Source organism: Bacillus sp. FSL R5-0397 (assembly GCF_038593395.1).
Classification (GTDB): domain Bacteria; phylum Bacillota; class Bacilli; order Bacillales; family Bacillaceae; genus Bacillus; species Bacillus altitudinis.
On record NZ_CP151992.1, the window covers coordinates 969,388 to 1,430,760 of the forward strand.

The following is a 461,373-nucleotide window of genomic DNA, read 5'->3' on the forward strand; positions in this document are numbered from 1 at the left end:
GGGTGTCTACCTTGGGAACAACAAGTTTATCCACGCTGCTTCTGATGGTGTGACGATCAGCGATATGACTTCAAGCTATTGGAAGCCAATTTACCTTGGCGCAAAGACATTTGTAAATTAATAATGGATCTTAAGAGACTGCTTACTAGGCAGTCTCTTTTTTTGTATATCGTTTGCGCAGCTAAAACAGTCCTTTATCATAGCTCTCTATGAGTCTAAAGGCTTTTAAATAAGCAAAAGTGAAGACAAGTTATCAAAAGAATAATTTTATTTTCACTTTATAAAAATTATATCAAAAAAGTATAATTTTGTATGTTGTATAATAAATAGAAGAGGCCAAGCTATGATTTGAATAAAGATTGAAGAAAATCTACCATGAATATTGACAAGTATTTTGTTGATAAATAAGAATTTTCACTCTATTTTGAAAAAAAGTGTTTTCATTTTTTAATTTTCATATATAATAATTTTACGCCACCAATTTATTGCGCTAAATTAAATCTAAATATTCAGAAAATAAAGTGAATTACGAAGTGGTGGCGTCTTTAGACGGATACTAAGTTTTGGGAGTGATGGTATGAGCAATTCGTTGTTTAGGAAGAAGAGCATTTCAGAGCTTATTGCGGCAACACAAGGGGAAAAAGCGTTAAGAAAGGAATTAGGTTCATTTGACTTAACGATGCTTGGTATTGGAGCGATTATCGGTACAGGGATATTTGTTCTGACAGGTACAGGCGCCGTTACAGCAGGACCAGGACTTATTTTATCATTTGTGATTGCAGGTCTTGCATGTTTATTTGCGGCATTGTCATATGCGGAATTCGCTTCCACAGTGCCAGTATCAGGATCTGTTTATACATTTACGTACGCATCTATGGGAGAATTTTTAGCGTTTATCATTGGCTGGGATTTGATATTAGAATATATGCTAGCCGCTAGTGCCGTTTCAGCAGGCTGGTCAGGCTACTTTGTGTCGTTTTTAAATGGGATAGGGATTCATATACCGGTTGAATTAACAGCAGCACCAGGTGGTTTAAAGGGTCAAGTGACATATTTTAATCTTCCTGCATTTATTATTTTAATGATCATCACCTTCTTGCTGTACTTCGGTATTAAAGAATCAAAACGAGTCAACAACATCATGGTCATTATGAAAATTGCGGTGATTCTGCTCTTTATTTTAGTCGCTGTGAAATATGTAAAACCTGAAAACTGGACACCATTCGTTCCTTTTGGAACTTCAGGCGTGTTAAGTGCAGCAGCTCTCGTATTCTTTGCATTTATCGGATTTGATGCAGTTGCTTCTGCGGCAGAGGAAACAAAAAATCCATCCCGCAACTTGCCAAGAGGAATCATCACTTCCTTATTGATTTGTACCATGTTGTATGTGGTAGTCAGTGCCATCATGACAGGCATTGTTCCATTTATGAACTTTGAGGGAGTATCCCATCCAGTGTCTCTTGTTTTACAAGTAGCCGGTCAAAATTGGGTGGCGGGTATTGTAGATGTTGGGGCGATTTTAGGGATGACCACGGTCATGCTTGTCATGCTGTACGGCCAAACACGTGTCATGTTTGCCATGTCTCGTGATGGCTTGGTACCAAAGGTTCTTTCAAAGGTTCATCCAAAACATAAAACACCTTATATCAATACTCTTTTCTTTGGGACATTGTCAGCATTAATGGGTGGATTCATTCCGCTTGATGAGTTGGCAAGTCTAGTGAACATCGGAACACTTTCAGCTTTCATTTTGATTTCAGTTGCTGTCATTGTCATGAGAAAAACACAGCCTGATTTACCGAGAGCATTCAGATGCCCCGCAGTGCCGCTCATTCCAATCTTGGCTATTCTATCTTGCGGACTGCTCATTTATAAGCTTGGCACCATCACATTTGTTCGTTTCTTAATCTGGCTTGCCATTGGACTTGTTGTCTATTTCTTATATTCAAGAAAGCACTCCGAATTAAACAAAAAATAAGAGTGTACAGAAAAAGCCAGTCAAGTATGACTGGCTTTTTAGTATTAAAAACCTAATTGAAGATCGACATCAATGGATACGATCGCATAGACACAAACGATGACAAAAATATTCAGAACGACGCCTAGGAAACCTGGTCCAGTGCGGCCTTTTTTAATGAACAGTTCAATCACACCGAATGGAACTGCGGCCATTGCAAAAGGAAGCATTTGAAACGAATAAAATGTCACATTGCTAATAATGGCGAGGTTCAGCATGAGCAGCGATAAAATAGCGGTGCCGACTGAAATCCAGCCAAACACATTATGCTCTTTAAAGATTCTTACCAATTCCATAATTCCACCTCGCTCACTTTGGCCGTTTTAATGCGTTTTGTCTTCACAAATTTCTCTATTTCTTTAGAAGGACCTGTGACAACAGAACCGTAAACCGTGACACCATTTTGATTGATGTAGCGTATTCGGTTAGAGAGGTCAAGTTCAGGTCTGCCAGAGATCGTTTTTGCCCAGGATGGATGTTGGTTGACATAGGCGAGGGCATCTTTGAACTGATCAACCTCTGTTTTTGATGTGTGCTGAAGCTCTTTTAAAAATTCAGAGTCTTTCCCAGGAAAACCGATTGGACGCTGATTTCCACTTAATGAATCTTCTGTTTTTATCGCATTCCAAAGCACTTTCATATCATATTTTTTAGCAAATGAATACACGTCTTTCGGTGTGTATGCTTTGTCATAGGATACATACACTTCACTCACTGTTCCTTCAGGTAGCTTGTCTAGAGTAGTGAGTGTTTGTTTTTTTGATGTATCTGCCTGAGACGAAGGGTGCGTAAAGAAATCCTCCGTATTACGTGCGCTGTCTCCATAATATGAGATCGTAGGCTGCTTTAATTTATCGAAAAACATTTCGATTTGTTCACTGCCGATGGCTTCTGTTTTATTGCCAATTTGTTTTTGTAGCTTAAGTTCTGTGTTCATACCAAACAGTTTGACTTGCCCTTTTAAATCCTTCATATCAATGGCGACATTCGGTTTTGTTAGGGCGACTGTTACAGCGGCCGTTTCCATAAAATGATTGCCTTTACTGTCTGCTCCGCCAACGCCGTAGTATAGATAACTACCTAGTGTACAAAGCGGTAAAATAATCAGTGTAGATATGACAGCAAGCACAGAAATACGTAAATAGGACTTTCTTTTTCCGTATTGTAAAATGGCTTTTTGTTTTTCAGGACTGATGGAGAAGTCTGTCCAATCTGAGTCATTCAGTTCTTGGCTTAAGCGTTTTTCATTTTCTTCGAGCTCTTCTTCAAACGCCATCATTTCTTCTTCATTCATCTCGCCATTATTATATTGTTCCCATCGCTTATTAAACTCTTCATTCATCATTAACACCTCTGTTATATAGTGCTTTTAGGCGCTGCCTTGCACGAAATAAAACACTTTTAAAATTTGCTTCAGTAATATTCATGACCTTGGATGCTTCTTTGTAATTCAGTTCTTTTAAATAATACAATGTCAACGCTTCCTTGTAGTTATCTGGAAGCTGCTCCAAATACATGTTGAGAACTTCTTTTATTTCAATCTGTTCAGCAGGACTTTGTACAGACGTTTGTAAAAGGCCGCCAATGAGATCATCCGATATGGTCACTTCTTTTTTATGTTTCCTGACATAATCAATAAAAGCATTTCGTGCCACCTGAAATAACCAAGGTTTCACTTTGCTATGGTCGTAGGAATGAATATGTATATAAGCACGCATAAAGGTTTCCTGCAATAAGTCCTCTGCCAAATGTTTGTCTTTTGTCATGGAGAGCAGAAACCTGTAAACATCGTTCATATACATTTGATAAATTTCATCGATCGTCACTGATTTTTCTCCCCTCTATGTTATACACGCATAAGAAAGGCATAAAGTTGCACGAAACTTCTCATAGGCCGTACATTACTCATCTCTTTCACCCGAATCAAAATCATTTCTCCTTATCATAGCGAAATTTGCATCATTTATAAAGTGTTTTCAATAGAACAAATCAGGAAAAAGACTCAAAAAACGACAATTTTGGACACATTTCTTCCTCTATTCTCTCCTAAAAACACATGCTTGAATACAGAAGGAGCGGTCATCTTAAGTGAAAAGATGATTTTAGTGAACCGTCTCTATTTTATCAGCAGGAGAAAATTTTTAGTACCAGGTAATAAAAAATTTGTTATAATAGAAACAAATCCTTCATTCTTCAAACAAAGGAAGTGCACTATGTATAAATTTTCAGGCTATACCGTCAAAGCTTTTTTTGCTCTCCGAGGCGGAATCAAAGTATATCAAAAAGAGAATCTGCCAACAGACCGGGGGTTTGTCATTGCTTGTACGCATGAGGGTTTTGTGGATGTTCTTGCATTAGGCGCAGGAATTCTTCCGTTTGAGATCCACTACATGGCGAAAAAAGAATTGTTTGCAAATAAATGGATCGGCGGATTTTTAAAGAAGATTCATGCTTTTCCAGTTGATCGAGAGAATCCTGGGCCAAGCAGTATTAAAACGCCCATTAAATTATTAAAAGAGGGGAAAATCGTTGGGATTTTTCCAAGCGGAACACGTACAACAGAAGATGTTCCTTTAAAAAGAGGGGCCGTTACGATTGCGCAGCTCGGCAAATCACCAATCGTTCCAGCAGCGTACAAAGGACCTTCTAATGCAAAAAGCCTTTTTAAGAAGGGGAAAATGCGCTTAATCATTGGTGAACCGATTGAGCTGTCTGAATTTGATCATCTGCCGCCAAAAGAAAGATTAGGTGCGATGACAGAAGTATTAAACACAAGAATCAAAGAACTTGAAGCTAAGTTAATCGAAAAGGGATAAAGAAAACGACCACTTGCTAAGGCAAGGGTCGTTTTTTTTCTTAAGAAGCGCCTTCTTCAGCTGCTTCTAATAGTTGTTCGTTTAGTTTTTTGACTTCGATGTATGCCACATGGTGTCCATCGACTTCATTAATGATAAATTCATAGCCTTGTTCACGAATCGCGTCATTTTTCTCGACTTCATATTTTTGTGTAAGGAACCAGCCGCCGATTGTGTCGACTTCTTCGTTATCAAGCTGAATACCTAGTAGCAGGTTAACTTGATCTACAAGGACCTTTCCATCAAAGATATAGTGGTCTTCTCCCAGTTTACGCACTTCGTTGATTTCATCAATATCGAATTCATCACGAATTTCACCGACGATTTCTTCAAGGATGTCTTCAACTGTTACAAGTCCTGCTGTACCGCCATATTCATCTGATAAAATGGCCATGTGTACACGCTCACGCTGCATTTTAAGCAGTAGATCATGAACAGGAACTGTTTCAATTACATGAATAATCGGGTTTACAAAATGTTCGATCGTATCACTTGTGGAACATTCACCACTAATACATGCAGTGAGTACTTCTTTAATATTCACAACACCGATGATGTTGTCTTTATCGCCATCTTCAATTGGATAACGTGTATATTTCTCGACCTTGGTCACTTTCAGCATTTCCTCAATGGTAATATCATGAGGGAAGCTGACAACTTCGGTACGAGGAATCATAATTTCTTTCGCCAGACGGTCATCAAATTCAAAAATTTTATTCACATATTTGAATTCAGACTGGTTAATCTCGCCGCTCTTATAGCTCTCTGATAAAATAATCCGCAATTCTTCTTCAGAGTGCGCCATGTCATGCTCAGAAACTTGCTGAAGACCGAACGCTTTTGTTAATAAACGAGCAGATCCATTTAATACCCAGATAAACGGGAACATCACTTTGTAAAAAACCATAAGCGGTCTAGCAAATAGAAGGGACACTTGCTCAGCCTTTTGAATGGCGAGTGTTTTTGGTGCAAGCTCTCCAACCACGACGTGTAAAAACGTCATAATACTAAACGCAATAATAAAAGTGACAATAGAACTAGCTGATTGAGGAATCGACAGCCCTACAAATAGTGGAGCAAGCATGTGCGCAATTGTTTCTTCCCCTAACCAACCAATCCCAAGGGCGGTAATGGTAATACCGAGCTGACAGGCCGACAGATACTCATCAAGGTGAGTCGTGACATGCTTGACAGCAACTGCTGTTTTATTACCTTCTGCGATTAACTGATCAATTCTTGAGCTTCTTAAGCGAATGATCGCAAACTCTGATGCAACGAAAAATGCGGTTAAAGCTATAAGCAAAGCAACTATAAGTAAATTAACTATGTCCAATTAAGGCCTTCGTTCTGACTTTGAGAACGAAGGTAACACCTCCTGTTTAGTAAAAATTTTAACTTAACAGCAGTAAAAATGATTGGACAGCCGTCATTTTTTCAGGAGTAAGCTGCTCTTTTAGTTTTTCACGTTGTTCTGGCTGAAGCTGCTTACAACGTGCCAAAATGCGGTCCATATGCTCATTCATCCGATCGATATCAGAGGTTAAATGGACAAGTTCGTCATGTTCTTCCTTTTGAGAAGGGAATTGTTCATCTAATCTGGATTTGATGTCAGAAAGAGCCAATCTCTGCTGTTTGCAAAGAACGATTAATTGTAATCGTTTTAAAGCATGTTCATCGTAATAACGATAATTAGAGCAAGATCTAACAGGCGCAAGCAACCCTAGATTCGTATAATAATCTACAGTTCGTTTCGTCACCTGTGCAATCTGTGCTAGTTCACCAATACGATACTTTTTCTCAGCCCCATCTGAACATCTCCTCCTAACCGTCACGTTATAGTTTATGAAAATAGTTTAATATAATTCGAGTCTGAAATACAAGATAATTGTTCAGATTTCCTGCCAATATGAAGAAACAAAGGGCATTTCCATCAATTTAGGTTGTCATCTCTAAAATACTGTAGCGATACAGGAATTTTCAGATTATTTATGGTAAGATAAAATGAATACCGTTTCATATATATGTAGAGAGACGGATTTTACGTGAACCGGAGGTGGTTAAGTGGGGCCCTCAAAGTAGTCTTATTTAATCAGTTAACCGTTTTGCAAAAGACAACATCATCAATCAGGAGGTGACTCCTTGTTCTTCTAAGAAAGAGCAAGGTTAAATGGACGATATTGTTAATCTGAGTATAGTCGGAGTTTTGATTGCTTTAACAGCTTTCTTTGTTGCATCTGAATTTGCCATTGTAAAGGTGAGAAGTTCAAGAATTAATCAGCTTGTTGCCGAAGGGTCCAAAAAGGCTATCATGGCGAAAAAGGTGACATCAAGGCTAGATGAATATTTGTCAGCCTGCCAGCTCGGTATTACAGTGACATCCCTTGGTTTAGGGTGGATCGGTAAACCGGCAGTAAAAGAACTTTTAGTTCGAGGTTTTGGTTTGACAAACATTCCTGATTCAGCAATCAGCCTGATCTCAGCAACACTTGCGTTCTCTATTATTACCTTTTTGCATGTAGTTGTTGGCGAGCTTGCACCAAAAACACTTGCCATACAAAAGGCAGAAAAAATGACACTTTGGCTGTCAGGACCGCTGCATGCATTTTATATCCTTATGTACCCTTTCATTTATGTGTTGAACGGGTCAGCCCGTGTACTAACGAAAATGATGGGTATCGATATGGGGTCTGAAAAAGAACATTCCCATTCCGAAGAGGAATTAAAGATTTTATTATCTGAAAGCTTAAAAAATGGGGAAATCAACTCATCAGAGTATAATTATATGAACAAGATATTCGATTTTGATAATCGAATCGCAAGAGAAATTATGATACCGCGAAGAGAAATTTGTGCGATTCCAGAAGATATGCCGTTAGACGAAATACTGGCGATCATGACAAAGGAAAAGTACACACGCTTCCCCGTGTTTTCAGGGGATAAAGACCATGTCATTGGCATGCTCAACAAAAAGCAGCTCTTTGCAGATATTGTGTATCAAGGAGAAAAAGATCAACTGAAGCTTCAAGATTATATTTATCCAGTGATTGAAGTGATTGACACGATTCCAATTCAAGAGCTTCTCGTCAAGATGCAGCGCGATCGAATGCATATGGCGATTTTAACGGATGAATATGGCGGGACATCTGGACTTGTCACAACGGAGGATATTTTAGAAGAGATTGTTGGAGACATTCGAGATGAATTCGATGAAGATGAGCAGCCGGTCATTCAAAAGAGAGCGGAGCATCATTATATATTAGATGGAAAAGTGAGATTAGAGGAAGTTCAAGATTTGATCGAAATGTCATATCATGATGAAGAAATTGATACGATAGGCGGGCTAATCTTAAATGAGAACATTGATATCCGAGAAGGACAATCCATTTATCTTGATGATATTCGGATGAAGGTCTTGGAGATGGATGGACGCTATGTGAAAAAGATCGACCTGAAAAAAGGCGTCACATCATCAGAAAAAGAAAATACACGCACAGGGCTTGATATAAAAGAGCCACTGTTAGTAAATGAAATGACCTTGAGCGAAAAATAAGCTCAAGGTTTTTTTAGGTATTTAGCCTCTTTTTTGAGAATATATGTTCGTATATAATAAGAACAAACGTTCGTAAAAGGGGGATGGAAATGCTCTGGTATGAAACAGCAAGTATCACGGAGAAAAAAACCTCAATGAAACGTATTGAGTTTCATTTAAAAAATTTCAAGAACTATCAAGCAGCCATTTTAAATATTGAAAGACAGCTTGAAAAGCGAAGTTCTCTCCAACATCATCATATGGCACGTCAAAAATTAGAAGAGCAGAAAAGTCAGTATGAACTGATTGTTGCTTGTATTGAAACGGCTTTAAAAGAATTGGATGAAATAGAGCAGCAGCTCATTGATTATAAGTATTTTCGAGATTGGCGCATGGCAAAATGTGCAATCGAAATCGGCTATAGTGAGAAGACACTATTTTTAATGAAGCGCCAGCTGATGGATCAACTGCTCATCAGCCTAGCTGCCATCACAGATATTTAAAACAGAAGTTGTCCTATTTGATAAAACGCCGCAAAAAGGCATAAAGAGCCGATAATTGTCACAAGTAAATAGGCAGCAAGCTTTCCTATTTGACGCTGCATCAGCATCGTCGCAGATTCTACACTAAACGTAGAGAATGTGGTAAAGCCGCCAAAAAAACCGGTTCCTATGATCACTAGCAGTGGATGATTGGACGTTACAGCGCCTGTGAGAAAACCCAAACCGGCTGCACCTAATAAATTAATGAAAATAATACTGTACGGGAAAAGGGCATGGGATGGAGTTTTCTGGATTGTTTGGCTGATGAAGAAACGACATGCACTACCGATCCCTCCAGCTACAGCTGTACAAAAAACAATCATTTATCTGCTTCCTTTCTGCTGCTTATTTTGATGAAAGAGCCGTTCAGCAAGGATCAGGCCAGCTAAAGCAGCGGCTACTCCAGCAATGACTGAGAGCAGGATGTACATCATACTTAAATTGAACTGCCCTGCCTGTAACAGAAGAACTGTCTCTTTAGAAAAGGTGGACATGGTCGTAAACCCGCCGCAAAACCCTGTTCCAATCAAAGCTGCAAGATATTTTTTTCCTTTCTGAAATAGAAAGTATCCTGTCGCAAAACCAAGAAGCAGGCTGCCGGAAATGTTTTCAATCATCGTTGCATAAGGGAAGGTCTGGCTGATGACAGTTTGGCTTAGTTCATATCTGCAAAGTGTACCAATCAATCCACCGATAAAAACGGCGAAATAAGTTTTCATCTGCATCATTTCTCCTTTTGAAAAAATAGCGGGTTATCCGTTACCACACCATCAATTGGATATTTTTTGATTCGATCCGCTGTTTTTTGATCTTTTACAGTCCATATAAACACATCCATCCCGAATGTGTGGATGCGGTCTATCCACCATCTATTGATCATCGTTTTCTTCATATTAAGACAATTTGCAAACGAGCTGTATGTCGTTAACTTTCGTTTCGTTAGTTTAAATGCATCAGGCTTTATAATCAAAGCTGTGCGAAGAGAAGGGGCGAATGCTTTAATTCTTTGTAGTGCATGAACATCAAAAGATTGAATGATGATATGACGAGAATAGGCAAACCGATTGATGATGCGGGCAACGGCCTTTTCGATTCCTATCTGCCGTTTTGGGTGTTTGATCTCGATCAATATCCCAATCCGCTGACTGTATCTTTCAAGAATTTCTTGTAATGTTGGAATTCGTTCATTCGTATACTGTTGGTCAAACCAGCTTCCTGCGTCCAGTTTTTTCAACTGATCAAGTGTATAGCTTTTGACTAAGCCGTTTCCGTTCGTCGTTCGCTCAACGGTATCATCATGGATGACGACGACGTGCTGATCCATTGTCATTTGTACGTCTAATTCAATATAATCTGCTCCTTGCTCGACAGCTACATCAAACGCAGCGATTGTATTTTCTGGGGCGGCGCTTGATGACCCTCTATGTGCGATAATATACACTTGCTCCAGCTCCCTGACATAAGTTCTGGTCTTATCATATCAAATGCTTTGGTGGTTTTCCTTCTTTACTATATGGAGAAGAAGAGCGCCGTATTATCATGGAACCTCATGTACCGAAAAAGCTTGATGTATCATTTTGAAAAATTTACAGGAATAGAGCAAGCTTTGATTGAGTAAACCTGAATTACATCAATTTTTCTTCGATCAATTTTGTCCAAATCGTCAGCGTTCGTCAAAATATTAGTGCTTTCGTCATGTTGACTGAAAATTCTGATGTTTTATAATGATGAAAAGGAGGCGAGATGATTGGGTAAAGGGAGAATTAGAGTGGAAGAACGTATTAAGGCTGAAACGGATGCTGAAATGTTTAAAGCGACTCTCCTTGATCAGGCTCAGAAGAAAAAGTAGTTTGCTGCCCGTCGATATGTCTCAAGCCAAAATTTCATAATTGAACATCATGCCTCGGGATAGGTCCCGAGGCTTTTTATATAGAGGTCAGACATTTAAGAGAGGACATAAACGAAGGTTATATTATAAACTAGAGAGGATTGTTTTAAAGGAGAGAGACAGAGATGTTTACACAAAAATGGATGGATACATATTTTACAGTCGATATTGCGATCCAAATAGGCATTAGCCTTTGTATTTTATTGCTTTTTTTATTACTTCGAAAAGTATTTACGAAATACTTGTTTCACCTGCTCTTTAAGCTGACAAACCGGTCTAAAACCGAAGTCATTAATCAAATTGTCGTGGCGTTTGAAAAACCTGCGAGACTGTTTTTTGTGGCACTAGGTTTATATTTTGCGTTAAGACAAGCCCCATACTTTGAGCACCATATGGATGTCATTGTCAAATTGTATAGATCCTCTATTATTTTGATGCTGACGTGGGGACTTTGTAATCTAACCGCAGCTTCTTCCTTCTTATTTCAAAAAGTGAATTCAAAATTTGAATTAGAGATGGATGATATTTTAGCGCCATTTTTATCAAAGGTTCTTCGGTTTATGATTATTGCACTGAGTATTAGCGTCATTGCACAAGAATTTAATTATGATGTGAACGGACTTGTGGCAGGGCTTGGTCTAGGTGGTCTTGCTTTTGCGCTCGCTGCGCAGGATACAGTGGCAAACTTTTTTGGAGGAATTGTGATTATTACAGAGAAGCCTTTTACAATGGGTGATTTTGTAGAGACTCCAAGTGTACTTGGGACTGTAGAGGACATTACCTTCCGAAGCACAAAATTTAGAACACCTGCTGAAGCAGTGGTGACCGTGCCAAATTCGACCCTTTCAAAGGAGCCGATCACAAATTGGACGAGAATGAATAAACGTCAAATTACGTTCTCCGTTCGCGTATCTTACAATACACCGAAAGAAAACATTGATAAGTGCATCAAACGTCTGAAGCAAATGCTTTATGAGCATGATGGGGTTCATAAGGAAACGATTATGGTGAATTTCGATGTGCTGGCAGACAGCTATTTAAACTTATTCTTTAACTTTTATACAAACACAACGGCTTGGTCTGAAAACCTGGATATTAAGCAGGATATTAACTATCGCATTATTGATATTTTCCATGAAGAAGGGGTAGAATTTGCTTTCCCTGGACAGACCATTTATATGAAACAAAAAGGTGAGAAACAGCTCGGTGAATAAAGGAGGAATGGTGGTTGGATCAAACAAAAGTGGCAGCGCTAAGAGAGAGATTATCAAAGGCCTCACATATTACAGTCCTTTCAGGTGCTGGGATGAGCACAGAATCGGGAATTCCCGATTTTAGATCAACGGGTGGACTATGGACAGAAGATACTTCTCGCATGGAGGCAATGAGCCGGTCCTACTTTTTATCACATCCTCATCAATTTTGGCCGAAATTCAAAGAATTGTTTCAAATGAAGATGAGTGGAGAGTACGAGCCAAACGCTGGACATGCTTTTTTAGCCAATTTAGAAAAGCAAGGAAAACGCGTGGATATTTTCACGCAAAATATCGATGGTCTGCATAAAAAAGCGGGAAGCCAGCATGTGTATGAACTGCATGGTTCCATTCAAACAGCTACATGTCCATCATGCGGGTCAACATACGAACTGCCTTATTTATTACAAGAAGAGGTACCGGTTTGTGAGCGGATCTCATCAGACGGCCGTACATGTGGACGAGTACTTAAAACAGATGTTGTCCTTTTTGGGGACATGGTGAAGCACTTTGATCAAGTGGAGAAATCGCTCCAGCAAACGGACATGCTACTCGTCATGGGAACTTCCTTAGAAGTGGCACCAGCCCGATATATTCCAGAAGATGCTGCTCATCATCCTTCCATCTTTAAGGTCATGATGAATTTAAGTGAAACGGAATTCGATCCGCTGTTTGATCTTGTCTTTCACGAACGAATTGGCGAGCTTGTGAATGCTTTATAAATCATAAAAAACCCGCATCCAATAGGTGCGGGTTTGCTTTATTGTTGTAGTGGCTTCATTGTTTCATCAAGGACTTCAAATGTGTAGCCCTTCGCCTTTAATTGTGTGATCAGACTGTTTAAGTATTTTGCGGTAGCTGGCTGATCATGCATTAAGATGATTTTTGGCTCTTTCGGGTACTTGGTTTCAAGCACTTGCAGCTGATTTAATACTTCTGGTACATATTTTGAGCTTTTATATTTCCAGTCAAGACTGTCAATGGTCCAGTCCCAGTATACAAAGCCTTTTTGTTTTAAACGTGTTTTTTGCTGGTCTGTTAAGTTTGGTGAACTGCCATAAGGTGTTCTCACAAGATGTGTATATTCACCAGTAACAGAAGCCAATATGCGCTGATCTTCTTTCATCTCATTTACAGGAGAATCACTTTTTTGATAAAAGCGTTTCACATCATGTGTGATGCCATGAAGCCCTAATTGATGACCTTCTTGATGAAGTCTTTTCACAGCTGCTGGGTGTTCTTTGATTTGCGGCCCGAGCATAAAAAATGTGGCCTTCACTTGCTGTGACTTTAGCACATCTAACAGCTGATTTGATGTAGCAGAAGGGCCATCATCAAAGGTCAAAAAGATCGTTTGATCCGTTACATGTTTGTTTGGATTGATCTTAAAATGTGCATCTAATGTTTTTGGCGAATCATCTTTTGCTTTCAGACTTGTACTTGTGTCTCGAAATGGACTGCTCGCAGACACTTCATTCAGTTGATCTGCTGCCTGCATATTGGTTTTAGACATATCCCAAATGAAAAAAAGGATCAATGTCAGGATGACTAGACCAATCGCCTTTGAGAGCAGCATCGTGTTTGAAGGTGTCTGTTTTTTCGTAACCCGTTGCATTACAATCGCTCCAATAAATCAGTAGTTTGTGTCGAATCATGTAGTGGATTCTGTCTTTTTTCGCTGTTTTTTGTCGTGCTCATATGGAGTAAGTATACAGGAAAAAAGAGCCTATGAATATAGAAGATGCTAAAAAATTGGAATCTTTTTGGTTATGAATCTATATTTGTTACAATAGAAGGTTATCCAGTCAAATGGATATGAAATAATTCTGAATAATCATTGAAACGTTTACATTTATCCGCTAAGATAGCATCAGATTCAACCATTAAGCAAAGCGAAGGGGAGATTCCATATGAAAGTATTGTACAATGGGGATTTTATTGAAAAAAAAGATGCACATGTTGATATTGAAGACAGAGGCTATCAATTTGGCGACGGAGTCTATGAGGTCATCCGCGTATATAATGGGACTTTGTTTACATTAAAAGAGCATACTGAGCGTCTATTCAAGAGTGCAAAGGAAATCGGCATTCATCTACAAGGTACAGTATCCGATATGGAAGAGAATTTGAAGAAGCTAGTCGCAGATAATCAAGTGATTGATGGCGGCGTGTATATTCAAGTCACGCGAGGCGTCGCACCTCGTAAACATCAATATGGTGTACTTACCCCTCAGATTACGGCCTATACATTTCAAGTGAAAAAGCCTATTCAAGAGCAGACAGCTGGTGTGAAAGCTCTATTGGCTGAAGATCTTCGCTGGTTAAGGTGTGATATTAAAAGCTTAAACCTTTTATATAACGTCATGGAAAAGCAGAAAGCGTCTGAAGCTGGTGCGTTTGAAGCGATTTTAATAAGAGACGGCTTTGTGACAGAGGGGACGTCCTCGAATGTATATGCCGTCATTGACGGTGTCATTCGTACACACCCAGCAAATAACCTGATTTTAAACGGCATTACACGTAGAAAGCTGCTAGAGGTTTGTCAGGAAGAAGGATATCGTGTGGAAGAAACCCGCATGAGTAAAGACGAACTTTTGCATGCACAGGAAATTTTCATCAGTTCAACGACAGCTGAAGTGATTCCAATTGTAGAGATAGATGGTCAGCCAGTTGGGAAAGGTGTTCCAGGAGAGATCACGAAGCGTGTACAGGAAGGGTTTCAGAAAAAAATTAAGCATGAAAGCGAAGCATCTATTTCTTCGTAAGAAGAAAAAGGCTGTAAACCAATGTTTACAGCCTTTCAGCGTGTAGACAAACCCTCGCATTCTTTGTCAGTCCTGCGTGCTGGTGCTCACGAATGACAAATTCGCTCCGCGCCAGTACTCGTCCATCCTAGACTGCAAAGGTTTTCTATCACGCTGAAAAGAAGACAAAGGGCTAAAATAAAGTTCATTTTAGCCTTTTGTGATTCATATTTATTTCACGATCAGTACAGGTATATCTGATTTGGACGATAACTTTTCACTCACACTGCCAAAGAGCATTTTTTTCAATCTGCTTTGGTCACGTGCTCCCATGACGATGAGGTCTGCTGAAATCTTTTCAGCGTATTCGATAATCGCTTCTGCAGGCTCCCCTTCAACAATTTCAATCGCAGCTTCAAACTGCTCTTCATTTAACAGCATTCTTGCTTCTGCAACGACCTCTTCTGTATGATCTTCAAAAATCAAGGGACTTTGCTGTTCATCATGAGGTACATACACAGGGGGTGTTTGAAGGTCTGCCATGCCGCCTCCGATATAAGCGCCGCCAGTCATTGGGCGAGGTGCATCAAACACCTGTCTGCTGGATTTCCCATCATGAGCGTAGGCAACGGTCAGCTTGGCATTCAACGTTTTGGCTAAAGCGATTGCCTTCTTTAATGCTTTCTTACTGTCTTCATGTCCATCAAACGCAACGACCATCCGATCAGCTTGAAACAATGTCCTCATTCCTTTCAAAAGGAGTCTATACGTTCATGGTATACCCGTTATGAGAAAAAGATACACATGAAAACGATTGTGTTTTTGTTAGAAAATTTCATTTATTGAAAAATATTTATTGACAAAATGGTGACAGCCACTATAAGATAAAAAAAGATTCAAGAGCCAAAAGGAGGAAATGTCATGTGCAACATCATTGGAAGAATGAAATCAAACTGCATGAATGGGTTGATTCACGTGACAATTACACCTTCATTGGTCATTGAAAAGGGACTCGTATGTTCCAATTGATCGGATGAATCAAGGCGTATGTTGCGTATTTGTCAACATGCGCCTTTTTATCATGTATAAAAGAGGCGTACCAGTCAGCTGGTTGCCTCTTTTTTTGTTGTATACATTTCGTATCTCGAAATAACGGAATGCATCAACAACTAAATGAAGAGGAGTGAAAGCATGTGAACATGCCAAAGGCAAGACAAATGACAAAAGTTCAAAAAACGAAACAAGGTGACAATCAGGAAAATATAGAAAGCGGCTAGCTTTAAAAGGAGAGACAAACATGTTTTCAGTATTTGTGAAATTAGGCTGGTTCTTTAAACAAGAGTGGAGGCGCTATACAATCGCCATTACGCTGCTGCTCATTGTGAATGTGCTTGAAATGCTGCCACCGAGGTATCTAGGTCAAGCAGTTGATGACATTCGGTCTGGTCAATTTACAACATCCAGTATCTTATTTTACGTAACCATTTTTTGCTTACTTGGTGTCAGTGTCTATGCGCTCACCTACTTTTGGATGTATCAGTTATTTGGCGGCGCGAATGTCATGGAGCGTGTGATGCGCGGAAAATTAATGCGCCACTTACTTAAGATGACACCCACCTTTTATGAAAAGAAAAAAACCGGAAATCTAATGGCGCTAGGTACAAATGATTTGAATGCTGTGGCTTTAACAACAGGCTTTGGCGTTTTAACATTAGTCGATTCCACTGCTTACATGCTGATGATCTTTTTTACAATGGGGCTGACGATCAGCTGGAAATTAACTTTAATGGCCATTATTCCGATGCCGCTGATGGCGATTTTGATAGCGTTTTATGGCAGTAAAATTCATGAACGCTTTACAGTTGCTCAAGATGCATTTGGTGATATGAATGATCGTGTATTAGAATCAGTTGCCGGCGTTCGGGTGATTCGGTCTTTTGTGCAGGAAAAACAAGATGTGAATCGCTTTCGAGAAATGACAGATGATGTTTTTCAAAAAAATATGAGAGTAGCGATCATTGATTCATTGTTTGAGCCGACGGTGAAATTGCTTGTGGGGATCAGTTATTTAATCGGTATCGGTTACGGCGCATATCTTGTGTTCCAAAGTGATTTAACCATTGGTGAGCTTGTCGCATTTAACGTCTATCTGGGGATGATGATCTGGCCAATGTTTGCCATTGGTGAATTGATTAATATCATGCAAAGAGGAAATGCCTCATTAGACCGGTTGAATCATACTCTCAGTTATCAACCGGATGTAACTGACGCAGCTAAGCCAAAAAGATTACAAGAGCCTGGCGATATTCAATTTGAACATGTGACATTTAGGTATCCAACTTCCTCTAAAGATAATCTAACGGATGTCTCCTTTACTGTACGAAAAGGGCAAACGATTGGTATTACAGGAAAAACGGGAAGTGGAAAAACAACGATTGTCAAACAGCTTCTTCGTCAGTATCCGACAGGTGATGGGAAGATCTTGCTTTCAGGTGTTCCAATTGAGGACATTGAATTGGATCAACTGTTCCAATGGATTGGCTATGTTCCGCAAGATCATGTCCTTTTCTCAAAAAGTGTAGAAGAGAATATGCGTTTCGGTCATAGAGACGCGAGAGAAGCTGAATTAGCACAAGCGATTAAAGATGCTTACTTTGAAAAGGATTTACGCCTTTTACCAGAAGGCTTGGAAACCATGGTTGGAGAAAAGGGAGTGGCGCTGTCAGGAGGACAGAAGCAGCGGATTTCCATTGCACGTGCTTTATTAATTGACCCAGACATTTTGATTTTGGATGACTCGTTATCTGCAGTTGATGCAAAAACAGAAACGGCTATTTTAGAGAATTTAAGACAAAATCGTCATGGAAAAACGACATTTATTACAACCCACCGTCTATCAGCTGTAGAGCATGCGGATCTCATTCTTGTCATGGAAGAAGGACGTATTGTTCAAAAGGGAACCCATCAAGCGCTTATTCAGCAAGATGGATGGTATAAAGAGCAATTTCTGCGTCAGCAGCTGACAAATCAGCTGGAAGGAGGGGCTGAGGCATGACAACAGGGAGAAGACTTCTTGCCTATGCACTCCTGTATAAAAAAGTATTGTCTGTTGCTTTGATCTTTCTGATCATTGCAGTTGGTGCTGAGTTGACAGGACCTTTCATTGGGAAAAAAATGATTGATGATCATATTTTAGGTGTAGAAAAACCTTATGTTGAGGTAAATGAAAAAACAGATAAAACGGTTTATTACCAGGGAAATAACTATATAAGAAGTGACCGGCTACAGAATCAAAATGAAGCTGGAAAGCAAATCAATGTCGTGCAAGTCGGATTTGGGTACTATTTTGTGAATGAAAAGATTCGATTTGACGGGAGCCGGACAATAGAAGGGGATCAGCTCACCATTGAAAATGGGAGCGAGCGTGAGACGTATCAGGTACAGCGTTTATCCAAAGAGGAAATCTTTGCTTTTTATCAGCCGGAAATCAGTGGTTTGGTACAGCTTGTTCTATTTTATTTTGGGATGCTCGTCATTGCGATTTTCTTTCAATATGGGCAACACTATTTACTCCAGCGTATTGCAAATCGCATTATTCAAAAAATGCGAGTGGACGTATTTGAACATATTCAAACGCTTCCGATTCGGTATTTTGATAATTTACCGGCTGGAAAGGTTGTCGCGCGGATTACGAATGACACAGAAACCATTCGTGATTTATATGTTACAGTACTAGCGAATTTCGTCACAAGTGCCATTTACATGATTGGTATTTATACCGCCATGTTTTTATTAAATGTGAAGCTGGCGCTCATTTGTTTAGTGGCTGTTCCGATTATTTTCCTATGGTCGATGACTTACCGAAAGTTTGCGTCGGTTTACAATCACCGCATTCGTTCCATCATTAGTGAAATTAATGCCAAGCTAAATGAAGCCATTCAAGGAATGACGATTATTCAAGCATTTCGACATGAACAAGCAACGAAAGAAGAATTTGATGAGCTGAATAACAATCACTTTCGATATCAGCGAAAGATGCTTCATCTAAATTCACTGCTTTCACATAACTTGGTGAATCTGCTTCGGAACTTAGCGTATGTCGCACTCATTTGGTATTTTGGCGGCGCGTCCTTAAGTGCGACGGGCATTGTGTCGATTGGGGTGCTCTATGCATTTGTCGATTATTTAAATCGTTTGTTCCAGCCGATTACAGGCATTGTGAATCAATTCTCTAGATTAGAATTAGCCAGGGTTTCATCTGAACGGGTCTTTCGATTATTAGATGAGCCAGGTACTGAAGTGGAGGAACCAATTCAGAAGAAACTAGAGGGACACGTCCAATTTCAGGATGTTACCTTTGCGTATAATGAAGGGAAAAATGTATTAAAAAACATCACCTTTGAGGCGAAAAAAGGTCAGACGGTGGCACTCGTTGGACATACCGGTTCTGGGAAAAGTTCGATCATGAATTTGCTGCTACGTTTTTATGATATTCAGCATGGGGACATCCTCATTGATGGAGAAAGCATCTATGATCAGTCGCGCCAAACGCTGCGTAAGCAAATGGGCATTGTACTACAAGATCCTTATTTGTTCTCTGGAACGATTGCGTCCAATGTCAGTTTAGGAAATGAAGACATTAAAAGAGAAACGATTGAAACATCGTTAAAGCAAGTGGGCGCAGCAGAACTATTAAAGCATTTGCCTGAAGGTTTTGATGAACCAGTTGTTGAAAAGGGGAGTACTCTTTCCTCTGGGGAGCGTCAATTGATTTCATTTGCCCGTGCACTGGCATACGATCCAGCGATCTTAATTCTAGATGAAGCGACGGCTAACATTGATACAGAAACAGAAGCCATCATTCAACGGGCACTAGATGTCGTCAAAGAAGGACGAACCACTTTTGTCATTGCACACCGATTATCTACTATTAAGAAAGCTGACATGATTTTGGTGTTAGAAAAGGGTGAGATTGTCGAGCGCGGCAGCCACGAAGAGCTCATGGAGCAAGGCGGACTGTATGCGCAAATGTACGAATTACAAAAGGGAGCTGTGACGAGCAGCTGATAGGATAAGCAGCAAAAGCCTCTTTCAATTTGAAAGAGGCTTTTTCATGGCAATGAAAAAAGTCGAGGCTTTATGATATGATCTCGACTTTTACTGGTTGTATATCATTTACACGAACTAAATGGTCAATAAGCGATACCAACACGTTGATGCACAAATTCTTTTGAGTTTAACTGCTGATACAAAAAGTGTGCGGTATCTTCAACTGAGATTTTCTGTCCATCTATAGGGAGAAAATTCTTTTCATAGCGATATGACCGTGTCACTTCTCCATCTGGTAAATAGGTTGGGCAAATGATTGTCCAATCTAGTTCAGTTGATTGAAGAATTTCAAATGCTTTGGCATGTTCTTTAGCAGCTCGGGAAGTGGTTCGCTTTGATTCATTTGTTTCAAAGCGGTAAAGCTCAGGCTGCTGCCTTGCTTTCAAAATCCCTGCAGTACCAATCGTTATAATTCTTGATGTTCCTGTTTGCTTCATGGCTTGTACGATATGCTCCATTGAAACAGATAAAGTATCATCACCATCTGTTGATAGACAGCTCACGACAATATCTGATCCTTTAATTGTTTCAAGCACATCCTCTTGATTTCTGGAATTGCCGGTGACTTGAAACATACCCGCAAGCATTTCTTCCCGGTTTGTCCGAATTAACGAGCGAACCATGTAACGATCATCTTCTTTTACGAAACGAAGAAATGCTTGTCCTACACGTCCATGAGCACCGAAAAGAGCTATTTTCATCTGATCGATCCCTCCACTACATACTATAAGTGAAAAGAACTTAAAATGGTACAGTTTTATGTCATGCTTTTTTTATAAAGATGAAAGGACCGAATACTATGAGCATATTCACATAATAGAGAGAGACCGACAAATTGTAGAAGTTCAAAATTCACACCTGAAATAATGTCCATGAAGATCCGCTCCTTTCTAATACATCATATGAATTCAAAAGGAATCGGTGAGGGATAAAACCAAAAAAAGAAGACACCATAAGAGGTGCCTTCTATGATCCAGATATGAAATTAAGCTTTTGTTCCGCCAAGGTTTTGCTGAGCGTAAGATACAAGACGTTTCGTGATTTCTCCACCAACTGAACCGTTAGCACGAGCTGTTGTTTCTGCTCCAAGGTTTACACCAAACTCAGAAGCGATTTCGTATTTCATTTGATCGATTGCTTGCGCTGCTCCAGGAACTAGTAATTGATTTGAACTATTAGAATTTGCCATGATGTGAATCTCCTTTTTATATAAGATTTTTTTGGTTGGGTTTGCTGGAGTTGCACCAGCGAAATGACCAAGTCATTTGCCACTTGGCGAAACCCAATGCGGTAACTGCTTTGTACTAAATATTATGGTTCGCAACGAAAAAAACATACGGAAAAAGAACATGGTAAATGTTGTTTTCATATACAAAAAACCACCACCCAATGGTGATGGTTTGTGGAACGTCTTCTTATTCAGCTGAGCGGATGCGCAGCTCAGTCTCTGTATCAAAGAAGTGCGCTTTATTCATATCAATGGCAAGAGGGATCGTCTGACCTGCCTGAATATCTGTGCGAGAATCAACACGTGCAATAAACGTTTGACCAGCGAGAGAAGAATAAAGCATCGTTTCGGCTCCCATTAATTCAGCCACTTCAACGTTTGCTTCAATTTTTGTTCCTTCAGAAGCCTCTATAAACACAGGCTCATCATGGAAATCTTCTGGTCTGATGCCTAGAATCACATCTTTTCCAATATAGCCCTGACTGCGTAATACTTTCATTTTTCCTTCTGGTACACGAATGTGCGTATTCCCAATGGCAATGGCTCCGTCAGACAGTTTTCCTGTAAAAAAGTTCATCGCTGGAGAGCCAATAAATCCTCCTACAAAGACATTCTCTGGGTTTTCATACACATCCTTTGGTGCGCCAACCTGCTGAATAAAGCCATCTTTCATGACAACAAGCCGAGTAGCCATTGTCATGGCTTCTGTTTGATCGTGTGTGACATAGATGAATGTCGTCTGCAGCCGCTGATGAAGTTTAGAAATTTCGGCACGCATCTGAACACGAAGTTTAGCATCTAAATTAGAGAGAGGTTCATCCAAAAGAAAGACTTTTGCATCGCGTACAATGGCCCTTCCAAGTGCAACACGCTGTCTTTGACCTCCAGACAATGCCTTAGGTTTTCGATCTAAGTATTGTTCAAGCCCTAATATTTTTGCAGCGTTTCGTACCCGCTCATCAATTTCTGCTTTAGGAAATTTTCGAAGCTTTAATCCAAAAGCCATATTATCGTACACATTCATATGAGGATATAAGGCATAGTTTTGGAAAACCATCGCAATATCCCGATCTTTTGGTGCCACATCATTCATTCGCTTGCCGTCTAATAGAAAATCTCCTTGTGAAATTTCTTCAAGGCCTGCAATCATGCGGAGGGTTGTTGATTTTCCGCACCCAGATGGACCAACAAACACAATAAATTCTTTATCCTCAATATGTAGATTAAAGTTATCTACTGCTGTTACTTTGTTATCGTACACTTTATAAATTTGATTCAGCATCATTTCAGCCATAGGTGGTAGCCTCCCAGTCCTTTTTTTGAAAGCGCTTTACTTATAAAAGAAGTGTATAAAAAGGAAGGGGGTCTGTAAATGGACAACGTGCACAACATCTTATTTTCATTTTTAGGCAAGGTGCTCATGAAAGGATCATTTAAGAAAGATCAAGAAGATTCATCATGAAATAAGCCGCAGACGCTTCTTGAAAATGCCGTATATCTAGTCCTGTCCGTTCAATAAATTTATCAATCCGATACTGAAGGCTGTTTCGATGAACATATAACGCTTTTGCTGCCTGCGATGCATTTAAATTACACTGCATATAGGTCGTGAGAGTCCGGTAAACGTCCCGATCAAAGATTGTTTCTATAAATGCATCTGAAATAGCGGCAGAAACCATGTCTGTATCATGGCGAATGAAAGCAGGTAGACATTGATAAAATGTTGCAACCCCTGACCTAAGTTTTCCTTGCTTCAGATGCCATAAAAAGAGCTGATGTTCATTTAATAATCTCATTTTTAAATTTCCATTCGGCAAATGCAGCTGTCCTTGCATGAAGACAACGTCTGTTAAAAAATCACTTGTGATGGCTTGAGACAAATCATGTAGCTGTTCAAGTTGACCATTTTCTGATGTAGCGTTTGTTTGAATGAGCATAGCTGTTTCAGTGCCTGTCCATATGAAATGAATATGTTCGAGGCTGCTGTTCACAGCCTCTTTTATTTGCTGCCTTTGTTCTGCTTGGTGATCCATTTTGAAAAAATGAACACGGACGGATTGATCGATGGTGATTGATTTGTTTTCAAAGAGATAGCTGTACCATTTCTGTTCTTCTTCCGTTTCCTGCGTATGAGGTACATCAATTGGTGTGAGGAATGAATTGAGAAGAAGCGTTTCCCTTTCTGTTAGCTCCGTTTTGTTTACTCCGAAAATTTCGCCTTCGTCTGTTTGATACCAGAGAATTTGTTTATCATTTGTTGGTGAACTGATGATATGGTGTCCGTAAACAAGTTTTAGTTTTTCTAACATGGCGAGGCTCCTTAAACAGTTTAATCATACACATGGAATAGCATTAATTCGTGGATTTCTTCTTTTAAGGTTGGTTCAACTTCATGAGGCGGAAGCTGAGAGCCCCATTCAATATCACCCGTTTTGTGATAAATGCCTTCATAGTGTGAACCATTATGAAAAAAGGATATTTTCCAGCCAGGTAATTGCGCTTTTTTAAAGAGAGGTTTCCATTGAAAATGAGAAATCATATCATCATTGCCTCCTTGCTTTTATTGATGAAACAATAAATACACACGACAATACGGAAACAACCTTGAACTTGGTTTTATTGTATCTCATCTGATGAAAAGAGCATAGGGAAAGCACAGATTTCAGAGACATGAAAAGAAAACATCAGTAGGCGTTTGCATGGTCTATAGGAGTAAGAGCCATTTGTGTTAGGTAAGATGCGTATTCAACGATTCTTTTCCCAATCAGCCATTCTGAGTTTTTCAATGGTGCATGCAGAAAAATCTCGCGGCCTGGACGAGAATTGGCTTCAAACATCCAGATAGCACCTAAGTGATCAATACCTAAGTCAAAACCAATTTCCCCAATCAGACCGGGCATTTTTTCATCTATCACACGACTAAGTGCGAGGGCAGTATCAGAGAGCTCTTGCAAAACCTTCAAACGTTTCTCTGCATCAGGAAAGATATCATATAGTGTTTTTACTGAACCACCATGCAGTTGATGGGTTGTGACTGTGTGATCTCCTGAAATTTTTCCAGCAGCGGCTGTAACAGTCCAATGACCATACTTATTTTTATTCGTATGAATTCTAAAATCCAGTGGTTGATTGTCTATTTGAAGAAGCTCAATGCCTTGTTGTGCAATCAAGTCGTGAATTGCACAATCTTCCCGCAGTTTTTTCACGAAATGGTCTACGGAATGATATGAAGTGGATTTCCCTTTATTTGAGCAGACAGTGACCCCGTTTTCCGTCTTCTTTAACTGATAAATCCCGTCTCCGTGACTGCCGTTTGTTGGTTTTAAATAAATGACATGATGCATATGAAGGAGTGTTTCTATTTTAATTAAAGCATCAACAGGATCTAATCGTATAGAATGTGGTAAGAAAGAGCTTGTTTTTTCATCTGTTAATAGCTGTTCATGAATGTCCCATTTATTAAAAAAATCAGGGTTGAACCAAGGGATATCGTAGTCTTGAGTGAGTTTTCGTTTTGTTTCTTGAATGAATGCCGACTGAGCAGCCTTTCTATTAGGCAGCCGGTCATAAACAACGGATGGGAGGGGCATCTGCTTTTTTACCCAGCGCTCCTCTTGGTAAAGCAAACCTTCTACTATTCCTTTATCCCAATCGATAGAATGAGTACCAAAAAGATATGCAAAACCAGCATGCTGCCTGCAAGATTGCAGCAATTTCATAAAATAGGAAGATCTTGCGCCTAAAGGTGCTGTATTTTGTTCGAATCCTGCAGTGAAAATGCCGATGAGAGGTCCTATATAGAGTGTATGTTGAACTAATATGACATCAGCTTTCGTTTTGTATGGAATGAATAAAGCGCGATAAAGGTCTTCTGATAATAAAATCATTTGAGATTGATGATGATAGGAAATGGCGAAATCATCTACTAAACAAGAACCTAAAGCAATAGATAAAATTGCCTCCTGCTCTTTAAACTGAGCAGGGAGATATACTGTTTTTTCACTTGCTGAATGAGGAGCGATGATGTAGCGTTTTCTCTTCATAAGGAACCTCCTTTTCTTCAGCCATCATCGATTTGGCATGTTCAAGTATGGTCTGAATCAATTGATTCTCCCTCTCAGGGTAAGCTTTTAAAAAAGAGGATCGTCCTGGCTTTGATCTTACATTTGAGATGAAAAGTCTGCCTTCATTTGTATGAAGCAAGTCTATAGCGAATTCAATACACGGTGAGAAAGTTTTGTCTATAAACGCTGGAAGAGATGATTGAATGGAGGCAATATCATCTAACAACAGCTCCTTGATGTGTGGCTTTAATGAGTTTAAATAGTGATCAAAGGCTACCACATGAATGGAATTTTGTGTATTGCTTAAAAGGCTGTTTTCTACTGATGGTTTTGTATGAATCCCCATGCTATTCCATTGATTTTGTGAATTTTTTATAAGAAAAATCCTAATTTCATTGAATATAACGTCTTTTTGATCATTCGTGTTAAAAAATTGAAGGAAAGATCGGCCGATATACTTTTTGCACCAGCGTTCAACCTCTGCTGAATGTGAAAAGGTGATGATTTGCTTAGCGTTTAGCTGCACAGTAATGAGTGATTTGTCTTTTAAAGAAATGAAGCAAGAGGGTGCTGCGTGCTGTTGAGAAAGCGGCTGTATTTTACAATATCCGCCCTTTCTGACCAAGTTGAGCAGGTCTGAAGGCTCTGTCAATAGAGAGCAGACAGGTAAGTATGGTTGTAAAGAAGGGAGGAGACGGAGCTGCTCGAATAGCCGCATTTTATTTGAAATTCCAGTATTCAAAAAAACGGTTTTTGGATACTTTTTTAACCAATTCATGATAGGTTTTGCTTTTTTAGATTGTGCGTCATGCTGATAAAGACAACGATCATAAATCAAGTCAGGAATCTGAAATTCTGACGCTTCAAATCCTTTGCCAGTCTTAAATTTTTGACCGTGAATGACATTTGAAGCAGGCTTTAAATCTAGAGGTGAAAAACGAACAACTTCTAAATCAAAAGAAGAGGCTGCTTTGGCAAGCTGATGTGTGAATGCTTCTTCATGCTTCGGAGAAAGAGTGACAATGCCGAGCGTTGACGTCATGAAACAACACCTACTTTTCAAATTCTTTTTTTAACATCTGAAAAACACTTTTTGTTGATTTTACATAAACTTGGCGTTCCTATATCATTACGACAGATCGTTGTCTCATATGTCATATTGAATGCTTCATTTGCTTGGACTCTTGACAACAACTATAATACGTATAGATTAAAACAATAAACTTCAGGTGTTGTTTGAAAGGTAGATGACGACTTTGGATATATTCACAACGTTTATCTTTATGATTGTGATAGGTGCAGTGATAGGGGCAGCAACAAACCATCTCGCGATTAAAATGCTTTTTCGTCCGTATAAGCCATATTATTTATTTGGGAAGCAGCTCCCATTTACACCGGGTCTCATTCCTAAAAGAAGAGATGAAGTAGCCAAGCAGGTTGGCGTCATGGTGATGGAGCATTTACTAACGCCAGAGGGCATTAAAAAACGATTTGAATCATCAGAGGCAAAGCAAGAGATATTGAGGACAGTGCACCGATATATTGATAAAGGTGCTGATATGGAAATGACGGTTTTCTCCATGTTAGAAAAATACGGTTTTTCACAGGCTGACGTTAAAGCTGACGCAAGGCTTCATCAGTGGACTGATCATAAGCTCCACTCACTGCTTGAAAAGTATGATCAGCAAACATTGTCTGAGCTGTTGCCACAGGATGTAGAAAATAAGCTTGCATCAAAAATTCCAGATGCCGCAGATTATATTTTAAAGAGAGGCATTCATTATTTTGAAAGTGATGAGGGAAAAGCAAGACTCGGTCATATGATAGATGATTTCTTAAAAGAACGAGGAATGCTTGGCAGTATGGTCCAAATGTTTTTAGGGAATTCAAGCTTAATTGATCGCGTGCATCCTGAAATGATGAAGTTCTTAAAGAATGCAGAGACAAAAAGGTTTTTATCAGATTTACTTGTTCAAGAATGGGACAAGGTAAAGCAATTTTCTTTACATGAGCTTGATGAAAAATGGAATGTGAAGGAGCTTCTATTTAGTGTGAAAAAGCAATTGCTTTCACATTTTTCTACAAAGGTGCTGTTAGATAGACCAGTAGGAGTTTACATCAGTGCAGTAGCGGATGATCTTAAGACCAAATTTGCTCCATCTCTCATCGATAAAGGGATTGAAGCCGCATCTAATGCGCTTGAGGGAGTGCTCGCAAAGCTCCAATTTGAAGAAATTATTCGTGAACAAATTGAACTTTTCCCGCTTGAAAAAATGGAAGAGCTTGTGATCAGCATATCTAATAAGGAGCTGAAGATGATCACATTTTTAGGCGGTCTTTTAGGTGGATTGATCGGTGCTGTCCAAGCGATTTTTGTCACCTTATTCTAAGGCGAGATCAAGAAATTTCGATGAATTTATTGTATATATGTGAAACGAAAGCCATAGTTTGTTATAGTGGAGTGGTGTCCGCCGATCCATATCGGTGATAACGGATAGAAAGGAGACATAACATGTCTGTAAATCTTTATGATGTTGCATATGACCTTGAAAAAGCACTGCGTCATAGCGAAGAATATTCAGCGTTAAGAAATCTTTATGATGAGGTAAACGGGGATGAATCCTCTAAAAGAATGTTTGAGAACTTCCGTGACATTCAAGTAAACCTTCAACAAAAACAAATGACTGGTCAAGAGATTACACAAGAAGAAGTAGAGCAAGCGCAAAAAACGGTTGCACTTGTGCAGCAGCACGATAAAATCTCTCAGTTGATGGAAGCAGAACAACGCGTAAGTGTTCTCATCGGTGAATTAAATAAAATTATCATGAAGCCTCTTGAAGAGCTTTATGGAAATACTGAAGAAAATTAATTGAAAGGGCGATCATATTCGCCCTTTTTTTCATTCATATCGCCGCTTGTATATCTTTAAAAAAAGGGTTGTCGAAGCTCGTAAATTCTGCGATAATACTTATTGAAAGTGCTTTCAAAAAGCGCTATCGTGATGAATTGGGTGCGTTCCACTTTGGATTTACGGCGATGAGCCAAATGAGAGAGAAGCGCTTCTGGGAGAAAAGCAAAGCATAAGGGGATATGATATAAGCAATGCTTTGGTGTGTGAAAGATGAGGGGATCATGGGGAGCTTCATCACGCCATTGTTACGCATCCAAACCATACATAAAAAAAAGCCTAGGGGTAGGCTTTTTTTATTTGCGATTGTGTCATAAAACAAGGGCTGCTTCAACTGCATGTTCTAAAGCGCTAAGCTAGGGCATATCCTCATCGTAAGTACAGTCATCAAGAAGGGGGATGCCTCAGTGTCAAAAAAGCTACTTGCACTCAATATAGATGGAACGTTGCTTCGTTCCAATGGGAAAATCCATTCCGCTACAAAAGAAGCTGTGGAATATGTTAAGAAAAAAGGGGTTTACGTGACGATTGTCACCAACCGTCATTTTCGATCTGCACAAAAAATTGCCAAGGCGTTGAAAATACCAACTTCAACTCTTGTGACGCATAGTGGTGCATTTATCGCTGATAAGCTTGATGAGCCGCTCCATGTGAAGAAATTAACGGAAGAGAAAACATTTAATCTTGTGCAGATCCTTGAAAGCTTTGATTGTAATGTTCGCTTGTTACATGAAAAATTCTCAATCGGCAATCGGAAAAAAACACAGTCTCAACTGATGGGAAAAACGTTGATTCATCCGTCTGATCCCATTTTCTATCCCGTTCAATTTGTTGAATCATTAAGTGATATGCTCATGGATGAACCGGTTAGCACACCTGTCATTGAAGTGTATTCGACGGCAGCACTTCAGCCTGAAATCCACACAACCATTCAACAAGCATTCCCATCTGTTGATCTGATTAAGATCAGTGATGAGAAAATGAACATTGTATGCAAAGGGGTATCGAAAGAAGCAGGACTTTCTCTTTTAACCTCAGCACTAGGTTTTACATTAGAAGATACGGTCGTGATCGGTCACGGGACAGACGACATCCCGATGCTTGAGTTAGCTGGCTTAGGCGTTGCGATGGGGAATGCACCTCATTCGGTCAAACGTAAAGCCGATTGGGTGACACGTTCTCATGATGAACAGGGTGTTGCTTATATGATCAAAGAATACTTTAGAATGCAGCAAAGGGAAGGTTTTTTACATCAATTTGATATTAAACGATAATATAGTGAAGGCCCTGTCTATTAAGAAATGGCAGGGCCTTCGTCTGTTCTCTTCATTGCTTTTCCTAGATGAATTTTGTAAAATGAAACAAGTTTGAAGATAAAGGTGATACGATGCGAATTTTAGTTAAAGGGCTGTCTAATGAACGATTTCATCGACCGCTTGTCAATATAGCCAATTTATTCGAAGAAGATAGTGAAGTGCTGTTTGATTCAGGTGAAGCAAACGATGGTCTGGTTATGGTGTTTGATTGGAAAGAAACCCATGGTAGGGTGGAGGCTTCTGGCCATATTGCTGGATCAGATATGACGAGTTGTTTTACAAGAGAGATGCCGGAGGGCTTGAATGAAAAAGAGCGATGGAAGCAAATCAAAAACACTGTGCTGTCTGTTTATTTACATCTGCTTCAGGAATATACAGGAATGACGCAAAAATGGGGGATTCTAACGGGGATACGCCCTACGAAATTACTTCATAAGATGCTAAGAGAAGGCATGACAAAGGAAGAAGCACATGCAGCGTTAAAGCGCGATTACTTGATTCATGATGAAAAGATCAATTTGATGCAGGAAATTGTTGATCGTCAAATCAAAGCCATTCCAGATCTGTACGATCTGCAGGAGGAAGTGAGTATTTATATCGGTATTCCTTTCTGTCCAACAAAATGTGCTTATTGCACGTTCCCTGCTTATGCCATTCAAGGACAAGCTGGAAGAGTAGGAACGTTTCTTTTTGGGCTGCATTATGAGATGCAAAAAATGGGCGAATGGTTAAAGGAACATGGGATTAAAGTGACGACTGTTTATTTTGGCGGAGGTACTCCAACGAGTATTACAGCAGAAGAAATGGATTTGCTGTATGAGGAGATGTATCGCTCTTTTCCAGATGTGAAACATATTCGGGAAGTCACTGTAGAAGCGGGACGACCTGATACGATTTCACCTGATAAGCTGGAGGTGCTCAACCGTTATCATATTGACCGGATTAGTATCAATCCGCAATCATATGAGAATGAAACATTGAAAGCGATTGGCCGGCACCATAGTGTGGAAGAAACGATTGAAAAGTATCATTTATCAAGGCAGTTTGGCATGAATAATATTAACATGGACTTAATCATTGGGCTGCCAGGAGAAGGGCTAAAGGAATTCCAACATTCCTTGCAGCAAACAGAAGAACTGAAGCCTGAATCTTTAACGGTGCATACCCTTTCCTTTAAGAGAGCGTCTGAAATGACCCGCAATAAGGAAAAGTATCAAGTGGCAGACCGTGAAGAGATCACACGTATGATGGATGAAGCGGTTGCTTGGACAAAGGCACATGACTATCATCCGTACTATTTATACAGACAAAAAAACATTTTGGGGAATCTCGAAAATGTCGGGTATTCGTTAGATGGACAGGAAAGTTTGTATAATATTATCATTATGGAAGAGGTGCAGACGATCATTGGCATTGGATGCGGCGCTGCGAGTAAATTCATTGATCCGCGAACCGGAAAAATTACGCAGTATGCCAATCCAAAAGATCCAAAGTCTTATAATGATCGTTATGAGCACTATACGGAAGAGAAGATTCAGTTTCTTGAGTCATTATTTGTTTCTCACATGTAAACACTGCGGTGACGCAGTGTTTTTTTCATTTGTAAAAGGGTATATAGGGGGTAAAAAGATAAAGCAGGTGTACATATGATGGATGTGATCGGAATTGGGATTGGGCCAGCAAATTTAGGATTGGCCGCTTTATTAGAGGAGTATGAAGATGTGACATGCTGTTTTTTTGAACAGGAAACCGAATTTGCTTGGCATCCTGGTATGCTCATCAAAGGAACGGACTTACAAGTTTCCTTTCTAGCGGACCTTGTGACAATGGCTAATCCAAGGAGCAAGTATACATTTTTAAATTATTTACATGAATCAAACAGGCTTCACCGATTTTATACATTTGAACAATTTGATATCCCCCGGAGAGAATTCAATGAGTATTTATCATGGGTTGCAGGTGAATTAGATAGCTGTCAGTTCGGGATGAAGGTGGAAGAAGTGACCGACTGTGAAGACGGGTATCTTGTAAAAGTTCGGCGGTTGAAAGATGGGGCGCTTTCTGAATATCGTGCAAAGCATGTCGTCCTTGGAACGGGAAGCAAGCCGATGGTCCCTGTCGATGTGCCAGAAGCTGCGTTGCCGCATGTGACCCATAGCAGCCGTTATGTAGATCAACAAAAAGAACTTCATGAAGCTGAAACGGTGGCGGTGATTGGTTCAGGTCAGAGTGCAGCTGAAATTTTCTTAGACCTGCTTCAGCATCAGAAGAAAGGACAGCAGCTTTCGTGGTTTACACGTTCAAGTGAATTTAAAGAACTAGAGACAGCGGAGCTTGGTCAGGAGCTATTTACACCTAAGTATGTTGAATATTTTCATTCCCTTCCTTATGAAGAACGAATGAACACATTGCCTAGACTGGCAGGATTAAGGAATGGCATAGATGCATCGACGCTTTCTCGTATTTATCAGGAATTGTACCATCGCTCCGTTTCAGGTGAAGAGCCTTCTGTACTCATTCAGCCAATGACTGAGCTTGAAGCGATACATATGGAGGATGAGCAGCAGTTAGAGCTGCATTTGAAACAATGGCAGCTCAAGAAAGAAAAGAAAATCACAGCCAATCATGTGGTATTGGCTACAGGATATACGCCTAATATTCCGGAATGGTTTAGCGCATATGAACCATTGATTGAATGGGAGAGCGATAAGCATTTTAAAGTGACAGACGACTTCAGGCTTGTGTTTAAAGACAAACGGTCTCATCATTTCTTTACATTCACGAACCTCGATCACTCTCATGGAACAGCGGCGACCAATTTAAAACTATCGATCTACCGCAATCAGAAAGTCATCCGAACCATTCGCGGGGATACGAAAGAACAAGTGAAGCAAGAAACAGCATTTCAGCAATTTGAATAGATATAAAAAAAGGGCCCCAGCACTGGGCCCTTTTCAATTAAATGGTTGTTTCTCTTTTTACTTTCGGTTTTTCAGTTTTCCATTTGAAGATTTTGTTTAGGATTTGATAGATACGCTTTGATTCTTTCGTCACTAGCGGTCCTAAAATCGCAAGGATTAATACATATAATGCAGCAAATGGCTTCAATGTAGCGGCAAGCCCGCCTGCAATCCCAAGTTCGGCTACAATGATGGAAAACTCTCCTCTTGATACGATGGTTAATCCAATATTAGAAGAAGCTTTATGAGAGAAACCGGCTCTTCTTCCAGCAAACATCCCGGCGGTGAAGTTCCCAATTAAGGTGAGAATGACAGCGCCGATCGCAAGCCAGAAGGCATCTCCTAATGTAAATGGATCAATACTCAATCCGAAGCTGAAGAAGAACATGGCGCCAAAGAAATCTCTAAAAGGAACAACGAGATGTTCAATGCGGTCTGAGTGCTCTGTTTCTGAAAACACAAGACCGAGTAAGAGAGCGCCAATGGCCTCTGCGACATGAATCGTCTCTGAAAAACCAGCCACGAAGAACAAAGCGGCAAAAATGACAATGATAAATACTTCATTTGAACGGATATCGAATAGTTTGTTTAATAGTTTTGGCAGCTTACGTGCGATGATAAAGAAAATCATCATGTAACCAAAAGCGATTAAAATAGATAATAAGGCACCGCCAACGGACGTGGCATCTCCAAGGACAAGACCGGATACGACAGATAAATAGACGGCGAGAAAAATATCCTCAAACATAATAATCCCAAGAATTAACTCTGTTTCAGGGTTCGCTGTCCGTTTTAAATCGACAAGGACTTTGGCGACAATGGCGCTGGATGAAATGGTGATAACGCCTGCCATAATGAGGACTTCAAGGAATCCAAAGCCTGTGATAAACCCATAAAGCAATCCTAAGCTAAAGTTGATCAAAATATAAATAGATCCGCCGACTGCAATGGATTTACCTGATTTTATGAGTTTGCCGACAGAGAACTCAAGCCCGAGGTAGAATAGAAGGAACAGGACACCCATTCTACCAAAAAACGAAATAATCTCGGTGCTCTCGATAAACTTCAAATCAATGATCCCGATGGTTGGTGCATGCGGACCAACAATCATCCCGAGGACAATGAGAAAAGGAATGATAGAAAATTTAATTTTATTGGCGATTAAGCTGGCAATGGCGATGAGAATAAGCGCCGTTCCAACTTCAAAGACTAAATGATCCATTCATCACTCTCCCCCTCTAGAAAGAAAATCACGTATCAATCGCTTCAAGTGTTTTCTTTCGCCTGAAATGACCATCGTATCATTTGCTTGAATTATCGAATCGGCACCGGGGTTGAGTAATTTTTCATTTGTATGTTTAATGATCGCAATGACGGTGACTTCATAATTTTGTCTCACATCTAAATCGCCGAGTGTATGTCCAACCGCTTTTGCGTCTTTTTCTACCTTAAACCATTCAATGATCAAATCATTGAACGCCATTTCAATCGTTTCAAGTGCTTGCGGCTTATACACCATACCGCCAATAATGGCAGCAATTTGCCGGGCTTCAGCATCATCGAGAGAAATGGTGGACAGTACTTCATCTGGATCTTCATCGTCGAAACGATAAATCTCCCGTCTGCCATCATCATGAATCACAATCGTCATCTTTTCTCTATTTCTCGTTTCAATTTCAAATTTCTTTCCAATCCCAGGAAGATCATTTTCTTTAATGTTCATTTTATCCCTCCGAATATGATAGGTTTTGTTTTTCATATAGTGAGTACGGATGAAATAAAATGAATCAGTCGAGGTAATTTGATTGGTACATAATGGGGATTGCACACTTCATTTCTAAAAAACATAAATCAATAGATAACGCTGTGGCTGGTGCAAGCTTTACAAGAAAAGCTTTTGAAGCGCCCATTGATAACCTCTGTTTTAACAGAAGAGATGATGCATGTTTTTTTGAAAATGGAGGTGTCTTCACAGCGTTGATTTCTTCATCATAAATCGATGGAGAAATCAGGCTTGGTGTGCTCGCTTCTGCTTGTGAAGCAAAAACGACATTTGAAAAGGGAGAAAACATGACGATGCAGTTAATCAATATACATATGGAACTTCTTATCAATCATTCTCCCCCTTTCATATGATGTTTTATTTCTTATTTTACTATATAAAAATATATTTCTCGTTTCAACAATTATGCTTATTTTAGTATCAGTTGATCTTGAAATTTTTTTGTGTAGAGGAAAAGGAATTACTTGATGGAAATTGAAGTAAGTCATGAGTTTGAAAAGAAAGAGGGGGAATGGATGATGACATATATCAATTGTCAGGTAGACGGGGATATTTTTGAAATCGTTTTCAATAGACCTGAAGCGTATAATTCGTTTCATGTTGACATGTTTGCTGAATTGAAGGAAGCGTGTGATACAGCGAGTGAGAGCAGTGCGAAAATTGTTGTTCTTAAGGGAATGGGCAAAGGGTTTTCAGCAGGCGGAGATATTGGCATGATGCTAAAGCAAGATCGTGAAGAAGATTTTCATCGCGTGATGGATTTGATCGAGGGAATTACACTTTCTTTAGCCAGTATGAAAAAAGTGACGATTGCACTTGTCCACGGGGCAGCGGCTGGTCTTGCTTTTAGCTTTGCCCTTAGCTGTGACTATTTGTTTATGCATCAAGATGCTAAACTTGCCATGAACTTTAATGGAATCGGGTTAATCCCAGATGGCGGAGGGCATTTTTTCCTCACCAAAAGAGTTAGTGAACAAACCGCTAAACAATTGATTTGGAGCGGACAAAAGCTACCGGCTGAAGAAGCGCTCAAGCTTCGCCTTGCGGACGGCGTGTTTCAAGATGAGGTGGATACGTATCAAAAAGCGTGCGTCAAGCCATTTTTAAATATGCCACTTCAAGCCTTTGTTGAAACAAAGATGATTTATTTTCAGCAGTCAGAATCACAGCTGTTAGCCGTTCTTCAAAAAGAGCGTGCTGCACAAGCTAGACTGAGACAAAGCCGTGATCATCAGGAGGGTGTTCAAGCGTTTTTGGAAAAAAGACGTCCTGTGTTTCATTAAATAGAAGAATGAATGGCCGGCGGATGCCGGCTTTTTTAACGTTCAAATAAAAGAAGTTTACCTGCATCATTTACGAGCCGGTGAGAATGCTTTGTGTATTGTTGTTCGATTAAACGATGACGTCCTAATTCTTTTGCTTTTTCATCACTATCTGTGGTGATTTTTTCGTTTAATAAGGTTTCACCTGACGAATCAAATACAGTCAAATAGTAGGTTTTCTCCATCTCTGATCTTCCCTTTCTTCTTGTTTTTTAATGAATTATACAAGGAGGAAGTTAAAACCTCTTTTTTCACCCCTGAAAATGTGTTTTTTAGAATGAGAGCGATAGAACGTGCATTCGTAAAAACGGCGTGATAAAATATGGACAACTACAGTAACGTACAAGGAGATAGACGTTTGACGAAGCTCACTTTTATTCATGCCGCAGATCTTCATTTAGATAGTCCGTTTGCGGGAATGTCCAATATACCGAACCGAATTTTTAAGAGGTTGAAAGAAAGTACATTTCAAAGTGCCAAGAACATGTTTGAACTTGCGATTGATCGAGAAGTAGACTTTATGCTGCTGAGCGGAGATATATTTGACGAATCGAATCGCAGCCTAAAAGCACAGCTTTTTTTAAGAAATCAGTTTCTTAAGCTACAATCACACGGGATTGAAGTGTTTATTATTTATGGTAATCATGATCATTTAGGTGGTGAATGGACACCAATTGAGTGGCCAGAGAATGTTCACGTTTTTTTGAGCAGTACGCCAAGTGAGCAAGCCTTTTATAGAGAAGGTCAGCTTGTGGCAAGTATTTACGGGTTCAGCTACAAAGATCGAGCTGTCCATGAAAATATGACACCTTATTATGAAAAAACAACAAATGCCCCCTATCATATTGCAATGCTTCACGGCACTTTAGCAGGTCAAGAAGGGCATGATGCGTATGCACCATTTCAGCTACAGCAGCTTCTAGCGCGGGATTTTGATTATTGGGCGCTTGGACATATTCATAAGCGGGCTCTTCTGCATGAAGACCCAATGGTGATCTATCCTGGAAACGTGCAAGGAAGACATATAAAAGAAACAGGAGAGAAAGGCTGTTATGTCGTTTACCTATCTGAAGATGCTCAAAGAGCGGAGTTTATGAGCTGTTCAGATGTCATCTTTGAGACATTGACAATAGATATCACACATACCGCTCATATGACCGATCTTGTAATACTTGTGGACAAAAAGATGAGTGAACTGAAAGAGAGAGGTGTTCCTCATTTTGTGAAAATCGAACTAACTGGCGATGCTCCTGCTTATATGGAGCTCACGCAGCTTGAAGTGCTTGAGGAGCTGATGGCTGTTCTTCATGAACAGGAGGAAGATGAAGACTTGTTCGTTTGGGTGATGTCGATTGTCTGCCGGACACATGAAGATGCCGTCTATCCAGAAGATTCTTTTTTGACAGAACTAACAGCAGAAATTGCCGAGTTTGATGCGTATGATGAGCTGCTTTCACCGATCAAGCGTCATCCAACCTATAGAAAGGCAGGAAGAGCTTTTACAAAAGAGGACGAGATCGATATTAAAGAAGAGGCACAAAGGCTGCTGGCAGAACAGCTGAAGCATTTATGAGAAAAGGAGAGGCATGATGAAAATACGTTCACTCCATATTGCGAATTTCGGGAAATTTTCCAATCAAACCTTCCACTTTTCTGATGACGGTTTTCAGTTAGTTTATGGCCTGAATGAATCGGGGAAAACGACATTGAAGGCGTTTATTGAATCGATGTTATTTGGTTTTTCTAAAAGCCATATGCATAAGCCAAAGCATGGCTCATTTTATGGCGGGTCTCTTACATGTTTTGATGAGGAATTAGGTGTGATTCATATTGAAAGAACATCTGATCATGGCGGCCAAGCTCAGGTGTTGCTGCCAAATGGTGAAGTGAAAGATGAAGCGTTTCTACATGCGATGTTAAAGGGAACAGATCGCAGATTATACCAATCAATCTATTCTTTTGACGTGTTTGGTCTGCAAAATGTACAAGCATTAAATCAAGATCAAATAGGGGAATTTCTACTCTTTTCAAGTTTGTTTGGCTCAGATGCGGCATCCAAAATGGACAGCAGGCTGCTAAAACAGCAGGAGCAGCTTTTTAAACCCAATGGACGTAAGCCTGAATTAAATCAGCAGCTTGATCATGTAAAAGAGCTGTCAGGTAAGTTGAAACAGGCCAAATTGGTAGAAAGTCGTTATACCGCAAAGAAAAAAGAACAAGCTGAATTAACCGAGAAGGTAGAAATGCTTCAGCATGAAATGAGACAGACTGAAGAAGAGATTCAGCTTTTGACTGAACATATTCGACTTTATCCTATGATAGAAAACAAGATAGAGTTAAAAAAAGATTTGGCTAGTTATCCAGAACGAGTCAAACGGTTTAGACCGGAAACTGCGCATGAACTTGATAAATTAGAATCACACCTTCACCCAAAAAAGGCGCAAGTGACGGCACTGAAACAAAAATTAGATCATTTGCAAACGTCGCTCACGCAAGTTCAGCCACTCTATGACAAGGATACGGTATTGGAGATGAAGCGAGTCATAGCTGAATCATCGGATGCTGAACTTTTGAAGAAACGCTTAGCAGAAGGGAAAACAGAGCAGAATTCTTTGAAACAAAAAATAGAAGAAGCATCAGCGAAGCTGAAGTGGCAGCGTCCAATCAAGCTTGACCAGCTGGATGATTCACTTGACTTTGAGTGGGAATTAAAAGAGGCTGTGAGCCAATACGTTCGTTTAATGGATAGGAAAACGCAGCTCGATGACCGGTTTGATCATGCAAGACATGAGCTGGAAGAAGCGGAAACCGCTCTAAAAGGTTTAAAGGAACAGCCCGTTAAACAGCAAGATGCAGAAGATGTCAGGGGCACAAGGGCTACAGTGAAACAGAATCATTCCAGAGTGTGGTTATTCCCGCTGATGTTCGTGCTATGTGCTGTCATTCTCACGGTCTTATTCGTTTTAGCAGAGAGCTGGGTGACGTTACTGTTTGCAGGATTTTCCGTTTTTGTCTTGATCGCTATTTATCCAGTGTTTAAACAGACTCAGATGAAGGAAGCAAACGACAGTAACGCCTATCATTCCTTTCAAGTTCAAACAGCTTCAGCTGAAACGCTAGTGAAGCAAAAGGAGCTTTTATACGAAAGAATGATACAGCAATATGAAGACTGGGAGCGGGAACTGGAACCTGTACAGCAACAAGTAGAAGATATGAGAAGGCAGCTGGGTTTGTCCTCAGAGCTCTCATTCCTTGTGGAAGCTTTCCATATCTTGAAACAATTAAAAGCGAATACAGCGGCATATGAGGCGCTTAAGAAGGAAATAGAGATGCTCACACAGCAGCAATCGACCTACGAGCAAAGAGTTTCAGCGCTCATGAGTCTCCTTCAAAGAAAAGAAGGGACCATTCAAGAGAATATCTCAGCCTTTCAAGAGATATTGAAAGATGAGGAAAAAAGAGAAAAAGAACGTCAGACATTGCACGTATCCATTCAACATGTAGAGCAGCAGCTGACAACATTAGAAGGAGAAGTTCAATATTATGAAAAACAAACGGACGAGCTTTTTCGAAAAGTAGAAGCAGCGTCAAAAGAAGATTATCATGTCCTATCTCATCTATCCAAAGAATACCGGGAGCGGCTGTACAATTTGCAGCAGCTGAACCAAGAGCTACACAAAAGCGGTTATATAGATGAGGAAGAGGTCATTGTCCGTAAAGGTTTACGCACCCTTGAGGAGCAGTGTGCACAAGCAAAAAGACATCTGAATGACATGCAAGAGAATGTGACGAATATGAAAAAACGCTTGGCAGAATTAGCAGTTGAAATACGCCAAATAGAAGCATCAGGTACAGTGTCTGATTTGACTCATCAGCTTGCTGTAGAGCAGGAGCAGGCAAAGCATCTAGCGAAAAAATGGGCGGCTATTCAGCTCGTTCGTTCCGTCATTCGAGAGAAACTCAATGAGCATAAAGAAACGAGGCTACCAGCACTCCTCCAAACAGCTTCCCGATTTATTCAGCCGTTAACGAATGATCGATATGAAGTGATTTTATTTTCTGCCGAAGATGACCGGCTGATTGTGAAACGGAGGGATGGACGCCTATTCCGCCCGGAGGAGCTTTCACAAGCAACATGTGAGCAAATTTATCTCTCGATTCGTTTTGCACTTGCTTTGTCCCACCAGCAAGATTGTCAGCTCCCATTTATGATGGATGACAGTTTCGTTCACTTTGATCATGTCCGTCTAGACAGGGTGCTGGAGCTGATGAGTGAACTCACTCGTTTTGAAACACAGCTGTTTTATTTCACTTGTCATCATTATATGAAACAAGCAGCGGAAGACGGGCAGATTACGAGCTTAGCAGTGGAATGATTGACAAATTATGACTTATGTTATACTTATATGAGCAGAAACATGGAAGGAGCATTTATTGAATGGCTAAAGGGATCATGACCTATGACGTCGGCGAACAAGTTGACCTGCATTTATTAATTAAATCATCTACTAAAGGGATTGCGAGTAATGGCAAACCATTTTTAACGTTAATTCTTCAAGATCAAAGTGGAGATATTGAGGCGAAGCTATGGGATGCAAAGCAGAATGATGAACTCACATATGCTGCGCAAACCATTGTGAAGGTAGTAGGTGATATTCATCATTATCGCGGAAGGAATCAGCTGAAGCTTAGGAATATACGTCCTGTTGCTGAAAACGAACAAATCCGCATTGATGATTTTCTAGAAACTGCTCCTATTCCAAAGCACGATATGATGGATACCATCATGCAATATATTTTTGATATGAAAAACCCTAATATTCAGCGTGTCACAAGACATTTGCTGAAGAAATATGGACAGGAATTCGCTGATTACCCAGCAGCTACGAAAAACCATCACGAGTTTGTTTCGGGTCTTGCCTATCATGTGGTATCGATGCTTCATTTAGCGAAATCCATTGTTGATCTATACCCATCACTAGATCGAGATCTTTTATATTCAGGGATCATTCTACATGATTTAGGGAAAGTCAAAGAGCTTTCGGGTCCTGTCTCCACCACATATACAGTAGAAGGGAACTTAATTGGCCACATTTCTATTATGGTGACAGAAATTGCGAAAGCCGCAGAGGAGCTTGGCATTGATTCTGAGGAAATTCTGATTCTGCAGCATTTAGTGCTGAGTCATCATGGAAAAGGGGAGTGGGGCAGTCCTAAACCACCAATGGTGAAGGAAGCCGAAATTCTCCACTATATAGATAATTTAGATGCAAAAATGAACATGATGGATCGTGCGCTTGAGCATGTGAAGCCAGGAGAATATACAGAGCGTATTTTTGCACTAGAGAATCGTTCGTTTTATAAACCAACCTTTCACAATGAATCCTCATGATAAAACGCCCGTTTGATGCGGGCGTTTTTTTTCATAACTTGTCTTCTTTTCGCATAAGCATGTAACACAAAGGAAGAGAGATTAGTCCTGAAAAAGGAGGCGAAGACAATGTTATTTTTTCCATGGTGGGTATATGCATGTATCATTGGTATTATCTTTTGTGCCTATAAATTAATGACGACAGCCAAAGAGGAGCAAGAGATTGATCAATCCTTTATTGAAAAAGAGGGAGAAATCTTTATCGAACGAATGGAGCAGGAGAGAGAGCGTAGACGTCAAGGACAGCAAATGAAACGATCCCAGGAAACGGCGAAGCATGAGGACCATTCGATTGCATAATCAATAAGAATAAAAAAACCCCTCTACAAGTTCATGTAGAGGGGTTTTTCGTTCATTATTGGTTTGGTGTTTGTTGTGTGGTTTGCTCAGATTTTTCTTTGAATGTATTTTCAAGTTCTTTATCTTTTACTTTCACATCAGCATCTTTCACCAATTTGTTTAAGATCGTTTGAATTTCATTGTTGTCTGCTTGTTTTTGATCAAGCAGTTCTTTTTTCAAGTCTGCTTTCATGTCATCGTATTTACCGCGTTCTTCGGTCTTTTTAATGATATGGTAACCAAATTGAGATTTTACTGGTTTGCTGATTTCATTTACTTTTAGTTTGAAGGCAGCTTTACTGAAGTTCTCATCCATTTGGCCTTCTTTTGCGAACCAGCCTACATCGCCGCCTTGTGCTGCTGAAGCAGTGTCAGTTGAATATTCAGATACAAGGTCATCCCACTTTTCGCCTTTATCTAATTTCTTTTCTACTTCATCTGCTGTTTTCTTGTCAGCAACTAAAATGTGGCTTGCGCGGATTTTTCCTTTTAGGTCATCGTAATACGCTTTTACTTCTTTGTCAGTGATTTTGATGTTAGCTTTGGCAGCCTTTTGAGTCAGCAGCTCATATTTTACTTGATCTTTGATGTAATCTTTTCCGAATTCATCTTGAAGTTGTTTTAAACGATCTTCACCAAGTGTCTTTTTATATTCTTCCAATTTCTTATCAATTTCTTTATCTGATACTTTGTATTTGTCAGCAAGAACCTTTTGTTGAACAAGTAGGTTTAAAGCATCTCCACCTGCTTGTTTCTTAAGTGTTGTGTAAAGCTCTTCTTTTGTGACATCTCCTGATTTTGTTGTTGCGATCACTTCTTTGTCACCGCTACTGCATGCGCCAAGAGTTAAAACACTTACTGCTGTTACAGCTGCTAAAGCCATTTTTTTCATTCAAAAAACACTCCTAATCTTTCCAATTTATTTATCATTGCTTGTATCATAACATATTGTGACATGCTGTAAAAAGAAATGCAAATGGGAGGGCATTCGTCTAGTCAAATTTTTGCGACCAACATACACATATATTGATCACAAAAAGGAGGCTGAATTATATGGGAGCAGGATATTCTAATGGGTTTGCTTTATTGGTCGTGCTATTCATTTTGCTGATCATCGTTGGTGCAGCATATCTTTATTAATTAAATCGCTGTGACAGAAAGGAGCCGTCCTGCCATGCGTGCGGGCGGTTCTTTTTTAAAACGATGACAAGTGCCTAAACGTTTTAAAATTTTCTGCATACACTGAGCTTAGAACAGAGGAAGAACTGGCAGGAGGTGTTTTCACATGGGAGGAGAAGTCTTTGCTGGCGGTTTTGCACTAGTCGTCGTGTTATTCATCTTATTGATCATTATCGGTGCATCTTGGATTTACTAATAGATCATCATACACAAAAAGCTGCCATCAAACAGGCAGCTTTTGCTTTGATCTTAAATAGATATGGTAATTTCAACAAATGATGAGATCAGTAAGATCAGTATCGATACATTGATAAAGCGAAACACCTTATCTTGCCGTTCTTCAGGAATCTCTCTGACAAGGCATAATGTATTAGTAAGCCTGTTTATTGAATACACAATAAACGCGGCAAAGACGATGAAGTAAAATAAAACTATCGGAGATCCCCCCTCTCTATGCTATTCCCATACTACATTACCAAATTTTTTATGAAAAAGATAGAAGTTGGCTTTAAAAACCTCATGATGAGGAAGTTGGGTCAACTAAAATATCAAACTCGTCTTGGGCTTGATCAATGATGCATGATTTTGGCGCTTTTAGCAGTTTCCAAGCAAATAAAAAGTCAGGCAAACAATAGCCTGCATGAATACTTGCGATCATGATAAAATAGTGTGCGTACATTGGAAATGCCATTCCTAAAACAAAGTAAACAGGTGAGATGACACAAAACGGGCTGAGCAGTGAGAAAAGCATCACTCTCTTAGGCACGCGCTGCCAGCAATTTCGTTTAAATAACGTCATTTTTTTCTTATGTTTCATGACTGGGATCAAGTGAACCAAGCGGTGGACAAGCAATGTCGCAAGTAAAAGCACGATAAAAAGCGGTGCATTGTGACTGCTGAGTCTCGTTTCAGGATGAGTCAGTTGAAAACATAAAAATGCCATAATGAAAAAAAATACAGTCAGACATATGGCTGAAATCATCATTCTCGTATAACCATAATCCTTTTCAAGATTAATGGTCTTCCAACAATTCATTTTTCATCCTTCCAATCTCAAAAAAAACTAATTGAATATCTCAAGATAATTTACTCTTCCTGAGGATAAAAATCAATGGTTTTCAAGAAAAAAAATAAATTGTTACATTCATATGGAATAAAGAGAGGAAACTTTGGGTTTTTCAAGAAAAAAAGACATAAGAGGGAGGTTCGTCTCTTTCGTCAATGAGTAATTTCGGCTAAAATAGAGTGACTAAGAGAAAGAGGGAACGTACATGAGTATTGAGGAACGAATGAGCCAGCTCGAATATTATATGGAACTGTTACTGACGGCGACAGATATGAGCCGTTATCCATATTATGCGCTATTGATCCGGCAGCGTGTATCGAAAGAAGAGGCAAAGGACATTGAGCGTATTTGTGCTGAGCTCTCAGATGAAATGGACAAGCAAAAAGCACAAGGCTACGTCATGTTTGACGATCTCCTTGCGCTGTTTGCGGGACAGTTAATTGAAAAGCTGGATGTTCATGAGACGATTTTTGCTTTGCATGATCAAGGGCTGTTTCAGCCGTTAATGAATGAATTTATAAAGATCATTAAACAATTTGATTTGCTTTAGCCGCTTTTTCCTCCGCTGAGTCTTCAAGTTCTTCAGGCTTTTTCGTGACTTTCCCACGCTCATTCAAAAAGTCCTTCTCAATGTTTGAAAACGATTTCTCAAAAATCTCCATGAAATCCTCACCATAAATGTTTCGGATAATACACATCATTTCTAAAATTTCAGGGAACTTTCCGTAAATGTCATGAAGCGGCTGTGCGCCTTTGACAATACCAGTTCGGGCTGGGTCGTAATCTTCGAGTAGTTTATGGAATGTCTCTTCGCCTTTTGGCGTTAGTTCAATATACGTATTGCGTTTATCGTTTAACTTTTTAGAAAATTTTAAAAATCCTCTTTCCTCTAATTTTTTAGAGAAGTTAAACGCCGTTGATACATGCATGACGCCAAACTTTGCAATTTCAGATATTGAAGCTCCTTTTAATTGATACGCAATCCACAAAATATGATGTTCATTGATATTTAGGTTATACGGTTTGATCCACTGCTGCCAGTCCTTTTCAATGGATTTCCAAAGAGCTTTGCTCAATTGGGCCATTCTTTGACTGAATAAAAGTGCTTCTTTTACATCGAAAGGCTGTTCCGAATGATTCATCCATTTCACCTACTTCTCTTTTTCTTGTAATTCTATTATGCCAATAAAATAAAGATTAATAAAGCTGAAAATTCAAGAATTTTTAAAAGTCATGAAAAACATTGACAAAATAACCTTTTTTCAACAAAAAAAGTGCGGGATACGCACCCCGCACACTTTTGTAAACGAATATTTTTTTGTGAGTATATTAGTTTTGTAAGGTTTTCTCCAGTTGTTTGAGCTTTTCCTCAATTTCCTGAATTTCCTTTTGTAAGTCTTGCTGATGAGGTTTGATTTCCTCGCGCCATTGCTGAATGGATGTTTGCAATTCAGTTCCGACCTCTTTAATGACCTCAGCACTTTCTTTTGCGGTTTCAACAATCTGCTCTTTTAAAGCTTGTCCATCTCTTTTTAATCTTGTCAGCGTATCTTCGAATTTGTCATAGCCGTCTTTCATCTTTCCGCGTACATCTCTGCCAGAAGAGGGAGTCGTCAGGAGCACTGCCGCACCTCCGAGGAGACCGCCTACAAATAATCCTGTTAATAAAGAACGTCCACTAGCCATTCCAATCACCTCTAGTCAAATTTTACACATTCGCATGTTCTCTCTGAGCTGACGATCAGCTTCATTGAACTTCCATACATAGCTTGCTTTATTTTAGCATACTTTTGAAGAAAAGGGAGGGGAGAAGGTTGTCTGTCTTTCTGTTCGTTTTTACGTGTATGTGTGTGATTTTCGCAGGTGGTTCTATTCATTATGTAAGGCAGCTTGGGTATGCAGGGTCTTATCCGCCAAAACATGTATTAAGACAAAAAGCAATTGTGTGTGCGGCAGGTGCAGGGATTTCGCTCTCCATTTTGCTGCTTACCCTTTTTCTTTTATAGAAGCATGAAAGCATGAAAAAAACCTCTTCATCTAATGAAGAGGTTCAGTTATTCGTTAAGCGACTTCAATCATTCTTGCGCGCTTTAATATGGACTGAGCAATCGGGAAGACAAATACCATAGCTATTGTATTGATCACAGTTGCTGGCAGGACAACACCTACAAGAAGTGCTGGTAACGCAGCCGGCAGTCCAGTAATCAGTAAAGCGGCAGATAGGAAAATCACGCCCGATACGACGGTCCCAACAGCGGTGAGTACAGCGGTCAGAACGACTTTGTTCTTGATCTTCTGGCAAGATAAGAAAAGGGCTAAGAAGATAAAGGCTGTCACCGGTTTATCAATCATATTTGGAATTTGTCCGCCTGGAAAACCTGTTGTCAAAGCGGAAATGACCCCAGTAACTAGGGCGATCACAACGACATGCTGTACCTTCGGAAAAAGGATGATGCTTAAAAACATCATGACCAGCATCATATCAGGTTTCATTCCGAAAAAGATGGGCGGGAAAATCGTATGCAAAACAGCTCCCATTGCTGCAAGCAATGACATAATCACTAATTCTTTTGTTTTCATTTCTATGCTCTCCTCTGCTAAGCTCTTAGAACTCTCCAATAATATGGCTGATCATTTATTGCAAGAGTCATGACTTTATATTTCTCGTTATTATAACAAATTTATTTCACGATAGAAAAGCCTTTTTACTCATTTTCTTGCTGGAACTTTTTCATAAAGTCCGCAAGCTTTTGGCAGTCTTCTATAGAGACGGCGTTGTAAATCGAGGCTCTGCATCCGCCAACAGAACGGTGGCCGGCGAGTCCAACCATTTGTTCTTGTTTTGCTTTCTCCACAAAGGATGCAGTGAGTGCATCATCACGCAGGGTAAACGTGACATTCATATGTGAACGGCTGTCAGCACGTGCATGTCCTTTGTAAAAACCGCCGCTTTGATCAATCGTATCATACAGAAGCGCTGCTTTTTGTTCATTGCGTTTTTCTGCTGCTTCTACGCCGCCCGCCTGTTTCACATGCTCCAGGACAAGGGATAGCATATAAATCGCAAAAGTCGGTGGTGTGTGATAAAGAGAATTGGCTTTGGCATGTGTTGAATATTTTAAAATTTTAGGTGTGAAGCTTTTTTCTTTCTCTAATAAACGTTTGCGCGCGATCACAATCGTGATACCAGAAGGCCCTAGATTTTTTTGTGCCCCGGCATAAATGAAATCAAATGAAGACACGTCTATTTTTTTGCTGAGAATATCACTGGACATGTCGGCAATAAGCGGGAGTGACGTGTTCGGGAACGTTTTCCACTGAGTACCGAAAATGGTATTGTTCGATGTGATGTGCAAGTAAGCACCGTCAGTTAAAACGGAAGCATCTACATCTGGAATATACGAATAGTTGTCGTCTTCACTTGAGGCAAACACTGATGTTTCACCAAACCCTTTTGCTTCTGACAAGGCTTTCTCTGACCAAGCACCTGTTTGGATGAAATGAGCCGTTTCGCCTTCATGTAAGAAGTTCATCGGAATCATTGCAAATTGAAGACTTGCCCCGCCTTGTAAAAAGAGGACCTCATAATCTTCTGGAATGTCCATCAATTCTACCAAGAGTGCTTTCGCTTTATTGTGGACTTCTTCATACTCACCGCTGCGATGAGAAAGTTCCATTACAGACATCCCGGTTTGTTTAAAATCAACAAGTTCTTTCTGTGCTTTTTGAAGCACTTCTAGCGGCAGCGCCGCCGGACCAGCATTAAAATTCGTCGTTCGCTTCATCACAATCTCTCCCTATTTCTCGCGTTAATGGATCAAAAGATAAAACCATCCTATCACAAATTTGAAGCATTTGGACAAAAAATTTGAATCGTCCTAAATATCTTACGATTCAGAGGATAAGCACAGAAAAGAAGTGAAAAAAAGAAAAACCTCATCAATTAAGATGAGGTAAGGCGCGTATGGATGGCAGAAGAAATGTCTTTTAAATCCTCTGATGTATATTGATCTTGGTGAGATTTCCATACGGCACCAAAGCCGTCGCCTTTGCCATAACGTGGAATGATGTGCATATGGTAATGGAACACAGATTGCCCGGCTTTTTCACCGTTGTTGTTCAGAAGGTTTAAACCAATTGGTTCAAATTCTTGCTTAATCGCTCTAGCAATTTTCGGAATCGCTTGGAAGTAATGATTAGACACTTCTGGTGTCATGTCATAAATGTTTTCTTTATGTATTTTCGGGATTACAAGGGTATGTCCTTTTGTTACTTGGCTAATATCAAGAAAAGCCAATACATGCTCGTCTTCATATACTTTTGCACATGGAATGTCTCCATCAATGATCTTGCAAAAAATGCAGTCGCTCACGCCATGTCACTCCTCATTATTTTTCCTTTATCGTATCACAAAAAGAAGCAAAAAAGAAAACAGGACAAGCGAACTCCTTTGGTCGCTCATCCTGCTCCTGCAGAAGAAATGCTGATGCTTTCATTTGATATGCCTTTTGAATTCTCTATTTACTGAAATAAAGAATTCATATGCCTGCTATTTCTGCCGTAAACACCTCATTTGACGTTTTGGTTCGTCGTATACATATTTGTATAGGACACAAAAATCAAGAATCAGTGAAGCAAAACAGAAGCTAAGGTTTTTAGATGAAAAACCAATTTGTCATGCGGTTATTGCCTTTAACAAACACCTCATTTACGTATTGGTCATCAAGTTCATTTCTTCTACATACATTATGATGACCAGTATGCCGATGTTTTATTCATGAGTTGGCTATAGGTAAACATTTCAAATTGTCTTTCGTTTTTGGTACTATAAAGGAAAAAAGAAAGAAAGGAACGAACTGATGTCCCTTCTAACTGTAAAAGATGTAACGGGTGGATATACAAAGAATCCCGTTCTGAAAAATATTTCATTTGAATTAGAAAGAAACCAAATCGTTGGTCTCATTGGCTTAAACGGGGCGGGAAAAAGTACAACCATTCGTCATATTATTGGATTAATGAAACCTCATAAAGGGGTCATTGAGCTAAACGGACGAACCCTTCAAGAAGATCAAGAGGCGTATCGTTCACAATTTACGTTTATTCCAGAGACACCTGTCTTATATGAAGAATTAACGTTAAAAGAGCATTTAGAGCTGACAGCGATGGCTTACGGCCTTTCAAAAGAACAATTAGAAGAACGTCTGCCGTCTTTGCTGAAGGAATTCCGAATGGAGAAGCGATTGAAATGGTTCCCTGCTCATTTTTCTAAAGGGATGAAGCAGAAGGTGATGATTATGTGTGCGTTTCTTGTGGAGCCAGAGTTGTATATTATTGATGAGCCGTTTTTAGGGCTTGATCCGCTTGCGATCAACGCACTATTAGAACGTATGAATGCGGCGAAACAAAATGGCGCAAGTGTTCTGATGTCAACGCATATTTTAGCCACAGCGGAACGTTATTGTGATTCCTTTATTATTTTGCATGAAGGGGAAATTAGAGCGAAAGGAACACTGACAGAACTAAGAGAACAGTTCAACATGAGAGATGCGACACTCGATGATCTTTATTTGGAATTAACAAAGGAAGAAAGCTATGAGTAAAACAACGCAAACCATTTGGAAATCTCGATTAGAAGAACACGTACAAGAAACAAGAAAATATTTAAAATATATGTTCAACGATCATCTTGTGATTGTGCTCATTTTTTTCCTTGCAGGCGGGGCGAGCTGGTACAGTAATTGGCTGAAGCATATTCCAGCTCACTTCCCATCCTATTGGGTCATGGCAGTTGTTTTCTCATTGGTACTGACTAGTTCTTACGTGCGAACGTTGATCAAAGAGGCAGATCTTGTGTTTATGCTTCCTTTGGAAGCTAAGATGGACCCTTATTTAAAACAAGCGTTTAACTTTAGCTTCATTTCTCAGTTATTTCCTTTGATTGCCGTGTCCATTATTGCACTTCCGCTATATTCGGCTGTCTCCACAGGCGATCTGATGCTATATGTGCTCATTTTGGCGCAAATGATCTTAATAAAAGGTCTGAATACAGCGATTCAGTGGAGAATCACTTATTTTCAAGGGAAACATGTCAGATGGATTGATGCAGTGATTCGTTTTCTGCTCAATACAATGTTAATGTATACCGTTTTACAAGCAGCTTATGCCATTGCCATTGTTTTTTATCTTTTATATGCTGTCTATCTCATTTATCTAACAAATGCAGTAAAAAAACAGCCCTTTCAATGGGAATTGCATATTTCTGATGAGTTAAAACGAAAACAGCGTTTTTACCGCTTGGCAAACTTATTTACGGATGTCCCTCATTTAAAGAAACAAGTGAAAAGAAGGGCGTATATGGACTGGGTCTTGCAGTTTGTCCCTTATGAACAGCGTAAAGCTTTTTCTTATATGTATGTGAGGGCGTTTTTACGTTCAAATGACTATTTTGGTCTTGTGTTTAGGTTAACGGTCGTGTTTGTGCTCATCCTCTTGTATACAGGTGCAGCAGGCTGGGTGGGGGCATTACTTGTCTTGTTTACAGTCTTTATCACAGGTGTACAGCTTGTCCCGTTAACAAAGCACTTTGCTCATCTGTCGTTACAGGCACTTTATCCTGTGTCTCAGCAAGAAAAAGATCGAAGCTTTTTTGTTCTCGTACGAAATGTACTCATCATCCAGTCAATTGTACTGAGCTCCGCCGTTTTTCCAGCAGGTGGATGGAAGGGAAGCGGACTTGCTCTTCTCATTTCATTGGTATTTGTGCTTGTCCTATTCAAGCCTTACGTACAAAGCAGATTAAAAAAGACGAGATAAGCGGAGATTTGTTTTTTACAGCGAGCGTATGATGTCACCAAGGAGGGAACTGGGATGAATGCAGCTGAACGGGAACTGTATGAAGAGGCCATTTTTTTTCAAATGCGTTTTTTAAGAAAACCATCCAAGATCGAGCGGTTTTCAAAAGGCGTTCAGCAGCAAGTGAATCGCCGAATCCCTGCTCGATTTCATCAAGTCATCACAAGTGCGGTGAAAACAATGGTTGAATCCACCGTATCAGGAAGCCATTTTACTTCATTTACAGTCATTGATGAACAATTGTCTATTGTAGAGCGAAATGAGCTGGCAAAGGAAAAGGTGACATATTATCAAAAGGCCGCTGCGATTGAAGGAATTGGCACAGGTGCGGGTGGATTGTTTCTCGGAATGGCGGATTTCCCTCTCCTTTTGAGTATTAAAATGAAATGTCTATATGAGCTTGCTTGTATATATGGATTTGATTTGTCTCAAAAAGAGGAAAGGCTCTTTTTGCTTTGTATTTTTCAACTCGCCTTTTCAAGCAGTGCACACCGCCAAAAAATGATGAAACTCATTGAAGAATGGGAAACAACCCGGGAAGAAATGGATTGGTATAGCTTTCAGCAGGAATATCGAGATTATATTGACCTTGTGAAGCTGTTTCAATTAATGCCTGTGGTCGGTGCCGCTGTTGGTGGGGTGGCAAATCATCAGCTGACAGGACAGCTTGGTGAAGTCGCACGCCATGTGTTTCACTTGAGAGTGTTGAAAGAATCGAAGAAATAGAAAAGCCGCTGGTGGCAGCGGCTTTTTTTTTATTCATCGTAGGAAAGGACGGCATGAGCGAGTACCTTTGCTGCGACAGGCATTGCGTTTTCGTTAATATCAAATTTCGGATGGTGATGTGGATACACATCTTGGCTGTTTTCTGGCATAGCGCCTGTGTAGAAGAAAGTACCAGGAACATGCTGAAGGTAGTAAGCAAAGTCTTCTCCGCCCATTTGAGTTTCGGCTTCTTTTACTTCTGTGACTCCTTCTGTCTGTTTGGCTATTTCTGCTATATATTCAGTTGGTGCAGGGTGATTTTTGACTGCAGGATAGCCTCTTACATATTCATAAGTGTAAGAGGCATCGTGCATGTGGCAGACACCTTTCACCACCTGTTCAATTTCACGTTCAATGATATGGCGTGCACTCTCTTCAAAGGAACGTGCAGTACCTGTTAGCACGGCCGAATCTGCAATGACGTTAAAGGCATTTTCAGCGACAAATCCCCCTACAGATACCACCGCAGAATCAATCGGGTTGACTTTACGGGCCACGACCTGCTGAAGATTGGCTACAATTTGTGAACCGATGAGTACGGCATCTTTCGTCAGGTGCGGCTGTGCGCCATGTCCGCCTTTACCTTGCACTTGAATAGAGAAACGATCGGCGGCTGCCATAAAGTTCCCGCTTTTATAAAGAACAGTGCCGCATGGCTCTGAGGACCAAAGGTGGGTGCCGAAAATGACGTCAACACCATCTAAACAGCCATCTTCAATCATTGGTTTCGCACCGCCGGGGGCATATTCTTCAGCGTGTTGATGTATGAGGACGATTTTTCCTTTTAATTGATCTCGGTGCTCATGTAAGATCTTCGCTAAGACGAGAAGTGTTGCTGTGTGGCCATCGTGACCGCATGCGTGCATGACACCAGGTTTTGTTGAACGGTAAGGTACATCCTTTTCATCATGAATGGGAAGTGCATCAAAATCAGCTCTCAGTGCAATGGTCGGTCCAGGGGAAGCTCCTTCAATAAAAGCGAGTACACCATGTCCGCCTACATGTGTGCGTGTTGGGATATGTAATCTGTCATAATATTGAGCGATGTAAGCAGCGGTTTCCTCTTCCTGAAAAGAAAGTTCTGGATTCATATGGAGATGGCGTCTAATTTCAACCATTTCCTCATAATGTTCATCAAGACGTTCATTGATCCTTTTGTGTAAAGTGGATACTGTCATTGATCCGAAAACCTCCTTTAGGCTCTTTTACTGATTGTATGGTAATTGTTAGAATCTTTCAACAGAAGAGGATGTCGAGAATGACAGAAAAGGTCATTTTACATAAAAGTCGAAGGTTAAGTATGAAGCTTGAAAAAGGGGGAGTGGCATTGGGAAGCTGTCCAAATTGTTCAAAAGCATTTTCTTTCGTCGAAAAATTTCATTTATCGCATACGAGAATGATGCTTTGTCCAAGCTGTCGGCATCAAATCAAAGAAACGTTCGTTTCGAAGATGAGCTTTTTGATGATTTGTTTGATTCCACTGTTGGTACTACTTATTCAGATGAAAGGTGCTTCACCTATGCTCAAATGGCCAATCTTATTAGGGTGGATCTTGCTGAATTTTTATGTGCTTCAGCCAATCATTCATCGGTACGAGCTTAGAGATAAGCGTTGAAAGCCCAGCAGAAGGGCTTTTTTTTATGAAAAAAAGAAGTGCGAAAAGCAGCACTTCCTTAATGGTCTACGACGGCATGATAGGATGTCAGATAGGCAGGACGAGAGAAGATGGAGCCAGTATCCTCGTGTGGCTGAAAGAATGCTTCTGACTCTTGAAAGTCTTGAAATAAGTCTTCAGATTCCCAAAGGGTCAATATCAAGTACACTTCTTCATCTTTTTTTGGTCTTAACACACGAAGCGCCTGAAAGCCGCGCTGGTGCTCTGACATGTTTGTTTTTTTCTGAAAGGTGGATTCAAAAAGCGCTCTGCTTTCGAGCTTTACAGGGATATGATTCAGCGTGACAAAGCCAGATTGGACGAGCTCACCTTTTGTATAAATCACATCATAGGCATGGGGTGCTTTAAAGACTGTCTCACCCTCCGTTTCATGAAAAAGAGCCGCTTGTTCCTTACCGACCGTATAAAGCAGATTTTCAAGATGATGTTTTTTTGCGATTTTTTGCAAAAAGTCTGCTGTTCCATATGTAATATAGAAATTCATCTAAACCGCCTCCTGCTTGATAGTATAACAAAAGAATGATATATAATTCTTTGGTAGTCAATCCATAAAACATATTATGAAGCAATACATCCCATACTATCCGTATAAAGGAATGAGGTGACCTAATTTGAAGAAAAAGAAGATAATCATTCCATTAGTCATTGCAGGAAGTACAATCGTGCTTTCATTTATTGGCTATCTGACCATTTTATTTTTAGGACATTATGTCATAGATGAGAAGAAGCTCGTTTTTCACGCTTCCTCGAAAATCATTGATCAGAATGGAAAAGAACTCACAAGCATGTATTCAGAAAATCGGGACCCTGTGTCATTAAAAGAGGTCCCAGATAAAGTGGCGAAAGCTTTTGTTGCTGTAGAGGACAAGCGCTTTTATGAGCACCACGGAATTGATGCACAATCGATTTCAAGGGCGGTTTATCGAGATATATTAGCAGGTGGAAAGGTAGAAGGCGGCAGTACCATCACCCAGCAGCTCGCCAAAAATATCTTTCTCACAAATGATAAAACGTTTCTTCGAAAAACAAAAGAAGTCATTATTGCGATCAATTTAGAAAGAGATTATTCAAAGGACAAGCTGCTTGAAATGTATTTGAATCAGCTTTACTTTGGTCATGGCGTCTATGGGATCCAAGCAGCGGCCAATTACTATTTTAGTAAAGATGTAAAAGATCTCACTGTCAGTGAAGGAGCTACACTTGCTGCCATGCCAAAGGCACCTTCAACGTATTCCCCTGTTCTACACCCAGATAAAAATAAACAAAGACGGGATACCATCCTGAATTTAATGAATGAACAAGGATATTTGTCTTCTACAGAAACAGTTGAAGCAAAAGGAAGAACACTTGGTATTCATTTAAAAAAGAAATCAGAAACCCCTTGGGTGGACAGTTATGTAGATCTCATGATTAAAGAAGCAGAATCACAGTATTCGATTTCGCATGAACAATTGCTTCAAGGCGGCTATACCATTACGGTACCAATCGATATGAATTTGCAAAAAGTTGCCTATGATGCAATGAAAAACAATCGTTATTTCCCGGGAAAAAGCGGGTCACCTGAAGGAAGCGCTGTGTTTATTGACAACGCATCTGGTGGTGTAAAAGCAGCAATAGGCGGACGAGAATATCAGGCAAGAGGTTATAACAGAGTCACAGCTGTTAGACAGCCTGGTTCTGTCTTTAAGCCGATCGCAGTATATGGTCCAGCGATGCAGGAGAAAAAATTCAGACCGTATTCACTGCTTGAGGACAAGGAAAAAAGCTATGACGGCTATTCTCCAAAGAACTACGATGGACAGTATGAGGGCAGGGTCACGATGGTAGAGGCTCTCATGAAAAGCAAAAATACATCTGCCGTATGGACGTTAAGCCAGCTTGGCATCGATACGTCTAAATCTTATCTTGAGAAAATGGGGATGGATATTTCGGATAAAGGACTTGCCATAGCGCTTGGCGGTCTAGAAAAAGGGGTTTCTCCATTGCAGATAGCTGGAGCATTTCATACATTTGCAAATGAAGGCGTTTATAAAAAGCCGTTCTTCATTCAGAAAATCACGAATGATGATGGAGAAACCGTTGAAAAATATCGAAACAAAGAAGAACGAGTGTTTAGCGTTCAGAATGCTTGGAATATGACAAGAATGCTTCAACAGGTCGTCAAAGGCGGAACCGCTCAGAGCGGATCATACGCTGGAGATTTGGCTGGTAAAACAGGCACAACTACGTATTCCGGTGTCAAAGGGGCAACGAAAGATGCTTGGTTTGCTGGCTACACGCCTAGTACAACAGGGGCAATCTGGATGGGGTATGACAAAACGGATAACAGTCATTATTTAACTGGCGGCAGTCAGTATCCAGTGCAGTTGATGAAAGATATTTTAACGACAGCCCAAATAACCAATGAAACCTTCCAAAAACCAGAGGGAATTAAAGAACTTCAATCGCCAATCCATTTAGAAGGACTGTCAGGCTTTGAAGCACGTTATGCATTTAAAATCAAAGGGCTCTTTACATTGGAGCTGTCATGGGATGAACAGGAAGACAAACGCGTTGAATATCGTATTTATGAAATGAGAAATGGAAGCGAGACCCTGATCGATTCTGTAACAGGAACAAACAGCTACACAATGCCGTATGCAAATGTGTTTTCAGATGCGCAGTATAAGGTTGTTCCATACAATACTCAAACACAAGAAGAAGGCGAAGGCAGTGCTTATATCAAGCCAGAGGCTTTTGGACGTTAATATTCGGCGATTTTTTGAACATTGAGCCGCTTTAGTATACCGAGCCTTGAAAAAGCGGTATAGTAAAAGCAGTGTTTGAGCCTTATACAAAGAGAGTGTGAGGCGAAAGGTGGAATGAAAGGTAATGGGAAAAACGAAGGCTTTTAATGACACGTTCTTAAAGGCGTGCAAAGGGGAAAAAACAGACCATGTACCGGTTTGGTATATGAGACAGGCAGGACGCTCGCAGCCTGAATATCGTGCCCTTAAAGAAAAATACGGGCTATTTGAAATTACGCATCAGCCAGAGCTATGTGCTTACGTAACAAGACTTCCTGTAGAACAATATGGTGTAGATGCCGCTATTTTATATAAAGATATTATGACTCCGCTTCCAGCTATTGGAGTGGATGTTGAAATTAAAAATGGAATTGGACCAGTGATTGACTCGCCTATTCGGACAAAGGCAGATATCCAGCGTCTTGGAGAGCTTCATCCTGAAGAAGACCTGCCGTATGTGCTTGATACGATCAAGCTGTTAACAGAGGAGCAGTTGAATGTTCCGCTGATTGGTTTCGCAGGTGCACCTTTTACGATGGCAAGCTATATGATTGAAGGCGGTCCATCTAAAAATTATCATAAAACAAAGGCGCTCATGTACAGTGAGCCAGAGACATGGATGCTTTTGATGAATAAATTAGCCGATATGACGATCACATACATACGCGCTCAGGTAAAAGCAGGCGTCCGAGCATTTCAAATCTTCGACTCTTGGGTTGGCGCTTTAAATGCAGCAGATTACCGGACGTTCATTAAGCCTGTCATGCAGCGTATTTTCACAGAGCTGAAGTCTGAAAACGTACCAATGATTATGTATGGTGTCGGTGCGAGCCATCTGGCGAAAGATTGGCATGACTTGCCGCTTGATGTCGTTGGACTGGATTGGCGTATGAGTATAGACGAAGCGCGAAAAGAAGGCTTAACAAAAACGTTACAAGGAAACCTTGATCCAACGATTTTACTTTCTCCTTGGGAAGTGATTGAAGAAAGAGCAGCAGCGATTTTAGATCAAGGGATGAAATCAGATCAATTCATCTTTAACTTAGGTCACGGGGTATTTCCTGATGTCTCACCAGACACGTTAAAGAAGCTGACAGATTTTATTCACGATTATTCAGCTAAACATAAAAAAACATCCATCTAAATGATTTCAAATGATCTGAAGGAGTGTTGGTTGTGGAGAAAAAGAAAATGGGGCTACTTGTCATGGCATATGGCACCCCATATAAAGAAGAAGACATTGAACGTTACTATACACATATCCGTAGAGGCAGAAAGCCAGAGCCGGAGATGCTGCAAGATTTAAAGGACCGCTACAAGGCAATTGGCGGCATTTCTCCTTTATCAAAAATTACAGAACAGCAGGCAAATGGTTTGTGTGAACATTTGAATGAGATCCAAGACGAGATTGAATTTCATGTATACATTGGGTTAAAACACATCGAGCCTTTCATTGAAGATGCAGTCGCTGACATGCACCGAGATGGCATCACAGAAGCGGTGAGTATTGTCCTTGCACCGCACTTCTCCACATTTAGTGTGAAATCGTATAACAAACGTGCACAAGATGAAGCAGAAAAGCTTGGCCATCTGAACATTACTTCTGTTGAAAGCTGGTACGATGAACCGAAGTTTGTGGACTATTGGGTGAAACAAGTAAAAGAGACGTATGCATCCATGAGTAAGGAAGAAAGAGATTCAGCAGTGCTGATTGTGTCTGCACACAGTCTTCCTGAAAAAATTATTGCAGCAGGAGACCCATACCCTGATCAGCTTGCACAATCTGCAAAAATGATTGCTGAAGGTGCAGGAATTGAGCATTATGAAATTGGCTGGCAAAGTGAAGGCAATACGCCTGATCCATGGCTTGGACCAGACGTACAGGATCTCACGCGTGACCTATTTGAGCAAAAAGGCTATAAAACATTTGTATACGTGCCTGTTGGATTTGTCGCTGATCACCTTGAAGTGTTATACGACAATGATTATGAATGTAAAGTCGTCACGGATGAAATTGGTGCAGCCTACTATCGTCCAGAAATGCCAAATGCGAAACCAGCATTTATTGATGCACTGGCAACAGTCGTATTAAAGAAGCTTAATGAAAGCAAGTAATCATATAAAAGAAGGCGATCCTATGCATGACAATCAAAAACACCTTGTCATCATTGGCGGTGGCATCACGGGTTTGGCCGCCGCCTTCTATTTGGAAAAGGAAATTGAAGAAAAAGGCCTTCCTATCCAAATATCTCTTATTGAAGCGAGTCCTAGGCTAGGTGGAAAAATTCAAACATTATATAAAGACGGTTATATCATTGAACGTGGACCCGATTCATTTTTAGAAAGAAAGGTCAGTGGACCCCAGCTGGCAAAAGATGTTGGTCTATCTGATCAGCTCGTCAATAATGAAACAGGGCAAGCGTATGTATTAGTCAATGAAACCCTTCATCCGATGCCAAAGGGGGCTGTCATGGGCATTCCAACTCAAATCAGTCCTTTCATTACAACTGGGCTTTTTTCAGTTGCCGGAAAAGCACGTGCAGCGATGGATTTCGTATTGCCAAAAAGCAAACAGACAGAAGATCAGTCTCTGGGGGAATTTTTTAGAAGACGTGTGGGTGATGAAGTGGTGGAGAATTTAATTGAACCGCTACTATCAGGCATTTACGCTGGTGACATTGATCGCCTGAGCTTAATGTCTACCTTCCCGCAGTTCTATCAAACAGAACAGAAGCATCGCAGTTTGATTCTTGGGATGAAAAAATCACAGCAGCATGCAAAAGCGCAACAAGTGACAGCGAAAAAGCAAGGACAGTTCCAGACAATCAATCAAGGGCTGCAAGCACTTGTTGAAGCGGTCGAAAGCAAACTCAAGCTGACGAAGATTTACAAAGGGACAAAAGTGACCCAGATTGAAAAAGCAGAGGGAGGCTATGGCGTTCAATTAGACAGCGGTCAAACGCTTTTTGCAGATTCTGCCATTGTGACAACTCCTCACCAATCGATCTATTCCATGTTTCCAAAAGAAGCAGGGCTTGAGTACTTGCATGACATGACATCGACTTCTGTTGCAACAGTTGCACTCGGATTTAAAGAAGAGGATGTTCACAATGAATATGATGGTACTGGTTTTGTCATCTCAAGAAATAGTGATTTCTCCATTACAGCATGTACGTGGACAAATAAGAAATGGCCTCACACTGCACCTAAAGGAAAAACATTGCTCCGTGCATACGTTGGGAAAGCTGGCGATGAATCAATTGTCGAACAGTCTGATCATCAAATCGTGAGCATCGTGCTGGAGGATTTGAAGAAAATCATGGATATTAAAGCAGATCCAGAGCTGACGACAGTGACTCGCTGGAAAACAAGCATGCCGCAATATCATGTGGGTCATCAAAAACAGATTTCGACGATGCGAGAAACGTTTATGCAATCATATCCTGGTATTTATATCACGGGTGCTGCATTTGAAGGTGTTGGGATTCCTGATTGTATTGATCAAGGAAAAGCTGCCATCTCAGAAGCTGTATCTTATCTATTTTCATAAAAAACAAACTCCCTTTTCTGTCATGGAAAGGGAGTTTTTCATGTTCGTATGTTTAGAAAAGAGTGGTGAATAATAAAATTGAACAAAGTTGTTGCATCTGAGGAAAAGGATGTGGTATATTACTTTCTGTACTTAATGACCGAAACGTTCAAATAGTCATTTTGGGAGTGAGATCATGAGTGTTGATAGGAGACAAATGATTTTAGATGGAGCAACAAAGGCATTTACCCAGTTCGGGTATAAAGCCACGACAATGGACCTTGTAGCAAAGCTTGCCAACGTTGGAAAAGGAACGATTTATACTTTTTTCAAAAACAAAGAAGAGCTGTTCGATGAAATTTTCACATCACTGTTAATGGAGATGAGGAAAATTGCAGATGAAGCAATAGATGAGAAGAATAGTTTCTCAGAAAACCTTCATTTAGCACTCTTTGCAATATTAGAATTTCGAAAAAACCACCAGCTTACAATTAAAATCTTTCAGGAAAATGCGGAGCTTGGCACATCAGCAGTGAAAGAAATGATTGAAAAAATGGAGCAGATGATCATTCGCTATATTAAAACAAAAGTAAAAGAAGCGATTGAAAAAGGCGACATTAAGCCCTGTGATCCTGAATTGACGGCATTTGTGATGGTGAAACTATATATTGCACTTATTTTTGACTGGGAAAAGCGATATGAGCCTTTAACAAAAGAAGAGGTCGCTGAATCGCTCGAGCTTTATGTACTAAAAGGACTGTCTGCAACAACATAATTTTTTTTGAGTTCAAATGACCGAATTCTTAATTTAGTCATTCATCAATGGGAGGAAAACAGCAATGAATTTAATTCGGAATCAATGGAAAGACATTGTGACGAGCAAAAAACTACTGATCCCGATTTTAGCTGTCTTATTTATTCCACTGATTTATAGTGGTGTATTTTTAAAAGCTTACTGGGATCCATATGGTACAGTTGATCAATTACCTGTAGCGGTTGTCAACTTGGATGAAGGCAGTCATTATGACGGCAAAACCCTTCAAGTGGGCGATGATTTAGTGAAGGAATTGAAGAAAAACGATAGTTTTAAATGGCATTTTGTTGATAGTGAAGAAAAGGCCATCAAAGGGTTAAATAACGAAGACTATTATCTCGTCGTCGAGATTCCGAAAGATTTCTCGAAAAATGCGAGTACAGTACTAGACAAACATCCGAAAAAATCGAATCTGAAATATTATACGAATCCAGGCGCAAACTATGCTGCGTCTCAAATTGCGAATAACGCCATTATCAAATTAAAAGATTCGGTTTCAAAGGAAGTCACAGAAAATTATGCAGAGGTCATCTTTGATAACTTCAAAACGATTGCAAAAGGATTAGATCAAGCAAGCGATGGAGCGAAGAAAATTGATGACGGAACAAAAAGCGCAAAAGACGGTAGCCAAAAGTTAAAAGACAATCTGGCGAAATTGGCAGAAGGAACGTTAACGTATAGCGAAGGTGTTCATCAGTTTGCAGGAAAAATGGGTGAACTGAACACTGGAATTCAATCTCTTGATAGCGGTCTTGGTCAGCTCTTAACAGGCTATCAAACGATTGATCAGAAATTTGGTGAACTTGGCACAGGAATTGATACATTGACCGAAGGGTTAAACACAAGCCGTGAAGGACATGAGCAGCTTTCTTCTAAAATGCCGCAATTCACAGCAGGCATTGAGCAGCTGAACAATAAAGCACAATCATTTTCAGAAAAAATCGCTGCTGTGGAGAAAGTATTGTCTTCACCTGAATTAGCGAACCTTGAAAAGATGGCGCCTAAGATTGATCAGGTGAAAGAAGATGCAAAAACGTTCAGTACCAAACTTGCTTCTTTAAAAGAAGCATTATCTAATCGAGATGCAAAAGTAAAAAGTATTATTCAAAACAGCTCGATGACAGATGAAGAGAAAAAGGCGGCAATGGATCAGCTAGACAGTCTTCCTACAATCGAACTGCCTGATTTGTCTGGGCTTGAGCAAAGCTTAGCGGCGCTGCAGGAACTGCCTGACGCAAGTGAAGTTCAGTCTGCGGTTGCATCTGCAAAAGCACAGCTACAGCAAGTCAAGCAGCTGCCAGAGAAAACAGAACAGCTGTATACATCGACAGTCGCCATACAAAATGCGATTGATCAAATGACATCCGGTACGAATAAATTGTATCAAGGTGCACTGAAGCTTCAAACGGGCCAAGGGAAATTACAAGATGGCCTGCAAACAGCAAATGGAAAGCTTGATACAGCGAAAAGTGGTGCGGATAAACTGGCAAATGGTTCAAGCCAGCTTAGTGCAGCATTGAATAAACTAGAAAGTGGATCAGCGAGTATCCAAAGCAACTCATCTAAACTGGCTGAAGGGTCAAAATCCCTTGATAAAGGATTAGGTGACTTAAAAAGTGGAACTGGAAAGCTTTCTGATAAGCTAAAAAGCGCTGCAGATGAAACAGGAGACATTGATGCGGGGCAGGACAACTACAATATGATTGCAAGTCCAGTCAAAACAGAGAATGATACAGCGAAAAAAATTGATAACTATGGAACAGGGCTCACACCATATATTTTATCAATGGGACTCTTTGTTGGAGCTCTTATGCTGACTGTTGTATTCCCAATGAAAGATCCTGCAGGACGCCCTAGAAATGCGTTTGAATGGTTTGTCAGCAAATATAGTGTGCTTCTCTTAGTCGGTATCTTGCAGGCAGTGATTGCAAGCTCCATGCTGATCTTTGGACTTGGACTTGAAGTGGAAAGCCTCTGGCGCTTCTATCTCTTTGCGATCATCGTCAGTCTGACATTCCTAGCGATCATTCAGCTTCTTGCGACGACGATGGGGAACCCAGGACGCTTTATTGCCGTCATTATCTTGGTTCTTCAGCTTGCAGCAAGTGCGGGTACATTCCCGCTTGAGCTTGTACCAAAATTCTTCCAAGTTATTCACAGTCTGCTTCCAATGACGTATACCATCAACGGATTTAGAACGATCATTGCAAGCGGTGATAACAGTTATTTATGGCACCAAGCAGCGATTCTTGGAACAGTAGCCATCATCATGATGGCTGCAACAACAGCATACTTTGCTTGGAACATAAGAAAAATGAAACAAGAAGAAGCTTAATCAAAAAAACCTTTCTCTTTCATGAGAAAGGTTTTTCTATTAGAAATTAGACATCAGGAACCCGAAGCGATATATTTTAAGAAGGATGCTGAAAAAAGGCATGCTTGGAAAGAATTTCTTTTAGATGAAGGAGGATATGCCGAATGACAACGGAAGTAAATGAAACGATTCAGCTTATTCAAAAGCTTGTGTCGATCCCAAGTCCATCAGGAAATACTGAGAAAGTGATTGGCTTTGTCGAACGTTTTTTACAAGATTTAAATATTGAAACGAAACGAAATCGAAAAGGCGGATTAATTGCCACCCTAAAAGGAACAGATGACAAAGAACACCGCATGCTGACAGCACATGTCGATACGCTCGGTGCGATGGTCAAAGAAATTAAATCAAATGGCCGGCTGCGTCTTGCACTCATTGGAGGCTTTCAATATAACTCGATAGAAGGCGAGTATTGTGAAATTGAAACAGTAACAGGCCGTACATACACAGGTACCATTCTGATGCATCAAACGTCCGTTCACGTATATGAGGATGCTGGAAAAGCGAAGCGAAATCAAGAAAATATGGAGATTCGCTTAGATGAGAAAGTGAAAAATGCAGACGATGTGCAAGCACTCGGCATTCAAGTAGGAGACTTTATCTCATTTGATCCTAGAGTGGAAGTGACATCTTCAGGTTTTATTAAATCAAGACACCTTGATGATAAGGCAAGTGTGGCGTTGTTGCTGAGATTGATTCACCGCATTCAAACAGAGAACATCACATTGCCGCATACGACACATTTCTTAATTTCAAATAATGAAGAAATCGGATACGGTGGGAACTCGAATATCCCGGAAGAAACGGTGGAATATTTGGCTGTTGATATGGGAGCCATCGGTGACGGTCAATCAACCGATGAATACAGTGTGTCAATATGTGTGAAGGATTCTAGCGGTCCTTATCACTATGGTCTGCGCAAACATTTAGCAGCATTAGCTGAGGCAAATAAGATCGATTACCGCCTTGATATATACCCTTATTATGGTTCAGATGCGTCAGCAGCGATTCGAGCAGGGCATGATATCATTCATGGACTGATTGGACCTGGCATTGACTCTTCGCATGCCTTTGAAAGAACCCATGAAGACTCATTGATTCATACAGCCAATCTACTGTACCACTATGTTCAAAGCAAATTAATCACAGTATAAAAAAAGAACCCCGATCGCGGGGTTCTTTTTGATTAGCTTGAAAGTTGTGTTGGCTCAGGTACATCTTGTCCAGTCATCACGCGGTGTCCTTTTTCAGGGTCATATTGCCCTTCCCATTTAGACATCACGACAGCTGCAAGTGCATTACCAGTTAAGTTGACAACGGTTCTTGCCATATCCATGATACGATCAACACCTGCAATAAAGGCTAGACCTTCAGCAGGAACACCGATCGTTCCAAGTGTTGCAAGTAATACGACAAAGGATGTACCAGGAACGGCAGCCATTCCTTTTGATGTCACCATCAATACAAGGATCAGTGTGAGCTGCTGTACGATCGTGAGGTCAATGCCATATACCTGCGCTAAGAAAAGCGCCGCAATGGCTTGATACAAGACGGAGCCGTCCAGATTAAACGTATAACCAATTGGGATAACAAAAGAAACAATTCCTTTTGGACACCCGATGCGCTCCATTTTATCCATGACTCTCGGTAAAACTGTTTCAGAGCTGGATGTACTAAAGGCGAGAAGCATTTCGTCTTTCATGTAAGCAAGAAATCTGAAAATATTGACGCCAATCATCTTTCCAATAATTCCGAATACAACGATAAGGAAGAGAGCGAGCGCAAAATAAACAAGACCTACGAGCTTACCTAATGAAACGAGAGATTCAAGACCAAATTTTGATACTGTCACACCAATGAGCGCGAACACACCAAATGGTGCAGCTTTCATCACAACATTGACGACATGGAACATCGCATGTGACACACCTTCAAAGAAGGCGAGCACTGGTTTGCCGCGTTCACCAATCGCTGAAACGCCAAGTGCGAATAATACAGTGAAGAAAATAATCGCAAGCAAATCACCTTCCGCCAATGATTGGAAGAAGTTCGTCGGAACGATATGAAGGAACGTATCAGCAACTGATTTACTGCTTTGTTCTTTTTCCGTTTCAACATACTGGCTAATATCCTGTTTTTCTGTATGTCCAAAGTCAACGCCTGCACCTGGTTGAACAAAGTTCGCAAGCACAAGACCAAGGATGATCGCAAACGTTGTGATAATTTCAAAATAAAGAATGGTTCTAAAACCAAGCTTCCCTACTTTTTTACCATCACCCGCACCTGCAACACCTAAAATTAAGCTAGATACGACAATCGGAATGACAATCATCTTAATGAGTCGTAAGAAGAAGTCTCCAATTGGTTTTAAATATGTCTCAACACCAGGGTTACCGAAAAAGATCGCACCAACCACGACACCGAGAATAAGACCGATTAGGATTTGAGTTGCTAATCCAAATTTTAATTTTTTCATAGATTTCCTCCCTAACATATTCATTAAAGGAATATTCCCATTATATTAAGTTTTAATATATGAATTAAAGTATAACTAAAATTAAAGAGGTTCGTCCACGATTAAATTATATTAAGAAAATACAAAATTATTTGAAAAAATGGACACTTCGAACCCCCTTCGTTGTTTTAAGTCAATAAAAAGTGCCTTCCGAACTAAAAGTCATCATATGAAAATACTAAAAAACCCTTCTGTACCAGGGGTTTTACCTTTTTACCTATTTTTCAGAAAAAATAAAAAGCACTTTTGACTCCAACTGACGAAGGAGGAAAAAAGTGCCTTTTTGTTCTATTTATTTCCTTATTTAAGATAACTTACTTGTGAGCATTCCTCACATTCATTACCGTAACACTCGTGCTGTTCCATTAAATCATTTCCACATTTTGTGCATTTTTTTGAAGGCAAATTTCTAAAAAACTCAGTGATTTTTCCTAGCATTTGTCATCCTCCAATACGTTTTATTGTTATCATTGTATTATAACAGATTGATAATTGTCAATCTGTTTTGTAACAATAGGCAAGAAGAATGCTTTTTTTATGAAAAATGGGTATATTGTAAGAAGGGGATTTTTTGAAAAGGAGGAAATATGACGATGAAATTAACCGTGATTGGCTGCTACGGAGGATTTCCAGCAGCTGGTGAAGCCACATCAGGTTATCTTTTTGAATCAGATGGTTTTCGTCTGCTTGTCGACTGCGGGAGCGGAGTTCTGTCAAAGCTTCAGCAATACATTGATATAGAAGAACTAGATGCTGTACTCCTTTCTCATTATCATCACGATCATATTGCAGATATCGGACCTCTCCAATATGCGAAGCTAGTGGGTTATCATTTAGGAAAAAGCAGTGGTCCGCTGACGATCTACGGACATACAGGGGATCAAGCAGCATTTCAGCGGCTCTCTGATGATGTACATACAAAGACAAAACCTTATCACCCGGAAGAGGGCATTCAAATTGGACCATTTCAAATTGATTTTTTGAAAACGGTTCATCCGGCAGAATGCTATGCGATGAGAATTCAAGCAAATGAGGCTGTGGTGGTGTATACAGCTGATTCCAGCTATCAAGATGCATTTATCCCTTTTAGCAAGGATGCAGACTTACTTATTGCCGAAAGCAACTTTTACGCTGGACAAGACGGATCGGGTGCAGGACATATGAACAGCACTGAAGTAGGGAAGCTGGCAAGTGAAGCAAATGTTGGAGAGCTCATCATCACCCATCTGCCTCATTTCGGTCGGCATAAAGACCTAGTCAATGAAGCACAGGCGTTATATACTGGCAATATACAGCTTGCCCAATCAGGGCTTAGATGGAACAAGGAAGGAAGATAGAGATGCTGTTTATCGATAACGAGCAACATTATGACCCAATGATTAATTTAGCAATTGAAGAGTATTGCTTAAAATATTTAGATCCAGAAGAAACGTATTTGCTGTTTTACATCAACCAGCCATCCATTATTATTGGAAAGAACCAAAATACAATAGAAGAAATCAATACAAAATATGTAGAAGACAATGGCATCAAAGTCGTTCGCAGGTTATCTGGCGGTGGTGCAGTTTACCATGACAAAGGAAACTTGAACTTCAGTTTTATTACAAAAGACGATGGGGACAGCTTTCATAACTTTAAAAAATTCACCGAGCCAGTCATCAAAGCGCTTGAAAAGCTTGGCGTCAAAGCGGAATTAAGCGGCAGAAATGACATCATGGCAGATGGGCGTAAAATTTCTGGGAATGCTCAATTTGCTACACGAGGACGTATCTTCAGTCATGGCACCCTATTATTTGATTCAGAAATCGAACATGTTGTCTCGGCATTAAATGTGAAGAAAGAAAAGATCGAATCAAAAGGTATCAAATCCATTAGAAGCAGGGTTGCGAATATTAGTGAACTGATGGATCAAAAGATGACAACAGAAGAATTTAGAAAAATTCTTTTAAGCTATATTTTTGACACGAACGGAGACGTGCCTGAGTATCAGCTGACAGAAAAGGATTGGGAGAAGATTCATGAGATTTCTCGTGATCGATACCAAAAATGGGAATGGAACTACGGCCGTTCGCCTAAGTTTAACTTGCAGCACTCTAAGCGTTTTCCAGCTGGATCGATTGATCTTCGATTAGAAGTGAAAAAAGGCATCATTCAAGACTGCAAAATTTTTGGTGACTTCTTCGGTGTAGGGGATATTGCTGATATTGAGAAACGACTCATTGGGCAGCAATATGATCGCAAAACCATTAGTGATGTATTAGAAGACATGGATATGCGCCATTATTTTGGTAACGTATCAAAAGAAGATTTTCTGGATTTGATTTATTAAGCAAGGACAAGCACGGCTAGAGATAGCGGTGCTTTTTCTAATGAAAGAGATGAAAGCGGTTTACATTTGATCTTGTGAATTTTTTCGATTGTCTATTATAATAGAAAGGAGGAATGTTTGGTCATAAAATGAATGGCTATTCATTCATTGATGAAGTATAAGGGGTGGGAGAATGGATTTGATCAAAAATCTTGAGCAGACTGCGATGACCAAGGGAGAGAACGTCGCACTGATCTTTGAAGGGAACAAGTGGACCTATCAAGAACTGATGACAAGTATCGAACGTTTTGCAGATGGTTTAGTGAGCGAAGGGTTTCGAGCGGGAGATCATATCGCGCTGATTTTAGGAAATTCACCGCATTTTGTGATTTCATTTTTTGGTGCATTAAAGGCAGGACTTGTTGTTGTACCTGTCAATCCAACATACACGCCAAGTGAAATCGGCTATATGCTGGTCACTGGTGATGTAAAAGGGATTGTTGCACCGGATCAGCTTCTGCCGATATACGAGCAGGTGTATGAACAGCTTCCAGCTATTGAACGAGTCATTATTTGTGCACAAAATGAATCTGCGTGCAGGTCAAGTTTAAAAGAAGTATCTGATCGTCTTGTTTTCTTCGGAAAGCTTGTGTCTGGAGATGCGCCGGAAACTGAGCATCCTTCCATACAACCTGACGATACGGCCGTTATTTTATTTACATCTGGCACAACAGGAAAACCAAAAGGGGCAATGCTCACTCATGTTAACCTATATTCAAATGCAAGAGACATTGCGGAGTACCTGTCAATTGATGAAAAGGACAAGGTGATTGCTGCATTGCCGATGTTCCATGTGTTTTGTTTGACCGTCTGTATGAATGCCCCCTTGATTCATGGAGCGACCATCTATGTCCTGCCGCATTTCAGCCCATCAGAGCTTTTACGAATGATGGAGAAAGAAAAACCAACGCTATTTGTTGGTGTTCCAACTATGTATAATTATTTATACCGTCAGGACGGTCATGAGGAAGCGATGAAGTCGGTGAGGATTTGTATATCAGGCGGTGCGTCCATGCCTGTTGCTTTACTTCACGGTTTTGAAGAAAAATTCGGTGTCACGGTGTTAGAGGGCTATGGATTGTCAGAGGCTTCCCCAGTGACGGCATTCAATCCCCTTGATGGAAAAAGAAAACCAGGTTCAGTTGGAACTGATATTATGAATGTGAAAAATAAGATCGTGAATGAACTTGGAGAGGAAGTTGGACCAAACGAAGTCGGAGAATTGATTGCAAAAGGGCCAAACATTATGAAAGGCTATTATCAAATGCCAGAAGACACAGAAGCAGCACTGAAAGATGGCTGGCTGTACACAGGAGATTTGGCGAGAAGAGATGAAGACGGATATATTTATATCGTCGATCGAAAAAAGGACATGATTCTCGTTGGCGGGTATAATGTCTATCCAAGAGAAGTAGAAGAAGTGCTTTATCAACATGAAGCTGTAGCAGAAGCCGTTGTCATCGGTGTGCCCGATCCAAACACAGGAGAGGCTGTTGTCTGTTACATTTCCCCTAAGAAACATGCTCACATCAATCAAGAAGACATCATCACACATTGTTCACGCTATTTGGCGAAATATAAGCAGCCCCAAACGATCCATTTCATTGATGATATTCCAAAAAACACGACTGGTAAAATTTTAAGAAAAGCGCTAAAGGATAAGTACCAAGCAGAAACAAGTAAATAAAAAAAAGAGTCTCTTCTTATGAGGCGGCTCCTCAGCGTGTAGACAAACCCTCGCATTCTTTGTCAGTCTTGCGTGCTTGGTTCACATTCGCTCCGCGCCTCCTAGACTGCAAAGGTTTTCTATCACGCTGCAAAGAAGACAAGGGGGTAAAATCAAGTTCATTTTATCCCTTTGTCAACAATCTAGGGAGTCTCTTATGAAGAGGCTCCTTTTTGAATCGCTTCTTGTACCTGTTTTCGAAAGGAATTTGACTGTTTTTGATTTAATTCATAATAGGTGCCGTCTACTAAAAAAACAACTTGAGAGCGGTTGGTCCATAGCTGAAAAGAAGTGCCATTTGTCCGTCCGAACATGACCTTGGCGATATAATCTGGCTTCTTTACATTCTTTTTGAGATGGCTGCTTGTTTGTTTCCCTTTGTTTAATTGTTCAATTAGATCCTCAGTTGTATCTTTATCATCTATTTCATAAGAAATGGACTGGTTCGTCGGTGAAAGCAATAATTTCTCTGCTCGATTTTCATCGAAGATGTCACTTGTCCGGCTGAACACATAAAAGAAGGTAATCAGTAAAAGCCCAAAGATCACAATTCCTGCAAGGATTTTCTTCATGATGAACCTCCAACTCACTTTTTTATAGCTAGTTTCTCCGATTTTTGAACAGCATAATCATTTTTTTCACTCAAGCTTTTTCAGATAGGGCATGCTATGATGGAGCCACATGAGACAGGTTCTAAACAAAAACGTGCGTGATTACAATAGAGAGAGAAATGGAAAGGAGGCTGACCAGTGCGAGTACGCAAATGGGTAGCTCTTGCAACGGTAGCATACATATTGTACGGTCTTTTTATTTATTCTTACTTATTTCTAATGGGGGATTCATCTGTCCCTGACAGTGTGAAAGGGACAAGTGCAGACCCGCATACATTTATGACAAGCCATGAGCTTTTGATCAGTGGAAATTACTCGAACATTCGTAACCTGTTGTACTTTATGACAATTCCTTTAGATTGGTATGTCTTTTTCCTTTTGCTCATTTCAGGATTTTCAAGGAAATTAGCAGATTGGAGCCTGGCAGCAGCTCGTTTTCACCTTTTGAGCAAACTTGTGTATGTGTTTGTGCTGTCACTTTTGACGATGCTGATCACATTGCCAGTCAAGTGGGTGAGCTACCAGTTGTCCTTGTACTACGGTGTTTCAGCACAAAGCACGGCAAGTTGGCTAAAAGACCAAACGCTTGATTTTTGGATTCAATATCCTCTGCTTGTTCTATGCGCCATTGTGTTCTTTTGGCTCATTCAAAAGAAAAGGAAATATTGGTGGCTGTATGCTTGGTGTTTAACCGTTCCAGTTACACTATTTCTCTTCTTTATACAGCCGGTCGTTATTGATCCACTCTACAATGATTTTTACCCATTGAAGGATCAAGCGCTTGAGAAAAAGATATTAACTCTTGCAGAGAAAGCACACATTCCAGCAGATCATGTATATGAAGTCAACATGTCAGAGAAAACAAACACGATGAATGCTTACGTCACAGGAATTGGTGAAAATAAGCGTATTGTTTTGTGGGATACGACACTTCAAAAGCTGAAAGACCGTGAAATCTTATTTATCATGGCGCATGAGATGGGACATTACGTGATGAAGCATGTGTATATCGGTTTAGCAGGATATTTAGTGCTGTCTCTGGTTGGATTTTTTGCCATTGACCGTTTTTATTTTTCCCTTTACCAAAAAGGCGCTTCTTCATTTCGTCTGAAGGCACCACATGACGTTGCTGCTCTTCCGCTTCTGTTGATCATTGTATCTATGCTGTCATTTGTTGCTTCTCCTTTTACAAATGCTGTGTCAAGGCATCAAGAACGTGCAGCTGATGAATACGCCGTGAACTTGACGAAAGATGGAGAGGCGGGGGTGACGTCATTTCAAAAGCTTGCAAAATCAGGGCTTTCCCAAGTCAATCCGCCACTTTTAGTGAAAATATTCCGCTATGGACACCCGACGATGATGGAGAGAATCATCGATATGGAAAAAGCCGCAAAAAAAGAGGAAACATCGAAAAAGCAATAAATAAAAAATCCGGCTCAGTTCGCCGGATTTTTTTGTCACACTTATTTTAGTTAGAAGCCGCTTGAACGTTAATTAATCCTTTTCCATAATAGAACGAATTACCAAGCGGTGTTGCCGTATTTTCTAAGCGCTGACGAACCTGAGACGTTGATAGATTCGGATACTTAGAAAGGATAAGCGCTGCTGCTCCTGCTACATGAGGAGATGCCATTGATGTTCCCGTATAAGACGTATATCCACTGCTTGGTACTGTACTTAAAATCGATGTACCAGGTGCAGAAACATCTAATTCAGGACCTGCGCTAGAAGACGAGTTTCTGACATTGTTGCTGTTCACGTTGGCAACAGCAATTGTAGAGTCGTATTTTGCAGGATAGCCTACGGTGCTAGTAGAGCCAATTGAACCTGAATTCCCTGCTGCGGCAACGACAACTACTCCGCGGTTATTCGCTGTGTCTACAGCATTTTTAAGCGCTGTGGAGCCGTTTGGTCCGCCTAAGCTCATATTGATGACATCCATGTTATTGGCAACAGCCCATTCAATACCGCTGATAATCCAGCTGTATTGTCCATCTCCGTTTCGATCTAACACTTTAACGGCATACAAGGAGGCGCTTGGCGCAACCCCAAGAACACCAATCGTGTTATCAAGGGCAGCAATGGTTCCGGCTACGTGAGTTCCGTGTGATTGAAAGTCTTGTGTGGCATTTGGCTCTGAAGGGACGAAGCTAGCACCGCCTGCAACATTTAAGTCAGGGTGTGCGGCGTGGATTCCAGTATCAAGGACAGCTACTTTGACGTTAGCACCTTTATAACCTTGAGCGTGTACGGCTGGAGCTTTGATTTGAGGGATACCATAAGGGACGGTTTGGGCATATGCTTCTGCTTTGTGGTCTTCTTCTACATAAGCAATGCTAGGGTCGTGTTCAAGTTTTTTTGCGGCTTGTTCAGACATCTTCACTTGTGCAGCATTAATGAGGCGGTATTGTTTTTCTAATTTCCCACCATTTTGTGTCACTGCTTGTTTCTTAGAGCTGTTTGTGGTGGCAGAAGCTTTAAAGCCAACGATATAGCTTTTTTCGCTTTCTGACTTTGAGGCAGTCTCGGCATTTGCCATCGAGCCTCCAAACCCTGCTGAAAACAGAAGAGGGACAGCCAATAAAACACTTGTCATCACATTTTTCTTTTTCACGCACATTCCACATCCCTTTTTCTTATTTCAGAATAATCATCCGTAGTCTATTAGAATGATCCGTTTGATTATTCTGTATTTTCAGTTTAATAGAGATAGGCAAATAAGAGTAGGCCCGAATTTTTGTGGAAGTCCTAGCGAAAAATAGGGAATTAAGTCGCTTGGAAATGATGGTAAAATATGTTTATTCTATATTTCCAACGGTTTCCTATTAAAAAGGAATCGTGCTTTTTTTCTCATGATCCATTTGAGGATAAACATTCGATACCCGAAATGCCATAAAATAGGTAGAAAAGGCTATCATCTATTTCGAATTTCGATATAAAAAAATATTATTTTATCATTGTTTTTGACATGAAAAAGAACCTGCTATGAAAACAGGTTCTTTAAGAAGGGGCAGATTGTGTTAAATGGCTGACCACGTTGTAATCGTTCACCTTCCATTCACCATCTGTCCATTCCACATAATTTAAGCAGGCATTCTCAAGCCTTGTATCCTTAATACCCATATGTTCGTCAGCTAGTGAGGTGAGTAAGGCATGGATGGCAGCACCGTGTGCTACGATTAGTACCCGTTGATCTGGGTAGGTTGCTCTCACTTTTTCGATACCTTCTAGCATTCGATCTTGAAGTGCCGATAGTGGTTCCATATTTGGATACTGTTTATTCGGAAACAGTTTCTGACGTTCCTCAAATGACATGCCTTCAGCGTCGCCATAGTCACGTTCAATAAAATCGTCCATGATCACGAGCGGTGCATGTACATGCTGTAAAATCAAATGAGCTGTTTCTTTTGCCCTTGATAGCGGACTGGAAATGACAACATCCCAGTGGGCATCTTTTAAGTAAAGACCGGTTTGTTCCGCTTGCCATTTACCAGTGTCATTTAAAGGGATATCTGTTCGTCCTTGAATTCGTTTCGCTGCATTCCAATCGGTTTCACCGTGTCTGACTAGGCAAATTGCTGTCAATCAAATCCCGCCTTTTCTATCTTTTCCTCTATTATACTAAAACAGAAGAAGAATGACTGGATCAGTGATTTGTCAGACTCGTTAAGGACTCGACCGAACTTGCCACTTGGGACACTGTTTGTTTGACTTCTTTCAATTCGTTTAGGAATGTTTGCAAATCTATTTCAATTTTTCCGTTTTGGTTTTTGCTTAAGTTCATGCTGCTGACGATATCATCGAATAGCGAGTTGATTTGGGTCATTTTTTCTTTACTGTCTGTCACAAGTAAATTCACATCAGCAATATGCTGTGACACAATGGCAATTTGTGAATTTGTGTTGTTGACGAGCTCAGATACAGTTGAAACCGTTTTCTTTGTATCCTCTGATAATTTGCGAACCTCATTTGCAACGACAGCAAAGCCTTTGCCATGTTCACCTGCTCGAGCTGATTCGATTGAAGCGTTTAAAGAGAGTAAATTCGTTTGCTCCGCAATACCTGTGACGATCCCAAAAATTTGTTCAATTTGTTTCGCGATTTCTTCTAAGCGTTTAATTTCTGTTTCAATCTTTGTCATACTGCCGTCAATTTGGTTCATTTGCGTCTGCTGAATTTCTAACTCTTTTTTACCGCCAATTGATTTCTCTTCAACTTGTGCTGAGATCTTTGTGCCAGCCTGTGACATATCCGCCATCTCATCAGATTTTGATACAAGTTTGTCCACTGCATTTGTTGTGTTTGAGAAGAGAGAAGCAAGTGAATTAGATGTTTCTGTAATTTTTGTATGAAGCTCTTTTTGCTGTAGTTCTGCTTCATCACGAACTTTAGAGTATTCATTTTGGAACGTATCTAGGACAAGCTGCTGCTCTAGATTTAAAATTTTCGTCGTCGCTTTCACTGCCGTCTGATATTCTTTGAAATCTTGGATATGCTGGGCAAATAAATCCATTATGGATAGCAATAGGTCTTGGAAGGCTGCCATATACCATTTAGGTTGAAGTCCAATTCTTAAATGAACTTGTGCAATTTTAATTCTTTTGGCCACATAAGATTCGTCAATCACACCGGCAAACATTTCACTAATATGAATGCGTAGTGTTTTCTTTAGACGCTCGACTGAGCTGTTATCTTGAATGATGTGCATCAAGGAAGACTCGACTTCTAGGTTTTTATAAAATTTATCGACGATATGTTCAATTTCATCTTGAACGATTGGATTCAGCTGTTTCAAGATAAAAAGGTCTTGCTGCGTCAAATCAATCATTTTAATTTGTTTGGCAATGTCCGTATTCTCCGGAAAATTGATTCGTTTTATCCCATCATCCTGCTGTGTGAAAAAAGCAGTGTTTTTCTTTTTACTCTCTTTTTTAAATAACAATGTGTTTGTCCCCCCATAATCATCACAAATATCAGACTTTATGTTTTTTATCGGATAATTTTGGTTTTTTTAAAGGGAAAACAGTGAAATTTTACTGTTCTTTATATGACCTTTTTAGTGGTTTTTTCGCCGGACCTTCTACTACTTCTCCCGTAATGGAGAAACGAGACCCGTGACAAGGACAGTCCCACGTGCGGTCACTATTATTCCACGCGACTTCACAGCCTAAGTGAGTACAGGTTGTATCGACAAGAAAGATATCGCCGTCCTCTGACTTAAAAGCGCCACATTTTTTATGCTCATAAGACACAATCCCGCCTTCACCCGGTTTTAAATCATCAATTGTTTGATCAGCTCGCTTTAATTTACCGCTGATTAGCTTCGCTGCAACATTGGTGTTTTCTTTGATAAAGTCTTTTACGAATGCGTCTGACACGAGTCTTGATGGAGTAAAGATGGATTCGTAAGGATTCGATTTTCCTTCGATCAAATCTCCGATCAGTGTCGCTGCTACGTGGCTTGTGGTCATGCCCCATTTTCTAAAGCCTGTTGCAATGAAAATATTCGAATGATGTGATGTCAGGCGGCCAATGTAAGGGATTTGATCCATTGTGACCATATCATGCGTGGACCAGCGGTAAAGGACTTCCGTTATACCAAGGGTGGCTTCACCAAACTTTTCTAGTGCTTCATAGTGTGCGGATTCATCTCCGCCTTGTCCGGTTTTATGGCCTTGTCCACCGATGAGCACGACGTCTTCTCCATGGAATTTTGCTGTTCTTAATGAATGGGCAGGCTGATCAATTCCTAAGTACATGCCGTCTGGAAGCGGTTTTTTTGTTTTGGCTGCGACGACATAAGATTGCTCAGGATGGATTCGCGTGAAATACAGTCCTTTGCCATCGTAAAAAGGAAAGTGTGAGCATGAAATGATAGAGCGCCCCATCAGATGATGACCACTTTTTGTGATGACAGCAGGGTGTTTTCCTTCTTTTACATCGACTGCCGCTGTCTGTTCAAATATGCGCACGCCTCGGTCAATGAGCTGATCGATCAGTGCATGAAGATAATGAAGAGGATGAAATTGTGCCTGCTGCGTCATGGCGAGGGCTGCCTTGATGCCAGCATCAAACGGGAGCGCTGTTTTCCATTCGCGATCGATACCGAGCTGTTTGTACGCATCTAATTCCTTCTTTAACTTTTTGACGCCGTTTTCTTCTGTTGTATAAAGGTAAGCATCTTTTACCTCAAGCTGACAATCAATGTCATACTCTTTCACACGTGCTTGGATGAGCTCCTTTGCTTTTTCATTTGCTTCTACATATAAACGGGCTTTCGGCATACCAATATGCTGAATCAGCTCATGATAGTAAACATCATGCTGGGAGGTAATTTTCGCTGTCGTATGTCCAGTGGTTCCTTGCAATACTTGATCAGCCTCTATGATGATGACATCCAGTCCACGTTCTGTCATTTCAAATGCAGTAGCGATACCGGTAATACCGGCACCGACAATGATGACATCTGCTGTAAGGTCTTCACTGACAGTAGGAAAAGAGGGCTTCTCACTATCAGCTAGCCATAACGACTTTGCTTGTTCCGATCCTTTATGTTCTTGTTCCATGTTGTCGCCTCCAGTCACTTGTTGTGTATAATTTTTCCACGATGCTGAAAATCATACATTTTAGTGAAAACAAGAGCGAAATACATAAAAAAATGAGCAACACATAAAAATAAACGAGATAAAAAGGAAGGAGTGGACTGACGTGTCAACAAAACAGCCAAAGAAAACGTTACCGCCTCAGCATCAGAACGAACGTCCAGGACTTGAATATAAAATGAACCCTAGACCTATCTTTGATCGAGAGGTGCAAGGCAAAAAGCTGACAGGGAAAACGGCGATTGTCACAGGTGGAGACAGCGGGATTGGAAGAGCAGTATCTGTCTTATTTGCGAAAGAAGGAGCCAATGTAGCGATTGTTTATTTGAATGAACATCGTGATGCGGAAGAAACGAAGGACTATATTGAAAAGATGGGAGGCCGCGTCATTTTAATATCAGGTGACCTAGGGGATGAAGCTTTTTCAAACGAGGTCGTCAAACAAACAAAAGATGCTTTCGGTTCGATTGATATTTTGGTCAACAACGCAGGTGAACAGCATCCGCAAAAAAGCATTGAACAGATTACCTCTCACCAGCTTCTTCGGACATTTCAAACGAATATATTTGCCATGTTCTATTTAACAAAAGCGGTGCTCCCTCATTTAAAGAAAGGAAGCAGTATTATTAATACAGCATCGGTCACTGCTTATAAAGGTCATGAAACCTTAATTGATTATTCATCGACAAAAGGGGCGGTTGTAACGTTTACAAGGTCATTATCTCTATCTCTTATCAAACAAGGGATTCGGGTAAATGGGGTAGCGCCTGGACCGATTTGGACACCACTGATTCCATCCACATTTACGGAAAAGGAAGTGTCTGAATTTGGTGGAGATGTCCCAATGGAGCGGCCTGGTGAGCCAGTAGAGTTAGCGCCAAGTTATTTATTTTTAGCGAGCGAAGACTCTTCTTATATGAATGGACAAATGATTCATGTGAATGGCGGAACCATATTAAATGGATAAAAACAAAAAACTTGCGGTGAAGAGACAAGTTTCTGTCTCTCTGCCGCAAGTAAAATCATCATGATTGATGTAAGCAATGTTCTGCATATTGAGCTGACAGGTCATTAAAACGCTTTTCATCACGCTGATCTAGCGCCTTGTCAATCTCTTCTCTAAGGAAGGTTAAGCGCTGTTTATAAAGCGCCTCATCTAAAACCATTTGAATATAAATGTCTAAAATAGTAACGCCATTCTCTTCGGTTTTTTGGGTGTTGCGGGACTTCATGAGCTCAGCATACGTTTTTTTCTCTTTCATAAAGAATCCCCCCGATGCCTTTTTTATAGTATATGGATTGGCGGAGAAAAAATCAACAAGAATTTATAATTTTTAGACAATTTATTTTTGAGCCATATCGACACCCCTTGTCCAGTCGACAAGATGCGATATATCTTTAAAAATGGCTTTTAGATAGATCGAATGTACTAAATAACATGATAAAAAGATAATTTTAAATAAATATTGAAAAAATCCTGTCGTTTCTTATACGTTGGTGATAGATTAATAGTATCTAAAATAACCAAAAATTAACACAGGAGGAAATGAAGTGTCAGGAATTAGTGAAACACCATTAGATTCATACGTCATTAATCAAACAACAATGGCGGTCCTTCCGGTTGAAGAAGGAAAACGAGTATATTCAAAAGTGATCGAAAGAGAGACAAGCTTTTACGTTGAATTAAAGCCGCTGCAAATTATAGAACGCAGTTGCAGGTTCTTTGGCTCAAGCTATGCAGGCAGAAAAGCGGGAACATATGAAGTAACAGGTATATCACACAAGCCTCCCATCGTGATTGACTCATCCAATCATCTGTATTTCTTCCCAACCTATTCATCCAACCGCCCTCAATGCGGATGGATCTCCCACAAATACATTCATATCTTTCAGGAATCATCCCTCGGAGACACGGTTGTTACTTTTACAAATGAGCAATCGGTCAAATTAGATGTCTCATATAAGTCATTTGAGAGTCAGGTACACCGAACAGCGTATCTCCGAACGAAATTTCAAGATCGACTTGATGGAGGTCTTCCTAAGAAACAAGAATTTATGCTGTATCCAAAGGAACAGCAGCTCAACCTTGTGTATGATTTTATCTTAAGAGAACTTCGTAATCGTTATTAGTGAGAGACCAGCGGCAGACAGCCGCTGGACTGCTTACTCATCGTCATCACTTTTTTGCAGAAAAAAACCATTGATTATCGTATAAAAAAATATATAATTTATCTATATCATATAATTTTTTATATAACGAAAGGGGTCATGGGGATGATGTATGAAGAACTGGATACGCCGGCACTACTCATTGATAAACGGGTGATGATGGAGAATGTAGTGGCGATGCAGCAATACGCAGACCGTCAGCATGTCAAATTGCGCCCTCATACGAAAACTCATAAAACGCCTGCACTTGCCAAGCTGCAGGAAGAGAAAGGTGCATCTGGCATTACGGTGGCGAAAGTAGGAGAGGCTGAAGTAATGGCAGCCCATGGGCTCAAGGATATTTTTATCGCCAATCAAATTGTAGGTGAGATTAAACTCAAGCGGATTCGTAAACTGGCAGAGTTGATACAGATTTCATTCGGTATAGATTGTGTTGAGCATGTGAAGCAGATTGAGCAAGTCTTTTGTGAATCAGAGAAAAAAGCGGAGGTTTTAATTGAGATAGAGGTTGGAGAGGGAAGGTCTGGTGTCATTGAAGAACATGATTTCTGCCACATATTAGAGGCGATTCAAACAAGTGATGCCGTTCATTTAAAGGGGATTTTTTCTCATGATGGTCATACGTATCAAGCGGAAAGTAAAGCACATTGCCGGACATTATACAAGGAGGCTGTAAATCGAACGCTCCGTTTTGCGCAGATTGCAGAAGAAGCTGGTATGCCGCTAGAGGTCGTCAGTATTGGATCAACACCGCCATTTTTATTTCAATTTGATATTCCAAAAGGAGTCACAGAAATACGGCCAGGCACATACATCTTGATGGATGCTTCCCAGTCCAATGTAATCGGCACATATTCACATTGTGCAGCATCTGTGCTGACAACGGTCATTAGTAAACCGACAGAGCGCCGGGTGATTACAGATGTAGGGGCCAAAGGGCTGACGGCACAAACGCGTACAAAAGGGCTGACCAAAACAGAGGGCTTAGGCAAAGTGAAAGAATATGATGATGTATTTGTTTCTAGCGTATTTGACGAGCATGCCATTATCTATCATGAAGGCTTTCGTCAAAGTGTACAGATCGGTGAGAAGGTGCAAATGATTCCGAATCACATCTGTCCTGCTGTGAATCTTCATGAAAAAGCATACCTCATTCAAGATGGCGAAGTGGTAGAAGAGCTGGAGATTGCTTGTAAAGGAAAGCTGCAATAAATGGGTAGGATCATAGAGGGAGTTCCCGCTATGTAGAGCAGAATATAAGGCAGCTTCCATGCTAAGAAAGATCATCATTTAAAATCCATACATCTAAGAAAAAGGCGCCGAAAGGGGTCTTTTTTATTTGAGAAAAAATGACGAAGATGAAATAGATTGAAACCAAATGTGCCTTTCTCGTCGTCTATTGACTGTATCATCATGAAATGGCAGGGAAATGTGAACCATTAGAAGGATTTTCATTCATTTCCGCATAAATCACAGAAGTGATACATGCGGTCTGTTACAATAAAAATAAGTCATTTCTTGCAAGGTGTTCGTATGAGGTAAAAGTTGATCATATTTGACCGATATGAACAAATGGGAAAGAGAAATGGGGGCCGTGTATGAAAAAACGATGGCATTTGATGCTGCTATTTACCGTGACAGTGACACTACTCACAGCCTGCAATCAAGCAGGTCAGCCGCCTTCAAAACAAAACACAAAAGAAGCTGCGTATGAACAATGGGTTCAGCGTTATATGGATGAGTTAAATGAAGCATATGAAAACATGACCGATCAATTTATTTCAGATGGACACGGAAAAATTCAAGTGAATGAAAAATTGACAAAAGCGACGAAAGCATTCGACCGTGTCATTCAAAAAGGGCTTACTCATCAAGAAGTGCCAGCTGTGTATCAAAAGGCAGACAAACAATTAAAGACAGGTCTTGCTTCATTTGAAAAAGGAATTAGCAAGGTAGAGCAGCTGTTAAAGCGTCCTGATCAAGAAAAGCTGTTTATGTCAGCCACTCAACATTTTCAAGATGGATTGCAAGAGACAGCCTCTTTCATTGAAGAAGTGGGAAACGTTCAGCAATCACAATGAAAAGCCTGGAAGAGAGACTTCCAGGCTTTTTTAGATGTGCAGTGTTTGCTTTAATCGGCGAACACCTTCTTGAATCATGGCTTCATCCGTACAGGCAAAACCAAGCAGCAACCCTTTCCTTTTGCTTTCATAACAATAGGGGCTTAATGGATAAATGCCGACACCTGCCGCTTTTGCGGCCTCAATCGTACCTTGTTCATCAAAGTCTGGTGTTCCTTCCAAAAAGACGTGAAGGCCTGTATCAGTTCCATATAAACGGAAGTGTTTGTCAAAGTGATGTGTCAAAAGAGCATCCATCATCGCTGCCTGCCGTTTTTTATACACCTGTCTCATCCGCCTGACATATCGCGTAAACTCTCCTTCTCTGAAAAAAGAGGCAAGAGTGATTTGCTCCATGATCGGCAGCTGTCTTTGAATAAGTGATTGCAGTGCAGCGATTTCTTTGATGACTGCTTTGGAGCCGATGATGGCAGCAAGGCGGATGCCTGGAGCAAGTACCTTGGAAAAACTGACAATATAGATCACATGATCGGGTGCTTCTGAAAATAAAGAAGGAAGCGGTCCGCCATGATAACGATAATCCCCATCAAAATCATCTTCTAATATGTAAGATTGAGCCTTCGCAGCAAACTGCAGCAGCTCCCGTCTTCTATTGACGCTCATACAGACTCCGGTTGGCCGCTGATGAGAGGGCGTTACAGCGATCAGTTTTGTACGTTCTGGCAATGTATTCACCATCATTCCTTCTTCATCGACTGGTGCGGGGTAAATAGTCATTTCGCGATGTAAAAAGGACAACCTAGCTCCAGGAAAACCAGGATCTTCAACTGCGACTGTATCTCCTTTTTTGAGCATGACTTGTGAAATTAAGTCAATGGCTTGTTGTGTGCCCCCTGTTAACACGATTTGGTCTTCTTCTATATCAATGCCGCGTTCAACCGATAAGTATTGGCGAATCTCTGAACGCACTTCCCATAATCCATGCGGAGAAGAATAGCCCCAATCTTTCATATTTAAGCGCTGTAATGCTTTTAGAAGCGAGCGTTTCCATATGTTTTGAAAATGGTCGTCGATGGCTGGTTCTTGATGGCGGAAATCAATCTCAAGTTTGTCATGAAATTGATTGGCCGAGAGCCAGTGATCCATTTGTTTTTCAGCCTCGTCAAAGTGAGGTCTTATCGGAAGTGCAAAAGGCGGTTCGTTTTGATGTGGGGGAGAAGCAGCATTGTGATCACTTGAAATGACCTTTGTCCCGCCTCTTCTAGAGGTGCTGACATAGCCTCTTGCTAGCAGTTCATCATAGGCAAGCTGTACGGTGGATCGAGATACGTTGAGCTCTTGTGCTAATACTCTTGTCGGAGTCAACTGATCATCAGGATTCAGTGTGTTTGTATGAATTTTTTGAATGATGCCATTGACGATTTGCTGCCAGAGCGGGGTAGAGCTGGAACGGTCTAAATGAATGTACACAGTGCACCTTCTTTCCTTTGTCATGTCATCATTGATGATGACATGGAATTATGGACTGGTCAATAGCTTCATTTTTGGATGTGGGAAGAAATCCAAATGATGTGTACACTGGTTCATATCATTTACACAGAGGAGAGAGTCCCATGATTCCTGCATCAAAAGAAGAAACAGCACAGCTATCCATGATTCCGTTTGTGTTCGTTTTATTTAGCCTTTTTATGATTACAACAGCAGTGAACCTGCAAGTCCCTCTTTATACGGAATATGCAGAGCAGGCAGGATACGGAAAGGCGTCAACAGCCCTTGTGTTTGCTGCGTATGTTTTCGGACTGATTCCAGTATTACTGTTACTTGGCGGCATGTCTGACCGGGCAGGACGAAAACCGATTTTATTGATCGCACTTTGCTTTTCATTATGTGCCACCCTGCTCATGATCGTGCATCCGACCATACAAATGCTCTTTGTCGCCCGGCTGCTGCAAGGAGTGGGACTTGGGCTAAGTGTTGGCACATGTACTGCCTACTTGATTGCTTTATATCCAGAGAAATCGGGCTGGATCCCAACGTTTATCGCATTATGCAGTTCGATTGGATTTGGGGGAGGTGCTCTTTTTACAGCGATTCTTTCTTTTGAGCAAGTGTCACTGACGCCTCTTAGCTATTGGATTGTGTTGGTCTTGATTATGTTGACGATTGTTGCTGTATTCTTTTTGGTGCCGCCTGTACAAGGGGAGGCAAGTAAACCGCTAATGAACATGCCGAGGTTTCCAAAAGGGACAATGCCTGCGAACATAGCCATTGCTATCGCATGGTCTGTGTGTGGTCTTGTCATTTCGATTTTGCCAGCACAGCTTAAATTAAATGGCTATGAATTGTGGGTAGGTCCAGCGCTGTTTTTTATTAATATGGCAGGTGTTCTGATGCAGCCTTTTGTCCGAAAGATGAATAGCAGTGCAGCGCTTCGTATCGGTTTTATTTGTCTTCCATGTGGATATGGCCTGCTGTTATTCGGTGCTAATAGCGGGTCCATATTCCTTGTCCTTGCTGGAACTCTTTTAGCGGGCACAGCTTGCTATGGATTTACTTACTTAGGAGGTCTCCAGCTGATTGTTGAGAAAGGGAAGAAGGAAGCGGCTAGAGCCGTTGCTGGATATTACTTGTTTGCGTATCTAGGTCTTGGCATACCAAGTGTGTTCGTTGGTCTCTTTGCTGATATGTACGGTACTCAGACAGTGTTAACGCTCTTTTTCATGCTCGTGTTGGCTGCCTGTCTGATCTTGTTTAGTTTAAGTTTCAGAGAGAGGCAAAAGTGAAATGGATTCTTTCTCTTTACTCTCCAATTCGTTTAAAATAAAGACAGAAGAGGGGGAGGGAAATGAGAAAAGTACAGCTAAATGGTGCGATGTGCAGATCACAAGAGGAGCTTCATGATCAACTAAAAACAGTGTTACAACTTCCTGATCATTACGGGAAAAATCTTGATGCCCTTTGGGACTGTTTAACAGGAGAAGTGAGTATGCCTGTAGAGCTCACGTGGATTCATTATCAAGCAAGCAAAGACGAGCTTGGTGATTATGCAGAGAATTTGCGGCAGTTATTTCAAGAGGCTGAAGAGGAACTGCAAGGGCAGTTTCAATTGAATATTGAAGCGTAAAAAAGCAGCTGATCCCAAAAGCTGTTTTTTTATGCGGTTTTCACCCTTTCTCATTCTACTATTGAATATTTCACTAAATATGATAATATATGAACTGCCGCTTAATTGATAATGATAATCATTTGTGGCAGAGAGCTTGATAGAAAGTGTGAACCCTGTATGAAGTTGTACCAATTAAGTTTGTTGTTTGTGTGTTTGGCATGTGCGTCGCTGTTTGTCGGAGTACAGGACCTGTCTCTTTTACAGTTGTTTCATCTATCAGATGAACAAATGAACACCTTATTTTCAAGTCGCATCCCGCGGCTGATGAGTATTGTGCTTGCTGGCATGAGCCTGAGCTTATGCGGTTTTATCATGCAAAGCATGACGAGAAATAAATTTGTCTCTCCAACGACTGCAGGAACAATGGATTGGGCCAAGCTGGGTATTTTAACCGCTATGCTTGTTTTTACACAGGCAAGCCCGCTGATGAAAATGGCGATTGCGTTTTTATTTACGTTAGCTGGCAATCTATTATTCTTAAAAATTCTACGCCATATTAAGGTGAACGATACGATCTACGTACCGTTAGTCGGCTTAATGTTTGGCGGAATTGTTAGTTCAATTTCCACGTTTATAGCCTATAAATATGATTTGATCCAAAACGTATCCGCATGGCTGCAAGGGGATTTTTCTCTTATTGTTCAGGGGCGTTATGAACTGCTCTATGTGAGTGTTCCTCTATTGATCATCGCGTATTTATATGCTGACCGCTTTACAGTGGCTGGTATGGGTGAGAGCTTTGCCGTCAATTTAGGTTTAACGTATAAACGTGTCATGGCAGTTGGTTTGGTGATTGTTTCGATGATTACGTCTGTAACGATTTTGACTGTTGGCATGCTGCCATTCCTCGGCTTAATCATTCCGAATATTGTATCGATCTACCGAGGGGATCACTTGAAAAAGAGCCTGCCGCATACGGCTTTATTAGGGGCCATTTTTGTGCTCATATGTGACGTGCTCGGAAGGGTGATCATTTATCCATATGAAATATCTGTTGGGCTTATGGTCGGCATCATTGGAAGTGCGATCTTCCTGTACATGTTATTAAGGAGGAAGCGCTATGCATAAGAAACGAACATTATTTCTCATTGCAGCCATTGCAGCCGTATTCGTTGTCATCTTCGTCACCTTTCAAATGGGGTACTGGGAGTACACAGTGCCGAGCCGTTTAAAAAAGGTGCTTGCCATGACTTTGACAGGAGGCGCAATTGCCTTTTCCTCTGTTGTGTTTCAAACATTGACCAATAACCGAATCTTAACCCCAAGCATTTTAGGGTTAGACGCGCTTTACTTGTTTTTGCAAACGGCGATTATTTATCTTTTTGGTTCGACCAATATGATGATCGCGAATAAGAACCTGAATTTCTTTCTCTGCGTTGGATTAATGATACTTTTTTCTGTGCTTCTCTATACGGTCATGTTCAAACGCAAAAACAAGCATATTTTCTTACTCCTGCTTGTCGGGATTGTGTTTGGAACATTGTTCAAAAGTCTTTCTTCCTTTATGGAAATGCTCATTGACCCGAATGAATACCAAGTCGTACAGGACAAGTCCTTTGCCAGCTTTAATCACATGAACACAGATATTTTACTCTTCGCTTCTCTTTTATTTGCGGCACTTTGTCTTTATATATGGACCTTCCGCGCGAAATTAGATGTCATGTCGTTAGGAAAGGAACAGGCTGTGAATCTCGGGATTGACTATGACGGGATCACAAAAAAGATGCTGATCGTCATTGCCGTCCTTGTTTCGATTGCGACGGCCCTCGTCGGCCCGATTACGTTTCTTGGCTTACTCGTCGTCAATGTGGCAAGAGAGCTGTTTCGTACATATCGGCACACGTACTTGCTATTAGGCTCGTTTTTCATTAGTGTCATTGCGCTTGTAGGCGGGGAATTTCTTGTGGAAAAGGTATTTACGTTTCAAACACCGCTTAGTGTGCTGATTGATTTAGTCGGCGGACTGTATTTTATTTATCTACTTTTAAAGGAGAGTCGTTCATGGTCGTGATGAAGGGAGTCAGTAAGACATATAACGGAAAAACAGTGCTTCACGAAACAACTGTCAGTGTAAAAAAAGGACAGCTGACCTCTCTCATTGGTCCAAATGGCGCAGGCAAAAGTACGCTTTTGTCCATCATGAGCCGCCTGATTCAACCTGATACTGGGGAAGCTTATTTAGAGGACAAACCTTATCGTGCGTACTCTCCTCAGGAGCTTGCGAAAAAAATGAGCATCTTGAAGCAGTCTAACCACATGAGTGTGCGTCTGACCGTTCGTGAGCTTGTCAGCTTTGGCCGCTTTCCTTACTCTCAAGGCCGCTTGACAAAAGAAGATGAGAACATGATTGATGTGTCGCTTCAATACATGAGACTCGTCGAAATCCAGCATCAATATTTAGATGAACTAAGCGGCGGACAAAGGCAGAGAGCCTTTATTGCCATGGTGCTAGCTCAGGATACAGATTATATTTTCTTAGATGAGCCTTTAAATAATTTAGATATGAACCATTCAGTTGAAATGATGAAGCTGTTTCAGCAGCTCGTGAAAGATCTTGGAAAAACGATTGTTGTTGTTCTCCATGATATTAACTTTGCATCTGTCTATTCAGATCACATCGTCGCCTTAAAAGAGGGTCAGGTGATCAAAGAAGGAAGCGTTGATGAAGTGATTCAAACAGAAGCACTTGAACACATTTATGACATGCGCATACCAATCGAAGTCATTCGTGGTGAGCGTATTTGCTTATATTTTTCTTAAAAAAATGAAGAGGTGATCAATCATGAAAAAATGGATTTGGATGATAACAGTACTAACAGCGATTGCTGTCCTTGCTGCCTGTGGTAACCAAGGAAAAACAGCGGGAACGAATGAGGAAACCGTAACAGTAAAGGATATGTTGAATAAAGACGGTGTGAAGGTCAAGAAAAACCCGAAAAAAGTCGTCGTCTTTGATATGGGAAGTCTCGATACACTCGACAAGCTTGGCGTCAACGTGACAGCTTTACCAAAACAAGTGATTCCTCACTATTTATCTAAATATGAAAGTGACAAATATGAGAATGTCGGCGGGTTAAAAGAACCAAACTTTGAAAAAATTGCAGAGATTCACCCTGACTTGATCATTATTCAGCACCGCCAAGCAGATGCATTTGATGAATTTTCTGAAATTGCTCCGACGATTTATATGGATGTAGATAACGCAAACTATATGGAATCATTTAAAAAGAATGCTGAAACATTAGGAAAGATTTTCGATAAAGAAGCCCAAGTGAAAAAAGAACTTTCTGCCATTGACCAAAAAGTGGCTTCATTAAAGAAACAAGCCAAAGAGTTAAAGAAAAATGGACTCGTCATCATGGCGAACGACAGCAAAATGACGGCATTTGGTCCTAAGTCAAGATATGGTCTGATCCATGATGTATTTGGGATCACACCAGCAGATCAAAAGCTAGAGCCATCTGATAAACATGGACAAAGCATTTCGTATGAGTATATGGTCAAAACGAATCCAGATTACTTATTTGTCGTGGATCGCGGCGCGGCGATTGGAGAAGAAACGTCTGCGAAACAGCTTGTTGAAAATGATTATGTGAAATCAGTCAAAGCGGTTAAAAACAATCATGTGGTGTATTTAAACTCTGACATGTGGTATTTAGCAGGCGGCGGCCTTGAATCATTGAATGCGATGATTGATGAAGTGAAAAAAGGCATTGAACAAAAGTAATGGATGAAAAGCTGCTCATTTTGAGCAGCTTCAGCGTGTAGACAAACCCTCGCATTCGGTGTCAGTCCTGCGTGCAGGTGCTCACGAATGTGAAATTCGCTCCGCGCCAGTACTCGTCCTTCCTAGACTGCAAAGGTTTTCTATCACGCTGAAAAGAAGACAAAGGGCTAAAATTAAGTTCATTTTAGCCCTTTGTCAGCAATCTGAAGCTGCTCATTTTGAGCAGCTTTTTTATTGTGGATACATAAAAATATGTTGCATGCAGGAAACTTTCATCAAAATATGTTATAGTGGAACCTACATTGTGAGACTAAGATAGAGTGAGGGTTCGGAAAGGATGAAGGAGAAAACAAGATCAAAAAGAAGGCTAAGACCTTGGGTGAAAGTCGTGCTGTTTATCATGGCATTTGTCATGATCATGGCAGTATCTGTCACAGGATACGCATACTATAAAATTTCAAAAGCGTCGAATAAAGCGCAAGTATCTTTAGAAAGAGGAGAGACCTCGCAAAAGCGTGTGAAAGCTTTTGATCCAGGAAAGGATAGCTTTTCGGTACTGCTCTTAGGGATTGACAGCCGTCCAGGTGAAACGGTAGACGAAGCAAGAAGTGATGCGGTCTTACTGGCGACGGTGAATCGAACAGACAAAACGATCAAGCTCCTAAGTATTCCTCGTGATTCTTATGTTGATATACCGGGGAGAGGATATGATAAAATTGCTCACGCCCATGCGTTTGGGAGTGCAGATTTATCAGTCAAAACGGTAGAGAATTTGTTAAACATCCCGGTAGACTATGTAATTGCAGGAAACTTTAAGGCGTTTCAAGACATTGTCGATGAGCTAAATGGAATTGACGTAACGATTGAAGATGAAGGCATTGCAAAACAAATGGAAAAGGATTCAAAAGGAAAAGTTCATGTGGAAACAGGCACACATACGCTGAGCGGTGAAGAAGCATTAGCGTTTGTGAGAACGAGAAAGGCAGATAGTGATCTCATGCGCGGAAAGCGCCAAATGGAAGCACTTCAAGCCATCTTTGAAAAATCCAAATCCATTTCTTCCATACCGTCTTATGACAACATCATTGATACACTTGGGGATAACGTCTCCACCAATTTATCCATGAAGCAGTTGATCGGTCTATTCCCTTTACTGAGTTCATTAAAATCAGTGGATACCATTCAGTTAAAAGGGCACGATTACCAGCCTGGGAATGTGTATTACTTTGAGTTAGATGGACCAGGATTAGAAGAAGTGAGACAAGAGCTGAGAAAACAGCTCGAATTGTCATAATTGAGAAAGAGCCTGCCACTGTGGCAGGCTTTTTTTAATAATAGAGGGTTGCAGGCATCGTTGGGTACCATACACCATTTAAAGCAAGCGCCCAGCCATACACCTTTTGACCTGATTCAATCTTGTCCTTTACCGAAGTGAGTGCTTCGTATGAAAAGACTTGATAAGCCTGTCCGGTTTTTTTAGCGACAATGACCGATAGAATATTGTCATTGAATACACTTGGCTCTTCGTCCGTACTCGTCCAAGCAATTCGATTATAGTAATTCATGTTAAAAGGATTTTCGAGTGCTTTCACTTCAAACTTCACTCGTTTTCCAACGATAGAAACCGTTGTATAGGCTACACTTGTTATTTGTGCAGATGCTGCTGGGGCTTGTTTTCCTGTTTGCAGTGGTTCTAATGCTGACACTGTGCTTGGCACAAGTAATCCTGCTGCTAAGGTGAGTGCTGTTATTTTTTTGAACATGAGTTGAAACCTCCTATTTTTTGGTATAACAATCAATTCGCCAAAAACTGAAGAGTCCCTTCTATAAATGTAAAATATAACCATATTATTTTCCTGAATGGAGGAAATAATGGGTGAGCATTTCCTCTACACGATGACGTATACGGGGATTAAAATATTTATGCTTTTCTTCATAGCCATTTATCAGAAATAAATATGTCGTAAATCCTTCATCGTGTTCAATTTGCTGTACGTTCATTTTTTCTTTACGTAACTGTTGTTTCAGTTGATAAAGGGCTTTTTGTGCTTCTTTTAATGAAGAGGTGACTAGCTGAATATATGGTTCATTTAGTTTGAATGTTTGATGTTTTTTAAGGTACGTCAAATCACGATTGAGGATGGAGATGACCATTGGAAGAAAGATGGCCTGTTCCATCATCTGAAGCTGTACGCTTGATAATCTCGTCATGTCCATGCCTGCTTTCTTTATTTATAGAACATTTGTTCTTATTTATTATATCGGATGAGTTAAAAAATCTCAAGGGGGGCTGAGAGGGATTCATTTGTATATTTTTATGTTTTCCATGTAAAATGAAAGATAGACAAACCTTGAAGGAGTCAAATAAGTTGCCATTATTTCTTTCTATATTTACTCATGAAAATATCACATCATTTTTTGAAAGCTACAAGGCTTTTGGACCCATTGTGGCTATATTACTCCCTTTAATAGAAGCATTTCTACCGTTTTTACCTCTCGTGGCATTTGCGGTGGCCAATGCAAATGCTTTTGGGCTATGGGAAGGCTTTTTATTGACCTGGATTGGTGCAAGTGCAGGGTCTATCCTTGTCTTTTTACTGATCAGAAAATTTGGACAGATGAGGATGCTGAACTTTATTAGCAGACACCCTTCTATTCAAAAGCTAATGCTTTGGGTTGAAAAGCGGGGATTTGGTCCATTATTTATTTTACTCTGCTTTCCTTTTACACCTTCTGCTGCCGTTAATGTCGTAGCAGGTCTATCAAGAATCAGCGTCTGGCAGTTCTCATTAGCTGCTTTATCAGGGAAGTGTGTCATGCTCTTTATTATTAGTTTTATCGGCTATGACATTTCAGCTTTAGTAAAGAATCCGTTAAGAAGTGTTTTTGCGGTTCTAGTCATTGCTTTATTATGGTATGTTGGAAAGAGAGTAGAAAATAGGTTGAATATTCGGATGAGTCAGCGTGAGGACAAAGGAGGCTCTTAATGAAAAAGAAGCCATTGCTATGGTTCATGATTATTACATGCATCGTCTTGTTGTTCCAAGTAAAGAATTTCATGTTTGTCACGTACAAAGTAGAAGGGGTTAGTATGGACCCGACATTTACAGATGGAACAGAATTATTAATTAACAAGTTCTCGCCAAAACTCACGAAAATTAGCCGGTTTGACTATGTGTTATTTCATGGCCCTAAAAATCAAATCTTGATCAAACGGGTCATTGGACTTCCAGGAGAAACAATCAAATATGAAGATGATCAACTGTTTGTTGATGGTGTAAAATGGAAAGAGCCGTATTTAAAAGAGCAGAAAAAACATAAAATGGGCAACGTCCTAACAGGTGATTTTCAGCTGAAAGCCATCACCGGTCGTCAGAACATACAAAACAATCATTACTTCGTGATCGGAGATAATCGAATACATAGCTTTGACAGCCGGCATTTTGGAACGATCTCAAAGGATCAAGTAGTCGGTGTAAAAAGGAATCATGATGAATAAAAAAGAGCCGCTCTGCTTATGCAAAGCGGCTCAGCGTGTAGACAAACCCTCGCATTCGTTGTCATGTCTGCGCTCCAGTGCTCACGAATGTCAAATTCGCTCCGCTCTGGTGCTCGACCTTCCTAGACTGCAAAGGTTTTCTATCACGCTGAAAAGAAGACAACGGGCTAAAATCAACATCATTTTAGCCCGTTGTCAGACCATCTGAAAGCCGCTCTGCTTATGCAAAGCGGCTCTTTTTATTTAGCGGCTTTATAATCAGTCTGTCTTTTTGCCCAGACATGATGTAAGAAACGAAAAAATGGTGGCAGCATGGCGATGACCAAAATAATTCTAACGACTTGTACAGCCACAACAAATGTGGAATCCTCATGAAGTGTAACAGCTGTTGTGGCCATTTCCGCAATACCGCCAGGCGAAAAAGCAAGAATGGCCGTAATGACAGAAATACCTGTTATTTCTGCGATGGCAATTGAACTGAGAACGGTCGCAGCAATCAATCCGGCTGAGCTGACGACGGCCACAATCAAGGTATTTTTTAGCCCGACAAACATTTGTTTATTCATTTTTGACCCGATGGTTGCCCCTAGAAATACCTGTGACGCAATGTTCGCTTGGGCTGGCCAGTAAGGAATCAAATCATGACCTGTCAAGGCGCCTGCCCCTACTTGGAGAGCCGCCACACCTAACATACTGCCGATGAGCCAAGGGGCGGGAAAGTGAAGACGCACGGCTAGGCGTGACATCATCCATGCCCCTAAAATGAGTGCAGCAGTCCAAGAAATGTTTGATATTGTGAAAACGCCTGATGAGAAGGCGCTGCCTTGGGCGACTACCACATCTGATTGGCTTTTTGTATTTAAATAAAATACCGTAAATGGAATGGTCAGTACGACCATTAACACGCGTATCGTTTGTACAAGACTCACTACAGCTGTATTTGCTCCAACCTCTTGGGCGATGCCCGGCATAGCGGAAAGACCGCCGGGGGCAGTGCCTACAAAGCTGGTCAGCATATCTGTTTTACTCAGCTTCCATAAGACAAACCCGGAGAGCATGGCTAATAAAATAGAAAAAACGAGCATGAAACTCACGGGAAGCCAATTTTCAGCGAAAATGTGAAGGACTTTCATGTTCATTTTTTGTCCTAGTTCGATTCCGAGAATGAATTGACCAAGGAGTAGCCATCTGCTGTGAATACGTAAGGTATTCTTTCCTTTACGCTGAAACAGGGCGGGACGGCGCAGGGCAATAAATGCAGCTGTCATTAATGTGCCAATCATCCAGCCGATAGACATCCCTGTTAGAGACAAAAGGAATCCACCTAAACCGCTTACCGCAATCAAAATGAGATCGGTTCGAAGGCTGTTTCCTTGCTTCATCACGTATAAACCTTCTTCCTGTATATTTGTTCAGTAAGTGAAATGTTGTTATCTTCACTATAATACAAAAGTCTCTATAAATAAAATACGAATTTTTTTAGTATTTTCATAAGATTATCTTATGGTTAACTCTGTTAGAAAAGAGATTTTTTTGATATAAATGACATATAATTTTCGCCAAAAACAAATACAATATACAACGATTTTCCCCTATTTTTGTTATCTGTTGACTATCATTTTCAATTACACTACAATGCTTAGTGTGAGGTGATGACATGAAAATTCCTTCTTTTAAATATAACGAAAAGGGATTGAACCGCTTTTTCGGTCCTTTAGAAGGAAGGATTATGGAGATCCTTTATCAAGGTGAGGATATGCCGATTAAAGAGGTACAGCAGAAGCTGTCAGATGAGAAGCCAATTAATTTCAACACGGTCATGACGGTACTCAATCGATTAACCGAAAAAGGAATTGTGGAAAAGAAAACAAAAGGGCGTTCATCTATCTATAACCCTGTTTTAACAAAAGAAGAATTTCTAAATGAGCAAACGAAATGGATTACTCAAGGACTGATGGATGATTTCGGCCCCCTTGCAGTCAATCATATGGTGGACGCAATTGAAAGTGCTGATCCTGAATTACTGAAGGTACTCGAAGCAAGGCTTGCATCCAAAAAAGAGGAGAAACGACATGATTAAAATGAAGTCGAGTCTGCTGTTTTTAGGCGGTATATTGATTGGCTTAGTGATCTTTTACCAGATGGGCTATTATGTACTCTCAAGCTTTTTTGGCTGGAATCAAGCATATAACCTGATCCATGTATGTCAATCTGTTCTCGAATTTTATGGATTCACTCCTTTAAAGTATTTTCTGGATGCGTTCGTCTTGTATACGCTTGGTTTTGCCGTTTTCTATATGACAAAGCAGGTCAGAAAGTATCTTCATTTCAAAAGAAATATGATGATGGCAGTCGATCAACATGCAACGCAAAGTCTATCAGACAATTATAGAAATGAGATCATTGTGTTTCATTGCCATGAACCGCTTGCTTTCGCAATGGGGATGCTTCGGCCAAAAGTGTATCTCTCAACAGCGCTTATAGACATGCTGGATGAAGGGGAAATCGATGCTGTTGTCTATCACGAATTACATCACAAATACAGCTACGATCCTTTAAAGACTTTCGCTTTCTCTATGCTCACAAAAGTGATTTGGTACATTCCTGTGTTAAAGCATATGAGACAAAGTTACTCCGTTTTTCGTGAAGTCATTGCAGATGACTATGCCATTCAGCAGACAGGGACTGAGCTTGGAGTAGGGCAAGCCCTTTTGAAACTCATTAAAAATAGAACCCAGTTTCAAAAACAAACAAAATTTGCCGTGTCCTTTGGAGATCGAGCATTGAATTTAAGAATCCAAAAAATCTTAAACCCAACATACAACATACCGTTCAATGTACCACTTATCCCAATTGTGACATCAACCATCCTCATGTTGGTCTTAATGATTATGCTCAACTTAAATTACTAATTTTTTTTACGAATGAACATTACATGATGTAGTGTAAAAATGGGAGGAAATCACTATATGAAAACAAATCAAGAAATAGGAACACTTTTTGTACGCGTCATCTTAGGCATTATTTTCTTTTTACATGGGCTTCAAGCATATCAAGGTGGACTAGGAGGCACTGCTGCATTTTTTGGTCAAATTGGTGTCCCTGAATTTATGGCCTATATTGTCAAAACAATTGAACTGGTTGGTGGAATTGCCCTGATTCTAGGTTTAGGCACACGTCTTTTCGCAGCTTTATTTGTGCCAATTATGGCTGTAGCCATTATCACAGTTGGTTTTGCAAGAGGATTTGTGGGCGGTTATGAATTTGAACTTTCTTTAATGGTCATGGCGCTTTACTTGACACTTAGTGGCAGCAAGCTGCTATCGATTGATGGATTGTTAAAACAACAGCAGCAAAGCAATGAAGCAAAATTTCATTAAATAACAAAAAACTCCTTCTGCGATTTGTAGCAGAGGAGTTTTTTTATGGTTAAAAGGTCGTTTTATCATTAAAAAAGGAAAAGCGAAGAGGCGTTTTGATGATGACAGCCCTTTATTTCACATATTGAATGAGCAAAAAAGCAATTTCATTTTTTGACGGAACATACGATCTCCTATTAAAATAGGGGTAACTAAGAAACATGGTGCGTTAAAAGATATAGAAACCAGACGGCATGCTGCTGTTCATCTTGAGCAATACGCTTCATTAATTCCTTTGTTCCTTGATCACGGACATAGTCTGATACCGTTAAGTAAAAATCGACTGTTTTTTGTTCGTCTTTAAAGGCAAATAAGAGACCTTCCCTAAATTGGTCTGGACAAGGCTCTGTTATGCTTGGTTTGTGGTTTTTACCAGTCAAAGAATAGTATAGCTTTGTAAATAGCTGATAATGTCTGACTTCATCCTGACGTATTTCTTGAATGATTTTTTTCGCTTCAGGATTTTTTGCTTTTTGTGCAAGTTTTTCATAGCATTGGATCGCAGAATATTCGCCATTGATGGCCTTTTCAAGGTCTGCAATGATCCTTGTGTTTTGGCGCATGTCATATGGCGAGTAGTCATAATAACCGTAATACATGATATTGCCAGCCTCCTTTTAGATCATGATGGTTTATGATATGAAAAGAGTCGGGAAAGGTGCCTATTTTCTTTTCAATCGGAGGAGAAAGGGAAGGTGATAGGAAAATAGCTATTTACCTTTATTTTCGCTAGAATATGAGTACATAAGAAAGGTGTTGTGGAACGTGGAGATTCAGTTTTTAGCAGGCAGATCGGGGAGTGGAAAAACGACTGCAATTCTAGAAGAAATCAAAGAACAACTGCGGCTTGATCCGCTGGGTCCGCCAATCATTTTTTTAGTCCCGGATCAAATGACATTTTTAATGGAATATGAGCTTGCAAAAACGTCTGAAGCTGGTGGAATGATCAGGGCCAAAGTCTTTAGTTTTACTCGGCTTGCCTGGTCTATATTACAGCAGACTGGCGGTGCGAACCGTCAATTTGTCACAAGCACAGGGATTCAAATGCTCTTAAGAAAAGTAATAGAAGAACAGAAAGACAAGTTTAAGGTATTCAAAAAGGCGAGTGATAAACCGGGATTTGTTGAGCAAATAGAAAAGACGATGGCTGAATTCAAAAGGTACTGTATGATGCCGGAGGATATTGAAAAAATCTCGGCATCCAGCATGCATTCAGAGTATACAGAAGAAAGACGTGCGGCGGAAAAATTGCATGATCTTCATGTTCTTTATAAGCAGATGGAGCAGCATCTGCAAGATGAGTATGTGCACTCAGAGGATTACTTGACACTTCTGGCTCAGCAAATTCCTTTATCAGAAGAATTGAGAGGGGCACACATTTATATAGATGGTTTTTATCAGTTTACCCCCCAGCAGCTTCTTGTCATTGAACAGCTTTTGCTACATGCCGAAAAAATAACAGCTGCATTCACAGTGGATCGTTCCTATCATGACACGCAGCCAAATGAACTTGATTTATTTCGCATGACAGGTAAGACATATTCCCAGCTTTATCAGCTGGCCAAAGAGTGCGGAGCGGCTATTTCTGAGAACATTTTGGAGAGAAATAAGCGGCATCTTCATACCCCAGATCTAGCTTATTTAGAAAATCAATATGAACAGAGACCTTTGCAGCCGTATCAAGAAGAAACGCCTCACCTTACCGTATCGAAAAGTGCAAATAAACGAGCTGAAATTGAGGGAGTAGCGAGAGATATTCTTGATTTAGTAAGAGGGGAAGGTCTTAGGTTACGAGACATCTCAATTGTTGCAAGACATGTAGACGACTATAAAGATACGTTAAAAGAGGTGTTTCGAGATTACGATATTCCTTTCTTTATTGATGGAAATGAATCGATGCAGTATCATCCGCTCATTGAGTTCATTCGTTCGAGCCTCGATGTCATAAAAGGGAACTGGCGGTATGAGGCGGTGTTTCGCTGTGTGAAAACGGAGTTCTTATTTCCGCTTGAACTCGCTAAAAACAAAGCAAGAGAACAGGCGGATCAGCTTGAAAACTATTGTATTGCTTACGGTGTAAAAGGTGAACGCTGGACGAATGGTTCACGATTTCATTATCGCCGTTTCCAATCACTAGATGAAGATTTTGGACAAACCGATCAAGAAATAGAAATGGAGCAAATGCTGAATGATGTAAAAGAATGGATTGTTCCGCCTCTCTTTCAATTGCAAAAAAGATTGAAAAAAGCGCAAAAGCTAAGAGACATGGTAGAGGCAGTGTATGTCTTTCTAGAAGAAGCCCAAGTGCCAGAAAAGCTTGAAAAGGCAAGGCTTGAGGCAGAAGAAGCAGGCAGGTTAGCTGAAGCGATGCAGCATGGGCAAGTGTGGGATGCTGTCATTCAATTGATGGATGAATTTGTTGAAATGCTGGGCGAGGAGGAGCTCTCATTTCCATTATTTCAACAGATGATGGATACAGGACTGTCCTCTCTCAAGTTCGCTTTGATTCCCCCTTCACTTGATCAAGTGTTTATCGGAAGTATGGATTTATCCAGAATGTATCAAGTAAAGTGTACGTTTGTCATTGGAGTAAATGATGGAGTTATACCTGCACGGCCCTCTGATGAAAGTGTATTGTCTGAAGACGACCGGGAATGGTTAAAACGGGCAGGAGCAGAGCTGGCAGAGACAGGGAAGGAACGGCTGCTGGATGAACAATTTTTGATATATCAAGCGCTGTCCAGTCCATCGCACTACCTGTATTTATCCTATTCAGCTTCAGATACGGAAGGGCGGTCTCTTTTGCCTTCGACCCTCATCAAGTATTGTGAGGAACTGATGCCAAACCATCAGCAAGCCCTCTATGTGTTAGATCCAGAGCAGTTGGATGATCAGGAGCAATTAAAATTTGTAACAAACGAGCATGTCTCGTTATCCTATACCGTTTCGCAGCTGCAACAATGGCTCAATCAATATCCGATCAGCGGCGTATGGTGGAGTGTATATAATCATTTGATGACCTCGTCCAACCGCGACGTATCAAAAAAAATCATGTCCAGCTTGTTCTTTACAAATAGAGCGAAACGTTTAAAGCCGAATGTCACAAAAGAACTTTACGGTGACCATATTCAGGGCAGTGTTTCAAGAATGGAGAAATTCAATGCATGTGCATTTTCTCATTTTGCTTCCCACGGGCTAAAACTAAAAGATCGGCAATTTTACAAATTAGAAGCACCTGATATCGGCCAGCTCTTTCACTCGGCTTTAAAACTGATTTCAGATACGCTTATTGAACAAAAAAAGGATTGGAAAAACTTAACGAAGGAAGATTGTGTGACCTACTCAAGGCATGCAATTGAACAGCTGGCTCCACGTCTGCAAAAAGAAATTTTATTAAGCTCTAATCGGCATGCATATATAAAAGAAAAGCTTCAAAAAATCCTCATCAGGGTGTCTTCTATATTAAGCGAACATGCAAAAGTGAGCGGATTCTCTCCGGTTGGACTTGAGTTAGGTTTTGGAGGTCAAGGACCTCTGCCGCCGTTTACTTTTCAATTAAAAAACGGCTGCACGATGGAGCTTGTTGGAAGGATTGACCGAGTGGATAAAGCAGAAGGGTCAAAAGGACTTCTATTAAGAATTGTCGACTATAAGTCCAGTGAGAAGGGGCTTGATCTAGCAGAAGTTTACTACGGTTTAGCCTTGCAAATGCTCACTTATTTAGACCTGACCATTACGTATTCTAAAGAATGGCTTGGCATGGAAGCGACACCGGCAGGAATTTTATACTTCCATATTCATGACCCGCTGATTCAAGCGCCTATTCCGCTCGCAGAGGATGCAATTGAGCAGGAAATATTGAAGAAATTTAAAATGAAGGGTCTATTGCTCGAAGATGTGGAAGCAGTGAAGTTGATGGATCAAACACTCGAATCAGGAAGATCACAAGTCATCCAAGCTGGTTTGAAAAAGGATGGTTCTTTCCGATCTGACTCTGCGGTATTAAGTGAAGATCATTTTCACATTCTCACAAAACACGTTCGGCGAACCTTTGAAGAGGCAGGAGAAAGAATTACAAGCGGTGAGGTAGAGATAAACCCATATAAATTAAAGGATCAAACCCCTTGCCGCTTTTGCTCCTTTAAGTCTATTTGCCAATTTGATGAATCAATAGAAGATAATGAATTTAGGGTGCTCACCTCTGAGAAGGATGATGTCATGTTAGACCGGATCAAAAAAGAAGGGGATCAGTATGCAAATACCAAAACCGAATAACAGTACTTGGACAGATGACCAATGGAACGCCATCGTTTCAGAAGGACAAGATATTCTTGTTGCTGCGGCGGCAGGGTCAGGGAAAACAGCGGTCTTGGTTGAACGGCTCATTCGAAAAATGACTCGGCCGGAGCAGCCAGTTGATGTGGACAGGCTGCTCGTAGTGACTTTTACCAATGCTTCAGCAGCAGAAATGAAGCACCGGATCACTGAAGCACTTGAAAAAGAACTATCTAAAAACCCTGGATCACTTCATATGCGGAGACAGCTGTCACTTATGAATCGTGCCAATATTTCTACCTTGCACTCCTTTTGTTTGCAAGTTCTTCGCACTTTTTATTATGAGATTGACCTTGATCCAGGTTTTCGTTTGGCTGATCAAACAGAAGGAGAATTATTAGGAGATGAAGTGTTAGATGAACTGTTTGAGGATGAGTATAAGGCTGGAAAGCCGTCATTTTTTGAACTCGTTGATCGTTACACATCTGATCGGCATGATTTAGATCTTCAATGGCTTGTCAAAAGAATTTATGAGTTTTCTAGGTCACATCCAGCGCCCGAACAATGGATGCGGGCATTCCTTTCTCTTTATGATGTGGATACACAGACAAAGGTAGAAGAATTACCCTTTTATCCATATATCAAAGAGGACCTTTCTCTCGTTTTAAGAAGCTGTCAGGAACTGCTGGAACAAGCGCTCACTTTGTCAAAAGAGCCGGGTGGTCCAGCACCGAGGGCGGAGAATTTTATAGATGATTTAGAGCAAGTAAATGAATTAATAAGGCATCAAGATGATTTTGGAACACTTTATGAGCTTTTGCCAAATATCAATTTTAAAAGATTAAAGACTTGCAAAGGGGATGACTATGACCCAGCTCTGTTAGAAAAAGCAACAGATGCACGCAATCAAGCCAAAAAACAATTAGAAAAGCTAAAAGATGAATACTTTATGCGCAGTCCCGATCAGCATTTAAAAAGCTTGGCTGAAATGAAGCCAGTTGTAGAAACACTTGTAGAGCTTGTGATTCAATATGGAGAGCGTTTCGAAAGAGCCAAACAAGAAAAATCAATCGTAGACTTTTCGGATCTAGAACATTATTGTTTGCGCATTTTAGCGAAGCAGGACGCAGAAGGAAATCTCATTGAAACAGAAGCGGCTAAATACTATCAAAAGCAATTTGAAGAAGTACTCGTGGATGAATACCAGGATACAAATCTTGTCCAAGAAACGATTTTAAAGCTCGTGTCTAAAGGGAAACATCCTGCAGAAGGCAACCGCTTTATGGTTGGTGATGTGAAGCAGTCCATTTATCGCTTTAGACTTGCAGAGCCGATGCTCTTTTTAAATAAATATAAACAATTTAAAGCAGACAGCAAAGAAACAGGTAAAAGAATTGATCTAAATAAAAATTTCCGCAGCCGGGCTGATGTATTAGACAGTACCAACTTTCTGTTCAAACAGCTGATGGGAGAAACAGTTGGAGAAATTGAATATGACGAACAAGCTGAATTAAAGCTTGGAGCGAGTTATCCGCAAAGCGAAGACACGACGACAGAAATGCTTCTTGTTCATTTAGATCAGCACGACACAGAAAGCGATGAAGAACGAGAAGAGCTAGAGACGGTACAATTTGAGGCGAGAGTGATTGCAAAGAAAATAAAAGAATTGGTAGAACAGCCTTTTCAAGTGTACGATGCAAAACAGCAGCTGACCCGCAACTTGCAGTATCGAGACATTGTGATCTTGCTTCGCTCAATGCCGTGGGCTCCGCAAATGATGGAAGAGTTGAAGAAGCAGGGAATCCCTGTTTATGCGAATCTTTCCTCAGGCTATTTCGAAGCGACAGAGGTATCTGTCATTCTTTCTTTGTTAAAAGTGATTGATAATCCATATCAAGATATTCCGCTCGCTGCTGTTTTAAGGTCACCTCTTGTTCATTTAGACGAAAATGAGATGGCACTGATTAGAACCAGTGATAAAAAAGGCACTTATTATGACGCTGTGAAGGCATTTATGAGTGTGACACACTCTGATCATCCGACATGCAGAAAGCTGGAGCGATTCTTCCTTCAATTACGCAAATGGCGTGATTTTTCGATTCAGCATTCGGTAGCAGAACTGATTTGGGAAGTGTACCGAGATACACAATATCTAGATTATGTCGGCGGGATGCCAGGAGGTAAGCAAAGACAGGCAAACCTTCGGGCTTTATATGATCGAGCGAAACAGTATGAAAAGGCTGCATTTAGAGGACTGTTTCGATTTCTTCGATTTATTGAAAGAATGCAAGAGCGTGGAGATGATCTTGGAGCGGCAAAAACGTTCAGTGAAACAGAGGATGTTGTCCGCATGATGACCATTCATAGCAGTAAAGGACTCGAATTCCCTGTTGTATTTACTGCAGGACTTGGCAGGAACTTTAACATGATGGATTTAAACCAGTCCTACTTGCTTGATAAAGAATTAGGTTTTGGCAGCAAATATATTCATCCTGAGCTGAGAATTAGTTATGCAACATTACCGCTGATCGCGATGAAAAAAAAGATGAGAAAAGAGTTATTATCTGAAGAACTGAGGGTTCTATATGTGGCGCTCACAAGGGCGAAGGAAAAATTATTTTTAGTCGGCTCTGTCAAAAATCAAGTGAAAGCTTTAAGCAAGTGGCAAAATGCCGCAAACGGAGACGACTGGCTCCTCCCTGATTTTGAACGTTATCAAGCGAGAACATACTTAGATTTTATTGGCCCTGCTCTTATCCGTCATCAAGCGATGTCTTCTCTTTTAGAAGAATCGAGAGAAGTCGTTCTCTTGCATCCATCATCATTTTCTATCACCTTTCATCAAGCGTCCGATCTTCTACAAGAAGACATGTCACTTGAAAAACAAAAACAAGACGAAGTGGTACAAGCATTAATGGAAGGTGTGCCTGTTCAAGGATATGGCGATTACGAGGAGGAAGTAAAAGAAAGACTTTCATGGCGTTATCCATATTTAGCGGCCTCCCAAGTAGGGACAAAGCAGTCAGTTTCCGAGATCAAAAGAATGAAAGAAATACAGGATGAATACAGTGTGCCTTCTTCCATTCGAAAAGCTCATGCGACACTGTACGAACGACCGGCTTTTATGAAGAAAAAAACACTCACAGCCGCAGAACAAGGGACGGCCATGCATACAGTCATGCAGCATATCCCTCTTCCTTCAAATGAACCATATGATGAATCTCGTGTAGAAGAGCTGCTCCATTCTTTAAAAGAGAAAGACTTACTAACAGATGAACAAATCCAGTCCATCAATCGAGAAGGAATTGTGGCCTTCTTTTCTACTGCTATTGGTCAAAAACTGCAGAAAGCGGACTGGGTGAAACGAGAAGTATCGTTTAGTATGGTTTTACCGGTTAAAGAGGTATACAGCCATATTGATGCAGAAGGTGAACCTGTGCTCATTCAAGGAATGATTGATTGTTTATTTGAAGCAGATGGCAAGCTCTATTTACTTGATTATAAAACAGATCGAGTGACTGGCAGATTCTCAGGTGGATTAGAGGAAGCTGAAGCGATGTTAAAAAAACGCTATGAAACACAAATATCGTTGTATTCAGCAGCGGTAGAACGTTTAACAAACAGAACATTAGAGGAGAAAATCCTTTATTTCTTTGATGGAAATCTAGAAATTTCTTTATAGGTGGAATGAATGAGAGGTGAATCACATGAGGATTCTGCATACAGCGGATTGGCATCTAGGGAAAACCCTTGAAGGCCGAAGCCGGCTTGAGGAACAAGCGGAGTTTTTAGATGAATTAAATCAAATCGTCAAGGATGAACACATTGATGTCATTGTGATGGCAGGCGATGCCTTTGATACAGTGAACCCTCCTGCTCGCGCAGAACAGCTTTTTTATGAAAGTTTGTCTGCATTATCTGATAAAGGAAAGCGTCAGGTGGTTGTGATCTCTGGCAACCATGATAACCCAGACCGTTTATCAGCCGCATCTCCTTTAACGAATGAGCAGGGGATTCATTTAATTGGATATCCGACAAATGATTTAATTCATGTCGATGTTTCTTCTGCAAGTGAACGTCTATCTATTGCCGCACTCGCTTACCCGTCTGAAGCAAGGCTAAACGAGGTGCTGGCTGAAACATTTGAAGAGAAACTGCTTCGTGATCAGTACAATTTAAAAATACAACAAATGTTTCAACATTTAAGCAGCCAATTTCAGGCGGATACGGTCAATATCGCAACAAGTCATATTTATGTGGCAGGTGGCAGTCAAACGGATTCGGAAAGGCCGATTGAAGTGGGAGGCGCATATACCGTTGCGGCCGAAAGTCTGCCTGAGGCGGCTTGTTATGTCGCATTGGGGCATTTGCATCGCCCCCAAACCATTAAACGTGCCAAGACGATTGCCCGCTATTCTGGATCTCCACTTGCATACAGCTTTTCTGAAGCAGGCTACGCCAAATCAGTCACCATTGTGGATGCAAAACCGAATGAAACAGCAAGCTGGAAAGAAGTGTTTTTATCAAGCGGTAAACCACTTATGAAGTGGAAGGCGACTGAAGGGCTGAGCCAAGTACACAGTTGGCTGGATGAAAAGCGGGATCTTCAAGCCTGGATTGATTTAGAGATTCACTTAACAGATCAGCTGTCGATCGAACAAATTCATCAGCTGAGAAAACAGCATAGTGGATTTGTCCATATTAGACCAAAGTTTAAAGAGTTACAGCAAAAAGAAGAACAAAAACAAGCGGAAAAGCTCTCGATTGAAGAGCGGTTCGTGAAATTTTATGAGCGTCAGACAGGTGGAGGTCTACCTGATGAAAAAACTGTCAAGCTATTTTTAGAGCTTGCCAATGACATGCAAGAGGAGGAAGCGAATTGAAGCCGATCACGTTAACCATTAAAGGACTTCATAGCTTCAGAGAAGAACAAACCATTGACTTTAGCTCCTTATGTGATGCAGGTGTGTTTGGTATTTTTGGACCGACTGGAAGCGGAAAATCGTCCATATTAGATGCCATGACACTCGCACTCTATGGCAAGGTCGAACGTGCACTCAATAATACGCATGGTATTTTGAATCAAGCTGAAGAAAAGCTGTCTGTCTCCTTTACGTTCGCTTTGCAAAAGGAACACCATATTTCTTATAAAGTGGAACGTGCCTTTAAACGGGCAGATGAAATGAAGGTTAGAACGACGTTATGCCGATTGATTGAAATTGGTGATACGCAGACAGTTCTTGCAGATAAAGCAAGTGAGGTCAATCGTAAAATAGAAGAATTACTTGGTTTAACCATTGACGATTTTACGAGAGCGGTTGTTTTACCCCAAGGAAAGTTTGCGGAATTCCTTTCATTGAAAGGAGCCGACAGACGCCAAATGCTGCAGCGTTTGTTTAATTTGGAGAAATATGGTGATCAGCTCGTCAAACGTTTACGCGCAAAAGCTCAAAATCACTATGGACAGAAAAACGAGCTGTTGGCTGAACTGACTGGATTAGGAGAAGCTGGTCCAGAGGCATTAGCGAAAGCTAAAGAAGCAGCTGCGCAGGCGCAAGCCATTTTTCATGAGAAAAAACAAACGCGGGACGAAGCGTTCACTGCTTTTACAAAAGCACAAGCCATCTGGCAGTATCAAAAGGAACAAGAAGCGTACGAGAAGGAACAACACAACCTCAATCTGCTGGCATCCACGATGGAAGAGAAAAAGAATCAACTTCACATTGCAGAGCAGGCAGAGACATTAAAGCCTTATGCGGATGCATTAACAAAGGCTGAAAAGCAGCTCTCTCAAGCATCAAAAGAGAAGCAGGAAGCAGAAAAACATTTACTTCATCAACGAACGATCTATGATCAAATGACGCAGGAGTATGAGCAGGCACGGCAAAAGAAAATGGAAAATGAGCCAGAGCTTCTTCAAAAGAAAGAGCAGCTTATTCAATTAAAAGAGATTGAACGAAAAAAAGAAACAGCTCTTCAGGAAAAGACCGTACTAGAGCAGCAAAACCATGAAAAAGCGCAGCAATTGACTCAAAAAAAAGCGGAAGCCGAAAACGTGCAATCTTTATTAGAGCGTGCGCTTGCGAAACAAACACAGTTGAAGCATGAGCTGGAACAATTACAAGTCTCTGTCAAAGAGCGGAAACTTGTACAAGACGCACTTCGTTTCAGTGAAAATGTTCAAAGAATGAATGTGAGCATTCAAAAGGAAGAACAAAAGATTGAGGAGCTAAGACAGCGTTCAGAAAAGGCGACACAATCGTATGAAAAGCTTCAAAAACAGCAAAAAGATCATCATGAAAAAATAAATCAATCGTTTCAAGCGATAGAGCAATTGTATTTTTATGTATGTGAATTTGAACGAGGTCTTACAGAATGGAGGCATAAAGAGCAGGACAAAAAACAAGAAAAATTAAAACAGCGTGATGTTGTCAGATCGGCAGAATTAAGAAAAGAATTAGCGGCAGAGCTAGTAGACGGTGAACCATGTCCTGTTTGTGGATCGATTCATCATGATCCAAAGGCTGTGATAGACAATGACTATGAAGAAACGGTTGCCCAAATTGATGAATGGATTGTAAAAATGGATAAAGAGCTCAAGCTGGCAGAGGAATATGCTAGAGACATGTTTGCTGCAAAGCAGCTGCTTGAAACGCATGCCAATCAATTAGTCAAACAGTTCTCCTTTTTATCTCAAAAAGCCTCCGATTCGGAAGTAGCTGCAGCAGTAGAAGCAGTACAGAATCCGCAGTCTTTGCACCAGCTGATTCAAGAATGGAAAGGGTTAAAACAAGATATTCAAGCAATCGAAAGCAAACGAGCTCGTTTAATGGACGTCACTTATGATCAAGCGGCAGAAATGAGCAAAGTAAAAGACCAACTGACATTTGAGCAGCAGCGCATACAAGAACTAGACATGCTGATCAAGGAGCTTCGATCTGAGCTTTCCGAACAACTGACGCAATTTGAACAGACCTTTCCTCACCTGACAATCAACCAAGTGCAGGAAATGCAGCAACAAATTGATGAAAAGGATCAACAAGCGGAAGGTTATCAAGAGCGTATTGAGAAGAGTATTTCTTTTCTAGAGGAAAAACAGCAGGCAAAAGAGCATCTGCAAACAGCTATATACGATCTAGAGAAGGAACTCGATAAGCTGGCGCATCAGCTGGGAAGCCAGCAACACCTGATCGATCAATATGAAACAGATTTACAGCGATATCCTTTAAAAGCCGCTTCTCTTTCTGATGAACTGGACGAAGTTCAACAATCTCTTGTTCATCTAAATGAAAAAGAACAGCAATCGTACGAGCAATTTAAGCATGCACAGCAATTATTTAGTGAGGCGCAAAGCCATTTCTCAAGCAGTGAACGTCAGCTCCAAGAGGCGAAGCGGCGAAAACAAGAAGCTGAGAAAGCGTGGCAAAAAGAAACAGCATCTACTCCTTTTGCTCATCCTCAGGAGATAGCACCTGCTTTAATGGATCGATCTGTACGTCTTACAGTCAAACAGGAAATTGAGGAATTTGAGGATAAAAGAAAGCAATGTGCAGCAAACTTAAAGCGAATTTCTGAACTGTTAAAAGGTGAGTCGCTGGATGAAGACGAGTGGACAGACATTCAACTAAAAAAAGAAGCGGCGGAAAAAGCGCTTGAAGAAGCGACATCGCTGAGTGGATCTGCACAGGAGCATCTGCGAGTGATTGAAGCAAACCATCAGCGCTTTGCAAGCATTCATGAACGCCTTGAAGAACTGCAACAAGAAATTGACCGGCTGGATAAGCTTCAAACGGTGTTTAAAGGGAATACATTTGTTGAGTTCCTTGCAGAAGAACAGCTAGAAAGTGTCAGTCGTGATGCTTCTCATCGTCTTGGGATTTTGACAAGACAAAGGTATGCCATTGAAGTCGATTCAGAGGGCGGTTTTGTGATGCGGGATGATGCCAATGGAGGTGTCAGACGTCCGGTATCCAGCTTGTCTGGGGGAGAAACTTTCCTGACGTCTTTAGCACTTGCCCTTGCTCTGTCTGCACAAATTCAGCTGAGAGGTGAGTTCCCGCTGCAATTCTTCTTCTTAGATGAAGGATTTGGTACACTCGATCAAGACTTGTTAGATACGGTGATTACAGCATTAGAGAAGCTACAATCTCAAAATTTAGCTGTTGGTGTGATCAGCCATGTGGAAGAATTAAAGATGAGACTGCCAAAGAAACTGATTGTCCACCCAGCAGATCCAAGCGGGAAAGGAACAACAGTCTCGATGGAATTAATGTAAAGTGAGGTGATCTCAGGATGGCAAAGCAAACGATTGGATTATGTGAGCTATGCGGAAGACAAGAGGTCGTCCTTACAGAACATCACTTAACGCCAAGAGAAGAAGGAGGGGCCTTTCTACCGACTGCCTTCCTGTGTATCCCTTGCCATAAACAAGTACATGCTCTTTATACAAACCAGGAGCTTGCCGCACGTTTGAATACGCTGGATGCACTAAGACAAGATGAAAAGCTTGTTCCGTACATCAAATGGATTCGAAAGCAGCCGGCAAGCAAGCTGGTCAAAACAAAGAAATCAAGACAACGCAGAAAGAAATAAGCATAAAAAAGCGCTCCTCTAAATGAAATGAGTGTAGAGGAGCCGCTTTATGCATTGCCTACCATATTCTGATCATTTAAGTCAGGATCCACATAGTTGGTGGCGCTAATGCCATTATTTAAAATCAAGAAATCTCCGGTATTCCCCGCTCCAGAGCCTAAAGCAGATTTTGAAGAACTTTTAGGCGAAAGATAAAATGAGTCACCGACGTTTACGACGCCCCCAGAAATCGAGTTAATGTAAATGGGTCCGACAATTGCTGGCATAATCGACATCCTTTATTCGAAGTCATATCACCATCATATGCGCAGGTAGGTCCAATTGTGAGTTTGGCGGATGTTCGTCGTTGTTGCTAAATAACTCTCGAATATGCTTCACTCGCGCAACGGCATTTATTCCGCACGTAGAGCCAATTTGATAGATAGAGGAGGAAGAGACCCCTTCTACATGAATGGACGAAACTTTAATGAGAGGCTTTTCATGATAAAAGGCCGTTCTAACCGCTCGTTCTGGCAGCATCAATGGGATTGGCTCATAATACACTTCAAATTCTTTTGCATCTAGGTTTTCAGCTTCATTTCCATAAAACAAACTAATCGTTCGCTGAACAGCTAACACCTTCACGTTCGGGCATAACTCTTGTGTATCACCAATTTGAACCACACTCGAAATCCCCACAGAATTCACCTTCGAGAACTTCACTTGAGATGTGCGCTTAATCATTATCGAGGGGCTAGAGGAACAAACGGGCCAATAATTAATGATTCTGGCGGTGTATCGAAAATCGATGACAGTTGTACATGGTCCGTGTCCCCGATAATAAATAGGGAAGAGGACGATACCCCAACTACTTTAATGCTTCCAGTTTCGATGTTGCGGTTGACGACTGTGAAATTCATCCGTTTTCCTCTCCTTTCGTTTCATTTGGAATATGGGCTAAAAAGTGCTCGATTGCCCGTTTGACATCATGTTTCACGTATTCAGCAATTTGCTCGGAACGTTGAAGCGGGGTCATATCTTCCCTTTGTGGCAGCTGCCCGGCATAATATTTGATTCTGCTGTCTATTTGTTTTCGAATGTCCTCAATGATATGGTGCTTGTTGCTTTCATCAAGCGAGCCTTCGTATCGCTGCTCTAGTTCTTCAAGAAGCTGCGGTGCTTCTTCATTTAAGAATGCATCGACAAGCTGGCGTGTTTGATTGAAAAATTGATCAGCCATTTCTTGCTGCATCATTCCAATTCCCGGGGTTGTTGTTTGGCCCACTTCAAAATTTTGAACACTATTTGGATCAGATGGATTGAGGCCGATATTTAATGTGCCTTCCAGCCGCTCGATTTTCAGTTGATCAAATTGATAATCAATCCGTTCAATCGTTGTTGTCGGTTTATCTTTGATCATTTGCATTTCCTGCTGAAGCTCGTTAAGCCTTTTTTCAAGCATCATGATTTGCTGTGTTTGCTTTTGAATGATGCCATACATTTGTGAAGCGCTGTTTTGATAGTCATACATATGCATACACCTCCGGGGATTGCAGATGAACTTATGTTGTTGGTGACTGAAGCGGTACAAAAGGTGCCGTGCTTGCGCCTTGAGACTCTTCAATTCCTTGTGTGCCTGCTGCGGCAGGTGCTGCTTCTACGTAGCTACCAGTGTTATACAGATTGGAGAGTGCTTTGATTGATCCAGCACTGCCGATTTGCAGAACGGATGAGTTACTCACAGACTCCACACGTAAGTAATTAATTTGTATCGCTTGATTAATATAGAAGTTCAACGGATTCTCACTCCTTACAAGTTACCAACAAGCGGTTGATCAATGACATCACTATCATACGTATTTGTCACACTTTTATAGTTGCTAATGCGTAATTGATCACCAGTGTTAAAACTGCCTGCGCCAGCAAACGTTTTAACCTGACTATTTGGAGAAATGGTGATGCAGTCTCCAACATGAACGACTCCGCTCGTTCCGACGGCATTTACTTTAAAGGCTCCAACAATAGCCGGCATAGCGGTGCACATCCTTTAGAAAAATAGGGCACTTCGTTTTTGGGCGTTTCACCATAGCTTATGATGGGTCTTTTAATATGTGATTGTCTTTTTGAAGAACTTTGATGAGAGGAATGAAGTGTATGGTTTACCCTTTATTCGAGCATTCTTTAGAGGTGGTTTTAATGCCTTTATTTAAGAGTGTGTCAAGCTCTTGACTGCACCTGATAGTTTCTTCGGCATTCATTCCGAATTTTTTTGCGGTCTCAATCAAATGTAATCTTTTTTGTTCAATTTCATAATTGATCATAACGGACGCCAACTCTCACATTTTTTATCAAATAGAAGGATATGGTTAGTATACCCTATTTTTCTATAAAAAAAGCTCTTTCGTCAATATGAGAACTAAAGTGACAAAATTCGAAAGTGTGTTTACAGGCGCGATGTCTCTTTTTTAATCTCAGTTTGTAAATAACGTCGTCTTTTGTTGATATACTGTCGGATTAATTCTCGCTCTGAACGCAGCATGTCTTGTCGGTTTTTCGTATATGGATCCTCTCCAATTCGCTGCTCAATCGAAGCATGCCATGTCTCAATGATGGGGAGAAGCCGTTTTTCTAAAAAATGTGTATCTAGTACGTGCTGGAAAAGGGCATAATAGTCTCTTTTAAATGCAGGGATGTCTAGCAATCTAGCGGTTAATGTATTGAAACCGCTGACTGGAATATAATCAAACGCCATTTCTTCTCCATGAATATCACGACCCCAAGTCGCATCATAATCCCAAGGCATTACTTGAAACCTTCCTTGATCATTCACATAAAGCGCATAGTTATGAACAAAGCCATCAAAATTTTGGGTACACACGACACCAATGAGCCAGCGGAAATATTGTGTTACATCAAGGTACTGCTCAATCTTATTTGCAAACGTGTCGTCCCTTGCGGTGTTCAAAAAGTAAATAAATTCACTCAGCTGCTTGTCGTGTTCAGAAGTTCCCGTTTTTTTCTCATAACCGAGAAGAAGATGTTTTTTTGGCTTTTTATCAAATGAACTTAAAAGAGAGAAATTGGCGTCATCATCTACAGCATAATAAATGCCGCCTCCATGCAGCTGTCGTTTTTGGAGGAACAGCTCATCTACAGATTCTATTTTTAAATAAATGCCTTCTTTTCTTCCATTAATGGTCAGAAACACATGAGAAGCGGATGGGCTGAATACACCCATCTGTTCAAAGAAATAAAAAGACAGCCTGTTGCGAATGAAAGAAGGATCATTGTACTCTGCATTTAAGTGAAAAAGGGATTCACCCTGTCTTTGCTTTGGTTTTCGATATTCAATTTGATAGGATTTTTTCTTGAGCTTTCGGATGTGTGATCCTCGGTATGAGGCATAAATATGTGACTTCGTTTGGCCGGTTTTCAGAATGGCCTCGACGGGTTCATCGTTCCATACGTCCTTTTTTAATTCCATGAGATCTTTTGGATGAATCCAGATATCCAGTTGTTTTAAAGGTTCTGTGTCCATGCGTTCATCACCCTCCTATATCTCCTCCACTATATGAAAATGAAGGAATGTCCTGTACCTGCTGGTAGGTATTCATGGAGTTTTCTAAGAAAGAGGCATTCGCCAAGAACACTTGTCTACCGAGTCTCGTAACATAAAGCAGAGAAGATAAACAGCTTTGTCTGTTTGTTTTGTCAGAGCACAGTTTGGGAGGGGAATTGTTCGTGAGCACATTTGATCATTCGCATATTGAACATGCAGTTGATTCACTTCGAAGTGAGGGGCGTGATCAACACTTAGATCGTGAACCAGAATCGGGATATTCGCACAAATCATCTCGTTCTCGTCATTCAAATCGCCGTCACTGGTTCTTTGGTGGAGGAGGCTGCCGTAAGTCACATCGCAGCAAAAAAAGCCATAAAAGCTATCGCTCTAAAAAAAGCTATCGCTCTAAAAAAAGTCGCTGCTCAAAGAAAAGTGTAAAGAGCGAGAAACCATGCAAAAGCAAAAAGTCGTATAAAAGCAAAAAGTCATACCGCAGTAAAAAGAGTAAACCAAAAAAATCATGCCGCAGCAAACACAGATCACATCATAAGAAAAGCTGCCGCAAATCACACCGCAGCCATCGATCTAAACGTTCTCATCACCATAAACGGAGTCACTCTTGCCGAAGATGCGGAAAGAAAAAACATCATTCCCGCCATCAAGGAAATGTTGATCGTAAATGGGATCAAGGGAATATGTGGGAGTATCGACGCTACCGCTAAATATCAGGTCTTCATTTTTGAAACCCTTTTTAAAAGAGAGTATGATAAAAAAGGGTTTTTTTTATTTCGTAGAGAAATAAAAATGAGACATCATAATGTAGTGAAATGAAGATTGTGAGGGGAAAACATGAAGTTTTTTACAGGTGAGATACATAACAGATTGTTTATCGGGGTCGTCATTGATGATGAATGGGTGATGGACGTCAAAAAGGCAGAAGCAAAACTATTTGAGCTGGAGACATTGCCAAACTCTTTATCTGAATGCATCAACATGGGGGACAAGTTTGTCGAACACGTCAAACAGCTTCTTGATTGGGCGGAGAAAAAAGAAGAAGACCGCGGCTCTTATGTCTATCCGCTTTCGGACGTGACACTCCATGCACCGATTCCAAAACCAACGAAAAACATCATGTGTGTTGGGAAAAACTATCAAGATCACGTCATGGAAATGGGAAGTGCGGCAGATATTCCTAAAGACGTGATGATCTTTACAAAGGCGCCTACCTCTGTTGTAGGGCATGAAGCGGACATTCTTCTCCATGAAGATGTGACAAGTGAATTGGATTACGAAGGGGAGCTTGCCATTGTCATTGGCAAAACAGGAAAGAATATTGCTCCTGAAGAGGTCCACGACTACATTTTCGGTTACACCATTTTAAATGATATAACGGCAAGAGATTTGCAGAAAAAACACAAACAATTTTTCATCGGAAAAAGCTTAGATACAACTTGTCCAATGGGACCTTATATCGTTCACAAGTCAGTGATCAAGGATCATGGAGCACTCCATGTGGAAACAAAGGTAAACGGAGAGGTTCGTCAGTCTGCCAGTACGGAATTAATGATCTTCCCAATTGAAGACATTGTGTCAACTCTTTCAAAAGGGATGACGCTGGAAGCGGGAGACATCATTGCAACAGGTACACCTTCTGGAGTCGGCAAAGGTTTTGAACCGCCAAAATTTTTAGCCTCAGGCGATCAGGTTGAAGTAACAATTGAACCAATTGGGACGTTATCAAATCGCGTCAAATAAAGGCGTGTTGACACAGGATTGTCGCTTTGTGTTCGACTTATTTCGTGGTACGATGAGAAGGTAATTGTTCTGATAAAGGGGGAAATCACAAATGGGAACACATTTACATATTACAGCGTGGGTGCTAGGTATTATTTTATTTTTCGTTGCCTTTGCATTAGCAGGTAAAAACGATAAAGGCGCTAAAATTGTGCATATGATCGTACGCCTATTTTACTTGATTATTATTGCAACAGGTGTAGAGCTGTATGTTCGCACAGGAATGAAAATCCCGGGTTACGGGGGCGAGTATGTTGGAAAAATGATACTTGGTATTCTTGTGATTGGTTTCATGGAAATGGTCCTTGTACGCAAGAAAAAAGGAAAATCGGTGACGGGTGTATTCATTGGTTTTATCGTGGTTGCTATTGTGACCATTCTTCTCGGCTTACGTCTGCCGATCGGTTTCCATATCTTTTAAGATAAAAAGGGCATTGCTTATCAAAAGCAGTGCCCTTTTTATGTGAGATCAAACTGAGACATCAGCCGATGACCGTCAGACGTCGTCCATTCCAATTGAACTTGATTTGTACCCGAATGATGGTGGCATTGAAGGGCAAGTGATTGCATGTCTCCTGAAAACTGAAAAAAAGACACGCGATGAGAAGGATGGAAGGAAGAGAAGATACAATCATAGACGGAAAAGCCAAGCTGTTCTACATAGTCAATGATCTGATAAAAGACGCTTTCCGGTACGAACATGAGCAAATCAAGCCACCCTTTAGAAAGAGACGCTGTATATTGAATGCGTTCACCGCCTTTTACCTCCATCAACTTCCCATTCTCACAAAGAACGACAGACCCGAGCAATTCTCCTTTTGTCCATCGATCCTTTTCTTTCAAACAGATCATAGAACTTTGAAGGCTTTCAGGTAGCATGATGTCTCCTTCTTCGTCTTCAATCAGACAATGACCGTTTTCCATCAGTAAGTACCCGTTACACCATTTTGGGTGGTTTTGCTGAAGATATGTCATTCGGTTCTCCATGAGCAAAAGCTCCTTTCCTCTTTCTTTTCTTACCAAATGAAGCTTGTCCTATACACAGGGGGAAAAAAGGACAAATCAACTATCAAGGAGCCGATGCATAAACTAAGAAAGGCTAAATGAGAACACTTGATGAAAAACGGATGGGAGCTGATGATGATGTGTGGAATAACAGGCTGGGCAGACTTTAAAAAGCAGCTCATCCAACAGGATCATGTAATCAATCAAATGACAGATACATTATCTAAACGAGGGCCGGATGATACAAATACGTGGAAAAGTGAGCACGTTCTTTTCGGCCATAAACGGTTAGCCGTTGTCGATGTTGAAGGCGGAAAGCAGCCGATGACATATACCCATCAACACCATGATTATACGGTGGTATACAATGGAGAACTCTATAACACGGAGGATATACGAAAAGAATTATTCAAAAGGGGGCACCGCTTTCTTGGGCATTCTGATACAGAGGTTCTTCTTCACGCCTATACAGAATGGAAGGAAGAGTGTGTGACCCATTTTAATGGAATTTTTGCATTTGTCATTTGGGATAGTGAGCGTGAATTATTATTTGCAGCGAGAGACCGGCTCGGTGTCAAGCCATTTTTCTATACAGAACGTCATCATTCCTTTTTGTTTGGCTCAGAAATCAAAGCACTTCTAGCTCATCCTGAAATGAAAGCCAAAGTGGATCATGAAGGGTTATCAGAAATCTTTGGTTTAGGGCCGTCTAGAACACCAGGGCAAGGCGTATTTAAAGGGGTGAAAGAGCTGAGACCTGCTCATGCCTTAACCTTCTCAAAAGATGGTTTGCGTGTGTGGAGGTACTGGAATGTCAAAAGCAAGCAGCATACAGATTCGCTTGATGACACCGCTCAGCACGTGAAGGAACTCTTTACGGATGCTGTTACAAGACAACTTGTCTCTGATGTGCCTGTATGTACGTTTTTATCGGGCGGTGTGGATTCTAGTGCCATTACGGCCATTGCCGCCAAGCACTTTGAGAAAATAGGGAAAGCCCCGCTGCATACGTATTCCGTTGATTACGACGGAAATGATCAATTCTTTGAAGCAAGTCAATTTCAGCCGAATGCTGACGGTCCGTGGATTGATCGAATGACCAAAGCGTTTCAAACGAATCATCACAGCTGTATCATCGGGCAAAAAGAGCTGGCTTCTTATTTGAAAGAAGCGGTTGAAGTGCGAGATTTGCCGGGGATGGCAGATATTGATTCTTCCTTACTATGGTTCTGCCGAGAAATTAAAAAGGATTTTGTTGTTGGTTTATCAGGTGAATGTGCAGATGAAATTTTTGGAGGTTACCCATGGTTTCACATGGCAAGCGAAACCAATGGATTTCCGTGGATGAGATCAACGGAAGCACGCATTCAGCTTCTTCAAGACTCATGGCAAAAGAAATTATCACTGAAGGAATATGCGCAAAGCAAATATGAAGAAACCGTGGCAGAAACCCCTCTTTTAGATGGGGAAACTGGAGTAGATAAAGCCCGAAGAGAACTTTTTTACTTAAATATGATTTGGTTTATGACAACACTGCTGGATCGAAAAGATCGTATGAGCATGGGGGCGAGCCTTGAGGTACGTGTTCCATTCGCAGATCATCGTCTTGTTGAGTATGTATGGAATATTCCTTGGGAAATGAAAATGTATGGAAATCGGGAAAAAGGGGTTTTGAGAAAAGCATTAGAGGGAATTTTACCGAATGAAGTGCTTTATCGCAAGAAGAGCCCTTATCCGAAAACACATCATCCTGCTTATACTCAGGCGGTAAAAGAGATGTTAACAGATTGTCTCGCGCAAAAGGATTCTGTGCTTCATGAATTTTTAGATCCACATCAATTAAAACAGCTGATTGAAACGGAAGGGGCTTCTTTCCAGGTTCCTTGGTATGGTCAGTTAATGAAAGGCCCACAGCTCATTGCCCATTTGGCACAAATTCATCATTGGTTTGAAACATATCGAATTGATATAGAAGCATAACAAAGGGTCGACTTTCTTGCACTTGTTGAAAGGAAGTCGGCTTTTTTGATACATAACATGAGACTTTTAGAGCACATCAAAAGTTGATCTAACCGCTTCAATTTGTATAATTAACTTAAAGTGAATTAATTTGGAGGAAAAAGGATAATGAAAATCATTGTGATCGGAGCAGGACCAGGGGGACTTGCAGCAGCTATGATGTTGCAAAGCAAAGGACATGATGTTCATATATATGAAAAACAGTCCTTTGTTGGCGGACGTAACTCTAAGTTTCAACTTGGTGATTTCACGTTTGATACAGGTCCTACTTTTCTCAGTATGATTCATATTGCAGAGGAACTGTTCACCTTTGCCGGTAAAAATCTCTATGATTATATAGATGTGATTGAATTAAAAGAAATGTATAGATTAATCTTTCAAGATGAGAAGCTTGATATGATTCGAGATCGAGACGAAATGTACAAACGGCTAGAAGCCTTTGCACCTGGTGAGGGCGAGGGGTATGTACGTTTTATGAATGATACAAAACGAAAAATGGACCGCCTAACGCCGATTCTACAAAGTAAAATGGATCGTTTCCATCATTATTTGCGTCCAAAAGTCATCAAAGCACTTCCTCAGCTCTCATTAAATAAAAGCTTATATGATGTGCTGTCGGATTATTTCTCAAATGAATCAGTGAAATATGCCTTTACATTCCAATCAAAATATTTAGGGATGTCACCTTGGGAATGCCCAGGAGCGTTCTCAATTCTTTCCTTTATGGAGCATGACACAGGCGTTTATCATCCGAAAGGCGGAGTGAATCAGCTGTCAGAAGCGATGGCAAAGGCAGCTGTTGAATCTGGGGCTACCCTTCATCTATCAACTGGAGTTGGCAAGTTGCTGACGGAAGGCAGGAAAGTGAAGGGCATTCGCTTAGAAACTGGTGAAGAAATACAGGCAGATGAGGTGGTCGTAAATGGTGATTTTGCACACGTGATGACAAAGCTTGTAGAGCCGGGTCTTTTAAAGAAATATAGCGAGAAGAAACTGAAAAAGAAAAAATTCTCATGCTCCACCTTTATGCTGTACCTAGGTTTAGATACGATATATGATGAGCCGCATCATACCATCGTTTTTTCCGATGACTATGCGAAGTTCGTCAAAGAAATTACGAAAACCTTTGAGCTGCCGGATGATCCGTCCATTTATATTCAAAATGCAAGTGTGACAGATGATTCGCTTGCGCCAAAAGGCAAGTCCGCTCTTTATGTGTTAGCACCCGTTGCCAATAATCAAAGCGGTATTGACTGGGAAGCGCATCAAGAAGAATTTAGAGAGCTTGTGCTGGATACGCTGGAGCGGAAAACAGGCTTTAAGAATATCAGGCAGCATATTGAAGTCGAGCGGATGATCACGCCTAAGCACTGGGAAGAAGAGATGTACGTGTATGAAGGAGCTACATTTAATCTTGGTCACCAGTTGACGCAGATGATGGTACTCAGGCCGCATAATGAATTTGATGAGTTGAAACACTGCTGGCTCGTTGGTGGAGGAACCCACCCGGGCAGCGGATTGCCAACCATTTTAGAATCAGCGCGTATTACGACAAATGCGATTCTGTCAAAAGAGAAACATACGCACAAAAGAGTGCCACATCAAGAAAAGGGGAGCGCCTCATGAAAAAACATATATTGATTGCTGGCGGCGGTATTGGCGGAATGATCTCAGCCCTCTATTTAAAAAAAGCTGGACATGATGTCACCCTTGTTGAAAAAAATGAACGGCTCGGCGGGAGACTTGCTTTTGTACGTGAGAAAGGATATAAAGTAGATGAAGGTCCGACCATTGTCCTACTTCCTGATATGTTAAAAGGCATTTTACATGACGTAGGCATTGATGAAACATCTCTTGATCTCTTGCAGCTCGATCCGCTGTATACGATCCACTATCAAGATGGAACCTCCTATACGAAATACTCTGATACACTGCGACAACTAGAAGAAATCAAACGTGTATTTCCAAAGGAAGAACAGGGATATTTAACATTTATGCAAGAAATGACGGATCGGTTTCAAGAAGGGCAGGAAGCTTTTCTAGAAAAATCATTTCATGAAAAACGAACCTTTTTTACAAAAGCGAACATGAAGATTTTAATGAAATTAAAAGCATATCGAACCGTTCAAAGTTCTCTCAAAAAATATTTTTCAGATGAGCGCCTCCGAGATGCATATGCACTTCAAACCCTTTATGTCGGAGGAAATCCGTATGAAGCATCTGCGATTTATTCGCTTGTTTCATATAGTGAGCACGCACACGGAATTTACTATTTAAAAGGCGGATATGCGAGTTTAGTAGATATATTGGAGAGACAGCTCTTAAAGACGGGTGTACACATAAGAAAAAGTGAAGAAGTCGCACAATTTGAGTTTGAGGGGAAACGTGTGGTCAAGGCAAAAATAAATGATGAGCACATAGCAGCTGATGCATTTGTGATGAACGGAGATTATCCAGCGGCGTTAAAACAGCTTGGTTTAGGTGAACAAGACCGGCGTAAATACGTTCCATCCTCCGGCTGCGTGATGGTGTATCTAGGGTTAAACAAAGTATACGATGAAGCACCTGTTCATCAATTTTTCATGGGAGAACACTTTGATCAGCATATGAGAGAGGTGTTCCAAACGAAAACGATACCTCAAGATCCATCATTTTATACTTTTAATCCATCGACCATCGATCCATCCCTTGCCCCAGAAGGCAGCAGTGTCCTATATATGCTCATTCCTGTTCCATCAGGAGATCACATCAATTGGGAACAAGAGACAGACTTTGTGGATAAAATGGTGGAGCGTCTTGAGAAAAGAGGCTTTCCACAGCTGCGAGAGGCGGTTGTCTGGCAAAAGGTGAGAACACCGAATGATTCAATGCGAGAAGGATTGTTTGAAGGCGGCAGCTTTGGCCTCGCTCCTAATTTGTTTCAATCAGGTGTGTTTCGCCCACAAGTAAAGGTTGCAGATGTAGACAATCTATATGCGGTAGGTGCTTCCATCCATCCCGGCGGCGGGGTACCGATCGTGATGCAAAGTGCAAAGCTCATGGCTTCTGTACTGCTTAAAGAGCTGAACAACAGAAAGGAAGTGAAGCTAAGTGGTTGATGTGCAAACAGCATTGAAAATATGTGAAGAGACCATTCAAACCCATTCAAAAACGTTTTATCGTGCCTTTTCCATGCTGCCTAAAAAGAAAAGACAGGCTGTTTGGGCCGTATATTCTTTTTGTAGGAGAGCGGATGACATTGTAGATGAGTCTCCTTCACCAAAGGAAGAACTGGCGTCTTTTCAGGAGGCATTTGAACGTTTCTTGCAAGGAGAAGTAGATCGTGATGATCCAATGTGGGTGGCGCTGGAGTATACATTTCAACAGTTTCGTATGGATGAATCCCCATTCCGTGACCTGCTGCGAGGACAGGAGATGGATTTAGAGCAACATCGATATGAAACGTTAGATGAACTGCTCATCTATTCCTATCATGTCGCAAGTACAGTTGGATTAATGCTGCTTCCGATCATTGCACCGCGTAAAAAAGAACAGCTAAAAGAAGCTGCGATTTCCCTTGGGATTGGCATGCAGTTGACCAATATTCTTCGAGACATTGGTGAGGATAAGGCGGAAAGGAACCGCATTTATTTGCCAAAACAAGTCATGGATCAATTTGGGTATACAGAGCAAGAATTACAAGAAGGGATCGTCAATCAAGCCTTCCAGCATGTATGGGAATATATTGCTTTTGAGGCAGAGGCGTACTATGAGGAATTTTTTGACCATCTCCATGAATTCCCACTTTATTCAAGGATACCAGTGAAAGCAGCTGCTCACTTTTATAAGGCTATTTTAGATAAAACTAGAGAAAACGAATACCGCGTCTTTACGAAGCGGTCATATATTTCAACACAAGAAAAAGCACTTATTTTAGAAGATATTACGTAATGAAAAGAAGACAAAGGGTAAAATAGAGTTCGTTCGTTTTAGCCCTTTGTCAACAATCTGAAAGGACTGCACCCGCAGTCCTTTTTATGTGGAAGTAAACCGGTACTCCGTCCACACCCTTGAACGCCACCGCCTATACATGAAGATACCTCTTACCCATTCATCCACGATAAAAGAAATCCAAACCCCGATAAGGCCCATTTCAAGTTGAATGCCTAATAAATAAGCGATCGGAAGGCCGATGCCCCACATTGAAATCATCGCCATATAGACTGGAAACTTCGCGTCACCAGCTGCCCGCAAGGAGTTGATGATGACCATATTAAAAGAACGTCCAGGCTCTAAAATAATCGTCAATATGAGGAGGAGACTCGCTATTTGAATGATCTCACTGTTGCTAGTGAAAAAAGTAAGTAAATGCGTCGATGATAAAGATAAAGCAGTAGAAGAAAGAAGCGAGATGGCAATGGCCCAGTATAAGCTTTTCATGCATCTTCGATAGGCCGCATCAAATTCTTTCGCCCCGATCAGGCGCCCAATTAAGATTTGTGTTCCTTGGCTAATGGCGGCACCAAATAACATAATGAACATCATCAAATTCTGGGTATAGACTTTTGCTGCCAGTGCTTGCGTGCCCATAAATGTGATAAACAGCGTAATAATCATTTGAGAGCCATTATAAGAAAGTTGTTCTCCAGCAGAAGGAATGCCGATTTTTAGCAGTTTTTTTAAATGCGTTCGCTGGATGTAAAACATTCGCTTGAATGAAAACTGCAATCCAATGCGGTGTCGAACAATGAGAATCATGGCTGTAAGACCGATCAACCGTGCAAATGATGTGGAAAGAGCGACACCCATGACACCTAATACAGGGAAGCCAAATGGTCCGAAGATGACCAAATAATTACCAGCAACATTTAACAGATTCATACCGATGGTGACATACATCGTATCTCTCGTGAATCCATAGCTTTTTAAAATAGCACTATAGGTCATAATGAGCGCCTGAATAAAAGAAAGCAGGCCGACAATCTGTAAAAAGACGGTTGCATCTGGCATGAGCTCGCTTGATAATCCCATCATATGCAGGATGGGCACAGCTAACACAAACATAAGAAGACTGATCACAAAGCTAATGAGGAAGTTGGTGCCTAGTGATACATAGGCAACTTGGGTCGCTTCCTGCTTGCGGCTCGCTCCTAAAAGCTGCGCAATGACAATCGTCGTCCCAGTCGTAATGAAGCTGAACATCACAATCAATAGATTTAATAGCTGATTGCTTACCCCTACTGCGGCAACACTATTGTCAGAATACTGGCTGAGCATCAGAGTATCTGCGCTCCCCATCAGCATATATAAAGAGATTTCGATAAAAATAGGCCAAGTTAATGCAAATAATGAAGGGTGGGATTTTTCACTTTTGGCTTGAACCTTTTGTATTGTCAGTGCTTGTGGTTTCATCACATCACCTTCTTTCGTATAAATCCGATTTATAGTGTACCTTGCATCGACTATAATAAGAAGAGATGAAACCGAAACTTATTGGAGAAATCCGACTTCATAAGGGGATGAATATGGGTCCGTTTATTACATTTACTGTACCGCCATTTCCAGTCTATATTGCTTCAGGCAAAGGTGTATTCCATCGAGGAGAACGACATATCTCCAGAATTTTCACCGTATTTGATCTTCTTTATGTCACAAAAGGTGAACTGTGGATCACAGAAGACGAGGTGCCTCATCACGTAAAAGAGGGAGAATATATCATCTTATCACCGGGACTTGCCCATGGTGGACATCTGCCATGCAAAGAAGAAACACTTTATGAGTGGCTGCATTTTTCAATCGATTCATTTGAGTTTACAGATCGGCCGAGAGAACACTGGTTTGATATGAAGCAAAATCAAGCCACTTTTGAAAAAGCAGCAAGCTATGAATTTCGTCTGCCCCGAAAAGGAAAAGTGAAAGGGGGAAGCGTGCTACAGAAGCATCTTTCAGCGATGCGCGCTTTAAATGATGATGCGTCTGAACTTCAGCTCAAAAAGCAGCTTCAATTTGAGGAAATGCTCATTCATTTACAAAAAGAAGCATTTCATATTCCAAGTGCAAAGGAGACTGTCGCTTCAGAAGTGGTTCACTATCTTGAACGTCATTTTACGCAAAAATTACAGATGGAGAAGCTGGCAGAGATTCTTCATTATCATCCTGATTACATGACAAGGTGCATGCAGACCGTGTACGGACTGACGCCGAGCCAGTACATCAATCGACTCAAAATTGAAAAAGCCAAAAGCTTGCTTGCTTCAACAAATGAAAAAATAGCTCTCATTGCAGAACATGTAGGCATTGATGACCCTACTTATTTTTCAAAGCTGTTTCGGCAAAATGAAGGCATGACGCCTATCGAGTATCGTCATCTTGCTAAAAGAACGACAAAGTAAAGGAACGTGAACAGATGAAAGGAAAAAAAGAAGAGATTGTGAGCATACGTCCATTAGACGAAACCGATTTAGAAGTGGTATGGCATTTAAGGTTTAAAGCACCAGACCAGGCCTATCGAAAGTGGAATGCACCGTATTTTATTGAACATGACATATCGCTTGCTGCATTTAAAAAACGCTATTTACAGGATGATTCTGTCCTGCCAAAACTATTTGGCATTGATGTCGGAGGTGAATTAAAGGGCACAGTTTCTTATTATTGGGAGAATGAACGCACACGTTGGCTGGAGTGTGGGATTCTTATTTATGACTCACGTTTTTGGAATGGGGGCGTTGGAACAAAGGCATTGCGTCTATGGATCGATGAACTCTTTTCACACATTGATATTCCACGCATCGGTCTGACCACCTGGTCTGGAAATGAACGCATGATGCGTTGCGCAGAGAAATGCGGGTTTATCCTTGAGGGAAGACTGCGTAAGGTTCGTTACTATCAAGGGGAATATTATGATTCGATGCGGTATGGGATGCTGAGAGAAGAATGGCAAAGCCTTCCGAATCATTCATTTGAATAGTTGTTTTTAAGATTAGGAAAAAAGTATAGTAAGATTAAATAAATTGAAAAAGAAGGGTGGCGGATGAATGTGAAATGGATTACAGGTTGGTTTGTATCCATCTTAGTCGCAATCTACCTATTCGTTGATGCACCAAAACACGGGAAAAATAAATGGTTATGGGCTATCTTAGGTCTTTTACTCGGGCTCTTCACACTTGGAATATATCTCATTCAAACAGGAAGAAAAGGGTTGGGCTGGACAGTACTGATTGTGTCCATTTTCATCTATGCGATTGCCATCCTCGTCTTTGTCTCGTACTTTCTCATGCTGGTCTTCGGGTACTCCAACGCAAATTAGAGAGTACGGCTGTGGTGATTTGTTTCACTTCAAGTTGCTACCGATTGATGGTTTGATTGCGCCAAAGCATCATAGGATAAATGGTGATGGGGCTCGGGCAGGATGATCCTCATGTTTATCCATCTTATTTTATCTCATGTGGCTCACTGCTTTGGTCAAGTAAGTCCTTCATAAAGAAGGGCTTTTTTCTTTTATTTTTTGAGCAGGGACACCTGCAATGACAATCCGCTCTTCATGAAAGGAGCGATTCACTACTGCATTTGCTCCGATGGAAATATGATTCGCAATATAAATATTTCCAAACAGTTTAGCGCCAGGGCCGATCCATACATGATCTCCGATGACGGGCACATCTTTTTCATGATGGTTTTGACCGATATTCACACCTTGATGAATATCACAAAACGCGCCGATTTTGGCATGCTTGTTCACAATCAACAGCCCAGTATGGTTGATTCTGAGCCCAGGTCCAAATACACCAATTGGGATATCAAAGCCAAGCTGCATGCCTTTCTTTTTATGTAAGTAACGATAAAACCATTTGCGTAACGTAGCACCGCTATTCGTATAGTACTCATATTTTCGTAAATATCTTTGATATTTCCAAATATCATCCCCAAGCCACTTTGGTCTTTTTCGATTGATGGCAAGTGCTTTCTGATCTTGTGCCAAGTAGTAGTGAAGGTCATGCTTCGTTAAAATCATCAGATCTCCCTCGATTCCCTTTTGTTTCAGAGAAATTATACCATCATAACCATTTATATCAAGATAAAATAACGTTCATTTTTTGTTTTACTACATTCATTTCATTCGGCCGTCCTGTATCAAACAGGGGAGCTACAACGAATAGAGCAAAAGAACCAGGAGAATTGTTTTGTAATTTTTTTCAATAATTTTCATACTCAAACGTTACATCGCCCTTATGGCTGTAGATGTTTGTAAAAAATACACGAAATTACTCGTTAAAAAGAGAATATAGCATTCATATGCTTTTAGAATCATCTTTTTGAATACAATTGACTTTCGTATCTTACATCCTCTAGGCTAGTAAATGAAAATGATAATCTTTATCAATTGGAGGAGTGTTTTATTATGTCCATCAAAACCGTTTCTAAAAATCAGCAATTTTTAGAGCAACAAAGTCAAAGAGAATCTAATGCAAGGTCTTACCCGAGACGGTTCCCATTAGCCATGCAAAAAGCCGAAGGTATGATCGTGACAGATGCAGATGGTAGAGAATTTTATGACTGCCTAGCAGGTGCAGGAACACTTGCCCTTGGTCACAATCACCCGGTTGTTATAGATGCTATTGAACGTATGCTTCATGAAAAAAGACCGTTGCATACGCTGGACATCACTTCAGAGATTAAAGAAGAATTTGTGAATGAGATTTTTTCTCACTTGCCAGAGGAGTTTGCAAAAAGAGCGAAAATTCAATTTTGTGGACCAACTGGTGGTGATGCTATAGAAGCAGCAATTAAACTAGTCAAGACAGCAACGGGAAATCGTTCCATTCTATCATTCCACGGAGCATATCATGGTGCTACACATGGCACGATGTCATTAAGCGGCAACTTATCGCCAAAGGAAAAAGTACAAGGATTAATGCCAGATGTTCACTTCCTGCCTTATCCATATGAATACCGCTGCCCATTTGGAATTGGCGGTAAAGACTCACATCGCATTTCAAGCTCTTATATTGAGCGTGTATTAAATGACCCTGAGAGTGGAATTCTTTCGCCAGCAGGCATGATCTTTGAAGCGGTGCAAGGGGAGGGCGGCTCCATCCCGGCATCAATTGAATGGATACAAGAAATGAGACGAATCACAAAAGAAAAAGGAATTCCACTTATTATTGATGAGGTTCAATCAGGCATCGGTCGAACTGGTAAGATGTTTGCCTTTGAACATGCTGGTATTGTGCCAGATGTCATTGTGTTATCAAAAGCAATTGGGGGAAGCCTTCCGCTATCCGTTGTGATTTATGACAAAGACTTAGATCAATGGAATCCAGGTGCACACATTGGCACGTTCAGAGGAAATCAAATGGCGATGGCAGCTGGAACTGCTACGCTTAAATTTATAAAAGAAACCAATCTGCTTGATCATGTAGAAGCACTTGGTCAGCGTATGCAGGCCAATCTAAAAGACATTCAAAAACAAGTGCCTGCTCTCGGTGATGTGCGAGGAAGAGGATTAATGATTGGTGTTGAAGTTGTGAATCCAGATGAGAAACAGGATGTGGACGGCAGTTATCCAGCAAATCCAGAGCTAGCCAGTCTCATTCAAAAGAATTGTTTTGATAAAGGCTTAATTGTGGAGACAGGAGGCCGTTTTGGAAGTGTGATTCGATTCTTACCGCCTTTGATCATGACAGAAGAACAGCTTGAAAAAGTCATCACGATTTTTAAAGAGGCAGTTTACGATGCAGTCAACTAAACCATCTGTCGATTCATTATTTATTCAACAAAGCCAGCTTGGGAGGGAGTCCTTCCAAGCGGCTCTCTACACATCCATCGACAGCTTACTGGCAGAGTGGCAAACAAGCAGAGGACCGTATAGTGGAATATTGCCTGGGAAATTAGCGGCTCATGTCGAATCGTTATTCCAGATTCAACCGGCTGGTGAATCCATTGAGTCTGTTTTTCAAGATATAAAAAATCACCTTTTACCGCATTTAGTTGATGTGTCACATCCTAAATGCCTGGCACATTTGCATTGCCCACCTCTTATCCCTGCTCTGGCAGCAGAGGTGATCGTAAGTTCCTTTAACCAATCAATGGATTCCTTTGATCAAAGCGGCATTGCATCTTTGGTTGAGGAGGAAATCCTCAAGTGGTTATGTGAAAAATTTTCTTATGGAGAACGAGCAGATGGGACCTTTACGAGCGGTGGAACCCAATCTAACTACATGGGACTGCTTTTAGCAAGAGATGCATTTTGCGAAAACACTTGGCAATGGAATGTACAGCAGAAAGGGTTGCCGAGCGAGGCAAACCGTATGCGGATTCTTTGCTCCAAGAATGCCCACTTCACTGTGAAAAAATCAGCATCTCAGCTAGGTTTAGGTGAACAGGCTGTTGTGTTAGTTGAGACAGACGAACATCACCGAATGGACCTGCATGATTTGCAGAAGAAGCTTATGGAGCTTAAAGAGCAGGATTTGCTTCCATTTGCAGTCGTGGCGACTTGCGGGACAACTGATTTTGGCAGTATTGATCCTGTACGTGACATATATGACATGGTGAAGCCTTTCGGTTTGTGGATTCATGCAGATGCTGCCTATGGAGGAGCGCTTGTATTAAGCAAAACCTTCCAAGGAAAATTAGATGGCATCGAGCTGGCTGATTCGATCACGATTGACTTTCATAAGCAATTTTATCAGCCGATCTCCTGCGGGGCATTTTTACTAAAGGATAAAAGACATTTTGGTTTGATTGATTACCACGCAGATTATCTCAATCCAAAGGAAGATGAACTGGAAGGCATTCTGCATCTCGTGAATAAATCTGTTCAGACGACGCGCCGGTTTGATGCGCTAAAACTCCTTCTCTCTCTGCGTATGATTGGAGAAGAAGGATTTGCAAGTATCATTGACCATACCATCCATTTTGCGAAAGATGTGGCTACGTTGATTGAGAAAAATGAGCATCTTGAGGTGATCAATCCTGATCCAGAAATCAATGCAGTCGTGTTTCGTTTTATAGATGATCATCAAGCAGAGGACATCAATAAAATCATTCATCGCACACTTTTCCAAACAGGAACGGCTGTCGTAGCAAAAACAGTAGCCGATGGTCAAACTTGCTTAAAATTCACTTTGTTAAATCCGAGAACGACTATTACACATATTGAGGAAATCCTTTCTGACATTGTTGATATCGGGATCGCTCATATTCAATCCGGGAGGGTACTACGTTGAGTCAATATAAACAAATGGCTGAAAATACAACTATGCAAAGCTTTTTAAACTGTTTTTTACGTGAAACAGGAATTGATCGATCTGCAAAGAAAGAGACAAAAGCAGACGGCTCACTTGTATTTGTAGCAGCATTAGCAAAACAAGATCTTGAGCTTGTCATTCCGATTCGATATTTTTCGCCTGTAGGCCGCCATCTCTTTGATTTTCCCGTTCGCTTTCGCCCGCAAGGCAGTGAGCAACAGGGAACGATCATCGATTACACCACACTTGTTGCTTTATGTTCAAAGGAACTTCTCATTGAATACGGCCGCACAGATGCAGAGGATGAGTTCATGCTTCGCATCATTTTAAGCTGCCGGAATATTGAACGATTCATCAGAGAGAGAGAAAGTGATCGAGCGGCTCTTTCTTCAGCTGATTTTGAATATATTGAAGCGGAGCAGTCACTTCTTCTTGGGCATTTAACGCATCCTACACCAAAAAGCAGACAAGGAATGACAGAAGAGGAGGAAGCTATTTATTCTCCTGAGCTGAAAGGCTCTTTCCAGCTTCATTACTTTAAAGCACATCCGTCGATTGTGCTTCAGGATTCTTCTATTTCAAAGTCTGCGGCAAATCTCATGTTTGAGGAGCTCTTGCGCCAGATGCCAGAAGAAAAAGAGAGACTGACGACGTTAACAGAAGGCGGTGAATATGTCCTGATTCCGATTCATCCGCTACAAGTCCAAGTGGTCATGGAGAAAGCGTTCGTCAAGCGTTATATAGAGGACGGGATGCTGACGTATTTAGGGCCGCTAGGATCTGAATACACAGCGACATCTTCCTTTAGAACGGTCTATCAAAAAGACTCTGCGTACATGCTTAAATTCTCTGTCCCTGTAAAGATCACAAACTCTTTACGCGTTAACAAACAAAAGGAACTTGATCGTGGAGTTGAGATGTCTCGTATCTTAAAAACAGAATTAGGCGTTTCTTTATATGACAAATTCTCTGGATTCCGTGTAATTGAAGATCCTGCGTATCTATCTATTCAAGGGGATGAGGCGGAATCTGGCTTTGAAGTCGTCATTCGTCAAAATCCATTTTTGCATCATGAAAAAGGGGCAAGCTTAATAGCAGGGCTATGTCAGGATCATGCATACGGAGGAAAATCAAGGCTTTCAGGCATTATCCATGAATTAGCAGACGCTGAAGGCAGATCAACAGAAGATGTCAGTCGTGATTGGTTCACACAATATTTATCGATTGCGTTAGAGCCGATGCTTTGGCTGTTTGAAACGTATGGACTTGCCCTTGAAGCCCATCAGCAAAATGCTGTCGTACAGCTAAAGAATGGATATCCGCACACATTCTATTATCGTGACAACCAAGGCTACTATTATAGCGAATCGAAAAAGGATCAGCTTGCGAAGCTTGTTCAAAACTTAAGCGTCAGAAGTGAAACCATTTGTGCAGACGATGTAGCGGTTGAGAGACTGCGTTACTATTTCTTCTTTAATCATTTGTTTGGTCTTGTGAATGGTTTTGGTACAGAGGGGCTTGCAAAAGAAGAAGATTTATTAGCCCTGATTAGAGACACACTGCTTGCGCATGAAGAGACATATGGTGCATCTGAGCTGACGAACAGTCTTCTTCGGTCACAGGAGCTGCCTTCAAAAGCGAACTTACTCACGCGGTTTGAAGATATGGATGAGCTGACGGGTTCTTTAGAAACTCAATCCAGGTACACGTCTGTATTGAATCCGCTCTTTTTACATAAGGAGGCGCTGATTGGATGAGGCATCGAATTGGGTTCATTCGCGCTGAATATGAACGGGACGTCCAGCTTGTCCACAAGTGGATGCAAGAAGAGTATGTCCACCCATTTTGGCATTTGAATATTCCATTTCCTGCTTTTGAAAAGCACTTTTATCAGGCCATTCATGATCCGCATCAAACCCTTTATTTAGGAACCATTGATGGCACGCCGATGAGCTATTTTGAAGCATACAATGTGAAAGGGGATATCATTGAATCGTACTATGAGCCTTCTCCGCATGATCAAGGCATTCACCTGTTAATTGGAGAGCCAGATTATGTAGGGAAAGGATTTGCGGCTCCGCTGCTTCAAGCCATGACAGCATTTCAGTTTGAGCAGAACAAACGAACAGAAAAAATCGTGGCTGAGCCAGATATTCGGAACGAAAAAATGATTCATGTCTTTGAAAAGTGTGGATTCGAACGTGTGAAACCAGTCACTTTACCAGATAAAACAGGTCTTTTGATGTTTTGTCATCGAGATCGATTTGAAAGGAAGTATAACCATGACGCGGTTCAACAAGCAAAATAATGTAGTGGATGTCATTGGGATTGGCATTGGACCATTTAACCTAGGGCTTGCTGCATTATCTGAAGAAGTAGATGAAATTGACGCTTTGTTTTTTGAAAGAAGTGAAGCGTTCCACTGGCATCCAGGTATGCTCATTGAAGGGACAACACTTCAAGTCCCCTTTTTAGCGGATCTTGTCAGTATGGCGGATGTGAAAAGCAAATATAGCTTTCTCAACTATTTGCAGGAACAAAACCGTTTGTATTCATTTTACTTTCTAGAAGACTTCCATATCCCGCGCAAGGAATATAGCCATTATTGCCGCTGGGTCGCGGATCAATTAGATTCTTGCCGATTTGGCATGAATGTCGAATCTGTCTCCATCGTTGAAAAAGCTGGAGAAAAACGATATGAAGTGCATGTCCGACATGTGAAAGATCAAACGGTAGAGGTGTTTGAGAGTAAGCATCTTGTTTTAGGTATCGGTACACAGCCTGCGGTACCAGCATCTCTTCAGCCAGCTTTAGGGGATCGGGTGTTTCATTCTGCTGATTACTTGAAACGAAAGAAAGAAGGCTGTTTTAAAGGAAAATCCGTGACGGTCATCGGTTCTGGTCAAAGTGCGGCAGAAGTATTCTATGACATTTTATCAGACGATGAGGCGAAGGATATTCATTGGTTTACACGCTCTAAAGGGTTTTTCCCAATGGAATATTCAAATTTAGGTCTTGAGTATTTCTCTCCAGACTATATTGATTTCTTTTATGAGCTTCCGCAGCCTAAAAAAGATGCGCTATTAAAGCAGCAAGATTTGCTGTATAAAGGCATCAGCTCAGCGATGATCCGAGATATTTATCACTTGCTTTATGAACGTTCTGCTTGCGGAGAGCAGCTGAACACCGTGCTACAGGCGATGACGGAAGTCAATTTGATTGAGGAAACGAGGGACGGCTTATCGCTTTCATGCAATCAATGGGTCAAAGAGGACTCCTTTACGCATGAGACAGACATTGTCGTCTTGGCAACGGGCTATCAATCTGTATTACCGCCATTTATTGATCCGATTTCCCATCATATTCAGTGGGATCATCAAGGACGCTTCCAGGTTGAACGTGAATATCGATTGAAAACAAACACATTAGGTGAGAATGATATTTTTGTACAAAATGCAGAGCTTCATACACATGGAGTAGGCGCACCAGATTTAGGGCTAGGGGCGTACCGAAACAGTGTCATTATCAATGAACTGGCTCGTCGACCTGTGTATCCACTTTATCAAAAGCATGTTTTCCAGACATTCGGTACACATAAACACGCAAATACATTTGAAGAAATCAAAGGGTAAGGAGGATGAACCGATGAGTGTACAAGATGAATTGAAAAAAGCGGTCAATCCTGCTGCTTGGAAAAAAGCAAACCAGCGAATGGTGGCAAAAATGCTGTCCGAATATATGTATGAGGATATGCTTCATCCCGTTCAGCTAAACCATCAGGATGGCATCGCCCAATATGAATTAATCATTCACGAACAGAAGAAATATCGTTATCTCGCAAAACCTCGTTTGTTTGATAGTTTTGATACGATTGCTGAATCGATCGAGTGCTGTCAAGACGGAACATGGACAAAGGATGTTAGTGCCATTGTGTTTTTACTAGACATTCAGCCAATCATCCCAATGTCTTCTGAAACAACTGGTCATCTGATCAAAGAGCTTCACCATACCTTGTTAGCGGATGTTCATTTGCTGTCGAAAAAAGCACTTCGTGCAGATGAGCTAACAGATACAGATTACGCATGGATTGAGGGCGAGATGACTGGTCATCCGTGGATCGTCTATAACAAAGGGCGTATTGGATTCAGCTACGATGATTACTTAGCCTATGCACCTGAAAGGCAGGAATGTGTGCAGCTGTCTTGGATTGCTGTTCACCGAGAACTTGCGACTTTCCATGCGGTCGAACATGAGAACTATGAGCACATCATTGCCAAAGAATTAGACGAAGTCACGATTCGTCAATTCCAACGTGTGTTAAAGGATGAAGGGCTGAATGCGGTTGATTATTATATGATGCCTGTTCATAAATGGCAGTGGACGCATATGATCATCCAGCATTTCCCTGAAGATTTAGCCATGCGCCGTATTGTGTATTTAGGAGAAGGGCTGGATCAATATATTCCACAGCAATCGATCAGAACCTTTACAAACATCTCAAATAAAGGCAAGCATCATATTAAACTGCCAATGAGTATTTTAAATACGCTAGTGTACCGGGGGCTCCCATCAGAACGTACGGTGATTGCTCCTCGTATTACAGCGCATATTAAAGGAATCGCCGATCAAGACGCCTTTTTATCCGATGTATGCCGCGTGATTTTACCAGGTGAGAATGCGAGTATCAATGTTGATCATCCTTATTACAGCAAGCTACCTGGTGCGCCATATCAATACCTTGAAATGCTTGGGGTCATTTTTAGAGAAAGCATTTATACGTATTTAGATGAAGGGGAGAGCCCTGTTACGTTGGCGGCACTGACGTATGAAGATCATGAAGGTGAGCCTTATCTGAAGCAGCTCATTGAAAAATCGGGTCTGTCAGCAAAAGAATGGATGGCGTCATTCTTCCACGTTGTCATGCCGCCGCTTCTGCACTTTATGTATCAATATGGCACGGTGTTTTCACCGCACGGACAAAATACAATTCTTGTATTAAAAGATCATAAGCCGCATCGTTTGGCGATCAAAGATTTTGTTGATGATGTGAACATTAGTGATCAACCGCTGCCTGAATTGGCTTCATTAGAAGAAGATCTAAAGGAAGTGCTGCGTAGTGAGCCGCCAGAGGGTCTTGTACAATTTATTTTTACGGGCCTGTTTATTTGCAATCTTCGTTACGTGTCAAACGTGTTAGACAATCACAATCTGTTAGATGAAACGACGCTTTGGCGCTTGCTTGCAGAAGAAATTCAGCAGTATCAAAAGCAATTTCCACAGCTAAAAGATCGTTTTGCTTTATTTGATCTATTCCAGCCTCAGCTGACAAAGCTTTGCTTAAACCGTAATCGCATGATTGATTACGGCTATGGAGATGGAGATGACCGGCCGCATGCATCAGAGCATGGCAAGGTCACAAATGCACTCGCTCAAGTTCTCTCATCCGTAGGCGAAAAATAAAAAAGAAAAGCTGTAGACAACATCTGTCTACAGCTTTTTGATTTTTTAAGAAAATGCTTGTGAGGCCAGGAAATAGAGAAGCGCCGGATCGTTCTGCTTTTCGTTCCCGCGAATCATCATAAAATGTGCGACGTTTGTTTTCGTAAATCCTGCTTCTACAAGTGATGCATGCAGGCGTTCAGCTGTTTCTTCCTGCATATCTAAACGAAAGGCGCCAGAATAAGACGTGAGAAGTGATTGAATGAGTGATAGCGCCGTTTGTTCATCGTTTGCTGCAAGCGGGCCAATCATCAGATTAGCTGGTGTTTCCACACCAAACGCGAAGCCGGTGATTTCGTGGTGTTCATCCTTTGCGATCAGTTTAAATGCTGCTCGCTCCATTCGCTTTATTAAGAAGTTTGATCGATTGGTCCCTGCGCCTTTTTCATCCAGCCTTTCAATAGACGAGAGGTGCGTTTGATCAGCGGGAAAAAGATGAATCTGATGTGACGGATGAAGGGCACTAGGATTTGTTTTTTGTGCTTTGTATGTATGAATATAACCGGCTGTCTGAAAGCCGATTTTTTCATAAACTGGGCGTCCTTGTACAGTAGCTGTTAAAACGACAGGGACACTTGAATCACTATGAAGAAGCAGTGTGTCAATCATTTGACGGGCAAGACCGAGGCCTCGATGTGTCTCAGATACAATGACCGCCCCAATTGATGCCACTCTGTCATACTGAAAAAGTCCAGCGCATGAAATGACTTGTCCGTCAGTTGTTGTAAAACCGGTAAAATGTCCATTTGTTAAAAGAGATGTGAGCTCTTCCGCATTGTAATCAGGCCAGTCGACCTCTTTTGACAATGCGACAAGGTCTGGTATGTCATCAAGGGTTAAAGTTCGTTGTATAACGTTTGCCAATACACGCAACTCCTTCTTAGCTGATTTCTCTATATGTATCGTACCATAAGAACGCATAAGAAAAAGGAAAAGGGGATACCTTTTCCTTCAGCGTATAGACAAACCCTCGCATTTGGTGTCAGTCCTGCGCTTCGGTGCTCCCTTTTCCTTTTGTATAGTTTAATAATTGAGGTCACGGTTGTATTCATATTCAAAGGTGAGCTGTAAGTTTTTAATTGAGACAACGCCTACTTTGATTAACCGTCCACCGATCAATTGAGGAACCTCGGTTGCATTAAAAGAAACAAAAAAGCGGTCTTTTGCTGGCACTTGACTTGTTTTATAAGAAGAGATGTCAACTTTTTGACCGTTCCAAGGTACGTTCACTGTTCCGCCTTTTAAGGAAGAGACGGTGAATACATAATTATATGCATTTGTACTGCCTTTTTCAGCTTCTAATGACAGGCCAGTGACAACGGCATCCTGCGGCAAGCTGCTTAAATCAAAAGAAGAATTGGGAGATCCGGCTTCATTGAAACTATTCAATGTGGCAGGTGATCCATATCGTTTGGTTGTGCCTTTTTCAATACTTTTATCAAAGACAATACGATACATGTTGTCCTCTTCATTTAATAATTGCTTTGGTTTGACGGCTAAATAGTAGTCAGTGCTTGCGGCAATTTTCGGCATATGGATGATTTCATTTTGGTTGTTTGTCCGCACAGAGGAAGACACGAGTGACCCGCTCTGATTGTAAAGATAAAGATCAAAATCATTTCCAGCTTTCACATTGACGAGTTTGATAGAAAAGCGGCCATCTGCTCCATCAAATTTAGAGCTGGTGAACCGGTAAAAATCAATGTCATTCATAGAAGAGATACTACCTTCGTGATATAAATAGGTCTTGTTTAGATGAAGAGAGTGCTGTAAGAATTGAGCTTTTTCCATCGTATCATTGTTTGCATAATCACTGTCTGGATACAGATGCTCCAATTCTTCTGTATAATATGTTGTTTGTTTCGTAGAAGTTTCACTTGCTTGAGCAGGTGATTGGAAAAGAGGGCTAGCGATAAAGAGGCCTGTAAGCAATAAAACCCCGATCTTCTTTTTGAACATGACAAACATCTCCTTTTAAGTAAATGACTTTCATTTATAATATCGGTAAATAAATGTAATATTTCATATTTATTCCATTTTTATTTATAAAAAGAACCTCCAATTCAGGAGGTTTTTTTAGTGAACGTTAAAATATCGAGCTTCAGGATGAGAAACGACAATGGCTGAAACGGATGCTTCGGGCTCCATCATAAACCCTTCTGTGAGATGAATCCCGATTTTTTCTGGCTGCAGCAGATGGAATAGTTTTTCTTGGTCTTCTAGATTAGGGCACGCTGGATAGCCAAAGGAATAGCGCTGACCTTGATATTTGGCTTGGAACCGTTTCTCCATCGTGAAATCGACTGGGTCTGGGAATCCCCATTTATCACGAATTACTTGATGCGTTCTTTCAGCCAATCCTTCTGCAAGCTCAAGTGCTAAAGCTTGGACCGCATGCATTTTCAAATAGTCACCCTCTTGTTTAAATTGCTGCGCAACCTCTCGTATGCGGGCGCCAGCCGTCACTGCAAATAAGGCGATATAATCTTTCACGTTCTCTCCGCTTTTCCGCACATAATCAGAAATAGACCGGTACGGAAGTTTTTCCTGTCTTGGAAATTGGAATGTCTCAATGACGCGGTTAGGCGCTTCTGGATCATAGATATGCAGGTCATTCCCATTTGAACTGGCAGGGAAGAATTGATAGACGAATGCAGGTGCAAACCAGTTTTTCTCTCTGCCTTCTTGAAGAAGATCTGTGATCAGCTGTTTTAATTCCAATGCTTTTGGATGCTGTTCAGCCAAGAGCTTTTTGACCTTTCCTTTTAAGCCGAGATGATGGCCGATCAGCATTTGCTCATTGACATAGGGCATTATGTGGTGCAAATCAATATCCCGTACATAATGGCGTTTCGTATTTTCTGGCGTGAAAATCGCTGCCTCCGGAAGTGTCGCGCGTTTTTCTAGTAATTCAATCACGGCTTTTGGCTGCGTTGTTTCTTTTTCCTTATGGAGCGTTTCTTGATCTTCTAAGGGTTTTGTTTGAAATTGAAGAGGGTTCGCTCTTAATTCATTCGCTAAAGACAGGCCGTCCATTGCATCTTTGGCGTAAAGGACGGGGCCATCATATTGAGGCGAAATTTTCATCTTCGTAAACTTCCGTGAAAGCGCCGCGCCGCCCACCAAAATGGGAACAGAAATGTTTGCTTTTTGTAAATCTTGAGCGGTCAAGACCATTTGCTGTGCTGATTTGACAAGTAAACCTGATAATCCAATCATATCTGGCTTTTCTTTTTGCACCGCTTCAATCAATGTTTGTGGGGTTACTTTGATTCCGAGATCGACGACGTGAAAGCCATTATTGCTCAAAATGATGTCGACCAGGTTTTTCCCTATATCATGGACATCGCCTTTGACGGTGGCGAGGAGAATCTTCCCTTTGCCGCTTGCGTCCTTTTTCTCCATAAATTGCTCAAGGTATGAAACAGATGCTTTCATGACCTCAGCGGATTGGAGGACTTCAGCTACAATCAATTCGTTTTGATTAAAAAGGCGCCCAACCTCTGACATTCCCTGCATTAATGGTCCATTGATGACATGAAGAGGTGATTCAAATTTCTCCAAAGCAAGGGCCAAATCATCAATCAGGCCTTCTTTCGTCCCTTCGACGACATAGAGTGCCAGCCTTTCATCAAGTGATAAGGAGATCTTTGGTTTCTTCTCTGTTTTCTTTTTCCCGCGATAAAATTGGGTGAACTCAGCAAGGGTTTGATCATTTGTTTCATAAAGTAAAGTTTCAGCCAGCTTGATTTCTTCCTTTGGAATTGAAGCGAAGCGTTCAAGCTTTTCAGTATTCACGATCGCATAATCAAGCCCTGCTTTTACGCAGTGATACAAATAAACGGCATTCAATATTTCTCTGCCAACTGGCGGGAGTCCGAAAGACACGTTACTAATGCCTAAAATGGTGAGACATTCAGGCAGTGCTGCTTTGATTCGCTCAATGCCTTTAATCGTCTCTTCAGCAGCACCAATATACTGTTCGTCTCCAGTACCTACTGGAAAGACAAGCGGGTCAAAAATGATATCACTCGCAGGGATTCCATATTTTTTCGTGAGCAGGTCATGCGATCTTACGGCAATCTCAAGTTTTCGATCTGCTGTGACGGCCATCCCTGTTTCATCGATTGTTCCCACAACAAGTGCGCCGCCATATAGCTTGACAAGCGGAAGAATCTCTTCAAAGCGCTCTTCTCCATCCTCTAAATTAATAGAATTGATAATGGCTTTTCCTTGAGAATACATGAGTGCTTTTTCGATGACATGTTTATCGGTTGAATCAATGACAAAAGGAGCTTTCACTTTTTTCATGGCTTCTTTTAAAAAGCCTTCCATGTCTGCTATCTCATCACGATCAGGGTCTGCTAGACACACATCAATGACGTGAGCGCCATTTTTCACTTGAGCGCGGGCAATTTCTGCCGCCTCTTCAAACTTTTGTTCTGCGATGAGCCGTTTGAATTTGCGTGAACCAATGACATTTGTGCGCTCACCAACAAAGAGGGGGCGCATCGCTTCTTCATAAATGAGGGGCTCGATGCCTGATACGGTATGCGGTGATGACTCATGCGTCATGCTGCGGGGCTGAAGCGAACGTACTTCATCTGACAATGCCTGAATATGTGCAGGCGTTGTACCGCAGCAGCCGCCGACGATATTTAACCAGCCTTCTTTTGCAAAAGCGGCAATTTTTTTAGCAAGCGAAGTAGGGGATTCGTGATATTGCCCTTCTTCATCAGGGAGACCAGCGTTTGGATAGCAGCTGACAGCCGACTTTGAGATGGAGGAGAGTGTACGGATATGGTCTGTCATAAATTCTGGACCAGTTGCACAGTTTAGTCCGACGCTGATTGGTTTCATATGCTCAAGTGAGATATAAAAGGCTTCAATATCTTGACCGGCAAGGGTGGTGCCCATTGGTTCAATCGTCCCTGACACCATCAGTGGTAGCTCAATACCGGTCGCGTGAAAGGCTTCTTGAATGCCTTTAAATCCAGCTTTGACATTCAGCATGTCTTGACTTGTTTCTAAAAGAAGAGCATCACATTTTCCATCAATCAGGGCGCGGGCTTGTTCTTCATAATTTGCAACGAGCTCTTCAAACGTTGTGCCGCCTGTCACGGATAATGTTTTTGTAGTGGGCCCCATTGCGCCTACAACAAAGCGGGGCCAGTCTGGTGTTGACAAACGGTCTGCTTCACGCTTTGCCAGCTGAGCTGCTTTTACGTTCAATTCATAGGCGAGATGGCCAAGTCCATATTCATCGAGAACGAGCTTCGTCGCGCCGAATGTATTTGTTTCGATTAAATCTGCACTTGCTTCAAGATATTGCCGGTGAATCGTGGAGATAATATGAGGGGCTGTGACGTTCAAATATTCGTTACAGCCCTCATACTCTTCTCCGCCGAAATCCTCTGCTGTGAGATCGGCGTTTTGAATCATTGTGCCCATTGCACCGTCAAGGACGAGGATGCGTTTTTTGAGCTGTTCAGTGATAGTTGGCATGGATGTTTGGCTCCTTTTCTTTCTGATGGATGTAAGTTGTCAGTTCTGCTGTTAAATCTGATCGAAGGAAAGGGGTAATTAAATAGATACCATTAAACAATTCGCAGGCTGTATCTAATAAAGAACGGGCAATCGCTAACCCTTCTGTCCGCTGCTTTTCTTTATCTTCGCCTGCCTTGGCCATAATCTCACGAATCGAGTCAGACAATTTAATGCCGGGAATTTCATGATGAATAAACTCAGCATTTCGGCTGCTTGTTAGCGGCATAATACCGATGTAAATCGGTTTATCCAAATGTCGGCTTTCTTCATGAATCTTCACAAGCTGTTCTTCAGAATAAACAGGCTGTGAGATAAAGTAATCGGCACCGTATTCGATTTTCTTCTCGAGGCGTTTGACCGCTTTATCAATATGACGGACATTTGGATTAAACGCGCCAGCCACTGAAAAATTGGTCTTTTTCCCGAGCGGCTTCCCAGAGAAAGATAGTCCCTCGTTAAATTGTTTGATCAGACGGATCAAATCAAAGGAGGTTAAATCATACACAGATGTCGCACCTGGGAAGTCTCCAATTTTAGACGGATCGCCTGTGATGGCTAAAATATCGGTTAGTCCAAGCGTGTCCAGTCCCATTAAGTGGGATTGGAGTCCAATCAAATTGCGATCACGACATGTGATATGGACAAGTGAACGCATATCAAGCTGCTGTTTTAATAAAGCGCCGCATGCTACATTGCTAATACGCGGGGTAGCTAGAGAGTTATCGGCCAGTGTGAGGGCATCAATGCCTGCACTTTTTAATTCGTTCGCTGCGATAAGGAATTTTTCAAAGTTCAGCTTCTTCGGCGGGTCCAGCTCGACGATAATCGAACGTTTTTTCACAGCAAGCTCGTCAAGACCTGGTTCTGTCCGTTGATCTTGGATGGAAATGATTTCTTCTTTTAATACTTTCACTTCTTTTTCGGTGATAGGTGCTAAATCTTTGACCGCCTCAGCCATGGCGCTTATATGCTGAGGGGTTGTTCCGCAGCAGCCTCCAATGATTCGTGCGCCCTGATTTCTAAACTCAAGTGCACTTTTTCGGAAATAATCATTATCTGTATCATAGACGAGTCTGCCTTCTTCAAGGGAGGGGAGACTGCTGTTTGGATAGACAGATAAATGCGAATTTTGCAAAAGTGGAACGCCTTCAAGTGCCTGAATCATATGATAAGGGCCTAATCGGCAGTTAATGCCGACGACATCAGCGCCAAGTGAGGATAATTCAGATAAACCGTCTTTTAGCGGTGTACCGTCCTGTAATACACCTTGCTCATGCATGGAGACGTTCATGACAATCGGAAGCGCTGTTTCTTTGCGAGCAATCTCAAGAACGGCTTTTGCTTCTTCAATATCATAATACGTTTCAAGCAGTAACCCATCAGGCTCTTCATTTAAAAGGATATAGAGCTGTTCTCTAAAGCTCCGTTTAATCTCGTCTAAAGAGTAGGCATTTTTGTTAAATGTTCGAATGCCGCCGATCGTTCCGAGGACATAAGCTGAGCCAGCGGCTGCTTTGGCAATTTGTACAGCTTTTGTGTTAATGCGTTTTGTTTCTTCCTCTAAACCGTAGCGGGATAGTTTAATATAATTCGCACCGTATGTGTTCGTTTGAATAATGTCCGCTCCAGCTTGCACATATGCTTCGTGCACTCTTTTGACTTCATCTTCTTTCGATAAATTTAATTCTTCAAAGCAGCGGTCAATGCCATAAGAGTATAAAAGTGTTCCCATTGCTCCATCAGCAATCAGTACGCGATTTTGTAAGTCTTGTAATAGGCCCATTGGTTTCCTCCTTATTTCTATGTAACAAAAAAAGCCTTCTGATAAGAAGAAGACTTTTTGGCTGTATTGAAATTCTTCTCCTTATCTTCCAAGCAGTTGCTTGCTGGATTTAGCACCTTGGTCATAGAAAATAGATTTCTACTACACCGGTTGCTGAGGCTTCACAGGGCCAGTCCCTCTGCCTCTCTTGATAAGAAAGCGATATGAACATGTCAATGAATTGAACTTCCATCAACTGTATCGAAAAAATCGGAAATAATCAATGGAAAATTTGAAATTTATCGAAAATTTATAAATTGGACGTCAATCGGTAAATCTGCCTTGCGCATGAGCGCCATCACTTCTTGTAAATCATCTTTATTTTTTCCTGTCACACGCACTTGGTCATCCTGAAATTGCGACTTTACTTTTAAACCAGATTGTTTGATCAAGGCATTGATCTTTTTGGCATTGTCCTTATCAATCCCGCTAATCAGCTTTGCACGCTGGCGAACGGTTCCACCTAGGGCATGTTCTGTTTTTCCATAGTCAATGTTTTTAGTCGGTACGTTTCGTTTAATCAGTTTTGTCACAAGGACATCCTTTAGCTGCTCCAGCTTGAAGTCATCATCAGAAATGAGAACGAGTTCTTCTTTTTCTAGTGAAATATCACTTTTACTTCCTTTAAAATCATAACGGTTTTTAATTTCTTTCAGTGCTGCTTGAATGGCGTTTTGCACTTCTGGCAGCTCCACCTTCGATACAATATCAAATGAACTTTCTTTTGCCATCACATATGACCTCCAACTATAGATATTGCGTCTATTTTATCATGCCCATAGGGGAAGAAGAAACTTTATCGAAGCGAGTTCAGATGCATGCGGTATAATTCAAGTACAGTTTGTCCACTTTAGCTAACAGAACTAGAGATGTTCATGATGACAGAAGTATAGTAGAATAAAGTGAATCAAAAGATGAACGAACGCTCTTTTAAGGGCAGATAGGAAGGAAGAGAACATGAGACCAGGTGAGCAACTGACCTTGCAAATAGATAATGAGATGGAATACGGCTACTTTTTAACAGATGGCGAAGATTCTGTTCTCCTACATCGCAGTGAGATGACAGAGGATATTGGAGATCGTGATGAAGTAGAGGTCTACTTATATGTAGATCATGAGGAAAGACTGGCAGCGACGATGAAAATTCCTAAAATCAATGCACATACATACGACTGGGTAGAAGTCGTAGACGTTGTAGAAGATATGGGTGCTTTTGTCGATATAGGTTTGTCAAAGGATGCACTTGTTGCAACTGAACACCTCCCGCCTTTTGAGGAAGCGTGGCCGAAAAAAGGCGACAAACTATACTGTATGCTCAAAGTGACAAGTTACGGGAGAATGTTCGCAAAACCAGCCACTGAAGATGTGATCAGTGAATTATTTACTGAGGCGCCAGAAACGTTAATGAACAAAGAAATTACGGGAACAATCTATCGCTTAATTGCGACAGGTTCTTTTATGCTGACAGATACAGGCGTGCGTGGGTTTATCCACCGCACGGAACGAAAGGAAGAGCCTAGATTAGGATCGACCGTGACAGGACGCGTCATTGCAGTGAAAGAGGACGGAACCGTGAACGTTTCTCTGCTTCCTAGAAAACAGGATGCATTATCTGTCGATGCAGAAGAAATTTTAACTTATATGAGAACGAGAAACGGTGCAATGCCTTACGGGGATAAAAGTGATCCAGAAGATATCCGGGAAAGATTTCAAATGAGCAAAGCAGCCTTCAAACGAGCATTAGGTCATCTAATGAAAAATGATCTTGTTTACCAAAAAGAAGGATGGACATACGAGAAAAAGTGAGCATTTGCTCACTTTTTTTATTTTTGTCATAAATAATGGTTTTTTTCAGTGAAAAAAGTCATGAAAAAAGCTGAAAATCCTTCACTTTATCATTGAAACAATGACTCTCAAATCCGATAAATAAGGGGTAGGATGATAAAAGGAGTGTGTTTTTGGATGAAAGTGAAGATTTCATTACTTCTGATGGCAGCGATGATCATGGTACTCGCCTCATGCAGCAATCAGCAGGGAGGACCACCGATATCAAATGCGAAGCATATTGGTGTCATGCTGACGGATGATGGTCTTGGTGATCAATCATTTAACGATTCATCATTTAAAGGATTAGAAAAAGCACGTGATGAGCTTGGCATTGAATTCGATTATAGAGAAATTGCAGAAACCGATACATATGAAAAAGGGCTGACCGAGCTTGTGAAAGATGGAAATGACCTGATCATCGGTGTAGGTTTCAGTATGCAAGAAGACTTAGAAAAGGTAGCGAAAAAATATCCGAAAAAGCAATTTTTACTCATTGATGCTGTGTCTGAACTGAAAAATGTCACATCAGTGACTTTTAAAGAAGAGCAGGGCAGCTATTTAGCGGGAGCACTTGCTGCCATGACAACAAAAAGTGATGTTATTGGTTTTGTTGGCGGAGTCGATGCAGAGGTGATCCACCGATTTGAACAAGGCTATCAAAAAGGCGCAAAATCTGTGAATCCGAAAATCAAGGTCGTATCCACGTATGCTGGCACATTTAGTGATGCAGGCAAAGGCAGTAAAATAGCGAAAGACATGATCAAAAAGAAAGCAGATGTTTTATATGCCGCAGCCGGTTATACGGGTGTTGGTGTATTAAAAGAAGCGCAAACGCAAGGCAAATATGCAATCGGCGTGGACAGCGATCAGTATTATACAGCTGAAAAAGCCGTTATTTCGTCTATGGTCAAAAAAGTAGATGAAGTCGTCTATCAATTCAGCGAACAGCTCGTCAAAAGCAGCAAAATCAAAAGCGGGCATATCGTTTATGACTTAAGTAATGACGGAATCGATATGGCAAGAATCCGGGTGCTCAAAGATGCTGAGAAATTGACCAAAAAATTAAATGGACTGAAGCAGACACTTCTGAAAGAAGAGGGGGCAGCATCATGAGCTTACGCATCAAAATTTTGCTCAACTCACTCATTTCACTTCTTTTAGCGGTTGGCGTAATTGCCTTTATTATTGTGAGCATGACAAAGATTCAGTCATCAAGCGAAACAGAAGTTCAAACCTTACTGAACGTACAAAAAACGAAGGCCAGCTTTGAAAGTGTCGAACAAGCCATGACCAATTATTCCATGACCCTTTCAGATGAACAGCTAGAGGTCGTTCAAAGCGATATATCGACAGCGAAAAAACAGCTGCAAACGTTAAACAAAAACGCAGGAAATATGAACAAAGAAGCCCTAACACGGTTAAATTCAAAGTTTGACACATGGACGCAAGAAGCAAACAATGCCATTGGTGAAAAAAATGCCTCTGATGCCAGACGAGTAGCTGCCAGAATTGACGGTGTTTTAAACGACGTGCATACGATGAATAAAAGAGCACAAGAAGCGTATGAATACCATTTAGAGGAGGCGGCAGACAATGTGCAAAGGATCATCACAAGCGCATCTGTCGCAGCCCTCACGCTGATTGTCATCGCCGTCTTTTTAAATATTGGTTTAACGAGATCCATTGTGACGCCAATCAAATCCCTTTCTTACCGGGCAAAACAGATTGCCGAAGGAAACCTCGCTGTGGAGCGGATGAACATCAAGCGTAAAGATGAAATCGGCGGATTAAATGAGTCGTTCAATCAAATGACGGATCAGCTGATTAGCTTGATTCAAGAAATCAGTCATGTCTCAAGTCAAGTGGAATCATTCTCGATTCAGCTAGATGATGAAAACAAAAAGCTTATGGAATCAGCCAATCAAGTGTCTGTATCGACAGACGAAATGGCGAATGGTTCACAAGCGATTTCAGAAGACCTTCAGCATGGCGTTAGTTTGATTGAGAAAATGGATTCACATGGCCGTAAGAATTCCGAAAGATCACATACAGTCATCCGTAGTACAGAGGATGCCATTGAAGCGGTGGATAGCGGAAAGCACACGTTAACAGAAACAAAAGCAGCCATTGAAAAAAATACACGTGCGACGAGACAAATTGAAGAGTCAGCAGGAGAATTCACTCAGTACGCAAGCGGAATCTCCGCAATGGCCAAAACGGTTTCTGATATTGCGGACCAGACAAACCTCCTCTCACTCAATGCGGCGATTGAAGCGGCAAGAGCAGGAGAAGCTGGCAAAGGGTTTGCCGTCGTAGCGGACGAAATTCGTAAGCTGGCAGATGAATCGTCTCGTGCAACAAGACAAATTTTTGACATGGTAAGTCATATTGAAAAAGGCATTCAATCCATTAGCCAAACTGTACAAGAAGGGGTCAAGCTATCACTTCAGCAGCAAGATGCAATGGACAAAACCTCACACTCCTTTGAAGATATAGAAACAAAAGCACAACATATTAAGCAAGAAATGGCGGTCTTAAATGACCAAATTATTCAATCAACAGAGCTTGGCGGACAAGTGCTGCACTCGATTGAAAATATTAGTGCCGTTGTAGAAGAAACGGCAGCGGGCAGCGAAGAAATTTCTGCCTCGGCAAACGAACAGCTGCAATCTTTCCATCAAATGAACAAACAAGTAGAAGAACTGATGAGTATGACAGCAAGGTTAAACGAAACTGTTCACCGATTTAAACTATCATAAGAAAAGCACCCTTCCCGTGATGTTTCAGGGAAGGGTGCTTTTTATGATGGGCTGCCTGTAAAGAAGATGGCAAGTGTGCTAGGGCCTGAGTGGGACCCAACAGCCGCTCCGATGACCTGGATGTCGATTTCTTTTGGGTGAAATTCCGCTTCGATTAATTGTCTCATTTCTTCTGCAAGTGCAGGGTCATCTCCATGACTAATGCCAACAGTTTGACTAGACCAGTCAGATCCGCGTTCTTTCATCAGCTCGATAATGCGTTTCAATAATTTTTTGCGGCCACGAATTTTTTCAAGGGGTATCAGTTTTCCATCCTCAACGTGTAAAATGGGTTTAATACTTAACAATCCGCCAACAAATGCGGACGCTTTACTGATTCTTCCGCCTCTTGCTAAATACGATAAATCGTCTACAGTAAAAATATGTTGTAAAGATTCACAAAAATGCTTTACAGACGTTTCAATTTCTTGTATTGTATTTCCGTCAATGGCAAGTGATTGAGCGTGTTTGACAGCTAGTCCATAACCAAGTGAAGCACATTTAGAATCAATGATTCGTAAATCGAAATCAGGGTATTCTTCCTTCACTTCGTTTGCCATCATCACAGCGGTTTGGTATGTCCCTGAAAGCTCTGATGAAAAGGCAACATAAATAGCCGATGTATGGGTTTGGGCCGCAGAAACAAAGGCTTCTTTGATCCGGTTCGGTGAAGCTTGTGATGTTTTTGGACTTGCACCTTGTCTCATCGCATCAAATACTTGTTTTGGTTCAATGGTGATCAAATCCTCAAATTCCTGCTCGCCGAGTAACACACGCAGCGGAATGAGTGTCATGTTTTGTTCATCATAATAAGAAAGAGGCAGATCAGCAGCACTGTCTGCTATGATATGAACAGTCATCAAAATCCCTTCTTTCTAAAAAAATCAACCATATTTTACATCTTTTTAGCCTAACTATATCATAGAAAATCATTTTTTCGTGTTCAAATTCTAAATTTTAGGGAAAACCATAGAGAGAATGGTAAGTGGAGGAATGACAACATGTTCATTGGAGAAGCAAAAAAATTCATCGTCGTCGTCATTGGTGCCTTACTTAATGCGATTGGGCTGAATTTATTTTTAATCCCTGCTGACGTATATGCAAGTGGTTTTACAGGGGTTGCCCAGCTGTTATCTAGTTTAATCGATCAATATGCACCGTTTTATTTATCAACAGGGATCCTATTATTTATTTTAAACATTCCGGTCGGCATTTTAGGCTGGATGAAGGTTGGTCGTTCCTTTACTTTGTATAGCATTATTAGTGTGGCACTGACAACGATTTTCCTCGGCATTTTACCAGAGACAAGTGTTTCTGAAGATATTTTATTAAATGCTGTATTTGGCGGAGTCATTTCTGCACTTGGCATTGGGATTACACTGAAATATGGGGCATCTACAGGCGGCCTTGACATTATTGCGATGATTTTAGCGAAATGGAAAGACAAACCAGTGGGCACGTATTTCTTCATTTTAAACGGAATTATCATTTTTACAGCAGGATTGTTACAAGGTTGGGAGAAAGCTTTATATACCCTTGTCACATTATATGTGACGACTAGAGTAATTGATGCCATCCATACGAGACATGAAAAGCTGACCGCCATGATTGTGACAAAGAAAGCAGATGAAATCAAAGAAGCCATTTATGGAAAAATGGTCAGAGGGATTACGACTGTTCCGGCAAAAGGGGCATTTACCAATGAACAAAAAGAAATGATGGTCATTGTCATTACAAGGTATGAGCTGTATGAACTTGAACAAATTATAAAGGAAGTTGATCCAAAAGCCTTTACAAATATTGTTCAAACAACCAATATTCTTGGATTTTTCAGACGAGATTAAAAGGTGGGTAGAAGATGAAAAAAGGGTTAGTGCTTTTTCTCGTTCTATTGGTTTTAACAGCTTGTGGACAACAAAAAAAGGATGAACCAGACAAGGAGGTATCCGGTCAAATGGGAGAAAAAACCGTTGTACTCACAGTAGACCCCGTCCAAAAAGGTTCTTCGGTTCAATTTCATATGTCACTAAAAAATGAATCAGATCGAGATATTGAATTCACGTTTAACACAAGCCAAAAATTCGAATTGAGTGTGTACGATGAAGACGGAGATGAAAAATACCGTTACTCGAAAGACCGTATGTTCACACAAGCCATCCAATCCTTTGTGCTGAAAGCAGATGAAACATATGACTTCCAAGATACGTGGTCAAACGGTGTGGAGCCGGGAACGTATGAAGCGGTCGTCACATTTAAAGGAAAAGCAGAAGGGCTAAAGCAAATCACTGAGAAGAAAACGTTCCAAGTGAAATAAGCATAAGAAAAGCTGTCCACAAAGCGGACAGCTTTTTTCGTTAAAGATCATCAAGCAGGTCTTGGAACGTATGCAGCTGGTTTCTTTCTGCATCTGTCGAATTAGCAAATGCAGATGATACGGCGTTTTTAGCTCGCTGGACTGCTTGTTGACGCTCTAAACCAGATGGAAATGAAGAAGTAAGGGCTTCTTCAGTAAATGATTTGGCTTGATCAAAAAGTTCGTTTCTCACAATGAACCTCCAGAAGCATCAGTCTTCATATTTCCCCTGTCCTCCGCAGCTTCTTCAAGTGTGGAACGATACGGAAAACGTGCGTCATGTAGACTGACTGAATCTTTACCTTGTTGTATAAAGCGTTTCGATTTGCTTCTTTTACCCATTCGGAATCCGCCCCTTTACACAAGCTGACAGGACAACCTGTCTAACGGTAGTATGCCCGCTTCGACCTGCTATGTATGAATGGAAAAATTAAAGCGAGAAGTAATTCGTTAGGAATTTTGCAATCCCATCTTGTTCATTCGTATCTGTCACTTCATTAGAGACGCGTTTCACTGCATCAATCCCGTTGCCCATTGCAACCCCGCATCCAGCAAATTCAAGCATCTCTAAATCATTGTCTTCATCTCCGAATGCCACAATCCGCTCCTGAGGCACACCGTAATAATCACTAATTTTTTGCAGCCCAACGGCTTTATTCATACCTGTTTTAATGATTTCAATGACGTGCCACGGAGCAGCCCAGCGTCTGTGGTCAATCACTTCTGCATGAACATCTGTCAAATAGCTCCGGATCGCTCCGACGTCTTCTTCTTTTGCGTGAATTAAGACGCTTGTGACATTCTCTCCAAGATTGTCCCGAAGGTCTCCAACGGTCACTTTGTTTGCATTCATATTAAATATATCAATGAGCTTTTCATCATGATAATGGAAATACAAATCGTCTAGCACTTCAGCTAACACATTGTGCACTTTATATTCCTCACTAATATCCACAAGCTGTTTCACGACTTGAAGATCAAGTGATGTGTGAAATCTGCCCCATTTTTCATCAAGAGGATGATGGACAAACGCTCCATTAAAGTTCACAATCGGTGAATCGAGCTGCAATTGCTGATAATAAGGAGAGCTGGAACGAAATGGCCGGCCAGTTGAAATACAGACATGATGCCCGCTGTCTTTCACTTTTTGAATGACATCAAGTGTGTGTGCAGAAATCGTTTTATCGTCTTTTAATAACGTGCCATCCAGGTCAAGTGCGATTAGATAAGGTTTAGTCTCCATAAAATCTCCTTTGATCTGTAAGTAATAGGAGGCAGCTGGTGCGGGTGCCTCCACCTATAGTGTATCTTTATCACATCTTCGTTGTCTACATGTTAAAATAAACAAAGACGGGAATGATAAAGGAGGATTCATAGGCTGTGATCACCATTGATGAGCAAATGACGCACGATATTCCATTTTTACATATCGTAAAAGCTGAAAATAAAGATAAACCGATGCCGCTTGTATTTTTTATTCATGGATTTACAAGTGCACGCGAGCACAACTTACACTTCGCCTTTCATTTGGCGGAAAAAGGCATGAGAGTCATTTTGCCTGACTGTGCTTATCATGGTGTAAGATCAGAAAACCTCAGCTTAGAGGAACTGGCATCAAAGTTTTGGGAAATCGTCCTGAACGAAATACGTGAAATCGATATCTTAAAAACATATTTTCAAGAAAAACAATTGATTGAAGCCGATCTAATAGGTGTTGCAGGTACTTCCATGGGAGGCATCACGACCTTTGGTGCACTCGCAAAACATGATTGGATTAAAGCGGCAGTCAGCTTGATGGGCAGTCCGAAATATACGACATTCCTACAAGCACAAATTATGGACATGCGGCACAAAGGGTTGATGAAAGAGATTACAGATGAAGAGGTTCATCAGCAATTAGACGCGCTGCGCCCTTATGATTTAACGCTGCAAACAGATCGATTAAACAAAAGACCGCTGTTATTCTGGCATGCAGAAAACGATCCAGTTGTCCCTTACAGACATGCAAAAGCTCTTTATGACGAGTTAGCAGAAACCCAATATAAAGAAGATCCGCACCTGATTCGTTTTATCACAGATGGACAGGCTGGCCATAAGGTCTCAAGACAAGCAATGTTTGAAACCATTGACTGGTTTGTGACACACCTGAAAAGCACAAACGTTTAGCCAAAAGGAAAAGTACGTTATACTAGTTGAAAAAGGAGTGGATATCATGGATGAAGCATTGAAAGAAAATATTTTAGGCGCCCTAGAACAGGTGATTGACCCTGAGTTAAACGTAGACATCGTCAACCTTGGACTTGTCTATGATGTCGATCTTGATGAGAATGGAAAAGCGGATATCACGATGACTTTAACATCAATGGGGTGTCCCCTTGCACCAGTTATCGTCGATGAAGTGAAAAAAGCATTAAGTGACTTGCCTGAAGTGAAGGAAACTGAAGTTCACATCGTCTGGAATCCACCTTGGACACGTGACAAAATGTCAAGATACGCTAAAATTGCGCTTGGTATTCAATAAGTAAATACGAAAAATGCCTGGTATGAGTTGAACTCGTACCAGGTTTTTTTATGAAAAATTAAGGTAGAGGAGGAGTATGGCTTGATATAATGGATGTAATTTTATAGAACGGAGTACCTATAATGAAACGAAAGTGGATATGGATCGTTCTTTTGATGGGATATGGCGCTGCCTTTTTTGCATCAGTCTCTATACGTGAAGGTCAAGCACACAAAAGACAAGGACTTGAGGCGTTTACAGATGTGAGTCACCTTATGCCGGTCAAAATAAAAAAAGTCGTGCAAGGAAAAGAAATAGAATCTTTAAAAGAAGTATTAGAAGAAGCAAAAGAGAAGAATCTGCCCATTTCAATCGCCGGAAAGCAGCATAGTATGGGCGGCCACACGTATTATGAAAATGGCATTGTACTAGACATGACGAAATTTCGCCGAATCGTATCATTTAATGAAAAAAAGAAGACCATTCGGGTCCAGAGCGGCGCCACATGGGATGATATTCAAAAATATGTGAACCCATATGGTCTTGCAGTAAAGGTGATGCAATCTCAAAACATCTTTACGATTGGTGGCTCGTTAAGTGCAAATGCACATGGACGTGACATTCGCTACGGCTCACTCATTGACACTGTGCGCTCTTTCACACTGTTAAAAGCAGATGGAGAGATCATCACAGTAAAGCCTAGCGATGATTTATTTACTGCCGTGATTGGAGGATACGGCTTATTCGGTGTCATTTTAGATGTTGAGCTGTCCTTAACAAAGGATGAATTATATAAAATGGAGACAACCTCTCTACACTTCGATGAATACACTGATTATTTTCAAAAGCATGTAAAGAACAATAAAGAAGTGCGCATGCATCTCGCAAGAATCTCTACAGCGAAAACAAATTTTTTGAAAGAGATGTATGTGACGAATTATTCGCTTACTTCTGATCAACAGATCGATCCATACCGCGAGCTCAAAGAAGATCAGCTCGTCATCCCTTTAAAATTTATGCTCGGCCTTTCGAGAAGATTTGATATGGGGAAAGATTTGCTATGGAACTTGCAAAAGAAGTATTTTCAAAGTCAAAATGACCAGCTGATCACAAGAAATAACGTGATGCGGTCTGATTCTGCTTTTTTAGAATATGAAAATGAGTCAGATACCGATGTGCTTCAAGAATACTTTGTTCCAGTTGATCGTTTTCGTGCGTATATCGATGACATGAGAAGCTTTTTACAACAGGAAGAATTGAATTTAATGAACATCACGATCCGCTACGTACAAAAAAATGAAAAAGCGGATCTCTCATATGCGAAAGAAGATATGTTTGCACTTGTTTTGTTAGTGAATTATGGTTTTGAGAAAGAAGAGAAGGCAGAAGCGGAGCGGGTCATCCGGCAAATGACAGATATCACCTTGCGGCACCATGGAAGCTATTACTTACCATACATGCCGTATCAAACGAAAGCACAAATGAAACAAGCGTATCCAAAAACCGATCTATTCTTTCAAAAGAAAAAGCAAGCAGATCCAGATGGTAGATTTATCAACTACTTTTATGAAAGGTACAATACACAATGAATGCTAAAGCAATGAAATGGTTCGTCTATTCACAAAGTCTACTGTTTTTCGCCAGTAGTCTCATTTTCCCTTTTTATATTCTTTTTATTAAAAATGTTGGGTCGAGCTATTCTCAATTTGGTCTTGCTTATGGTCTGTTTGGTTTGAGCGGTGCGTTCATTCATTTATTATTAGGAAAACTTCCTGAAACGACCGACAAGCGTCTCTTTTTAATCATTCATGCGTTTGGTATGGCGTTTCTTCTTCTACTTTTTCCACATATCACAGAAGTAGAGCAAGTTTATATGATTCAGCTTGCCTTAGGTGTGCTAGGTGGTGTTCAGAAGCACGGAGAGAAATTACTCGTCACCGAACTCACAAATGAGAAAAAGCGTATGAAAGAAGTTGGGCACTATCATTTTTGGACAGCGCTTTTTTCATCGATCGCCATTATGCTTGGCGGCCTGTTTGCTGATTTCTTCACCATTCATTTGATTTTTTATGCAAGTTCCCTATTATATTTATGCAGTGCGCTTCTGGTCCTCAATATGAAGAACAATAGATAAAATCCGCATGTCTCACGAAGATATGTGGATTTTTTTATGAAAAAAAATGAAAACAAATATTAAATATACAATTGAATTAATTTTTATACATGTTATAATGTTAAATAATTTCACAAAGATCAAGAGGGTGTATTGACGTTGAAAATAGGTATTATAGGTGCTACAGGGTACGGCGGTGCGGAATTAGTTCGTATCTTTAAGCAGCATCCACATGTGGAGGAATGTATATTGTATTCATCAAGTGGTGATGGGCAATTATACAGTCAATCTTATCCGCATCTGACAACGATTACTGACCAAACATTAAAAGCCATTGATCCGGCGGCCATTGTGCAAGAAACAGATGCTGTGTTTTTAGCGACACCAGCAGGCGTTTCAAGTGAACTCACACCGAAGCTCATGAATCAAGGGGTGCCAATTATTGATTTATCAGGTGACTTGCGCATTCAAGATGGAACTGTTTATGAAGCGTGGTATAAACGAAGGGCAGCGGATGAAGTATCGGTTCAACAAGCTGTATACGGATTATCTGAATTGAATCGTGAAACCATTAAGCAAGCGGAAGTCATTGCAAACCCCGGCTGCTTTCCTACTGCAGTTCTTCTAGGTTTAGCACCGCTGATGAAACAGAATTTAATCGATGAATCTATGATCATAATAGATGCAAAAACCGGGGTGTCCGGTGCAGGACGATCAGCCTCACTTGGCACACATTTTTCAGAGCTGAACGATAACTTTAAAATTTATAAGGTGAATGAACATCAGCACACACCTGAAATAGAACAAGTACTTAGAGAATGGAACCCGCAAACGGCGAACATCACATTTTCAACACACCTTGTCCCGATGACAAGAGGGATTATGGCGACGATGTATACACAATTGAAATCAGATGTCACAAAAGAAGAATTAATGAAACGGATGAAGGACTTTTATGAAGATTCCTATTTTGTAAGAGTGAGAGATCATGGGATATATCCGCAAACAAAAGAAGTATACGGCAGTAACTTCTGTGACATTGGTTTTCATTTAGATGAGCGAACAGGCAGACTGACGATTGTATCTGTCATAGATAATCTCATGAAAGGCGCAGCCGGCCAAGCGGTTCAAAACTTCAACATCATCAAAGGCTTACATGAAGAGGCGGGCCTCACAATGACACCTCTCTATCCATAAGAACAGGGGAGACAACAAACATGATCGAATTGAATGAAAAAAGTATTGTCAAAATAGACGGGGACGTATCATCACCAAAAGGTTTTGAAGCAAAGGGGATTCATATAGGATTACGCTATTCAAAAAAAGACCTTGGCTTGATCATCAGTGAAGTACCAGCAGCGAGTGCAGCGGTATACACTCAAAGTCACTTTCAAGCTGCGCCTCTTCAAGTCACACAAAAAAGCTTGAAAAAGACGGGCAAACTAAAAGGTGTCATTGTCAATAGTGCCATCGCCAACGCATGCACAGGTGAGCAGGGATTAAAAGATGCATACGACATGCAGGCAGCCTGTGCAGACATGTTAGGCACAGAGCCTGATTACATTGCCGTTTCTTCTACTGGTGTCATTGGAGAGTGTCTGGATATGGATAAAATCAAAACAGGCATCGCTCAGCTAAAAGAAGCAAAAGCAGGAAATGGCCACTTTGAAGAAGCGATTTTAACAACAGATACAGTCATTAAAAATACGACATACTCCTTGACGATAGACGGGAAAGAGATTCTCATTTCAGGTGCAGCAAAGGGCTCTGGTATGATTCATCCGAACATGGCAACAATGCTCGGGTTTGTCACAACCGATGCAAATGTCGAACAAGAAGCTTTGCAAAATGCTCTTCGTGACATTACAGATGTGACGTTTAATCAAATTACCGTCGATGGAGAAACATCAACTAACGATATGGTGCTTGTGATGGCAAATGGAATGGCAGAAAACCAGGCACTGAATGAAGAACATCCAGAATGGCCATTGTTTAAAGAAGGATTAAAACTAGCCTGTGAAGATCTAGCAAAAGAGATTGCAAGAGACGGAGAAGGCGCAACCAAATTAATCGAAGCGAAAGTTGTTGGTGCAAAAAACAACTTAGAAGCGGGTATTATTGCAAAAAAAATCGTAGGTTCAAGTCTTGTGAAAACAGCCGTATACGGTACGGACGCCAACTGGGGACGGATTATCGGAGCAATCGGTCATAGCGCAGCTTCTGTCACGCCAGAAGAGGTTGAAGTTTACTTAGGCGGGCAATGTCTGTTTAAACATAATGAACCTCAGTCTTTCTCAGAAGAGGAAGCAAAAGCGTATCTAGAGCAGGATGAGATTACGATTTTCATTCAAATGAATGAAGGAAATGGTGAAGCGGCAGCATGGGGCTGTGACCTTACCTATGATTATGTGAAAATTAACGCGAGCTATCGCACATAATGAAGGAGATAGACATGGATAAAACGATCGTGTTCAAGTGTGGAGGCAGTGTCATTCGAGAACTTTCCGATACCTTTTATGAAAATGTCCGCTCACTTCAAGCTGCTGGATTTAAACTGGCTATCGTACATGGCGGGGGTCCTGAAATCACGAGCATGCTGCAAAAATTAGAAGTGAAAACGGAATTTGTAGATGGACAGCGCAAAACAACAAAGCCGGTGTTAGAGGTAGCCGAAATGGTCCTTTCAGGAACGGTGAATAAATACTTTGTTTCAGAGTTGGCAAAGCATGATATATCATCTGTCGGTGTATCTGGTAAAGATGGACAGATGCTTGTCGCCGATTTTCTCGATCAAGATGTATATGGGTACGTTGGCGAAATCAAAGAAGTCAATCCAGAGATGGCAGAAGCACTAATGGAGAAACAATTCATTCCCGTCATTGCGCCGCTATCTATGACCGAAGAATGCCAAACGTTAAATGTGAATGCTGATCTTGCAGCATCAGCATTCGCAGGAGCTATGAAAGCTGATAAGCTCATGTTTGTCACAGATGTGGAAGGAATTTTAAAAAATGGTGAGCTGTTAGACGTTGTCACCGAACAAGAAGCTCTCAAGCTCATCGATGAAGGTATTATTTCCGGGGGAATGATTCCAAAAGTGCAATCTGCGCTAAGTGCTTTATCAGGAGATGTGGATGAAGTCATGATTGTGAATGGAAAAGGCAGTATTTTTACAGGAGATACCTTTAAAGGAACTCGAATTGTAAAACAAAAGGAGGCGGTCCTGTGAGTCATCTCTTTCAAACGTACGGACGGTGGAATGTTGAAATTAAAGAGGCAGAAGGTTCTTGGGCAGTTGATACAACTGGGAAAAAATATTTAGACTTTATACAAGGCATTGCGGTCACGAATTTAGGTCACAATCATCCAAAGGTCAATCAAGCCATCAAGAAGCAGCTTGACGAGGTCTGGCACGTATCAAATCTATTTGAAAATGGACTGCAAGAAAAAGCAGCGGAAAAGCTGGCAGCCAACAGTTCAGGAGATCTCGTATTTTTCTGCAACAGCGGGGCTGAAGCGAATGAAGGGGCTATCAAATTGGCCCGAAAAGCAACAGGTAAAACAAATATTGTGACGTTTTTGCACTCTTTCCATGGGCGCACGTATGCTGGTATGGCTGCCACAGGTCAAGATAAAATCAAAACTGGTTTTGGACCGATGCTGGAAGGCTTTCATTATGTACCGTTTAATGACCCTGAAGCGATCACAGCGTGTGAAATCGATGATGTCGCAGCGGTCATGCTGGAAGTGGTGCAAGGTGAAGGTGGAGTGAATCCAGCTACAGCTGAATTTCTAGAAGCCGTTCAAACATTTTGCAAAAAACATCAAGCACTGCTAATTGTAGATGAAATCCAAACGGGTATTGGTCGAACAGGGACAGCATTTGCCTATGAGCAATCGGGACTTGATCCTGATATTATTTCAGCCGCAAAAGGTTTAGGAAATGGGTTTCCAGTAGGTGCAGTGATAGGGAAAAAAGCTTTAGGGGATGCATTTTCTCCAGGCTCTCATGGCACAACATTTGGTGGCAATATGCTCGCTATGTCAGCTGTGAACGCAACTCTTGATGTAATATTTAAAGAAGACTTTCTTTCAGAAGTGAAAGAAAAGGGTGCGTACCTCTTAAAGAGACTGCAAGAAGTCAAGCAGCTGAACATCGTGAAAGAAGTACGTGGCAAAGGATTAATGGCAGGAATTGAGTGTCATCAGCCAGTAGGTGATTACATCACAGCCCTTCGAGAGCAAGGTTTGCTTGTGCTTCCAGCTGGTCCGAATGTTATTCGATTATTACCTCCGCTGAATGTCAAAAAAGTTGAATTGGATCAAGCCATTGAAGCCATCATTCAAGTGTTAGCAAATGAAGCAGTAACGGTCTAAATTTTTTTACACCAGAACGCATAAACATGCATTTATATTATTAATTATTCAATATGGGGTGACACAAGCATGAAAGGTTATTTAAATTTAGAAGATGGAGCCTCTTTTGAAGGAGATCTGACAGGAGAAGCTGGCATTACAGGTGAAGTGGTCTTTTTTACAGGGATGACAGGTTATCAGGAGGTGCTCACAGATCCTTCTTATAAAGGACAAATCATTGTCTTCACATATCCGCTCATCGGAAATTACGGCATCAATCATGAAGACTTTGAGAGCAAAAAACCACAAGTGAAGGCGGTCGTTGTCTATGAGGCAGCTGACCATTTTTCTCATCACCTTGCAGCCGTAAGCTTAAAAGATTATTTACAGAAGTGGAACATTCCGCTTCTTACACATACAGATACTCGCGCAGTCGTGCAGAACATTCGAGCAAATGGAACGATGAATGCAGTGCTTAGTTTAGACGAAAATGAAACGCCTCCTGCAATGAAGCAAGACAATGTGATTGAGCAGGTCACAGAAGATGAAGTATACACACAAGGAAGCGGCGAGGAACATGTAGCGCTCATTGATTTTGGCTTTAAAAAATCTATTGCGGACTCACTCGAAGCGCGCGGCTGTAAAGTCACAGTGATTCCGTACAAACAAATGGAAAAGGTATTTGATATCAAGCCAGATGCGATCCTTTTGTCAAATGGACCTGGAGATCCAAAAACAATGAAGCCATATTTAAAAACCATTCATGACATCATGATGACCTTCCCGACACTAGGCATTTGCTTAGGTCATCAATTAATTGCTCTTGCGCTTGGCGGGGATACGTATAAGCTTCCTTTTGGCCACCGCGGGGCGAATCATCCTGTACAAGATACAGAATCAAAACGTGTCTTTATGACAAGCCAAAATCATAGCTATGTGGTCAATGAAAAAAGCATGAATGACAAAGAAGTGGACGTCAAATTCCTCCACGTGAATGACGGATCTGTTGAAGGATTCATTCATAAAGAGAAGCTGATTATGTCCGTTCAATTTCATCCAGAAGCACATCCAGGCCCTGCAGAAAGTGAATGGGTATTCGATGATTTTATTGAGAAAGTGAAACAAGCAAGGAGAGAAGTCGCACATGCCTAAAGATCAAAGCATACAAACCATTCTAGTCATCGGGTCTGGTCCAATCATCATTGGTCAGGCAGCAGAATTTGATTACTCAGGAACACAAGGTTGTATGGCCTTAAAAGAAGAAGGCTACAACGTCATCTTAGTGAATAACAACCCAGCAACCATTATGACAGACGAGTCATTTGCTGATGAAATTTATTTTGAACCGCTTTCAGTTGATTCAGTGACAAGAATCATTGAAAAAGAGAAACCAGATGGTCTTTTAGCCAATCTTGGCGGACAGACGGCTTTAAACCTTGCTGTCGAGCTGGAAAAAGCCGGTGTGCTGAAAAAGCATGGGGTAAAACTGCTCGGAACGTCAGTTGAAACAATTGAAAACGGTGAAGATCGTGAGAAATTCCGTGCTCTCATGAAGCATTTGAATGAACCTGTACCAGAAAGTGAAATTGTGGATAATGCGAAAGACGCCCTTCAATTTGCAAAAGAAGTGGGCTTTCCTGTCATTCTTCGACCAGCCTACACACTTGGTGGTAAAGGGGGAGGCATCGCTTTAACTGAAGAGGCTTTTAAACCGCTGATTGAAGGTGCTCTTCTAGCGAGTCCGATTCATCAGTGCTTAGTTGAAAAAAGCATTGCTGGCTTTAAAGAAGTCGAGTATGAGGTCATGAGAGATCGTCAAAATACGTGTATCACTGTATGTAACATGGAAAATATCGATCCAGTTGGTGTGCATACAGGCGACTCGATTGTCGTTGCACCGTCACAGACATTAACGGATCAGGATTATCAAATGCTCCGTTCAGCGAGCTTAAAAATCATTTCAGCGCTTGATGTCGTTGGCGGCTGTAATATCCAGTTCGCTCTTGATCCACTTAGCAAAGAATATTTTGTCATTGAGGTCAACCCTCGGGTCAGCCGGTCTTCTGCTCTCGCATCGAAAGCAACAGGCTATCCGATTGCCAAAATGGCGGCAAAACTTGCGGTCGGTTATACACTAGATGAATTGAAAAATCCGCTTACAGGAACAACGTATGCTAGCTTTGAGCCGGCACTCGATTATGTCGTGGTGAAATTCCCGCGTTGGCCGTTCGATAAATTTAAACAGGCAGACCGGAAATTAGGCACAAAAATGAAGGCGACTGGTGAAGTCATGGCGATTGACCGTAATTTAGAATCTGCCATTCAAAAAGCAGTCGCATCACTTGAAATCAAAACAAAGGGCTTCCACTTGCCTGAACTGAAAGAACATTCGACTGAACAGTTATTTGAATTAATCAAAACACCGGACGATCGCCGTTTCTTCGCTGTCATGGAGCTTCTTTCCAGACAAGAAACCGTTGAAACGATTCATGAAACGACGAAGATTGATCTGTTTTTCTTACATGTCTTCAAGAATATGATCACACTCGAACAAGAATTGAAGAATCATCAGGGGACGCTATCCAAAGACACCTTAAAAAAGGTGAAAGAAAAAGGTTTCCTTGATGAAACAATCGCTTCTCTGACGGATCGCAGTGAACAAGATATCAGACAGCTTCGCCAAGAGTATGGCATTGCCGCTTCATTTAAAATTGTCGATACATGTGCGGCTGAATTCGATGCAAAAACGAATTACTTCTATTCTACGTACTTTGGCAAAAGTGATGGAGAGCATCAAGAGAAAACAAAGGAGCGTGCACTCATCATTGGCTCTGGTCCGATTCGAATTGGGCAAGGGGTCGAGTTTGATTATAGTGCCGTTCACGGCGTTCTTACTTTACAAAAGCTTGGATTTGAAACCATCATGATGAACAATAATCCAGAAACGGTTAGTACCGATTATGAGATTGCAGATCGTTTATACTTTGAGCCGATCACGTTAGAACATATTTTAAACGTAGTTGAAGCGGAGCAAATTGATTTTGTCATCGTTCAATTTGGCGGGCAGACAGCAATCAATGTGGCGGAAGGTTTAGAAAAAGCCGGCGTTACCTTGTTAGGCACGTCCTTTGACACACTAGATGCATTAGAAGATCGCGATTTATTCTATCAGCTTCTTGATGAACTGAATCTTCCTCATGCAAAAGGAGATACAGCTCATTCAAAAGAAGAAGCACTGGGGCATGCTGCAAGCATCGGGTACCCTGTTCTTATTCGTCCATCATATGTCATTGGTGGAATGGGCATGATCGTTGTTCATACAGAAGCTCAATTGGCAGAACTACTTGATCAGCCAGATCATTTACCTTATCCGATCTTAATTGATGAGTATGTCACTGGAAAAGAAGTGGAAGTGGATCTTATTTCAGACGGACAAACGACATTCATTCCAACCATTGTTGAGCATATTGAAAAAGCGGGCGTACACTCAGGTGACAGCTTTGCCATCTTACCAAGTGTCTCTATTAGTGAAGACATCAAACAACAGGTGTATAACGCTTCTGAACAAATCGCAAAGAAATTAGCTTTTAAAGGCATTATGAATATTCAATTTGTGATAAAAGGGAATCAGGCGCTCGTATTAGAGGTGAATCCTCGGGCAAGCCGGACTGTTCCAGTTGTAAGTAAAGTCATGGGTGTTGACATGATCCCAATGGCGACTCAGCTGTTAGCTGGTGCAACGCTTGAAGAATTGAAACCGGCAACGAAGAATAAGGGGGGCACAGCTGTTAAATTCCCAGTCTTCTCCTCACATGCCATTCAAGATATCGATTTAAAGCTCACACCTGAAATGAAGGCGACGGGTGAAGGAATGTGTGTAGGAAAGAACGTCGAAAGCGCCTTGAAAAAAGTGTTTGCACCGATCTGGAAACAGAAAGGAAGCCTCTTTATACAAGGCAGTGAATTATTCGTAGATGAAGCAAAACGAGCAGGCTTTGACGTCTGGACTGGCAGCTTTGAATCGTGGCTGCAACAAGACGATAAATCGCTTCACATTCATTTAGGTGATGATGAAGAGGCAAAAGAACAGCGTGTAAAAGCACTCACACATGGTGTTCAAGTTCTAACCGAATATGAAACGGCGCAAGCGTTCCTGCAAGGAAAAGATGGAGATGTATCACCAGTATCTCTCCACGAATTATATAAAAAGGAAGTGACGGCATGAGCCAAGTAGACGTGCAACCGGCATTATACGGAAAAGACTTTTTATCGTTAAAAGACTTTTCGATCAATGACATTGCGTACTTAATTGAAAAAGCAGAAGAAATGAAACAACATCCATATCAAGATTTATTCAAAGGAAAAACATTAGCGATGATCTTTGAAAAATCTTCAACTAGAACCCGTGTCTCGTTTGAAGCGGGCATGACGCAGCTAGGCGGACATGCGCTCTTCCTCAGCTCAAATGATCTGCAAATTGGCAGAGGAGAAACGATTGGTGATACAGCGCAGGTGCTGTCTGGGTATGTAGATGGCATTATGATTCGAACCTTTGAACATGAGAAGGTAGAAGAACTTGCAAAATACGCCTCTATTCCAGTGATCAACGGACTAACGGACTACTCTCATCCATGTCAGGCACTGGCTGATTTACTGACGATTAAAGAAGCAAAAGGCACACTAAAAGGTGTGAAAGTGGCGTACATCGGTGATGGGAATAATGTGGCTCATTCCTTAATGGTCGGCTGCGCGCAGTTAGGCTGTGACATTGCCGTTGCATCACCAAAAGGCTATGAACCTCTTCAAGAGGTGACAGACACTGCCCGGGCGTTTGCAAAACAATCAGGCGCAGAAGTCATCGTCACAACAGATCCAGTAGCTGCTGTTCAGGATGCAGATGTCATTTATTCAGACGTATTTACAAGCATGGGACAGGAAGCTGAAACAGAGAAACGTCTAGCAGAATTTAAAGAATATCAAGTCAATGAGGAACTCATGCAACATGCAGCAGCAGATTATATCTTCCTTCATTGTCTGCCGGCACACCGCGGAGAAGAAGTGACGGCTGATATCATTGATGGACCACACTCTAAAGTATTCCAGCAAGCAGAAAATCGTCTGCATGTGCAAAAAGCGTTAATCAAAGAGCTCATGTATCAACAACCTAAATAAATCACAAGTGTCCCTGTCTCGACTGAGCAGGGACTTTTTACATATTGGATTGGAGAGGCAATGGACGGGACATAATAACATCAATCGAGAAAGGAGGATGGAAATGGGTCAACAGCATCAGTTTAAATCTGGTAATAAGGCACCTAATAATGGTGTTTATATCGAAATCGGTGAGACCGGTAGTATGGTGAAAGATCCTTTAAAGATAAAGCTTAAAGCAGGAGACGTCTTTCCGGATAACTCGAACCATAACCGCGTTTGGACGTACCAAAGAAAGCCGTAAGCAATTGACTAAGAGTCCATATGAATAAGTCTTTAGAGGCATGTGTCATGCCTCTTTTTTCTTTATAATAAAAAACAATTAAGTTCCAATTTTCAAATAAATAGTATGAAAAAAAGAAAGATTAAGGTAAAATATGTAAGAATAGTATAAGGTTGAAAGGATTTGTGTGATGGAAAAGATGAATCTCAGTGAAAGTGTTTGGAATAAACGCTTCACCTCATTGTTCATATCAAGACTCATAAAAAATACAGGAGAAAGTTTTGCTTTTACATCCGTTCTTTGGTTATTGATTTTAAGAGGTGATGGAGCGCTCGGTACCGGACTTCTTCTAGCAGTGACAGTTCTTCCTTCATCATTGTTGGCCCCAATACTAGGACCTCTTATGAAAAGACATCATTTATCTAAATGGATGTTTGCTTCAGATGTCATTCGAGCAACCATTGTACTCATTATTCCACTACTGCATTTTTCGCACATATTGCCTCTATGGTTATTGATCTCATTAATGGTTATTCAATCGGCAACAGGTGCAGCATATAACCCGGCTTCTGTGGCCATCCTGCCGCAGATTGTTCCAAAGCATCTCATTCAAAAAGCAAATGCGATCCTGCAATCATCTTTTGAAATTGTCGCACTTGCTGCGGTGATGGTCGCTGGTCTTTTGGTCAAATTAATTGGCCCTGCAGATACGCTCCTAATCACCACTGCTTTATTTATCATATCGGGCTTGTTCATTATTGGCGTTAAACTCCAAAAGTCAGATGCAGAAAAAGCAGCAGACATTAAACAAGCAAAGAATACATATCTGTATAACTTAAAAAGAGGCTTTCTAGTTGTTAAAAATCATCATATTTTATTTGCACTGACCCTTTATTGTATTTTAATGAATGTCGCCGCAGCTCCGTGGCAGGCATTATCCGCTGTATATGTAGCAGAAGCGCTGCAAAGTGATTCAATGGTGTATTCCATTTTAAGAGGTGTCGCTGCAGTCGGTGCGTTTATGATGGGCTTTGCACTGGCGAAGGTGAAAATCAAAAGATTCGGCTTGTTCTTTATTGTCGCAGGCATGATTGAAGGAGCTGCATTCTTTATCACTGGAATGAGTACATGGCTTCCAGTCGTTCTTCTAGCTTCCTTTATTTTTGGTGCAGCCGTCAGTGCGATCAATGTCCCAGAGATGGTCATTATTCAAACGTCTGTTGACCAAGAAGATCAGCCGCAAGTATATGCCGTGATCAATGCGTCATCAAATGTCTTTCTCCCGCTTGCAGCCGTCATATCGGGCGTCCTGGCAGAACGCTTTGGAGCAGGACCTGTCATTGCGGGGGGTGGTGTGCTTGAAATTTTATCGGGCATCGCGATCTTCCTGTTCACAGGGCTAGCGAAAAGCCATTTGTCAGCAGACAAACAGAAGTCCGAAACGGTTGAGGTGTAACTCAAAAACCCCCTGTAATTGACGGCAGGGGGTTTTAGCGTGCGCTCTCAACTTCTAGTCATCATTCTGAAAAAAAGAAAAAGAGCTAATCTCAAATCATTAGCTCTTTTCCAGCAATATTAAGAATGTTCTGTTGAACTTTCTGTTTCTTTCATTGGACTTACTTCAGCAAAGATGAATAAAATAACCGTAAACACTATGGCAAGAATGGAAGTTAACGTAAAATCATAAGCAGCTCCATTCATAGATGAAACGATGTAACCAGCCATATGTGTCAGCAGAAAAGTCCAAATGAGGGTGATAATGTAATGCATTATTCCACCGTCCTTTATGTAACAATCTATTGACTATCATACCATAGATACGAGTTCAGAGAAAAGACTGTTTTCCGCCTTTATGTGATCATTTTGAGACCTTCTACTATAAAAATAAAAAGAATTCTTCTGTCTTTAGGGGATTTCCTTATTCCTACAAGAGTTGTTGTTCATATCATAGAAAGCAGAATCACTGAAAGGAGGCTGGCCATATGGGTGTAAGCGAACGTTTTTTCCAGCTTGGTTCCCAGTGGAACGTCATTCACCTTCCTCAAAAACCAAATGGCTTTGGCATTCTAATCCTCGGTGACCGAAATCACTTTGTGCAGGAAAATACATCATTCTGGCTTCAGCATTACGGAAGAAACCAGCTATTAACTGCTTTAAAGGATGAAGGATATACATTGTTTAATAGTCATCTTCATGGGAATCACTGGGGATGTGAAGATGCTGTTTTTAGTGCGAAACAGCTTGTTCATCACACATTAAAACAAGAAATATTAAACCGGGAAATTCATGTGCTGGCAGAGGGAATGGGCGCACTTGTCGCCATGAGTCTTGCCGAAGAAATGCCAGAAGTGCTAAGGTCTATAGCCATGATGAATCCATGTTTACACCTGCAAGCACAAAGAGAAAGAGAAAAGGAACACAAATTCTTCTACAAACAGTTCATGAAAGAACTCGCACAGAGCTATGGGTGCTCTGCAAAGGAAGCAGAAACGTATCCACTTCCTTCTTGCCCCGTTCATTCAGCTCATGTACCGATTCATATATGGCAGAGACTAAACGGCGCACCGTATGCCTATGAACTACATGCAAAGCCTTTTATTGATCAACATATGATGAATCCAGACCATTGTCAGATGGACCTTACCTTGCATATGTTTGATCATCCAAGAAGAATCTTTCAGTCCATTCACAAGTTTTATAAATCGCATGAAAGAGAATTGTAATGAATAGGATGATAACAGCCCTTCATGGAAAGGGCTCTTCTTTTTATTCGATATGCTAAAAAAGGGGACATGAACATGGAAACAGGACTGATCATAGGTGCAGATGAATTTTTTGGACTGACACTTTGTGAATATATGATGAAAGAGGGCATACAAGTGGATATCACATATCCTAAGGAGCAGTCAGAGGAGCAAAAAATGTTATTAGAAGAGCGAATGATGTGGCTCGGCCGCAATGATCTTGTCCGCGTTATTGATGGTCAAGATAGGAAAGAGGCATATGACCTGATCTTTTTTCAATCAGATGATTCAATGAACAGAGAGACAGACCTCGAAGCGAAGCATGGCATATTCCGCTTGTTTTACGAAGAACCCGAAAGCCATTCGCATGAACAAAGCGTTTCGACTGTTATCCTTCCACGCATGTTTGGTCCGTGGACACTCCATGAAGAGAGACGAATAAAGGACGATCACGCATTTTTTGTAGAAGATGTCGCAAAGGAGCTTTTAAAGTGGGCACGGACTGATCAAAGGCAGGAAATGATCCATCAATTGAAGGTAGAAAGACAAACAGATGACAAACAAGCAGAAGAAATCATAGCAGAATGGAAAAGACAAAACTCAACATTTTTCGACAAAAAGCAAGAATGATCTTCCATCTTATCTTTTTTCAGTATAAAATAAACCTATATTTAACATACAGGTTCATGCCTGCGTGTTGCAAAGGGAGTTGAACATGGCATGAAGTACCAGCGGCTTGTCATGATCTTTTCGTTCCTTCTTCTTATGCTATCTGCCTGCTCGCAGGCGCCGTTAAAAGGACATATTGAGAAGGTGGGTTTACTCGTCCCCGATACGATTAATGATCAAGTTTGGGGAACGAAAGGTTATAAAGGCTTATTAAATATCCAATCAACATTTGGTGTAGATGTTTATTATAAGGAAGGGATGGTCGACAAGGAGAAAATCGTTGATGCCATTGAAGAATTTCATAAAAAAGGAGTCAATTTGATTATTGGCCATGGCAATGAATACAGCGAAATTTTCAACTTGATCAGTGAAGATTATCCGAAAACACAATTTATCACGGTCAATGGAGGCAAGCCTCAAGCTGATAATGTCACAAACGTCACGTTTAAAGGAGAAGCAATGGGCTTTTTCGGAGGCATGACAGCAGCACATATGTCCAAAACAAAAAAGATTGGTATTCTGGCTACATATGATTGGCAAAGTGAAGTAGACGGTTTTATCAAAGGTGCAAAATATCAGGACGAACATGTGCAAGTCCTAGCGGAATTTGTCGAAAACTGGGATGATGCTGACAAAGCGGTGAACCTCTATCAAAAATTGAAAAAACAAGGTGTAGATGTTGTGTATCCAGCAGGTGATGGTTATAATATCCCTGTCATTGAACAAATCAAAACCGACAATTTATCTGCGATCGGATATGTCACTGATCAATCCAACCTTGGAAGCCATACGGTGTTAACTAGCACTGTACAGCATGTCGATAAAGCGTACAGTATCATTGCGAAGAAGTTTAATGAAGGCAAGCTAAACGAACAAGGTGAGTACTCCTTTGACTTTAAAGAAGGAGTGATCGAAATGGGGAAATTTAGCTCAACCATAGACCGCGCTTTTGTGAAAGACATTGAGAAGGATATTGCGAATTACAAAAAAACAGGCAAATTGCCAAATGAAAAGTGAGGACGTTGAACATGCAACACGAAAAATCGATGGAGTTTTTACAAATTGCGATGAAGTATTTTCCACAAGCAAAAGAAGAATTAGATAAAGCAGGGATTCAGCTTGATCCAGAAGCACTTCAGCCGCTTCTCTCTTTGTTTACATCTGTCATGCAAGAGGCATATGAGCTTGGAAAAGCAGATGCAGCATCAGAAAAAGCCACAGAATAGTGGCTTTTTTTTTATGATAATTTTTTCTTGAAGGCACTAATCATAGGACCGACATCTTTAAACACAGGCTTCAGCTCATCGATGGAGTTCATAATGTTTCCAATTTGATTCATGACATGCATGTAGTCAATGGAGTCATCACTTGAAGAAGTCTCTGCACGCTCCTCCTTTTTTTCTGTCTTGTTTTTCTCCTTTTCAAGCGGCTGACCAAACATCATTGCTGAGAAAATATCCTTTTGCGCCATATCACATGTTCCTTTCTACTATTGGTATATCATTAATCTATGAAAAAAGTGAGAGGAAAGGTTAGACGTTTGTATTGCCAAGGAGAAAAAAATAAGGTAAAATTAGTACCAGATACTAATATAAGATCACAATATCACATGCTCGTATGAGTAAAAGGAGTCTTATTCAATGAATGCTGGAATTATTGGCCTTGGCCGCTATATACCTGAAAAAGTATTAACAAATCGTGATTTAGAAAAAATGGTTGAAACTTCTGACGAGTGGATTCGTACTAGAACAGGTATAGAAGAAAGAAGAATTGCATCTGATGATGTCAATACATCTCATATGGCGCTTGCTGCTGCAAAAAAAGCATTAGCTGACGCAGATGTGGCTGCAGAAGATATTGATATGATTCTTGTAGCGACAGTTACGCCAGATCAAGCATTTCCGACAGTCGCTTGTATGATTCAAGAGCAGCTCGGTGCACATAAAGCATGTGCAATGGATATTAGCGCTGCCTGCGCTGGCTTTATGTATGGGCTTGTTACTGGAAAACAATTTATCGAATCTGGCACTTACAAACATGTGCTTGTCGTTGGTGTAGAAAAGCTTTCTCGCATTACCGACTGGGATGACCGCAACACAGCTGTTTTGTTTGGAGATGGAGCAGGTGCTGCTGTACTAGGAACAGTCAGCGAAGGCAAGGGAATTCTATCATTTGAGCTTGGAGCCGATGGAAGAGGCGGGAAGCACTTGTACTTAGATGAAAAAGATCATACAATCATGAATGGAAGAGAAGTATTTAAATTTGCTGTTAGACAAATGGGCGAGTCAAGTGTAAACGTGATTGAAAAAGCTGGACTATCAAAAGAAGACGTAGACTTCTTGATTCCGCATCAAGCAAACATTCGCATTATGGAAGCAGCACGCGAACGCTTAGAGCTGCCAGTTGAAAAAATGTCGAAAACAGTCCATAAATATGGAAACACATCAGCAGCATCCATTCCAATTTCACTATGTGAAGAAATCGAAGCCGGAAAAATTCATGACGGCGATGTGATTGTAATGGTTGGTTTTGGTGGAGGATTAACGTGGGGCGCAATCGCTATGCGATGGGGCCGATAAAAGAGTGGGGTGCACAAATTAATGGATAAGAAACGAGTAGTTGTTACAGGATTAGGTGCTTTGACACCTCTTGGCAACGATGTAGAGACAACATGGAAAAATGCTGTAGCAGGTGTATCAGGTGTTGGTCCGATCACACGTGTTGATTCAAGTGAATATACAGCAAAAGTAGCTGCAGAACTAAAAGATTTTAACATCGAAGATTACATGGAGAAAAAAGAAGCGAGAAAGATGGCACGCTTCACACAATATGCAGTCGTTGCTGCTCAAAAGGCTTTAGAAGATTCACGCCTCGAAATTACAGATGAAAACGCACCTCGTGTTGGGGTATGGGTTGGATCTGGTATTGGCGGACTTGAAACATTCGAAGAGCAATTCGAAGTGTATTCAAATAAAGGAGCAAGACGCGTAAGCCCGTTCTTCGTTCCAATGATGATTCCAGATATGGCGACAGGTCAAATTTCGATTGCACTTGGCGCAAAAGGGGTTAACTCTTGTACAGTGACAGCATGTGCGACAGGAACAAACTCCATTGGTGATGCCTTTAAAGTGATTCAGCGCGGAGATGCAGACGCGATGATTACAGGTGGAACAGAAGCACCATTAACGAAAATGTCGTTTGCTGGTTTCTGTGCAAACAAAGCCCTTTCGACAAATCCTGATCCAGATACAGCAAGTCGTCCATTTGATAAAAACCGTGACGGATTTGTGATGGGTGAGGGAGCGGGAATTGTTGTTCTTGAAGAATTAGAGCATGCGTTAAAACGTGGTGCGACCATTTATGCAGAAATCGTTGGCTACGGTTCAACTGGAGATGCATACCATATCACAGCACCTGCTCCAAACGGAGAAGGCGGCGTACGTGCAATGAAAGAAGCAATTCGTGATGCAGGTTTAACAGTGGAAGAAATTGATTATATCAATGCCCACGGAACAAGCACACCGTATAATGATAAGTTTGAAACAATGGCGATTAAAGAAGTGTTCGGAGAGCATGCGAATCAGCTTGCGATCAGTTCGACAAAATCAATGACAGGTCATTTACTTGGTGCAGCAGGCGGAGTAGAAGCGATTTTCTCTGTGCTGGCGATTAAAGACAGTGTCATTCCGCCAACGATTAACCTTGAAACACCAGATGAAGAATGTGATCTTGATTATGTAGCAAATGAAGCACGTTCAAAAGAAGTACAAGTTGCGTTGAGCAACTCACTTGGTTTTGGCGGGCACAATGCGACAATTATCTTCAAAAAATACGAAGCGTAATATGTCTTAAGAAGGCGGCGATCTATAAACAGATCGCCGCCTTTTTGCATATGATGAAAATGGAGGTGTTCAGCGGTATGGGTCTGATCAATACACAATATCTCATCCAACAATCATCATCATTTCAGGAGCTGGCGGCACGTTTTGTCCCTTATTTTAAAGGAGCGGAGAAAAAAGAAGGATCATCTATTCTCGCCCATTTACAACATCACGGAATGGTGCGATCATGGAACGCCTGCCAGGAAATGATCGACAAGCTCAAAGAAAAAGGGTATTTCAAGCTTGTGATGAAAGAATACAAAGCGCTGCAAAAAAAGTGGGGAGGTCCTGATGTCCCCGTCTTTATTTTGCCTGTTAATGAGAGCAGCAAAGAGATCAGAGAACAATTTTACTTTCAATCCGGCATGGCATTTGATGACAAAATCTTTCTTTTTTTATCCCCGCATACACCGAAGGAACGAATCGGTACGTTGTTGACGCATGAATATCATCATGTATGCAGGTTGCATTTTCTCACGAAAGAAGAAAAAGATTTTACATTCCTTGATACAATCATGATGGAGGGGCTCGCTGAATATGCTGTTTATCATAGATATGGAGAAAGCTATACAGCAAAGTGGACGACTTTATATGACGAATCGCAGCTGCAGCGCATGTACAAGAAATGGGTATCCAGTCACCTTTATCAGAAAGTGCAGGACGACGAAAGGCTGATACAGAATCTCCTTTATGGAAAGGGGAACTACCCCAAAATGCTTGGCTATGCCACTGGATTTTATATCGTGAAAAAGTATTTCGATGAGCACCCAATCAGCGAGGAGTCTATGATTGCGGAGCCAGCGGAAACGTTTTTAAAGGCGATAGAATCATAAAGACAAACATTCACAAAAAAAGTGACATATTACAATTTTACTAAATACTTCTTGATTTCGTCATGATGATGTAATAATATACAAATATAAATTTTGATAATTCTTTTTATTCTAAAAAGACGGAATTTTTTGATTCGGTTCATTTAATCTATGGAGAAAGGGGCGAATGCATGAGCACACTGCTTGAAGTGCAAAACTTAAAAACCTATTTTTTTCGAAAAAAGGAACCAATACCTGCTGTTGATGGCGTTGATTTTAGTATCAAAAAAGGGGAAACAGTCGCATTAGTCGGTGAGTCTGGGTCTGGTAAAAGTATTACGTCTTTATCCATCATGGGTCTGATTAATGGGACTGGTGGGAAGATTATGGATGGTTCCATTAAGCTTGATGGAAAAGACCTTGTTACATATAGTGAAAAGGAATTGTGCAATATTCGCGGTAATGATGTATCCATGATCTTTCAGGAACCCATGACCTCGCTTAATCCCGTCTTAACCATCGGGGAACAAATAACAGAAATCCTCATTTACCACAAAAAACTTTCAAAAAAAGAAGCGACCAAAAAAGCGATTGATTTGCTAAAGCTTGTAGGCTTTTCCAGGCCGGAACAAATCATCAAAGATTACCCGCACCGTTTATCCGGCGGTATGCGTCAACGAGTCATGATCGCCATTGCGCTAAGCTGTGATCCGAAGCTCCTCATTGCGGATGAGCCGACTACTGCTCTCGATGTGACCATACAAGCCCAGGTGCTGACCTTAATGAAAGATTTATGTTCGACCTTTGGTACATCTATACTTCTCATTACGCATGATTTAGGTGTTGTGTCGGAAGTAGCAGACCGCGTCATTGTCATGTACTGCGGACAGGTTGTTGAAAATGGAACCGTTGAAGAGTTGTTTGATGAGCCGCTTCACCCATACACAGAAGGACTGCTTGAATCCATTCCAGTCATTGACGGAGACATTCAGCCATTAACGGCGATAAAAGGAAATGTCCCTGCGCCAGATCAGCTTCCGGCAGGATGCCGTTTTGCGCCTAGATGCCCGAAAGTAATGGAACGCTGCATAGGTGAATTGCCCAAACTGACAACCTTTGAAAATGGTAGAAGCGTCAGGTGTTTCTTATATGAGGAGGCAAGCCAAACATGACACTTGCTGAAAATCAACCATACATGACAGATCGATCTGAGAAAGAAACCATCCTGGAATTAAAAAATATACGAAAACACTTTCCGATTAAAGCTGGGGTGCTGCAAAAGAAAGTAGGAGCAGTCAAAGCGGTTGACGGCATCGACTTAAACATTTATAAAGGCGAAACGTTAGGCATCGTTGGAGAGTCTGGATGCGGTAAATCCACATTAGGACGGACGATGATTCGTTTATATGAACCAACAGAAGGACAAATTCTATTTAAAGGGCAAGATATCTCTCATGTATCTGAATCAAAACTAAGACAATCAACAAGGAAAAACATCCAAATGGTTTTTCAAGATCCCTTTGCATCACTCAACCCTAGAAAAACACTTCGAAGTATCATCAAAGAACCCTACAAAACACATCACTTATATTCCTTAAAAGAAAGAAATGAAAAAGTAGAACAGCTTTTATCCAAAGTCGGCCTTCACCCAAGTTTTGCGAATCGATACCCGCACGAATTCTCCGGCGGACAAAGGCAGCGGATCGGTATCGCTCGTGCACTTGCCATGAATCCTGAAATGATCATAGCAGATGAGCCTGTTTCAGCGCTTGACGTCTCCATTCAGGCACAGGTCATCAATTTGATGGAAGAGCTTCAAGAAGAGTTTGACCTCACCTATCTCTTTATCTCTCACGATCTCAGTGTGGTCCGCCACATTAGTGATCGAGTGGGCGTCATGTATCTTGGGAAAATGATGGAACTGGCAGATAAGCATAGCCTGTACGATGATCCGCTTCATCCGTATACACAGGCGCTTTTATCTTCCGTTCCAGTCACCCGTAAAAAAGGTCAGGTGAAAAGGGAACGGATTATGCTGCAAGGGGATTTACCAAGCCCTGCAAATCCACCAAAAGGCTGTGTGTTTCATACAAGATGCCCGCAAGCGAAAGAAGTCTGTAAAGAAAAAGTACCACAATTTCAAGAATTAAAAACGAACCACTTTGTGGCCTGCCACCTCTACGACACTTGATCACGCTTGTATGATCTCATCTTTGAGAGGGGGGATAAAACGGGCTTCTGTCATCATTTTTTAAAAAAGATAGGGGGAATTGTCTATGAAAGATAAAAAGAGAAAGTCCATTTTGGTCAGTTTGCTGCTGATCTTTACATTGATCCTTGCTGCTTGTTCTGGTGGAAATAAAACGTCTGGAGACAGTGAAAAGAAATCCACAGGTAAACCTGTACAAGGCGGCGATCTTGTCATTGGTTCGATTGCAGAGCCTACATTATTTAACTCACTTTACTCAACAGACGTGGCAAGTTCTGATATTGAAGAAAGAATCTATAGCTTTTTACTGCAAACAGATGGAAAGCTAAACCCACAGCTGGCGTTGGCAGAAGATATTAAAGAATCCGATGACGGCAAACAGTTTGATGTGACCATTAGAAAAGGCGTGAAGTTTCATGATGGAGAAGAACTGACTGCTGATGATGTTGTGTTTACATACAGCATTCCGATCAATAAGGATTATAATGGTGAGCGTGGATCAGGCTTTGAAGTATTAGAGTCTGTCAAAAAAACAGGGGACTATTCGGTCGAATTTAAGCTGAATAAAAAAGATCCATATTTTTATAATGTCACGCTAGGAAGCTATGGGATTTTACCAAAGCATATTTTAGGTGATGTCCCTATAAAGGATCTTGGCGAAAATGAATTTAACCGGAAAAATCCAATCGGCTCCGGTCCATTTAAATTTGCCGAGTGGAAAGAAGGAGACTATGTCAAACTTGAAGCATTTGATGACTATTGGGATGGACGGCCATACCTTGATACAGTCACCATTAAAACGATTCCTGATCAAAATGCAGCCATGGCTCAGTTATCCGCAGGTGATATTGATTTCTTTGCAGTGCCTGGAGCAGAACTGCAAACAGCTGAAAAAGTTAGTAACATCAAAATTGAATCTGATCTAGGGCTAAATTATTCATATATTGGCTGGAATCAGAAAAACGAACTGTTCAAAAGTAAAAAAGTCCGTCAAGCTCTTACCCATGCCATTGATCGTCAAACGATTGTCGATCAAGTGTTAGATGGAGACGGGAAAGTAGCCAACATCCCAGAAAGCCCGCTGTCATGGAACTACCCAAAAGATGAAAAAGTCCCAGTATTTGAATTTGATCAAGAAAAAGCGAAAAAGATGCTGAAAGAAGAAGGCTGGGAGGATACAGATGGAGATGGTTATCTTGATAAGGACGGTAAGAAGTTCTCCTTCGTCTTGAAGACGAACCAAGGAAACAAAGTCCGTGAAGATATTGCTGTCGTTGTCCAGCAGCAGCTCAAAGAAATTGGCATTGAAGCAAAACCGCAAATTGTAGAATTTAGTGCATTAATCGAACAAACAACCCCGCCAAAATGGGATTATGATGCGTTATTACTCGGCTGGAGCTTAGCGACATTCCCTGACCAATACAGCATTTTCCATTCGAGTCAGTCTGAAAAAGGCTTAAATAACATTTGGTATAAAAATGAAGAAGTCGATAAACTGCTAGTTGATGCCAAAAACTTGAGTGATCGTAAAGAGTATTCAAAGGCGTATGAAAAAATTTATGAGCTGATTGCAGAAGACCAGCCGTATACGTTCCTTTATTATGCCAACTCACATCGCGCGATGCCATCTAATCTACAAGGCTACTCTTACCACCCGAAAGATGAATATTACAAAATCGAAAAATGGTGGATTGAACAGTAGTCTGCTAGTGAAGAAGGGGAGGGGTCTCCCCTTTTTTCATCATAGTATGGCCATCCGATGAAAAAGGAGTTGTGCATATGGTTACATATATCATTAGAAGGACACTTCTTTCCATCCCAATTTTGTTTGGTATTACGATTTTGTCCTTTGCGATTATGAAAGCAGCACCAGGCGATCCGATGTCACTCATGATGGACCCGACCATTAGTGCCGCAGACCGGGAAGCCTTTATTGATAAGTACGGCTTGAACGATCCTGAATATGTGCAATATATGAAATGGCTCGGCAATATGCTTCAAGGTGACTTTGGCACATCCATTGTAAAAAAAGGAACGCCCGTGTCGGATTTGATTTTTGCCCGGCTGCCAAATACCCTCATCCTCATGATCTTTTCTACATTAGTTGCCCTGATCATTGCCATCCCATTTGGTGTTCTTTCAGCAAAACGTCCGTATACAAAACTTGACTATGGTATTACGGTTACATCATTTATCGGACTGGCTATTCCGAATTTCTGGTTTGGTTTGATCCTGATTATGGTGTTATCAGTGAATTTAGGATGGTTTCCGACCGGGGGTGTCTCTACCTTAAATGCAGATTTTAATCTATTTGACCGGCTTCATCATATTATTTTACCGGCCTTTGTTTTAGCAACAGCTGATATGGCCGGCCTTACACGATATACAAGGTCAAGTATGCTCGATGTGATGCGGCAGGATTACATTCGCACGGCGCGAGCGAAAGGTTTTAGAGAGAACAAAGTCATCTTCAAACATGGATTGAGAAACGGTCTGATGCCTGTTATTACGATCTTTGGACTCATGATTCCATCCTTTATTGGCGGCGCAGTCGTGGTGGAACAAATCTTCACATGGCCAGGGCTTGGGAAACTGTTTATCGATTCTGCTTTTTCAAGAGATTATCCCGTCATTATGGCGATGACTGTTATCTCTGCTGTGCTCGTGGTCGTTGGAAACTTAATAGCGGATATTCTCTATGCGATCGTTGATCCGCGTATTGAATATTAGAAGGGAGCTGAAGCACAATTGGCACAACCTAATATGGGAACACCTCCAGTTGATCTCAAATTAAAAGAAGGCCTTCCGCCAAAACCAGAGACGATGCTTCGTTTATTTTGCGAGAAATTTTTCAAAAATAAATTGGCGGTTGCCGGCTCCGCTATTTTATTGGTCATTATCTTTTCCGCTATTTTCGCCCCGGTGATCGCACCTTACGCACCGGAACAGCAAGACTTGTTGAAACGGCTACAGCCTCCAAGTGCAGAGCATTTTATGGGAACCGACAAGTTTGGTCGAGATATTTTTTCAAGGGTGCTATACGGAGCGAGGGTGTCTCTATTAGTTGGCTTTGTCTCAGTAATCGGAGCCATCACCATTGGTACCGTCATTGGGGCGGTAGCGGGATACTTTAAAGGCTTTGTTGATTCTGTGCTCATGAGAATGGTGGATGTCGTATTGTCTATTCCAGATATTTTTCTCTTGATCACGCTAGTGACAATTTTTAAACCGGGTATTGATAAATTGATTTTAATCTTTGCACTGACTGGCTGGACAACAACCGCCAGGCTGATCCGCAGTGAATTCTTGTCACTTCGCACAAGAGAATTCGTACTCGCAGCAAGAACGATCGGAACGAAAAACCATGTCATCATCTTTTCGCATATTTTACCGAACTGTATCGGCCCTATCATTGTGTCTGCTACATTGAAAGTCGGTTCTGTTATTTTAGCTGAGTCGACACTTAGCTATCTAGGGTTCGGCATCCAGCCTCCAACGGCGAGCTGGGGAAACATGCTTCAAGATGCACAAAATTTCTCCATAATGGTGCAAGCATGGTGGTATCCACTGTTCCCAGGTTTACTGATTCTACTTACCGTTTTATGCTTTAACTTCTTAGGTGATGGACTGAGAGATGCTCTTGATCCTAAAAAGCTAAAATAAGGTTCTGCTTATAGAAGATCGTGAAAGGACTCTGCGAGACGTTCTCCTTTTCCCAGGAAATAAAGCCGTCCTTCCGTCAGGGCGAAGTTTTAATAAAGTTGGAATAATTTCTCTATCCCTTGCCCATACTGTGGACAACAGTTTTTAAAAAGTGAGGGATTGGTTATGTTATTTCTTCATGACGTATGGGTGAATTGGTTTGAAGGGGAAGAGAATGGCTATAATGTGTGTCATTTTCATGAGTGGCGCAAGGAGGACAGCGTGGAGCTGTTAGATCAAGTACCTTTACTCAAGGTGCAGAGTCCTTTGTTTGATTACATAGAGAATGATCTATCAGAGCTGCCAAAGACGCTGCTAGAGACTGTATTTGAGAAATCATATATTCGAAAAAATCATGAACGCCGTAAATTAGAGTATTGCTTTGTGGTTACGGACGGGATAAGAATCATCGCTGTGGATACGATTGGTTATTCCATCCCTGTGAGAAAGAGCCGATTGATTCCAAGACAGGAGCAATTGGTCTATGAAATGGTGAAAGATGTGAAGGCAGAGGAGTATGAATTCACGCCGGACAGCCTTGAATCGACGAAAGAATATCACATCCTATCATTACCACCGCAGCATATCAGCGGATTAACGAGAAAAGAAAGACAGCTGAAGCAGCTGATGTTTATGGCGCTAGATCAACTAAAGGGGCTTCAAAACCGAGCAGAAATTGCCTATTGGTATACAGAATGGAATCCGCGCATGTACAACCAGATCAAACGAATGTCTTTCGAGGAAATTTGGAACATGCTTTATAACGAAACCATTGATGGATGGTCAGAAAACCATTTAGCCTTTTGTGAAAAAATGATTAAAGGACAGCCATTTTTTGAAAAACTTTGGGAAATGGAAAACGAATCAAAAGTGAATTAGAAAAAGCTTGCAGCTGAATATGCTGCAAGCTTGTTTTATTTGCGTTTCCGGCCAAGACCCATTGCATTCTCCATTTTTTTCAGCATTTTGTTTGCCGCACGGTTTGCCTTTTCAGCACCCTCATCTAAAATGCGATCAAGCTCATCTGACTCAATGAGTTCATAATAGCGATCTTGAATCGGTTTTAACGCATCCACGACCACGTTCGCAAGATCTCCCTTAAATTCACCATAACCTTTGCCTTCGTATTTTTGTTCAAGCTCTGCAATCGATACGTTCCCTAATACAGAATAAATCGTCAGCAAGTTGGCAATTCCAGGTTTGTTTTCTTTGTCATATTTGACGATGCCTTCTGAATCAGTCACAGCACTTTTGATTTTCTTTTCAAGCTGTTTTGGCTCATCTAATAAGGTAATGAAAGATTTTTGGTTCGGATCAGATTTGCTCATCTTTTTCGTTGGGTCTGTTAAAGACATAATCCGAGCGCCTTCTTTTGGAATTTTGACTTCAGGTACAGTAAAGATGTCGTTATACTTTCGGTTAAAGCGTTCAGCAAGCGTTCTCGTTAATTCAAGATGCTGCTTTTGATCTTCTCCTACAGGAACTAAGTCCGTACCGTATAACAAAATATCGCCAGCCATTAATGGCGGATACGTTAATAGTCCTGAAACGACTGCTTCCTTACCAGCAGATTTGTCCTTAAATTGAGTCATTCTTTCTAATTCCCCAATATAAGCGACACATTGCAGCATCCATCCTGCCTGGGCGTGGGCAGGTACCTCTGATTGGATAAACAACGTTGCCTTCTCAGGATCAAGTCCCACTGCCAAATAAAGAGCGGCTAAGCTTCTAATATTTTGTCGAAGGGCTAAACGATCCTGACTGACCGTGATGGCATGCTGATCGACCACACAAAAGTAGCCGTTGTAATCATGCTGAAGATCGACAAATTGTTTCATCGCTCCAATGTAGTTCCCCAATGTCACAGAACCGCTAGGCTGTATGCCTGAGAAAATCGTCTTTTTTGTCATACTAAAACCTCTTTTCTTCAATATAAAAAGGCCCACCCATCACTTTTCAACAGAAAAGGGACGAATGAACCGTGGTACCACCCTTGTTATTTCAATACGAAATCACTCAAGACGTTGATATCGGAGACTGCTCCGTCTAAGCCTACTGACTCTGTCAAGTGTTCGGTTAGCTGCTCCAAAGCCCATTCCATACATGCCATTATCTGCTTGCACCGACCGCAGACTCTCTGTAAATGGTGAATATATGTACTCTTCTTTTTCATCGCAACAGTATGTCTATCTATTATAAAGGATGACCATGAAAAAGTCACGAAGCCTATTTGTGACCTTCTCATCATGTCGTTTGACACTTAAAATTTTAGATAAAATAGTAACTATCTGTCAGAATTTTTTAAAAAAGGATGATTAATTATATGTATAAAACATTATTCCTGCTGAATTTGTCAAATTATTTTAATCAATTTACGCTTTAATTTGTTGAAGTGATTGAGACTTTAGTTTATAAAAATCAATCTTTATCCCCATTTACGTTTTTTAAAAATATGTGAAATTGATATTGCAATAAATTATTCTATTCATTATAATGAATTTGTTCACACGTTTGTGCTAGGCTCTTTACATAGTGAAAATTCAGAAAAAACAAAAGAAATAGAAAGTAAGCTATTCAGGGACTTTTTTACGCTATTTCTTAAATCTGAATCTCATCTTCTATCGAGACCTTTGAACTAAAAACATATTATAAGGGGGAATACAGTTGAAAAAGCGTTGGTCTGTTGTTACTTTAATGCTTATTTTCACACTTGTATTAAGCGCTTGTGGTTTCAGCGGAAACAAATCAGGCGACAGCACGAGCAGTTCTGGAGAGGCTAAAACAACATTAAATGTGAATATCTCCACTGAGCCTTTTTCTCTACATCCGGGATTGGCAAATGATTCAACTTCAGGAAGTGTCATCCGTCAGACTTTTGAGGGATTAACAAGAATTAACGCTGAAGGTAAGCCAGAAAACGCAATGGCTTCTGATATCAAAACAAGTGATGATGGTAAAACTTACACATTCACACTTCGTGATGCAAAATGGTCTAATGGTGACCCTGTCACAGCACAAGACTTCGAATATGCTTGGAAATGGGCATTAGATCCTAAAAATGAATCTCAATATGCTTACCAGCTTTATTATATTAAAGGTGCTGAAGCTGCTAACAAAGGGGAAGCAAAAGTTTCTGATGTTGGCATTAAAGCAAAAGACGACAAAACGCTTGTAGTTGAGCTAGAGAACCCAACACCGTTCTTTACTGAACTAACTGCATTCTATACGTATATGCCAGTCAACAAAAAAGTGGCTGAAAAGAATAAAAACTGGTACACAAATGCTGGTGAAAACTACGTATCTAATGGACCATTCGTTCTTTCTAAATGGAAACACGGCGGTTCTATCACACTTGAAAAGAACAATGAATACTGGGATAAAGACACTGTGAAATTGAAAAAGATTAACATGTCTATGATCAAAGATACAAACACTGAACTTAGTATGTTCAAAAAAGGCGAACTTGACTGGGCTGGTTCTCCAACTGGAAGCCTTCCAACTGAGTCTTTAAAAACGTTGAAAAAAGAAGGCGGTCTTGAAATTCAAACGATCGCTGGTATCTATAACTACAAATTCAATACAAAAGTAAAACCTTTAAACAATGCGAACATCCGTAAAGCCCTTGCTTACTCAATCAACCGTCAAGCAATCGTTGACAAAATTACGCAAGGTGAACAAGTTCCAGCGATGGCAATCGTTCCTCCAACAATGGAAGGATTCACGGATAACAAAACTGGTTACTTCAAAGATCATGATGTAGCGACTGCTAAAGAACTTCTTGAAAAAGGTGCGAAAGAATTAGGTTATAAGTCAGTTTCTGATCTTCCAACATTGAAATTGTCTTACAACACAGATGAAGGCCACCAAAAGATTGCACAAGCAATTCAAGAAATGTGGAAAAAAGATTTAGGTGTGAACGTTGAACTTGATAACTCTGAGTGGAACGTATACATCGATAAAATCCACAGTGGAGACTACCAAATCGGACGTATGGGCTGGTTAGGTGACTTCAACGATCCAGTGAACTTCCTTGAGCTTTACAAAGATAAAGACGGTGGAAACAATGACACTGGATGGGAAAGCAAAGAGTACAAACAATTATTGAATGATTCTGCAAAAGAAACAGACAAAACAAAGCGTGAAGAAATGCTGAAAAAAGCAGAAAAAATCATCATCGACGATATGCCTGTAGCGCCTATTTACTTCTACACTCAACTTTGGGTACAAGATCCAAAACTTAAAGGTGTGGTTGTATCTGGACTTGGTGATGTTCAATACAAATGGGCACATTTCGAAAAGTAAGAGTTATAGTGTAAGAGATCTACGGCAAGGATCTTAAGGTATATGGAGGATGTCTCTCCATATACCTTTCTTGCTGATTAGAGAAATTGTTGTAAAATCATGGAGGTGCAATTCCGTTGCTTAAATATATCGGTAAGCGATTAATATATATTTTAATCACACTGTTTGTTATTGTAACTGCAACTTTCTTTCTCATGCAGGCAGCACCTGGTGGTCCATTCTCTGGAGAGAAGAAACTTCCTGCTGAAATTGAAGCAAACCTAAACGAGCACTACGGGTTGGACAAACCCTTATTTGTTCAATACGTGAGCTACCTAGGGTCAGTTGCAAAATTAGATTTTGGTCCCTCATTTAAATATAAAGGACAAACTGTTAATGATTTAATCAGTTCTGGATTCCCCGTTTCCTTTACCCTCGGAATTGAGGCAATTCTCCTCGCATTAGCATTTGGTGTATTGTTTGGGGTCCTTGCAGCGCTCTATCATAACAAGTGGCAAGACTATACGATTGCCATTTTAACGATCTTTGGAATCTCAGTTCCAAGTTTCATCTTAGCGGCGCTATTACAATATGTATTTGCATCTGAGGCAAGCTTTTTAGCGATCTTCCCAGTTGCAGGATGGGAGTCTTGGGCAAGCACCGTACTACCTTCTATTGCACTTTCCTTCATGCCAATGGCATTTATCGCTAGACTTGCACGGTCAAGTATGCTTGAAGTATTAAATAGTGACTACATTAGAACGGCTAGAGCAAAAGGATTAACAAAATCAGCTGTGACGATCAAACACGCCATTCGAAACGCATTGTTACCTGTTATCACATACATGGGACCAATGGCTGCTTCAGTGTTAACAGGTAGTTTTGTCGTGGAGAAGATTTTTGGTATTCCTGGTCTTGGCTCTCACTTTGTTACAAGCATTACAAACCGTGATTACACCGTCATCATGGGTGTCACAGTCTTCTACAGTATTATTCTATTAGTCAGTATTCTAGTTGTTGACGTCCTCTACGGTATTATTGATCCTAGAATTAAACTGACGAAGGCGAAGAAAGGGGTCTAACACATGGAAGAGATGAGAAAAGATTTATTTGTGCCTGCGACAGCTGACGCAGCAGAATCTGAAAAAATTTCTAAACCTAGTCTATCTTTATGGAAGGATGCCATGCTTCGCTTCCGTGCAAATAAACTTGCAATGGTTGGACTTGCAATCATTTTCATTATTGTGATTCTGGCCATTTTCGTTCCAGTGTTCTCGAAATATGATTATTCAACGACAGATTTGCTTAATGCAGATCAGCCGCCATCAAAAGAGCATTGGTTTGGTACAGATGATCTAGGCCGAGACATGTTTGTTCGTACATGGGTAGGGGCAAGAATTTCGATCTTCATCGGTCTTGCTGCAGCAGTTCTTGACGTGATCATCGGAATCATCTGGGGAAGTATTGCTGCATTCAAAGGCGGCCGTACAGATGAAGTCATGATGCGTATCGCAGACGTTTTATGGGCAATTCCAACACTATTAATGGTTATTTTAATGATGGTGGTTCTGCCAAAAGGATTATTAACGATTATCCTTGCTATGACAGTCGTAGGCTGGATTAACATGGCACGTATCGTTAGGGGACAAGTTTTACAATTAAAGAGCCAAGAATACGTTCTTGCAGCACAAACATTAGGTGCAAAAACATCTAGACTTTTATTTAAACACTTGATTCCAAACTCAATGGGACCCATTCTTGTCACAATGACATTAACGATTCCTTCTGCTATTTTCACAGAAGCATTCTTAAGCTATCTAGGGCTTGGTGTACCGGCTCCATTAGCTAGCTGGGGAACAATGGCTTCTGATGGAATTCCGGCCATGACGTATTATCCATGGAGATTATGGTTCCCAGCCGCATTTATCTGTATTACAATGTTTGGTTTTAACGTGGTTGGAGACGGACTAAGAGACGCTTTAGATCCGAAGTTGCGTAAATAAGGAGTGATTAGGATGGAACGTGAACGTATTCTAGAGGTGAAAGACCTTGCAATCTCATTTAAAACATATGGTGGAGAGGTTCAAGCCATTCGCGGTGTGAACTTCCACTTAAATAAAGGCGAGACACTTGCTATTGTAGGTGAATCTGGTTCTGGAAAAAGTGTAACATCACAGGCCATCATGAGATTAATCCCGATGCCGCCAGGTTATTTCAAGCGCGGAGAGATTTTATTTGATGGGCAGGATATTGTCAAGAAAACGGAAAAGCAAATGCAAACCATTCGAGGAAAAGACATTTCGATGATCTTCCAAGATCCGATGACTTCTTTGAACCCAACCATGAAGGTCGGGAAACAAATTACAGAAGTACTTTTCAAGCATGAACAAATCTCAAAAGAAGCGGCTGAAAAAAGAGCCATTGAACTTTTAGAGCTTGTTGGGATTCCAATGCCTGAAAAAAGAATCAAACAATATCCGCATGAATTTAGTGGCGGGATGAGACAAAGGGTTGTCATCGCGATGGCACTTGCAGCCGATCCAAAGCTATTGATTGCTGATGAGCCAACGACTGCACTTGATGTAACCATTCAGGCACAAATCTTAGAATTAATGAAAGAAATTCAGCAAAAAGTCGAAACATCTATTATCTTTATTACCCATGATCTAGGTGTTGTGGCCAATGTTGCTGATCGTGTAGCCGTTATGTATGCTGGACAGATTGTGGAGACAGGGACTGTTGATGAAATTTTCTACAATCCGAAACATCCATATACATGGGGACTTTTAGCATCTATGCCAAGCCTAGACACTGATGGAGGAGCTGAAGGGAAACTAACGGCGATTCCAGGAACACCACCAGATTTAACAAACCCGCCGAAAGGAGATGCATTTGCACTCCGGAGCGATTATGCAATGAAAATTGACTTTGAACAAGAACCACCAATGTTCAAAGTATCAGATACGCATTATGTGAAATCATGGCTACTTCATCCGAATGCCCCTAAAGTTGAACCGCCTGCTTCCGTAAAGGCGAGAATGCGTGAACTAGAAGGTAGCTACGAAAAACCTGTATTAGTAAAAGAGGGTGAATAGCATGGCAGAAAAACTGTTAGAAATTAAAAATTTAAAGCAGCATTTCCATACAGCAAGAGGGACTGTAAAAGCAGTTGATGGTGTCTCATTTGATATTTATAAAGGTGAAACACTTGGACTTGTAGGTGAATCTGGATGTGGAAAGTCGACAACTGGCCGTTCAATCATAAGACTTTATGATGCGACAGATGGCGAAGTTCTCTATAAGGGGGAAAGCGTTCACGGAAAGAAATCAAGACAAAAAATGCTTGAATTTAACCGTCAAATGCAGATGATTTTCCAAGACCCATATGCTTCACTTAACCCTAGAATGACAGTTCTTGATATCATTGCAGAAGGGATTGACATTCATGGCCTTGCGAAAACAAAGCAAGCACGTAAAGACCGTGTATATCAATTGCTTGAAACGGTTGGTTTGAATAAAGAGCACGCGAATAGATACCCACATGAATTTTCAGGTGGTCAAAGGCAGCGTATTGGGATTGCTCGTGCGTTAGCTGTTGAGCCGGATTTCATCATTGCCGATGAGCCAATCTCTGCACTAGATGTGTCGATCCAAGCGCAGGTCGTCAACTTAATGAAAGAACTGCAAGAAGAAAAGGGCTTAACGTATTTATTCATTGCCCATGACCTTTCCATGGTGAAATATATCAGCGATCGTATCGGTGTGATGTATTTTGGGAAATTGGTTGAGCTGGCACCAGCGAATGAATTATATGAAAACCCGCTTCATCCATACACAAAATCATTACTATCTGCGATTCCGCTTCCAGATCCTGATTATGAGCGTAACCGCAAACGGATTAAATACGATCCATCTGTTCATAAAGGAACAAATACGGAATTTCGTGAAGTGAAGCCAGGTCACTTTGTCAGCTGTACTGAGGAAGAATTCAAAGAGATCAAAGCAAAACAATAAGAATAGAGAAGAAGCACTGCGATATCAGTGCTTCTTTTTTTATTTTACAAAAAAACAAGTTGATGGTAATTTTTATGTAAAGTGAGTAAACCAGGAGGAAATCAAATGTTGTTATGGAAGACGTTTCGCTATTCATGTCTTCACTTTTTTATCGTCACGATGCTTTTTTCAATATCTTTTTTATCGGAACCAAACGGAGGAAAGTGGATGATCGCATTTTTAGTGCTCATTTGCATCATTTCGTTTTCGGTTGAATTTGCTGTGTATCGGCGCACGAATAAACAGAAGGAAGAAGTCCGGCGTATGAAGTACCTTTATTTCATCATGTTTCAGATCGCCATGACACTTCTTTTGTTTACTTGCTTTCAAATGCTCATGAATCGTTCGATATAAAACTTTTTTGCTTTCTCTTGAAAAAAAGTGAAACCACCAATGGCATTGCTGCGTCTTACTAGTACAGGCGTTTAAATAGCAGGAAATCGGGAATAGATAAGGAAGTGGTTCTTAACTACATCATAAGGAGCGGATCCATGAATTGGTATGAAAAGCTCAGTGAATACTTCCCGATAGAAGAAATGAAGTCAAAAGAGCATATGGAAGCTTTATTAAAGGAAAGAAGTGATATTTATCATAAAGAAGAAGGGCCTCATCATGTGATGATGTACGCTGAATTTGATTCTTTCATCTTTATTGATTATTTATTTGTTTCCAAGGATGCAAGAGGTGAAGGCCTCGGCTCAAAGCTCATTCATAAGCTGAAGGAAAAAAGAAAACCGATCTTGCTTGAGGTCGAGCCTGTAGATGAAGATGATGCAGATACTGCAAAACGCCTAAAGTTTTATCAGAGAGAGCACTTCAAGCATGCTGAATCAATTGGTTATAAACGCAGGTCACTTGCAACGAATGAAGTGAACCGCATGGAAATTCTTTATTGGTCGCCTCGTACAGATAATGAGGAAGAAATGATGGAGGCCATGAGAAAGACGTACGAAAGAATCCATACGTATAAAGACGAAGAATGGTATGGACAATCGTATGAGGATGTTGATGATGTGCTGAAGCTCGTTGAAAATAGAAAACAAAAAAATATTTTCGATCATCTCGACTAAATGAGAATGTTCAGACTTCAAACATCTGCACAAAAAGAATGAAATTGTCTAGTTTTTGTCACAAAAATTGCAAGAAAATCTGTTCACACTTACTTTTTTATAGTATAATCACTATAAAGATTACTTATTTAGAACAATTTTAATTTAAGAATACAGATCAATATTCATTCTACAAATTGAGGAGTGAAGATTTATGGTAACATTATACACATCACCAAGCTGTACATCATGTAGAAAAGCAAGAGCGTGGTTAGAAGAGCACAATATTCCATACCAAGAGAGAAATATCTTTTCTGAGCCTCTTTCAATCGATGAAATCAAAGAGATTCTTCGTATGACGGAAGATGGTACAGATGAAATTATCTCAACACGTTCTAAAGTATTCCAAAAACTAAATGTAAATGTTGAGACAATGCCGCTTCAACAATTGTATAAACTAATCAATGAGCACCCTGGTCTTCTAAGACGTCCAATTATTTTGGATGAAAAAAGACTGCAAGTTGGGTACAACGAAGATGAAATTAGACGTTTCCTTCCTAGAACGGTTCGTACATTCCAACTTCGAGAAGCTCAGCGACTTGCTAACTAATAGACAACACGAAAAGCTGCCGATCATTTGGCAGCTTTTTTTATTTATTTTCAGCCGTTTGTTCGTAAAAGAGACTGGCTAAAATAACGGTTGCGACGGTTAAAAAAGGAAGCAACAATTCAAGTGTTGTATGCTGCGCCATAAATTCATTCAGTTTTACATCACGGACAATCATTTCTCCGCCAGTAAAAGCTAAAAGGGCACTCCCTCCGTATAAAAGAATCGGAAACTTGGTTAGTGCTGCATGAATCAGCTTACTCCCCCAAATAATAATCGGAACTGAAATCATTAAGCCAAAGGCAGTGAGCACCATGTTCCCCTTAGCTGCCCCTGCAACAGCGATCACATTATCAAGTGACATAAAAAGATCTGCAATCACGATGGTCTGAACAGCACGCCAAAGGGAGCCGCTGCTTTTAATCCGAATGGATTCTTTCTTTTGTTCAATTAACAAATTGTATCCTATATAAAGGAGAAAGAGACCGCCGATAAATTGCAAATAGGGGATGGTCAATAAATAAACGGCAGCACCAGTCATGGTGATTCTCATCAGCACTGCCAAAAGTGTGCCGATCCATATGGCTTTGTTTCGTTTTTCATTTGATAAGCTTCGACTGGCCATCGCAATGATTAATGCATTATCTCCGCCTAATATGAGGTCTATGCCAATAATCATCAGTAAGGATACGATCCACTCTGTTTCCATCCAGTTCACCTCATTTCACTAAAATAGCTCGTACAACCAATATATGAGGACAATTCAAATATATGTTTCTGCAAGTTTTCTCTGCAAAAAATGCGTTTTTATTTCTTTTATTCATGTTTTATCATAAAATAGACAGTACACAGCAATACCTCATTTCTTTAAATGGTTAACATGTAGACGGAACGGGTAAAGTGTAGTAAAGTACTATTAATTGGGAGCTTGTATGTCCCTTCAACATCTTATATAGAAGGGAAGGTTGGCAAAATGGAAATCGAAAGAATAAATGAACATACAGTCAAATTTTATATTTCCTACGGTGATATTGAAGATCGCGGTTTTGACCGTGAAGAGATTTGGTATAATCGTGAGCGCAGTGAAGAGCTGTTCTGGGAAGTGATGGACGAAGTGCACGAAGAAGAAGAATTTGCAGTAGAGGGACCACTTTGGATTCAAGTACAGGCACTTGATAAAGGTCTTGAAATTGTCGTGACAAAAGCCCAACTTTCTAAAGATGGACAAAAGCTCGAATTGCCGATTCCAGAAGATAAAAAAGATCAAACAGATGAAGAAAGTTTAGATGCTCTGCTTGATGATTTTCATAAAGAAGAGCAAGATCAAGAAGATCATAATGAGAAGGACAAAAAACTTCAACTTCAGTTCGTATTGAAAATGGATGACTTTGAAGATTTGATTGCACTTTCTCAATTAAATATGCAGGATTTTACGACAAGTTTATATTCGTTTGAAAACCGTTATTATCTATATGTTGACTTCCACGAGGATTTGTCAGATGAGCAGGTGGAGAATAAGCTTAGTATTCTGCTTGAATATGCTCATGAATCAGTGGTCAGCATCTACAGACTGCAAGAATACGGTCAGCTGATTGTCAAAGAGAATGCGCTTGAAACGATTCAACAGCACTTCTCGTAACAACCAAAAGTCGATTTCTATAGAGGAATCGACTTTTTTATCTGAATGAAAAAGTAAATAAAGTGATCGGCAAGGAGAAAATGAAATGAGAAATGTAGTCAAAGTTCTATTTTTTCTTATCATTACGATAGGTGCTTATTTGATTATCCAAATTTTTGCCGGTGATCTAGCGGTAAGTGTATTAAGTTCCGTCAGTGTTCTATTCACTTTATCGATTATCTTCATCGGGTTTGTCATTTTCTTAGAAAACAGAAATCCCTCTCAAACGATTACGTGGCTTGTGCTGCTTGGGAGCTTTCCGCTTTTCGGGTTTTTGTTTTATATTTTCTTTGGACGCAATATTAAAAAGCGCAGACTTTTTGAAAAGAAAGCGGTACTGGATGAACAGCTTGTCCAGGAAGATGAACGTATCCACAGAGAAGCAATTGAAAAAATGACTCATATGGGTGACCATCAGCAGCTCTTATTTAAGCTGGCCCACAGACTTGGACATACCCCTATTACGTATCGCACATCCTCTAAAGTTCTGACCAATGGAGAAGAAACGTTCTCTCATATTTTTGAAGAGATCAAAAAAGCAACACATCACATTCACCTAGAATATTATATTCTCCGTCATGATGATCTGGGACAAGAATTAAAGGACATTTTAATCGAGAAAGCAAAAAATGGTGTGATTGTCCGCTTTTTATATGATGATGTAGGCAGCCTAAAACTCTCCCGTCAATATATTGCTGACTTAGAAAAGGCTGGCGTGCAGATCGTTCCGTTTTTACCAGTGAGACTGCCCTTATTAAATAATAAAATCAATTTCCGAAATCACCGGAAAATCGTGGTGATTGATGGAGAAGTAGGATTTGTCGGAGGACTTAACATTGGGGACGAATATATGGGTAGAAGCAGACAATATGGATTTTGGCGTGATACACACCTGATGATTAAAGGTGAGGCCGTTCGTGATTTGCAGCAGATTTTTATGCAGGATTGGTATTACATGACCAATGAAAGATGCTCGGGTGTGGATTATTTTAAAGATTTCAGCCATATGGAGAGTCGAGCAGAAGGCGTACAAATGATTGCGGGTGGTCCTGATAAACAGTGGGAAGTCATTAAAAATCTTTTTTTCTCCATGATTATCTCCGCCAAAAAATCAATTTGGATTGCTTCACCATATTTTGTACCTGATGATGATATTTTGTCCGCACTGAAAATTGCTGCATTGAGCGGAGTCGATGTGCGAATCATTGCGCCGAAAAATCCAGATAAACGCATCGTATTTCATGCGTCCCGTTCATACTTCCCCGAACTTTTAGAAGCAGGTGCGAAGGTATACGAATATGATCAAGGCTTTATGCATAGCAAGTTTATCATTGTGGATAGTGAGCTAGCATCAATTGGTACAGCAAATATGGATATGAGAAGTTTTCATCTGAACTTTGAAGTGAATGCTTTCCTCTATAAAACAAAAAGCACAGAGAAGCTGGTCAACGATTTCTTAGGTGATTTAGAGCAGTCGCATGAAATTGTTCCAGAAGAATTTGCGAAGAGACCTTTGAGGGTGAGGCTGTTTGAATCAACGGCAAGATTATTATCACCACTTTTATAAAAATTGTATTTTCCCCCTTTTCTAAAAGGGGGATTTTTGATTTTACTAAGGGTAAGCAGGTTGAAATCGTGTTTTGACACGGTAAAAGTTCATTTTCGATATTCGCTTTCTTGTGAGAGAAAAAGCTATAATACGGTCATCAAAGAGCAAGGGGCGAAATATATGAATGCAGCGATCATGGAGAATGGCAAGCTGGTTCGCATCACACAACATCTGACTAAAAGGCGGCTAGAGCATGTAAGAGCTACGTGCAAATTTTACTGTCCTGAATGTAGGCAGGAGGTTCTATTAAAGCTAGGTGAGCATCGTGTCCATCATTTTGCACATAAACAGCTCTCGGCATGTCCATTAGGGTCCACCGGTGAAACAGCTTATCATCAGGCAGGGAAAATGGCTCTTAAGGATTGGCTCACGCAGCTTGGATATGAGCCGTTACTAGAGAAATATGTTTCAAACATTCAGCAGCGCCCTGATGTGACCGTTGCTATAGAAAATAAAAGCTATGCCATCGAATTTCAATGTGCAAATATTTCCTGGAAAGAGCTGCATAAACGAACGGAAGGTCTCCGTGCTGCTGGGCTCTATCCTATATGGATCATAGGGGCGAATCGTTTAAAACGAATGGCTGGCCAGCTCTTTTCATTCTCCTCCATTCATTGGGGAATTTTAAGGCAGTCAAAGAATAGGAGACTCATTTTTTATTGTCCGATCCAAAATAGATTCATCCACCTGGATCAACTTCTCGTGTTTCAGCCAACGAAAATATGTGCCTCAATGACCGTTAGACCGCCTTCAGCTTATCGCCAACTACCAGCACTCTTATCTGTTTCCTCGAGCAATCATCAATTGTATAAAGAGTGGCTCAAGTGTATTCGGCAATTTAGGGAGCGGCCACCCCGCATTTTAGCAAATGAAAGCAAGCGTTTAAGAACCATTTTTTATGAGCATCATCAAACAGCATGGCCATTTCTACCGACAGAATTATTTATCCCCCTGACAGAAGCATATATCTTTTCAAGCCCTGTTTATGTGTGGCAAGGATGTCTTTATGATTGGATGGTTAGAAAGGGAAAAGAACAAGTGACCATTCATCTTCTTTTAAAAGAAATTGAGCGATGTGTCCAGAATAAAGAAGTGAAGCTCCGATATACCAATGTCACAATAGAAGAAATCAAAGGGGTGATCATTTCATATGTACGGGCGCTTGTGAATCTAGGGTTTTTATACATGACGAAAGAGGGTAATTATCAAGTAACGTCGAATCAAAAGCCTATACAAACAGCAGATGAAGCGATAAAACGAGATGCTTTCTTATTTCATTAGCATGTTTCATGCCCACTTTGATCATGATAAGAAAAAGGTGGTGCTGCTATTGAATAGAAAGAAACGCTTTTTTCTCATTTTTTTAGTTTGTTTGGTATTTATTTCTGCATATGATTTGACAAATATAGTTCAAAACAAAGAAGATAAATACAACACCAATTTCTTTCACTTTCCGAAAGGTTGGTTCAACACAACTCATGCAAGGGGGATTCATATGACTTCACAAAATAACAACAATCATTTACCAGACAGAAGCGAAGTAAAAGAAGAAAACAAATGGCGCCTTGAAGATATTTTTGAAAGTGTCGATTCTTGGAATAAGGAATTCGAAGCTGTAAAAAAAGAAATTCCGAAGCTCGCCCAATTTAAAGGCAAGCTGGCCCATTCTGCTGATGTCTTGTATGAAGCCCTAACATTTCAGGATCAACTTTCTGAAAAACTTGGCAAGCTTTATACATATGCGCATATGAAATACGATGAAGATACAACAAATTCATCATTTCAGGCTTTAAATGATAAAGCATCCAATTTATTTACACAGCTGTCTAGTACATCTGCCTATATTGTTCCGGAAATTTTATCTATTCAAGAAGATAAGCTGCAGCAATTTATTTTGGAAAAAGAAGAATTAAAACTTTATTCTCACGCTCTCGAAGAAATTAACAAAGAGCGTCCGCATATTTTAAGTGAGGAGCAAGAAGCTTTATTAGCTGAAGCCTCTGAACCTTTATCAACATCATCCACTACGTTTAGTATGTTTAATAATGCAGATATTTCATTCCCTTCTGTTAAGGATGAAAATGGAGAAGAAAAGAAAATTACTCATGGCAACTTCATTACCTTTTTAAACAGTGATGATCGTGAAGTGAGAAAGAATGCTTTTAAAGCCGTTTATAAAACGTATGATCAATATAAGAATACTTTGGCGTCTACACTCAGCGGCTCGATTAAAAAGGATAATTTTTATGCGAAAGTACGTCATTACAAATCTGCAAGAGAAGCAGCGTTATCACGCAACAGTATTCCTGAAGAAGTGTATGACAATCTAATTGATACAGTTCATCAATATTTACCGTTATTACACCGCTACATTGAATTGCGTAAAAAGGTATTAAAGCTTGATGAAGTGCACAATTATGACTTGTATACACCATTAGTAAAAGATGCTGGCATGAAGCTGACCTATGATGAAGCAAAGGATTATATGCTGAAAGGGTTAGCGCCATTAGGAGAAGAATATGTTTCGGTATTAAAAGAGGGACTCGAAAATCGCTGGGTAGACGTTTATGAGAATAAAGGGAAACGAAGCGGCGCGTATTCTTCTGGAAGCTATGGTACGAATCCTTATATCTTAATGAACTGGCAAAATAATATTGATAATTTATTTACACTGGCTCATGAATTTGGTCACTCTGTTCATAGCTACTATACAAGAAAGCATCAGCCATATCCCTACGGAAACTACAGCATTTTTGTAGCGGAAGTAGCTTCTACAACAAACGAAGCATTACTAGGTGAATACTTACTCAATCATTTAGAGGACAAAAAGCAGCGCTTGTATGTGCTCAATCACTTGTTAGAAGGATTTAGAGGGACGGTATTCAGACAAACGATGTTTGCAGAGTTCGAGCACCTGATTCATGTGAAAGCGCAAGAAGGGGAGGCATTAACGCCAGAGTTTATGACGAACCTGTATTACGACCTGAATAAGAAGTATTTTGGCGACGGTATGGTTGTGGATAAGGAAATCGGATTAGAATGGACGCGAATTCCGCATTTCTATTACAACTATTATGTGTATCAATATGCGACAGGCTATAGTGCGGCTCAGGCATTAAGTAAACAAATTTTAGAAGAAGGGAAACCTGCGGTGGAGCGCTATACAGACTTCCTTAAAGCAGGAAGCTCTGACTATCCAATCAACGTGCTGAAAAAAGCTGGTGTAGATATGGCATCGAAAGAGCCAATTGAGGCAGCATGTCAATTGTTTGAAGAAAAATTAAAGGAAATGGAAGAGCTCATCTCAAAGACTGGTGAGTAACGAGAAGACTTCTGTCAGATGTGTGAGTGCAAACTCACCTTTTGGCAGGAGTTTTTTCTTGAAATAAAAAGACCAGATTGTTGACAAAGGGCTAAAATGAACTTGATTTTAGCCCTTTGACTTCTTTTTAGCGTGATAGAAAACCTTTGCAGGCTAGAAAGGCCGAGTACTGGAGCGGAGCGAATTTGACATTCGTGAGCACCAGCACGCAGGACTGACACCGAATGCGAGGGTTTGCCTACACGCTAGACCTCGTCTATATGAACGAGGTTTGTATTACGCTTTAAATCCTTTGAAGGTTTTTCGGTGATTCATTCGATAGAGTGTAAAGAGAATGGAAGCGAATAGGAGTGGAGATGTCAGGTAAAGAGGCAGCATCTTCATTAAGCCTAATATATTTAAACAGAAACATAAGCCAATGGCAACAAGTCCAATGGTTGTGCTGCGCATGCAGATCCCCCCATTTTTTTGTTACTTTCACTATATGAAAGTGACAGTCCTCTTATGTTTTGTGACAAAAATATGAACATATAGTATATCGGTTGTCATAAGTCGACAAAATTTGATATACTACAGATGTGAAATTAATCACATACAAACATTACCCCTTTGTTTGACCGTGAAAAATTTCTCCCATCCCCTTTGTTGTCGTTAAGACATAGTGAAACCGCGCTTATCCCGGCGCGGTTTCTTCGTACTTATAAATAGAACAAGTGTTCCTTTGGGAGTGAAGAAAAAAACATGGGTCAGCACCCATGTTCATTCTCACAGCGGTAGACATCAAGATCTGAATGATTGTCTCCTTCTATATAACGCCAAAACATTTCCTGATGTACTTGTACACGTTCTACCTTTTTAGCAAATGCGAGCTTTTTCATCTCGCGTTCAACTTCTTCAAGGGTCAGGTCATATACAACGGCAATTTCTTTTGCTGATGCAAATTGAAAGTAAGCGATAAACCATTCAATTGGCGGTCGTTCTGAAGGTGTTGGTTTTTCGCCAATCATTTCAAAGAGAATTTCCTCGTAGATATCATAAGAATATGCACCTGAAATCTTTAATCCTTCTTCACCATTTATCGTATTAAAAAAGGCGAAAGTGGGAAGCTCAGACACATCCATTTCAGCTGCGATTTTCATATCACATTGGAGCGCTTTGACAGCACTTTGAGAATGGATATCTCGCTGGAACTCTTCAATGTCCAGTCCAGCCGTTTTTGCATTTTCTAGCAAGATTTGTTCACTGGTGACGTCCTGCTGATGGCAAAAAAGCGATTCTTGAATGAGTCGTAAAAATTTCATTCCGCATTTTCTGCCCTGAAGTTCAGCTGCTTTTAATGCAAGAGAGGCGAGATAAGGTGATGTCACAATTTGTTCAGACAGCATTTGTTCTTTTTTGGTCTGAGTTTTCGTGGCAAATTTCCCCCACGCTTCTGTTAGTAAATGTTTTTTTCGTTTCCGGTTCAAAGCATTAATACTAGAACTTGTAACCGTTCGTAAAGTGAAGAAACGGCCATATTTCATTTTCAACTTTTTAATTGATGGCTCTAATAACCAGCAGTCCGGGCTGAGAGGATCAATGAATACATAGATTTCAATCGGCTTTTGAGGATGTCCGTGACAATGTGAGAAATATTGCTCATGCGGATTGCAGCTCAAGATCGTCCGTCCTTTTCAGGTATTTGGTTGACCATGTGACGAGCCGTCAAAGACAGTCGCTCAAATAAAAAGTCACGAATATCGCCGGTTAGTCCTACTTGATCCATTGCATCCTCCATGCATTCAAGCCATGCGTCCGCTCGCTCCTCAGTAATCGGAAAAGGGAGATGTCTCGCCCGTAGCATTGGGTGACCATGCTCCTCAGTATAAAGCGGCGGTCCGCCTAAATATTGAGTTAAGAACTGTTTTTGTTTTCTTGCTGTTTCTTTTAAGTCATCCGGGAAAATAGGATGAAGCAAAGGATGACACTTTACATTTTCATAAAAAGTATCAACAAGTTGCGATAGAAGTTCCTCTCCAACCGCTTCGTAAGGTGCGTTAAACGATTGTACCATGTTGACTACTCCTTTAACTCGTAGCTAATAGGATGGCTCACCCTATTGCGAATTTCATGTATTTCAAAAGTGATATTCAGTTTGTTCTATTTTGTTGTTTCTATTCTTGTATACTTATTTTAACAACCTCTACTCAATTCCACAAACAAACCGCTTTGGTCCTTTGGGAATAGTGAGGGAGACAGGTTCCGTGTTCAATTGACCATATCATAACACATTCAGTCAAAAAAGGGTGAAAAGCGACATACAAAAAACCGAAGAGGTTATTCTCTTCGGTTTAGGCGAAATATTGAGCTGTGATTTTCTTTACATAATTTTGTGTTTCTTTAAATGGAGGAATGCCTCCGTACTTATCTACATTCCCTGAGCCTGCGTTATAAGCGGCTAAGGCAAGTGAGACATTTCCATTATATTTTTGCAGCATTTGTTTTAAATACTTCGTTCCGCCTTCAATGTTTTGGGCTGCATCAAAGGCATTGTTCACGCCAAGTGATTTAGCAGTTGACGGCATAAGCTGCATCAGTCCAAGTGCACCTGCATGGCTGACAGCATTCGTGCGATAACCGGATTCTTGCTTGATCACTGCGTGGATCAGCTTTTCTGGAACTCCGTGCTTTTGAGCCATTTGTGAGACGATCTGATTAATCTCTTTTGATGAAGAGCCTGAAACAGCTTTTTGAAGCGGTGGTGTGTAGCTGTTATTTAAGACGTTTCCAATACCATTTGCGGTATTCAATTGGCTGTCATTTGCATAAAGAGACTGAGATTGAAGCTGTTCACTGCCCGCTATCGCAGATAAATATGGATTCATGCGTGCATATTGCGTGTTCGGAGACGTTGATGGGTCCGATCCCATGAAAGCAGAAATGGAAAGCGGGAGACGAGATAATTCTGATCCGCCTAAAAAATCTTGCAACAGCGACTGGAATGAAGTCTCAGCGCTTGATTCTTGTCCAGCTGTGAGTTGTGTTTGTCCATTATCAGATTGTAACGTTTTGAGTGCTTGAAGCTGCATAAAGGATTGAAGTTGATTGACGTTCATCATGTTCCTCCTTCAAGGAATTCATCTATTCTTTTGTTTTCATTTTTTCTTCATAAAAACGTACGACTTTGTTTTTCGTGTGTCTTGGTGGGATCTGAAATTGCTGAAGCAATGCTGTAAAAGCGGCTTGTCCAATGTCTAAATCGCTCACTTCAAATTCAAGTTCATAGTCCTCTACTGTTAAATATCGGCTGTGATCCAAAACAATTAAGCCTTCTTTGATCATTTTTTCTGCTCTTGACGTTTCCAGTGAACCAAAATACACGATTTGATCCTTTTGAATGTGAAGGTGTACTAATCTGTCTGCCACTTCACCTTCTGGGAGGTGGAAATGTTCAAGACTTGCGGGAGGATCGATCGTTTGGTGAGTTTCCAAAAGGCCGATCTCATGCGGTTCCTTTAATGTGAGGACCCACTGCCCGCCTTTTTCTCTCATTCGTAATGCAGCGAATTTGGATTTTATATCAAATTGAGGTGTATCAAAATAATAGTTGGTTTGAGTGTGGAAGTCCTCGTCCTTTAATTGAAAGTATTCTTTTAGCTGTTCAAATTCTTCTTTCATTAATAATTGTTTTAGTTCTATCTCAATTTCCTGTGCCATTTTGACATCAACCTTTCATTTAGAGGAAATATGATTATTGTACATGAAAAGCTTCTTTTTTTCTTATTTATTCCTTAAAAAGAGACGTATATAGATGCTAAATGAGGCAAAATGAACAACGAAATGGAGAAATCAAATTTTCTCAAAAAGTTCGGTTTATCAATATTGAACTTGATATGATAAAATAAAGCTGTACTTTGTTGTAAAGGAGATCATGATGCAAAACAGAATTGAAATCACAGAAGCAACTTTAAAAGAAGACAGGCTGATCTTGACGGTCCAGTCAGATGAGCAAATTCAAAAAGCAAAAGCATCAGGACAAATGCTTGTTGATTCTGATCACTTTGCGTTCGTTTACATACTTGAGACTGAGGAGTCTTTTACGTATCTTATTTTAGGAGAACATACATGGGCTCCATTAAAAGAAGCAATGAATCGTGAAATCCCTGTCTATTTGGCGGCGGAAGAGCAAACGCTAGAACTCATTCAACTTCATCAGGAATTAAACTATTTAATCGACAATATTAAAGACAATGCCAATTACGGAGATATGGAAGAGAAAGTGAAGAGCACATTCCTCTGAAATAATTAGGTATTTGGAATTGGGGGAAGTTTCATGGACAAAAAACAATGGGATCAATTCCTCGCACCATATAAGCAAGCAGTCGAAGAATTAAAAGTGAAACTAAAAGGCATTCGAAAACTGTATGAATTTGAGGATGACCATTCACCAGTAGAATTTGTCACTGGCCGAGTGAAACCCGTTGCCAGCATATTGGAAAAGGCAAAGCGTAAAAACATCCCGATGCATGAGATTGAAACGATGCAGGATATTGCAGGGCTTCGCATTATGTGCCAATTTGTAGAAGATATACAAGTCGTCAAGAAAATGCTCCAGTCACGAAAAGATTTCGTGGTTGTAGATAAACGCGACTATATTGCAGAACATAAAGAAAGCGGATACCGCTCGTACCACCTTGTTGTGTTATATCCGCTACAAACGATCAATGGAGAGAAGCAGCTCCTCGTCGAAATCCAAATCCGTACATTAGCCATGAACTTTTGGGCGACCATCGAGCATTCTCTGAATTATAAATATAGTGGGAATATCCCGGAGAAGGTCAAGCAGCGCCTTCAAAGAGCATCTGAGGCAGCATCTCTTCTTGATGATGAGATGTCTGAAATCAGAGGGGAAATTCAAGAAGCGCAAGTGGCATTTTCCCGGAAAAAGAAAAACGATAGCTGAGCCTAAGCTTGATCAAATATGATGCTGCTTTCTCGTCGCAGCAAGGTGGAAAAGGAGAAGAATTCATGAAATTTGCAGTTTCTTCGAAAGGGAATTCTGTATCTGACACACTTAAAAATAAAATACAGACCTACTTATTGGATTTTGGAATGGAATTAAATGAAGAGGAACCCGATCTCGTCATTACAGTTGGCGGAGACGGAACCCTTTTATACGCTTTTCACCGGTATAGCAACCGTCTGAACGAAACCGCTTTTGTCGGCGTACATACAGGCCATCTTGGTTTTTATGCGGACTGGGTCCCGAGTGAAATTGAAAAGCTTGTGTTAGCCATTGCCAAAACGCCTTATCATATTGTGGAATATCCGATTCTTGAAGTCATCGTCAGGTACAACGATGGGGGCCGGGAAGAAAAATATTTAGCAATGAATGAATGTACGATTAAAAGTATGGAAGGTACACTTGTGGCAGATGTTGAGATTAGGGGTCAGCTTTTTGAAACATTCAGAGGAGATGGTCTTTGTTTGTCTACACCATCTGGCAGTACAGCCTATAATAAGGCACTTGGCGGGGCTATTATTCACCCATCCATTAGGGCGATCCAGCTGGCAGAAATGGCTTCAATCAACAACAGAGTGTTTAGAACGGTCGGTTCGCCGCTCATTTTGCCCGACCACCATACGTGTGTGATCAAACCGATTAATGATGTGGATTTTCAGGTGACGATAGATCATTTGTCGCTGCTGCATAAAGATGTGAAATCCATTCAATGCCGAGTGGCAGACGAGAATGTCCGGTTTGCCCGATTTAGACCATTTCCGTTTTGGAAAAGGGTGCAAGATTCCTTTATCGGCAAAGGAGAATAAGAAAGAGGTTGTTCTCGCTGGAATACTTTAAGATAAACAAAACCATATCAGCCAAAGAAGAAGGCAGGCTGCTGAAGGACTACTTAATCGATCTTGGCATTTCAAAACGAATGCTGACAGATATTAAATTTGATGGCGGTGATCTTCTGATTAATGGAGAGCATGTGACCGTGAGATATGAGCTGCGCGAGGGAGACAGGCTCACCATTTTATTCCCCGAGGAAAAAGTGAGTGAAGGGCTAAAACCTGCGGCCATTCCGCTTGATATTTTATTTGAGGACGAGCACGTGCTTGTGCTGAATAAAAAGCCGTATATCCCATCGATTCCTTCTCGAGAGCACCCTGAGCATAGTATTGCAAATGGGGTGCTTCACCATTATGCTGAGCAGTCCGTTCGGCTGACTGTCCACTTGGTGAACCGTCTTGATCGTGATACTTCTGGTGTCATGTTAGTCGCTAAACATCGCTTTGCACACAGCCTTTTATCAAAGGCGCAGAAAAAAGGGGAAGTCAAGCGAACGTATAGAGCCATTACACATGGCATGATCACGCAAAAGGAAGGAACAATTAGAGCAAAAATTGCTCGAAAAGGGGACAGCATTATTGAACGAATGGTGGATGAATCTGGTCAGGAAGCCGTAACACATTATACGGTGCGGGCAGTACATACTCATTTAGATATGTCTGATGTGTCCCTTACCCTTGAAACGGGAAGAACTCATCAAATTCGTGTTCACATGCAATTCCTTGGTCATCCGCTTGTTGGAGATACGCTATATGGTGGAACAAGCGAGAGAATAGGCAGGCAGGCACTTCATAGTGAAACCCTTGTTTTTCCGCATCCGATAACAGGGGAGTCCATGACCTTTTCGGCTCCTTTGCCGGATGATATGACATTATTGCTTCAGTAAACAAGTAAACCCGGTCACCTGTCATGGTGGACCGGGTTTTTTATTGCGTGAAATGCTGAAATCTTGAATCGTCATATGGCATAGATGAAGGAACAGATACTGTCTCAAGCTCTGGATATCTAAGGGCAGAGAGCTTGTGGCCAAAGACGCAGCCTGTATCAATGTTAACCGTTCTACCGATAAATCTTGGTTCTTTTACGGGTGTATGCCCGTAGACAATCCATGGTTTTCCGTGATATTCCTTTGCCCAGTCCTTCCTGACAGGTCGACCGTCTGGCCATGTTTCTCCGGTGACTGCTCCAAATAATAGATAAGACCTCATTTGTTTGTTCGGTTTTTTGCCAATATCCTTTTCCTTCATCGCTGCGTGTGCAATGATCAGTTCATTCGGAATCAATACATCATAAAGCGGTGCCTTTTCAAATAAATGTTTAAATTCACGTGATAAAATGGTTTGTTCATCATGCGGCAGTTTTTTGATTTCGTTCACCGTTGTTTCAATGCCATGCAGTAATTTTACGGGATTTCCTTTCAAATAGCGATACAGCTTAAAACAATGGTTGCCAGGCACATAGCGGATTGCGCCCTTAGAATAGGCGTGTATGACAAATTGCATGACGGCAACTGATCGAGGGCCGCGGTCTGTTAAATCACCAACAAGGGCCAGTGTTCTCTTATCAGGGTGGACAGGTAGTCCATGTTTGAGTTCGTATCCTAGTTTGTGTATGAGGGTAAGCAGCTCTTCGTAGCAGCCGTGGATATCGCCGATGATATCGAATTTCATAAAGGTTCCTCCTGATTTTTTCATCCATTGATCGGATATAAAGAAGTTTGAATTTTAGAAAATATAACGAATGGCTTTCATTTCATTTGGGCAATTGTTAGAATCAATGCTTTAACGTAAAACTTAAAAATTAAACATGAATGTTAGGAGGCTTTAGCCAATGGAGCATACATCTGTTTCATCACTCGTTGTCGTTATTATTGTAGCCTTTTTCACCCCCATTTTATTGCACCGATTTAAGCTGACCATCCCGGTCGTTGTCGCTGAAATCATCATGGGGCTCATCATTGGAAAAAGCGGTCTTCAACTAGTTGTTGAACACGACGCATGGCTAGATACGTTATCCATGCTAGGTTTTATTTTTCTTATGTTTTTAAGTGGACTTGAAATAGATTTTTCTTCTTTTGAATCAAAGAAGAAAGCGCGAGAACTGCCAAATGGTTTAAAAGAACCGAATACATTTAAAACAGCGACCATTATTTTTGTTGGCGTATTTTGTATGTCCTTTATCCTGTCTTATGCGTTTGTCCTTGCAGGATTTATTCAAAATGCCTTTTTAATGACGCTTATTATTTCCACCATCTCATTGGGTGTGGTAGTTCCTACCTTAAAAGAGGAAAAGTTGATGCAGACGAATATTGGTCAAATCATTTTGCTTGTAGCCGTCATTGCTGATTTGGTGACAATGATTTTACTTGCTGTGTTTTCCTCCATTTATGGCGATGGAACAGGGAACATGTGGTTGCTCTTATTATTATTTGCGGCAGGTATTCTTCTTTATTTATTTGGCCGGGTATTTAAGACAAAGTCCATTTTTCAGTCCATGTCAAAAGGAACGGTGCAAATTGGGACAAGAGCCATCTTTACTCTCATTATAGTCTTAGTTGCCTTATCTGAATCACTCGGTGCTGAAAATATTCTTGGGGCTTTTTTAGCAGGTGTGCTTGTGTCTCTTCTTTCACCTAATAAAGAGCTCGTACAGCAGCTGGACTCGTTTGGCTATGGATTTTTAATTCCGATCTTTTTTGTGATGGTCGGTGTGGACCTGAATATATGGTCACTCTTTAAAGATCCAACCATCATGATCATGATTCCGCTGCTGTTTATCGCATTATTGCTTAGTAAACTCGTTCCGATTCTTTATTTAAAAAAATGGTATGACATGAAAAAAGTCATCGGTTCTGGTTTTTTATTAACCTCGACGTTATCCCTTGTCATTGCTGCTGCAACGATTGGTGAGCGGCTTGGTGTCATTGATCATAAAATGTCAGGAGCCCTTATTCTAGTCGCTGTGCTCACGAGTGTTTTAACACCTGTTTGGTTTAAGGCGTTATTTAAACAAGAACGTGAAACCAATCATAAAAAGCGTGTGACGTTTATTGGAGCGAATCAGCTGACGTTACCTGTGACGCTTGATTTGCATCAGGATGAATATGACATCCGTATTTTACACGTCTTTCAGGAAAATAAAGAATCCTTACTTGCTGACTCCATCTTTGAAGTTGAAGCGATTGAACAATATGACGATGATACGCTCAGGCAGGCTGGCATCGGGCAAGAGGATGTGCTCGTTGTGGCTACAGGCAGTGAAACGAAAAATAAGGAAATTGCTTTATTTGCAAAAGAAGAAGGGTCTAAACAAGTCATTGCAAGTGTTAACAAAGCGGAAGCCGAGCTGACTTTAAAGGAAGCAGGGATCGATACCTTTTCTAACTTCTTATCATCTAAAACGGTGCTGAGGGCATTGATTGAAGCACCTGATGCGATTCGCTTGTTAACAAATGAGGATTCTTCTTTGTATCAAATTCAAATGAACAATCATCGGTATCATAATGTCATGCTGAGGGAATTTCCTTTTACCGGCGATTTGGTGTTTGTCCGTATTTTTAGAGGAATTGACAGCTTAGTACCGCATGGGGATACGACGCTTAGAAGCGGTGACCGCGTGCTTGTGTCTGGCTCCCGGGAGTATGTGGCAGGACTTAGAGCCCAATTAGAGTTGCAATGAACCCTTGACCGATGAACAAATCCTGATTAAGATAGAGGTACAACAATATATGTTTGATCCACTAGGGGAGTCCTTTAAAAGGGCTGAGATAAAAGTGTAGACTTTTAGACCCTCATTACCTGAACAGGTTCATACCTGCGTAGGGAAGTGGTGCGGTGTTTGACTATGCTTTTTACAAATTCCAAACCACTTTCCACGCGGAAAGTGGTTTTTTTATATGGAAAAACAGGAGGAGAGGAACATGACATTTTCGAACGAATGTAAAGAAGCAGCAGCTAGATGGTGGAATGGGAGCTTTACACACCCTTTTGTGAAAGGGATTGGTGATGGCACACTTTCACTCGATCGTTTCACTTATTATGTGATGCAGGATTCGTACTATTTAACTCATTTTGCAAAAGTACAATCGTATGGAGCCGCCATTAGTGAGGACTTACATACGACAGGCAGAATGGCATATCATGCGCAGGGTACGTATGAAGCAGAGCTATCACTGCATAGAAATTTCACAGAACTGCTCCAGATCTCTGATGAAGCGCTGGCAAACTTTAAACCTTCTCCAACTGCTTATGCATATACCTCGCATATGTACCGATCTGTGAAAAGCGGTCGTTTTGAAGAAATTTTAGCCGCATTATTGCCGTGCTACTGGCTTTATTATGAGGTAGGAGAAAAACTGAAACAAACAACGCCTGACCATCCGATTTATCAAGAATGGATTTTGACATATGGCGGGGATTGGTTTAAAGAGCTTGTTTTTGAACAGGTGAACCGTTTTGATGAACTTGCAGAAAAAGCGCCAGAACATGTGCGGGCTAATATGAAAGAAAATTTCGTGATTTCGAGCTATTACGAATACCATTTCTGGGAGATGGCGTATGAAAAAGAAATGTGGCAAACAGCATGCTTAGATGGGGTTGGTGCAAATGGAACTCCATGCAGTGACAAATGATACGCTTCCTGTCAGGGAGCTCATCAAGCAAATAAAAGACATTGCGTCTGAAGTAGACTTTATTCATATTCGTGAACGATCGAAGGCAGCAGGTGAGCTGGTTCACCTCGTGAAACAACTACTAGCAGAAGGTGTTCCGAAAGAAAAGCTGATTATAAATGACCGAGTTGACGTTGCGCTGCTGACCAATATTCACCGGGTTCATCTTCCAGGACACAGCTTTTCACCAAAGGAATTAAGACAAAAATTTCCTCATCTCCATGCGGGGGTATCGGTTCATTCGATAGAAGAAGCCAAAGTAGCAGAGAAGAACGGGGCAGAGTATGTCATGTTTGGGCATGTGTATGATACCGCATGCAAACCCGGACTTCAGGCGAGAGGCATAAAGGTTGTGGAAGACATGACTTCTTCGCTGTCCATTCCAGTCGTTGTCATTGGTGGAATCACACCAGAACGACTGCCAGAATTGATGCATGTTGATTTAAAGGGAATAGCCGTCATGTCGGGGATTTTTGCTCATCCTCAGCCGCGCAAAATGGCGCAAACATTTTCTAAAAAGCGAAAGGAGAATCCTTATGAACAAGCATTATGATGTTGCAATCATTGGTGGTGGAATCATAGGGATGTCGATCGCTTATCACCTTGCAAAAGCAGGAAAGCAGATTGTCTTATTTGAGGCAAATGAGATCGGGAAGCAAACGACGAGTGCGGCTGCTGGCATGCTGGGTGCACATGCTGAAGGAGAAGGTGATGAGGATATTTTCTTTCAAGTAGGCAGACAAAGTCAGGCTTTATATGAAAAATTAACGGTCGACCTTCAGCATGAATCGGGCATTGATATTCGGACATCAGTGGGCGGGATTATGAAGGTGGCTTTTACAGAACAAGAAAAGCGAGCGCTTTGCCGGATGCAGCATTTGCCCACATTTGAATGGCTTGAAGCAAGCAGCGTAAAAGAACGTATGCCTCAAATAGCAGATGACATCGTAGGAGCAGGATTGATAGCAGATGATGTACATGTCGAGCCATATGCGGTATGCAGGGCTTTTTGGCAGGCGGCTGTTCGGCACGGAGCGGATGTGAAGGAGTTTACCCCCGTTATCGATGTGAAGAGGGGAAAAGAAACTTTGACAGTCAGTACAGCTAAAGGCATCTTCACATGTGATCATCTGACTGTAGCAAGTGGTGTATGGTCAGGCCGTTTTTTAGAAGAACTGGGGTTATCACATTCTCTCTATCCAGTAAAAGGAGAATGCGTGTCTGTTTGGAATAACGGTCCAGCGCTTGCACACACCATCTATCATGATCATTGTTATATCGTTCAAAGGGATAGCGGTAAGCTAGTGATTGGTGCAACGATGAAACCGAATGACTGGCAGGCCGTTCCGACACTTGGCGGTATTGAAGCAGTTATTCACAAAGCATCTCAGCTCATGCCTTCTATTCGAGAGATGCCGATTGATCAATGCTGGGCAGGTCTACGGCCAGCGACAAGCGACCGGCACCCCTATATCGGAAAACATCCGGAAGACGAGCGTATTCTTTTTGCAACGGGACATTACCGAAATGGCATTTTACTTGCGCCAATTACGGGGGAAATCATTCGCGGCTTAATAGCGGGCGAGTCGGTTCACAAGGAATGGCTTCATGCGTTTCGTATTGGGCGAAAGGAGGCATTGTTCGTATGAAAATTCAATTGAATGGAAGAATGGTTGATTTCGATAAGGAAAATGGCACGATTTTTGATCTGCTATCAGCCTATCAACTTGAAAACCGAGTGGTGATCGTTGAAAAGAACCAAGAAATTATAGATAAAGAAGCCTTTCAACAGGTAAAAATTCAACCAAATGACACGATTGAAATCGTTCACTTTGTAGGAGGAGGATGACAACATGCTGCATATTGGCGGAAAAACATTTACATCAAGACTATTACTAGGGACAGGAAAGTATCCATCATTTGAAGTTCAAAAAGAGGCGGTCAACGTATCAGAAGCTGAAATTTTGACCTTTGCTGTGCGAAGAATGAACATATTTGAACCATCACAGCCCAATTTTTTAGAGCAGCTCGATTTATCAGCCTATACATTGCTGCCAAATACTGCCGGGGCAAGTACAGCGGAAGAAGCGGTGCGGATTGCCCGTTTAGCGAAAGCTTCTGGACTGTGTGACATGATCAAAGTAGAAGTCATTGGCTGCTCAAGGTCTCTTCTGCCAGATCCAGTCGAAACGTTAAAAGCATCTGAAATGTTATTAGAAGAAGGTTTTATCGTGCTGCCATATACGTCAGATGATGTGGTGTTGGCAAGGAAATTAGAAGAACTTGGTGTCCATGCCATTATGCCAGGTGCTTCTCCAATCGGTTCAGGTCAAGGGCTTTTAAACCCTCTGAATCTATCGTTTATTATCGAACAGGCAAAGGTGCCAGTTATTATTGATGCGGGTGTAGGTTCTCCGAAGGATGCTGCTTATGCGATGGAATTGGGCGCTGATGCTGTATTACTGAATACAGCCGTGTCTGGCGCAAAGGACCCTGTGAAAATGGCTAAAGCGATGAAGCTGGCGATTGAATCTGGAAGACTCGGGTTCGAGGCAGGCCGTATTCCACTCAAAAACTATGGAACAGCCAGCAGTCCGCAGGAAGGAATGCCAGCATTTTGAGCACACGTTATTCACGCCAAGAGCTTTTTAGGCCTATTGGAGAGGAAGGACAAAAACGGCTACATGCCTCAAAGGCCGTCATTATTGGGGCTGGGGCACTTGGAACAGCGAGTGCTGAAATGCTCGTTCGTGCCGGCGTAGGATCTGTCACCATTTTGGATAGAGATTATATTGAATGGAGCAATCTGCAGCGTCAGCAGCTATACACAGAACAAGATGTTCTTGATCGGCTGCCAAAGGCTGTGGCTGCTGAGAAAAGACTCAAGCAGGTGAACAGTGATGTTCATGTGAGAGGAATCGTCATTGACGTGACCGCTCAAAATATTGATGAGTACGTCAGCGGGGCATCCATCATCGTGGATGCAGCGGATAATTTTGAGGTGAGAATGATTGCGAACGATGCAGCCGTCAAACATCAAATTCCGTTCCTTTACGGAGCCTGTGTAGCAAGCTACGGTATTCAATTCACAGTGATTCCTGGTGAAACACCATGTTTACACTGCCTGCTTGAGCATTTACCTGCACAAGGCATGACATGTGATACAGCAGGAATTATTAGTCCAGTTGTACAGCAGGTTGCGGCCTATCAAGTGGCGGATGCACTGAAGCTTTTAACAGGACACCACATCACGCCGGTATTAAGATCGTTTGATTTATGGACAAACGAGCGATCTGATATTCGATCCGTTACGTCTTTAAAAAAGAAACAATGTCCAAGCTGCGGTCTTAAGACATACCCATTTCTCTCATATGATCAAAGAGCAAAAGCAGATGTATTATGTGGACGAAATACCGTCCAAATTCGCAGTGCACTAGGGGCACCCCCGGCGCTGCATGAAGTAGCCCGTCAGCTAAAGAAAGCAGGAATGGATGTGCTGGAAAATCCTTATTTGCTTTCGTGTCAGAAGGATGAGTACAAGCTCGTTTTATTCAAAGATGGCAGAGCGCTTGTACATGGGACAAATGATATTGCGAAAGCGAGAACGATTTATCATCAATGGATCGGCTAATGAGAGGGTGAGATGACATGACGATTAAAAAAGCATTAACCATCGCAGGTACTGATTCTGGTGGTGGAGCAGGTATTCAAGCAGACTTGAAAACCTTTCAGGAGCTTGGTGTGTACGGAATGTCCGCCATTACGGCCATTACAGCTCAAAACACACTTGGTGTTCACGGTATTTATCCACTGTCTATCGAGGCGCTCGAAAGTCAAATTGATGCAGTAGCAGAAGACTTGTTGCCAGATGCCGCTAAAACAGGGATGCTGTGGAGTGCCGACATGATCAGTGTCGTTGCTGAAAAGACGAAGCAATATGACTTGAAACTAATTGTCGATCCAGTCATGATTGCTAAAGGAGGCGCTTCTTTATTAAATGAAGATGCGGTCTCTGCTATGAAAACACAGTTACTACCTGTCAGTTATGCAGTCACACCGAATCTCCCTGAGGCAGAAGTGCTGACAGGCATGCGCATTCAGACAAAAGACGATCGCCATAAAGCAGCAGAACGACTTTATGAGCTTGGCACGTCCTATGTTGTGATCAAAGGAGGTCATAGCCCTTCAGACGGCCTCATTACAGACCTTTTGTACGATGGAAAAAGCTTTTTTGAACTCAGTAATGAACATATTGATACACCACATACACACGGAACAGGCTGTACATTTGCAGCGGCATTAACGGCAGAAATAGCAAAAGGTCATTCCATGAAGGAAGCCTTTGAAACGGCAGAAACCTTTGTCCATGAGGCGATCAAATTTCCTCTGAATATTGGCGCTGGGCACGGACCGACTAACCACTTTGCTTATCAGCAAAACAGAGTCAAAGCATAAAAAGAAGACTGTCTTCACTTGTGAGGGCGGTCTTTTTTCTGAAATAAAAACTTTCTTTCAGCAAAATTGTCAATATCTCATGATTTGTGATAAGATTATGATCAGGTACTAATACTATGTCTTGAAAAAATAGGAGGCTTTAATACATATGAACTTTTCTTTAGAAGGCCGTAATATTGTGGTGATGGGTGTTGCCAATAAACGAAGCATCGCTTGGGGAATTGCTCGTTCACTTCACGAAGCAGGAGCTCGTTTGATTTTTACTTATGTTGGAGATCGTCTGGCAGAATCAGTGAAAGAGCTAGCAAGCACGCTAGAGCGTGATGATTCCATTATTCTTCCTTGTGATGTGACAAGTGATGAAGAAATCGAAAAATGTTTTGCAACGATTAAAGAAAAAGTACAAGTCATCCATGGTGTTGCACATGCGATTGCATTTGCGAACAAAGAAGAGCTTGTCGGTGAATATTTGAACACGAACCGTGAAGGTTTCCTTTTAGCGCACAACATTAGTGCCTATTCACTAACAGCTGTAGCAAAAGCAGCACGTCCGCTCATGACAGAAGGCGGAAGCATTGTCACACTTACTTACCTAGGCGGAGAGCGCGTTGTCTCTAACTACAATGTCATGGGTGTAGCAAAAGCAGCCCTTGAAGCAAGTGTGAAATACTTAGCAGCTGATCTTGGAGCGGAAGGCATCCGTGTGAACAGCATTTCTGCTGGTCCAATTCGTACGTTATCTGCAAAAGGAATCAGCGGCTTTAATACGATCCTGAAGGATATTGAAGAGCGTGCACCGCTTCGCCGTACAACGACTCCTGAAGAAGTTGGCGATACAGCACTATTCTTATTCAGTGATTTATCGCGCGGCATGACAGGTGAGAATCTTCATGTTGATTCTGGCTTCCATATCATTGCCCGCTAAACGAATAAATGATTTGCAGCATACCAATCACTGGTATGCTGTTTTTTATTTTTCTTCTGATTTGGGGTGTCCTCTCATATATATAAGGAATGAATCATTCGGGAGGGATTAGTATGTCAAATAAAGGTGATGAGAATCAAAAGCCGCTTATGTATATTGTTCAGCCGAGCTATGATGAATCAGCGCCGGCCATGCAAAATATTGTGAGAAAGCGCAAGAAGTCAGAAAAACCTTCAGAAACCAAAAAAAGCGACAAAGAGCATGCAATCGAAGAGAGCGTGCAAGAACCTGTATCACAGGAAGTAAAGCAGAAAAAAGAAGAGCCGCCTACGCTACAGCAAGAGCGGGAGATCAATCAAGAAAAAGATAATTCACAAAATCGAGAGCCAGTACAAGAACAAGAAAAACAGCCAGAAGGCGTATTTCATGAAACAAAAGAAGAACCAAGAAGAAAACGAGTGAAGAAGCCGTTAAGCCAAATGAATATCGAGGAGAAAGTCGATTTTCTTACAAGTCTGCCGCATAATATGCCGAGAGCGCTTTGCCTCATCGAAGCCGATGGAAAAACATACAGAGGAATCATCATGGAGAGAAAAGACAATATGGTCGTCATCCGCACAGCAGGCGGCGGTAATCCAGTGGAATTAGCGATTGGTGATATTTCTTCTATTCATCCACTTGGTTTTTAATGAACATAAAAAAAGTCCCATAACGGGACTTTTTTTGTTAGCAGCTACGGTTGATGAGTCTTGGATTTAAGCACTCGATTGCGCAGAAGCAGTCAAGGTCTACTTCAATGCAATATTTTGATTTTTCTAAACGGAACACATCACATACGGAATCTTTATCTGTAAAATCTAAAATATGACGATCTTTGTCAAATGCAATAAGCAAGCTGAGTGTTGCGCAGTGATCAGAGATGTGTTCGACTCTGAAAAATGCAGTGCTGAAGCAAGGGCCAGCATCTACTTCTCCGACGTTTCCGAATGCGACGAATGGTTTTGATTTTGAGGTAAATAGAACAAACGGGACAGTGTCACCTAATGAATGTGATGGAGAAAGGAGATTGCTGTAACAGCTGGTTGGGCAATCCTCTTCGACGGCATTTTGTAAGTCGTTTATGTTTTCAACAGCCTCTGCTACACAGTTCCATGAATGTTTGCGGCTCATATTCAACCCTCCTATACAAGGAAATTTGTTTGAGTGTTTGAGCACTGTCATCATCATCTATAAGCTTTATTATGTGTCTCGCCGGTTGATGCATCTAATGTCAATCAATGCGGAAGCGGCCGCCTTTTGCTGACTGCTCCGCATGATTGGTTGTCATTCGTGAGGAAGGGGATGCTTTGACTTATGACAAGTTAGATGAGCGGGCGATTGGTTTAGCCGTGGTGATGATGCTTTTTATCTTTTGTTGGCATGACTCTGTCGACAAGTTCTGGATTTAAACATTGGATCGCGCAGAAACAGTTCAAATCAACTTCGATACAAAAGTCCGCTTTTTCTAAACCAAAGAAGTCAGGATCGCAAGGGTGACAAACGCTTAGCGTATGTCCGTGTACATCAACAGGTCTTAATACAGATAATGTGGCACAGCAGTCATGCAATTTTTCAACCCGGAAGAAAATGGATTCGAAGCATTGGCAATCGTCAACAAATCCTCCAATGTTTCCGAAAGTAGAGAACAATCCGCCCTTTTTATCAAAAAGTAAAAACGGAATCGTATCTTTTCCAGAAACTGTCGGGCTTAATAAATTACTGTAGCAGCTCGTAGGACATTTATCTTCTACAGCTTCCTGCTCTGCTAAAATCTTATCAACCGCATCGCATACACAGTTTTCATCATGTCGGCCATGGTGTTTTCCGCAGCTCATGGATTTCAGCTCCTTTAACAAGGTATTTGACTTTAGTCCTTAACAACATATGTATGCGCCCTCTAGTTGGTGTGGGTAAATGACTATTTATCTTTGTTGTATTTTTAGAAAAGGAAAAGCAGAGCTTTTCGCTCTGCTTTTGTACATTAGAGGATACCAATTGCAACGATCGTCGCAACAAGTGTCTGTGTAAGCGTTTGGATGGCAATGGAGATGTCTGCATCGATTGTAGAGACAGTAACGTTTCTAGAGTTTTCGATGACAAGTTTCTGGCGATTTGTTTGTTTGTGGCTAGCTGCTTGCAATAGATCTTGCGTGACGCGGTCAGCTAGGTCACCATCAGCGATTGAGATGTTTGTAATGGTGATGATCGCTGTTTGAACAGCTGCTTGGATAGATGCTGCAACCTGTGCATCAACAGAAGAGACGTTAATGTCACAAGAATCTCTAACGATAATGACTTCCTCAGATGTCTGCTTTGTCACACTCACTTGATCAAAGTCTTGTAAAACATCTTCATCATCATAATAGTGGCCGTCACAAACTGCTTTTCTTTCGTAGTTATGATGGTAATCGCCGTGGTGTGTACAGTTGCGATCTAGAGCGACCCAAGAGTATGGTTTAGAATCCATTTCTTTTCCTCCTTCCGTTTACTTTATTAAATGCTGGAATGATTGGTTTTGTCTCGGGCATTTATCCTAGCAGGCAACCCATTTTTATTTAATCGTTATTTTGCTGCGCTTGACGACGCTGCTGGATACGTTCTCGAAGTGAATTTCGTTTAGGGCGCACTTGTGGTTCAGGCTCGACCTCTTCTGCATGTTTTGCTGCCTCTGCCTGACGCTTTTTCTCCTGCTGCTGCTGTACGAAATCATCTGCTTTCTTTTGTAAATCCTGAACCAGCTTCAAAATCATCCTTCTTTGATCTTCTGAAAGGTTTGCTTTCTGATCATCTGTGACATTATTTTTGTTTAAAATATCACTCACAAGAAGGCTTGTTAATGGATCAACATCAGTGTTGATTTGAAACTCCTTTTTTTCGTTCTCTTCAGCCACGATTATTTCACCTCTTTCATACGTGATGTTAGAAAAAGAAAGGGTCAAAGAATGCCGGCTTCAACTAAAAGTACATTCAGTGTTTGAGTGAGAATTTGTACGGAGTTCATAATGGATGCATCAGATAATGTAATCGTGACGTTATAACAATTGATGATTTGAATCACGGTTTTCTTTTGAACTGTCACTTGTTGTGCAGCTAAAAGCTGTTCTGTGATGTTTGCAGCCACTTCATCATCTGGTACAAGAATTTGAATTAAAAGAGTAATGATTGTCGTTACGGTCGCTTGAAGGGAGAGTGCGGCTGTTACATCTGTTTTATGAATCGTGACATTTTCGGAATCCTTGATCTCGATGAAATCATCATAATTGCTGATTAATTCGTTCAACAGTTGTGTGTATAATAAATCAGCACTTTCTTCAATAGACAATACTTTCACTCCTTTCTTATCTATACATTATTTAATGCAGCAGAGGCTCAAGGTGGAATCGGAAAGCATGAAAAAGTACAACCCAATTTTATTTGCACCCGATTCATCATGGTGGTCTTTCTTTTTGCATATATAAAGAAAGGACGGAAAAAGAAGAATGAAGGAGGTGGAGGTTCCATGAGCGGCGCTTTGTCATTTGCTATATTTGCCCTCGCATCCTTTAGGCTGACGAGATTGATCGTGTTTGATACGATTACAGCCCCCTTTCGCCGTCTATTTCATGAAGAGCAAGAAGAGATAAACGAACAAGGTGAAGTCGAGACCTATATCGTCATTAAGGGGAAGGGACTGCGATCTTGGATAGGAGAGCTGTTAAGCTGTTATTGGTGTACGGGTATGTGGTGCACTGCTGCTTTACTACTGATATACATATTTTTTCCTGTCATCAGCATGTGGCTTAATTTACTATTAGCGATTGCCGCCGCAGCAGGCTTGATTGAAGCAGTCGTGTCGAAGCTTGTGAAATAAACAGGCATTCTGATCAGACACGCTTAAAGAAAATGCATATACTAACATGGAATAGGAAAGGAAGGGTTGCGATGAAACCAACTGAAACACCGTCACATATGCTTCAAGGGTATCCAGCGCAGTCAAATCAACAATCTGTATATACGAAGAAAATCAAGAAGACTGGCTGCGGCTGCGGGAAGAAAAAGAAACCTCAATAGGGAAAAACAAAAGCCGGATTTATCCGGTTTTTTTGTTGCCCTTTTTTTGGGTGATGCATATGTAAGAGAGAAGGGGTGACCAGAATGGATGCATTCGAACAATTAATCGGTTCCTTGTTCACTAAACCCCATGATGGGAAAGAGCAAGCGCACGAAAAAGCTGAAATGGATTTAGCGAATAAAGCGAAGGATCTTGAAGAGCACTTAAAAGCATTTGGCGAGAAAATGGATACTTTTGCGAAAGAAACAGAAGCATTCATGATCCGTCATGGAGAGGCAGATTACGTCTTTAAACAGCAGAAATAAAAATTCCGCACTTTTTTATGTGATCGTCCAAACCATTTCATGTATTTTTCATATTTTGTAAGGGAGAAGAGGAGGTGCTTAAATATGAGTTGTTACGGTTACGGTGGCGGTTATTGCGGAGGTTATGGTGGCGGCTACGGCGGCGGTTATGGTTCAACTTTTGTTCTTGTCGTCGTGCTTTTCATCCTTCTAATCATCGTTGGTGCTTCTTTCTTTAACTAAACAGTAAGAAGGTGAGGGAAGCAATAGGGAAGCCTTTTGCTTTCCTTTCTCTTTGCTAACAAGGCAGCAGGATAGGCACATATCTCGCCTATTTTCATATAGTAAGGTGATTACTCCACAAAGAGGAGGCAAAGGAATGGATAATAAGTTCTTTAAAAGTGTGGAAAATAAAACAGGTGTAAATATGAATGATGTCTTTAAGCTTGCAGGTTCTTTGCAAAACGCGAACTTTAAAGATGAGAATACCGTTCGAGGTGTCATTAAAAAAGTAGCGCAGCTTGCAAACAAACGTGTACCTAAAGAAATGGAAGACAAAATCGTTCAATCGATTACAAGTGGAAAAGAAAAGCTTGATTTTAATACAATCGCTAAAATGATGAACAACAAAAAATAAACAACAGGCTCTCCATTTAAAGGGGGGCCTGTTGTTTTTGTGTGAATAATTCACGATTTTTCTTTAAAAGGGGGTACAAAAAGCGGGAGCGGTGAGCAGTTTTTCCTCTTCTATATGAAGGAACTGATAGATAAAGGGATTGTTCAGCTCTCGTCATGGCAACGTATAATAAGCGTCGCTCCTCTTCAATGGCTTCTTCATCACCGTTTCTCAGCTCATCAAGTGCAAAGTCATGAGGGAGCGCCCCATCAACCACACTCGTGATGTACACTGTTTGGAATTCTAGTCCCTTCGCACGGTGGATCGTCATGAGCTGAACGCCTGGTTCATCTGATTTTTCCTTTTCAGCAGATTTCATATGTTCGGCATGAGCGAGGAAGGCTTCAATTGTTTCAAAACGTTTCGCCGCTGTTTTCACATCTCGTACATCATCTGTTCCTTTTTCAAGCACATTCGTATCATTCACGCGTTTTTTTAAAAAATCACCAAGTCCCATCCTTTGTTCAATAAACGCTACAGCTTCAGATGGCTTTAACGATTTTAACGTTCGAAACAGGGGAACGATCGATTGCAGTTTTTTGCGCTGAAACGGCTGAATGTCTGTTAGCTTTCCAAGTGCCTCTACCATAGAACAATCTTCTGTAATGGTCAGCGCCTTCAGGGTATTCAGTGTTTGCTGCTTTAAAAAGAAAACGGGCAGCAGCAGCTTCATTGCGGCGACATCATCTGCATCCTGACTTAGCGAAAGAAAAGCGAGCAGCACCCGAACAATTCTTCTGCTATAAAAGGCTTTTACACCAGCATCGGTTTGATACGGAATCGCCGATTGATGAAGACGTTCATAAATCGCGCGGCCTCCTGTATTCGTTCTAAACAGCACGCAAAAGTCATTCGGTTTTGCACCGTTTTTAATTTTCTCCTGAATATCTGCTACGATCATGGTCGCTTCCTCTTCCTCGTCATATGGATAAAAAAGAGTCGGCGGAATTTTCTCCACGCGTACGGCTTTTAACGTTTTCTCGTAACGATGCTGATTCTTCTTAATAATGGCGTCTGCACTTGCGACAATCGTATGATGAGAGCGGTAATTTGCATGTAAATGGACGATCTCGGCCGAAGGATAGTCCTGTTTGAAGTCAAGAATAAAAGCAGGATTGCTTCCTCTAAATGCATAGATGGCTTGATCATCATCGCCTACACAAAATAGCTGCTCGGATTCTCCAGCTAAAAGCTGGATTAATTGATATTGTACGGGATTAATATCTTGAAATTCATCTACTAAAATATACTTGAATCGTTCTTGATATTGTTTGAGCAATTCAGGCTGCTTATTCAGCATGTGTAAACAGGCAATCGCCATGTCATCAAAGTCAAATTGTTGATTTTCACGCTTTTGCTGTTCGTATGATTGATAGATTGTCCACATTTGCTTTTCCTTTTCATCTTTCAGCTCAGGAAGTTCGTTTGGTAAAAAAGCATTTTTCCAATAGCCGATTGATTGCAGCACTTGATCGGTTGGATAGTCTTTTTCATCAAGTCCTTCATTCATGATCGCTTTGCGAATATACTGCTCTTTTTGCCAGTCGAATTTAATCAAATGCTGTCCGTTCCATTTGCCCCGATCATCGTGAAGCAGCATTTTATAAAATAAACTGTGGAATGTGCCTGTCACAACTTGGCTCGCCTGTGAAGGATGAAGCTGATACTGCATACGCAGTCTTTCTTTCATTTCACTGCTTGCTTTTGTGGTGAAGGTCACGAGCAGGATATGGTGAGCGGGGATTTGATGGTGCGACATCAGATAAGCAGCTCTTGCTGTCAGTACCCTTGTTTTCCCGCTTCCGGCGCCAGCTAGCACAAGCATCGGACCGTCTTTGTGTGTGACTGCTTGAAGCTGCGGTGCGCTAAAGGTGATGTGTGGAAAGAGGTCAATGGTATGCACTTCTTCATTCTTGTCTAAATGAAAGGTTTCGCCAAATTGAATGGATCGTGGTTCCTGCCAGTCATCCGATTCTTCTGTTTGTGAGCTGATCTGTTTGCCGGTTGGAAAGCGAAAGCCGCCAAGTTCTTTGTAGGATGCATCTTCCTCTCGTTCAGCCGGTTTCTTTTCCTCTTGTTGTTCTCTTTTTTCGCAAATCTCTTGCTGAGATATTTGCTTATGGATAAAGGCAGGTTCTTCATGTATATTTAATCTAAAAAAGACGGGTTGTCCGCAATATGGGCAAGATAAATGCCCTTTTTTCCCCTCATCATGGAGGAATTGATAGTGCTCTCTCGAATATGTATGTAATGAGATCGTTCGATCATGTCGTCGTGCGCATTTCAAAGCTAGTCCTCCAATAGTCAATCAATCTTAAAAAGAAACACATCTAATCATATCAAATGAGGCGTGTTTCAAACAGTCATAATTAGGGAATAGTAGAGTAGAAGAGAAGCAAAGGAGGCGTTCTTGATGGGATATATAGCCCCGATTCAGCCGGATCTGTATTTTCAATATATCAATCGTCCTGCTCCTCAGGATAAAGAAGACTATGCGAAAGTGACGAAGGTCACCCGCACCTTTCATGACAAGGTATACAGAGAGCTGGAGAAAAAAGAGGACTTAGTGACAGAAGCGGAAACGAAAGTACAGCAAAAAAAGCGGGAACGCTTTGTACGAGATATGTTTATGGAAGAAGGTAAGGGCGTTCATATCAATACTTACGTCTAAATGACTGCGCTTTCTTCCTGAGCGAACGAGATGGAATCAATAAAAAGCCAGAGCATCCATGATGCCCTGGCTTTTTATTTTCGTTAAACGGATAGTGTTTTTGTCATTTTGACATGTGTAATCCCTGCTTCTTCAAACGGTTCTGAAACGGCTTTGTAGCCTTTCTTTTCGTAGAAAGGAAGAGCTTGGACTTGTGCATGCATGACAGCTTCTTTCGCTCCGTTTGCCATCGCTTCAGACTCAAGTGCTTCTAAAAGCTGGTGGCCAAGACCGAAAGAGCGCGCCTCTTTTAATACACAAATTCGTTCAAGCTTTGCCTTATGACCTTCAATTATGCGCAGTCTAGCAGCAGCTTGTGGTTTGTTGTCATCATTATAAATGACAAAGTGAATGGCTTCGTCCTCAAGTTCATCAATTTCGATCTCTAACGGGACTTCTTGTTCTTTTACGAAAACTTCTTTTCGAACATAATAAGCATCTTCTCGTTGTGTTTGTTCTTTTACGATGACTGTATTCAAATGTCTTTAACCCTCTTCTCCTAAGATAAATGTTTCATAAACGGTCCAAGAACCGTTCTCTAATTGATATAAAAGGTGGAAGCGGTCAACCGTTTCCTCGTGGTCAATTTTTCTCAGCTTCAATGTGCCTAGAACGTCTGAATGCTCATCGTCTGATAACTTTTGAGCCACTGTCACATGCGGGACAAATGCATATTCAGGTGTACCAGCAAGCGGATCAGTGTACAACTTCTCATTAAGAGTCATTAATTCTTCGTTCGGTTCTACTTTCATATAAATCACGTTGTTTACAGGAGCGAATGAACTGAATTTTTTAATACGTAACGTAATAGGAGAAGCATTTTTTGCGTACTCTCGCAAGGTGGAGACGACCTCAGCTGCTTCTAGATCCGTTAATTCAAAAGGTGTTCTTAATGTTAAATGAGGTGGTATGAGTGCATAGTTCGGATCATAACGTTTCCGATAAGAGTTCGCAATGTCTTGCAATTTTTTTGATGGAAATAAAACAACTCCGTATTTCATCATGTTCCCTCCTGATTAAGAAAGTATTTATTATTTTTTATTATAACAAAATTCAGTTGATTAACGAATATGGGAGCATTCTTTTTAACGAAGGTGAAATGAGCGGCTGCCAAAACGTCCATTTATGATCGCCTTCGAATGTCTCAAATAAATAATCCGCACCGGACTTCTCCAAAAGGACCTTTAATTCTTCGTTCGGCTGAATAAAGTCTAGCACTTGCCCATCTGTCGTTTTCACAGCTGTTTCTTCTAACCCGATTTGATGGATAATGGCATAATGAGCAAGGGATGATGACTGTTTGACTGCTTGCAGAACCGACTCATCCACGTAAGGAGACTGCAAAATCAGTCCGCCAAATAACGAAGGATAATCAATGGCTGTCATAAGTGAGATCGTAGCACCTAATGAATCACCAATAAATGTACGACCTGATCCAACTTGATACGTTGGATAGTGTTCATCAATATACGGAACTAGTTCATTTGCCAAAAAGCGTTTATACGCCTCGAACTTTGGTCCGTCTGGATGATACGTATTTCGTCTTTCAGTAACATTTTCATATGGGACACCAATGATAATCGAGCGTTCCATTTCTTTGTTTTGCATTAATTCTTCCGCTTGTCTGCCTATTTTACCTAGACGGAAATAATCATGACCATCCTGTGCAATGATGACATGATATGTATAAAGGGGGGAGTAATTGACTGGCAAATAAATCAAAATGGTCATTTCTGCCCCAAGTTCTTTTGACTGTAAGGTTTCTTCTTGAATGATGCCTGTTTTCTTCACCATAATCCATTCCTCCAGCTAACCAAATTCATCATAAGTGAAACGTTTCCATTCATTGTAACACGAAAAACAGCGTTGTTCCTATATGCTAACATGCAATCAAATTGGCTGACATCCAATCTGCTACAAAATACAGAAAATTTTAATTAATCGTTACATTTCCCCTTGAAAAATGAGGTTTAATGCGTTACAGTATTAAGAATTAGAACAGACAGACAACACATTCTTATCGTGAGAGGTGGAGGGACTGGCCCTTTGAAACCTCAGCAACCGGTATGCATCACTTCATGTGATGTACCAAGGTGCTAAATCCAGCAAGCAGCTTTTTTGCTTGGAAGATAAGAGGAAGCGATTAAACCCCTTCTTCTTATGAAGAAGGGGTTTTTCTGTTTTGAAATTAGATTTTTACTTAGGATGGTGTCAAATGACAGAACATGTGGAAACGAAGTTAGCGCAAATTGGAAACCGCAGCGAAGAGGCGACTGGTACTGTCAGTCCTCCCGTTTATCTTTCAACAGCTTACAGACATAGAGGCATTGGGGAATCAACAGGATTTGATTATATTCGGACGAAAAACCCAACAAGGCAGCTTGTAGAAGATGCAATTGCTTCACTCGAAGAAGGAACGGCCGGTTTTGCCTTCAGTTCGGGAATGGCTGCCATCCAAACGATCATGGCGCTGTTTGAGAGCGGGGATGAACTCATTGTTTCATCAGATTTATATGGCGGTACATACCGTCTATTTGAAAACGAATGGAAAAAGTACGGACTGCGCTTTGTTTATGATGATTTTTCAGATGAAGACTGTTTACGCTCTAAAATGACGCCAAATACAAAAGCCGTCTTTATTGAAACGCCAACAAACCCACTCATGCAGGAAGCGGATATTCAAAAGGTTGCGAAGATCGCAAAAGAACATGGTGCATTGGTCATTGTGGATAACACCTTTTATACGCCCGTCTTGCAAAAGCCGATTACACTCGGAGCGGACATTGTCATTCATAGTGCCACTAAATATTTAGGCGGACATAACGATGTTCTTGCCGGACTTGTCGTCACAAAAGGAGAGAAGCTATCGGAAGACATGTTCCAGCATCAAAACGCCATTGGGGCGGTTTTATCTCCATTTGACTCATGGCTTTTAATGAGAGGAATGAAAACATTGGCGCTGAGAATGCGTCAGCACGAAGCAAATGCGAAGGAATTAGCTGATTTTCTAAAGCAGCAGCCGGAAATTCAAGATGTCCTTTACCCAGGAAAGGGAGGCATGCTGTCATTCCGAGTAGCCAAAGAGGACTGGGTCAATCCATTTTTGAAGCAGCTGAAAACGATTTGTTTTGCTGAAAGCCTTGGCGGAGTCGAAAGCTTCATTACGTATCCTGCAACGCAAACTCATATGGACATCCCAGAAGAGATTCGTATTTCAAACGGTGTGTGTAACAAATTGCTCCGTTTCTCAGTCGGGATTGAGCATGTGGAGGACCTAAAAGCAGACCTGAAACAGGCACTATCAAATGTGAAAGAGGAGGTACACACGAAATGACCACACACGATTGGACACTAGAAACACAACTCGTTCATAATGCGTTTAAAACAGACCGTTCAACAGGTGCAGTCAGTGTGCCGATTCAACATGCATCGACGTTTCACCAAAGCAGCTTCGATGACTTTGGTCAATATGACTACTCCAGATCAGGCACCCCTACACGTCAGGCATTGGAGGATACCATTGCAGCGCTAGAAGGAGGAACGAGAGGGCTTGCCTTTGCGTCAGGTATGGCAGCCATTTCAACCGCTTTTCTTCTATTATCAAAAGGAGATCATGTCCTTGTCACAAGAGATGTGTACGGCGGGACTTTCCGAATGATCACCCAAGTTCTTTCAAGATTTGGGATTGAGCATACCTTTGTGGACATGACCAATTTGAATGAAGTGAAACAAGGCATTCAATCAAATACAAAAGTCATTTACATGGAAACACCGTCAAACCCTACACTCGGTATTACGGATATTGAAGGTGTCGTACAGATTGCGAAAGAACATGACTGTCTGACTTTCTTAGATAATACGTTTTTAACGCCTGCGCTTCAGCGTCCGCTGGACCTTGGTGTTGACGTTGTGCTGCACAGCGCAACGAAATTTTTAAGCGGCCACAGTGATGTACTGTCAGGCTTAGCCGTGGTGAAAGATGAGAAGCTAGGAGACGAACTTTATTCGCTGCAAAACTCCTTCGGGGCGGTGCTTGGCGTACAGGATTGCTGGCTTGTGCTTAGAGGATTAAAGACCCTTCAAGTCAGATTAGAAAAAGCCAGTCAAACCGCATTAGAACTGGCTTCATTCCTCAAAGAACATCCTGCGGTCAAAAAAGTATATTACCCAGGATTAGATGATCACCCAGGGGCAGACATTCAGCGGAAGCAGGCGAGCGGTGCAGGTGCTGTTCTTTCATTTGAACTAGAAAACCAAGCGGCTGTCAAAGAATTGGTCGATGGCGTCACATTACCTGTATTCGCCGTCAGCCTCGGAGCAGTCGAATCCATTCTTTCCTATCCGGCCAAAATGTCCCATGCCGCTATGCCAAAAAAAGAAAGAGAAAAAAGAGGCATCACGGATGGTTTACTTCGATTAAGTGTGGGCGTAGAAAACGGAGAAGACCTCAAAAGGGACTTCAAACAAGCACTAGATCAACTAAAGCCAGCTCTTGTGAACCAGTCATAAAAGTTAGTGAAAAGCCGGTGCGGATACCGGCTTTTCGCCTTTTTTGAACAAAACCATTGACGACTGATCATGATGGTTATATAATAGAGATTGTCAGTAACAGAAAGCCCAGAACTGATACATAACCCGATTCCGTAGCTCAGCTGGGAGAGCGCTACCTTGACAGGGTAGAGGTCGCTGGTTCGAGCCCAGTCGGAATCATCGTTTAAACCCTTGCCTAGCAAGGGTTTTTTGTTTTTCTGATAACGAATATTCGTTCTGTTTCTTTTGGTTGGGGACGAATTGGGGACGAACTTTATCCGCCAGATTGTTTCTCAGTATTTTTAGAATCAAAAAATCCCTTTTCCATACCGATCACACACTTTTAATAGTATCAGCATATCAAGTTTAAGAGGTTACTTACAAAATATTTAGAACTTTTTCGTAAGAATCCTCAGAAATGTAATAGATTTTCATTTATAATTCTCTATTTGTCTATACTTGTCATACCGCTGTTTTATAAGCTCTTCCGAGGATAATCGTATCAATTTTTTAAGAGATGATTCGATTGCAGATTCAATCAATTTTGCTTGTGATTTTATATCATTTTGTGCTCCACCCTTAATTTCAGGAATGATTTCATCAATAATTCCTAAATGCTTTAAATCTTTTGCTGAAATTTTCATATGTTCAGCAGCTTCTGGAGCATACTTAGCGTCCTTCCATAGGATAGATGCTGCTCCTTCTGGCGAAATGACCGAGTACCATGAATACTCTAACATATGGATATGATTACCGACACTAATACCAAGAGCTCCACCACTTGATGCCTCTCCAATTACAATACAAACAATTGGCACTTTAAGTGTAGCCATTTCCAATAGATTTCGAGCTATCGCTTCAGAAATTCCACGTTCTTCAGACCCTTTGCCTGGATAGGCGCCAATTGTATCAATAAATGTAATAATAGGGCGATTAAATTTATCAGCTTGTTTCATCAGTCTTAGCGCTTTTCTATATCCTTCTGGATGTGACATTCCAAAATTTCTTTCTATATTTTCCTTTGTACTTCTTCCTCTTTGATGACCAATAACCGTAACGGGCATCCCTTTAAATTTTGCAATACCACCTATCATTGCTTGATCATCACCATATAATCGATCACCATGAAGTTCTAGAAAGTTTGTAAACAATAAAGGTATATAGTCCAATGTCGTGGGCCGGTTACGTAGCCTTGCAATTTGAACTCGCTGAAAAGGTGTAATATTAGAATAAATTTCATCTTGTATTTTATTTAAACGTTTTTCTAATACATGGATTTCTGATGATAAATCTACATTATGTTCTTCCATCATTTTCTTTAATTCATCAAATTTCTCTTTTAGTTCAATAATAGGACGTTCAAAATCCAAACTCATTTTATCCTCCAAAGGGTATGATTTACCTCACTCTAATCAAAAGACTTAGAAATAGAATCAATAAATAATTCAAAACCATCCACAACTATTTTTTGTTCTGATTCTGATAAATTATTGAGGATACGTTGATAAAATGTAAGGGATTGTTCTCTTAAGCGATTAACAGTAATGTGACCTTTTTCTGTGAGGTGCAGAAAAAGTTCTCTTCTGTTTTTTTCATTTACTTCACGATAAACAAGTCCCTTTTTTACTAACTTATCTACCAGTCTACTTACAGTTGAAGTCTCTAATCTAAGTTTATTGGATAGTTGCCAAACAGTTAATTTTTCCACCTCTAGTTCCTCTAACGCCATCATTTGAGAAGTTGGTAGAGGTTTTTCAAATGGTCCATTGGGCAAATTTTGAGATTCAAAAACCCCAGTTATTATAATCATTTTCTTAATATCTGATCTTAGTTTTAAGGCATCTTCTCTTTTCAAAAAGGTCACCCTCCTAAAATTCATGTATTATACATCAATTGTATTATACATGAATATGTTTTTTTCACAAGTTTAACGTAAGCCAATATTAAAATAAGGATGAGATATTTCTACTTGTTAAAATGGTATAAACCGATTTATTTTATTAATATAAATGAGAAGCAGTTGCCCGAGGTCTTTCAGTATTTAGAGCAGAAACAGTGTTTCGCTTATGCTGAAGCATGCTATATAGTATATGCAGATGAGTATGAGAAACAAGGTCGATTTGAAGAAGCTACGGCTGCTGATCAAAAGGTATTAGAAACACATCTCAAAACGTATAGGCAAAATGAAAACAGACCATGCAGGGTCTGTTTTTTTATGGGGACGGATTGGGGACGAACCCTTTCAGTTTTCTTCAGAAATGCACATTTTTTATCAGAAAGGCTTATCATAGAATCTTATTAAATCAGTCTTTTTAAGAGAACATCTGGTAGCTGCGGATAAGGTCATTCACCTTGACGTGGAGAGATCGCTAGTTCGAACCCAGTCGGAATCATATGAAAAGATGTTGATACAGAGCCATTCTTGAGATAGTCGAGAGGCTTTTGTATTTCTAAAGCAAAAGAAAACATTAGTAAAATTAAAAACCACACTGCATTTTTCAGTGTGGTCAATTTAAGATACGATAGGTGAGTCACTTAACAATAGATTAGTTTCATAGTTTGTTTAAGATTATGAAACTATATTTTGGTAATATGCGCCTGCGGACAAGTCATCAATCTTTCTTTTTTTTGTAGTCTTTTACTAAGCTTGAAACAGTTAAACCCATTACACCGAAAGCTACTACATAAAATAAAATATTTGTTACAGGTGTATCAATTTTCCCTAAAATCAAGACAACAGCTATAATAGCGATGGGTAAAGTAATTAACAAACTTTTGGATGCTTTATTTTCCTGTGTCATTAACCAAGAACCTCCTTTTTGTTTCAGCATCTAGGTGTGTTTTAGTACATTTTAAAAAACGAACAACATTATGGTTTTAGCAACCCACCATGCTGCATTTTCACTTCCAGTAACTTTAAGAGCACCTAAATAAATACCATGTTCAAGAGTGCCTGTATAATGCTCAATAGTTATTAGAATTGTTTCTAACCCTGTAACACCGCCTATCATTACTTTCAGTTTTGTAGGTAATTGATCATAAGCTTCTTTTATTGCTTTTATAGCCCATGTGAATTTACCGTGTGTAATAGCTTCTCCATTTGATTTTGATTGAGCTCCTTTAATTGCTTTTTTGAACTTTTCTGTTTCTACTTCATTTAAATTCCAATACTGTGTTATCTCATCTATTGTAGGCTCTTTTGCTTGATCAAAAGAAGATTTTACAAATGAATAAGAATAGAACTGTTCTTTCTCAAAAGCTTTAGATGCATTTGCTTCTGCAAAAGGTGAGAGTATAAAAACAGAAATTCCTGCAACCATTGATAATATTAAACCTTTGGAAGTACTTGATTTTCCCATAATAAGCTCCTACTTTGGAATATTTTTTAGATTAAGCTTTCAACGTAATTAATAATTCAATAATTGTTTTAGTTGTTAGAAATATTCTTCCTTCTTTAAATAATGTTATCATTTGTAAATAAATGAAGTAAATAGGTTATTTGTTATAGGATAGAATGGTACAATATACATATTAATTACGAAAAGACATGACTAGCAAAGAATTTAAATCATTCGTAGAATATAAAAAAAGGAATATCTTTTTTGCTCTTAAAAACGAAGTAATACCAGAGGGGGATATTAAAGAAGAAGAGGAGGATAAATAGCTTCTACAGAAAAGATAGAAGTGAATACAGTATATCGTTAATAATTACAGGATTTTTATATCTTCTTTGTAAGCTGAGAAAGATATAGAGCACTAGAAAAGTTCACGTTAGTCAAGATCACTTAAGAAGAATTGCTGAAGGCTTTATCGTAGGCTAAGGCTTATGGTAGCCATTGAATGAAAACGTTATAACTTAGAGTAGTGGTAGACAGAAACATAACCTACCGGTTGAAAGGATGATTGTGGTGGTAAAAACAGATAAAGTCTCCTCCTGAATACAAGAAATTACATTCAGGAGGAGATAAAAAATGTTTAAACAAATAGATGAAAATTACCCGAGAAAAGAGCACTTTCATCATTATATGACGGTAACCCGATGCACATATAGTCTGGTGATCGATCTAGACATCACAAAATTGTATGCAATATTAAAAGAAAAAAGGCTAAAAGTATATCCTGTGCAAATTTATTTGTTAGCAAGAGCTGTGCAAAAAATACCGGAGTTTCGGATGGATCTAGTGAACGATGAACTTGGTCACTGGGATCTTCTCCATCCTAGTTATACGATTTTAAATAAAGAAACAAAGACGTTTTCAAGTATTTGGACGCCTTATGACGAAAACTTTGCTCGGTTTTATAAAAACTGTGTAGCGGACATGGACACTTACAGCAAAAGTAACAACCTATTTCCGAAACCTCATATGCCAGAAAACATGTTCAATATTTCAAGTCTGCCGTGGATTGATTTTACTTCTTTTAACCTTAATGTATCTACAGATATAACTTATTTACTACCAATATTTACGTTAGGTCAATTTAAGATGAAAGAAGGAAAAATCACCTTGCCAGTCGCGATTCAAGTCCATCATGCTGTTTGTGATGGCTATCATGTCGGTCAATATGTGGAATATTTGAGGTGGCTTATTGAACATTGTGAAGAGTGGTTAGACGATTCATTGGATATGACCTGAATGTCAGGAGTGATTTGCAAGAGGTTTCCAATGGTTTATAGAAGTTAGCATAAAGCAGACTTTAACGAGTCTGCTTATTTGTTGTGTGATGAAGAAGTTATTAGTTTGCAAATAAGGCAAACATGTTTTGTTTCTCAATTATTTTTGCGGTTTCTTTTCGGTGTTTTATGAATTCCATTATGTGATAATAAATGTAATATAAAGGAATTTGGTGGAGTGTGGATAGGGATATAGAAATTTTCAGCTTGAAACTGTCTTCAAGAGTAGTAGGCCTGAAAAATGATTCTGAGTGTTTGTCATGTAAGCTTCTAAATTAATTAATTAATGATAGGTGATGAACTACCGAGTAATGGAATATTTTGAAACTGTAAAAAGGGCGGGCAGATTCTTATAGAAGAAAGCAGTGATTTTGTCGGATGTGAAAAAATGTATGCTCACTCTATCTTAAAATCATTATATTGAATTAAATGTATATGTATTTACTCTAAAAATTGATAAAGGTGGTTTACATGATGAAAAAAAGCAATACATTATTACTGTCTTCAATATTTTTAGCTAGCACGATATTCCCTGCAACTGTTTCAGCAACTACTGTTGAGAAAAATGAAACTGAATGGATAACAATTGCAGAGGATACTTCAACGGATTCTGTATCGCATTCAACTAACAAAAAATCGGCAAAAGCTGACTATGTTACGAATTGGAAACTAAGAAAAACTGGTGGATTGATTGGCGAGATATTTCAATGTAACTACAGCATGTTAACGACAGCGAAGTCAAAGGGTAAAATTGATTATATAGAAGCAAAATCACGACTATATGGAGGAGATGGAGGACTTTCTAAAAGCAAGACCGATTCTGCGAAGAAATCAAATTATGCTGGAGCGAATGCTGCCTGTGGTGTTGATGGTGGTTGGGGATGTAAAGGTAAAGCGATTGGAAACTCTTTATATAAAGATAGTGGTTATAAAACTGTTAGTCGCCAAAAGACTTTTAAAATTTAATAGTCGTGATGAGACATAGAACAATTTTATTCATAACCATTTTCATCGTATTACTAATGACTTTTATTTTATTTGTCAGACAAGGAAAAGTCTCTGGCGATATAGACTATAATGATGAAATGTTGGATGTTACTGGACCAGGAACGGAGACCGTATCATATGGTATGTATGAACCTGAGGGGAAGCTTCTTGATACTCTAGATATCGGTTTGATTAAGAATAACCAAATGAACAAAGTTCTTTCCTTCTCACACTACATAGACGCAGATAGAAAGTACACGTTATTCTTACTAGCAAATTTTAATCAAATAGCATTTTCTGCAGATAATCATAGACCAGCTAAATCATACACATTTGAGATGGCTAAAGACCAGGTGATGACATTACCAATCAAAGCGACATTACCAAAAGATGTTGGAGAAATAGCGTTTATTATTGTTCCCGAAGCAAAGTATCATTTGAAAGATAGTCATATAGATATAGCGACAGGTTTACAAGAAAATTATATTATGCGATTCATTACAAAAAAAGCTTCATCTCATCATATTAGAAGTGAATTTTCTCCAATATATAAAACGGATGAATTAACTGGAGAAGAAATTTTCATGGCTTCAGGAAAGGTTTCAAATAAAGTGCTGTATACTTCAAAAAGTCAAATGCCGGTCTATCTCCAAGTGGATAATACAAGTAAAGAAAAAATGAATTATGCTTTAGTCGCATTCTCGGAATTCGATCAACAAAAATTCAATGGAAAACCTGTGATGTATGTATCTGTAGAAAGTGAAAAAACAAATGTTTATCAAATAAAATTGCCAAAAGTGAAAAAGGAAAAGAATTTTCAAGTCATTGCTTTTCCTGCACCTTTTGATAATAGTACTAAATTTGAGGAAGTTAATTTTAGAGGCTATTCTTCTATTAGAACGTTAATTCAACCATAGGAGGCAATTTAATGTGGATGATCATTATTTTATTCATTATATTGATAGGATTTACAGGAAACATGGTATCGATTTTGAGAAATATTCAACAATCTAATGAAAAGATTATAAAATTATTAGAAGAAAATCAGACACACAAGTAGTCCATTGAGTTATGGTTTATGACAGCGTATTTAGCACACTGCTCCTGAGAGGGAGCTCTTTATTTACGATTTCTTTTTGGAAAGAGTAGCAGAATAGAAAGGCTCTTAAAGCTCAAAATGATATTCAAAAAGGAGAGTGTCTGTATGGTGATTAAAAGACTCCTAATCATTGTATCCATTGTATTGTTAAGTGTTTCAACAGCAGAAACTTTAAAAATCATTGAAACGAAATCAATTCGGAATACAACAATGGAGGAACAAAAATCATATCTAAACACGACTATGATTGATCGAAATACAACTTCTGAAAACGTATAGACAAGATTAAAACAGACTTTAAGAGTCTGTTTTTTTATAAAGTAGAATGAGTAAATGAACAGTTGGTCAATGTTATACTTATCTCAGATAGATACGAGGAGGCATCCACTTTGAAATCATTCTGGGAGAAAGAAGAAGAGAGTCCTTTTACGTTAGAAAAGATAGATGAGGAACAAATTCGTGAAGCAGAGGGAACGCTTGGTGTCACTTTACCTGATACATACAAAAAACTCATTTTAGAATGGAATGGTGGTTTTACAGTTCGTAATGCTTTTCCAACCGATCGGCCGAATTCATGGGCAGAGGATCATGTTCAATTCGACCATCTAAGAGGAATCGCCAAAGATGATGGAATTATGAATAGCGCTCAGTTAAGTGATGAATTGGAGCTGCCCGAGGGACTTATTTTCATCAGCGGGGAAGAAGATACATGGATCGCCATGGATTATCGAGAAACGAAGGAATATCCTCCTATTCACTATTTCGATTTAGAGCTGGAAGTAGATTTTAAGCTGGCAGATAGTTTCGATGAATTTGTTGAGCGGTTATATACAGCTGACGACGCCATGGTTGAAGTAATAGAGATTGAGGAGGAAGCTTCGGATTTATATATCAGTAAAGAAGAGCTTGAACACATTTTTGAGAGAGGAGACCTTCGTCAGCAGAATCTCTTCAAAATGGCACATTATCCGATGGAAGACATTGAAGAGATCGCATGGTTTTTCATGCGCATGAAACAGTGCATTCAACAGATAAAAGATCAACATGTCTTGTATGAAACAGCTACTGCTATTCACTCCAACCTTCTGTTAAACCCAGATATGCCAAGGAATGACTGTATTAATCAAGAGCTGCAAGAAATGGCTGAATTTCTAGAAAATAGTGGAGATCCGAATACTGCCTTTTTGGGAGAGGGCATTCATCCAGTGAAAGAACGATAGTGAAAGATGAAAAGCCCTTTCTAGGGCTTTTCGAATGTAGTTTATGATCTCTTTTTATTTAAAATTTTCATAATGAATAATGCTATATATGAAGCAATGAATGAGCCCAAAGTGTAAACAACAGCCCAGTCAAAGAAAGAGACATTAAAAAGTGTAAATGTCAGAATGAGCAAAATGATAAAGCTCACAACTGGCATGAAATAAACCTTTTGTACAAATAATGTGACGATTAATGAAGCGATCAAAATACTTACTGGAAGCAAGCCGAATGCGAATTCTAAATGAGTCATATCCATTCTCCTTTTAAAAATGACTTAGCTACATTTGATTTGTTCTCATTGTCTCTCATACACTCAAAATTCATAGTACATCGGGTTTTTGAGTTTAATAAATTATATTAGACAGAAGAATCAATAGCCATATCATAACACAGAAAAATGAAATTATTTCATTTTATGTAATTTAAAGGATGTTTGATGATTTTAAATCCTTCTTTTTGTCATCTTATTGAAAGTCATATTTAAATAAAGTATAGTAAATTTATATGATAAAGAGGAGGATGGTTAAAGATGATGCATTCAGGAAGATTACGTCAGAAAACTTTGAACAATCAGTAATTTCATATGTTCAAAGGCTCTGTTTTCATCAAACGGAGTAAACGGGGTAGTCTGCACATTTTTAATGATCTTCAGCGGGAAAGTATGCAATTTCACTAGAAAAGAGGCAGCTAATCGATCTGTCTTTTTTTTGTATGTTTTTTATGATGCAAAGAAAGGCATATGTCTAGCTTTGTTTACTCTGACCACATAAAGTAGCCTGTTTGTGGGTTTTGTGATGATATTCTTGATGCCTATTGATCATGACTAAATGAGCAATTGGAGGAATGGATATGAACAGATTGGAATTAAAGCAGTTAGTCAAACATCACGGATTAGAGATTTTAGAGAATACCATCAAAATAAATGAATCAGGTGTGGATTTCCGTGTCGCTCACGTCGAAGATTTACATGGTGATCAATGGATATTAAGAATGCCTCGCAGACCTGAATCAATGAAACATACCTTACAAGAAAAAAAGACATTAGATTACATTAGTAATCAGGTTCACTTTCAGGTTCCTAAGTGGTCTATCTTTACAGAAAATCTGATTGCTTATAAACAATTAGAGGGGGTACCGGCAGCTAGCATTGATGTGGAACAGCAATCTTATATGTGGAGTTTTGACCAAACGAATGTACCGCAAGCTTATTATGAATCATTAGGAAGAGTTTTAGCGAATGTACATTCCTTAGATCAACAGCCTTTTAAAACGATCGGTGTGGAGATGATCAGTGCACATGAATTAAGAGGATCAATGAAACAGCGAATGGAACGTGTCAAATCGCAATACACCATTAACAGCGGTTTATGGGAGCGTTGGCAAGAATGGCTAGCTAAAGATTCTTTATGGCCGCCTTTTGTGGGAGTGAAGCATGGAGATTTGCATCCTGGCCACATTCTGATTGATGAAAATCAATGTGTTACCGGTGTGATTGATTGGTCTGAAGTGGGGATTGGTGATGTATCTGCCGACTTTTTGTCGCATCAACTTCTCTTTGGGAAAGAAGGATTAACGAAACTTATCCATGCGTATGAAAAAGCAGGCGGGAGAACTTGGTCAGGAATGGATGAACATATAATAGAACTTCTGGCTACAAGTGCGATCACTGTGGCCGAGTACGCACAGAGATCAGGATTGAAAGATATGTATGAAACTGCAGCATACATGTTGACAAACGGAAGCTAATCTATCAGAACAAATCCAAAAAAAGCCCCCAAAAGGGGCTTTTTTTAATCAAATTCATGAAAAAACTGTTTGAGTTGATCAATGAAAACGGATTTGGATTTTCCCTTTTTATAGATAAACTCAATATTGATGTTGAAATTGATAGATGGATCGATAGAAATTTGTTTTAATGTTCCTTGTTTTACTTCATTTCTAACACAATGATGAGGAAGAAACGATAGTCCCATTCCTTGCAGCACCAAATTTTTTGCAGTTTCCATATGATCAACCTCAATGGAAATGTTCGGTGTAATATTGTTTTTTTGAAATAATCGGTGGAGCATCAACCAATCAAATGACCCATAGTCAAAGAAAATAAAAGGTTGTTCTTCTAGTTCATTCATATTGATGTTGTCATGGCTGGCAAGAGGGTGATGAGTTGGGACGAACAGCCCGATTGGATCGCTGAAAATCGGGATTGATTCAATTTGAGGATGTGTTTCAGTCCTGACAATGCCAAAGTCTACTTGGTTGTTAATCACTTTTTGGACAACATCCTTTGAATGTCCTGTTACAATTTTCACTTTCAGGTTTTCGTATTTTTCTTTTAGGGCGGGCAATATGTTAGGCAATAGATTATTGGAAATAGAGGATGCGCATCCAATCGTCAATTCATAAGGGATCATCGTTTGTTTGAGACTATGCTTTGCTTCTTGATAAGAATGGAGAATCTTTTTGGCATGCGGGTAAAACTGTTCACCTTTTTCCGTCAGAGATAATTTATTTCTCTGTCTATCAAATAATTTCAGATCTAATTCTTTTTCTAACGATTGAATACGTGCCGATACAGAAGGCTGGGTTAAATACAGTGCTTCTGCAGCTTTATTGATACTGCCTAGCTGGCATACATAAATAAACGCTTCTATATTCTCAATATTCATGTTATCCCCTTATATGACGTTCTTTAAATGTTGAGCTTTTCAAGCTCATACACTAATTTTACAGCTTCTTTCGCCAAAATGACAGTAGGGTCAATCACTTTCACAGCTTTGGTTGACCTTAGAACTAAAGGAATTTCTGTACAGCCGGCAATGATGGCTTCTGCTCCTTGATTGATTAAAATTTCTGCAGCTAACGCCAGTTCACTTTCGCCTTTACTCAATTTCCCTGCTTTCACGGCATAAATCCCATTCATCACGTTTTTCTGAAGAGTTTCACTAGGAGTCATGACATCAATCTTGTGATGGGCACAAGCCTTTTGATAGAGCTGGGTTTTTAATGTGCCATCAGTACATAGTAAGCCCACAGACGTATAGTGATGTTTGTTCAGGTGCTTTGCGGTTTCTAATGGCATATTCATGATAGGGATATGAGTGGATTGTTGTACGTTTTCTAAAAAGAAGTGAGCGGTATTGCATGCAATCAGAATAAAGTCCGCTCCTGCGCGTTCTAATCTTTTAGCTGATGCAATCATATATTCTGTAGGATCTTCGCCTTTCCCAAATATGGCATTGGTTCTATCAGGGATTTGCGGATAATTATCAGCAATTACATGGAGATGATCTTGATCTTTAATAGCTGGTGTATGAGAGATGATTTTTTTCATCAGATCAATCGTCGCTAAAGGGCCCATACCACCCATAATCCCAATCGTTGTAGACATCACTATCACCACATTTCATTTTTTTCTATTATAAAAAAAGTAAGGAGGGTGAGTGTTATAGAAAAGTTCTATTTGTATATAGAAGGTTGATCAAAAGCACCTTTTATTTTCTTCTTTATCTGTTTTGCAGTATGAGTTGCAATCTAATCAAAAAACATTAGAATAAAGAAAAATTGATAAAGGAGCTACCATATGAATTTCAATTTGGATGAAGCTTTAGATATGTTGAGTCGAACTCCTCGTACATTAGAAAGTCTTTTGTCAGGTTTATCGAAGGATTGGCTTCACAGTCGTGAAGGGGAGGGAACGTGGAATCCCGTTGAAGTCATTGAACATTTGATTGAAGCAGAGAAATTCAACTGGATTCCACGATTAAATGTCATTCTTGCTGATGGAGAGAATACCCCATTTCCTGCATTTGACCGCTACGCCCATTTGAATCAAACTGAAAGACAGATAGAACAAGCACTAGCAGAGTTTCATCATGTGCGGATGGAGAATGTGGCATAAATTCAGCGTATGACACATTCAAGTCTTGATCTAGAGAAAAAGGGCGTCCATCCAGAATTCGGCGTCGTGCAAGTGAGCGAATTACTTTCTACGTGGGTTGTCCATGATTTCACCCATATCTCCCAAATTGTTCGGGTCATGGCGGAACGATATCGAACCGATGTAGGACCGTGGAGCGCCTATTTAGGGATTTTAAATAGGAAATAAATGATTAATGACGCTTCGCGGCCCACTCGGATTGAAGAATAGCATATTGATACTCATCGACCCAATGTCCTTTTGACATATAATTTTGTAGCAAATGTCCTTCGCGTCTCATGTCTAAACGTTCCAGCACTCGAATGGATTTTTCGTTTCGTACATCTGTAAAGGCAATGATTTTATGCTTGTTCAGTGTAGTGAAAATATATTCGACCATTGAATTCAAGGCTTCATAAATATAGCCCTTTCCTTGAAATTCAGGCGCGAGTGTAAATCCTATTTCAACGATTCTAGGCTCGCTGCCGAGTGTATGAATGGCGCAATCTCCTATCAGCTGATTGGATTCAGATAAGGCAATCGCGTATTGAAACCACGTCCCTGGTTGATTAGGTTGTTGCGTCATTTGGTGTTGTACAAATGATTCAGCGTCTTCGTGCGTGTAGTTTTCCCAGGATTGAAATTTTGCAATAGAGGGATTTGCTCGGTACTGATAAAATGCTTCAATATCCTGTTTATCAAATTGGCGAATCACAACCCGGTTTGTTTTTGTAAATATGCTGTTTGCATTCTTCATGTGTTACCCTCACTTTTTAGTTTGTTCTTGATTTGAAAAAGTCTATTAGCCATTCAGATAGCTGTTTTTGCGCTTTGGTCACAAATCGATCGGCATAATACGTTAATTCAAGATGCCGAACAGGAGCAGGGGCAGAAATAGGGATAGAGACAATATTAGGCCATGCTGAATGTTGCTTTAACAGCCCTCTTGGCTGGATGGTGGCGCCGATCCCGGCTTCAACCAACTGCAATAATGAAGTGGCAGACCCAACATCCATGACCGTGTCCAATTCAAAACCGTGTTCTTTACATACGTCATCGACCAAATCTCTTCCTAGATAGCCTTTTGGATACATGACCAGTGCATGCTTTGTCAGCTCTTTTAGCGTCACTTCACGCCTTTTTGCCAGTTCACTGTCTGAATGAACAAACAATTCGTAGGGCTCATCGCCAAGTGGAATTTGAATCAGGCGTTTATCCGCAGGCCTGCGCAGCCCAATTCCGATATCGACTTTATGTGAGAGCACCTCGTCACGAACAAAGATGGTCGAAAAAGCCTTTAGGTTGATCTCTGGATACAGCGTTTTAAATTCTACAAAAAGCGGAACAAGCTGAAAGTCAAGATCAGAGGGAAGGACGGCAAGCCGAACGGTACCCCGCTGTTCAGATAACAGTTCTTTCATAGCATTTTTGGCATCTCGTTCAGCCTGAAGCATTTTCATGCCATATTGATAAAGGAGCGTACCAGCTTCAGTTGCAACTACTTTTTTACCGATTCGGTCAAAAAGCGGCATCCCAACTTCAGCTTCAAGCAGCTGAATCTGTTGGCTTAATGTAGGCTGTGATATACCTAGTTGCTCTGCAGCTTTTGTAAAATGTAAATGATCGAATACAGCCATAAAATAGGTAATGTGACGAGTATCCATATGCCATCCTTTCATTAATGATAGTATTTTCCTATCATCATAATACGAATTATTGTATTGATCAATGAATGAAGCGGATTTATACTCATAGTAACCTCAACAAGATGAGAGAGGAAGAAGAGTATTGATAAAAAAAATATTTTATTTAGCTGCTTTATTTTTAGCTGCCTTAAACTTGCGCCCAATCATTACATCCGTAGCTTCTATGATGAGCATGATTCAATCAGACCTTGGCGTTAGTGCACTCACGGCAAGTCTTTTAACCACTTTGCCGGTCTTGTGCATGGGAGTGTTTGCCCCTGTAGCAACGAAACTAAGCCGCCGGTTTGGATTAGAGAGAACCCTTTTTTTCTCGATTTTTCTTATCACAATTGCGACTGGACTGCGTGGTACAAGTCAAACAGTTACCATCCTTCTTACGACTGCTTTTGCAGGAGGAGTTGGAATTAGTTTTGCCGGACCATTGTTGTCTAGTTTTATTAAAAAGTATTTCCCGAAAAGTCCTGGGATTGTCAGTGTGTACTCTATATCGATGACAGTTGGAGCTGCACTTGCTTCGGGCTTGACCATTCCGATTTACCTTCGCAGTGAGCATAACCTTCCACTTGCGTTATCCTGCTGGGCGATTTTAGGCGTTATTGCCATGATTTTATGGCTCGGTCTAGCTCGTCAAAACCAACAAGCGGATCTTGCAGACGTGCCGCTGAAATTACCGCTGCGAAACAAAAAAGCCATTCAATTCACCTTGTTCTTTGGCTTTATGTCTAGCATGTTCTATTCGTTAACAGCGTGGATTTCACCCATTGCGCTTGATTTTGGGAATAGTCCGCAGTATGCCGCCATGCTGCTTACGATATTTACACTCATTCAGATTCCGGTGGCATTACTCGTTCCAAACATCGTCAATCGTCTAGGAAAGCCGAAATTATTTCTGATCTTATGCAGTTTGTCAGAGTTGATTGGCCTCATATTCCTTCTACTGCCAATGCCGATCCTGCCAGCTGTTATTTTTCTAGGGATTGGAGCAGGTGGATTATTTCCTTTGGCGCTTATGCTGCCTATTATTGAAACGCGTACACCAGAAGAAGCCGGTACATGGTCAGCGATGTCACAGATGGGCGGGTACATCATGGGAGGGTTTGGTCCATTTTTAATCGGTTTGATTTTCGATATCAGCGGACATTTTCAAGCTGCTATTGTCGCAATGCTCGCCATCGTGATGCTGATGATTGGCGTGCAGTTATCTATGAAGTTAGGGGAAAAACGTGATGAGGTATCCAATTAAAGATCAGTATACCACTGCTTTTATATCATCACTCAATTGAAATCGCTAGCCTATTTCTAAGTAGACTATGACGATTATTTTGCTCAATCTTTAAAAGATGCACCTGAATGAATTATCGTGAAAGAAATTTTTCAACTTTACGAGTGGCCATTTCTGCAGCCTCCATGATCATTTCACATAATGAAGGGGGGGGAAAGAGGATGCCTTATCCGAAAGGTCATTAGTCAAAAGTGAGAGAGCAGATCATCGCTAGTGCTGCACGAGCATTTCGAACAAATGGCGTCCGTAATATCAGTTTGCCATACATTATGAAAGGAGCAGGTCTAACTCATGTAGGGTTTTACGCTCACTTTAAGAACAAGGATCAGTTGGTGATAGAGACTTTTCATTTTGCTATTACTGATACTAAGATGCTACAAAGTGTTGCAGACAAAAAGGCAGATCAGCCTCGAATTCAGACGATCATTGAATTTTATTTAAGTTCCGTTCACCGTGATCAGACGGAAGTCGGCTGTATACTGCCTGCACTGGCAGGGGAGATTGCTCAATTATCGCAAGAGGTACGGAAAGCTTATACCGATGAATTGAAACGGTTTATGGCGTTTATAGCCGATACGGGAAACATAGATCACTCTAAGAGTTACGCACTAGTAAGCAGCATGATTGGTACAATTGCTCTTGCGCGTGCTGTCAATGACTCGCAGTTCAGTGATCAATTGTTATTGGCAGGCAGAACACAGGCAAAACACATTTTAGAAGCGAATTAACATTCAAATGAAAAACATAGGAGATGTTGCGATGTTTATTAGAGAAGCAAGCATAGAAGATTATCCACAATTAAGACAAATCTATTTAGAATCCCGACGTCAGAGCTTTCACTGGCTCAATACAGAAGAAATCAAACTGCAAGATTTTGATCAAGATACGCAGGAAGAGCAAATTTTCTTAGCTGAGGAGAACAATAAAATCCTTGGATTCATCTCATTATATGTACCAGATCGTTTTATTCATCTCTTGTTTGTACATCCAGAAGCTGCTGGTCAAGGGGCTGGCGATCTACTGCTTAAGCAAGCTATAAAAGTTTTGGGAACACCAGTCACCCTCAAATGTGTATCCGAAAATCACAAAGCTTTGTCTTTTTATCAAAAAAGAGGATGGAAGGCTGTTGTAGAGGAAGGGGAGCCTGGGGCGAAGTACTGGGTGCTTATTTATGAATAGAAGTCATGTTATCTATCATTCACACGGCCCTTTATAGGGCCTTTTTGATTGTCAGTTTCTAAAAGCCATTTCTTCAAAGGAAAATCAATAACAAAGGAGCGGCTAAAATCCGTTCTTTTTTATGCTTAAAAATTGGACATCTTATGAATGAGAATATGAGATTCCGTTATTTTTAATATCCTAATGCATTATATTTTAAAGGGTGTTACCGTTGGATGTAAGAAATGATTGGCCAATCTTCCAATAAGAGTTGGAGGGGAATCATGAGTTGCAAAATTGAAATGTTAACGAATATGAAAATGGTGTATATGAGAAATATAGGACCGTATGGCAGTAAAGAGAATGTAGAGATGATGAAGAAATTTAAAAAATGGATCAACGAACATCAATTCAATGATGAATTAAAGAAACATGGCATATACGGTGTCCCTCAAGATGATCCTGCAAGAACTTTACCTGAAAATTGCAGATATGACCTCATGTTCATGACAAATAGAGATTTCTCCAAAGATCAACTTGTTCAGACTGGTCATGTTGAAGGAGGAAAGTATGCTGTGTTTACGGTGACACATACAGCCGAAAAAGTGAATTTGTTTTGGAGACAATTACCTCAAATGATCCAACACAATGAATTGAACATACGCCATGCACCTATTATGGAGAGATATAGAGAAGATGAAGGCGAAGATAAGGTGTGTGAATTCTTACTGCCTATCTTTTAAACATTTTATCTAACTTTCATGAAAACAGACCTCTTGTGGTCTGTTTTCATGAATATAAAATCTACACGTTTAAATAGTTTAGGACTCGTTCCTTTAAATAACGATATTGATCCTTATTCGTATCTTGAAATGCTTCTTCCCGATTTGAAGGTACATCCATATAAAAAATTTCTTCAGAGAATTGCGAAGAAGTAAAGTCAATTCTTGTTCCATTCACTACGTTGTAAAAGTGCCATCCGCTGGGTAATGAGGTCTTGTTTATTTTTCCGCCTAAAAGATCATGGACAACTAAAGAAGTGACGCCACATTGTCCGTTTGCTGGGTTGTCTTTACTCCATTTTGAACTAGATTGAGAGGACCAGGCTTTATATAAAGCATCAATGATTTCGTCTGTCGAGTAGAGGTTCATCCTAAATATCCTTTCTATTTAAAGAGTGATAAATGTAGCATCTATTTAGTCTATAGTAGATTTTTTTCATTTAAAAACCAATAAAATCTTTTCGTTGAAGTACTTGATCCAAATGATATACTATGGGCTAAAACAATGAAAGGTTATGTCAGGGGGAGCATGGTGTGATATTCATCATAGGAATTGTAATCGCTTTTATTGTTGCTATTTTAGGCTTTACTGTTTTCGTAGATGTAGGTAATGGGTTGGGAACGGCTTTTAGCATCATTGGGGGAATGGTCATTTTATTCATAGCGGGAAGGCTGCAAAGAAAAAAAGAAAAGAATGATCCAAACATCTTATTAGATAAGATGATGATGCTCTTTCACGAAGACGGATTTCAGTCCTCAACATACATCTTTTCACAAAATGTTGATAAAGGATTTGCGATTGATGACGAGCGAAAGAAAATGCGCTTTATTACACGTCAACCTGGCGGCTCATCTCAGAAATTCAGGTTTGAAGTCACAGAGCTTTCCTTGAAAGAGTTGAAACAAGTTGACGTGTTAGAAGATGGTAAACCGATTGAACATTCTACTGAGAGTGATAATAATGAAGAGATTTCTACACTTCAATTAAGATTAACGATGAATGATCAAGAAGCATCAACGATCACGATCACCTTCCTGCAATTTGATGTGCCAGTTCGTAAGAGCACCGCTGAATATTTGATTGAACGAGAAAATTTGGAGGAGATTTATCATCAAATTAATTCGATGATGAAATCTGTATATTAACTAAATTCCTGTTCATAAAGAAGAAATCACATTTTGATGTGGTTTCTTTTTTTATCTCAATCAAGTTAAAGCCAGTCCAGTCATTGTAGTTGAATGTTTTTCTCAAAAATGAATAAAGATAGACTAGACACGAAAACGAACATTCATATTGAAATGACTCATGTCATGAGGAGGAAGCATACATGCAAAAGCTTTGCAGGGAAGTCTGGATCGAAGTCAATCTTGATGCGATTAAAAGAAATATCGAAGCGATTCAAGCGCATATACCAAGAAAAAGTAAGATCATGGCTGTCGTGAAGGCGAATGCTTATGGACACGGTTCAGTGGAGGTAGCGCGGCAGGCACTGGAAAGCGGTGCGACGGAGCTCGCAGTTGCTAGCTTAGAGGAAGGCATTGTGCTGCGAAGAGCAAAAATTGAAGCGCCGATTTTGGTTCTTGGATTTACCCCGCTCGACTGTGTGAAAAGGGCCGCAGCCTGGAGAATTGATCTATCTGGCCTTCGTGAAGATTGGATTGCTCAAGCAAATGAGATCTTAGCGGAAGAAGAAAGCCAGCGCCGGCTTGGGATTCATGTCAATGTTGACACAGGGATGGGGCGATTAGGTGTACGGACAAAGGAAGAGCTGTTAGCGGTGGTGAAGGCGCTTGAAAAGAGTGAAAACCTGAGGTGGGATGGAATATTTACGCATTTCTCCACTGCGGATGAGCCTGATCCTGATTTTACGTTGCTTCAGCACAGCATCTTCATTGATTTCCTTCGGTTTTTGAAAGAAGAAGGGATCAAACTGCCGACCGTACATATGAACAATACAGCAGCTTCGATTGCGTTTCCTGAATTTAGCGCCGATATGATCCGGCTTGGTATCGGACTTTATGGATTGTATCCCTCGCAATACATTGAAAGCTTAGACGCTGTTCAGCTAGAGCCCGCTCTCAGTTTAAAAGCAAGAATTGCGTTCGTGAAGAAAATGGTGACAAAGCCAAGAACGGTCAGCTATGGGGCAACCTATGTGGCAAAGCCTGACGAAGTCATTGCGACCATACCGATTGGTTATGCAGATGGGTACTCACGTGCTTTATCTAATCGAGGGTTTATGCTTTTCCGCGGAGAAAGAATGCCGATTGCTGGCCGAGTCACAATGGATATGACGATGATCAGCTTAGGAGAGATGAAAGCAAAGCAAGGCGAGGAAGTCGTCATTTATGGCCGTCAAAAGGGCGGAGAAATTTCTGTTGATGAAATTGCTGAAATGCTCAATACGATTAACTATGAAGTCATTGCAACATTAAGCCGCCGTGTTCCAAGGTTTTATCGTCGAGGCGGGAAGATTATTAAAATATCGACGCCGGTGATGTATGTGTGAAAGTAAGGACAGCATGAAAGTCCAAAAATCCCCCTTTATAAAGGGGGATTTTGAGTTTCACGTCTTATTTCGGCTTAAGCTCGATACTCTTTATCTAAAATAAGAATTGGTTTAATCGTAGATCCGTTTTTAGAATCTTCAAAGGCTTGTTCAATCTCTTCTAATTCGTAGAATTTTGCTAGTTTCTCAACTGGGAATTGTCCATTTTTAAAGAACTTGACTAGTTTAGGAATGAATAGTTGAGGAACGGCATCGCCTTCTATCACTCCTTTTAACGTGAGCGCATTGAGCATGAGATCATTGGTCACATTAAACGTTAAATCGTGCTTTCCTACTGCTACTGTTGCACAAGTTCCTTTGACACGCAGGCAGTGAAGGGCAGCTAGCGTGACTTCTGGTACTCCAGTTGTTTCAAATGAGTAATGTGCCCCTTTTCCTTCTGTGATTTCCTTCACTTTTTCAGCTGGGTTCTCATGTTTACTGTTGATGACATGTGTTGCACCTAATTCTTTTGCTAGCTCAAGGCGGCTATCATGGATATCAACGGCAATTATCGGATCACAGCCTGCAATTTTTGCTGCCATTAACCCACTTAAACCAACAGCACCTGTACCGAACACAACAAAGCTTGTACCTGGAGCTGGAGCAAGTGAATTTAAGACAGTACCGCTCCCAGTCATTAAGCCGCAACCGAATGGTCCTAAATAACGTAAATCAGTTTCTTTGTCTACTTTCACCACATTTTTCTCATCAACCGTTGCATATGTACCAAATGACGATTGACCAAAAAATTGTGATACATCTTGATGATCATGTGTATGGATAGGCGTTTCATTATGTTTATTACGACCAGAAAAATTCAGTGGAATCATGTTTTCACATCCACCAGCGTTCCCGTCAAGACAATTATGGCAATGACCGCAATAAGCGAAACCAAGTACAACGTGGTCTCCTTCTTGAACGGTTGTGACATTAGAACCTGCTTTTACGACAATGCCAGAGCCTTCATGTCCTAATAAAGCAGGACGTGGGACAGGGAGCGTACCATCTAATACTGTGGCATCTGTATGACAAACGCCAGATGCAACGATTTTGACAAGCACTTCATCTGCTTTTGGATCATCTAGTAATAGTGTTTGTTTCTCGAAATCTTTTTCATTTGTTGTGACCATCGCTTGAATTTCCATATCATGTGCCCTCACTTTTTGTATAGTATGATATTCTGAAGAAAGGTTAGATCAAATGTCACAAAAAATTCATTTCTTTATGACTAAGTTGATTGTAGGACGAAAGATTTTCCGTTTCAATCAGCAAAAAATCTTTTTTGTATAGGTTTTCAACACAAATAAATTTATGTATATCTAATCAACATTTATTAAAAAGTGTCTAAAGGAGGGGCCCATGATCAAAAAAGAGGATCGCCGTGTTGAGCGAACAAAAGAAACACTTCGTCAAACATTCAAAATACTAGTAAAAGAAAAAGGATATTCGCACGTAAAAGTGAAGGATATTGTGGAAAAGGCAAACTATAATCGGACGACGTTTTATGTGCATTATGAAAGTAAAGATGAATTAGCAGCAGATGTTATTCACCGGGAAATGGTAGATTTCGAATATGAATTTTGTAAGCCGACTCGTGAAAATCCACTGTTGGATTTAACTCGCATGAAACCAGAGGGCACCGATGTATTTCAATATATCGTTGAAAATCGCGACTATTATGATTTATTAGTGATGGAAGACCGAATTCCCCACATACAAGAACAATTGCTTAAGAAAATACAATATATTTTTCAAAATAGAATGTCATTTGTGAGTGATCATTATGCAGAAATCAACGACAGTTATTTTGTCCAGTATCGTTCATACGGCATCTTTGGTTTTATCATTGAATGGATCAGAAATGACTACAATGCATCTCCCTCAGAAATGGCACGACGTATTATCAATTTATTATATATTCAATCCTCACTCATGATTCAGTTGAAAAATGAAGAAGCGATTATGAAAAGGTAATGCTTAGGCCGCATCTCTAGCGCACAACATTTTGAATGTATATAAAGTTATATTTAAAACTTCTTTAAATTGTAAACTTTGTAAAAAATAGAACGATAAAAGGAGGGAACATAACGAGTTGGAGGAATAGAAAATGAAAAAAAGGTTTTTATTATTTATCACGGTACTCCTATTAATGAGTACTCTTAGTCCATTTAAAGCAAATGCAGAAAATTCAATTGGATGGACGAAACGAGCTGATTTACCAGAAGAACGTATTAATGCTGGTGTGGGCGTTGTTGATGGGAAAATTTATGTATTTGGTGGAGCTAGTGAAAAAAATAAGTTAAATAACCAAACATTTATGTATGATCCAAAAAAAGATGTTTGGGAAGAGAAAGCCAGTATGCCAAGAAATAGAACAGGCGGTACTTACGCTACTGTAGGTAAAAAAATCTATCTAATAGGTGGAATTAATGAAGAGACAGAAGTAGCTTATAACACTATAGATATTTATGATGCAGAACTTGATCAGTGGGCTGAAGAGCCGATTCGAATTCCAAGAGAGCCGGTTTTTTCAGCTTATAGTAAAGGAACTTTACAAGCAGTTGCAGTGAAAGAGAAGATATATATTGTATCTTCAAAAAACTCATATAAGAATAATGTCTATGAATACAATACAGTCTCTGGTGAATGGAAGAGCTTGAACTCATCGGGTTTACCATCTCGGAATGGGAGAGCCATTTCTGCAATTGACGGAAATATATATGTTGCAGGTGGCGAAAATTCGATAGGGCATAGTAGAGAAAAGTATTTGTTTCAGTATGATATTTCAACAGATACTTGGAAGAGATTAATTGATGTTCAGTTAACATCTTATACATATGAACCCTCCTATGAAACTTACAACGGCAAGTTCTTTATTATTGGTGGGCAATTATATGGTGATAGTTCAAAAAATATGGTAAACAAAGTTCAGATTTTCAATCCAAAAGATGGCCAATTTAAAAATTCAGCATATGATTTACCAGAAGGTAGAGTATCAGCTGTCGCAGCAATTGTTGATGACCAATTGTATGTCATTGGCGGACGTAACTATTCGGAATCTATGAGACATCTTTCTGTGAAAAGTGATTACAGATCCGTGATTTCTATTTCATTAAAAGACTTACAAGTGACTGAGGACGAAACAAAGCCGGATGATGGGATAGCAGAAGACCCAAAGGATCAAGACGGGACACAGCCAGGTGATGATACAACAGAAGAACCGAAAGATCAGGACGGGACACAGCCAGGTGATGATACAACAGAAGAACCGAAAGATCAGGACGGGACACAGCCAGGTGACGGCACAACAGAAGAGCCGAAAGACCAAGATGGAACAAAACCAGGAGAAGAAACTGTAAAAGGTATACTTTCCATTACCATGATCAATGGGTTACAAAAGGATTATCTGCTCTCAATGAAAGAAATCAACGATTTTCTTAATTGGTATAAAGAAAGAAGCTTTGGAATCGGAATAAACTTTTATGAGATCAATGATGAACACAATAAAGAACCTTTCACAAGTAAGAAAGATTACGTGGTGTACCAAAATATCTTAATGTTTGATATCAAGCAATATTAATAAAATGAAAGCTGCTGATAATAGATTAGCAGCTTTTTATATTTTACATTATTGTTAAAATTAGGATGAACATCATAAAAAAATAAGATATTTTTTTAAAAATCTGCTAAACATCCCATAACCACGTCCGATAATAGAATTGTCAGGGTTGATAAGCCCTAGAATAAAGGACTTTTTTCAGACAAGGACGTCTGTCAGGTCCCACATACATGGAGGTAATAGGAAATGAGAATTAACCACAATATCGCAGCACTTAACACTTTAAACCGTTTGTCTGCAAACAACAGTGCGAGCCAAAAGAACATGGAGAAACTTTCTTCTGGTCTTAAAATCAACCGTGCTGGAGATGACGCAGCAGGTCTTGCAATCTCTGAAAAAATGCGTGGACAAATCCGCGGATTAGAAATGGCTTCTAAAAACGCACAAGACGGTATCTCTCTTATCCAAATCGCTGAAGGTGCATTGACTGAAACTCACTCAATTCTTCAACGTGTTCGTGAACTTGTTGTTCAAGCTGGAAACACAGGTACACAAGATGATACAGATCTAAGTTCAATTCAAGAAGAAATCAAAGCTTTAATTGAAGAAGTCGGTGGAGAAACTGGAAGTAAAGGTATTGCTGATCGTACTCAATTCAACGGTAAAGACCTTTTAGATGGTTCTTTTGCTAGTGGTACAGCTGATTTAGTATTCCAAATTGGAGCTAATGGTGGCCAACAACTGACTGTAAACATTGACAGCATGAAAGCAGCTGATTTAGGAAGTGCGACAGTAAAAATCAGTGATATTGATGTAACTGCTTTCGCAACTACATCTTTTGATAACCAACTTGCTGGAATTGATGAAGCTATCAACCAAGTATCAACTCAACGTGCTAAACTAGGTGCGGTTCAAAACCGTCTAGAGCACACAATCAACAACCTTGGTGCTTCTTCTGAAAACTTAACAGCTGCTGAGTCTCGTATCCGTGACGTTGACATGGCGAAAGAAATGAGTGAGTTCACTAAGAACAACATTCTTTCTCAAGCTTCTCAAGCAATGCTTGCACAAGCGAACCAACAGCCACAAAACGTACTTCAATTACTACGTTAATGAAAGGCCCCTTAATGGGGCTTTTTTTTATGCTCTTTTTTCTCCTTCTCTTCACTTGTGATTCTTTAATCCCTCTATTAAATCATGAAAAACGACCTTTAAATTTGGCATACTCTAGCGAAACGATCATATTGAATGAGACTTTCCCCTTATTTATTCCTTTTTTGTTAAACATATTCCATTAAAGTTCGATAAATGGATTGTAAGGCTTACAGAAAAATTCTAATTTAGAACTTTTAGACATGGATGTCTAATTGGTTCAAACACATGGAGGTCATTTAATATGAGAATTAACCACAATATCGCAGCACTTAACACATTGAATCGTCTTTCTACTAACAACGGTTCAAGCCAAAAGAACATGGAGAAACTTTCTTCTGGTCTTCGCATTAATCGCGCAGGGGATGACGCAGCAGGTCTTGCGATCTCTGAAAAAATGAGAAGTCAAATCCGTGGTCTAGAAATGGCTACTAAAAACTCTCAAGATGGTATCTCTCTTATTCAAACGGCTGAAGGCGCATTGACTGAATCTCATGCGATACTTCAACGTATTCGTGAGCTAGTTGTTCAAGCTGGGAACACAGGTACACAGCAGGAAGAAGATTTAGCATCCATTCAAGATGAAATCTCAAACTTGCAAGATGAGATTACAAGTATTTCTACTCGTACAGAGTTTAACGGGAAGAAATTATTAGATGGAACTTATTCGTCTAAGGGTGCTGATGACGGTGGTGAGGCACAAAGCCTTGTATTCCAAATCGGTGCAAACGCAACACAACAAATTACACTTAACATCGAAAACATGGGTGCTTCAGTTTTAGGTACAGATGGGACGGCTGAAGGTGAAGATGGAGCCGGTTCTGTTGCTGGAATCGATGTGACAAAATTTATTAGTGCAAGTGGTGAAGATGGCGAGGAAGCTGCTGGATTTGATGCACAACTTGGTATTATTGAAACAGCTATTAAGCAAGTGTCTGCTCAGCGATCTAAGCTTGGTGCAGTCCAAAACCGTCTAGAGCACACAATCAACAACCTTAGCGCTTCTGCTGAAAACTTAACAGCTGCTGAGTCTCGTATTCGTGACGTTGATATGGCGAAAGAAATGAGTGAGTTCACAAAGAACAACATTCTTTCTCAAGCTTCTCAAGCAATGCTTGCACAAGCGAACCAACAGCCACAAAACGTACTTCAATTATTACGTTAATTAAAAGCCCCCTTTGAGGGGCTTTTTTTATGTTGATTTTAGCAACAGATGTAATTGAAAATCTGGAACAGCTTCATAGAAGAAAGCTCGATTTAATTCATCATTCTTTTGATCCCACCTATGCCACCAGTGGCCGACCTCACCAGTGAAGTCAGCTTGAATCATGTCTTGCAGCTGCTCTAGGTTGATGATTTTTCTCGGTTCTATTAAGAATGAATGCATACGATGATACGCCTCAAGGTATTTAGGTTGTTTTGTTTGAACGGCATATTGTACATAATAATTGAAAAATTCTTGTACAAATGTCAGATGGGAAATGGGGGTTCCTTTTAACTCGACGCCTTCCCATGCCATATCCGCAATTGCACAAAGCCACCAGCCAAGCTCATTGGCATGCTGCATTTGTTGTAAGGTATGCCGTTCAAAAGAAATAAGCCCATCTTCTTGTGCTTGTTTGAGCATACGCTCAAGTGTCTGTGCCTCAAGAGCTGCCTTTGTCATTCCCTGACCATGTATTGGATCTAATGTGCATAAGGCATCACCCATGACCAATAAGCCGCTTGGCCAATCTTCCATTTGTTCATAGTGGTTTCTGACACAAGCCGGAACTCTAAATCCTTTTGGTTTCGTATAGGGAATTAAATGAGTGATGGCTTCTGCTATCGAGGGATTGGTCAGCCTAGCGGTCTCTACATCAAACTGATCAGCGTCCGTTGTTGGATAATGAGAGCCGCCAGCTGCTGAGAGAAGAACCGCTGCTAAATCATGATCTACACGTTCAAACAGTCCTGTTGGAATTTTTTTATTTGGCTGTCCAACGATGACCATTGGTTCTAGGTTCGGTGCCTCAGATGGTATTTGGTAGTATCTTGTGCTATAGCCAAGAGACACGATTAGCTCATCTGTCTGCGGCAAGGTTCGTCCTGCGCTTTTCAGCCATTTTGGCAATTTAGACATTCTTCCAGACGTATCAATGACTAAGTCCGCACTCATTTTGTTGATGATTCCAGGCTTTATCCTCCGATCTTTGACCTGTAATCCACTCACTTTAGTCGTTTCTTCTTCAAAAAGAAGAGCGATCGCTTCATGTTTTTCTAAAAATTGTACACGTTCCTCACGTAACATTCTTTGCATCAGCACCCACTCTAGCATGGCACGTCGTGTGACAGCTGTTTCTTCAGTATCGGTGAGTACTAACTCGCCATCTTTTGTCATAAATCGAGATGTCTGATGCCATGTGTTGTACCCGCCCATTTCGAGTAATTCTTTTGTATAACCAGGAAATAGACGTTCCACGATTTGTTTGCCTAGTGGCAACATTCTATGTGGATGAAAAGCTTGAGGCGTGCCAAAACGATTTTCAGGAGCGTCTGGCAATTCGTCCTTTTCAATAATCAATACTTCCAGGTAAAAACTTGATAAAACCTTTGCAGCGAGCATTCCCGTTATTCCGCCTCCGATGACGATCGCCCGCTCATACTTCATGGGTTGTGTCACAACATGCGCCTCCAGTGAATATATAAAATGGTTACATGACCATTTCATCATATGTTGATTTTTTAAGTATAGCAAATTCTCGTTTTTTTGAATATAGAAAGGAATTGGCATACTTTTTACTCGTAAATATGAAAAAACTTCAATCATGATCATTATTTTTAAAAAATAATGATCAAATTTAAGAGGAATGACCGATAAATACATTAAGGGGGTAGAGAAGATGGATATACTACAGAGTATTGTAACAGCAGCACCTTATATGATGAAGATTTTAAAAGATGAAGTGACGATGGGGGTCATTGATCGGGAAAAATTCTTGCTGTATTTGCCATCAAAAGATGTGGATTTTCAAATACGGACAGGAGATCCCATTAAACCAGATGATCAGAATATGAAAAATGCGCTTAGAGGCGAAACATCAAGTACATTTGTACCTGAATCGGTGTATGGGACGCCTTTAAATGCAATGGGATTGCCGATTTTCGATGAAAATCAACAAGTCATTGGTGCAATCGCTTTAGGTTTTCCACTTAAAAATCAAATAGAACTTGAGGCGTATATGGAGTCATTGAACGACATCATTCAAAGTATTCAAGAAAAAGTACATGTGGTGGCGGCTCATTCAGAAGAGCTCTCTGCGACAAGTGAGGAAATGACATTCCAAACACAGCAAACACTTGAAAGCTCGAAAAAAACTTCAGATATTACAAAAATGATCAAAGGTATCTCTAAACAAACGAGTTTGCTAGGATTGAATGCTTCAATTGAAGCAGCCAGGGCAGGGAAAGAGGGGGCGGGTTTTAGTGTGGTAGCGAGCGAGGTTCAAAAGCTCTCAAGCGAAACCTCACGTGCAACAGAAAACATAGAAAGCTCATTGCAAGGGATATCCTCTAATATACATACATTACTTGAGAGTATGGGCCATATGAAAGGGTCATCTTCAGAACAGGCTTTATTAGTGACGGAGTTTAGTGAAATTGTAGATAGGTTGACGCCGGTTAGCAAAGAAATGAAAGAATTTATGCAAAAGGTGATGTCAACGTAAAAAACGAATCCAAAAAGGGTTCGTTTTTTTGTTGGCTCGTTATTTTCTGTTTTTCTGATCAAAGCGATAATCGTATGTTTCACCTTTGACCACATTTAAAAACTCATGTCCAATTTGAACGAGCTGTGCATTTTCCCATTTGATCAGAGGATCTTTATCAGGGTACTTCCAGTAGATTGTTTTTTTGTGATGGGTGAGTTTGTTTTCAATTTCTGCTCTGACCGCATTCTCTTTTAGTTTTCCTCCGCTATGTCGATATGTGTTAATGGTATAGGTTCCATCAGGTGATGATATCGAGCGGATGAATGTTCCGTGAGACACGCCTTGAAGAGAGAAGCATTTCCAGTAAATAATTCCGGCGAAGCTAAGACATAAGATGGCAAGGATGATGGTGGTTTTCTTTTTAAACATGAATTCCTCCAGGTGTAGATCGCAATATTCTAATATATGAGAGAGATTACAAAAAGATTCATATAGTCCAAAAGTTCTATTCATTTCAATTATCGGTCATTTTTTCTCAACATTCAACAGTTAGCCCGTAAAGATAAGGAAATTTTAAGGATGCTTTTCAGATCACACTGGTTATTCGAAAACACTTTACAAAAGAATTTGCGATCAGTAGACTTATGCTCATATAGAGAAATGGGGCAGATGGAATGAATCAAATCATAGATATGTATCAAAATTATGAAGAGCTTTCCGCTCATGAAAGAAAAGGGATCGACTATCAGATTCTTCATCAGCGGAAAGGGGATCAGCTTCTCGTCCTGTCACCTCATGCGGGAGGAATTGAATCTGGCGTGAGCGAGCTGGTCCATGAAGTAGCAACCGATTATTCTATGTATTTATTCGAGGGCCTTAAAGTGAAAGGCAATCATGTTCTTCATATTACGAGCACACGTTTTGATGAGCCGATTTGTCTTTCTCAAGTGCATACACATCATTATACGTTTGCACTCCACGGCTATGGAGAAACAGACGTCCTACAAACTTTAGTTGGCGGTACCGACAGGGAAAAAGCTGCTGAAACAGTGAAGTGTCTCACACAAAATGGCTTCCATGCCTTACTTTTATCTGAATCGGATCAATTTGCTGGAACACATCCTCAAAATATTAATAATCAATGCCTCACAGGAAAAAGTGTTCAAATTGAAATTAGCCAAGCTCAGAGAAGAGCTTTCTTTCAAGACTTTAGGCGGAGCCGTAGGCGTGATACACAAACCGAACAATTTTATCAATACACAAATGTACTGAAACAAGTGTTAAGCCTTTATGAATAAACTTCTGACGTCACGTGTGCAGACGCTTTTGTTTGATACGCAACTTCATTTTCTGCGACCTTGCCTGCTCTCATTAAATAAGAAGTGAATTCTTTTTGAAATTGAATGCCGGCTCTTCGCTGTTCAAATAGAGCAAGCCGTTTTTCAGCAAAATCCCGAGTGACATGAAATGTTTGAGCAATATGCAAAATGGCTTGCTGCCTAAGGTTTGGGAGCGTCATTTGCAGCAGCATAAAAGTCGGAACACAAAAGTGATACATGAATTGTTTTGCTTGAAACTCTTGCAGTTCTCGAAAGAGCTTGTGCATGTTAAAATGGTTGCCTGTATGCTTCAGCACATGACAAAGCTCGTGGGCGAAATCCTGCCACTGTTCTTCTGACGATAAGGCTCTGTTTAAAATAATACTGTAAAGACCTTGATGTTTGATCATCATGCTGCCAGTATCCTCGTAGTGTACCCATACATGAAATTCAGCGGCGATCCTATGCATGTCTACATAGGCAGGACCGCTTATTTGCAGTTGAGTGTATAACCGTTTAATATCTTCTTCTAAATGGGTTAAAAAATAAGTCATGTCAAAACCTCCATACAAACGTATGTTCTATTTTTGCCGTAAAAGAAAAGTCCATATAGGACTAAATGGCTAATAAAGCTATCGCTTACTTTTTATATCGGCTTGTTTTTAACAATTTTAACATAAAATCAAAGAAAATTGGAAGTTTTTCCTGTTTTTTATTCTATTTTTTTATATTTTACAAAGATAAAACGGCGATTGAATTCAAATTTTACCATAGTCTTATGACGAAAACAAACAAATTTGTCTTACGTTTGCCACCGATTGATGAGCAAGATCAAACATCAATTTAACAAAAAGGAGTGCAAAACATGGTACAAATTTATCAAGATTTTATTCCAGTTGGAAACGGAAATCGGCCAGGATATGCTATGACGCCGCTTTATGTAACTGTGCATAACACAGCCAATACATCTAAGGGAGCTGACGCAAAAAATCACGCGGCATATGTCAAACGCTCAACAACAGAGGTAAGCTGGCACTTTACAGTGGATGACAAGGAAATTTTTCAGCATCTCCCTTTAAATGAAAATGGATGGCATGCTGGGGATGGACATGGAGATGGCAACCGAAAATCGATTGGCATTGAAATTTGTGAAAATGAGGATGGAAACTTTCAACAAGCTGTCAAACATGCCCAGTGGCTTATTCAAAAGCTTTTAAAAGAACATGGCATTCCATTAGCAAATGTGGTGACGCATCAGCATTGGTCAGGAAAAACATGTCCACGTCTGCTGCTAGCTACATGGGATGAATTTAAAAGAGGAATTGAGACTGCAGGTGATCCGGAAACGGTTATCACATATGTGGTGAAAAGCGGGGATACGCTAACGAGTATTGCCAAAGCCCATAGTGTCACAGTGAGTGATTTACAGACATGGAATCAGATTAGTGACCCGAACATGATTCGAGTTGGACAAGTTCTCAAGATTTATCATGCAGAAGAAAAGCTCAGTTATGAACTGCCGGATGGGGTGTTAAAGGTGACATCACCTCTGACAAAGGGGGAGCATGTACGTCTCGTCCAAAAAGCGCTTGCTGCTGTGTATTTTTATCCTGACAAAACAGCTGTAGATAAGGGCATTGATGGCGTTTATGGGGAAAAAACAGCCAATGCCGTCGCGCGATTTCAACTGATGAATGGTCTAACAAGTGATGGAGTATACGGTCCTAAAACAAAAGTGAAGTTGCTTCAACTATTAAATCAGTGAGTCTTTCTTTTTGACCGCTTGAATGACGGCTTCACTTTTTTCATGCAATCGGCAGACATAAGGGGATGGCTTAAATTCAGCAAACTGAACATACCTTAATTGTTTAAGTTTCTTTTTCATATTGGCACCTCAATCGTTGCAGCAGTTGGTTTTATTGTATGCAAGTAGATGTGAAAACGGAAGTAGGACGCGGATGAAGTTCCGCGTCCTTTAGTGTAATCAAGCTTTTTTATTTTTATACTCATCTAGGAGCTGTTCATTCTTTTTGAAAATACGCTCCGTATGGGGACTTACTTTGTAATCAGCCATACTAATATGGCGCTTTTTCTTTAAAATCTTAAATGGGTTTTTCTTGCGATTGTTATTATCCCCTTGAAGTGCGTGTTCCATCTTCATCACCTTCCTCTTCGTCAGGCAAGATTAGGTCATAAATCGTTGTAAGTGAAGTCATTAATAAATAGTCGAATTCAGTGACAATTTCCTCAGAGGTCAGCTTAATCACAAAGTGTGCATCCGCTACTGAAAACGGGATGAGAACCAATTTGCCGAAATCATCGTAATACACTTCCTGCCTGTCAAGCTTTGCTTGAATGAGCGCTCTCTGATCAAGTGTCCGCAGCAGGTCATCTTTTTGCTCCTGCGTATCATAAGGACAAAGAACTGCTTGAATATTCATTTTTTCTGCAAAAGAATAGATCAGTCGTTCAATTCCCTCTATATAAGCTTCTATACTTCCATAATATACATGGATCGGTTCGTTTTTCAATAGGTATTGGTACGTTTTTAGTTTATTGAGGTAAGAATGAAGCAGGTCGTTATTTTGTTCTAGGAGTTGATGGGTGTCGGTTTCAAGTTCATGATTTCCGAGTTTTTTAATATAGGAGCTGAGGAAAATAAAGGCATCAGTTAATGCGAAAAAAACAGCAATAATCAGGTAGTGCATCCAATCGGTGAAGATTGAAGAAGGGTCATTTGTCCAGTACACAACAGCACCCGCTACATAAATCCAATACCACGTTTTACGAATCGCAAACATCTTTTCTTTTACTTTTTGTTCAAAGCGCCATACCGCAAATACATATACAGCAAGAGCACCTAGCAATAACCAAACAGTCAATTGAAAAAATAATAGCATGTTCTTCTCTCCCATAGACAGATGGATACTTATTTATTTCTATGGATATGTTTGGAAACCCTGCTTCATGAAAAAATGGCTTGCAGAAAAAGACCATTTGAGGATGCAAACAAATAAAAAAAGACCTGTTAGACAGGTCTTTTAAATTAAAGAATCGCATTTAACACAAAGTATATAAGTGCCCCTAGAGTTCCCGAAATCGGTAATGTGATCACCCAAGTGACAAGCATACGTTTTGCCGTACCCCAGTTAACTCCTTTTACTCTATGTGCAGAACCTACACCTAGAATAGAAGATGAGATCACGTGAGTGGTACTAACCGGTAAGTGAATAAATGTTGCACCGAAGATAATAGCTGCACCCGTTAAGTCTGCAGATACTCCGTTTACTGGACGAATCTTCATGATTTTACCGCCGACTGTTTTAATAATCTTCCAGCCGCCAATAGACGTACCTAGTCCCATTGCAAGCGCACAAGAGAATTGTACCCAGAAAGGAATGTCGTCTGTTGTATGCAAATTACCTGCAATTAAAGCCATCGTAATAATTCCCATCGCTTTTTGCGCATCGTTTGTTCCGTGGGTATACGATTGCAGTGCAGCCGTTAAAATTTGAACACGTCGGAATTGTTTATTTGTTTTTGCGAGATTGTTGTTTCGGAATATAATTTTGATAATGGTATACACGATATATCCCAAAACAAAAGCCAGGATAGGTGAAAGCAATAGTGCTTGAATGATTTTAATGAATCCCGAATAGTTTAAAGCGCCAAAACCAGCAGAGGCAATAACAGCTCCTGCAATTGACCCGATCAGTGCGTGTGAAGAACTACTCGGAATCCCGTAATACCAAGTAAGCAAGTTCCAAGTAATGGCTGCAATTAAAGCAGCCAAAATGACGACAGATCCGTTTTGAAGTGTAAAAGGATCTGCGATGTCTTTTGTAATGGACTTTGCCACACCTGTAAATGTCATTGCTCCTAAGAAGTTCATAAACGCTGCCATAATAATAGCATGTCTAGGCTTTAACGCCTTTGTTGAAACAGAAGTAGCAATGGCATTTGCTGTATCGTGGAATCCGTTAATGAAATCAAAAGCAAGTGCACAAATGACAATAAGTATGGTAAGGATGAGTAATGTATCCATGTTTAACTAACCCCGTTACGCATTCTTCATAATGATTGTTTCTAGATTGTTGGCAACACTTTGACAGGAATCTGCGATTTCTTCAAGTGTTTCGTAAATTTCTTTGTATTGAATGACCTTAATTGGATCTGTTTCTTTTCCAAACAAGTTCTTTAGTGATTTGCGGTGAAGATTGTCACAATTATGCTCAATCTCTTTAATTTTGATTGCGTGCGGATGAATATCTTTCAAGCGATTATCAGCCAGTAATTCAATAGTCGTTAAAATTTCTTTCGCACATTCTCTGATGTAGTGGCTGAATTTGTCGATATGTTCGTCAGAGCTTGTAATTGAATAAATTTCTAAAGTTGCTGAAAAATGCTCAATGCCGTCTAAAACATCGTCGAGGCTATTCGTCAATTGAAGAATGTCTTCACGTTCAATCGGTGTAATAAAGGCTTTGTTCAGCTCTTTAATCATGGTATGAACATGATTATCACCTTTTGTCTCATATTCCTTCAATGTGTCAGAAAATTCTTTCAGAGTGGTTTGATTTGTTACTTTATAGCTAACAAAATACTCAGCAGTTTCATCTAAATTTTTAGCAATTTCCGTTAACAAGACGGAAAACTTGTCTTTTTTCCTTTTTAACATGTAAAAACCCTCCATTGTATAAATGAGACAATGCACACATCAAATAATTATATATTCTTTTGTCGAAAAAAAACAGGTGTAGTCGAAAATTTCTTCACTTTTTCTATTTGATCTTATTCTGACCTAAAGATGTGATCTCAACTCACCTTTTTCAGAAAGGGGAAAAGAAAGCAAAAAAGCGGACCATTTTTGGCACCGCTTAAAAGTTAAGAAGCTGAATAAACAAGCTTAAATCGCTCACAAACAAGAAGCATATCTTCCTTAAATGTTAATCCGTACGGCTTAAGGGCTTCTGTGAAAAATTCTTCATGTTCTTTGTACCAATAGTCATATGAAAGATCGCCTTCACCTTCTGCTTTTGCAAATGATTCAGGAACCTCATTCATTGGCATGATATCTACTTGCGTGATCTCTATGATGGCTTTTGGTTCCTCCTGGCTGTCCAAAATGACCGCATATTGACCGGGTTTTGGAAGAGGCTCTTGTTCTTTTTCGTAAAAAAGGTATCCAGAACAAGTGGCTGTTTTTTTTCCTTGTTGTACAAGGTCAAGCAAGTGATCTGGATTTGCGCCAAATGCCCAAGCAGAAACAGAGGCGTGATCAGGAGTTTTTTCTGATTTTTCTTCCCAATAAGATTCCCAAAATAAAGTGCTTTTGTGGTTCATTCTTTTTCCCCCTTTGTTATGAGTTTATTATATCGTGAAGTTTCAAACTTGGAAAACGTATGTCTTTATTACTACGAGATGTGCATGTCATATGTTTTGAAAACATGTGTTTTGTTTGGCAGATATAGGATGATAGAATGAAAAATTTTGAAATTTTAGAATAATCTATTGTATTCTGGTCAAGAAGTCGGTAAGGTCAAAGTAAGAATATGGAAGGGGTGTTGTTCATGAAACGCATTTCTCTAACTGTTTTGTCCATATGTCTGTTTGTTTTCTCGTTTTTCCTGCCGGTCAGCCAAGTCACTGCAAACGAAACTCATGGGAATAAAGTAGCTGTTGGCAAAGATGGTATGGTGGCTACTGCACATCCGCTTGCATCGGAGATTGGTGCTGACGTATTGAAAAAAGGTGGGAACGCAGTGGATGCTGCTGTTGCCATTCAGTACGCACTTAACGTAACAGAGCCAATGATGTCTGGAATTGGCGGCGGCGGATTTATGATGGTTTATGATGGGAAGACAAAGGAAACATCCATCATCAACAGCAGAGAGCGAGCACCACAGGGCGCAACACCTGACATGTTTTTAACAGATGATGGAAAAGTGATTCCGTTTGCTGAGCGATCTACACATGGAAATGCGGTAGGTGTTCCAGGGACTGTAAAAGGTCTTGAAGCTGCATTAGATAAGTGGGGTACTCGTTCTATGAAGGAATTGATTGAGCCCTCCATTCAACTTGCAGAAGATGGTTTTGAAATTGATTCTGTCTTGGCAAAAGCGATTGATGATCACCAAGGAAAATTGAAAAAAACGGCCGCAGCGCCAATTTTTCTTCCAAATGATCAGCCGCTCGAAGAAGGAGATCTGCTTGTCCAGCCAGGTCTTGCAAAAACATTTAAACTCATTGCGAAAAAAGGAAGCAAAGCATTTTATGAAGGAAAAGTAGCAAAGGCACTTGCAAATACAGTTCAAGATTTTGGCGGGACGATGACTTCAAAAGATATCAAACGTTATGAAGTCAAGACTGACAAGCCAATCTGGGGAGACTATAAAGGATATCAGCTTGCAAGCATGCCTCCACCAAGCTCAGGCGGGGTGTTTATGCTACAAATTCTCAAAATACTTGACCATTTTAACCTGTCTCAGTATGACCCCAAATCATTCGAAAAATATCAGCTGCTTGCTGAAACAATGCACCTCTCCTATGCTGACCGAGCCGCATATGCCGGCGACCCCGAATTCGTAGATGTTCCACTAAAAGGACTACTAGACGATGATTACATTTCAGAAAGAGCCTCTCTCATTCAATTAGATCAAATGAATCGCAGCCCGAAAGAAGGAGATCCTTGGGCATATGAGGATGAGAAAAATCCATCCCCAATTGTTCCTCAGCCAGAAGATAAAACCATTGGTGAGACGACCCATTTTACTGTTGCAGATCAGTGGGGAAATGTTGTGTCATTTACAACAACCATTGAACAATTATTTGGTACAGGGATACTTGTTCCAGAGTATGGATTTTTCTTAAATAATGAACTGACTGATTTTGATGCAAGACCTGGTGGGGCAAATGAAGTCCAGCCTAATAAACGTCCATTATCAAGTATGACTCCGACGATCATTTTTAAAGATGGAGAGCCAGTCATGACTGTTGGGTCTCCTGGTGGAACGACGATTATTGCTTCTGTTTCACAGACGATTCTCAATTTACTTGAATATGACATGGAGCTTCAGGATGCGGTAGAAGAGCCGAGAATCTACACAAACAGCTTAACTTCGTATCGTTATGAAGTAGGTGTCCCTCTAGATGTAAGAACAAAGTTAAATGATATGGGTCACCAGTTTGGCAGTTCCCCTATTGATATAGGGAATGTGCAAGCTTTACTGATTGATCGAAAAGCAGGGACATTCACTGGAGTAGCTGATTCAACGAGAAATGGAACTGCTGTTGGTGTCAATCTAAAGGTAGCTGCAGATCAATAGCATTTCCCGGGAAAAGAAGCGCCTCATCAAGAAGGCGTTTCTTTTTTCATTAAAATAAAAACACAGTTGACACCTGTGAATAGTTTGAATAATATATAGACTAACATCAATCATACATAGCTGATCGGACAACCGAAGGCTCTTGGCATTGACGTACAGGACTTTTTTGTACTTCAATCGCTGAGAGCCTTTTTTGCGTATAGAACTGAAAACGGCAAGGTTGGTGTCACTATTCAATGTGAAAGGGAGCGGATAACATGAAAAAATGGATATGGATTTCTATTGCGATGACACTTTTCATCATCACAAGTGCTGCATGCTCAAATGCGAATGAAGCCTCAAATCAAAAGGGAAAGATTGAGCTGTTGAATGTGTCATACGATCCTACCCGTGAATTGTATCAGGAATACAATCAAGCCTTTCAGACTTATTGGAAAGACAAAACCGGTGAAGATGTGACGATACAGCAGTCTCATGGAGGATCAGGTAAGCAGGGGAGATCAATTATCGATGGACTCGAAGCAGACGTGGCTACACTTGCTCTTGGGTACGACATTGATGCCATTGCAGATCGAGGGCTACTTTCAAAGGATTGGCAAAAAGAATTTCCGAATCAGTCCACACCTTATACGTCTACTATTGTGTTTCTTGTGAAGAAAGGAAACCCCAAAAATATTAAAGACTGGGATGACTTGATTCAGCCAGGTGTATCTATCATCACACCTAATCCAAAAACGTCAGGTGGTGCAAGATGGAATTATTTAGCCGCATGGGCATATGCCGATAAAACCTTTCATGGGGATGAAGAAAAAACGAAGGATTTTGTGAAAAAGTTATATGAGCATGTCGAGGTGCTCGATTCAGGTGCTCGTGGCGCCACAACAACTTTTGTCGAGCGCGGTCTTGGTGACGTGTTAATTGCTTGGGAAAATGAAGCCTATTTAACACTGCATGAATTAGGCAAAGACAAATTTGAGATTGTCAGTCCCTCCATTAGTATTTTAGCAGAGCCGCCCGTTGCTGTTGTCGACCAAAATGTGAAACGAAAAGGAACAGAGAAAGTGGCAAAGGCTTATTTAGATTATTTGTATTCTAAAAAAGGACAGGAAATTGCGGCGAAAAACTATTATCGCCCAAGAAATCAAGAAGTGCTAAACAAATATAAAGATCAATTTAAAGAGATTGATATGGTGACCATTGATCAGGCATTTGGCGGATGGCGAAAGGCGCAGAAAAGATTTTTTGATGATGGCGGATTATTTGATCAAATATATAGCGGACAAAAATAGGGGGCGACGTGATGAAGAAAGGCTATGCTGCCGCCAATAAAAGAAAACGTGTATTGCCTGGATTCGGGCTGAGTCTCGGAGTGACACTTGTTTATGTCAGTGCGATTGTCGTGATTCCTTTATCTATGGTATTTATTTGGACGGCTTCATTAGGAGCAGAAGGAATTTGGAATGTCTTTAGTGATGCGCGGGTGCTAAAGTCGTTGCAGCTTACGGTTACGACTTCTTTTGCAGCTGCACTCATCAATGCAGGTTTCGGTGTACTGATCGCATGGGTTCTCACGCGGTACTCGTTTCCAGGAAAGAACATCCTGGATGCCCTCATTGATTTGCCGTTTGCTCTTCCAACGGCAGTGGCTGGCATCGCTTTGACGACTCTTTATTCTCCGAATGGGTGGATTGGGCAATTTTTGCATGTGAAGGTGGCATACACCCCGCTCGGTATTATTTTGGCACTGATTTTTATTGGCGTTCCATTTGTCATAAGAACGGTTCAACCGGTCATTGAGGGGCTTGAGCAGGAAGTGGAAGAGGCCGCAGCTATACTTGGTGCTACAAGAAAACAGACCTTTTTTCATGTACTGCTGCCTGCCTTGTTTCCAGCGGTGCTGACTGGATTTTCTCTTGCATTTGCAAGAGCACTCGGTGAATATGGCTCCGTTGTGTTTATAGCGGGAAATATTCCGTTTAAAACAGAGATTACACCACTGATGATCATGTCTAAGCTTGAGCAGTATGATTATCAAGGTGCCGCAGCCATTGCCTGTTTCATGCTGCTCTTATCATTTGTCATTTTGTTATTGATTCACGGATTGCAGTGGTTTGTCGAGCGGAAAAAACAAGTGGAAGTGAGGTGAGATGATTGGAAAGGGAGCTTATTAAAGAGCACCGCATCAAGTACAGGAGTCCTGTGACGGAATCAAAAGCGGTGAAGAGTATGTTGATTGGTGTGGTGTATGCTTTTTTGATTTTGTTTTTACTCATGCCGTTGATTGCTGTGTTTTCAAAGGCTTTTGAGAAAGGATGGAGTTCTTATCTTCTTGCCATCTCACATCCAGACACGCTTGCGGCAATTAAATTGACTGTTTTCATTGTGATGATCACATTGCCGCTTCAAATGATTTTTGGGGTCAGTGCTGCTTGGCTCATCACAAAATTTCATTTCCCGGGAAAACGTTTGTTAACGACTGTCATTGATCTTCCGTTTGCGGTGTCACCTGTCATTGCAGGACTTGTATTTGTACTTTTATTTGGTTCAAATGGACTTTTAGGACCGTGGCTTTTAGCAAATGGATGGAAAGTGATTTACTCTGTACCGGGGATGATTCTTGCGACCATCTTTGTGACATTTCCTTTTGTTGCGAGAGAGTTAATTCCATTTATGCAAAATGAAGGCATTCATGAGGAAGAAGCATCGCTTACGCTTGGTGCCAGTGGATGGCAGACCTTTTTCCTTGTGACACTTCCAAATATAAAATGGGCCCTTTTTTACGGCGCCATTTTAGCAGGGGCTAGGGCAATTGGTGAATTTGGTGCAGTGTCGGTTGTATCCGGTCATATCCGCGGAATGACGAATACGATGCCGCTTCATATAGAAATTCTATACAACGAGTATCAATTCCAAGCGGCTTTTGCCGTGGCCTCTCTCATGGCGTTTGTTGCGGTCATCACATTAATCATCAAGCAGATCATTCAGCAGAGAGATCATAGGCTTGGCAAGCGTTCAAAATAAATGGAGGGATCAGCCTTGGGGATTACAGTGAAACAAATATCAAAGCAATTTGGGCAGACGAAGGTTTTGCAAAACGTGGATTTGACGATCGGAAATGGGGAATTGATTTCCTTACTTGGACCGTCTGGGTCAGGTAAGACGACTTTATTAAGAATTATTGCAGGGCTTGATGATGCGAATACTGGACAGATCTTATTTGGAGAACAGGATTATACTTACATTCCAGTGCGAAAACGGCAAATTGGTTTTGTCTTTCAGCAATATGCGCTTTTTCGAAATATGACGGTATTTGATAATGTGGCTTATGGATTGAAGATGAAACCTAGAGGAGAAAGGCTGCCTAAAAAAGACATCAAAGAGCGCGTGCATGAGTTGCTGAAAGTCGTTCAATTAACGCAGTATGAACATCGTTATCCAGAGCAGCTGTCAGGTGGACAAAAGCAGCGTGTAGCACTTGCACGTGCTCTTGCCGTCAAACCGAAAGCTCTTCTCTTAGATGAACCTTTTGGTGCACTAGATTCAAAGGTGAGAAAAGACTTAAGACATTGGCTGAAAAAAGTTCATCAAGAATTTCAAATGACGACCATCTTTGTGACGCATGATCAAGAAGAAGCGTTTGATATCGCTGATCGTGTTGTGGTGATGAATGAGGGAAGAATCGAAAAAATCGGCACAAAAAAAGAAATGACAGAGCAGACAGACAACCTTTTTGTATCTGAGTTTTTAGATATAGGAAGCCATATTTAACAAGAAATTGATGTGATGTAATGAAAGAGATGCGGCAAAAAGCTGCATCTTTTTTTATAAAAATTTTCCTAGGAACATTGACTTATAATTTCGAATATTATAATATCTTTACAAAGGTAACAGTATTGAACATTTTACAAAACATCTATATGTAAGCGCTTTATAAAAGGTTCTATTTTAAAATGTTCATTCTATTTGTTACATGTGTTCATATTTATACCAAATGAAAGGGGTGGTTGTTTGAACAGCTTGTTTGAGTTAGATCAACAGCTGATTGAGCTGCAGTACGAAGCATCTTCAAGTGAGGAGGTGACTGCCTATTTAGCAGAAAGGTTAGAAACTGGAGGGTATATTAAATCGAGCTTTTTACCAGCAGTGCTTGAAAGAGAAAAAACATATCCGACCGGTCTTCCTCTTGCGACCTTTGGGGTAGCCATTCCCCATACAGATCCTGAACATGTAAACAAACCGGCGATCAGTGTAGCGACATTAAAGGAACCTGTTATTTTTCATAAGATGGGAAGCCCTCATGAGACAGTTCAAGCCAAAATTGTGTTCGTTCTGGCAATCTCTGAACCTAGTAAACAGCTCGTGATGTTAGAGAAACTGATGACGCTTTTTAGAAAAGAAGAAGTAATGACAAGTTTATCTCACATGACATCGTATGAAGAAGCCGTTGATGTACTTCAAAAAGAATTAAACCAATAGCTATTCACGACATAATGTAAGCGCTTTATTTAAAATCAGGAGGTGGATGTATGATCAAGCAAGCCGTCGATTTCATCTTAGACTTAGGGCCAACAATTATGCTCCCAATTATTATGACGTTATTCGGTATGATTTTAAGGCAAGGATTTAAAAAATCCTTCCGTGCAGGTATTACCATCGGAATTGGATTTGTCGGGGTCAATCTTGTCATTAATTTACTTGTAAGCGGTCTTGGACCAGCAGCCAAAGCCATGGTCAATTCCCTTGGATTAAAGCTTGATATTTTAGATGTCGGCTGGCCGATTGGAGCCGCCATTTCATTTGGTACACCTGTAGCCCCTTTGATGATTCCTCTTGTGCTCTTGTTAAATGTCATTTTGCTGTCTGTTAACTTTACGAAAACATTGAATGTGGATATTTGGAATTTCTGGCATTTGATTTTCGCTGCTTCTGTTACTTACTACGCTTATCATAATATGTTCTTAGCTCTTGCCGTTGGTTTAATCGTTTCTGCGATTACACTAAAACTCGCCGATTGGACGGCACCGACGATTGAACACCATTTCGGATTAAAAGGCGTATCGATGGCTCATGCTGAAACGGTCAACTTCGCTCCGCTCATGTATGCGTCAAACCGCGTGATTGATAAAATCCCTGGTCTAAACAAAATTCATGCGGATCCAGAAACTTTGAAAAAACGTTTTGGCATCTTTGGTGAACCGCTTGTGATGGGTCTTATACTTGGTATCATTATTGGTCTTCTTGGGGGCTATGATGCAAAAGGTGTCATGACCCTTGGAATTCAAATGGCTGCAGTGCTTGTGTTAATGCCAAGAATGGTTGCTTTATTAATGGAAGGACTTATTCCAATCTCTGAGGGTGCTCGTTCTTATATTCAAAAGCGTTTCCCTGGAAAAAATGTCTATATTGGTTTGGATACAGCGATTGTCATTGGTCATCCAGCGAATATGGCTGTAGCCCTTTTGATGGTGCCAATCACCATTTTGCTCGCTGTCGTTCTTCCTTACAATGGTATGCTGCCGTTTGCAGACTTATCGGTTCTGCCATTTACAGTAGTATGGGCAGTAGCAGCCGCTCGTGGGAATATTATTCGCGGCCTCATTAACAGTATTTTTACCTTAATGATTGTCTTCTTCATTGCAACGAACCTTGCACCACTCGCCACAACAATGGGGAAAGCAGTTGGTTTCGACTTCCCAGAAGGGGCAAATATGATCTCTGGTATCGATCTTGGTTCACACGTCATTCCTTGGATCATGGTGAGACTTCTTGATCCGAGCAATCCTTACTTCATTGCAGCGATTGTCTGTGCACTGGCATATGCGCTTCTTTGGTACTGGGTGCGAAATGATATTAAAAAGCAGTATGCAAAAGAAATGGGCTTAGATCAGAAAGATCAATAAACGACCTGGAGGGATTCTCATGGCAAAAAAAATATTAGTATCTTGCGGAACGGCAGTTGCAACGTCAACGGTTGTGGCAAAAAAGGTAGAAGAGACATTAAAGGAAAAAGGATACGATGTCATCGTTGAACAGTGTAAGGCATCTGAGGTTCCGCAGAAAGCGGAGGGTGCTGATTTAATTGTGACGACAACGCCTGTTAGTGATACAAAAGGAACGCCTGTGATTCAAACGTTATCTTTTTTAACGGGATTTGGCATTGAAGATGATATTGAAAAAATTATCGATCATATTAAGTGAACGATGATTGCGTGGAGGAGCTGCGAAAGCTCCTTCCATGTCATTTGAAAGGGGGAGCTCTCATGCAGCAGCATGCTTATAGCCGAACGTCTGCCATGTTTTCTATTTTCCTTCCGGCCTTGTTAATATGTGTGTTTTTTCTCTGGTCTCTTTATACGTTGATGTCGGCAGGACCTGAGCCATTAGCTGTGTTAGGTGTCTATACGCTGCCTATCCTTATGCTTTCTAGCATCACTGGCCTGAATCAGCCAACGAATATCATGATTAGTGAAGATGAGCTGAAAATAGGTGCTTTTGGCAGGTGGCACACATATGCCGTGTCCGATATTAAAGGAAAATTGTTTTTAAAACCATATCCTCATATCGGGAAAGTATATGTCAGAGTGGGACCTGCGCGAATATTTGGCGGACGCTACTGGATTTCAAGTGAGATGAGTGAGTACAAGCAGCTCGTTCAATCCTTGCAGAGTCTTGCGACATGTGATGAAAAGGAGGATGCGGCTAAATGAAATCAGCTGTCTTTTATTCTTCAGAGGACATTCGTTACGAGGAGCGGAAGCGGCCAGCCATTGGTGATGATGAAGTGTTATTAAAAATGCGTGCCTGCGGGTTATGCGGGACGGATATTTATAAAGCGACACATGAGACGGTATCTCCTGGCACAGTGCTAGGGCATGAAATCGCTGGTGACATTATCGAAACAGGCCGTCACGTCACACATGTTCAAACGGGAGACAGGGTGTATGTAGCGCATCATGTCCCTTGTTTTACTTGTGACTTTTGTCAAAGAGGATTTTATACAATGTGCCCGCAATTTGCAGCCACAAATGTAGAGCCGGGCGGTTTTTCAGAATATATTCGTGTTCCTGCTTTACATGTTAAGCATACAATGGGCAAGCTCCCACATGACGTCTCATATGAACAAGGAGCGATGGTCGAGCCGGTTGCTTGCTGTCTTCACGGCTTTGAAAGGGCGCCCGTTCATCCTGGAGATTCGGTCTTGATTCTTGGAGCGGGGCAAATTGGCTGCATTCAATTACAGCTTGCCAAATATTATTTGGCTGGAAAAGTGATGATCACAGACGTAAATGAGAACAGGCTCCTTCAAGCAAGAAATCTTGGGGCGGACGTCGCTTTTCATCCAGCATCTGAGCCAGTAGAAAACCGCGTCATGAAAGAAACAGATGGAAAGGGAGCCGACCTTGTCATTATTTCTGTGGGTAGTAGTGCGCTTTTAAAAGAAGCATTTCAAGCTGTCGCAAGAGGCGGAACGATTTTGGTCTTTGCTCACTTTCCGAAAGGGGATGTCTCCATTCCAGCAGAACGTTTTTTCCATGATGAAGTGAAAGTAGTCGGAGCTTATTCCTCGCATCCATACCATTATCGTGAAGCGCTGGAGCTCTTAAAAGCGAAAGTCGTTCATACAGAAAAAATGGTGACGCATCGATATCCATTAAGTCAGCTTCGTCAGGCGATAGAATGCGCTAGGCATCCAGAAGGTGAAAGCGTCAAAATCATGATGTATCCAGATGAATGAGAATGTACGAGATGGAGAGAAAGAGAAGGTCTTTGGAAAAGGGCTTTGCCTTTCTCTTTTTTTCTGAAAAAAGATGAAAACGCTTAAAAAATAAACGGAAATGCTTGACTTCAATGAGAGTTAAACGTATGATAATTACAAATGTAACACATAAGAACAAATGTAAAGGGGAGAGAAGAAATGCAAAAACAAATCACTTTGCCTGAACAGATTAGTCATGAGAAATTAGCAGATTTATATAAACAAATGTGGTTAGTAAGATATTTTGATGAAAAGGTCGATCAATTCTTTGCTAAAGGATTAATCCATGGAACGACCCATTTATGTGTTGGACAGGAAGCATCGGCTGTTGGATCTATTGCTGTGTTAAAGGATGAAGATAAGATTGTCAGTACACACCGCGGACATGGTCACTGTATTGCAAAAGGTGCAGAGGTCAATAAAATGATGGCTGAACTGTTCGGACGTGAAACAGGTTACTGCAAAGGAAAAGGCGGTTCCATGCATATTGCCGACTTAGAAAAAGGAAACCTTGGGGCAAATGGAATTGTTGGCGGCGGTATTCCGCTTGCAACAGGTGCGGCGCTCACGTCCAAGATGAAAAAGGAAGGCTTTGTGGTCCTTTGTTTCTTCGGAGACGGCGCCACAAATGAAGGCAGCTTCCATGAAGCGCTGAATCTTGCTTCCATTTGGGATTTACCTGTTGTGTTTATTTGTGAAAACAACCAATACGGCATGTCTGGTCCTGTGAAAGAAATGATCAACATTGAAGACATCTCAACAAGAGCAGAAAGCTACGGAATGCCAGGGAAAACAGTTGATGGAAATGACATGGTTGAGATTATGAATACAGTTGATGAAGCGGTCAGCCGTGCAAGAGCTGGAGAAGGGCCATCACTCATTGAAATGAAAACGTATCGCTGGAAGGGTCACTCAAAGAGTGATGCGAAAAAATACCGTACACGTGAAGAAGAGACAGAATGGAGACAAAAAGACGGAATTAAACGCTTTAAGTCACTCTTAATGGAGCTAGATGTTCTGACAGAAGAGCAGGCTGCTCGTTTACAAGAAGAAGCGAAGCAAGAGATCGAGGCATCTGTTGAATTTGCGAAAAATAGTAAAGAACCATCAATTGACACACTATTAGAGGATGTATACGCCTAATTAGGAGGGGAATCACGTGACAAACACGACAGTGAGAGAGATTTCATATTTAGAAGCCGTTCGAGAAGCAATGAGTCAGGAAATGAGAAAAAATCAAGATGTCTTCATTTTAGGTGAAGATATCGGCGTATACGGTGGCGCATTTGGTGTCACGCGCGGGATGATCGAGGAATTCGGTCCAGAACGCGTCCGCAATACGCCGATTTCAGAGGCTGCCATCGCAGGAGGCGCAGTCGGAGCGGCTTTGACAGGGATGCGTCCGATTTTAGAACTACAATTCTCTGACTTTATTACAATTGCAATGGATCAGCTTGTAAACCAAGCAGCGAAAACACGTTACATGTTTGGCGGAAAAGGGAAAGTGCCGCTTGTTGTCAGAACACCAGCAGGTTCCGGGACAGGTGCCGCAGCGCAGCACTCCCAAAGCTTAGAAGCGTGGATGGCTCATATTCCTGGACTAAAGGTGGTTCAGCCTTCAACAGCTTATGATGCAAAAGGACTTTTAAAAGCAGCAATGGATGATGACAACCCTGTCATTTTCTATGAACACAAGCTTTTATATAAAACAATTGGTGAAGTACCAGAAGAGCAGTACTCGATTCCTTTAGGGAAAGCGGATGTGAAGAGAAGCGGAAAGGACGTCACAATTGTCGCAACAGCCATTATGGTGCACAAAGCGCTCGAAGCAGCGAAGGAACTAGAAGCGGAAGGAATCGATGTCGAGATCATTGATCCGAGAACGCTCGTCCCATTAGATGAAGAAACCATTATTGAATCTGTGAAAAAAACAGGCAAATGTATCGTTGTGCATGAGGCAGTGAAACGAGGCGGCTACGGCGGAGAGATTGCCAGTATGATAGCGGAAAGTGAAGCCTTCGACTATTTAGATGCGCCTATTAAACGACTTGGTGGTCTTGCCGTCCCAATACCGTACAACCCAACGCTGGAAAAAGCAGTCATTCCACAAGTGCCAGATATTATTGAAGCAGCAAAAGAGCTCGTGCGCTCTTAAGTAAAGGGGAGAAGATCATGCCAAAAGAGATATTTATGCCGAAGCTAAGCAGTACGATGGAGATCGGTACCTTGCTTCAATGGTTTAAAGAAGAAGGAGATTCGGTTGAAATCGGTGAGCCTCTATTTGAGATTATGACAGACAAAATCAATATCGAGGTTGAAGCCTATGATGATGGCGTTTTTCTAAAGAAATATTACGAAGCAGATGATCAGATTCCAGTTAATGCTGTCATTGGATATATCGGAGAGGCTAATGAGCAGGTGCCGAGCGAGCCGCCAGCGCAGTCAGATGAAGCATCTTCTGAAGACAGCGGAACGTCATCACCATCTGAACCATCTGTTTCGACTGAAGCTGAACCAGCGGTGGGTGAGAAAGTACGCGCAACTCCTGCAGCGAGAAAAACGGCAAAAGATCACCAAGTAGCCATTCACGAAGTATCTGGTACAGGACCAAAAGGCAGAATTCAAAAACGGGATGTCGAAGCGGCCCTTCACACGAACGAGGAAGGCCAGCGCGTATCACCACTTGCAGGAAAAGTGGCTGCTCGTGAAGGGATCGACTTAGCGAATGTTGCTGGTTCTGGCGCTCACGGCAAAATCATGAAGAGTGATGTGACAGCAGCAGGCGCACAAAAGGCAGAGGCTGCTCCAGTGAGAACACAAAAACTAGCCGGGATGAGAAAAGTGATCGCAGATCGCATGTCACAAAGTGCCTTTACAGCGCCGCACGTCACATTAACAAGTGAAATTGATATGACAAAAGCAAAAGAAGTGCGCAAACAGCTGCTCCCAGCGATTGAAAAAGAGACAGGCTACAGATTGTCGTTTACAGAAATCATCATCCATGCGGTCAGCAGTGTCCTCACGCGCCATCCGCAAATCAATATGACGTTTGAACAAAATGAGCTCCATTTCCATGAGGATGTGCACATTGGTCTTGCGGTTGCTGTGAAAGACGGCTTAATGGTTCCGGTCATCTCTCATGCAAATCAAAAAGGGCTGAAACAGCTCACAAAAGAAGCAAAAGAAATTGGTCGAAATGCACGCGATCAAAAGCTACTGCCAGACCAGTTGAAGGGGTCTACATTTACCATTAGTAACTTAGGGATGTATGCCATTGACACGTTTACCCCAATTATTAATCAGCCGGAAGTGGCGATTTTAGGCGTTGGACGCATTCAAGAAAAACCTGTAGTGATCGATGGAGAAATTCAGGTGCGGCCAATGATGGGCGTCAGTTTATCATTTGATCATCGAGTGGTAGATGGTGCACCAGCAGCAGCCTTTTTAACAGACCTTAAAAAAGTGCTTGAACAACCATTTGAATTGCTAATGTAGGAGATGAATCGGATGACAAAAACGTATGATCTGACAGTCATTGGCGGAGGGCCTGGCGGATACACTGCCGCCCTTCAAGCCGCTGAACGTGGACACAAAGTTGCATTGATTGAAGAGGATTTTCTAGGGGGGACTTGTTTAAATCGAGGCTGTATCCCTTCAAAGACACTGCTCAAACATGCAGAAGTCATTGAATCCATTGAGAAAGCAAAAAGCTGGGGAATCGAAACAGGTGAGATGGTTCTTTCCTTCGATAAAATGAGAAAACGTAAAGATGATGTCATCGAAAAACTCAGGGGCGGAATCGCCTTTTTATTAAAGCAAGGAAAGATTGATGTATATAACGGCAGAGGCACAGCTGTGACAAAAAATCGCATTGACATTGAAAAACAAGATGGATCAGAAACGATTGAAACAAAAGAGCTGATCATTGCCACTGGCTCATCACCTGCTATTCCGCCTATTCCAGGGCTCAAAGAGATTCAATTTGACACAAGTGATACGATCTTTGACATCCCAGATATTCCTGCATCTGTCGTCATTATTGGCGGGGGTGTAATTGGTCTTGAGCTGGCATGCATCTTCCAGAGTCTCCAATCAAAAGTCACCATTATAGAAGCCGCTCCGTCGATTATTCCGCAGGAAGATGAAGAAGCGTCGAAATTACTAGAAAAAGAATTGAAGAAAAAAGGCATCCATATCGCAAAGAAAACGACGGTGACAGAGGTAACAGAAAGTGAAGGAGTCAAAGCGATTCATGCGACAGACGATAAAGGAGAGACGCACATCTTTACGGCTGAAAGACTGCTAGTTTGCGTCGGAAGAAGACCAAATGTCTCTGCTGTCAGTCAGCTTGATCTTCAGCTGGATGGTCCTTTTATTAAAGTAAACGACGAGATGAAGACAAGTGTTGAAGGTGTATATGCAATTGGAGATGTAGCCGGCGGCTATCAGCTCGCTCATGCGGCGATGGCAGAGGCAGCCGTTGCGGTCAGCAATATATGCGGCGAGCCTGAAAAAATGAATCACGACATCGTTCCTAGATGTATTTATACATTGCCAGAAGTAGCGAGTGTGGGACTGACAGAGAAAGAGGCAAAAGCCAAAGGGCTAAACGTGCGGGCAGAGCGATTTGATTTAGCTGCAAGCGGGAAAGCGTTGGCAGCAGGTGTTCAAACCGGTTTTATTAAACTCGTGTACGATACCGTATATGGTGAAGTCATTGGCGCTACAATGGTTGGTCCGCATGTAACGGAGATGATATCAGAGGCTTCCTCATTTATGTATTTAGAAGGAACAGCGGAAGAGATGGCCAAAATGATTCACCCGCATCCAACCATCTCAGAAGGCTTTTATGAAGCAGCTCTTGATATTGTGAGTAAGCTGAGAAAATAAATGCCAAACAAGGGATAGGGAGGAGATCCGTGTGCACGTCCAGCTTCATCAGAAAGTGGCACTTGTGACAGATAGCACAGATGGATTTGGAGAAGCCATCTGCCTAGCTTTGGCCCAGGCAGGTGCACATGTTTTCATACACGCTTTTCGTGATGAATCAAAAGCAAAGTCGATAAGCGAAGACATTGAAAAATTAGGCGGCCAATCGACTGTTGTCATCAATCCGCTTGAGACACCGCGTGATGCTACGCTTATGCTAAGACAAGTCATCGATACATGCGGCAAGCTTGATATTTTAGTCAATCAAGCCGAGCAAAAAGCAGATGAGGAGATTGATGACGTAAGTCCTGAGATATGGGTCGATGAAGTGGAAAGATCCGTAAATACAGTCTTTCTTTCCAGTCAAGCCGCTGTGTGGCATATGGTGGATCAGAAGCAGGGCTGCATCATTAATATTTCCTCATCAGGCAGCATAACAGGTGATGGCGGGATCTCACATGCTACATCAAATAGTATGTTGAATGCCATGACAAAAGGATTAGCGCGCGAATTTAAAGACAAAGGCATCCGGGTATTGGCACTACTTCCGCCGCCTCTCCATTTGCTTCCTGACAAAGAGCAAATCAAGGAGACGGTGGCTCATATGACGGTTTTCTTAAGTACGTCGTACGGTGCATTTACAGATGGAGCAGCGATTATGCTCGATGGGGGTGAGAGCGCTGGCTAATCAACAAAAACCAGTTCTCATCGTAGGTGGCGCCCAAGGCATCGGCAAAGAAATTGCTCAGCGTTTTTTAAAAGAAGGGCATCGTGTAGCTGTGTCAGATATAGATGAACAGGGACTTTCGCTTTTAAAACAACAGCATCCTCAGCTGCTGACGTTCCAAGCTGACGTTTCATCGTGGGAAAGTGTTCAGCAAATGGCGTCAGCAGCTGAAAAAGAGCTGGGTGGCATTGGGCATCTTGTCTATTCAGCAGGAATGACGAAATCCCTTCCTTTTTTAGAGGTTGATTTTTCACTTTGGAAAAAGACACTGGCTGTGAATCTATATGGTCTTTTCTACTGCATCAAAGCATTAGCACCCTATCTATGTGAGCGGAAAGAAGGCAGCGTTGTCATTATTGGATCAGGATCTGCGATAACAGGCTCTGGCGGCGGCATCCAGTATTACGCGTCAAAAGCCGGGGCATTTGGTCTCATGCGTTCGCTTGTAAAGGAATTGGGTTCCCATCACGTCCGCATCAATGTCATTGCACCGCGCGTCATTGAATCTCAGATGCTTGATACGCTCTATCCGACTGAGCTTGAGAAAAGTCAGCTTCGATCACTTATTCCTATCGGGAGATTAGGAAAACCAGAAGATATTGCTGGAGTCACTTTATTTCTCGCAAGTGACGAGGGAAGCTATTTGCACGGACAGATACTCTTATTAGATGGCGGGAGAACGTATCAGCCTAAATATAGCGAGGGAAAAAGAGCGGAGAGTTAATCGCTCTTTTTTTATTTTCATAACAATTGTTCCAATTAGAAACGAATGTTTGGTATACTGGTAATCATAGTATATTAAAAGGATGATGTCACATGCTGAATTGGGAAGAAAGACGACAGCTCGTCAAGGTTGCTCATCTTTATTATACAGACGGGTGGACGCAGCAGGAGATTGCAAAAAAGCTCAATGTCTCAAGACCAGTCATTTCAAAGCTCTTACAAAAAGCAAAAGATGTGGGAATCGTTGAAGTGTACATTAAAGACGAAAGTATTCATACAGTGGAACTTGAAAAGCAGCTGGAAACGACCTTTCAATTAACGGATGCTGTCGTTGTCCCAAGTGTCGGGACAATGTCTGAGATGGTCAAACGGGCAGTCGGTCAAGCGGGCGCCTATTATCTGTCTAAAAACATGAAAGGCGCTGAGAAAATCGGTATTTCATGGGGAACCACACTTGCCGAGCTAGTGAAGGAATATCCATTTGAGCGAAGAAACGATGTCAAAGTCATTCCTTTAGAGGGCGGAATGGGCAGGCAGGCGGTCGACATTCACGCGAATCAGCTGGCATATGAGCTGGCAAAGAAGTTGAATGGTACGTGCTCCTATTTATATGCACCTGCGATTTTAGAAACAGAAGAATTAAAAGAGCGGCTGATGGCGATGCAGGACATAGAAGCTGTGCTTGAAGAAGGCAGAAATGTTGATATTGCCCTGATCGGTATTGGGAATCCGCATAAAGGCTCTACATTGAAAACAGTCGGTTATTTAAAAGAAGAGGATTTGTCTGGTTTAAGGCAATCAGGAGCTGTTGGTGATATTGGTTTTCGTTTCTTTGACGGGGAAGGGAAACCAGTCCAAGATGAGCTGAACCAAAAGGTGATTGGATTATCGTTAGAACAATTAAAGAGCGTGAAAAAAGTCATCGCAGTTGTGGAAGGAACCCATAAGGCTGAAAGTATTTTAGGAGCCTTAAACGGTGGCTTTATTCAGGTGCTCGTCACCGATGAATTGACTGCGGCAGCTATTTTAAAGGAAGCATCTGTCCAATAAACAGCTGACAGCCATCGTATTGTATAAAAAGAGCAACATCAAACGAGAAAGGAGCTGTGTATCTTGAAGAAAACCGAAATGGAAGCAAACCTACACTGTACTCGGTGCCAAGAAGAGACCCTCCACAGCATCGTTTATGTGAATGATCAGATGAAAAGCGTTGAGTGTACAGAGTGTCATCAGAAGATCAGTGTGCAAGTCGACATCATGAAGGAATTTTACAAAGAAGTATATGAAAAAATTGCCACAAAGCCGAAGCGGATGACGCAGGAGTATAAGGCGAATCTGAATGGATTCATTTCAAGACTCCCCATCCGGGTTTTAAGTAAGCCATACCGGCTGATGAGATATTTAAACGAATCTTATAAGGTCATTAAGCAATATAAAAAATAAAGCAGAGGCTGTCTTAGCGCTCTGCTTTATTTTGTGTTTTTTTCATGTAGTAATAAATCGGCAGTCCAGCAATGCCGATCAGCATGGAGATCAGGCAGCTTTGCCAATCGGTGATCATGGTGCTGATTAAGACAAAGAAAGAGCCGATAATCGCAATGATCGGTGTGAGCGGGTAAAGTGGTACGCTATAAGCGCGCTTCATTCCCCTGTTTTGTTTTCTTAGCTTAAAGACAGCGAAAAAGGCCATCACATAAAAGATGTAAATCATGAAAATCGAAACTTCTGACAGCTTCTCGGGATTACTGACGATCATAAACACAATGGCAATCAAAATCTGTACAAATACAGCGATCCAAGGTGTTTGAAAAGTAGGATGAATGCGTGAAATGGCTTTGGCAAACGGAATTTGTTTTCGTTCTGCCATCGCAAAAATGACACGCGGGAACGAAAGAACCTTTCCATTCAAACAGCCAAAGATACTAATGATGATTCCGATACTAATAATTTTACCGCCAATTGGACCAAAGAGCATTGTAGCAGCTGTGCTTGTTGCATTTTCACCTAGTTGAACGATTTGATCAGCTGGTAACACATGCAAAAGGGCGATGTTAATAAAGAGATAACATGCTGTGACAATTAAAATACCGCCTGCCATCGCACGAGGAAGCAGTTTCTCTGGATTTTTCATTTCACCGCCAAGCGCTGCAAGCAAAATCCAGCCATCATAGGCGAATAACGTCGCCAAAATTGCTGCACCGAAGTTCATTTGTGCGATACTCTCATTGACGGCTGTGAAAATATGTTCATTTCCTTTCCATAAGCCAAACACAATAATTGCTGCAATTGGAACAAGCTTTCCGATCGTGGTCAGTCCTTGGACAAAACCACCGTATTTCGTTCCCATGATGTTGATCACACATAAAAAAAGAACGGTGATAATGCCAATCGTTGTAGCCCATAAAGAAGAAAGAGAAAATAAATTAGCTAATAATGAACCAAAATAAAGACCAAGAGCACCAATAATCGCTGGCCCGTAAATAATAATTTGCACCCAGCCACATAAGTAGCCCCAAAATTCACCGTATATTTCTTCAAGATAGGCATATAAACCGCCAGTACGTGGGATTTGTGTACCAATTTCAGCGACTGTGAGTCCGCCTGCAAGGGTTAAGATCCCGCCTAACAGCCATGCGAATAAGGCGATGCCTGAGCTTCCTGAATAAGAAAGGACGTTGCCAGGCTTCATAAAAACGCCAGATCCAATAATTGTTCCGATGACAAGAGATAGGGCAAAAAATAAGCCGATGTCTTGTTTTAACGCTGGTTGTTCTTTGTTCATTACACACGACCTCCTGCATCACTTTCGTACGTTACTGTGACATGTATTTTGTTCATTGTAATACGATTTTAGGAAAACAAGAATTAAAAAAATTTTCTGATTTTCGTATTTGTATTTAAAAGTGTTCATTTATTGGAGATATTAGGATGAATGTTATCTTAAAAGCGAACAATAGAAGATTATTTTTGATTTAATGTTAATTTAATAGGCGAAAGCCGAACGTCCAATAAAGATGCAGCCGAATGGTTGACTTTTCTTCTAAAATGACCTATTTTATTCATAAGGATATTATCTTGAATTCGAGATATTTTATAATAGGAGTGAACACAATGAAAATAAATGGGATTCACCACGTATCAGCACTAACAGCAAATGCTCAGAAAAACGTTGATTTCTACCGCCAAATCCTTGGCTTAAAACTGGTGAAAAAAACAGTCAATCAAGATGATCCATCGATGTATCATCTATTTTATGGAGATGAGGTCGCCTCACCTGGTACAGAGCTGACGTTTTTTGAAATACCGATGCTCGCCCGCCGGTTGGACGGAACAAATGCGATCTCACGCACAGGTTTGATTGTCACTTCAGAAGAGGCACTCACCTTTTGGGAAAAGCGCTTTGAAGAAAAAGGTGTAAAGAAAGAAACAGCTTCTTTAAGAGGCGGCAGACCTGCTTTGAAATTTACAGATCCAGAAGGACAGCAGCTGTTTTTGACTGTAGAACCAAGCGTGCAAGATGGAGCGAAGCCGCCAGTGCATGATGAGATTCCTGCTGATTTTGCGATCAGAGGTTTGGGACCAGTAGAATTAACAGTCGCAGAAGCAGATAAAACGATCAGTGTGTTAACGAGCATCCTTGGTTTCACAGAAAAAGCACGTGAACAATCAAATGATGGGGAAATCGTGACGATTTTTGAATCAGGACAGGGCGGAGCTGGAACAGAGATTCATGTCATTGAAAAAGCAGAAGGACCTGCTGAGCGATCTGGCAGAGGGAGTGTTCATCACGTAGCCTTTCGTGTAGCGGACGCAGAAGAGCTTGAAAAATGGCATGATAAAATAGCCAAAGCCGGTTTCACCAACTCTGGTGTTGTAGAACGTTTTTATTTTAAAGCCCTATATTTTAGAGAGCCAAACGGCATTTTGTTTGAAATCTCAACAGACGGTCCGGGATTTACAGTGGATGAAAGCGTGGATGAACTTGGTGATCAATTAGCACTTCCGCCATTTTTAGAGCACAAACGAGCAGAAATTGAACAAAGATTGGTCCCAATCAAGTGAACATGAAAAAAGCAGCTCAATTTTTATGAGCTGCTTTTTTCGTTAAGAACTGACTTGCTTTGATTCAGATTGTGTTAATGTCACTTGTTTTGTTTCTTCTTTTCCATTACGAACGAGTGTGATGCTGATGGTATCTCCTACTTTTGCATTCGTGTAAAGCTCGTGGCGTAATTCACTGCCGGTTGTCACTTTTTTGCCATTGATGGCGGTGATGACATCCTCTGCCTTTAATCCAGCTTTTGCAGCAGGTGAGCCAGCAGCGATTTCTTTTACGTACACGCCTTTATCCAGCTGACTGCTTGTCAGTCCAAGCGTTTCCTTCTGATAAGCATCTGGTACTTGTTCGAGATCCAGCATGCTGATACCGATATAAGGTCGTTCGATTTTTCCTTTTGTGAGAAGCTGCTCTGCAATTGGTTTGACATCATTGATTGGGAGCGCAAACCCGATACCTTCCACACCTGTTTCAGAAATTTTCATACTGGTGATCCCCACAACCTTTCCGTCTGTTGTTAAAAGCGGTCCGCCGCTGTTACCGGGGTTAATGGCGGCATCTGTTTGAATGACATTAATACTGCTTTCGCCAGCTGATGTATCCATAGAAACTGTTCGATCGACACCGCTGACAATTCCTTGTGTCACTGTTCTTGATAAATCTTCACCAAGCGGGTTTCCGATTGCGATGACGGTTTCTCCCGCACGAAGGGATGAGGAGTCTCCGAGTTCAGCGACTTTTGTAACGCCGCTGCTGCTAATTTCCACGACAGCAAGATCGGTCAGCGGGTCAGAACCGACCACTTTTCCTGCTACCGTCTTGCCATTATGCAAGGAGACTGTTAATTTATTTGCTCCTTCAATCACATGGTTGTTTGTTAATACATAGGCTTTACTGCCGGATTTTTTGAAAATAACCCCTGATCCGGTACCGCTTTCTTGTTCTTGACTGCTGCTGTTTTGATTTTGCTGTGATCCATCAAAAGGTGTGTTCATATCGCCAAAATCTGTGGTTGTTTGACTTTGTGTTTGATAGTTTGTAATGCCGACGATGGCTGGTGATACGTTTTCGACCATACTGGAAATACTGCTGGTCGAATTCGATGTTTGTGACGCTGTTGTTTTTGACGAATTTGTACTTGTATCATTTGTCGATACAGCGGCTGTTTTCGTTGACGAATCAGTTGAACTATTTTCTGAATGCTGAGCATATGGAGTTAGAACGTAAACACCTAACGCTAACGTACCTCCTACAATCCCGCTGACAAATGGCTTCAGCCAGCCACTTGGCTTCTTCTGCTTTTGTTTCGGCTGTTCAATGGTTTGTAATTCATAAGAAGTGTGTTTTTCATCTTTGTGATGTGTCATCAAGATCACTCTCTTTCATCGATTTTTACATGTATGTGTGTAAGGTGATTGACCGTATGTGGTGGATACTGACTTTATCGTAAGAAAAAAGTGTGGGATAAAAATGAAAACATTGTGGGAAATTGTTAAAATAAGTAGTGAATCTAAGCAAAATAGAGGAGATTAAACTGTGGAGACTATTGGAATCATTGGATATGGAAGCATGGCAGATATGATGGTACAAAAATGGCTGGACAAAGGAGTACTTCATGCCAGTCAATTTATGATCCATACAAGAAGTGAAACGGAGCGGCTGCAACAGCTGAAAGAGAAGAACCAGCATGTCAACATTTGCTCTTTAGATGACATCTCTGCATCATGTGATGTCGTGTTTGTTTGTGTACCACCGCTTGCTGTACTTGACGTATTAGATCAGCTGAGCCCCGCAAAGACATCTCTTCATATCGTATCAGTGGCAGCGGCTGTCACGTTAGACAAATTAATGCAACATACGAATCAGCCGGTGTCTAGATACATTCCCACTTTGACATCAGCTGTAGGGACAGGTGTATCCCTTGTGGCGCATGGTGAAACCGCTGGGCAGGAGGCACAAGAACGACTCCACCGCCTGCTTTCAGCTTTTAGTATCGTCAGGGAAGTGGAAGAGGACCGGTTTGATGCGGCGAGTAATTTGACAAGCTCTTCTCCGGGCTTTATTGCAGCAATCTTTGAAGAAATGGCGAGATCCGCTGTTCGGAATAGTGAGCTTTCTTTAGACGAAGCCTATGAATTTTTAACATATGCGCTGCTCGGTACAGGACAAATTCTTGTTGAACAGGAACTGACATTTGCTGAAACGGTGAACAGGGTCGCAACAAAAGGCGGGATTACAGGAGAAGGCGCTGCAGTCATCCAGCAGCAGGCACCGCAAATGTTCGATGACTTGTTTACACAAACGATGAAAAAATATGCGCAGCTAAAATCGCAAATCGATGAAGCAGACAAACACCACTAAAGACATAGCTAGTGGTGTTTTTTCTGTAAAATAAATCCTTTCGCATCAATTCTTTTGACCTGTATTACCTGAGTCTAATTTCCTTATTTTCAGACATTGTATTGAAAAATCAATCAAGTTCTCATATAATTTTTTAGAAAATTTAGAAAAATATACACAAATTTTAAGTTTAATTAAAGGGGGATGGGGATGAAGCTCTATGTATCAGTCGATATGGAGGGAATTACTGGTCTAGCTGATCATACATTTGTTGATAGCCGCCAGCACAATTATGAGCGCGGGAGAAAAATCATGACAGGTGAAGTGAACGCCTGTGTAGAAGCTCTTCTTACACATGGGGCGACCGAGATTTTAGTGAATGATAGCCATTCTAAAATGAATAATCTGTTGATTGAAGATTTGCATGAGGAAGCATCTCTCATATCAGGGGATGTAAAGCCTTATTCAATGGTTCAAGGATTAGATCAAACGTATGATGCCGCTGTTTTTTTAGGCTACCATGCGAGGGCATCAATGAAAGGTGTGATGTCTCACAGTATGATCTTTGGTGTCAGACATTTTTACATAAATGATCATCCAGTTGGTGAAATGGGCTTTAATGCGTATGTCGCAGGCTATTATGGTGTTCCAGTCATTCTTGTATGCGGAGACGATCAAGCGGCACTTGAAGCCGAAAAGTTAATGCCTGGCGTGAAAACAGTGGCGGTAAAAGAAACCATTTCAAGATCTGCTGTGAAATGCTTAACACCAGCGAAAGTGAGCACCCTCATCTCTCAGCAAGTGGAAGCTGCCATGAAACAAATTCATCAAATGAAGCCGCTCACGCCTCCTGAGCAGCCAGTGCTGAAAATCGAGTTTGCCAATTATGGACAAGCCGAATGGGCGAATTTAATGCCAGGTACGGCCATCATCGAAGGGACAACAACGGTGACGTACCAAGCAGAGAATATATTAGAAGCCTACCAAGCGATGCTTGTCATGACAGAGCTTGCCGCACGTACAACATTTTGTTAAGTGAGGGGGAGACAGCAGATGGCCAGCTTTTTGCTCAAGCGTTTGATTGCGATGATTGCTACGATTTTAACGATTACGACGTTAACGTTTATTTTAATGAAGGTCATCCCAGGATCGCCCTTCAATGAAGAACGAAATACAAACGAAACTGTCCAGCGAAACCTCGAAAGCTACTATCACTTAGACGAACCACTCTATGTTCAATATATGATCTATTTAAAATCCATCGTTACTTTTGATTTTGGTCCTTCCATTAAAAAGCCTTCTGAAAGTGTCAATGATTTATTGGCGAGAGGTTTTCCAGTCTCATTAGAACTTGGTCTTATCTCTATTTTGATTGCTGTCATCTCCGGCATCTTGCTCGGAATCATGGCTGCCCTCCGGCATAATGGCTTGATTGATTATATCGCCATGACGATTGCTGTTTTCGGTATATCCATACCAAACTTTATCTTTGCTACCTTATTAATTCAGCAGCTTGCTGTGAATGTAAAGCTCTTTCCTACAGCAATGTGGACAAGTCCAATGCATATGGTGCTTCCTACCATTGCACTGGCGGTAGGTCCAATGGCTATCATTGCCCGGTTAACGAGATCGAGCATGATAGAAGTGCTGTCGCAGGACTATATTCGAACTGCAAAAGCGAAAGGACTTTCCCCTTATAAAATTGTGTTTAAACATGCCCTGCGGAATGCGCTTTTACCTGTTGTCACGATCCTTGGCACGCTTGTCGCAAGTATTTTAACAGGCAGTTTTGTGATTGAAAAAATATTTGCGATCCCAGGAATGGGAAAATATTTTGTCGAGAGTATTAACAACCGTGACTATCCTGTCATCATGGGAACCACTGTTTTTTACAGCATCATCTTAATTACCCTTCTTTTCATTGTAGATGTGACATATCGTCTGCTTGATCCAAGGATCCAGCTGCATCAGAAAGGAGGAAAGGCATGAGTATACACCTTCAGCATGATCAAACGAATCAAGCGCATGAAGTGCCAGATGAATGGTTTGCTCCTAAAGAACAAAAGACATCTGAAGTCCATGCCATTAAAAGACCCTCACTTTCGTATTGGGCAGATACTTGGCGACGGTTAAAACAAAATAAACTCGCTATGTTTAGTTTATCGGTGCTGATTTTTCTTTTCGTCATGGCTGTATTAGGTCCACTCCTTGCACCGAATAGTGTGACAGAACAGCGGCTTTCCATGCAAAACTTGCCACCGTCAGCTGCTCACTGGTTTGGAACAGATGAACTTGGACGTGATGTGTTTACACGTACTTGGTACGGCGCACGCATTTCATTATTTGTGGGCGTGATGGCCGCTCTCATTGATTTTGCAATCGGTGTCATCTATGGCGGTATTGCAGGCTATAAAGGCGGGAAGTATGACCATGTCATGATGCGGATTGTCGAGGTGCTTTACGGTCTGCCGTATTTACTCGTCGTCATTTTATTGATGGTTCTGATGGGGCCTGGGCTTGTCACTATTATTGTGGCGCTCACTGTCACAGGATGGATCGGGATGGCAAGAATCGTGAGAGGTCAAGTCCTTCAGCTGAAAAGCCAAGAATATGTCCTTGCCTCGAAAACCTTTGGCGCAAAAAGTTTGCGCATCATCCGCAGAAATTTACTGCCGAATACGATGGGACCGATTATTGTCCAGATGACGCTGACTGTACCGACAGCGATATTTGCTGAAGCGTTCTTAAGTTTTCTTGGTTTAGGGATTCAAGCGCCGTTTGCAAGCTGGGGTGTGATGGCCAATGATGCCTTGCCGACAGTGCTGTCAGATAATGGTCACTGGTGGCGTTTATTCTTTCCGGCATTTTTTATTTCGCTGACGATGTTTTGCTTTAATAATTTAGGTGATGGCTTGCAAGATGCGCTTGATCCGAAGATGAAGAGGTGATGGCGTGATGAAAAAAATGCTTCGGATTATCGATCTGCATGTTAGCTTTCGGACATATGGCGGTTCTGTTCAAGCGGTACGCGGGGTGAATGTGGATGTGTATGAAAAAGAAACCCTCGCCATTGTCGGAGAATCAGGCTGCGGAAAAAGTGTGACGTCTCAAAGTATCATGCGGCTTCTCCCTGCATACAGCGCACAAGTCGATCAAGGGGAAATTTGGTTTCGTGATCGCAACTTGCTGTCATTATCTGAAAAAGACATGCGCAGCATACGTGGTGTCGATATCTCCATGATTTTTCAAGATCCTATGACGGCACTCAACCCGACGCTGACAATTGGAGATCAGCTGATGGAGGCTGCAAAAGTGCATCAGAAGCTGACAAAAAAAGAAGTGAAAGAAGAGGCGCTTCGTATGCTTGATTTGGTGGGGATTCCGCAGCCGAAAGAGAGGCTGAAGCAATATCCGCATCAATTCAGCGGTGGCATGAGGCAGCGGCTCATGATTGCAATGGCTCTTATTTGTGAGCCGAAGGTGCTGATTGCAGATGAACCGACAACTGCACTAGATGTCACCATACAGGCGCAGATTTTAGAACTATTTAAAGAGATTCAGAAAAAAACAGGTGTGACGATTATTTTAATCACACATGACCTAGGGGTCGTAGCACAAGTCGCTGATCGAGTGGCTGTCATGTACGGGGGGAAAATCGTTGAAGTTGGGACAAGGCGAGATATCTTTTACAGTCCACAGCATCCCTATACAAAAGGGCTACTGCAATCCGTTCCAAGGCTGGATATGAAAGATGAACTCATTCCTATTGAAGGAAGCCCGCCAGATTTATTTGCTCCGCCAAAAGGTTGTCCATACACCGATCGATGTCCGTCTGCGATGAAAGTGTGTGATCATATTATGCCGCATGAAACGCAGCGTTCACCTACACATGCAGTACATTGCTGGCTTCAAGATGAACGAGCGAAGCAAACGGTTTTATCTTCAACACAAAGGGGGAGTTTTTCATGAGAAAAACAGGTTGGATTCTCAGTATGTGCTTTATCACAGTGATGCTGCTTGCAGGATGTACAGCCAATGAGCAAGCAGGCAAAGGATCTTCAAGCAAGGGTGAAGAGAAAGTTTTAACATTAAATAACGAAAACGAACCGACATCATTTGATCCGCCCATTGGTTTTAATAATGTGTCCTGGCAAGGGCTCAATAACTTAATGGAAGGATTAACGAGACTGAATGAGAAGCACGAACCATCTGCAGCCATGGCGGAAAAATGGGACATCTCAAAGGACGGAAAAACGTACACGTTCCATTTAAGGGATGGGATTAAGTGGTCAAATGGTGATCCAGTCAAAGCAAGTGACTTTGAATATGCGTGGAAGCGGCTGCTAGATCCAAAGACGGGGTCTTCTGCGGCATTCTTAGCTTATATGATTGAAGGGGGCGAAGCGTTTAACAGCGGAAAAGGGAAGAAAGAAGATGTAAAAGTCAAGGCTGTTAATGATCAAACGCTAGAGGTCAAGCTAGCATACCCGCAGAAATCTTTCTTAAATATGACGGCAAACCCTGCCTTTTTTCCAGTGAATGAGAAGGTAGTGGAAAAGGACCCGAACTGGGCCAAGGATGCGAAAACCTTTGTCGGCAATGGACCGTTTAAGCTGACAGAGTGGAAGCATGATGAAAGCTTTACAATGGAAAAAAGTGACACGTATTGGGACAAACAAACGGTCAAGCTAGATCAAGTGAAATGGCTCATGATCAGTGATCGAAACACAGATTATCAAATGTATCAATCGGGAGATTTAGATACGGCCTTCGTTCCGGCAGAACAAAGTGAAGACTTGTTAAAAAGCAAAGATGTGCAAATTGAGGATCAAGCAGGGCTGTTTTTTTATCGTCTAAATGTCAACATGGAGCCTTTTCAAAATAAGAACATTCGCAAAGCCTTTCAAATGGCGATCAATCCACAGGATATTGTAGAGTATGTGACGAAAAATGAAGAGAAGCCAGCACGTGCCTTCGTTTCACCAGGAATTTTAGATTCAAAGGGTGAAGATTTCAGAGAAGCTGGTGGCGACCTTGTCAAACATGATACGAGTGAAGCTGTAAAACTATTAGAAAAAGGGTTGAAGGAAGAGAACTATTCAAAGCTGCCGCCCGTCACATTAACATATAGTACAAAGCCTGAAAATAAGAAAAAAGCAGAAGCCATTCAGCAGCAATTAAAAGAAGCGCTAGGGGTAGATGTGAAGCTTGCCAACATGGAAGCAAATGTGTTTGCAGAAGATCAAAAGGCACTCAAATTCCAATTCTCGCAAAGTTCATTTCTAGCTGACTATGCAGACCCAATCAATTTCTTAGAGAGCTTCCAAACAGGAAATGCGATGAACCGGACAGGTTGGTCAAATGATACGTATGATCAGCTGATCAAAAAGGCGAGTCAAGAAGCAGATGAACAAAAGAGAAATCGTATGTTGCATGATGCCGAGGCACTTCTGATGGAAGAAGCACCGATCATTCCCATTCATTTTTATAACCAAGTCTATTTACAAAAAGAAGGCGTAAAGGGCATTGTCCGTCATCCTGTTGGTTACATTGATTTGAAATGGGCACAGGTAGATGGAGAGTAAATGAAAAAATGAGAGAATGGGGCGCTTTGAAAAAAGCGTCTGTTCCTTTATTTGTTCATGTTATGAAGAAGATGCCCATAGATTGAAAGAAACGAAGAGAAAGAGGGGATTGGCATGAACCATCTGCCAGTGGCACTTCAAACAGGAGATACAGTGGGAATCATTGCACCAGCAAGCCCGCCAGATGAGCTGAAATTAGCAAGAGGTATTTCTTTTTTAGAAAGCTTAGGGCTAAAGGTGAAAAAGGGGAAGTATATCAACTCCCGGTATGGTTATTTAGCAGCTCATGATCATGAACGAGTGGAAGATATTCATCACATGTTTCAAGATCCAGACGTGAAGGCAGTGATTTGTGCTTGCGGAGGATACGGAACAGGAAGAATTGCAGAAGCCATTGATTATGACTTGATTCGCCGGAACCCAAAAATCTTTTGGGGATACAGTGATATTACGTTTTTACATACAGCCATTCAGCAGCAGACGGGTCTTGTCACCTTTCATGGTCCAATGCTCTCCTCTGATGTGGGACTTGAAGAGGTTCATCCGTATACAAAGGATACCTTTTTACAGCTATTCACTCCGAAAGCCTTTTCGTATACGAACCACCTGTCACCTCTTCACACTTTTTATCATGGCACGGCTTCAGGCGAAATCACCGGAGGAAATCTTGCCCTTATTGTCACGACACTTGGTACACCTTTTGAAATTGATACAAAGGGGAAGCTTTTATTGATAGAAGATATTGACGAAGAACCATATAAAATCGATCGAATGATGCAGCACTTAGCATCTGCAGGAAAATTACATGATGCGGCGGGATTTATCATTGGTGATTTTCATCAATGTGAGCCGAAAAAGAAAGAGCAGTCGTTAACGCTGGATCAGTTATGGGAGACGTATATTGTCCCGCAACAGAAACCTGCACTTGGCGGATTTCGGATCGGTCATTCCTCTCCAAACTTCGCCATTCCAATCGGCGTGCAGGCTACATTAGATGCTACAGGGAAAAAACTGCATATTTCCCCAGGTGTTGCAGCGAAAGAGGCGATTAAATGAAAATCGTAGATGTTCGCACATGCAGAACGAGTGTACCGCTAAAGAAGCCTTTCAAAACAGCATTAAGAACGGTGTATGACGCCGCATCTCTTATTGTGATCATCACCTATGATCAAGGTGATGTCAGCTATGGAGAGGCAGTGCCGACATCGGTCATTACAGGTGAAACACTGGAAAGCATCGACTATGCTATTTGCGCTGTGATGAGGCCGCTCTTGATTGGGGCCTCATTGTCACAATATGAACAAATCTTTTCAGCGATCGACCGTGTACTTGTAGGAAATACGAGTGCAAAGGCTGCAACAGATATGGCGATTTATGATGGTTTAGCGAAGCAGGCTGGCCTGCCGCTTTATCAATATCTTGGTGGTTATCGTGATCAGCTGGAAACGGATTACACGGTTAGTGTCAACCGTCCGCTAGAAATGGCAGAGGATGCGAAGCAATATGCAGCTGAAGGCTTTCGTACCTTAAAGATCAAAGTGGGAAAAGATGATATAGATACGGATATTCAGCGGATCAAACGGATTCGAGAAAAAGTCGGGCCGGATATTCAAATCAGGCTTGACGCCAACCAAGGCTGGACATGGAAGGAAGCGATTGTCGCCATTCGAAAAATGGAGGCACTTGATATTGAACTAGTCGAGCAGCCAGTGCCTAAAGAAGACATCGAGGGTCTGCGCCGGGTGACGGAAGCAACAGACACATTAATTATGGCAGATGAAAGTATTTTTAGCCTCCATGATGCCATCAAGGTGTTAGAAACGAGAAGTTGTGATCTCATCAACTTAAAATTAATGAAAACAGGCGGTATCAAAAAAGCGCTGAAAATCAATAGTTTAGCAGAAGCATACGGCGTCAAGTGCATGGTTGGCAGTATGATCGAATCAAAACTAGGGATTACCGCAGCCGCTCATCTTGCTGCAAGCCAACCGAATATTACCCGTTACGATTTTGATGCGCCGCTTATGCTAAAAGAGGACTTAATAGACGGAGGAATTATCTATCAAGGAAAAGATATTCTCTTTCCGCCGCATCATGGGTTAGGCATTCAAAGAGTGAAAGGGGTCTTATGATGTTATATGAATCAAAGGTTCCAGTCGCAAATATATGGACAGCACCGCAGTCGCCGAGAGAAATAGATCGACACGTTCTTCAAAGTTCCGTCCAGATCAAAGAATGGATTGATGAGCAAACATATGAACAGAAATTGGCCTTATGTGAAGAAAACCTTATTCAAACCCAAGTACTACTTGGCGAACGAGTCATTGGGCTGGAGGAAACAGATGGCTGGATGAAAGTTGTCATCCCGCAGCAGACAAGCCGGAAACACCCGCAAGGCTATCCAGGTTATATCCCTGTAGAGCAATTAAATGAAGTATCAGAGAGTGAACCACCTGCTAGTCCCTTGATTGTTTGTCAAAAAAAAGCGGTTTTATATCAAAACGGAACACCGGATATGGAGGTTAGTTTTTTAACAGAACTAGCACCTGTTGAAGAAATGAGCGATTCCTTTGATGTTCTGACTCCAGTAGGAAGAAGAGAAATCAAAAAAGAAGATGTGCGCCGTGCTTCATCACCTTCTTCTATGAGCGGTAAGGATGTCTTAGCTATAGGAAAACAATTTATTGGACTGTCATATTTGTGGGGCGGCATGAGCAGCTATGGCTACGACTGTTCGGGTTTTGTTTACAGCATGTACAAAGCGTGTGGATGTTTATTACCGAGAGACGCAAGTGACCAAGCAGTTCAAGGAACTCCAGTCGCATCAAACCATTTGGCGCCAGGTGATCTCATGTTTTTTGCCAATGACAATGGGAAGGGAGCAGTTCGCCATGTAGGGATGTATGCTGGAGATGGCATGATGCTTCACTCGCCTAAAACGGGCAGACAGATTGAACTTCTTTCTCTTTCTGGTACTTCATATGAACAGGAATGGGCAGGAACAAGGCGGTATTTGAAAGCTGAAAGGGGGAGATGTGATGGGAAGTGAACCACTTCTGCAAGTCAACAACTTAAAAAAGCATTTTCATCTATCGAAAGGAAGAACGTTAAAAGCATTAGATGGTGTCACCTTTCAGCTGAAACAAGGCGAAACCTTTGGTCTTGTTGGTGAGTCAGGCTGCGGTAAATCTACACTTGGAAAAGTACTCATGCGGCTTTATGACCCGACAGAAGGTGAAGCTTTGTATGAAGGGAAAAGTCTCCATCACTTATCGAACCGAGAATCATTTGATTTCAATAGGCAAATTCAAATGGTGTTTCAAGATCCGTATTCTTCTTTAAATCCTAGGCTCTCTGTAAAAGATATTATGCTAGAACCGATGGAGATCCACCAATTGTATGGCAGTCAAAAGAAAAGACTCGAGCGTGTGAAGGAACTGCTTGAAGCGGTGGGGCTAAGTCATGATTTTGCTACACGCTATCCTCACGAATTCAGCGGAGGTCAGAGGCAAAGAATAGGGATTGCTAGAGCACTCGCCTTATCGCCAAAGTTTATCGTGGCAGATGAGCCGATTTCTGCACTTGATGTATCCGTTCAAGCTCAAGTCGTGAATTTGCTGAAAAAACTGCAAAAAGAAGAAGGATTGACGTTTTTATTTATTGCCCATGATTTATCGATGGTTAAATATATTAGCGATCGAATCGGTGTCATGTACTTAGGACATCTCGTGGAGATGACCAGCAGTGATGCTTTATATAAAACACCGCTTCATCCATATACACAAGCATTGCTGTCTGCTATCCCGATTCCAGATCCTGATGTGGAAGATAAACGCAAGCGGTTTATTTTAAAGGGAGAAATTCCAAGTCCAGTGAATCCGCCAAGCGGCTGCGTATTTCGGACAAGATGTCCTGCTGCAATGGATGTATGTGCGGACAAAAAGCCAGTATTACAAGCAGTCGAAGAAGGACATGAAGTGGCTTGTCATTTATATGATAGGAAATAGATAGAGGGAAGAAGGTAAGCATTTAAAAAGCCAGCGAGTAGACAAGCTGGCTTTTTGGCTTTTATGAACGCCTAATAGGTAATGTACAGCATCTAAAAGAGCCGCCGGATTTAATGATTTCTGAAAAATCCACTTCAATGACGGTGTAGCCGCGGGCTGTTAATGCAGCATTTGTTTTTTGGTTGATTGGTAAGCTGATGACTTTTTTCTGACCAATGGACAACACATTTGGTCCAAGTGTGAACTGCTCTTGCTCACTTATTTCAATGAGATCATAATGCTTTTTGAGCATATGAAGATCCTTTTCCGTAAAAGCTTCAGGGTAAATCAAGATCTCATGATGAGAAAGAATATTCATCACACAATCAAGATGCAAAATGTGAGAAGGAAGATGAATAGGAATGATGTCGTGATTCGGCAGTTCTTTTTTGAGCTGCTGGATGGCGGCTAGATTTGTTCTTTTGCTAATCCCCACAAATACCCGGGTTTGGTCTACAAGCACATCGCCGCCTTCAATCGTTCCATCATCCAGCGTGATGGTTGTCCATCCTTTTGTCTGTGCCCATTCTTTTAAAGAATGTTCTTCTCCTTGTCTGACAGGGGCTGCCATGTTTGAAACAAATAAAGTTTGTCCAATTGTAAACCCAATATCCCGAGTGAAGACTTGTTCAGGGAAACGTTCATTTGCAGGAAGAAGGACAGGCCGGACATGATGGTTTTTCAGCGTTTGGATGAATTGCTTATGCTGCGTGAGGGCTTTGATTTGAGAAATATTTTCTCTTGCAAAATGCTTTTGGGTTTCATTGATGATCTGTTTAATTTCCATATAAATTGGACTGCATAAGAGGACTTCTTGTAAATCATCATATTCACTCATACATTGCGGCGTTTTATACACTTTCTCTGATTTCATAGAATCCATCAAAGGGCCTCCTTGTTTATCGATAGTTATATTATTCCTCCTTCTAGTAAATGTTGAAACATTTCCGAAAGAAAATCTCTCATGAGAGACTAAAGCAAAAAGTTTAGACAAACCTAATAGAATAGTGTTTAATAAAAGTCGTTCCGCATCAACGAAAACAGCAAGAAGGAGCTATGACGATGAGTGAAGAAAATTTCAAATACTGCAAGGAATCGAAAGTTGTGAAAACCAGCAGGGTATTCCCCCTCGATACGAATAACCACCAAACGTTATTTGGCGGGAAATTAATGAGTTATATAGATGACATTGCTTCCATCTCGGCAGCAAGACACAGCCGTAGTGAAACAGTCACCGCATCAATGGATTCAGTTGATTTTTTAGAGCCGATTGGACAGAAAGAGTCCGTCTGCTTAGAATCTTATGTGACATGGGTCGGCACATCTTCTATGGAAGTATTCGTCAAAGTCATTAAGGAAAACTTGATGTCTGGAGAGCGCAGACTCGCAGCAACTTCATTTCTTACCTTTGTCTCGCTTGATGAAAGCGGGAAGCCAAAACGAGTTCCACAAGTCATGCCGGAAACAGAGGAAGAAATCATGCTTCATCAAACAGCGAAGCAGCGGGCAGAGGAAAGAAAAAGCCGCCGGAAGCATAGTAAAGCTTTGGCTGACGCACTTGGGACGGATAAGCCTTGGGCCTAAAAATCACCCTTTAAGCGGTGATTTTTTTCTGAGTCGGTATCTTGCATGGCAAGATAGTGTGTGGTAAGATCAAACTATCTTGTCATGCAAGGTACTGAAAGCGGAGGATCGATGATGACACAATCAACACAAATGCTAAAAGGAATTTTAGAAGGATGCCTGCTGTCGATTATTTCTGAAGGTGAAATTTATGGCTATGAAATGACAAAGAAGCTTGCTCACTATGGGTTTGATCAAATTAGTGAAGGTAGTATTTATCCGATCTTGCTGCGCATGCAAAAAGAACAACTGGTTCATACGTCCACAAAAGCATCGGCGAGCGGGCCGAAAAGGAAATACTATACGCTCACACAAAGAGGCGAAGAAGCGCTGACGGATTTTACCATGCGATGGAATGAGCTGTCAGGGAATGTAGAGCGATTATTACATAAAGGGAAGTGAGAAGATGGTAACAAAAGAAACGAGACACATCTTATTAGAGCTGCAACTCTATCTCATATCAAAAGGGAAAAATCAGGACGAGATCGACGAGGTGATGGATGAATTAACAACACATGCTGTCGAAGCTGAGAAAGAAGGGAAAACAGGGGAAGATGTATTTGGCGGAGATCCACGGGGCTTTGCTGACGAGCTAGCAAAAGAGCTCTCTAGAAATCATAAAGACTGGGTTCCATTTGTCAGTGCTTTTTTAATTGGATCTCTTTTTTACATGATGTTAGCAGATGCCATCAGTCAAAGTTTATCATATTCTTGGTATGCACTCATTGGTTATCCGCTAATCATAGTGGCCAATGTGATCATGACCATTGTGATGTTTAGGGCTTCTGCCTTTCAAACAAGCAGGAGGGCATTCTTTTACTTTTGGATATTAGGTGTTTTTCAGATGACAGCCTTGATCACAGTGAAATTATTGGACCAAAAACTTGGTACTCCTTTACTTGTGCTGACCTCGAGCCAAAGATGGGGCGTCATTCTTCTGTTGCTACTGTGTATTGTCTTATTAAATGCCATTTTAAAAGCCAATATGGTGTCGCTCATTCCGGTGATCTTCTTTGGACCGCAACTCCTATTCGAATGGCTTGGATGGACATCACCTCTCATGCTTCTTTTCACAAGTCTGGTATCCATTGTGATTTTAGTCTTGCTCACAATCGCTTTTTTACAGAAAACAAACAAGAAAAATGAACATTTAATGTAGATAGAGCACATCACTTGCGATGTGCTTCAGCGTGTAGACAAACCCTCGCATTCTTTGTCAGTCCTGCGTGCCGGTGCTCACGAATGTCAAATTCGCTCCGCGCCAGTACTCGTCCTTCCTAGACTGCAAAGGTTTTCTATCACGCTGAAAAGAAGACAAAGGGCTAAAATCAAGTTCATTTTAGCCCTTTGTCAACAATCTGGAGCACATCACTTGCGATGTGCTTTTCTTTTTCTAAAAAAATGTAGATATGGGATCACATTTTTCTTTACAATGAGAAGAGGACAAAAATGAAAAGGGGTTCTGTGATTGGATATTGTATGGGGGTATGTACTCGTTTTTATATTGGCTGCTTTACCTTTCTTTGAAGTGGTTGGTGTCGTTCCGCTGGGGATTTTAAGTGGTCTGCATCCTGTGACAACGGCAGTTATTGGATTCGTCGGCAACTTTCTTACCGTCTTGCTACTCATCGTCTTCGTGGACCGATTTAAAGCGTGGTGGCTGAAGAGGAAAGAGGAGAAACATGATGAAAAAGGAGAGAAAAAACAGCTGAAAGCCAGAAAGGTTTGGGAACGGTACGGTCTCCCTGGTTTGGCACTTATCGGTCCTTTTATCATTGGCAGTCATTTAGCGGCTTTTATGTGTATGAGCTTCGGGACGAAAAGAAAACAAGTCACTGTGTGGATGACGGTCAGTTTAATCATGTGGACCGCATTAGCTGCTAGTTTAACGGGTGCGGGGTTCCATTACTTTGCCCCAGATTCAAATGGGTTGTTCGGAGATATTTTTAGCAAGTAAGCAGGGGGGATAAAAAATGGCACATCAAACACGGATCGTGCTCGAAACAGAGCGTCTCAGACTGAGAACAATGGATGAAGACGATGCGCCTTTTTTATATGAAAAGCTGTTCCAAGATGAAGAGGTCATGAAGTATTATCCTTCACTAAAGGATGAAAAGCAGACAAAAGAGTGGATTGCTTGGAATCAAAAGAATGACCGCACATTCCATACATCTCTGTGGATCATTGAAGAAAAAGAAACGAAAGAACCACTTGGACAAAGCGGAATTGTTCTCCAAAACGTCGAAGGACAAACAGAGCTTGAAATTGGCTATATGCTAAAGAGATCGGCATGGGGAAAAGGATATGCTGTTGAGGCTGCAAAAGGCTGTCTTGCGTATGGTTTTGACGAAATGAAGGTGAGACGAATGGTCAGCTTAATTCGCCCTGACAATGAAGCGTCAGTCAAGGTCGCAATGAAAATGGGGATGAAAAAAGAAAAAACCATTTCAAAATGGGATCAAATGATTGATGTTTACAGTGTTACTCGTGACGGAAAAAGCGGCTCGCTTGAATCATAAGGAGAGCCGCTTTTTCTTTTATAGACGCTGTTCTAACTGAAGTAAATATTTCTTTCGTTCGATTCCCCCGCCGTATCCGCCAAGTTCACCGCTTGTTTGAATGACTCGGTGACAAGGAATGATGATGGCCAACTGATTGGCACCATTTGCATTTCCAACTGCCCGAACCAAATGGGGATCGCCAAGCATGATGGCAAGATCTCTATACGATCTCGTTTCGCCTGGCGGAATCTGTAATAGATGATCCCATACCCTTTTCTGAAAAGGGGTGCCTTGTATAGCAAGTGGCACAGTAAACTGCGTGAGTTTCTTGTCAAAATATAAGGCCAATTCCTTTGCTAATTGCTGATGAACGTTTGTTTCTCCAACTAAAATACGGGCATGATGTTTTTTTCTGATGTTCTCAATTTCTCTTTCTAATCCTCGCCTGTCCATAAATTCAAGCAAATACACATGGGTTGCATCTGAAATGCTCATCATCCGCCCAATCGGAGTAGAAATAAAATTCGCATGCAAAATATTGACTTGCGCCTTTTTGGGTGGATTTCCCATGATTTTCGTAAAGGCATCATTGAAGGCACTGGAAGACTCATAACCGAAGGTGACTTGCTGATCAATGACTTTTTTTCCGTTCAGAATCTCTTTAAACGCTAGCCCCATTCGGCGTGATCTAGCATATTGAACAAAGGTCATTCCATAGATTTCTTTGAATTTTCTCCGAGCTGTTGCAGAGTGAATCCCTAATTGGCGAAAATCTTCTTCTTTCCACCGTTTCTCAGGGCTCTCTTCAACTGCTGATACAAGTGTTTTGACTTCTTCTGGAATGCTGTTAGGATATGTTAAAGGCGTGCATCGCTTACACGGCCGATACCCTGCAAGCAGCGCCTCCTCTGCTGTAAAGAAAAACTCGCAGTTCTCATATTTTGGTTTTCTAGCAGTGCACGTGGCATGGCAGAAGATGCCGGTTGTTTTAATACCAGCAAAAAACGTGCCGTCATATTGCGGATTCTTATCAACAAGTGCTTGATAAAATTCGTGTTTTTGTTCGTCGGTCATCATCATTTGAATCCACCTCTTGTTTTATTATATCAGTGATGTGGTCGTTCCTCTTTCTAACATTTAGTATACTTCGCTTTCATCCACTTTCTTTCGAAAAATGAACAAGTATATTTGAAGGGGAAAAGCAAAGTGGTAGACCGGCATATCAGGGTGTGATACACTTTTTCATACAGAATCGGCTGTATGCTAGATCTGATTATCATGAATTGGTTTTCTAGGGTTCCGTGCGGGCAGCGCAGTCTGGACCGAGAGAAAACACATAGGGTCTAGACAATAGACCGTATGGACACGGAGGGATAAAAGCCCGGGAGATTTGATCAAACGATCGATTTCCGGGCTTTTTTTATTGCTTGGAATCGGTAAGAAAGGAAGAGATCGAATGAAATGGGGAAATGTTTTGATTGCAGCCGTATTTGAAGTTGGCTGGGTAATGGGGTTGAAATATGCTGGCTCTATATTGGAATGGAGCGCAACCATCGTTTGTATTGTCGTCAGCTTTTATTTACTCCTAAAAGCCACGACGGTACTTCCAGTTGGCACACTTTACGCCGTTTTCACCGGACTTGGAACAGCCGGTACGGTTATAGTAGGGATGGTCATGGGTGAGCCGGTACAGCTAGTAAAATTACTTTTGATCATGGTGCTTTTAAGCGGTGTATTAGGACTCAAATTGACCACAGGTGAAAAGAAAGGGGAGGCTGAATCGTGAGCTGGCTTTTACTCATTGGAGCAGGCATCTTAGAAATGCTTTGTGTCACCATGATGAATCAATTCCAGAAAGATCGCCATGTCAAATGGATTTTCTTCATAGCAGCTGGATTTTCGCTTTCCTTTCTGATGCTGTCTCTTGCGATGAATACAATTCCGATGGGAACGGCGTATGCGATTTGGACAGGAATCGGAGCAGCTGGAGGAGCGATTGTTGGGATGTTGTTTTATGGTGAGTCGAAAGACGCAAAACGTATTTTCTTTATCGCACTCATTTTATCAGCAGCGGTCGGGTTAAAAATCATTGAATAAGAAAAGGCTGGCAAACATGAGCCAGCCTTTTTGCTACATCGAATGATGATTGGAATCGTTTTCATTTTTGCGGTAAAGCTGACTCACAAGCAGAAAACATACACCAAATGTAAGTAAAGGAATGAGTCTTTCTCCGGTCATAAATAGATAAATGCCCGTGATTAGACATACGATGCCGAGCCAAAAGCTCACTTTACCAAACAAAGTCATGCTTTTCATCTCCATCACTCCTTTTGTGATAAAAGGTCTATTCATATTATATCACGCCAGGTGCAGAATTGAATGAATATTCAATAAAAAATACGCCACTTAATTGCTTTTTCTGTTTCCAGTCCAGTATAATATTTCATTAGAATGAAAAACGTAAATGAGGTCATAAGACATGAGAACATTGATTACAGAGAAACTTGAATTACACAGACAAAAGCATGAGCAAAAAGGAAGGCTTTTAGTCAGCTGCCCGGATCAGCCTGGTATTGTGTCAGCTGTTTCTACTTTTTTATTTGAACATGGAGCAAACATCATTGAATCTAGTCAATACACAACAGATCATGAGAGCGGCCGGTTCTTTTTAAGAATTGAATTTGATTGGAAAGACATTTCTGCCAACTTAGATCAATTGAAAAGCAGTTTTGAGCCAATTGCGCAATCATTTCACATGACATGGAGCATGTCGCGTGCAAGTGATCTAAAAAAGCTGGCAATCTTTGTGTCCAAAGAGCTTCATTGTTTACATGAACTTTTATGGGAATGGCAAAGCGGTAATTTAATGGCTGAAATAGCGGTTGTCATCAGCAATCATGAAACGGCAAAAGATACAGTCGAAGCACTCGGCATTCCATTCCACTTCGTGAAAGCAAATAAAGACATTCGCCAAGATGCAGAAAAACAACAGCTTGCCTTATTAGAAGAATATGATATTGATGCGGTTGTGCTTGCTAGATACATGCAAATTTTGACGCCAGCCTTTATCGAACAGCACCCGAACAAAATCATTAATATTCATCATTCTTTCCTGCCAGCGTTTATCGGTGCAAACCCATACAAGCGGGCATACGAGCGGGGAGTCAAATTAATTGGCGCGACTTCCCATTATGTCACCAATGATTTAGACGAAGGGCCAATCATTGAACAGGATATTGAGCGGGTAGATCATAGAGATGATGCAGAGGCATTAAAAAATATTGGCCGCACGATTGAGCGCAGTGTGCTTGCCCGAGCTGTCAAATGGCATCTGGAAGATCGAATCATTGTCCATGAGAATAAAACGATTGTGTTTAATTGACCGCTTGACTTTTCTAAAGCAATTGGTGATAATATAAAAAAATTAACGAGCGTTGAGAAGGAATAGTAAGCAGGACCTGCTGTGTAAAGAGAGCAAATGACATGCTGAAACATTTGCCGCAGACAGCTGCTGAACCTACCCTTTGAGCCTTAGAGGAAAAATCTAAGCGCATGCCTGGCGTTACAGGAGTTGAGTGGAATAAGCAGACGTATGCTTATTCAATGAAGGTGGTACCACGGAAAATCCCTTTTTCGTCCTTTACATAAGGAGAAAAAGGGATTTTTTATGTGGTGAAAGGTATAGCGGAGGGAATCAATGATGAAAAAGCAAAGGATCGTCATAAAAATTGGTAGCAGTTCATTAACAGAGCAAAAGGGAGCCATTGATGAACAAAAAATGCAGGATCATGTCAAAGCCATTGCAAAGCTAAAAGAGGCAGGACATGAAATCATTCTCATTTCGTCAGGAGCCGTTGCGGCGGGATTTGGCAGTTTAGGATATCCGTCAAGACCTGTGACCTTAAAAGGGAAGCAGGCTGCTGCTGCCGTAGGTCAAGGCTTGTTAATGCAGAAATACACAGAACTATTTTCACAGTTTCAGATGACGCCTGCACAAATGCTTTTAACACGTAATGACTTTTCAGATCGTACAAGATATCGAAATGCTTACGCAACAATGATGGAACTGCTCGAAAGAAAAATTTTACCGATCATTAATGAAAATGACTCTGTGTCCATCGAGGAGCTTACCTTTGGTGATAATGACATGTTATCAGCACTGGTCAGTGGCTTAATTCATGCAGACCAATTGATCATTTTAACAGATATCAACGGAATTTATGATGCCAATCCAAGTGAGAATCCTGATGCGAAGCGGTTTGATGTGCTGACTCACATTTCAGATGAATTGTTCTCATATGCGAAAAGTACGGGTTCAAAGGTTGGAACAGGCGGGATGAAATCTAAGCTTTCAGCTGCACAAACAGCTCTCTCCCTTGGCGTTAAAGTCTTCATTGGTACAGGTGCAGGGGAAGACAAGCTTCTTCACATTCTCGCTGGTCAAGGGGACGGCACATATATTGGTGAACAAGACTTATCATCAGTCAATAACCGTCGCCAATGGATTCAATTCCACTCACCAGTCTCTGGAAAGATCATGATTGATGCGGGGGCAGAGGCGGCGATTTTGCATAATGGAAGGAGTCTTCTTCCAGCTGGTGTCATTGATGTAGCTGGTGAATTTTCTAAAGGAGAGGTCGTCGAAGTTGTTGGTCCAAACGGGTTAGTCGGTAAAGGGCAAACATTGTATGATTCAGATGAGCTTCTTGGCATTAAAGGGATGCGAAGTCAGGAGCTTTCTTATGAAAAACCTGAAGTCATTCACCGAGATCACTGGGTTCAGCACGTACAAAACTGAGGAGGGAAAACGATGAATGAAGTTCTAGAAAAAGCAAAAAAGGCAAGCGCAGCCAAAGATCAGTTGCTATTAAAAACGACTGAACAAAAGAATGCTGCATTAGACGCTATTGCAAAAGCATTAAAAGCATCTTCAGCTTATTTAATTGCCGAAAACCAAAAAGATGTTCAGGCGGCTATAGACAAAGAGTTCACGCCATCTGTGATCGACAGAATTACATTAACAGAAGAGAGAATTGAAGCGATTGCAGACGCTACGCATCAACTCATTCAGCTCAAAGACCCAATTGGTGAAACATTAGAGACCATTCAAAAAGAAAACGGGCTTCTCATTGAAAAAGTACGTGTGCCTCTTGGAACGGTTGGGATGATTTACGAAGCAAGACCAAACGTGACAGTCGATGCGGCCACTCTTTGCTTGAAAACTGGAAATGCTGTGATTCTTCGAGGAAGTTCATCGGCCATTCATAGTAATAAAGCGATTGTGAAAGTCATTCATGAAGCGCTGCAACCAACGGATATTCCCGTAGACAGTGTACAATTGATTGAAGATACAGGCCGTGAGACGGCTAAAACCCTGTTCACTTTAAATGACTATCTAGATGTCCTTATTCCACGCGGCGGGAAACATTTAATTGATCTTGTTGTGAGAGAGTCTACTGTTCCAGTACTTGAGACGGGTGCAGGGAATTGTCATATTTACATTGATGAAACAGCCCAAAAAGAAATGGCTGAACAAATTGTTCTGAATGCGAAAACACAAAGACCATCTGTTTGTAATGCCATTGAGAGCATTGTCATTCATGAAACATGGGCAAAAGAACATGGCGCTTCGCTTTTTGAAGCACTTCAGACACATGGTGTAGAAATACGGGGCGATGAAGCAGTATGTGCACTTGCACCTAGTGCCACATTAGCGACGACCACTGATTTTGAAACGGAATTTTTAGCGCCGATTGTCAGTATTAAAACCGTCAAGACCATGGAAGAGGCGATACAGCATATTCAAATGTATAGCTCTAAGCATTCTGAAGCGATCATTACGGAAAACGAGCAGCATGCGGCACTTTTCTTAACAGCCGTTGACGCTGCCGCTGTGTATCATAATGCATCTACCCGGTTTACAGATGGCTTTGAATTTGGCTACGGAGCGGAAATCGGCATTAGCACACAAAAATTGCATGCTAGAGGACCAATGGGTCTGCCAGCCCTAACCTCTGAAAAATTTGTCATTCGTGGTCAAGGACAAATAAGAGAATAACCCATCCAAAAAGAGAGTCTTATCGCACAAGGCTCTCTTTTTCCTTTCATTTTTGTATTTCTTCGGTCAAGTATGATAAAATATGGTAATGTTTTATATTTTGAGAAGATTGGAGAAGGCAACGTATGGCGAAAATCATTCCCTCTTCGGATATTGGAGTGAAAATCAACAAGTGGTATGAATTAATCCGCAGATTTGATTCAGAACAAGCAGAACAGTTAAAGCAGGAAATTCGCACCTCTCTTGATTCAATGGAAGAAGATCAGAATTTGCTTCTCTATTTTTCTTTAATGGAATTCAGGCATGAGGTCATGCTCGATTATTTAAAGCCATTAAAGGAAGGAAAGCTTCGCGCCAACTTTTCCGAGCTTTCGAAAGAAATAGATGAGCATCAAACGCATGTCACAGGCATGCTTGAATATTACTATCATTTCTTCAGAGGCATGTATGAGTTCGGCCGGAGAGAGTACATTGCTGCCATATCGTCCTATCAAAAGGCAGAGCACAAGCTTTCTTTTGTATCCGACGATATTGAACGTGCAGAATTTCATTTTAAAATGTCAGAAATATATTATCACATGAAACAAACACACATTTCGATGCACCATGCCAAACTAGCGCTGGATGTCTATATTCAGCACGAACTATATGCGCTTCGTACCATTCAGTGTGAATTTATTGTAGCCGGTAATTATGATGATATGAGAAGGCATGAAAAGGCATTGCCACATCTCGAAAGAGCACTTGCAAGATCAAGAGACTTTCAGAATGTGCGTTTTATTGCTTCTTCTTTGTTTAATATGGGCAACAGTTATTACAGAATGGGAGACTTGAACCGCGCACTCGACTTAATGAAAGAATCCATCTCATTATTTGATCAAAACCAATCTGATCATCTTCGTCGATCGATAGACCCTCTTTATACAGCCGCTCAGATCTTATACAAACAAGGTAAAAACGATGAAGCATTATATTACAGAGAAGAATGTATGAAACGAGCAGAAGCTCTGCAGGATGACATTCATATTCAGAAGACCATTTTTTTAGAAGCATTGTACTTACGACAAGATGCAGAGCATATTAAACGGATTTTCCATTTTTTAGAATCTTCCTATGCATATCCAGATATAGAAGAGCTGGCTTTAGACACCGCAAAGTATTATAATGAAATGGAGGATTATGAAAAATCTTCCATGTTCTATGGGGAAGCGGAACATGCTCGTATCTATATTCAGAGAGGGGATTGTTTATATGAATTTTAAAAAATGGGCAGTCGTCTGTACAAGCATCACGATCTTGGCATTATGGATCACATCACCTAATGCCGACCCCGATAACAGAAACCATACGCTAGAAAAACCGAATCCGCAGCATATCACGATCTGAAAAGCCCTTTTTAAAGGGCTTTTTTTATTGACCGCTTCAATCATCGTAGGTTGCACATTCATAAAAATAAAAAATGGAGGAAAGATGAAAGTGAGTGTTTTTCATTGACTCTTGAATTTAGATTGTGTACAATTAAATTGTAGAAAATATTAATAGAGCGAAAGAGGGTTATATTCATGTCAGAAGTTTTATTTACTGCAACGGTATCAGCTGTAGGAGGAAGAGAAGGTAAGGTTGTGTCAACAGATGGTGTACTAGAGCATGATGTAGCAATGCCAGGAACGCCAAGAGCGAAAAAGCTTGAGAAAGCAACGAATCCAGAGCAATTATTCGCAGCGGGCTATTCTGCATGTTTTGATTCAGCCCTTCAAATGGTCGCAAGACAAGAGCGTATCCGTTTTGAAAGTGAAGTAACGGCACATGTAAGCTTAATCAAAGACAGTTCAGACGGCGGTTTCAAACTAGGTGTTAAATTAGAAGTAAAAGGAACTGGAATTGAGCAATCTGTACTTGATGAACTTGTTCATAAAGCACACGGCGTTTGCCCATACTCAAAAGCAACGCAAGGAAACATTGAAGTAGAATTAGTAGCTGTCGCTCAATAATAGACATCAAAAAAAGGCTGAGGGAATATTCCCTCAGCCTTTTGATTGTGTTAATTTTTGCAGAAGCTCATGTAAAGAAGCGCGAAGTGTTTTCAGCTCTTCTTCTGATCTGCCTGTTCCAGACAGCATTTGAAATGGAATCGAAGTGGCCTTCTCTTGTAAAGCTTCTCCGTATTCTGTTAAACGAATTTGGACCGAACGCTCATCCTCTTTTGAACGTTCACGGATGATGAGTCCATTTTGTTCCATTCGTTTTAGCATAGGTGTGAGTGTACCGGAGTCTAAATATAAAAGCTCTCCCATTGTTTTCACATTTAATGTCCCATGCTCCCATAACAAAAGCAGTGCCAAATATTGCGGGTATGTGATATTTAACTCTTCTAATAATGGTTTATATTGCTTCGTCATTTCTCTTGAACTTGCATATAACAAGAAACAAAGCTGATTTTCCAGCTTCATATGTTCAAATTCATTTGTCATATCTGTCACCAACTATTTTTTGTCATACTTATCATTGTATAAGATTTTCTTCCTTTTTAAAATAAATACAGACTAAAAATGAAAAATTCTTCAATGTGCCATAAATGTTTGAGCAACGAATAGAACGTGAAAGGTATAAGTAGAAGAAGGAGGAGATCAAGATGAAACCATTATTTACTGCAAAAGTAAAAGCACAGCACGGAAGAGCAGGACATGTTCGTTCTGATGATGGTGTGCTTGACCACAACATTGTGATGCCAAACGCAAAGAAAGATGGAGAAACTGGTACGAATCCTGAACAATTATTTGCAGCGGGTTATGCGGCCTGCTTCGGAGGGGCGCTTGAACAAGTCGCCAAGAAGCAAGGTGTCGAAATTGAATCAGAAGTAGAAGGACATGTCAGTCTATTAAAAGATGAAAGTGATGGCGGTTTTAAACTTGGCGTGAAGCTGATTGTTTCCGCTAAAGGGCTTGATCATGACAAAGCGAAAGAGCTTGTTGAGGCTGCACATGAATTCTGTCCATATTCAAAAGCAACAAGAGGAAACATCGAAGTAGAGCTTGAAGTGGCGGACTAATGAAAAGAAAAAAGGGCTAAAATTTAGCCCTTTCTCAAGAATCTACTGACATCTGCTGTGGAGCAGGTGTCTTTTTTTAATATTCTTTCTTTTTGTCGTATGTGTCCCATGCTTCAAATGGAGCGAGGGTTTTTTGAAGGGTCAGCTGGTAAAATGGAATGTTTCTTGATTCGTATTCTTTATTGATTTCTTCATAAATAAAGGAGTCATCAAAACCAGAAGTCGCTGCATCCTTGTGTCCAGCGGCAAAATATACGGCCTTTGGTCTAGCCCAATAGATAGCACCAAGACACATTGGACAAGGCTCACAGCTTGTATACAAAATACAGTCTTCTAATTGGTATGTATGTAGTGTTTGGCACGCCTTTCGAATAGCTGTCACTTCTGCATGTGCAGTTGGATCATTACTCGTTGTGACATTGTTGCTTCCCTCTGCAATAATCTGACCGTCTTTGACAATGACCGCTCCAAAAGGGCCGCCTGTGCCACTATTTACTCCTTCTACTGCAAGATCAATTGCGCGTTGTAAAAAAGCTTCGTGATTCATTGTCTTCCTCCCTTTGTTCGACTGACTTCTCTAGTATAAACGAATCATGATAGAAAAGGAATCATTGTAGGAGGAGATCGAACAGGACAATTTACGGATAAAAAACCCCTGCCAAATGTTCAGCAGGGGAAGAGTGAGTCCATTATGCGTGCTGCGCTAGCTTTTTACGAGCGACTTCAGCAGCTGTCACCATGTTTTTCAAAGCAGCAATGGTTTCAGGTTCTTGTCTTGTTTTCAGTCCACAGTCAGGGTTGACCCAGAAGCGATCTGTCGGACATACGTTCAGTGCATCATCAATGATTTTACTCATTTCTTCAACAGATGGAACGCGCGGGCTGTGAATGTCATATACCCCAAGTCCAAGGCCTTTCAAATACGGGTGTTTTTCTAAATAATCGAGGAACCCGCCATGACTGCGTGAATGCTCAATCGTAATCACGTCTGCATCAAGGTCTTCAATCGTATCAACAATATCCTCGAAGTTGCTGTAGCACATATGTGTATGAATTTGCGTTTCATTTTGAACAGACGATGTCGATAGACGGAATGACTCTGCTGCCCAGTTTAAGTATGCTGCCCAATCACTCTCTTTTAAAGGAAGACCTTCTCTTAGCGCAGGTTCATCCACTTGAATCACTTGAATACCCGCTGCTTCTAACGCTTCTACCTCTTTACGTAAAGCAAAAGCGATTTGGAAGGCAATGTCTTTACGAGAGATATCTGTTCTTGGGAAAGACCAGTTTAAGATCGTGACAGGCCCTGTCAGCATTCCTTTGACTTTTTTCTCCGTTAAGCTTTGAGCGTAAACCGTTTCTTTCACTGTCATTGGTTCTGTAAATTCTACATCTCCATAAATGATCGGCGGCTTCACGCAGCGTGATCCATAAGATTGAACCCAAGCGAATTTTGTAAAGGCGAATCCAGCGAGTTTTTCACCGAAGTATTCAACCATGTCTGTACGTTCAAATTCTCCATGAACGAGTACATCTAGGCCAATCTCTTCTTGAATATCAATCCATCTTTTTGTTTCTTTTTTAATAAATTCATCATACTCTGCATCTGTCCACTCATTTTTGCGCCATTTTTGACGAGCACTGCGCACCTCAGCTGACTGAGGGAAGCTTCCGATTGTTGTGGTTGGAAGAAGCGGCAGTCCGAGAGATTCATTTTGAATGCGTAGTCGTTCTTCAAAAGCAACTGGACGTTTAAAATCTTTTGATGAAAGGCTGTTGCGCTCTGCTGTCAGGTCCGCATTCGTTCCTTTCGCGAATTCTTTTAACGTCAGAAGTGCTTCATTTGCTGCATGGATGTCTGCATCAATGGCAGCTGCTCCTTTTGATAAGCCTTCTTTTAATAGCGTTAATTCAGCCAGTTTTTCAGTGGCATAAGAAAGTCCGTTTAATAGTTTTTCTTCAAGCTGTTCGCTCGGATGTTTTGCAACTGGGACATGTAGCAGGCTGCTTGAAGGTTGCAGCCATACTTCTTTCGGCTGCACATCAGCAATCACTTCAGAAATAAACGATAATCTTTCTCCTAGATCTGATCTCCAAATATTTCTGCCGTCGATGATACCGGCTGCTAAAATTTTATCTTTTGGGAAGCCGTGTTTTTTCAATTGTTCAAGGTTTCGTCCTTGATCATGGACAAAATCAAGACCGATGGCTTCAACAGGATACGTCACAAGCTCTTCATAGGCATCTACTGAGTCAAAGTATGTTTGAAGGAGAACGTTTAAGGCAGGTACAGCTTCTTTAATCGTTTGATAGATGGCTTTTACTGCTTTCACGTCTTCACTTGAAGCTGTGACTAAAGCAGGCTCATCAATTTGAACCCATTTTACACCGGCTTCTTCAAGCTCTTTTAACAACTGAGTATAAAGCGGCACTAGGCGTTGCTGAATCTCTTTCACTTCATTGGCTTCATAGCCTTTAGAAAGAGAAACAAATGTATAAAGACCAAGAACGACAGGTTTTGTTTCAACACCAAACGCTTTTTTCACCTTTTCGTATGCTTCAAGCGGTTTGTTATGTGTGAGTTTGAATTCTGTGCTTTTTTCGTATTCTGGAACGATGTAGTGATAGTTTGTATTAAACCATTTTGTCATTTCACTTGAGACAGCATCTTTTGTTCCTCTTGCCATCGCAAAGTATGTATCTAGCGGGTCTTTCAAGCTGCGGAAGCGCTCTGGAATCCAATTGAACATAACGGCAGTATCCAGCACGTGATCGTAGAAGGTGAAGTCCCCAGAAGGAACAACGTCAATTTGTTGATCAATTTGAGTTTTAATAGCGGCTAAAAATTGTTCATCGAGTGTGCTTAAGAGGGTTTCTCGGTCAGTTTGACCTTTCCAATAAGACTCAAGTGCTTTTTTCCATTCTCTGTTTAAACCAATTCGCGGAAAACCTAGATTACTTGTTTTAACAATTGTCAATTCCAATTCCTCCTCTAAATATAAAAAGACACTCACACTCATGGTCAAGATTGATGAGGGCAAATGTCTGGTTTAAAAAGACAAAATGTGTGTGCGAAAGAAGGCGTAAGTATCAATGACGAACGCTTTTCCGACATCTCCTATCAACCGTAGGGGGTTTGATGTGATAGAGCGGCTGGTATCCTGGCTAGTGAATCTGCAAGCTTTTCATCCTTCCCATCTTCACGACAGTGGATGATTAACGAAAAGCTCTCCTCACTTACAGTGGCGGGACCGCGCCGGATTTTCACCGGTCTTCCCAATTAAAATTCGACGTGTGATCGAATTACCGACTCTCAAACTATGAATTTATTGTGTTCGATTATATAACGTTCACTTCATTTCGTCAAAGTAAATTTTGAATAATTTTAATTAAAAAAATCCTGAGAAAATTCTATCTTTTCTCAGGACCTAACATGTACCTATAGAGACAAAAGTTCTGCTTCTAATGTTTTCTCAAGAAGTACATCTGGTGCAGTTAAATATAAAAACCCGTTTCCTACAAGGGTTTTCGATTGTTTTAGCGGAAGGGTTCTCCGTACGAGCTGAGCATATACCTCAGGTTCTGTCAGCTTACGCTGGAACGCTTCTTCTTCGGCATTTTTAATAATGGCGAGTGCACCGCTCACATGAGGGGCAGCCATGGAAGTGCCTGTTAGTCTTCCGTATTTATGGTTAGGGAGAGTGGACAAAATGTCTTCACCTGGAGCGACGAGGTCGATTTCTTTATTCGCATTGGAGAATTCAGAGGATTCTCTTGCAAGAGAGACAGAGCCGACGGCAATGACCTCGTTGTATGCAGCTGGGTAGGAGAACTCTTCAGTACGCTCGTCTCCGTCACCTTCATTTCCTGCTGCGCAGACAACAAGCACACCGCTGCTTACCGCATGTTGGATGGCCTTTTGTAGTTCTGGTTCATTGCTTGGCCCACCGAGAGACATGGAAATAATATCAACCTTCTGTTCAACCGCATAGTTAATGCCATTGATAATCCATTCGTATTTCCCGCTGCCATTTTTCCCTCCAAGAACTTTCACGATCAACAGCTTGGCTTCAGGCGCAACACCTAAAATGCCGCCATTTTGATCCGTTGCTGCAATCGTTCCTGATACATGGGTACCATGCCCGTTGTAGTCTTTTACATTCTCAGCATCGCCATTGTCATCATCGGTAAAGTTTTTTCCTCCGATAATCTGATCTTTTAAATCGGGATGCTCCGTGTCGCAACCTGTATCAAGGACAGCAATGGTTATGCCTTTTCCTTTGAAGCCACTTGACCAAAGTTCGGGTGCTTTAATCTCCTGAATACTTTCCGGCGTCTCTTTCGCTTCCATCACATTGGCTTTTACTTCATACGGAATTAAGCGAATTTCACCTTTCATAAGAAAGCCCTCCTTATTTTGTTTTCAAAGTAGATTCAGGTTGCGTAATGTTATTGTATAAAACAAATGTTTGATCGGAAAGGGTCAATTGTAATAATTTTTCAAATAATCAAATAATTATTTATTGTGCAGTTCTCCTCATATCTTGCCGAAAGAAGTCACCTTTTGAGGAAAACTCTTAGTATCATATGAAAAAGAATGAAATGTTGCATAGTGAGCTTGCACCTGTACAGATGAAAATGGGTGAAAAGAACTAAAAAAGGCAGATCGAAAAAACAATCATATAAAGAGATATAGGATGACAGAAAAGAAAAAGGTACATGGCATGTGCAGATAATTGTTTTTTCATTATAATGATCGAAGGAATATAAAATGTAAAAAGTATTTGACATTTTTTAAGCGGATGATATGATTGAAATGTAAAAAGTATTTGACATTTTGATTGGGAGGGGACTAACCGTTGGATGTTGTCAAAGTTGTGTATTCAGTCATCTTATTAGTGGTCGGACTGTTCATTTTTATCGCGCCCATGATTCAAAAGGGTGATGAAAGAAAGAGATTTATCTACTCAAAAGCTCAATCGTATGCATTTATGGTGGTCATTGGTATGCTTTTATTAGAAGTCGCAGAGTCTATATTTTTAACGACCCAAGGGAACAATTCTGATAAGGGGTTTGGGATTTCTCCCATCATGTTCCTAACTGTGATTTCGGTCATATATTTAGTTACATTACTCATATACAGAAAAAAATATGGTGATTAAATTGCAAAATCATATAAGAGAACTAAGGAAATCCATTAAATTATCCCAAGAAGAACTTGCTAAACGATGTAAGGTCTCGAGACAAACCATCAATGCCATTGAAAACGATAAGTACGACCCCACTTTACAATTAGCCTTTGACATCGCCTCTGTTTTGAATACGACTGTAGATGAGCTTTTTGTCAGTCAACCTAAAAAGAAGTAAGGGACCAGCCTCAGAAAAGAGGCTTTTTTTGTTGATTTGTGTAATGTGAAAGGATCAGCTGAAAATAAAAATCAACCATATTACATAACAATTCCTCATTCATGAAAAATAAGATATGAAGATTGTGACTGTTCCAATGGAGAAAGGCAACATATAATAATGGAAAGACAAGCTTGCCTTTCAGATAGGAGAGATAGAGATGAACAAAGGGAAGATACTCGTGGTAGAAGATGAAAAGAAAATTGCAAGAGTGCTGTCATTAGAACTTGAATATGAAGGATATGAGGTCACAGTCCAAGATACAGGGATGAAAGGACTCCAGGCGCTCGAAGAGGAGAGTTTTGATTTAGTGCTTCTAGATGTCATGCTTCCAGAATTAAGCGGACTTGAAGTGCTTAGAAGGGTTCGAAAGACAAATACGGCAACACCGATCATTTTGATTACCGCAAGAGGAAGTGTTCCCGATAAGGTCAGCGGTCTTGATCTTGGGGCAAACGATTATATTACAAAACCCTTTGATATAGAAGAATTATTAGCGCGAATTCGTGCACAGCTGAGGTTCAATCACAATGCGCAAGAGGAAAAGGAAATTGAGCTAAGTATTGCAGATTTAACGGTGAATGAGAAAACAAGAGAAATTCAAAGAGGCGATCAGACGCTTGAGCTGACACCGAGAGAATATGACTTGCTTGTTCATTTATTGAAACATCAGCAGCAAGTGCTCACAAGAGATCAGCTTTTAACAGCTGTTTGGGGTTTTGATTATTTTGGTGACACAAACGTGGTTGATGTCTATATTCGCTATTTAAGAAAAAAAATCGATTACCCGTTTGAAAAACAATTGATTCACACAGTGAGAGGTGTGGGTTATGTGATGAAAGGATAAAGCATGAGATTAAAAAATAAGATCCAGCTTTATACATCGTTGTCCTTGTTTTTAATGGTGCTGCTGTTTCATACAGCGATTTATTTTATTTTTTCGATGACCTTGACGCAAAAAGATATGTCCAGACTGTCGGAAGTAGCTGAAAATATTGCTATTGCACTAAAGAAGTCAGAAGAAGAGGGCCTTCCATCTTCAGAGCTTCTGAAAGCGTATCTGCCTCAAAATGGTATGATCCGTGTCGTCACAGAGAAAGGTGAATCAAAGCTGACCGTCACGAAGGAATCTACGTTTAGCTCACTTCCTTTTACATACGAATCTGGTCAGACAGCAGAAATTCAAGAATACAATAAGCATATGATTGCGTTCGCGGCTATCCCTGTCATTTGGACAAATGGGGACATTGTGTCGCTGCAAGTATATGAAGAAATTGAAAATACAGAAGAGAACTTGGCGTTATTAAAAATGATTTTAATCGCTACTGGCGTTTTGTTTATTGTGCTTTCTTATTTTGCAGGCCACATTTTAACGAAACAAATTGTCCGCCCAATTAGTCGAATGACCAATACGATGAAAGCAAGTATGAGAGAAAAGGCATTTAAACGAATTGAATTAACAGGCGATTCAAAGGATGAACTGTATCAAATGGGTCAAACCTTTAATGAAATGGCCGAAATTCTCGAGAAACATTATGAGAAAGAGCAGCAATTTTTACACGATGCTTCTCATGAATTGAAAACACCCATTACCGTCATCATGAGCTACAGCAATTTACTAAAACGCTGGGGGCAAAGCCGGCCAGAGGTCGTAGAAGAATCCTCTCAAGCCATTCATGATGAGGCAAAAAAAATGAAAAGGCTGACAGATCAACTACTCACACTGGCGAAAAATGGGCAGCCGCTTTACTTGGACATGAAGCCGGTTGATCTTGGTCATTTGTGCAGCCAAGTTGGTCATACACTTGAAGTGGCAACCAATCGAACCATCCTTACTCATGTACAAACAGATCAGCCTGTGATTGCTGAAGGGGACGAAGAGAAGATCAAACAGCTTTTGACCATCTTGATTGATAATGCGGTTAAATATAGTGCAGAGCCAGTTGATGTGAACTGCGGACGAGCAGGAGAGAAACCGTTTATTTCGGTTGTTGACAAAGGAATTGGCATAAAAGAAGAGGATCTGCCGAAAATCTTTGACCGCTTTTTCCGTGTGGATGAAGCGAGAAACAGTGAGACGGGCGGAACTGGGCTTGGCCTGTCAATTGCGAAGCAAATTGCTGAAGAGCATGGGGCTGAGCTAAAGGTAGACAGCCGTATCGGTGAAGGAACCGTGATGACCATTCTTTTTCAGAAATAAGTAGGTCTTTTCTCATCAATTTCTCATTTCCTCCTTATAAAATAGGAAATAGGAAGGAGGCGCTGCATGTCTAAAAAAATGAAAATGCTGCTTACGCTCGCAGGATGTCTTTTCATTCTTGTGGCCTTTGCAATGCTTATGATTCAAACCATTGACCAAAAAATATTAAGCGAAGCAGACATTAAAAAAATCATCGCAAAAGACTACAATGGAAACATCACAAATATTGATCTGATCAATCATAAACAGGACTATACATTGACGCTTGAAAATTCAAATGGCATCTATCAAATCATTGCATCTTCCTCAAGCGGTCAAATGAAAGAGATGAAACAGTTAAAGAGCTATCAAAAACCAAATGAGAAAAATGCCGAACTCCAAGCAGAAGAAGTGGCAGTGAAAAAAGTGAAGGGTACCGTGATTCAAAAGAAAGAAAAATCGGATCGCTTTATCTTTACGATTCAATCAAAAAAAGAACTGTATCAAGTGGATGTTGAGAAAGACACGTTCAAGGTGATTGAAGCAGAAAAGAAACAGCCAACCTCTAAAGAAAAGAAGCTGACAAAAATAACGGTAGAAGAAGCCATTCAGATTGCCGTAAAAGAAGTGGGCGGCACAGTGGATGATGCAGATCTTGAAACTTTTAGCGGAATGCTCGTGTTTGAGGTAGAGCTCGATTTGCCGGATGGAAGAGAGGCAGAGGTATTAGTGAATGCCTATACAGGAGATATTGAAGGCATTACGTACGAAAACTAATCATTTTCTCATGATTTTCTCATGTTCCTTTCCTTCCTTTATCATCTTGTTTTTTTAAGATAAAGGAGAAATCAAACAGAGGAGGAGTTAAACATGATAAAAAAAGTACTAGTAGCTACAGCATTCACAGGAGCCCTTGTCGCAGGTGGTTTCACCCTTCAAGCGCAAAATACAAATCAAACGGCAAATGCCGAACAAGTGGTGCAAAAGAAATCTTCATTTGTCTCAAAGAAACAGGCTGAAAAAGCAGCATTAAAAGTTGTGAAAGGCTATGTAGATGATGTAGATCTTGAGCGTAAAAAAGGAAAATGGGTATATGAGGTCGAGATTAAAAAAGGCGGCTTTGAATATAAAGTATATGTCGATGCCAAAACAGGCAAAGCGCTCAATGATCCAGTCAAAGAAAAGAAACAAAATGTAAAAATCACCAAAAAACAGGCTGAACAAATTGCCCTTGCAAAAGTAAAAGGAACAGTCACAGATTCAGAATTAGATAAAGAAAATGGTGTGTACTTGTATGAAATTGAAATTACGACACCAAGCGGTGAAGAAGTTGATTTTGAGATTTCCGCTAAAACAGGCAAAATCCTCAAGCAAGAATGGGACGATTAAGCTATAAATGAACCTTTGAGCGTGATAGAAAACCTTTGCAGCCCTAGGAAGGACGAGTACTGGCGCGGGGCGAATTTGACATTCGTGAGCACCAGCACGCACACGCTGAACCTTACACTTTTATGTGTAAGGTTTTTTCATTGGGACAAACTACTGAAAAGGAGGCGAGAGAATATGATGAAGAAAAAAGAAGAAGAACAGACGATGGATCGTGCGGAATATGTTCCCCATCCTGATGGAGAAGGATATGCTTTGTTTTTGCATGATTCTTTTCATCTCCTCTCCCAAGAGGATATGAATCAGCCGGAAGAGGAATAGAAGACATGAAAGGGCGATGGTCAACTTGTCTATCGCTCTTTTTTTGAAAAGTAAGCGAATACATCAGAAAACTTGGCATCTTGCTTATTGACATCATTGCGCTTTTTCTGTAATCTCAGTGTGTCAACAATATGAGACTTCGTTAGGTGAGGCTCCTGTATGGAGATACGCTGCTGCCCAAAAATGTCCAAAGACGCCAATGGGTCAACAGGAATCATCGACATAAGGTGATTTTTAATGCAGCTGGATGAATCCTATGCCATACAGTGCTAAAGCTCTACGATTGAAGGAGCAAGTGTTTATTTGTCATGCTTAAAAAGCGCCTTCATTCGGTTGAAGGTGCTTTTTTATGAGAAAAGGAGGTGTGGGGATGGATCATCCCGATTCGAGACACATAGAGAGTATGTCAAAAGATCAGATTGACGCATCAGATAGAGGAGATCCTGACCCCCGCACAATCTAAGGGATTCGGGTATCTCCTGATTTTGGGGAGGTAACAGCGATGATACAGAACATTACGTACGATGAACTCATTTTACGCATCATTATTTTACTAAGAGATGGAAAACGTAAAGAATTTAAAAACATTATGGAAGAACTTCAGCCTTATGATATGGCCTACTTATTCAAGGAGCTTCCAGAAAAACACCGCGGCCGCTTTCTCAGCTTTTTAACAGTCGATGACGTGACGGAAATGATGGGTGAACTGGAGCGGGAATATCAAGAGATTGTTCTTGAAAAAGTAGGGAAAGACAAAGCCACCTTCGTCACAAACAAAATGGATAACGATGATCTAGCCAACTTGTTTGATGAGATGGAGGATGAGCTGAAGGATCAGCTTTTATCTAACATGGAAGCAGAGGAATCCAAGGCCGTCCAGCTTCTCATGAATTACCCTGCTGAGACAGCAGGCCGGATCATGACCAATCGGTACGTTTGGATTCCGCAGCATTATACGGTTCAGGATGCCGTGGTGAAGCTGAAAAGCTTTGCTGAAATTGCAGAATCGATCAACTACTTATATGTCATAAATGATCAAAAACAGCTTGTAGGGGTACTCTCATACAGGGATCTTATTTTAGGTGAACCGGATGAAAAAGTGCAGGATCTTATGTTTACAAGAGTCATTGCCGTTGGTGCCTTTCAAGACCAGGAAGAAATCGCAAAACTCATTGAGCGATATGATTTCCTTGCCATCCCTGTTGTAGAAGAGAACAATGTCTTAGTCGGAATTGTGACAGTCGATGATATCATTGATGTTGTGATTCAAGAGGCAGGAGAAGACTATGAAAAGTTTGCTGCCTCTGGTAAAGATATCACGTTCGACACACCGGCATTTGTGGCGGCATACCGCCGTCTTCCATGGCTCATTTTGCTTCTATTCATTGGGCTGATTTCAGGCAGTATCTTAAATTATTTTGAAGATACCTTGCAGCAAGTCGTTGCTTTAGCATTCTTCATGCCGATGATTGCAGGTATGACAGGGAATACAGGGACACAGTCTCTAGCGGTTGTCATTAGAGGATTGTCAAAAGAGGAATTAACGAAAAAAACCATTATGCGCTTGATTTTCAGAGAGCTGAGAACAAGTATTTATATTGGGATTGTTTGTTCAATCATTATTACGGTCGTTGCCATGGTATGGCAGGGCAATATGATTTTAGGTTTTGTTGTTGGTTCCTCGCTTCTTGCAACACTGATTATTGGGACAATGGCAGGTACGGTCGTGCCGATTATTTTACACAGATTAAACGTCGACCCAGCCATTGCATCTGGACCGCTGATCACAACATTGAATGATATTTTATCCTTACTCATCTATTTTGGAATTGCAACAGCATTTCTTCATACACTGATGTAGTCAAAAGACTGTAAAATGTAACGTTTTACAGTCTTTTTTGAATAAAGATTGCATATAGCGCTTCCATCCTTTACATTTTAAGGAGAAGGTGGGAGAAAAAAATGAAGAAGTTTTTATTCATTTTCATGTGCATTGTTTTGCTAAGTGCATGTTCAAGAGAAGACGAGGGGAAAGACAGAAGACTTGTGGCATCAGAGCATATGCTTGAAGCGATAACTGAAGGAAATAAACGAAAAATGGACAATGTCTATGTCGAAGGCGCAGTCCCAAGCCCAAGTGACATTCTTAAATCGAAAAAGGAATGGGGAATTGAGACGCTTTCTTATGAAGATTTTCAATTGGAAGAAGCCAGCATCCATGTCTTTCATGCAAATTATAAAGATGTAAACACTGGAGAAAAAAAGGCGCTTGCCTTTCGGGTGAAAGAAGATCCTGAAAAAGGCGGCGTACGAATTGACTTTGTAGGGGTTATTGAAGGAACTGACGCTTCATCTAAATAAAAAGTATCGTTCATATGCTTTATGATAAATCAGGCATAAGTTGAGATAATGTAAAAGGATAGAAGAGCTGAAAGAATGTCGCTCTATCTATCCTCTTTTTTTAACACACATGATCTTATTAATGAAAACAATGATTTGTCTCAGATCACATATTCGTAATGCCTATTAACTCCATAAATTGTGACAGAGCACTGGTCATGTACGAATCACGTCGCCTGATCAACACAGTGGGCACGATCCGATGTGGTTCCGGTAATGGATGACAGGTAAATTTGCCTTCCCCCCGAGATTCAACCATAGATTTTGGTAATATAGTCACTCCCAGCCCGCTTTCAACACATTTAAGGACGCCCTCTAACGTACCATATTCCATGACCTTCATAGGAGGATAGCCGTTGTTCTCTAGCCACTTTTGCCATCGTCCTAAATAAATACAATGGGCGAATGACGAGAGCAACGGCTCATGTAAAATAGATTCTACCTGGAATTGCTCCGTGGAGTAGCTTGTAATGAGAACGAGGGATTCTTCCAATACAGGATACTCGATGATTTCTGGATGAAGAATTGGCCCATCTACTAACGCGCTGTCTACTTTGTAGTTGAGGATAGCGCTAACTTGGTCGACTGTAGGTGCCATATACAAGCTCAATTCTACTTGTGGAAATTTTTTGTGATATTCTGTGAAAATGCTGGGCAATCTTGTAGATGCGGTGGACTCTATAGATCCAATGTGTAAAGATCCCCGCGGAGTAGAGGAAAGCTTTACTGCTTCTATCGCTTCTTCGTAATCGTATAGTAATTTATTTACATAGGGCAGCAGTTCACGTCCTGCAGGCGTTAAAGATATTTTCTTATGATATCGATAGAGAAGAGGTACACCTAACTCTTGTTCAAGACGTTGGATTCTTGCGGTGACATTGGACTGCACATAATTTAATTTTTGAGCAGCTTTTGTGATGCTTTGTTCAATGGCAACGGCTTTAAATACTTCCAAAGATTTAATATCCAAACTAACTCTCCTTTTTTGCATCACAAATCGTGATGATCTATATGCTATTTTTTGATTTTACGTGATCCAAAGAAGTATGTAAACTAAATGATAGAAGAGGTTGATGCTCATTGCGGTGTCCCTTTTATCAGATCGAGAGGAGAAAATGAGAATTTTTTAGCTGTGGCAACTAAAACAGACGTTTCCATTTAATAAGGAGGGGAATCGATTGATTTCAAAGGTAAATATCGAAGAAAAATTTTCGCAAATAAATGATTATTGGAATCCTAGAATAGGTGGAGAGTTGAACGACTCATACATGAAAATGGTGAAAATGAAGGGTGAATTCATTTGGCATCACCATGATGATGAGGATGAAATGTTCTTTGTGTGGAAAGGCAATCTAGTCATCCGTTTTAGGGATAGGGAAATAACGCTTCATGAAGGAGAATTTCTTGTGATTCCAAAAGGAGTTGAACATCAGCCAATTGCTGAAGAAGAAGTTCACTTGCTCTTAATAGAACCCAAAACGACGCTAAACACGGGGAATGTGCTCAATGAGCGAACTGTTTCGATTCCTGAACAAATTTGAAAAACTAAATTGTTAAAGATCAAGTATCTTAGGTGATAAATAGTTGAATGGTTGTTTTAGCTAATAACGAGGCTGCAATTGCTGCCTCGTTTTGTTGCTTCAATGATTCAAGATGAGCTGTAACGCATTTCCTTTCGCTACCTGAAATAGACTCTTCAGCAAGAATCGGTCTTTGGGTCAGTTCGTGCTTTCATCGTTTCATAAACAGGTCGTCAGATGCTAAGTCTATTTTGCCGAGTAAGCGATTGTTATTTAGTTCATCGATTCTTGTACCGGAAGTGCGCGTTGATCTGTCCTTCCAGCATTTTTTTCTTATATTGTCCGCTTTTTAATGCCTGTTCTTTTTTCTTCATGTCTTTTAAAATTTCCGCTGTCTGCACACCATCTTCCCGTTTATTGGCGATATCCATTAAACGTTCTACATCAGAAAAAGAATATTTCCGTGTGCCTCTTGTTGAGCGCTGGGGGTAGATGAGTTTACGTTCCTCATAATATCGGATTTGCCTGACGGAAAGTCCTGTTAATTCACTGACAATCCCAATTGAAATGACTTTTTTATCTTTATAAGATACATCTTCCTGCGTCATATCCTCACCCCTGCAAGTCTTTTCTTCATATTATATCCAACAGTCAGTAAAAAAACCTAACGTTTGTTAGATAATATAACACAAAAATGAAAAAATCGAAAAACAATGGAAGGAAAATTAACATATAAAGTGCAAATCATATCACGTGAACATATGATAAGAAAAAGAAAAAATAAGGAGGAGGTGCACTTGATGGAGAAAACACAGATCATCCGTATGGCAAAAGAAATCATCGCATTAGATGTGAAGAGGGATGAACTGCTGGAGCAGTTCATGCAGGCTGCGGGTCAGAATGCACATGCTCTTCTTAGAGCCGTACAAAATGATTTGTATAAAAAGTCCTCATAAGCACCCGATCCATATCCATTGATAGGAGGGGAGATGTCATGCGGCGTATATTAAAAGAAGCTTTAGCGAAAGAAAGACATTATTATACGAAGCAGCTTTGCTCACTTGGAGTGTATAGCCCTGATATGACCAAGAACATGACAATTAGTGACTTAAAAAAAGAGTATCATTTCTTTTTCAACAAAACAGATCGCTATCTTTAACATCCCTTATCATGTGCGTTGTCACATGAAGGGTTCTTTTTTTTGTGTTTAATATTATAGCAATATTGGATTTTGTAGAAATTTGACGAATCAAATGTAAGAAAATATAGAGCCTTTACAGATTATGTTAAAATTTGTCGTAACATGATGGTTTGCTGGAAAAGCTTTTTTTCGAGATGATTGTGAAAAATAAGAAGGATTTTAAAAGTTTATATCGAAATCTTATACATAACACGAATGGAGTCACTTATGTGGTTGAAAGGGTTTTCAAAAACGTACTTCTATTTTTTACGAAAGGCTCCAACTGCACCGCAAGAAAGCCTTGAAGTTAAAAAAATATTATAAGAGGTAGATATGTGATGAGACTATCGTTTAATGAAGAAGAAGTAGAACGTTCAATGACGCTTTACAAAGTTTTTGCAAGGGCATTTAAAAGCGTTTCCGAACACAGTATTAGAGACAGCAAGGAGCATGGATTCAATCCAACTGAATTTGCCGTTCTCGAATTACTGTATACGAGAGGTGCTCAAAAACTTCAGCAAATCGGCTCAAGACTCCTGCTTGTCAGCGGGAATGTTACGTACGTAATTGACAAGTTAGAACGAAATGGTTTCATTGAAAGAGAACAGGACCCAAAGGATAAGCGGTCAGTTTATGCCCATTTAACAGATAAAGGGCGCAGTTATTTGGATAAAATTTATCCAATCCATTCTCTTCGAATTGCGCGGGCGTTTTCTGGTCTTTCGCGTGAAGAACAGGAGCAATTAATTAGTCTGCTGAAAAAAGCAGGTATTCACAGTCAGCATTTGTTATTTAGATAAAACGAAAAGGTGCCATGGTTGGCACCTTTTTTATGTATCCAGCTGATGAGCAGGATAGGCGATAAATTTTTCAATATCACTAGCTGGAAGTGGCTTGGCATAATAAAAGCCTTGTAGATCGTCACAGCCCTGCGCAGATAAAAGTTGCGCTTGTGCAAAAGTTTCAACACCTTCAGCAATGACTTCTAGAGATAGCTGGTGCCCCATTGCAATAATAGCCCCTGTGATTTGCTCAGACTTTGAATCGCTCAAAATATCCTCGATAAATGATTTATCAATTTTCAGCCGGTGAATCGGCAAATCCTTCAAATAGCTCAAAGAGCTGTGGCCTGTACCAAAATCATCAATACTAATACGGACGCCAAGTTGTTTTAGAGATGTCAGTACTTGTTTTGACTGCTTGATGTTGTCCATTGTCATGCTTTCTGTCACTTCAAGCTCAAGAAGTGATGGTTGAAGGTCGTATTTTTTTAGCGTTAGCTTGATCAAATCAATTAAGTCTTCAGAGTTAAACTGCTTAGCAGATAAATTGACCGCTACAGGGATTTTCAATTGCTTGTCATACCACAATTTTGCCTGCTTACATGCTGTGTCAATGACCCACCTTCCAATATCGATAATCAGGCCCGATTCTTCAGCAAGTTCAATGAAAGCCTCTGGTGATTTTAGAGAACCGTCTGGTGCTTTCATTCTTAAAAGGGCTTCAACACCTGTCATCTGTCTTGTTTTGGCGCTGATTTGCGGCTGATAATGAAGCACAAACTGCTTTCTTTGAATGGCATCTCGTAGCTCCAGTTCGCGATTGAGTCTGTCCTCACTCAATCTCTCCATAGATTCAGTAAAGAATTCATAGCGGCTTTGTTTATGTTTCTTTGATAAATACATGGCCATATCTGCTTTTCTCATCAATTCCATACCATTCTTTCCGTTTTGCGGAGAGATGGCGATTCCAATACTAATGGATGTAATGAGCTGATGGTTTTGAATGAAAAAAGGACGTTCAAATTGGCGAATGATGTTTTTCAAAAGCTGTTCAATTTTATGTGTGTTATGCTCCATGTGAGGAAAGATCATTAAAAATTCATCCCCGCCAATTCTTGCAATAAAGCCATTGTCAGGCAAACATTTAGTTAGTCTGTTTGCGGCGGCTTTCAACAGCAGATCGCCTATGTTATGACCAAGGGCATCATTAATAATTTTAAACCGATTTAAATCAAGAAAAAGAACTACCGTTGACGTTTTTGTCTCTTCTTGAGCGGATAATACATCATTTAAATGATTAATTCCGTGACGACGGTTCGGAAGTTCAGTTAATGCATCATAATGTGCCATCACATGAATTTCTTTTTCAGCAATCTTCTGCTGTGTTAAATCCTTTAAAACGAGATAAATGCTGTCAAGTGTATGGTTGACGTGTACGGGTATGTATGTAACATGATAATAATAAAAACGATCTGCTGCTTTCAGTTCTGCTTCACGCGTAATTGCTTTTTTTGATTGATAAATAAAGTCTTCCCACATCTCAGTCGGCATGACGTATTGACTCACATCATCACCAATCCAGGAATTGCACATTTTCAAAATGTGTTTGCCTGGGTCATTCGCCGATATCACTTTTCGATCAACAGATAACACGATAATACCATCTATATTATGTTTGATCAGTGATTGGAACCGCTGTTCATTTTCTTTTAGCTGATCTGATTGTGACATAATCCGTTGATCAATATAGGCGCCGAAAATCATGAGTGATTGGACGATAAGCGTCATCAGGCCGATGAAAATGGACAGGCTAAATGGTGACATTTCAAGAGAACCACCCGTAGCGACCTGACCATCTGAATGAAAAAACATCGTCGAAGACGCCATGCCAGTGTAATGCATGCCCGCAATAGCACCGCCCATCATCAGTGCACCCGCTATTTTTAACAGCTGATCTTCCCGCCTTTTCTCAGAGCGATGGAGCCGGAAAAAAAGGTGTAATGAAAAGAATGAAGCGAGCGCACCAATAAAAAACGAAAGAAAAAAGAGAACAGGGTCATAGCTGATGGTGACATTCGCCATTGATTCCAATCCGAGGTAGTGCATGCTGCAAATAGCTGAGCCCATCGTGATCGAACTAATCAAAAGTCGTCTTGTAGAAAGTTGCTGCTGAATACATATTGAAAAAGCAATGAAAGAACCGATAAAAGAGGCCAAAATCGATAAAATGAGTAAGGGAGTTTCATATGTGATACCAGAGCGTAGATGAAACGCCATCATGCCAATAAAATGCATTGACCATATTCCCATCCCCATGATCATCGCACCAATGATCAACCATACTCTTTTCTTTGCGCCGCTCGACTGGATCACCCGGCTGGCTAATTGAAGAGCTGAGTAGGAGGCGACAGCGGCGACAGCGACTGACAGAAAGACAAGCCATCCGTTGTAGCTTCCTGTTAAATGTGTCATGTAAGAAAACCTCCTGTATCTAAAAACAGACATATACTTAATATATCGGATCAAGTGGCGCCTGTGTTCACTTTTCCTTTACTTAAAAAGGGCATTCAGCATTTTTTTTGAACATTTTTTATAGTAAAATCAAATTTAATGTAAAAAAACGAAGAAAAGTGAATCATTTTTGGTTTTTTATTCGTTTAATAGGTGGCACGGTACGATTTGCAAGCATAGCCTGTCAAACTGATTATGTGTGAAAGGGATTGATAAACATCGAAGATTTTATTATTTCATTAGCTGATGCCTTTAAGAATTTGTCGTACTTCGGCATCTTTCTTGCATTATGCATTGAATTTGTTCCTGCTGAAGTGGTGTTGCCTCTTGCAGGTTACTGGGTTTCAAAAGGGGACATGGCCTTCATCGGTGTTGTGGCTGCCGGTTCTATTGGCGGTGTGGCAGGCCCCTTGACCTTGTACTGGTTAGGGCGTTATGGAGGGAGACCCTTTTTAAATAAATATGGGAAGTATTTCTTTGTTAAACCTGAGTCACTTGATAAGTCGGATGCCTTTTTTGAAAAGCATGGCGGATTTGTTGCGTTTAGCGGCCGGTTTATTCCAGGGGTCAGAACCCTTATTTCCATTCCGTGCGGGATTGCGAAGATGAATGTATGGGTTTTTTGTCTGTATACGTTTTTGGCGATTACGCCGATTACATTTGTGTACGTGTATTTAGGATTTGTCCTTGGAGAGAACTGGCAAGAGGTTGGAACCATTTTAGAACCATATGTATTGCCGATTGGTATTGGTGTGCTCTTGTTGTTTGTTGTCTACGTGTGGCTCAAACGAAGAAAAAGAAAAACAGAAACACCAACGGCTTAATCAGCGGGTGAAGATGGAAAGTCACCTGTTGACAATCCGGGATCTGTTGATTATGATATAAGTAATCTAAATATTCTTAATCCCACCAAAGGGGAGTAGCGTCCGGTTATCACCGGAAACAAAGTCGTCATTACATGGAATCTCATTCCATCGGCTTTGTTGGCATGATTTACATATCACATGTCTAGCAAGACCTTTGCCATTACAGGCAAAGGTCTTTTTTGCATTCATAAGCCTTTGTCTGTTGTGGGACAATAGATAAAAAATAAGGAGGAATGATGATGGATGCAGCAATTATTTTAGAGTACGGGTGGGTTCTTCTCGTATTGATTGGGTTAGAAGGGATTTTAGCAGCTGATAATGCGCTGGTTATGGCTGTGATGGTCAAACACCTTCCTGAAAAACAAAGAAAAAAGGCATTGTTTTACGGACTTGCGGGAGCATTTGTCATGCGATTTGGTTCTCTTTTTCTTATTTCGTTTTTAGTAGATGTGTGGCAAGTTCAAGCCATTGGCGCAATTTATCTTCTATATATTTCGATTCACCATATTTTAAAATCGCACGTATTTAAGAAAAAGGAAGCAGACACAAACATGAAACAAAGCGGCTTTTGGGCAACCGTCGTGAAAGTTGAGCTTGCTGACATTGCATTTGCAGTAGATTCTATTTTAGCAGCCGTTGCATTAGCTGTGACTCTGCCAGCAACAAACCTTCCACAAATTGGTGGGCTTGATGGCGGTCAATTTATTGTCATTCTATTAGGCGGTATCATTGGTCTAGTGATCATGAGGTTTGCGGCGACTGTATTTGTGAAACTGCTTAAAACGAGACCAAGCCTAGAAACAGCAGCATTTGTCATTGTCGGATGGGTTGGCGTGAAGCTGACGCTCTATACACTTTCTCATCCAGCTATTGGGGTCGTGTCCTCTCATTTCATTCATTCAACATTATGGAAAATCATTTTCTGGACGGTCCTTCTCGCAATTGCAGCATTTGGTTGGTTTTTATCAAGTCCATCAAGAAAAGGGGGCCAACAAAACGAGGAAAAACAAGAGAAGCGGCTGGAAGAGTAGGTTTTTTGAAAGAAATATCATTTCATTTTCATAACACGTATATTACAAAAAAGGGGGGATACCCCCTTATTTCTTTGCTTTTAAACGAAACGTTGTAAAGTAGATAAAGAAATACATGTCACAATTGAGTAACAGGAAATGAATTCCTCATTTCTTCCTTTGCGCTTCCCTCATAAATTAGCTATCATAAATGAGTAATATAGGGAGAACTGAGGTGAAACCATTGCTTAGCCTTTTGTTTAAAAAGGGAAAGAAAAAGCAAACATTAGAGCAGTCGGCAATCAACATCCAACAGGGTGATACCGAGCTGCAAAATGCATTAATAGAGCAATACAAACCATTTGTCGCTAAGACGGTTTCATCCGTTTGTAAACGATATATTGATGAAAAAGATGATGAATTCAGCGTAGGCTTAATTGCCTTTAATGAAGCGATAGAAAAATACTCTGCCGAAAAAGGCAACTCACTCCTTGCATTTGCGGAGTTAATTATTAAAAGAAAAGTAATCGACTATATTCGAAAAGAAGCAAGAAACGCGCCAACGGTTCAAATGGACCTTCAAGAAAGTGAGAATGGCGAATACTCGCAAAGCATGATTGAAGCAGAGCTTTCTGCAAATGAATATAGGCGTTTAATTGAACAAGAACATAGAAGAGAAGAGATTGAACATTTTAAAGAACGATTGAAAGTATATGGTCTTACGTTTCAAGAACTGCTTGAGCATTCACCAAAGCATGCGGATGCGAGACAAAATGCCATTAAAGTGGCCCATACACTCGTTAAGCACGATGAACTGAGAACCATTTTATTTCAGAAAAAACAATTGCCAGTCAAACAGCTGGAAAAGCTAGTGGAAGTCAGCCGCAAAACGATTGAGAGAAATAGAAAATATATTATTGCGATGGCGATCATTATGACAGGTGATTATGTGTATTTGAAAGATTACCTTAAAGGGGTGCTTAATTCATGAGAAGAGGCATTATAGTAGAGAAAAACAAAAAATATGTCACACTGCTGACCCCTGATGGACAATTTCTGCGGACAAAGTATGAACAGCAAGACTATGAAATCGGTCAAGAAGTGACGTTTCCGAATGAATCACGTCTCGAAAGAAAAAGAGCCGGTTTTTTTGACCTGCTTCGTTTACGTCCGTTAAATGCAGGAATTCTATCAATTGCAGCAATTATTGTCGTGATCTTCACTATGATGCCATCTTTCTCAAGTCAAAAAGCATATGCATATATGACGATTGACATTAACCCAAGCTTTGAGCTGAAACTCGATCACAACTATCAAGTGATCGGTGTCACTCCGCTGAATAAAGATGCGAAGCAAGTACTGGCCAGTATGAAAGATTTAGAAAAAAACGACATGACCAAAGTCGTGCAGGAAATCATCGATGATTGTGATAAAAAAGGATACGTGAACCACTCTAAAAGCATTTATATTTCAACTGTTTATGAAAACAAGCAGGATCATACATACAAAACAAACGTAAAAAGTAAAATCAGCACCATCTCGGGGGAATATCAAAAGCGCAATTATAAGCTGGAAACTGTGGAAGGTGACCTGGAAACAAGAGAAAAGGCACAAAAAGCAGGCATTTCAACAGGAACTTATATTAGAAATCAAGAAATGCAAGACAACGAACAAGAGGACGTTAAAAAAGATGATGAAGATCCAGCAGATGACGAGGCTGTCAAAGAAGAAGAGCCGAAAAATGCTGATGAAGATCAAAAAGACGAAGACAAAAAAGAAGACATAAAGACAGACGATAGCGATGAGATGCAGCCGGATAAAGAGGCTCCTGAAGGCGAAGACAAAGAGCAGAAGGAAGTTGAGAGGGAAGAGCAAGGAGCTGTTCAAAAGCCTCACCAAACAAGCCCTAATCTTGACAACAAAGAGAAAAAGGGAAAAGAAGAAAAGGATCGCTCTTTTGAAAAAGACAAAGAGGAAAAAAAAAATCACTCAACTGATCCAAATGAAAAAAAACATCCAAACGGCACATCACGTGGTGATACTGAAAAGCATGTAAAAAAAAACGGCAGTGGTCAGAATCGTCCGTACGTCGAACGTAACAGAGATGGCGTCAAACAAAAAGGAAAAAACACATCGCCCTCATACCGTGAAAACCGGGATGAGCCTACATATGAACAGTAAAAAAACGCCAGAATAGATCCGGCGTATTTCACCATGTCTTTATTTAGTTGAATGGCCCATTTGAGATTGCGCCTGCTGTACGAGTCTTTTTGTCATCTCGCCGCCAACAGAACCGTTTGAACGTGCGACTGTATCTGAACCGAGATTCACGCCAAATTCTTGAGCGATCTCGTATTTAAATTGATCTAAAGCTTGTTCTACTCCAGGAACAAGAAGTTGATTTCGATTTGCCATCACATATTCCTCCTTTCACCTCATGTTTGTTGCGCCTTCTTATTTTGAAAAAAACAGCCTGCAATTATGCTGGCAATTGCTGCACAAAAAAGCCGAGGTGATGAAAGTCACCTCGGGCTCAGTTTTAAGCCTTTTTCAGCTGAAGCGTATTAAACATCATTTCTTGCGCTGTGCTTTGCAAGTGAGAAGTGAAAACGGAGAAAACGGTAGAACTGATAATGCCTTTAATCAAATGCCATTGCGGCTTCGTCAATTCTGTAAACTCTTCGTGTAGCTTGTCCGTCTGCTCTTCAGTCATTTCTCGTAAATTCGTTTCCTTTAATGGAAAATGTGTATGGTGATAAATAAAATCAAGGACGTGCGCATATGCTTCATAAAAACGGATGGGGCTGATAATATCATCCGTTCGATCTGTGATCGTATTAAATAAGGCAGATAAAATCGTACGAATAGCATCAAAATCAAATACTGATTTTAAATCCCGGACAATTAATAAAATAACGACTTGATCAATGGAGTACTTCTTGCCAAGCTCTGGATGGCCAATCATATCTTTAATATCGCGCTTGATCCAGTTTTGAATGGCTGTTGATTTAAGAGAAGTCAGTTCACACAAGTTGCCAAGCTCAACGATTTCGTTCGTTGAAAGCCCGTGCTCTGATTTTTGCTTCCGCCGTTCGAGTTTTTCAAAAAAAGAAGGGATTTTTAATTCATCATATTCATGTTCCTTATCGCTTTTTACAGATAAATTCAAAAGCTGAAGCGGAGTCAGATCTCCCTCGCCTTTTAGAGAATACAGAAGTCTCGTCATGTCAATTCTCGTTAATTTAAAAGTCACCATGTTCCACCTCATTTTGTACGTCAAAAACGTGATTATTGATCTAATTCAACATCATAATCTCTTTTTAATGAAAATGCAAAATAAACTAAAATAGGACCGATGCGTCACAATTTGTTCACTTGTTTGCGGATGCAAGTAGCGTAATCATTGAAATGACGAGGTTTTAGCCAGTATGATAAACATAGAAAACGATTCCTTTTTCCTTGCAATTTGAGACGTTTATTTTTATAATTTTATTAATAAGTTCAAATGAACTTAATATGACAGCGGAGGTTATGTATGGGTAAAAGAATATTTCTGTTTATATTAACGAACATTCTTGTTATCACTACGATTGGTATTGTCCTATCGGTTATTAGTGCAGCAACTGGTGTTGGTTCTTATATAGGAGCAGACGGAAGACTTAATATCCTTTATCTTCTTGTATTCAGTGCAGTTGTTGGTTTTGTAGGCTCGTTTATGTCACTAGCGATGTCTCGCTGGATGGCAAAAATGATGATGGGTGTGCGTGTGTTAAATCCAGAAAAGGATTCTTTAACATATGATGAGCAGCAGCTTGTTGACCGCGTTCACAGACTATCAAGAGCAGCAGGCCTTTCTAAAATGCCTGAGGTCGGTATTTACCAATCATCTGAAGTAAATGCATTTGCGACAGGCCCTTCTAAAAGAAGATCGCTTGTTGCCGTATCAACTGGATTGCTTCATGAAATGGATGATGCAGCAGTTGAAGGGGTTATCGCTCACGAAGTCGCTCACGTAGCGAACGGTGACATGGTTACAATGACGTTACTCCAAGGGATCGTCAACACGTTTGTTGTCTTCCTTTCAAGAATTGCGGCATGGATCGCAAGCCGTTTCGTTCCACGTGAAGAGCTTGTGCCGATTGTTCACTTTATCGCTGTGATCGTCTTCCAAATTATTTTCTCTATCTTAGGAAGCCTTGTCGTATTTGCTTACTCTAGACATCGCGAATTCCATGCAGACCGCGGCGGTGCGGACCTTGCAGGAAAAGATAAAATGATTCATGCGCTTCGTTCACTAGAGGCGTATACATCAAGAATCAAAGATGATGATCAAGCAGCTGTTGCTACACTGAAAATCAGTGGTAAAAGAAAAGCTTCTCTTTTCTCAACACACCCTGATTTAAACGAAAGAATTAGAAGACTAGAAGCAAAATAAGAAAGATCAAAAGACATTCTGCGTAAGGATGTCTTTTTCTTTTTGATGAAAAAGTAAATAAAGCACAAAATACCTTTAAAATCTTTTTTCTTTTCATTAAAATGATATAGTATTCGAAAAGAAAGATAAAAGAAGGAATAACCATGAATCCAATGAAAAAACTAATCGACCGGCTGTCGGCTTTTCAGTTGATTGCCCTTTATTATTTTCTTGCTGTGACCGTGTCGTTCATTCTACTCAGTCTACCAGTGGCTCACCAAGAAGGAGTCAAATGGACATTTATTGATGCGCTGTTTACAGCTGTGAGTGCTGTCAGTGTCACGGGTCTGACTGTTGTCGATACGTCACAAACATTTAGTGTGACCGGGATGTGGATCCTTGCATTTGTTTTGCAAATCGGCGGTATCGGCATTATGACCCTTGGTACATTCGTCTGGCTGGTTATGCGAAAAAGGATCGGCATTAAAGAAAGAAAATTAATTATGGCAGACCAAAACCAGAGCAACTTATCAGGAATTGTAAAACTCATGAAGCAGGTCTTGTATTTAATCTTGCTGATTGAGTTTGTAGGCGGTCTGATTTTAAGTATGTATTTTCTAAAGTATTACGATGTGCAAGGCGCTTTTTTACACGGATTTTTCTCTAGTATCAGTGCCACAACCAATGGAGGCTTTGATATTACTGGGAATTCGTTAATTCCTTATAAAGATGACTATTTCGTCCAATTTATCACGATGCTGCTCATCATTTTTGGCGCTATTGGCTTTCCGGTACTTGTCGAAGTAAAGGATTATTTATTCAATCAAGACCGAAAACATGCATCGTTTTCATTGTTTACGAAAATTACAACGATCACGTTTGGCCTCCTTGTTGTCGTTGGGGCAATTGGGATTTATGCACTTGAAGCCCGGTTTACTTTTCTAGGGAAGAGCTGGCATGAAATCTTGTTTTATTCTTTGTTTCAATCAACAGCTACCAGAAGTGGCGGGCTTTCGACATTAGATATTACGCAATTGACAGAGCCGACACTGTTATTTTTATGTTTGCTGATGTTTATCGGGGCATCTCCAAGCTCGGTAGGGGGCGGAATTCGGACAACCACGTTTGCCCTTAATTTACTTGCTTTGTTTCATTTTGCGAGAGGGAATAAGTCCATTAAAATCTTTAAAAGAGAGCTTCATCAAGCGGATATTAATAAATCCCTCATGGTGACGATGATGGCCTTTATTTTAGTGTTTGGTGCTACGTTTCTGTTAACTTTATCAGACCATCATACACTTCTTGAAACTTTATTTGAAGTTTGTTCTGCCTTCGGAACAACAGGACTGTCGCTCGGAATTACGTCTGACTTGTCCGTATTTGGTAAGTGTATTATTATGGTCGTCATGTTTATAGGACGGATTGGAATTCCAAGCTTCTTGTATTTAATTGGCCGCCGGGAAAGTGAAGCGAATTATCATTATCCGAAAGAGCGTGTGATCATCGGCTAACCAGCATTCCTACTGAATGCTGGTTTTTTTATTTCCATTATATAACTGGCTAAATCACAAAGGATGTTCGCAATCTATAGGTAAGAGGTGAAAGAGACGTGCTGGATGTGTTATGGAAAGCAATTGTAATGCTGCTCGTTGGTACTTTGCTGCTGAGAATAGCAGGGCCTAAATCCATTAGTCAATTAACGGTTCAACAGACAGTCATCATGATTTCGATTGGATCGATTATTATCCAACCCTTTATTGAGCATAATTTACTTGAAACCATTTATGCGGCCGCCATTTTTATTGTGGCGCTTGTGATTATGGAAAAGCTGTCGATCCAATTTGATTTTTTTGAAAAATTGGTTTCAGGGAAGTCTGTGGTGATTTTAGAGGATGGGGAAATGCTTGAACACAAGCTGAAAAAAACGCGGCTGACAAGGGATCAATTCAAAATGCGCTTAAAGCAGCAGGGCATCACAGACATTGGCAGTCTCAAAAAAGCAACACTAGAAGCGAATGGGCAAATTGGATATGAGTTAAAGCCTGAGGAAAAACCAGTGACAGTCAAACAAATGAAAGAGCTGTTTGATCAATTGAGCGAAGAACTAAACATGTTAAAAAGGAATGATGACAAATGAAAAGAAAAACAGCAAAAAATGAAGCACTCACGAATAATATGACGCCTACAGAAAGCATGGCGCACGATCAAGGACAAACACAATTTGACGAGCAATCAGAAGACCGCCAGGCGAACCGAAATTCTCATCAAGGTAAACAGGGGGGAGCATCTCGTGACTAAAAAACATGTGAAAAGTAAAGATATGAAAGACCATAAAAAACCGATGAACCCCGATATCTTGGAAGAGGAATTTGGCAGCGAGCTGGGAGATATAAACAGCAGTAAATGGATTGATACCTTAATGAAGCCTAAAAAAAACGATGAATGTCACACTGAACAGAAAAACAAAAATAAATAGAAAAAAACGATCCTGAGAGATCGTTTTTTCTATTTAATATAACTGTTTTGTCTGCCAGTAATGGTTCGCATCAGACTGGTCATTTTGAGCTCGATGACTGGTTGTGCAACAGTTTTAACAAATGTGCTAGATAAGGTAAAGGTTAAGAGAACCGTAAGCAGCAATAGAATCAATACACTTGCCGTATTTAGAGCCCAATCATCAAACCAAGTCGTTCTTAAAAGCTTAATCACAAAGCCATGAAGTAAATAGACATATAACGTTCTTGTGCCCCATTTGGTAAAGAAGAACCGGCGTGTAGGGACTAATGCAAAGAAACTAAAGGTAGCAGCAAATGCAAGTAAATACCATGCCATTCGTTTCATCGCTGCAATGAGTCCTTCATCTCCAAGAGAAGCGTACGATTGTGACCCAAATAAAAAGGAATAATCGAATTCATAAAAATAGCAAAACATGAACACGGCCATCAGTACAAGAAGTGCAGTCAGTTTCCCTTTGCTTGTTCGGATAAATTCAAAGTGCTGCTTTTTTAAATAAAAGCCAGCTAAAAACATCGGCAAAAAGACAAACGTACGAGATAGGCTGAGCGTATCACTAATGCTGTCCACGTAACCGACAAGTAACGCCATCGATAAACTGACGATCATTGCCCAGTGGAATGGCAGTTTTGAAAAAGGAATGAGTAGTAAGTTCCAAAAGAATAAACTGATTAAAAACCATAAAGACCATTGCGGATCAATCGGATTTAAGTTAGAGATGCTTTGATCCTGTAAGAAATAATAATACACAGAATAGATGACCTGAAAAATCAAATATGGGATGATCAGCTTAACTGCGACTTTTTTCATAAAACCTGGTTTTCTAAAACCTTTGGCAAAGAAGCCAGACACCAATATAAAAGCGGGCATATGGAATGTATAAATAAATTTATATAAGTAGAGTATCCAGTCATTATCATGTATGAATGACCGTAACAAATGACCAAAAACAACTAGAAAAATCAGAAGAAATTTTGCATTATCAAAATAACTGTCTCTCGTTGACGTCATAACATCACCTTTCCTGCTTCTTTTCGAACATAAACGTTCTAAGTGCACTGTTCCCTCATTTGCCCCATTTTAAAATACAAATTGGCTCATTTCGCTATTTGATGTGAAATTGTAGAACGGTTGTAAAAGAAGCGTAAGAAAAGAGAATCGTTATACAATCGTGTCATCCAAATGAAACAAATGAAGCAAGCCTCGTGTAAAAAGTTCTCTTTTTTTATGAGTCGAATGAAGGAACAATGAAAATCTTGTAGAAATATTGTAGAGGAATGAGGCTGGAAAAGGAGTGTAAGAGAATGACTGAAACGCTCGATGGTGCGAAAAATATCAGAAAATTAGAAAAAGAGAACGAATATTTGCGAAATGAATTGATACAGCACAAAATGCTGTTAAATAAGACGTTAGATGCGATTTTTATATTTGATCAGCACCTCAACATTATCCAAGCCAATGAAGCGACATGCAGGCTTGTGCAAACACCGAAAGAAGACCTCCTCAATAAATCCGTTCTAGATTTCCTATACGGCATCCCGAAAAACAAAATTGACTGCTCGCTTGAGATTTTTTTTCGAAAAGGAACGTTAAAAAGAGAGATCTCCATTCAACTTGAAAATGGAGAGACAAAATATATTGAATTTGTAGCGGAGCACGACGTGGTGAATCAACAATATATTGTCGTCATGCGTGATATTTCTTCAAAGAAAATATTAGAGCGAGAACGTTCGATGAATGAGCAGCTGTTTAAAGATTTATTTGATCGAGCGATTGACGGTATGGTTATTTTTGATCAGGATGGTTGTATGATTGACGCCAATCACTCTTTTTGCCAGAGCTTTGAACTTCAAAAAACAGATTTAACAGACCGCTACTTAAATGAATTTGTTGAAGAAGAAAACCTTCCAGCGCTCCAGCAGCTCTTAACTTCATTGAAAGAAACAGGGAAAGCAAAGGGAGAACTTCCTGTTACCCTTCAATCTGGGCAGCACAAATTATTCGAACTGACCATCACATCCAATGTGATGAGTGGTTTTTACATGTCCATCATGCGTGATATTACAGAAAAAAGATTAATGGAAGAAAAGCTGCTAAAAAGTGAAGAACGTTTTAGAGAAATATTCGAAAATGCGATGGATGCCATCATCATTTGGGCGGATGATGGAGAAATTGTCAGGGCAAATGAATCAGCCTGCCGAATTTTTGAATTACCGATGCATCAGCTGATTGGCAAGAAACTCATGGATTTTCTAGTCAAATCTGATCGCAGATACCGGCCGACAAGAAGACGGTATATAAGGAATCTTGAAATCAGAGAAGAACTCCTCTTTAGAATGGCGAATGGCCAATTCAAAGAGCTTGAGTTCACCTCTAAGCATGCGGTATTAGAAGGGCAGCACTTAACCATTCTACGGAATGTCAGTGACAGAAAGCGAATGGAAGAGGAGCTGCGAGAAAGTGAGCTCAAATTCCGTAAAGTATTTAATGGCTCTATGGATGGCATTGTTCTTTTCGATAATCAATACCGGATTATTGATGTGAATCCATCCGCAAGTGAACTGCTTGGCCTCAAAGATGATCACTTAACGGAAATGAACCTTTTTCATATCCTTGCGCCATATCAAATTGAAAATTTGGCACAGCCAGCTCAGGCGATGTCATTAGACGAGATGGACAATGAAGTTCCATTTGTGCTGAACCATCCAGATCAACGTATTTTGGAGTTTTCTTTTAAACGAAATATTATTCATAACATGAATTTGGCCATCTTTAGAGATGTGACTGAGCGCAAGGAATTAGAGGAGCGGGTAAGAAAATCGGATACGCTTCATGTTGTCGGAGAGCTTGCCGCTGGAATTGCCCATGAAATTAGAAATCCAATGACGGCTTTAAAAGGTTTCATTCAGCTGCTCAAAGGAAACATTGAAGGGGAGTATTCGCTCTATTTTAATGTCATCACATCAGAGCTAAAAAGAATCGAATCCATCATTACAGAATTTTTGATTTTAGCGAAACCGCAGGCCATCATCTATGAAGAAAAAAATGTCGTGCAAATTGTCAAAGACACGATGGACCTTCTTCACGCACAGGCCAATCTTGGCAATGTACAAATGCATTTAGATGTGCTCGATGATATTCCGCTCATCTACTGTGAACAAAATCAATTGAAGCAAGTCTTTATTAACATTTTAAAAAATGCGATTGAAGTAATGCCTCAGAAAGGAAATGTATACGTGAGCATTCAAAGGAAGGGGGAGGAGCACATTGTGATTTCTCTTCGTGATGAAGGCTGCGGCATGACAGAGGATAAACTAAAGCGTCTCGGAGAACCATTTTATACAACAAAAGAAAGAGGCACTGGACTTGGGTTAATGGTTAGTTATAAAATTATTGAAGAGCATCAAGGAACCATTGAAGTAGAGAGTGAAGAAGGGGTCGGAACAGTGTTCCATCTCACGCTTCCACTCCGGCAGCAGAAACAAGAAGGGGAGCTTTAATGTGTATTATACAGTCTATACCGCACCAATCGGGGCATTATACATACTAGAGAATGATGGCGCCATCATTGAAGTGAAGTTTGATGATGAATCGTTTTTGGTCAAAAAACAGAGAGACCGTTTTAAACAAGAAGACACGCCTGTATTAAAAGAAGCGAAAAAACAGCTGGATGAATATTTTAAGGGCGATCGGAAAGTGTTCGATCTCCCGCTCAAGCAAGCAGGCTCTCCGTTTCAAGAGCAAGTGTGGGAGGCACTTTCTACTATTCCGTATGGTGAATCAAAAAGCTATGCTGATATTGCAGAAGCGATCGGCAATCCAAAGGCTGTCAGAGCCATTGGACAAGCTAATAGACGCAATGCATTGCCTATTTTTATCCCGTGTCACCGGGTCATTGGAAAAGACAGGACTCTGACTGGTTATGCAGGGACGAAGACAGGGATGAAAGCGATCTTATTAGAATTAGAAGGCATCCCATTTGTTCAAAAATAAATGAATTGACCTGTTCCAAATGTTTAGTGAGCGACATATCCTTTTATTAAGCTAAAAAAGTTGGTCTAGGGAAAAAGGAGGCTGCTAACATGTTATGGGGCAAAAAAGATAAAATGTACGCCGTCACATCACTATGTGTCAAAATGAACGTGTTGACAGAAGAACAGAAAAAAGAAATATTAGCAAAAACGAACGAAACAAAAAAGCGCGGTGCTCTTAAATGATAAGAACCCCGCGCTTTTGTTTGATTAAAGTGACGCGCTTTCGGTGAATAGTGCATCAATTTCTTCTGTATAGTTGGAAGTGATAATGCCTTTTTCTGTAATGATTCCAGAAATGAGGTGGTGAGGAGTCACATCAAAGGCAGGGTTAAATACCTGCACGTCAGGAGGCGCAATTTGGATGCCGTTTAATTCCTTTACTTCCTGTGGGTCGCGTTCTTCAATCGGAATATCTGACCCATCCTGAGTTGACACATCAAAGGTCGAAAGAGGCGCAGCCACAAAAAATGGAATTTGAAAGTGTTTAGCTAAAATAGCCAGACTTAACGTTCCAATTTTATTTGCTGTATCACCGTTTCTAGCGATTCGATCTGCACCAACAATAACGGCAGAAATTTGTTTTTCTTTCATCGTATGGGCTGCCATATTATCCGTGATAAGCGTCACATCTACGCCACCCTGCATCAATTCCCATGTCGTCAGACGAGCGCCTTGAAGGACAGGACGTGTTTCACATGCGTAAATGTGAAGATCGAGGTTTTTCTTTTTCGCTAAATAAAAGGGTGCAAGCGCTGTTCCGTACCGGCTTGTGGCAATGGAGCCTGCGTTGCAAATGGTCATAATTCGATCACCAGATTTAAAGAGCTGAAGAGCATTTTGACCGATTTGCCGGCATGTTTCTTCATCTTCGATTTGAATTTGAATGGCTTCATGGACAAGATCAGTTTTGGCTGCATTCACCGAAGCAGCACGCTCAATGCGCTGATAAAGCCGGTCTAATGCCCAGGCAAGATTCACAGCGGTTGGACGAGCACTGTTTAAATATTCTTTCAGGCGGGCGACTTCTCGCTTAAAGAGATCAATGTCTTCTGTATCAATCTCTTGTGCACTCAGTGCGAGCCCAAAAGCCGCTGTAATGCCAATAGCAGGTGCTCCGCGTACTTTTAGTGTCACAATGGCATCATACACATCTTCTTTTGTATATAAATGCTCAAACACGGTTTCAGCGGGTAATTTTTGCTGATTCAAAATGTTGATACGGTTTTCTTCCCATTCGACGGAACGGGGAACTTCAAATTCTTTAGACAAAACTCGTCACTCCTTTACAGTTTGCTGGAATAATGCGACGAGGTCAGACGCTGTTTCCACTGCTTGATATTGTTTGATGAATGTTTTTCCTAGTGTAAGTGCTGCTTTTTTCTGCTGAAGCCTTCTAGAATGTGATGGAATCGCATCGAGATCAGCCGCATGTGCAAGACCGATGGTTCGGCGAACAAGCTCACAGCCAGCAAAGCCGGTGGCTTCTTTTAAAATACGGTCAAACGTTGTTTCTAAAAAGCTGTCCGATACACTAAACGCTTCAATACTGTCTTCTTTCCATGCTTTTGTGAACACTTCTTTGAATGTTGCCCACACATTGACGACATGATCAAAAAGGTGCTGCTGATCCTGCTCATTCTCATGAGATAAAGCATTTATGAACAGATTGGCAATAAAGTGACCGATATCGAATCCGAAAGGACCGTAAAAAGCGAACTCTGGATCAATGATTTTCGTTTCCGTTTCGTTTGCAAAAATACTGCCTGTATGAAGATCTCCATGTACCAGTGTTTCAGCAGAGGTTAAGAAGATCCGTTTCAATTCGGCTGCTTTTGCTTGCAGTTCAAGATCAGCCCATAGTGCTTGTGCCTCTTCTCTTAATTCCTCTTCGAAGTCATTCGTTTCGCTGTCAAAGAAAGGATCTGTGAAGACGAGTTTTTCTGTAATGTCACAAAGATCAGGGTTCGTAAACTGTTTCACGAATTGTTTTTTGATTTTAGGATTTGTGGCAAAGTCAGACGTGTAAAATAGTGTTCTGCCTAAAAATTCTCCGACATGATCTGATAAATACGGATAATGTTTTCCGGCAATTAGCCCTTTTCTGACGATTTCAAGGTGTGATAGATCCTCCATTGCCGTCACTGCAAGAGCTGTATCCGAATAATAGACGGCTGGTACAAGATGAGGTGCATACTCTGATTGCTTGATGAGTGCTGCACTTTCAATTCTTGCACGATCTAATGTCAGCGGCCAGCTTTCTCCAACGACTTTTGCGTAAGGAAGGGCCTGTTTGATAATCAGTCCTTTTGCTTGTTTGTGATCATAAATATGAAAGACGTAATTTAAATTTCCGTCACCGATTTCAGTGCATGTTAAATGACTGCTCTCCTGAATCAATCCAAGTCTAATGGCAAGTGCAACTGCCGAACTTTCTGTTAATTCTTCATATGATGCCGTAAGTGTAACCAATTGCTTCCCCTCCAAATCATATAAAAAAGCCTCTTTCTCCTGAGAGAAAGAGGCTTGATGGCGTGTATGCTCGAAGCCTCTCTTATCTCTCAGCACATACGTCTGATGGAATTAGCACCGTGCCCTATAAGACAATTGTCTTGGCGCTGTACTTGCTGCGCCCCACTTCACAGTGGTATTAACGGTCGGTTGCTGTTGGGGTCAAAAGGCCAAATCCCTCGCCCAACTCTCGATAAGAGAAATCAATATGTAATTGTTTCATGTCTGCTTGCATTTCTTAATTCTAGATATTATCAGAGCTGCAGTTCACATGTCAATCTTTTTTCAAAATTGCTTTACAATTCATAAAACAATCCATTACAGTGATTGTATTGTCATGTAACTTGAATAGAAGGTGAAAAAATGGAATTCCAGCAATCGGATGTATTGAAACATTTACCGAAACAATTTTTTGCGTCGCTTGTACAAAAAGTACAGAAAAAAGTGCAGGAAGGGGCAGATGTGATTAATTTAGGTCAAGGAAATCCTGATCAGCCCACTCCTCCACATATTGTGAAAGCGATGCAGGAAGCGGTAGCAAAACCTGAAAATCATCAATACTCCTCATTCCGCGGGACAGCGAAACTAAAAAAAGCTGCAGCTGCTTTTTATGAAAGAGAATATGGCGTCACGCTTGACCCAAAGACAGAGATTGCCATCTTATTTGGAGGGAAAGCGGGACTAGTCGAATTGCCGCAATGCCTACTGAATCCAGGTGATACGCTGCTTGTTCCAGATCCAGGATATCCTGATTACTGGTCAGGCGCTGTGCTTGCCGGAGCTCGCATGGTCACAATGCCTCTTCTTGAACAAAATGATTTTTTACCTGACTACCACCAATTGTCAGAGCAGGATAAGAATCAAGCAAAATTGATGTACTTAAATTACCCAAATAATCCGACTGGTGCGACTGCAACCCGGACATTTTTTGAAGATACTGTTGCGTTTGCGAATGAAAATAAGATGTGTGTAGTCCATGATTTTGCATATGGCGGCATAGGATTTGACGGCGAAAAGCCCCTTAGTTTCCTGCAAATAGACGGAGCAAAAGAGACAGGTATTGAAATCTATACATTGTCCAAAACGTATAATATGGCTGGTTGGAGAGTCGGTTTTGCAGCAGGGAATGCCTCTGTTATCGAAGCCATTGAGCTTTATCAGGATCACCTGTTTGTGTCACTGTTTAAAGCAACTCAAGATGCAGCAGCAGAAGCACTTTTAAGCGATCAAACGTGCGTACAAGTACAAAATGATCGGTACGAAAAAAGACGAAACACTTGGATTGCTGCATGCAAAGAGATTGGCTGGGACGTCAGTGCGCCAAAGGGCTCGTTTTTTGCTTGGTTAAAGGTGCCTGAAGGGTATACATCTGAAACTTTTTCTGATGTATTATTAGAAAAAGCACATGTTGTTGTGGCACCCGGGAATGGCTTTGGTGCTCACGGTGAAGGCTACGTCAGAGTCGGACTTTTAACAAGTGAGGAGCGGCTAAAGGAAGCAGCTGATCGTATCGCTGCCTTGCAGTTATTTGAAAAAAAGCCATTGACAACGTAAAAAAATGGTGCGATAATTCAGGCAATATTTAAGAAAATTGAATATTCTTATCAAGAGTAGGCAGAGGGACTAGCCCAATGAAGCCCGGCAACCGACTTCCATGAAGCACGGTGCTAATTCTTGCAGCAAGCGCTGAGAGATAAGATTCGGATGAATGAGACGAAACCTCTTTAACGCGCTGATCAAGCACTTAAAGAGGTTTTTTTATTGACCATATACAGGACGCAATCGAAAGGGGATTCCTAGTGAGTGAACTACTGGCAACATACGTACTAACACATCGAGAGGATGAACAAATAGACCGAAAAGCAGAGCAGATCGCACTTGGGTTAACGGTCGGGTCATGGACGGACTTGCCGCAGCTCAAAAAGGAGCAGCTGAAAAAACATAAAGGCCGTGTGGTGAGCGTAAAAGAACAGTCTCCCGCAAATGGTGGTCTGTATCAAACAGAGGTGACCATTGCTTATCCTGAGGCGAACTTTTCAGCTGATATACCAGCGGTGTTGACGACGATTTTTGGAAAGCTTTCACTGGATGGGAAAGTAAAGCTCGTCGATATCGAATTTTCGGAAAGGTTTAAAAGCTGTCTGCCAGGACCGGTATTTGGCATTGAGGGGATACGAAAGAAAGTAGGCGTGTTTGATCGGCCACTATTGATGAGTATATTTAAAGGCGTGATCGGCCGTGATATGGAGGATTTAAAAGAACAGCTCCGCTTACAGGCTTTAGGTGGAGTAGACTTCATCAAAGATGATGAGATTTTATTTGAAAGCCCATTAGCCCCTTTTGAAGATCGAATCAAGGAAGGAAAAAAGATATTAAAAGAAACATATGAAGAGACAGGACATCGCACGCTTTATGCTGTTAATTTAACTGGTAGAACTTTTGATTTGAAAGATCGAGCAAGAAAGGCAGCCGAACTCGGGGCTGATGCGCTTTTATTCAATGTTTTTGCCTATGGACTTGATGTCATGCAAAGCTTGGCTGAAGATCCAGAGATCCCATTGCCGATCATGGCACATCCGGCAGTGAGCGGTGCAATGACATCATCTCCAGACTATGGATTCTCGCATTCTCTTCTTTTAGGCAAATTAAATCGATATGCTGGCGCTGATTTAAGTCTTTTTCCCTCTCCTTATGGATCAGTCGCCCTTCCGAAAAAAGATGCCATTGGCATTTTCGAAGCATGTGTGAAAGAGGATACAGTTCAACAAACATTTCCTGTCCCTTCAGCAGGCATTCACCCGGGAATGGTGCCGATCTTAGTCAAAGATTTTGGACTTGATCATGTCATTAATGCAGGCGGGGGGATTCACGGACATCCGCGGGGAGCAATTGGAGGAGGGAAAGCCTTTCGTTCGATCATTGATGCGGTGGTCAAAAAAGAGTCTATCGAAGAAAAAGCATCAACTTGTCAAGACTTACAAGCAGCACTTGATCTTTGGGGAAGGGTAGCAGAATAAATGAAAAAACCAATTGTATGTTGTGATTTTGATGGCACGATTACGAAAAATGATAATATCATTCGCATCATGAAGCAGTTTGCTCCGAAAGAATGGACGAAATGGAAGGATGGTGTTCTAGCAAAAGAGATCACGATCCAAGAAGGCGTCGGGCAGATGTTTCAGTTACTGACGAGTGATCAGAAAGAAGCCATTCGGTCATTTATTTTAGAGGATACAGAGATTCGTGAAGGATTTGAACAGTTTGTCGATGATGTCAAAAAAGCAGACATTCCTTTCTATGTACTCAGCGGCGGTATGGACTTTTTTGTCTATCCTATCCTTGAAGGGATTGTCGAACAAGAGAATATTTATTGTAACCATGCATCATTTAAAGAAGATCATATTCAAATTGAATGGCCGCATGCCTGTGATTCAGAATGCCAAAATGGCTGTGGCTGCTGCAAGCCTTCCATTATTCGAGAGCTGACGCAGGAAGATGATTTTATTATCATGATTGGTGATTCAGTGACTGATATTGAGGCAGCGAAACATGCGGATCTCACGTTTGCGCGTGATTATTTACTGAACGAATGTAAAGAGCTAGGGCTCGTACATAAAGAGTATGAAACATTTGTTGATCTAAAAGCGCAATTTGATCAAATAAAGGAAGTGAAGGAATGGCAGACGAGAAGAGTAAACACTGGAAGGAACTAGCAGACGTCAAACGTGAATTGGCACAAAGAGACTGGTTTTACGGAACAAGCGGCAATTTATCGATAAAAGTGTCGGATGATCCCATCACGTTTTTGGTGACGGCAAGCGGCAAAGATAAAAGAAAAGAAACCGATGAAGATTTTGTTCTTGTTGATGCAGCAGGTCAGCCGGTTCATCCGAATCAGCCGCTCAGGCCATCAGCTGAAACACTGCTTCACACATACGTTTATGAGCGGACGAAAGCAGGATGTTGTCTTCACGTCCACACGATCGATAACAATGTCATTTCTGAGCTGTATGGCGATAAAGGAGAAGTTCGTTTTAAAGGCAACGAAATCATTAAAGCGCTTGGTTATTGGGAAGAGGATGCAGAAGTTGCTGTTCCTATTATTGAAAACCCAGCCCATATTCCGCACCTTGCAGAGCAATTTGCAGTGCACCTGACGGACGATGCTGGTGCTGTACTCATTCGTAATCATGGCATCACCGTTTGGGGGAAAACCGCATTTGAAGCCAAACGAGTCTTAGAGGCTTATGAATTTTTATTTACCTATCATTTGAAAGTAGCGCTTTATCAAAAGCAGCTTGTTAAATAAAAAGGAGGAAAAACACATGGCGACCATTTACATTCATAATGAAGAGAACACGTTACTTGAGAACGAACAAGAGGTCCAGGCGTATTTAGAACAGCAAGGGGTCATTTATGAACATTGGGATATTGAAAAACTACCAAAACAGTTATCAGAAAAGTACGATTTAACAGATGATGAAAAGGAAGAAATTTTAACTGTGTTTCAAGAGGAAATAAAGAGTATTTCCGAGCGAAGAGGATACAAAGCGCAGGATGTGATTTCATTATCAGATGCGACCCCTAACCTGGATGAACTGCTTCAAAACTTTAAACGTGAGCATCATCATACGGATGATGAAGTCAGATTTATCGTGAGCGGTCATGGAATCTTTGCCATTCAAGGCAAAGACGGCGTCTTTTTTGATGTGAGACTGAATCCAGGTGATTTAATTTCTGTGCCCCCGAATATTCGTCACTACTTTACACTTCAAGAAGATCGTCAAGTCGTCGCAGTTCGCATATTTGTCACAACTGAGGGCTGGGTGCCAATTTACGAAGAAGAAACGGTTTAATAGTGGGAGCTGATCATTTCGCATGAGGCGGAAGATCAGCTTTTTTTTAGGAAAATAGACATAAAATGAGAGAGAAAATAGTTGATTTTGGTCTTCTGCATAGGATAAAATTCTGTTTAATCAATGTGTCAGTCCTGTCCAATTTTGAAGTTTACCCCCAGAATTCATTGGGTAAAAGGTCTTTAGGCTGTAAAAAATTAAATAAAATAAGCATATTTAATTTAATTTACAAATAAAGTATAATTTTGGTGTCGGATCATTTAGAGCGTAGACAGACGAATTCATAGCGGGAGCTGAGATCATGAATATTTATGTACGGAAAGAACAGTTATTAATGTCAATTGATGAAAAGAGAAGACAAATGGTAGAAGCTGCTCAAGTAGAAGGCTATACAGGTGAGACGACAATTAAATATAGTCAAGAACTGGACAACCTGATGAATGAGTATCAGTATCTTCTTTTTCATGAACAACAATCTGTTGCTTCCTTTCATGATCTTGTATCACAAATGAGTCTCCTTTCTGTCAATCGTCCTTCTTATTGACATCAAAAAACCGGTCTTGCCATTAGCAAAACCGGATGAATGCTTCAGCTATTAGTGTGCAGAAGGGAGCATGATGATTACGGTTGTTCCTTTGTTCACTTCGCTCTCGATATCGATTGTCCCCCCATACATCGAAATGATTCGTTTACACACAACAAGCCCAAGACCTGTTCCTTTTTCCTTCGACGTAATAAAAGGGAGGAAGATATGTTTCAGCATCTCTTCTGGTATACCTTCACCTGTATCTTTCACTTTTATGATGACCTGTTCTTTTTCAGCCTCAATGACAATCTTCAAATGACCGCCATTTGGCATCGCTTCTAACGAGTTTTTCGCTACATTCAATACCACTTGTTTAATGTGATCCTTCGTGCAATACACGCCAACATCTTGAATGGTATTGATTTGCAAATCAACCTCGACATTATAAAGGTTCGCCTCAGAAAATACAATGGGCATGATCTCACTCACAATTTCCTTCACAGAATTATTTTGCCACTTTTCAGCCGTTGGTTTTCCTAGCACAAGAAACTCACTGACGATTTGGTTAATCCGTTTAATTTCTTCCTCGATGACAGAAAAATAAAGCTGATCCTCTTCTGAACGATACTTCTTTTGCAAAAGTTGAATAAACCCGCTAATGCCTGTTAATGGATTGCGAATTTCATGCGCTGTACTTGCCGCAAGTGTTCCAATGAGTTCAAGCTTTTGTGCTTCATTTTGGTGGCGTTCCTGCTGGGTTTGTCGTCTTAAAATGATATATTGGACGAGTGTGAATAAGATATTTAAGAGAATAAATGCACTGGATAAAGGAAACAGCATCACAGACAGTACTTCACTAGTTGTCGCACGCTGCGGAAAAACCTCCAGCTTCCAGCTGTTTTCATCTAAATATGTAGACACGGTGCTATCACTTTCAGATGCTGGCTGTGGACCACTTGTAAACACAACGTCTCCATTTTGATTCAGCATCTTAAAATGAAGCTCTGGGTTTAATACATTCATAATATTTCTTAAATAATCAATTTGAATCGCAGCGACTAGCACATCCGTGACTTCGTCGTTCTCATTCAAAACAGGGACACAAATGGAGAGAATCCGCTGCTTAGTAATGCGGCTTACATAGTTATCTGTAATGACGGTCTGTTTTGTGACTTGAATACGTTTAAAGTAATCTCTAAATGACAGGTTGATTTTTTCCTTTAATGGTGTGGTGCTGGCTGTGACATTTCCTTTTTGGTCTAGGAGATACAGGCCTGAAAAACGAGGTTCTTGTTTATAGATTTTCTCTAGGATGTTTTGTACTCTTTTCGCTTCAAGCGGCTGGTCAAATCCCATGGCAAGGGAAGTTAATCTTGCTTCTGTTTCACTGATTAAATAATTCATTTGGTTTTTGTGAATATTTAACATAAGTGTAGCGGTTTGTTTGTTTTTTACATCAATTTTCTCAGTTTCTTTTTCGTAGATAAAATAACTAATGATGAGGGTTGGAATTACGACCAAAATAAGGTAAAGCTTGATCTTCTTCCAAAACCCTTTCAGTATACTCATGATTCATCGCTCCAACGTATTACCTAATAGACTTATTATAGCATTGAACCTATCTTTATTACGATGACTTGTGAGATTTTTAAAAAATTAGGTGATTCGTTCTGGTCTCTTTTTCATGCTAAAAATGGTTCAACATGTTGACATTTTACTTATTGTTTATTAATGTCACATTAGTGGGTTGCATTTCATAAAGGATGATAAAAAATGGAAAATCATAATGTTGAGAAATCTTTGAAATTATTTATTGTACTATCACGTGCCTATCGCTCCATTAATCACCACATGAACAAACATATTGTGAAGCACGGTCTGAATCCGACTGAATTTGCTGTATTAGAATTGCTGTATCATAAAGGTGATCAGCCGCTTCAGCAAATAGGTGATAAGATCTTACTCGCAAGCGGAAGCATCACGTATGTGGTTGATAAATTGGAGAAAAAAGAACTCCTTAGCCGGAAAGCTTGTGCAGAAGACCGCAGGGTGACATTTGCACATATTACGGAGCAGGGAAGAGCTTTGCTTGATGACATCTTCCCAGATCATGCAAAAGAGATTCACGAGATGATCAGTGTGCTTAGTGAAGAGGAGAAGGATGCCTGCATCGATATGCTCAAACATGTAGGACTGCGTGCCAAGCATTTATATGATCATAAAGAATAAACACATAAAAAAGGAAGCCGTTGGCTTCCTTTTTAGTATGTAGACTAATCCTCGCATATGGTGTCAGTCCTGCGCACCGATAAACGACAAGCGCTTTCAATCGCGCTCATAAGAAAGACAAAGGGCTAAAATAAACATCATTTTAGCCCTTTGTCATGATCTGAAAGGAAGCTGCTGGCTTCCTATTTATTTAGCTTTTTTCTCAATTGGCAAAATAAGAACTTCGACGCGTCTGTTTTTACTTCTGCCTTCTGCGGTATCGTTAGAGGCAATCGGTTTAAATTCACCGTAACCTTTTGTGCTAAAGTTCTCTTGGTCTAGGTTGCTGTTTTCAAGGAGAATATTTAAAAAGTTGACCGCACGAATGGCGCTTAAATACCAGTTGGATTCAAATTCAGAATTCCGAATCGGAACGTTATCTGTATGTCCGCTAATGACGATGTCACGAGCAGGGTTAATGACGAGCAGCTTGGATATTTCTTTGGCTAACGGAACATCCTGCGAGCGGATCACCGCTCGCCCAGAATCAAAGAAGATGCTGTCTTCAATTGTAATAAGCAGACCTTCATCCGTCAGCTTTGTTTCAAGCTTCGAACCAAGTTTTTTATCCGCAATGAATGAATCTACTTGCTTTTTAACCTTTGTTAATACCGCTTGGTCACGAGCTTTCGCTTTTGCTTCTTCTTCTTCATCTTCTGCTGATTTTTTGGTTTGATTGCTGTTTTCTGTTTCTTCGGTGCTCTGCATGCTTGATTGGTCCATTACGCCAGTGCCGCCAGTAAAGACAACATTAAACGATTTAGCCATCTGTTCATATTTTGCCGCATCAATGGAGCTAGATGCAAACAGCACAATGAAGAGGGCGAGAAGAAGCGTAAGAAGATCGGCGTAAGGGATCAGCCAAGACTCATCTACATGGTCTTCATGATCATGTTTTTTACGTTTCCTAGCCATTCTGTTTTTCTCCTTCTTCAATGACAAGATTTGCACGTTCTTTTGCTGGTAAGTACATCAGAAGTTTTTGCTCAATGACCTTTGGAGACTGGCCTTCAAGGACAGAAAGAATCCCTTCAATCATAATGAGACGAAGCTTTACTTCTTCCTTTGATTTACGCTTCAGCTTGTTAGCAAATGGATGCCACAACACATACCCTGTAAAAATCCCAAGCAGTGTGGCGACGAAGGCAGCACTAATCGCATGTCCAAGTGCTTCAATGTCTCCCATGTTTGCAAGTGCGGCAATAAGTCCGACAACGGCACCAAGTACCCCTAGAGTCGGAGCGTATGTACCAGCTTGTGTAAAGATTAATGCGCCTGACTGATGTCTCTCCGACATGGCATCGACTTCTTCAGTTAAGACGTCGCGAATAAATTCAGCACTTTGACCGTCAACTGCCATGCTTAAGCCGTTCTTTAGAAAATCGTCATCGACTTCCTCAAGATTTGCCTCTAATGCCAAAAGACCTTCACGACGAGCAATTTGTGCCCAGTTTGAAAATAGAGGAATCATTTCTTGTATCGTTGGAAGCTTGCTATCTTTGAAAATTTTGCCGAATAATTTTGGTGTTTTCTTAATTTCACTAGATGGGAAGGCAATGACAACAGCTGAAATTGTCCCAACCACAATGATCAATATAGCCGCCGGGTTGATAAGAGCGGTTAGACTCACACCTTTCAAAACCATACCGACACTCAGTGCAATAAATGCTAAAATAATACCAATTAACGATGTTTTGTCCATTATCTCACCAAATCCTTTAACTATCTTTTTCTATAGTTAATATCGGTGTCTTCTAGAAGGGTTTTAGTCAGAATATAAAATTAAGACAGTTTATGTGAAGAAATTTTGACGAAAGCGCTTTCTGAAAGCCGTAAAAAAAGAAACTCCCTCATATAAAAGGGAGTTTTCAACTTCATCTTTTTTGAGCTGTTTCATCTAAGAGCAATTCTTTTAATTTTTCTTCATGTATGATTTTGATCAAATCGTAGTTCCAATTGATCATGTGATCCATGTGATCCACCTCTTTTTCTTTTATCGTAAAGGAAAAGAGGCGGGGAAGCGTCGGCGCTCAGATGGAATTTAGACACTGCAACATGATGGAGCTGAAGATCCTCCTTAGGATGTACTTAGCTCTTTTTCACAACAATTTCGTCATGTTCAACATCGACTGTAAATCCAGTAAGTTGTTCTTCTTCAAGCAAGATGTCCGTCATTTGATCCTCAACATGCTCTTGAATCGTTCTTCGTAACGGACGAGCTCCAAATGCTGGATGGTAACCAAGTTCAGCGATTTTTTCTTTCGCTTCGTTTGTGACGTGAACAGTTAGATTTTGTTCTTTTAACTGCTCTGACAAATCTTTGAGCAGAAGATCCACAATTTTGACTAAATCGTCTTTATCTAATGAATCAAACTGAATGATGCTGTCAAAACGGTTCAAGAATTCCGGTTTGAAATAAGCGCTCAGTGAATCAATCAATGATTGTTCTTCGATGGCTTCTTCTTGTTCAGACTGGAATCCGACTTTGACTGCTTTTTTATCTGTGCTGCCAGCGTTACTTGTCATAATGATGACTGTGTCTTTAAAGCTGACGGTTCTGCCTTGGCTGTCTGTTAGCCGGCCATCTTCCATGATTTGAAGGAACATATGCTGGACATCAGGGTGCGCTTTTTCGATTTCATCGAGCAAAATGATGCTGTATGGTTTTCTGCGAACCTTTTCCGTGAGCTGTCCGGCTTCATCATGTCCAACGTAACCAGGAGGAGAACCGATGATTTTGGACACGGAGTGTTTCTCCATGTACTCACTCATATCTAAACGAATGATCGCTTCTTTTGAGCCAAATAATTCTTCCGCTAATGTTTTAGACAATTCGGTTTTCCCGACGCCTGTTGGCCCAACGAATAGGAAGGAGCCAGTTGGTCTGTGTTTTGATTTTAAGCCGGCTCTGCTTCTTTTTACGGCTTTCGCCACTTTTTCAACCGCATGTTCCTGACCAATGACGCGGGCTTTTAAGCGGACATCAATTTCTTTCATTTTTGTTTGTTCGTCTGCTTGTAGTTTGCCGACAGGGATACCTGTTTTTTGTTCTACAATCGACTGAATGTCCTCAGCTGTGACGACATGTTCTTTGTCATTTGTTTTGTTTTGCAATCTCGCTTCAATCGCTTCTTCTTCGTCTCGAAGCTTCGCTGCTTTTTCATATCGTTCTTCATTTAAAGCAGCTTGTTTTTCAGCGGCAATTTGCGCAAGACGGTTTGTTAATTCATCTTCACTTGCTGCATCAATGGAGAGATTCGCTTTTGAACCTGCTTCATCCATTAAATCAATGGCCTTATCCGGCAAGTGGCGGTCTTGAATATACCGCGAAGATAATTGAACACACGCTTTAATGGCTTCGTCAGAATAGGTGACGCCATGATAGGCTTCATACTTATCCTGAATGCCTTTTAAGATCTCGAATGCTTCATCCTGTGTTGGCTCATCAACGATGACAGGCTGGAACCTGCGTTCAAGGGCAGCATCTTTTTCAATCTGACGATACTCTTTTAATGTTGTCGCACCTACTAGCTGCAGTTCCCCTCGAGCTAGAGCTGGTTTCAAAATGTTTCCGGCATCCATTGACCCTTCGGCAGAGCCTGCGCCTACAAGAAGATGAATTTCATCAACGAATAAGATGATATTTTTACGGCTTTGCAATTCTTTGATTAATTGCTTCATCCGTTCCTCAAATTGACCTCGTACACCTGTGTTTGCCACAAGTGAAGAGACATCTAATAAATAAACTTGTTTGTTCTTTAATTTATTTGGTACATCTCCATTTGCAATTTTTAGTGCTAGTCCTTCGGCTATGGCCGTTTTACCAACACCAGGTTCACCAATGAGGACAGGATTGTTTTTATTTCTTCTATTTAAAATTTCAATGACTCTTGTGACTTCTTCATCACGGCCAATGACAGGATCGATTAAACCAGCATGTGCGCCATCCGTTAAGTTCCGGCCAAGCTCATCGAGTAAGCCTTTTTGTTTAGGCAGCTCTTGGCTCGTCGCATGTCCTGCTTGCTCAGAGAAGAATGAGCTGCCTCCGAAAAGGTTAGGACCCATTTTCATTTTTGACTGTTCCATCAAAGAGGTATAGCAGTCTTCACATAAAACCATTTGGCTACGGGACGAATTTACTTGCATATTCAGGCGAATAGTTGCTTCATTTACTTGACAATGTTGACAACGCATGAGCCATGACCTCCTTAAAATAAAGTTTGACTTTATTTGACCAATGAATGTTAAATAAAATGGTCTGTTGTTTGACCATCTTTGACTATAGTATACTCTGACCTATTTTGACTTTCAACTGTTTTGCTCATAGCTGAATGAAAAATCCTTTTTTGCATTTAATCATGGTTTGTCCTTCTTTTCAAGGAACTTGTCTCATAGGATAAAAAAGAGACAATCGAAAGTGATGGGTGCGGAGGGGTCATATGAAACGTTCAAATGAATCCGCTTTTCAGCTTGCCTTTGTATATGTAGGAACAGTGGTTGGAGCTGGGTTTGCGACAGGAAAAGAAATCGTAGAATTTTTTGTTCGTTTTGGCTGGATTGGATTGATCGGGATTTTGATTAGCGGTGTTATTTTTACCGGCCTTGGCGCAAAAATGATGCTTATTTCCAAACGAATTGAAGCGGAGTCTTATCAAGATATGAATCGGTTTTTATTTGGAGCTGCTGCGAGTCGATATATTAACATCGTCATGTTTTTTATATTACTAGGTGTGACGTCAGTGATGATTTCTGGCGCAGGCGCTATTTTTGAAGAACAACTTGGCATCTCAAAAGAATATGGTATTTTTTTAACGATTATTTTAAGTGTCATTGTCCTTTTTAAAGGTTCAAAAGGGTTATTTGGTGTCAATGTACTTGTCGTTCCAATGCTGATTTTCTTTTCGCTGATTGTGTTTCTAGACTCATTTGTGTTTAGTAGCGGTGAAAGCCACGTTCTGGGGCTGCAAATGGGAGAGGGCGAATGGATGTTGTCTGCGATTTCGTATGGTGCATTTAATTTAGCGCTGTCTCAAGCCGTATTAGTACCGGTCGCAAACGAAATGACATCCGAAGCCGTCATAAAAAGGGGAGCGGTGCTTGGAGGTCTGATGCTGACACTCATTCTGCTCGCCTGCTTTTTATCCCTTTCTTCATTAGATATGCTGGAGGCGTATGATATTCCGATGGCCCAAGTGGTGTATCAAGTCGCAAACTCTATTCATCTCATCTATTTATTCGTGATCTTTGGTGAAGTCTTTACATCCGTTATAGGGAATTTATACGGTCTCGAAAGACAGGTGAGGGCGTATATCCGATTGAACAGTATGTATACGATATCCTTTATTCTGCTTTGCTGTTATGTCATCAGTAAAATTGGATACGGCACACTCATTTCAACGGTTTACCCTGTTTTTGGCTATGTCAGTATCTTTTTTATCCTCTTTCTTTGTCTGAAAAAAGTGCCTGCATTAGGTGATAAGTAAAGAAGGGATAGCTTGTACACCAATTATGTGGTACACTATCCCCTGTGAAAATTGAACAAAAATCCGTGAAAACGGGAGAGGTTCTAGCAAAACCCTCTATAAAAAACTAAGGACTTGCCGTATCCTTGGATGTGGCATTTTTTATTTTTTATGGCTGGGACACCTCATACACATGTAAAGGTGTCTTTTCTTTTGAGAAAAATAGGGGTTTTCATGAACCTTTCAGATGCAGCTTTGTGCGGAGGTGCGGATCTGCAAAAGGAGGAAAAGGAAAAATGAAAAATGAAAAAGCGGTCGTTGTCTTTAGCGGGGGACAGGACAGTACGACATGTTTACTATGGGCACTTCAACAATTTAAAGAGGTTGAAACGGTAACCTTTCATTATAATCAGCGTCATCAAGAAGAAATTGATGTTGCCAAAAGAATTGCTGACAAGCTAGGTGTGAAAAATCATCTATTAGATATGTCTCTTTTAAATCAGCTTGCACCCAATGCCTTAACAAGAGATGACATTGATATTGAAGAAAAAGAAGGAGAACTGCCTTCCACATTTGTTCCGGGGAGAAACTTAGTTTTCTTATCATTTGCATCCATTCTTGCGTATCAAATTGGAGCACGTCATATTATCACGGGTGTGTGCGAGACAGACTTTAGCGGCTACCCAGATTGCCGAGATGAGTTTGTGAAATCTTGTAACGTCACCGTGAATTTGGCAATGGAAAAACCATTTGTCATCCATACGCCGCTCATGTGGCTGAATAAAGCTGAAACGTGGAAACTGGCTGATGAACTGAATGCGCTAGATTTTGTGAAAAATGAAACGCTCACTTGCTATAATGGCATCATTTCTGATGGCTGCGGGGAATGTCCTGCATGTAAACTTCGGAAAAATGGCTATGACACTTATATGGACATGAAGGAGGCGAACTAAATGCTTTCTCAAATCTATCCACAGACGAATCATCCATTTTCGTTTGAATTAAATAAAGATATGCATCTATCGGCAGCCCATTTTATCCCGAGAGAAGATGCTGGCGCTTGTAGCCGCGTACATGGTCATACGTATACGATTAACATTACGATTGCAGGAGATCATCTAGATGATTCAGGTTTCCTTGTGAATTTTAGCACGCTAAAAAAACTCATTCATGGACAGTACGACCATACACTGCTCAATGACCATGAAGAATTCTCATCGAATGATCCATATGCGATGCCAACCACTGAGGTTGTCGCAAAGACTGTGTATGATAAAGTGGCCGCATATTTAACGACTTTAGCGAACAAACCAGTATGTGTTCAAGTTTTTGTCAGAGAGACACCAACAAGCTACTGCATTTACCGTCCGAAACGAGTTGAGCTCAATGACTAAAGCGATTCCTGTCTTAGAAATCTTTGGTCCAACCATTCAAGGAGAAGGAATGGTCATTGGCCAAAAAACCATGTTTGTCAGAACGGCTGGCTGTGACTACTCTTGCAGCTGGTGTGATTCATCTTTTACATGGGATGGATCAGCTAAGCATGATATTCAGTGGCTTCAGGCAGAGGACATTGTAAAAGAGCTGAAGAGAATAGGTGGAAAGGCTTTTTCTCATGTCACCATTTCAGGTGGGAATCCTGCGCTTTTAAAACAAATGGAATCACTTATTGATTTATTGCATGAAGAAGGAATTGATACGGCGCTTGAAACGCAGGGAACGATGTATCAAGATTGGTTTTTGAAGATAGATGATTTAACCATTTCTCCAAAACCACCAAGTTCAAATATGAAAACCGATTTTACGAAACTTACACGTATCATAGATGAATTGAAAAATGGAAACAGATTGCAACATGCAAGCCTGAAGGTCGTGATCTTTGATGATCTTGATCTAGCCTATGCAAAGGATGTTCATGCGAAATACCCAGAACTCCCCTTTTATTTGCAAGTTGGAAATGATGATACGACGACAGCTGATGATGCGTACTTATTAACGCACTTATTAAAGAAATACGAAATGCTTGTAGATCAAGTAGCGCAAGATCCTGATTTGAATCGTGTGAGAGTCTTACCACAGCTGCACACGCTATTGTGGGGAAATAAACGAGGCGTATAGAAAGGAAGAGACAAAATGACGACAAGAAAACCAGAAGAATTAGAAGGTGTCACTTTACTAGGAAATCAGGGGACCAATTACTTGTTTGACTATGCACCACAAGTGCTTGAAACGTTCCCGAATAAACATACGAATAGAGATTATTTTGTGAAATTCAACTGCCCAGAATTCACATCACTTTGCCCGCAAACAGGGCAGCCAGATTTTGCGACCGTGTATATCAGCTACATCCCAAATGAAATCATGGTCGAAAGTAAATCATTAAAATTATATTTGTTCAGCTTCCGTAACCACGGTGACTTCCATGAGGATTGTATGAATATTATCATGAACGATCTCATTGAATTAATGGACCCAAGATATATCGAAGTATGGGGCAAATTTACACCAAGAGGCGGTATTTCAATTGATCCGTATACGAACTACGGAAAACCTGGGACAAAGTATGAAGAGATGGCATCTTATCGTATGATGAATCACGATATGTATCCAGAAACGATTGATAATCGCTAATAAATAGAAAAGACATGTGGATGACATGTCTTTTTTTATGGAATAGATTATGATGGCATATAAAAAAAGAGAAGAGTCATGTCACTCTTCTCATACCAATAGGAATAGAACTTGCTAGGACGGCTGGGGGCTACCAGCTCGTATGTATAGTATACACGACAGAACGTATGTTTGTAAAGGTGTATCATGCTTTTATTCTTCATATATTTACTTTAAGATAAAATTGAAACGAGCGAATGAAAATGGAGGCGTTTGTGTTGGCAAACAAAGAAGACAAAACAGAGAAGATGCTAATGGAATTAAGGGAAGAGCTTCAGATGCTTGAACATCAAAACAAAGAACGATATAAATGGAGTGCCTCCACATTACTTGGAGTGATCGCCCTTTTAATTGATAAAGGCGTGATAACACCTGAAGAAGTTGATATGTACAAAACAAAAGCGGAAATGCAAACCTTTCACGCGCAAAAAGACTGACGCCACTTTATATGGTTGTCAGCCTTTTTCATATGTGATTGTCAAAAGAGAACAGAGCTGTTACACGAGTCAGCTTTGCTGTGTATATCTTTATGTAACGGTAGTCTGAATTGAGGATTGCAAATTAATGTACGGAGTCTTTGATGATTTTATAGTTTTTATGATTAACGACTGTTAGTGAATCCAGTTCTAAATCTCTATAGTTGTCCATAATGGTGACATCCACAATAACAGAGTTTTCATTCACTTTTTCAACTACACCTGTTAAACCATTTCTAAATTCGATCACATTCCCAATTTTTGCAATCTTCAACCGATCCCTCTCCTTTAAAAACAGATTTCATTCCCTATTAAAAAGTATTTTGCAATATTTTCATACCAATGTAAAGGATAAAGACGTTTTTCTTTCGTTTTCGTTGTACGCTTTGAAAACGAATGGTATATTTAATATTTGATCAAGGCTGAAAAGGAGCGGTTTTTTTGACTGAAGAACACATCAACACAATACTAGAATCATTACGGAATGGTACTGAAAAACAAGTGACCATTCAAAAGGATGATTTTTTAACATTTCGTTCTGTATTGGTCAATCAAGATGATTTTAAACATTTTCGCGGAATCGCCAAGCATGGTGGAGATGTTATTTTTGAATATCTTAAAGAAGCAAGAAGCTAAAGCTTTTTCTCATTCATGAGAAAAAGCTTTTTATTTTGGTTCTTTTGTCACACTTCAAACCAGCTTGATACATATGAAAAGAAAATGTAATAACCCATAATCAGGAGCATAAGGATGATTATAGGCTAAAAAGAGACTATATTAAACGCTTACATTACCAATTCATGCGTATTTCAACTAGGACATGCCATTTAATGACGGAATTTGGACAGGCATGAAAATCTTTGTGCGTGAAAATAGAAGAAGCTCTTGTTAGAGTGGACAAGTATCTTACGGCCTACATTAATTAAGGGAGGAATGAGGCGAATGATCAAAATTCATACAGCTCTTTTTGCCATCCTTATGCTCATCTCAGCGATCAAGATGGACAATATACAAGAGCAAGAGGGCACATTAAGTCAGAAACTTGAACAAGCACCTGAAAAGCATCAGCTTTCATATATAGATCAAGATAATAAGCATACCGTGATTCCTGCGTTTTCAGAGGAGAAACATCAGCCGAAAGTGAAAATGCTAAGCACATCAACAGAGGAAAAGGCATCAAAACCGAGGCCGAAGCCGAAGAAAAAGGAAACGGCAAAGCCAGCAAGCTCAAGAAATGAATCACACTATTCTAATGAAGAAATGGACTTGCTTTCTCGCTTGGTACATGCCGAAGCAAAAGGTGAATCTTACGCAGGGAAAAAAGCTGTAGCAAGCGTCGTCTTAAACCGCGTGGAACACCGCTCTTTTCCTGACAGTGTCAGAGGCGTGATTTATCAGCGAAATGCCTTCCAGCCCGTATCAAATGGAAGTATCAATGATAAGGCAGACCAGGATTCCGTAAAAGCTGTGAAGCAGGTTGTCAAAGAAGATGACAGAACAACAAAGGCGATTTATTTTTATAATCCAAAAACGGCGACAGATAACTGGATTCGTTCTCGTAAAATTGTAGAACGCATTGGCCGTCACGTGTTTGCAGTGTAAAGAAAAGCAGCGATCAATCAGTCGCTGTTTTTTTGTCTTCAATTATTAAAATATTTTCAGGACTTGTCTCATAGAATGTGAAAAGAATTTGCTTTTAGACAAGGGGAGGCTACATGAATCGATTTGTAAAAGGGGTCATTCTGCTATCTGTCGCAGCTTTCATTGCTGAGTGTATCGAGTTTTTAGTCAATATGATTTTAGCGAGAGAGCTTGGAGAACATGGAATGGGTTTATATATGAGCATCCTTCCCATCATCATGCTTGTGCTTGTGATCGCCAGCTTGGAGCTGCCAGTCTCCATTTCTAAATTCATTGCAGAATCGCATGAGCGGCTTCATAAAAGTATGCTTCGCCATGCATTTAAAATGACGCTTGTGGTGACATGCACAACAACGACAATAGCAGCCATTGTACTGCCTATCATTCCTGTATTTCAATCGTATCATCCGCTGATGAAGGGCTTGGTTCTGTCACTTATTCCAATCATCGCATTTACGTCCATTGCACGCGGCTATTTTATGGGCAAGCAGCAAATGGGCAGAATTGCTCTAGCCAATATGCTGAAAAAAACGATCCAGCTTATCTGTTTGTTTTTGTTTTTTCATTGGTATTCGTTTGATATTGAAACAGCGGTGCTTATCGCGATTGGTGTGATTGTTGCAAGTGATCTCGTCGTCTTTATCTATTTATATTCCCAATACGTCATGGCGAAAAATGCTGTGAATGTCAGATCGGTTGAGTTAAGAGGGATTGACGTCAGAAAACGTTTGTTAGCAGTCTCCATCCCGACAACAGGTATGCGTATCTTTCATGCCATTGCTAATGCGGTTGAACCGTTTTTAATCAAAGGAGCCCTCGTTGCAGCGGGCATTTCTGGTACGCTTGCTGTTGATCATTACGGAATGCTTGCTGGCGTAGCGATGTCGATTGGTTTTTTTCCGGCGTTTATCGCTCATTCCATTATGATTGTGATGATTCCGAATGTATCAGAAGCCTATGCCTTGGGGCAGTATGATCTCGTGAAAAAACGTGTCAGACAAGCGATTCTCATTACGTTTGGCTATGGGGTGCCAGCCGTGATGATCATGTATTATTTCGCTTATCCGCTCACGCAGCTCTTTTTTGACTCACCTCAAGCAGCCGTCTACTTGCAGCTGCTATGGCCTTACTTCTTATGCCACTTGTTCGTCATGCCGTTTCAAGCGTGTTTAATTGGTATGGGTCTCATTAAAGATGTGTTCCTACATAATATATGGGTGCACGTGGTGTCGTTCTCTATGGTGTATTTTCTAGGATCCATCGAATCCTTAAATATGATGGGCGTTATCTTAGGAATGAACACGGGGATGCTGCTTTTAACGGCTTTGCATTATGCGACGATTTGCAAGGAACTCGGCGTCTCCATGTTTCTTACATTGAAAAAAGCTTGAATGTCATGTGCAGCTAGCGGGCAAGCTATAGGAAAATCAGGAAGGAAGATGCTGATGAATCGTAAATATCTACCCGCCAGTCTTCTCATGATGACCCTTCTTTTATTTCTGATGAACATAGAGGCTGAAGCAAAAGAGCCTGTAATGGCGCCGAGGATAGAAGCTCCTACATTAACAGGTGAAACGCAGGTGATCCCGGTGAAAGGGAAGCGGACCATTCTGCATTTTTGGACAACGTGGTGCCCGTCCTGCAAAATGGAGCTGCCAGCCTTTGAACAGATCGTAAAAGAAAATCAAAGTGATGTAGACATACTGACTGTGAATTTACTTGGTGCTGAGCAAAGCAAGCATGCAGTTGCCCAATTTGTGAAAGACAGAAAGTTCACATTTCCGATCGTTCTCGATGAGCACGGCGAAATGATGAAGAAATACCAAATTATTACGATCCCGACGACTTTTTTCATCAATGAAAAGGGTGAAGTGGTCAAAAACCATGTAGGTCCGCTGACGAAAAAACAAATCAAAGAGTGGACAAATTCGTAGAACACAAGCTTTCTGTAAAGAACCAATGGGCGATCCGTTGGTTCTTTTTTGTGTTCAATTACCTTTCAGATGAATAAAATGTGCTCAGAAAGAGGAAGAAATGTCGGATACTAATAATGATAATTATTATCAAAAAGAAATTATAATAATTATTAATTGAAAATTGATCAGAACCTGTTATAATGAGTTACAGACCTATAAAAAGCTTGAAATAGCAGAAAATATAGATGATAAACGGAACGGGCAACGATTGATAATGTGAAAATCATTATCAATTAGAGAGGAGAAAGTAATCATGAATGAGAATACAGCACTTTATCAAACGACAGATCAAAAGGGATCCAACTCGCTCTTTCAAAAATGGGCACAGCACGGGGAATTAATCGCAGCAGGCATTTCGGGGATTCTCATCTTGATTGGATGGTTTCTAAAGGATGAAACGATGTGGAGTATTCCTCTTTTCATTCTTGCTTTTGTTATTGGTGGTTTTGCAAAGGCAAAGGAAGGAATTGAAGAAACCATTTCATCCAAGACATTAAATGTAGAACTTTTAATGATATTTGCTGCGATAGGCTCAGCGATCATTGGCTACTGGGCAGAGGGCGCCATTTTAATTTTTATTTTTTCGCTTAGCGGTGCGCTAGAAACGTATACGTCAAATAAAAGTAAAAAAGACTTAACGGCCTTAATGAGTATCGCTCCAGATGAAGCCACTTTAATTGAAGAAGATGGCACCACCATCCAAATCGCTGCTTCTTCACTTACGCCAGGCGACCGTATTTTAATCAAAGCGGGCGAACGAATTGCAGCAGATGGTGTGATCATGAGCGGAAGAACAAGTGTAGACGAATCTGCCTTAACGGGTGAATCGGTGCCTCAGGAAAAAGGGCAAGGGGAAGATGTGTTTGCAGGAACAGTGAATTTAAATGGTTCATTAACAGTAGAAGTAACAAAACATAATGAAGAAACACTTTTTCATAAAATCATTAAGCTTGTGGAATCTGCACAAGAAAGTGTATCGCCAAGCCAAGCATTTATTGAAAAATTTGAAGGTGCCTATGTAAAAGGTGTGCTCATCACTGTGGCGATTTTAATGTTCCTTCCTCATTTTGTACTTGGCTGGAGCATGAGTGAAACGTTTTACCGTGCGATGGTGTTTATGGTGGTTGCCTCGCCTTGTGCACTTGTTGCCTCAATTATGCCAGCAGCTCTTTCACTCATCTCAAACGGTGCAAGAAACGGTATGCTTGTAAAAGGAAGTGTCTTTTTAGAAAAACTGGGTACAAGTACGATGATTGCATTTGATAAAACGGGTACGATTACAAGTGGAAAACCAGCTGTTGAAAAAGTGGTTTTGGCAAAAGGGCAAAATGAATCGACCTTTTATCAAGCGCTCTATCAAATTGAAAGTCAGTCAAACCATCCATTAGCTAAAGCCATTTCTGATATGGCAAAAGAGCATCATACAGAGCGGGCAGCCCACGTAACCATTGAAGAAACATCAGGTTTTGGTGTGGAAGCACAATTAAATGAGGACACATGGCGGATTGGGAAGAAAGATTTTGCCGGAAAAGCTTCAATGGATCGTGATATTGAAGTGAATGGTGATGTTCTTTCATCCAAAGGATATACAGTTGTCTATGTTCAAAAAAATCAAGAAGTCGTCGGCTGTCTCGGTTTGAAGGATCAAATCAGACCTGAGGCCAAAAAAATGATTCAGGAGCTGAATGATTTAGGCATCCAAACCGTCATGCTCACAGGGGATCAGCAAAAAACAGCTGAAGCGATTGCAGAGGAAGCGGGCATCCAAACCGTTGTCGCTGAATGTCTTCCAGATGAAAAGGTACATGAAGTCAATCAACTGAAAAAACAAGGTGATTCGATCATTATGGTCGGAGATGGAATCAATGATGCACCTGCACTCGCCACAGCGGATGTTGGCGTCGCAATGGGCGGAGGCACAGATGTTGCTTTAGAAACAGCAGATCTCATTTTAATGAAAAATAACTTAAACAATCTAACAAAGATGATCCGTCTTTCAAGAAAGATGAACCGAATCATTAAACAAAACATCATCTTTTCATTAACAGTTATTTGTTTGTTAATCTGTGCGAATTTCTTACAAGTTCTTGATTTACCTTTTGGTGTCATTGGGCATGAAGGCAGTACGATTTTGGTTATTTTAAACGGACTTCGTTTGCTTCGTGCTTCTTAAGCAAATCACAAAAGCGCACTGGCTTTAGGTCAGTGCGCTTTTGTGCGAAATACAGTGAAAACTGATACAATAGATCAGTAGTCAAACGTGTGAGGAGGATCACGATGAATCGAATGAAAAACTTGTCTTCTTGGCTTAAGAAAAAAGACATTCAAGGTGCATTTATACATACAAAGGAGAATGTATTCTATCTATCTGGATACTTCACAGAGCCGCATGAAAGAGTGATGGGGCTGTTTGTTTTTCAGGAAGCAGATCCATTTTTCATTTTGCCTAAGATGGAAGTTGAGCAAGCAAAAAATGCGGGATGGGCTGGAGATCTCATTGGATATGAAGACCATGAAAACCCCTTTGATTTCATACAAAAGGCACTAGAAAAACGAGGAGTAAAAGCGACTCGCCTAGCGATTGAAAAAGAATCCATTCCTTTGCAAAGAGCAGAGCAGCTTCAAGCTGTCACTGGGGCAGAAACATTCGTTCGGGCAGAAGATGTGCTCAATCAGCTAAGACTAATTAAAGACGAAGCTGAAATTGAAACATTGAAAAAAGCTGCTCAATTGGCAGACGAAGGCGTCAAAATTGGGGTTCATGCCCTAAAAGAAGGGGTGACGGAAACCGAAGTTCTTGCTGTCATCGAATATGAACTGAAGAAAAAAGGCATTCAGGGCATGTCCTTTTCAACCATGGTACTATTCGGAGAAAAATCAGGAGAACCTCATGGAAATCCGGGGCAGGCAGCCTTGAAAAAAGGTGATTTTGTTTTATTTGACCTCGGCGTGATTGTGGATGGCTATTGTTCAGATATTACAAGAACCTTCATCTATCAAGAAGCGTCTGAACAACAAAAAGATATTTACAACACCGTCTTGAAAGCCGAATTGGCAGCACTTGATATGAGCCAGCCGGGTGTGAGAATTGGTGACCTTGACTTAAAAGCAAGAGGGCTGATCGCAGAAGCAGGATATGGCGAATACTTCCCGCACCGTCTAGGGCATGGACTCGGGGTTTCTGTTCATGAGTTCCCTTCTATGAGTCAAGCAAATGATGACCTTCTAAAAGAAGGGATGGTCTATACGATCGAGCCGGGTATTTATGTACCAGGAGTCGGCGGGGTTAGAATTGAAGACGATGTTCTCATTACAAAAGATGGCCCAGTCACCTTAACCAATTATCCAAAAGAGTTGACGATCATCAAGTAATGAAAAAAATCACGATGAACGTCCAAGTATTGGGAGCGTCATCGTGATTTTTTTGTCACTCTTTGCGATCCTTATCAACAAAAAAATCATCAATTGATTGAAACGGCTTGATTTTATGTTCTTTTCCTAAAGGATGTAGTGCGAATCGAGCAGAAAACAAAATAGTCAAACATAATATGATCCATATGATAATACCCATCTTGAATTCCCCTTTCCACCCAGTGATTTGTTCAGCTCACATACATCTTAAAGTATGAAACGCTTACCATATCAAGAGAAAGTAGGAGAAAAAATGCCTAACATAAGGGATATTGCGAAAAGAGCGGGTGTATCGGTTACCACCGTATCACGAGTGATGAATGATCATCCTTATGTCAAAGAAGAAAAGCGAGAGCGCGTACTTAGTGCGATGAAAGAGCTCAAATATACACGGAATATTCAGGCAGTTCATTTAGCGAAGGGCTATTCCAATATGCTTGGAATTGTACTTCCGACAATTGATCACTCCTATTTCAGCGGAATTGTCACAGGGATTGCAGAGAAAGCACAGGAGTGCGGAATGCATTTTGCCTTGTTTCAAACAGGATATGACCCATTAAAGGAAAAAGAAGCATTAATGAGCTTAAAAGAGCAGCGTGTGGATGGTTTAATCTTTTGCTCAAATGCGTTAAGTGATCGAGAAATTTTAAAGTGGCAGGAATCTGGTCCTATTATCTTTTGTCATCCTACTCCGCATGATACATGTTCATCGGTATCGATTGCGCATGATCAGGCTTTTAAGGAAGGGCTTGAACACTTAGCGGCATGCGGTCATGAGCGAATCGCAATCGTTCTTGCTAGAACAGAAGGGGAGAACAGCCAAGTTCGCATTCAGACTTATCAAGAAATGATGCGGTCGCTTGGGCAGGACATTGATGATGAATGGGTCATTGAAGGAAAACTAACCATTTTTGATGGCAAGCAATTATTTACAGAATGGAAAGAGATGAAAAATCGTCCGACAGCCTTACTGATTACAAACGATGATGTCTCAGCAGGTTTTTTACTAGAGGCACAGCGTCACCAAATAAACGTTGGAGAATCACCAGCCATACTTGGCTTTCAAAACGATCAATTGAGTGAAGCATTGGGGATTTCTAGTATAGATATTCCCCTCAAACAAATGGGGCAGGAAGCATTTGACTTGTTCAACCAAGTATTACAAGGTGAGGCACCAGAAAAAAGGGTGCTGTCATATCGACTCGTTGAGCGCACAACGACTATTTTGAAAAACAATCGTTGACGCACGTTTCATCTGTTTTGTACGATAAGAAGGATTGAATAAGAAGGAGGTGGGGATGTTCATGGAATCCTTCACCGTTGATAAAGCGTTAAATAATAATGTCATCATCGCAAAACACCCTTCTTTAGGCGAAGTGGTCCTGATTGATAAAGGGATCGGCTTTGGGAAAAAATCGGGTGACGTTCTCGATCAAGCGGCATTTGAGAAAATGTTTGTGTTAAAGAATACAAAAGAGCAAACAGAATACAAACAATTGCTGCACCACATTAATGAGGACATGATTGAGCTTGCCAATGACGTCATTTATCATATACGAGAAAAAATGGGGCATCGTTTAAATGAGCATATTCATATTGCATTGACAGATCATATTGCCTTTAGTTTTAAACGAGTTAAGCAAGGCTATGATATCACCAATCCTTTTATGCTTGAAACGAAATCCTTATACCCGAAAGAATACGAGGTCGCAAAGGAAGTCGTGGAACTGATAAATGCGCGGCCAGATGTTGAAACAAAGCTGCCCGAAGGAGAGATTGGGTTTATTGCGCTCCACATTCACTCTGCTTTAACGAACCGGCCTTTATCCGAGGTCAACCGTCATTCGCAGCTCATGACACAAATGGTCCAAGTCATAGAAGATGCATTTCATATGAAAGTAGATAGAGAAAGTATTCATTATTTACGCTTACTGCGCCATATTACGTTTTCGATTGAGCGTATTAAACGGGAAGAATCATTAGAGGAGCCAGAAAAGTTGCTTCATCTATTGAAAAATGAATATCCTTTATGCTACAATACTGCTTGGAAAATGATCAAAATTTTGCAACATGCATTGAAAAAGCCTGTACAAGATGCCGAAGCTGTCTATTTGACACTTCACCTGTACAGATTGACGAATAAAATTTCATAGTTTCCTTGAAACGTGTAACTGATTCGATCAGGCATGAGTGACTTAAGGTAAATACAGGATAAGATCCTGTTATTTGCGCAACCTTATATCACCATGCCTTTTTTGTGTTCTGAAAGTGAAATGTAAACGGTTAATTATGAAATGTACGTCAGTGAATAATTGAAATGCATGTTGTAAGCGAAAACAAAAGGAGGTTCAACCAGTGTTTAAATCACTTTTTGGTGTGTTGCAAAAAATTGGACGAGCACTTATGCTTCCAGTTGCGATCCTTCCTGCTGCTGGTATTTTACTAGCACTCGGAAATGCGATGCAAAATCCGCAGCTGATTGATGTCGCTCAATTTTTAAGCAATGATACAATTCAGCTTGTTGCTAGTGTTATGGAGAATGCGGGGAATATTGTCTTCTCGAATCTTCCGCTCCTATTTGCTGTAGGGGTTGCCATCGGTCTTGCCAATGGAGACGGTGTGGCAGGGATTGCCGCGATCATCGGTTACCTTGTCATGAACGTAACGATGAGTGCCGTATTAATGGCCAACGGTTCCATTCCATCCGATTCAATCAAATTGGCTAAGTTCTTTAAGGAAAGTCATCCAGCGTATGTGAATATGCTCGGCATACCGACCTTGTCTACCGGCGTTTTTGGCGGGATTATTGTCGGGGTATTAGCCGCTTATATGTTTAATAAATTTTACAAAATTGAGCTCCCGCAATATCTTGGCTTCTTTGCTGGTAAGCGTTTTGTTCCAATTGTTACGTCGATTTCAGCACTTATTTTAGGGCTTTTGATGCTCGTCATTTGGCCGCCAATCCAAGGTGCATTGAACTCATTTTCAACTGGACTGCTTGCAGCGAATGAGCCGCTGGCTGCCTTTGTATTCGGTGTCATTGAACGCTCATTAATTCCGTTTGGTCTACACCACATATTCTACGCACCATTCTGGTATGAATTTTTTAGCTATAAGAGCTTATCAGGAGATATTATCCGTGGTGACCAGCGTATTTTCATGGCGCAAATCAAAGATGGTGTTCAGCTGACAGCTGGGACATTCATGACAGGGAAATATCCGTTCATGATGTTTGGACTTCCAGCAGCAGCACTTGCGATTTACCATGAAGCAAAACCTAAGAATAAAAAACTTGTAGCAGGAATTATGGGATCAGCGGCCCTTACTTCTTTCCTAACAGGGATCACTGAACCGCTTGAATTTTCATTCTTGTTTGTTGCACCGATATTATTTGCGATTCACTGTGTATTTGCTGGATTATCCTTTATGATAATGGATATTCTAAACGTGAAAATCGGAATGACCTTCTCAGGAGGGTTAATCGACTTCTTCCTATTTGGTATCCTGCCGAATAGAACCGCTTGGTGGCTTGTTATTCCAGTCGGTCTCGTACTGGCTGTCATTTACTACTTCGGATTCAGATTTGCGATTCGCAAGTTTAATCTGAAAACGCCAGGACGAGAAGATGAAGCAGCTGACGGTGCAAGTAGCGCTCAATCTGGAAAAGGCGATGACTTACCTTATGAAATTCTTGAAGCAATGGGTGACCAAGAAAACATTAAACACCTAGATGCTTGTATTACGCGTTTACGTGTCACTGTAAATGATCAGAAAAAAGTGGATAAAGACCGCTTGAAAAAGCTTGGTGCTTCAGGTGTCCTTGAAGTAGGGAATAACATCCAGGCCATCTTTGGTCCACGCTCTGATAATTTAAAAACACAAATGCAAGACATTATTGCAGGGCGCACACCTCGACCAGCGAAAGACCCTTCTGCAAAAGAAGAAGTCAGTCAGCAGGTTGAAGAAGTCATTGCAAAACCGCTTCAAAACGAACAAGGGGAAGAAACGTTTGCTTCACCAATTACAGGGGAGCTGCATCCAATTACAGATGTGCCAGATCAAGTATTCTCAGGGAAAATGATGGGTGACGGTTTTGCTATCTTGCCAAAAGAGGGAACAGTGGTTTCACCAGTAAGAGGAAAAATCTTAAATGTGTTCCCAACAAAACACGCCATCGGCCTCCAGTCTGATGGTGGACTTGAAATCTTGATTCACTTCGGGATTGATACAGTCAGCCTCAAAGGAGAAGGATTTGAAGCATTTGTACAAGAGGGAGACCAAGTAGAAATCGGTCAAAAACTTTTAGAGGTTGATATTGATAAAATTAAGTCAGAAGTACCATCTTTAATGACACCAATTGTATTTACAAACTTAAGTGAAGGACAATTTATTGACCTTCAAGAATCCGGTGAAATCAAAGCTGGCCAAGAAAACATCATGAAAATTTCAAAATAATTTTCATAACTGCCGTTCTTGTTAGATGACAAGCTCGGCAGTATGATATAATATTGTGGATGTATGAAATGTATAAAAAGGAGATTGATAAAAATGGCTCAACAAACATTCAAAGTAACTGCAGATTCTGGAATTCACGCACGTCCTGCAACAGTTCTTGTACAAACTGCTAGTAAATATGATGCTGATATCAACTTAGAATATAATGGTAAAACAGTGAACCTGAAATCTATTATGGGTGTAATGTCTCTAGGAATTGCGAAAGGTGCTACAATCACAATCTCTGCTTCTGGTTCTGATGAAAATGATGCACTTGCTGCGCTAAAAGACACAATGAAAAGTGAAGGCCTAGGCGAGTAATGCAACAACTGAAAGGAATCGGTGCTTCAGCAGGCGTTGCGATTGCAAAAGCATATCGTCTAGAAGAACCAGATTTAACAGTTCACCAAAAAGACATCAATGATCCAGAGACAGAAGTGAAACGCTTTGAAGAAGCAATTCATGTTTCAAAGCAAGAACTTGAAGCAATTAAAGAACATGCGCTAAAAGAACTTGGCCAAGATAAAGCGGATATTTTTTCTGCACACCTTCTTGTGTTAAGTGATCCAGAGCTGCTCAACCCAGTGAAGGATAAAATCACATCGGATAAAGTAAATGCTGAATTTGCTTTAAAAGAAACAGCAACAATGTTTGTTACAATGTTTGAAGCAATGGACAATGAATACATGAAAGAACGTGCAGCGGATATTCGCGACGTTACAAAACGTGTCACTGGTCATTTGCTAGGCGTTGACATTCCGAATCCAAGCATGATTTCTGAAGAAGTCATTATCATTGCTGAAGATTTAACACCTTCTGATACAGCTCAGCTGAACAGACAATTCGTCAAAGGCTTTGCGACAGATATCGGTGGTCGTACTTCTCACTCAGCGATTATGGCTAGATCAATGGAAATTCCAGCAGTTGTTGGGACAAAAGAAGCAACAAAAACGGTGAAAAACAATGATCTGATCATTGTTGATGGTATTAGTGGAGACGTCATCATTCAGCCTTCTGAAGATGAAGTGAAAGCGTATCAAAAAAAGCATGAAGACTACTTAGCTCAAAAAGCGGAATGGGCGAAACTTGTTGACCAGCCAACGGTCACAAAAGACGGCGTTCACGTAGAGTTAGCTGCGAATATTGGAACACCTGAAGATGTGAAAGGTGTACTTGAAAATGGCGGCGAAGCAGTTGGATTGTACCGTACAGAATTTTTATACATGGGCAGAGATCAGCTCCCAACAGAAGAAGAGCAGTTCGATGCGTATAAAACCGTTTTAGAGAAGATGGAAGGCAAAGCAGTGGTTGTCCGCACACTAGATATTGGTGGCGATAAAGAACTTCCTTACTTGCAGCTTCCAAAAGAAATGAACCCGTTCCTTGGCTATAGAGCGATCCGCCTTTGCCTTGAAGAGCAGGAGATTTTCAGAACACAGCTACGCGCGTTACTTCGTGCAAGTACATATGGAAACTTGAAAATCATGTTCCCTATGATCGCGACGTTATCAGAATTTAGAGAAGCAAAAGCTATTTTACTTGAAGAAAAAGAAGCATTGGTTGCTGCTGGTACAGAAGTATCTGATTCCATTGAAATCGGAATGATGGTAGAAATTCCATCAACAGCTGTTATCGCAGATCAATTTGCAAAAGAAGTAGATTTCTTCAGTATTGGAACAAATGATTTGATTCAATACACAATGGCTGCTGATCGAATGAACGAACGAGTGTCTTATCTTTACCAGCCATACAATCCAGCTATTTTACGCCTCATAACGCTTGTGATTGAAGCAGCGCATAAAGAAGGTAAATGGGTTGGCATGTGCGGTGAGATGGCAGGAGATGAAATCGCAATCCCGCTCCTACTTGGATTAGGATTAGATGAATTTTCAATGAGCGCAACATCGATTCTTCCAGCAAGAACGCAGTTAAGCAAGCTTTCTAAGGAAGAAGCTGCATCATTTAAAGAGCATATCTTATCACTGAGTACAACTGAAGAAGTGGTTGATTTCGTGAAAAAAACGTTTCAACATAACTAGGTGATGTAAACCAGACAGGTCAAACTGTCTGGTTTTTTTGTCGAATTTTATCATAATCAGTCATATCGCTTGCAGAGAAGGGCATCCTAAAATAAAAAAATGGAGGTGACCAGTTTGTCTTTCTCTAACTATAAGCCGGGTGATCAAGTATATGTCATTTATCGAAATCCACATGCAGCCAATGTCGCACAAATTAAAGAAGCGGAAATCGTTTCACACCCTTACAATGAGCAAGAGCTTGCGCTATTTCTACTTGAAACATATCACCCATTAGCCCCTGATGATGCCGTATTTCCAACATACGAAGAAGCAGAAGCCCTTTATCAAGATCTGTTTGAATAAGGGAGATTTTAGAAAGGATAGAAGCCATCCTGAGAGGTTAAAGTAACGATATGAACCTATAAGGTAAGGATGTGCTAATTATGATCAAACCGTTCGTTCCCCAGCTTGTGTATATTGAACCTCGGGCGCTAGAGTACCCATTAGGACAAGAGCTGAAAGAAAAGTTTGAAGGCATGGGAATTGAAATTAGAGAAACAACCTCACACAACCAAGTGAGAAATATTCCGGGGAAAAATGATTTGCAAAAGTACCGTAATGCAAAGTCGACGCTCGTTATCGGCGTGAGAAAAACCTTAAAATTTGATACATCTAAACCATCTGCAGAGTATGCCATTCCGTTTGCGACAGGATGCATGGGGCATTGCCATTATTGCTACCTGCAAACGACTATGGGGAGTAAGCCGTACATTCGCACATATGTCAATGTAGAAGAGATCTTAGATCAGGCTGAACAGTACATGAACGAGCGTGCGCCTGATATCACGCGATTTGAAGCCTCGTGTACATCTGATATCGTCGGAATTGACCATTTGACTCACACACTCAAACGAGCGATTGAATACTTTGGTCAAACCGATCTTGGCAAACTACGCTTTGTTACAAAATTTCATCATGTAGACCATTTGTTAGATGCAAAACACAATGGACGAACAAGATTCCGTTTTAGTATCAATGCCGATTATGTCATTAAATATTTCGAACCTGGAACATCACCACTCGATCAGCGGATTGAAGCGGCTGTAAAGGTAGCAAAAGCAGGCTATCCACTGGGCTTTATTATTGCCCCTATTTACATTCATGAAGGCTGGCAAGAGGGCTATAAAGTCCTATTTGAAAAACTCGATGCAGCTCTTTCTGAAGAAGTGAGACAAGATATCACCTTTGAAATGATTCAGCACCGTTTTACAAAACCGGCGAAGCGTGTCATCCAAAAAAACTATCCAAAAACAAAACTAGAACTAGATGAAGAAAAGAGAAGATATAAGTGGGGTAGATATGGAATTGGAAAATATATCTATCAAAAAGATGAAGAACAAGAACTTAGACAGACATTAGAATCATATATAGAACAGTACTTTCCGTCTGCAAAAATTGAATATTTTACTTAAAACAAGTCATTATGGCTTGTTTTTTCTATTTAAATTTTCTTACAACTATTGAATGCGGTACCAATTTTGCCGATATACACATTAAGATGCGAAAGTAGGATGTAGGGGTGATGAGATGTTTAAGAAACTTCAAGTGAGAATAGCTGTTTTCATCTCAGTTATTTTAATTTTAACCGTTGTCGCAGTTCAAGTGGGTTCCAATTTAGTATTAAGACCACTGATTGAACGAGATGCGAAAACAACGACAGCAGCAACGGCAGAAAGCATGAGAGACATCATAGCACTAAAGCTTGAGAATTACGGTGATACGATTAACAAATTGGCAACAAGTACACTTACTGAAGATTTTGCACAGAAACAAACAAAGCAGACATTGGCATTTGAAAACGATGAATTAAAAGGATTGCAGGAGCAGGATGAACTCATCTCGCTTGCCTATATAGGAACAAGTGATGGTAAAATGTTCGCTTTCCCGGAGTCCGATTTTGGTGAAGGGTATGATCCGTCTAAACGAGACTGGTATATTCAAGCGGCTGAAAAGCCTGACGAAGTCCTATGGACAGATCCGTACATTGATAAAGCAACAAATGAAATGGTCGTTTCAGCCACAAAGGCGATCGTACGAAACGGGAAAGTAGTCGGTGTCGCTGGACTTGACTTGAAACTGGCTTCCATTCAGTCTTATATAAAAGAACAAAAGATTCCTTATATGGGAACGGCTTTCTTAGTTGACGGCACAGGGACCATTTTGGCACATCCAACAGAGCAAGGAAAAAATATCTCAAAAGTCGCTTCTGTGAAAAAAGCGATCGACAACTCGGGTATTGATGATGACAAACAGCTGACCGTCATCTCAAAAATTAAAGAGGCAAACTGGACGATCGGTGTGAGCTTCGAGAAAAAGAAACTTCTTTGGATCACTGAACAAATGAATCAGACAAGTATCATTATTTCTGTCATTGCCATTATACTTGCCATGATTCTAAGCTACTTATTGGCTAGAAGCATTACAACACCAATTAAACGCCTCATCGAGCATGTTCGTAAAGTGTCTGAAGGCGATTTAACCAGCTCGCTTGAGTCGAAGTCTCAGGATGAGATAGGGTTCCTGACGAAAAGCTTTAATCAAATGACTGAAGGCATCAGGGATTTAATTGAAAAAGTGAAAGAGTCTTCAGATCAGGTTGTGAAATCAACGGATGAAGTGACCCAAATTTCAAACGAGACCTTGCTGTCTAGTGAACAGATTGCAACGGCTATTCAAGAGGTCGCTGTAGGAGCGACGAAACAAGCATCAGAAGCGGAAACCATTAATGAAAAATCAGAGCATTTGTATGAAAAAGTTCGTCATATGGGTGAGCTTGCCACGCAAATGCAAACCAACTCAAAATCATCGGAAGATGCAAGCTATAGAGGACTTGATGCTCTTGGTCTGCTCGTCCAAAAATCAACACAAGCGAATGAAGAATCGAAGAAGGTAGAGCAAATGCTGCTTGACCTTGAGCATAAAACAAAAAATATTGAAAACGTCGTAACAGCGATCTCTGAAATCTCAGATCAAACGAATTTACTCGCACTGAATGCAAGTATTGAAGCAGCGAGAGCAGGAGAAAGCGGAAGAGGATTTGCTGTTGTTGCAGAAGAAGTCAGAAAGCTGGCTGAACAATCTGCAGAATCAACGAAACATATTAGTGAAACCGTAAAACTCATTCAAGATGAATCGAAAAAGGCAGCTGAAGCGATGACAGCAGCAAGCAAAATGAATGAAGAACAAGGTGATGCCATCAATTCAACAGGTGAGGCACTCAGCAGTATCACAATGGAAATGCAGGCACTTGTCGGCTCCATTGACAGCATTCATACACAAATCAATGAAATGACTGAAGAACAGCAGAAAATGAATGATTCCATTCAAAGTATTGCGGCCATTTCACAAGAATCCGCCGCTTCAGCTGAGGAAGTACATGCTTCCACAGACGAACAAGTACAAGCTTTAGAAAGAACGAAAACTTCAACAGAAATGTTGAACGAATCAAGTCAGGCACTGCGTCAGGCAGTCAATCGGTTTAAACTATAATCTTGCAGAAAAGAACCTTGCCATGTGAGCAAGGTTCTTTTTGTATGATAAAATATGAACAGAGGAGGGTGCCAACATGCATGTTAATCTATCTGGAAAAAAAGCATTGGTCGCTGCAAGCAGTCAAGGTATCGGTAAAGCCATTGCCTTTCATCTTGCAAAAGAGGGAGCAGATGTGATGCTCTCGGGAAGACATGAGCACACGCTGCAAGAAGCGGTCAAAGAATTATCCCCGCTTGTAAAAGGGAAGCTGACGTATCAAGTATGTGATGTATCTGATGCCGAGCAAATTAAAGCGCTTGTCGTCGCAGCAGCAGGTGATGAAAAACGCCTTGATATACTCGTGAACAATACAGGCGGTCCTCAAACAGGAACACTTGAAACCTTAACAGATGAAGATTGGATGGAATCCTTTCAGCTTCATTTACTCAGCTATATTCGGTTATTAAAAGAAGCCTTGCCGTATTTAAAAAAACAAGGTGCACGAGTTTTAAATATTGCATCTATGTCGGTCAAAGAACCGATCCCAGGCTTGATGCTGTCGAATACATTTAGACCGGCCATTACCGGCTGGACAAAAACAGCTGCCCAGGAGCTTGCCAAAGATGGTATTTTGATCAATACCTTAGCCCCGGGGAAAATTGAAACAGAGCGCGTGAAACAGTTGGACAAACACCGTGCACAGGAGGAGCAACAATCGGTTGAAGAGATCAAAGCACAAGCTGAACGGATGATTCCGCTGGGCCGTTACGGACTGCCAGAGGAATTTGCAGCATATGCGGCTTTTCTTTTATCTGAAGCCAATACATATATGACAGGTCAAACCCTCATCATTGATGGTGGATTGACAAAGTCTCTATAAGGAGGAATTCTTGATGGCACAAATCAAAACAGTTGGTTTTATTGGAATCGGTGTAATGGGACGTAGTATGGCAGGGCATTTAATGGATGCTGGCTACGAAGTTCTCGTTTATACAAGAACAAAAGAAAAGGCAGACACATTGGTTCAAAAAGGTGCTCTATGGAAATCGACCGTAAAGGAGATCGCAAAGGAGGCAGATGCCGTCATCACAATGGTCGGTTATCCATCAGATGTAGAAGAAGTCTATTTAGGAGAAGATGGACTCTTGGAACATGCTGCGCATGGTACATACCTCATTGATATGACCACATCGAAACCTCAGCTGGCAAAAGAAATTGAAGCGAAAGCGAAGGAAAAAGGACTATTTGCATTAGATGGGCCGGTCTCTGGCGGAGACGTTGGAGCCCAAAACGGCACGCTGGCCATCATGATTGGCGGAGAAAAAGCAGCCTATGAAGCGTGCCTGCCGCTATTTCAGCAAATGGGCGAAAACATTCAATATCAAGGACCTGCAGGAAGTGGTCAGCATACAAAAATGTGTAACCAAATTGCTATCGCAGCAGGGATGGTAGGTGTGGCAGAGGCAATGGCTTATGCGGAAAAATCAGGACTTGATCCAGAGCAGGTACTTAAAAGCATCACAACAGGAGCAGCCGGCAGCTGGTCTTTGTCAAACCTTGCACCAAGAATGCTGAAAGGTGATTTCGAGCCAGGATTTTATGTGAAGCATTTTATTAAGGATATGGGCATTGCACTTGAAGAAGCAGAGCTGATGGGAGAAGAGATGCCAGGCCTGTCACTAGCGAAGTCATTATATGAAAAGCTCAGCGAACAGGGCGAAGAAAACAGCGGAACACAAAGCATCTATAAATTATGGGTGAAATAAAAAAACTGCCCCGCCTACGTGGAACAGTTTGTAGCGTGTAAACAAGCCCTCACATTGCTGAAAAAAGAAGACAAACTAAAAACCTGTCCCGAAAAGAGACAGGTTTTTTGATCTTATTTTCCGATGAATTGCTGCGTCCAGTAGTTACCAGATTTTACATAACCTACACCGATATGTGTATAGTTTTTGTTTAAAATGTTCGCTCTGTGACCTTCACTGTTCATCCAAGCTGTGACTACTTCTTGAGGTGATCTTTGACCTTGCGCAATGTTTTCACCTGCTGTTTTGTACGTGATACCAAATTGCTTCATTTGATCAAATGGAGATCCGTAAGTTGGGCTTGTATGTGAGAAATAGTTTTTATCTTTCATATCTTGTGATTTAGCGCGAGCAGATTTGCTTAATTTAGAATCAACAGAAAGAGCTTTTAAGCCTTGTTTTGCACGCTCTTTATTTGTCAGCTCAACCACTTCTTGTTCAAATGCATTTAAGCTGCTGTCTGCTTTTGTTGCAGTTGTGTCTTTTTGATCAGATTTTGAGCTGTTGTTCGTTGTGTTTTCTTTTGCTGGTGTGCTTGGTTTAGAAGCAGCTGGTTTTTTCACTGATTCTTGTTTTTGCTCATTTTTTGCTTTGTTTACTTCTTTCACCACTTTTGTTCCAGTAACAGGTTGACCACTTTTGATCAGCTTGTTTAATAGAGCTTCGATCTCTTTTTGATTTGAAGTGCTTAGCTTGTTTACATCTGAAGAGATATGTAATTTTGCAGCTAATGTATGAAGATCAATGGCTTGATGCTGTACGTTTATGACTTGTTTCAGGTTAAGCTCTTTCGCATCAGCTGAATGCCCTCCAGTGAACGTGATCAATGCAGCAGCTGTCAGCGCTGAAAAAATGAATGATTTCTTTTTCATTTTGTAACTCCTCCTAAAATCTTTGTTTTGTTTTCTCACAGAAAATCATAACATGGACTTTTTGTTATAAACGTACCAGCATCCTCCATTGACAACGCCCATTTGTCATTTTTGTTAAAGTCATAGAAAGAATCTCCTCATATCAATGAATGGAGAATCTTTCTATTTAAAGAAAACGACATAAACATACCAATATTTTAAAGTGTTAGTATATTTTTTTGCAGAATAGGGATTGACAGCTTTTTTTCACTTGTTTCGCTGTAACAACTATTACAAAAGTGTTACAATAATGAGTGGTAATTGTAAAAGATTGAAAGGATGAGAGGAGCTACATAAGTGGGAGAGAAACAGCATCAAGGGGCTGCCGAGCAGAAAAAAATGAAGCGCCGGAACGCCTGGAGAATTAATCTCTTTTTCTTCGCTGTATTTAGTTTATTTGCTGGACTTGTCATCAAGCTCGGTGTGCTGCAAATCGTCAATGGTGAGGATTATAAAAAGCAAGCCAACCGAACTGAGGTCAAAACAGCATCATACCCGTCTCCAAGAGGAAAAATGTATGACGCGAGAGGAAGAGTCGTTGTTGATAACGAAAGTGTACCTGCCATCGTTTATACATCAGAAAGCGGTGTGAAAGCGGAGGATAAGATTAAAGTAGCAAGAAAACTTGCGACTTATATAAAAATGGATACAGATTTTTTGAGAGAGCGTGACATTCGAGATTTTTGGCTGGCCAGCCATCCGAAAGAAGCGGATAAGCTCATTTCAAAAGCAGAGCAAAAGAATCTTAAAGCAAAAGATGTCTATCCTCTTCAAGTAGAACGTGTGCCTAAGAAAGAAGTCAAGGCGATCGAAAAAGATGCAGAGGAAAAAGCAGTTGCAGCGATCTATCGCAGGTTTACAGGCGGATATGCCTTTGAACCTCAAATCGTGAAAGCAATGGACCCGAACGAAGAGAAAAAAGGGGACGAAAAAGTTGCGCTGCTTGATGAAACAAAAGAATCAAAACAGACATCATCCGTAAGTTTGACATACGAAGAGATCTCACTTGTATCAGAGCATCTTGATGAACTGCCTGGTGTAAATGTCATCAATGACTGGACAAGGAAATATCCGTATGAAAAAACCCTCTATAATGTCCTTGGCGGTGTCACCACCCCAGAGCAAGGTATTATAAAAGAGCGTGAAGATTACTATATGGCAAGAGGTTACTCGAGAAATGACCGAGTAGGAAAAAGTTATTTAGAATATCAATATGAAGATTTTCTCAATCCAGAAAAAGCAACTGTTCAATATACACAGGTCGGCGGCAAACTGCTTGATGAAATCAAGCGGACAGAAGGACGAAGAGGACTTGACCTTGCACTCACATTTGATATGGAGCTGCAAAAGGAAGTCGACAAAATCGTTGAATCAGAGCTAAGATCCGCTAGTGCAAGAAACTATATGATGGACCGTGCCTTTGTTGTGATGATGGACCCTAACACAGGTGATGTTCTCGCAATGTCAGGTAAGAAAATGGACGGAAGAGACGTCACAGATTATGCGATCGGAACATTTACGACTCAGTATGAAATGGGCTCTGTTGTCAAAGGAGCTACTGTCCTCTCTGGTTATCAAGATGGCATGTCACACAACCAATCCTATACGGATACACCGCTGTATTTTGCGGGAAGTGGAAAACCGAAGAGGTCTTACAAAGATCTTGGGTGGGTTAACGACCTTCAGGCACTCCAAAAGAGTTCCAACGTTTACATGTTCCAAGTAGCGATGAGAATGGCAGGGATCACCTATCAAAAGGATGGCCCGTTACCGGCAAGACCTGAACACTTACAAAAAATGAGAAACTACTATGCTCAATTCGGTCTTGGCGTAAAAACAGGCATCGATTTGCCGCAGGAATCAAGCGGAATGCAGACGCATCCTAAGACAGTCGGCGGACTCTTACTTGATGAAGCGATTGGCCAGTATGACACGTATACACCACTTCAAGTCGCACAATACATGTCGACCATCGCAAATGGAGGTAACCGTATTCAGCCAAGAGTGGTGAAAAGTGTTCACTTCCCAACGAATAAGGAAGAAGTAGGTCCTGTTGTGAAGAAATATGAGCCGAAGGTGCTGAACACCATTAACAACTCGAAAGCAGATATTGACCGTGTCAAAATGGGACTAAAAATGGTCACATCAACAGGCGGGACTGCCGCTGGCCGGTTCGGTCAGCATGATGTCGCAGGGAAAACGGGTACAGCCCAAACCTTCTACTATGGTGCCAACCGGAGTTGGTGGGGGAATGCCACGTACAATTTAACCTTTGGAGGATATTATCCTTCTTCCAATCCGAAAGTGGCATTTAGTGTCGTCACACCGTATGTATCAGATAAAGATCCTGTCATTAAAACCATTCCAAGTAAAATTGTTGATAAGTACGTTGAATTACAAAAGAAATATGAAAAGCAATAAACAGCAGGGAGCACAGCAAGAGAAAGTGCTCCCTTTTTGCTGAAAATATGGACGTTTCACACGAGATTGGGAGGAAAATACGGTTTTTCTAGCGAATCCTTTTTATACATCAAACTAAGGACAACCCTAAAAAAATTAAAGGAGGGTCGGACGACGATGGAACAAAAAATGAAAGATTCGAATCAGCTGTACTCGAATATTGATTTACATGCCGTTCTTTCTTCTAATGGCCGCTTTCTCTACATTTCTTCCAATTGTAAGCAGCTTTTGCTCTATGAACAAAAGGATTTACTAGGGTGTTTTTTGAAAGACTTTGTTCATACCGAAGATCAATTTCTCGTCGAAAGTTATTTCTATAATCAGCACATGCTAGAGATTTGCCACTTTAGACTGCTTAGAAGTGATCTTACAGCTGTATGGGTAGAAGCAAGCATTGATTTTGTAGCTTGTGATGGGTTAGACAACGATTTAAGTAGAGAAATGATCCTGAAAATGAGGGTAATGAATACAGAGCCTCAAAAAGCAGCATTTCAACCAACAGAAATGTCAGAACAGTCGTTAGGCAGTCTACCGGCTTTCCAAGATGTCAGTGAAGCTGAAAATCTGATTGCCATGCTGCCAAATCCGTTATGTATTACGGCGCTTGGGAAAATTGTGTATGCCAACGATGCGATGCTGCAATTAATGGGTGTATGTACAAAAGATGAAATGATCGGCAAGTCTGCGTTTGATTTTATTGCCGAGGAGTACCATGACATTGTGAGAAGCCGAATCAAAAGACTGCAGCAAGGCCTTCCAGTCGGAATGATTGAACAAATATGGAAAAGGAAAGACGGGAGCATGATTCATATTGAAGTGAAGTCATCTCCGGCAATTTATCAAAATCAACGGGCAGAACTTTTACTATTAGTGGACATCTCTTCCCGTAAAAAATTTCAAACCGTTCTTCAGAAAAGCAGAGAGCGGTATCAGCTGCTTATCCAAAATTCTATTGATACCATTGCCGTCATCCACGATCATAAATGGGTATTTATGAATGAATCAGGTATTAAATTATTTGAAGCCGAACATTACGATAAATTAATCGGAAAAGATATCTTTCATCAAATCCATTCATGTGATCAGCAAAAAGTCAAAAAGAGCTTATCACGTATAATCGAAAGAGCATCAGATTCTGAGATTGTGACGATGAGCTGCCATACGTTTAAACACCGGTTGATTTATACAGAAATGGTTTGTATCCCTACCACATTTTTTGGTGAAACAGCCGTTCAAATTATTTTAAGAGATATATCTGAACGAAAACAGACAGAAGAACTCATGCTGCGCTCTGAAAAATTATCAATCGCAGGTCAATTGGCAGCAGGCATTGCACATGAAATAAGGAATCCACTGACGGCGATTAAGGGCTTTTTACAGCTCATTAAACCAAAAACAAAAGACCGTGATCAATATTTTGAAATTGTCTTCTCTGAGCTGAGCCGGATTGAAATCATCTTAAGTGAGCTACTAATGCTTGCGAAGCCGCAGCAAACAGCATCCATGCAGACGCTTGATTTGAAAAAAATCATTAGCGAAGTCACCGCTCTGCTAGAAACACAGGCCAACTTAAATGGAATTTTGATGAACACAAGTGATATCGAGGAGGATCTCCTGATGAATGGGGATCAAAACCAGCTGAAGCAGGTGTTTATCAATTTAATCAAAAATGCCGTCGAATCCATGCCGGACGGAGGGAAGGTAGACATTACCGCCAAAGCCGAAAAAGAAGGGATACTTGTCACGATTAGAGATGAAGGAATTGGTATTCCTGAATCGGTCATGAAGCGGATCGGCGAACCTTTTTTAACGACAAAAGAAAAGGGAACAGGACTTGGGCTCATGGTGACATTTAATATTTTAGAAAATCACAACGGAACCATCCGGGTAGATAGCCACCCAGAGAAAGGGACTGTGTTTCACATCATGTTTCCCGCAAAATAAAAACAACGGCAAGAGAGCCGTTGTTTCATCCGTCTATTGATTGTATGGAACGCTTTTCAAGAACAAATTGTTCGAGACGGTCAAGTCCTTCTTTTAACGTTTCAAGTGAATATGCATAGGAAAGGCGCACATATCCTTCTCCGAGTGAAGAGAAAGCAGAACCAGGTACGACCGCAAGTCTTGTACTTTCTAACAACTCCATGCAAAAATCAAATGAACTCATCCCAAACGATTCAATGGAAGGGAAAATATAAAAAGCGCCGGAAGGCTTAATGACCGGAAGCCCCATAGAAATGAGTCGATCATATACATAGTCGAGTCTTTTCTTATATTGCTCTCTCATGATTAGTGCATCATCCACACCATTTGTCACTGCTTCAAGTGCCGCCTTTTGTGAGATAGCCGAGGCACAAGACACGTTATATTGATGTACTTTTAATACATGTTTAGCAATAGGAGCGGAAGCAAATAAAAAGCCGATTCTCCATCCGGTCATGCTATGAGATTTTGACAATCCATTGATGACAATCGTCTGTTCCTTTAAGAAAGAAGCAATGGAATGATGCGGACGATCAAATGTCAGCTCACTATAAATTTCATCAGATAGAATAAAAATATCCTTTCCTTCAAGAAGCTGTGCAATTTCTTTCAATTCTTCTTCTAATAGCGTGACCCCAGTTGGATTTGAAGGGTATGGAAGGACAACACACTTTGTCTTTTCCGTTAATGCATCTTCAATCAGCTTGGCGTTTAATTTAAAACCGGCATTTGTTGTGTCGATATGCACAGGCACCGCACCGCACATCCGAATGATCGGTTCATAGCCAGGGTACACAGGGCCGGGCAGGATGACCTCATCGCCTTCAGTCAAAATGGTTCGAAACGCAGCATCAATTGCTTGACTCGCACCTGTTGTCACAATGATTTCTGTCTCTGCATCATAATCAAGATGGACTTTCTTTTTGATGTACTGCTGGATCGCTTGTCTTAGCTCTAAAAATCCAGCATTATGAGTATACGAGGTGAAATTCTCGTCAATGGCTGTTTTGGCAGCTGTTTTGACATGATGCGGCGTATAAAAATCGGGCTGACCTATGGTCAATGAAACGACATCCTCATATGAAGATACGAGATTTGAAAATGTTCGAATGCCTGAAATTTCAATATCCTTTACTCTTGGATTCAGCAAATGCTCCATTTCTCATCACCTTAAAAATTTATGTTTTTATCCTATTTTACCATTCACTGCATAAATGTCACCTGCGGAAAGGCTTCGGATATCGTTATATGTAGTCTATTCTCCTATCCATCACAGCATGAGTGATATATGAAGAAAGAGCAACATTTATTATAGCGTAACCTGCTCGGAAAATACAGCTCTGCTTAAGATGATTAGAATAAGGCAAAACGGTATAAACTGAAAGAACGAGAGAATCAAGTCATGGGAATTGCTTTCACAGGCATACGATCTCCAGAAGGAGGACGATAATAGATGGATCAATCAGCAAAGACATCGAAAATAGCCTTTTTATCCGTCATGAGTAATACGTTTGTTGTGGTCCTTAAAATCATTGTAGGGGTGTTAACTGGATCTGTTGCGGTTTTATCAGAAGCCATTCACTCTTTTCTCGATTTAATGGCCTCTTTTATTGCATTTATCTCTGTTCGTATTTCAAGAAAGCCGGCAGATTCAAAACATCCTTATGGACATGGAAAAGTTGAGAATATTTCTGGAACGATTGAAACTTTGTTAATTTTTGTTGCTGGGATTTGGATCATTTATGAGTGTGTTCATAAATTAATGCATCCTGAGCCTGTTAAACTGCCGGTACTTGGTATTGTGGTCATGCTGATCGGGGCACTTATCAATTTTGTTGTGTCGAGAGTTGTGAACAAGGAGGCAGAGCGAGTACATTCTGTTGCCATGAAATCGAATGCACTGCATCTTTTAACAGATGTGTTTACGTCACTAGGGGTTGCCATTAGTTTATTGCTTGTTGCATTAACGGACTGGTATTTCCTCGATCCGATTATTGGAATGGTGCTAGCGCTCTATATTATGCGTGAAGCGTTTAAACTCATGAAGGAAGCCTTCCCGCCGCTTGTCGACGCCCGGTTAACCCCGGAAGAAGAACAAGCGATAGAGGCCATCATTCAAACATTCAGTCAAGAATTCATTGAATATCATGACTTTCGAACAAGACGATCCGGTGCTGAAGAATATATTGACTTCCATTTGATTGTTCATGGAAAAACAACCATTGAAGATGTTCATCAATTATGTGATCGAATTGAAGAGAACATTCAGCAGGCGTTTCCGCATGCACAAATCTTTATTCATGTAGAACCTGAAAGTGAAAGAAGCACACAAACGTAAAAAGGCGATACCACCTCTTTGAAGGTTGTATCGCCTTTTTTTACGCTTCATCTATGAAATGAAATCAATATCCATAAGCAGTATCGTAATCTTCATACCAAGAGATATAAGCAGCATCTTCATTAGATAAACCATGTTTCATATCTAAAAAATCAGCTTCGCAAATATCTTCAATCACAGTCATTTCGTTGTTCTTTAATAGTACGACAGTTCCCATCATGAACACCTTTCTTTAAAAAATCCTTGACTATTGTACCATGTGAAACATGATTGTCAACAGAAGAATCGGAATGAGACAAAAATATCACAAAATGTTAAAAAATCAGGCGTTGAAAGAACTAGATGTGCCATAATTTCTGTGAATTTTCAGTATTTATTCACATAAATCATCTTTGAAAAATGATCTAAAATTCATGTAAAAATGTAAAGCTCCATTGATCTTGCGATATTCATAAGATATAATAACGAATGATTATAAGAAATTTATAGAAAACATACATAATAAAGGAGAAATAGGATGGAAACAAACATGTCAGAAGCACCTATTCAAGAAGAAAAACATCCTGAACTAGCTGGTGTAGGTTATCGTTTTCTTGCTCATCTTTTAGACGGTGTCATTATTAGTGTACCATTTTCATTCATTGTATTTATTCTCGCAACACTCTTTTTTGTCTCAAGCCCTGAGGCGGCATTTTTAATGTATGATGATAGCTATTACTATTCTTCAACGGTGATCACGGATGAAGAATGGGCAGTCATAATGGGCTTTATCTTTTTCTATGGCGTAACGATTTTAGTCGGTATCGCGGTGACTTGGCTGTATTATGCGATCATGGAATCATCAAAGCTGCAAGGAACTCTTGGCAAAATGGCTCTTGGAATCAAAGTGACAAAAGTAACGGGTGGAAAAATAACATTCGGGCGCGCGACAGGCCGCTTTTTTGCAAAAGGCTTTTTGTCTCCAATCTTATGTATTGGCTACATCATTGCGTTTTTCACAGAAAAAAAACAAGCACTTCACGATTTGATTGCAAGTACCATTGTCGTAAAGAAATAATGAAAAGAAGCACCTCTGCTAAATAGTAAGGGGTGCTTTTTGTATAGATTGCTTGTATGGAAGAGGGAAACGTCACATAAAGTAGAATGATAGTGAAAATAAAAGCAGAGAAGGGAGTCAATCTATTGAAAAGAGGGAAAATGACTGTTCAAAAAAAAGGGGCAAGCTTCGGGCTCTTTTTCACAGCACCTGTTTTGGCCTGGGCATTGTATGATTTTGCAAATACGATATTTTCATCGAATATGATCACCATTTTCTTCCCATTTTACTTGCAGGAGACGATAGGCGACAGTGCGAGGATGGATCAAATCGCCAGTACATTTATTTCTTATGCGAACGCACTTGCAAGCTTTTTCCTCGTCATTTTTACGCCTTTATACGGTGTGCTGATTGATCGTACAGGGAAAAAGAAGCGGTATATCACGGTGTTTACCCTGATTTGCATTGCCTGTACCTTTATGATGGGGATCTTTGCTGGGGTTGATTTCTCAAGCGAATGGTTTGGTCTTCCTGTCTCCTTATTGGTGGTGGTTACTTTGTTCGTCATCGCCAAATTTTTCTATCACTCTAGTCTTGTTTTTTATGACACCATTTTGCCCGATCTTGGGACAAAGGATGAAATCCCCCTCATTTCTGGATTCGGTATTGCTGTCGGCTATTTAGGTACACTTGTCGGCCTTTCTGTTTATTTACTTGTAGGAAATGACCAGTTTCATGAAGCATTTATTCCGACAGCCCTTTTATTCTTTCTCTTTTTTCTTCCCTTTCTCTTTATTATAAAGGATCCTCAACCTCTCCCGCAGCAAGAGAAAAAGGCGTCTTTTTTCAGCGGGTATAAAGAGATTATTCGTACGTTTAAAGAGATGAAGCAGTACAAACCGGCCTTTATTTTTATGATCGCTTTCTTTTTTATGAATGATGCGTTGCAGACAGCGATTGCGATGATGGCGGTTTATGCGAAAATTATCATTGGCTTTACGGCAGGTCAATTTATTTTGCTTTATCTTGTGTCCACGATTTCAAGTATCATTGGCTCGTTTCTATTCGGATATGTCACAAAGGCCATCGGGGCAAAGCGCTCGATTACAGTCGTGTATGTCATTTTAATTGTGGCGCTCATTCTAGCTGTGACAGCGACAACTGAATGGGTCTTCTGGGTAGCAGGCAGTCTATTCGGAATTTCACTTGGCGCAAGCTGGGGATCATCACGAATCCTCATTATTGAGCTGACGCCTAAAGAAAAACGAGGGCAATTTTTTGGTCTCTTTGCGTTTTCGGGAAAGGTGTCTTCAATTGTTGGTCCCATCATTTATGGCTCCGTCACACTGCTATTTGCAGCACATGGGAATCTCGCAAGCCGTCTTGCATTAGGGTCTTTGCTCATCCTTGCAGCCATAGGACTTGTGATTCATCAATTCGTGCGAGAGAAAGCGTAAAGAAACGTCAACTTTTTACCCATGCTGCCGATATAAAAAGTACAATCTTATATTGAAGAATAGAGGGATTTCCGTGGCTTTAAACAAACAAGAAATTTTACTTGACTCTGGTACTAATGAATTGGAAATTGTGAAGTTTGAAATTGGTTCAAATCAATTCGGCATTAACGTCATGAAAGTAAGAGAAATTATTCAGCCAGTTGAGGTGACAGTTATACCGCACTCTCACCAAGATGTAGAAGGGATGATTAGTTTACGAGGCGAGATTTTACCAGTCATCAATCTATTTTCCTTTTTTAATGTCGAGTCAGATCAGTCAGAACAAGAGAAATACATTGTGACTGAATTCAACCAACGGAAATTTGTGTTCCATACAGGAACGGTATCACAAATTCACCGCGTCAGCTGGGAAGAGATTGAAAAACCAACTGCACTCAATCAAGGAATGGACCGTCATTTAACAGGGATCATCAAGCTTGACGAGAAAATGATTTTCCTTCCAGATTACGAAAAAATCATCTATGATATTGAATCCGCATCTGGCGTAGACACATATCATATGTTTGACGGTGAGAAAGACGAGAGAAGAACAGGGAAGAAGCTGTATGTTGTTGAAGATTCTCCGCTTCTCATGCGCTTATTAACAAATGAATTAACCGAGGCAGGCTATAAAAACATTGTAACCTTTGAAGATGGGAAACAAGCATATGACCATGTCATGGATCTTGTCAGTAAAGGCATTAGTGTGACAGAAGAAATTGATATGATTATTACAGATATAGAAATGCCAAAAATGGATGGACATCGATTAACAAAGCTGCTGAAGGATAATCCTTTAACACAGTCCATTCCAATTCTCATTTTCTCTTCATTAATTACGGACGATCTGCGTCATAAAGGGGAAACCATCGGTGCAGATGATCAAATTAGTAAACCAGAAATTCATCAGCTGATTGAAAAAGTAGATCATTTTATTATCTAAAGAAAAAAACCACTCGCTTTGAGTGGTTTTTCTGTTTAAAAATAACTTTCCCCGAGCCGTTTGAAGACGGGTTTTGTATAATGTGATTTTTGTTTTGTGGCGGCAGGTTTTTCTTTTAAACCGACATACGTTTGAAGTATTTGTTTCGCTCGATTTAATGACATATTCGCTTTCGGATTGCGATATGATTGATTTAAATTTCCTAAGTGTGGCAAAAATTCGAAGTCTTCTTTAGTTGGTGGCAGATGAAAATAATAATCTCCGATTTCAATCAGCACGTCGGACTGTTGTTGACTATATCTGGGATTGTTAGAGAAATGTAGGCCCACTTTTCTTCCTTTACCTTCTTGCAATAGTTTTTGCAGCGCACGTTTTTTCAAAAGATAAAGAAACTTGGGATTTGGTGCGGTTTTAGCATGGCGGTTAACAGTATAAATGGCTTTTGCGATGTTTTCTGCTGTAGGTTCTATGTCTTTAGTATGAGCATAATCGTCCATTTTTTCTCTCCTTTGTCTTTCGTCTTCCTGTGCTTAGTATAAATTATACGTTTTTATTAGTAAATTGCAAATAGTCTTATTGTAAAAAGCAATGAGATTACATGGTTATTATTTAAAATAGCCAAAAATCATAATGTTGAAACCTTGCTGAAATTTGAAGAGGTCGACACATCTTTCTATCACTTTTATGATGAATGTCTCGCTGTTTTAGATGAAAAGCATACCATTATGTTAAATATTCAAGTGGTAGGAATTGGCTGAGCATTGGTAGAAGATGCAGTAGGGGTGCATAAGTTAAAAGATCGTTTGTTTTCGATCATTAGAGGATGTAGTGAAATGTATACAAAGTGAACTATCATAACAAGATAACTACCTATTTGAATCAATGGGTAGTTTATCAAAGTATAGATGGTTCATCGTGTAAAATTTACCATATGCAAGACAATCAAAGTCGAACATATGGCTTAAAAACATGGACTATTTCGTATGGCTAGAATAAGCACAGTAAAAACAGCCGTTAAAATCAGTTTCACTCGTCATTTTTTTGGCTTCATCCATGGCGCTTTCACTGTTCATGTGCAGACCAATCAACGTACGGCTTGCTGCATCACCTAAAAATGCGCAGTCTTCTGTATGTACAACATATTGTCCTTGTTCATTTTTTGAATGAATAAAATAATAGCTTTTTAGCATACCTCTCACCTCCAACCTGACTATATTACTATAAAACTTCCAATATTGTAAAGAATTTTTATTAAAAATATTGCATTTATACACATCCCTTTTATTTCATAAAAAGAAAAATTTGTTATAAGATAAGAAGAGCAAAGTCAATGAGAACAGAAAGGACGGTTTAGATTGAAAGATATTTTAACGCCTTTATTGGTCGCTTTTGTCGTTGGAGGCATTGTGTACGTGATAGATGATCAGCCGATTCATCCTTTTCTTCTTTTTCTCATCTTATTTATTAGCATTTATACAGTCGATAGAATCGTTCATTTTGCTTCAATTCATTTCGATGAGCAGAAAAAATAAGCGTCGTTTGTGTTACTGCCATGAAAAAAGGACTTTCTATAGAAGAAAGTCCTTTTTGCTTCATCTATTGTACTCCCTGACCTTTTAATTCACGCTGTACATCTAAGTCGGCAGCTTCTCTGCTGAACTTTGGCAGTGTAATGAAGTAAAAAAGGAAGACGAGTAAAATAATAATACCCATTCCGTAATAAATGTAAGAAACATTGGTGATGAGCTTTGGAAATAACACGGCAATTAAACCTAGCGTCATTGATTGTGCAAACATGGTAAGCGGATCAACCCACCCTGATACGCGTCCCATCAGACGAGGGTGAACAATTCTTGGGAGCCAGCCTCCAATGACAATGTTGACTGGACCAATACATGTACCAATGACAAATGATGTGACATAAAATAACCATAATGTATGGGTAGAACCAAGGACAAAAATTAAAATACCTGCAACTAGAATTGGAATCGACATGAGATATTGCATCTTTACCTTTTTCGCAAGAATAGAGCCAAGTAAGCTTCCAACTAGAAGTCCGGCACCGATTGCGATCGTAAAAAAGGATGTATGCAGTTCAAAATGGTCCGGTGAAAGACCGTATTTCATTGTAAACATCGGAAGAACGGCAAATGCGCCATTCACAAGACCAAAAACAAAAAAGCCAAAAATTAAAGAAGCCAATAATTTATTTTTTAAAATATAGAGAATGCCTTCTTTAAAATCTTTTAGAGACGTTTTAACGGTCATGCCTTTCCAGCCTGCTTGTCCATTAGGCTGTCGTGCTTCAATTGGAATATTGCATGATCGAATGAGAATACCGGAAATAATAAAGCTGACCAAATCAATGGTAATGGCACCGTGAAGTCCAATCGTTTTATACATAATAGCACCAATTCCAACACCAAATACCATAAACAAACTAAACAGCATCTGATTTAAACCAGCAGCTTTTGCATATTGATCTTTATTTAAAATGGCCTGAACGAGAGAGGCTTCAGCTGGATAGAAGAACTTCGTAATGGCACTTCGTATAAACAAGATCAAGAAAATAAGCGGCAGTGAATTAAAATAAATGACGATAAATAAAACGATCGTCAGCCCAGCTCGTATCCAATCACAATTCTCTGCGACTTTTTTACGATCAAAACGGTCTGCGACCACACCGACCATAAAAAAGACAAAGATCGTAGGCAGTGAATACATTAGCTCTGCTAAAGTGGCATAAGCGGGCTGATGACTAAAATGGTCGAGCAAATAAAAGGCAAACGCCATATTGCCTACTGTTGTCCCCATTTGCGAGGCAAGTGCTGCAAAAAAGAGACGAACAAAATTTCTGTTTTTAAAAATATCCATAAATACGCTCCTTAACCTGAAGATCCCACTTTCTATCATATAAAATTTTAACCATTCGTACAATTGATTTCTCCTACTGGCTAATGGTCACAGGTGTTCCATTTGGAACAATTGAAGCAAGTTCGATAACATTCTGATTATACATGCGAATGCACCCTCTAGACACAGCTTTACCAATTGAAGACGGGTTATTCGTTCCATGGATGCCGTAATGAACTTTTGAAAGGCTCAGCCAATAGGCGCCAAAGGGACCTCCTGGGTTTGGCTGTCTGTTGACAATATAATAAGAACCTGTCGGTGTCATGTTTAATATTCTGCCGGTTGCAATCGGGTATGAGCGCAAGAGCTGTGATCCAGAAAACAGCACGAGACGTTTCGCTGAAATTGACACAGATATGCGGTAAGGGATCGTGTTAGGATCCGGTAACCCAGGGATGATGATGACTTCATTTTGTTCTGGTTCGCGGGCTTGAAGTGACGGATTTGCAGCCTTTAAATCATCTGTCGTTGTTCGAAAATCAAGTGCTATAGAAGCAAGTGTTTCTCCACTTTTTACCGTGTATCGCAGCACGAAAGCACACTCCTTTTACTCAAATAAAAGAAGCCATGATCCCCGCCTCACATATACTATATGGACGGGATCAGGCCCAGTAAGGTTTCTCCTAACATTTGTCATGAGAAAGATCTTTGTTTATACATATGCAGGAAAAGGTGATTTGGCTTCTCTTTACACGTGAGATGTTAAGGTGAAAAAAGTGATTTCAGGTTTGGCTAAAAACCGAAGCGGCAGTCTAGTTGTCCCAAGCCCGCGGTTGACATAGATACGGTGCTGATAGCTACCGTATAAGCCTTCGACATATGTACGCCCAAAAGGTGCTGTGAGAATCGGTCCATAGAAAGGAAGCTGTATTTGACCGCCGTGCGTATGCCCAGAAAGCTGCAAGTTAATAGGTGTTGTTTCAAGTTCTAGTGCGGCATCAGGCTCATGCACAAGCAATAACGTAAAGAGATCAGAAGAGACTTCTCGTTTGATGAAATGGTAATCAGGCATACTCATCATGAGATCATCGAGTGTAGCGATCTGTATGCGTCCGCCTTCTTTTTCTAAGTGAAACACTTCATTTTTACATAATGTAAAACCGCAAGCTTTCATCGTTTCTTCATATACATCAATGCCAAAGGGTCCGTAGTCATGATTTCCGCATATGGCAAACTTTCCAAACGGAGCATCAAGCTTAGACAAAGAGGCTTTGGCTTTTTCATGTTCTTTAATCGATGATTCAAAATCAACAAGATCACCTGTAAACACAATGAGATCGGGAGATGCAGCGTTGATCTTTTGGACAACAGTCTCTAAATCTTTTGCCGGAAATGTATCACTTAAATGAACATCACTAAATTGCGCAATTTTAAACTGGTCAAAAGAAGCCGGTAGCTGAGCATCATGAATGGTGAGTGATACGGTGTCGATCATGCGCGGCTCAATGTACCGAGCATAGCCATAACCGGATGTGGTTGCCAAAAGCCCGAGAATACTCGCACCAGCTGCTCCTTTTAAAAACTGCCTACGGGAAAGTTGCTTCATATAAGACTCCTTTAAAAATAAAATTAAGTATAGCATGATTTTTGATGAATCTCCCATATGGTGTATGGAGGGGAAATCATGATATGATAGATGGATAATGAATGAATAGTCATTCAAAACACACAAAGGGGGAGAACAAATGGCGAAGCAAACAGTGATTGTCACAGGAGGATCAAGCGGAATGGGAAAGGCGATGGCGACTCATTTGGCACTCGGGGGCTGGAATGTTGTGATTACTGGAAGAACAGAAGAGACCCTTGAAACAACGGCAAATGAAATCAAACAGCAAGGTGGTTCGATCGCTTATTTTCCAATGGACGTGCGACATCCAGAAGATGCTGATCAAATGGTGAAGTTTGCGGTAGATACATTTGGTGATGTGGATGCACTTATTAATAACGCGGCAGGCAACTTTTTAGTTCCAGCAGAAAAACTGTCTCCTAACGGCTGGAAAGCGGTCATTGATATTGTGCTAAATGGCACCTTTTTTTGCAGCCATGCAGTGGGCAACTATTGGATTCGTCAAAAGAAAAGCGGAAGTATGATCAACATGGTCGCCACATATGCATGGGGGGCTGGTGTTGGTGTAGCGCATTCAGCAGCCGCAAAAGCAGGCGTACTATCACTTACCCGAACGCTTGCAGTCGAATGGGGAAAGCAATATCGGATTCGCGTAAATGCCATTGCGCCGGGGCCAATTGAAAGAACAGGTGGTGCAGATAAACTGTGGGAATCAGAAGAGGCTGCCCAAAGAACATTAGATAGTGTTCCGCTCGGTAGACTTGGCACACCAGAAGAAATTGCAGAACTTGCGAGTTTCTTATTATCTGAGCATGCATCTTATATTAATGGAGATTGTATCACGATGGATGGGGGGCAATGGCTCAACCAATCACCATTTTGAATGACCGTGTAAGACCTGCTTTTGATATGGTATAATCACACAAAGAGAGAAGCAGGTGATGAAAATGGTCGATCCATTGGATATTTTAACGAATATTGAAGATGTTTTCCCGCACTATCAAGCGATCTTCAGTGCGGAGGAACAAAAAGTGATAGGCTATGAGATTCTTGGAAGAATGAAGCTTGAGTCGGGAACAGTTAGTCTAGGCTCCTTCTTTACGGATTCATCTATTCCTGACGAATATAAATTGGAAGTAGATCACAAAGTATTAAGTCAAGCGCTTGATCTCTTCACGACCGCAGATGAAGATTTGCTCATCTTTATTAATCATGATGCGAATGTCCTCATGCTTGATCATGGCGAAAGTTTTTTAGAACTTTTAAAAGAATATGAAGCAAGGGGTATTCAGCTTAACCGGTTTGTCATTGAAATTACTGAACATACGTTTAGCGGCGACATTGAACAGCTTTACCATACGTTAACGTATTATCGTACATATGGGATCAAAATCGCCGTATCTAATATAGGAAAAGAAAGCAGCAATCTTGACCGGATTGCTCTGCTTTCACCTGATCTATTAAAAATAGATCTACAGGCTTTAAGGGCTTCGTCTCCATCTCCTTCCTATGAATATGTGTTATACAGCATTTCACTTCTTGCAAGAAAAATAGGAGCGGCTTTAATCTATGAAGACATTGAAGCGAATTTTCAGCTGCAATATGCATGGAGAAATGGCGGAAGATATTTTCAAGGCTTCTACCTTCACGAGCCTGCCGCACAATTAATTGACCGTAACAAACGAAAAGAGCAGCTTAAAGAAGAATTTCAACAATTCATTGCCCATGAGAAAAAGAAACTCCAAGCTGTCTATGAACATTCTGAAACCTTTTATAAGCGAATTCATCAAGCCGTCAGTACGTTAAAAAAATCATGCAGCACAAATGATGAACTTATACAAAAACTGGCACTTGAACTAACCGATTGCAGCTTTCGCATTTATATGTGTAATGAAGAAGGGTTTCAAATCACTGGAAATGTGTTTAAGAAAGAGAAAGAATGGCTGTTTCAGCCAGAGTATATAGAGAAAAACTGGAGCTGGCGCCCTTATTTTCTAGCAAATATTCTTCAAATGAGAATTAGCGGAAAAGGATTTTTCAGCGATATCTACAGTGATTTAGAAACTGGAGAACGAATACGTACGTTTTCTTATCCGTTAGAGGGAGACGTGTATTTGTTTGTAGATCTTCCGTATGCTTATCTATATGAGCAGGAAGGATTAATTTAAAAGCAGCCGTCAAGGCTGTTTTTTTTATTAGAAAAAAGATAGAAAAAATGGTTGACAATGAAACTGATAATCATTATCATTTAGTTATAGAGAGAATCTACTCTCTGTTCCCCAACCCCTCTATCAGATCAAGATCCAAAAAACTTGGCGCTACCCCCGCCAAGTTTTTTTTGTGCGCCAATCATTCCCTTCATGCATAGGACATCCCAATTCATCCATACACCTTAAATGATGATAGTTAGACAGTAGGAGGGAAAAGTCATGATCAAACGTGACAAGCGGCTGCTGATTGATTTACCAATGCCAGATCACCCAGATGCAAATGGTGCAGCGGCTGTGCAAGAATTACTCGGCGGAAAATTTGGTGAAATGTCCACATTAAACAACTACATGTTTCAATCGTTTAACTTTAGAGGGAAACGAAAGCTCAAACCATTTTATGATCTTGTATCAAGTATTACAGCTGAAGAATTCGGTCATGTAGAGCTTGTGACAACTGCAGTCAATCTCATGATTACGGGAACCACCCATGGGGGCGATCCAGATACGACCCCGATGAAAGCGGCTGTTGATAAACGAAATACGCAGCATTTTATCCAAACGGCACAAACAGGCTATCCGTTTGACTCCATGGCAAAGCCGTGGACGGGTGAGAATGTGTTCTCAAGTGGTAATCTGATTCTGGATCTTCTTCATAACTTCTTCCTAGAGTGCGGAGCTCGCACGCATAAAATGCGTGTATATGAAATGACGGATCACCCTACGGCAAGAGAAATGATCGGTTATTTACTTGTCAGAGGCGGCGTTCATGTTGTGGCGTATGCAAAAGCCCTTGAGGTAGCGACAGGGGTAGATGTTGGGAAGATGCTGCCAATTCCAAATCTCGACAATAAATACTTTGACTCTGCAAGAAAGTTTGAAGATCAGAATATTCATACAAAACTGTATACATTTAGTGATACGGATTATAAGGATATCAATCAAATTTGGAAAGGAAACCATCCGATTGATGGAAAGCCGCTGACAGTTATTGAGGGCACGCCAAAAGGTGCACCCGTGCCAGATTATAGAGATTTGCCGGAAGAGTTTGCTCCAGGTATTTCGAAAGAAGATTTTGACGAAATTGCGAAACGCCTGATGAGATCGGCCGGTTTATAAAAAACAAGATGCATGAGATAAGAAAAAAGACTCAAAATAAAAAAACAGATTCTTTTTCTTTTTTTGAATTCAAGAGGAAAAATATCATCTGAGAACACTTTATGGTATGATGCTTTGTAGGACTTGTGTATAATCAATACGGGTTCATCTTGAGTTGTTTTTTTGAAAGGAGTCTTTTTTTAGAATGTCACAATTAATGGGTATCATTACAAGGCTGCAAAGTCTTCAAGAGACAGCAGAAGCTGCAAACGAGCCGGCACAGCGTTATTTCGAAGTGAACGGTGAGAAAATCTGTAGTGTTAAGTATTTCGAAAAGAATCAAACGTTTGAATTGACTGTTTTTCAACAAGGGGATAAGCCAAACACTTTCCCATTTGACAACATTGATATGATTTCGATTGAGATTTTTGAGCTTCTACAATCCTAAGCTGAATCGTATGAAATGTTTTTTCTAAGAATTCCTTCGTTGATTGCGGAAGCATACACTTCATAAGTGATGAACAAATGGAAGATGATCATTCAGTGCAATATTCGGATAAGAGACCATTAAAAAGGAGTTCCTTTCTGTGAGTGATTCTTTTTTCTTTAATCTTTCTGAAGAGCATTTAGCGTTTTCTGATGTTGTCATGAGAATGAAAGACTTTATTCAGAAAGACCCGAGATCTGTTTATGTACTATCAATTGGTACGGACTCTCAGGTCAATCAGAATGTCACAAGATTTATGACTGCAATTCATCTTCACCGGATCGGCAAAGGAGCTTGGGGCTGTCTCACGCAGCAAGTGTTGAATCGGCCTGTACAAAGTCTTAGAGAAAAAATTTCATTAGAGACAGCGTTTAGCCAAAAGGTATGTGCAGACATCCTTGAGGGACCTTTAACAGAACTGATGGATTTGCTTCTTCCGTTTGCTGAGGAAGGGGCAGACCTTCGTTTTGAAGTCCATCTAGATATTGGCAAAAAAGGAAGTACAAAAGAGCTGATCCAGGAAATGACCGGAATGATCACAGCCATGGGAATTGAAGCAAAAATAAAACCCGACTCATACGCAGCATTTTGCTACGCCAATCGATACACAAAATAAATTCCGTCATTTTTCTCCAAACGTTGTCGAAACGTGCGGTTGACGATTCGATTCTAGTTCCTTATTCTAGCTGTATAGAGAGGAAGCAGACATTCAAACGCCTGCTAATCAATATAAAAGCATATATGAAACAGGGGGCCTGATGTTGAATGAGCGTCATCGAAAATCGTTTTAATGAAGAAGAGAAAAAGCTATTATTAAACGTATTACTGAATCAGGAATATGCTGTCGAATTACTAAGCAGTGAGATCAATGATATAGAATGTGGAACAAAAAATGTCGACGACAATACGTATAAGAAATTGATCACATTGTATGACAGAGTAAGGTTTGAGAATTAATATCGATTGAACATTCTATTAGATACTCTACGCTGAGTATCTTTTTTATGCAGAAAAAAAATCTTTCGACAAAATTCGTTTTAGTTTATGCTTAATGTTAAAGGGGAATGTATGATTGATGATTGAGAGAAAAGGGGTCGAAGAAACATGATAGAGATAGAACCGGCTCAATTACTTGAGTCAACAGTAGCTGAGCATATGATTGATGCAGATAAAGTGGCACACGTTCAAATTGGAAATAATCTTGAGCACGCCCTATTGGTCCTGACAAAAACAGGATATACAGCGATACCTGTTCTGGATGCTTCTTATCACCTTCATGGGTTAATTGGAACAAATATGATCATGGATAAAATCTTTGGCTTAGAACGAATTGAATTTGAAAAGCTCGACCAATTGAAGGTAGAAGAGGTCATGCTATCAGATATTCCAAGACTGAAAACGACGGATCCTGTTTTAAAAGGCGTTCACGCTGTGACGAATAATGGATTTGTTTGTGTGGAAAATGAAGAGCAAGTATTCGAAGGAATTTTCACTCGGCGTGTTGTATTAAAGCGCTTAAATGAAGTCATTCATTCCGCAAAAAAATGAGCTGTAGCCCAGCTTATTTTTTTTGCCTTCATAAGCTATTATTTATATAATGACTATATAAAATAAGAAAAACTTATCAAGAGAAGGAGGGCGTTCATGCAGCTTCAAGAGTTACATATGCTTGTTGTACTTAGTGAGGAATTGAATATGAGAAAGGCTTCAGAGCGGCTCTTTGTCTCTCAGCCTGCCTTATCTCAAAGGCTGCAAACGATTGAAAAAGAGTGGGGAACCAAAATCTTTTTTCGTTCACAAAAAGGCTTGACAGTCACTTCAGCTGGCGAACAGATTATTCAATTCGCCAAAGAGGTCACGACTGAGCAGGATCGAGTGCGAGAGAGAATTGACGAGCTTGAAGGAGAAATTCACGGTACACTCAAGCTTGCCGTTGCGTCCATTATTGGTCAGCACTGGCTGCCAAAGGTGCTGAAGCGGTATGTCGAGAAATACCCAAATGCCAAAGTATCTCTTGTGACAGGCTGGAGCAGTGAGATGCTTAAAAGTCTGTATGAAGACCATGTCCATATTGGCATCATTCGCGGGAATCCTGATTGGAAGGGCACAAAGGAATACTTAATGACCGATCATTTATATTTAGTCGATTCTGTCATCAAGGACGTGGATGAGTTAATTGAGACAGAACGCCCGTTTATTCAATTTAAAAGTGATAGCACCTATTATCAAGAAATTCAGCACTGGTGGCATCAAAAGTTTAAAGTGTCGCCAAAACAGACGATTCTTGTGGACCAGATTGAGACATGTAAACAAATGGCCTATCACGGTATCGGCTACGCCATTTTGCCTTCGGTCACCTTATATGATCATGAGAAAAGCGTACACAAAACCCCGCTCGTAGACGCAAATGGAGAGCAAATCGGACGTGACACGTGGCTGTTAGGATATGAAGCCTCTTTTCAGTTAAAACAAGTTCAAGCATTTGTTGGTGTGGTGAAAGAAATGCTTGAAAGTGAGGCAGTGTAAGTACTTCTAGAAGAGGAGGTGCTTTTTTAGGATAAGTGGTTTGATTAGGTTTCTAATAGATTTATCTACTGAAAAAGCAGAAAGCTGGAAGAAATGATGAGAAATCAACAAAAAAAGAAGATGGATATACCGAAGTGGGGAACTTATTTACGCGAGAGATGGCGTGGACGTTTTGCAAGTCATCTTTCTTTAGAAGAACAAAAAGAGATAGGGATGGATGGCTTCCTATGGCACTTATGCAGCTGGGAAAAAGTTGAATGCCTTGAAAAAGAGGCAGCGATAAACGCCTTTCATCAGCAATCAAAGCATACATGTACTATTTTTTATCAATTTACTCAAGAAGCGTATCTGTTTGAAAACGCCGATGACCTGTCAGTGAAGGAACTGCCGTATACAGACGGACACATGGACTATAGCGATCTGTATGTCATGGATTGGGAAGAAAATTGGACATTTGTGATGACGCACGAATCCGATTGCGGTCCATATTTTATTCAGAAATAAAAAAACGAGTGACATAGGGTCACGATCAATTATAGCCGCCTTCCAATTGGAATGAGCGGTTTTTTGATGTACGTCATGTTTATTTTGAACAGCACCTTTTCATAAAACATTTGACAATGAAAATCATTATCATTTAAAGTGTACATATAATAATTGAAAATGATTATCATTTAGATGAGGTGACCAATAGATGAAAGCACTAATTGCATTTGCGAGTATGTCTGGCAATACGGAAGACATGGCAGCGATCTTAAAACAAACGCTTGAAGGAAAAGGGATAGAGACAGAGATGATGGAATTTGACGACACAAGTGCAGAAGATCTTTCTTCATACGATTATGTCATGATCGGCTCTTATACATGGGGGGACGGTGATTTACCTTATGAAGCTGAAGATTTTTATGAAGAGGTCTCAGCACTTGAACTTAGTCACATCAAAGCGGCGGTATTTGGATCAGGCGATTACAGTTATCCGAAGTTTTGCGAGGCTGTTCATACCTTTCATGACATGCTGAAATCGACAGGTGCATCCGTATTTCCTGAAACATTGAAAATGGAACTTGCGCCAGATACAGATGAAGATGTGGCGTGCTGTGAGGAGTTTGCAACAAGCTTTTTAACGTGGGCATCATTGTCTGAGAAAAGAGTTGAAAATCATGTTTCATAAAGGTGCGACAGCTGTTGCTGCGTCTAAAAGTGGCGGCTACTTTGTTGCTGTCAAACGAGAAGGTATTTTTCATTACAGTGTGGAAGGCGGATGGCAGCAGCTTTTTAAGCTCAAGCATAAAATCCACGCTATCAGTTATATTGGTCCGTATTTGTTCGGAGTTGGTGAAAATGGAACTGTCATACGATCAGGAGATGAGGGCCACACATGGGCGCTATCATCTTTTCCAACAAATGCAGTTGTTTGGTCTATTACAGGACGCAAAGATGGGTTTGTATGCGCACATGGAAAGCATAGTATTTATGTGTCAACCGATTTCGGAATTTCCTGGGAAATTATGAAGCCGTTTGCTCATGTGAATCAGCCCCCTGTGATTCGTTCATTATGTGTAGCCGGTGATTATCTTTATATTGGAACGCAGATTCATGAGGTGCATGGAGGAATATGGGTGTATGACTTGCAAAGTGAACAGATTTTTCTCCTAAACAGAGAAGAGCACCGAATGACTGCTTCTATGCTGCTTTGCAGGGAACACCTCCTTGTCTGTGCGTTGGGCTCTAAAAAAGGGAAAAGAGGGTCTGTTCAAATTTTAGACTTACATACAAATATGCTGCATGATATTCAATCACAAGCTTTTGCGCGAGAGGAATCATTTTTGGATGTGTCAGAGGATAACGGCATTGTGTACGTGACCACCTCACAGGATGAGCATGGATTTTCTAAGGTGTATCAGCTTGATATAGAGCAAAAAGAGCTCAAGTGGTTTGATACGATCAAAGGGCACGGTTTTCGTGTCGCCAATCAAAAGGAGAATTTTTTTTGTGCGGGTTTATATGAAAGTAAGTTTGTCAGGCCTTATGAGGAACCTGCACTGATTCATTAATAAGGAGGAAGAAAAAGTGACGAAAAAAGTTTTATTGGTGTATGCCACAATGTCAGGAAATACAGAAGCAATGGCTGATTTAATCGAAAAAGGATTAAAGGAAGCTGGGGCTAGCGTGGACCGGCATGAAGCGATGGATATTGATGCTGAACTTCTTCATGATTACTCGCACATTCTGTTAGGTGCATATACTTGGGGAGATGGTGATCTTCCAGATGATTTTATTGATCTATATGAGGAAATGGAAGAGCTTGATTTGACGGGTAAAGCATTTGCTGTATTCGGTTCTGGAGATACATCTTATGAACATTTTTGCGGAGCTGTGGATTTAATTGAAGAAAAAGTGAAGGAGCTGGGCGGTGATATCGTCCTACCATCCATCAAAATTGAGCTGAATCCAGAAGGAAACGAGGAAGAGGAATTGATTTCTTTTGGTAGACAATTTGTTCATCTTCACCAGCAAGAAGCGGGATAAAGAGGCCCGCTTGTTTTATTTGCCAAGGCGCAAGTAATTCTTTCACTTGTCATTAAAACTCTCCTTTGGTACAGTAATGAAGTATAAATTAAGAGGAGGACATACATACATGAAACAAATGGACGCTAATGAAATTATTTCATTTATTCAAAATAGTACAAAATCAACACCTGTTAAAGTCTACATTAAAGGGGACTTAGAAGGTATTGAATTTGGTGAACATGCAAAAACATTTATCACAGGTAATACTGGTGTTGTCTTCGGTGAGTGGAGCGAAATTCAAGAAGCTCTAGCATCAAACAAAGACAAAATTGAAGATGTTGTCGTGGAAAATGACCGTCGTAACTCTGCGATTCCTATGTTGGATTTGAAAAACATCAAAGCACGTATTGAGCCAGGTGCAATTATTCGTGATCAAGTGGAAATTGGCGATAATGCAGTCATCATGATGGGTGCATCTATTAATATCGGTTCAGTCATCGGTGAAGGTACGATGATTGATATGAACGTTGTTCTTGGCGGCCGTGCGACAGTAGGTAAGAACTGTCATATCGGTGCGGGATCTGTTCTTGCAGGTGTTATTGAGCCGCCTTCTGCTAAGCCAGTTGTAGTAGAAGATGATGTTGTCATCGGTGCAAACGCTGTTGTTTTAGAAGGTGTGACAATTGGAAAAGGTGCAGTTGTAGCAGCTGGAGCGATCGTTGTGAACGATGTCGAGCCTTACACGGTTGTAGCAGGTACACCTGCAAAGAAAATCAAAGACATTGATGAAAAAACAAAAGGTAAAACTGAAATCAAACAAGAACTGCGTCAGCTTTAATTGACACAATTCGCAGCTGAAGACATAGACGTGGATGATATATCCACGTCTTATTCGTATAGAGGAAAGGAAGCGAGTTCACTTGTTAAATCGTGAGCAATTAATATCCATTCGAAGAGATTTGCACCAAATTCCTGAGCTTGGTTTTAAGGAATTTAAAACACAAGCTTACCTCATCAAGCATCTCGAATCGTACCCAACAGATCGAATCGAGATGGAAACATGGCGGACTGGACTTTTTGTGAAAGTAAAAGGGACAAATCCTACGCGCGTCTTTGCGTATCGTGCAGATATGGACGGATTATCTATCCCTGAAGAAACGGGCTACCCATTTCAATCGGTACATGAGGGCCACATGCATGCATGTGGACATGATCTTCATATGACCATTGCTCTTGGTATCATTGATCATTTCGTGCATCAGCCAATCAAAGAAGATCTGCTATTTATTTTCCAACCGGCAGAAGAAGGGCCAGGCGGAGCTGAACCAATGCTTACAAGTGATGTTCTAAAAAAGTGGACGCCAGACTTTATTACAGCGCTGCATATTGCACCTGAATATCCAGTCGGCACGATTGCAACAAAGCCGGGCCTATTATTTGCTAATACGAGTGAGCTTGTGATCGATCTTGAAGGAAAAGGCGGGCATGCCGCATACCCTCATTTAGCAAATGATATGGTGGTGGCTGCAAGTGCACTAGTAGGGCAGCTGCAATCGGTGATTTCACGTAATGTGGACCCTCTTGATAGTGCCGTCATTACAGTTGGCACGATTACAGGTGGCACTGCTCAAAATATCATTGCGCAGCACGCAAAGCTGGATGGAACCATTCGCACGCTCTCGCCAGAGTCTATGGAAAAGGTGAGAAAACGAATTGAAGCACTGGCAAAGGGAATTGAAATTGGCTACGAATGCAAGGCGACAGTTCGATACCCTTCAGCTTATTACGAAGTGGACAATTCAAAGGATTTGACAGAGGAATTTATGTCATATGTAGCCGAAGAAGGGCTTGCGAATGTCATTGAATGCAGAGAAGCGATGACAGGAGAAGATTTCGGCTACATGCTGAAAAAATACCCTGGGTTCATGTTTTGGTTAGGGGTAGATTCAGAATATGGACTGCACCATGCCAAGCTGACTCCTGACGAAAATGCGATTGAAACAGCTGTGAACGTCATGACGGCTTATTTTAAAAAGCAAGCAGGTGAATGAATAATCAAATGACCTCCTGTACACCTTATGTACAGGAGGTGTTCTTGATTATGACAAGAATTGGTGTAGAACAATCTTTATCCGATGTAGAAGAGCTTTTGAAGCAAAAAGGGTATGATGTCGTACGTATTCAAAATGAACAGCAAATGGATCAGTGTGACTGCTATGTGGTTACAGGGTTAGATTCAAATGTTCTTGGCATTTCAGACACAACGACAAAGGCATCTGTCATTACAGCGTCAGGTATGACGGCTGATGAAATTTGTCAAGAAGTAGAACAGCGTGTTCAATAAAACAAACAAAAGAACCAGGATTTTATGATCCTGGTTCTTTTTGCTCTTTTTCTAGATCAAGTGCTTCTTTCATTTTTTTGCGCAGAATTCGTTCGACACGCCACTGCTCCATCGTTTCAGTTTTTGCAATGATACGAAGGACGAGGGATGAGGAGCCAAATGATTCCACTCCAACGACTTGAGGACCTTCGATGATTTGCGGCATGCTCTCACGAACTTCATCACAGGCTGCTTGCAAAGTGGTGATCATCTGATCCACATTTTCATCTGGGGATAATTCGATATCAACGAGTGCCTGCATCGTCCCTCGTGAATGATTGCTTACATTAAGTATACTTCGGTTTGGAATGAAATGAAGAGTGCCATCAAAGCTTCTAAGCTGTGTTGTTCTCAGTCCAATTTGTTCAACGATCCCATCGAAACCAGCAACCGTTATATACTCGCCGACATCAAATTGTTTTTCCAGCAGTATGAAGAAGCCTGTCACAATATCACTCACTAATCCCTGAGCGCCAAATCCAATGGCAAGTCCTACAACACCTGCCCCAGCCAGCAAGGCGGTTGGGTTATAATGAAATAAGTCGAGGATCATCACAACTAGAATAAAAATCAGCAAGTAGGCGAAAATATTTAAGGTAAGACTTTGCAGCGTTTGAGCTCGTGATAAAGAGACATCATGCTTTTCAGAGAATGCTGAATAGGCACGCTTAATCATCTTATTTCCAATCGCTCTGATGATAAAATAAATCACAAAAATAGCAATGAGTTTTAGCAAAATCATACTGATATTCATGATGATGGAAACCCAATCTACTTGTTCAAGTGCTTTCATGATCTTCAAAACCTTTCTATGTATGTGCGAAATGAGAAGCTAATCATTTGTTCCCTTATGCAAGTCATGTTAAACTTTTAATAGTTGGAGCGAGAGATTGTGACAAATCGTTAATTAAATTTATTATTAATTAATATTGACTAAAAATCGCTTAAGTATTATAATTATATTTGTGAAGTTATTAACTAAATGAGAATTTAACCTATTGATTCTCATTTTATATACAGCTAAGAAGTCTGTATAAAGATATTATTTTTGGAGGGATTTACATATGGCAGAGCGTTTTGTAGGAAAACAAGCTCCACGTTTTGAAATGGAAGCAGTACTTGCTAATAAGGAATTTGGTAAAGTGAGTTTAGAGGAAAACATCAAAAATGACAAATGGACAGTTCTTTTCTTCTATCCAATGGATTTCACTTTTGTTTGTCCAACTGAAATTACAGCAATGAGCGATCGTTATGATGAGTTTGAAGATTTAGATGCAGAAATCATTGGTGTATCTACTGATACAATCCATACGCATCTTGCTTGGATCAACACAGATCGTAAAGACAATGGTCTTGGAGAATTAAAATATCCACTAGCTGCTGACACAAACCACACAGTATCTAGAGAATACGGTGTTTTAATTGAAGAAGAAGGAATTGCACTTCGTGGTCTATTCATCATTAACCCAGAAGGCGAACTTCAATATCAAACAGTATTCCACAACAATATCGGTCGTGATGTAGATGAGACACTACGTGTTCTTCAAGCATTACAAACTGGTGGACTTTGCCCAGCGAACTGGAAGCCTGGTCAAAAAACACTTTAATTGATAGTTGAAGAAACAGTCTAACTGATGTTAGACCTTCAGATTGTTGACAAAGGGCTAAAATGTTGTTTATTTTAGCCCTTTGTCTTCTTTTCAGCGTGATAGAAAACCTTTGCAGCCCTAGGAAGGACGAGTACTGGCGCGAAGCGAATGTGACATTCGTGAGCACCAGCACGCAGGACTGACAAAGAATGCGAGGGTTTGTCTACATGCTGGGGTCTAACTGATGTTAGACCTTTTTGTTTCGAGACATACAATGGATGGAGGCGCTTAAAAATGAAATTACGTCAACCAATGCCAGAACTAACTGGTGCAAAAGAATGGTTAAATGGAGAAGTAACAAGAGAAGAATTAATTGGTGATAAACCAACATTGATCCACTTCTGGTCAGTTAGCTGTCACCTTTGTAAAGAGGCGATGCCGCAAGTGAACCAATTCCGTGATGAATACAAGGATCAACTAAACGTGATCGCAGTTCACATGCCACGTTCAGAGGATGACCTAGATCTAGAAAAAATCAAAGAGGTTGCAAATGAGCATGAAATCACACAGCCAATCTTTGTAGACAGCGACCATAAATTAACAGAAGCATTTGAGAACGAATATGTACCAGCTTACTATGTATTCGATAAAACAGGTGCTTTACGCCACTTCCAAGCTGGCGGAAGCGGTATGAAAATGCTTGAAAAACGTGTCAATCGAGTTCTTTCTGAGTCTGAAAAGGCTGCAGAATAGGCTTTCCCCCCCATGAATGGGGGTTTTTTCATGGGGAAAAATAGGAGGCATATTGCACTGGATGAATATGATTGTAGGTGGAATGCCTAAGAAAAGAGAAAATGAGGGATTTCATTAAAAAAATTTCCTGAAACAAAAAGGTATTATGACCTATTTACATTTTTATTTTGAAATGAAAATGTAAAGATTTTAACTTTTTACTATTCAGAACGTTTTTGCACAAAAGAAATTTCAGTTTGGTAAATAACTATATAAATCAAGTAGTATAAGCGTTTATTCAAAATTTTTACAATATTTTAAAGGTGGTCAAAAGCCTATAGTGGCAATGAAATGGGTGCCGATTTTTCTTCTTTGGCAAAATTTTAGTTGGAAATACCTATCTGATAGCAAACTGTAAAATGATAAAAAAATAGTTGATAAAATTAGTTTTCTAATCTAATATTTACTATAGAATATTTTTTATATGATGAGGGGGAAATCCATTGTTTAATGAGAGGGAAGCGTTACGTTTACGATTGGAACAATTAAATGAAGCAGAAGTAAAGGTCATCCGTGAATATCAAATTGAACGAGATGCGATTTACGCAAAACTAAGAGAATTAGACCGTCAAGGTACAGGTCTCGTCACAGATACAAAAAAAGAAGTGCGTACAGAGAGAAAAACGGATTCGTTGCCTGTATTAGCTGAGCTGGCTGCACAAGAAATGAGAAGCTACAATCAGCCTGCGCAAACGCAGTCAAACGTTACATCATCTTTAGGAACAGGTCAGCTAAATGGTGCACCTGTAGGTATTCCTGAAGGATCTACAAGACGCAGAAGAGGCACAGCTAGACCTGGATCAAAGGCAGCTAAGCTTCGTGAAGCTGCAATCAAAACATTAAAGCGTCATAATGCGGCGATTAAAAGCTCTGAACTTCAAAAAGAGATTGAAAAAGAGAGCGGTCTTGAAATTCCAAATATGACAACGTTTATGCAAAGCTTAATTAAAATGTACCCAGAAGTGAAGAAACCTTATCGCGGACAGTATATTTTAGAAGGCGACATTCAAACAGAAGACGAATAAATAAAAAAGAAACTGCTGGGCGTAAATGCCAGCAGTTTTTTCTTGCGTACGTGATGAACGGATCACTTTTTTTGATCAACTGTATAGACAATCTTTCGTTCTTTGGGCATGTTGTCGCGCTGTTTTTTAAATCCATCGATCTTCACTGTCATGACCTCTCCACTCCGCTGCACCGCATCAACTTTTGCCTGGAGCGTTTCTACTTGTTCGTTTAGTTTCTTCAAAATCGGTCCTATTTCTTCGGTTGTTTGCAAAATAGGGTCTTGTGAGAACGGCTCGGCATTTGTTTGGGCTGACTGGTCGATATCAGCAAAATGAGAAGCGATCCATTCCTCGCTTTCGGCTAACTGTTTTTGGTAGCTCGTGAGCGTTTCATAAAAAATGGCTTCTTTTGCTTTTTCGATTTGCAGTAATTTTTCTTGTGTTTCATAAAAACGCTCCTGTAGATGCCGCACGCCTTCTTGTAATAAAAGAAGCTCTGCGTTTTTATCGCCTAGAGTTTGCTGCAGTTTTTCAATCACAGCGGATAAAGTATTTCCTTTTTTCTCCTCTTTTGCAAGCTGTTTATCTTGGTCTAGTAATCGCTCCTGTAGTTGCTGAGACATTTCCTTATATTTTACAACCTTCAAATGCAATCGGTGCTTTTCCTCTGTTTCTTTTCGTCTATGATAGGTTTCCTTTTGCAGCATTTCATGAAGAAGGACGATTTTATGTAATAATTCCGATTTGCTATAAGAGAGATCCTGTATTTTAGATGATGCTTCGTCCTGGTCAATGGTCATTTCATCCAATTGTTGTTTTAATTGAGTGAAATCCTTTTTCATCTCATGATATTCTTGAGATAGCTTCTTGTTTTTAGCATAAGTATATGTGGACTGAAAATCTGAAATTATCTGTTGATATTTGGCCGTTTCAGCTTTTAAAAATAGATTTTCTTGAGACAGATCATGGAATAGGGGAGAAGCATGGCGCCGGTTCATAGGTAGACCCTCCTTATTCATGTTATCAATAAAGTATGCGAAATGAGTGCGATTAGAACAACCATATCAAAGGGGATGAGATGATGAGAATAGTGAATGTGATACTAGCCGGAGGTGCTTCTAGGCGTTTTGGAGGGCCAAAGGCAAGTCATGTCTATCAGGGGAAACCACTATATGAACATGTGAAAGAGCAACTTTTGAAAGGGGAAACCATCATCATCAGTCACCCGAAGCTTCTGCCTTTTTTCAAAGCAAGAGGGGAACAAGCTGTTTGGTTAGATGATGAACAGGTGCGTGGGTATGGCCCGCTTGCAGGCATATATACCGCTATGCAAAAGCAAGAAGCAGAGTGGTATTTAGTGACGGCATGTGATATGCCATTCATACGAAAAGAGACAGCCGTCGCTTTATCTTCTTATTGCCATGAGCATGTAGATGCTGTGGTCCCGATGGTGCAGGAAAGATTACAGCCGTTATTTGCGCTTTATCACCGCCGCAGTCTTCCGTTTATTTCTGCGTGCTTAAAAGAGAATCAATTAGCTATTAAAGACTTATTACAAAAACTTCACGTCCAGGTTGTTCCAGCCGACGAACTGAACGTGGCACCAAATGAATTTCACAATATCAATAAAAGAAGCGATTTACCTGAAAACGGTATGATATGATACATAAAAACGAGGAGGAGAGAACAATATTGAACGAGCGATATTCAAGGCAAATCTTGTTCACTCCGGTAGGGGAAAAAGGGCAGTCTGCGCTTGCCGAAAGTCATGTCCTTATTGTTGGAGCTGGTGCACTTGGAACAGCGTCTGCTGAAGGGCTTGTCCGTTCAGGAATTGGTACTTTGACGATTGTAGATCGTGATTATGTCGAATTCTCAAATTTACAGCGGCAGCAGCTGTACACTGAACACGATGCAAAGATGCATGTGCCAAAAGCGGCAGCGGCTAAAAAACGTCTCCAAGAGATCAACCATGAAGTGACCATACACGCTCTTATTGAAGATGCAGGAGTAGAGCTGTTAAGACCTTTATTCCGAAAAGCAAATATCGTCATTGATGCGACTGATAATTTTGAGACAAGAATGGTGATGAATGATTTATCCTTAGAAACAAATACGCCCTGGATTTACGGTGCCTGTGTGAGCAGTCAGGGAATGTATATGACCATTTTGCCGGGCAAAACACCTTGCTTATCATGTGTGTTTACCTCAATGCCTGTTGGGGGTTTGACATGTGATACAGCTGGTATTATTTCTCCTGCTGTCCAAATGGTGTCGGCTTATCAGCAAACAGAGGCATTAAAATATTTAACAGGGCATGAAGAGCAAATGGAGCGAAAGTTTGTCACGTTTGATTTGTGGCAGTCGTCTTCGTTTAAAATGGATGTATCTCGTACGAAGCAGGAGAGCTGTCCTTCTTGCGGCACAAATAGAACGTATCCATATTTACAGGAACAGCGCAAAAAAACAGCGGTTCTTTGTGGACGTGACACCGTTCAAATCATATCGAAGGATTTAGAAAACCTTTCATTTCAGCATGTAAAAGAGCGTCTGTCCTCTATTTGTGAGGTGAAAGTGAACGATTTTTTAATTCATATACGCTATGAAAGACACCGTATCGTTTGTTTTAAAGGAGGACGTGTATTAATCCATGGGACAAATGATGAAAAAGTAGCCAATTCATTACTAGCAAGACTGCTAGGCATATAGGAGTGAGAAGTGATGGAAAGACGACAGCCAATTCCAGTAGAAGAGGCAGTAAAGAAAGTCCACCAATTTCAAAAACATGGACAAGTCGAATGGGTTCCTTTAAAGAACAGCCTTGGAAGATGGCTTGCAGAGGATATTTTAGCAGATCACGATGTTCCTGCCTTTGATCGTTCTCCGTATGATGGTTTTGCACTTCGAGCAGAAGATACAAAGGATGCATCGAGCGAGCATCCGGTTGAATTTGAGGTCATTGATCATATAGGGGCAGGTATTGTTTCTGCAAAAACGATCGGCCCTTTTCAAGCGATTCGCATCATGACAGGAGCGAAGATTCCAAAAGGAGCAAATGTTGTGATCATGCTCGAATTGACGAAAACGTTTGAAAAAGACGGCAAATCAATGATGTCACTTAAAAGATCTCTGAAAAAGGGAGACAATATTTCTCGGCAAGGAGAAGAGACCCTCAAAGGGAACGTCATGATCAAAAAAGGCTCAAAAGTAACCCCAGGCGTGACGGCGATATTGGCAACGTTCGGGTATGCGGTTGTGCCGGTCGTCAAAAAACCGGTCATCGGTATCATCTCAACAGGTACCGAGCTCCTACAAGTAAGTGATGCCATGGTGGACGGTAAAATTAGAAATAGTAACCTAAGTATGGTGTACGCTCAGGTTCTTGAAGCTGGAGGAGAACCGCTTGATTTAGGCGGTGTATCCGATGATTTTGATCAAAGCTATGAAGCAGTAAAAGCAGCCTTAAGCAAAGTTGATATGCTCATCACAACAGGTGGTGTATCGGTAGGTGATTTTGACTTTTTACCTGCTATTTATGAAAAACTTGGTGCAGATGTGTTGTTTAATAAAGTGGCCATGAGACCTGGAAGTGTGACGACCGTTGCTGCGTTGCCAAATGGTCAATTGCTTTATGGGCTGTCAGGAAATCCGGCTGCCTGTTTTGTTGGCTTTGAACTATTTGTCAAACCGATCATTTATAAATGGTGTTTGAAAGAAAATCCATTTCCCGTTTTTGCTGAGGCGAAGCTGACACATGATTTTCCAAAAGCCAATCCGTTCACACGATTTGTTAGAGCATCACTTGATTTCGCTGGCAGCCAGCTAAGTGTGACGCCAACAGGTCTTGATAAATCTAGTGCGGTGACATCTATTGCTCATGCTGATTGTTTCATTGTATTGCCCGGAGGAACAAGAGGGTTTAGTGCAGGTGACCAGGTCAGCGTTCTGCTATTTCACCACGAAGGCGGTGCTCCATGTTGGATGACAAATTAAACATTCTACAAGTCGTGGGCTATCAAAATAGTGGTAAAACGACGCTGATCGAAAAATTATGTCAGCTGGCGGATGAAGAAGAAATGCAGCTAGGCTGCTTCAAACATCACGGACATGGCGGAAAGCCAGACCGTCTGTTCAAACAAAAAGATACGGATCGATATGTTCAAGCGGGTGCATTTGCCGCAGGTGTGGAGGGAGAAGGTGAATGTCACTTTTTCATACGGCACATGACATTCGCGCAACTACTCAACATGTGTCAGCATCTTCCTTTAGATGCCGTCTTGATCGAAGGATACAAACAGGCGCCTTACCGCAAAATCCTGTGTGTCAAAGACGAACAGGAACTCATTGATCTTTCAACACTTTCTCATATACAAGCAGCCATTTATTTCAATAAAGAAATACAATTCACTGAGAAATACCCGTTTCCTGTGTTTTCAGCATTTGACAAGCGCGGGATCACATTTGCGTTTAATTTATTGAAGGGGGAAGCCTCGTATGAATGAACTTTTTAACATCACAAAAGAGCCAATTGATGTGAATGAATTGATTCAGCATGTCACAAGACGCAAAGCGGGAGCCATTACGACATTCATAGGAACGGTAAGAGAATGGACAAATGGCAAAAAAACGCTGCGTTTAACATATGAAGCATACATACCAATGGCGGAAAATATGTTGAGTCAAATTGGACAAGAAATTAAAAAACGCTGGCCTGATACAGAAGCTGCTATTGTGCATCGTATTGGCACTCTTGAGATATGTGACATTGCAGTGGCAATAGCTGTTTCATCACCTCATCGGAAAGCTGCATACGAAGCCAATGAATATGCGATTGAACGAATAAAGGAAATCGTTCCTATTTGGAAAAAGGAATACTGGGAAGATGGAGAGGCTTGGATAGGTGATCAACTTGAAACCGTTTCATACCCGGAAGGAAAACCTAGTACTCTCCAACTTAACGAGAAAGAAGGGAAGCGGCATGATTAGCGTATTATTGTTCGCCGGCCTTGCTGAGAAGGCCGGTAAACAACAAATCATCATTCAAAAAGATCAAACAACGGTTGATGAGATTAAAATAGAATTACAGGAGGTATATGGTGTTGATACTGCACAAAACGTGATGGTTGCAGTCAACGAAATATATACGAAGGGAAATGCTGAAGTGCGTAGCGGGGACACTGTTGCACTCATTCCTCCTGTAAGTGGTGGATAATAGATATTAGAGGATTTGGTTATGGCCGGCGGCTGTAACCAATTTTTTTATGTGTGAAAAGATTGTAGAGGTACTTGGGTATGATCTTCGTAAATAAAACATCCCCGGCGTGCTTTAGAAATGTGAGGATCGAGCTGTTGAATGAGATCATACAATTCGCTGATTCGTCTCACATTGAAATCTGTTCGTGCTTGAAGCTGTTCTTTTAATTCTTTTGTGCTCACGATGCTTCCCTTTTTTTCTTTAATAATATCTACACACCTTGCTGCGTAGTATATTTTGTCATTAGAAGGTCTGCTCTCTTTCATATCAAGTAATTTGAGCTCATGATAAATCAGTTCTCTTTCCTTTCTAAAGTATTGCCATGCTTCTTGTTCCTTTTCATAAAGTAAAATCAATTGCATTTTCAATTTTTCTCTTAACATTCACTTGACTCCATTTCCACTATCATTTAACCTACCTCTATTTTACATTATATGAAAAAATAACATTTGATCAAGTAAAATCCTTTTATTTTTATTTTTTTAATATGAAAGTATTGATACTAAAGGCTCATCTGTTCTATAAAAGGCGCTAAACATAGTCCTATAAAGCCGGGATTCATTGAAATTACTAGGAATATTTTAACAAAAAATTGTTGTGTCTAACTGAGACCATCTGAATCCAAAGGAAAAGGATATTTATTCCGAAAGACATGTTGTTTACTTCATAAAATGTTTTTCAGTCAGTAAAATCATGATTTTTTCATATGAATATGGTCGGATCAAGGTATCATTTGAAGGATGTCGTTCATGAAAATAGAATAATAGATTCAATCCTATCACTATGAAAATAAGAAAATCAAATGATCTATCACTTATTGGCAATCTTTTGATAAAATAGAAACAACAAGAGTATGAAAAAACGTTTCCATACTTACAGCACATGGAGAGGATGACATTTGATGAAAGAAACAACGCAAAAACCCACAATTATAGGCGTAAGCACAAGACCATCAGAGCATTTAAAAAGAGTGTGGGAGCAGCCATTCGTTTGGTGGCCTTTATCATGTGTGCTTGTATTAACAGTTGTTGTCACTTATTTGTCTCAGCTAGTGAATGAAGGAATGTGGGCAGATTTAATTTTACCAATCCCTTTCGTTTATGTGATCACGCTCATTGGTTTGGTCATTGGGATTGTCATTAATACTGCCGTATACAAGTTCATCGTCTTTTTAGCAAAAGGTGATGCAACGTTTCAGCAGCTATTTTCAGGTGTGCTTTATATCACACCTATTACGATCATTGGTACGATCATTTCTCATTTAGCGATCATCATGTTTCATGTGCCAAAAGATATCACTATTACCTCATTAAACGCATTCATTCGAATGTCTGGTTCATGGCATGCTGTGTTAGGAAATATTGACCTTTTTGTGATCTGGAATCTTGTTTTAACAGGCTTTTTATTGATCAAGGTCGGCCGCATTTCGCCAAGAATATCTTGGATTATTGTGAGTGTCTTTTATGTATTATCTTTAATTTTTCAATATATAGGAACTACGATCACCATCAACATGCAGTAAGCTGGAGGTAGAATGTTTTTATGAGAAAGAAAATCATCATCGGATCCATTATTATTATTGTGATTGGTCTATTTATTGGATTTAATATTGCAAAAAACCAATCAAAGCCTGCCTCTACGGCATCATTTAAAACAGTCCAACTTGCATCAAAAGAAATAACCTCTAAGGTGATGACGCCTGGAACACTTTCATTCTCGGAGGAGCAATTTATTTATACAGAAGAGGAGAAGGGAAGCCTGAATCATATCGCTGTGAAAGAAGGAGAAAAAGTGAAAGCTGGAACACCGCTCCTTACATATGAAAATAAGGAACTGGAGCTTGAAGAACAGCAGCAAGCACTTGCGGCTGAATCAAGTACACTAAAGCTTGAACAATTACAAAATAGACTCAATTCATTAGATGAAAATCAGGGAAAAAAGGCGGGCTCTGATTCGAAAAACGAGCGAGATCAGCTTGAACTCGAACTCAAAGCTGCTGAATTAGAGCAAAAACAAGCGGAGCTTAACCAAGAAAAAGTAAAGGCACAAATAGAAGATTTAACGATACATAGCAAAATTGAAGGAACAGTCATCTCCATCGAGCAAGATGCTGGCGCAGGGAAGCTAGAAGAGAGACAGCCGTTAATCCATATTGGCAATGAGAAAAAAATGATTGTACGAGGCTTAATCAGTGAGTATGATGCTATGAAAGTCAAAAAGAAACAAAAAGTAAAGGTAACGTCTGATGTCATTCGCGGAAAGAGTTGGCAAGGAGTGGTGAAAAAAGTGGGCGCTGTGCCTGCCCAGTCAACAGCAGAAACAGCTGCTAGTGATCAAACCGTACAATATCCAGTCGAAATTGAAATAAAAGGGAAAAAGCCGGATGCAAAACCAGGCTTTAAAATGATCATGGAAATTGAAACGGACAAGCGTCAAGTGCACACAATTCCTGAAACAGCTGTGAAAAAAGACAAAGATGGTTCATACGTTTATGTTGTTGAAAAGAATGCACTGAAGAAAGTAAAAGTGACATTAGGTGAAACGTCAGGTCAAGATCTTGAAGTGACGAAAGGTTTAACAAAAGAAGATCAAATCATTGCAGAGCCATCAGATGATATGTATGACGGAATGGAAGTGAATGCTGAATGATTCAGCTTTCAAACGTGACAAAAAGCTACGAAGTCGCTGAGGAGACATTTGATGTATTAAGTGAAGTGGACCTCGTCATTGGTAAAGGCGAGTATATGTCCATTATGGGCCCGTCCGGCTCTGGAAAATCAACGTTAATGAATATCATTGGCTGTCTGGACCACCCGACCTCCGGACAGTACCATTTTCAAGGTATGGAGCTGTCGGCAGCAAAGGATCAAGAACTGGCAGTGATTCGAAATCGATCCATTGGTTTTGTTTTTCAACAATTTTATTTACTGCCTAGATTAAATGCGAGGCGAAATGTTGAACTTCCGATGATTTACGCTGGTATCAGTCAAAAGGAAAGAAAAGAGCGTGCGGAAATGGCACTTGAAAAGGTTGGTTTGGCAGATCGAATGAAGCATATGCCAAACGAGTTGTCAGGGGGTCAAAAGCAAAGAGTAGCCATCGCACGTGCGATTGTCAATGAGCCGGAGCTCATCTTGGCAGATGAACCAACAGGCGCTCTTGATTCAAAAACGAGCGGCTCGATTATGGAACAGTTTACAAAGCTCAATGAGGAAGGAACAACGGTTGTGCTCGTTACTCATGAAGAAGAAATAGCTGCGTATACAAACCGGATAGTCGTTGTAAGAGATGGACGCCTCGCTCAAGATAGATTGATACAAGGAGACACAATGAATGAAACTCTTTGAAAATATCAAAATAGCGCTGAATTCTGTCCTAGCTCATAAATTGCGGTCTATTTTAACGATGCTTGGCATTATTATTGGGGTTGGCTCGGTGATTGCAGTCGTTGCCATCGGTCAAGGCGGCGAGCAAATGCTGAAAGAATCAATTTCAGGGCCAAACAATACCATTGATATGACCTATACACCCTCTGATGAGGAGTTAAATGCGAATCCGAATGCGTTATTTGAAGCCACATTTACTGAAGAAGACATTCAAAGTGTTCAAGCATTGAATGGGGTTAAACAGGTTGCCTCCTCTACGGCACAAGGCATGCAATTAAGGTTCCAAGATACAACAATAGATGCAACGGTCAATGGGATTAATGAAGGCTACACGAATGTACATTCATTACATATAGCAGAAGGACAGGACTTACGTGAAATCGATTTTAGGAGCGGAAGAAGGGCAGCTGTTATTTCAGAAGGGATACAAAAAGAATTGTTTAATGGAGAGAAGGCAGTAGGCGAGTTGATTTGGATGAATGGACAGCCGGTTGAGGTGATCGGAGTTTTAGCAAAACAGGAAGGGCTGTTTTCATTTGATATGAATGAAATATATGTCCCTTTTGCAATGCTGACAACTGCATTTGGTGTGAAAGAATATGATAAGTTGTCTATTCAAGTCGCACATGCTGATCAAATGAAAGAAGTAGGAAAGAGTGCGGCTGCACGATTAAATAAAAATCACCATACAGACGATGCTTACGAAATGATCAATCTGGAAGAGATTGCAGCAGGCATTGGTCAGATTACGTCTGTCATGACAACAATCATTGGCTCAATTGCTGGTATCTCATTACTTGTCGGCGGCATTGGTGTCATGAATATTATGCTCGTATCAGTCACAGAAAGAACAAGAGAAATCGGAATTCGAAAGGCACTTGGGGCAACTAGGACTCAAATACTCGTTCAGTTTTTAATTGAGTCTGTCGTCCTTACACTGATCGGTGGGTTACTTGGAATCGCGCTTGGCTTAGGAGGTGCTTCACTTGTGTCACTGTTTGCAGGGTGGCCTTCTCTTGTATCGTGGCAGATCGTATGTGGAGGCGTCCTATTTAGTATGCTCATTGGTATTATTTTTGGACTGATTCCTGCCAATAAAGCAGCGAGGCTCGATCCTATTGAATCACTTAGATATGAATAATCCTAAAGTTAACGTTCAAGGTGCTGACAAGAAGGTAGAACGAGATATGTTGCCTGCTTTTCCGCACCTGAAGCCTTTATGCAAAACGCATAAAGGCTTTTTTTCGTTCAATTGAATGAAATGAAAAATGATAGAAATGCTAATATCATGACTTTCTTCTCAATGTCACATATTTTTCAGTTTACAAATGGTACATATAAAGGTAAGATGACCATTGTGAAAGATTTTGATAGTTATTGAATGTATTTGATTGTTTTGTATTGATAATGTTGAAAAAAGCGATTACAATAAAGGTGCGCGCAAAATGAATACGTTTTCAAAAGGGGGTGTTTTCAATGCTAACACCAGAAAGACATCAACTCATTATCGACTATTTAGAAGAAAACGATGTCATCAAAATACAGGACTTAACGATTATGACGGATGCGTCTGAATCTACAATTAGAAGAGATTTATCAGCCCTCGAAGAAAAAGGTTTTCTTAAAAGAGTTCACGGAGGAGCTGCTAAAATATCTAGTATTCGTCTTGAGCCAGATGTGTTTGAGAAATCTGCCAAAAACCTTCATGAAAAGTCATTGATTGCAGAGGCAGCTGCATCACTTTTAAAACAAGGCGATTGTATTTACTTAGATGCTGGTACGACAACACAGCAAATGATTGACTTTATCGATCCAGATCAAGATATCGTGGTGGTGACAAATGGTGTCATGCACATTGAAGCACTCATGAGAAAAGGCATTTCTTTTTACCTGATAGGCGGATCAGTGAAACATCGAACAGGAGCCATGGTGGGAGCCGCAGCTTTGACAGCTATGGAAAATTACCGTTTTGACAAAAGCTTTGTTGGGACGAACGGCATTCATCCCGAGGCAGGGTTTACAACACCTGATCCAGAAGAAGCGCTCATTAAAAAAAGAGCTATGAAGCAGGCGAAAAAAACCTACATCTTAACAGATGCCTCAAAGTTTGGCGAAATATCGTTTTCAACCTTTGCTAGTTTACAGGAAGCCACCATTATCACAAACGACGCAAAAGAGGATTCATTCGATAATTACCATGAAAAAACGGTTATAAAGGTAGTGAAAACATGATTTATACAGTTACTTTAAACCCATCAGTTGATTACATCGTGCACGTGGAGGATTTTGCGGTCGGCGGTTTAAATCGTTCAACCTATGACAAAAAATATCCAGGTGGTAAAGGAATCAATGTCTCAAGGCTTTTAAAACGGCACGGTGTTGAATCAAAAGCACTTGGATTCATTGGCGGTTTTACAGGCAAATATATTCAAGACTTTTTACAAAACGAACAATTACAAACAGCCTTTCATGAGGTGCCAGAAGATACACGTATCAATGTGAAACTAAAAACAGGCGAAGAAACGGAAATCAACGGGCTCGGTCCAAGTATTACTGAAGCACAGTTCGATTCGTTTTTATCCCAATTCACTTCATTAACAGAAGGCGATGTCGTTGTATTAGCAGGCAGCATTCCTTCTTCACTGCCTCATAACACATATGAGCGCATTGCTGAAGTCTGTGCGAAGCAAGGGGGAAGAGTAGTACTTGATATTTCTGGAGAAGCCTTAAAAAAAGCAGCAGATCTGAAACCATTCTTAATGAAACCAAACCATCATGAGTTAGGTGAAATGTTTGAAACCAGTATTTCATCTGCAGAAGAAGCCATTCCTTATGGGAAAAAGCTGTTGGAACAAGGTGCTGAACATGTCATTGTATCTATGGCTGGAGACGGCGCTCTCTTATTCAGTAAGGAAGGGATCTTTCAATCTAATGTTCCAAAAGGCAAGCTGATCAACTCAGTTGGTGCAGGGGATTCAGTCGTTGCAGGATTCTTAGCTGGCGTTTCTAAAGGCCTTTCCATAGAAGAATCATTTAAGCTTGGCGTCACATCAGGAAGTGCTACAGCATTTTCTGAGGAACTTGGAACAAAAGAGCTTGTCGATACATTATTGCCACAAGTAAAAGTCACACGCATTTAAAGGAGGAGTCATCATGAAAATTACAGAACTACTCACGAAGCATACGATTAAGCTTCAATTAGACAGCCAGCAAAAAGAAGCCGTTATTGAAGAACTGGTCACTGTATTAGATACAGCTGGTAAATTAAATGATAAAGAAGGCTACAAAGCAGCTGTTGTTAATCGTGAAAAACAAAGCTCTACGGGAATCGGAGAAGGAATTGCGATTCCTCATGCGAAAACAGCAAGTGTGAAAGAACCTGCCATTGCATTTGGCCGTTCAACAGCTGGTGTAGATTATGAATCATTAGACGGACAGCCAAGTCATCTTGTCTTTATGATTGCAGCAACTGAAGGCGCAAACAACACGCATTTAGAAGCACTTTCTCGTTTATCCACACTTCTCATGCGTGAAGAGATCCGAAAGCAACTTCTTGAAGCGGCTACTGAAGATGAAATCATTGAAATTATCAATACACATGATAAAGACGATGAAGAAGAAGAGGAAGTCAAAGAGGAACCGGCTGCACCGGGAAAACCTGCTAAAATTTTAGCGGTGACAGCTTGTCCAACAGGCATCGCGCATACATTTATGGCCGCAGATGCTTTGAAAGAAAAAGCAAAAGAAATGGGCGTTGACATTAAAGTTGAGACAAACGGCTCTAGTGGAATTAAACATGCCCTGACAGCAAAAGAAATTGAAGAAGCGCCAGCTATTATTGTGGCAGCTGATAAACAAGTGGAAATGGAACGCTTTAAAGGCAAACATGTCATTGAAGTACCTGTGACAGCTGGAATTCGCCGTCCGCAAGAATTGATCGAAAAAGCCATCAATCAAGATGCGCCGATTTATAAAGGTTCAGGCGGCAGTTCTTCAAAAGATGAAAATGAATCGTCAGGTAAGGGAAGAAGTGGATTCTATAAGCACTTAATGAGCGGTGTAAGCAACATGCTTCCGTTTGTTGTTGGGGGCGGTATCCTCGTTGCGATTTCATTCTTCTGGGGAATTAACTCAGCTGACCCTAAAGATCCTTCTTTCAATTCATTTGCAGCTGTATTAAAAGGAATTGGTGGAGATAATGCACTTGCCTTAATCGTTGCTGTATTAGCTGGATTTATCGCAATGAGTATTGCAGATCGTCCAGGTTTCGCACCAGGTATGGTTGGCGGATTCATGGCCTCTGCAGCAGGAGCTGGATTCTTAGGCGGATTGATTGCTGGTTTCCTTGCTGGTTACATCGTGGTGCTACTCAAAAAAGTATTCACTTTTGTACCACAGTCGCTCGATGGAATTAAACCAGTTCTGCTCTATCCATTGTTCGGTATTTTCTTTACAGGGATTATCATGCATTACATCGTCAACACACCTGTTAAAATGGTCATGGACGGATTAACACACTGGCTTGAATCACTTGGTACTGGAAACCTTGTATTAATGGGGATTATTTTAGCTGGTATGATGGCCATTGATATGGGTGGTCCGATTAACAAAGCGGCCTACACATTTGGTCTTGCGATGATTGCTGCTGGCAACTATGCACCGCATGCTGCGATTATGGCAGGTGGAATGGTGCCGCCTCTAGGAATTGCCCTAGCGACAACGATCTTTAGAAACAAATTCTCTAAACGTGACCGCGAAGCAGGTATTACATGCTACTTCATGGGAGCTGCGTTCATTACGGAAGGGGCGATCCCGTTTGCAGCGGCAGATCCTCTGCGCGTCATTCCTTCAGCTGTGATTGGTGCAGCAGTTGCAGGTGGATTAACAGAATTCTTTAGAGTGACGCTTCCTGCACCACACGGCGGACTATTCGTTTTCTGGGTAACAAATCATCCAGTTCTTTACATCATCAGCATCTTAATCGGTGCCATTGTTACAGCGCTACTTCTCGGAATTCTAAAAAAACCAGTCCGACAAGAAGCTTAATTTGAAAAGAAGCATCGTGAAGAGCGGTGCTTCTTTTTGTTTAATCATCAGCAAATTAGGAAAAAATATCTAATTGAATGGTTGTCTTGTGAATTTTCAAATGACATGTGATAAAGTAAAGTTATTCAATTCGCGTTTCAAGTCTTTTAGCAGAAAGTCTTAGGAGGAAGCAGTATTTTGAACGAAGAAAACAAACAAAACGAAAATGACATTCAATCTGATGGGAAACAAGCCAAAAAAGAGAAGAAAAGTTCTCTGTTTGAATGGATCAAAGCCATTTTAATTGCACTTGCCCTCGTCCTCATCATCCGTACGTTTATTTTTGAGCCGTATGTGGTGGAAGGAGAGTCAATGGAACCAACCCTTCATGATGGAGAAAAGCTGTTTGTTAACAAAACCATCAACTATCTCGGTGGAGTCAAACGTGGTGACATCGTGATTATTAATGGAAAAGACGGTCAGAAAATTCATTATGTCAAACGATTGATCGGCCTTCCAGGCGACACGATTGAAATGAAGGATGATACGCTTTACATTAATGGTAAAAAAGTAGATGAGCCTTATTTAAAAGAGAACAAGGCGCATGCCAAAGAGTATGAGGTACATTTAACAGGAGATTTTGGTCCAGTGAAAGTACCGAACAACGATTACTTTGTTATGGGTGACAACAGACTGAATTCTATGGACAGTCGAAATGGACTCGGACTCATTGAAAAGGATCGGATTGTCGGCACATCAGAATTTGTTTTCTTCCCATTTGGCGATATTCGACAAACACAATAAATACACCTTTCTCAATGCGTAAGAAAGGTGCTTGAATGGACGACCCTTCATGTAGGGTCGTTTTTAATTTGGTGTGAGCATCGTGACAATGATGACAATGGCCAAAACAGAAGCGAAAACGGACCCGGTAATCGCCACAACAGAACGGAATAATCCAATTTTCACATTGTCTTTTCCGCGCTTTTGTAAAAACCGTTTTGAAAAGATATGGACCAGTGTGTAAATGAGGACAAGTCCAATATAAAGGCCAAAGTCTCTTGCATTAAAGCCAGTCGCCGATAAATAAATGCCCATAAAGAAAATCAATAAACAGTATTCCATGAGTGTGAGTAATCTCAAATCGCCCGAACTCCTTCAACAAAAACATTCCCACTTATTATACCATATTGGACAAAAAGCCTTTGTTCTTAGCGAGAGACGTTTCTATCAATCGTTATTCATGTTATACTTCATATTGATGAATGAGTGATGGAGGATTAATAAATGATTGCAGTGAATAATGTTAGTTTGCGATTTGCTGATCGTAAATTATTTGAAGAAGTAAATATTAAGTTCACTCCTGGCAACTGCTACGGACTAATTGGTGCCAATGGAGCTGGTAAATCAACGTTCTTAAAGATTCTTTCTGGAGAAATTGAAGCTCAAACGGGCGATGTTCATATGAGTCCTGGTGAACGTTTAGCGATTTTAAAACAGAACCACTTTGAATACGAAGAGTTTGAAGTGTTAAAAGTCGTCATCATGGGTCACAAACGTCTATATGATGTGATGCAGGAAAAAGATGCGATTTATATGAAACCTGATTTCTCAGATGAAGACGGGATTCGTGCAGCAGAGCTTGAAGGTGAATTTGCTGAGTTAAACGGATGGGAAGCGGAAAGTGAAGCTGCGATCCTATTAAAAGGTCTTGGCATTCCAGAGAGCTTGCAATCGAAGAAAATGTCTGAGCTTGGCGGATCTGAAAAGGTAAAAGTGCTTTTAGCACAAGCTTTATTCGGTAAACCTGACGTTCTCCTTCTCGATGAGCCAACGAACCACTTGGACTTACAAGCGATCCAGTGGCTAGAAGAGTTCCTCATTAACTTTGAGAATACCGTCATCGTCGTATCGCATGACCGTCATTTCTTAAACAAAGTATGTACGCATATTGCAGACCTTGACTTTGGAAAAATTCAAGTGTATGTCGGAAACTATGATTTCTGGTATGAATCAAGCCAGCTGGCATTAAAACTCAGCCAGGATGCCAACAAGAAAAAAGAAGAACAAATTAAGCAGCTTCAAGAATTCGTTGCTCGGTTCAGTGCGAACGCATCTAAATCGAAGCAAGCGACATCAAGAAAGAAATTGCTTGATAAGATTTCGCTAGATGACATTAAACCATCTTCTCGTAAATATCCTTATGTTCATTTTGCGCCAGAGCGTGAAATCGGAAATGATGTCCTTCAAGTAGAAGGTCTATCAAAAACGATTGACGGTGTAAAAGTACTGGATAACGTCAGCTTTATTATGAATCGTGAGGATAAAATTGCGTTCTTAAGCCGTAATGAGCTTGCTGTCTCTACTTTATTTAAAATCCTTGCTGGTGAAATGGAGCCAGACAGCGGGACGTTTAAATGGGGCGTGACAACATCTCAAGCCTTTTTCCCTAAAGACAACAGCGAATATTTTGAAGGAAGCGATTTAGATCTTGTTGATTGGCTTCGTCAATATTCTCCTAATGATCAAAGTGAAAGCTTCCTGCGTGGTTTCTTAGGCCGTATGCTTTTCTCTGGGGAAGAAGTGAAGAAAAAAGCAAGCGTCTTATCAGGTGGAGAAAAGGTTCGTTGTATGTTATCAAAAATGATGCTGTCTGGAGCGAATATTTTGCTGTTAGACGAGCCGACGAACCATTTAGACCTAGAGTCCATCACAGCGCTGAATAACGGTCTAATGAGCTTTAAAGGGGCTATGCTCTTCTCATCTCATGACCATCAGTTTGTTGAAACAGTTGCAAACCGGATTATCGAAGTGACGCCAAATGGCATCGTTGATAAACAAACAACTTATGATGAGTTCTTATCAGATCAAGAGATTCAAAAAAGACTACAAGAACTGTATGCATAAACATAAAGAAAAGACATCCACATGAGGATGTCTTTTTTCTTTAAAAAGCCCAATTTCCATTTCGGAAAATCGGTTCACGTTTACCATCTTTTGTGATCCCATCAATATTCATTTCCTTTGAACCAATCATGAAATCGACGTGTGTAATACTGCTGTTCACACCAGCTGCGTCTAATTCCTCACGTTTCATCTCTTTACCGCCTTCGATATTAAATGCATAACCGCTGCCGATGGCAAGGTGATTGGATGCATTTTCATCGTAAAGTGTATTGTAATAGAGGATATTTGAGTTAGAAATTGGTGAATCATCTGGTACAAGGGCAACCTCACCTAGATAATGTGAGCCTTCATCTGTTTCAACGAGAGAGGTTAAAATGTCTTCGCCCTCTTTTGCTTTCACATCTACAATACGCCCATTTTCAAAGGTTAACGTAAATTCATCGATAATGTTTCCTGCATAACTAAGTGGCTTAGTGCTAGAGACAGTTCCGTTTACACCATCTTTTTTAGGTACGGTAAAGACCTCTTCTGTTGGCATATTGGCCATGAATGATACGCCGCGTTCACTTACGCTGCCAGCACCTACCCAAATATGCTGCTCTGGAAGTTCAATCGTTAAATCTGTACCTGGTGCTTCATAGTGCAGCTTGTGGTAGTGACGTTCATTTAATACTTTTACTTTTTCATTTAGTGATTCATCATGCTTTTTCCACGCTTCAACAGGATCTGGCTGATCAGCGCGGGCGACTTTAAAGATTTGTTCCCATAATAATGCAACAGCTTCTTCATCTTCATGCTCAGGGAAAATCTTTTTCGCCCAATCTTTTGATGCAGCCCCGACGACTGTCCATGCAACTTTGTCAGATTGAACGTATTGACGATATGTATGAAGTGCTGAACCTGCAGCTTTTTGCTGTGAAGCAATTTTTTTCGAGTCAATGCCACTTAGAAGATCAGGGCTTTCTGACAAGATCGTAATAAAAGCACCGCCACGTTTTGCGATGGTTTCCATCATCTGTGCTTCCCATTCTGGAAATTGCTCAAACACATCTTGTGGGGCATGTTCATATTTTAAACGGGTCAGAACACCATCACTCCAGCGGATATGTACGTTTTTCGCTCCACGCTCATATGCGTGTTTTGCCACAAGGCGGACAAGGTCTACAGATTCAGTGAACGCAGATACGACCACTTCTTGACCACTTTGAACATTTACACCTACTTCAACGATGGTTTTTGCATATTGATCTAGTTGTTTTTCGAATGAACTCATAAAAAACCCTCCTTTAGTCATGTTCATCATATCAGATTTAAGACCGAAAAGGAAAATGGGGAGCCGTCCCGAAGCAAAATAAAAAAGCCGCTTTCGTGCGGCTTTTTTAGCGGTTCAGTTGTTTCACAGGCTGTGCATTAGAAGGGGGCATATGTGAAAACGACAGGCTCATTCCTCCTAAAATAATACCGGTTAAAATGACTGTGACAACGACCCGTTTACCTAAATCAAGCAACATGTTCTTCCTCCTTCACGTTTATCCATTCATCACGATATGATCGAAATGATGAAAAAAGAAGTAGAACATGAAGATTATTTTAATGTTTTTTGCAATTTGTCGATTACTTCTAATGAACGACCTGTTCCAATTGCGACAGATTCAAGAGGATTTGCTGCGATATGAACTGGGACGACAATTTCTTGAGAGAGCCATTCTTGAATACCGTTTAATAGTGCACCACCGCCAGTTAGAATGACGCCGCGATCTACGATATCACCACTCAGTTCTGGAGGGCTGTCTTCTAATGTAGCTCGAATCGCCTCTAAAATATGAAGAAGTGATTCTCGCATAGCACCTTGAATTTCTGTTGATTCAAGTGTAATTGTTTTTGGAAGACCTGTGACAAGGTCGCGTCCACGAACTTCTAATGACTCAGGTTCGTGTTCAATGAGTCCATAACCAATTTCCATTTTTACCTGCTCAGCTGTCCGTTCACCAATCAGTAAATTGTATTTCTTTCTCACAAAAGTAATGATATCTTCATCCAGTTGATCTCCGCCAATTCGGATCGAGTGGCAAGAGACAACTCCGCCAAATGAAATGATCGCTACCTCTGTTGTTCCTCCGCCAATATCTACAACGACGTTGGCAACAGGCTCGTCCACCGGGAGATCAGCACCGATTGCAGCTGCGACGGGTTCTTCAATTAAATGCACATGCTTTGCTCCGCAATTTTTGACAGCATCGCTGATCGCGCGGCGTTCGACAGCTGTTGAACCTGAAGGTGTACAAACAACCACAGTCGGCTTTCTAAAGGTAAACCCAATATTTTTTCCTGCTTTTTTCATAATTTGTTTAAGTAAATCGGTTGTCATATCATAATCAGCGATGACACCATCTTTCATCGGACGGATCGCTACAATTTTTCCAGGTGTTTTCCCAATCATCTCTTTTGCTTCTGACCCCACTGCAAGGACAGTTTTTGTTTCCGTATCTACTGCCACAACGGATGGTTCATTGAGAATAATTCCTTTATTTTTACTGTAAACCAATATGTTAGCTGTTCCTAAATCAATTCCAATTTCGGCATTTTGAAACATGTTTTCACCCAATCTCTATTTTTGCTGTTTTAAACAATTTTACATTTAAAAGTTCAGAGGGTTGAGGTCATTTGTGGGGGTTTGTGATCACCTTGAAATGAATCTGTAAAATTCAAGTCTCATTTTGACAATCACAATAAATTTTCCCTTTGGTTTTTCGATTTTGAAAAAAATTTTTATGCAGGAGAAACCTTTTAAGAATCTCTTACGTCTACGATATATCAATTGGTGAAAAACAGATTGATCTTGAGCTAATGAAAGAAAGAGGGAACGAAATTGAAATCTATCGGAGTTGTAAGAAAAGTAGATGAACTAGGGCGTATTGTGATGCCAATCGAATTGAGAAGAGCACTTGATATCGCTATTAAAGACAGTATGGAATTTTTTATAGATGGAGATAAAATCGTCTTGAAAAAATATCAGCCAGAGGGCGTATGCCTGATGACTGGTGAGATTACTTCTGAGAACCACGAGTATGGAAATGGTCAAATTACATTAAGCGCTGAAGGCGCAGAACTACTGCTAAAAGAGCTTCAAGAAGCCCTTCAGCAGTAAATTAAAATAGCCTGTTCTCTCCCATTGTGCTGAGAGCAGGCTATTTTTTCTAAAAAAGTTCCTTAAAAATGCCGCATCTCCCTCAAAAAATAAGTGGAAAATGGTACAATTGACAAAGAATCTCAGGGCGGCAGGTGGAATTATTTGAACAAAACATATCAAGTACGGATCCTGTTATCCGTTCTTGCATTTATATTAATTTTGAGCTGGGATTTCTTTTATTATCTTAGCGGCTATCACATTAATTGGCCGCTCGATCTAGCCTTTACAGTCGTTGTTTTGGCCGGTATTTGGACCATCTCAGGCTATGTGGACCGGTTGAATTTGCTTGTATCAGATTTAAATAAACGAGAAAAAGAAGCACACGAACTGACAGAGCGGCTGAATCGAATAACAGATAACTTGCAAGAAATCGTTTTTGAAACTAATGAAAAAGGTGAAATCATTTTTTTAAATCAAGCATGGAAACAAATGACGGGTTACGACATAGAGGAGTGTCTAGGTACGATGTACAATCAGTACTTTGATCAAGAAGAGCATGTCGTTCAGCATTTGTTGTCTGTGATCAAAGAGCATAAGGATGAAGGGCGGGTGGAGCTGCAGCTTCTCCATAAAGAAGGAAAAAAGGTATGGGGAGATGTGCATTATAAGCTTTATTTCGATGAACAGCACCAGTTTACTGGAGGTATTGGAACGGTTGCAGATATCACGAAACAAAAGCAGGCAAAGCTTGAACTTGAAAGATCAAATCAGCAATTACAAATGCAGGCACAAAAGCTGGCTGTTGCAGGACAAATAGCCGCTGGCATTGCCCATGAAGTCAGAAATCCGCTCACCTCAGTCAATGGATTTTTGCAGCTGATGAAAACGCAATATCCTGAAAGAACCGATTATTTTGATATCATCTTTTCTGAAATTAAACGCATTGATTTTGTTTTAAGTGAGCTGCTTGTCTTAGCAAAACCTCAATCGGTTCAATTTCAAGAAGTACAGCTCCATGATTTGCTAGAGCAGGTGATTACGTTATTAAAGACCAATGCCGTTCTTTCAAATATTGATCTCAAACAGCCATTTAAAAAGCAGGATGCTGGCACGATATTAGCAGACGCCAATCAAATGAAGCAACTGTTCATTAACTTAATCAAAAATGCGATCGAGGCGATGCCTGAAGGCGGCAATATATACATATCAACAGAAAAAGTGATGAATGAATGGAAAATCACGATTCAAGATGAAGGAAAAGGAATGTCCGAAGAGGACATTCTGAAAATATATGATCCTTTCTTTTCGACTAAAAAAGAAGGTACAGGACTTGGTTTAACGATCTGTGCGACGATCTTAAAAGATCACCATGGAAGAATGGATGTAAAGAGCGAGCTCAGCAAAGGGACGGCTTTTGATATTTACTTACCTGTGTATCAAAAAAGCAGATAGTAGCAAGGTGAGGATGTGTGATGACGAAAGAGACAAAGACGTTATTTGTGTATGGGACACTTTTAAAGCACGAAAAGTATCACGAGACATTGATGAAAGAAAGCAGTCCATTAGCAGCATCTGCTTGGATAAAAGGGAGACTGTACGATACAGGTGAGGGTTACCCTGTGTGTGTTGTCTCGGAACAAAACACAGTATATGGAGAATTGTATGAGGTCAGTGATGAAACGCTGCATAAGATAGATGAGCTAGAGGAAGGGTATGACCAGCAGGAAATAGAGGTTATGACAGACCAGGGGCCAAGGTCAGCCGTTGCTTATACAATATGTAAGCAGAAGGCATCGAGCCTGAAGGAGATTGAAAGCGGCTGCTGGAAGTCATATCAACTATGGGAGCGCAAACCGTCTTCCTTCTATTATTTTGCCTATGGGTCCTGTATGGATGATGCAAGGTTTAAGCTTGCGAAAGTGGAACATTATTTCAAACAAATCATCGGCGGCGGCACACTTGATCGTTTTACCACAAGGTTTACATTGGTGCGCCCTGATGGATCAAGAGCAGATATGGTAGAAGACGGCGGAGAAACAGAGGGTGTTCTATATGAAGTACCTTTTGATGCCATTCGTTATTTGTACAAACGAGAAGGTGTGAATGAAGGGACTTATCGTCCAGCATTTGTCGATGTCACAGTAGGTGATCAAGTGTATGAGGACTGCTTGACGTTTCTCGTTTTAAAAAAGAGCGAAGAAATTGCGCCTCCTGGTCATTATCGCAGTGAAATCGAAAAAGGAGCAGACCTTTACTTAAGTGAAGCGTTCCGTAAAAAAATACGGTCGCATATGGATTCATTAATGAAACCGTAGTAAAATGCATGGTAAGTGATATAAAAGGAGTCTGAACATGAAAAAGGAATATGCAGTCATTGGTCTTGGACGCTTCGGCGGAAGTATCTGCAAGGCGCTAAGCGAAGAAGGACTTGAAGTCATGGCCATGGATATGAATGAAGATCGTGTGAACGAATATGCTAAAATTGCATCACATGCCGTGATTGGTGATTCGACGGACGAATCTGTCCTAAAAAACCTAGGCATCCGCAATTTTGATCATGTGATCGTGGCGATAGGTGAAAATATTCAGGCCAGTATTTTAACAACGATTATGCTGAAAGAGCTTGGTGTCAAAATGGTCACAGTGAAAGCTCAAAATGACTACCATGAAAAGGTTTTGAATAAAATTGGTGCGGACCGTATTGTTCATCCTGAACGAGACATGGGCAGACGGATTGCACATAAAATTATTTCTAACAACGTGCTTGATTACTTAGAGCTGTCAGATGAGTACAGCCTCATTGAAATCGTCGCCAACAGCAGACTCGCTGGGCACTCTTTGTTAGATCTCGACATTCGTGCAAGGTACGGGATCAATATCGTGGCAATTAAACGCGGGAAAGAAGTGATCGTTTCACCGCTCGCAGATGAAATGATTCAAAAAGAAGATATCCTCATTGTCATTGGGGCAGTGGCAGATATCGGGCGCTTTGAAAAACGGGAAATGCAGAACGACTATTAAACACTCCGAGAAGGGGTGTTTTTTTGTTTTAGAACTGTACATATGGGGCGGACATTGTGGGAGAGAACAAAGTGGGAAAGAGCCGTTTGCTTTCTAAAAGAACAGCAAAATAGAACATGATTATTTTTCAGCCAATTATCACTATTCAGAAATAAAAATCAATCTTTTGATATGGTTGATTTTCTCTAAATGTCATTGACTGGACAAACAGATTCGTTTACGATAAGAAACATTATATTGTTTACTCGGAGGAGGCAGTGTCGTTGGATAAGGAGCTTTTCAGACATCAAATTGAGGTAGCTGCAAAGAGAAAAAAAGCAGCCCTAGTGATTAAACATGCGAAGGTTATGGACGTGTTTAACCAGGAATGGATAGACGCTGATGTCGCTGTTGAAAATGGAAAAATAGTAGGAATTGGGAAGTATGAAGGAGAACAGGAGCTGGATGCAACAGGTCAAATGCTTGTTCCCGGTTTCATTGACGGCCACGTTCATATCGAATCCTCGATGGTGACTCCTGCTGAATTTTCCAAAGCTGTCGTTCCTCACGGCGTGACAACTGTTGTAACAGACCCGCATGAAATTGCCAATGTATCCGGTGTTGCAGGTATCCGTTTTATGCTCGAAGAAGCGAGAAAAGCTGCTTTAAATATATATTTCATGCTGCCATCCTGTGTACCGGCAGTCAGCTTTGAACGGTCAGGTGCTACACTAAAAGCAAAAGATTTAAAGCCTCTTTATCAGGAGAAAGAAGTGCTTGGTCTTGCCGAAGTGATGGATTATGTCGCGGTGGAACAAGCGGAAGAAGATATGCTTCAAAAACTGCTTGATGCTCAACATGAACATAAACTCATTGATGGCCATCTAGCAGGATTAACGGACCGATTAATTAATGTGTACCGAACAGCTAATGTCCAAACGGATCATGAGGTGACAACAGCTCAAGAGGCCCTTGAACGTGTCAAAAGAGGCATGTATGTCATGCTGAGAGAAGGCTCTGTTGCTAAAAACGTGAAAAACGTATTACCTGCTGTCAATGAGAAGAATGCGAGACGCTTTTTCTTTTGTACGGATGATAAACATTTAGATGATTTAATGGCTCAAGGAAGTATTGATGAACAAGTACGGATGTCGATACAAGAAGGATTGGACCCCTTTTTAGCATATCAAATGGGAAGTTTAAACGCAGCGGAGTGCTTCGGTCTCAAAACAAAGGGAGCAATTGCACCAGGCTTTGACGCGGACTTTATGCTCATTTCTGACTTACATGAGGTAGGAATTACAAGCGTCTTTATCGCAGGGGAATTGGTCTCTGAACATGGAGAATATTTGCCAAGTGTCGACAAGATCACGCCAAATTCTTCGCTCATGCAATCGGTACATGCAGTGGACGTTCAAGAGAAAGATCTAACGCTGCCTATAACAGATCACCAAAAGATGAATGTCATTCGCATTATACCGAATCAGCTTGAAACGAAATTAGAACAAATATCTCCTTCTGGAAGCGATGGACAATTTACGAGTGATATTGATCGAGATGTATTAAAAATAGTACTTGTCGAACGCCATAAAGGTCTATCTGAAATTGGGATAGGGGTCGTCAGCGGTTTCGGCTTAAAAGAGGGGGCGATTGCAACAACAGTTGCCCATGACTCGCATAACTTAATTGCTGTTGGAACAAATGATGCTGATATGATCAAAGCCATTGAGACGTTAAAAGAAGCAGGGGGCGGTTTGACCGTTGTAAAAGACGGAGAAGTTCTTCATACGCTTCCATTACCGATTTCCGGTTTATTATCAGATCAACCTGCACATACGGTCAATGAAAGCCTTCATGCACTCCATGATGCTTTAAAGGAAACAGGCTTTGTCTTAGACTTTAATCCGTTTTTGACATTATCCTTCTTGGCACTGCCAGTCATCCCTGATGTGAAAATGACAACACAAGGATTGTTTGATGTGAGAAGTTTTCAGCATCTCCCGATTCAATCGTAAAACAATGACTGAACCCGCACGTATCGTACAGATATGCGGGTTTTTTTATTGCGCATAAAAAAGAGACACAGCCAATTGGCTGTGTCTCCTTGTACGTCATTACACTTCCATAATAATCGGTAAGATCATTGGGCGGCGTCTTGTTTTTTCATAAAGGAAAGGAGCAAGAGTGTCAGTAATCTCGTTCTTAATTTCTGACCATTGAGTCGTCTTACGTTCCATTACTTTTTCAAGATGCTTTGAAATGAGATCTTGCGCGTCATTAATGAGGTCTCCAGATTCTCTCATGTAGACAAAACCTCTTGAGATTAAATCAGGACCTGCAGAAATTTTGAATTCTTTCATATCCATGCTGACAACAACAATGACAAGACCTTCTTCTGAAAGAATGCGGCGGTCTCTTAACACGATGTTGCCGATATCACCAATACCGCTACCGTCGATATACACGTTACCTGAAGGAATTTTGCCAGCGACACTTGCTTCGTCACCTTTCAGTGCAAGAACTTCACCGTTATCCATGATAAAGCAGTTTTCCTCAGGGATTCCGCAATCATTCGCAAGTTTAATATGCGTTTTTTGCATGCGGTACTCACCGTGAATCGGCATGAAGAATTTTGGTTTAATTAAACGGAGCATCAGCTTTTGTTCTTCCTGCCCGCCGTGTCCAGAGGTATGAATATTATTGAGTGAGCCATGAATGACTTCAGCACCAGCACGATAAAGCTGGTTAATGGTACGGCTTACGCTAATATTGTTACCTGGGATCGGTGAAGACGAGAAGACAACAGTGTCTCCAGGGTTAATTGAAATCTGGCGGTGTGTACCGTTGGCAATACGAGAAAGAGCGGCCATCGGTTCGCCCTGACTACCAGTACAAAGAATGGTTACTTTGTTTGCTGGAAGGCGGTTGATTTCATTGTGTTCAATGAACGTGTTTTTTGGACATTTTATATATCCGAGCTCTTGTCCAATATCAATGGCAGACTCCATGCTACGTCCAAACACAGCGACTTTTCGGCCATTGGCAACAGCTGACTCGATGACTTGCTGAAGTCTGTGAATGTTAGATGCAAATGTAGCAAAGATAATACGTCCATCTACTTTTCTGAAGATGTCATCAATGCTTTCACCTACACGTCTTTCGGACATCGTAAATTCTGGAATTTCACTATTTGTACTGTCAGATAGAAGACAAAGAACGCCTTCTTTCCCGATCTCAGCCATTTTCGTTAAATTGGCAGGCTCGCCAACAGGAGTAAAGTCAAACTTGAAATCGCCTGTATGTACGATGTTACCAGGAGGTGTCTTCACGACAATTCCATAAGAATCTGGGATACTGTGCGTCGTTCTAAAGAAAGACACAGCTGTTTTTCTAAATTTGATCGTATCTTCTTCTTCAAAGATGTGAAGTTTGGTCTGTCTTAATAGACCATGCTCTTCCAATTTGTTACGAAGGAGGCCGATTGCGAGTTTGCCTCCGTAAACTGGAATATTCACTTGCTTGAGAAGGTAAGGGATACCGCCGATGTGGTCTTCATGTCCGTGAGTAATAAAAAGACCTTTGATTTTATCTTCGTTTTTAACTAAATACGTATAGTCAGGGATGACGTAATCAATTCCAAGAAGTTCATCTTCAGGGAACTTAATACCAGCATCAATCAAAATGATTTCATCTTGAAATTGAACGCCATACGTGTTTTTACCGATCTCGCCTAATCCGCCGAGCGCAAAAACTGCCGCCTGATCGTTTTTTACAAATTTCATTCCTCTCATAGCTCCAATACTTTAAAATTTTCACTTTCTCGTTCATAGTCTAAAAAAGCACCGTCTACAGGCTGAATGAATTCAATATTGTAGTTATGTTTTTTCAACTTATCGCGTACGTCTCTTTCAGAAACCGCTTCAACGTATAGTGAATCTGTGTGTTCTCTCACAGGTACCTCAGTCGTACTTGCCTGAAAAAATACCTTATATATCATCCAAATCTCTCCTTAAATACCGTATGTTACACTCGCTTATTCTATTATATTAAAAAAACGCGCATAAGAAAAGTCTCAGAGAAAAAAGGACCTTCAGCAAATGTGCGGAAGATCCTTTTAAGCAATCGATTTTTTACGAAGCATGTCCTTCCATTGTCTTCGAATTTTCTTGCGCAGACGACGAAGCATCGCGGATCGCCTCCTTTCGGTATGAGTCTCATTCAGCCATTTGTTCCGTTCTCTCTATATACTTGTATTATATGATGTTTCCACTTAATGTTACATGGTTATATGTGGGAAATGGGCGTTTTAAGAGGAAGTGGTTTCGTCAGTGAAGATCTTTCTGTATGATGAAGGGGAGAGGGTATACATAACAAGAGACAGGAGACGAGATATGAATAAAAAAGTCATCTTCTTTGATATCGACGGTACTTTATATGACCATGATAAAAAAATACCTGAATCAACGAAGCGAGCTGTTCGTTTATTAAAAGAAAAAGGGCATCATCTCTTCATTGCATCTGGCCGATCGCCTTTTCTCATCCAGCCTATTTTAGAAGAAATAGGGCTTGACTCATTTATTGCTTATAACGGTCAGTATGTCATGTACGAAGGAGAAGTCATTTACGGCAATCCGCTTAAGCAAGAGCTGATGGATAAAATTTATGAAACAGCGGATCAACATGATCATCCGCTTGTTTTCATGGGAGAGAAGACGATGAAGGCGTCTGTGCCCAACCATCCATTTATCCATGAAGGGATTGGCACTTTAAAAACAGAGCATCCCGAGCATGATTTGTCATTCTTTAAAGAAAACGTCATTTATCAAATGCTACTATTTTGTAAAGCAGAAGAGGAACATCTATATGAAGCGTTCCGTGAAGAAATTGATCTCGTCAGGTGGCATGAGCTGTCTACTGATGTCCTGCCAAAAGGTGGATCAAAGGCTGAAGGAATTAAACGAGTCATTGAAAGACTTCCGTACGATCAAAAGGACACAATTGCCTTCGGTGACGGGCTGAACGATCGAGAAATGATTTCGTTTGTTGGAACAGGCGTTGCGATGGGGAATGCAGTCAATGAATTAAAAACATTAGCTGACTTTGTCACCAAACCTGTAGATGAGGATGGCATATTCCACGCTGTGACTGAATTAGGCCTTATTGATGAATAAAAAACAAGACCCGCTGATGGACGGGTCTTGTTTTTATATTATGATCTGCCGATCGCAACCGCGTTGTCTGGCTCGGCGAATGGATGATCTTTTTGAATATGATCATAAAACATAATGCCATTTAAGTGGTCAATTTCATGCTGAAAAACGATGGCCGGAAACCCTTTTAGGCGAATATCAATGTCTTCACCTTCAAGCGTTGTACCTTTCACCCTGATTTTTTCATAGCGCGGGACGAATCCAGGGATGGCTTCATCAACAGATAAACAGCCTTCTCCAGTAGCTAAATAAGCTCTTTTGACTGAATGGCTAACAATGCGAGGATTGAATAATGCATAGCTGTAAAGTTCCCCGCCCTCGTCTTCACAGTGAACAGCAATCATTCGTTTACTGATATTGATTTGCGGAGCTGCTAGGCCAACACCGGGTCTAAGTTCATATTTTTCAGCAATGTCTGCATCCTGACTGTTTTTGACAAATTCAATCATGTCAGCTAATTGCTGTTTTTCTTCTTCTGTTGGCGGGAGTTCGACCGCTTCAGCTGTTTGTCTTAAGACGGGATGCCCGTCTCGTACGATATCATCCATGGTAATCACAAAATTTCACTCCTATTTCCTTTGTATGTAAAGTATATAAAATGATACACAACATATGCAATGAAATAAAGAAGACCGGTCGTATGAGACCGGTCAGAGGCTTATTCAGCCATTAGCAGCAGCCACCGCCGCCTAAGAATGCTGCGCCAACAATGATCAATAGAATGAATAGGACGACGATTAAAGCGAATGTACGTCCACCACCGTAACCGTATCCACCACCATAACTTGGATAGCAACAACCGCCGCCGTATCCATAACCGTAACCGCCGTATCCACCATACATACTTCCATGACTATAATTAGACATACTTTTGACCTCCTTTGGAAATACACTCGGCCTCTCATAAGTGAAGGCGAAGCGTGTAATATAAACTATGTATGAATGCACTATTTGTATAGTCATGAGCCTAGAGCATGAAAAAAATCTTCTTTCCCCTCAAAAAACCATCCTCTTTCCTTGTCACAACCGCCCTGAAAAATTATAGTGGTATGTGGAGATGTAAAGGGGGACCTTGTAATTGAAACAGATGAAAAGAAGAATAAAAGCAGGTGCAACTTTAGCGGGGATATGTACCCTCTTGCTTGCGGGCTGCGGAGGCCAAAATCCGCTTTATGAGATGCAAGATGCCATGACAAAAATGAGCGAAAAAGAAGCATCCTTTGAAAAAGAACAAGGCGCACTGCAAAGCTATGAAAAAAAAGAGCAGCAGTTGTATAAAAAAATGATTCAAACAACAAAAGACCACACAAAAACCGTCTCAAACTTGTCTGATCAAGCATTAGCATCGGCAGAAAAGCGTGAAGAACATTTAAAAACAGAAAAAGACAGCATGGATCAATCGAAAAAAGAATTTCAATCTGTAAAGGAATTCGCTAGACAGATAAAAGATGCGGAAGTAAAAGACAAAGCAGAACAAACAGTCAAATCAATTGAAAAAAGATATGCATCGTATGATCAGCTTTACCGTGAGTATCAAAAGGCGTTGAAACAAGACAAGCACTTGTATGAATCCTTAAAAAGAAAAGACTTAGGATACGCCGAACTGAAATCCAAACTGAAAACAGTCAATCGTTCCTATAGTAAAGTTAGAAAAGAAAGCAAGAAGTTCAATCAATATACAGATCAATTGAACGAATATAAACAAGCTTTATACAAAACAGCTCAGAAAGAATCACAAAATAGCTAAAAACAGTACTTTATTTGCTAGCTCTGTTTATCGCTGCTACTCACAAAGTGCCTGCGTGTCGTTACTCGTTTTTCCAAGATGTCAAACTGAAAAGAAGAGAAAGGGTTAAAATGAAGTTCATTTTGGCCCTTTGTCCATCACGTTCAAAAGAGCTGGAAATAGCTCTTTTTTTATTTTTCGACAAAAACAAACATGTGCTATTGTAGTACAGTGATCCACTCTATACTAGTACAGTTTGTGTTGTTGATTAAACAGATTGATACAGGTCACCATAAAAAGTAAAGCGAATACATTTATTTAAATAAAGCCGTTAAATCAATTGACGGACTATTTTTCTTGTTGTAAACTATTCCTTGTTAACAGAAGTTGTATTAGTTTTTTGTGAACTATCGTTAATACAGTTAGAAAAACTCAAAAGCAAGCGATCATCCAATGTTTCGACAATGATCTTTGTGGCTATTATATACAGGAGTCATATGAGCATTTTGGGTTATCCTATATCTGTATGTATAAATGGATTCACGACAAATTGACTGTTAAAAGAAAGGAAGAGGTGACTTTAGAATGGCTGCAAAAACAAAAAAAGCAATTGTTGATAGCAAAAAGCAATTCGATGCCATCAAAAAGCAGTTTGAAACGTTCCAAATTTTAAACGAAAAAGGCGAAGTCGTAAACGAAGCGGCAATGCCAGATCTTTCAGATGACCAATTAAAAGAATTAATGCGCCGTATGGTGTTTACACGTGTATTAGATCAACGTTCAATTTCATTGAACCGTCAAGGACGTCTTGGCTTCTATGCGCCAACAGCTGGACAAGAAGCTTCTCAGCTTGCAACTCACTTTGCACTTGAGAAAGAAGATTTCATTCTTCCAGGATATCGTGATGTACCACAATTAATCTGGCATGGTCTTCCACTAACAAAAGCATTCTTGTTCTCTCGTGGACACTTTGTTGGAAACCAAATGCCTGAAGATGTGAATGCACTTTCTCCGCAAATTATTATCGGTGCACAAATCATTCAAGCTGCTGGTGTAGCTCTTGGTTTGAAAAAGCGCGGTAAAAATGCTGTTGCAATCACTTACACTGGTGATGGTGGAGCTTCACAAGGTGATTTCTACGAAGGTATTAACTTTGCAGGGGCTTACAAAGCGCCAGCGATTTTTGTTGTCCAAAACAACAGATATGCGATCTCTACACCTGTTGAAAAGCAATCTGCTGCACAAACGATTGCACAAAAAGCAGCTGCAGCTGGTATCGTAGGCGTACAAGTTGACGGTATGGATGCATTAGCTGTATATGCAGCGACTGCTGAAGCTCGTGAGCGTGCTGTAAATGGTGAAGGTCCAACATTAATTGAAACTCTTACATTCCGTTACGGCCCACATACAATGGCTGGTGACGATCCAACAAGATATCGTACAAAAGAAGATGAAAATGAGTGGGAGCAAAAAGATCCATTGGTACGCTACCGCAAATTCTTGGAAAACAAAGGCCTTTGGTCTGAAGAAGAAGAGAATAAAGTCATCGAAGATGCAAAAGAACAAATCAAACAAGCAATCAAAGAAGCTGACGAACAGCCTAAGCAGAAAGTCACTGATTTGATTGAAAACATGTACGATGTGAAACCATTTAACTTGGTTGAACAGCTTGAAATCTACAAACAGAAGGAGTCGAAGTAAGCCATGGCGCAAATGACATTGATTCAAGCGATCACTGATGCGTTACGCACAGAACTGAAAAATGACGAAAACGTTCTTGTTTTCGGAGAAGACGTTGGTAAAAACGGCGGCGTATTCCGTGCGACTGAAGGATTGCAAAAAGAGTTTGGTGAGGATCGTGTATTCGATACTCCACTTGCTGAATCTGGTATTGGCGGTCTTGCAATTGGCCTTGGACTACAAGAATTCCGCCCAGTAATGGAAATTCAATTCTTCGGATTCGTTTACGAAGTATTAGATTCTGTTTCTGGACAAATGGCTCGTATGCGTTACCGTTCTGGTGGACGCTGGCATTCTCCAGTGACAATCCGTTCTCCATTTGGCGGAGGAGTTCACACACCTGAGCTTCACGCTGACAGCTTAGAAGGTCTTATTGCACAACAGCCTGGTATCAAGGTTGTTATTCCTTCAACACCTTACGATGCAAAAGGACTATTAATTTCTGCAATCCGTGACAACGATCCGGTTGTATTCCTTGAGCATATGAAACTTTATCGTTCTTTCCGTCAGGAAGTTCCTGAAGAAGAGTACACAATTGAAATCGGTAAAGCTGACGTGAAACGTGAAGGTTCTGACCTTTCAATCATCACTTACGGTGCAATGGTTCACGAATCACTTAAAGCTGCTGAAGAACTTGAAAAAGAAGGCGTTTCTGCTGAGGTCGTTGACCTTCGTACAGTGAGCCCGCTTGATATTGAAACAATCATCGCTTCTGTTGAAAAAACAGGCCGTGCGATCGTTGTTCAAGAAGCACAAAAACAAGCTGGTATTGCAGCAAACGTAGTAGCTGAAATCAATGATAGAGCAATTCTTAGCCTAGAAGCACCAGTACTTCGTGTAGCTGCACCTGATACTGTATTTGCTTTCTCTCAAGCTGAGAGCGTATGGCTTCCAAACCATAAAGACGTGCTTGAAACAGCTAAGAAAGTTCTTGAATTTTAATTAAATGACAGAGGGGAAAAGAATTTATTTCTCTTCCCCTTTATCAATTACATGACCGTGTAATGTTGACAGAACAAGGGTTTAACATAATCTAGGAGGCGAAAAACAGTGGCATTTGAATTTAAACTTCCGGACATCGGAGAAGGTATCCACGAAGGTGAGATCGTTAAGTGGTTTGTAAAACCAAACGACGAAATCAATGAAGATGACGTTTTAGCAGAGGTACAAAATGATAAAGCAGTTGTAGAAATTCCTTCACCTGTTAAAGGAAAAGTATTAGAATTAAAAGTTGAAGAGGGAACAGTTGCAACTGTAGGACAAACAATCATTACGTTTGATGCACCTGGTTACGAAAATCTTCAATTTAAAGGCAGCGAAGAAGAAGGCGAAGCGAAAACTGAAGCTCAAGTACAAGGTACTGCTGAAGCTGGTAACGAGCCTGAAAAGAAAGAAGTTGCTCAAGAAGAAGCGGCAGCAGCAACTGGTGCTGGCGCACAAGAGCAAGTAGATGCTGATCCTAACAAACGCGTTATTGCTATGCCATCTGTACGTAAATATGCGCGTGAAAAAGGCGTTGAAATTTACAAAGTTGCAGGTACTGGTAAAAATGGCCGCGTGCTAAAAGAAGATATCGACAGCTTCCTTAATGGCGGTTCTGCAGCAACTCAAGAAGCAGCACCTCAAGCAGCTGAAAGTGCGAAAGAAGAAGCGGCTCCAAAAGCGGCAGCAGCTCCAGTTCTAGAAGGAGAATTCCCAGAAACTCGCGAGAAAATGAGCGGAATCCGCAAAGCGATCGCGAAAGCAATGGTGAACTCTAAGCACACAGCTCCTCACGTAACATTAATGGATGAAGTTGATGTAACAAACCTTGTTGCACATCGTAAACAATTCAAACAAGTTGCAGCTGATCAAGGAATCAAGTTAACTTACTTGCCTTACGTTGTAAAAGCTCTAACTTCTGCTTTGAAAAAGTACCCAGTACTTAACACTTCTATCGATGATAAAACAGATGAAGTTGTTCAAAAGCATTACTACAACATCGGAATTGCAGCTGATACTGAAAAAGGCTTGCTTGTTCCAGTTGTGAAAAATGCAGATCGCAAAGCGATTTTCGAAGTATCTAACGAAATCAACGAGCTTGCAACAAAAGCACGTGATGGTAAATTGGCTCCAGCTGAAATGAAGGGTGCATCTTGCACAATCACAAACATCGGTTCTGCTGGTGGACAATGGTTTACTCCAGTCATCAACCACCCAGAAGTAGCGATCCTTGGTATTGGCCGTATCGCTGAAAAAGCGGTTGTTCGTGATGGCGAAATCGTTGCAGCTCCAGTCTTAGCTCTTTCCCTAAGCTTTGACCACCGTATGATTGATGGAGCTACTGCGCAAAATGCCCTTAACCACATCAAGCGTTTATTGAATGATCCACAATTAATTTTAATGGAGGCGTAAATTCATGGTAGTAGGAGATTTCCCAATCGAAACAGATACTCTTGTCATCGGTGCAGGTCCTGGTGGATATGTAGCTGCTATTCGTGCTGCACAGCTAGGACAAAAAGTAACAATCGTTGAAAAAGGAACACTTGGCGGCGTATGTCTAAACGTCGGCTGTATCCCTTCAAAAGCATTGATCAATGCTGGACATCGTTTCGAGAATGCAAAGCATTCTGAAGACATGGGTATCAAAGCTGAAAACGTAACAGTTGATTTCACAAAAGTTCAAGAGTGGAAAGCTTCTGTTGTAAACAAATTAACAGGTGGAGTTCAAGGTCTTCTAAAAGGAAATAAAGTAGACATCGTCAAAGGTGAAGCTTATTTCGTAGACAGCAACTCTGTACGTGTCATGGATGAAAATTCAGCGCAGACTTATACATTTAAAAATGCAATTCTTGCAACTGGATCTCGTCCAATCGAATTGCCTACATTTAAATACACAGACCGCGTGATTAACTCAACTGGTGCTTTAGCGCTTAAAGAAGTACCTAAAAAGTTAGTTGTCATCGGTGGTGGATACATCGGTACTGAGCTTGGTACTGCTTATGCGAACTTTGGAACAGAAGTTGTCATCCTTGAAGGTGGAGACGAAATCCTTCCAGGTTTTGAAAAGCAAATGAGCTCATTAGTGAAACGTAACCTGAAGAAAAAAGGAAACGTTGAAATTCACACAAACGCTCTTGCAAGAGGCGTTGAAGAAAAATCTGACGGTGTCACTGTTACTTTCGAAGTAAAAGGTGAAGAAAAAACTGTCGATGCTGACTACGTACTTGTGACTGTTGGTCGTCGTCCAAACACAGATGAGCTTGGTCTTGAGCAAGTTGGTGTTGAATTGACAGACCGCGGAGTTGTCAAAACTGACAAACAATGCCGTACAAGCGTTTCAAACATCTATGCAATTGGTGACATCGTTGATGGACCACCACTTGCACACAAAGCTTCTTACGAAGGTAAAATTGCTGCTGAAGCAATCGCTGGAGAGCCAGCTGAAATTGATTACCTTGGTATTCCTGCTGTTGTATTCTCTGAGCCAGAACTTGCAACTGTTGGATATACTGAAGCAGAAGCAAAAGAAGAAGGAATCGACATCGTTGCAGCGAAATTCCCATTCGCAGCGAACGGACGTGCACTTTCTCTTGATGCAACTGATGGCTTCATGAAAATGATCACTCGTAAAGAGGATGGTCTAGTTATCGGTGCACAAATCGCAGGTGTTGGTGCTTCTGATATGATTTCAGAGCTTAGCCTTGCAATTGAAGCTGGTGTGACAGCTGAAGATATCGCAATGACAATTCACGCTCACCCAACTTTAGGTGAAATTACAATGGAAACGGCTGAAGTAGCAATCGGAAGCCCAATCCATATCGTAAAATAATGAACGTTGAAACCCTCTCCACACGGAGAGGGTTTCAGATTGTTGACAAAGGGCTAAAATGAACTTGATTTTAGCCCTTTGTCTTCTTTTCAGCGTGATAGAAAACCTTTGAAGTCTAGGAAGGACGAGTACTGGCGCGGAGCGAATTTGACATTCGTGAGTACCAGCACGCAGGACTGACAAAGAATGCGAGGGTTTGTCTACACGCTGAAGCCCTCTCCACATGGAGAGGGTTTTTTATGAATGTGAAACCTCGCTGAAAAAGAAAAACCCTCATGAGCTGAGGGTTTTTTTCATATGGATATATAAGTGCAAAGTCGAATCGTTAATTTGTATTCACTCGATCTAATGCTTGGCATATAGGTGATAAGATATCCTCTTTACTTCGGACATTACCTTCCACCTTCACAATGACCTTTTCATTATTGACAAGTAAAATAGCCGGCAGTTCGTCTACTTCATTTTTCCAGCCTTTACGATCTTCTTTGACAATCATCTTGGACATTTCCTTCGGATATTCATTTTTTAAATCGAGCACTGCGTCATAATAAGGACTTTCTTTATCAAGATTTTCTGCATCAGTAAAAAAGAGAATTCTCGGCTTTTGAATATGACTGACCTGGTCTGTCTGATTCGGTATGATATACGCAAATGAGCATGAACTAAGTACAAAGAGCATAGGGAATATAATGAGAAGGGTCCTCATAAAATTCAATCTATTCACCTCAAAATCCTTTGGGGTTGTACCAACATTTTTAGGAGCCAGTTCCCTGTTAGTCACTCTAGTGTATCACGTCCTTTTTGACAATTTTCGATTGTTACTCAATTGTTACAGAATTGATATGAAGCAAAATACATTTGAAACGTTTCCTCAATATGATGAGAAAAAAGCATATTTTTATAAAAAATGATTAAATGTGTCATACAATTGACCGTTGACAACTTAAATGTGACATCATATTATAGAGATATGAAATAGATTAAACGCTTTCAAACTTTGAGTAAAGAAAAGGGGAATGTACGTGGGTACAATTATTTGTCAAGATTGCAATGAAACCATTGATCAATTTGAAAATGAAAAAGTGACAACACTTTATGGAACATGTGGTCACTGTCATTGCTGTGATGAAGCCTCTGAATAAATAAAAAAGCATGCAGCTCCAATTGGGGCTGCATGTTTCTTTTTTATAAAATGGCTTTTTGTTCTTTAATGACACGAATCATATTTAGTGTGGAATCTTCAGGTCCTTGAACAGGAAGACCGATTTCGATATTTTTAAAGATATAGGAGATATTTTCTTCTGTGATGATTTCTCCTGGTATAAAAATAGGAATACCAGGCGGATAAACCATGACAAATTCTGCAATGATTCGGCCAGCCGCTTCTTTAAATGGAATGACTTCCGTTGTTGCGTAAAAAGCGTCACGCGGCGTCATCGCAAGCGAAGGGATCTCAGGCAGTAACACTTCTGTTACGGCTTGTTTTCCGCCTTGACGTGCAGAGGTGGCCGCAATTTCCTTCATAGCCGTTACAAGCGTATCAATCGTCTCATCACAATCGCCAGGCGTCACGATACATAAAATATTGTATAGGTCAGAGAGCTCTACTTCAATTCGGTAGCTTTCTCTTAGCCATTTCTCCACATCATGGCCATTGAGTCCAAGGTCTTTAATGGAGATGATTAATTTTGTTGGGTCATAATCGTAAGTAGAAGGTGAGCCGAGAATTTCTTGACCAATACAAGTAATACCTTCAATTTCGTTTAAACGAGTTCTTGCTGATTCAGCTAATCGAATGGCTTCATCTGCAAGTGCCTTTCCTTCAGTCGCTAATCGCTTTCTAGCGACATCCAGGGAGGCTAAAAGCAAATAAGAAGTAGACGTAGTTGTCAGCATGCTTAAAATAGATTGTACTCGATCCTTTGAAACAAGTCCTTCTTTTATATTTAAAATCGAGCTTTGGGTGAGAGAGCCGCCAAGTTTATGCACACTTGTTGCTGCCATATCAGCTCCCGCCTGCATCGCAGACAGTGGAAGCTCATCGTGAAAATGAATATGCACACCATGTGCCTCATCTACAAGAACAGGTACGTCATATGAATGAGCAATCTCTACAATGGTTTTTAAATCAGCTGAAATGCCAAAATACGTTGGGTTAATCACAAGTAGCCCTTTCGCATCTGGATGTTTAGTCAGCGCTCTTTTAGCTGACTCTGGCGTGATGCCATGAGAGATGCCAAGTTCTTTGTCAATTTCCGGGTGAATAAAAACAGGTACTGCACCAGAAAATACAATTGCAGACATAATCGACTTATGGACATTACGTGGAACAATAATTTTGTCTCCAGGGCCACAGACGGTCATCACCATTGTCATGATCGCGCCGCTTGTTCCTTGTATAGAGAAAAACGTATGGTCGGCACCAAATGCTTCTGCTGCAAGCTCCTGTGCTTCTTTGATCATTCCTCGAGGCGAATGTAAATCATCAAGAGGTTCTATATTAATAAGGTCAATGCTTAATGCATTGTCTCCAATGAATGCTCTAAATTCAGGATCCATTCCGGCCCCTTTTTTATGGCCTGGAATGTGAAATTGGACTGGATTGGTTGAAGCGTGTTTTTTTAGTCCAGTGTATAAGGGTGTATCATGTTGTGACAATTGCTTTCCCACCTTCATCGAAATACCTGCTATTATTATCCCAATAACAGCAGATTTCATTGCATAAAACAAAAGAATTATATTATGAACTGATCGGAATGTAAAGCATAAAATCAATCGGATTCTGATCAAACAGATGCTATAATAAAAGTTCAAATAAGAAATGTGGATTAAAGTGAGGGACAAGTAAATGGAATATCAATATCCAATGGATGTCGACTGGACAACTGAAGAAAAGATGGCGGTCATTTCATTTTTTCAAGCCGTTGAAAAAGCCTATGAAACAGGAATTGCGAAACAAGCGTTACTAGAGGCTTATAAACGATTTAAAGAAGTTGTACCATCAAAAGCAGAAGAAAAGACGCATTGTGCGGCGTTTGAAAAGGGAAGTGGGTATTCCCCTTATCGCACAGTAAAAAGTGCAAGAGAGGCTGAAGAAGCAGCTATGATACGGATGTAAAAAACGAGCCAATATAGGCTCGTTTCAGCGTGTAGACAAACCCTCGCATTCGTTGTCAGTCCTGCGCGCTGGTGCTCACGAATGACAAATTCGCTCCGCTCCAGTGCTCATCCTTCCTAGATTGCAAAGGTTTTCTATCACGCTGAAAAGAAGACAAAGGGCTAAAATAAAGTTCATTTTAGCCCTTTGTCAACAATCTGAAACGAGCCAACATAGGCTCGTTTTTTTATACAGATTCTTTTTGTGTAAAGCGGTATAGATAAGTTACTGTGCGGAAGGCATCTTCAATTTTCGATAAGAATTCTTCATTATTCATTTGAATAACTTCTTCTCTAGGAAGCTGGATGCCGCAAAGGAGTTCGGCCTTTTTGACTGTTTGAACACGTTCAAATAGTGTTCTCAGCTGTTCAGCATCAAGTTCGCTGTGGCGGAGGACGTCCGGTTTCATATGATCCTTAGACCAAACAAAGTCTTGCGGTATTTTCTTTTGGATCGTGTCCAGCTCTTTTTCGAATAGTTGCCCATATTCACCTTTCACTGGAGATTCATAAATGAGCGCAAACCATACAAATACATGAGTTTTCCAAAGCCCAATTTGAAAATGAGGGAGCTTTTTATACCCACGCTTACTGTTAGCGAAAGCCACCCAAGTGTCATTTGGCGGGTTGACTGATCTTCTTGCATGTTTTGCCACGTGGACAAACATTTCGTCACCTGTAATAGAAGAAAGAAGCGGTGCAAAATGTTCACCAAGTGCTTCAAGCTTTGGACGGACTCTCTCTTTTAATACGGTCATACGTTCATCTAAACCGTCTACTGTGAATGTTTCAAAATCTTCATCTCTAAAACGCATTTCACTCATGTTATGCCTCCTGTATCTTTTCGCTGATCATATTTTATCATAGCTTGGGTCAAGCTCAAAAAAAGATGCACTTTAAAGAGAAAGATAGCAGGGATCTTGGTTCGGCGTTTAAAAACTTCGATTTTGTGGTACATAACAAATAGGTAAAAACACAATTTTCAGAATGTCGTTGCGGTTATGCGATCGCTTCATACGATATAAGCAAGAACCATTTCTCTTATCGATTGTATTTTTATCAATGAAAACTGACAAGGAATGAATCATTCTCTGGAAGGGGCGTTGACCAGTGAAGCAAATCGTGAAGCATGGGTATAGACAAGAGAAGAAGAATCGCATCGCTGTGTGGAGATTAGAGGTTGATTATGAGCTTTCTACGCTTCATGAAGCCATCGAGCAAAAAGATGATATCCAGGTAGAACGCAGCAAACGAAAGCTTGAGCGCCTAAGAAAAGAATGGGAGCAGCTTCAAGGGTAAAACAAGGTGAGGTAAAAACGAACCAATTCATCGGTTCGTTTTTGTATGAAGCTGCTTTTTTCTTGCTTTTACGTACATAATATCAGTATGCTAATACAAATAGGTACTACATAGAAAAGAGGTTTACAGTCCGATGACAAACTGGGTGGAAATTGACCGACTTGCAAAGCTTTGGGTAAAAGAAGCGGGTAGCCGCATTAAAGCATCCATGCAGGAAGGTCTATCAATTGAAACAAAATCAAATCCAAATGATCTTGTCACAAACATCGATAAAGAAACAGAACGTTTCTTCATTGAAAAGATACAGTCGACATTTTCAGATCATCATATTTTAGGAGAAGAGGGCCAAGGGGAAGAAGTGACCTCTCTAGACGGGATAGTATGGATCATTGATCCAATTGATGGCACCATGAACTTTATCCATCAAAAACGAAATTTTGCCATTTCAATTGGGATATTTGAACATGGTGTAGGGAAAATCGGTCTTATTTATGACGTCATCCATGACGAGCTCTATCATGCAGTCAAAGGAGAAGGGGCGTATATGAACGATACCTTACTCCCGCCTTTAAAAGATGTCGCCATTGAAAAAGCCATTGTCGGCATTAACCCAACATGGGCGATTGAAAGCCCCCATTTTGACGCTAAACCGTTTGCACGTCTCGTACGCGATGTGAGAGGAACACGAACGATTGGGTCAGCTGCACTTGAACTAGCTTATATTGCAAGCGGAAGAAGCGATGCATATGTCACGTTAAGGTTAGCGCCTTGGGATTATGCGGCTGGATGTGTGTTACTTGATGAAGTAGGCGCTGTTTACTCGAATATTCACGGAGAACGTTTGACGTTTCTAGAGAAAAATAGCATTGTTGCTGGAAATCGATCCGTCTGTGAAAAAATCTTGCATGATTACATAAAAGGAAGCGGAAATAAAAAATAAACAACATCACTTCATGAGAATGAAGTGATTTTTTGTATTTGATGAAACTTTTTGACAAGTCAAATGTCTATACGAGCGAGGCCTTAATTTGAAGTAAAGGATTGTGTAGCGATGTTTGATTTGTTTAGTGATTTATCCCTCCATTTTGAAAGGTTTTTTATTTTAAATGAGTACAGTATCCACATGATTCAATGGTGTGTGCTTGGACTATTTGTCCTTTTTATTACACTTCCCATATGGAAAGAAAAGAAGAGTAGTTATGTATTTTATGCTGGAATCATATTAAGAGTAGTTCTGCTAGGGAGTATGACACTTGAGATGATCCACCAAGTGCTAGCTAGACAGTATACGATCGAAACATTTGAAGTGCTGACAGATTTCATGCAATTTCTCATCTATGGTTATGTCTTGCTTGCATCACTTTTCTATGTGATTTCTCTTCCTTATTTAAAAAATAGGGGCATGTTTTTTGCGTTTGATTTATCTGTGTTACTTCTGCCTTTATGTCAAACGGTATTTATTGTGTTAGTTGAAAGCAAAAAGTTCTTTCTCAGCGGTGATACGGAGCTGGTATGGAGAGATTTAATCATCATTTTGCTTATGATTGGCTTTGCCGCTTTGGTACTTCACCTATTCTTTCGTTTGTTTTGGCATCAGAAGTGGAAAGAATTGCTGTTTTTCTATGGCCTGATTTTCGCTGCGCTGCTGTATATTTTTTATCCTTCTATCTCGAAGCATGAGCTGCAATCTTCGTTTAAATCCATTGTGATTTTAGTAGCGGCCGCAGGAAGCTTTATGACCTTACATTTGTTATGTGCGTTACTACAAAACAAGGTGAAGTTGAGACAGTGGGGTGCTTGGGGAATTGTCGTCTTTTTTATGCTGATGCTAAACCCGATCCTAAATCTCCCACATATCATGTTTCAATTTACTAAAACGGAACTGACAGATACTTTCTCAGAAGAATATCGCCCTTTATCTGAAGCAAGTGCAAAAGCATTCGCTTCAAAGTTTGTACCAGCGGACATTTCATTATATTCAACGACTATTAAGCAGCCGATCTCTGATAACTACGTGTTTGCAGCCGATCAGTATGAAGTGAATGTTTCTGCGTTTACAGGTGAATTAAACAGCTATTTTTATCATGGTCGCGCAAAGGGACAGCATTTGACCGATAAAGAATATAGGGGAAAAACCATTGAATTTTTTGAAAGAAGCGGCCGATCCGTTGATCTAGACCGCATTCATGTAGTGGTTGAAAAAGAAGACGGGGAGACAAGCGTTCTTCTTTTGCCAAAAATGTCTCAGAATAAAGATGAGAGCTTAGCGTTTGCCACCTGGAAAAAAGAGACGCTTCGACAAGCGCAATATGGGAACGCCATCTTTCAATTGAAGGATGTAGACGGGATCAATTTAACAAACAAAGAAATGAAAACGAAAATTAATCGTATTTATAAAAAGTTAAATTTACAGCCACCAGCTTACCAGATCACAGACGTTGATGCTTTTTATTTTGAATGGCAGCATGAAGTGGCGGTAAAGACAGCCGATCAATCTGAATTTCTGTTTAATGGTTCAACGAAAGAATTGCTCAAAATACAGCTATCAAAATCGATTCTTCAACAGAAAAAAGGAAATATCAGTGACGAAGATTTGTTGGAATTGATAGGGGAACAGTCAAAAGACGTGAAGACAGAAACAGGAACTCGTGAACACAAACAATATACTTTTCACGGGTCATCAAATTTACTTCATGTGACGAGAGATGCCGATGGAATTGAGTTGAATTGGCAATCAGACTCTTCTTTACCGCATACGGTATCGAATCAAGAACGTGATGAAGTCTATCAGCAAGTTCTCAAAAAGTATGAACCTTATGCCATCTATAAAAAACAAATCAAGCCAGTGAGAATGATCGACAAAGAGGGGAAAATGAGCATTTCGTGGTTTGTGATCATTCAAACCTTCGGATCGAATGAGCGGAAAATATATGAAGTAAATGGACGAACAAAAGAGGTGCAACGTTTTGACAGATAAAGAAAAACAAGCCATCTTTCAAGACTTATATGAATTGTATCAGGAAGGGGAGCTTGGAGAAGAGGCTTCTAACTGGATGAAGATGCATGAGAAGCAGTTTCAGCATTCCGTTAAGGAAAACGAGTTTGCTCCTGTCCACACTGAGGATCAGAGCGATTATCACGAATTAAAACGCATGAAGTGGTTTATTTCTTCGTTATACTTCTTTTTTATCGTTTTATCAATTTGGATGACTGTGTGGTTTTATTTTTGATGTCTAGACCGACCAATCAAATTGAAAAAATATATGAAGAATATTTTCAGGAAATCACCAAATATTTATATCGCAGAACGGGAAATGTCGAAACAGCCAAGGATCTTGCGCAGGATGTATTTATCAAGGCACTGCATGGATTATCCTCTTTTAAAGGACATTCAAGCATTAAAACATGGCTTTACACCATTGCTTATCATACATTTGTCAACGACTATCGCCGAAAAGTAAAACGAACTTTTACGGATGTAGAAAAAGCTGACTTTTTAGAGCAGCAGATATTCATGACACCTGAAGAGCATTTAGAAACTCAAGCGGATATTCAAAGACTGTGGAGCCATATCAATCAATTGAAGGATTCTTACCGGGAAGTCCTCATTTTAAGAGATATTCAGGAATTATCGTATGAAGAAGTAGCGGAAATTTTGAATTGGACTTTATCTAAAGTAAAGACAACCCTTCATCGAGCAAGATTAGAGCTGAAACGAAAGCTACATTGTGAGGAGTTCAACAAATGAACTGTTATTTGATTGAAGAACTATTACCACTTTATATAGAAGGGGACACGAGTGAAGAAACAAATCAATTAGTGAATGAGCACTTACGTTCATGCAAAAAATGCCTTCATCTATATGAAGAAATGAAAGAACCAGTCTCTATTGCAAAGTCAACTGATTTCATACCGTTCATAGATGAAAAAGAAGAAAAAAGAAAGCTTGAAAAGCGCTACTATGGAAAACTGTTATTACGGGCAAGTATCGTTTTTAGTATCGTCTATCTCATCATGCTCTTGATCTATTGGATATAAGAAAGAACCCCCATCTGGATGAACCGGATGGGGGTTTTTGAGCTTAGTTCAATTTTTCTTTAGCAATTTGAACTGCATCATAGAATGTTTTTAATTGCTCTTGAGGAATTTTCTTAAGCAATTGGTTGAAAACAAGTAATTCAGTAGAGCTGAATCCAAGACCTTTAGCGATCTTAGAATCAATTACAACGTTTCCTTTTTTGTCTAGAACAAGTGCATCACCAGCAAGATCAGCAATTCTGATCACTGATTTGAAAAGCTTTTCGAATTTAGTTGCTTCTTCTTTAGTAAGACCAAGTTCAACAGCTTTTTCTGCATCAAAAACTAATTTTCCTTTTTCGTTTTTAGTGATGCTTTCACTGAAAACGATTGTAAGAACAGCTGCGCGATCTAAGAATTTCTCAGCAGTCGCCGCTTCTTCTTCAGTCAAACCGAGCTCAACAGCTTTTTTCACATCAAATGTGTAGTTGTTGTCTTCCTCAACAAATGAATTGATGAGAATGTTGATGACACGCTCGTTTTTCTCCAATAATTCTTTAATAATTTGTTGCTGCTCAAAAGGAATCCCTTTGAAAGTTGCAGCACTTGCTTGCCCAGGAGCTACTGTTGTGAAAGTAAAAATGATAGCTAAAGCGAAAAATACAACAGAGCTGAGCGATTTGCTCAAAAACTTCTTCATGCTTCTTTTCTCTCCCTTTTCTGTTAAATTTTGTTGCAAGAACAGCATACCATGAGAAACTTTGTGGAAGAATAGGAAAAATGTAACTTTGTGTTTGATTTTGGAGAACTATAAAAGTTCTTGTCGAAAAATGGAAGAGTTCAGATTGCTTAGATTTGCCAACACTATATGAAATTTTTAGTTGAATCATTAGTGTTACATAGGTGGTTGGTCTTGTTTTTACCCAAAATAAAAGCCTTCTACATGTAAAATGTAAAAGGCTTTTCATAAATTTTATGATTGTACGTTTAATTTTCGTTTTAATGTAAATCCTGTACCCATGAAAATCATGGCGAACACAATACTTAGACAAATACCCAGCACGTTTTTTTCTGCAAGAGTTACCCCAATAAACGCCATACTGACAACCGCAAGTAATGCACATAATAATAGAAGCCATTTGATTTGTTTCATTTGTCTCCATCCCTTTTTTTAGAGTTAATATAAGTTTACAGAAAAACGATCGGCATTTAAAGGGGATTGTGATATAATATGAAAGTTATCTAATTATTTTAGGAGATGAAAATGTGAAACTTCGAAAAGACCTTCGCAACATCGCAATTATTGCCCACGTTGACCATGGTAAAACGACGCTTGTTGACCAATTGCTCCATCAAGCTGGTACTTTCCGTGCGAATGAAAATATCGCTGAGAGAGCCATGGATTCAAATGATTTAGAGCGAGAGCGCGGTATTACGATCTTAGCTAAAAATACTGCGATCCATTATAAAGATACACGCATTAATATTTTAGATACACCAGGACACGCCGATTTCGGTGGTGAAGTTGAGCGTATCATGAAAATGGTAGATGGTGTACTTCTCGTTGTGGATGCATATGAAGGTTGTATGCCTCAAACACGATTCGTGCTAAAAAAAGCACTTGAGCAAAACTTAACACCAATTGTTGTTGTCAATAAAATTGACCGTGACTTTGCTCGTCCAGCTGAAGTAGTCGATGAAGTCATTGACTTGTTCATTGAATTGGATGCAACAGAAGAACAGCTTGAATTCCCAGTTGTGTATGCATCAGCAATCAATGGTACAGCAAGTAACGATGCTAGTAAGCAAGATGAAAACATGGAATCGTTGTTTGAAGCGATTGTCAACCATATCCCATGCCCAGTCGACAACCATGAAGAGCCGCTTCAATTCCAAGTGGCACTACTTGATTACAATGATTATGTTGGAAGAATTGGAATTGGCCGTGTATTTAGAGGAACGATGCAAGTAGGACAGCAAGTTGCTCTAATGAAAGTGGATGGCAGTGTAAAACAATTCCGCGTGACGAAGATTTTTGGTTTCCAAGGGTTAAAACGAGTGGAAATCAATGAAGCGAAAGCTGGAGATCTTGTCGCAGTATCTGGTATGGAAGACATCAACGTAGGTGAAACAGTCTGCCCGGTAGAACACCAAGAGGCATTGCCGATCCTTCGTATCGATGAGCCGACACTTCAAATGACATTTGTTGTGAATAACAGCCCATTTGCAGGACGTGAAGGAAAGTACGTGACATCACGTAAAATTGAAGAGCGTTTAGAACAGCAGCTTCAAACAGACGTAAGTCTTCGTGTAGATCCAACGGATTCACCTGATGCTTGGGTCGTATCAGGACGCGGTGAGCTTCACTTATCCATTCTGATTGAGAATATGAGACGTGAAGGATTTGAACTGCAAGTATCGAAGCCAGAAGTTATTGTAAAAGAAGTAGATGGTGTTCGATGTGAGCCTGTAGAGCGTGTTCAAATTGATGTACCTGAAGAGCATACTGGCTCTGTTATGGAATCAATGGGTGCAAGAAAAGGTGAAATGATTGACATGATCAATAATGGTAACGGTCAAGTTCGCCTGATCTTTACAGTGCCATCACGTGGTTTAATCGGATATACAACTGAATTTCTTTCATTAACTCGTGGTTTTGGTATTTTGAACCATACATTTGACAGCTACCAGCCGATGCAGTCTGGTCAAGTTGGTGGACGCCGTCAAGGTGTACTTGTTTCAATGGAAACAGGTAAAGCAACTGCTTACGGAATCCAAGGCGTTGAAGAGCGCGGTGTGATTTTCGTTGAGCCGGGTGTTGAAGTATACCAAGGAATGATTGTTGGTGAGCATAACCGTGAAAACGATCTTGTTGTCAACGTGAGCCGTATGAAACAGCAAACAAACGTACGTTCAGCGACAAAAGATCAAACGGTTAGTATGAAAAAACCACGTATTATGTCACTTGAGGAATCTCTTGAGTACTTAAATGAAGACGAATACTGTGAGGTTACACCGGAATCGATCCGTTTAAGAAAGAAAATTTTAGATAAAAACGAACGTGAGAAAGCTGCGAAGAAGAAAAAGCTAGCAGGATTATCTTAATTCCATGAAGAATTAAAAAGATAGAACCCTGAAAGATAAGGGGAGGGAATCTTTTTGAATGATCAGGAAGTAAGTGAGAATCTATCCTTTTTCGCGATGCTGTTTCGTGTCGATGAAAATCCGCAAACAGGGATGTGGCTCTTATATGGCACCATCCTTGTTTTAGCGATTATTGTTTTTAAACTCGGATTTGCTAGACGTTTACCGATTTTAAAAGCACTTGTCATTTATTTGTTTTTGATTTTTGGTTGCACGTTTCTCACATTTCTAGGTATCTTCTTGCCAGTCGCAGAAGGCCTGGTTGTGGCAGCTGTCATTTTGATTATTTATAAAATACGACTGCATCGTGCGAAAAAAGAAGGAACAGTAAGTACATAAAAAAGACCTGAACTTGTGTCAGGTCTTTTTTATGTCTTCTGTTCTTTTTTTCCTTTTTTCTTCTTTTTCTCTTTCGTCGCAGGATCTTGATAAAGAGAGAATCTGCCAGTTTTGATGCGTGCCTCTGTCTTTACTTTAATTCTTTCTTGGCAGTCATCGCACATATATGTATGAATCGGTCGATTTCTTAACCGTTTAGCAACAAGTGTATCATCATTAATGGTTTCAAGCTTTTCACATAATGAGCACTTCACTCTCATCATTTTCACCTCACTTTGGTCATGCCTTCATTATAGCATGTTTTTTGAACCACTTAAAATCAGTATAAAAAGGCTTATATCACAAGAGATATAAGCCGCAGCGTGTAGACAAACCCTCGCATTCGGTGTCAGTCCTGCGCTTCGGTGCTCACGAATGTCAAATTCGCTCCGCGCCGATGCTCGTCCTTCCTAGGGCTGCAAAGGTTTTCTATCACGCTGAAAAGAAGACAAAGAGCCAAAATAAAGTTCATTTTAGCCCTTTGTCAACAATCTGATGCTTATATCACAAGAGATATAAGCCGTTCTCTTTATTTCTTCTGATTCATATGATGGTTTGATTGATCATTTTGGTTTTTTTCTAATTGCTTTTGATCTTGTTGTTTGAGCTGATGATTCGGATCATTCGTCGGATCTGTTTCGTTGCGGTCGATTTCATTTCGAGGCATTTCTGGCATAACACGGCCCACAATGGCTGCTAATTCGTCCATAATTCCGCTTACTGGCCTGCCAGCTTGTATTTCTTTGCCCATTTCCTTTAAACGGCTTACTGTATCAGGGTCAGCGACGACAACAGCATTCGCACCTTCTGGGTCATTTTTTAGCGCTTTGGCGACTGAATATTTAATGGTTTCAACTTTGCTTCTATCTAAATCATCTTTTACATCAATGCCGACGACAGCATACTTGCCGATGACGATCGCTGTTGCATCATTTACATCTGCTACATGCTCAGTCACATTCACTAGGTGCTTTGCCACATCTGTTGATGGGCGGGCTTTGTCAGTGTTTTTCTTGGATGAGTCTGATACTCTTACTAAATGCTTGTTTCCGTCTTGATGTTCTTGTGCCAAAGGCTTTTCTTGATGCTGGCAAGCGCCTAATAAAAGAATGGTTTGAACCATGAATAACGTCAAAAATAGTCGCATGTGTATTCCCTCCTTCACAAACTGCATGATTTATTTTATTGTTGAATTAACCTTCTAACTTTATTCATGAAAACATATATTTTAACAATCGTTTTTGGAAAGACAAGGATGAATGAAACCCCGATCAGGAGGCGAAGGACCTGAGTAAAATTTATGTATTAGACACAAATGTGTTATTACAGGATCCGAATTCAATCTTTTCATTTGAAGACAACGAGGTCGTGATTCCGGCCGTAGTGTTAGAAGAAGTAGACTCGAAAAAAAGATATATGGACGAGGTTGGGCAAAATGCACGACGTGTCTCACGTTTAATCGACGGGTTGAGATCGAAAGGGAAACTGCATGAAAAAATTACGCTGGAGTCAAAAGGAACGCTGCGTATTGAGCTGAATCATCGCTCTTTCCATGAACTTCAAGAAATTTTCATCGAAAAAACAAACGATAACCGGATTTTGGCTGTTGCGAAGAATTTGAGCTTAGAGGAAGAAACAAAACCGGATGGCCGGCCTGTTATTTTGGTCAGCAAAGATGTCCTAGTGCGAGTAAAGGCGGATGCCATTGGTCTGCAAGCAGAGGATTTCTTAAGCGATCGAGTGCTACAAAATGAAGACATTGATAACGGCTATCACGAGCTCTATATTCCGACTGAGCAGCTGAATACATTTTATAAGCAAAATCAGTTACCGATAAAAGACGTCACCCAGGCGCCATTAAATCCTCATCAATTTATCATTATGAAGGGAAATGAAGGTGGTTCTGCTTTGGGGATGCTTGATCAAAAAGCAGAGCATGTGAAACGGCTTATTTATGACCAAGAACATATTTGGGGAATTCGCCCAAAAAATGTCCAGCAAACGATGGCGCTTGAGTTACTTTTACGCCGCGATATTCCGCTTGTGACACTTATCGGAAAAGCGGGAACAGGAAAGACACTGCTTGCACTTGCTGCTGGATTAATGCAGACAGAGGACCTCGGCATGTTTAAAAAGCTCATCGTGGCCCGCTCCATTGTTCCTGTCGGTAAGGACTTAGGGTATTTGCCAGGCGAAAAAGAAGAGAAGCTCAGACCGTGGATGCAGCCGATCTATGACAACCTAGAATTTTTATTTAACACAAAAAAACCTGGTGAACTCGATGCGATACTAGCGGGCATCGGTTCAATTCAAGTGGAAGCTTTAACATATATTCGCGGGAGAAGTATCCCAGATCAATTTATCATTATCGATGAGGCGCAAAATTTAACAAAACACGAAGTAAAAACATTATTAACGCGGGTTGGTGAGGGAAGTAAAATTGTGCTCATGGGAGACCCAGAGCAGATTGATCACCCTTATTTAGACAGCTTAAATAATGGGCTCACATATGTCATTGAGCGTTTCAAAGGGCAGCAAATATCTGGACATGTCAAGCTTGTCAAAGGAGAAAGGTCTGGACTTGCACAGCTTGCAGCTGATTTATTATAGTCCAGACCCGTCATCTTATGTAATGATTAACTCTTTGACGCTTTTAATCGGCTGAGTGATGTTGGACTGATCCTCGAAATAAACGTGGATTGGTCCTTCTTCTGTTATAGGCTTTCCATTTTGGCTGAAATGGGCAATGCTATCCATCGCCTTAGAGAGCGGAACAGCAATTGTTTCTGTTTCTGTGACAAATTCACACGTCTCCGCTTGTTCGAGCGGTTCTGCATTTTTTATCATGTCGCCAAGTTTCATCCCGAAGCTGCCTGTGACAAGCCTTTCTTTTTCGTACTTTTTCTCTGTTTTTAATGTGGGTGGAAGTGTTTGACCTTCTCTTATGACCCGCTCTTGATCGAGTTCCTGATCTAGCTGCTGCTCTTCGTTTGCTGCACTTTTCTCAAAAAATGAATCCATTAAAAATTTACGGTCATCAAAAATCCATACACTCGGATCAATGGTGATCTTGTATTGTACGTTCCCCTTGATTTGAATAATACTCATGTTCAAGACAACCCCTTTCCAACATAAATTATAGAAGTTTTCGCCCGCTTTGTCACTTTCATAAACATGCACCTCCTTGTACACACTACGATTAGACGAAAAATAGGGAGGATTTTGGGCATGGCATGTCGTGACAATGAAGAGCTTCAGCGATTTGTAGAAGAGGCAAAAAAGGTGGCCAAAAATGGAAAGGTAGCATCCTATATTCCGGCACTCGGTAAAGCGGATCAATCGGATTTATCTGTCGCTGTTTATCATGTGAGTAATACGTGCCACTCAGCGGGAGATGTTGATAAACGATTCACCCTGCAAAGTATTTCAAAAGTGTTAGCACTAGCGCTCGTGCTCTCAGAAGAAGGACCGAAAAAAGTGTTTCAATATGTTGGACAAGAACCGACTGGCGACCCGTTTAATTCGATGATTAAACTAGAGACTGCAAGCCCCAATAAGCCGCTTAACCCAATGATTAATGCAGGAGCGCTTGCCGTTACAAGTTTAATAAGAGGGGCAACGCCGCAAGATCAGTTGAACCGTCTGCTTGGTTTTATTAGAGAGCTTGCCAATGACACCACCATTACATATTGCAAAGAAACCGCTGCATCCGAATTTGAAACATCAATGATTAACCGCGCAATGTGCTATTATATGAAGCAATATCATATCATTAAAGGGAATGTAGAAGAGGTGATGGATGTCTATACGAAGCAGTGCGCCGTCATGATGAATAGCCTGGATTTGGCGAAGATCGCGTGTGTTTTTTCATTAGATGGCAGGCATCCAGAGACAGGAAAGCAAATCCTTTCGAAAGATGTTGCTAGAATTTGTAAAACGTTTATGGTCACATGCGGTATGTACAATGCGAGCGGGGAATTTGCAATCAATATCGGAATCCCTGCTAAAAGTGGTGTTTCAGGCGGAATTATGGGGGCGGCGCCATACGACTTTGGGATAGGTATATTTGGGCCTGCTTTGGATGAAAAAGGGAATAGTATTGCGGGTATTAAGCTGCTTGAACTCATGAGTGAAAAATATGAGATGAGTATCTTTTAATGACGAATGGCTTCTTTTTATTTTTACAGAGCGAACTGTACAAATCTGCTTGCAATTTTGGGCGTTTCGCTTTATGATAAATAGAAGAATTAGGTACTCGCCTGGGGAACGGAGGGATACTTTTGGCGTCAGAAATTTTAGTCGATCATCGGCAAAAAGCACTGGCTTTATTAAAATTGGATGCAGATAAAATTTTAAAATTGATCCAAGTGCAAATGGACAACTTAACGATGCCGCAATGTCCTCTTTATGAAGAGGTTTTAGATACTCAAATGTTCGGATTATCGAGAGAAATTGATTTCGCTGTCCGGCTTGGATTAGTTGATCAACATGAAGGCAAAAAACTACTCGATAAACTTGAGAGAGAACTGTCCGCACTTCATGATGCGTTCACAAAAAAATAATGATTGAAAACTCAAACTTCTACAACATAAGTTTGAGTTTTTTTGTCCGCCTTTTTATTTTGATTGATGCCAAACGGACTTGATTGTCTCATGAAAGACGAACAATATAAAGAGGTAAAACGGGATCAAACGGAGAAAATGTAGTAGAATAAGAACAGCTAAGAGAAGAGAATATCAAGCAGTAGAAATAGACGTTAGGAAGAGGATTATATGTTAAAGAGAATGCTAAAATCGTATGACTACTCATTATTGTTCGCCATTATATTAATTAGCGCATTCGGCTTGGTGATGGTGTATAGCTCAAGTATGATTACATCTGTGATCAGATATGATGCTGCGCCAGATAATTTTTTCAAGAAACAGCTTTTATTTATGATTGTCGGGGCGGTCATCTTGATTTTTACAGCCCTCATTCCGTATCAGCTGCTCTTAAATAAAAGATTCCAAATTGTGATGCTTTTGCTATCTGTGTTTTCTCTCATTTATGTGTACTTTGGCGGTCACATTGCAGGGAATGCTAGAAGCTGGATCAAATTTGGGCCTTTTAGTCTTCAGCCAGCGGAATTCGTGAAGATCGTTGTCATCATTTATCTTGCTGCTGTCTATGCAAAGAAGCAGCATTATATTGACCATATTTTAAGAGGGGTTACACCTCCAATTGTGGTTGTCTCCATCCTATGCGGATTTATTATTTTGCAGCCAGACTATGGGACAGCTTTTATCATTGGTATGATTGCCCTTGCGATGATTTTATGCTCAGGGTTTAGCGGTAAAACGCTGGCCAAGCTGCTCGCTTTATTTAGTGCGGTGATGGTTGTTGTGACACCGTTTATTATTCTTTTTTGGGATAAAATTTTCACGCAGAATCGTCTTGGACGTTTTGAGAGTTTCCAAGATCCATTTAAAGACGCAGGCGCTTCTGGGCATCAATTGATTAATTCATATTATGCGATTGGGTCAGGCGGCTTTTTTGGGCTTGGTCTTGGAGAGAGTGTACAAAAGTATGGATACCTTCCAGAACCGCATACAGATTTTATCATGGCAATTATCTCGGAAGAGCTTGGTTTTTTCGGTGTATTTTTTGTCCTTGCTCTCCTTGGCTTTATTGTCGTGAAAGGTTTTTATATTGCGAGAAAGTGTGAAGATCCGTTTGGAAGTTTGCTTGCAATAGGAATTTCTTCAATGATTGCCATCCAAACGTGTATTAATTTGGGCGGTGTTTCAGGTCTCATTCCGATTACTGGGGTCACACTTCCGTTTATCAGCTACGGGGGATCCTCTATCATTTTACTGAGTGGATGTATGGGAATATTGCTGAATATCAGCATGTTCACTGAATATAAAGAGCGTTATAAAAAGAAAAAATCAATCAGCAAACCATCGCTTCAAAAAAATGGATTGCAGAAAACTTTGAATCTTTAGAAAACAAAAGTGTACAGTTTTCATTTCTTCCTTTATTATAGAGTACATATAAAATTTTAAGGGATATGGAGGAGTGAGAATGTCACAGAGAACAATTCAAAAGGTTCTAGTTGCAAACAGAGGGGAAATCGCTATCAGAGTCTTTAGGGCCTGTACGGAGCTCAACTTACGTACAGTGGCCATTTACTCCAAAGAAGACTCGGGCTCTTATCATCGCTATAAAGCCGATGAAGCATATCTAGTTGGAGAAGGGAAAAAGCCGATTGATGCCTACCTTGATATTGAGGGGATCATCGAAATTGCAAAACGAAATGACGTGGATGCGATTCATCCAGGATACGGATTTTTATCTGAAAACATTCATTTTGCAAGACGATGCGAAGAGGAAGGCATCCAATTCATCGGCCCAACTTCTCAACATTTAGATATGTTTGGAGATAAAGTAAAAGCGAGAGATGAAGCGAAAAAAGCTGGGATTCCAGTCATTCCAGGAAGTGACGGGCCAGTTGATTCGGTCAAAGAAGTCGAAAAATTCGGTGAAGAATACGGTTACCCGTTTATTATTAAAGCTTCACTTGGAGGCGGCGGCCGAGGTATGCGGATTGTCAGATCAAAAGAGGAGCTGAGCGAAGCCTATGACCGTGCAAAGTCAGAGGCGAAAGCGGCTTTTGGAAATGACGAAGTATACGTTGAAAAGCTGATTGAAAATCCGAAACATATTGAAGTGCAGGTGATTGGAGACAATCACGGCAATATCATTCATTTATACGAGCGTGACTGCTCTGTTCAAAGGCGTCATCAAAAAGTCATTGAGGTTGCACCAAGTGTGTCCCTTTCAGATCAATTGCGTGAAGACATCTGTGAAGCGGCTGTTCAGCTGGCCCAGAATGTATCGTATATCAATGCAGGGACTGTAGAATTCCTAGTGGCAAATGGCGAGTTTTATTTTATTGAAGTCAATCCTAGGGTCCAGGTGGAACACACGATCACAGAAATGATCACAGGTGTCGATATCGTCCAAACCCAAATTCTTGTCGCAAAAGGACATGACCTCCACAGCAGAGAAGTCGGGATACCAAAACAAGAAGATATCTTTACACATGGATTTGCCATTCAATCAAGGGTCACAACAGAAGATCCTTTGAATGATTTTATGCCAGATACAGGAAAAATCATGGCTTACCGTTCAGGCGGTGGTTTTGGTGTACGTCTTGATACAGGGAACAGCTTCCAAGGTGCGGTGATTACACCTTATTACGATTCACTGTTGGTCAAGCTGTCAACTTGGGCACTTACATTTGATCAAGCTGCGGCTAAAATGGTCCGAAATTTACAAGAATTCAGGATTCGCGGCATTAAAACAAATATCCCGTTTCTTGAAAACGTCGCAAAGCACGAGAAGTTTCTAAGAGGGGAATATGATACATCGTTTATTGATTCAACACCTGAGCTATTTAACTTCCCTAAGCAAAAAGACCGCGGAACGAAAATGCTTACTTATATTGGTAACGTTACCATTAATGGGTTCCCTGGTATTTCGGAAAATAAGAAGCCTCATTTTGATCAACCAAATGTGCCGAAACTTGCTGTCCATGAAACGATTCCTTCTGGAACAAAACAATTGTTAGACAAGCATGGACCTGAGGGACTCGCCAATTGGGTGAAAGAACAAAGCGGTGTACTCTTAACGGATACAACCTTTAGAGACGCACATCAATCCCTGCTTGCAACACGCTTTAGAACGCACGACTTAAAGAAAGTTGCGCAGCCAACAGCAGGCTTATGGCCAGAGTTATTCAGTATGGAAATGTGGGGCGGTGCTACATTTGATGTGGCATATCGTTTCTTGAAAGAAGATCCTTGGGAAAGATTGAAAGAGCTTCGTCAAGAAGTGCCAAACACTTTGTTCCAAATGCTATTAAGATCATCAAACGCTGTCGGATATACAAACTATGCGGATAATGTGATTAAAGCATTTGTAAAGGAATCGGCAGAGGCAGGCATTGACGTTTTCCGTATTTTCGACAGTCTAAACTGGGTCAAAGGTATGACGCTTGCCATTGATTCTGTTCGTGAATCCGGCAAAGTGGCAGAGGCAGCGATTTGTTATACAGGTGATATTCTTGATCCATCACGTCCGAAATATGATTTGAAATATTATGTCTCTCTTGCGAAGGAGCTTGAATCCGCAGGCGCTCATATTTTAGGCATTAAAGATATGGCGGGATTATTAAAACCGCAAGCGGCTTATGAGCTTGTATCGGCTCTAAAAGACGAGCTCACGATTCCAATCCATCTTCATACACACGATACGAGTGGAAATGGACTCTTCACCTATGCAAGAGCGATTGATGCAGGTGTTGATATTGTTGATGTTGCAGTCAGCTCTATGGCGGGGCTCACATCACAACCAAGTGCGAGCTCATTATATTATGCTTTAGACGGACATGAAAGAAAGCCAGAAATGAATGTTCAAGCGGTTGAACGTCTTTCTCAATATTGGGATTCCGTCAGAAAATATTACCATGAGTTTGAAAGCGGAATGAATTCACCGCATACAGAAATTTATGAGCATGAAATGCCTGGCGGTCAGTATAGTAACCTGCAGCAGCAGGCGAAAGGTGTCGGCCTTGGCGAACGCTGGAATGAAGTAAAAGAAATGTACAGACGTGTAAATGACATGTTTGGTGATATCGTGAAGGTAACACCGTCTTCTAAAGTGGTCGGAGATATGGCACTTTATATGGTGCAAAACGATCTGACAGAAGAGGATGTCTATGAAAAAGGAGCAACACTGGATTTCCCAGATTCGGTTGTTGAATTGTTTAAAGGCTATTTAGGACAGCCTCATGGCGGATTCCCAGAAAAATTGCAAAAGCTGATTTTAAAAGGGGAGGAGCCGCTTACTGTCAGACCGGGTGAGAAACTGAAGCCTGTGGACTTTGAAGAAATCAAAAAGCAGTTCAAAGAATCACATGATCTGACGTTGACAGAACAAGATGCCATTGCATATGCTTTATACCCGAAAGTCTTTTCTGAATTTGTTCAAACAGCAGAAAGCTATGGAGACATCTCTGTTCTTGACACACCAACCTTCTTCTACGGGATGAGACTTGGTGAAGAAATTGAGGTAGAAATTGAAAAAGGGAAAACCCTCATTGTCAAACTCGTGTCCATTGGAGAACCGAATCCGGACGCTACAAGAGTGCTTTACTTTGAACTGAATGGACAGCCGCGTGAAGTGGTCATTAAGGATGAAAGCATCAAATCCTCCGTTCAAGAAAAAATGAAGGCAGATCGCTCAAATCCAAATCACATTGCGGCATCGATGCCAGGCACTGTGATCAAAGTACTTGTTGAAAAAGGACAGAAAATTTCTCAAGGTGAGCATTTGATGATCAATGAAGCGATGAAAATGGAAACGACGGTACAAGCACCGTTCTCGGCAGTCGTGGATGAAATTCATGTCACGAATGGAGAAGGGATTCAAACTGGAGATCTGTTGATTGTCTTAAAGCCTGAATAATGAGTGAGACACATCCACTGCGATGTGTCTCAGCGTATAGACAAACCCTTGCATTCTTTGTCAGTCCTGCGTGCTGGTGCTCACGAATGTCAAATTCGCTCCGCTCCAGTACTCGTTCTTCCTAGACTTCAAGGGCTTTCTATCACGCTGAAAAGAAGACAAAGGGCTAAAATAAAGAGCATTTTAGCCCTTTGTCAACAATCCAAGACACATCTACTGCGATGTGTCTTTTTGTTGAGCACATTAAAATGTGCAGCCGCCCGCTAGAGTGATTACACTATAGAATGAGGTGAAGAAAGAGTGGAAATTGTCGTGATTTGGTTTCGCCGAGATATGCGATTGGATGATCATATCGCCTTATCAAAAGCGATTACATATGCAAAAAAACATCAGTACCGATTATTTGCTTTTTATCATCTAGATCCGTTTTTTACAGAAATGGAACTGGATTTGAACAACGAACATTTCTTTCAAAACTTGGCCAATTTCGTCAAGGAAGCGAGAGAATCTCACATGTATGTTCATCTCATTCATGATGATATTTTGTCCGCTTTTCAAAAGCTCATGGATGCTTATGACATCAATGCGGTCTTTTTTAATGAGGACGAAGTAGGAAATGGTCGAACACGTGATGAGCAAGTGACCCGTTTCTTAGAAGAAAAGGGCATTCATGTGTCAAAGTGGCAAGATACGCATCTGCATGGGGCGAGAGATATTTTAAAAGCGGATGGTTCTCATTATCAAGTGTTTACTCCATACTACCAAGCGTGGCGGAAGCAGGAGAAGCAGTCTGTGATAAAAGTTGACAAATCATTTCTGAGCAGTGAGCATACGATTTGTGATGAGTCACTTTCTGAAAAGGGAGATGCGAAACTAAGGGACATCATCAAGAAATGTACAAGGAAATTCGATCAGATTGGATCAGACAAAGCGATGAGCACGCTAGGCGGCTTTATTCAAGAAAGATTGACGCATTATCATGAGAAACGAGATATTCCGTCTGTTTTTGGGACGAGCAAGCTGTCTCGGTTCTTAAAAACCGGGACCATTTCTATTCGCACAATCTTTCATGCGGTCAATGAGGAAGAACTTTTTGAAGATGAGGGCAAGGAAACATTTATGAAAGAGCTGGCGTGGCGTGATTTTTATCATATGATCTTTGCGCATTATCCAGAGATGAAAGAAAAAGAAATCAACGCCTCCTTTCAACATATAAAATGGAATGATGATGAGAGACTTTTTGAAGCTTGGTGTAAAGGACAAACAGGCTTCCCGCTCGTTGACGCTGGGATGAGACAGTTAAATGAAGAAGGCTGGATGCATAACCGTTTGAGAATGGTGACGGCTTCATTCCTGACAAAAGATTACTTCATCGATTGGAGAATGGGCGAAGCGTATTTTGCGAGAAAACTTGTCGACTATGATGAGGCTTCGAATATTGGAGGATTTCAGTGGGCAGCCTCTGTCGGAACGGATGCTGTTCCTTACTTCCGTATTTTTAACCCAACGACCCAGTCGAAACGATTTGACCCAAGCGGAGAATATATTAGAAGGTATGTACCAGAACTAAAGCATGTGAATGAAAAATGGATTCATGAACCGAGTAAAATGCCGATAGATGAGCAAATGAAATCGGGATGTGTGCTGGGGGATACATATCCTCTGCCTACAGTCGATCATCAAGAAAGACGAAAAAAGGCCATTTCGCTATTCGAAGAAGCGAAACAAACATAAAAGAAATCCCCCTTTTCGGATGAAAGGGGGATTGTATGTTTATCTGAAAGGCTCTCTATTTTCATATTTAAACCGGGCAATGAGTAAGCAGAAGTAGCATAGTACCCCAAACAAACAAGAAATAAAGAATGAATGAGCAAGCGCATAACCGAGTGCGAGCTGAGAATAAACAGACATGACACCAGAGATCGCTTGAAGTGTAATCAGAATGGCTGAAATGATCCATCCATAATACAGCTGCTTTTGTTCTTTATAATGTTTAAGGGCATGGAACATCGCAACAAATATCCAAACGAATAAAAGAAGGGCTGCTGCTCGGTGAGACATTTGAACCCATTGATTAAAATACGCTGGAAGTGCGCCGTCTTTTGAACAAAATGGGAAGACAGAGCATGCAAGACTTGATTTTGTATGTCTCACATAGGCGCCCGTATACACCACAATATACGTATATGTGATCAACCCATAAATATGGAACTGCATTCTTTTGCCGATATGAAGCGGCTTCACAAGCTTTGTTTCAGATCTGGTGGCTTCAAACACAAGCAGTGCCAGCAGTAAAACGGAAGCAAAAGAAATCAGTGAAATACCGAAGTGCAGTGCCATGACAAGTGCGTTAGAACCAAACACAACGGCGAGTGCCCCTAACAGCGCTTGAAGCAGTAAGAATATAATGGACATGATGACCAAAAATTTGGTTTCACGGAATACTGGACTGATTTTTTTCCAGCATAAGACCGCCAGTGCCAATACAAGAATGGTGGAAACTCCTGTTGACATGCGGTGGCTCCATTCGATAATGGAAGCAGGGTTCATTTCTGGAAAGAAACGACCGTGGCAAAGGGGCCATTGTCTGCCGCAGCCAAGACCGGAGCCAGTTTTCGTCACAAGCGCACCGCCAATCAGAACGATCAGCATCACAAATGTTGTGACAACGCTCAATAACCTTAAAGCAAATTTCATCAAATGATTTCACCTTCTCTAAATAACTTCTGATCTAAATGAAAACCTCACATGCTCTCAAGTTTAAGCCAAATGCGTGTTCTGTTGCAATTCATAATGACCAAAGTTCACAAAAAAATGATATGTTAGTTCACAAAGTTTACAGATTTAGAGTGCTTGATCTTTCTTTGACAGTCTGATAGAAATAGAGGAGAGAATATTTCATTTTGCACCGCCTTCTGAAACGCACATCCTAATAAATTCACGAAAAGTTCACAAATAACTTCAAGTTTGTCGTTTATTATTTAATAGGATGTTTTTTTACAGCTCTTTATCTTGTATGATAGAGTTGTAACGATTTTACGTTTTATTCGTTCGTTTGAAGGTTTGGGCAAGGGAGGTTATACACATTGGCAAATTCCAAAACAGCCGCGGAAGCAGCTATTCATGGACAAATAGAAGAAACAACCGCTTTAAAAGATTTTCTTGCTCTTATTAAAATGGGCATCGTCAATTCCAATTTCATTACAACATTTACTGGAATGTGGCTTGCTTTTTATTTTACAGGTATGAGTTTTCTTGGGAATCTTGATATTGTGCTGTTAACAATGATTGGTTCTTCTCTTATTATTGCCGGTTCATGCGCCATTAATAATGCGTTTGACCGTGATATTGATATACTAATGGAAAGAACAAAAACAAGACCGACGGTGACAGGTAAAGTTCAGCCGGGTCAAGCGTATGCATTTGGTATTCTGCTTGTTGTACTTGGACTGATTATGCTTCTGATGACAACTGTTACATCAGCAGTGATTGGATTTATCGGTGTGTTTACTTATGCAGTTCTATACACGATGTGGTCTAAACGTCATTACACCATTAATACAGTCATTGGGAGTGTATCTGGTGCGGTTCCGCCATTAATTGGCTGGACAGCTGTTACAGGCACCATCGACACAACGGCTTGGGTCCTGTTTATGATTATGTTCATCTGGCAAATTCCGCATTTCTTATCACTTGCGATTAAGAAAACGGAAGATTACCGCAAAGCAGGTATTCCAATGCTGCCAGTTGTTTACGGCTTTGAAGTCACAAAACGCCAAATCATCATTTGGACAGCATGTCTTCTTCCGCTTCCATTTTTCTTAGGTGGATTAGGATGGCCGATTGTCGCACTTGGCACATTGCTGAACATTGGATGGCTCGTCATTGGTCTTATGGGCTTTAAAATGAAAGATATCATGAAGTGGTCAACACTCATGTTCGTTTATTCATTAAACTACTTAACGATCTTTTTCGTTGCGATGATTATTATTACACTATTCTAGAGTGAAATACACTTTGATCACATCAAAACAATGGCTATATCTTATAACACAACATTTTCTTACAACTATGAAAGCCGCCTGATATTCAGTTCTATTTAGGCGGCTTTCTGTTTATACATAGATGGTATTTTGAGTAAAAACATCATTTTTTTATGAAAAGAGGAAATGTAAGTGCTTTTATAAGAGGCGGGGGTTATGGATGGGTGAAAGGTGATTTTATAAATAAGAGGTAAAAGCGAAAGGCAAAGGAGATCAAGCAAAAGGGGTTGGGACAAATTATGATAAGAAAATGGCGTGTTTATTCACTGTTTCTCTTACTGACGCTCGTTTTGGCGGGCTGCGGTGAACCATACTTATCAACACTCAAGCCAGTTGGGGAAGTAGCAGATAAACAGTTTTTCCTAACGGTACTGAGTACACTTATTATGGTTCTTGTCGTTATTGTTGTATCGATCATTTTCTTTTACGTCATCATTAAATTCAAACGTTCTAAAGTGGGAGAAGATACGATTCCTAAACAGGTAGAAGGGAACCGTAACCTCGAAATTACGTGGACAGCGATTCCGATACTTCTACTCATTATTCTCGTTGTACCTGTTGTGGCATACACGCTTGAGCTAGGGGATACAAGCGCCATGGATAAGAAAAAACGAGATCCTGAAAAGACACTTGTAGTGAATGTAAGAGCCAGCTTATATTGGTGGGAATTTGAATACCCTGATTATGGGATTGTGACAAGTCAGGAATTGATTGTTCCAACTGATCAAAAGGTTTATTTTAAGCTGAAAGCATCTGATGTGAAACACTCATTCTGGATTCCATCAGCTGGGGGTAAAATTGATACAAATACAGACAACGAGAACAAGTTTTATTTAACATTTGACTCAAAACGAACGAAAGATGCTGGAGAATATTTCTATGGGAAATGTGCAGAGCTTTGCGGTCCATCACATGCTTTAATGGACTTTAAAGTTAAAACGCTTTCTCAAGATGAGTTTTTAGGCTGGACGAAAAAGATGACAGATTATAAGAAGCCTGCATCTACGTCAGATCTAGCCCTTGAGGGTGAAAAACTCTTTAAAGAGAAAAACTGTTTAAGCTGTCATGCGGTAGAGCCTGGAGATGAACGGCCAGAGGCGGCAAGGACTGCACCAAACCTTGCAACCTTCGGAGAGCGGACAAAAGTAGCTGGAATTAAAGACATGAATAAAGAAAATGTCAAAGCATGGCTGAAAGATCCAGAGAGCTTTAAACCAGGTAATAAGATGACAGGGACGTACCCTAAACTAAATGACTCAGAAGCAGATGCACTCTACGAGTATTTAAAAGGTCTTAAAATACAGTAAATGCCTTGAGCAGCTTGAAGTTGCGCACATTCAAAAGGGTATACGATCTATGTGAAGTTTTTGTTAAGAGCTCCCGAATAAGTCTCTACATCCAAGAATAAGTCATCTGTCAGATATAGTCTGTTTTTAGAACGTGAAGATAGACATTGATATGAAAAGGGGCAAATGGGAGATAAGAGGGGGATTTCATGGTGAGTACAATAGCTAAAAAGCGGGGGTTTGGCGCTGTCTTATGGGATTACTTAACGACGGTTGACCACAAAAAAATTGCCATACTATATTTAGTGGCAGGGGGATTTTTCTTTTTAATTGGTGGCCTGGAAGCGATGATTATCCGTATTCAGCTAGCCATCCCTGAAAATGATTTTGTGAGTGCAGGGTTTTACAATGAAGTCATGACGATGCATGGAACAACGATGATTTTCCTTGCAGCAATGCCGCTTTTATTTGCATTAATGAATGCGGTTGTACCCATTCAAATTGGTGCACGTGACGTAGCGTTTCCATTTGTGAATTCACTTGGTTTTTGGCTGTTCTTTTTCGGAGGTATTTTCTTAAACCTTGGATGGTTTATGGGCGGAGCACCTGATGCAGGCTGGACTGCCTATGCGTCGCTCACGCTGAATTCAGAAGGGCACGGCATGGATTTCTATATTTTAGGGTTGCAGATAGCGGGTATTGGTACGCTAATTGCCGGAATCAACTTTCTTGCAACGATTATTAATATGAGAGCGCCAGGTATGACGTATATGAGAATGCCGCTCTTTACCTGGACGACGTTTGTGGCATCTGCACTAATTTTATTCGCATTCCCGCCGCTGACAGCAGGGCTTGCGATGCTGATGCTTGATCGAATGTTTGATACGAGCTTTTTTAATCCAGAGCTCGGAGGAAATACAATCATCTGGGAGCATTTGTTCTGGATTTTTGGACACCCAGAAGTTTATATCTTGATTTTGCCGGCATTTGGGATTTTCTCTGAGATCATTCCAGTGTTTGCAAGAAAAAGATTGTTTGGTTATTCGTCCATGGTGTTTGCGACTGTATTAATTGGTTTCCTTGGATTCATGGTGTGGGCGCATCACATGTTCACAACAGGACTTGGTCCAATTGCCAATGCGATCTTTGCCGTTGCCACAATGGCGATTGCGGTGCCAACTGGAATTAAAGTATTTAACTGGTTGCTCACCATATGGGGCGGTAATGTGAAGTTTACAACGCCGATGCTATATTCAGTTGCGTTCATTCCGTCATTCTTACTTGGCGGTGTAACCGGCGTCATGCTTGCAGCAGCAGCAGCGGATTATCAGTTCCATGACACGTACTTCGTTGTGGCGCATTTCCACTATGTCATTATCGGTGGT

At 40.7% G+C, this 461,373-nt stretch carries 480 protein-coding genes, 1 tRNA gene, 2 pseudogenes, 10 riboswitches and 2 other annotated features (2 of these 495 cut by a window edge); of the genes and pseudogenes, 330 read left to right on the forward strand and 153 right to left on the reverse strand.

Annotation, left to right across the window (positions count from 1 at the left end):
* Both NSQ70_RS04815 and NSQ70_RS04820 read left to right on the forward strand, forming a co-directional pair.
* Positions 1–121: the 3' portion of a C40 family peptidase gene (locus NSQ70_RS04815; protein WP_007497097.1), read on the forward strand. The gene continues 710 nt to the left of window position 1, outside the view; the window shows 121 of its 831 coding nt (coding positions 711–831); its start codon lies beyond the left edge, outside the window; it ends in the stop codon at positions 119–121.
* 456 nt (positions 122–577) lie between these two features.
* The gene (locus NSQ70_RS04820; RefSeq protein ID WP_041507527.1) at positions 578–1,978 is read left to right on the forward strand and encodes an amino acid permease; all 1,401 of its coding nucleotides are present in this window, start codon (positions 578–580) and stop codon (positions 1,976–1,978) included.
* A 44-nt stretch (positions 1,979–2,022) separates the two neighbouring features.
* On the opposite strand, the gene NSQ70_RS04825 is transcribed toward NSQ70_RS04820, so the two are convergent.
* The 3 genes from NSQ70_RS04825 to NSQ70_RS04835 are packed head-to-tail and all read right to left on the reverse strand — an operon-like array spanning position 2,023 to position 3,843.
* Entirely contained in the window at positions 2,023–2,313 is a 291-nt protein-coding gene (locus tag NSQ70_RS04825; RefSeq protein ID WP_008348984.1) for a hypothetical protein, read from the reverse strand.
* Positions 2,301–3,359, reverse strand: a complete 1,059-nt coding sequence (locus tag NSQ70_RS04830) for an anti-sigma factor (RefSeq protein WP_024719964.1) — start codon at positions 3,357–3,359, stop codon at positions 2,301–2,303. The genes NSQ70_RS04825 and NSQ70_RS04830 overlap by 13 nt, the downstream gene beginning before the upstream one ends.
* Positions 3,352–3,843, reverse strand: a complete 492-nt coding sequence (locus NSQ70_RS04835; RefSeq protein ID WP_008348979.1) for a sigma-70 family RNA polymerase sigma factor — start codon at positions 3,841–3,843, stop codon at positions 3,352–3,354. The genes NSQ70_RS04830 and NSQ70_RS04835 overlap by 8 nt, the downstream gene beginning before the upstream one ends.
* Before the next feature lie 387 nt (positions 3,844–4,230).
* Between NSQ70_RS04835 and NSQ70_RS04840 the strand changes: the two genes are divergently transcribed.
* Positions 4,231–4,833, forward strand: a complete 603-nt coding sequence (locus NSQ70_RS04840) for a 1-acyl-sn-glycerol-3-phosphate acyltransferase (protein ID WP_017360344.1) — start codon at positions 4,231–4,233, stop codon at positions 4,831–4,833.
* Between the two features lie 40 nt (positions 4,834–4,873).
* On the opposite strand, the gene NSQ70_RS04845 is transcribed toward NSQ70_RS04840, so the two are convergent.
* Positions 4,874–6,205 carry a hemolysin family protein gene (locus NSQ70_RS04845; RefSeq protein ID WP_342502491.1) on the reverse strand — a complete coding sequence of 444 codons (1,332 nt, stop codon included), beginning with the start codon at positions 6,203–6,205 and terminating at the stop codon, positions 4,874–4,876.
* 58 nt (positions 6,206–6,263) lie between these two features.
* Entirely contained in the window at positions 6,264–6,704 is a 441-nt protein-coding gene (locus NSQ70_RS04850) for a MerR family transcriptional regulator (protein ID WP_076821966.1), read from the reverse strand.
* A 335-nt stretch (positions 6,705–7,039) separates the two neighbouring features.
* On the opposite strand from NSQ70_RS04850, the gene NSQ70_RS04855 reads away from it, so the two are divergent.
* Both NSQ70_RS04855 and NSQ70_RS04860 read left to right on the forward strand, forming a co-directional pair.
* Positions 7,040–8,422 (forward strand): hemolysin family protein, encoded by a 1,383-nt coding sequence (locus tag NSQ70_RS04855; protein WP_017360343.1) that lies wholly within the window; start codon positions 7,040–7,042, stop codon positions 8,420–8,422.
* 89 nt (positions 8,423–8,511) lie between these two features.
* Entirely contained in the window at positions 8,512–8,904 is a 393-nt protein-coding gene (locus tag NSQ70_RS04860) for a hypothetical protein (RefSeq protein WP_017360342.1), read from the forward strand.
* On the opposite strand, the gene NSQ70_RS04865 is transcribed toward NSQ70_RS04860, so the two are convergent.
* The 3 genes from NSQ70_RS04865 to NSQ70_RS04875 are packed head-to-tail and all read right to left on the reverse strand — an operon-like array spanning position 8,901 to position 10,384.
* Complete coding sequence (locus NSQ70_RS04865) at positions 8,901–9,266, reverse strand: CrcB family protein (RefSeq protein WP_007497111.1); 366 nt, start codon at positions 9,264–9,266, stop codon at positions 8,901–8,903. The two genes, NSQ70_RS04860 and NSQ70_RS04865, sit on opposite strands and share 4 nt — an antisense overlap.
* Positions 9,267–9,668, reverse strand: coding sequence for a fluoride efflux transporter CrcB (gene crcB, locus NSQ70_RS04870; RefSeq protein ID WP_034647784.1), 402 nt, complete (start codon positions 9,666–9,668; stop codon positions 9,267–9,269).
* Positions 9,668–10,384, reverse strand: a complete 717-nt coding sequence (locus tag NSQ70_RS04875) for a glycerophosphodiester phosphodiesterase family protein (protein ID WP_045034845.1) — start codon at positions 10,382–10,384, stop codon at positions 9,668–9,670. The genes crcB and NSQ70_RS04875 overlap by 1 nt, the downstream gene beginning before the upstream one ends.
* Positions 10,385–10,690: 306 nt before the next feature.
* Here NSQ70_RS04875 and NSQ70_RS04880 point away from each other — a divergent pair, with 306 nt between their 5' ends.
* The 3 genes from NSQ70_RS04880 to NSQ70_RS04890 all read left to right on the forward strand — a co-directional run bounded on the left by NSQ70_RS04880 (position 10,691) and on the right by NSQ70_RS04890 (position 12,806).
* Positions 10,691–10,792 carry a YhdX family protein gene (locus tag NSQ70_RS04880; RefSeq protein WP_017360338.1) on the forward strand — a complete coding sequence of 34 codons (102 nt, stop codon included), beginning with the start codon at positions 10,691–10,693 and terminating at the stop codon, positions 10,790–10,792.
* A 164-nt stretch (positions 10,793–10,956) separates the two neighbouring features.
* Positions 10,957–12,045: a mechanosensitive ion channel family protein gene (locus NSQ70_RS04885; protein ID WP_024719970.1), complete on the forward strand. Its 1,089-nt coding sequence runs from the start codon at positions 10,957–10,959 to the stop codon at positions 12,043–12,045.
* A 14-nt stretch (positions 12,046–12,059) separates the two neighbouring features.
* Positions 12,060–12,806, forward strand: a complete 747-nt coding sequence (locus NSQ70_RS04890; protein ID WP_017360336.1) for an NAD-dependent protein deacylase — start codon at positions 12,060–12,062, stop codon at positions 12,804–12,806.
* Between the two features lie 38 nt (positions 12,807–12,844).
* Here the strand turns inward: NSQ70_RS04890 and NSQ70_RS04895 are convergent, their stop codons facing one another.
* On the reverse strand, positions 12,845–13,699 hold the full coding sequence (locus NSQ70_RS04895; RefSeq protein WP_138278339.1) for a polysaccharide deacetylase family protein: 855 nt from the start codon (positions 13,697–13,699) through the stop codon (positions 12,845–12,847).
* 295 nt (positions 13,700–13,994) lie between these two features.
* On the opposite strand from NSQ70_RS04895, the gene dat reads away from it, so the two are divergent.
* Entirely contained in the window at positions 13,995–14,849 is an 855-nt protein-coding gene (gene dat, locus NSQ70_RS04900) for a D-amino-acid transaminase (RefSeq protein ID WP_163116642.1), read from the forward strand.
* 210 nt (positions 14,850–15,059) lie between these two features.
* On the opposite strand, the gene NSQ70_RS04905 is transcribed toward dat, so the two are convergent.
* A complete protein-coding gene (locus NSQ70_RS04905) occupies positions 15,060–15,566 on the reverse strand; it encodes a universal stress protein (RefSeq protein WP_017360333.1) in 507 nt (168 codons plus the stop codon).
* Between the two features lie 559 nt (positions 15,567–16,125).
* Between NSQ70_RS04905 and NSQ70_RS04910 the strand changes: the two genes are divergently transcribed.
* Both NSQ70_RS04910 and NSQ70_RS04915 read left to right on the forward strand, forming a co-directional pair.
* Positions 16,126–17,883, forward strand: a complete 1,758-nt coding sequence (locus NSQ70_RS04910; RefSeq protein WP_138278345.1) for an ABC transporter transmembrane domain-containing protein — start codon at positions 16,126–16,128, stop codon at positions 17,881–17,883.
* Positions 17,880–19,895 (forward strand): ABC transporter ATP-binding protein, encoded by a 2,016-nt coding sequence (locus NSQ70_RS04915; RefSeq protein ID WP_138278347.1) that lies wholly within the window; start codon positions 17,880–17,882, stop codon positions 19,893–19,895. The genes NSQ70_RS04910 and NSQ70_RS04915 overlap by 4 nt, the downstream gene beginning before the upstream one ends.
* Before the next feature lie 125 nt (positions 19,896–20,020).
* Here the strand turns inward: NSQ70_RS04915 and NSQ70_RS04920 are convergent, their stop codons facing one another.
* The 7 genes from NSQ70_RS04920 to NSQ70_RS04950 form a co-directional block, all read right to left on the reverse strand.
* Positions 20,021–20,638: an NAD(P)H-binding protein gene (locus NSQ70_RS04920; protein ID WP_047946616.1), complete on the reverse strand. Its 618-nt coding sequence runs from the start codon at positions 20,636–20,638 to the stop codon at positions 20,021–20,023.
* 284 nt (positions 20,639–20,922) lie between these two features.
* Positions 20,923–21,126 carry an alpha/beta-type small acid-soluble spore protein gene (locus NSQ70_RS04925; protein ID WP_008348940.1) on the reverse strand — a complete coding sequence of 68 codons (204 nt, stop codon included), beginning with the start codon at positions 21,124–21,126 and terminating at the stop codon, positions 20,923–20,925.
* A gap of 226 nt (positions 21,127–21,352) precedes the next feature.
* Complete coding sequence (ugpC, locus tag NSQ70_RS04930) at positions 21,353–22,459, reverse strand: sn-glycerol-3-phosphate ABC transporter ATP-binding protein UgpC (RefSeq protein ID WP_024719977.1); 1,107 nt, start codon at positions 22,457–22,459, stop codon at positions 21,353–21,355.
* 139 nt (positions 22,460–22,598) lie between these two features.
* Complete coding sequence (locus tag NSQ70_RS04935; RefSeq protein ID WP_047946615.1) at positions 22,599–23,474, reverse strand: helix-turn-helix domain-containing protein; 876 nt, start codon at positions 23,472–23,474, stop codon at positions 22,599–22,601.
* A 20-nt stretch (positions 23,475–23,494) separates the two neighbouring features.
* Entirely contained in the window at positions 23,495–23,704 is a 210-nt protein-coding gene (locus tag NSQ70_RS04940; protein ID WP_008348933.1) for a YheE family protein, read from the reverse strand.
* A 145-nt stretch (positions 23,705–23,849) separates the two neighbouring features.
* Complete coding sequence (locus NSQ70_RS04945) at positions 23,850–25,208, reverse strand: YheC/YheD family protein (protein ID WP_327861845.1); 1,359 nt, start codon at positions 25,206–25,208, stop codon at positions 23,850–23,852.
* A complete protein-coding gene (locus NSQ70_RS04950; protein WP_025207026.1) occupies positions 25,165–26,271 on the reverse strand; it encodes a YheC/YheD family protein in 1,107 nt (368 codons plus the stop codon). The genes NSQ70_RS04945 and NSQ70_RS04950 overlap by 44 nt, the downstream gene beginning before the upstream one ends.
* Before the next feature lie 214 nt (positions 26,272–26,485).
* On the opposite strand from NSQ70_RS04950, the gene NSQ70_RS04955 reads away from it, so the two are divergent.
* The 5 genes from NSQ70_RS04955 (at position 26,486) to NSQ70_RS04975 (ending at position 32,374) form a co-directional block, all read left to right on the forward strand.
* The gene (locus NSQ70_RS04955; RefSeq protein WP_327861843.1) at positions 26,486–27,619 is read left to right on the forward strand and encodes a DUF445 family protein; all 1,134 of its coding nucleotides are present in this window, start codon (positions 26,486–26,488) and stop codon (positions 27,617–27,619) included.
* A 122-nt stretch (positions 27,620–27,741) separates the two neighbouring features.
* A complete protein-coding gene (locus tag NSQ70_RS04960; RefSeq protein WP_008348927.1) occupies positions 27,742–28,098 on the forward strand; it encodes a YlbF family regulator in 357 nt (118 codons plus the stop codon).
* 446 nt (positions 28,099–28,544) lie between these two features.
* Positions 28,545–29,411: a Cof-type HAD-IIB family hydrolase gene (locus NSQ70_RS04965; protein WP_008348923.1), complete on the forward strand. Its 867-nt coding sequence runs from the start codon at positions 28,545–28,547 to the stop codon at positions 29,409–29,411.
* Positions 29,412–29,524: 113 nt separating this feature from the next.
* Positions 29,525–31,024 (forward strand): coproporphyrinogen III oxidase, encoded by a 1,500-nt coding sequence (locus tag NSQ70_RS04970; RefSeq protein WP_327861842.1) that lies wholly within the window; start codon positions 29,525–29,527, stop codon positions 31,022–31,024.
* A gap of 75 nt (positions 31,025–31,099) precedes the next feature.
* Positions 31,100–32,374, forward strand: coding sequence for a SidA/IucD/PvdA family monooxygenase (locus NSQ70_RS04975; protein WP_256689148.1), 1,275 nt, complete (start codon positions 31,100–31,102; stop codon positions 32,372–32,374).
* Positions 32,375–32,411: 37 nt separating this feature from the next.
* Here NSQ70_RS04975 and NSQ70_RS04980 read toward each other — a convergent pair whose 3' ends face one another.
* The 3 genes from NSQ70_RS04980 to NSQ70_RS04990 form a co-directional block, all read right to left on the reverse strand.
* A complete protein-coding gene (locus tag NSQ70_RS04980; RefSeq protein WP_007497140.1) occupies positions 32,412–33,635 on the reverse strand; it encodes a cation:proton antiporter in 1,224 nt (407 codons plus the stop codon).
* A 3-nt stretch (positions 33,636–33,638) separates the two neighbouring features.
* Positions 33,639–34,136, reverse strand: a complete 498-nt coding sequence (locus NSQ70_RS04985; protein ID WP_017366937.1) for a cation:proton antiporter regulatory subunit — start codon at positions 34,134–34,136, stop codon at positions 33,639–33,641.
* Between the two features lie 64 nt (positions 34,137–34,200).
* On the reverse strand, positions 34,201–34,527 hold the full coding sequence (locus NSQ70_RS04990; RefSeq protein ID WP_342502492.1) for a potassium:proton antiporter: 327 nt from the start codon (positions 34,525–34,527) through the stop codon (positions 34,201–34,203).
* Between the two features lie 136 nt (positions 34,528–34,663).
* Here NSQ70_RS04990 and NSQ70_RS04995 point away from each other — a divergent pair, with 136 nt between their 5' ends.
* Positions 34,664–35,479, forward strand: a complete 816-nt coding sequence (locus NSQ70_RS04995; protein ID WP_080673864.1) for an enoyl-CoA hydratase — start codon at positions 34,664–34,666, stop codon at positions 35,477–35,479.
* A gap of 35 nt (positions 35,480–35,514) precedes the next feature.
* On the opposite strand, the gene NSQ70_RS05000 is transcribed toward NSQ70_RS04995, so the two are convergent.
* Entirely contained in the window at positions 35,515–35,703 is a 189-nt protein-coding gene (locus NSQ70_RS05000) for a YhzD family protein (protein ID WP_024719988.1), read from the reverse strand.
* 173 nt (positions 35,704–35,876) lie between these two features.
* On the opposite strand from NSQ70_RS05000, the gene NSQ70_RS05005 reads away from it, so the two are divergent.
* The 4 genes from NSQ70_RS05005 (at position 35,877) to NSQ70_RS05020 (ending at position 41,249) form a co-directional block, all read left to right on the forward strand.
* On the forward strand, positions 35,877–37,091 hold the full coding sequence (locus NSQ70_RS05005) for a DNA repair exonuclease (protein ID WP_138278353.1): 1,215 nt from the start codon (positions 35,877–35,879) through the stop codon (positions 37,089–37,091).
* 16 nt (positions 37,092–37,107) lie between these two features.
* Positions 37,108–39,894 (forward strand): AAA family ATPase, encoded by a 2,787-nt coding sequence (locus NSQ70_RS05010; protein ID WP_342502493.1) that lies wholly within the window; start codon positions 37,108–37,110, stop codon positions 39,892–39,894.
* A 62-nt stretch (positions 39,895–39,956) separates the two neighbouring features.
* Positions 39,957–40,910 carry a 3'-5' exoribonuclease YhaM gene (yhaM, locus tag NSQ70_RS05015; protein ID WP_007497151.1) on the forward strand — a complete coding sequence of 318 codons (954 nt, stop codon included), beginning with the start codon at positions 39,957–39,959 and terminating at the stop codon, positions 40,908–40,910.
* A gap of 108 nt (positions 40,911–41,018) precedes the next feature.
* Positions 41,019–41,249: a sporulation YhaL family protein gene (locus NSQ70_RS05020; RefSeq protein WP_017360318.1), complete on the forward strand. Its 231-nt coding sequence runs from the start codon at positions 41,019–41,021 to the stop codon at positions 41,247–41,249.
* A gap of 55 nt (positions 41,250–41,304) precedes the next feature.
* Here the strand turns inward: NSQ70_RS05020 and NSQ70_RS05025 are convergent, their stop codons facing one another.
* A complete protein-coding gene (locus tag NSQ70_RS05025) occupies positions 41,305–42,180 on the reverse strand; it encodes a peptidylprolyl isomerase (RefSeq protein ID WP_024719991.1) in 876 nt (291 codons plus the stop codon).
* Positions 42,181–42,341: 161 nt separating this feature from the next.
* Here NSQ70_RS05025 and NSQ70_RS05030 point away from each other — a divergent pair, with 161 nt between their 5' ends.
* Together NSQ70_RS05030 and NSQ70_RS05035 are read left to right on the forward strand one after the other, a co-directional pair.
* The gene (locus tag NSQ70_RS05030) at positions 42,342–42,428 is read left to right on the forward strand and encodes a YjcZ family sporulation protein (RefSeq protein ID WP_008361129.1); all 87 of its coding nucleotides are present in this window, start codon (positions 42,342–42,344) and stop codon (positions 42,426–42,428) included.
* Between the two features lie 145 nt (positions 42,429–42,573).
* Positions 42,574–42,663 (forward strand): YjcZ family sporulation protein, encoded by a 90-nt coding sequence (locus NSQ70_RS05035; RefSeq protein ID WP_034647786.1) that lies wholly within the window; start codon positions 42,574–42,576, stop codon positions 42,661–42,663.
* A gap of 53 nt (positions 42,664–42,716) precedes the next feature.
* Here NSQ70_RS05035 and NSQ70_RS05040 read toward each other — a convergent pair whose 3' ends face one another.
* Entirely contained in the window at positions 42,717–42,902 is a 186-nt protein-coding gene (locus tag NSQ70_RS05040; RefSeq protein WP_072368131.1) for a hypothetical protein, read from the reverse strand.
* 82 nt (positions 42,903–42,984) lie between these two features.
* Positions 42,985–43,503 (reverse strand): DUF3267 domain-containing protein, encoded by a 519-nt coding sequence (locus NSQ70_RS05045; protein WP_024719992.1) that lies wholly within the window; start codon positions 43,501–43,503, stop codon positions 42,985–42,987.
* Positions 43,504–43,738: 235 nt separating this feature from the next.
* Between NSQ70_RS05045 and NSQ70_RS05050 the strand changes: the two genes are divergently transcribed.
* Positions 43,739–44,083: a YhaI family protein gene (locus tag NSQ70_RS05050; RefSeq protein ID WP_007497157.1), complete on the forward strand. Its 345-nt coding sequence runs from the start codon at positions 43,739–43,741 to the stop codon at positions 44,081–44,083.
* On the opposite strand, the gene NSQ70_RS05055 is transcribed toward NSQ70_RS05050, so the two are convergent.
* On the reverse strand, positions 44,061–44,675 hold the full coding sequence (locus NSQ70_RS05055; protein ID WP_008348891.1) for an HTH-type transcriptional regulator Hpr: 615 nt from the start codon (positions 44,673–44,675) through the stop codon (positions 44,061–44,063). The genes NSQ70_RS05050 and NSQ70_RS05055 overlap by 23 nt on opposite strands.
* Positions 44,676–44,862: 187 nt before the next feature.
* A complete protein-coding gene (locus NSQ70_RS05060) occupies positions 44,863–45,219 on the reverse strand; it encodes a YtxH domain-containing protein (RefSeq protein WP_007497160.1) in 357 nt (118 codons plus the stop codon).
* A gap of 128 nt (positions 45,220–45,347) precedes the next feature.
* On the opposite strand from NSQ70_RS05060, the gene NSQ70_RS05065 reads away from it, so the two are divergent.
* On the forward strand, positions 45,348–45,539 hold the full coding sequence (locus NSQ70_RS05065; protein WP_008348888.1) for a hypothetical protein: 192 nt from the start codon (positions 45,348–45,350) through the stop codon (positions 45,537–45,539).
* A gap of 55 nt (positions 45,540–45,594) precedes the next feature.
* Here NSQ70_RS05065 and NSQ70_RS05070 read toward each other — a convergent pair whose 3' ends face one another.
* The 3 genes from NSQ70_RS05070 to NSQ70_RS05080 form a co-directional block, all read right to left on the reverse strand.
* Entirely contained in the window at positions 45,595–46,113 is a 519-nt protein-coding gene (locus tag NSQ70_RS05070; protein ID WP_008348886.1) for a tryptophan transporter, read from the reverse strand.
* Positions 46,114–46,238: 125 nt separating this feature from the next.
* On the reverse strand, positions 46,239–47,318 hold the full coding sequence (serC, locus tag NSQ70_RS05075; protein WP_047946606.1) for a 3-phosphoserine/phosphohydroxythreonine transaminase: 1,080 nt from the start codon (positions 47,316–47,318) through the stop codon (positions 46,239–46,241).
* 158 nt (positions 47,319–47,476) lie between these two features.
* On the reverse strand, positions 47,477–47,905 hold the full coding sequence (locus NSQ70_RS05080) for an HIT family protein (protein ID WP_008348883.1): 429 nt from the start codon (positions 47,903–47,905) through the stop codon (positions 47,477–47,479).
* A gap of 487 nt (positions 47,906–48,392) precedes the next feature.
* Between NSQ70_RS05080 and NSQ70_RS05085 the strand changes: the two genes are divergently transcribed.
* From NSQ70_RS05085 to NSQ70_RS05095, 3 genes are read left to right on the forward strand one after another with little or no spacing between them, the layout of a single operon-like run.
* Positions 48,393–49,133: an ABC transporter ATP-binding protein gene (locus NSQ70_RS05085; RefSeq protein ID WP_008348877.1), complete on the forward strand. Its 741-nt coding sequence runs from the start codon at positions 48,393–48,395 to the stop codon at positions 49,131–49,133.
* The gene (locus NSQ70_RS05090) at positions 49,126–50,346 is read left to right on the forward strand and encodes an ABC transporter permease (protein WP_268450152.1); all 1,221 of its coding nucleotides are present in this window, start codon (positions 49,126–49,128) and stop codon (positions 50,344–50,346) included. Before NSQ70_RS05085 ends, NSQ70_RS05090 begins: the two co-directional genes overlap by 8 nt.
* A gap of 54 nt (positions 50,347–50,400) precedes the next feature.
* Positions 50,401–51,111, forward strand: coding sequence for an EcsC family protein (locus NSQ70_RS05095; protein ID WP_212360665.1), 711 nt, complete (start codon positions 50,401–50,403; stop codon positions 51,109–51,111).
* 29 nt (positions 51,112–51,140) lie between these two features.
* Here the strand turns inward: NSQ70_RS05095 and NSQ70_RS05100 are convergent, their stop codons facing one another.
* Complete coding sequence (locus NSQ70_RS05100) at positions 51,141–52,328, reverse strand: M20 family metallopeptidase (RefSeq protein WP_008348870.1); 1,188 nt, start codon at positions 52,326–52,328, stop codon at positions 51,141–51,143.
* Positions 52,329–52,823: 495 nt separating this feature from the next.
* Positions 52,824–53,309, reverse strand: coding sequence for an antibiotic biosynthesis monooxygenase (locus tag NSQ70_RS05105; RefSeq protein ID WP_047947069.1), 486 nt, complete (start codon positions 53,307–53,309; stop codon positions 52,824–52,826).
* A gap of 127 nt (positions 53,310–53,436) precedes the next feature.
* On the opposite strand from NSQ70_RS05105, the gene NSQ70_RS05110 reads away from it, so the two are divergent.
* The 7 genes from NSQ70_RS05110 (at position 53,437) to NSQ70_RS05140 (ending at position 63,482) form a co-directional block, all read left to right on the forward strand.
* Positions 53,437–55,572 (forward strand): transglycosylase domain-containing protein, encoded by a 2,136-nt coding sequence (locus tag NSQ70_RS05110; RefSeq protein ID WP_047947070.1) that lies wholly within the window; start codon positions 53,437–53,439, stop codon positions 55,570–55,572.
* A 124-nt stretch (positions 55,573–55,696) separates the two neighbouring features.
* A complete protein-coding gene (gene hemE, locus NSQ70_RS05115; protein WP_025207037.1) occupies positions 55,697–56,755 on the forward strand; it encodes a uroporphyrinogen decarboxylase in 1,059 nt (352 codons plus the stop codon).
* Between the two features lie 32 nt (positions 56,756–56,787).
* Positions 56,788–57,726: a ferrochelatase gene (gene hemH, locus NSQ70_RS05120; RefSeq protein WP_047947071.1), complete on the forward strand. Its 939-nt coding sequence runs from the start codon at positions 56,788–56,790 to the stop codon at positions 57,724–57,726.
* Between the two features lie 22 nt (positions 57,727–57,748).
* Positions 57,749–59,161 carry a protoporphyrinogen oxidase gene (hemY, locus tag NSQ70_RS05125; protein ID WP_039167644.1) on the forward strand — a complete coding sequence of 471 codons (1,413 nt, stop codon included), beginning with the start codon at positions 57,749–57,751 and terminating at the stop codon, positions 59,159–59,161.
* A gap of 175 nt (positions 59,162–59,336) precedes the next feature.
* Entirely contained in the window at positions 59,337–59,915 is a 579-nt protein-coding gene (locus NSQ70_RS05130) for a TetR/AcrR family transcriptional regulator (RefSeq protein ID WP_007497184.1), read from the forward strand.
* Between the two features lie 64 nt (positions 59,916–59,979).
* Entirely contained in the window at positions 59,980–62,289 is a 2,310-nt protein-coding gene (locus NSQ70_RS05135) for a YhgE/Pip domain-containing protein (protein WP_039167547.1), read from the forward strand.
* A 143-nt stretch (positions 62,290–62,432) separates the two neighbouring features.
* Positions 62,433–63,482 carry a M42 family metallopeptidase gene (locus NSQ70_RS05140; protein ID WP_024720001.1) on the forward strand — a complete coding sequence of 350 codons (1,050 nt, stop codon included), beginning with the start codon at positions 62,433–62,435 and terminating at the stop codon, positions 63,480–63,482.
* A gap of 32 nt (positions 63,483–63,514) precedes the next feature.
* On the opposite strand, the gene NSQ70_RS05145 is transcribed toward NSQ70_RS05140, so the two are convergent.
* Both NSQ70_RS05145 and yhfH read right to left on the reverse strand, forming a co-directional pair.
* Positions 63,515–64,804 (reverse strand): cation:dicarboxylase symporter family transporter, encoded by a 1,290-nt coding sequence (locus tag NSQ70_RS05145; protein WP_008348850.1) that lies wholly within the window; start codon positions 64,802–64,804, stop codon positions 63,515–63,517.
* Positions 64,805–65,143: 339 nt separating this feature from the next.
* Positions 65,144–65,281: a protein YhfH gene (gene yhfH / locus NSQ70_RS05150; protein WP_008359029.1), complete on the reverse strand. Its 138-nt coding sequence runs from the start codon at positions 65,279–65,281 to the stop codon at positions 65,144–65,146.
* 155 nt (positions 65,282–65,436) lie between these two features.
* Here yhfH and NSQ70_RS05155 point away from each other — a divergent pair, with 155 nt between their 5' ends.
* From NSQ70_RS05155 to NSQ70_RS05165, 3 genes are all read left to right on the forward strand, one after another.
* Positions 65,437–66,180 (forward strand): MBL fold metallo-hydrolase, encoded by a 744-nt coding sequence (locus NSQ70_RS05155; protein WP_039167545.1) that lies wholly within the window; start codon positions 65,437–65,439, stop codon positions 66,178–66,180.
* Between the two features lie 2 nt (positions 66,181–66,182).
* The gene (locus NSQ70_RS05160) at positions 66,183–67,172 is read left to right on the forward strand and encodes a lipoate--protein ligase (protein ID WP_008348846.1); all 990 of its coding nucleotides are present in this window, start codon (positions 66,183–66,185) and stop codon (positions 67,170–67,172) included.
* Between the two features lie 172 nt (positions 67,173–67,344).
* On the forward strand, positions 67,345–68,898 hold the full coding sequence (locus NSQ70_RS05165) for a fatty acid--CoA ligase family protein (protein ID WP_138278357.1): 1,554 nt from the start codon (positions 67,345–67,347) through the stop codon (positions 68,896–68,898).
* Between the two features lie 194 nt (positions 68,899–69,092).
* Here NSQ70_RS05165 and NSQ70_RS05170 read toward each other — a convergent pair whose 3' ends face one another.
* Positions 69,093–69,509, reverse strand: a complete 417-nt coding sequence (locus NSQ70_RS05170) for a hypothetical protein (protein WP_007497192.1) — start codon at positions 69,507–69,509, stop codon at positions 69,093–69,095.
* A 177-nt stretch (positions 69,510–69,686) separates the two neighbouring features.
* Here NSQ70_RS05170 and NSQ70_RS05175 point away from each other — a divergent pair, with 177 nt between their 5' ends.
* A complete protein-coding gene (locus NSQ70_RS05175; RefSeq protein ID WP_138278359.1) occupies positions 69,687–70,970 on the forward strand; it encodes a M48 family metallopeptidase in 1,284 nt (427 codons plus the stop codon).
* Positions 70,971–71,016: 46 nt separating this feature from the next.
* On the opposite strand, the gene NSQ70_RS05180 is transcribed toward NSQ70_RS05175, so the two are convergent.
* The 4 genes from NSQ70_RS05180 to NSQ70_RS05195 all read right to left on the reverse strand — a co-directional run bounded on the left by NSQ70_RS05180 (position 71,017) and on the right by NSQ70_RS05195 (position 76,114).
* On the reverse strand, positions 71,017–72,162 hold the full coding sequence (locus NSQ70_RS05180; protein WP_045034875.1) for a S8 family peptidase: 1,146 nt from the start codon (positions 72,160–72,162) through the stop codon (positions 71,017–71,019).
* 386 nt (positions 72,163–72,548) lie between these two features.
* A complete protein-coding gene (locus NSQ70_RS05185; RefSeq protein ID WP_025207047.1) occupies positions 72,549–73,133 on the reverse strand; it encodes a histidine phosphatase family protein in 585 nt (194 codons plus the stop codon).
* A 61-nt stretch (positions 73,134–73,194) separates the two neighbouring features.
* Entirely contained in the window at positions 73,195–74,490 is a 1,296-nt protein-coding gene (locus tag NSQ70_RS05190) for a globin-coupled sensor protein (protein WP_007497200.1), read from the reverse strand.
* Between the two features lie 91 nt (positions 74,491–74,581).
* Positions 74,582–76,114, reverse strand: coding sequence for an FAD-dependent oxidoreductase (locus NSQ70_RS05195; protein WP_138278360.1), 1,533 nt, complete (start codon positions 76,112–76,114; stop codon positions 74,582–74,584).
* 142 nt (positions 76,115–76,256) lie between these two features.
* Between NSQ70_RS05195 and NSQ70_RS05200 the strand changes: the two genes are divergently transcribed.
* A complete protein-coding gene (locus tag NSQ70_RS05200; RefSeq protein WP_058337510.1) occupies positions 76,257–77,117 on the forward strand; it encodes an SDR family oxidoreductase in 861 nt (286 codons plus the stop codon).
* Positions 77,118–77,175: 58 nt separating this feature from the next.
* On the opposite strand, the gene NSQ70_RS05205 is transcribed toward NSQ70_RS05200, so the two are convergent.
* On the reverse strand, positions 77,176–77,412 hold the full coding sequence (locus tag NSQ70_RS05205) for an IDEAL domain-containing protein (RefSeq protein WP_008348804.1): 237 nt from the start codon (positions 77,410–77,412) through the stop codon (positions 77,176–77,178).
* A 289-nt stretch (positions 77,413–77,701) separates the two neighbouring features.
* On the opposite strand from NSQ70_RS05205, the gene NSQ70_RS05210 reads away from it, so the two are divergent.
* The 3 genes from NSQ70_RS05210 (at position 77,702) to NSQ70_RS05220 (ending at position 80,400) form a co-directional block, all read left to right on the forward strand.
* Positions 77,702–78,280 carry a competence protein ComK gene (locus tag NSQ70_RS05210; protein ID WP_017366958.1) on the forward strand — a complete coding sequence of 193 codons (579 nt, stop codon included), beginning with the start codon at positions 77,702–77,704 and terminating at the stop codon, positions 78,278–78,280.
* Between the two features lie 144 nt (positions 78,281–78,424).
* Positions 78,425–79,531: an alanine racemase gene (locus NSQ70_RS05215; RefSeq protein WP_079919114.1), complete on the forward strand. Its 1,107-nt coding sequence runs from the start codon at positions 78,425–78,427 to the stop codon at positions 79,529–79,531.
* A 386-nt stretch (positions 79,532–79,917) separates the two neighbouring features.
* Entirely contained in the window at positions 79,918–80,400 is a 483-nt protein-coding gene (locus tag NSQ70_RS05220; protein WP_008348662.1) for a hypothetical protein, read from the forward strand.
* Positions 80,401–80,430: 30 nt separating this feature from the next.
* Here NSQ70_RS05220 and NSQ70_RS05225 read toward each other — a convergent pair whose 3' ends face one another.
* Positions 80,431–81,870: a PLP-dependent aminotransferase family protein gene (locus NSQ70_RS05225; RefSeq protein ID WP_342502494.1), complete on the reverse strand. Its 1,440-nt coding sequence runs from the start codon at positions 81,868–81,870 to the stop codon at positions 80,431–80,433.
* Between the two features lie 143 nt (positions 81,871–82,013).
* Between NSQ70_RS05225 and NSQ70_RS05230 the strand changes: the two genes are divergently transcribed.
* The 7 genes from NSQ70_RS05230 (at position 82,014) to NSQ70_RS05260 (ending at position 88,587) form a co-directional block, all read left to right on the forward strand.
* Positions 82,014–83,183 (forward strand): MFS transporter, encoded by a 1,170-nt coding sequence (locus NSQ70_RS05230; protein ID WP_081114756.1) that lies wholly within the window; start codon positions 82,014–82,016, stop codon positions 83,181–83,183.
* 62 nt (positions 83,184–83,245) lie between these two features.
* Positions 83,246–83,524, forward strand: a complete 279-nt coding sequence (locus NSQ70_RS05235) for a barstar family protein (RefSeq protein WP_178897193.1) — start codon at positions 83,246–83,248, stop codon at positions 83,522–83,524.
* Positions 83,525–83,683: 159 nt separating this feature from the next.
* Complete coding sequence (locus NSQ70_RS05240; RefSeq protein WP_017366964.1) at positions 83,684–84,634, forward strand: ABC transporter permease; 951 nt, start codon at positions 83,684–83,686, stop codon at positions 84,632–84,634.
* The gene (locus NSQ70_RS05245; RefSeq protein WP_045034717.1) at positions 84,627–85,577 is read left to right on the forward strand and encodes an iron chelate uptake ABC transporter family permease subunit; all 951 of its coding nucleotides are present in this window, start codon (positions 84,627–84,629) and stop codon (positions 85,575–85,577) included. The genes NSQ70_RS05240 and NSQ70_RS05245 overlap by 8 nt, the downstream gene beginning before the upstream one ends.
* Positions 85,568–86,326, forward strand: a complete 759-nt coding sequence (locus NSQ70_RS05250; protein ID WP_019743341.1) for an ATP-binding cassette domain-containing protein — start codon at positions 85,568–85,570, stop codon at positions 86,324–86,326. The genes NSQ70_RS05245 and NSQ70_RS05250 overlap by 10 nt, the downstream gene beginning before the upstream one ends.
* Before the next feature lie 22 nt (positions 86,327–86,348).
* Positions 86,349–87,293, forward strand: coding sequence for a siderophore ABC transporter substrate-binding protein (locus NSQ70_RS05255; RefSeq protein WP_342502495.1), 945 nt, complete (start codon positions 86,349–86,351; stop codon positions 87,291–87,293).
* Between the two features lie 337 nt (positions 87,294–87,630).
* Positions 87,631–88,587, forward strand: a complete 957-nt coding sequence (locus NSQ70_RS05260) for an LCP family protein (protein ID WP_007499147.1) — start codon at positions 87,631–87,633, stop codon at positions 88,585–88,587.
* A 34-nt stretch (positions 88,588–88,621) separates the two neighbouring features.
* Here NSQ70_RS05260 and NSQ70_RS05265 read toward each other — a convergent pair whose 3' ends face one another.
* The gene (locus NSQ70_RS05265) at positions 88,622–89,056 is read right to left on the reverse strand and encodes a hypothetical protein (protein WP_039167431.1); all 435 of its coding nucleotides are present in this window, start codon (positions 89,054–89,056) and stop codon (positions 88,622–88,624) included.
* Positions 89,057–89,141: 85 nt separating this feature from the next.
* Positions 89,142–89,504, reverse strand: coding sequence for a hypothetical protein (locus NSQ70_RS05270; RefSeq protein ID WP_017360224.1), 363 nt, complete (start codon positions 89,502–89,504; stop codon positions 89,142–89,144).
* A gap of 158 nt (positions 89,505–89,662) precedes the next feature.
* Between NSQ70_RS05270 and NSQ70_RS05275 the strand changes: the two genes are divergently transcribed.
* Together NSQ70_RS05275 and lepB (NSQ70_RS05280) are read left to right on the forward strand one after the other, a co-directional pair.
* A complete protein-coding gene (locus tag NSQ70_RS05275) occupies positions 89,663–90,280 on the forward strand; it encodes a TVP38/TMEM64 family protein (protein WP_017366969.1) in 618 nt (205 codons plus the stop codon).
* Entirely contained in the window at positions 90,280–90,792 is a 513-nt protein-coding gene (lepB, locus tag NSQ70_RS05280) for a signal peptidase I (RefSeq protein ID WP_007499139.1), read from the forward strand. The genes NSQ70_RS05275 and lepB (NSQ70_RS05280) overlap by 1 nt, the downstream gene beginning before the upstream one ends.
* A gap of 239 nt (positions 90,793–91,031) precedes the next feature.
* Here lepB (NSQ70_RS05280) and NSQ70_RS05285 read toward each other — a convergent pair whose 3' ends face one another.
* The gene (locus tag NSQ70_RS05285) at positions 91,032–92,174 is read right to left on the reverse strand and encodes an AbrB family transcriptional regulator (protein WP_024720016.1); all 1,143 of its coding nucleotides are present in this window, start codon (positions 92,172–92,174) and stop codon (positions 91,032–91,034) included.
* 275 nt (positions 92,175–92,449) lie between these two features.
* Here NSQ70_RS05285 and NSQ70_RS05290 point away from each other — a divergent pair, with 275 nt between their 5' ends.
* From NSQ70_RS05290 to NSQ70_RS05300, 3 genes are read left to right on the forward strand one after another with little or no spacing between them, the layout of a single operon-like run.
* The gene (locus NSQ70_RS05290; RefSeq protein WP_007499135.1) at positions 92,450–92,872 is read left to right on the forward strand and encodes a BlaI/MecI/CopY family transcriptional regulator; all 423 of its coding nucleotides are present in this window, start codon (positions 92,450–92,452) and stop codon (positions 92,870–92,872) included.
* The gene (locus NSQ70_RS05295; RefSeq protein WP_058337506.1) at positions 92,865–93,704 is read left to right on the forward strand and encodes a M56 family metallopeptidase; all 840 of its coding nucleotides are present in this window, start codon (positions 92,865–92,867) and stop codon (positions 93,702–93,704) included. The genes NSQ70_RS05290 and NSQ70_RS05295 overlap by 8 nt, the downstream gene beginning before the upstream one ends.
* A gap of 57 nt (positions 93,705–93,761) precedes the next feature.
* Positions 93,762–94,172 (forward strand): DoxX family protein, encoded by a 411-nt coding sequence (locus tag NSQ70_RS05300; protein WP_024720018.1) that lies wholly within the window; start codon positions 93,762–93,764, stop codon positions 94,170–94,172.
* A gap of 191 nt (positions 94,173–94,363) precedes the next feature.
* On the opposite strand, the gene NSQ70_RS05305 is transcribed toward NSQ70_RS05300, so the two are convergent.
* Positions 94,364–94,810, reverse strand: coding sequence for a ferritin-like domain-containing protein (locus tag NSQ70_RS05305; protein ID WP_007499129.1), 447 nt, complete (start codon positions 94,808–94,810; stop codon positions 94,364–94,366).
* 166 nt (positions 94,811–94,976) lie between these two features.
* Here NSQ70_RS05305 and addB point away from each other — a divergent pair, with 166 nt between their 5' ends.
* Genes addB through NSQ70_RS05330 form a run of 5 tightly spaced genes read left to right on the forward strand, consistent with a single transcriptional unit; the run spans position 94,977 to position 107,078 of the window.
* The gene (addB, locus tag NSQ70_RS05310) at positions 94,977–98,486 is read left to right on the forward strand and encodes a helicase-exonuclease AddAB subunit AddB (RefSeq protein WP_342502496.1); all 3,510 of its coding nucleotides are present in this window, start codon (positions 94,977–94,979) and stop codon (positions 98,484–98,486) included.
* Positions 98,464–102,168 (forward strand): helicase-exonuclease AddAB subunit AddA, encoded by a 3,705-nt coding sequence (gene addA / locus NSQ70_RS05315; RefSeq protein WP_138278367.1) that lies wholly within the window; start codon positions 98,464–98,466, stop codon positions 102,166–102,168. The genes addB and addA overlap by 23 nt, the downstream gene beginning before the upstream one ends.
* 25 nt (positions 102,169–102,193) lie before the next feature.
* On the forward strand, positions 102,194–103,369 hold the full coding sequence (sbcD, locus tag NSQ70_RS05320; protein WP_024720021.1) for an exonuclease subunit SbcD: 1,176 nt from the start codon (positions 102,194–102,196) through the stop codon (positions 103,367–103,369).
* Positions 103,366–106,761 (forward strand): exonuclease subunit SbcC, encoded by a 3,396-nt coding sequence (gene sbcC, locus NSQ70_RS05325; RefSeq protein ID WP_342502497.1) that lies wholly within the window; start codon positions 103,366–103,368, stop codon positions 106,759–106,761. Before sbcD ends, sbcC begins: the two co-directional genes overlap by 4 nt.
* 17 nt (positions 106,762–106,778) lie before the next feature.
* Complete coding sequence (locus NSQ70_RS05330; protein ID WP_017360217.1) at positions 106,779–107,078, forward strand: hypothetical protein; 300 nt, start codon at positions 106,779–106,781, stop codon at positions 107,076–107,078.
* Positions 107,079–107,125: 47 nt separating this feature from the next.
* Here NSQ70_RS05330 and NSQ70_RS05335 read toward each other — a convergent pair whose 3' ends face one another.
* The 8 genes from NSQ70_RS05335 to NSQ70_RS05370 all read right to left on the reverse strand — a co-directional run bounded on the left by NSQ70_RS05335 (position 107,126) and on the right by NSQ70_RS05370 (position 110,595).
* Positions 107,126–107,344, reverse strand: coding sequence for a spore germination protein (locus NSQ70_RS05335; RefSeq protein ID WP_003211468.1), 219 nt, complete (start codon positions 107,342–107,344; stop codon positions 107,126–107,128).
* A 22-nt stretch (positions 107,345–107,366) separates the two neighbouring features.
* Positions 107,367–107,801: a spore germination protein GerPE gene (locus tag NSQ70_RS05340; protein WP_024720023.1), complete on the reverse strand. Its 435-nt coding sequence runs from the start codon at positions 107,799–107,801 to the stop codon at positions 107,367–107,369.
* Positions 107,801–107,977, reverse strand: a complete 177-nt coding sequence (locus NSQ70_RS05345; protein ID WP_003210893.1) for a germination protein GerPD — start codon at positions 107,975–107,977, stop codon at positions 107,801–107,803. Before NSQ70_RS05345 ends, NSQ70_RS05340 begins: the two co-directional genes overlap by 1 nt.
* Positions 107,974–108,588: a spore germination protein GerPC gene (locus tag NSQ70_RS05350; protein WP_008348607.1), complete on the reverse strand. Its 615-nt coding sequence runs from the start codon at positions 108,586–108,588 to the stop codon at positions 107,974–107,976. The genes NSQ70_RS05345 and NSQ70_RS05350 overlap by 4 nt, the downstream gene beginning before the upstream one ends.
* A 31-nt stretch (positions 108,589–108,619) precedes the next feature.
* Positions 108,620–108,853 carry a spore germination protein GerPB gene (locus tag NSQ70_RS05355; RefSeq protein ID WP_003210877.1) on the reverse strand — a complete coding sequence of 78 codons (234 nt, stop codon included), beginning with the start codon at positions 108,851–108,853 and terminating at the stop codon, positions 108,620–108,622.
* Between the two features lie 14 nt (positions 108,854–108,867).
* Positions 108,868–109,089, reverse strand: a complete 222-nt coding sequence (locus tag NSQ70_RS05360; RefSeq protein WP_003211745.1) for a spore germination protein — start codon at positions 109,087–109,089, stop codon at positions 108,868–108,870.
* A 127-nt stretch (positions 109,090–109,216) separates the two neighbouring features.
* A complete protein-coding gene (locus NSQ70_RS05365; protein WP_008348605.1) occupies positions 109,217–109,378 on the reverse strand; it encodes an aspartyl-phosphate phosphatase Spo0E family protein in 162 nt (53 codons plus the stop codon).
* A 122-nt stretch (positions 109,379–109,500) separates the two neighbouring features.
* Positions 109,501–110,595, reverse strand: a complete 1,095-nt coding sequence (locus tag NSQ70_RS05370) for a CotH kinase family protein (protein ID WP_024720025.1) — start codon at positions 110,593–110,595, stop codon at positions 109,501–109,503.
* A gap of 203 nt (positions 110,596–110,798) precedes the next feature.
* Between NSQ70_RS05370 and NSQ70_RS05375 the strand changes: the two genes are divergently transcribed.
* The 3 genes from NSQ70_RS05375 to NSQ70_RS05385 all read left to right on the forward strand — a co-directional run bounded on the left by NSQ70_RS05375 (position 110,799) and on the right by NSQ70_RS05385 (position 112,834).
* Positions 110,799–111,341, forward strand: a complete 543-nt coding sequence (locus tag NSQ70_RS05375) for a spore coat protein CotG (RefSeq protein ID WP_337902526.1) — start codon at positions 110,799–110,801, stop codon at positions 111,339–111,341.
* Positions 111,342–111,468: 127 nt separating this feature from the next.
* Complete coding sequence (locus tag NSQ70_RS05380) at positions 111,469–112,374, forward strand: fumarylacetoacetate hydrolase family protein (RefSeq protein ID WP_144678937.1); 906 nt, start codon at positions 111,469–111,471, stop codon at positions 112,372–112,374.
* 91 nt (positions 112,375–112,465) lie between these two features.
* The gene (locus NSQ70_RS05385) at positions 112,466–112,834 is read left to right on the forward strand and encodes a YisL family protein (RefSeq protein WP_007499115.1); all 369 of its coding nucleotides are present in this window, start codon (positions 112,466–112,468) and stop codon (positions 112,832–112,834) included.
* Positions 112,835–112,872: 38 nt separating this feature from the next.
* On the opposite strand, the gene NSQ70_RS05390 is transcribed toward NSQ70_RS05385, so the two are convergent.
* Complete coding sequence (locus NSQ70_RS05390) at positions 112,873–113,400, reverse strand: DUF2777 family protein (protein WP_056705140.1); 528 nt, start codon at positions 113,398–113,400, stop codon at positions 112,873–112,875.
* Between the two features lie 156 nt (positions 113,401–113,556).
* Between NSQ70_RS05390 and asnB the strand changes: the two genes are divergently transcribed.
* The 4 genes from asnB to NSQ70_RS05410 all read left to right on the forward strand — a co-directional run bounded on the left by asnB (position 113,557) and on the right by NSQ70_RS05410 (position 119,367).
* A complete protein-coding gene (gene asnB / locus NSQ70_RS05395) occupies positions 113,557–115,398 on the forward strand; it encodes an asparagine synthase (glutamine-hydrolyzing) (RefSeq protein ID WP_024720029.1) in 1,842 nt (613 codons plus the stop codon).
* Between the two features lie 147 nt (positions 115,399–115,545).
* Positions 115,546–117,063, forward strand: a complete 1,518-nt coding sequence (crtI, locus tag NSQ70_RS05400) for a phytoene desaturase family protein (protein ID WP_135009029.1) — start codon at positions 115,546–115,548, stop codon at positions 117,061–117,063.
* Positions 117,060–118,535 carry a phytoene desaturase family protein gene (gene crtI / locus NSQ70_RS05405; RefSeq protein WP_024720031.1) on the forward strand — a complete coding sequence of 492 codons (1,476 nt, stop codon included), beginning with the start codon at positions 117,060–117,062 and terminating at the stop codon, positions 118,533–118,535. The genes crtI (NSQ70_RS05400) and crtI (NSQ70_RS05405) overlap by 4 nt, the downstream gene beginning before the upstream one ends.
* The gene (locus NSQ70_RS05410) at positions 118,528–119,367 is read left to right on the forward strand and encodes a phytoene/squalene synthase family protein (protein WP_024720032.1); all 840 of its coding nucleotides are present in this window, start codon (positions 118,528–118,530) and stop codon (positions 119,365–119,367) included. Before crtI (NSQ70_RS05405) ends, NSQ70_RS05410 begins: the two co-directional genes overlap by 8 nt.
* Before the next feature lie 84 nt (positions 119,368–119,451).
* Here the strand turns inward: NSQ70_RS05410 and NSQ70_RS05415 are convergent, their stop codons facing one another.
* Complete coding sequence (locus NSQ70_RS05415) at positions 119,452–120,828, reverse strand: MATE family efflux transporter (RefSeq protein WP_160757894.1); 1,377 nt, start codon at positions 120,826–120,828, stop codon at positions 119,452–119,454.
* 113 nt (positions 120,829–120,941) lie between these two features.
* Here NSQ70_RS05415 and NSQ70_RS05420 point away from each other — a divergent pair, with 113 nt between their 5' ends.
* The 3 genes from NSQ70_RS05420 to NSQ70_RS05430 all read left to right on the forward strand — a co-directional run bounded on the left by NSQ70_RS05420 (position 120,942) and on the right by NSQ70_RS05430 (position 122,722).
* Entirely contained in the window at positions 120,942–121,808 is an 867-nt protein-coding gene (locus NSQ70_RS05420) for an AraC family transcriptional regulator (protein WP_100324869.1), read from the forward strand.
* Positions 121,809–121,822: 14 nt separating this feature from the next.
* Positions 121,823–122,383: a GNAT family protein gene (locus NSQ70_RS05425; protein ID WP_035392472.1), complete on the forward strand. Its 561-nt coding sequence runs from the start codon at positions 121,823–121,825 to the stop codon at positions 122,381–122,383.
* A 63-nt stretch (positions 122,384–122,446) separates the two neighbouring features.
* Positions 122,447–122,722, forward strand: a complete 276-nt coding sequence (locus NSQ70_RS05430) for a hypothetical protein (protein ID WP_342502498.1) — start codon at positions 122,447–122,449, stop codon at positions 122,720–122,722.
* Between the two features lie 168 nt (positions 122,723–122,890).
* On the opposite strand, the gene NSQ70_RS05435 is transcribed toward NSQ70_RS05430, so the two are convergent.
* Complete coding sequence (locus NSQ70_RS05435) at positions 122,891–123,427, reverse strand: serine acetyltransferase (RefSeq protein ID WP_285527927.1); 537 nt, start codon at positions 123,425–123,427, stop codon at positions 122,891–122,893.
* Between the two features lie 387 nt (positions 123,428–123,814).
* Between NSQ70_RS05435 and NSQ70_RS05440 the strand changes: the two genes are divergently transcribed.
* The 6 genes from NSQ70_RS05440 to NSQ70_RS05465 are packed head-to-tail and all read left to right on the forward strand — an operon-like array spanning position 123,815 to position 132,125.
* A complete protein-coding gene (locus NSQ70_RS05440) occupies positions 123,815–125,161 on the forward strand; it encodes an aspartate aminotransferase family protein (RefSeq protein ID WP_178897179.1) in 1,347 nt (448 codons plus the stop codon).
* Complete coding sequence (locus NSQ70_RS05445) at positions 125,148–126,644, forward strand: aspartate aminotransferase family protein (protein ID WP_041507481.1); 1,497 nt, start codon at positions 125,148–125,150, stop codon at positions 126,642–126,644. The genes NSQ70_RS05440 and NSQ70_RS05445 overlap by 14 nt, the downstream gene beginning before the upstream one ends.
* Positions 126,641–128,422 carry an IucA/IucC family protein gene (locus NSQ70_RS05450; protein WP_342502499.1) on the forward strand — a complete coding sequence of 594 codons (1,782 nt, stop codon included), beginning with the start codon at positions 126,641–126,643 and terminating at the stop codon, positions 128,420–128,422. Before NSQ70_RS05445 ends, NSQ70_RS05450 begins: the two co-directional genes overlap by 4 nt.
* Positions 128,419–128,973 carry a GNAT family N-acetyltransferase gene (locus NSQ70_RS05455; protein WP_007499091.1) on the forward strand — a complete coding sequence of 185 codons (555 nt, stop codon included), beginning with the start codon at positions 128,419–128,421 and terminating at the stop codon, positions 128,971–128,973. Before NSQ70_RS05450 ends, NSQ70_RS05455 begins: the two co-directional genes overlap by 4 nt.
* Positions 128,948–130,297: a lysine N(6)-hydroxylase/L-ornithine N(5)-oxygenase family protein gene (locus NSQ70_RS05460; protein WP_096881223.1), complete on the forward strand. Its 1,350-nt coding sequence runs from the start codon at positions 128,948–128,950 to the stop codon at positions 130,295–130,297. Before NSQ70_RS05455 ends, NSQ70_RS05460 begins: the two co-directional genes overlap by 26 nt.
* Positions 130,298–130,310: 13 nt before the next feature.
* A complete protein-coding gene (locus NSQ70_RS05465; protein ID WP_342502500.1) occupies positions 130,311–132,125 on the forward strand; it encodes an IucA/IucC family siderophore biosynthesis protein in 1,815 nt (604 codons plus the stop codon).
* A gap of 45 nt (positions 132,126–132,170) precedes the next feature.
* On the opposite strand, the gene NSQ70_RS05470 is transcribed toward NSQ70_RS05465, so the two are convergent.
* From NSQ70_RS05470 to NSQ70_RS05490, 5 genes are all read right to left on the reverse strand, one after another.
* Complete coding sequence (locus NSQ70_RS05470) at positions 132,171–133,028, reverse strand: GNAT family N-acetyltransferase (protein ID WP_342502501.1); 858 nt, start codon at positions 133,026–133,028, stop codon at positions 132,171–132,173.
* A gap of 159 nt (positions 133,029–133,187) precedes the next feature.
* Positions 133,188–134,123, reverse strand: coding sequence for a hypothetical protein (locus NSQ70_RS05475; RefSeq protein ID WP_039167392.1), 936 nt, complete (start codon positions 134,121–134,123; stop codon positions 133,188–133,190).
* Positions 134,124–134,240: 117 nt separating this feature from the next.
* Positions 134,241–137,669, reverse strand: coding sequence for a methionine synthase (metH, locus tag NSQ70_RS05480; protein WP_342502502.1), 3,429 nt, complete (start codon positions 137,667–137,669; stop codon positions 134,241–134,243).
* The gene (locus NSQ70_RS05485) at positions 137,653–139,494 is read right to left on the reverse strand and encodes a bifunctional homocysteine S-methyltransferase/methylenetetrahydrofolate reductase (RefSeq protein ID WP_096881227.1); all 1,842 of its coding nucleotides are present in this window, start codon (positions 139,492–139,494) and stop codon (positions 137,653–137,655) included. The genes metH and NSQ70_RS05485 overlap by 17 nt, the downstream gene beginning before the upstream one ends.
* Positions 139,495–139,572: 78 nt before the next feature.
* Positions 139,573–139,691, reverse strand: a riboswitch (SAM riboswitch).
* Between the two features lie 81 nt (positions 139,692–139,772).
* Positions 139,773–140,264: a YajQ family cyclic di-GMP-binding protein gene (locus NSQ70_RS05490; protein WP_024720044.1), complete on the reverse strand. Its 492-nt coding sequence runs from the start codon at positions 140,262–140,264 to the stop codon at positions 139,773–139,775.
* A gap of 226 nt (positions 140,265–140,490) precedes the next feature.
* Here NSQ70_RS05490 and NSQ70_RS05495 point away from each other — a divergent pair, with 226 nt between their 5' ends.
* From NSQ70_RS05495 to NSQ70_RS05505, 3 genes are all read left to right on the forward strand, one after another.
* A complete protein-coding gene (locus tag NSQ70_RS05495; RefSeq protein WP_017360190.1) occupies positions 140,491–141,339 on the forward strand; it encodes a S1 RNA-binding domain-containing protein in 849 nt (282 codons plus the stop codon).
* A 156-nt stretch (positions 141,340–141,495) separates the two neighbouring features.
* Positions 141,496–142,473, forward strand: coding sequence for a BMP family ABC transporter substrate-binding protein (locus NSQ70_RS05500; protein ID WP_025207132.1), 978 nt, complete (start codon positions 141,496–141,498; stop codon positions 142,471–142,473).
* The gene (locus tag NSQ70_RS05505) at positions 142,470–144,119 is read left to right on the forward strand and encodes a methyl-accepting chemotaxis protein (RefSeq protein ID WP_156060641.1); all 1,650 of its coding nucleotides are present in this window, start codon (positions 142,470–142,472) and stop codon (positions 144,117–144,119) included. Before NSQ70_RS05500 ends, NSQ70_RS05505 begins: the two co-directional genes overlap by 4 nt.
* 41 nt (positions 144,120–144,160) lie before the next feature.
* On the opposite strand, the gene NSQ70_RS05510 is transcribed toward NSQ70_RS05505, so the two are convergent.
* A complete protein-coding gene (locus NSQ70_RS05510) occupies positions 144,161–145,018 on the reverse strand; it encodes a DegV family protein (RefSeq protein WP_008348544.1) in 858 nt (285 codons plus the stop codon).
* 141 nt (positions 145,019–145,159) lie between these two features.
* Between NSQ70_RS05510 and NSQ70_RS05515 the strand changes: the two genes are divergently transcribed.
* Together NSQ70_RS05515 and NSQ70_RS05520 are read left to right on the forward strand one after the other, a co-directional pair.
* A complete protein-coding gene (locus NSQ70_RS05515; RefSeq protein ID WP_007499067.1) occupies positions 145,160–146,002 on the forward strand; it encodes a YitT family protein in 843 nt (280 codons plus the stop codon).
* Between the two features lie 14 nt (positions 146,003–146,016).
* Positions 146,017–146,472 (forward strand): BsuPI-related putative proteinase inhibitor, encoded by a 456-nt coding sequence (locus NSQ70_RS05520; RefSeq protein ID WP_254505835.1) that lies wholly within the window; start codon positions 146,017–146,019, stop codon positions 146,470–146,472.
* A 40-nt stretch (positions 146,473–146,512) separates the two neighbouring features.
* Here NSQ70_RS05520 and NSQ70_RS05525 read toward each other — a convergent pair whose 3' ends face one another.
* The 3 genes from NSQ70_RS05525 to NSQ70_RS05535 all read right to left on the reverse strand — a co-directional run bounded on the left by NSQ70_RS05525 (position 146,513) and on the right by NSQ70_RS05535 (position 147,754).
* A complete protein-coding gene (locus NSQ70_RS05525; protein ID WP_008348541.1) occupies positions 146,513–146,704 on the reverse strand; it encodes a DUF3813 domain-containing protein in 192 nt (63 codons plus the stop codon).
* Positions 146,701–146,853, reverse strand: coding sequence for a hypothetical protein (locus NSQ70_RS05530; protein ID WP_008348539.1), 153 nt, complete (start codon positions 146,851–146,853; stop codon positions 146,701–146,703). Before NSQ70_RS05530 ends, NSQ70_RS05525 begins: the two co-directional genes overlap by 4 nt.
* A gap of 88 nt (positions 146,854–146,941) precedes the next feature.
* Positions 146,942–147,754: a Cof-type HAD-IIB family hydrolase gene (locus NSQ70_RS05535; protein WP_039167379.1), complete on the reverse strand. Its 813-nt coding sequence runs from the start codon at positions 147,752–147,754 to the stop codon at positions 146,942–146,944.
* Positions 147,755–147,891: 137 nt separating this feature from the next.
* Here NSQ70_RS05535 and NSQ70_RS05540 point away from each other — a divergent pair, with 137 nt between their 5' ends.
* From NSQ70_RS05540 to NSQ70_RS05600, 13 genes are all read left to right on the forward strand, one after another.
* Positions 147,892–148,677: an alpha/beta fold hydrolase gene (locus NSQ70_RS05540; protein WP_041507472.1), complete on the forward strand. Its 786-nt coding sequence runs from the start codon at positions 147,892–147,894 to the stop codon at positions 148,675–148,677.
* A 46-nt stretch (positions 148,678–148,723) separates the two neighbouring features.
* Positions 148,724–149,032 carry a metal-sulfur cluster assembly factor gene (locus tag NSQ70_RS05545; RefSeq protein WP_003211530.1) on the forward strand — a complete coding sequence of 103 codons (309 nt, stop codon included), beginning with the start codon at positions 148,724–148,726 and terminating at the stop codon, positions 149,030–149,032.
* Positions 149,033–149,154: 122 nt separating this feature from the next.
* Complete coding sequence (locus NSQ70_RS05550; RefSeq protein ID WP_045034692.1) at positions 149,155–150,600, forward strand: FAD-binding oxidoreductase; 1,446 nt, start codon at positions 149,155–149,157, stop codon at positions 150,598–150,600.
* Positions 150,597–151,145 carry an MFS transporter gene (locus NSQ70_RS05555; protein ID WP_178930025.1) on the forward strand — a complete coding sequence of 183 codons (549 nt, stop codon included), beginning with the start codon at positions 150,597–150,599 and terminating at the stop codon, positions 151,143–151,145. The genes NSQ70_RS05550 and NSQ70_RS05555 overlap by 4 nt, the downstream gene beginning before the upstream one ends.
* 138 nt (positions 151,146–151,283) lie before the next feature.
* Complete coding sequence (argC, locus tag NSQ70_RS05560) at positions 151,284–152,321, forward strand: N-acetyl-gamma-glutamyl-phosphate reductase (protein ID WP_342502503.1); 1,038 nt, start codon at positions 151,284–151,286, stop codon at positions 152,319–152,321.
* A gap of 20 nt (positions 152,322–152,341) precedes the next feature.
* Positions 152,342–153,562 (forward strand): bifunctional ornithine acetyltransferase/N-acetylglutamate synthase, encoded by a 1,221-nt coding sequence (gene argJ / locus NSQ70_RS05565; RefSeq protein ID WP_039167371.1) that lies wholly within the window; start codon positions 152,342–152,344, stop codon positions 153,560–153,562.
* 14 nt (positions 153,563–153,576) lie between these two features.
* Entirely contained in the window at positions 153,577–154,353 is a 777-nt protein-coding gene (gene argB / locus NSQ70_RS05570; RefSeq protein WP_268432027.1) for an acetylglutamate kinase, read from the forward strand.
* Entirely contained in the window at positions 154,350–155,501 is a 1,152-nt protein-coding gene (locus tag NSQ70_RS05575; RefSeq protein ID WP_008348527.1) for an acetylornithine transaminase, read from the forward strand. The genes argB and NSQ70_RS05575 overlap by 4 nt, the downstream gene beginning before the upstream one ends.
* 69 nt (positions 155,502–155,570) lie before the next feature.
* Positions 155,571–156,632, forward strand: a complete 1,062-nt coding sequence (locus NSQ70_RS05580) for a carbamoyl phosphate synthase small subunit (RefSeq protein ID WP_060780960.1) — start codon at positions 155,571–155,573, stop codon at positions 156,630–156,632.
* Positions 156,625–159,705 (forward strand): carbamoyl phosphate synthase large subunit, encoded by a 3,081-nt coding sequence (locus tag NSQ70_RS05585; protein WP_212360579.1) that lies wholly within the window; start codon positions 156,625–156,627, stop codon positions 159,703–159,705. The genes NSQ70_RS05580 and NSQ70_RS05585 overlap by 8 nt, the downstream gene beginning before the upstream one ends.
* Positions 159,702–160,652, forward strand: a complete 951-nt coding sequence (gene argF / locus NSQ70_RS05590) for an ornithine carbamoyltransferase (protein ID WP_024720054.1) — start codon at positions 159,702–159,704, stop codon at positions 160,650–160,652. The genes NSQ70_RS05585 and argF overlap by 4 nt, the downstream gene beginning before the upstream one ends.
* Before the next feature lie 103 nt (positions 160,653–160,755).
* On the forward strand, positions 160,756–160,935 hold the full coding sequence (locus NSQ70_RS05595; protein ID WP_008348517.1) for a YjzC family protein: 180 nt from the start codon (positions 160,756–160,758) through the stop codon (positions 160,933–160,935).
* Between the two features lie 169 nt (positions 160,936–161,104).
* Positions 161,105–162,370, forward strand: a complete 1,266-nt coding sequence (locus NSQ70_RS05600; protein WP_007499050.1) for an MFS transporter — start codon at positions 161,105–161,107, stop codon at positions 162,368–162,370.
* A 119-nt stretch (positions 162,371–162,489) separates the two neighbouring features.
* On the opposite strand, the gene NSQ70_RS05605 is transcribed toward NSQ70_RS05600, so the two are convergent.
* On the reverse strand, positions 162,490–162,684 hold the full coding sequence (locus tag NSQ70_RS05605; RefSeq protein WP_024720055.1) for a YjzD family protein: 195 nt from the start codon (positions 162,682–162,684) through the stop codon (positions 162,490–162,492).
* Positions 162,685–162,896: 212 nt separating this feature from the next.
* On the opposite strand from NSQ70_RS05605, the gene NSQ70_RS05610 reads away from it, so the two are divergent.
* The 4 genes from NSQ70_RS05610 to NSQ70_RS05625 all read left to right on the forward strand — a co-directional run bounded on the left by NSQ70_RS05610 (position 162,897) and on the right by NSQ70_RS05625 (position 165,553).
* A complete protein-coding gene (locus NSQ70_RS05610; protein WP_007499048.1) occupies positions 162,897–163,637 on the forward strand; it encodes a hypothetical protein in 741 nt (246 codons plus the stop codon).
* Positions 163,638–163,712: 75 nt separating this feature from the next.
* The gene (locus NSQ70_RS05615; RefSeq protein ID WP_024720056.1) at positions 163,713–164,288 is read left to right on the forward strand and encodes a hypothetical protein; all 576 of its coding nucleotides are present in this window, start codon (positions 163,713–163,715) and stop codon (positions 164,286–164,288) included.
* Between the two features lie 90 nt (positions 164,289–164,378).
* On the forward strand, positions 164,379–165,344 hold the full coding sequence (locus NSQ70_RS05620) for a BMP family ABC transporter substrate-binding protein (protein WP_017360174.1): 966 nt from the start codon (positions 164,379–164,381) through the stop codon (positions 165,342–165,344).
* Between the two features lie 11 nt (positions 165,345–165,355).
* Positions 165,356–165,553, forward strand: a complete 198-nt coding sequence (locus tag NSQ70_RS05625) for a ComZ family protein (RefSeq protein ID WP_024720057.1) — start codon at positions 165,356–165,358, stop codon at positions 165,551–165,553.
* 11 nt (positions 165,554–165,564) lie between these two features.
* Here the strand turns inward: NSQ70_RS05625 and NSQ70_RS05630 are convergent, their stop codons facing one another.
* Positions 165,565–165,798 (reverse strand): hypothetical protein, encoded by a 234-nt coding sequence (locus NSQ70_RS05630; RefSeq protein ID WP_108611364.1) that lies wholly within the window; start codon positions 165,796–165,798, stop codon positions 165,565–165,567.
* A 169-nt stretch (positions 165,799–165,967) separates the two neighbouring features.
* Here NSQ70_RS05630 and NSQ70_RS05635 point away from each other — a divergent pair, with 169 nt between their 5' ends.
* The 9 genes from NSQ70_RS05635 to NSQ70_RS05675 all read left to right on the forward strand — a co-directional run bounded on the left by NSQ70_RS05635 (position 165,968) and on the right by NSQ70_RS05675 (position 175,810).
* A complete protein-coding gene (locus NSQ70_RS05635) occupies positions 165,968–166,906 on the forward strand; it encodes a beta-ketoacyl-ACP synthase III (RefSeq protein ID WP_024720058.1) in 939 nt (312 codons plus the stop codon).
* 21 nt (positions 166,907–166,927) lie between these two features.
* Positions 166,928–168,169: a beta-ketoacyl-ACP synthase II gene (gene fabF, locus NSQ70_RS05640; RefSeq protein WP_008348501.1), complete on the forward strand. Its 1,242-nt coding sequence runs from the start codon at positions 166,928–166,930 to the stop codon at positions 168,167–168,169.
* Between the two features lie 77 nt (positions 168,170–168,246).
* Positions 168,247–169,041: a DUF2268 domain-containing protein gene (locus NSQ70_RS05645; protein WP_024720059.1), complete on the forward strand. Its 795-nt coding sequence runs from the start codon at positions 168,247–168,249 to the stop codon at positions 169,039–169,041.
* Between the two features lie 170 nt (positions 169,042–169,211).
* Positions 169,212–170,192 carry an ABC transporter ATP-binding protein gene (locus NSQ70_RS05650; RefSeq protein ID WP_047945538.1) on the forward strand — a complete coding sequence of 327 codons (981 nt, stop codon included), beginning with the start codon at positions 169,212–169,214 and terminating at the stop codon, positions 170,190–170,192.
* 23 nt (positions 170,193–170,215) lie between these two features.
* Positions 170,216–171,211: a dipeptide ABC transporter ATP-binding protein gene (locus NSQ70_RS05655; RefSeq protein ID WP_144667031.1), complete on the forward strand. Its 996-nt coding sequence runs from the start codon at positions 170,216–170,218 to the stop codon at positions 171,209–171,211.
* An 85-nt stretch (positions 171,212–171,296) separates the two neighbouring features.
* The gene (locus tag NSQ70_RS05660) at positions 171,297–172,931 is read left to right on the forward strand and encodes a peptide-binding protein (protein WP_039167353.1); all 1,635 of its coding nucleotides are present in this window, start codon (positions 171,297–171,299) and stop codon (positions 172,929–172,931) included.
* A gap of 77 nt (positions 172,932–173,008) precedes the next feature.
* Entirely contained in the window at positions 173,009–173,959 is a 951-nt protein-coding gene (locus NSQ70_RS05665) for an ABC transporter permease (protein ID WP_008348492.1), read from the forward strand.
* Between the two features lie 33 nt (positions 173,960–173,992).
* Positions 173,993–174,892, forward strand: coding sequence for an oligopeptide ABC transporter permease (gene opp4C, locus NSQ70_RS05670; protein WP_274660996.1), 900 nt, complete (start codon positions 173,993–173,995; stop codon positions 174,890–174,892).
* A 165-nt stretch (positions 174,893–175,057) separates the two neighbouring features.
* A complete protein-coding gene (locus NSQ70_RS05675) occupies positions 175,058–175,810 on the forward strand; it encodes a YjbA family protein (RefSeq protein WP_025207150.1) in 753 nt (250 codons plus the stop codon).
* A 35-nt stretch (positions 175,811–175,845) separates the two neighbouring features.
* Here the strand turns inward: NSQ70_RS05675 and trpS are convergent, their stop codons facing one another.
* Complete coding sequence (gene trpS / locus NSQ70_RS05680) at positions 175,846–176,841, reverse strand: tryptophan--tRNA ligase (protein ID WP_008348488.1); 996 nt, start codon at positions 176,839–176,841, stop codon at positions 175,846–175,848.
* A 53-nt stretch (positions 176,842–176,894) separates the two neighbouring features.
* Positions 176,895–177,113, reverse strand: a binding site (T-box leader).
* A 482-nt stretch (positions 177,114–177,595) separates the two neighbouring features.
* On the opposite strand from trpS, the gene NSQ70_RS05685 reads away from it, so the two are divergent.
* From NSQ70_RS05685 to spxA, 8 genes are all read left to right on the forward strand, one after another.
* On the forward strand, positions 177,596–179,233 hold the full coding sequence (locus tag NSQ70_RS05685) for a peptide ABC transporter substrate-binding protein (RefSeq protein WP_007499024.1): 1,638 nt from the start codon (positions 177,596–177,598) through the stop codon (positions 179,231–179,233).
* 116 nt (positions 179,234–179,349) lie between these two features.
* Positions 179,350–180,294, forward strand: a complete 945-nt coding sequence (locus NSQ70_RS05690; RefSeq protein ID WP_007499022.1) for an ABC transporter permease — start codon at positions 179,350–179,352, stop codon at positions 180,292–180,294.
* Between the two features lie 3 nt (positions 180,295–180,297).
* Entirely contained in the window at positions 180,298–181,215 is a 918-nt protein-coding gene (locus NSQ70_RS05695) for an ABC transporter permease (protein WP_017360167.1), read from the forward strand.
* A 3-nt stretch (positions 181,216–181,218) separates the two neighbouring features.
* A complete protein-coding gene (locus NSQ70_RS05700) occupies positions 181,219–182,307 on the forward strand; it encodes an ABC transporter ATP-binding protein (RefSeq protein WP_089374143.1) in 1,089 nt (362 codons plus the stop codon).
* A 1-nt stretch (position 182,308) separates the two neighbouring features.
* Positions 182,309–183,226 carry an ATP-binding cassette domain-containing protein gene (locus NSQ70_RS05705; RefSeq protein ID WP_024720064.1) on the forward strand — a complete coding sequence of 306 codons (918 nt, stop codon included), beginning with the start codon at positions 182,309–182,311 and terminating at the stop codon, positions 183,224–183,226.
* Positions 183,227–183,331: 105 nt separating this feature from the next.
* Positions 183,332–183,619 carry a hypothetical protein gene (locus NSQ70_RS05710; protein WP_178930034.1) on the forward strand — a complete coding sequence of 96 codons (288 nt, stop codon included), beginning with the start codon at positions 183,332–183,334 and terminating at the stop codon, positions 183,617–183,619.
* A gap of 137 nt (positions 183,620–183,756) precedes the next feature.
* Entirely contained in the window at positions 183,757–184,335 is a 579-nt protein-coding gene (locus NSQ70_RS05715) for a GNAT family N-acetyltransferase (protein WP_024720065.1), read from the forward strand.
* Positions 184,336–184,528: 193 nt separating this feature from the next.
* A complete protein-coding gene (gene spxA / locus NSQ70_RS05720) occupies positions 184,529–184,924 on the forward strand; it encodes a transcriptional regulator SpxA (RefSeq protein ID WP_003211421.1) in 396 nt (131 codons plus the stop codon).
* A 40-nt stretch (positions 184,925–184,964) separates the two neighbouring features.
* On the opposite strand, the gene NSQ70_RS05725 is transcribed toward spxA, so the two are convergent.
* The gene (locus NSQ70_RS05725; RefSeq protein WP_007499010.1) at positions 184,965–185,630 is read right to left on the reverse strand and encodes a TerC family protein; all 666 of its coding nucleotides are present in this window, start codon (positions 185,628–185,630) and stop codon (positions 184,965–184,967) included.
* A 264-nt stretch (positions 185,631–185,894) separates the two neighbouring features.
* Between NSQ70_RS05725 and mecA the strand changes: the two genes are divergently transcribed.
* The 4 genes from mecA to pepF all read left to right on the forward strand — a co-directional run bounded on the left by mecA (position 185,895) and on the right by pepF (position 191,530).
* A complete protein-coding gene (gene mecA / locus NSQ70_RS05730; RefSeq protein ID WP_008348474.1) occupies positions 185,895–186,560 on the forward strand; it encodes an adaptor protein MecA in 666 nt (221 codons plus the stop codon).
* Positions 186,561–186,645: 85 nt separating this feature from the next.
* Positions 186,646–188,166, forward strand: a complete 1,521-nt coding sequence (gene cls, locus NSQ70_RS05735) for a cardiolipin synthase (protein ID WP_024720122.1) — start codon at positions 186,646–186,648, stop codon at positions 188,164–188,166.
* 162 nt (positions 188,167–188,328) lie between these two features.
* A complete protein-coding gene (locus NSQ70_RS05740) occupies positions 188,329–189,489 on the forward strand; it encodes a competence protein CoiA family protein (protein WP_342502504.1) in 1,161 nt (386 codons plus the stop codon).
* A 214-nt stretch (positions 189,490–189,703) separates the two neighbouring features.
* Positions 189,704–191,530: an oligoendopeptidase F gene (gene pepF, locus NSQ70_RS05745; RefSeq protein ID WP_282706805.1), complete on the forward strand. Its 1,827-nt coding sequence runs from the start codon at positions 189,704–189,706 to the stop codon at positions 191,528–191,530.
* Between the two features lie 276 nt (positions 191,531–191,806).
* Here the strand turns inward: pepF and NSQ70_RS05750 are convergent, their stop codons facing one another.
* The 5 genes from NSQ70_RS05750 to NSQ70_RS05770 form a co-directional block, all read right to left on the reverse strand.
* Positions 191,807–191,980 (reverse strand): hypothetical protein, encoded by a 174-nt coding sequence (locus NSQ70_RS05750; protein WP_008348466.1) that lies wholly within the window; start codon positions 191,978–191,980, stop codon positions 191,807–191,809.
* Positions 191,981–192,276: 296 nt separating this feature from the next.
* Positions 192,277–193,188 (reverse strand): ClpXP adapter SpxH family protein, encoded by a 912-nt coding sequence (locus NSQ70_RS05755; protein WP_327862002.1) that lies wholly within the window; start codon positions 193,186–193,188, stop codon positions 192,277–192,279.
* Positions 193,185–193,583, reverse strand: a complete 399-nt coding sequence (locus NSQ70_RS05760) for a thiol management oxidoreductase (protein WP_007499001.1) — start codon at positions 193,581–193,583, stop codon at positions 193,185–193,187. Before NSQ70_RS05760 ends, NSQ70_RS05755 begins: the two co-directional genes overlap by 4 nt.
* A 277-nt stretch (positions 193,584–193,860) precedes the next feature.
* Positions 193,861–194,625 (reverse strand): lytic transglycosylase domain-containing protein, encoded by a 765-nt coding sequence (locus NSQ70_RS05765; protein ID WP_008348461.1) that lies wholly within the window; start codon positions 194,623–194,625, stop codon positions 193,861–193,863.
* A 25-nt stretch (positions 194,626–194,650) separates the two neighbouring features.
* On the reverse strand, positions 194,651–195,226 hold the full coding sequence (locus NSQ70_RS05770) for a CYTH domain-containing protein (RefSeq protein WP_007498999.1): 576 nt from the start codon (positions 195,224–195,226) through the stop codon (positions 194,651–194,653).
* 217 nt (positions 195,227–195,443) lie between these two features.
* Between NSQ70_RS05770 and NSQ70_RS05775 the strand changes: the two genes are divergently transcribed.
* From NSQ70_RS05775 to NSQ70_RS05790, 4 genes are all read left to right on the forward strand, one after another.
* The gene (locus NSQ70_RS05775) at positions 195,444–195,809 is read left to right on the forward strand and encodes a hypothetical protein (RefSeq protein WP_008348459.1); all 366 of its coding nucleotides are present in this window, start codon (positions 195,444–195,446) and stop codon (positions 195,807–195,809) included.
* 33 nt (positions 195,810–195,842) lie between these two features.
* Positions 195,843–196,472: a GTP pyrophosphokinase family protein gene (locus tag NSQ70_RS05780; RefSeq protein ID WP_008348457.1), complete on the forward strand. Its 630-nt coding sequence runs from the start codon at positions 195,843–195,845 to the stop codon at positions 196,470–196,472.
* Positions 196,473–196,537: 65 nt separating this feature from the next.
* The gene (locus tag NSQ70_RS05785; protein ID WP_008355343.1) at positions 196,538–197,338 is read left to right on the forward strand and encodes an NAD kinase; all 801 of its coding nucleotides are present in this window, start codon (positions 196,538–196,540) and stop codon (positions 197,336–197,338) included.
* 17 nt (positions 197,339–197,355) lie between these two features.
* On the forward strand, positions 197,356–198,249 hold the full coding sequence (locus NSQ70_RS05790; RefSeq protein WP_058337561.1) for an RluA family pseudouridine synthase: 894 nt from the start codon (positions 197,356–197,358) through the stop codon (positions 198,247–198,249).
* Positions 198,250–198,289: 40 nt separating this feature from the next.
* On the opposite strand, the gene prpE is transcribed toward NSQ70_RS05790, so the two are convergent.
* Positions 198,290–199,033: a bis(5'-nucleosyl)-tetraphosphatase PrpE gene (prpE, locus tag NSQ70_RS05795; RefSeq protein WP_039963415.1), complete on the reverse strand. Its 744-nt coding sequence runs from the start codon at positions 199,031–199,033 to the stop codon at positions 198,290–198,292.
* Between the two features lie 160 nt (positions 199,034–199,193).
* On the opposite strand from prpE, the gene NSQ70_RS05800 reads away from it, so the two are divergent.
* The 10 genes from NSQ70_RS05800 to NSQ70_RS05845 all read left to right on the forward strand — a co-directional run bounded on the left by NSQ70_RS05800 (position 199,194) and on the right by NSQ70_RS05845 (position 208,101).
* A complete protein-coding gene (locus NSQ70_RS05800; RefSeq protein ID WP_138278394.1) occupies positions 199,194–201,041 on the forward strand; it encodes a monovalent cation:proton antiporter family protein in 1,848 nt (615 codons plus the stop codon).
* 53 nt (positions 201,042–201,094) lie between these two features.
* Positions 201,095–201,204, forward strand: a riboswitch (TPP riboswitch).
* 78 nt (positions 201,205–201,282) lie between these two features.
* Entirely contained in the window at positions 201,283–201,993 is a 711-nt protein-coding gene (gene tenA / locus NSQ70_RS05805) for a thiaminase II (RefSeq protein WP_268431247.1), read from the forward strand.
* Positions 201,968–202,585 (forward strand): thiazole tautomerase TenI, encoded by a 618-nt coding sequence (gene tenI / locus NSQ70_RS05810; protein WP_327862003.1) that lies wholly within the window; start codon positions 201,968–201,970, stop codon positions 202,583–202,585. The genes tenA and tenI overlap by 26 nt, the downstream gene beginning before the upstream one ends.
* Complete coding sequence (thiO, locus tag NSQ70_RS05815) at positions 202,569–203,681, forward strand: glycine oxidase ThiO (protein ID WP_039167333.1); 1,113 nt, start codon at positions 202,569–202,571, stop codon at positions 203,679–203,681. Before tenI ends, thiO begins: the two co-directional genes overlap by 17 nt.
* A complete protein-coding gene (gene thiS / locus NSQ70_RS05820) occupies positions 203,678–203,881 on the forward strand; it encodes a sulfur carrier protein ThiS (protein ID WP_017367025.1) in 204 nt (67 codons plus the stop codon). Before thiO ends, thiS begins: the two co-directional genes overlap by 4 nt.
* Positions 203,882–203,885: 4 nt before the next feature.
* Positions 203,886–204,653: a thiazole synthase gene (locus NSQ70_RS05825; RefSeq protein WP_203144252.1), complete on the forward strand. Its 768-nt coding sequence runs from the start codon at positions 203,886–203,888 to the stop codon at positions 204,651–204,653.
* Complete coding sequence (locus NSQ70_RS05830; RefSeq protein WP_024720132.1) at positions 204,650–205,663, forward strand: thiazole biosynthesis adenylyltransferase ThiF; 1,014 nt, start codon at positions 204,650–204,652, stop codon at positions 205,661–205,663. Before NSQ70_RS05825 ends, NSQ70_RS05830 begins: the two co-directional genes overlap by 4 nt.
* Positions 205,664–205,680: 17 nt before the next feature.
* A complete protein-coding gene (thiD, locus tag NSQ70_RS05835) occupies positions 205,681–206,487 on the forward strand; it encodes a bifunctional hydroxymethylpyrimidine kinase/phosphomethylpyrimidine kinase (protein WP_327862004.1) in 807 nt (268 codons plus the stop codon).
* 148 nt (positions 206,488–206,635) lie between these two features.
* Complete coding sequence (gene fabI / locus NSQ70_RS05840) at positions 206,636–207,412, forward strand: enoyl-ACP reductase FabI (protein WP_003211867.1); 777 nt, start codon at positions 206,636–206,638, stop codon at positions 207,410–207,412.
* A gap of 113 nt (positions 207,413–207,525) precedes the next feature.
* Positions 207,526–208,101, forward strand: coding sequence for a CotO family spore coat protein (locus NSQ70_RS05845; RefSeq protein ID WP_274660967.1), 576 nt, complete (start codon positions 207,526–207,528; stop codon positions 208,099–208,101).
* A 37-nt stretch (positions 208,102–208,138) separates the two neighbouring features.
* Here NSQ70_RS05845 and NSQ70_RS05850 read toward each other — a convergent pair whose 3' ends face one another.
* The 5 genes from NSQ70_RS05850 to NSQ70_RS05870 all read right to left on the reverse strand — a co-directional run bounded on the left by NSQ70_RS05850 (position 208,139) and on the right by NSQ70_RS05870 (position 210,773).
* The gene (locus NSQ70_RS05850) at positions 208,139–208,582 is read right to left on the reverse strand and encodes a CotY/CotZ family spore coat protein (RefSeq protein WP_008348434.1); all 444 of its coding nucleotides are present in this window, start codon (positions 208,580–208,582) and stop codon (positions 208,139–208,141) included.
* A gap of 212 nt (positions 208,583–208,794) precedes the next feature.
* Positions 208,795–209,286: a CotY/CotZ family spore coat protein gene (locus NSQ70_RS05855; protein ID WP_008348432.1), complete on the reverse strand. Its 492-nt coding sequence runs from the start codon at positions 209,284–209,286 to the stop codon at positions 208,795–208,797.
* Between the two features lie 146 nt (positions 209,287–209,432).
* Positions 209,433–209,918 carry a spore coat protein gene (locus NSQ70_RS05860; protein WP_008348431.1) on the reverse strand — a complete coding sequence of 162 codons (486 nt, stop codon included), beginning with the start codon at positions 209,916–209,918 and terminating at the stop codon, positions 209,433–209,435.
* An 88-nt stretch (positions 209,919–210,006) separates the two neighbouring features.
* Positions 210,007–210,342 carry a hypothetical protein gene (locus NSQ70_RS05865; protein ID WP_035392394.1) on the reverse strand — a complete coding sequence of 112 codons (336 nt, stop codon included), beginning with the start codon at positions 210,340–210,342 and terminating at the stop codon, positions 210,007–210,009.
* A gap of 44 nt (positions 210,343–210,386) precedes the next feature.
* Positions 210,387–210,773 carry a spore coat protein gene (locus tag NSQ70_RS05870; RefSeq protein WP_041092031.1) on the reverse strand — a complete coding sequence of 129 codons (387 nt, stop codon included), beginning with the start codon at positions 210,771–210,773 and terminating at the stop codon, positions 210,387–210,389.
* Positions 210,774–210,950: 177 nt separating this feature from the next.
* On the opposite strand from NSQ70_RS05870, the gene NSQ70_RS05875 reads away from it, so the two are divergent.
* From NSQ70_RS05875 to NSQ70_RS05895, 5 genes are all read left to right on the forward strand, one after another.
* Complete coding sequence (locus tag NSQ70_RS05875; RefSeq protein WP_025207166.1) at positions 210,951–211,301, forward strand: DUF1360 domain-containing protein; 351 nt, start codon at positions 210,951–210,953, stop codon at positions 211,299–211,301.
* Between the two features lie 71 nt (positions 211,302–211,372).
* Positions 211,373–211,501 (forward strand): hypothetical protein, encoded by a 129-nt coding sequence (locus NSQ70_RS05880; RefSeq protein WP_008348422.1) that lies wholly within the window; start codon positions 211,373–211,375, stop codon positions 211,499–211,501.
* 84 nt (positions 211,502–211,585) lie between these two features.
* A complete protein-coding gene (locus NSQ70_RS05885) occupies positions 211,586–211,807 on the forward strand; it encodes a hypothetical protein (protein ID WP_008348420.1) in 222 nt (73 codons plus the stop codon).
* Between the two features lie 84 nt (positions 211,808–211,891).
* Positions 211,892–212,029, forward strand: a complete 138-nt coding sequence (locus NSQ70_RS05890; RefSeq protein ID WP_008348419.1) for a YjcZ family sporulation protein — start codon at positions 211,892–211,894, stop codon at positions 212,027–212,029.
* A 136-nt stretch (positions 212,030–212,165) separates the two neighbouring features.
* Entirely contained in the window at positions 212,166–212,423 is a 258-nt protein-coding gene (locus NSQ70_RS05895; RefSeq protein WP_008348417.1) for a stage VI sporulation protein F, read from the forward strand.
* Between the two features lie 16 nt (positions 212,424–212,439).
* Here NSQ70_RS05895 and NSQ70_RS05900 read toward each other — a convergent pair whose 3' ends face one another.
* Entirely contained in the window at positions 212,440–214,749 is a 2,310-nt protein-coding gene (locus NSQ70_RS05900; RefSeq protein ID WP_327862006.1) for an ATP-dependent helicase, read from the reverse strand.
* A 126-nt stretch (positions 214,750–214,875) separates the two neighbouring features.
* Between NSQ70_RS05900 and NSQ70_RS05905 the strand changes: the two genes are divergently transcribed.
* Positions 214,876–215,133, forward strand: coding sequence for a hypothetical protein (locus tag NSQ70_RS05905; RefSeq protein ID WP_008348414.1), 258 nt, complete (start codon positions 214,876–214,878; stop codon positions 215,131–215,133).
* Positions 215,134–215,216: 83 nt separating this feature from the next.
* Here NSQ70_RS05905 and NSQ70_RS05910 read toward each other — a convergent pair whose 3' ends face one another.
* The 3 genes from NSQ70_RS05910 to NSQ70_RS05920 are packed head-to-tail and all read right to left on the reverse strand — an operon-like array spanning position 215,217 to position 216,966.
* Entirely contained in the window at positions 215,217–215,651 is a 435-nt protein-coding gene (locus tag NSQ70_RS05910) for a GNAT family N-acetyltransferase (protein ID WP_008348412.1), read from the reverse strand.
* Positions 215,652–215,657: 6 nt separating this feature from the next.
* Entirely contained in the window at positions 215,658–216,173 is a 516-nt protein-coding gene (locus NSQ70_RS05915; RefSeq protein WP_024720139.1) for a YjcG family protein, read from the reverse strand.
* A 52-nt stretch (positions 216,174–216,225) separates the two neighbouring features.
* Positions 216,226–216,966, reverse strand: coding sequence for an esterase family protein (locus tag NSQ70_RS05920; protein ID WP_268416955.1), 741 nt, complete (start codon positions 216,964–216,966; stop codon positions 216,226–216,228).
* 220 nt (positions 216,967–217,186) lie between these two features.
* A riboswitch (SAM riboswitch) is annotated at positions 217,187–217,308 on the forward strand.
* 79 nt (positions 217,309–217,387) lie between these two features.
* On the opposite strand from NSQ70_RS05920, the gene NSQ70_RS05925 reads away from it, so the two are divergent.
* The 3 genes from NSQ70_RS05925 to NSQ70_RS05935 all read left to right on the forward strand — a co-directional run bounded on the left by NSQ70_RS05925 (position 217,388) and on the right by NSQ70_RS05935 (position 219,882).
* A complete protein-coding gene (locus NSQ70_RS05925) occupies positions 217,388–218,506 on the forward strand; it encodes a methionine biosynthesis PLP-dependent protein (protein ID WP_342502505.1) in 1,119 nt (372 codons plus the stop codon).
* Complete coding sequence (metC, locus tag NSQ70_RS05930; RefSeq protein ID WP_342502506.1) at positions 218,503–219,681, forward strand: cystathionine beta-lyase; 1,179 nt, start codon at positions 218,503–218,505, stop codon at positions 219,679–219,681. The genes NSQ70_RS05925 and metC overlap by 4 nt, the downstream gene beginning before the upstream one ends.
* Before the next feature lie 128 nt (positions 219,682–219,809).
* Positions 219,810–219,882: transfer RNA gene (locus tag NSQ70_RS05935), tRNA-Val, on the forward strand.
* A gap of 251 nt (positions 219,883–220,133) precedes the next feature.
* Here the strand turns inward: NSQ70_RS05935 and NSQ70_RS05940 are convergent.
* Positions 220,134–221,078 (reverse strand): acetyl-CoA carboxylase carboxyltransferase subunit alpha, encoded by a 945-nt coding sequence (locus tag NSQ70_RS05940; RefSeq protein WP_251210818.1) that lies wholly within the window; start codon positions 221,076–221,078, stop codon positions 220,134–220,136.
* Between the two features lie 32 nt (positions 221,079–221,110).
* Positions 221,111–221,557 (reverse strand): MarR family transcriptional regulator, encoded by a 447-nt coding sequence (locus NSQ70_RS05945; protein ID WP_251185343.1) that lies wholly within the window; start codon positions 221,555–221,557, stop codon positions 221,111–221,113.
* Between the two features lie 114 nt (positions 221,558–221,671).
* Here NSQ70_RS05945 and NSQ70_RS05950 point away from each other — a divergent pair, with 114 nt between their 5' ends.
* Positions 221,672–222,004, forward strand: coding sequence for a hypothetical protein (locus NSQ70_RS05950; protein WP_058337469.1), 333 nt, complete (start codon positions 221,672–221,674; stop codon positions 222,002–222,004).
* A 310-nt stretch (positions 222,005–222,314) separates the two neighbouring features.
* On the opposite strand, the gene NSQ70_RS05955 is transcribed toward NSQ70_RS05950, so the two are convergent.
* Positions 222,315–222,503: a hypothetical protein gene (locus tag NSQ70_RS05955; protein ID WP_045035248.1), complete on the reverse strand. Its 189-nt coding sequence runs from the start codon at positions 222,501–222,503 to the stop codon at positions 222,315–222,317.
* Between the two features lie 51 nt (positions 222,504–222,554).
* Positions 222,555–223,061, reverse strand: a complete 507-nt coding sequence (locus NSQ70_RS05960; protein ID WP_159159558.1) for a hypothetical protein — start codon at positions 223,059–223,061, stop codon at positions 222,555–222,557.
* Positions 223,062–223,673: 612 nt separating this feature from the next.
* Here NSQ70_RS05960 and catA point away from each other — a divergent pair.
* The 5 genes from catA (at position 223,674) to NSQ70_RS05985 (ending at position 227,680) form a co-directional block, all read left to right on the forward strand.
* Complete coding sequence (catA, locus tag NSQ70_RS05965; RefSeq protein WP_159159559.1) at positions 223,674–224,336, forward strand: type A chloramphenicol O-acetyltransferase; 663 nt, start codon at positions 223,674–223,676, stop codon at positions 224,334–224,336.
* 512 nt (positions 224,337–224,848) lie between these two features.
* On the forward strand, positions 224,849–225,340 hold the full coding sequence (locus NSQ70_RS05970) for a hypothetical protein (RefSeq protein WP_159159560.1): 492 nt from the start codon (positions 224,849–224,851) through the stop codon (positions 225,338–225,340).
* 56 nt (positions 225,341–225,396) lie between these two features.
* Positions 225,397–226,278, forward strand: a complete 882-nt coding sequence (locus NSQ70_RS05975) for a hypothetical protein (RefSeq protein WP_236551968.1) — start codon at positions 225,397–225,399, stop codon at positions 226,276–226,278.
* A 287-nt stretch (positions 226,279–226,565) separates the two neighbouring features.
* On the forward strand, positions 226,566–226,739 hold the full coding sequence (locus tag NSQ70_RS05980) for a RapH phosphatase inhibitor (RefSeq protein WP_342502507.1): 174 nt from the start codon (positions 226,566–226,568) through the stop codon (positions 226,737–226,739).
* 110 nt (positions 226,740–226,849) lie between these two features.
* Complete coding sequence (locus NSQ70_RS05985; protein ID WP_342502508.1) at positions 226,850–227,680, forward strand: SMI1/KNR4 family protein; 831 nt, start codon at positions 226,850–226,852, stop codon at positions 227,678–227,680.
* A gap of 41 nt (positions 227,681–227,721) precedes the next feature.
* Here the strand turns inward: NSQ70_RS05985 and NSQ70_RS05990 are convergent, their stop codons facing one another.
* A complete protein-coding gene (locus NSQ70_RS05990; RefSeq protein ID WP_342502509.1) occupies positions 227,722–227,970 on the reverse strand; it encodes a DUF2651 family protein in 249 nt (82 codons plus the stop codon).
* 599 nt (positions 227,971–228,569) lie between these two features.
* Here NSQ70_RS05990 and NSQ70_RS05995 point away from each other — a divergent pair.
* Complete coding sequence (locus NSQ70_RS05995) at positions 228,570–229,466, forward strand: macrolide 2'-phosphotransferase (protein WP_144666519.1); 897 nt, start codon at positions 228,570–228,572, stop codon at positions 229,464–229,466.
* 44 nt (positions 229,467–229,510) lie between these two features.
* Here NSQ70_RS05995 and NSQ70_RS06000 read toward each other — a convergent pair whose 3' ends face one another.
* Positions 229,511–230,386, reverse strand: coding sequence for a LysR family transcriptional regulator (locus NSQ70_RS06000; RefSeq protein WP_144666516.1), 876 nt, complete (start codon positions 230,384–230,386; stop codon positions 229,511–229,513).
* A 23-nt stretch (positions 230,387–230,409) separates the two neighbouring features.
* Complete coding sequence (locus NSQ70_RS06005; RefSeq protein WP_047945578.1) at positions 230,410–231,108, reverse strand: amino acid racemase; 699 nt, start codon at positions 231,106–231,108, stop codon at positions 230,410–230,412.
* Positions 231,109–231,300: 192 nt separating this feature from the next.
* Between NSQ70_RS06005 and NSQ70_RS06010 the strand changes: the two are divergent.
* Positions 231,301–231,825, forward strand: a pseudogene (locus NSQ70_RS06010) (DinB family protein).
* 4 nt (positions 231,826–231,829) lie between these two features.
* On the opposite strand, the gene NSQ70_RS06015 reads toward NSQ70_RS06010, so the two are convergent.
* Positions 231,830–232,393, reverse strand: coding sequence for a GNAT family protein (locus NSQ70_RS06015; RefSeq protein ID WP_326112549.1), 564 nt, complete (start codon positions 232,391–232,393; stop codon positions 231,830–231,832).
* 16 nt (positions 232,394–232,409) lie between these two features.
* Positions 232,410–233,315 carry a LysR family transcriptional regulator gene (locus NSQ70_RS06020; RefSeq protein WP_251210809.1) on the reverse strand — a complete coding sequence of 302 codons (906 nt, stop codon included), beginning with the start codon at positions 233,313–233,315 and terminating at the stop codon, positions 232,410–232,412.
* Between the two features lie 112 nt (positions 233,316–233,427).
* On the opposite strand from NSQ70_RS06020, the gene NSQ70_RS06025 reads away from it, so the two are divergent.
* The 4 genes from NSQ70_RS06025 (at position 233,428) to NSQ70_RS06040 (ending at position 236,525) form a co-directional block, all read left to right on the forward strand.
* Positions 233,428–234,585 carry an MFS transporter gene (locus NSQ70_RS06025; protein WP_286070125.1) on the forward strand — a complete coding sequence of 386 codons (1,158 nt, stop codon included), beginning with the start codon at positions 233,428–233,430 and terminating at the stop codon, positions 234,583–234,585.
* Between the two features lie 230 nt (positions 234,586–234,815).
* A complete protein-coding gene (locus NSQ70_RS06030; RefSeq protein WP_286070066.1) occupies positions 234,816–235,352 on the forward strand; it encodes a TetR/AcrR family transcriptional regulator in 537 nt (178 codons plus the stop codon).
* Positions 235,353–235,383: 31 nt separating this feature from the next.
* The gene (locus NSQ70_RS06035) at positions 235,384–235,803 is read left to right on the forward strand and encodes a GNAT family N-acetyltransferase (RefSeq protein WP_039168787.1); all 420 of its coding nucleotides are present in this window, start codon (positions 235,384–235,386) and stop codon (positions 235,801–235,803) included.
* Between the two features lie 263 nt (positions 235,804–236,066).
* Positions 236,067–236,525: a GyrI-like domain-containing protein gene (locus NSQ70_RS06040; protein ID WP_159159566.1), complete on the forward strand. Its 459-nt coding sequence runs from the start codon at positions 236,067–236,069 to the stop codon at positions 236,523–236,525.
* Positions 236,526–236,586: 61 nt separating this feature from the next.
* Here the strand turns inward: NSQ70_RS06040 and NSQ70_RS06045 are convergent, their stop codons facing one another.
* Entirely contained in the window at positions 236,587–236,934 is a 348-nt protein-coding gene (locus NSQ70_RS06045; protein ID WP_039168782.1) for a hypothetical protein, read from the reverse strand.
* Between the two features lie 164 nt (positions 236,935–237,098).
* Between NSQ70_RS06045 and NSQ70_RS06050 the strand changes: the two genes are divergently transcribed.
* Complete coding sequence (locus tag NSQ70_RS06050; protein ID WP_159159567.1) at positions 237,099–237,710, forward strand: hypothetical protein; 612 nt, start codon at positions 237,099–237,101, stop codon at positions 237,708–237,710.
* Positions 237,711–237,892: 182 nt separating this feature from the next.
* Positions 237,893–239,074, forward strand: coding sequence for an alanine racemase (gene alr / locus NSQ70_RS06055; protein WP_025207190.1), 1,182 nt, complete (start codon positions 237,893–237,895; stop codon positions 239,072–239,074).
* Between the two features lie 74 nt (positions 239,075–239,148).
* Here the strand turns inward: alr and NSQ70_RS06060 are convergent, their stop codons facing one another.
* Positions 239,149–240,261, reverse strand: coding sequence for an NAD(P)-dependent alcohol dehydrogenase (locus NSQ70_RS06060; protein WP_159159568.1), 1,113 nt, complete (start codon positions 240,259–240,261; stop codon positions 239,149–239,151).
* A gap of 214 nt (positions 240,262–240,475) precedes the next feature.
* Between NSQ70_RS06060 and NSQ70_RS06065 the strand changes: the two genes are divergently transcribed.
* The 4 genes from NSQ70_RS06065 (at position 240,476) to hag (NSQ70_RS06080) (ending at position 244,992) form a co-directional block, all read left to right on the forward strand.
* The gene (locus NSQ70_RS06065) at positions 240,476–241,090 is read left to right on the forward strand and encodes a TetR/AcrR family transcriptional regulator (protein WP_342502510.1); all 615 of its coding nucleotides are present in this window, start codon (positions 240,476–240,478) and stop codon (positions 241,088–241,090) included.
* Between the two features lie 133 nt (positions 241,091–241,223).
* Positions 241,224–242,696 carry a kelch repeat-containing protein gene (locus NSQ70_RS06070; protein ID WP_326112541.1) on the forward strand — a complete coding sequence of 491 codons (1,473 nt, stop codon included), beginning with the start codon at positions 241,224–241,226 and terminating at the stop codon, positions 242,694–242,696.
* 225 nt (positions 242,697–242,921) lie between these two features.
* Positions 242,922–243,788 carry a flagellin Hag gene (hag, locus tag NSQ70_RS06075; protein ID WP_159159571.1) on the forward strand — a complete coding sequence of 289 codons (867 nt, stop codon included), beginning with the start codon at positions 242,922–242,924 and terminating at the stop codon, positions 243,786–243,788.
* A gap of 283 nt (positions 243,789–244,071) precedes the next feature.
* Positions 244,072–244,992: a flagellin Hag gene (hag, locus tag NSQ70_RS06080; RefSeq protein ID WP_041092274.1), complete on the forward strand. Its 921-nt coding sequence runs from the start codon at positions 244,072–244,074 to the stop codon at positions 244,990–244,992.
* A gap of 27 nt (positions 244,993–245,019) precedes the next feature.
* Here the strand turns inward: hag (NSQ70_RS06080) and NSQ70_RS06085 are convergent, their stop codons facing one another.
* A complete protein-coding gene (locus tag NSQ70_RS06085; RefSeq protein ID WP_342502511.1) occupies positions 245,020–246,489 on the reverse strand; it encodes an FAD-dependent monooxygenase in 1,470 nt (489 codons plus the stop codon).
* Between the two features lie 220 nt (positions 246,490–246,709).
* Between NSQ70_RS06085 and NSQ70_RS06090 the strand changes: the two genes are divergently transcribed.
* Positions 246,710–247,534, forward strand: coding sequence for a methyl-accepting chemotaxis protein (locus tag NSQ70_RS06090; protein WP_251210803.1), 825 nt, complete (start codon positions 246,710–246,712; stop codon positions 247,532–247,534).
* A gap of 39 nt (positions 247,535–247,573) precedes the next feature.
* Here the strand turns inward: NSQ70_RS06090 and NSQ70_RS06095 are convergent, their stop codons facing one another.
* Positions 247,574–247,945 carry a DUF5412 domain-containing protein gene (locus tag NSQ70_RS06095; RefSeq protein WP_017359605.1) on the reverse strand — a complete coding sequence of 124 codons (372 nt, stop codon included), beginning with the start codon at positions 247,943–247,945 and terminating at the stop codon, positions 247,574–247,576.
* Positions 247,946–248,190: 245 nt separating this feature from the next.
* On the opposite strand from NSQ70_RS06095, the gene NSQ70_RS06100 reads away from it, so the two are divergent.
* Positions 248,191–248,814: a poly-gamma-glutamate hydrolase family protein gene (locus tag NSQ70_RS06100; RefSeq protein ID WP_281215412.1), complete on the forward strand. Its 624-nt coding sequence runs from the start codon at positions 248,191–248,193 to the stop codon at positions 248,812–248,814.
* Here the strand turns inward: NSQ70_RS06100 and NSQ70_RS06105 are convergent.
* Positions 248,805–249,389 carry an ImmA/IrrE family metallo-endopeptidase gene (locus NSQ70_RS06105; RefSeq protein ID WP_024719587.1) on the reverse strand — a complete coding sequence of 195 codons (585 nt, stop codon included), beginning with the start codon at positions 249,387–249,389 and terminating at the stop codon, positions 248,805–248,807. The genes NSQ70_RS06100 and NSQ70_RS06105 overlap by 10 nt on opposite strands.
* Before the next feature lie 311 nt (positions 249,390–249,700).
* Between NSQ70_RS06105 and NSQ70_RS06110 the strand changes: the two genes are divergently transcribed.
* Positions 249,701–250,600 carry an N-acetylmuramoyl-L-alanine amidase gene (locus NSQ70_RS06110; protein ID WP_096881314.1) on the forward strand — a complete coding sequence of 300 codons (900 nt, stop codon included), beginning with the start codon at positions 249,701–249,703 and terminating at the stop codon, positions 250,598–250,600.
* On the opposite strand, the gene NSQ70_RS06115 is transcribed toward NSQ70_RS06110, so the two are convergent.
* The 6 genes from NSQ70_RS06115 to NSQ70_RS06140 form a co-directional block, all read right to left on the reverse strand.
* Complete coding sequence (locus NSQ70_RS06115) at positions 250,589–250,720, reverse strand: hypothetical protein (RefSeq protein WP_256689193.1); 132 nt, start codon at positions 250,718–250,720, stop codon at positions 250,589–250,591. The genes NSQ70_RS06110 and NSQ70_RS06115 overlap by 12 nt on opposite strands.
* A gap of 99 nt (positions 250,721–250,819) precedes the next feature.
* The gene (locus NSQ70_RS06120; RefSeq protein WP_008346289.1) at positions 250,820–250,996 is read right to left on the reverse strand and encodes a type II toxin-antitoxin system SpoIISB family antitoxin; all 177 of its coding nucleotides are present in this window, start codon (positions 250,994–250,996) and stop codon (positions 250,820–250,822) included.
* The gene (locus NSQ70_RS06125; protein ID WP_024719591.1) at positions 250,965–251,735 is read right to left on the reverse strand and encodes a type II toxin-antitoxin system SpoIISA family toxin; all 771 of its coding nucleotides are present in this window, start codon (positions 251,733–251,735) and stop codon (positions 250,965–250,967) included. Before NSQ70_RS06125 ends, NSQ70_RS06120 begins: the two co-directional genes overlap by 32 nt.
* 146 nt (positions 251,736–251,881) lie before the next feature.
* Complete coding sequence (locus tag NSQ70_RS06130) at positions 251,882–252,880, reverse strand: inorganic phosphate transporter (protein WP_017359158.1); 999 nt, start codon at positions 252,878–252,880, stop codon at positions 251,882–251,884.
* A gap of 15 nt (positions 252,881–252,895) precedes the next feature.
* Positions 252,896–253,513 carry a DUF47 domain-containing protein gene (locus NSQ70_RS06135; RefSeq protein ID WP_017359157.1) on the reverse strand — a complete coding sequence of 206 codons (618 nt, stop codon included), beginning with the start codon at positions 253,511–253,513 and terminating at the stop codon, positions 252,896–252,898.
* Between the two features lie 206 nt (positions 253,514–253,719).
* A complete protein-coding gene (locus NSQ70_RS06140) occupies positions 253,720–254,178 on the reverse strand; it encodes an ASCH domain-containing protein (protein WP_073414248.1) in 459 nt (152 codons plus the stop codon).
* A 227-nt stretch (positions 254,179–254,405) separates the two neighbouring features.
* Here NSQ70_RS06140 and ggt point away from each other — a divergent pair, with 227 nt between their 5' ends.
* The 18 genes from ggt (at position 254,406) to NSQ70_RS06230 (ending at position 271,738) form a co-directional block, all read left to right on the forward strand.
* The gene (gene ggt / locus NSQ70_RS06145) at positions 254,406–256,160 is read left to right on the forward strand and encodes a gamma-glutamyltransferase (RefSeq protein WP_017359155.1); all 1,755 of its coding nucleotides are present in this window, start codon (positions 254,406–254,408) and stop codon (positions 256,158–256,160) included.
* 257 nt (positions 256,161–256,417) lie between these two features.
* Positions 256,418–257,449, forward strand: a complete 1,032-nt coding sequence (locus NSQ70_RS06150; RefSeq protein WP_058337450.1) for a sulfate ABC transporter substrate-binding protein — start codon at positions 256,418–256,420, stop codon at positions 257,447–257,449.
* Between the two features lie 11 nt (positions 257,450–257,460).
* Positions 257,461–258,306, forward strand: coding sequence for a sulfate ABC transporter permease subunit CysT (gene cysT, locus NSQ70_RS06155; protein WP_024719596.1), 846 nt, complete (start codon positions 257,461–257,463; stop codon positions 258,304–258,306).
* A gap of 5 nt (positions 258,307–258,311) precedes the next feature.
* Complete coding sequence (gene cysW, locus NSQ70_RS06160) at positions 258,312–259,181, forward strand: sulfate ABC transporter permease subunit CysW (RefSeq protein ID WP_047945595.1); 870 nt, start codon at positions 258,312–258,314, stop codon at positions 259,179–259,181.
* Between the two features lie 15 nt (positions 259,182–259,196).
* Entirely contained in the window at positions 259,197–259,928 is a 732-nt protein-coding gene (cysA, locus tag NSQ70_RS06165) for a sulfate ABC transporter ATP-binding protein (RefSeq protein WP_061418762.1), read from the forward strand.
* Positions 259,929–260,168: 240 nt separating this feature from the next.
* Positions 260,169–260,636, forward strand: coding sequence for a PTS sugar transporter subunit IIA (locus tag NSQ70_RS06170; protein WP_008346265.1), 468 nt, complete (start codon positions 260,169–260,171; stop codon positions 260,634–260,636).
* A 50-nt stretch (positions 260,637–260,686) separates the two neighbouring features.
* Positions 260,687–262,060, forward strand: a complete 1,374-nt coding sequence (locus tag NSQ70_RS06175; RefSeq protein WP_007498866.1) for a PTS transporter subunit IIC — start codon at positions 260,687–260,689, stop codon at positions 262,058–262,060.
* Between the two features lie 19 nt (positions 262,061–262,079).
* The gene (locus NSQ70_RS06180) at positions 262,080–262,358 is read left to right on the forward strand and encodes a PTS sugar transporter subunit IIB (protein WP_017367077.1); all 279 of its coding nucleotides are present in this window, start codon (positions 262,080–262,082) and stop codon (positions 262,356–262,358) included.
* Between the two features lie 62 nt (positions 262,359–262,420).
* Positions 262,421–262,867 (forward strand): hypothetical protein, encoded by a 447-nt coding sequence (locus tag NSQ70_RS06185; protein WP_008346260.1) that lies wholly within the window; start codon positions 262,421–262,423, stop codon positions 262,865–262,867.
* Positions 262,864–263,895 (forward strand): alcohol dehydrogenase catalytic domain-containing protein, encoded by a 1,032-nt coding sequence (locus NSQ70_RS06190; protein ID WP_256689194.1) that lies wholly within the window; start codon positions 262,864–262,866, stop codon positions 263,893–263,895. Before NSQ70_RS06185 ends, NSQ70_RS06190 begins: the two co-directional genes overlap by 4 nt.
* A gap of 180 nt (positions 263,896–264,075) precedes the next feature.
* Positions 264,076–265,059 (forward strand): pyruvate dehydrogenase (acetyl-transferring) E1 component subunit alpha, encoded by a 984-nt coding sequence (pdhA, locus tag NSQ70_RS06195; RefSeq protein WP_008346257.1) that lies wholly within the window; start codon positions 264,076–264,078, stop codon positions 265,057–265,059.
* A gap of 31 nt (positions 265,060–265,090) precedes the next feature.
* A complete protein-coding gene (locus tag NSQ70_RS06200) occupies positions 265,091–266,071 on the forward strand; it encodes an alpha-ketoacid dehydrogenase subunit beta (RefSeq protein ID WP_026050078.1) in 981 nt (326 codons plus the stop codon).
* Positions 266,072–266,088: 17 nt separating this feature from the next.
* On the forward strand, positions 266,089–267,411 hold the full coding sequence (locus NSQ70_RS06205) for a dihydrolipoamide acetyltransferase family protein (RefSeq protein ID WP_041507419.1): 1,323 nt from the start codon (positions 266,089–266,091) through the stop codon (positions 267,409–267,411).
* A gap of 12 nt (positions 267,412–267,423) precedes the next feature.
* A complete protein-coding gene (gene lpdA, locus NSQ70_RS06210) occupies positions 267,424–268,806 on the forward strand; it encodes a dihydrolipoyl dehydrogenase (protein WP_096881316.1) in 1,383 nt (460 codons plus the stop codon).
* A gap of 31 nt (positions 268,807–268,837) precedes the next feature.
* Positions 268,838–269,533 carry an SDR family NAD(P)-dependent oxidoreductase gene (locus NSQ70_RS06215; protein ID WP_024719603.1) on the forward strand — a complete coding sequence of 232 codons (696 nt, stop codon included), beginning with the start codon at positions 268,838–268,840 and terminating at the stop codon, positions 269,531–269,533.
* Positions 269,511–270,296, forward strand: coding sequence for an SDR family oxidoreductase (locus NSQ70_RS06220; RefSeq protein ID WP_072367659.1), 786 nt, complete (start codon positions 269,511–269,513; stop codon positions 270,294–270,296). Before NSQ70_RS06215 ends, NSQ70_RS06220 begins: the two co-directional genes overlap by 23 nt.
* A gap of 92 nt (positions 270,297–270,388) precedes the next feature.
* Positions 270,389–271,345, forward strand: coding sequence for a sugar-binding transcriptional regulator (locus tag NSQ70_RS06225; protein WP_256689195.1), 957 nt, complete (start codon positions 270,389–270,391; stop codon positions 271,343–271,345).
* A 63-nt stretch (positions 271,346–271,408) separates the two neighbouring features.
* Positions 271,409–271,738: a hypothetical protein gene (locus NSQ70_RS06230; protein ID WP_008358910.1), complete on the forward strand. Its 330-nt coding sequence runs from the start codon at positions 271,409–271,411 to the stop codon at positions 271,736–271,738.
* 13 nt (positions 271,739–271,751) lie between these two features.
* Here the strand turns inward: NSQ70_RS06230 and NSQ70_RS06235 are convergent, their stop codons facing one another.
* Positions 271,752–273,077 (reverse strand): amino acid permease, encoded by a 1,326-nt coding sequence (locus tag NSQ70_RS06235; RefSeq protein ID WP_024719606.1) that lies wholly within the window; start codon positions 273,075–273,077, stop codon positions 271,752–271,754.
* 329 nt (positions 273,078–273,406) lie between these two features.
* Here NSQ70_RS06235 and NSQ70_RS06240 point away from each other — a divergent pair, with 329 nt between their 5' ends.
* Entirely contained in the window at positions 273,407–274,357 is a 951-nt protein-coding gene (locus NSQ70_RS06240) for a ring-cleaving dioxygenase (protein ID WP_025207212.1), read from the forward strand.
* Between the two features lie 42 nt (positions 274,358–274,399).
* On the opposite strand, the gene NSQ70_RS06245 is transcribed toward NSQ70_RS06240, so the two are convergent.
* Positions 274,400–275,719 carry a trypsin-like peptidase domain-containing protein gene (locus NSQ70_RS06245; protein ID WP_058337440.1) on the reverse strand — a complete coding sequence of 440 codons (1,320 nt, stop codon included), beginning with the start codon at positions 275,717–275,719 and terminating at the stop codon, positions 274,400–274,402.
* Between the two features lie 169 nt (positions 275,720–275,888).
* Between NSQ70_RS06245 and proG the strand changes: the two genes are divergently transcribed.
* The 10 genes from proG to NSQ70_RS06295 all read left to right on the forward strand — a co-directional run bounded on the left by proG (position 275,889) and on the right by NSQ70_RS06295 (position 286,284).
* Complete coding sequence (gene proG / locus NSQ70_RS06250; RefSeq protein WP_058337439.1) at positions 275,889–276,713, forward strand: pyrroline-5-carboxylate reductase ProG; 825 nt, start codon at positions 275,889–275,891, stop codon at positions 276,711–276,713.
* Between the two features lie 189 nt (positions 276,714–276,902).
* Positions 276,903–277,727, forward strand: coding sequence for a M55 family metallopeptidase (locus NSQ70_RS06255; RefSeq protein WP_039168738.1), 825 nt, complete (start codon positions 276,903–276,905; stop codon positions 277,725–277,727).
* An 18-nt stretch (positions 277,728–277,745) separates the two neighbouring features.
* The gene (locus NSQ70_RS06260) at positions 277,746–278,681 is read left to right on the forward strand and encodes an ABC transporter permease (protein ID WP_008346233.1); all 936 of its coding nucleotides are present in this window, start codon (positions 277,746–277,748) and stop codon (positions 278,679–278,681) included.
* Positions 278,678–279,640: an ABC transporter permease gene (locus tag NSQ70_RS06265; protein ID WP_024719611.1), complete on the forward strand. Its 963-nt coding sequence runs from the start codon at positions 278,678–278,680 to the stop codon at positions 279,638–279,640. The genes NSQ70_RS06260 and NSQ70_RS06265 overlap by 4 nt, the downstream gene beginning before the upstream one ends.
* 7 nt (positions 279,641–279,647) lie before the next feature.
* Positions 279,648–280,661: an ABC transporter ATP-binding protein gene (locus tag NSQ70_RS06270; protein WP_007498841.1), complete on the forward strand. Its 1,014-nt coding sequence runs from the start codon at positions 279,648–279,650 to the stop codon at positions 280,659–280,661.
* Positions 280,658–282,277: a peptide ABC transporter substrate-binding protein gene (locus NSQ70_RS06275; RefSeq protein ID WP_251210794.1), complete on the forward strand. Its 1,620-nt coding sequence runs from the start codon at positions 280,658–280,660 to the stop codon at positions 282,275–282,277. Before NSQ70_RS06270 ends, NSQ70_RS06275 begins: the two co-directional genes overlap by 4 nt.
* Positions 282,278–282,391: 114 nt before the next feature.
* Positions 282,392–283,333 carry an LD-carboxypeptidase gene (locus NSQ70_RS06280; RefSeq protein WP_048002443.1) on the forward strand — a complete coding sequence of 314 codons (942 nt, stop codon included), beginning with the start codon at positions 282,392–282,394 and terminating at the stop codon, positions 283,331–283,333.
* Complete coding sequence (locus NSQ70_RS06285; RefSeq protein WP_335357762.1) at positions 283,330–284,409, forward strand: dipeptide epimerase; 1,080 nt, start codon at positions 283,330–283,332, stop codon at positions 284,407–284,409. Before NSQ70_RS06280 ends, NSQ70_RS06285 begins: the two co-directional genes overlap by 4 nt.
* Positions 284,409–285,326 carry an NlpC/P60 family protein gene (locus tag NSQ70_RS06290; RefSeq protein WP_342502512.1) on the forward strand — a complete coding sequence of 306 codons (918 nt, stop codon included), beginning with the start codon at positions 284,409–284,411 and terminating at the stop codon, positions 285,324–285,326. The genes NSQ70_RS06285 and NSQ70_RS06290 overlap by 1 nt, the downstream gene beginning before the upstream one ends.
* The gene (locus NSQ70_RS06295) at positions 285,316–286,284 is read left to right on the forward strand and encodes an oligopeptide/dipeptide ABC transporter ATP-binding protein (RefSeq protein ID WP_008346217.1); all 969 of its coding nucleotides are present in this window, start codon (positions 285,316–285,318) and stop codon (positions 286,282–286,284) included. The genes NSQ70_RS06290 and NSQ70_RS06295 overlap by 11 nt, the downstream gene beginning before the upstream one ends.
* A 61-nt stretch (positions 286,285–286,345) precedes the next feature.
* Here NSQ70_RS06295 and NSQ70_RS06300 read toward each other — a convergent pair whose 3' ends face one another.
* Positions 286,346–287,206 (reverse strand): dimethylarginine dimethylaminohydrolase family protein, encoded by an 861-nt coding sequence (locus NSQ70_RS06300; protein WP_251210791.1) that lies wholly within the window; start codon positions 287,204–287,206, stop codon positions 286,346–286,348.
* Between the two features lie 179 nt (positions 287,207–287,385).
* Here NSQ70_RS06300 and NSQ70_RS06305 point away from each other — a divergent pair, with 179 nt between their 5' ends.
* The 5 genes from NSQ70_RS06305 (at position 287,386) to NSQ70_RS06325 (ending at position 290,465) form a co-directional block, all read left to right on the forward strand.
* Positions 287,386–287,907: an acyl-CoA thioesterase gene (locus tag NSQ70_RS06305; RefSeq protein ID WP_135008979.1), complete on the forward strand. Its 522-nt coding sequence runs from the start codon at positions 287,386–287,388 to the stop codon at positions 287,905–287,907.
* Positions 287,908–288,021: 114 nt separating this feature from the next.
* Positions 288,022–288,348 carry a PadR family transcriptional regulator gene (locus tag NSQ70_RS06310; protein WP_017367090.1) on the forward strand — a complete coding sequence of 109 codons (327 nt, stop codon included), beginning with the start codon at positions 288,022–288,024 and terminating at the stop codon, positions 288,346–288,348.
* A gap of 4 nt (positions 288,349–288,352) precedes the next feature.
* Entirely contained in the window at positions 288,353–289,105 is a 753-nt protein-coding gene (locus NSQ70_RS06315; RefSeq protein ID WP_256689197.1) for a hypothetical protein, read from the forward strand.
* Between the two features lie 309 nt (positions 289,106–289,414).
* The gene (locus NSQ70_RS06320) at positions 289,415–289,903 is read left to right on the forward strand and encodes a small multi-drug export protein (RefSeq protein WP_007498817.1); all 489 of its coding nucleotides are present in this window, start codon (positions 289,415–289,417) and stop codon (positions 289,901–289,903) included.
* Between the two features lie 16 nt (positions 289,904–289,919).
* Positions 289,920–290,465 (forward strand): GNAT family N-acetyltransferase, encoded by a 546-nt coding sequence (locus tag NSQ70_RS06325; protein WP_039168722.1) that lies wholly within the window; start codon positions 289,920–289,922, stop codon positions 290,463–290,465.
* Positions 290,466–290,483: 18 nt separating this feature from the next.
* On the opposite strand, the gene NSQ70_RS06330 is transcribed toward NSQ70_RS06325, so the two are convergent.
* Positions 290,484–291,527 (reverse strand): trifunctional transcriptional activator/DNA repair protein Ada/methylated-DNA--[protein]-cysteine S-methyltransferase, encoded by a 1,044-nt coding sequence (locus NSQ70_RS06330; protein WP_144666454.1) that lies wholly within the window; start codon positions 291,525–291,527, stop codon positions 290,484–290,486.
* A 200-nt stretch (positions 291,528–291,727) separates the two neighbouring features.
* Positions 291,728–291,837: riboswitch (guanidine-I (ykkC/yxkD leader) on the forward strand.
* 66 nt (positions 291,838–291,903) lie between these two features.
* Between NSQ70_RS06330 and NSQ70_RS06335 the strand changes: the two genes are divergently transcribed.
* Both NSQ70_RS06335 and NSQ70_RS06340 read left to right on the forward strand, forming a co-directional pair.
* Positions 291,904–292,233 (forward strand): multidrug efflux SMR transporter, encoded by a 330-nt coding sequence (locus NSQ70_RS06335; RefSeq protein WP_024719620.1) that lies wholly within the window; start codon positions 291,904–291,906, stop codon positions 292,231–292,233.
* Complete coding sequence (locus tag NSQ70_RS06340) at positions 292,230–292,544, forward strand: multidrug efflux SMR transporter (protein WP_017367096.1); 315 nt, start codon at positions 292,230–292,232, stop codon at positions 292,542–292,544. The genes NSQ70_RS06335 and NSQ70_RS06340 overlap by 4 nt, the downstream gene beginning before the upstream one ends.
* 33 nt (positions 292,545–292,577) lie before the next feature.
* Here NSQ70_RS06340 and NSQ70_RS06345 read toward each other — a convergent pair whose 3' ends face one another.
* Positions 292,578–292,763, reverse strand: coding sequence for a hypothetical protein (locus NSQ70_RS06345; RefSeq protein ID WP_024719622.1), 186 nt, complete (start codon positions 292,761–292,763; stop codon positions 292,578–292,580).
* 163 nt (positions 292,764–292,926) lie between these two features.
* Here NSQ70_RS06345 and purU point away from each other — a divergent pair, with 163 nt between their 5' ends.
* The 6 genes from purU (at position 292,927) to NSQ70_RS06375 (ending at position 298,496) form a co-directional block, all read left to right on the forward strand.
* Entirely contained in the window at positions 292,927–293,829 is a 903-nt protein-coding gene (gene purU / locus NSQ70_RS06350) for a formyltetrahydrofolate deformylase (RefSeq protein ID WP_007498809.1), read from the forward strand.
* Between the two features lie 43 nt (positions 293,830–293,872).
* Positions 293,873–294,091, forward strand: a binding site (T-box leader).
* Positions 294,092–294,147: 56 nt separating this feature from the next.
* Positions 294,148–295,245 (forward strand): glutamate 5-kinase, encoded by a 1,098-nt coding sequence (gene proB / locus NSQ70_RS06355; RefSeq protein WP_156060684.1) that lies wholly within the window; start codon positions 294,148–294,150, stop codon positions 295,243–295,245.
* A gap of 12 nt (positions 295,246–295,257) precedes the next feature.
* Positions 295,258–296,505, forward strand: coding sequence for a glutamate-5-semialdehyde dehydrogenase (locus tag NSQ70_RS06360; RefSeq protein ID WP_041092333.1), 1,248 nt, complete (start codon positions 295,258–295,260; stop codon positions 296,503–296,505).
* 125 nt (positions 296,506–296,630) lie between these two features.
* Complete coding sequence (locus tag NSQ70_RS06365; protein WP_024719625.1) at positions 296,631–297,767, forward strand: Rap family tetratricopeptide repeat protein; 1,137 nt, start codon at positions 296,631–296,633, stop codon at positions 297,765–297,767.
* The gene (locus NSQ70_RS06370; RefSeq protein WP_008346190.1) at positions 297,757–297,891 is read left to right on the forward strand and encodes a hypothetical protein; all 135 of its coding nucleotides are present in this window, start codon (positions 297,757–297,759) and stop codon (positions 297,889–297,891) included. The genes NSQ70_RS06365 and NSQ70_RS06370 overlap by 11 nt, the downstream gene beginning before the upstream one ends.
* A 176-nt stretch (positions 297,892–298,067) precedes the next feature.
* Positions 298,068–298,496 (forward strand): organic hydroperoxide resistance protein, encoded by a 429-nt coding sequence (locus NSQ70_RS06375; protein WP_173407964.1) that lies wholly within the window; start codon positions 298,068–298,070, stop codon positions 298,494–298,496.
* Between the two features lie 33 nt (positions 298,497–298,529).
* Here NSQ70_RS06375 and NSQ70_RS06380 read toward each other — a convergent pair whose 3' ends face one another.
* Positions 298,530–298,976: a MarR family transcriptional regulator gene (locus tag NSQ70_RS06380; protein WP_008346188.1), complete on the reverse strand. Its 447-nt coding sequence runs from the start codon at positions 298,974–298,976 to the stop codon at positions 298,530–298,532.
* Positions 298,977–299,137: 161 nt separating this feature from the next.
* On the opposite strand from NSQ70_RS06380, the gene NSQ70_RS06385 reads away from it, so the two are divergent.
* Entirely contained in the window at positions 299,138–299,554 is a 417-nt protein-coding gene (locus NSQ70_RS06385; RefSeq protein WP_039170286.1) for an organic hydroperoxide resistance protein, read from the forward strand.
* A gap of 76 nt (positions 299,555–299,630) precedes the next feature.
* On the opposite strand, the gene NSQ70_RS06390 is transcribed toward NSQ70_RS06385, so the two are convergent.
* From NSQ70_RS06390 to NSQ70_RS06400, 3 genes are all read right to left on the reverse strand, one after another.
* Positions 299,631–300,101 carry a nucleoside deaminase gene (locus NSQ70_RS06390; RefSeq protein WP_008346184.1) on the reverse strand — a complete coding sequence of 157 codons (471 nt, stop codon included), beginning with the start codon at positions 300,099–300,101 and terminating at the stop codon, positions 299,631–299,633.
* A gap of 142 nt (positions 300,102–300,243) precedes the next feature.
* On the reverse strand, positions 300,244–302,532 hold the full coding sequence (gene metE, locus NSQ70_RS06395; RefSeq protein WP_047945987.1) for a 5-methyltetrahydropteroyltriglutamate--homocysteine S-methyltransferase: 2,289 nt from the start codon (positions 302,530–302,532) through the stop codon (positions 300,244–300,246).
* Positions 302,533–302,687: 155 nt separating this feature from the next.
* A riboswitch (cobalamin riboswitch) is annotated at positions 302,688–302,880 on the reverse strand.
* Between the two features lie 113 nt (positions 302,881–302,993).
* Positions 302,994–303,953 carry a S8 family peptidase gene (locus NSQ70_RS06400; RefSeq protein WP_007498796.1) on the reverse strand — a complete coding sequence of 320 codons (960 nt, stop codon included), beginning with the start codon at positions 303,951–303,953 and terminating at the stop codon, positions 302,994–302,996.
* Between the two features lie 460 nt (positions 303,954–304,413).
* Between NSQ70_RS06400 and NSQ70_RS06405 the strand changes: the two genes are divergently transcribed.
* The 9 genes from NSQ70_RS06405 to NSQ70_RS06445 all read left to right on the forward strand — a co-directional run bounded on the left by NSQ70_RS06405 (position 304,414) and on the right by NSQ70_RS06445 (position 311,207).
* A complete protein-coding gene (locus tag NSQ70_RS06405) occupies positions 304,414–304,716 on the forward strand; it encodes a hypothetical protein (protein WP_041092341.1) in 303 nt (100 codons plus the stop codon).
* Positions 304,706–304,921: a helix-turn-helix transcriptional regulator gene (locus tag NSQ70_RS06410; RefSeq protein WP_169476040.1), complete on the forward strand. Its 216-nt coding sequence runs from the start codon at positions 304,706–304,708 to the stop codon at positions 304,919–304,921. The genes NSQ70_RS06405 and NSQ70_RS06410 overlap by 11 nt, the downstream gene beginning before the upstream one ends.
* Before the next feature lie 199 nt (positions 304,922–305,120).
* A complete protein-coding gene (locus tag NSQ70_RS06415) occupies positions 305,121–305,807 on the forward strand; it encodes a response regulator transcription factor (protein WP_019743445.1) in 687 nt (228 codons plus the stop codon).
* Between the two features lie 3 nt (positions 305,808–305,810).
* Positions 305,811–307,160, forward strand: a complete 1,350-nt coding sequence (locus tag NSQ70_RS06420; protein WP_024719631.1) for an ATP-binding protein — start codon at positions 305,811–305,813, stop codon at positions 307,158–307,160.
* A 66-nt stretch (positions 307,161–307,226) separates the two neighbouring features.
* Complete coding sequence (locus tag NSQ70_RS06425) at positions 307,227–307,916, forward strand: PepSY domain-containing protein (protein WP_047945988.1); 690 nt, start codon at positions 307,227–307,229, stop codon at positions 307,914–307,916.
* A gap of 93 nt (positions 307,917–308,009) precedes the next feature.
* Entirely contained in the window at positions 308,010–308,528 is a 519-nt protein-coding gene (locus NSQ70_RS06430) for a PepSY domain-containing protein (protein ID WP_008346169.1), read from the forward strand.
* A 174-nt stretch (positions 308,529–308,702) separates the two neighbouring features.
* Positions 308,703–308,846: a hypothetical protein gene (locus tag NSQ70_RS06435; RefSeq protein ID WP_008346168.1), complete on the forward strand. Its 144-nt coding sequence runs from the start codon at positions 308,703–308,705 to the stop codon at positions 308,844–308,846.
* Positions 308,847–308,977: 131 nt separating this feature from the next.
* Positions 308,978–309,141, forward strand: a riboswitch (M-box (ykoK) riboswitch).
* 207 nt (positions 309,142–309,348) lie between these two features.
* Entirely contained in the window at positions 309,349–310,707 is a 1,359-nt protein-coding gene (gene mgtE, locus NSQ70_RS06440) for a magnesium transporter (protein ID WP_007498785.1), read from the forward strand.
* A 101-nt stretch (positions 310,708–310,808) separates the two neighbouring features.
* Positions 310,809–311,207 carry a hypothetical protein gene (locus tag NSQ70_RS06445; protein WP_058337429.1) on the forward strand — a complete coding sequence of 133 codons (399 nt, stop codon included), beginning with the start codon at positions 310,809–310,811 and terminating at the stop codon, positions 311,205–311,207.
* Positions 311,208–311,352: 145 nt separating this feature from the next.
* Here NSQ70_RS06445 and NSQ70_RS06450 read toward each other — a convergent pair whose 3' ends face one another.
* A complete protein-coding gene (locus tag NSQ70_RS06450) occupies positions 311,353–312,216 on the reverse strand; it encodes a LysR family transcriptional regulator (protein ID WP_039170301.1) in 864 nt (287 codons plus the stop codon).
* Positions 312,217–312,424: 208 nt separating this feature from the next.
* Between NSQ70_RS06450 and NSQ70_RS06455 the strand changes: the two genes are divergently transcribed.
* On the forward strand, positions 312,425–312,787 hold the full coding sequence (locus tag NSQ70_RS06455; RefSeq protein ID WP_081105410.1) for a cupin domain-containing protein: 363 nt from the start codon (positions 312,425–312,427) through the stop codon (positions 312,785–312,787).
* A gap of 257 nt (positions 312,788–313,044) precedes the next feature.
* Here the strand turns inward: NSQ70_RS06455 and NSQ70_RS06460 are convergent, their stop codons facing one another.
* A complete protein-coding gene (locus NSQ70_RS06460) occupies positions 313,045–313,374 on the reverse strand; it encodes a MerR family transcriptional regulator (protein ID WP_007498778.1) in 330 nt (109 codons plus the stop codon).
* A 192-nt stretch (positions 313,375–313,566) separates the two neighbouring features.
* On the opposite strand from NSQ70_RS06460, the gene NSQ70_RS06465 reads away from it, so the two are divergent.
* From NSQ70_RS06465 to NSQ70_RS06475, 3 genes are all read left to right on the forward strand, one after another.
* A complete protein-coding gene (locus NSQ70_RS06465) occupies positions 313,567–313,722 on the forward strand; it encodes a hypothetical protein (RefSeq protein WP_008346151.1) in 156 nt (51 codons plus the stop codon).
* A gap of 38 nt (positions 313,723–313,760) precedes the next feature.
* Positions 313,761–313,925, forward strand: a complete 165-nt coding sequence (locus NSQ70_RS06470; protein ID WP_008346148.1) for a hypothetical protein — start codon at positions 313,761–313,763, stop codon at positions 313,923–313,925.
* Positions 313,926–314,281: 356 nt separating this feature from the next.
* The gene (locus NSQ70_RS06475) at positions 314,282–314,746 is read left to right on the forward strand and encodes a MarR family transcriptional regulator (RefSeq protein ID WP_088004396.1); all 465 of its coding nucleotides are present in this window, start codon (positions 314,282–314,284) and stop codon (positions 314,744–314,746) included.
* Positions 314,747–314,776: 30 nt separating this feature from the next.
* Here the strand turns inward: NSQ70_RS06475 and NSQ70_RS06480 are convergent, their stop codons facing one another.
* Positions 314,777–317,200 carry an EAL domain-containing protein gene (locus tag NSQ70_RS06480; RefSeq protein ID WP_342502513.1) on the reverse strand — a complete coding sequence of 808 codons (2,424 nt, stop codon included), beginning with the start codon at positions 317,198–317,200 and terminating at the stop codon, positions 314,777–314,779.
* Between the two features lie 248 nt (positions 317,201–317,448).
* Between NSQ70_RS06480 and NSQ70_RS06485 the strand changes: the two genes are divergently transcribed.
* The 4 genes and pseudogenes from NSQ70_RS06485 (at position 317,449) to NSQ70_RS06500 (ending at position 321,296) form a co-directional block, all read left to right on the forward strand.
* Complete coding sequence (locus tag NSQ70_RS06485; RefSeq protein ID WP_039169164.1) at positions 317,449–318,063, forward strand: DedA family protein; 615 nt, start codon at positions 317,449–317,451, stop codon at positions 318,061–318,063.
* Between the two features lie 78 nt (positions 318,064–318,141).
* A riboswitch (yybP-ykoY riboswitch) is annotated at positions 318,142–318,248 on the forward strand.
* A pseudogene (locus tag NSQ70_RS06490) lies at positions 318,244–319,136 on the forward strand (TerC family protein). Its footprint overlaps the riboswitch before it by 5 nt.
* 214 nt (positions 319,137–319,350) lie before the next feature.
* A complete protein-coding gene (sigI, locus tag NSQ70_RS06495; protein WP_008346139.1) occupies positions 319,351–320,106 on the forward strand; it encodes an RNA polymerase sigma factor SigI in 756 nt (251 codons plus the stop codon).
* Positions 320,103–321,296 carry an anti-sigma factor domain-containing protein gene (locus NSQ70_RS06500; protein ID WP_159159576.1) on the forward strand — a complete coding sequence of 398 codons (1,194 nt, stop codon included), beginning with the start codon at positions 320,103–320,105 and terminating at the stop codon, positions 321,294–321,296. Before sigI ends, NSQ70_RS06500 begins: the two co-directional genes overlap by 4 nt.
* 39 nt (positions 321,297–321,335) lie before the next feature.
* Here the strand turns inward: NSQ70_RS06500 and NSQ70_RS06505 are convergent, their stop codons facing one another.
* Complete coding sequence (locus tag NSQ70_RS06505; RefSeq protein ID WP_008346135.1) at positions 321,336–321,530, reverse strand: alpha/beta-type small acid-soluble spore protein; 195 nt, start codon at positions 321,528–321,530, stop codon at positions 321,336–321,338.
* A gap of 124 nt (positions 321,531–321,654) precedes the next feature.
* Entirely contained in the window at positions 321,655–322,371 is a 717-nt protein-coding gene (locus NSQ70_RS06510) for a DUF1836 domain-containing protein (RefSeq protein ID WP_024719639.1), read from the reverse strand.
* 279 nt (positions 322,372–322,650) lie between these two features.
* Here NSQ70_RS06510 and htpX point away from each other — a divergent pair, with 279 nt between their 5' ends.
* The 5 genes from htpX (at position 322,651) to NSQ70_RS06535 (ending at position 326,005) form a co-directional block, all read left to right on the forward strand.
* Positions 322,651–323,550 (forward strand): protease HtpX, encoded by a 900-nt coding sequence (gene htpX, locus NSQ70_RS06515; protein WP_008346130.1) that lies wholly within the window; start codon positions 322,651–322,653, stop codon positions 323,548–323,550.
* Between the two features lie 143 nt (positions 323,551–323,693).
* The gene (locus tag NSQ70_RS06520; RefSeq protein ID WP_007498761.1) at positions 323,694–325,040 is read left to right on the forward strand and encodes a TrkH family potassium uptake protein; all 1,347 of its coding nucleotides are present in this window, start codon (positions 323,694–323,696) and stop codon (positions 325,038–325,040) included.
* A gap of 98 nt (positions 325,041–325,138) precedes the next feature.
* A complete protein-coding gene (locus tag NSQ70_RS06525; protein WP_039169160.1) occupies positions 325,139–325,666 on the forward strand; it encodes a YetF domain-containing protein in 528 nt (175 codons plus the stop codon).
* Positions 325,663–325,827, forward strand: coding sequence for a hypothetical protein (locus NSQ70_RS06530; RefSeq protein WP_008346124.1), 165 nt, complete (start codon positions 325,663–325,665; stop codon positions 325,825–325,827). Before NSQ70_RS06525 ends, NSQ70_RS06530 begins: the two co-directional genes overlap by 4 nt.
* The gene (locus tag NSQ70_RS06535; protein ID WP_039169158.1) at positions 325,820–326,005 is read left to right on the forward strand and encodes a hypothetical protein; all 186 of its coding nucleotides are present in this window, start codon (positions 325,820–325,822) and stop codon (positions 326,003–326,005) included. Before NSQ70_RS06530 ends, NSQ70_RS06535 begins: the two co-directional genes overlap by 8 nt.
* 29 nt (positions 326,006–326,034) lie before the next feature.
* Here the strand turns inward: NSQ70_RS06535 and NSQ70_RS06540 are convergent, their stop codons facing one another.
* Complete coding sequence (locus NSQ70_RS06540; protein ID WP_007498757.1) at positions 326,035–327,054, reverse strand: acyltransferase family protein; 1,020 nt, start codon at positions 327,052–327,054, stop codon at positions 326,035–326,037.
* 293 nt (positions 327,055–327,347) lie between these two features.
* Here NSQ70_RS06540 and NSQ70_RS06545 point away from each other — a divergent pair, with 293 nt between their 5' ends.
* The 3 genes from NSQ70_RS06545 to NSQ70_RS06555 all read left to right on the forward strand — a co-directional run bounded on the left by NSQ70_RS06545 (position 327,348) and on the right by NSQ70_RS06555 (position 330,260).
* On the forward strand, positions 327,348–329,543 hold the full coding sequence (locus NSQ70_RS06545) for a PAS domain-containing sensor histidine kinase (RefSeq protein ID WP_024719640.1): 2,196 nt from the start codon (positions 327,348–327,350) through the stop codon (positions 329,541–329,543).
* A 1-nt stretch (position 329,544) separates the two neighbouring features.
* Entirely contained in the window at positions 329,545–330,036 is a 492-nt protein-coding gene (locus NSQ70_RS06550; RefSeq protein WP_041092361.1) for a methylated-DNA--[protein]-cysteine S-methyltransferase, read from the forward strand.
* 89 nt (positions 330,037–330,125) lie between these two features.
* The gene (locus NSQ70_RS06555; RefSeq protein WP_017359454.1) at positions 330,126–330,260 is read left to right on the forward strand and encodes a hypothetical protein; all 135 of its coding nucleotides are present in this window, start codon (positions 330,126–330,128) and stop codon (positions 330,258–330,260) included.
* Positions 330,261–330,284: 24 nt separating this feature from the next.
* Here NSQ70_RS06555 and mtnA read toward each other — a convergent pair whose 3' ends face one another.
* Positions 330,285–331,346: an S-methyl-5-thioribose-1-phosphate isomerase gene (gene mtnA / locus NSQ70_RS06560; RefSeq protein ID WP_039169153.1), complete on the reverse strand. Its 1,062-nt coding sequence runs from the start codon at positions 331,344–331,346 to the stop codon at positions 330,285–330,287.
* Positions 331,347–331,352: 6 nt separating this feature from the next.
* Complete coding sequence (gene mtnK / locus NSQ70_RS06565; protein WP_268361420.1) at positions 331,353–332,546, reverse strand: S-methyl-5-thioribose kinase; 1,194 nt, start codon at positions 332,544–332,546, stop codon at positions 331,353–331,355.
* Positions 332,547–332,625: 79 nt separating this feature from the next.
* A riboswitch (SAM riboswitch) is annotated at positions 332,626–332,785 on the reverse strand.
* Positions 332,786–332,948: 163 nt separating this feature from the next.
* Between mtnK and NSQ70_RS06570 the strand changes: the two genes are divergently transcribed.
* The 6 genes from NSQ70_RS06570 (at position 332,949) to NSQ70_RS06595 (ending at position 337,985) form a co-directional block, all read left to right on the forward strand.
* Entirely contained in the window at positions 332,949–334,139 is a 1,191-nt protein-coding gene (locus tag NSQ70_RS06570) for a pyridoxal phosphate-dependent aminotransferase (RefSeq protein WP_268361423.1), read from the forward strand.
* A gap of 44 nt (positions 334,140–334,183) precedes the next feature.
* Positions 334,184–334,285: riboswitch (SAM riboswitch) on the forward strand.
* A 99-nt stretch (positions 334,286–334,384) separates the two neighbouring features.
* The gene (mtnW, locus tag NSQ70_RS06575) at positions 334,385–335,602 is read left to right on the forward strand and encodes a 2,3-diketo-5-methylthiopentyl-1-phosphate enolase (RefSeq protein ID WP_160757955.1); all 1,218 of its coding nucleotides are present in this window, start codon (positions 334,385–334,387) and stop codon (positions 335,600–335,602) included.
* Positions 335,603–336,298 carry a 2-hydroxy-3-keto-5-methylthiopentenyl-1-phosphate phosphatase gene (locus NSQ70_RS06580; protein WP_135008969.1) on the forward strand — a complete coding sequence of 232 codons (696 nt, stop codon included), beginning with the start codon at positions 335,603–335,605 and terminating at the stop codon, positions 336,296–336,298.
* On the forward strand, positions 336,262–336,894 hold the full coding sequence (locus tag NSQ70_RS06585) for a methylthioribulose 1-phosphate dehydratase (RefSeq protein WP_160757956.1): 633 nt from the start codon (positions 336,262–336,264) through the stop codon (positions 336,892–336,894). The genes NSQ70_RS06580 and NSQ70_RS06585 overlap by 37 nt, the downstream gene beginning before the upstream one ends.
* A gap of 16 nt (positions 336,895–336,910) precedes the next feature.
* A complete protein-coding gene (locus NSQ70_RS06590) occupies positions 336,911–337,441 on the forward strand; it encodes a cupin domain-containing protein (protein ID WP_024719646.1) in 531 nt (176 codons plus the stop codon).
* A 301-nt stretch (positions 337,442–337,742) separates the two neighbouring features.
* Positions 337,743–337,985, forward strand: coding sequence for an aspartyl-phosphate phosphatase Spo0E family protein (locus NSQ70_RS06595; protein ID WP_008346101.1), 243 nt, complete (start codon positions 337,743–337,745; stop codon positions 337,983–337,985).
* A 51-nt stretch (positions 337,986–338,036) separates the two neighbouring features.
* On the opposite strand, the gene NSQ70_RS06600 is transcribed toward NSQ70_RS06595, so the two are convergent.
* Positions 338,037–339,536, reverse strand: coding sequence for an ATP-binding protein (locus tag NSQ70_RS06600; protein ID WP_007498739.1), 1,500 nt, complete (start codon positions 339,534–339,536; stop codon positions 338,037–338,039).
* A gap of 204 nt (positions 339,537–339,740) precedes the next feature.
* Here NSQ70_RS06600 and NSQ70_RS06605 point away from each other — a divergent pair, with 204 nt between their 5' ends.
* Positions 339,741–340,196, forward strand: a complete 456-nt coding sequence (locus NSQ70_RS06605) for a MarR family transcriptional regulator (RefSeq protein ID WP_003211701.1) — start codon at positions 339,741–339,743, stop codon at positions 340,194–340,196.
* A 186-nt stretch (positions 340,197–340,382) separates the two neighbouring features.
* Here the strand turns inward: NSQ70_RS06605 and motB are convergent, their stop codons facing one another.
* From motB to NSQ70_RS06620, 3 genes are all read right to left on the reverse strand, one after another.
* Entirely contained in the window at positions 340,383–341,150 is a 768-nt protein-coding gene (motB, locus tag NSQ70_RS06610; protein WP_024719648.1) for a flagellar motor protein MotB, read from the reverse strand.
* Entirely contained in the window at positions 341,143–341,937 is a 795-nt protein-coding gene (motA, locus tag NSQ70_RS06615) for a flagellar motor stator protein MotA (RefSeq protein WP_008346088.1), read from the reverse strand. The genes motB and motA overlap by 8 nt, the downstream gene beginning before the upstream one ends.
* Positions 341,938–342,323: 386 nt before the next feature.
* Positions 342,324–344,429 (reverse strand): ATP-dependent Clp protease ATP-binding subunit, encoded by a 2,106-nt coding sequence (locus tag NSQ70_RS06620; protein ID WP_342502514.1) that lies wholly within the window; start codon positions 344,427–344,429, stop codon positions 342,324–342,326.
* Between the two features lie 245 nt (positions 344,430–344,674).
* Between NSQ70_RS06620 and NSQ70_RS06625 the strand changes: the two genes are divergently transcribed.
* The 6 genes from NSQ70_RS06625 to NSQ70_RS06650 all read left to right on the forward strand — a co-directional run bounded on the left by NSQ70_RS06625 (position 344,675) and on the right by NSQ70_RS06650 (position 348,804).
* Positions 344,675–345,718 carry a hypothetical protein gene (locus NSQ70_RS06625; protein ID WP_342502515.1) on the forward strand — a complete coding sequence of 348 codons (1,044 nt, stop codon included), beginning with the start codon at positions 344,675–344,677 and terminating at the stop codon, positions 345,716–345,718.
* A 71-nt stretch (positions 345,719–345,789) separates the two neighbouring features.
* Positions 345,790–345,834, forward strand: a riboswitch (PreQ1 riboswitch).
* Between the two features lie 159 nt (positions 345,835–345,993).
* Positions 345,994–346,650 carry a 7-cyano-7-deazaguanine synthase QueC gene (gene queC / locus NSQ70_RS06630; RefSeq protein ID WP_008348090.1) on the forward strand — a complete coding sequence of 219 codons (657 nt, stop codon included), beginning with the start codon at positions 345,994–345,996 and terminating at the stop codon, positions 346,648–346,650.
* Entirely contained in the window at positions 346,651–347,091 is a 441-nt protein-coding gene (gene queD, locus NSQ70_RS06635; protein WP_178897126.1) for a 6-carboxytetrahydropterin synthase QueD, read from the forward strand.
* A complete protein-coding gene (queE, locus tag NSQ70_RS06640; RefSeq protein ID WP_024719652.1) occupies positions 347,084–347,815 on the forward strand; it encodes a 7-carboxy-7-deazaguanine synthase QueE in 732 nt (243 codons plus the stop codon). The genes queD and queE overlap by 8 nt, the downstream gene beginning before the upstream one ends.
* A gap of 15 nt (positions 347,816–347,830) precedes the next feature.
* Positions 347,831–348,328 carry a preQ(1) synthase gene (gene queF / locus NSQ70_RS06645; RefSeq protein ID WP_003211403.1) on the forward strand — a complete coding sequence of 166 codons (498 nt, stop codon included), beginning with the start codon at positions 347,831–347,833 and terminating at the stop codon, positions 348,326–348,328.
* Positions 348,329–348,585: 257 nt separating this feature from the next.
* On the forward strand, positions 348,586–348,804 hold the full coding sequence (locus NSQ70_RS06650) for a hypothetical protein (RefSeq protein WP_326849291.1): 219 nt from the start codon (positions 348,586–348,588) through the stop codon (positions 348,802–348,804).
* A gap of 124 nt (positions 348,805–348,928) precedes the next feature.
* On the opposite strand, the gene NSQ70_RS06655 is transcribed toward NSQ70_RS06650, so the two are convergent.
* Positions 348,929–349,117 (reverse strand): DUF2187 family protein, encoded by a 189-nt coding sequence (locus NSQ70_RS06655; RefSeq protein ID WP_003211747.1) that lies wholly within the window; start codon positions 349,115–349,117, stop codon positions 348,929–348,931.
* A gap of 167 nt (positions 349,118–349,284) precedes the next feature.
* On the opposite strand from NSQ70_RS06655, the gene NSQ70_RS06660 reads away from it, so the two are divergent.
* The 16 genes from NSQ70_RS06660 (at position 349,285) to NSQ70_RS06735 (ending at position 367,680) form a co-directional block, all read left to right on the forward strand.
* Entirely contained in the window at positions 349,285–349,479 is a 195-nt protein-coding gene (locus tag NSQ70_RS06660) for a hypothetical protein (protein WP_008348081.1), read from the forward strand.
* Between the two features lie 306 nt (positions 349,480–349,785).
* Positions 349,786–350,445: a cell wall hydrolase gene (locus tag NSQ70_RS06665; protein ID WP_096881334.1), complete on the forward strand. Its 660-nt coding sequence runs from the start codon at positions 349,786–349,788 to the stop codon at positions 350,443–350,445.
* A gap of 113 nt (positions 350,446–350,558) precedes the next feature.
* The gene (locus tag NSQ70_RS06670; RefSeq protein ID WP_327872303.1) at positions 350,559–351,875 is read left to right on the forward strand and encodes a polysaccharide biosynthesis protein; all 1,317 of its coding nucleotides are present in this window, start codon (positions 350,559–350,561) and stop codon (positions 351,873–351,875) included.
* Between the two features lie 54 nt (positions 351,876–351,929).
* Positions 351,930–352,418, forward strand: a complete 489-nt coding sequence (gene stoA / locus NSQ70_RS06675) for an endospore biogenesis thiol-disulfide oxidoreductase StoA (protein WP_008348077.1) — start codon at positions 351,930–351,932, stop codon at positions 352,416–352,418.
* Between the two features lie 295 nt (positions 352,419–352,713).
* Positions 352,714–354,633: a heavy metal translocating P-type ATPase gene (locus NSQ70_RS06680; RefSeq protein WP_342502516.1), complete on the forward strand. Its 1,920-nt coding sequence runs from the start codon at positions 352,714–352,716 to the stop codon at positions 354,631–354,633.
* 104 nt (positions 354,634–354,737) lie between these two features.
* Positions 354,738–355,832 (forward strand): Xaa-Pro peptidase family protein, encoded by a 1,095-nt coding sequence (locus NSQ70_RS06685; RefSeq protein WP_007498720.1) that lies wholly within the window; start codon positions 354,738–354,740, stop codon positions 355,830–355,832.
* 292 nt (positions 355,833–356,124) lie between these two features.
* Positions 356,125–357,114: a LacI family DNA-binding transcriptional regulator gene (locus NSQ70_RS06690; protein WP_256689214.1), complete on the forward strand. Its 990-nt coding sequence runs from the start codon at positions 356,125–356,127 to the stop codon at positions 357,112–357,114.
* A 55-nt stretch (positions 357,115–357,169) separates the two neighbouring features.
* Positions 357,170–358,024, forward strand: coding sequence for a transcription antiterminator (locus NSQ70_RS06695; protein ID WP_017359435.1), 855 nt, complete (start codon positions 357,170–357,172; stop codon positions 358,022–358,024).
* A 202-nt stretch (positions 358,025–358,226) separates the two neighbouring features.
* A complete protein-coding gene (gene ptsG, locus NSQ70_RS06700; protein ID WP_024719659.1) occupies positions 358,227–360,326 on the forward strand; it encodes a glucose-specific PTS transporter subunit IIBC in 2,100 nt (699 codons plus the stop codon).
* 93 nt (positions 360,327–360,419) lie between these two features.
* Positions 360,420–360,686, forward strand: coding sequence for a phosphocarrier protein HPr (locus tag NSQ70_RS06705; RefSeq protein ID WP_003211078.1), 267 nt, complete (start codon positions 360,420–360,422; stop codon positions 360,684–360,686).
* Complete coding sequence (ptsP, locus tag NSQ70_RS06710) at positions 360,686–362,404, forward strand: phosphoenolpyruvate--protein phosphotransferase (protein ID WP_008348058.1); 1,719 nt, start codon at positions 360,686–360,688, stop codon at positions 362,402–362,404. The genes NSQ70_RS06705 and ptsP overlap by 1 nt, the downstream gene beginning before the upstream one ends.
* Before the next feature lie 99 nt (positions 362,405–362,503).
* Positions 362,504–362,746, forward strand: coding sequence for a transcriptional regulator SplA domain-containing protein (locus NSQ70_RS06715; RefSeq protein ID WP_034646394.1), 243 nt, complete (start codon positions 362,504–362,506; stop codon positions 362,744–362,746).
* A gap of 80 nt (positions 362,747–362,826) precedes the next feature.
* The gene (gene splB, locus NSQ70_RS06720) at positions 362,827–363,855 is read left to right on the forward strand and encodes a spore photoproduct lyase (protein ID WP_268359667.1); all 1,029 of its coding nucleotides are present in this window, start codon (positions 362,827–362,829) and stop codon (positions 363,853–363,855) included.
* Positions 363,856–363,970: 115 nt separating this feature from the next.
* A complete protein-coding gene (locus tag NSQ70_RS06725; RefSeq protein ID WP_035392234.1) occupies positions 363,971–365,932 on the forward strand; it encodes a methyl-accepting chemotaxis protein in 1,962 nt (653 codons plus the stop codon).
* A gap of 76 nt (positions 365,933–366,008) precedes the next feature.
* Complete coding sequence (locus tag NSQ70_RS06730) at positions 366,009–366,794, forward strand: SDR family oxidoreductase (RefSeq protein ID WP_251210771.1); 786 nt, start codon at positions 366,009–366,011, stop codon at positions 366,792–366,794.
* Positions 366,795–366,807: 13 nt separating this feature from the next.
* Positions 366,808–367,680, forward strand: a complete 873-nt coding sequence (locus tag NSQ70_RS06735; protein ID WP_338704966.1) for an NAD(P)-dependent oxidoreductase — start codon at positions 366,808–366,810, stop codon at positions 367,678–367,680.
* 113 nt (positions 367,681–367,793) lie between these two features.
* On the opposite strand, the gene NSQ70_RS06740 is transcribed toward NSQ70_RS06735, so the two are convergent.
* Positions 367,794–368,591 carry a CAP domain-containing protein gene (locus tag NSQ70_RS06740; protein WP_007498701.1) on the reverse strand — a complete coding sequence of 266 codons (798 nt, stop codon included), beginning with the start codon at positions 368,589–368,591 and terminating at the stop codon, positions 367,794–367,796.
* Between the two features lie 336 nt (positions 368,592–368,927).
* Here NSQ70_RS06740 and NSQ70_RS06745 point away from each other — a divergent pair, with 336 nt between their 5' ends.
* A complete protein-coding gene (locus tag NSQ70_RS06745) occupies positions 368,928–371,051 on the forward strand; it encodes a penicillin-binding protein 2 (protein ID WP_138278460.1) in 2,124 nt (707 codons plus the stop codon).
* 156 nt (positions 371,052–371,207) lie between these two features.
* A complete protein-coding gene (locus NSQ70_RS06750) occupies positions 371,208–373,034 on the forward strand; it encodes a PAS domain S-box protein (protein WP_342502517.1) in 1,827 nt (608 codons plus the stop codon).
* A 25-nt stretch (positions 373,035–373,059) separates the two neighbouring features.
* Here the strand turns inward: NSQ70_RS06750 and NSQ70_RS06755 are convergent, their stop codons facing one another.
* On the reverse strand, positions 373,060–374,232 hold the full coding sequence (locus NSQ70_RS06755) for an aminotransferase A (protein ID WP_007498694.1): 1,173 nt from the start codon (positions 374,230–374,232) through the stop codon (positions 373,060–373,062).
* Between the two features lie 294 nt (positions 374,233–374,526).
* Here NSQ70_RS06755 and NSQ70_RS06760 point away from each other — a divergent pair, with 294 nt between their 5' ends.
* On the forward strand, positions 374,527–375,411 hold the full coding sequence (locus tag NSQ70_RS06760) for a cation diffusion facilitator family transporter (RefSeq protein ID WP_017359428.1): 885 nt from the start codon (positions 374,527–374,529) through the stop codon (positions 375,409–375,411).
* Between the two features lie 64 nt (positions 375,412–375,475).
* Here the strand turns inward: NSQ70_RS06760 and NSQ70_RS06765 are convergent, their stop codons facing one another.
* The gene (locus NSQ70_RS06765) at positions 375,476–375,628 is read right to left on the reverse strand and encodes a hypothetical protein (protein WP_017367142.1); all 153 of its coding nucleotides are present in this window, start codon (positions 375,626–375,628) and stop codon (positions 375,476–375,478) included.
* A 300-nt stretch (positions 375,629–375,928) separates the two neighbouring features.
* On the opposite strand from NSQ70_RS06765, the gene NSQ70_RS06770 reads away from it, so the two are divergent.
* The 3 genes from NSQ70_RS06770 to NSQ70_RS06780 all read left to right on the forward strand — a co-directional run bounded on the left by NSQ70_RS06770 (position 375,929) and on the right by NSQ70_RS06780 (position 378,886).
* Positions 375,929–376,468: an RDD family protein gene (locus tag NSQ70_RS06770; protein ID WP_045035146.1), complete on the forward strand. Its 540-nt coding sequence runs from the start codon at positions 375,929–375,931 to the stop codon at positions 376,466–376,468.
* Positions 376,469–376,593: 125 nt separating this feature from the next.
* Positions 376,594–377,904 carry an MFS transporter gene (locus NSQ70_RS06775; RefSeq protein ID WP_342502518.1) on the forward strand — a complete coding sequence of 437 codons (1,311 nt, stop codon included), beginning with the start codon at positions 376,594–376,596 and terminating at the stop codon, positions 377,902–377,904.
* Between the two features lie 73 nt (positions 377,905–377,977).
* Positions 377,978–378,886, forward strand: coding sequence for a chemotaxis protein (locus NSQ70_RS06780; RefSeq protein ID WP_024719666.1), 909 nt, complete (start codon positions 377,978–377,980; stop codon positions 378,884–378,886).
* 35 nt (positions 378,887–378,921) lie between these two features.
* Here NSQ70_RS06780 and NSQ70_RS06785 read toward each other — a convergent pair whose 3' ends face one another.
* Positions 378,922–379,383 (reverse strand): YkyB family protein, encoded by a 462-nt coding sequence (locus NSQ70_RS06785; RefSeq protein WP_007498684.1) that lies wholly within the window; start codon positions 379,381–379,383, stop codon positions 378,922–378,924.
* Positions 379,384–379,860: 477 nt separating this feature from the next.
* The gene (locus tag NSQ70_RS06790) at positions 379,861–380,076 is read right to left on the reverse strand and encodes a hypothetical protein (protein WP_058337408.1); all 216 of its coding nucleotides are present in this window, start codon (positions 380,074–380,076) and stop codon (positions 379,861–379,863) included.
* A gap of 165 nt (positions 380,077–380,241) precedes the next feature.
* On the opposite strand from NSQ70_RS06790, the gene NSQ70_RS06795 reads away from it, so the two are divergent.
* Positions 380,242–380,418, forward strand: coding sequence for a hypothetical protein (locus NSQ70_RS06795; RefSeq protein ID WP_173407972.1), 177 nt, complete (start codon positions 380,242–380,244; stop codon positions 380,416–380,418).
* A 64-nt stretch (positions 380,419–380,482) separates the two neighbouring features.
* On the opposite strand, the gene NSQ70_RS06800 is transcribed toward NSQ70_RS06795, so the two are convergent.
* The 3 genes from NSQ70_RS06800 to NSQ70_RS06810 form a co-directional block, all read right to left on the reverse strand.
* Positions 380,483–381,760 (reverse strand): MFS transporter, encoded by a 1,278-nt coding sequence (locus NSQ70_RS06800; protein ID WP_008348012.1) that lies wholly within the window; start codon positions 381,758–381,760, stop codon positions 380,483–380,485.
* A gap of 73 nt (positions 381,761–381,833) precedes the next feature.
* Entirely contained in the window at positions 381,834–382,331 is a 498-nt protein-coding gene (locus NSQ70_RS06805) for a L,D-transpeptidase family protein (protein ID WP_024719572.1), read from the reverse strand.
* A gap of 156 nt (positions 382,332–382,487) precedes the next feature.
* Entirely contained in the window at positions 382,488–383,345 is an 858-nt protein-coding gene (locus NSQ70_RS06810) for a metallophosphoesterase (RefSeq protein ID WP_277519245.1), read from the reverse strand.
* A 139-nt stretch (positions 383,346–383,484) separates the two neighbouring features.
* On the opposite strand from NSQ70_RS06810, the gene fadH reads away from it, so the two are divergent.
* From fadH to NSQ70_RS06885, 15 genes are all read left to right on the forward strand, one after another.
* Positions 383,485–384,249: a 2,4-dienoyl-CoA reductase gene (gene fadH, locus NSQ70_RS06815; protein ID WP_144678867.1), complete on the forward strand. Its 765-nt coding sequence runs from the start codon at positions 383,485–383,487 to the stop codon at positions 384,247–384,249.
* 64 nt (positions 384,250–384,313) lie between these two features.
* Entirely contained in the window at positions 384,314–385,534 is a 1,221-nt protein-coding gene (locus NSQ70_RS06820) for an EAL-associated domain-containing protein (protein WP_024719569.1), read from the forward strand.
* 261 nt (positions 385,535–385,795) lie between these two features.
* Positions 385,796–386,692 carry a manganese catalase family protein gene (locus tag NSQ70_RS06825; RefSeq protein WP_019743902.1) on the forward strand — a complete coding sequence of 299 codons (897 nt, stop codon included), beginning with the start codon at positions 385,796–385,798 and terminating at the stop codon, positions 386,690–386,692.
* A gap of 184 nt (positions 386,693–386,876) precedes the next feature.
* Positions 386,877–387,119, forward strand: coding sequence for a DUF1797 family protein (locus tag NSQ70_RS06830; protein WP_003212254.1), 243 nt, complete (start codon positions 386,877–386,879; stop codon positions 387,117–387,119).
* A gap of 139 nt (positions 387,120–387,258) precedes the next feature.
* Positions 387,259–387,774 carry a ribonuclease H-like YkuK family protein gene (locus NSQ70_RS06835; RefSeq protein WP_024719568.1) on the forward strand — a complete coding sequence of 172 codons (516 nt, stop codon included), beginning with the start codon at positions 387,259–387,261 and terminating at the stop codon, positions 387,772–387,774.
* A gap of 149 nt (positions 387,775–387,923) precedes the next feature.
* Entirely contained in the window at positions 387,924–388,115 is a 192-nt protein-coding gene (gene abbA, locus NSQ70_RS06840; RefSeq protein WP_008347999.1) for an antirepressor AbbA, read from the forward strand.
* 147 nt (positions 388,116–388,262) lie between these two features.
* On the forward strand, positions 388,263–388,706 hold the full coding sequence (gene cbpB, locus NSQ70_RS06845) for a cyclic-di-AMP-binding protein CbpB (RefSeq protein ID WP_007498671.1): 444 nt from the start codon (positions 388,263–388,265) through the stop codon (positions 388,704–388,706).
* A 96-nt stretch (positions 388,707–388,802) separates the two neighbouring features.
* Positions 388,803–389,684, forward strand: coding sequence for a LysR family transcriptional regulator (locus tag NSQ70_RS06850; RefSeq protein ID WP_039168691.1), 882 nt, complete (start codon positions 388,803–388,805; stop codon positions 389,682–389,684).
* 96 nt (positions 389,685–389,780) lie between these two features.
* Entirely contained in the window at positions 389,781–390,188 is a 408-nt protein-coding gene (locus NSQ70_RS06855; RefSeq protein WP_178897118.1) for a DUF4275 family protein, read from the forward strand.
* A 190-nt stretch (positions 390,189–390,378) separates the two neighbouring features.
* Positions 390,379–390,855, forward strand: coding sequence for a flavodoxin (locus tag NSQ70_RS06860; RefSeq protein WP_008347992.1), 477 nt, complete (start codon positions 390,379–390,381; stop codon positions 390,853–390,855).
* Positions 390,845–391,738: a hypothetical protein gene (locus NSQ70_RS06865; RefSeq protein WP_045034210.1), complete on the forward strand. Its 894-nt coding sequence runs from the start codon at positions 390,845–390,847 to the stop codon at positions 391,736–391,738. The genes NSQ70_RS06860 and NSQ70_RS06865 overlap by 11 nt, the downstream gene beginning before the upstream one ends.
* A 16-nt stretch (positions 391,739–391,754) precedes the next feature.
* Positions 391,755–392,213, forward strand: a complete 459-nt coding sequence (locus tag NSQ70_RS06870; protein WP_008347989.1) for a flavodoxin — start codon at positions 391,755–391,757, stop codon at positions 392,211–392,213.
* 109 nt (positions 392,214–392,322) lie between these two features.
* A complete protein-coding gene (dapD, locus tag NSQ70_RS06875; protein WP_008347987.1) occupies positions 392,323–393,033 on the forward strand; it encodes a 2,3,4,5-tetrahydropyridine-2,6-dicarboxylate N-acetyltransferase in 711 nt (236 codons plus the stop codon).
* A gap of 34 nt (positions 393,034–393,067) precedes the next feature.
* The gene (locus NSQ70_RS06880; RefSeq protein WP_052472187.1) at positions 393,068–394,246 is read left to right on the forward strand and encodes an N-acetyldiaminopimelate deacetylase; all 1,179 of its coding nucleotides are present in this window, start codon (positions 393,068–393,070) and stop codon (positions 394,244–394,246) included.
* A gap of 50 nt (positions 394,247–394,296) precedes the next feature.
* A complete protein-coding gene (locus tag NSQ70_RS06885) occupies positions 394,297–394,539 on the forward strand; it encodes a YkuS family protein (RefSeq protein ID WP_024424725.1) in 243 nt (80 codons plus the stop codon).
* 22 nt (positions 394,540–394,561) lie between these two features.
* On the opposite strand, the gene NSQ70_RS06890 is transcribed toward NSQ70_RS06885, so the two are convergent.
* Positions 394,562–395,371, reverse strand: a complete 810-nt coding sequence (locus tag NSQ70_RS06890) for a mechanosensitive ion channel family protein (RefSeq protein WP_096881345.1) — start codon at positions 395,369–395,371, stop codon at positions 394,562–394,564.
* 271 nt (positions 395,372–395,642) lie between these two features.
* Here NSQ70_RS06890 and ahpA point away from each other — a divergent pair, with 271 nt between their 5' ends.
* From ahpA to NSQ70_RS06905, 3 genes are all read left to right on the forward strand, one after another.
* Entirely contained in the window at positions 395,643–396,185 is a 543-nt protein-coding gene (gene ahpA, locus NSQ70_RS06895) for a biofilm-specific peroxidase AhpA (protein ID WP_007498654.1), read from the forward strand.
* A gap of 276 nt (positions 396,186–396,461) precedes the next feature.
* Positions 396,462–396,920 (forward strand): TlpA disulfide reductase family protein, encoded by a 459-nt coding sequence (locus NSQ70_RS06900; RefSeq protein WP_008345174.1) that lies wholly within the window; start codon positions 396,462–396,464, stop codon positions 396,918–396,920.
* Positions 396,921–397,402: 482 nt separating this feature from the next.
* Positions 397,403–397,984, forward strand: a complete 582-nt coding sequence (locus NSQ70_RS06905; protein ID WP_007498648.1) for a hypothetical protein — start codon at positions 397,403–397,405, stop codon at positions 397,982–397,984.
* 62 nt (positions 397,985–398,046) lie between these two features.
* Here NSQ70_RS06905 and NSQ70_RS06910 read toward each other — a convergent pair whose 3' ends face one another.
* Positions 398,047–398,964 (reverse strand): sigmaE regulated sporulation protein, encoded by a 918-nt coding sequence (locus NSQ70_RS06910; protein ID WP_342502519.1) that lies wholly within the window; start codon positions 398,962–398,964, stop codon positions 398,047–398,049.
* Between the two features lie 83 nt (positions 398,965–399,047).
* Here NSQ70_RS06910 and NSQ70_RS06915 point away from each other — a divergent pair, with 83 nt between their 5' ends.
* Genes NSQ70_RS06915 through moaD form a run of 6 tightly spaced genes read left to right on the forward strand, consistent with a single transcriptional unit; the run spans position 399,048 to position 403,178 of the window.
* Entirely contained in the window at positions 399,048–399,629 is a 582-nt protein-coding gene (locus tag NSQ70_RS06915) for a molybdenum cofactor guanylyltransferase (protein ID WP_243825204.1), read from the forward strand.
* A gap of 29 nt (positions 399,630–399,658) precedes the next feature.
* Complete coding sequence (locus NSQ70_RS06920) at positions 399,659–400,675, forward strand: thiazole biosynthesis adenylyltransferase ThiF (RefSeq protein WP_326111656.1); 1,017 nt, start codon at positions 399,659–399,661, stop codon at positions 400,673–400,675.
* Between the two features lie 9 nt (positions 400,676–400,684).
* Entirely contained in the window at positions 400,685–401,959 is a 1,275-nt protein-coding gene (gene glp / locus NSQ70_RS06925; RefSeq protein ID WP_207801570.1) for a gephyrin-like molybdotransferase Glp, read from the forward strand.
* Positions 401,941–402,468, forward strand: a complete 528-nt coding sequence (gene mobB / locus NSQ70_RS06930) for a molybdopterin-guanine dinucleotide biosynthesis protein B (protein ID WP_024719560.1) — start codon at positions 401,941–401,943, stop codon at positions 402,466–402,468. Before glp ends, mobB begins: the two co-directional genes overlap by 19 nt.
* Entirely contained in the window at positions 402,461–402,952 is a 492-nt protein-coding gene (locus NSQ70_RS06935) for a molybdenum cofactor biosynthesis protein MoaE (protein WP_041092418.1), read from the forward strand. The genes mobB and NSQ70_RS06935 overlap by 8 nt, the downstream gene beginning before the upstream one ends.
* Positions 402,945–403,178, forward strand: a complete 234-nt coding sequence (gene moaD, locus NSQ70_RS06940) for a molybdopterin converting factor subunit 1 (RefSeq protein ID WP_342502520.1) — start codon at positions 402,945–402,947, stop codon at positions 403,176–403,178. Before NSQ70_RS06935 ends, moaD begins: the two co-directional genes overlap by 8 nt.
* A gap of 47 nt (positions 403,179–403,225) precedes the next feature.
* On the opposite strand, the gene NSQ70_RS06945 is transcribed toward moaD, so the two are convergent.
* The gene (locus NSQ70_RS06945; RefSeq protein ID WP_047946885.1) at positions 403,226–403,603 is read right to left on the reverse strand and encodes a hypothetical protein; all 378 of its coding nucleotides are present in this window, start codon (positions 403,601–403,603) and stop codon (positions 403,226–403,228) included.
* Positions 403,604–404,121: 518 nt separating this feature from the next.
* Between NSQ70_RS06945 and NSQ70_RS06950 the strand changes: the two genes are divergently transcribed.
* From NSQ70_RS06950 to lepB (NSQ70_RS06985), 8 genes are all read left to right on the forward strand, one after another.
* Positions 404,122–404,742 carry a YIP1 family protein gene (locus NSQ70_RS06950; RefSeq protein ID WP_039168665.1) on the forward strand — a complete coding sequence of 207 codons (621 nt, stop codon included), beginning with the start codon at positions 404,122–404,124 and terminating at the stop codon, positions 404,740–404,742.
* Positions 404,743–404,762: 20 nt separating this feature from the next.
* Complete coding sequence (locus tag NSQ70_RS06955; RefSeq protein ID WP_173407976.1) at positions 404,763–405,869, forward strand: efflux RND transporter periplasmic adaptor subunit; 1,107 nt, start codon at positions 404,763–404,765, stop codon at positions 405,867–405,869.
* On the forward strand, positions 405,866–406,567 hold the full coding sequence (locus NSQ70_RS06960; protein ID WP_047946876.1) for an ABC transporter ATP-binding protein: 702 nt from the start codon (positions 405,866–405,868) through the stop codon (positions 406,565–406,567). The genes NSQ70_RS06955 and NSQ70_RS06960 overlap by 4 nt, the downstream gene beginning before the upstream one ends.
* Positions 406,554–407,747 (forward strand): ABC transporter permease, encoded by a 1,194-nt coding sequence (locus tag NSQ70_RS06965; protein WP_160757736.1) that lies wholly within the window; start codon positions 406,554–406,556, stop codon positions 407,745–407,747. The genes NSQ70_RS06960 and NSQ70_RS06965 overlap by 14 nt, the downstream gene beginning before the upstream one ends.
* Before the next feature lie 335 nt (positions 407,748–408,082).
* The gene (locus NSQ70_RS06970) at positions 408,083–408,838 is read left to right on the forward strand and encodes a DeoR/GlpR family DNA-binding transcription regulator (RefSeq protein ID WP_008345143.1); all 756 of its coding nucleotides are present in this window, start codon (positions 408,083–408,085) and stop codon (positions 408,836–408,838) included.
* Positions 408,835–409,746 (forward strand): 1-phosphofructokinase, encoded by a 912-nt coding sequence (gene pfkB, locus NSQ70_RS06975; protein WP_060811895.1) that lies wholly within the window; start codon positions 408,835–408,837, stop codon positions 409,744–409,746. Before NSQ70_RS06970 ends, pfkB begins: the two co-directional genes overlap by 4 nt.
* Before the next feature lie 13 nt (positions 409,747–409,759).
* Complete coding sequence (locus NSQ70_RS06980) at positions 409,760–411,652, forward strand: PTS fructose transporter subunit IIABC (RefSeq protein WP_008345139.1); 1,893 nt, start codon at positions 409,760–409,762, stop codon at positions 411,650–411,652.
* Positions 411,653–411,862: 210 nt separating this feature from the next.
* Entirely contained in the window at positions 411,863–412,435 is a 573-nt protein-coding gene (gene lepB, locus NSQ70_RS06985; RefSeq protein ID WP_039168702.1) for a signal peptidase I, read from the forward strand.
* A gap of 63 nt (positions 412,436–412,498) precedes the next feature.
* Here the strand turns inward: lepB (NSQ70_RS06985) and NSQ70_RS06990 are convergent, their stop codons facing one another.
* Positions 412,499–412,774 carry a hypothetical protein gene (locus NSQ70_RS06990; RefSeq protein WP_024719551.1) on the reverse strand — a complete coding sequence of 92 codons (276 nt, stop codon included), beginning with the start codon at positions 412,772–412,774 and terminating at the stop codon, positions 412,499–412,501.
* Between the two features lie 144 nt (positions 412,775–412,918).
* Here NSQ70_RS06990 and NSQ70_RS06995 point away from each other — a divergent pair, with 144 nt between their 5' ends.
* Positions 412,919–414,538, forward strand: a complete 1,620-nt coding sequence (locus NSQ70_RS06995; RefSeq protein WP_007498620.1) for an ATP-binding cassette domain-containing protein — start codon at positions 412,919–412,921, stop codon at positions 414,536–414,538.
* 40 nt (positions 414,539–414,578) lie between these two features.
* Here NSQ70_RS06995 and NSQ70_RS07000 read toward each other — a convergent pair whose 3' ends face one another.
* From NSQ70_RS07000 to mreBH, 3 genes are all read right to left on the reverse strand, one after another.
* On the reverse strand, positions 414,579–415,811 hold the full coding sequence (locus NSQ70_RS07000) for an aminopeptidase (RefSeq protein WP_342502521.1): 1,233 nt from the start codon (positions 415,809–415,811) through the stop codon (positions 414,579–414,581).
* A 106-nt stretch (positions 415,812–415,917) separates the two neighbouring features.
* Positions 415,918–416,049 (reverse strand): protein YkpC, encoded by a 132-nt coding sequence (locus NSQ70_RS07005; protein ID WP_003210922.1) that lies wholly within the window; start codon positions 416,047–416,049, stop codon positions 415,918–415,920.
* A gap of 74 nt (positions 416,050–416,123) precedes the next feature.
* Positions 416,124–417,131, reverse strand: coding sequence for a rod-share determining protein MreBH (gene mreBH / locus NSQ70_RS07010; RefSeq protein WP_017359401.1), 1,008 nt, complete (start codon positions 417,129–417,131; stop codon positions 416,124–416,126).
* Positions 417,132–417,407: 276 nt separating this feature from the next.
* Here mreBH and NSQ70_RS07015 point away from each other — a divergent pair, with 276 nt between their 5' ends.
* The 5 genes from NSQ70_RS07015 to ade all read left to right on the forward strand — a co-directional run bounded on the left by NSQ70_RS07015 (position 417,408) and on the right by ade (position 422,683).
* Complete coding sequence (locus tag NSQ70_RS07015) at positions 417,408–417,686, forward strand: AbrB/MazE/SpoVT family DNA-binding domain-containing protein (RefSeq protein WP_017359400.1); 279 nt, start codon at positions 417,408–417,410, stop codon at positions 417,684–417,686.
* Positions 417,687–417,830: 144 nt separating this feature from the next.
* On the forward strand, positions 417,831–419,120 hold the full coding sequence (locus NSQ70_RS07020; protein ID WP_007498613.1) for an ATP-binding protein: 1,290 nt from the start codon (positions 417,831–417,833) through the stop codon (positions 419,118–419,120).
* 20 nt (positions 419,121–419,140) lie between these two features.
* Complete coding sequence (locus NSQ70_RS07025) at positions 419,141–419,983, forward strand: gamma-glutamylcyclotransferase family protein (protein WP_047946864.1); 843 nt, start codon at positions 419,141–419,143, stop codon at positions 419,981–419,983.
* Between the two features lie 37 nt (positions 419,984–420,020).
* Positions 420,021–420,689 carry a TrkA family potassium uptake protein gene (locus NSQ70_RS07030; RefSeq protein ID WP_008345123.1) on the forward strand — a complete coding sequence of 223 codons (669 nt, stop codon included), beginning with the start codon at positions 420,021–420,023 and terminating at the stop codon, positions 420,687–420,689.
* 263 nt (positions 420,690–420,952) lie between these two features.
* Positions 420,953–422,683 (forward strand): adenine deaminase, encoded by a 1,731-nt coding sequence (gene ade / locus NSQ70_RS07035; RefSeq protein WP_047946861.1) that lies wholly within the window; start codon positions 420,953–420,955, stop codon positions 422,681–422,683.
* A gap of 99 nt (positions 422,684–422,782) precedes the next feature.
* Here ade and rnjA read toward each other — a convergent pair whose 3' ends face one another.
* Together rnjA and NSQ70_RS07045 are read right to left on the reverse strand one after the other, a co-directional pair.
* Positions 422,783–424,450, reverse strand: a complete 1,668-nt coding sequence (rnjA, locus tag NSQ70_RS07040) for a ribonuclease J1 (RefSeq protein WP_008345116.1) — start codon at positions 424,448–424,450, stop codon at positions 422,783–422,785.
* A gap of 5 nt (positions 424,451–424,455) precedes the next feature.
* The gene (locus NSQ70_RS07045) at positions 424,456–424,665 is read right to left on the reverse strand and encodes a DNA-directed RNA polymerase subunit epsilon (protein ID WP_008345114.1); all 210 of its coding nucleotides are present in this window, start codon (positions 424,663–424,665) and stop codon (positions 424,456–424,458) included.
* Positions 424,666–425,059: 394 nt separating this feature from the next.
* Between NSQ70_RS07045 and NSQ70_RS07050 the strand changes: the two genes are divergently transcribed.
* The gene (locus tag NSQ70_RS07050; RefSeq protein WP_024719544.1) at positions 425,060–425,839 is read left to right on the forward strand and encodes a Cof-type HAD-IIB family hydrolase; all 780 of its coding nucleotides are present in this window, start codon (positions 425,060–425,062) and stop codon (positions 425,837–425,839) included.
* A 38-nt stretch (positions 425,840–425,877) separates the two neighbouring features.
* Here the strand turns inward: NSQ70_RS07050 and def are convergent, their stop codons facing one another.
* Both def and NSQ70_RS07060 read right to left on the reverse strand, forming a co-directional pair.
* On the reverse strand, positions 425,878–426,435 hold the full coding sequence (gene def / locus NSQ70_RS07055; RefSeq protein WP_008345111.1) for a peptide deformylase: 558 nt from the start codon (positions 426,433–426,435) through the stop codon (positions 425,878–425,880).
* 112 nt (positions 426,436–426,547) lie between these two features.
* Entirely contained in the window at positions 426,548–426,721 is a 174-nt protein-coding gene (locus tag NSQ70_RS07060; protein WP_117590933.1) for a YjcZ family sporulation protein, read from the reverse strand.
* Positions 426,722–426,956: 235 nt separating this feature from the next.
* Here NSQ70_RS07060 and NSQ70_RS07065 point away from each other — a divergent pair, with 235 nt between their 5' ends.
* From NSQ70_RS07065 to lpdA (NSQ70_RS07085), 5 genes are all read left to right on the forward strand, one after another.
* Entirely contained in the window at positions 426,957–427,625 is a 669-nt protein-coding gene (locus NSQ70_RS07065) for a YkyA family protein (protein ID WP_326849344.1), read from the forward strand.
* Between the two features lie 564 nt (positions 427,626–428,189).
* Positions 428,190–429,305: a pyruvate dehydrogenase (acetyl-transferring) E1 component subunit alpha gene (pdhA, locus tag NSQ70_RS07070; protein WP_007498599.1), complete on the forward strand. Its 1,116-nt coding sequence runs from the start codon at positions 428,190–428,192 to the stop codon at positions 429,303–429,305.
* 3 nt (positions 429,306–429,308) lie between these two features.
* Positions 429,309–430,286, forward strand: a complete 978-nt coding sequence (gene pdhB / locus NSQ70_RS07075) for a pyruvate dehydrogenase complex E1 component subunit beta (protein WP_007498597.1) — start codon at positions 429,309–429,311, stop codon at positions 430,284–430,286.
* A gap of 108 nt (positions 430,287–430,394) precedes the next feature.
* Positions 430,395–431,738 carry a dihydrolipoamide acetyltransferase family protein gene (locus NSQ70_RS07080; RefSeq protein ID WP_008345100.1) on the forward strand — a complete coding sequence of 448 codons (1,344 nt, stop codon included), beginning with the start codon at positions 430,395–430,397 and terminating at the stop codon, positions 431,736–431,738.
* A 4-nt stretch (positions 431,739–431,742) separates the two neighbouring features.
* Entirely contained in the window at positions 431,743–433,155 is a 1,413-nt protein-coding gene (lpdA, locus tag NSQ70_RS07085; RefSeq protein ID WP_327862431.1) for a dihydrolipoyl dehydrogenase, read from the forward strand.
* Positions 433,156–433,480: 325 nt separating this feature from the next.
* On the opposite strand, the gene NSQ70_RS07090 is transcribed toward lpdA (NSQ70_RS07085), so the two are convergent.
* Entirely contained in the window at positions 433,481–433,861 is a 381-nt protein-coding gene (locus NSQ70_RS07090) for a hypothetical protein (RefSeq protein WP_223255627.1), read from the reverse strand.
* Positions 433,862–434,177: 316 nt separating this feature from the next.
* Here NSQ70_RS07090 and NSQ70_RS07095 point away from each other — a divergent pair, with 316 nt between their 5' ends.
* Positions 434,178–434,297, forward strand: coding sequence for a GapA-binding peptide SR1P (locus tag NSQ70_RS07095; RefSeq protein WP_003212464.1), 120 nt, complete (start codon positions 434,178–434,180; stop codon positions 434,295–434,297).
* A gap of 43 nt (positions 434,298–434,340) precedes the next feature.
* On the opposite strand, the gene NSQ70_RS07100 is transcribed toward NSQ70_RS07095, so the two are convergent.
* A complete protein-coding gene (locus NSQ70_RS07100) occupies positions 434,341–435,813 on the reverse strand; it encodes an aminotransferase class I/II-fold pyridoxal phosphate-dependent enzyme (RefSeq protein ID WP_144678851.1) in 1,473 nt (490 codons plus the stop codon).
* Between the two features lie 190 nt (positions 435,814–436,003).
* Here NSQ70_RS07100 and NSQ70_RS07105 point away from each other — a divergent pair, with 190 nt between their 5' ends.
* The gene (locus NSQ70_RS07105; RefSeq protein WP_056704806.1) at positions 436,004–436,273 is read left to right on the forward strand and encodes a UPF0223 family protein; all 270 of its coding nucleotides are present in this window, start codon (positions 436,004–436,006) and stop codon (positions 436,271–436,273) included.
* Positions 436,274–436,499: 226 nt separating this feature from the next.
* On the opposite strand, the gene NSQ70_RS07110 is transcribed toward NSQ70_RS07105, so the two are convergent.
* Positions 436,500–437,135 (reverse strand): DUF1054 domain-containing protein, encoded by a 636-nt coding sequence (locus NSQ70_RS07110; RefSeq protein WP_045034227.1) that lies wholly within the window; start codon positions 437,133–437,135, stop codon positions 436,500–436,502.
* Between the two features lie 286 nt (positions 437,136–437,421).
* Here NSQ70_RS07110 and NSQ70_RS07115 point away from each other — a divergent pair, with 286 nt between their 5' ends.
* From NSQ70_RS07115 to NSQ70_RS07140, 6 genes are all read left to right on the forward strand, one after another.
* Positions 437,422–437,610: a hypothetical protein gene (locus NSQ70_RS07115; protein WP_008345085.1), complete on the forward strand. Its 189-nt coding sequence runs from the start codon at positions 437,422–437,424 to the stop codon at positions 437,608–437,610.
* A gap of 133 nt (positions 437,611–437,743) precedes the next feature.
* Entirely contained in the window at positions 437,744–438,550 is an 807-nt protein-coding gene (locus NSQ70_RS07120; protein ID WP_039168628.1) for an inositol monophosphatase family protein, read from the forward strand.
* Positions 438,551–438,733: 183 nt separating this feature from the next.
* A complete protein-coding gene (locus NSQ70_RS07125; protein ID WP_342502522.1) occupies positions 438,734–440,587 on the forward strand; it encodes a hypothetical protein in 1,854 nt (617 codons plus the stop codon).
* Entirely contained in the window at positions 440,577–440,840 is a 264-nt protein-coding gene (locus NSQ70_RS07130; RefSeq protein WP_268431970.1) for a hypothetical protein, read from the forward strand. The genes NSQ70_RS07125 and NSQ70_RS07130 overlap by 11 nt, the downstream gene beginning before the upstream one ends.
* Complete coding sequence (locus tag NSQ70_RS07135; protein WP_025207276.1) at positions 440,840–441,358, forward strand: sigma-70 family RNA polymerase sigma factor; 519 nt, start codon at positions 440,840–440,842, stop codon at positions 441,356–441,358. The genes NSQ70_RS07130 and NSQ70_RS07135 overlap by 1 nt, the downstream gene beginning before the upstream one ends.
* Positions 441,355–441,648, forward strand: coding sequence for a zf-HC2 domain-containing protein (locus NSQ70_RS07140; RefSeq protein WP_100324955.1), 294 nt, complete (start codon positions 441,355–441,357; stop codon positions 441,646–441,648). Before NSQ70_RS07135 ends, NSQ70_RS07140 begins: the two co-directional genes overlap by 4 nt.
* Before the next feature lie 43 nt (positions 441,649–441,691).
* Here the strand turns inward: NSQ70_RS07140 and NSQ70_RS07145 are convergent, their stop codons facing one another.
* Both NSQ70_RS07145 and NSQ70_RS07150 read right to left on the reverse strand, forming a co-directional pair.
* Positions 441,692–442,327, reverse strand: coding sequence for a hypothetical protein (locus tag NSQ70_RS07145; RefSeq protein WP_203144304.1), 636 nt, complete (start codon positions 442,325–442,327; stop codon positions 441,692–441,694).
* Positions 442,328–442,600: 273 nt separating this feature from the next.
* Complete coding sequence (locus NSQ70_RS07150) at positions 442,601–442,780, reverse strand: DUF5325 family protein (protein ID WP_003211596.1); 180 nt, start codon at positions 442,778–442,780, stop codon at positions 442,601–442,603.
* Between the two features lie 113 nt (positions 442,781–442,893).
* On the opposite strand from NSQ70_RS07150, the gene typA reads away from it, so the two are divergent.
* Together typA and NSQ70_RS07160 are read left to right on the forward strand one after the other, a co-directional pair.
* Entirely contained in the window at positions 442,894–444,732 is a 1,839-nt protein-coding gene (typA, locus tag NSQ70_RS07155; protein WP_008345068.1) for a translational GTPase TypA, read from the forward strand.
* 54 nt (positions 444,733–444,786) lie between these two features.
* Positions 444,787–445,110, forward strand: coding sequence for a YlaH-like family protein (locus NSQ70_RS07160; RefSeq protein ID WP_007499841.1), 324 nt, complete (start codon positions 444,787–444,789; stop codon positions 445,108–445,110).
* Positions 445,111–445,139: 29 nt separating this feature from the next.
* Here the strand turns inward: NSQ70_RS07160 and NSQ70_RS07165 are convergent, their stop codons facing one another.
* Together NSQ70_RS07165 and NSQ70_RS07170 are read right to left on the reverse strand one after the other, a co-directional pair.
* A complete protein-coding gene (locus tag NSQ70_RS07165; protein WP_008345063.1) occupies positions 445,140–445,370 on the reverse strand; it encodes a YlaI family protein in 231 nt (76 codons plus the stop codon).
* A 308-nt stretch (positions 445,371–445,678) separates the two neighbouring features.
* Positions 445,679–446,296, reverse strand: coding sequence for a YhcN/YlaJ family sporulation lipoprotein (locus tag NSQ70_RS07170; protein ID WP_008345059.1), 618 nt, complete (start codon positions 446,294–446,296; stop codon positions 445,679–445,681).
* A gap of 140 nt (positions 446,297–446,436) precedes the next feature.
* On the opposite strand from NSQ70_RS07170, the gene NSQ70_RS07175 reads away from it, so the two are divergent.
* Positions 446,437–447,759, forward strand: a complete 1,323-nt coding sequence (locus NSQ70_RS07175; protein ID WP_039168623.1) for a PhoH family protein — start codon at positions 446,437–446,439, stop codon at positions 447,757–447,759.
* A 15-nt stretch (positions 447,760–447,774) separates the two neighbouring features.
* On the opposite strand, the gene NSQ70_RS07180 is transcribed toward NSQ70_RS07175, so the two are convergent.
* Positions 447,775–448,257 carry a peptidyl-prolyl cis-trans isomerase gene (locus NSQ70_RS07180; RefSeq protein ID WP_159159603.1) on the reverse strand — a complete coding sequence of 161 codons (483 nt, stop codon included), beginning with the start codon at positions 448,255–448,257 and terminating at the stop codon, positions 447,775–447,777.
* 120 nt (positions 448,258–448,377) lie between these two features.
* On the opposite strand from NSQ70_RS07180, the gene glsA reads away from it, so the two are divergent.
* From glsA to NSQ70_RS07205, 5 genes are all read left to right on the forward strand, one after another.
* Positions 448,378–449,307 carry a glutaminase A gene (gene glsA, locus NSQ70_RS07185; protein ID WP_019743436.1) on the forward strand — a complete coding sequence of 310 codons (930 nt, stop codon included), beginning with the start codon at positions 448,378–448,380 and terminating at the stop codon, positions 449,305–449,307.
* A gap of 122 nt (positions 449,308–449,429) precedes the next feature.
* Entirely contained in the window at positions 449,430–449,711 is a 282-nt protein-coding gene (locus NSQ70_RS07190; RefSeq protein ID WP_003212509.1) for a YlaN family protein, read from the forward strand.
* 210 nt (positions 449,712–449,921) lie between these two features.
* The gene (ftsW, locus tag NSQ70_RS07195) at positions 449,922–451,133 is read left to right on the forward strand and encodes a putative lipid II flippase FtsW (RefSeq protein ID WP_326241511.1); all 1,212 of its coding nucleotides are present in this window, start codon (positions 449,922–449,924) and stop codon (positions 451,131–451,133) included.
* A 79-nt stretch (positions 451,134–451,212) separates the two neighbouring features.
* Positions 451,213–454,659, forward strand: a complete 3,447-nt coding sequence (gene pyc, locus NSQ70_RS07200) for a pyruvate carboxylase (protein WP_342502523.1) — start codon at positions 451,213–451,215, stop codon at positions 454,657–454,659.
* A 300-nt stretch (positions 454,660–454,959) separates the two neighbouring features.
* A complete protein-coding gene (locus NSQ70_RS07205; RefSeq protein WP_342502524.1) occupies positions 454,960–456,393 on the forward strand; it encodes a deoxyribodipyrimidine photo-lyase in 1,434 nt (477 codons plus the stop codon).
* Positions 456,394–456,432: 39 nt separating this feature from the next.
* Here the strand turns inward: NSQ70_RS07205 and NSQ70_RS07210 are convergent, their stop codons facing one another.
* The gene (locus NSQ70_RS07210) at positions 456,433–457,356 is read right to left on the reverse strand and encodes a heme A synthase (RefSeq protein WP_024720295.1); all 924 of its coding nucleotides are present in this window, start codon (positions 457,354–457,356) and stop codon (positions 456,433–456,435) included.
* A gap of 389 nt (positions 457,357–457,745) precedes the next feature.
* Here NSQ70_RS07210 and cyoE point away from each other — a divergent pair, with 389 nt between their 5' ends.
* The 3 genes from cyoE to ctaD all read left to right on the forward strand — a co-directional run.
* Complete coding sequence (gene cyoE, locus NSQ70_RS07215; RefSeq protein WP_024720296.1) at positions 457,746–458,663, forward strand: heme o synthase; 918 nt, start codon at positions 457,746–457,748, stop codon at positions 458,661–458,663.
* A gap of 278 nt (positions 458,664–458,941) precedes the next feature.
* Complete coding sequence (gene coxB / locus NSQ70_RS07220) at positions 458,942–460,009, forward strand: cytochrome c oxidase subunit II (RefSeq protein ID WP_039168612.1); 1,068 nt, start codon at positions 458,942–458,944, stop codon at positions 460,007–460,009.
* Positions 460,010–460,197: 188 nt separating this feature from the next.
* A protein-coding gene (gene ctaD, locus NSQ70_RS07225) for a cytochrome c oxidase subunit I (RefSeq protein WP_007499823.1) crosses the window boundary here: on the forward strand, positions 460,198–461,373 show its 5' portion. The gene runs 696 nt beyond the window's last position; only the first 1,176 of its 1,872 coding nucleotides appear in the window; it begins with the start codon at positions 460,198–460,200; its stop codon lies beyond the right edge, outside the window.

Excerpts from the sequence above, each read along its gene's own strand:
- NSQ70_RS06120 (WP_008346289.1), bottom strand. The coding sequence starts at position 250,996 with ATGAAGATGGAACACGCACTTCAAGGGGATAATAACAATCGCAAGAAA.
- NSQ70_RS05510 (WP_008348544.1), bottom strand. The coding sequence starts at position 145,018 with ATGACTGTTCATATCATAGCAGACAGTGCTGCTGATCTGCCTCTTTCT.
- NSQ70_RS07125 (WP_342502522.1), top strand. The coding sequence starts at position 438,734 with ATGATTCAATGGTGTGTGCTTGGACTATTTGTCCTTTTTATTACACTT.
- mreBH (WP_017359401.1), bottom strand. The coding sequence starts at position 417,131 with ATGTTTCAAAATGCCGAAATTGGAATTGATTTAGGAACAGCTAACATA.
- NSQ70_RS05465 (WP_342502500.1), top strand. The coding sequence starts at position 130,311 with ATGAGTGTACAAGATGAATTGAAAAAAGCGGTCAATCCTGCTGCTTGG.
- NSQ70_RS05265 (WP_039167431.1), bottom strand. The coding sequence starts at position 89,056 with ATGTTCAAAAAAATAACAGCACTCACCTTAGCAGCAGGATTACTTGTG.
- NSQ70_RS06995 (WP_007498620.1), top strand. The coding sequence starts at position 412,919 with ATGATTGCAGTGAATAATGTTAGTTTGCGATTTGCTGATCGTAAATTA.
- NSQ70_RS05875 (WP_025207166.1), top strand. The coding sequence starts at position 210,951 with ATGAGCGGCGCTTTGTCATTTGCTATATTTGCCCTCGCATCCTTTAGG.
- NSQ70_RS04885 (WP_024719970.1), top strand. The coding sequence starts at position 10,957 with ATGTTTACACAAAAATGGATGGATACATATTTTACAGTCGATATTGCG.
- NSQ70_RS05980 (WP_342502507.1), top strand. The coding sequence starts at position 226,566 with ATGGTGATTAAAAGACTCCTAATCATTGTATCCATTGTATTGTTAAGT.
- NSQ70_RS04925 (WP_008348940.1), bottom strand. The coding sequence starts at position 21,126 with ATGGCAAATTCTAATAGTTCAAATCAATTACTAGTTCCTGGAGCAGCG.
- NSQ70_RS04975 (WP_256689148.1), top strand. The coding sequence starts at position 31,100 with ATGATGGATGTGATCGGAATTGGGATTGGGCCAGCAAATTTAGGATTG.
- NSQ70_RS05000 (WP_024719988.1), bottom strand. The coding sequence starts at position 35,703 with ATGGAGAAAACCTACTATTTGACTGTATTTGATTCGTCAGGTGAAACC.
- NSQ70_RS06100 (WP_281215412.1), top strand. The coding sequence starts at position 248,191 with ATGAATCAAATCATAGATATGTATCAAAATTATGAAGAGCTTTCCGCT.
- NSQ70_RS05025 (WP_024719991.1), bottom strand. The coding sequence starts at position 42,180 with ATGAAAAAAATGGCTTTAGCAGCTGTAACAGCAGTAAGTGTTTTAACT.
- NSQ70_RS05860 (WP_008348431.1), bottom strand. The coding sequence starts at position 209,918 with ATGGATTCTAAACCATACTCTTGGGTCGCTCTAGATCGCAACTGTACA.
- NSQ70_RS04935 (WP_047946615.1), bottom strand. The coding sequence starts at position 23,474 with ATGTTAGAAAAACTAAAACTTGTTTACGGACACCATATCATCAGTTCA.
- NSQ70_RS06185 (WP_008346260.1), top strand. The coding sequence starts at position 262,421 with ATGCAGCAGCATGCTTATAGCCGAACGTCTGCCATGTTTTCTATTTTC.
- NSQ70_RS06265 (WP_024719611.1), top strand. The coding sequence starts at position 278,678 with ATGAGTATACACCTTCAGCATGATCAAACGAATCAAGCGCATGAAGTG.
- NSQ70_RS05095 (WP_212360665.1), top strand. The coding sequence starts at position 50,401 with ATGAATGCAGCTGAACGGGAACTGTATGAAGAGGCCATTTTTTTTCAA.
- NSQ70_RS05610 (WP_007499048.1), top strand. The coding sequence starts at position 162,897 with ATGGGTGTAAGCGAACGTTTTTTCCAGCTTGGTTCCCAGTGGAACGTC.
- NSQ70_RS05695 (WP_017360167.1), top strand. The coding sequence starts at position 180,298 with ATGGAAGAGATGAGAAAAGATTTATTTGTGCCTGCGACAGCTGACGCA.
- queC (WP_008348090.1), top strand. The coding sequence starts at position 345,994 with ATGAAAAATGAAAAAGCGGTCGTTGTCTTTAGCGGGGGACAGGACAGT.
- NSQ70_RS04825 (WP_008348984.1), bottom strand. The coding sequence starts at position 2,313 with ATGGAATTGGTAAGAATCTTTAAAGAGCATAATGTGTTTGGCTGGATT.
- NSQ70_RS06935 (WP_041092418.1), top strand. The coding sequence starts at position 402,461 with ATGAATGAACTTTTTAACATCACAAAAGAGCCAATTGATGTGAATGAA.
- NSQ70_RS06600 (WP_007498739.1), bottom strand. The coding sequence starts at position 339,536 with ATGAGTATACTGAAAGGGTTTTGGAAGAAGATCAAGCTTTACCTTATT.
- NSQ70_RS07110 (WP_045034227.1), bottom strand. The coding sequence starts at position 437,135 with ATGAGTGAAATGCGTTTTAGAGATGAAGATTTTGAAACATTCACAGTA.
- NSQ70_RS06090 (WP_251210803.1), top strand. The coding sequence starts at position 246,710 with ATGGATATACTACAGAGTATTGTAACAGCAGCACCTTATATGATGAAG.
- NSQ70_RS06885 (WP_024424725.1), top strand. The coding sequence starts at position 394,297 with ATGACAAGAATTGGTGTAGAACAATCTTTATCCGATGTAGAAGAGCTT.
- NSQ70_RS06335 (WP_024719620.1), top strand. The coding sequence starts at position 291,904 with ATGAAATGGGGAAATGTTTTGATTGCAGCCGTATTTGAAGTTGGCTGG.
- NSQ70_RS06115 (WP_256689193.1), bottom strand. The coding sequence starts at position 250,720 with ATGAAAAAGAAACTTAAACAATTAAGGTATGTTCAGTTTGCTGAATTT.
- NSQ70_RS06555 (WP_017359454.1), top strand. The coding sequence starts at position 330,126 with ATGTTATGGGGCAAAAAAGATAAAATGTACGCCGTCACATCACTATGT.
- NSQ70_RS06180 (WP_017367077.1), top strand. The coding sequence starts at position 262,080 with ATGGCAAAAAAAATATTAGTATCTTGCGGAACGGCAGTTGCAACGTCA.
- NSQ70_RS06345 (WP_024719622.1), bottom strand. The coding sequence starts at position 292,763 with ATGAAAAGCATGACTTTGTTTGGTAAAGTGAGCTTTTGGCTCGGCATC.
- NSQ70_RS05655 (WP_144667031.1), top strand. The coding sequence starts at position 170,216 with ATGACAGATCGATCTGAGAAAGAAACCATCCTGGAATTAAAAAATATA.
- NSQ70_RS06965 (WP_160757736.1), top strand. The coding sequence starts at position 406,554 with ATGAAACTCTTTGAAAATATCAAAATAGCGCTGAATTCTGTCCTAGCT.
- abbA (WP_008347999.1), top strand. The coding sequence starts at position 387,924 with ATGAGCGTCATCGAAAATCGTTTTAATGAAGAAGAGAAAAAGCTATTA.
- NSQ70_RS05800 (WP_138278394.1), top strand. The coding sequence starts at position 199,194 with ATGGAGCATACATCTGTTTCATCACTCGTTGTCGTTATTATTGTAGCC.
- NSQ70_RS05850 (WP_008348434.1), bottom strand. The coding sequence starts at position 208,582 with ATGAGCCGCAAACATTCATGGAACTGTGTAGCAGAGGCTGTTGAAAAC.
- trpS (WP_008348488.1), bottom strand. The coding sequence starts at position 176,841 with ATGACAAAAAAGACGATTTTCTCAGGCATACAGCCTAGCGGTTCTGTG.
- NSQ70_RS04860 (WP_017360342.1), top strand. The coding sequence starts at position 8,512 with ATGCTCTGGTATGAAACAGCAAGTATCACGGAGAAAAAAACCTCAATG.
- NSQ70_RS05675 (WP_025207150.1), top strand. The coding sequence starts at position 175,058 with ATGTTATTTCTTCATGACGTATGGGTGAATTGGTTTGAAGGGGAAGAG.
- crtI (WP_135009029.1), top strand. The coding sequence starts at position 115,546 with ATGAAAATCATTGTGATCGGAGCAGGACCAGGGGGACTTGCAGCAGCT.
- NSQ70_RS05090 (WP_268450152.1), top strand. The coding sequence starts at position 49,126 with ATGAGTAAAACAACGCAAACCATTTGGAAATCTCGATTAGAAGAACAC.
- NSQ70_RS05435 (WP_285527927.1), bottom strand. The coding sequence starts at position 123,427 with ATGATTTTAACGAAGCATGACCTTCACTACTACTTGGCACAAGATCAG.
- NSQ70_RS06800 (WP_008348012.1), bottom strand. The coding sequence starts at position 381,760 with ATGGATATTTTTAAAAACAGAAATTTTGTTCGTCTCTTTTTTGCAGCA.
- NSQ70_RS06390 (WP_008346184.1), bottom strand. The coding sequence starts at position 300,101 with ATGAATCACGAAGCTTTTTTACAACGCGCAATTGATCTTGCAGTAGAA.
- NSQ70_RS05100 (WP_008348870.1), bottom strand. The coding sequence starts at position 52,328 with ATGACAGTATCCACTTTACACAAAAGGATCAATGAACGTCTTGATGAA.
- NSQ70_RS05365 (WP_008348605.1), bottom strand. The coding sequence starts at position 109,378 with ATGATCAATTATGAAATTGAACAAAAAAGATTACATTTGATTGAGACC.
- NSQ70_RS04830 (WP_024719964.1), bottom strand. The coding sequence starts at position 3,359 with ATGAATGAAGAGTTTAATAAGCGATGGGAACAATATAATAATGGCGAG.
- dapD (WP_008347987.1), top strand. The coding sequence starts at position 392,323 with ATGAAACAAATGGACGCTAATGAAATTATTTCATTTATTCAAAATAGT.
- NSQ70_RS05520 (WP_254505835.1), top strand. The coding sequence starts at position 146,017 with ATGAAAAAAGGGTTAGTGCTTTTTCTCGTTCTATTGGTTTTAACAGCT.
- NSQ70_RS06765 (WP_017367142.1), bottom strand. The coding sequence starts at position 375,628 with ATGGGAACTGTCGTACTATTAAAGAACAACGAAATGACTGTGATTGAA.
- hemY (WP_039167644.1), top strand. The coding sequence starts at position 57,749 with ATGCATGACAATCAAAAACACCTTGTCATCATTGGCGGTGGCATCACG.
- NSQ70_RS04995 (WP_080673864.1), top strand. The coding sequence starts at position 34,664 with ATGGAAATTGAAGTAAGTCATGAGTTTGAAAAGAAAGAGGGGGAATGG.
- NSQ70_RS04840 (WP_017360344.1), top strand. The coding sequence starts at position 4,231 with ATGTATAAATTTTCAGGCTATACCGTCAAAGCTTTTTTTGCTCTCCGA.
- NSQ70_RS05605 (WP_024720055.1), bottom strand. The coding sequence starts at position 162,684 with ATGCATTACATTATCACCCTCATTTGGACTTTTCTGCTGACACATATG.
- pdhA (WP_008346257.1), top strand. The coding sequence starts at position 264,076 with ATGCAAAAACAAATCACTTTGCCTGAACAGATTAGTCATGAGAAATTA.
- NSQ70_RS05460 (WP_096881223.1), top strand. The coding sequence starts at position 128,948 with ATGACGCGGTTCAACAAGCAAAATAATGTAGTGGATGTCATTGGGATT.
- NSQ70_RS06275 (WP_251210794.1), top strand. The coding sequence starts at position 280,658 with ATGAGAAAAACAGGTTGGATTCTCAGTATGTGCTTTATCACAGTGATG.
- NSQ70_RS06415 (WP_019743445.1), top strand. The coding sequence starts at position 305,121 with ATGAACAAAGGGAAGATACTCGTGGTAGAAGATGAAAAGAAAATTGCA.
- NSQ70_RS06880 (WP_052472187.1), top strand. The coding sequence starts at position 393,068 with ATGATATATCCACGTCTTATTCGTATAGAGGAAAGGAAGCGAGTTCAC.
- NSQ70_RS06380 (WP_008346188.1), bottom strand. The coding sequence starts at position 298,976 with ATGACAAATGAATTTGAACATATGAAGCTGGAAAATCAGCTTTGTTTC.
- NSQ70_RS06790 (WP_058337408.1), bottom strand. The coding sequence starts at position 380,076 with ATGCTAAAAAGCTATTATTTTATTCATTCAAAAAATGAACAAGGACAA.
- NSQ70_RS06205 (WP_041507419.1), top strand. The coding sequence starts at position 266,089 with ATGCCAAAAGAGATATTTATGCCGAAGCTAAGCAGTACGATGGAGATC.
- NSQ70_RS07120 (WP_039168628.1), top strand. The coding sequence starts at position 437,744 with ATGACAAACTGGGTGGAAATTGACCGACTTGCAAAGCTTTGGGTAAAA.
- queE (WP_024719652.1), top strand. The coding sequence starts at position 347,084 with ATGACTAAAGCGATTCCTGTCTTAGAAATCTTTGGTCCAACCATTCAA.
- crtI (WP_024720031.1), top strand. The coding sequence starts at position 117,060 with ATGAAAAAACATATATTGATTGCTGGCGGCGGTATTGGCGGAATGATC.
- NSQ70_RS06570 (WP_268361423.1), top strand. The coding sequence starts at position 332,949 with ATGGAATTCCAGCAATCGGATGTATTGAAACATTTACCGAAACAATTT.
- NSQ70_RS06260 (WP_008346233.1), top strand. The coding sequence starts at position 277,746 with ATGGCCAGCTTTTTGCTCAAGCGTTTGATTGCGATGATTGCTACGATT.
- dat (WP_163116642.1), top strand. The coding sequence starts at position 13,995 with ATGAAAGTATTGTACAATGGGGATTTTATTGAAAAAAAAGATGCACAT.
- NSQ70_RS05710 (WP_178930034.1), top strand. The coding sequence starts at position 183,332 with ATGTTGTTATGGAAGACGTTTCGCTATTCATGTCTTCACTTTTTTATC.
- NSQ70_RS06900 (WP_008345174.1), top strand. The coding sequence starts at position 396,462 with ATGAAATTACGTCAACCAATGCCAGAACTAACTGGTGCAAAAGAATGG.
- NSQ70_RS06240 (WP_025207212.1), top strand. The coding sequence starts at position 273,407 with ATGAAAATAAATGGGATTCACCACGTATCAGCACTAACAGCAAATGCT.
- NSQ70_RS05620 (WP_017360174.1), top strand. The coding sequence starts at position 164,379 with ATGAAGTACCAGCGGCTTGTCATGATCTTTTCGTTCCTTCTTCTTATG.
- coxB (WP_039168612.1), top strand. The coding sequence starts at position 458,942 with ATGATAAGAAAATGGCGTGTTTATTCACTGTTTCTCTTACTGACGCTC.
- NSQ70_RS05925 (WP_342502505.1), top strand. The coding sequence starts at position 217,388 with ATGACAGAACATGTGGAAACGAAGTTAGCGCAAATTGGAAACCGCAGC.
- NSQ70_RS05890 (WP_008348419.1), top strand. The coding sequence starts at position 211,892 with ATGAGTTGTTACGGTTACGGTGGCGGTTATTGCGGAGGTTATGGTGGC.
- lpdA (WP_096881316.1), top strand. The coding sequence starts at position 267,424 with ATGACAAAAACGTATGATCTGACAGTCATTGGCGGAGGGCCTGGCGGA.
- NSQ70_RS05070 (WP_008348886.1), bottom strand. The coding sequence starts at position 46,113 with ATGAAAACAAAAGAATTAGTGATTATGTCATTGCTTGCAGCAATGGGA.
- NSQ70_RS05035 (WP_034647786.1), top strand. The coding sequence starts at position 42,574 with ATGGGAGGAGAAGTCTTTGCTGGCGGTTTTGCACTAGTCGTCGTGTTA.
- NSQ70_RS06295 (WP_008346217.1), top strand. The coding sequence starts at position 285,316 with ATGGGAAGTGAACCACTTCTGCAAGTCAACAACTTAAAAAAGCATTTT.
- NSQ70_RS05855 (WP_008348432.1), bottom strand. The coding sequence starts at position 209,286 with ATGAGCTGCGGAAAACACCATGGCCGACATGATGAAAACTGTGTATGC.
- cbpB (WP_007498671.1), top strand. The coding sequence starts at position 388,263 with ATGATAGAGATAGAACCGGCTCAATTACTTGAGTCAACAGTAGCTGAG.
- pyc (WP_342502523.1), top strand. The coding sequence starts at position 451,213 with ATGTCACAGAGAACAATTCAAAAGGTTCTAGTTGCAAACAGAGGGGAA.
- NSQ70_RS06430 (WP_008346169.1), top strand. The coding sequence starts at position 308,010 with ATGATAAAAAAAGTACTAGTAGCTACAGCATTCACAGGAGCCCTTGTC.
- NSQ70_RS06830 (WP_003212254.1), top strand. The coding sequence starts at position 386,877 with ATGTCACAATTAATGGGTATCATTACAAGGCTGCAAAGTCTTCAAGAG.
- NSQ70_RS05960 (WP_159159558.1), bottom strand. The coding sequence starts at position 223,061 with ATGGGAAAATCAAGTACTTCCAAAGGTTTAATATTATCAATGGTTGCA.
- NSQ70_RS05750 (WP_008348466.1), bottom strand. The coding sequence starts at position 191,980 with ATGCGCAGCACAACCATTGGACTTGTTGCCATTGGCTTATGTTTCTGT.
- NSQ70_RS06095 (WP_017359605.1), bottom strand. The coding sequence starts at position 247,945 with ATGTTTAAAAAGAAAACCACCATCATCCTTGCCATCTTATGTCTTAGC.
- NSQ70_RS06065 (WP_342502510.1), top strand. The coding sequence starts at position 240,476 with ATGATCAAAAAAGAGGATCGCCGTGTTGAGCGAACAAAAGAAACACTT.
- NSQ70_RS05515 (WP_007499067.1), top strand. The coding sequence starts at position 145,160 with ATGTTCATTGGAGAAGCAAAAAAATTCATCGTCGTCGTCATTGGTGCC.
- NSQ70_RS06770 (WP_045035146.1), top strand. The coding sequence starts at position 375,929 with ATGGAAACAAACATGTCAGAAGCACCTATTCAAGAAGAAAAACATCCT.
- NSQ70_RS06730 (WP_251210771.1), top strand. The coding sequence starts at position 366,009 with ATGCATGTTAATCTATCTGGAAAAAAAGCATTGGTCGCTGCAAGCAGT.
- NSQ70_RS06070 (WP_326112541.1), top strand. The coding sequence starts at position 241,224 with ATGAAAAAAAGGTTTTTATTATTTATCACGGTACTCCTATTAATGAGT.
- NSQ70_RS05045 (WP_024719992.1), bottom strand. The coding sequence starts at position 43,503 with ATGAATTGTTGGAAGACCATTAATCTTGAAAAGGATTATGGTTATACG.
- NSQ70_RS06385 (WP_039170286.1), top strand. The coding sequence starts at position 299,138 with ATGAAACCATTATTTACTGCAAAAGTAAAAGCACAGCACGGAAGAGCA.
- NSQ70_RS05330 (WP_017360217.1), top strand. The coding sequence starts at position 106,779 with ATGGCAAAGCAAACGATTGGATTATGTGAGCTATGCGGAAGACAAGAG.
- NSQ70_RS05975 (WP_236551968.1), top strand. The coding sequence starts at position 225,397 with ATGACTTTTATTTTATTTGTCAGACAAGGAAAAGTCTCTGGCGATATA.
- mecA (WP_008348474.1), top strand. The coding sequence starts at position 185,895 with ATGGAAATCGAAAGAATAAATGAACATACAGTCAAATTTTATATTTCC.
- NSQ70_RS06325 (WP_039168722.1), top strand. The coding sequence starts at position 289,920 with ATGGCACATCAAACACGGATCGTGCTCGAAACAGAGCGTCTCAGACTG.
- NSQ70_RS06140 (WP_073414248.1), bottom strand. The coding sequence starts at position 254,178 with ATGAACCACAAAAGCACTTTATTTTGGGAATCTTATTGGGAAGAAAAA.
- motB (WP_024719648.1), bottom strand. The coding sequence starts at position 341,150 with ATGGCTAGGAAACGTAAAAAACATGATCATGAAGACCATGTAGATGAG.
- NSQ70_RS06365 (WP_024719625.1), top strand. The coding sequence starts at position 296,631 with ATGGCGAAAATCATTCCCTCTTCGGATATTGGAGTGAAAATCAACAAG.
- NSQ70_RS06910 (WP_342502519.1), bottom strand. The coding sequence starts at position 398,964 with ATGAACCGGCGCCATGCTTCTCCCCTATTCCATGATCTGTCTCAAGAA.
- NSQ70_RS06435 (WP_008346168.1), top strand. The coding sequence starts at position 308,703 with ATGATGAAGAAAAAAGAAGAAGAACAGACGATGGATCGTGCGGAATAT.
- NSQ70_RS06000 (WP_144666516.1), bottom strand. The coding sequence starts at position 230,386 with ATGAATATTGAGAATATAGAAGCGTTTATTTATGTATGCCAGCTAGGC.
- NSQ70_RS06060 (WP_159159568.1), bottom strand. The coding sequence starts at position 240,261 with ATGGAAATTCAAGCGATGGTCACAACAAATGAAAAAGATTTCGAGAAA.
- NSQ70_RS06750 (WP_342502517.1), top strand. The coding sequence starts at position 371,208 with ATGGAACAAAAAATGAAAGATTCGAATCAGCTGTACTCGAATATTGAT.
- NSQ70_RS07145 (WP_203144304.1), bottom strand. The coding sequence starts at position 442,327 with ATGAAGAAGTTTTTGAGCAAATCGCTCAGCTCTGTTGTATTTTTCGCT.
- rnjA (WP_008345116.1), bottom strand. The coding sequence starts at position 424,450 with ATGAAATTTGTAAAAAACGATCAGGCGGCAGTTTTTGCGCTCGGCGGA.
- thiS (WP_017367025.1), top strand. The coding sequence starts at position 203,678 with ATGAAAATTCAATTGAATGGAAGAATGGTTGATTTCGATAAGGAAAAT.
- ggt (WP_017359155.1), top strand. The coding sequence starts at position 254,406 with ATGAAACGCATTTCTCTAACTGTTTTGTCCATATGTCTGTTTGTTTTC.
- NSQ70_RS05995 (WP_144666519.1), top strand. The coding sequence starts at position 228,570 with ATGAACAGATTGGAATTAAAGCAGTTAGTCAAACATCACGGATTAGAG.
- NSQ70_RS05615 (WP_024720056.1), top strand. The coding sequence starts at position 163,713 with ATGGAAACAGGACTGATCATAGGTGCAGATGAATTTTTTGGACTGACA.
- NSQ70_RS06505 (WP_008346135.1), bottom strand. The coding sequence starts at position 321,530 with ATGGCAAATCGAAATCAACTTCTTGTTCCTGGAGTAGAACAAGCTTTA.
- NSQ70_RS05455 (WP_007499091.1), top strand. The coding sequence starts at position 128,419 with ATGAGGCATCGAATTGGGTTCATTCGCGCTGAATATGAACGGGACGTC.
- NSQ70_RS05715 (WP_024720065.1), top strand. The coding sequence starts at position 183,757 with ATGAATTGGTATGAAAAGCTCAGTGAATACTTCCCGATAGAAGAAATG.
- NSQ70_RS07135 (WP_025207276.1), top strand. The coding sequence starts at position 440,840 with ATGTCTAGACCGACCAATCAAATTGAAAAAATATATGAAGAATATTTT.
- NSQ70_RS06360 (WP_041092333.1), top strand. The coding sequence starts at position 295,258 with ATGAATGAAGTTCTAGAAAAAGCAAAAAAGGCAAGCGCAGCCAAAGAT.
- ugpC (WP_024719977.1), bottom strand. The coding sequence starts at position 22,459 with ATGGCTGAAATGATGCTGAATCAAATTTATAAAGTGTACGATAACAAA.
- NSQ70_RS04895 (WP_138278339.1), bottom strand. The coding sequence starts at position 13,699 with ATGCAACGGGTTACGAAAAAACAGACACCTTCAAACACGATGCTGCTC.
- NSQ70_RS06045 (WP_039168782.1), bottom strand. The coding sequence starts at position 236,934 with ATGAACCTCTACTCGACAGACGAAATCATTGATGCTTTATATAAAGCC.
- yhaM (WP_007497151.1), top strand. The coding sequence starts at position 39,957 with ATGGCTAAAGGGATCATGACCTATGACGTCGGCGAACAAGTTGACCTG.
- NSQ70_RS06290 (WP_342502512.1), top strand. The coding sequence starts at position 284,409 with ATGTTATATGAATCAAAGGTTCCAGTCGCAAATATATGGACAGCACCG.
- NSQ70_RS05350 (WP_008348607.1), bottom strand. The coding sequence starts at position 108,588 with ATGTATGACTATCAAAACAGCGCTTCACAAATGTATGGCATCATTCAA.
- stoA (WP_008348077.1), top strand. The coding sequence starts at position 351,930 with ATGAATCGTAAATATCTACCCGCCAGTCTTCTCATGATGACCCTTCTT.
- NSQ70_RS06620 (WP_342502514.1), bottom strand. The coding sequence starts at position 344,429 with ATGCGTTGTCAACATTGTCAAGTAAATGAAGCAACTATTCGCCTGAAT.
- NSQ70_RS05030 (WP_008361129.1), top strand. The coding sequence starts at position 42,342 with ATGGGAGCAGGATATTCTAATGGGTTTGCTTTATTGGTCGTGCTATTC.
- NSQ70_RS05010 (WP_342502493.1), top strand. The coding sequence starts at position 37,108 with ATGAAAATACGTTCACTCCATATTGCGAATTTCGGGAAATTTTCCAAT.
- moaD (WP_342502520.1), top strand. The coding sequence starts at position 402,945 with ATGATTAGCGTATTATTGTTCGCCGGCCTTGCTGAGAAGGCCGGTAAA.
- NSQ70_RS06680 (WP_342502516.1), top strand. The coding sequence starts at position 352,714 with ATGAATGAGAATACAGCACTTTATCAAACGACAGATCAAAAGGGATCC.
- NSQ70_RS06480 (WP_342502513.1), bottom strand. The coding sequence starts at position 317,200 with ATGACACATTTAACAGGAAGCTACAACGGATGGCTTGTCTTTCTGTCA.
- ptsP (WP_008348058.1), top strand. The coding sequence starts at position 360,686 with ATGCAACAACTGAAAGGAATCGGTGCTTCAGCAGGCGTTGCGATTGCA.
- NSQ70_RS06245 (WP_058337440.1), bottom strand. The coding sequence starts at position 275,719 with ATGACACATCACAAAGATGAAAAACACACTTCTTATGAATTACAAACC.
- NSQ70_RS06315 (WP_256689197.1), top strand. The coding sequence starts at position 288,353 with ATGGTAACAAAAGAAACGAGACACATCTTATTAGAGCTGCAACTCTAT.
- NSQ70_RS05475 (WP_039167392.1), bottom strand. The coding sequence starts at position 134,123 with ATGTTCAAAAAGAAGATCGGGGTTTTATTGCTTACAGGCCTCTTTATC.
- NSQ70_RS06135 (WP_017359157.1), bottom strand. The coding sequence starts at position 253,513 with ATGTTAAAAAGGAAAAAAGACAAGTTTTCCGTCTTGTTAACGGAAATT.
- NSQ70_RS07170 (WP_008345059.1), bottom strand. The coding sequence starts at position 446,296 with ATGCGACTATTTTTGACGTTATTCATGGTTCAAACCATTCTTTTATTA.
- NSQ70_RS06685 (WP_007498720.1), top strand. The coding sequence starts at position 354,738 with ATGAATCGAATGAAAAACTTGTCTTCTTGGCTTAAGAAAAAAGACATT.
- NSQ70_RS05415 (WP_160757894.1), bottom strand. The coding sequence starts at position 120,828 with ATGAAACCACAAGCACTGACAATACAAAAGGTTCAAGCCAAAAGTGAA.
- argJ (WP_039167371.1), top strand. The coding sequence starts at position 152,342 with ATGATCGAATTGAATGAAAAAAGTATTGTCAAAATAGACGGGGACGTA.
- NSQ70_RS05260 (WP_007499147.1), top strand. The coding sequence starts at position 87,631 with ATGAAGGAGAAAACAAGATCAAAAAGAAGGCTAAGACCTTGGGTGAAA.
- hag (WP_159159571.1), top strand. The coding sequence starts at position 242,922 with ATGAGAATTAACCACAATATCGCAGCACTTAACACTTTAAACCGTTTG.
- NSQ70_RS04820 (WP_041507527.1), top strand. The coding sequence starts at position 578 with ATGAGCAATTCGTTGTTTAGGAAGAAGAGCATTTCAGAGCTTATTGCG.
- NSQ70_RS05580 (WP_060780960.1), top strand. The coding sequence starts at position 155,571 with ATGAAAGGTTATTTAAATTTAGAAGATGGAGCCTCTTTTGAAGGAGAT.
- sbcD (WP_024720021.1), top strand. The coding sequence starts at position 102,194 with ATGAGGATTCTGCATACAGCGGATTGGCATCTAGGGAAAACCCTTGAA.
- NSQ70_RS05105 (WP_047947069.1), bottom strand. The coding sequence starts at position 53,309 with ATGAATTTCTATATTACATATGGAACAGCAGACTTTTTGCAAAAAATC.
- NSQ70_RS05645 (WP_024720059.1), top strand. The coding sequence starts at position 168,247 with ATGGGTCTGATCAATACACAATATCTCATCCAACAATCATCATCATTT.
- NSQ70_RS06175 (WP_007498866.1), top strand. The coding sequence starts at position 260,687 with ATGATCAAGCAAGCCGTCGATTTCATCTTAGACTTAGGGCCAACAATT.
- NSQ70_RS05390 (WP_056705140.1), bottom strand. The coding sequence starts at position 113,400 with ATGGAGAACCGAATGACATATCTTCAGCAAAACCACCCAAAATGGTGT.
- NSQ70_RS06465 (WP_008346151.1), top strand. The coding sequence starts at position 313,567 with ATGGAGAAAACACAGATCATCCGTATGGCAAAAGAAATCATCGCATTA.
- NSQ70_RS05705 (WP_024720064.1), top strand. The coding sequence starts at position 182,309 with ATGGCAGAAAAACTGTTAGAAATTAAAAATTTAAAGCAGCATTTCCAT.
- NSQ70_RS05780 (WP_008348457.1), top strand. The coding sequence starts at position 195,843 with ATGGACAAAAAACAATGGGATCAATTCCTCGCACCATATAAGCAAGCA.
- NSQ70_RS07140 (WP_100324955.1), top strand. The coding sequence starts at position 441,355 with ATGAACTGTTATTTGATTGAAGAACTATTACCACTTTATATAGAAGGG.
- mobB (WP_024719560.1), top strand. The coding sequence starts at position 401,941 with ATGTTGGATGACAAATTAAACATTCTACAAGTCGTGGGCTATCAAAAT.
- argF (WP_024720054.1), top strand. The coding sequence starts at position 159,702 with ATGAGCCAAGTAGACGTGCAACCGGCATTATACGGAAAAGACTTTTTA.
- NSQ70_RS06310 (WP_017367090.1), top strand. The coding sequence starts at position 288,022 with ATGACACAATCAACACAAATGCTAAAAGGAATTTTAGAAGGATGCCTG.
- NSQ70_RS07180 (WP_159159603.1), bottom strand. The coding sequence starts at position 448,257 with ATGAGTATTATTCAAATCAAGGGGAACGTACAATACAAGATCACCATT.
- hemE (WP_025207037.1), top strand. The coding sequence starts at position 55,697 with ATGGGAAAAACGAAGGCTTTTAATGACACGTTCTTAAAGGCGTGCAAA.
- NSQ70_RS04950 (WP_025207026.1), bottom strand. The coding sequence starts at position 26,271 with ATGACGTCAACGCTCGGCATTGTCACTCTTTCTCCGAAGCATGAAGAA.
- NSQ70_RS06890 (WP_096881345.1), bottom strand. The coding sequence starts at position 395,371 with ATGAAAGCACTTGAACAAGTAGATTGGGTTTCCATCATCATGAATATC.
- NSQ70_RS06825 (WP_019743902.1), top strand. The coding sequence starts at position 385,796 with ATGATCAAACGTGACAAGCGGCTGCTGATTGATTTACCAATGCCAGAT.
- NSQ70_RS06225 (WP_256689195.1), top strand. The coding sequence starts at position 270,389 with ATGCTGAATTGGGAAGAAAGACGACAGCTCGTCAAGGTTGCTCATCTT.
- NSQ70_RS06190 (WP_256689194.1), top strand. The coding sequence starts at position 262,864 with ATGAAATCAGCTGTCTTTTATTCTTCAGAGGACATTCGTTACGAGGAG.
- NSQ70_RS04960 (WP_008348927.1), top strand. The coding sequence starts at position 27,742 with ATGTCTGTAAATCTTTATGATGTTGCATATGACCTTGAAAAAGCACTG.
- NSQ70_RS05625 (WP_024720057.1), top strand. The coding sequence starts at position 165,356 with ATGCAACACGAAAAATCGATGGAGTTTTTACAAATTGCGATGAAGTAT.
- NSQ70_RS06470 (WP_008346148.1), top strand. The coding sequence starts at position 313,761 with ATGCGGCGTATATTAAAAGAAGCTTTAGCGAAAGAAAGACATTATTAT.
- NSQ70_RS05660 (WP_039167353.1), top strand. The coding sequence starts at position 171,297 with ATGAAAGATAAAAAGAGAAAGTCCATTTTGGTCAGTTTGCTGCTGATC.
- lepB (WP_007499139.1), top strand. The coding sequence starts at position 90,280 with ATGAAAAAGAAGCCATTGCTATGGTTCATGATTATTACATGCATCGTC.
- NSQ70_RS04970 (WP_327861842.1), top strand. The coding sequence starts at position 29,525 with ATGCGAATTTTAGTTAAAGGGCTGTCTAATGAACGATTTCATCGACCG.
- NSQ70_RS05380 (WP_144678937.1), top strand. The coding sequence starts at position 111,469 with ATGAAGTTTTTTACAGGTGAGATACATAACAGATTGTTTATCGGGGTC.
- NSQ70_RS05165 (WP_138278357.1), top strand. The coding sequence starts at position 67,345 with ATGGATTTGATCAAAAATCTTGAGCAGACTGCGATGACCAAGGGAGAG.
- NSQ70_RS07105 (WP_056704806.1), top strand. The coding sequence starts at position 436,004 with ATGGAATATCAATATCCAATGGATGTCGACTGGACAACTGAAGAAAAG.
- NSQ70_RS06330 (WP_144666454.1), bottom strand. The coding sequence starts at position 291,527 with ATGATGATGACCGACGAACAAAAACACGAATTTTATCAAGCACTTGTT.
- NSQ70_RS05630 (WP_108611364.1), bottom strand. The coding sequence starts at position 165,798 with ATGGCGCAAAAGGATATTTTCTCAGCAATGATGTTTGGTCAGCCGCTT.
- pdhB (WP_007498597.1), top strand. The coding sequence starts at position 429,309 with ATGGCGCAAATGACATTGATTCAAGCGATCACTGATGCGTTACGCACA.
- NSQ70_RS07045 (WP_008345114.1), bottom strand. The coding sequence starts at position 424,665 with ATGATATATAAGGTATTTTTTCAGGCAAGTACGACTGAGGTACCTGTG.
- NSQ70_RS05370 (WP_024720025.1), bottom strand. The coding sequence starts at position 110,595 with ATGGACACAGAACCTTTAAAACAACTGGATATCTGGATTCATCCAAAA.
- NSQ70_RS07165 (WP_008345063.1), bottom strand. The coding sequence starts at position 445,370 with ATGAGAGTGAAGTGCTCATTATGTGAAAAGCTTGAAACCATTAATGAT.
- NSQ70_RS06445 (WP_058337429.1), top strand. The coding sequence starts at position 310,809 with ATGAAGAAGTTTTTATTCATTTTCATGTGCATTGTTTTGCTAAGTGCA.
- addA (WP_138278367.1), top strand. The coding sequence starts at position 98,464 with ATGCAAATACCAAAACCGAATAACAGTACTTGGACAGATGACCAATGG.
- fadH (WP_144678867.1), top strand. The coding sequence starts at position 383,485 with ATGGCGAAGCAAACAGTGATTGTCACAGGAGGATCAAGCGGAATGGGA.
- NSQ70_RS05085 (WP_008348877.1), top strand. The coding sequence starts at position 48,393 with ATGTCCCTTCTAACTGTAAAAGATGTAACGGGTGGATATACAAAGAAT.
- NSQ70_RS05135 (WP_039167547.1), top strand. The coding sequence starts at position 59,980 with ATGAATTTAATTCGGAATCAATGGAAAGACATTGTGACGAGCAAAAAA.
- NSQ70_RS06270 (WP_007498841.1), top strand. The coding sequence starts at position 279,648 with ATGAAAAAAATGCTTCGGATTATCGATCTGCATGTTAGCTTTCGGACA.
- NSQ70_RS05665 (WP_008348492.1), top strand. The coding sequence starts at position 173,009 with ATGGTTACATATATCATTAGAAGGACACTTCTTTCCATCCCAATTTTG.
- hag (WP_041092274.1), top strand. The coding sequence starts at position 244,072 with ATGAGAATTAACCACAATATCGCAGCACTTAACACATTGAATCGTCTT.
- NSQ70_RS06980 (WP_008345139.1), top strand. The coding sequence starts at position 409,760 with ATGAAAATTACAGAACTACTCACGAAGCATACGATTAAGCTTCAATTA.
- NSQ70_RS05600 (WP_007499050.1), top strand. The coding sequence starts at position 161,105 with ATGGAAAAGATGAATCTCAGTGAAAGTGTTTGGAATAAACGCTTCACC.
- NSQ70_RS05485 (WP_096881227.1), bottom strand. The coding sequence starts at position 139,494 with ATGGGCCTATTACAAGACTTACAAAATCGCGTACTGATTGCTGATGGA.
- NSQ70_RS05595 (WP_008348517.1), top strand. The coding sequence starts at position 160,756 with ATGGGTCAACAGCATCAGTTTAAATCTGGTAATAAGGCACCTAATAAT.
- NSQ70_RS06130 (WP_017359158.1), bottom strand. The coding sequence starts at position 252,880 with ATGGATACATTACTCATCCTTACCATACTTATTGTCATTTGTGCACTT.
- NSQ70_RS06510 (WP_024719639.1), bottom strand. The coding sequence starts at position 322,371 with ATGGTGACTTTTAAATTAACGAGAATTGACATGACGAGACTTCTGTAT.
- NSQ70_RS05770 (WP_007498999.1), bottom strand. The coding sequence starts at position 195,226 with ATGGCACAGGAAATTGAGATAGAACTAAAACAATTATTAATGAAAGAA.
- NSQ70_RS06110 (WP_096881314.1), top strand. The coding sequence starts at position 249,701 with ATGGTACAAATTTATCAAGATTTTATTCCAGTTGGAAACGGAAATCGG.
- NSQ70_RS05845 (WP_274660967.1), top strand. The coding sequence starts at position 207,526 with ATGTCAAATAAAGGTGATGAGAATCAAAAGCCGCTTATGTATATTGTT.
- NSQ70_RS06955 (WP_173407976.1), top strand. The coding sequence starts at position 404,763 with ATGAGAAAGAAAATCATCATCGGATCCATTATTATTATTGTGATTGGT.
- NSQ70_RS06300 (WP_251210791.1), bottom strand. The coding sequence starts at position 287,206 with ATGGATTCTATGAAATCAGAGAAAGTGTATAAAACGCCGCAATGTATG.
- NSQ70_RS05230 (WP_081114756.1), top strand. The coding sequence starts at position 82,014 with ATGATTCCTGCATCAAAAGAAGAAACAGCACAGCTATCCATGATTCCG.
- NSQ70_RS06715 (WP_034646394.1), top strand. The coding sequence starts at position 362,504 with ATGGAGGTGACCAGTTTGTCTTTCTCTAACTATAAGCCGGGTGATCAA.
- NSQ70_RS05990 (WP_342502509.1), bottom strand. The coding sequence starts at position 227,970 with ATGACTCATTTAGAATTCGCATTCGGCTTGCTTCCAGTAAGTATTTTG.
- NSQ70_RS05130 (WP_007497184.1), top strand. The coding sequence starts at position 59,337 with ATGAGTGTTGATAGGAGACAAATGATTTTAGATGGAGCAACAAAGGCA.
- NSQ70_RS06285 (WP_335357762.1), top strand. The coding sequence starts at position 283,330 with ATGAAAATCGTAGATGTTCGCACATGCAGAACGAGTGTACCGCTAAAG.
- NSQ70_RS06035 (WP_039168787.1), top strand. The coding sequence starts at position 235,384 with ATGTTTATTAGAGAAGCAAGCATAGAAGATTATCCACAATTAAGACAA.
- NSQ70_RS06950 (WP_039168665.1), top strand. The coding sequence starts at position 404,122 with ATGAAAGAAACAACGCAAAAACCCACAATTATAGGCGTAAGCACAAGA.
- NSQ70_RS06970 (WP_008345143.1), top strand. The coding sequence starts at position 408,083 with ATGCTAACACCAGAAAGACATCAACTCATTATCGACTATTTAGAAGAA.
- splB (WP_268359667.1), top strand. The coding sequence starts at position 362,827 with ATGATCAAACCGTTCGTTCCCCAGCTTGTGTATATTGAACCTCGGGCG.
- cls (WP_024720122.1), top strand. The coding sequence starts at position 186,646 with ATGAGAAATGTAGTCAAAGTTCTATTTTTTCTTATCATTACGATAGGT.
- NSQ70_RS06020 (WP_251210809.1), bottom strand. The coding sequence starts at position 233,315 with ATGAAAGGATGGCATATGGATACTCGTCACATTACCTATTTTATGGCT.
- proB (WP_156060684.1), top strand. The coding sequence starts at position 294,148 with ATGAAAAAGCAAAGGATCGTCATAAAAATTGGTAGCAGTTCATTAACA.
- NSQ70_RS05895 (WP_008348417.1), top strand. The coding sequence starts at position 212,166 with ATGGATAATAAGTTCTTTAAAAGTGTGGAAAATAAAACAGGTGTAAAT.
- NSQ70_RS06015 (WP_326112549.1), bottom strand. The coding sequence starts at position 232,393 with ATGAAGAATGCAAACAGCATATTTACAAAAACAAACCGGGTTGTGATT.
- NSQ70_RS06220 (WP_072367659.1), top strand. The coding sequence starts at position 269,511 with ATGGGGGTGAGAGCGCTGGCTAATCAACAAAAACCAGTTCTCATCGTA.
- NSQ70_RS06865 (WP_045034210.1), top strand. The coding sequence starts at position 390,845 with ATGTTTCATAAAGGTGCGACAGCTGTTGCTGCGTCTAAAAGTGGCGGC.
- tenI (WP_327862003.1), top strand. The coding sequence starts at position 201,968 with ATGGAACTCCATGCAGTGACAAATGATACGCTTCCTGTCAGGGAGCTC.
- NSQ70_RS05170 (WP_007497192.1), bottom strand. The coding sequence starts at position 69,509 with ATGAAGAAAATCCTTGCAGGAATTGTGATCTTTGGGCTTTTACTGATT.
- NSQ70_RS06500 (WP_159159576.1), top strand. The coding sequence starts at position 320,103 with ATGAGAAGAGGCATTATAGTAGAGAAAAACAAAAAATATGTCACACTG.
- NSQ70_RS05955 (WP_045035248.1), bottom strand. The coding sequence starts at position 222,503 with ATGACACAGGAAAATAAAGCATCCAAAAGTTTGTTAATTACTTTACCC.
- NSQ70_RS04855 (WP_017360343.1), top strand. The coding sequence starts at position 7,040 with ATGGACGATATTGTTAATCTGAGTATAGTCGGAGTTTTGATTGCTTTA.
- NSQ70_RS05505 (WP_156060641.1), top strand. The coding sequence starts at position 142,470 with ATGAGCTTACGCATCAAAATTTTGCTCAACTCACTCATTTCACTTCTT.
- NSQ70_RS06545 (WP_024719640.1), top strand. The coding sequence starts at position 327,348 with ATGACTGAAACGCTCGATGGTGCGAAAAATATCAGAAAATTAGAAAAA.
- NSQ70_RS06150 (WP_058337450.1), top strand. The coding sequence starts at position 256,418 with ATGAAAAAATGGATATGGATTTCTATTGCGATGACACTTTTCATCATC.
- NSQ70_RS05245 (WP_045034717.1), top strand. The coding sequence starts at position 84,627 with ATGCATAAGAAACGAACATTATTTCTCATTGCAGCCATTGCAGCCGTA.
- NSQ70_RS05635 (WP_024720058.1), top strand. The coding sequence starts at position 165,968 with ATGAATGCTGGAATTATTGGCCTTGGCCGCTATATACCTGAAAAAGTA.
- NSQ70_RS06665 (WP_096881334.1), top strand. The coding sequence starts at position 349,786 with ATGATCAAAATTCATACAGCTCTTTTTGCCATCCTTATGCTCATCTCA.
- NSQ70_RS06235 (WP_024719606.1), bottom strand. The coding sequence starts at position 273,077 with ATGAACAAAGAACAACCAGCGTTAAAACAAGACATCGGCTTATTTTTT.
- NSQ70_RS05160 (WP_008348846.1), top strand. The coding sequence starts at position 66,183 with ATGCTGTTTATCGATAACGAGCAACATTATGACCCAATGATTAATTTA.
- NSQ70_RS05305 (WP_007499129.1), bottom strand. The coding sequence starts at position 94,810 with ATGTATTACGGTTATTATGACTACTCGCCATATGACATGCGCCAAAAC.
- NSQ70_RS07005 (WP_003210922.1), bottom strand. The coding sequence starts at position 416,049 with ATGTTGCTTGATTTAGGTAAACGGGTCGTTGTCACAGTCATTTTAACC.
- NSQ70_RS05530 (WP_008348539.1), bottom strand. The coding sequence starts at position 146,853 with ATGGGTAAAAGAAGCAAATCGAAACGCTTTATACAACAAGGTAAAGAT.
- NSQ70_RS05270 (WP_017360224.1), bottom strand. The coding sequence starts at position 89,504 with ATGACGAGATTATCAAGCGTACAGCTTCAGATGATGGAACAGGCCATC.
- NSQ70_RS06695 (WP_017359435.1), top strand. The coding sequence starts at position 357,170 with ATGTTCATGGAATCCTTCACCGTTGATAAAGCGTTAAATAATAATGTC.
- NSQ70_RS06740 (WP_007498701.1), bottom strand. The coding sequence starts at position 368,591 with ATGAAAAAGAAATCATTCATTTTTTCAGCGCTGACAGCTGCTGCATTG.
- NSQ70_RS05430 (WP_342502498.1), top strand. The coding sequence starts at position 122,447 with ATGAATGTGAAATGGATTACAGGTTGGTTTGTATCCATCTTAGTCGCA.
- NSQ70_RS04985 (WP_017366937.1), bottom strand. The coding sequence starts at position 34,136 with ATGAACATTAAAGAAAATGATCTTCCTGGGATTGGAAAGAAATTTGAA.
- NSQ70_RS05300 (WP_024720018.1), top strand. The coding sequence starts at position 93,762 with ATGAAAACAAATCAAGAAATAGGAACACTTTTTGTACGCGTCATCTTA.
- queF (WP_003211403.1), top strand. The coding sequence starts at position 347,831 with ATGACGACAAGAAAACCAGAAGAATTAGAAGGTGTCACTTTACTAGGA.
- NSQ70_RS05240 (WP_017366964.1), top strand. The coding sequence starts at position 83,684 with ATGAAGTTGTACCAATTAAGTTTGTTGTTTGTGTGTTTGGCATGTGCG.
- crcB (WP_034647784.1), bottom strand. The coding sequence starts at position 9,668 with ATGCAGATGAAAACTTATTTCGCCGTTTTTATCGGTGGATTGATTGGT.
- NSQ70_RS04910 (WP_138278345.1), top strand. The coding sequence starts at position 16,126 with ATGTTTTCAGTATTTGTGAAATTAGGCTGGTTCTTTAAACAAGAGTGG.
- NSQ70_RS07025 (WP_047946864.1), top strand. The coding sequence starts at position 419,141 with ATGACGAAAGAGACAAAGACGTTATTTGTGTATGGGACACTTTTAAAG.
- prpE (WP_039963415.1), bottom strand. The coding sequence starts at position 199,033 with ATGAAATTCGATATCATCGGCGATATCCACGGCTGCTACGAAGAGCTG.
- NSQ70_RS05425 (WP_035392472.1), top strand. The coding sequence starts at position 121,823 with ATGAAAGGAAAAAAAGAAGAGATTGTGAGCATACGTCCATTAGACGAA.
- asnB (WP_024720029.1), top strand. The coding sequence starts at position 113,557 with ATGTGTGGAATAACAGGCTGGGCAGACTTTAAAAAGCAGCTCATCCAA.
- yhfH (WP_008359029.1), bottom strand. The coding sequence starts at position 65,281 with ATGCTAGGAAAAATCACTGAGTTTTTTAGAAATTTGCCTTCAAAAAAA.
- NSQ70_RS06520 (WP_007498761.1), top strand. The coding sequence starts at position 323,694 with ATGAATCCAATGAAAAAACTAATCGACCGGCTGTCGGCTTTTCAGTTG.
- queD (WP_178897126.1), top strand. The coding sequence starts at position 346,651 with ATGCTTTCTCAAATCTATCCACAGACGAATCATCCATTTTCGTTTGAA.
- NSQ70_RS06960 (WP_047946876.1), top strand. The coding sequence starts at position 405,866 with ATGATTCAGCTTTCAAACGTGACAAAAAGCTACGAAGTCGCTGAGGAG.
- NSQ70_RS05340 (WP_024720023.1), bottom strand. The coding sequence starts at position 107,801 with ATGATTAAGCGCACATCTCAAGTGAAGTTCTCGAAGGTGAATTCTGTG.
- metC (WP_342502506.1), top strand. The coding sequence starts at position 218,503 with ATGACCACACACGATTGGACACTAGAAACACAACTCGTTCATAATGCG.
- NSQ70_RS06690 (WP_256689214.1), top strand. The coding sequence starts at position 356,125 with ATGCCTAACATAAGGGATATTGCGAAAAGAGCGGGTGTATCGGTTACC.
- NSQ70_RS06255 (WP_039168738.1), top strand. The coding sequence starts at position 276,903 with ATGAAGCTCTATGTATCAGTCGATATGGAGGGAATTACTGGTCTAGCT.
- spxA (WP_003211421.1), top strand. The coding sequence starts at position 184,529 with ATGGTAACATTATACACATCACCAAGCTGTACATCATGTAGAAAAGCA.
- NSQ70_RS05285 (WP_024720016.1), bottom strand. The coding sequence starts at position 92,174 with ATGAAGCAAGGAAACAGCCTTCGAACCGATCTCATTTTGATTGCGGTA.
- thiD (WP_327862004.1), top strand. The coding sequence starts at position 205,681 with ATGACGATTAAAAAAGCATTAACCATCGCAGGTACTGATTCTGGTGGT.
- NSQ70_RS06005 (WP_047945578.1), bottom strand. The coding sequence starts at position 231,108 with ATGTCTACAACGATTGGGATTATGGGTGGTATGGGCCCTTTAGCGACG.
- NSQ70_RS07030 (WP_008345123.1), top strand. The coding sequence starts at position 420,021 with ATGAAAAAGGAATATGCAGTCATTGGTCTTGGACGCTTCGGCGGAAGT.
- NSQ70_RS05360 (WP_003211745.1), bottom strand. The coding sequence starts at position 109,089 with ATGCCGGCTATTGTTGGAGCCTTTAAAGTAAATGCCGTCGGAACGAGC.
- NSQ70_RS05765 (WP_008348461.1), bottom strand. The coding sequence starts at position 194,625 with ATGAACGTCAATCAACTTCAATCCTTTATGCAGCTTCAAGCACTCAAA.
- NSQ70_RS05555 (WP_178930025.1), top strand. The coding sequence starts at position 150,597 with ATGAATGCTAAAGCAATGAAATGGTTCGTCTATTCACAAAGTCTACTG.
- NSQ70_RS07060 (WP_117590933.1), bottom strand. The coding sequence starts at position 426,721 with ATGTATGGTGGATACGGCGGTTACGGTTATGGATACGGCGGCGGTTGT.
- NSQ70_RS05535 (WP_039167379.1), bottom strand. The coding sequence starts at position 147,754 with ATGGAGACTAAACCTTATCTAATCGCACTTGACCTGGATGGCACGTTA.
- NSQ70_RS05885 (WP_008348420.1), top strand. The coding sequence starts at position 211,586 with ATGGATGCATTCGAACAATTAATCGGTTCCTTGTTCACTAAACCCCAT.
- metH (WP_342502502.1), bottom strand. The coding sequence starts at position 137,669 with ATGCCAACTATCACTGAACAGCTCAAAAAACGCATCCTCGTCCTTGAC.
- NSQ70_RS05915 (WP_024720139.1), bottom strand. The coding sequence starts at position 216,173 with ATGAAATACGGAGTTGTTTTATTTCCATCAAAAAAATTGCAAGACATT.
- NSQ70_RS05385 (WP_007499115.1), top strand. The coding sequence starts at position 112,466 with ATGGGAACACATTTACATATTACAGCGTGGGTGCTAGGTATTATTTTA.
- NSQ70_RS05055 (WP_008348891.1), bottom strand. The coding sequence starts at position 44,675 with ATGAATCATTCGGAACAGCCTTTCGATGTAAAAGAAGCACTTTTATTC.
- NSQ70_RS06755 (WP_007498694.1), bottom strand. The coding sequence starts at position 374,232 with ATGGAGCATTTGCTGAATCCAAGAGTAAAGGATATTGAAATTTCAGGC.
- argB (WP_268432027.1), top strand. The coding sequence starts at position 153,577 with ATGGATAAAACGATCGTGTTCAAGTGTGGAGGCAGTGTCATTCGAGAA.
- NSQ70_RS04980 (WP_007497140.1), bottom strand. The coding sequence starts at position 33,635 with ATGGATCATTTAGTCTTTGAAGTTGGAACGGCGCTTATTCTCATCGCC.
- NSQ70_RS04920 (WP_047946616.1), bottom strand. The coding sequence starts at position 20,638 with ATGAAAATAGCTCTTTTCGGTGCTCATGGACGTGTAGGACAAGCATTT.
- fabI (WP_003211867.1), top strand. The coding sequence starts at position 206,636 with ATGAACTTTTCTTTAGAAGGCCGTAATATTGTGGTGATGGGTGTTGCC.
- NSQ70_RS05020 (WP_017360318.1), top strand. The coding sequence starts at position 41,019 with ATGTTATTTTTTCCATGGTGGGTATATGCATGTATCATTGGTATTATC.
- NSQ70_RS06735 (WP_338704966.1), top strand. The coding sequence starts at position 366,808 with ATGGCACAAATCAAAACAGTTGGTTTTATTGGAATCGGTGTAATGGGA.
- NSQ70_RS06425 (WP_047945988.1), top strand. The coding sequence starts at position 307,227 with ATGTCTAAAAAAATGAAAATGCTGCTTACGCTCGCAGGATGTCTTTTC.
- NSQ70_RS07000 (WP_342502521.1), bottom strand. The coding sequence starts at position 415,811 with ATGAGTTCATTCGAAAAACAACTAGATCAATATGCAAAAACCATCGTT.
- NSQ70_RS06850 (WP_039168691.1), top strand. The coding sequence starts at position 388,803 with ATGCAGCTTCAAGAGTTACATATGCTTGTTGTACTTAGTGAGGAATTG.
- NSQ70_RS06420 (WP_024719631.1), top strand. The coding sequence starts at position 305,811 with ATGAGATTAAAAAATAAGATCCAGCTTTATACATCGTTGTCCTTGTTT.
- ftsW (WP_326241511.1), top strand. The coding sequence starts at position 449,922 with ATGTTAAAGAGAATGCTAAAATCGTATGACTACTCATTATTGTTCGCC.
- NSQ70_RS05440 (WP_178897179.1), top strand. The coding sequence starts at position 123,815 with ATGTCCATCAAAACCGTTTCTAAAAATCAGCAATTTTTAGAGCAACAA.
- NSQ70_RS06625 (WP_342502515.1), top strand. The coding sequence starts at position 344,675 with ATGAAACGTTCAAATGAATCCGCTTTTCAGCTTGCCTTTGTATATGTA.
- NSQ70_RS05585 (WP_212360579.1), top strand. The coding sequence starts at position 156,625 with ATGCCTAAAGATCAAAGCATACAAACCATTCTAGTCATCGGGTCTGGT.
- NSQ70_RS06125 (WP_024719591.1), bottom strand. The coding sequence starts at position 251,735 with ATGCTATTATTTTTTCAATTGACTGTTTGGTTATTGCTAGGTGCTCTT.
- NSQ70_RS05905 (WP_008348414.1), top strand. The coding sequence starts at position 214,876 with ATGGGATATATAGCCCCGATTCAGCCGGATCTGTATTTTCAATATATC.
- mgtE (WP_007498785.1), top strand. The coding sequence starts at position 309,349 with ATGATACAGAACATTACGTACGATGAACTCATTTTACGCATCATTATT.
- NSQ70_RS06595 (WP_008346101.1), top strand. The coding sequence starts at position 337,743 with ATGAATATTTATGTACGGAAAGAACAGTTATTAATGTCAATTGATGAA.
- NSQ70_RS06305 (WP_135008979.1), top strand. The coding sequence starts at position 287,386 with ATGAGTGAAGAAAATTTCAAATACTGCAAGGAATCGAAAGTTGTGAAA.
- NSQ70_RS06725 (WP_035392234.1), top strand. The coding sequence starts at position 363,971 with ATGTTTAAGAAACTTCAAGTGAGAATAGCTGTTTTCATCTCAGTTATT.
- NSQ70_RS04865 (WP_007497111.1), bottom strand. The coding sequence starts at position 9,266 with ATGATTGTTTTTTGTACAGCTGTAGCTGGAGGGATCGGTAGTGCATGT.
- NSQ70_RS06585 (WP_160757956.1), top strand. The coding sequence starts at position 336,262 with ATGGCAGACGAGAAGAGTAAACACTGGAAGGAACTAGCAGACGTCAAA.
- NSQ70_RS06590 (WP_024719646.1), top strand. The coding sequence starts at position 336,911 with ATGGCGACCATTTACATTCATAATGAAGAGAACACGTTACTTGAGAAC.
- cysT (WP_024719596.1), top strand. The coding sequence starts at position 257,461 with ATGAAGAAAGGCTATGCTGCCGCCAATAAAAGAAAACGTGTATTGCCT.
- NSQ70_RS05785 (WP_008355343.1), top strand. The coding sequence starts at position 196,538 with ATGAAATTTGCAGTTTCTTCGAAAGGGAATTCTGTATCTGACACACTT.
- NSQ70_RS05145 (WP_008348850.1), bottom strand. The coding sequence starts at position 64,804 with ATGAAAAAATTAAAATTTGGATTAGCAACTCAAATCCTAATCGGTCTT.
- purU (WP_007498809.1), top strand. The coding sequence starts at position 292,927 with ATGAGAACATTGATTACAGAGAAACTTGAATTACACAGACAAAAGCAT.
- NSQ70_RS06810 (WP_277519245.1), bottom strand. The coding sequence starts at position 383,345 with ATGAAGCAACTTTCCCGTAGGCAGTTTTTAAAAGGAGCAGCTGGTGCG.
- NSQ70_RS05155 (WP_039167545.1), top strand. The coding sequence starts at position 65,437 with ATGAAATTAACCGTGATTGGCTGCTACGGAGGATTTCCAGCAGCTGGT.
- NSQ70_RS05215 (WP_079919114.1), top strand. The coding sequence starts at position 78,425 with ATGATGTATGAAGAACTGGATACGCCGGCACTACTCATTGATAAACGG.
- NSQ70_RS06040 (WP_159159566.1), top strand. The coding sequence starts at position 236,067 with ATGAGTTGCAAAATTGAAATGTTAACGAATATGAAAATGGTGTATATG.
- NSQ70_RS05740 (WP_342502504.1), top strand. The coding sequence starts at position 188,329 with ATGAATGCAGCGATCATGGAGAATGGCAAGCTGGTTCGCATCACACAA.
- NSQ70_RS04915 (WP_138278347.1), top strand. The coding sequence starts at position 17,880 with ATGACAACAGGGAGAAGACTTCTTGCCTATGCACTCCTGTATAAAAAA.
- NSQ70_RS05420 (WP_100324869.1), top strand. The coding sequence starts at position 120,942 with ATGGGTCCGTTTATTACATTTACTGTACCGCCATTTCCAGTCTATATT.
- NSQ70_RS05195 (WP_138278360.1), bottom strand. The coding sequence starts at position 76,114 with ATGGAACAAGAACATAAAGGATCGGAACAAGCAAAGTCGTTATGGCTA.
- NSQ70_RS06105 (WP_024719587.1), bottom strand. The coding sequence starts at position 249,389 with ATGACTTATTTTTTAACCCATTTAGAAGAAGATATTAAACGGTTATAC.
- NSQ70_RS05235 (WP_178897193.1), top strand. The coding sequence starts at position 83,246 with ATGAGAAAAGTACAGCTAAATGGTGCGATGTGCAGATCACAAGAGGAG.
- NSQ70_RS06370 (WP_008346190.1), top strand. The coding sequence starts at position 297,757 with ATGAATTTTAAAAAATGGGCAGTCGTCTGTACAAGCATCACGATCTTG.
- NSQ70_RS06375 (WP_173407964.1), top strand. The coding sequence starts at position 298,068 with ATGTCAGAAGTTTTATTTACTGCAACGGTATCAGCTGTAGGAGGAAGA.
- NSQ70_RS05050 (WP_007497157.1), top strand. The coding sequence starts at position 43,739 with ATGAGTATTGAGGAACGAATGAGCCAGCTCGAATATTATATGGAACTG.
- fabF (WP_008348501.1), top strand. The coding sequence starts at position 166,928 with ATGGATAAGAAACGAGTAGTTGTTACAGGATTAGGTGCTTTGACACCT.
- NSQ70_RS06915 (WP_243825204.1), top strand. The coding sequence starts at position 399,048 with ATGAGAATAGTGAATGTGATACTAGCCGGAGGTGCTTCTAGGCGTTTT.
- NSQ70_RS05335 (WP_003211468.1), bottom strand. The coding sequence starts at position 107,344 with ATGCCAGCAATTGTCGGACCCATTTACATTAACTCGATTTCTGGGGGC.
- NSQ70_RS06785 (WP_007498684.1), bottom strand. The coding sequence starts at position 379,383 with ATGGACGATTATGCTCATACTAAAGACATAGAACCTACAGCAGAAAAC.
- NSQ70_RS04940 (WP_008348933.1), bottom strand. The coding sequence starts at position 23,704 with ATGATTTCTCATTTTCAATGGAAACCTCTCTTTAAAAAAGCGCAATTA.
- htpX (WP_008346130.1), top strand. The coding sequence starts at position 322,651 with ATGGGTAAAAGAATATTTCTGTTTATATTAACGAACATTCTTGTTATC.
- NSQ70_RS05970 (WP_159159560.1), top strand. The coding sequence starts at position 224,849 with ATGAAAAAAAGCAATACATTATTACTGTCTTCAATATTTTTAGCTAGC.
- alr (WP_025207190.1), top strand. The coding sequence starts at position 237,893 with ATGCAAAAGCTTTGCAGGGAAGTCTGGATCGAAGTCAATCTTGATGCG.
- NSQ70_RS05205 (WP_008348804.1), bottom strand. The coding sequence starts at position 77,412 with ATGAAAGAGAAAAAAACGTATGCTGAGCTCATGAAGTCCCGCAACACC.
- motA (WP_008346088.1), bottom strand. The coding sequence starts at position 341,937 with ATGGACAAAACATCGTTAATTGGTATTATTTTAGCATTTATTGCACTG.
- NSQ70_RS06855 (WP_178897118.1), top strand. The coding sequence starts at position 389,781 with ATGAGAAATCAACAAAAAAAGAAGATGGATATACCGAAGTGGGGAACT.
- pepF (WP_282706805.1), top strand. The coding sequence starts at position 189,704 with ATGACTTCACAAAATAACAACAATCATTTACCAGACAGAAGCGAAGTA.
- ahpA (WP_007498654.1), top strand. The coding sequence starts at position 395,643 with ATGGCAGAGCGTTTTGTAGGAAAACAAGCTCCACGTTTTGAAATGGAA.
- NSQ70_RS05345 (WP_003210893.1), bottom strand. The coding sequence starts at position 107,977 with ATGAATTTCACAGTCGTCAACCGCAACATCGAAACTGGAAGCATTAAA.
- thiO (WP_039167333.1), top strand. The coding sequence starts at position 202,569 with ATGAACAAGCATTATGATGTTGCAATCATTGGTGGTGGAATCATAGGG.
- NSQ70_RS06410 (WP_169476040.1), top strand. The coding sequence starts at position 304,706 with ATGGTGATTAAATTGCAAAATCATATAAGAGAACTAAGGAAATCCATT.
- NSQ70_RS05725 (WP_007499010.1), bottom strand. The coding sequence starts at position 185,630 with ATGGAAACAGAGTGGATCGTATCCTTACTGATGATTATTGGCATAGAC.
- NSQ70_RS05495 (WP_017360190.1), top strand. The coding sequence starts at position 140,491 with ATGAGACCAGGTGAGCAACTGACCTTGCAAATAGATAATGAGATGGAA.
- opp4C (WP_274660996.1), top strand. The coding sequence starts at position 173,993 with ATGGGAACACCTCCAGTTGATCTCAAATTAAAAGAAGGCCTTCCGCCA.
- NSQ70_RS05295 (WP_058337506.1), top strand. The coding sequence starts at position 92,865 with ATGATTAAAATGAAGTCGAGTCTGCTGTTTTTAGGCGGTATATTGATT.
- glsA (WP_019743436.1), top strand. The coding sequence starts at position 448,378 with ATGGCATGTCGTGACAATGAAGAGCTTCAGCGATTTGTAGAAGAGGCA.
- lpdA (WP_327862431.1), top strand. The coding sequence starts at position 431,743 with ATGGTAGTAGGAGATTTCCCAATCGAAACAGATACTCTTGTCATCGGT.
- NSQ70_RS07090 (WP_223255627.1), bottom strand. The coding sequence starts at position 433,861 with ATGAGGACCCTTCTCATTATATTCCCTATGCTCTTTGTACTTAGTTCA.
- NSQ70_RS05490 (WP_024720044.1), bottom strand. The coding sequence starts at position 140,264 with ATGGCAAAAGAAAGTTCATTTGATATTGTATCGAAGGTGGAGCTGCCA.
- NSQ70_RS06860 (WP_008347992.1), top strand. The coding sequence starts at position 390,379 with ATGAAAGCACTAATTGCATTTGCGAGTATGTCTGGCAATACGGAAGAC.
- NSQ70_RS06670 (WP_327872303.1), top strand. The coding sequence starts at position 350,559 with ATGAATCGATTTGTAAAAGGGGTCATTCTGCTATCTGTCGCAGCTTTC.
- NSQ70_RS05290 (WP_007499135.1), top strand. The coding sequence starts at position 92,450 with ATGAAAATTCCTTCTTTTAAATATAACGAAAAGGGATTGAACCGCTTT.
- NSQ70_RS06820 (WP_024719569.1), top strand. The coding sequence starts at position 384,314 with ATGGTCGATCCATTGGATATTTTAACGAATATTGAAGATGTTTTCCCG.
- NSQ70_RS06540 (WP_007498757.1), bottom strand. The coding sequence starts at position 327,054 with ATGACGTCAACGAGAGACAGTTATTTTGATAATGCAAAATTTCTTCTG.
- NSQ70_RS05880 (WP_008348422.1), top strand. The coding sequence starts at position 211,373 with ATGAAACCAACTGAAACACCGTCACATATGCTTCAAGGGTATCCAGCG.
- NSQ70_RS06760 (WP_017359428.1), top strand. The coding sequence starts at position 374,527 with ATGGATCAATCAGCAAAGACATCGAAAATAGCCTTTTTATCCGTCATG.
- NSQ70_RS06530 (WP_008346124.1), top strand. The coding sequence starts at position 325,663 with ATGAAAAGAAAAACAGCAAAAAATGAAGCACTCACGAATAATATGACG.
- NSQ70_RS05920 (WP_268416955.1), bottom strand. The coding sequence starts at position 216,966 with ATGGTGAAGAAAACAGGCATCATTCAAGAAGAAACCTTACAGTCAAAA.
- NSQ70_RS06580 (WP_135008969.1), top strand. The coding sequence starts at position 335,603 with ATGAAAAAACCAATTGTATGTTGTGATTTTGATGGCACGATTACGAAA.
- NSQ70_RS05220 (WP_008348662.1), top strand. The coding sequence starts at position 79,918 with ATGAAAAAACGATGGCATTTGATGCTGCTATTTACCGTGACAGTGACA.
- NSQ70_RS07210 (WP_024720295.1), bottom strand. The coding sequence starts at position 457,356 with ATGAAATTTGCTTTAAGGTTATTGAGCGTTGTCACAACATTTGTGATG.
- NSQ70_RS05060 (WP_007497160.1), bottom strand. The coding sequence starts at position 45,219 with ATGGCTAGTGGACGTTCTTTATTAACAGGATTATTTGTAGGCGGTCTC.
- serC (WP_047946606.1), bottom strand. The coding sequence starts at position 47,318 with ATGAAGCGAACGACGAATTTTAATGCTGGTCCGGCGGCGCTGCCGCTA.
- NSQ70_RS05650 (WP_047945538.1), top strand. The coding sequence starts at position 169,212 with ATGAGCACACTGCTTGAAGTGCAAAACTTAAAAACCTATTTTTTTCGA.
- pdhA (WP_007498599.1), top strand. The coding sequence starts at position 428,190 with ATGGCTGCAAAAACAAAAAAAGCAATTGTTGATAGCAAAAAGCAATTC.
- NSQ70_RS06705 (WP_003211078.1), top strand. The coding sequence starts at position 360,420 with ATGGCTCAACAAACATTCAAAGTAACTGCAGATTCTGGAATTCACGCA.
- NSQ70_RS05825 (WP_203144252.1), top strand. The coding sequence starts at position 203,886 with ATGCTGCATATTGGCGGAAAAACATTTACATCAAGACTATTACTAGGG.
- NSQ70_RS05760 (WP_007499001.1), bottom strand. The coding sequence starts at position 193,583 with ATGGTACAATCGTTTAACGCACCTTACGAAGCGGTTGGAGAGGAACTT.
- NSQ70_RS07050 (WP_024719544.1), top strand. The coding sequence starts at position 425,060 with ATGAATAAAAAAGTCATCTTCTTTGATATCGACGGTACTTTATATGAC.
- NSQ70_RS05550 (WP_045034692.1), top strand. The coding sequence starts at position 149,155 with ATGAAACGAAAGTGGATATGGATCGTTCTTTTGATGGGATATGGCGCT.
- NSQ70_RS05775 (WP_008348459.1), top strand. The coding sequence starts at position 195,444 with ATGCAAAACAGAATTGAAATCACAGAAGCAACTTTAAAAGAAGACAGG.
- catA (WP_159159559.1), top strand. The coding sequence starts at position 223,674 with ATGTTTAAACAAATAGATGAAAATTACCCGAGAAAAGAGCACTTTCAT.
- NSQ70_RS05255 (WP_342502495.1), top strand. The coding sequence starts at position 86,349 with ATGAAAAAATGGATTTGGATGATAACAGTACTAACAGCGATTGCTGTC.
- NSQ70_RS06280 (WP_048002443.1), top strand. The coding sequence starts at position 282,392 with ATGAACCATCTGCCAGTGGCACTTCAAACAGGAGATACAGTGGGAATC.
- NSQ70_RS06605 (WP_003211701.1), top strand. The coding sequence starts at position 339,741 with ATGGAAAATCATAATGTTGAGAAATCTTTGAAATTATTTATTGTACTA.
- pfkB (WP_060811895.1), top strand. The coding sequence starts at position 408,835 with ATGATTTATACAGTTACTTTAAACCCATCAGTTGATTACATCGTGCAC.
- NSQ70_RS06400 (WP_007498796.1), bottom strand. The coding sequence starts at position 303,953 with ATGAAAGGTGAAATTCGCTTAATTCCGTATGAAGTAAAAGCCAATGTG.
- NSQ70_RS07150 (WP_003211596.1), bottom strand. The coding sequence starts at position 442,780 with ATGAAACAAATCAAATGGCTTCTATTATTATGTGCATTACTTGCGGTT.
- NSQ70_RS05500 (WP_025207132.1), top strand. The coding sequence starts at position 141,496 with ATGAAAGTGAAGATTTCATTACTTCTGATGGCAGCGATGATCATGGTA.
- NSQ70_RS05140 (WP_024720001.1), top strand. The coding sequence starts at position 62,433 with ATGACAACGGAAGTAAATGAAACGATTCAGCTTATTCAAAAGCTTGTG.
- NSQ70_RS05940 (WP_251210818.1), bottom strand. The coding sequence starts at position 221,078 with ATGAGTTTGGATTTTGAACGTCCTATTATTGAACTAAAAGAGAAATTT.
- NSQ70_RS04945 (WP_327861845.1), bottom strand. The coding sequence starts at position 25,208 with ATGAAGAGAAAACGCTACATCATCGCTCCTCATTCAGCAAGTGAAAAA.
- NSQ70_RS05545 (WP_003211530.1), top strand. The coding sequence starts at position 148,724 with ATGGATGAAGCATTGAAAGAAAATATTTTAGGCGCCCTAGAACAGGTG.
- NSQ70_RS05445 (WP_041507481.1), top strand. The coding sequence starts at position 125,148 with ATGCAGTCAACTAAACCATCTGTCGATTCATTATTTATTCAACAAAGC.
- NSQ70_RS06460 (WP_007498778.1), bottom strand. The coding sequence starts at position 313,374 with ATGACGCAGGAAGATGTATCTTATAAAGATAAAAAAGTCATTTCAATT.
- NSQ70_RS06945 (WP_047946885.1), bottom strand. The coding sequence starts at position 403,603 with ATGTTAAGAGAAAAATTGAAAATGCAATTGATTTTACTTTATGAAAAG.
- tenA (WP_268431247.1), top strand. The coding sequence starts at position 201,283 with ATGACATTTTCGAACGAATGTAAAGAAGCAGCAGCTAGATGGTGGAAT.
- NSQ70_RS05250 (WP_019743341.1), top strand. The coding sequence starts at position 85,568 with ATGGTCGTGATGAAGGGAGTCAGTAAGACATATAACGGAAAAACAGTG.